The sequence below is a fragment of the Streptomyces sp. NBC_01622 genome (assembly GCF_045209635.1).
Classification (GTDB): domain Bacteria; phylum Actinomycetota; class Actinomycetes; order Streptomycetales; family Streptomycetaceae; genus Streptomyces.
In genome coordinates, this window is the sequence record NZ_CP109293.1 from 7,195,514 (window position 1) to 7,654,329 (window position 458,816).

Annotated in this window: 421 protein-coding genes, 5 tRNA genes and 20 pseudogenes (2 of these 446 running past the window's edge); 234 read left to right on the forward strand and 212 right to left on the reverse strand. The window is 69.9% G+C overall.

Features of this window, described 5'->3' with window-relative positions; all coding sequences use genetic code 11:
- From OH768_RS33180 to OH768_RS33190, 3 genes are all read left to right on the forward strand, one after another.
- A protein-coding gene (locus tag OH768_RS33180) for a dihydrodipicolinate synthase family protein (RefSeq protein ID WP_406459639.1) crosses the window boundary here: on the forward strand, window positions 1-95 show its final stretch. The gene continues 1,057 nt to the left of window position 1, outside the view; the window shows 95 of its 1,152 coding nt (coding positions 1,058-1,152); its start codon lies off the left edge, out of view; it ends in the stop codon at window positions 93-95.
- A gap of 35 nt (window positions 96-130) precedes the next feature.
- Complete coding sequence (locus tag OH768_RS33185) at window positions 131-931, forward strand: sugar phosphate isomerase/epimerase family protein (RefSeq protein WP_406465547.1); 801 nt, start codon at window positions 131-133, stop codon at window positions 929-931.
- Window positions 932-1,310: 379 nt separating this feature from the next.
- Window positions 1,311-1,667: a hypothetical protein gene (locus OH768_RS33190; protein ID WP_406459640.1), complete on the forward strand. Its 357-nt coding sequence runs from the start codon at window positions 1,311-1,313 to the stop codon at window positions 1,665-1,667.
- A 97-nt stretch (window positions 1,668-1,764) separates the two neighbouring features.
- On the opposite strand, the gene OH768_RS33195 is transcribed toward OH768_RS33190, so the two are convergent.
- The 9 genes from OH768_RS33195 to OH768_RS33235 form a co-directional block, all read right to left on the reverse strand.
- A complete protein-coding gene (locus OH768_RS33195; protein WP_406459641.1) occupies window positions 1,765-2,142 on the reverse strand; it encodes a DUF937 domain-containing protein in 378 nt (125 codons plus the stop codon).
- A 292-nt stretch (window positions 2,143-2,434) separates the two neighbouring features.
- Window positions 2,435-2,824 (reverse strand): D-ribose pyranase, encoded by a 390-nt coding sequence (rbsD, locus tag OH768_RS33200; protein ID WP_406459642.1) that lies wholly within the window; start codon window positions 2,822-2,824, stop codon window positions 2,435-2,437.
- Window positions 2,821-3,723, reverse strand: a complete 903-nt coding sequence (locus OH768_RS33205) for a ribokinase (protein ID WP_406459643.1) — start codon at window positions 3,721-3,723, stop codon at window positions 2,821-2,823. The genes rbsD and OH768_RS33205 overlap by 4 nt, the downstream gene beginning before the upstream one ends.
- A 47-nt stretch (window positions 3,724-3,770) precedes the next feature.
- Window positions 3,771-5,729, reverse strand: coding sequence for a substrate-binding domain-containing protein (locus OH768_RS33210; protein ID WP_406459644.1), 1,959 nt, complete (start codon window positions 5,727-5,729; stop codon window positions 3,771-3,773).
- Window positions 5,719-7,257 (reverse strand): sugar ABC transporter ATP-binding protein, encoded by a 1,539-nt coding sequence (locus OH768_RS33215; protein WP_406459645.1) that lies wholly within the window; start codon window positions 7,255-7,257, stop codon window positions 5,719-5,721. The genes OH768_RS33210 and OH768_RS33215 overlap by 11 nt, the downstream gene beginning before the upstream one ends.
- Window positions 7,254-8,291, reverse strand: coding sequence for a LacI family DNA-binding transcriptional regulator (locus OH768_RS33220; RefSeq protein ID WP_406459646.1), 1,038 nt, complete (start codon window positions 8,289-8,291; stop codon window positions 7,254-7,256). Before OH768_RS33220 ends, OH768_RS33215 begins: the two co-directional genes overlap by 4 nt.
- A 134-nt stretch (window positions 8,292-8,425) precedes the next feature.
- On the reverse strand, window positions 8,426-9,274 hold the full coding sequence (locus OH768_RS33225; protein WP_406459647.1) for a helix-turn-helix domain-containing protein: 849 nt from the start codon (window positions 9,272-9,274) through the stop codon (window positions 8,426-8,428).
- A 15-nt stretch (window positions 9,275-9,289) separates the two neighbouring features.
- Window positions 9,290-9,805, reverse strand: coding sequence for a DUF6879 family protein (locus tag OH768_RS33230; RefSeq protein ID WP_406459648.1), 516 nt, complete (start codon window positions 9,803-9,805; stop codon window positions 9,290-9,292).
- The gene (locus tag OH768_RS33235) at window positions 9,777-10,031 is read right to left on the reverse strand and encodes a hypothetical protein (RefSeq protein WP_406459649.1); all 255 of its coding nucleotides are present in this window, start codon (window positions 10,029-10,031) and stop codon (window positions 9,777-9,779) included. Before OH768_RS33235 ends, OH768_RS33230 begins: the two co-directional genes overlap by 29 nt.
- A 366-nt stretch (window positions 10,032-10,397) precedes the next feature.
- Between OH768_RS33235 and OH768_RS33240 the strand changes: the two genes are divergently transcribed.
- The 3 genes from OH768_RS33240 (at window position 10,398) to OH768_RS33250 (ending at window position 11,462) form a co-directional block, all read left to right on the forward strand.
- Entirely contained in the window at window positions 10,398-10,595 is a 198-nt protein-coding gene (locus tag OH768_RS33240) for a hypothetical protein (protein ID WP_406459650.1), read from the forward strand.
- A gap of 90 nt (window positions 10,596-10,685) precedes the next feature.
- Window positions 10,686-10,910, forward strand: coding sequence for a DUF397 domain-containing protein (locus tag OH768_RS33245; RefSeq protein WP_406459651.1), 225 nt, complete (start codon window positions 10,686-10,688; stop codon window positions 10,908-10,910).
- 84 nt (window positions 10,911-10,994) lie between these two features.
- Window positions 10,995-11,462: a hypothetical protein gene (locus tag OH768_RS33250; protein WP_406459652.1), complete on the forward strand. Its 468-nt coding sequence runs from the start codon at window positions 10,995-10,997 to the stop codon at window positions 11,460-11,462.
- 151 nt (window positions 11,463-11,613) lie between these two features.
- On the opposite strand, the gene OH768_RS33255 is transcribed toward OH768_RS33250, so the two are convergent.
- Window positions 11,614-12,027 (reverse strand): ATP-binding protein, encoded by a 414-nt coding sequence (locus tag OH768_RS33255; protein WP_406459653.1) that lies wholly within the window; start codon window positions 12,025-12,027, stop codon window positions 11,614-11,616.
- 237 nt (window positions 12,028-12,264) lie between these two features.
- Between OH768_RS33255 and OH768_RS33260 the strand changes: the two genes are divergently transcribed.
- The 4 genes from OH768_RS33260 to OH768_RS33275 all read left to right on the forward strand — a co-directional run bounded on the left by OH768_RS33260 (window position 12,265) and on the right by OH768_RS33275 (window position 17,114).
- A complete protein-coding gene (locus OH768_RS33260) occupies window positions 12,265-13,116 on the forward strand; it encodes a helix-turn-helix domain-containing protein (RefSeq protein ID WP_406459654.1) in 852 nt (283 codons plus the stop codon).
- 8 nt (window positions 13,117-13,124) lie between these two features.
- On the forward strand, window positions 13,125-13,319 hold the full coding sequence (locus OH768_RS33265; protein ID WP_406459655.1) for a DUF397 domain-containing protein: 195 nt from the start codon (window positions 13,125-13,127) through the stop codon (window positions 13,317-13,319).
- A gap of 39 nt (window positions 13,320-13,358) precedes the next feature.
- Window positions 13,359-15,644, forward strand: a complete 2,286-nt coding sequence (locus OH768_RS33270) for an ATP-dependent RecD-like DNA helicase (protein ID WP_406459656.1) — start codon at window positions 13,359-13,361, stop codon at window positions 15,642-15,644.
- Between the two features lie 180 nt (window positions 15,645-15,824).
- Window positions 15,825-17,114 (forward strand): citrate synthase, encoded by a 1,290-nt coding sequence (locus OH768_RS33275; RefSeq protein ID WP_359607992.1) that lies wholly within the window; start codon window positions 15,825-15,827, stop codon window positions 17,112-17,114.
- Window positions 17,115-17,852: 738 nt separating this feature from the next.
- Here the strand turns inward: OH768_RS33275 and OH768_RS33280 are convergent.
- Both OH768_RS33280 and OH768_RS33285 read right to left on the reverse strand, forming a co-directional pair.
- The gene (locus OH768_RS33280) at window positions 17,853-20,111 is read right to left on the reverse strand and encodes a heavy metal translocating P-type ATPase (protein WP_406459657.1); all 2,259 of its coding nucleotides are present in this window, start codon (window positions 20,109-20,111) and stop codon (window positions 17,853-17,855) included.
- A 105-nt stretch (window positions 20,112-20,216) separates the two neighbouring features.
- Window positions 20,217-20,456, reverse strand: coding sequence for a heavy-metal-associated domain-containing protein (locus tag OH768_RS33285; RefSeq protein ID WP_406459658.1), 240 nt, complete (start codon window positions 20,454-20,456; stop codon window positions 20,217-20,219).
- A gap of 124 nt (window positions 20,457-20,580) precedes the next feature.
- Here OH768_RS33285 and OH768_RS33290 point away from each other — a divergent pair.
- A pseudogene (locus tag OH768_RS33290) lies at window positions 20,581-21,197 on the forward strand (cation:proton antiporter); the annotation flags it as partial.
- Here the strand turns inward: OH768_RS33290 and OH768_RS33295 are convergent.
- Window positions 21,175-21,834, reverse strand: a complete 660-nt coding sequence (locus OH768_RS33295; protein ID WP_406459659.1) for a TetR family transcriptional regulator — start codon at window positions 21,832-21,834, stop codon at window positions 21,175-21,177. The pseudogene OH768_RS33290 and the gene OH768_RS33295 overlap by 23 nt on opposite strands.
- 168 nt (window positions 21,835-22,002) lie before the next feature.
- On the opposite strand from OH768_RS33295, the gene OH768_RS33300 reads away from it, so the two are divergent.
- A complete protein-coding gene (locus tag OH768_RS33300) occupies window positions 22,003-24,270 on the forward strand; it encodes an MMPL family transporter (protein ID WP_406459660.1) in 2,268 nt (755 codons plus the stop codon).
- Window positions 24,239-25,282 carry a zinc-dependent alcohol dehydrogenase family protein gene (locus OH768_RS33305; protein WP_406459661.1) on the forward strand — a complete coding sequence of 348 codons (1,044 nt, stop codon included), beginning with the start codon at window positions 24,239-24,241 and terminating at the stop codon, window positions 25,280-25,282. The genes OH768_RS33300 and OH768_RS33305 overlap by 32 nt, the downstream gene beginning before the upstream one ends.
- Here the strand turns inward: OH768_RS33305 and OH768_RS33310 are convergent.
- The 3 genes and pseudogenes from OH768_RS33310 to OH768_RS33320 form a co-directional block, all read right to left on the reverse strand.
- A pseudogene (locus OH768_RS33310) lies at window positions 25,263-25,627 on the reverse strand (GNAT family N-acetyltransferase); the annotation flags it as partial. The gene OH768_RS33305 and the pseudogene OH768_RS33310 overlap by 20 nt on opposite strands.
- 115 nt (window positions 25,628-25,742) lie before the next feature.
- The gene (locus tag OH768_RS33315) at window positions 25,743-25,943 is read right to left on the reverse strand and encodes a helix-turn-helix transcriptional regulator (RefSeq protein ID WP_406459662.1); all 201 of its coding nucleotides are present in this window, start codon (window positions 25,941-25,943) and stop codon (window positions 25,743-25,745) included.
- A 414-nt stretch (window positions 25,944-26,357) separates the two neighbouring features.
- Window positions 26,358-27,314 carry a helix-turn-helix domain-containing protein gene (locus tag OH768_RS33320; RefSeq protein ID WP_406459663.1) on the reverse strand — a complete coding sequence of 319 codons (957 nt, stop codon included), beginning with the start codon at window positions 27,312-27,314 and terminating at the stop codon, window positions 26,358-26,360.
- Window positions 27,315-27,526: 212 nt separating this feature from the next.
- Between OH768_RS33320 and iolC the strand changes: the two genes are divergently transcribed.
- The 10 genes and pseudogenes from iolC (at window position 27,527) to OH768_RS33370 (ending at window position 42,447) form a co-directional block, all read left to right on the forward strand.
- Complete coding sequence (gene iolC, locus OH768_RS33325) at window positions 27,527-28,477, forward strand: 5-dehydro-2-deoxygluconokinase (protein ID WP_406459664.1); 951 nt, start codon at window positions 27,527-27,529, stop codon at window positions 28,475-28,477.
- Window positions 28,474-29,511, forward strand: coding sequence for a deoxyribose-phosphate aldolase (locus OH768_RS33330; RefSeq protein WP_406459665.1), 1,038 nt, complete (start codon window positions 28,474-28,476; stop codon window positions 29,509-29,511). Before iolC ends, OH768_RS33330 begins: the two co-directional genes overlap by 4 nt.
- A 22-nt stretch (window positions 29,512-29,533) precedes the next feature.
- A pseudogene (locus OH768_RS33335) lies at window positions 29,534-29,731 on the forward strand (5-deoxy-glucuronate isomerase); the annotation flags it as partial.
- Window positions 29,732-29,868: 137 nt separating this feature from the next.
- Window positions 29,869-31,784 (forward strand): annotated as a pseudogene (iolD, locus tag OH768_RS33340) (3D-(3,5/4)-trihydroxycyclohexane-1,2-dione acylhydrolase (decyclizing)).
- Window positions 31,785-31,798: 14 nt separating this feature from the next.
- Window positions 31,799-33,301 carry a CoA-acylating methylmalonate-semialdehyde dehydrogenase gene (gene mmsA, locus OH768_RS33345; protein ID WP_406459666.1) on the forward strand — a complete coding sequence of 501 codons (1,503 nt, stop codon included), beginning with the start codon at window positions 31,799-31,801 and terminating at the stop codon, window positions 33,299-33,301.
- Between the two features lie 207 nt (window positions 33,302-33,508).
- A complete protein-coding gene (locus tag OH768_RS33350) occupies window positions 33,509-34,909 on the forward strand; it encodes an APC family permease (RefSeq protein WP_406459667.1) in 1,401 nt (466 codons plus the stop codon).
- 172 nt (window positions 34,910-35,081) lie between these two features.
- Window positions 35,082-37,844: an alpha/beta fold hydrolase gene (locus tag OH768_RS33355; protein WP_406459668.1), complete on the forward strand. Its 2,763-nt coding sequence runs from the start codon at window positions 35,082-35,084 to the stop codon at window positions 37,842-37,844.
- Window positions 37,841-38,704 (forward strand): ABC transporter permease, encoded by an 864-nt coding sequence (locus tag OH768_RS33360; protein WP_406459669.1) that lies wholly within the window; start codon window positions 37,841-37,843, stop codon window positions 38,702-38,704. Before OH768_RS33355 ends, OH768_RS33360 begins: the two co-directional genes overlap by 4 nt.
- 147 nt (window positions 38,705-38,851) lie before the next feature.
- Entirely contained in the window at window positions 38,852-40,420 is a 1,569-nt protein-coding gene (locus tag OH768_RS33365; protein ID WP_406459670.1) for a von Willebrand factor type A domain-containing protein, read from the forward strand.
- 107 nt (window positions 40,421-40,527) lie between these two features.
- Complete coding sequence (locus OH768_RS33370; RefSeq protein WP_406459671.1) at window positions 40,528-42,447, forward strand: AMP-dependent synthetase/ligase; 1,920 nt, start codon at window positions 40,528-40,530, stop codon at window positions 42,445-42,447.
- A gap of 62 nt (window positions 42,448-42,509) precedes the next feature.
- Here OH768_RS33370 and OH768_RS33375 read toward each other — a convergent pair whose 3' ends face one another.
- Window positions 42,510-42,917, reverse strand: a complete 408-nt coding sequence (locus tag OH768_RS33375; RefSeq protein WP_406459672.1) for a rodlin — start codon at window positions 42,915-42,917, stop codon at window positions 42,510-42,512.
- A gap of 253 nt (window positions 42,918-43,170) precedes the next feature.
- Entirely contained in the window at window positions 43,171-43,581 is a 411-nt protein-coding gene (locus tag OH768_RS33380) for a rodlin (protein ID WP_406459673.1), read from the reverse strand.
- Window positions 43,582-44,101: 520 nt separating this feature from the next.
- Between OH768_RS33380 and OH768_RS33385 the strand changes: the two genes are divergently transcribed.
- Both OH768_RS33385 and OH768_RS33390 read left to right on the forward strand, forming a co-directional pair.
- Window positions 44,102-44,329, forward strand: coding sequence for a chaplin (locus tag OH768_RS33385; protein WP_406465549.1), 228 nt, complete (start codon window positions 44,102-44,104; stop codon window positions 44,327-44,329).
- A gap of 106 nt (window positions 44,330-44,435) precedes the next feature.
- Complete coding sequence (locus OH768_RS33390) at window positions 44,436-45,056, forward strand: chaplin family protein (RefSeq protein ID WP_406459674.1); 621 nt, start codon at window positions 44,436-44,438, stop codon at window positions 45,054-45,056.
- A gap of 537 nt (window positions 45,057-45,593) precedes the next feature.
- Here OH768_RS33390 and OH768_RS33395 read toward each other — a convergent pair.
- Both OH768_RS33395 and OH768_RS33400 read right to left on the reverse strand, forming a co-directional pair.
- Window positions 45,594-45,743, reverse strand: coding sequence for a hypothetical protein (locus OH768_RS33395; RefSeq protein WP_406459675.1), 150 nt, complete (start codon window positions 45,741-45,743; stop codon window positions 45,594-45,596).
- 533 nt (window positions 45,744-46,276) lie between these two features.
- A pseudogene (locus OH768_RS33400) lies at window positions 46,277-46,744 on the reverse strand (hypothetical protein); the annotation flags it as partial.
- Here OH768_RS33400 and OH768_RS33405 point away from each other — a divergent pair.
- On the forward strand, window positions 46,704-46,844 hold the full coding sequence (locus OH768_RS33405) for a DUF397 domain-containing protein (RefSeq protein WP_406459676.1): 141 nt from the start codon (window positions 46,704-46,706) through the stop codon (window positions 46,842-46,844). The pseudogene OH768_RS33400 and the gene OH768_RS33405 sit on opposite strands and share 41 nt — an antisense overlap.
- A 124-nt stretch (window positions 46,845-46,968) precedes the next feature.
- Here the strand turns inward: OH768_RS33405 and OH768_RS33410 are convergent, their stop codons facing one another.
- Window positions 46,969-48,402 (reverse strand): SH3 domain-containing protein, encoded by a 1,434-nt coding sequence (locus OH768_RS33410; RefSeq protein ID WP_406459677.1) that lies wholly within the window; start codon window positions 48,400-48,402, stop codon window positions 46,969-46,971.
- Between the two features lie 1,095 nt (window positions 48,403-49,497).
- Between OH768_RS33410 and OH768_RS33415 the strand changes: the two genes are divergently transcribed.
- From OH768_RS33415 to OH768_RS33435, 5 genes are all read left to right on the forward strand, one after another.
- Window positions 49,498-49,737 carry a chaplin gene (locus OH768_RS33415; RefSeq protein WP_406459678.1) on the forward strand — a complete coding sequence of 80 codons (240 nt, stop codon included), beginning with the start codon at window positions 49,498-49,500 and terminating at the stop codon, window positions 49,735-49,737.
- A gap of 253 nt (window positions 49,738-49,990) precedes the next feature.
- Entirely contained in the window at window positions 49,991-50,530 is a 540-nt protein-coding gene (locus OH768_RS33420) for a hypothetical protein (RefSeq protein ID WP_406459679.1), read from the forward strand.
- Window positions 50,531-51,407: 877 nt separating this feature from the next.
- Window positions 51,408-51,689, forward strand: a complete 282-nt coding sequence (locus OH768_RS33425) for a hypothetical protein (RefSeq protein ID WP_406459680.1) — start codon at window positions 51,408-51,410, stop codon at window positions 51,687-51,689.
- Window positions 51,690-51,816: 127 nt separating this feature from the next.
- Window positions 51,817-52,314: a DUF5949 family protein gene (locus OH768_RS33430; protein WP_406459681.1), complete on the forward strand. Its 498-nt coding sequence runs from the start codon at window positions 51,817-51,819 to the stop codon at window positions 52,312-52,314.
- Window positions 52,314-52,901, forward strand: coding sequence for a vitamin K epoxide reductase family protein (locus tag OH768_RS33435; RefSeq protein WP_406459682.1), 588 nt, complete (start codon window positions 52,314-52,316; stop codon window positions 52,899-52,901). Before OH768_RS33430 ends, OH768_RS33435 begins: the two co-directional genes overlap by 1 nt.
- 179 nt (window positions 52,902-53,080) lie before the next feature.
- Here OH768_RS33435 and OH768_RS33440 read toward each other — a convergent pair.
- From OH768_RS33440 to OH768_RS33450, 3 pseudogenes are all read right to left on the reverse strand, one after another.
- A pseudogene (locus OH768_RS33440) lies at window positions 53,081-53,864 on the reverse strand (GNAT family N-acetyltransferase).
- A gap of 77 nt (window positions 53,865-53,941) precedes the next feature.
- Window positions 53,942-54,184, reverse strand: a pseudogene (locus OH768_RS33445) (IS256 family transposase); the annotation flags it as partial.
- A pseudogene (locus OH768_RS33450) lies at window positions 54,181-54,929 on the reverse strand (transposase family protein). The pseudogenes OH768_RS33450 and OH768_RS33445, both read right to left, overlap by 4 nt.
- Window positions 54,930-55,658: 729 nt before the next feature.
- Between OH768_RS33450 and OH768_RS33455 the strand changes: the two are divergent.
- The gene (locus tag OH768_RS33455) at window positions 55,659-56,180 is read left to right on the forward strand and encodes a hypothetical protein (protein ID WP_406459683.1); all 522 of its coding nucleotides are present in this window, start codon (window positions 55,659-55,661) and stop codon (window positions 56,178-56,180) included.
- A 51-nt stretch (window positions 56,181-56,231) separates the two neighbouring features.
- Here the strand turns inward: OH768_RS33455 and OH768_RS33460 are convergent, their stop codons facing one another.
- The 6 genes and pseudogenes from OH768_RS33460 to OH768_RS33485 form a co-directional block, all read right to left on the reverse strand.
- Entirely contained in the window at window positions 56,232-56,531 is a 300-nt protein-coding gene (locus tag OH768_RS33460) for a hypothetical protein (RefSeq protein ID WP_406459684.1), read from the reverse strand.
- A 432-nt stretch (window positions 56,532-56,963) separates the two neighbouring features.
- Window positions 56,964-57,760 (reverse strand): annotated as a pseudogene (locus OH768_RS33465) (leucyl/phenylalanyl-tRNA--protein transferase).
- Entirely contained in the window at window positions 57,754-57,945 is a 192-nt protein-coding gene (locus OH768_RS33470; RefSeq protein WP_406459685.1) for a hypothetical protein, read from the reverse strand. The pseudogene OH768_RS33465 and the gene OH768_RS33470 overlap by 7 nt, the downstream one beginning before the upstream one ends.
- A 386-nt stretch (window positions 57,946-58,331) precedes the next feature.
- Window positions 58,332-59,537 carry a S8 family serine peptidase gene (locus OH768_RS33475; protein WP_406459686.1) on the reverse strand — a complete coding sequence of 402 codons (1,206 nt, stop codon included), beginning with the start codon at window positions 59,535-59,537 and terminating at the stop codon, window positions 58,332-58,334.
- A gap of 242 nt (window positions 59,538-59,779) precedes the next feature.
- Window positions 59,780-60,499 carry a DUF2637 domain-containing protein gene (locus tag OH768_RS33480; RefSeq protein WP_406459687.1) on the reverse strand — a complete coding sequence of 240 codons (720 nt, stop codon included), beginning with the start codon at window positions 60,497-60,499 and terminating at the stop codon, window positions 59,780-59,782.
- 512 nt (window positions 60,500-61,011) lie between these two features.
- Window positions 61,012-61,182 carry a hypothetical protein gene (locus tag OH768_RS33485; protein ID WP_406459688.1) on the reverse strand — a complete coding sequence of 57 codons (171 nt, stop codon included), beginning with the start codon at window positions 61,180-61,182 and terminating at the stop codon, window positions 61,012-61,014.
- Between the two features lie 591 nt (window positions 61,183-61,773).
- Between OH768_RS33485 and OH768_RS33490 the strand changes: the two genes are divergently transcribed.
- The 3 genes from OH768_RS33490 (at window position 61,774) to OH768_RS33500 (ending at window position 63,412) form a co-directional block, all read left to right on the forward strand.
- Window positions 61,774-62,760 (forward strand): glycosyltransferase family 2 protein, encoded by a 987-nt coding sequence (locus tag OH768_RS33490; RefSeq protein WP_406459689.1) that lies wholly within the window; start codon window positions 61,774-61,776, stop codon window positions 62,758-62,760.
- Entirely contained in the window at window positions 62,757-63,119 is a 363-nt protein-coding gene (locus tag OH768_RS33495) for a GtrA family protein (protein WP_406459690.1), read from the forward strand. Before OH768_RS33490 ends, OH768_RS33495 begins: the two co-directional genes overlap by 4 nt.
- 62 nt (window positions 63,120-63,181) lie before the next feature.
- Window positions 63,182-63,412, forward strand: coding sequence for a hypothetical protein (locus tag OH768_RS33500; protein WP_406459691.1), 231 nt, complete (start codon window positions 63,182-63,184; stop codon window positions 63,410-63,412).
- On the opposite strand, the gene OH768_RS33505 is transcribed toward OH768_RS33500, so the two are convergent.
- Window positions 63,382-63,603 carry a hypothetical protein gene (locus OH768_RS33505; RefSeq protein ID WP_406459692.1) on the reverse strand — a complete coding sequence of 74 codons (222 nt, stop codon included), beginning with the start codon at window positions 63,601-63,603 and terminating at the stop codon, window positions 63,382-63,384. The two genes, OH768_RS33500 and OH768_RS33505, sit on opposite strands and share 31 nt — an antisense overlap.
- Window positions 63,604-63,951: 348 nt before the next feature.
- Between OH768_RS33505 and OH768_RS33510 the strand changes: the two genes are divergently transcribed.
- The 3 genes from OH768_RS33510 (at window position 63,952) to OH768_RS33520 (ending at window position 67,212) form a co-directional block, all read left to right on the forward strand.
- Window positions 63,952-65,502: a DUF2079 domain-containing protein gene (locus OH768_RS33510; protein ID WP_406459693.1), complete on the forward strand. Its 1,551-nt coding sequence runs from the start codon at window positions 63,952-63,954 to the stop codon at window positions 65,500-65,502.
- 59 nt (window positions 65,503-65,561) lie between these two features.
- Complete coding sequence (locus OH768_RS33515; RefSeq protein ID WP_406459694.1) at window positions 65,562-66,698, forward strand: glycosyltransferase; 1,137 nt, start codon at window positions 65,562-65,564, stop codon at window positions 66,696-66,698.
- 367 nt (window positions 66,699-67,065) lie between these two features.
- The gene (locus OH768_RS33520; protein ID WP_406459695.1) at window positions 67,066-67,212 is read left to right on the forward strand and encodes a hypothetical protein; all 147 of its coding nucleotides are present in this window, start codon (window positions 67,066-67,068) and stop codon (window positions 67,210-67,212) included.
- A gap of 81 nt (window positions 67,213-67,293) precedes the next feature.
- Here the strand turns inward: OH768_RS33520 and OH768_RS33525 are convergent, their stop codons facing one another.
- Both OH768_RS33525 and OH768_RS33530 read right to left on the reverse strand, forming a co-directional pair.
- A complete protein-coding gene (locus OH768_RS33525; RefSeq protein WP_406459696.1) occupies window positions 67,294-67,908 on the reverse strand; it encodes a low molecular weight phosphatase family protein in 615 nt (204 codons plus the stop codon).
- Window positions 67,905-69,359: a polysaccharide biosynthesis tyrosine autokinase gene (locus OH768_RS33530; RefSeq protein WP_406459697.1), complete on the reverse strand. Its 1,455-nt coding sequence runs from the start codon at window positions 69,357-69,359 to the stop codon at window positions 67,905-67,907. Before OH768_RS33530 ends, OH768_RS33525 begins: the two co-directional genes overlap by 4 nt.
- A 298-nt stretch (window positions 69,360-69,657) precedes the next feature.
- On the opposite strand from OH768_RS33530, the gene OH768_RS33535 reads away from it, so the two are divergent.
- From OH768_RS33535 to OH768_RS33555, 5 genes are all read left to right on the forward strand, one after another.
- Entirely contained in the window at window positions 69,658-70,206 is a 549-nt protein-coding gene (locus OH768_RS33535; RefSeq protein WP_406459698.1) for a hypothetical protein, read from the forward strand.
- Window positions 70,203-72,089 (forward strand): DUF4012 domain-containing protein, encoded by a 1,887-nt coding sequence (locus OH768_RS33540; protein ID WP_406459699.1) that lies wholly within the window; start codon window positions 70,203-70,205, stop codon window positions 72,087-72,089. The genes OH768_RS33535 and OH768_RS33540 overlap by 4 nt, the downstream gene beginning before the upstream one ends.
- The gene (locus OH768_RS33545) at window positions 72,082-72,915 is read left to right on the forward strand and encodes a glutaminyl-peptide cyclotransferase (RefSeq protein WP_406459700.1); all 834 of its coding nucleotides are present in this window, start codon (window positions 72,082-72,084) and stop codon (window positions 72,913-72,915) included. Before OH768_RS33540 ends, OH768_RS33545 begins: the two co-directional genes overlap by 8 nt.
- Window positions 72,916-73,132: 217 nt before the next feature.
- Entirely contained in the window at window positions 73,133-74,605 is a 1,473-nt protein-coding gene (locus OH768_RS33550; RefSeq protein WP_406459701.1) for a sugar transferase, read from the forward strand.
- A gap of 179 nt (window positions 74,606-74,784) precedes the next feature.
- Window positions 74,785-75,948: a hypothetical protein gene (locus OH768_RS33555; protein WP_406459702.1), complete on the forward strand. Its 1,164-nt coding sequence runs from the start codon at window positions 74,785-74,787 to the stop codon at window positions 75,946-75,948.
- Here OH768_RS33555 and asnB read toward each other — a convergent pair.
- Window positions 75,924-77,831: an asparagine synthase (glutamine-hydrolyzing) gene (gene asnB, locus OH768_RS33560; protein ID WP_406459703.1), complete on the reverse strand. Its 1,908-nt coding sequence runs from the start codon at window positions 77,829-77,831 to the stop codon at window positions 75,924-75,926. The two genes, OH768_RS33555 and asnB, sit on opposite strands and share 25 nt — an antisense overlap.
- A complete protein-coding gene (locus OH768_RS33565; protein WP_406459704.1) occupies window positions 77,831-80,128 on the reverse strand; it encodes a bi-domain-containing oxidoreductase in 2,298 nt (765 codons plus the stop codon). Before OH768_RS33565 ends, asnB begins: the two co-directional genes overlap by 1 nt.
- Window positions 80,129-80,390: 262 nt before the next feature.
- On the opposite strand from OH768_RS33565, the gene wecB reads away from it, so the two are divergent.
- Window positions 80,391-81,719, forward strand: coding sequence for a non-hydrolyzing UDP-N-acetylglucosamine 2-epimerase (gene wecB / locus OH768_RS33570; RefSeq protein WP_406459705.1), 1,329 nt, complete (start codon window positions 80,391-80,393; stop codon window positions 81,717-81,719).
- On the opposite strand, the pseudogene wecC reads toward wecB, so the two are convergent.
- A pseudogene (gene wecC / locus OH768_RS33575) lies at window positions 81,621-82,799 on the reverse strand (UDP-N-acetyl-D-mannosamine dehydrogenase); the annotation flags it as partial. The gene wecB and the pseudogene wecC sit on opposite strands and share 99 nt — an antisense overlap.
- A gap of 214 nt (window positions 82,800-83,013) precedes the next feature.
- Here wecC and OH768_RS33580 point away from each other — a divergent pair.
- Entirely contained in the window at window positions 83,014-83,826 is an 813-nt protein-coding gene (locus tag OH768_RS33580) for a class I SAM-dependent methyltransferase (RefSeq protein WP_406459706.1), read from the forward strand.
- A 208-nt stretch (window positions 83,827-84,034) separates the two neighbouring features.
- On the opposite strand, the gene OH768_RS33585 is transcribed toward OH768_RS33580, so the two are convergent.
- Window positions 84,035-85,174 carry an acyltransferase family protein gene (locus OH768_RS33585; protein WP_406459707.1) on the reverse strand — a complete coding sequence of 380 codons (1,140 nt, stop codon included), beginning with the start codon at window positions 85,172-85,174 and terminating at the stop codon, window positions 84,035-84,037.
- Window positions 85,175-85,627: 453 nt separating this feature from the next.
- Between OH768_RS33585 and OH768_RS33590 the strand changes: the two genes are divergently transcribed.
- Window positions 85,628-86,431: an FkbM family methyltransferase gene (locus tag OH768_RS33590; RefSeq protein WP_406459708.1), complete on the forward strand. Its 804-nt coding sequence runs from the start codon at window positions 85,628-85,630 to the stop codon at window positions 86,429-86,431.
- 35 nt (window positions 86,432-86,466) lie between these two features.
- Here the strand turns inward: OH768_RS33590 and OH768_RS33595 are convergent, their stop codons facing one another.
- Together OH768_RS33595 and OH768_RS33600 are read right to left on the reverse strand one after the other, a co-directional pair.
- The gene (locus OH768_RS33595; protein ID WP_406459709.1) at window positions 86,467-87,804 is read right to left on the reverse strand and encodes a lipopolysaccharide biosynthesis protein; all 1,338 of its coding nucleotides are present in this window, start codon (window positions 87,802-87,804) and stop codon (window positions 86,467-86,469) included.
- 413 nt (window positions 87,805-88,217) lie between these two features.
- Complete coding sequence (locus OH768_RS33600; RefSeq protein WP_406459710.1) at window positions 88,218-89,612, reverse strand: O-antigen ligase family protein; 1,395 nt, start codon at window positions 89,610-89,612, stop codon at window positions 88,218-88,220.
- Between the two features lie 376 nt (window positions 89,613-89,988).
- On the opposite strand from OH768_RS33600, the gene OH768_RS33605 reads away from it, so the two are divergent.
- The 3 genes from OH768_RS33605 (at window position 89,989) to OH768_RS33615 (ending at window position 92,918) form a co-directional block, all read left to right on the forward strand.
- Complete coding sequence (locus OH768_RS33605) at window positions 89,989-90,993, forward strand: glycosyltransferase family 4 protein (protein ID WP_406459711.1); 1,005 nt, start codon at window positions 89,989-89,991, stop codon at window positions 90,991-90,993.
- Window positions 90,994-91,032: 39 nt separating this feature from the next.
- Window positions 91,033-91,842: a WecB/TagA/CpsF family glycosyltransferase gene (locus tag OH768_RS33610; protein ID WP_406459712.1), complete on the forward strand. Its 810-nt coding sequence runs from the start codon at window positions 91,033-91,035 to the stop codon at window positions 91,840-91,842.
- Between the two features lie 263 nt (window positions 91,843-92,105).
- Window positions 92,106-92,918, forward strand: coding sequence for a class I SAM-dependent methyltransferase (locus OH768_RS33615; protein WP_406459713.1), 813 nt, complete (start codon window positions 92,106-92,108; stop codon window positions 92,916-92,918).
- A 1,055-nt stretch (window positions 92,919-93,973) separates the two neighbouring features.
- Here the strand turns inward: OH768_RS33615 and OH768_RS33620 are convergent.
- The 39 genes from OH768_RS33620 to OH768_RS33810 all read right to left on the reverse strand — a co-directional run bounded on the left by OH768_RS33620 (window position 93,974) and on the right by OH768_RS33810 (window position 127,737).
- Complete coding sequence (locus tag OH768_RS33620) at window positions 93,974-94,609, reverse strand: hypothetical protein (RefSeq protein ID WP_406459714.1); 636 nt, start codon at window positions 94,607-94,609, stop codon at window positions 93,974-93,976.
- Window positions 94,606-95,094 carry a hypothetical protein gene (locus OH768_RS33625; protein ID WP_406459715.1) on the reverse strand — a complete coding sequence of 163 codons (489 nt, stop codon included), beginning with the start codon at window positions 95,092-95,094 and terminating at the stop codon, window positions 94,606-94,608. Before OH768_RS33625 ends, OH768_RS33620 begins: the two co-directional genes overlap by 4 nt.
- On the reverse strand, window positions 95,091-95,630 hold the full coding sequence (locus OH768_RS33630) for a hypothetical protein (RefSeq protein ID WP_406459716.1): 540 nt from the start codon (window positions 95,628-95,630) through the stop codon (window positions 95,091-95,093). The genes OH768_RS33625 and OH768_RS33630 overlap by 4 nt, the downstream gene beginning before the upstream one ends.
- Window position 95,631: 1 nt before the next feature.
- On the reverse strand, window positions 95,632-95,856 hold the full coding sequence (locus OH768_RS33635) for a hypothetical protein (protein ID WP_383873481.1): 225 nt from the start codon (window positions 95,854-95,856) through the stop codon (window positions 95,632-95,634).
- A gap of 141 nt (window positions 95,857-95,997) precedes the next feature.
- On the reverse strand, window positions 95,998-97,230 hold the full coding sequence (locus OH768_RS33640) for a helix-turn-helix domain-containing protein (RefSeq protein WP_406459717.1): 1,233 nt from the start codon (window positions 97,228-97,230) through the stop codon (window positions 95,998-96,000).
- 193 nt (window positions 97,231-97,423) lie between these two features.
- Entirely contained in the window at window positions 97,424-98,113 is a 690-nt protein-coding gene (locus OH768_RS33645) for a collagen-like protein (RefSeq protein WP_406459718.1), read from the reverse strand.
- Complete coding sequence (locus OH768_RS33650) at window positions 98,110-98,442, reverse strand: hypothetical protein (RefSeq protein WP_266931046.1); 333 nt, start codon at window positions 98,440-98,442, stop codon at window positions 98,110-98,112. Before OH768_RS33650 ends, OH768_RS33645 begins: the two co-directional genes overlap by 4 nt.
- Window positions 98,443-98,494: 52 nt before the next feature.
- Window positions 98,495-98,815, reverse strand: coding sequence for a hypothetical protein (locus OH768_RS33655; protein WP_406459719.1), 321 nt, complete (start codon window positions 98,813-98,815; stop codon window positions 98,495-98,497).
- A 102-nt stretch (window positions 98,816-98,917) separates the two neighbouring features.
- Window positions 98,918-99,844, reverse strand: coding sequence for a LysM peptidoglycan-binding domain-containing protein (locus tag OH768_RS33660; protein ID WP_406459720.1), 927 nt, complete (start codon window positions 99,842-99,844; stop codon window positions 98,918-98,920).
- Window positions 99,841-100,101, reverse strand: coding sequence for a hypothetical protein (locus OH768_RS33665; RefSeq protein WP_406459721.1), 261 nt, complete (start codon window positions 100,099-100,101; stop codon window positions 99,841-99,843). Before OH768_RS33665 ends, OH768_RS33660 begins: the two co-directional genes overlap by 4 nt.
- Before the next feature lie 78 nt (window positions 100,102-100,179).
- On the reverse strand, window positions 100,180-101,985 hold the full coding sequence (locus OH768_RS33670; RefSeq protein ID WP_406459722.1) for a glycosyl hydrolase family 28-related protein: 1,806 nt from the start codon (window positions 101,983-101,985) through the stop codon (window positions 100,180-100,182).
- A gap of 2 nt (window positions 101,986-101,987) precedes the next feature.
- Window positions 101,988-102,929: a hypothetical protein gene (locus OH768_RS33675; protein WP_406459723.1), complete on the reverse strand. Its 942-nt coding sequence runs from the start codon at window positions 102,927-102,929 to the stop codon at window positions 101,988-101,990.
- A 12-nt stretch (window positions 102,930-102,941) separates the two neighbouring features.
- On the reverse strand, window positions 102,942-104,102 hold the full coding sequence (locus OH768_RS33680; protein ID WP_406459724.1) for a siphovirus ReqiPepy6 Gp37-like family protein: 1,161 nt from the start codon (window positions 104,100-104,102) through the stop codon (window positions 102,942-102,944).
- Window positions 104,103-104,124: 22 nt separating this feature from the next.
- A complete protein-coding gene (locus tag OH768_RS33685; RefSeq protein WP_406459725.1) occupies window positions 104,125-105,105 on the reverse strand; it encodes a phage tail protein in 981 nt (326 codons plus the stop codon).
- Window positions 105,106-108,600, reverse strand: a complete 3,495-nt coding sequence (locus tag OH768_RS33690) for a phage tail tape measure protein (RefSeq protein ID WP_406459726.1) — start codon at window positions 108,598-108,600, stop codon at window positions 105,106-105,108. It lies immediately after the preceding gene.
- A gap of 461 nt (window positions 108,601-109,061) precedes the next feature.
- Window positions 109,062-109,394 (reverse strand): hypothetical protein, encoded by a 333-nt coding sequence (locus OH768_RS33695; RefSeq protein WP_406459727.1) that lies wholly within the window; start codon window positions 109,392-109,394, stop codon window positions 109,062-109,064.
- A gap of 103 nt (window positions 109,395-109,497) precedes the next feature.
- A complete protein-coding gene (locus OH768_RS33700; protein ID WP_406459728.1) occupies window positions 109,498-110,145 on the reverse strand; it encodes a phage tail protein in 648 nt (215 codons plus the stop codon).
- Between the two features lie 80 nt (window positions 110,146-110,225).
- Window positions 110,226-110,633 carry a hypothetical protein gene (locus OH768_RS33705; RefSeq protein ID WP_406459729.1) on the reverse strand — a complete coding sequence of 136 codons (408 nt, stop codon included), beginning with the start codon at window positions 110,631-110,633 and terminating at the stop codon, window positions 110,226-110,228.
- Window positions 110,633-110,899 carry a hypothetical protein gene (locus OH768_RS33710; protein ID WP_406459730.1) on the reverse strand — a complete coding sequence of 89 codons (267 nt, stop codon included), beginning with the start codon at window positions 110,897-110,899 and terminating at the stop codon, window positions 110,633-110,635. Before OH768_RS33710 ends, OH768_RS33705 begins: the two co-directional genes overlap by 1 nt.
- A 6-nt stretch (window positions 110,900-110,905) precedes the next feature.
- Window positions 110,906-111,265, reverse strand: coding sequence for a hypothetical protein (locus OH768_RS33715; protein WP_406459731.1), 360 nt, complete (start codon window positions 111,263-111,265; stop codon window positions 110,906-110,908).
- The gene (locus tag OH768_RS33720; RefSeq protein ID WP_406459732.1) at window positions 111,262-111,678 is read right to left on the reverse strand and encodes a hypothetical protein; all 417 of its coding nucleotides are present in this window, start codon (window positions 111,676-111,678) and stop codon (window positions 111,262-111,264) included. The genes OH768_RS33715 and OH768_RS33720 overlap by 4 nt, the downstream gene beginning before the upstream one ends.
- A gap of 4 nt (window positions 111,679-111,682) precedes the next feature.
- Window positions 111,683-112,012: a hypothetical protein gene (locus OH768_RS33725; protein ID WP_406459733.1), complete on the reverse strand. Its 330-nt coding sequence runs from the start codon at window positions 112,010-112,012 to the stop codon at window positions 111,683-111,685.
- Window positions 112,009-113,061 (reverse strand): major capsid protein, encoded by a 1,053-nt coding sequence (locus OH768_RS33730; RefSeq protein WP_406459734.1) that lies wholly within the window; start codon window positions 113,059-113,061, stop codon window positions 112,009-112,011. The genes OH768_RS33725 and OH768_RS33730 overlap by 4 nt, the downstream gene beginning before the upstream one ends.
- A 16-nt stretch (window positions 113,062-113,077) precedes the next feature.
- Window positions 113,078-113,470: a head decoration protein gene (locus tag OH768_RS33735; protein WP_406459735.1), complete on the reverse strand. Its 393-nt coding sequence runs from the start codon at window positions 113,468-113,470 to the stop codon at window positions 113,078-113,080.
- Window positions 113,471-113,488: 18 nt separating this feature from the next.
- Window positions 113,489-114,232: a hypothetical protein gene (locus OH768_RS33740; RefSeq protein WP_406459736.1), complete on the reverse strand. Its 744-nt coding sequence runs from the start codon at window positions 114,230-114,232 to the stop codon at window positions 113,489-113,491.
- A 74-nt stretch (window positions 114,233-114,306) separates the two neighbouring features.
- Entirely contained in the window at window positions 114,307-115,104 is a 798-nt protein-coding gene (locus tag OH768_RS33745; protein WP_406459737.1) for a hypothetical protein, read from the reverse strand.
- Window positions 115,097-116,536 (reverse strand): phage portal protein, encoded by a 1,440-nt coding sequence (locus OH768_RS33750; protein WP_406459738.1) that lies wholly within the window; start codon window positions 116,534-116,536, stop codon window positions 115,097-115,099. The genes OH768_RS33745 and OH768_RS33750 overlap by 8 nt, the downstream gene beginning before the upstream one ends.
- A 20-nt stretch (window positions 116,537-116,556) precedes the next feature.
- Window positions 116,557-118,233 (reverse strand): terminase, encoded by a 1,677-nt coding sequence (locus tag OH768_RS33755; protein ID WP_406459739.1) that lies wholly within the window; start codon window positions 118,231-118,233, stop codon window positions 116,557-116,559.
- 9 nt (window positions 118,234-118,242) lie between these two features.
- Complete coding sequence (locus OH768_RS33760; RefSeq protein WP_406459740.1) at window positions 118,243-118,737, reverse strand: hypothetical protein; 495 nt, start codon at window positions 118,735-118,737, stop codon at window positions 118,243-118,245.
- A gap of 49 nt (window positions 118,738-118,786) precedes the next feature.
- Complete coding sequence (locus tag OH768_RS33765) at window positions 118,787-119,380, reverse strand: bifunctional DNA primase/polymerase (protein ID WP_406459741.1); 594 nt, start codon at window positions 119,378-119,380, stop codon at window positions 118,787-118,789.
- A 794-nt stretch (window positions 119,381-120,174) separates the two neighbouring features.
- Window positions 120,175-120,477 (reverse strand): HNH endonuclease, encoded by a 303-nt coding sequence (locus OH768_RS33770; protein WP_406459742.1) that lies wholly within the window; start codon window positions 120,475-120,477, stop codon window positions 120,175-120,177.
- A complete protein-coding gene (locus OH768_RS33775; RefSeq protein WP_406459743.1) occupies window positions 120,474-120,719 on the reverse strand; it encodes a hypothetical protein in 246 nt (81 codons plus the stop codon). Before OH768_RS33775 ends, OH768_RS33770 begins: the two co-directional genes overlap by 4 nt.
- A gap of 595 nt (window positions 120,720-121,314) precedes the next feature.
- A complete protein-coding gene (locus OH768_RS33780) occupies window positions 121,315-121,491 on the reverse strand; it encodes a hypothetical protein (RefSeq protein WP_406459744.1) in 177 nt (58 codons plus the stop codon).
- Window positions 121,484-121,897, reverse strand: a complete 414-nt coding sequence (locus OH768_RS33785) for a tyrosine-type recombinase/integrase (RefSeq protein WP_406459745.1) — start codon at window positions 121,895-121,897, stop codon at window positions 121,484-121,486. The genes OH768_RS33780 and OH768_RS33785 overlap by 8 nt, the downstream gene beginning before the upstream one ends.
- A gap of 12 nt (window positions 121,898-121,909) precedes the next feature.
- Window positions 121,910-122,371: a hypothetical protein gene (locus OH768_RS33790; RefSeq protein WP_406459746.1), complete on the reverse strand. Its 462-nt coding sequence runs from the start codon at window positions 122,369-122,371 to the stop codon at window positions 121,910-121,912.
- 9 nt (window positions 122,372-122,380) lie between these two features.
- Complete coding sequence (locus OH768_RS33795) at window positions 122,381-122,641, reverse strand: hypothetical protein (protein WP_406459747.1); 261 nt, start codon at window positions 122,639-122,641, stop codon at window positions 122,381-122,383.
- Window positions 122,638-124,746, reverse strand: coding sequence for a hypothetical protein (locus OH768_RS33800; protein WP_406459748.1), 2,109 nt, complete (start codon window positions 124,744-124,746; stop codon window positions 122,638-122,640). The genes OH768_RS33795 and OH768_RS33800 overlap by 4 nt, the downstream gene beginning before the upstream one ends.
- Before the next feature lie 11 nt (window positions 124,747-124,757).
- Window positions 124,758-126,275, reverse strand: a complete 1,518-nt coding sequence (locus tag OH768_RS33805) for a hypothetical protein (protein WP_406459749.1) — start codon at window positions 126,273-126,275, stop codon at window positions 124,758-124,760.
- Window positions 126,276-126,399: 124 nt separating this feature from the next.
- Entirely contained in the window at window positions 126,400-127,737 is a 1,338-nt protein-coding gene (locus OH768_RS33810; RefSeq protein WP_406459750.1) for a DUF2637 domain-containing protein, read from the reverse strand.
- Between the two features lie 209 nt (window positions 127,738-127,946).
- Here OH768_RS33810 and OH768_RS33815 point away from each other — a divergent pair, with 209 nt between their 5' ends.
- Entirely contained in the window at window positions 127,947-128,150 is a 204-nt protein-coding gene (locus OH768_RS33815) for a hypothetical protein (protein ID WP_266930813.1), read from the forward strand.
- A gap of 91 nt (window positions 128,151-128,241) precedes the next feature.
- A complete protein-coding gene (locus OH768_RS33820) occupies window positions 128,242-128,466 on the forward strand; it encodes a hypothetical protein (RefSeq protein ID WP_266930812.1) in 225 nt (74 codons plus the stop codon).
- Window positions 128,467-128,469: 3 nt separating this feature from the next.
- Here the strand turns inward: OH768_RS33820 and OH768_RS33825 are convergent, their stop codons facing one another.
- The 25 genes from OH768_RS33825 to OH768_RS33945 form a co-directional block, all read right to left on the reverse strand.
- Window positions 128,470-129,429 carry a hypothetical protein gene (locus OH768_RS33825; protein ID WP_406459751.1) on the reverse strand — a complete coding sequence of 320 codons (960 nt, stop codon included), beginning with the start codon at window positions 129,427-129,429 and terminating at the stop codon, window positions 128,470-128,472.
- Between the two features lie 162 nt (window positions 129,430-129,591).
- A complete protein-coding gene (locus OH768_RS33830; protein ID WP_406459752.1) occupies window positions 129,592-129,936 on the reverse strand; it encodes a hypothetical protein in 345 nt (114 codons plus the stop codon).
- A gap of 33 nt (window positions 129,937-129,969) precedes the next feature.
- Window positions 129,970-130,197 (reverse strand): hypothetical protein, encoded by a 228-nt coding sequence (locus OH768_RS33835; protein ID WP_406459753.1) that lies wholly within the window; start codon window positions 130,195-130,197, stop codon window positions 129,970-129,972.
- Window positions 130,194-130,781 carry a hypothetical protein gene (locus tag OH768_RS33840; RefSeq protein ID WP_406459754.1) on the reverse strand — a complete coding sequence of 196 codons (588 nt, stop codon included), beginning with the start codon at window positions 130,779-130,781 and terminating at the stop codon, window positions 130,194-130,196. Before OH768_RS33840 ends, OH768_RS33835 begins: the two co-directional genes overlap by 4 nt.
- A complete protein-coding gene (locus OH768_RS33845; protein ID WP_406459755.1) occupies window positions 130,778-131,008 on the reverse strand; it encodes a hypothetical protein in 231 nt (76 codons plus the stop codon). Before OH768_RS33845 ends, OH768_RS33840 begins: the two co-directional genes overlap by 4 nt.
- Entirely contained in the window at window positions 131,005-131,508 is a 504-nt protein-coding gene (locus OH768_RS33850; protein WP_406459756.1) for a hypothetical protein, read from the reverse strand. The genes OH768_RS33845 and OH768_RS33850 overlap by 4 nt, the downstream gene beginning before the upstream one ends.
- Window positions 131,505-132,437 carry a hypothetical protein gene (locus OH768_RS33855; protein WP_406459757.1) on the reverse strand — a complete coding sequence of 311 codons (933 nt, stop codon included), beginning with the start codon at window positions 132,435-132,437 and terminating at the stop codon, window positions 131,505-131,507. The genes OH768_RS33850 and OH768_RS33855 overlap by 4 nt, the downstream gene beginning before the upstream one ends.
- A gap of 12 nt (window positions 132,438-132,449) precedes the next feature.
- Window positions 132,450-132,824 (reverse strand): hypothetical protein, encoded by a 375-nt coding sequence (locus OH768_RS33860; protein ID WP_406459758.1) that lies wholly within the window; start codon window positions 132,822-132,824, stop codon window positions 132,450-132,452.
- Window positions 132,824-133,267, reverse strand: coding sequence for a hypothetical protein (locus OH768_RS33865; RefSeq protein ID WP_406459759.1), 444 nt, complete (start codon window positions 133,265-133,267; stop codon window positions 132,824-132,826). Before OH768_RS33865 ends, OH768_RS33860 begins: the two co-directional genes overlap by 1 nt.
- Window positions 133,268-133,269: 2 nt before the next feature.
- On the reverse strand, window positions 133,270-133,542 hold the full coding sequence (locus OH768_RS33870; protein WP_406459760.1) for a hypothetical protein: 273 nt from the start codon (window positions 133,540-133,542) through the stop codon (window positions 133,270-133,272).
- The gene (locus tag OH768_RS33875) at window positions 133,539-133,745 is read right to left on the reverse strand and encodes a hypothetical protein (RefSeq protein ID WP_406459761.1); all 207 of its coding nucleotides are present in this window, start codon (window positions 133,743-133,745) and stop codon (window positions 133,539-133,541) included. The genes OH768_RS33870 and OH768_RS33875 overlap by 4 nt, the downstream gene beginning before the upstream one ends.
- Window positions 133,742-134,368, reverse strand: coding sequence for a crossover junction endodeoxyribonuclease RuvC (locus OH768_RS33880; RefSeq protein ID WP_406459762.1), 627 nt, complete (start codon window positions 134,366-134,368; stop codon window positions 133,742-133,744). The genes OH768_RS33875 and OH768_RS33880 overlap by 4 nt, the downstream gene beginning before the upstream one ends.
- Window positions 134,365-134,835, reverse strand: a complete 471-nt coding sequence (locus OH768_RS33885; protein ID WP_406459763.1) for a phiSA1p31-related protein — start codon at window positions 134,833-134,835, stop codon at window positions 134,365-134,367. The genes OH768_RS33880 and OH768_RS33885 overlap by 4 nt, the downstream gene beginning before the upstream one ends.
- On the reverse strand, window positions 134,832-135,647 hold the full coding sequence (locus tag OH768_RS33890) for an exonuclease domain-containing protein (RefSeq protein WP_406465551.1): 816 nt from the start codon (window positions 135,645-135,647) through the stop codon (window positions 134,832-134,834). The genes OH768_RS33885 and OH768_RS33890 overlap by 4 nt, the downstream gene beginning before the upstream one ends.
- The gene (locus tag OH768_RS33895; RefSeq protein WP_406459764.1) at window positions 135,644-136,759 is read right to left on the reverse strand and encodes a hypothetical protein; all 1,116 of its coding nucleotides are present in this window, start codon (window positions 136,757-136,759) and stop codon (window positions 135,644-135,646) included. Before OH768_RS33895 ends, OH768_RS33890 begins: the two co-directional genes overlap by 4 nt.
- Before the next feature lie 3 nt (window positions 136,760-136,762).
- On the reverse strand, window positions 136,763-137,590 hold the full coding sequence (locus OH768_RS33900; protein WP_383873621.1) for a hypothetical protein: 828 nt from the start codon (window positions 137,588-137,590) through the stop codon (window positions 136,763-136,765).
- Window positions 137,587-137,937: a hypothetical protein gene (locus OH768_RS33905; protein WP_406459765.1), complete on the reverse strand. Its 351-nt coding sequence runs from the start codon at window positions 137,935-137,937 to the stop codon at window positions 137,587-137,589. Before OH768_RS33905 ends, OH768_RS33900 begins: the two co-directional genes overlap by 4 nt.
- A complete protein-coding gene (locus tag OH768_RS33910; protein ID WP_406459766.1) occupies window positions 137,934-138,824 on the reverse strand; it encodes a hypothetical protein in 891 nt (296 codons plus the stop codon). Before OH768_RS33910 ends, OH768_RS33905 begins: the two co-directional genes overlap by 4 nt.
- The gene (locus tag OH768_RS33915; protein WP_406459767.1) at window positions 138,821-139,099 is read right to left on the reverse strand and encodes a hypothetical protein; all 279 of its coding nucleotides are present in this window, start codon (window positions 139,097-139,099) and stop codon (window positions 138,821-138,823) included. The genes OH768_RS33910 and OH768_RS33915 overlap by 4 nt, the downstream gene beginning before the upstream one ends.
- Window positions 139,096-139,572, reverse strand: coding sequence for a hypothetical protein (locus tag OH768_RS33920; protein ID WP_406459768.1), 477 nt, complete (start codon window positions 139,570-139,572; stop codon window positions 139,096-139,098). Before OH768_RS33920 ends, OH768_RS33915 begins: the two co-directional genes overlap by 4 nt.
- Window positions 139,569-139,967 carry a hypothetical protein gene (locus tag OH768_RS33925; RefSeq protein ID WP_406459769.1) on the reverse strand — a complete coding sequence of 133 codons (399 nt, stop codon included), beginning with the start codon at window positions 139,965-139,967 and terminating at the stop codon, window positions 139,569-139,571. Before OH768_RS33925 ends, OH768_RS33920 begins: the two co-directional genes overlap by 4 nt.
- 76 nt (window positions 139,968-140,043) lie before the next feature.
- On the reverse strand, window positions 140,044-140,547 hold the full coding sequence (locus OH768_RS33930; RefSeq protein ID WP_406459770.1) for a hypothetical protein: 504 nt from the start codon (window positions 140,545-140,547) through the stop codon (window positions 140,044-140,046).
- Window positions 140,544-140,897: a hypothetical protein gene (locus OH768_RS33935; RefSeq protein ID WP_406459771.1), complete on the reverse strand. Its 354-nt coding sequence runs from the start codon at window positions 140,895-140,897 to the stop codon at window positions 140,544-140,546. The genes OH768_RS33930 and OH768_RS33935 overlap by 4 nt, the downstream gene beginning before the upstream one ends.
- Before the next feature lie 102 nt (window positions 140,898-140,999).
- Window positions 141,000-141,326 carry a hypothetical protein gene (locus OH768_RS33940; RefSeq protein ID WP_406465842.1) on the reverse strand — a complete coding sequence of 109 codons (327 nt, stop codon included), beginning with the start codon at window positions 141,324-141,326 and terminating at the stop codon, window positions 141,000-141,002.
- Window positions 141,229-141,606 (reverse strand): helix-turn-helix domain-containing protein, encoded by a 378-nt coding sequence (locus OH768_RS33945; RefSeq protein WP_406459772.1) that lies wholly within the window; start codon window positions 141,604-141,606, stop codon window positions 141,229-141,231. Before OH768_RS33945 ends, OH768_RS33940 begins: the two co-directional genes overlap by 98 nt.
- Window positions 141,607-141,855: 249 nt before the next feature.
- On the opposite strand from OH768_RS33945, the gene OH768_RS33950 reads away from it, so the two are divergent.
- Window positions 141,856-142,230 (forward strand): hypothetical protein, encoded by a 375-nt coding sequence (locus OH768_RS33950; protein ID WP_406459773.1) that lies wholly within the window; start codon window positions 141,856-141,858, stop codon window positions 142,228-142,230.
- A gap of 208 nt (window positions 142,231-142,438) precedes the next feature.
- Window positions 142,439-142,615 (forward strand): hypothetical protein, encoded by a 177-nt coding sequence (locus OH768_RS33955; protein ID WP_406459774.1) that lies wholly within the window; start codon window positions 142,439-142,441, stop codon window positions 142,613-142,615.
- A gap of 73 nt (window positions 142,616-142,688) precedes the next feature.
- On the opposite strand, the gene OH768_RS33960 is transcribed toward OH768_RS33955, so the two are convergent.
- Both OH768_RS33960 and OH768_RS33965 read right to left on the reverse strand, forming a co-directional pair.
- On the reverse strand, window positions 142,689-143,663 hold the full coding sequence (locus OH768_RS33960; protein ID WP_406459775.1) for a tyrosine-type recombinase/integrase: 975 nt from the start codon (window positions 143,661-143,663) through the stop codon (window positions 142,689-142,691).
- A 112-nt stretch (window positions 143,664-143,775) separates the two neighbouring features.
- Window positions 143,776-143,848: transfer RNA gene (locus OH768_RS33965), tRNA-Arg, on the reverse strand.
- Window positions 143,849-144,171: 323 nt separating this feature from the next.
- On the opposite strand from OH768_RS33965, the gene OH768_RS33970 reads away from it, so the two are divergent.
- The 8 genes from OH768_RS33970 to OH768_RS34005 all read left to right on the forward strand — a co-directional run bounded on the left by OH768_RS33970 (window position 144,172) and on the right by OH768_RS34005 (window position 153,688).
- Entirely contained in the window at window positions 144,172-145,779 is a 1,608-nt protein-coding gene (locus OH768_RS33970) for a dynamin family protein (RefSeq protein WP_406459776.1), read from the forward strand.
- A gap of 3 nt (window positions 145,780-145,782) precedes the next feature.
- Window positions 145,783-147,759: a GTPase gene (locus OH768_RS33975; RefSeq protein WP_406459777.1), complete on the forward strand. Its 1,977-nt coding sequence runs from the start codon at window positions 145,783-145,785 to the stop codon at window positions 147,757-147,759.
- Between the two features lie 175 nt (window positions 147,760-147,934).
- Window positions 147,935-148,411: a single-stranded DNA-binding protein gene (locus tag OH768_RS33980; protein WP_406459778.1), complete on the forward strand. Its 477-nt coding sequence runs from the start codon at window positions 147,935-147,937 to the stop codon at window positions 148,409-148,411.
- Between the two features lie 293 nt (window positions 148,412-148,704).
- Window positions 148,705-150,126, forward strand: a complete 1,422-nt coding sequence (locus OH768_RS33985) for a Cys-Gln thioester bond-forming surface protein (protein ID WP_406459779.1) — start codon at window positions 148,705-148,707, stop codon at window positions 150,124-150,126.
- A 56-nt stretch (window positions 150,127-150,182) separates the two neighbouring features.
- The gene (locus OH768_RS33990; protein ID WP_406459780.1) at window positions 150,183-150,794 is read left to right on the forward strand and encodes a hypothetical protein; all 612 of its coding nucleotides are present in this window, start codon (window positions 150,183-150,185) and stop codon (window positions 150,792-150,794) included.
- Between the two features lie 145 nt (window positions 150,795-150,939).
- A complete protein-coding gene (ettA, locus tag OH768_RS33995; protein WP_406459781.1) occupies window positions 150,940-152,604 on the forward strand; it encodes an energy-dependent translational throttle protein EttA in 1,665 nt (554 codons plus the stop codon).
- A 5-nt stretch (window positions 152,605-152,609) separates the two neighbouring features.
- Complete coding sequence (locus tag OH768_RS34000; protein ID WP_406459782.1) at window positions 152,610-153,023, forward strand: acyl-CoA thioesterase; 414 nt, start codon at window positions 152,610-152,612, stop codon at window positions 153,021-153,023.
- Window positions 153,020-153,688: a hypothetical protein gene (locus OH768_RS34005; RefSeq protein WP_406459783.1), complete on the forward strand. Its 669-nt coding sequence runs from the start codon at window positions 153,020-153,022 to the stop codon at window positions 153,686-153,688. Before OH768_RS34000 ends, OH768_RS34005 begins: the two co-directional genes overlap by 4 nt.
- 76 nt (window positions 153,689-153,764) lie before the next feature.
- On the opposite strand, the gene OH768_RS34010 is transcribed toward OH768_RS34005, so the two are convergent.
- Complete coding sequence (locus OH768_RS34010) at window positions 153,765-154,169, reverse strand: globin (RefSeq protein ID WP_406459784.1); 405 nt, start codon at window positions 154,167-154,169, stop codon at window positions 153,765-153,767.
- Between the two features lie 100 nt (window positions 154,170-154,269).
- On the opposite strand from OH768_RS34010, the gene OH768_RS34015 reads away from it, so the two are divergent.
- On the forward strand, window positions 154,270-155,235 hold the full coding sequence (locus OH768_RS34015) for a methyltransferase domain-containing protein (RefSeq protein ID WP_406459785.1): 966 nt from the start codon (window positions 154,270-154,272) through the stop codon (window positions 155,233-155,235).
- Window positions 155,236-155,241: 6 nt separating this feature from the next.
- On the opposite strand, the gene OH768_RS34020 is transcribed toward OH768_RS34015, so the two are convergent.
- The 14 genes from OH768_RS34020 to OH768_RS34085 all read right to left on the reverse strand — a co-directional run bounded on the left by OH768_RS34020 (window position 155,242) and on the right by OH768_RS34085 (window position 174,416).
- Entirely contained in the window at window positions 155,242-157,059 is a 1,818-nt protein-coding gene (locus OH768_RS34020; RefSeq protein ID WP_406459786.1) for an FHA domain-containing protein, read from the reverse strand.
- A 41-nt stretch (window positions 157,060-157,100) separates the two neighbouring features.
- Window positions 157,101-158,483: a vWA domain-containing protein gene (locus OH768_RS34025; protein ID WP_406459787.1), complete on the reverse strand. Its 1,383-nt coding sequence runs from the start codon at window positions 158,481-158,483 to the stop codon at window positions 157,101-157,103.
- Window positions 158,484-158,582: 99 nt separating this feature from the next.
- Window positions 158,583-159,926, reverse strand: a complete 1,344-nt coding sequence (locus tag OH768_RS34030) for a PP2C family serine/threonine-protein phosphatase (protein WP_406459788.1) — start codon at window positions 159,924-159,926, stop codon at window positions 158,583-158,585.
- Window positions 159,927-162,500 carry a tetratricopeptide repeat protein gene (locus OH768_RS34035; protein WP_406459789.1) on the reverse strand — a complete coding sequence of 858 codons (2,574 nt, stop codon included), beginning with the start codon at window positions 162,498-162,500 and terminating at the stop codon, window positions 159,927-159,929.
- A 26-nt stretch (window positions 162,501-162,526) separates the two neighbouring features.
- Window positions 162,527-163,858 (reverse strand): hypothetical protein, encoded by a 1,332-nt coding sequence (locus tag OH768_RS34040; protein WP_406459790.1) that lies wholly within the window; start codon window positions 163,856-163,858, stop codon window positions 162,527-162,529.
- 69 nt (window positions 163,859-163,927) lie between these two features.
- Window positions 163,928-164,986 carry a glutamate ABC transporter substrate-binding protein gene (locus tag OH768_RS34045; protein WP_406459791.1) on the reverse strand — a complete coding sequence of 353 codons (1,059 nt, stop codon included), beginning with the start codon at window positions 164,984-164,986 and terminating at the stop codon, window positions 163,928-163,930.
- 14 nt (window positions 164,987-165,000) lie between these two features.
- Entirely contained in the window at window positions 165,001-166,446 is a 1,446-nt protein-coding gene (locus OH768_RS34050) for a hypothetical protein (RefSeq protein WP_406459792.1), read from the reverse strand.
- 185 nt (window positions 166,447-166,631) lie between these two features.
- Window positions 166,632-167,603, reverse strand: a complete 972-nt coding sequence (locus OH768_RS34055) for an N-acetylglucosamine kinase (protein ID WP_406459793.1) — start codon at window positions 167,601-167,603, stop codon at window positions 166,632-166,634.
- Window positions 167,594-168,859 carry a 6-phospho-beta-glucosidase gene (locus OH768_RS34060; RefSeq protein WP_406459794.1) on the reverse strand — a complete coding sequence of 422 codons (1,266 nt, stop codon included), beginning with the start codon at window positions 168,857-168,859 and terminating at the stop codon, window positions 167,594-167,596. The genes OH768_RS34055 and OH768_RS34060 overlap by 10 nt, the downstream gene beginning before the upstream one ends.
- Window positions 168,860-168,865: 6 nt before the next feature.
- The gene (locus OH768_RS34065) at window positions 168,866-169,759 is read right to left on the reverse strand and encodes a carbohydrate ABC transporter permease (RefSeq protein ID WP_019065213.1); all 894 of its coding nucleotides are present in this window, start codon (window positions 169,757-169,759) and stop codon (window positions 168,866-168,868) included.
- Window positions 169,760-169,761: 2 nt separating this feature from the next.
- Window positions 169,762-170,703: a carbohydrate ABC transporter permease gene (locus tag OH768_RS34070; RefSeq protein WP_019065641.1), complete on the reverse strand. Its 942-nt coding sequence runs from the start codon at window positions 170,701-170,703 to the stop codon at window positions 169,762-169,764.
- Between the two features lie 7 nt (window positions 170,704-170,710).
- Window positions 170,711-172,048: an ABC transporter substrate-binding protein gene (locus OH768_RS34075; protein WP_406459795.1), complete on the reverse strand. Its 1,338-nt coding sequence runs from the start codon at window positions 172,046-172,048 to the stop codon at window positions 170,711-170,713.
- A 128-nt stretch (window positions 172,049-172,176) separates the two neighbouring features.
- Complete coding sequence (locus OH768_RS34080; RefSeq protein ID WP_406459796.1) at window positions 172,177-173,403, reverse strand: ROK family transcriptional regulator; 1,227 nt, start codon at window positions 173,401-173,403, stop codon at window positions 172,177-172,179.
- A 179-nt stretch (window positions 173,404-173,582) separates the two neighbouring features.
- The gene (locus OH768_RS34085; protein WP_406459797.1) at window positions 173,583-174,416 is read right to left on the reverse strand and encodes a hypothetical protein; all 834 of its coding nucleotides are present in this window, start codon (window positions 174,414-174,416) and stop codon (window positions 173,583-173,585) included.
- 348 nt (window positions 174,417-174,764) lie between these two features.
- Here OH768_RS34085 and OH768_RS34090 point away from each other — a divergent pair, with 348 nt between their 5' ends.
- The 4 genes and pseudogenes from OH768_RS34090 to OH768_RS34105 all read left to right on the forward strand — a co-directional run bounded on the left by OH768_RS34090 (window position 174,765) and on the right by OH768_RS34105 (window position 177,037).
- Complete coding sequence (locus OH768_RS34090; protein WP_406459798.1) at window positions 174,765-175,223, forward strand: hypothetical protein; 459 nt, start codon at window positions 174,765-174,767, stop codon at window positions 175,221-175,223.
- A gap of 52 nt (window positions 175,224-175,275) precedes the next feature.
- Window positions 175,276-175,710: pseudogene (locus tag OH768_RS34095) on the forward strand (VOC family protein).
- A 317-nt stretch (window positions 175,711-176,027) separates the two neighbouring features.
- A complete protein-coding gene (locus OH768_RS34100) occupies window positions 176,028-176,375 on the forward strand; it encodes a hypothetical protein (RefSeq protein WP_406459799.1) in 348 nt (115 codons plus the stop codon).
- Window positions 176,376-176,437: 62 nt separating this feature from the next.
- Window positions 176,438-177,037 (forward strand): hypothetical protein, encoded by a 600-nt coding sequence (locus OH768_RS34105; protein ID WP_406459800.1) that lies wholly within the window; start codon window positions 176,438-176,440, stop codon window positions 177,035-177,037.
- Between the two features lie 290 nt (window positions 177,038-177,327).
- Here OH768_RS34105 and OH768_RS34110 read toward each other — a convergent pair whose 3' ends face one another.
- Window positions 177,328-177,501, reverse strand: a complete 174-nt coding sequence (locus OH768_RS34110; RefSeq protein WP_406459801.1) for a DUF397 domain-containing protein — start codon at window positions 177,499-177,501, stop codon at window positions 177,328-177,330.
- Window positions 177,502-177,504: 3 nt separating this feature from the next.
- Window positions 177,505-178,341 (reverse strand): helix-turn-helix domain-containing protein, encoded by an 837-nt coding sequence (locus OH768_RS34115; protein ID WP_406459802.1) that lies wholly within the window; start codon window positions 178,339-178,341, stop codon window positions 177,505-177,507.
- 185 nt (window positions 178,342-178,526) lie between these two features.
- Between OH768_RS34115 and OH768_RS34120 the strand changes: the two genes are divergently transcribed.
- The 4 genes and pseudogenes from OH768_RS34120 to OH768_RS34135 form a co-directional block, all read left to right on the forward strand.
- Window positions 178,527-178,991 (forward strand): ATP-binding protein, encoded by a 465-nt coding sequence (locus OH768_RS34120; RefSeq protein ID WP_406459803.1) that lies wholly within the window; start codon window positions 178,527-178,529, stop codon window positions 178,989-178,991.
- A gap of 62 nt (window positions 178,992-179,053) precedes the next feature.
- Window positions 179,054-179,407, forward strand: coding sequence for a hypothetical protein (locus tag OH768_RS34125; RefSeq protein WP_406459804.1), 354 nt, complete (start codon window positions 179,054-179,056; stop codon window positions 179,405-179,407).
- A complete protein-coding gene (locus tag OH768_RS34130) occupies window positions 179,400-179,651 on the forward strand; it encodes a hypothetical protein (protein WP_406459805.1) in 252 nt (83 codons plus the stop codon). The genes OH768_RS34125 and OH768_RS34130 overlap by 8 nt, the downstream gene beginning before the upstream one ends.
- A gap of 205 nt (window positions 179,652-179,856) precedes the next feature.
- Window positions 179,857-180,351: pseudogene (locus OH768_RS34135) on the forward strand (GNAT family N-acetyltransferase); the annotation flags it as partial.
- Window positions 180,352-180,850: 499 nt separating this feature from the next.
- Here the strand turns inward: OH768_RS34135 and OH768_RS34140 are convergent.
- Window positions 180,851-181,141: a hypothetical protein gene (locus OH768_RS34140; RefSeq protein WP_406459806.1), complete on the reverse strand. Its 291-nt coding sequence runs from the start codon at window positions 181,139-181,141 to the stop codon at window positions 180,851-180,853.
- A gap of 162 nt (window positions 181,142-181,303) precedes the next feature.
- Window positions 181,304-182,398, reverse strand: coding sequence for a mechanosensitive ion channel family protein (locus OH768_RS34145; RefSeq protein WP_406459807.1), 1,095 nt, complete (start codon window positions 182,396-182,398; stop codon window positions 181,304-181,306).
- Window positions 182,399-182,722: 324 nt separating this feature from the next.
- On the opposite strand from OH768_RS34145, the gene OH768_RS34150 reads away from it, so the two are divergent.
- Window positions 182,723-183,259 (forward strand): HNH endonuclease, encoded by a 537-nt coding sequence (locus OH768_RS34150; RefSeq protein ID WP_019065631.1) that lies wholly within the window; start codon window positions 182,723-182,725, stop codon window positions 183,257-183,259.
- Window positions 183,260-183,354: 95 nt separating this feature from the next.
- Here OH768_RS34150 and OH768_RS34155 read toward each other — a convergent pair whose 3' ends face one another.
- Genes OH768_RS34155 through OH768_RS34165 form a run of 3 tightly spaced genes read right to left on the reverse strand, consistent with a single transcriptional unit; the run spans window position 183,355 to window position 185,941 of the window.
- Window positions 183,355-184,716, reverse strand: coding sequence for an ABC transporter permease (locus OH768_RS34155; protein WP_406459808.1), 1,362 nt, complete (start codon window positions 184,714-184,716; stop codon window positions 183,355-183,357).
- Complete coding sequence (locus OH768_RS34160; RefSeq protein WP_406459809.1) at window positions 184,713-185,411, reverse strand: ABC transporter ATP-binding protein; 699 nt, start codon at window positions 185,409-185,411, stop codon at window positions 184,713-184,715. Before OH768_RS34160 ends, OH768_RS34155 begins: the two co-directional genes overlap by 4 nt.
- Window positions 185,408-185,941 carry a PadR family transcriptional regulator gene (locus tag OH768_RS34165; RefSeq protein WP_406459810.1) on the reverse strand — a complete coding sequence of 178 codons (534 nt, stop codon included), beginning with the start codon at window positions 185,939-185,941 and terminating at the stop codon, window positions 185,408-185,410. Before OH768_RS34165 ends, OH768_RS34160 begins: the two co-directional genes overlap by 4 nt.
- Before the next feature lie 180 nt (window positions 185,942-186,121).
- On the opposite strand from OH768_RS34165, the gene OH768_RS34170 reads away from it, so the two are divergent.
- The 3 genes from OH768_RS34170 to OH768_RS34180 all read left to right on the forward strand — a co-directional run bounded on the left by OH768_RS34170 (window position 186,122) and on the right by OH768_RS34180 (window position 188,923).
- A complete protein-coding gene (locus tag OH768_RS34170; RefSeq protein ID WP_406459811.1) occupies window positions 186,122-186,364 on the forward strand; it encodes a hypothetical protein in 243 nt (80 codons plus the stop codon).
- Entirely contained in the window at window positions 186,365-188,569 is a 2,205-nt protein-coding gene (malQ, locus tag OH768_RS34175) for a 4-alpha-glucanotransferase (protein WP_406459812.1), read from the forward strand. It begins immediately after the preceding gene.
- Window positions 188,570-188,635: 66 nt separating this feature from the next.
- A complete protein-coding gene (locus OH768_RS34180) occupies window positions 188,636-188,923 on the forward strand; it encodes a hypothetical protein (protein ID WP_406459813.1) in 288 nt (95 codons plus the stop codon).
- Window positions 188,924-189,015: 92 nt separating this feature from the next.
- Here the strand turns inward: OH768_RS34180 and OH768_RS34185 are convergent, their stop codons facing one another.
- Window positions 189,016-189,618, reverse strand: coding sequence for a TetR family transcriptional regulator (locus tag OH768_RS34185; protein WP_406459814.1), 603 nt, complete (start codon window positions 189,616-189,618; stop codon window positions 189,016-189,018).
- 113 nt (window positions 189,619-189,731) lie between these two features.
- On the opposite strand from OH768_RS34185, the gene OH768_RS34190 reads away from it, so the two are divergent.
- The 3 genes from OH768_RS34190 (at window position 189,732) to OH768_RS34200 (ending at window position 192,614) form a co-directional block, all read left to right on the forward strand.
- Window positions 189,732-191,165, forward strand: coding sequence for an FAD-dependent monooxygenase (locus tag OH768_RS34190; RefSeq protein ID WP_406459815.1), 1,434 nt, complete (start codon window positions 189,732-189,734; stop codon window positions 191,163-191,165).
- Window positions 191,166-191,342: 177 nt separating this feature from the next.
- Complete coding sequence (locus OH768_RS34195) at window positions 191,343-192,194, forward strand: radical SAM protein (RefSeq protein ID WP_406465553.1); 852 nt, start codon at window positions 191,343-191,345, stop codon at window positions 192,192-192,194.
- A 9-nt stretch (window positions 192,195-192,203) separates the two neighbouring features.
- Window positions 192,204-192,614: an NUDIX hydrolase gene (locus OH768_RS34200; protein WP_406459816.1), complete on the forward strand. Its 411-nt coding sequence runs from the start codon at window positions 192,204-192,206 to the stop codon at window positions 192,612-192,614.
- Here the strand turns inward: OH768_RS34200 and OH768_RS34205 are convergent.
- From OH768_RS34205 to OH768_RS34220, 4 genes are all read right to left on the reverse strand, one after another.
- Window positions 192,586-194,307, reverse strand: coding sequence for a hypothetical protein (locus tag OH768_RS34205; protein WP_406459817.1), 1,722 nt, complete (start codon window positions 194,305-194,307; stop codon window positions 192,586-192,588). The genes OH768_RS34200 and OH768_RS34205 overlap by 29 nt on opposite strands.
- A gap of 3 nt (window positions 194,308-194,310) precedes the next feature.
- Window positions 194,311-195,051: a hypothetical protein gene (locus tag OH768_RS34210; RefSeq protein WP_406459818.1), complete on the reverse strand. Its 741-nt coding sequence runs from the start codon at window positions 195,049-195,051 to the stop codon at window positions 194,311-194,313.
- Window positions 195,052-195,109: 58 nt separating this feature from the next.
- Window positions 195,110-195,739, reverse strand: a complete 630-nt coding sequence (locus tag OH768_RS34215) for a hypothetical protein (protein WP_406459819.1) — start codon at window positions 195,737-195,739, stop codon at window positions 195,110-195,112.
- 120 nt (window positions 195,740-195,859) lie between these two features.
- Window positions 195,860-196,366, reverse strand: coding sequence for a MarR family winged helix-turn-helix transcriptional regulator (locus tag OH768_RS34220; RefSeq protein WP_406459820.1), 507 nt, complete (start codon window positions 196,364-196,366; stop codon window positions 195,860-195,862).
- A 119-nt stretch (window positions 196,367-196,485) separates the two neighbouring features.
- On the opposite strand from OH768_RS34220, the gene OH768_RS34225 reads away from it, so the two are divergent.
- From OH768_RS34225 to OH768_RS34235, 3 genes are all read left to right on the forward strand, one after another.
- The gene (locus OH768_RS34225; RefSeq protein WP_406459821.1) at window positions 196,486-197,544 is read left to right on the forward strand and encodes an EamA family transporter; all 1,059 of its coding nucleotides are present in this window, start codon (window positions 196,486-196,488) and stop codon (window positions 197,542-197,544) included.
- 2 nt (window positions 197,545-197,546) lie between these two features.
- Window positions 197,547-198,704 (forward strand): sigma-70 family RNA polymerase sigma factor, encoded by a 1,158-nt coding sequence (locus OH768_RS34230; RefSeq protein ID WP_406459822.1) that lies wholly within the window; start codon window positions 197,547-197,549, stop codon window positions 198,702-198,704.
- Window positions 198,705-198,783: 79 nt separating this feature from the next.
- The gene (locus OH768_RS34235; protein ID WP_406465555.1) at window positions 198,784-199,542 is read left to right on the forward strand and encodes an SDR family NAD(P)-dependent oxidoreductase; all 759 of its coding nucleotides are present in this window, start codon (window positions 198,784-198,786) and stop codon (window positions 199,540-199,542) included.
- 66 nt (window positions 199,543-199,608) lie between these two features.
- Here the strand turns inward: OH768_RS34235 and pepN (OH768_RS34240) are convergent, their stop codons facing one another.
- On the reverse strand, window positions 199,609-202,182 hold the full coding sequence (gene pepN / locus OH768_RS34240; RefSeq protein ID WP_406459823.1) for an aminopeptidase N: 2,574 nt from the start codon (window positions 202,180-202,182) through the stop codon (window positions 199,609-199,611).
- Between the two features lie 112 nt (window positions 202,183-202,294).
- Between pepN (OH768_RS34240) and OH768_RS34245 the strand changes: the two genes are divergently transcribed.
- Window positions 202,295-202,783: a DUF1203 domain-containing protein gene (locus OH768_RS34245; RefSeq protein WP_406459824.1), complete on the forward strand. Its 489-nt coding sequence runs from the start codon at window positions 202,295-202,297 to the stop codon at window positions 202,781-202,783.
- A 7-nt stretch (window positions 202,784-202,790) separates the two neighbouring features.
- On the opposite strand, the gene OH768_RS34250 is transcribed toward OH768_RS34245, so the two are convergent.
- A complete protein-coding gene (locus tag OH768_RS34250) occupies window positions 202,791-203,825 on the reverse strand; it encodes an aspartate-semialdehyde dehydrogenase (protein WP_406459825.1) in 1,035 nt (344 codons plus the stop codon).
- A gap of 200 nt (window positions 203,826-204,025) precedes the next feature.
- On the opposite strand from OH768_RS34250, the gene OH768_RS34255 reads away from it, so the two are divergent.
- Together OH768_RS34255 and OH768_RS34260 are read left to right on the forward strand one after the other, a co-directional pair.
- Complete coding sequence (locus tag OH768_RS34255) at window positions 204,026-204,535, forward strand: sigma-70 family RNA polymerase sigma factor (protein ID WP_406459826.1); 510 nt, start codon at window positions 204,026-204,028, stop codon at window positions 204,533-204,535.
- A 1-nt stretch (window position 204,536) separates the two neighbouring features.
- Entirely contained in the window at window positions 204,537-205,295 is a 759-nt protein-coding gene (locus tag OH768_RS34260; protein ID WP_406459827.1) for a hypothetical protein, read from the forward strand.
- Between the two features lie 55 nt (window positions 205,296-205,350).
- Here OH768_RS34260 and OH768_RS34265 read toward each other — a convergent pair whose 3' ends face one another.
- Window positions 205,351-208,653, reverse strand: a complete 3,303-nt coding sequence (locus tag OH768_RS34265) for a S8 family serine peptidase (protein ID WP_406459828.1) — start codon at window positions 208,651-208,653, stop codon at window positions 205,351-205,353.
- Window positions 208,654-208,782: 129 nt separating this feature from the next.
- Window positions 208,783-209,325 (reverse strand): CGNR zinc finger domain-containing protein, encoded by a 543-nt coding sequence (locus OH768_RS34270; protein WP_406465557.1) that lies wholly within the window; start codon window positions 209,323-209,325, stop codon window positions 208,783-208,785.
- 114 nt (window positions 209,326-209,439) lie between these two features.
- On the opposite strand from OH768_RS34270, the gene OH768_RS34275 reads away from it, so the two are divergent.
- From OH768_RS34275 to OH768_RS34305, 7 genes are all read left to right on the forward strand, one after another.
- Window positions 209,440-209,889 carry a VOC family protein gene (locus OH768_RS34275; RefSeq protein ID WP_406459829.1) on the forward strand — a complete coding sequence of 150 codons (450 nt, stop codon included), beginning with the start codon at window positions 209,440-209,442 and terminating at the stop codon, window positions 209,887-209,889.
- Window positions 209,890-209,900: 11 nt separating this feature from the next.
- Window positions 209,901-210,791 carry a pyridoxamine 5'-phosphate oxidase family protein gene (locus OH768_RS34280; protein ID WP_406459830.1) on the forward strand — a complete coding sequence of 297 codons (891 nt, stop codon included), beginning with the start codon at window positions 209,901-209,903 and terminating at the stop codon, window positions 210,789-210,791.
- A 10-nt stretch (window positions 210,792-210,801) separates the two neighbouring features.
- Entirely contained in the window at window positions 210,802-211,260 is a 459-nt protein-coding gene (locus tag OH768_RS34285; RefSeq protein ID WP_406459831.1) for an NUDIX hydrolase, read from the forward strand.
- 252 nt (window positions 211,261-211,512) lie between these two features.
- Entirely contained in the window at window positions 211,513-213,288 is a 1,776-nt protein-coding gene (locus OH768_RS34290; RefSeq protein WP_406459832.1) for a TIGR03767 family metallophosphoesterase, read from the forward strand.
- Between the two features lie 98 nt (window positions 213,289-213,386).
- On the forward strand, window positions 213,387-214,526 hold the full coding sequence (locus OH768_RS34295; RefSeq protein WP_406459833.1) for a serine hydrolase domain-containing protein: 1,140 nt from the start codon (window positions 213,387-213,389) through the stop codon (window positions 214,524-214,526).
- A gap of 104 nt (window positions 214,527-214,630) precedes the next feature.
- A complete protein-coding gene (locus tag OH768_RS34300) occupies window positions 214,631-215,659 on the forward strand; it encodes an aldo/keto reductase (protein ID WP_406459834.1) in 1,029 nt (342 codons plus the stop codon).
- Between the two features lie 358 nt (window positions 215,660-216,017).
- Window positions 216,018-217,226 (forward strand): glycosyltransferase, encoded by a 1,209-nt coding sequence (locus OH768_RS34305; RefSeq protein ID WP_406465559.1) that lies wholly within the window; start codon window positions 216,018-216,020, stop codon window positions 217,224-217,226.
- 85 nt (window positions 217,227-217,311) lie between these two features.
- On the opposite strand, the gene OH768_RS34310 is transcribed toward OH768_RS34305, so the two are convergent.
- Together OH768_RS34310 and pepN (OH768_RS34315) are read right to left on the reverse strand one after the other, a co-directional pair.
- Window positions 217,312-218,349, reverse strand: coding sequence for a hypothetical protein (locus tag OH768_RS34310; RefSeq protein ID WP_406459835.1), 1,038 nt, complete (start codon window positions 218,347-218,349; stop codon window positions 217,312-217,314).
- A gap of 206 nt (window positions 218,350-218,555) precedes the next feature.
- Entirely contained in the window at window positions 218,556-221,177 is a 2,622-nt protein-coding gene (gene pepN, locus OH768_RS34315) for an aminopeptidase N (protein WP_406459836.1), read from the reverse strand.
- A 150-nt stretch (window positions 221,178-221,327) separates the two neighbouring features.
- Here pepN (OH768_RS34315) and OH768_RS34320 point away from each other — a divergent pair, with 150 nt between their 5' ends.
- Window positions 221,328-221,978 carry a DsbA family protein gene (locus tag OH768_RS34320; protein WP_400977200.1) on the forward strand — a complete coding sequence of 217 codons (651 nt, stop codon included), beginning with the start codon at window positions 221,328-221,330 and terminating at the stop codon, window positions 221,976-221,978.
- 4 nt (window positions 221,979-221,982) lie between these two features.
- Here OH768_RS34320 and OH768_RS34325 read toward each other — a convergent pair whose 3' ends face one another.
- The 3 genes from OH768_RS34325 to OH768_RS34335 all read right to left on the reverse strand — a co-directional run bounded on the left by OH768_RS34325 (window position 221,983) and on the right by OH768_RS34335 (window position 225,001).
- The gene (locus tag OH768_RS34325) at window positions 221,983-222,189 is read right to left on the reverse strand and encodes a hypothetical protein (RefSeq protein WP_406459837.1); all 207 of its coding nucleotides are present in this window, start codon (window positions 222,187-222,189) and stop codon (window positions 221,983-221,985) included.
- A 110-nt stretch (window positions 222,190-222,299) separates the two neighbouring features.
- Window positions 222,300-223,721 carry an FGGY family carbohydrate kinase gene (locus OH768_RS34330; protein WP_406459838.1) on the reverse strand — a complete coding sequence of 474 codons (1,422 nt, stop codon included), beginning with the start codon at window positions 223,719-223,721 and terminating at the stop codon, window positions 222,300-222,302.
- A gap of 236 nt (window positions 223,722-223,957) precedes the next feature.
- Complete coding sequence (locus OH768_RS34335) at window positions 223,958-225,001, reverse strand: 2-hydroxyacid dehydrogenase (protein WP_406459839.1); 1,044 nt, start codon at window positions 224,999-225,001, stop codon at window positions 223,958-223,960.
- A gap of 71 nt (window positions 225,002-225,072) precedes the next feature.
- Between OH768_RS34335 and OH768_RS34340 the strand changes: the two genes are divergently transcribed.
- Together OH768_RS34340 and OH768_RS34345 are read left to right on the forward strand one after the other, a co-directional pair.
- The gene (locus OH768_RS34340) at window positions 225,073-226,506 is read left to right on the forward strand and encodes an FGGY-family carbohydrate kinase (protein WP_406459840.1); all 1,434 of its coding nucleotides are present in this window, start codon (window positions 225,073-225,075) and stop codon (window positions 226,504-226,506) included.
- Window positions 226,503-227,120: a histidine phosphatase family protein gene (locus OH768_RS34345; RefSeq protein ID WP_406459841.1), complete on the forward strand. Its 618-nt coding sequence runs from the start codon at window positions 226,503-226,505 to the stop codon at window positions 227,118-227,120. Before OH768_RS34340 ends, OH768_RS34345 begins: the two co-directional genes overlap by 4 nt.
- Before the next feature lie 152 nt (window positions 227,121-227,272).
- Here OH768_RS34345 and OH768_RS34350 read toward each other — a convergent pair.
- The 7 genes and pseudogenes from OH768_RS34350 to OH768_RS34380 all read right to left on the reverse strand — a co-directional run.
- Window positions 227,273-227,643: pseudogene (locus OH768_RS34350) on the reverse strand (superoxide dismutase); the annotation flags it as partial.
- A gap of 142 nt (window positions 227,644-227,785) precedes the next feature.
- A complete protein-coding gene (locus OH768_RS34355; protein ID WP_406465561.1) occupies window positions 227,786-228,676 on the reverse strand; it encodes a TauD/TfdA dioxygenase family protein in 891 nt (296 codons plus the stop codon).
- Window positions 228,677-228,694: 18 nt separating this feature from the next.
- Window positions 228,695-230,029, reverse strand: a complete 1,335-nt coding sequence (locus OH768_RS34360; RefSeq protein WP_406459842.1) for an LLM class flavin-dependent oxidoreductase — start codon at window positions 230,027-230,029, stop codon at window positions 228,695-228,697.
- Between the two features lie 125 nt (window positions 230,030-230,154).
- Window positions 230,155-230,871 (reverse strand): ABC transporter ATP-binding protein, encoded by a 717-nt coding sequence (locus OH768_RS34365; protein WP_406459843.1) that lies wholly within the window; start codon window positions 230,869-230,871, stop codon window positions 230,155-230,157.
- A complete protein-coding gene (locus OH768_RS34370) occupies window positions 230,847-231,695 on the reverse strand; it encodes an ABC transporter permease (protein WP_406459844.1) in 849 nt (282 codons plus the stop codon). Before OH768_RS34370 ends, OH768_RS34365 begins: the two co-directional genes overlap by 25 nt.
- 5 nt (window positions 231,696-231,700) lie before the next feature.
- Window positions 231,701-232,771, reverse strand: coding sequence for an ABC transporter substrate-binding protein (locus tag OH768_RS34375; protein WP_406459845.1), 1,071 nt, complete (start codon window positions 232,769-232,771; stop codon window positions 231,701-231,703).
- A gap of 226 nt (window positions 232,772-232,997) precedes the next feature.
- Window positions 232,998-234,221 carry an ROK family protein gene (locus OH768_RS34380; RefSeq protein WP_406459846.1) on the reverse strand — a complete coding sequence of 408 codons (1,224 nt, stop codon included), beginning with the start codon at window positions 234,219-234,221 and terminating at the stop codon, window positions 232,998-233,000.
- A 416-nt stretch (window positions 234,222-234,637) separates the two neighbouring features.
- Between OH768_RS34380 and OH768_RS34385 the strand changes: the two genes are divergently transcribed.
- Complete coding sequence (locus OH768_RS34385; RefSeq protein ID WP_406459847.1) at window positions 234,638-235,219, forward strand: biotin transporter BioY; 582 nt, start codon at window positions 234,638-234,640, stop codon at window positions 235,217-235,219.
- On the opposite strand, the pseudogene OH768_RS34390 reads toward OH768_RS34385, so the two are convergent.
- Both OH768_RS34390 and OH768_RS34395 read right to left on the reverse strand, forming a co-directional pair.
- Window positions 235,203-236,524 (reverse strand): annotated as a pseudogene (locus OH768_RS34390) (FAD-binding oxidoreductase). The gene OH768_RS34385 and the pseudogene OH768_RS34390 overlap by 17 nt on opposite strands.
- 120 nt (window positions 236,525-236,644) lie before the next feature.
- Window positions 236,645-237,385: a hypothetical protein gene (locus tag OH768_RS34395; RefSeq protein ID WP_406459848.1), complete on the reverse strand. Its 741-nt coding sequence runs from the start codon at window positions 237,383-237,385 to the stop codon at window positions 236,645-236,647.
- Between the two features lie 230 nt (window positions 237,386-237,615).
- Here OH768_RS34395 and OH768_RS34400 point away from each other — a divergent pair, with 230 nt between their 5' ends.
- Window positions 237,616-239,397: a serine/threonine-protein kinase gene (locus tag OH768_RS34400; protein WP_406465563.1), complete on the forward strand. Its 1,782-nt coding sequence runs from the start codon at window positions 237,616-237,618 to the stop codon at window positions 239,395-239,397.
- 6 nt (window positions 239,398-239,403) lie between these two features.
- Here the strand turns inward: OH768_RS34400 and OH768_RS34405 are convergent, their stop codons facing one another.
- Window positions 239,404-240,822: an amino acid permease gene (locus OH768_RS34405; RefSeq protein WP_406459849.1), complete on the reverse strand. Its 1,419-nt coding sequence runs from the start codon at window positions 240,820-240,822 to the stop codon at window positions 239,404-239,406.
- 180 nt (window positions 240,823-241,002) lie between these two features.
- On the opposite strand from OH768_RS34405, the gene OH768_RS34410 reads away from it, so the two are divergent.
- Both OH768_RS34410 and OH768_RS34415 read left to right on the forward strand, forming a co-directional pair.
- A complete protein-coding gene (locus tag OH768_RS34410) occupies window positions 241,003-241,488 on the forward strand; it encodes a ribose-5-phosphate isomerase (protein ID WP_359612109.1) in 486 nt (161 codons plus the stop codon).
- 88 nt (window positions 241,489-241,576) lie between these two features.
- Complete coding sequence (locus OH768_RS34415; RefSeq protein WP_406459850.1) at window positions 241,577-242,392, forward strand: Fpg/Nei family DNA glycosylase; 816 nt, start codon at window positions 241,577-241,579, stop codon at window positions 242,390-242,392.
- A gap of 7 nt (window positions 242,393-242,399) precedes the next feature.
- Here the strand turns inward: OH768_RS34415 and OH768_RS34420 are convergent, their stop codons facing one another.
- Window positions 242,400-243,659, reverse strand: a complete 1,260-nt coding sequence (locus OH768_RS34420; RefSeq protein WP_406459851.1) for a GNAT family N-acetyltransferase — start codon at window positions 243,657-243,659, stop codon at window positions 242,400-242,402.
- 162 nt (window positions 243,660-243,821) lie between these two features.
- On the opposite strand from OH768_RS34420, the gene OH768_RS34425 reads away from it, so the two are divergent.
- A complete protein-coding gene (locus OH768_RS34425) occupies window positions 243,822-245,039 on the forward strand; it encodes a PP2C family protein-serine/threonine phosphatase (protein ID WP_406459852.1) in 1,218 nt (405 codons plus the stop codon).
- Window positions 245,036-245,491, forward strand: a complete 456-nt coding sequence (locus tag OH768_RS34430; protein WP_406459853.1) for an HD domain-containing protein — start codon at window positions 245,036-245,038, stop codon at window positions 245,489-245,491. Before OH768_RS34425 ends, OH768_RS34430 begins: the two co-directional genes overlap by 4 nt.
- On the opposite strand, the gene OH768_RS34435 is transcribed toward OH768_RS34430, so the two are convergent.
- Complete coding sequence (locus OH768_RS34435) at window positions 245,488-246,627, reverse strand: acyltransferase family protein (RefSeq protein ID WP_406459854.1); 1,140 nt, start codon at window positions 246,625-246,627, stop codon at window positions 245,488-245,490. The genes OH768_RS34430 and OH768_RS34435 overlap by 4 nt on opposite strands.
- Before the next feature lie 305 nt (window positions 246,628-246,932).
- Between OH768_RS34435 and OH768_RS34440 the strand changes: the two genes are divergently transcribed.
- Together OH768_RS34440 and OH768_RS34445 are read left to right on the forward strand one after the other, a co-directional pair.
- Window positions 246,933-247,127: a hypothetical protein gene (locus OH768_RS34440; RefSeq protein ID WP_406459855.1), complete on the forward strand. Its 195-nt coding sequence runs from the start codon at window positions 246,933-246,935 to the stop codon at window positions 247,125-247,127.
- A 175-nt stretch (window positions 247,128-247,302) separates the two neighbouring features.
- Complete coding sequence (locus OH768_RS34445) at window positions 247,303-247,542, forward strand: hypothetical protein (RefSeq protein ID WP_406459856.1); 240 nt, start codon at window positions 247,303-247,305, stop codon at window positions 247,540-247,542.
- Window positions 247,543-247,641: 99 nt separating this feature from the next.
- On the opposite strand, the gene OH768_RS34450 is transcribed toward OH768_RS34445, so the two are convergent.
- Window positions 247,642-247,715 (reverse strand) — tRNA-Gly (locus tag OH768_RS34450).
- A gap of 176 nt (window positions 247,716-247,891) precedes the next feature.
- On the opposite strand from OH768_RS34450, the gene OH768_RS34455 reads away from it, so the two are divergent.
- The 5 genes from OH768_RS34455 (at window position 247,892) to clpX (ending at window position 252,688) form a co-directional block, all read left to right on the forward strand.
- Window positions 247,892-247,968 (forward strand) — tRNA-Pro (locus OH768_RS34455).
- 206 nt (window positions 247,969-248,174) lie between these two features.
- Window positions 248,175-249,542, forward strand: coding sequence for a trigger factor (gene tig / locus OH768_RS34460; RefSeq protein WP_406459857.1), 1,368 nt, complete (start codon window positions 248,175-248,177; stop codon window positions 249,540-249,542).
- Window positions 249,543-249,906: 364 nt separating this feature from the next.
- Window positions 249,907-250,509, forward strand: coding sequence for an ATP-dependent Clp protease proteolytic subunit (locus OH768_RS34465; RefSeq protein ID WP_043676731.1), 603 nt, complete (start codon window positions 249,907-249,909; stop codon window positions 250,507-250,509).
- Between the two features lie 50 nt (window positions 250,510-250,559).
- The gene (locus tag OH768_RS34470; protein ID WP_359612097.1) at window positions 250,560-251,240 is read left to right on the forward strand and encodes an ATP-dependent Clp protease proteolytic subunit; all 681 of its coding nucleotides are present in this window, start codon (window positions 250,560-250,562) and stop codon (window positions 251,238-251,240) included.
- 161 nt (window positions 251,241-251,401) lie between these two features.
- Window positions 251,402-252,688, forward strand: a complete 1,287-nt coding sequence (gene clpX, locus OH768_RS34475; RefSeq protein WP_406459858.1) for an ATP-dependent Clp protease ATP-binding subunit ClpX — start codon at window positions 251,402-251,404, stop codon at window positions 252,686-252,688.
- A gap of 80 nt (window positions 252,689-252,768) precedes the next feature.
- Here the strand turns inward: clpX and OH768_RS34480 are convergent, their stop codons facing one another.
- Window positions 252,769-253,737 (reverse strand): hypothetical protein, encoded by a 969-nt coding sequence (locus tag OH768_RS34480; RefSeq protein WP_406459859.1) that lies wholly within the window; start codon window positions 253,735-253,737, stop codon window positions 252,769-252,771.
- A gap of 135 nt (window positions 253,738-253,872) precedes the next feature.
- Here OH768_RS34480 and OH768_RS34485 point away from each other — a divergent pair, with 135 nt between their 5' ends.
- From OH768_RS34485 to OH768_RS34545, 13 genes are all read left to right on the forward strand, one after another.
- Entirely contained in the window at window positions 253,873-256,497 is a 2,625-nt protein-coding gene (locus tag OH768_RS34485; RefSeq protein WP_406459860.1) for a valine--tRNA ligase, read from the forward strand.
- Between the two features lie 105 nt (window positions 256,498-256,602).
- On the forward strand, window positions 256,603-258,090 hold the full coding sequence (locus OH768_RS34490) for a bifunctional folylpolyglutamate synthase/dihydrofolate synthase (RefSeq protein WP_406459861.1): 1,488 nt from the start codon (window positions 256,603-256,605) through the stop codon (window positions 258,088-258,090).
- Between the two features lie 5 nt (window positions 258,091-258,095).
- On the forward strand, window positions 258,096-258,461 hold the full coding sequence (locus tag OH768_RS34495; protein WP_406459862.1) for a DUF4233 domain-containing protein: 366 nt from the start codon (window positions 258,096-258,098) through the stop codon (window positions 258,459-258,461).
- Window positions 258,462-258,561: 100 nt separating this feature from the next.
- Entirely contained in the window at window positions 258,562-258,975 is a 414-nt protein-coding gene (gene ndk, locus OH768_RS34500) for a nucleoside-diphosphate kinase (protein ID WP_406459863.1), read from the forward strand.
- Between the two features lie 275 nt (window positions 258,976-259,250).
- A complete protein-coding gene (locus tag OH768_RS34505; RefSeq protein ID WP_019065566.1) occupies window positions 259,251-260,270 on the forward strand; it encodes a rod shape-determining protein in 1,020 nt (339 codons plus the stop codon).
- A gap of 169 nt (window positions 260,271-260,439) precedes the next feature.
- The gene (gene mreC, locus OH768_RS34510; protein WP_406459864.1) at window positions 260,440-261,372 is read left to right on the forward strand and encodes a rod shape-determining protein MreC; all 933 of its coding nucleotides are present in this window, start codon (window positions 260,440-260,442) and stop codon (window positions 261,370-261,372) included.
- Window positions 261,373-261,393: 21 nt separating this feature from the next.
- On the forward strand, window positions 261,394-262,062 hold the full coding sequence (gene mreD, locus OH768_RS34515; RefSeq protein ID WP_406459865.1) for a rod shape-determining protein MreD: 669 nt from the start codon (window positions 261,394-261,396) through the stop codon (window positions 262,060-262,062).
- A gap of 92 nt (window positions 262,063-262,154) precedes the next feature.
- Entirely contained in the window at window positions 262,155-264,416 is a 2,262-nt protein-coding gene (mrdA, locus tag OH768_RS34520) for a penicillin-binding protein 2 (RefSeq protein WP_406459866.1), read from the forward strand.
- The gene (gene rodA, locus OH768_RS34525) at window positions 264,413-265,609 is read left to right on the forward strand and encodes a rod shape-determining protein RodA (RefSeq protein WP_406459867.1); all 1,197 of its coding nucleotides are present in this window, start codon (window positions 264,413-264,415) and stop codon (window positions 265,607-265,609) included. The genes mrdA and rodA overlap by 4 nt, the downstream gene beginning before the upstream one ends.
- Window positions 265,610-265,697: 88 nt before the next feature.
- Window positions 265,698-267,209, forward strand: a complete 1,512-nt coding sequence (locus OH768_RS34530; protein WP_406459868.1) for a CHAD domain-containing protein — start codon at window positions 265,698-265,700, stop codon at window positions 267,207-267,209.
- Window positions 267,210-267,288: 79 nt separating this feature from the next.
- A complete protein-coding gene (locus OH768_RS34535) occupies window positions 267,289-269,259 on the forward strand; it encodes a TIGR03960 family B12-binding radical SAM protein (protein WP_406459869.1) in 1,971 nt (656 codons plus the stop codon).
- Window positions 269,260-269,996: 737 nt separating this feature from the next.
- Window positions 269,997-270,413, forward strand: a complete 417-nt coding sequence (locus OH768_RS34540) for a hypothetical protein (protein WP_365649948.1) — start codon at window positions 269,997-269,999, stop codon at window positions 270,411-270,413.
- A 464-nt stretch (window positions 270,414-270,877) separates the two neighbouring features.
- Window positions 270,878-272,938 (forward strand): restriction endonuclease, encoded by a 2,061-nt coding sequence (locus tag OH768_RS34545; RefSeq protein WP_406459870.1) that lies wholly within the window; start codon window positions 270,878-270,880, stop codon window positions 272,936-272,938.
- A gap of 228 nt (window positions 272,939-273,166) precedes the next feature.
- On the opposite strand, the pseudogene OH768_RS34550 reads toward OH768_RS34545, so the two are convergent.
- Window positions 273,167-273,667 (reverse strand): annotated as a pseudogene (locus OH768_RS34550) (transposase); the annotation flags it as partial.
- 50 nt (window positions 273,668-273,717) lie between these two features.
- On the opposite strand from OH768_RS34550, the pseudogene OH768_RS34555 reads away from it, so the two are divergent.
- From OH768_RS34555 to OH768_RS34570, 4 genes and pseudogenes are all read left to right on the forward strand, one after another.
- Window positions 273,718-274,641: pseudogene (locus OH768_RS34555) on the forward strand (FtsK/SpoIIIE domain-containing protein); the annotation flags it as partial.
- Window positions 274,642-274,652: 11 nt separating this feature from the next.
- Window positions 274,653-274,850: a hypothetical protein gene (locus tag OH768_RS34560; protein ID WP_406465566.1), complete on the forward strand. Its 198-nt coding sequence runs from the start codon at window positions 274,653-274,655 to the stop codon at window positions 274,848-274,850.
- Window positions 274,851-275,149: 299 nt separating this feature from the next.
- Window positions 275,150-276,508, forward strand: a complete 1,359-nt coding sequence (locus OH768_RS34565) for a replication initiator (RefSeq protein WP_406465567.1) — start codon at window positions 275,150-275,152, stop codon at window positions 276,506-276,508.
- Between the two features lie 216 nt (window positions 276,509-276,724).
- Window positions 276,725-277,387, forward strand: coding sequence for a hypothetical protein (locus tag OH768_RS34570; protein ID WP_406459871.1), 663 nt, complete (start codon window positions 276,725-276,727; stop codon window positions 277,385-277,387).
- 46 nt (window positions 277,388-277,433) lie between these two features.
- Here OH768_RS34570 and OH768_RS34575 read toward each other — a convergent pair.
- The 3 genes and pseudogenes from OH768_RS34575 to OH768_RS34585 form a co-directional block, all read right to left on the reverse strand.
- Window positions 277,434-278,055 (reverse strand): annotated as a pseudogene (locus OH768_RS34575) (zinc ribbon domain-containing protein); the annotation flags it as partial.
- Window positions 278,056-278,173: 118 nt separating this feature from the next.
- Window positions 278,174-279,013, reverse strand: coding sequence for a hypothetical protein (locus tag OH768_RS34580; RefSeq protein WP_406459872.1), 840 nt, complete (start codon window positions 279,011-279,013; stop codon window positions 278,174-278,176).
- A gap of 116 nt (window positions 279,014-279,129) precedes the next feature.
- Window positions 279,130-279,681 carry a cysteine hydrolase family protein gene (locus tag OH768_RS34585; RefSeq protein WP_406459873.1) on the reverse strand — a complete coding sequence of 184 codons (552 nt, stop codon included), beginning with the start codon at window positions 279,679-279,681 and terminating at the stop codon, window positions 279,130-279,132.
- Window positions 279,682-279,826: 145 nt separating this feature from the next.
- Between OH768_RS34585 and OH768_RS34590 the strand changes: the two genes are divergently transcribed.
- From OH768_RS34590 to OH768_RS34650, 13 genes are all read left to right on the forward strand, one after another.
- A complete protein-coding gene (locus tag OH768_RS34590) occupies window positions 279,827-280,444 on the forward strand; it encodes a TetR/AcrR family transcriptional regulator (RefSeq protein ID WP_406459874.1) in 618 nt (205 codons plus the stop codon).
- A 19-nt stretch (window positions 280,445-280,463) separates the two neighbouring features.
- A complete protein-coding gene (locus tag OH768_RS34595) occupies window positions 280,464-280,943 on the forward strand; it encodes a GNAT family N-acetyltransferase (protein WP_406459875.1) in 480 nt (159 codons plus the stop codon).
- 77 nt (window positions 280,944-281,020) lie between these two features.
- Window positions 281,021-282,097, forward strand: a complete 1,077-nt coding sequence (locus tag OH768_RS34600; RefSeq protein ID WP_406459876.1) for a hypothetical protein — start codon at window positions 281,021-281,023, stop codon at window positions 282,095-282,097.
- A 46-nt stretch (window positions 282,098-282,143) separates the two neighbouring features.
- A complete protein-coding gene (locus OH768_RS34605) occupies window positions 282,144-282,923 on the forward strand; it encodes a TIGR03936 family radical SAM-associated protein (protein ID WP_359612062.1) in 780 nt (259 codons plus the stop codon).
- Window positions 282,924-283,186: 263 nt separating this feature from the next.
- On the forward strand, window positions 283,187-287,242 hold the full coding sequence (locus OH768_RS34610) for a ribonuclease E/G (RefSeq protein WP_406459877.1): 4,056 nt from the start codon (window positions 283,187-283,189) through the stop codon (window positions 287,240-287,242).
- 229 nt (window positions 287,243-287,471) lie between these two features.
- Complete coding sequence (gene rplU, locus OH768_RS34615; RefSeq protein ID WP_006374708.1) at window positions 287,472-287,792, forward strand: 50S ribosomal protein L21; 321 nt, start codon at window positions 287,472-287,474, stop codon at window positions 287,790-287,792.
- A gap of 14 nt (window positions 287,793-287,806) precedes the next feature.
- Window positions 287,807-288,061 (forward strand): 50S ribosomal protein L27, encoded by a 255-nt coding sequence (rpmA, locus tag OH768_RS34620; RefSeq protein ID WP_406459878.1) that lies wholly within the window; start codon window positions 287,807-287,809, stop codon window positions 288,059-288,061.
- Window positions 288,062-288,165: 104 nt separating this feature from the next.
- The gene (gene obgE / locus OH768_RS34625; RefSeq protein WP_019065547.1) at window positions 288,166-289,602 is read left to right on the forward strand and encodes a GTPase ObgE; all 1,437 of its coding nucleotides are present in this window, start codon (window positions 288,166-288,168) and stop codon (window positions 289,600-289,602) included.
- Between the two features lie 193 nt (window positions 289,603-289,795).
- Window positions 289,796-291,346 (forward strand): alkaline phosphatase D family protein, encoded by a 1,551-nt coding sequence (locus OH768_RS34630; RefSeq protein ID WP_406459879.1) that lies wholly within the window; start codon window positions 289,796-289,798, stop codon window positions 291,344-291,346.
- A 97-nt stretch (window positions 291,347-291,443) separates the two neighbouring features.
- Complete coding sequence (locus OH768_RS34635; protein ID WP_406459880.1) at window positions 291,444-292,607, forward strand: hypothetical protein; 1,164 nt, start codon at window positions 291,444-291,446, stop codon at window positions 292,605-292,607.
- Between the two features lie 150 nt (window positions 292,608-292,757).
- Entirely contained in the window at window positions 292,758-294,251 is a 1,494-nt protein-coding gene (locus tag OH768_RS34640; RefSeq protein ID WP_406459881.1) for an SDR family NAD(P)-dependent oxidoreductase, read from the forward strand.
- Window positions 294,252-294,310: 59 nt separating this feature from the next.
- A complete protein-coding gene (locus OH768_RS34645) occupies window positions 294,311-296,389 on the forward strand; it encodes a hypothetical protein (protein WP_406459882.1) in 2,079 nt (692 codons plus the stop codon).
- A gap of 155 nt (window positions 296,390-296,544) precedes the next feature.
- Window positions 296,545-297,765 carry a glycosyltransferase family 2 protein gene (locus OH768_RS34650; RefSeq protein ID WP_406459883.1) on the forward strand — a complete coding sequence of 407 codons (1,221 nt, stop codon included), beginning with the start codon at window positions 296,545-296,547 and terminating at the stop codon, window positions 297,763-297,765.
- Here OH768_RS34650 and OH768_RS34655 read toward each other — a convergent pair.
- Window positions 297,742-297,981 carry a hypothetical protein gene (locus OH768_RS34655; RefSeq protein ID WP_406459884.1) on the reverse strand — a complete coding sequence of 80 codons (240 nt, stop codon included), beginning with the start codon at window positions 297,979-297,981 and terminating at the stop codon, window positions 297,742-297,744. The genes OH768_RS34650 and OH768_RS34655 overlap by 24 nt on opposite strands.
- Before the next feature lie 278 nt (window positions 297,982-298,259).
- On the opposite strand from OH768_RS34655, the gene proB reads away from it, so the two are divergent.
- The 5 genes from proB (at window position 298,260) to OH768_RS34680 (ending at window position 303,199) form a co-directional block, all read left to right on the forward strand.
- A complete protein-coding gene (proB, locus tag OH768_RS34660) occupies window positions 298,260-299,366 on the forward strand; it encodes a glutamate 5-kinase (protein WP_406465568.1) in 1,107 nt (368 codons plus the stop codon).
- A gap of 143 nt (window positions 299,367-299,509) precedes the next feature.
- The gene (locus OH768_RS34665; protein ID WP_406465570.1) at window positions 299,510-299,968 is read left to right on the forward strand and encodes a hypothetical protein; all 459 of its coding nucleotides are present in this window, start codon (window positions 299,510-299,512) and stop codon (window positions 299,966-299,968) included.
- An 82-nt stretch (window positions 299,969-300,050) separates the two neighbouring features.
- The gene (locus OH768_RS34670) at window positions 300,051-301,337 is read left to right on the forward strand and encodes a glutamate-5-semialdehyde dehydrogenase (RefSeq protein WP_406459885.1); all 1,287 of its coding nucleotides are present in this window, start codon (window positions 300,051-300,053) and stop codon (window positions 301,335-301,337) included.
- 93 nt (window positions 301,338-301,430) lie between these two features.
- On the forward strand, window positions 301,431-302,039 hold the full coding sequence (locus tag OH768_RS34675; protein WP_406459886.1) for a hypothetical protein: 609 nt from the start codon (window positions 301,431-301,433) through the stop codon (window positions 302,037-302,039).
- Between the two features lie 89 nt (window positions 302,040-302,128).
- On the forward strand, window positions 302,129-303,199 hold the full coding sequence (locus OH768_RS34680) for a hypothetical protein (RefSeq protein ID WP_406459887.1): 1,071 nt from the start codon (window positions 302,129-302,131) through the stop codon (window positions 303,197-303,199).
- 63 nt (window positions 303,200-303,262) lie between these two features.
- Here the strand turns inward: OH768_RS34680 and OH768_RS34685 are convergent, their stop codons facing one another.
- Window positions 303,263-304,390 (reverse strand): M48 family metallopeptidase, encoded by a 1,128-nt coding sequence (locus OH768_RS34685; protein WP_406459888.1) that lies wholly within the window; start codon window positions 304,388-304,390, stop codon window positions 303,263-303,265.
- 101 nt (window positions 304,391-304,491) lie between these two features.
- Between OH768_RS34685 and OH768_RS34690 the strand changes: the two genes are divergently transcribed.
- The 7 genes from OH768_RS34690 (at window position 304,492) to OH768_RS34720 (ending at window position 308,870) form a co-directional block, all read left to right on the forward strand.
- Entirely contained in the window at window positions 304,492-304,653 is a 162-nt protein-coding gene (locus OH768_RS34690) for a hypothetical protein (protein WP_327404136.1), read from the forward strand.
- A gap of 131 nt (window positions 304,654-304,784) precedes the next feature.
- Entirely contained in the window at window positions 304,785-304,946 is a 162-nt protein-coding gene (locus tag OH768_RS34695; RefSeq protein WP_266768615.1) for a hypothetical protein, read from the forward strand.
- A gap of 67 nt (window positions 304,947-305,013) precedes the next feature.
- Window positions 305,014-305,703, forward strand: a complete 690-nt coding sequence (gene nadD, locus OH768_RS34700) for a nicotinate-nucleotide adenylyltransferase (protein WP_399116442.1) — start codon at window positions 305,014-305,016, stop codon at window positions 305,701-305,703.
- 16 nt (window positions 305,704-305,719) lie between these two features.
- Complete coding sequence (locus tag OH768_RS34705) at window positions 305,720-307,429, forward strand: LCP family protein (RefSeq protein WP_406459889.1); 1,710 nt, start codon at window positions 305,720-305,722, stop codon at window positions 307,427-307,429.
- A gap of 169 nt (window positions 307,430-307,598) precedes the next feature.
- Window positions 307,599-308,042, forward strand: coding sequence for a ribosome silencing factor (rsfS, locus tag OH768_RS34710; RefSeq protein ID WP_093626661.1), 444 nt, complete (start codon window positions 307,599-307,601; stop codon window positions 308,040-308,042).
- Window positions 308,039-308,704, forward strand: a complete 666-nt coding sequence (locus OH768_RS34715; RefSeq protein ID WP_406459890.1) for a histidine phosphatase family protein — start codon at window positions 308,039-308,041, stop codon at window positions 308,702-308,704. Before rsfS ends, OH768_RS34715 begins: the two co-directional genes overlap by 4 nt.
- Before the next feature lie 93 nt (window positions 308,705-308,797).
- Window positions 308,798-308,870: transfer RNA gene (locus tag OH768_RS34720), tRNA-Ala, on the forward strand.
- Window positions 308,871-308,939: 69 nt separating this feature from the next.
- Here the strand turns inward: OH768_RS34720 and OH768_RS34725 are convergent.
- Window positions 308,940-309,785: a helix-turn-helix transcriptional regulator gene (locus tag OH768_RS34725; RefSeq protein ID WP_406459891.1), complete on the reverse strand. Its 846-nt coding sequence runs from the start codon at window positions 309,783-309,785 to the stop codon at window positions 308,940-308,942.
- 125 nt (window positions 309,786-309,910) lie between these two features.
- Between OH768_RS34725 and OH768_RS34730 the strand changes: the two genes are divergently transcribed.
- The 4 genes from OH768_RS34730 to OH768_RS34745 all read left to right on the forward strand — a co-directional run bounded on the left by OH768_RS34730 (window position 309,911) and on the right by OH768_RS34745 (window position 312,066).
- A complete protein-coding gene (locus OH768_RS34730; protein WP_406459892.1) occupies window positions 309,911-311,380 on the forward strand; it encodes an MFS transporter in 1,470 nt (489 codons plus the stop codon).
- 69 nt (window positions 311,381-311,449) lie between these two features.
- Window positions 311,450-311,623 (forward strand): hypothetical protein, encoded by a 174-nt coding sequence (locus OH768_RS34735; protein ID WP_019063265.1) that lies wholly within the window; start codon window positions 311,450-311,452, stop codon window positions 311,621-311,623.
- Between the two features lie 3 nt (window positions 311,624-311,626).
- Entirely contained in the window at window positions 311,627-311,860 is a 234-nt protein-coding gene (locus tag OH768_RS34740) for a hypothetical protein (RefSeq protein WP_003976229.1), read from the forward strand.
- Window positions 311,861-311,993: 133 nt separating this feature from the next.
- Window positions 311,994-312,066: transfer RNA gene (locus tag OH768_RS34745), tRNA-Ala, on the forward strand.
- 125 nt (window positions 312,067-312,191) lie between these two features.
- Here the strand turns inward: OH768_RS34745 and OH768_RS34750 are convergent.
- Both OH768_RS34750 and OH768_RS34755 read right to left on the reverse strand, forming a co-directional pair.
- Window positions 312,192-313,805 carry an NADH-ubiquinone oxidoreductase-F iron-sulfur binding region domain-containing protein gene (locus tag OH768_RS34750; RefSeq protein WP_359612036.1) on the reverse strand — a complete coding sequence of 538 codons (1,614 nt, stop codon included), beginning with the start codon at window positions 313,803-313,805 and terminating at the stop codon, window positions 312,192-312,194.
- The gene (locus OH768_RS34755; RefSeq protein WP_406459893.1) at window positions 313,802-315,124 is read right to left on the reverse strand and encodes a cytochrome b/b6 domain-containing protein; all 1,323 of its coding nucleotides are present in this window, start codon (window positions 315,122-315,124) and stop codon (window positions 313,802-313,804) included. The genes OH768_RS34750 and OH768_RS34755 overlap by 4 nt, the downstream gene beginning before the upstream one ends.
- Window positions 315,125-315,540: 416 nt before the next feature.
- On the opposite strand from OH768_RS34755, the gene leuS reads away from it, so the two are divergent.
- The 8 genes from leuS (at window position 315,541) to holA (ending at window position 326,451) form a co-directional block, all read left to right on the forward strand.
- Window positions 315,541-318,420, forward strand: a complete 2,880-nt coding sequence (gene leuS / locus OH768_RS34760; protein WP_406459894.1) for a leucine--tRNA ligase — start codon at window positions 315,541-315,543, stop codon at window positions 318,418-318,420.
- A 154-nt stretch (window positions 318,421-318,574) separates the two neighbouring features.
- Complete coding sequence (locus OH768_RS34765; RefSeq protein ID WP_406459895.1) at window positions 318,575-319,306, forward strand: hypothetical protein; 732 nt, start codon at window positions 318,575-318,577, stop codon at window positions 319,304-319,306.
- Between the two features lie 108 nt (window positions 319,307-319,414).
- Window positions 319,415-320,260, forward strand: a complete 846-nt coding sequence (locus tag OH768_RS34770) for a DegV family protein (RefSeq protein WP_406459896.1) — start codon at window positions 319,415-319,417, stop codon at window positions 320,258-320,260.
- Between the two features lie 155 nt (window positions 320,261-320,415).
- Window positions 320,416-321,588, forward strand: coding sequence for a helix-hairpin-helix domain-containing protein (locus tag OH768_RS34775; RefSeq protein WP_406459897.1), 1,173 nt, complete (start codon window positions 320,416-320,418; stop codon window positions 321,586-321,588).
- Window positions 321,585-324,131 (forward strand): ComEC/Rec2 family competence protein, encoded by a 2,547-nt coding sequence (locus tag OH768_RS34780; RefSeq protein WP_406459898.1) that lies wholly within the window; start codon window positions 321,585-321,587, stop codon window positions 324,129-324,131. Before OH768_RS34775 ends, OH768_RS34780 begins: the two co-directional genes overlap by 4 nt.
- 78 nt (window positions 324,132-324,209) lie before the next feature.
- Window positions 324,210-325,046, forward strand: a complete 837-nt coding sequence (locus OH768_RS34785; RefSeq protein WP_406459899.1) for an arylamine N-acetyltransferase — start codon at window positions 324,210-324,212, stop codon at window positions 325,044-325,046.
- A gap of 48 nt (window positions 325,047-325,094) precedes the next feature.
- Window positions 325,095-325,340, forward strand: coding sequence for a hypothetical protein (locus tag OH768_RS34790; RefSeq protein WP_093626637.1), 246 nt, complete (start codon window positions 325,095-325,097; stop codon window positions 325,338-325,340).
- Between the two features lie 121 nt (window positions 325,341-325,461).
- On the forward strand, window positions 325,462-326,451 hold the full coding sequence (holA, locus tag OH768_RS34795; protein ID WP_406459900.1) for a DNA polymerase III subunit delta: 990 nt from the start codon (window positions 325,462-325,464) through the stop codon (window positions 326,449-326,451).
- A 209-nt stretch (window positions 326,452-326,660) separates the two neighbouring features.
- On the opposite strand, the gene rpsT is transcribed toward holA, so the two are convergent.
- Complete coding sequence (rpsT, locus tag OH768_RS34800) at window positions 326,661-326,927, reverse strand: 30S ribosomal protein S20 (RefSeq protein ID WP_406459901.1); 267 nt, start codon at window positions 326,925-326,927, stop codon at window positions 326,661-326,663.
- A 276-nt stretch (window positions 326,928-327,203) separates the two neighbouring features.
- Here rpsT and lepA point away from each other — a divergent pair, with 276 nt between their 5' ends.
- Together lepA and OH768_RS34810 are read left to right on the forward strand one after the other, a co-directional pair.
- Window positions 327,204-329,078, forward strand: coding sequence for a translation elongation factor 4 (lepA, locus tag OH768_RS34805; RefSeq protein WP_359612024.1), 1,875 nt, complete (start codon window positions 327,204-327,206; stop codon window positions 329,076-329,078).
- Between the two features lie 228 nt (window positions 329,079-329,306).
- Window positions 329,307-331,190, forward strand: coding sequence for an AMP-dependent synthetase/ligase (locus OH768_RS34810; protein WP_406459902.1), 1,884 nt, complete (start codon window positions 329,307-329,309; stop codon window positions 331,188-331,190).
- 80 nt (window positions 331,191-331,270) lie between these two features.
- Here OH768_RS34810 and OH768_RS34815 read toward each other — a convergent pair whose 3' ends face one another.
- Both OH768_RS34815 and OH768_RS34820 read right to left on the reverse strand, forming a co-directional pair.
- On the reverse strand, window positions 331,271-331,855 hold the full coding sequence (locus tag OH768_RS34815; protein WP_406459903.1) for a two-component system response regulator: 585 nt from the start codon (window positions 331,853-331,855) through the stop codon (window positions 331,271-331,273).
- A gap of 11 nt (window positions 331,856-331,866) precedes the next feature.
- The gene (locus OH768_RS34820; RefSeq protein WP_406459904.1) at window positions 331,867-336,000 is read right to left on the reverse strand and encodes a HAMP domain-containing protein; all 4,134 of its coding nucleotides are present in this window, start codon (window positions 335,998-336,000) and stop codon (window positions 331,867-331,869) included.
- Between the two features lie 102 nt (window positions 336,001-336,102).
- Between OH768_RS34820 and OH768_RS34825 the strand changes: the two genes are divergently transcribed.
- The 3 genes from OH768_RS34825 (at window position 336,103) to OH768_RS34835 (ending at window position 339,888) form a co-directional block, all read left to right on the forward strand.
- Window positions 336,103-337,989: a SpoIIE family protein phosphatase gene (locus OH768_RS34825; RefSeq protein WP_406459905.1), complete on the forward strand. Its 1,887-nt coding sequence runs from the start codon at window positions 336,103-336,105 to the stop codon at window positions 337,987-337,989.
- A 28-nt stretch (window positions 337,990-338,017) separates the two neighbouring features.
- A complete protein-coding gene (gene hemW, locus OH768_RS34830; protein ID WP_406459906.1) occupies window positions 338,018-339,250 on the forward strand; it encodes a radical SAM family heme chaperone HemW in 1,233 nt (410 codons plus the stop codon).
- Window positions 339,251-339,318: 68 nt separating this feature from the next.
- Complete coding sequence (locus OH768_RS34835) at window positions 339,319-339,888, forward strand: Uma2 family endonuclease (RefSeq protein ID WP_406459907.1); 570 nt, start codon at window positions 339,319-339,321, stop codon at window positions 339,886-339,888.
- Here the strand turns inward: OH768_RS34835 and OH768_RS34840 are convergent.
- Window positions 339,866-340,675: a DUF3097 domain-containing protein gene (locus OH768_RS34840; protein WP_406459908.1), complete on the reverse strand. Its 810-nt coding sequence runs from the start codon at window positions 340,673-340,675 to the stop codon at window positions 339,866-339,868. The two genes, OH768_RS34835 and OH768_RS34840, sit on opposite strands and share 23 nt — an antisense overlap.
- Before the next feature lie 31 nt (window positions 340,676-340,706).
- Window positions 340,707-341,432, reverse strand: a complete 726-nt coding sequence (locus OH768_RS34845; protein WP_406459909.1) for an MBL fold metallo-hydrolase — start codon at window positions 341,430-341,432, stop codon at window positions 340,707-340,709.
- Between the two features lie 181 nt (window positions 341,433-341,613).
- Between OH768_RS34845 and hrcA the strand changes: the two genes are divergently transcribed.
- The 10 genes from hrcA (at window position 341,614) to OH768_RS34895 (ending at window position 352,468) form a co-directional block, all read left to right on the forward strand.
- Window positions 341,614-342,630 (forward strand): heat-inducible transcriptional repressor HrcA, encoded by a 1,017-nt coding sequence (gene hrcA, locus OH768_RS34850; protein ID WP_019074081.1) that lies wholly within the window; start codon window positions 341,614-341,616, stop codon window positions 342,628-342,630.
- On the forward strand, window positions 342,631-343,767 hold the full coding sequence (gene dnaJ / locus OH768_RS34855; protein ID WP_406459910.1) for a molecular chaperone DnaJ: 1,137 nt from the start codon (window positions 342,631-342,633) through the stop codon (window positions 343,765-343,767). It begins immediately after the preceding gene.
- A gap of 111 nt (window positions 343,768-343,878) precedes the next feature.
- A complete protein-coding gene (locus tag OH768_RS34860; protein ID WP_406459911.1) occupies window positions 343,879-344,955 on the forward strand; it encodes a nitronate monooxygenase in 1,077 nt (358 codons plus the stop codon).
- Window positions 344,952-345,704 carry a 16S rRNA (uracil(1498)-N(3))-methyltransferase gene (locus tag OH768_RS34865; RefSeq protein ID WP_406459912.1) on the forward strand — a complete coding sequence of 251 codons (753 nt, stop codon included), beginning with the start codon at window positions 344,952-344,954 and terminating at the stop codon, window positions 345,702-345,704. The genes OH768_RS34860 and OH768_RS34865 overlap by 4 nt, the downstream gene beginning before the upstream one ends.
- 15 nt (window positions 345,705-345,719) lie before the next feature.
- Complete coding sequence (locus OH768_RS34870) at window positions 345,720-346,112, forward strand: VOC family protein (RefSeq protein ID WP_406459913.1); 393 nt, start codon at window positions 345,720-345,722, stop codon at window positions 346,110-346,112.
- A gap of 144 nt (window positions 346,113-346,256) precedes the next feature.
- Entirely contained in the window at window positions 346,257-346,769 is a 513-nt protein-coding gene (locus OH768_RS34875) for a hypothetical protein (protein ID WP_406465572.1), read from the forward strand.
- Window positions 346,770-346,839: 70 nt separating this feature from the next.
- The gene (locus OH768_RS34880; RefSeq protein WP_406459914.1) at window positions 346,840-350,064 is read left to right on the forward strand and encodes a S41 family peptidase; all 3,225 of its coding nucleotides are present in this window, start codon (window positions 346,840-346,842) and stop codon (window positions 350,062-350,064) included.
- A gap of 125 nt (window positions 350,065-350,189) precedes the next feature.
- Window positions 350,190-350,543, forward strand: a complete 354-nt coding sequence (locus OH768_RS34885) for a histidine triad nucleotide-binding protein (protein ID WP_406459915.1) — start codon at window positions 350,190-350,192, stop codon at window positions 350,541-350,543.
- Between the two features lie 6 nt (window positions 350,544-350,549).
- Window positions 350,550-351,455 carry a ribonuclease Z gene (locus OH768_RS34890; RefSeq protein ID WP_406459916.1) on the forward strand — a complete coding sequence of 302 codons (906 nt, stop codon included), beginning with the start codon at window positions 350,550-350,552 and terminating at the stop codon, window positions 351,453-351,455.
- Between the two features lie 20 nt (window positions 351,456-351,475).
- Window positions 351,476-352,468, forward strand: coding sequence for an adenosine deaminase (locus OH768_RS34895; RefSeq protein ID WP_406459917.1), 993 nt, complete (start codon window positions 351,476-351,478; stop codon window positions 352,466-352,468).
- Here OH768_RS34895 and OH768_RS34900 read toward each other — a convergent pair.
- On the reverse strand, window positions 352,432-353,703 hold the full coding sequence (locus OH768_RS34900) for an MFS transporter (RefSeq protein WP_406459918.1): 1,272 nt from the start codon (window positions 353,701-353,703) through the stop codon (window positions 352,432-352,434). The genes OH768_RS34895 and OH768_RS34900 overlap by 37 nt on opposite strands.
- Before the next feature lie 208 nt (window positions 353,704-353,911).
- Entirely contained in the window at window positions 353,912-354,694 is a 783-nt protein-coding gene (locus tag OH768_RS34905) for an IclR family transcriptional regulator (protein ID WP_406459919.1), read from the reverse strand.
- A 105-nt stretch (window positions 354,695-354,799) separates the two neighbouring features.
- Between OH768_RS34905 and OH768_RS34910 the strand changes: the two genes are divergently transcribed.
- The 3 genes from OH768_RS34910 (at window position 354,800) to OH768_RS34920 (ending at window position 358,380) form a co-directional block, all read left to right on the forward strand.
- Window positions 354,800-355,750 carry a 5-dehydro-4-deoxyglucarate dehydratase gene (locus OH768_RS34910; protein ID WP_406459920.1) on the forward strand — a complete coding sequence of 317 codons (951 nt, stop codon included), beginning with the start codon at window positions 354,800-354,802 and terminating at the stop codon, window positions 355,748-355,750.
- Complete coding sequence (locus OH768_RS34915; RefSeq protein WP_406459921.1) at window positions 355,747-357,036, forward strand: glucarate dehydratase family protein; 1,290 nt, start codon at window positions 355,747-355,749, stop codon at window positions 357,034-357,036. The genes OH768_RS34910 and OH768_RS34915 overlap by 4 nt, the downstream gene beginning before the upstream one ends.
- Before the next feature lie 180 nt (window positions 357,037-357,216).
- Window positions 357,217-358,380: a carbohydrate kinase family protein gene (locus tag OH768_RS34920; RefSeq protein WP_406459922.1), complete on the forward strand. Its 1,164-nt coding sequence runs from the start codon at window positions 357,217-357,219 to the stop codon at window positions 358,378-358,380.
- A 63-nt stretch (window positions 358,381-358,443) separates the two neighbouring features.
- Here the strand turns inward: OH768_RS34920 and OH768_RS34925 are convergent, their stop codons facing one another.
- A complete protein-coding gene (locus OH768_RS34925; RefSeq protein ID WP_406459923.1) occupies window positions 358,444-359,160 on the reverse strand; it encodes an FAD binding domain-containing protein in 717 nt (238 codons plus the stop codon).
- 262 nt (window positions 359,161-359,422) lie between these two features.
- On the opposite strand from OH768_RS34925, the gene OH768_RS34930 reads away from it, so the two are divergent.
- From OH768_RS34930 to OH768_RS34965, 8 genes are all read left to right on the forward strand, one after another.
- Entirely contained in the window at window positions 359,423-360,478 is a 1,056-nt protein-coding gene (locus OH768_RS34930) for a PhoH family protein (RefSeq protein ID WP_406459924.1), read from the forward strand.
- A gap of 12 nt (window positions 360,479-360,490) precedes the next feature.
- Window positions 360,491-360,988: an rRNA maturation RNase YbeY gene (gene ybeY / locus OH768_RS34935; protein WP_362970339.1), complete on the forward strand. Its 498-nt coding sequence runs from the start codon at window positions 360,491-360,493 to the stop codon at window positions 360,986-360,988.
- A 21-nt stretch (window positions 360,989-361,009) separates the two neighbouring features.
- On the forward strand, window positions 361,010-362,317 hold the full coding sequence (locus tag OH768_RS34940) for a hemolysin family protein (RefSeq protein ID WP_406459925.1): 1,308 nt from the start codon (window positions 361,010-361,012) through the stop codon (window positions 362,315-362,317).
- Complete coding sequence (locus OH768_RS34945) at window positions 362,314-362,673, forward strand: MmcQ/YjbR family DNA-binding protein (RefSeq protein WP_406459926.1); 360 nt, start codon at window positions 362,314-362,316, stop codon at window positions 362,671-362,673. Before OH768_RS34940 ends, OH768_RS34945 begins: the two co-directional genes overlap by 4 nt.
- Window positions 362,674-362,709: 36 nt before the next feature.
- Window positions 362,710-363,063: a cytidine deaminase gene (locus tag OH768_RS34950; RefSeq protein ID WP_406459927.1), complete on the forward strand. Its 354-nt coding sequence runs from the start codon at window positions 362,710-362,712 to the stop codon at window positions 363,061-363,063.
- Between the two features lie 320 nt (window positions 363,064-363,383).
- Window positions 363,384-363,869 (forward strand): hypothetical protein, encoded by a 486-nt coding sequence (locus OH768_RS34955; RefSeq protein WP_406459928.1) that lies wholly within the window; start codon window positions 363,384-363,386, stop codon window positions 363,867-363,869.
- 185 nt (window positions 363,870-364,054) lie between these two features.
- Window positions 364,055-365,371, forward strand: a complete 1,317-nt coding sequence (locus OH768_RS34960; RefSeq protein ID WP_406459929.1) for a beta-xylosidase — start codon at window positions 364,055-364,057, stop codon at window positions 365,369-365,371.
- Between the two features lie 79 nt (window positions 365,372-365,450).
- Window positions 365,451-366,464, forward strand: coding sequence for a WxL protein peptidoglycan domain-containing protein (locus OH768_RS34965; protein ID WP_406459930.1), 1,014 nt, complete (start codon window positions 365,451-365,453; stop codon window positions 366,462-366,464).
- On the opposite strand, the gene OH768_RS34970 is transcribed toward OH768_RS34965, so the two are convergent.
- Both OH768_RS34970 and OH768_RS34975 read right to left on the reverse strand, forming a co-directional pair.
- The gene (locus OH768_RS34970) at window positions 366,358-366,696 is read right to left on the reverse strand and encodes a P-II family nitrogen regulator (RefSeq protein WP_200682139.1); all 339 of its coding nucleotides are present in this window, start codon (window positions 366,694-366,696) and stop codon (window positions 366,358-366,360) included. The genes OH768_RS34965 and OH768_RS34970 overlap by 107 nt on opposite strands.
- Complete coding sequence (locus tag OH768_RS34975) at window positions 366,693-368,030, reverse strand: ammonium transporter (protein ID WP_406459931.1); 1,338 nt, start codon at window positions 368,028-368,030, stop codon at window positions 366,693-366,695. The genes OH768_RS34970 and OH768_RS34975 overlap by 4 nt, the downstream gene beginning before the upstream one ends.
- Before the next feature lie 165 nt (window positions 368,031-368,195).
- On the opposite strand from OH768_RS34975, the gene era reads away from it, so the two are divergent.
- Entirely contained in the window at window positions 368,196-369,164 is a 969-nt protein-coding gene (gene era / locus OH768_RS34980) for a GTPase Era (protein WP_200712884.1), read from the forward strand.
- Between the two features lie 112 nt (window positions 369,165-369,276).
- Here era and OH768_RS34985 read toward each other — a convergent pair whose 3' ends face one another.
- Window positions 369,277-370,155: a helix-turn-helix transcriptional regulator gene (locus OH768_RS34985; RefSeq protein WP_406459932.1), complete on the reverse strand. Its 879-nt coding sequence runs from the start codon at window positions 370,153-370,155 to the stop codon at window positions 369,277-369,279.
- A 123-nt stretch (window positions 370,156-370,278) separates the two neighbouring features.
- On the opposite strand from OH768_RS34985, the gene OH768_RS34990 reads away from it, so the two are divergent.
- Window positions 370,279-371,169, forward strand: coding sequence for an NAD-dependent epimerase/dehydratase family protein (locus tag OH768_RS34990; RefSeq protein ID WP_406459933.1), 891 nt, complete (start codon window positions 370,279-370,281; stop codon window positions 371,167-371,169).
- 16 nt (window positions 371,170-371,185) lie between these two features.
- On the opposite strand, the gene OH768_RS34995 is transcribed toward OH768_RS34990, so the two are convergent.
- Genes OH768_RS34995 through OH768_RS35015 form a run of 5 tightly spaced genes read right to left on the reverse strand, consistent with a single transcriptional unit; the run spans window position 371,186 to window position 375,695 of the window.
- Window positions 371,186-371,620, reverse strand: a complete 435-nt coding sequence (locus OH768_RS34995; RefSeq protein ID WP_406459934.1) for a hypothetical protein — start codon at window positions 371,618-371,620, stop codon at window positions 371,186-371,188.
- Window positions 371,621-371,661: 41 nt separating this feature from the next.
- A complete protein-coding gene (locus OH768_RS35000; protein WP_406459935.1) occupies window positions 371,662-372,933 on the reverse strand; it encodes an MFS transporter in 1,272 nt (423 codons plus the stop codon).
- The gene (locus OH768_RS35005) at window positions 372,930-374,270 is read right to left on the reverse strand and encodes a GH1 family beta-glucosidase (RefSeq protein ID WP_406459936.1); all 1,341 of its coding nucleotides are present in this window, start codon (window positions 374,268-374,270) and stop codon (window positions 372,930-372,932) included. Before OH768_RS35005 ends, OH768_RS35000 begins: the two co-directional genes overlap by 4 nt.
- A gap of 46 nt (window positions 374,271-374,316) precedes the next feature.
- The gene (locus tag OH768_RS35010; RefSeq protein ID WP_406459937.1) at window positions 374,317-374,583 is read right to left on the reverse strand and encodes a protealysin inhibitor emfourin; all 267 of its coding nucleotides are present in this window, start codon (window positions 374,581-374,583) and stop codon (window positions 374,317-374,319) included.
- A gap of 44 nt (window positions 374,584-374,627) precedes the next feature.
- Window positions 374,628-375,695 (reverse strand): M4 family metallopeptidase, encoded by a 1,068-nt coding sequence (locus OH768_RS35015; protein WP_406459938.1) that lies wholly within the window; start codon window positions 375,693-375,695, stop codon window positions 374,628-374,630.
- A 301-nt stretch (window positions 375,696-375,996) separates the two neighbouring features.
- Between OH768_RS35015 and leuA the strand changes: the two genes are divergently transcribed.
- From leuA to OH768_RS35030, 3 genes are all read left to right on the forward strand, one after another.
- Window positions 375,997-377,727 (forward strand): 2-isopropylmalate synthase, encoded by a 1,731-nt coding sequence (gene leuA, locus OH768_RS35020; protein ID WP_406459939.1) that lies wholly within the window; start codon window positions 375,997-375,999, stop codon window positions 377,725-377,727.
- Between the two features lie 196 nt (window positions 377,728-377,923).
- Window positions 377,924-378,628 carry a TerB family tellurite resistance protein gene (locus tag OH768_RS35025; protein ID WP_406459940.1) on the forward strand — a complete coding sequence of 235 codons (705 nt, stop codon included), beginning with the start codon at window positions 377,924-377,926 and terminating at the stop codon, window positions 378,626-378,628.
- 92 nt (window positions 378,629-378,720) lie between these two features.
- Window positions 378,721-379,374 (forward strand): protein kinase, encoded by a 654-nt coding sequence (locus tag OH768_RS35030; protein ID WP_406459941.1) that lies wholly within the window; start codon window positions 378,721-378,723, stop codon window positions 379,372-379,374.
- Window positions 379,375-379,434: 60 nt separating this feature from the next.
- Here OH768_RS35030 and OH768_RS35035 read toward each other — a convergent pair whose 3' ends face one another.
- The 5 genes from OH768_RS35035 to OH768_RS35055 are packed head-to-tail and all read right to left on the reverse strand — an operon-like array spanning window position 379,435 to window position 385,995.
- On the reverse strand, window positions 379,435-380,370 hold the full coding sequence (locus OH768_RS35035; protein ID WP_406459942.1) for a dihydrodipicolinate synthase family protein: 936 nt from the start codon (window positions 380,368-380,370) through the stop codon (window positions 379,435-379,437).
- Window positions 380,367-381,389, reverse strand: coding sequence for an oligopeptide/dipeptide ABC transporter ATP-binding protein (locus OH768_RS35040; protein WP_406459943.1), 1,023 nt, complete (start codon window positions 381,387-381,389; stop codon window positions 380,367-380,369). The genes OH768_RS35035 and OH768_RS35040 overlap by 4 nt, the downstream gene beginning before the upstream one ends.
- Window positions 381,386-383,383, reverse strand: coding sequence for a dipeptide/oligopeptide/nickel ABC transporter permease/ATP-binding protein (locus tag OH768_RS35045; RefSeq protein ID WP_406459944.1), 1,998 nt, complete (start codon window positions 383,381-383,383; stop codon window positions 381,386-381,388). Before OH768_RS35045 ends, OH768_RS35040 begins: the two co-directional genes overlap by 4 nt.
- Entirely contained in the window at window positions 383,383-384,342 is a 960-nt protein-coding gene (locus OH768_RS35050; protein ID WP_406459945.1) for an ABC transporter permease, read from the reverse strand. The genes OH768_RS35045 and OH768_RS35050 overlap by 1 nt, the downstream gene beginning before the upstream one ends.
- Before the next feature lie 18 nt (window positions 384,343-384,360).
- Window positions 384,361-385,995 (reverse strand): ABC transporter substrate-binding protein, encoded by a 1,635-nt coding sequence (locus tag OH768_RS35055; protein ID WP_406459946.1) that lies wholly within the window; start codon window positions 385,993-385,995, stop codon window positions 384,361-384,363.
- Between the two features lie 200 nt (window positions 385,996-386,195).
- On the opposite strand from OH768_RS35055, the gene OH768_RS35060 reads away from it, so the two are divergent.
- The 4 genes and pseudogenes from OH768_RS35060 to OH768_RS35075 form a co-directional block, all read left to right on the forward strand.
- Window positions 386,196-386,909: a FadR/GntR family transcriptional regulator gene (locus tag OH768_RS35060; protein WP_406459947.1), complete on the forward strand. Its 714-nt coding sequence runs from the start codon at window positions 386,196-386,198 to the stop codon at window positions 386,907-386,909.
- A gap of 229 nt (window positions 386,910-387,138) precedes the next feature.
- Entirely contained in the window at window positions 387,139-387,738 is a 600-nt protein-coding gene (locus OH768_RS35065) for a TetR/AcrR family transcriptional regulator (RefSeq protein ID WP_406459948.1), read from the forward strand.
- A gap of 12 nt (window positions 387,739-387,750) precedes the next feature.
- Window positions 387,751-388,212 carry a protein phosphatase gene (locus OH768_RS35070; protein ID WP_406459949.1) on the forward strand — a complete coding sequence of 154 codons (462 nt, stop codon included), beginning with the start codon at window positions 387,751-387,753 and terminating at the stop codon, window positions 388,210-388,212.
- A 62-nt stretch (window positions 388,213-388,274) separates the two neighbouring features.
- Window positions 388,275-388,542: pseudogene (locus OH768_RS35075) on the forward strand (helix-turn-helix transcriptional regulator); the annotation flags it as partial.
- A 28-nt stretch (window positions 388,543-388,570) separates the two neighbouring features.
- Here OH768_RS35075 and bla read toward each other — a convergent pair.
- Window positions 388,571-389,488, reverse strand: a complete 918-nt coding sequence (bla, locus tag OH768_RS35080; RefSeq protein WP_406459950.1) for a class A beta-lactamase — start codon at window positions 389,486-389,488, stop codon at window positions 388,571-388,573.
- 147 nt (window positions 389,489-389,635) lie between these two features.
- Between bla and OH768_RS35085 the strand changes: the two genes are divergently transcribed.
- Window positions 389,636-390,772: an abortive phage infection protein gene (locus OH768_RS35085; RefSeq protein WP_406459951.1), complete on the forward strand. Its 1,137-nt coding sequence runs from the start codon at window positions 389,636-389,638 to the stop codon at window positions 390,770-390,772.
- On the opposite strand, the gene OH768_RS35090 is transcribed toward OH768_RS35085, so the two are convergent.
- Complete coding sequence (locus tag OH768_RS35090) at window positions 390,660-391,220, reverse strand: GNAT family N-acetyltransferase (protein ID WP_406459952.1); 561 nt, start codon at window positions 391,218-391,220, stop codon at window positions 390,660-390,662. The genes OH768_RS35085 and OH768_RS35090 overlap by 113 nt on opposite strands.
- 185 nt (window positions 391,221-391,405) lie before the next feature.
- On the opposite strand from OH768_RS35090, the gene OH768_RS35095 reads away from it, so the two are divergent.
- The 11 genes and pseudogenes from OH768_RS35095 to OH768_RS35145 all read left to right on the forward strand — a co-directional run bounded on the left by OH768_RS35095 (window position 391,406) and on the right by OH768_RS35145 (window position 401,196).
- Window positions 391,406-392,143, forward strand: a complete 738-nt coding sequence (locus tag OH768_RS35095; RefSeq protein WP_406459953.1) for an SCO2525 family SAM-dependent methyltransferase — start codon at window positions 391,406-391,408, stop codon at window positions 392,141-392,143.
- A gap of 20 nt (window positions 392,144-392,163) precedes the next feature.
- Window positions 392,164-394,005: an SCO2524 family protein gene (locus tag OH768_RS35100; protein ID WP_406459954.1), complete on the forward strand. Its 1,842-nt coding sequence runs from the start codon at window positions 392,164-392,166 to the stop codon at window positions 394,003-394,005.
- Window positions 394,006-394,008: 3 nt separating this feature from the next.
- The gene (locus tag OH768_RS35105; protein WP_406459955.1) at window positions 394,009-394,926 is read left to right on the forward strand and encodes an SCO2523 family variant P-loop protein; all 918 of its coding nucleotides are present in this window, start codon (window positions 394,009-394,011) and stop codon (window positions 394,924-394,926) included.
- The gene (locus OH768_RS35110; RefSeq protein ID WP_406459956.1) at window positions 394,923-395,915 is read left to right on the forward strand and encodes an SCO2522 family protein; all 993 of its coding nucleotides are present in this window, start codon (window positions 394,923-394,925) and stop codon (window positions 395,913-395,915) included. The genes OH768_RS35105 and OH768_RS35110 overlap by 4 nt, the downstream gene beginning before the upstream one ends.
- Window positions 395,912-396,883 (forward strand): SCO2521 family protein, encoded by a 972-nt coding sequence (locus OH768_RS35115; protein ID WP_406459957.1) that lies wholly within the window; start codon window positions 395,912-395,914, stop codon window positions 396,881-396,883. The genes OH768_RS35110 and OH768_RS35115 overlap by 4 nt, the downstream gene beginning before the upstream one ends.
- A 130-nt stretch (window positions 396,884-397,013) precedes the next feature.
- Window positions 397,014-397,955, forward strand: coding sequence for a DUF6879 family protein (locus OH768_RS35120; RefSeq protein ID WP_406459958.1), 942 nt, complete (start codon window positions 397,014-397,016; stop codon window positions 397,953-397,955).
- Between the two features lie 85 nt (window positions 397,956-398,040).
- Window positions 398,041-398,178: pseudogene (locus tag OH768_RS35125) on the forward strand (VOC family protein); the annotation flags it as partial.
- A 276-nt stretch (window positions 398,179-398,454) separates the two neighbouring features.
- Entirely contained in the window at window positions 398,455-398,670 is a 216-nt protein-coding gene (locus OH768_RS35130; RefSeq protein ID WP_019074146.1) for a hypothetical protein, read from the forward strand.
- Window positions 398,671-398,733: 63 nt separating this feature from the next.
- Window positions 398,734-399,483: a DNA repair protein RecO gene (recO, locus tag OH768_RS35135; RefSeq protein ID WP_406459959.1), complete on the forward strand. Its 750-nt coding sequence runs from the start codon at window positions 398,734-398,736 to the stop codon at window positions 399,481-399,483.
- A gap of 34 nt (window positions 399,484-399,517) precedes the next feature.
- Entirely contained in the window at window positions 399,518-400,369 is an 852-nt protein-coding gene (locus tag OH768_RS35140; protein WP_406459960.1) for an isoprenyl transferase, read from the forward strand.
- Between the two features lie 314 nt (window positions 400,370-400,683).
- Window positions 400,684-401,196 carry a YcxB family protein gene (locus OH768_RS35145; RefSeq protein ID WP_406459961.1) on the forward strand — a complete coding sequence of 171 codons (513 nt, stop codon included), beginning with the start codon at window positions 400,684-400,686 and terminating at the stop codon, window positions 401,194-401,196.
- A gap of 6 nt (window positions 401,197-401,202) precedes the next feature.
- On the opposite strand, the gene OH768_RS35150 is transcribed toward OH768_RS35145, so the two are convergent.
- The 4 genes from OH768_RS35150 to OH768_RS35165 are packed head-to-tail and all read right to left on the reverse strand — an operon-like array spanning window position 401,203 to window position 404,337.
- Entirely contained in the window at window positions 401,203-401,619 is a 417-nt protein-coding gene (locus tag OH768_RS35150) for a Fur family transcriptional regulator (RefSeq protein WP_406459962.1), read from the reverse strand.
- Between the two features lie 59 nt (window positions 401,620-401,678).
- The gene (locus OH768_RS35155; protein ID WP_359611930.1) at window positions 401,679-402,581 is read right to left on the reverse strand and encodes a metal ABC transporter permease; all 903 of its coding nucleotides are present in this window, start codon (window positions 402,579-402,581) and stop codon (window positions 401,679-401,681) included.
- Window positions 402,581-403,348, reverse strand: a complete 768-nt coding sequence (locus OH768_RS35160) for a metal ABC transporter ATP-binding protein (RefSeq protein ID WP_406459963.1) — start codon at window positions 403,346-403,348, stop codon at window positions 402,581-402,583. Before OH768_RS35160 ends, OH768_RS35155 begins: the two co-directional genes overlap by 1 nt.
- Window positions 403,349-403,380: 32 nt before the next feature.
- Window positions 403,381-404,337 carry a metal ABC transporter substrate-binding protein gene (locus OH768_RS35165; protein WP_406459964.1) on the reverse strand — a complete coding sequence of 319 codons (957 nt, stop codon included), beginning with the start codon at window positions 404,335-404,337 and terminating at the stop codon, window positions 403,381-403,383.
- A 186-nt stretch (window positions 404,338-404,523) separates the two neighbouring features.
- Between OH768_RS35165 and OH768_RS35170 the strand changes: the two genes are divergently transcribed.
- Complete coding sequence (locus tag OH768_RS35170) at window positions 404,524-405,906, forward strand: glycine--tRNA ligase (RefSeq protein ID WP_406459965.1); 1,383 nt, start codon at window positions 404,524-404,526, stop codon at window positions 405,904-405,906.
- Between the two features lie 65 nt (window positions 405,907-405,971).
- Here the strand turns inward: OH768_RS35170 and OH768_RS35175 are convergent, their stop codons facing one another.
- Entirely contained in the window at window positions 405,972-407,018 is a 1,047-nt protein-coding gene (locus tag OH768_RS35175) for a chitinase (RefSeq protein ID WP_406459966.1), read from the reverse strand.
- Between the two features lie 172 nt (window positions 407,019-407,190).
- On the opposite strand from OH768_RS35175, the gene OH768_RS35180 reads away from it, so the two are divergent.
- From OH768_RS35180 to OH768_RS35190, 3 genes are read left to right on the forward strand one after another with little or no spacing between them, the layout of a single operon-like run.
- On the forward strand, window positions 407,191-408,201 hold the full coding sequence (locus OH768_RS35180) for an aldo/keto reductase (RefSeq protein ID WP_406459967.1): 1,011 nt from the start codon (window positions 407,191-407,193) through the stop codon (window positions 408,199-408,201).
- Window positions 408,202-408,227: 26 nt separating this feature from the next.
- Window positions 408,228-408,815, forward strand: a complete 588-nt coding sequence (locus OH768_RS35185) for a TetR family transcriptional regulator (RefSeq protein ID WP_406459968.1) — start codon at window positions 408,228-408,230, stop codon at window positions 408,813-408,815.
- 11 nt (window positions 408,816-408,826) lie between these two features.
- Window positions 408,827-409,960, forward strand: a complete 1,134-nt coding sequence (locus tag OH768_RS35190; RefSeq protein WP_406459969.1) for an NAD(P)/FAD-dependent oxidoreductase — start codon at window positions 408,827-408,829, stop codon at window positions 409,958-409,960.
- Here OH768_RS35190 and OH768_RS35195 read toward each other — a convergent pair.
- From OH768_RS35195 to OH768_RS35205, 3 genes are all read right to left on the reverse strand, one after another.
- Complete coding sequence (locus OH768_RS35195) at window positions 409,957-411,105, reverse strand: serine hydrolase domain-containing protein (protein WP_406459970.1); 1,149 nt, start codon at window positions 411,103-411,105, stop codon at window positions 409,957-409,959. The two genes, OH768_RS35190 and OH768_RS35195, sit on opposite strands and share 4 nt — an antisense overlap.
- An 81-nt stretch (window positions 411,106-411,186) precedes the next feature.
- On the reverse strand, window positions 411,187-411,393 hold the full coding sequence (locus OH768_RS35200; protein WP_406459971.1) for a hypothetical protein: 207 nt from the start codon (window positions 411,391-411,393) through the stop codon (window positions 411,187-411,189).
- A 122-nt stretch (window positions 411,394-411,515) separates the two neighbouring features.
- Window positions 411,516-412,943 (reverse strand): MFS transporter, encoded by a 1,428-nt coding sequence (locus OH768_RS35205; protein WP_406459972.1) that lies wholly within the window; start codon window positions 412,941-412,943, stop codon window positions 411,516-411,518.
- A 101-nt stretch (window positions 412,944-413,044) separates the two neighbouring features.
- Here OH768_RS35205 and OH768_RS35210 point away from each other — a divergent pair, with 101 nt between their 5' ends.
- On the forward strand, window positions 413,045-413,941 hold the full coding sequence (locus tag OH768_RS35210) for a helix-turn-helix transcriptional regulator (RefSeq protein ID WP_406459973.1): 897 nt from the start codon (window positions 413,045-413,047) through the stop codon (window positions 413,939-413,941).
- 288 nt (window positions 413,942-414,229) lie between these two features.
- Here the strand turns inward: OH768_RS35210 and OH768_RS35215 are convergent, their stop codons facing one another.
- Window positions 414,230-415,675 carry an MFS transporter gene (locus OH768_RS35215; RefSeq protein WP_406459974.1) on the reverse strand — a complete coding sequence of 482 codons (1,446 nt, stop codon included), beginning with the start codon at window positions 415,673-415,675 and terminating at the stop codon, window positions 414,230-414,232.
- Window positions 415,676-415,757: 82 nt separating this feature from the next.
- On the opposite strand from OH768_RS35215, the gene dusB reads away from it, so the two are divergent.
- Window positions 415,758-416,936 (forward strand): tRNA dihydrouridine synthase DusB, encoded by a 1,179-nt coding sequence (gene dusB / locus OH768_RS35220; RefSeq protein ID WP_406459975.1) that lies wholly within the window; start codon window positions 415,758-415,760, stop codon window positions 416,934-416,936.
- Here the strand turns inward: dusB and OH768_RS35225 are convergent.
- The 3 genes from OH768_RS35225 to OH768_RS35235 all read right to left on the reverse strand — a co-directional run bounded on the left by OH768_RS35225 (window position 416,933) and on the right by OH768_RS35235 (window position 422,647).
- The gene (locus tag OH768_RS35225) at window positions 416,933-418,501 is read right to left on the reverse strand and encodes a sulfatase-like hydrolase/transferase (RefSeq protein WP_406465574.1); all 1,569 of its coding nucleotides are present in this window, start codon (window positions 418,499-418,501) and stop codon (window positions 416,933-416,935) included. The two genes, dusB and OH768_RS35225, sit on opposite strands and share 4 nt — an antisense overlap.
- A 754-nt stretch (window positions 418,502-419,255) precedes the next feature.
- Complete coding sequence (locus OH768_RS35230) at window positions 419,256-421,193, reverse strand: glycogen debranching N-terminal domain-containing protein (protein WP_406459976.1); 1,938 nt, start codon at window positions 421,191-421,193, stop codon at window positions 419,256-419,258.
- Entirely contained in the window at window positions 421,190-422,647 is a 1,458-nt protein-coding gene (locus OH768_RS35235; protein WP_406459977.1) for an MGH1-like glycoside hydrolase domain-containing protein, read from the reverse strand. Before OH768_RS35235 ends, OH768_RS35230 begins: the two co-directional genes overlap by 4 nt.
- Window positions 422,648-422,767: 120 nt before the next feature.
- Between OH768_RS35235 and OH768_RS35240 the strand changes: the two genes are divergently transcribed.
- The 3 genes from OH768_RS35240 to OH768_RS35250 all read left to right on the forward strand — a co-directional run bounded on the left by OH768_RS35240 (window position 422,768) and on the right by OH768_RS35250 (window position 427,846).
- Window positions 422,768-423,970, forward strand: a complete 1,203-nt coding sequence (locus OH768_RS35240) for an ROK family protein (protein ID WP_406459978.1) — start codon at window positions 422,768-422,770, stop codon at window positions 423,968-423,970.
- 433 nt (window positions 423,971-424,403) lie between these two features.
- Window positions 424,404-427,124 carry a pyruvate, phosphate dikinase gene (gene ppdK / locus OH768_RS35245; RefSeq protein ID WP_406459979.1) on the forward strand — a complete coding sequence of 907 codons (2,721 nt, stop codon included), beginning with the start codon at window positions 424,404-424,406 and terminating at the stop codon, window positions 427,122-427,124.
- A 296-nt stretch (window positions 427,125-427,420) separates the two neighbouring features.
- Window positions 427,421-427,846 carry a peptidase inhibitor family I36 protein gene (locus tag OH768_RS35250; RefSeq protein ID WP_406459980.1) on the forward strand — a complete coding sequence of 142 codons (426 nt, stop codon included), beginning with the start codon at window positions 427,421-427,423 and terminating at the stop codon, window positions 427,844-427,846.
- Between the two features lie 237 nt (window positions 427,847-428,083).
- Here the strand turns inward: OH768_RS35250 and OH768_RS35255 are convergent, their stop codons facing one another.
- Window positions 428,084-428,593, reverse strand: coding sequence for an excalibur calcium-binding domain-containing protein (locus tag OH768_RS35255; protein ID WP_406459981.1), 510 nt, complete (start codon window positions 428,591-428,593; stop codon window positions 428,084-428,086).
- 183 nt (window positions 428,594-428,776) lie between these two features.
- On the opposite strand from OH768_RS35255, the gene OH768_RS35260 reads away from it, so the two are divergent.
- Window positions 428,777-429,703 carry an oxidoreductase gene (locus OH768_RS35260; protein ID WP_406459982.1) on the forward strand — a complete coding sequence of 309 codons (927 nt, stop codon included), beginning with the start codon at window positions 428,777-428,779 and terminating at the stop codon, window positions 429,701-429,703.
- A gap of 10 nt (window positions 429,704-429,713) precedes the next feature.
- Here the strand turns inward: OH768_RS35260 and OH768_RS35265 are convergent, their stop codons facing one another.
- From OH768_RS35265 to OH768_RS35275, 3 genes are all read right to left on the reverse strand, one after another.
- A complete protein-coding gene (locus OH768_RS35265) occupies window positions 429,714-430,502 on the reverse strand; it encodes an SDR family NAD(P)-dependent oxidoreductase (RefSeq protein WP_406459983.1) in 789 nt (262 codons plus the stop codon).
- Window positions 430,503-430,571: 69 nt separating this feature from the next.
- Window positions 430,572-431,156: a TetR/AcrR family transcriptional regulator gene (locus tag OH768_RS35270; RefSeq protein ID WP_406459984.1), complete on the reverse strand. Its 585-nt coding sequence runs from the start codon at window positions 431,154-431,156 to the stop codon at window positions 430,572-430,574.
- A 46-nt stretch (window positions 431,157-431,202) separates the two neighbouring features.
- Complete coding sequence (locus OH768_RS35275; RefSeq protein WP_406459985.1) at window positions 431,203-432,114, reverse strand: LysR family transcriptional regulator; 912 nt, start codon at window positions 432,112-432,114, stop codon at window positions 431,203-431,205.
- Window positions 432,115-432,266: 152 nt separating this feature from the next.
- Between OH768_RS35275 and OH768_RS35280 the strand changes: the two genes are divergently transcribed.
- Window positions 432,267-433,667: a M20 family metallopeptidase gene (locus OH768_RS35280; RefSeq protein ID WP_406459986.1), complete on the forward strand. Its 1,401-nt coding sequence runs from the start codon at window positions 432,267-432,269 to the stop codon at window positions 433,665-433,667.
- 96 nt (window positions 433,668-433,763) lie between these two features.
- Window positions 433,764-435,080: an MFS transporter gene (locus tag OH768_RS35285; RefSeq protein ID WP_406459987.1), complete on the forward strand. Its 1,317-nt coding sequence runs from the start codon at window positions 433,764-433,766 to the stop codon at window positions 435,078-435,080.
- Between the two features lie 22 nt (window positions 435,081-435,102).
- Here OH768_RS35285 and nirD read toward each other — a convergent pair whose 3' ends face one another.
- Window positions 435,103-435,453 (reverse strand): nitrite reductase small subunit NirD, encoded by a 351-nt coding sequence (gene nirD, locus OH768_RS35290; RefSeq protein WP_406459988.1) that lies wholly within the window; start codon window positions 435,451-435,453, stop codon window positions 435,103-435,105.
- Entirely contained in the window at window positions 435,450-438,065 is a 2,616-nt protein-coding gene (gene nirB, locus OH768_RS35295; protein WP_406459989.1) for a nitrite reductase large subunit NirB, read from the reverse strand. The genes nirD and nirB overlap by 4 nt, the downstream gene beginning before the upstream one ends.
- A 258-nt stretch (window positions 438,066-438,323) precedes the next feature.
- Here nirB and OH768_RS35300 point away from each other — a divergent pair, with 258 nt between their 5' ends.
- From OH768_RS35300 to OH768_RS35310, 3 genes are read left to right on the forward strand one after another with little or no spacing between them, the layout of a single operon-like run.
- Window positions 438,324-438,845, forward strand: coding sequence for a hypothetical protein (locus OH768_RS35300; protein WP_406459990.1), 522 nt, complete (start codon window positions 438,324-438,326; stop codon window positions 438,843-438,845).
- A gap of 9 nt (window positions 438,846-438,854) precedes the next feature.
- Window positions 438,855-440,147, forward strand: coding sequence for a sensor histidine kinase (locus OH768_RS35305; RefSeq protein WP_406459991.1), 1,293 nt, complete (start codon window positions 438,855-438,857; stop codon window positions 440,145-440,147).
- Window positions 440,148-440,162: 15 nt separating this feature from the next.
- Window positions 440,163-440,810 (forward strand): response regulator transcription factor, encoded by a 648-nt coding sequence (locus OH768_RS35310; protein WP_406459992.1) that lies wholly within the window; start codon window positions 440,163-440,165, stop codon window positions 440,808-440,810.
- A 111-nt stretch (window positions 440,811-440,921) separates the two neighbouring features.
- Here OH768_RS35310 and OH768_RS35315 read toward each other — a convergent pair whose 3' ends face one another.
- Window positions 440,922-441,053: a hypothetical protein gene (locus OH768_RS35315; protein ID WP_406459993.1), complete on the reverse strand. Its 132-nt coding sequence runs from the start codon at window positions 441,051-441,053 to the stop codon at window positions 440,922-440,924.
- Window positions 441,054-441,157: 104 nt separating this feature from the next.
- Here OH768_RS35315 and OH768_RS35320 point away from each other — a divergent pair, with 104 nt between their 5' ends.
- From OH768_RS35320 to OH768_RS35335, 4 genes are all read left to right on the forward strand, one after another.
- Entirely contained in the window at window positions 441,158-441,664 is a 507-nt protein-coding gene (locus OH768_RS35320; RefSeq protein WP_406465576.1) for a SigE family RNA polymerase sigma factor, read from the forward strand.
- An 11-nt stretch (window positions 441,665-441,675) separates the two neighbouring features.
- Window positions 441,676-442,224 (forward strand): hypothetical protein, encoded by a 549-nt coding sequence (locus tag OH768_RS35325; RefSeq protein ID WP_406459994.1) that lies wholly within the window; start codon window positions 441,676-441,678, stop codon window positions 442,222-442,224.
- 61 nt (window positions 442,225-442,285) lie between these two features.
- Window positions 442,286-443,554 (forward strand): glycosyltransferase, encoded by a 1,269-nt coding sequence (locus tag OH768_RS35330; RefSeq protein WP_406459995.1) that lies wholly within the window; start codon window positions 442,286-442,288, stop codon window positions 443,552-443,554.
- Window positions 443,551-444,813: a glycosyltransferase family 39 protein gene (locus tag OH768_RS35335; protein ID WP_406459996.1), complete on the forward strand. Its 1,263-nt coding sequence runs from the start codon at window positions 443,551-443,553 to the stop codon at window positions 444,811-444,813. Before OH768_RS35330 ends, OH768_RS35335 begins: the two co-directional genes overlap by 4 nt.
- 13 nt (window positions 444,814-444,826) lie before the next feature.
- Here OH768_RS35335 and OH768_RS35340 read toward each other — a convergent pair whose 3' ends face one another.
- Both OH768_RS35340 and OH768_RS35345 read right to left on the reverse strand, forming a co-directional pair.
- Complete coding sequence (locus OH768_RS35340) at window positions 444,827-445,465, reverse strand: class F sortase (protein ID WP_406459997.1); 639 nt, start codon at window positions 445,463-445,465, stop codon at window positions 444,827-444,829.
- A 117-nt stretch (window positions 445,466-445,582) separates the two neighbouring features.
- Window positions 445,583-446,101 (reverse strand): hypothetical protein, encoded by a 519-nt coding sequence (locus OH768_RS35345; RefSeq protein ID WP_406459998.1) that lies wholly within the window; start codon window positions 446,099-446,101, stop codon window positions 445,583-445,585.
- A gap of 264 nt (window positions 446,102-446,365) precedes the next feature.
- Here OH768_RS35345 and OH768_RS35350 point away from each other — a divergent pair, with 264 nt between their 5' ends.
- The gene (locus tag OH768_RS35350; RefSeq protein WP_406459999.1) at window positions 446,366-446,953 is read left to right on the forward strand and encodes an NADPH-dependent FMN reductase; all 588 of its coding nucleotides are present in this window, start codon (window positions 446,366-446,368) and stop codon (window positions 446,951-446,953) included.
- Window positions 446,954-447,025: 72 nt separating this feature from the next.
- Window positions 447,026-447,193 (forward strand): annotated as a pseudogene (locus OH768_RS35355) (hemopexin repeat-containing protein); the annotation flags it as partial.
- Between the two features lie 248 nt (window positions 447,194-447,441).
- Here the strand turns inward: OH768_RS35355 and OH768_RS35360 are convergent.
- The 3 genes from OH768_RS35360 to OH768_RS35370 form a co-directional block, all read right to left on the reverse strand.
- On the reverse strand, window positions 447,442-448,371 hold the full coding sequence (locus OH768_RS35360; protein WP_406460000.1) for an RNA polymerase sigma-70 factor: 930 nt from the start codon (window positions 448,369-448,371) through the stop codon (window positions 447,442-447,444).
- A gap of 42 nt (window positions 448,372-448,413) precedes the next feature.
- Window positions 448,414-448,890: a carboxymuconolactone decarboxylase family protein gene (locus OH768_RS35365; protein WP_406460001.1), complete on the reverse strand. Its 477-nt coding sequence runs from the start codon at window positions 448,888-448,890 to the stop codon at window positions 448,414-448,416.
- Window positions 448,891-448,981: 91 nt separating this feature from the next.
- Entirely contained in the window at window positions 448,982-450,625 is a 1,644-nt protein-coding gene (locus tag OH768_RS35370) for a M4 family metallopeptidase (RefSeq protein ID WP_406460002.1), read from the reverse strand.
- A gap of 129 nt (window positions 450,626-450,754) precedes the next feature.
- Here OH768_RS35370 and OH768_RS35375 point away from each other — a divergent pair, with 129 nt between their 5' ends.
- The gene (locus tag OH768_RS35375; RefSeq protein ID WP_406460003.1) at window positions 450,755-451,174 is read left to right on the forward strand and encodes a gamma-glutamylcyclotransferase family protein; all 420 of its coding nucleotides are present in this window, start codon (window positions 450,755-450,757) and stop codon (window positions 451,172-451,174) included.
- A gap of 7 nt (window positions 451,175-451,181) precedes the next feature.
- On the opposite strand, the gene OH768_RS35380 is transcribed toward OH768_RS35375, so the two are convergent.
- Window positions 451,182-451,871 (reverse strand): vancomycin high temperature exclusion protein, encoded by a 690-nt coding sequence (locus OH768_RS35380; protein WP_406460004.1) that lies wholly within the window; start codon window positions 451,869-451,871, stop codon window positions 451,182-451,184.
- A gap of 211 nt (window positions 451,872-452,082) precedes the next feature.
- On the opposite strand from OH768_RS35380, the gene OH768_RS35385 reads away from it, so the two are divergent.
- From OH768_RS35385 to OH768_RS35405, 5 genes are all read left to right on the forward strand, one after another.
- Window positions 452,083-452,949 (forward strand): sirohydrochlorin chelatase, encoded by an 867-nt coding sequence (locus OH768_RS35385; RefSeq protein WP_406460005.1) that lies wholly within the window; start codon window positions 452,083-452,085, stop codon window positions 452,947-452,949.
- A 174-nt stretch (window positions 452,950-453,123) separates the two neighbouring features.
- On the forward strand, window positions 453,124-454,404 hold the full coding sequence (locus OH768_RS35390; protein WP_406460006.1) for a deoxyguanosinetriphosphate triphosphohydrolase: 1,281 nt from the start codon (window positions 453,124-453,126) through the stop codon (window positions 454,402-454,404).
- A 93-nt stretch (window positions 454,405-454,497) separates the two neighbouring features.
- On the forward strand, window positions 454,498-455,763 hold the full coding sequence (locus OH768_RS35395) for an NAD(P)/FAD-dependent oxidoreductase (protein ID WP_406460007.1): 1,266 nt from the start codon (window positions 454,498-454,500) through the stop codon (window positions 455,761-455,763).
- 47 nt (window positions 455,764-455,810) lie between these two features.
- On the forward strand, window positions 455,811-457,715 hold the full coding sequence (dnaG, locus tag OH768_RS35400) for a DNA primase (protein WP_406460008.1): 1,905 nt from the start codon (window positions 455,811-455,813) through the stop codon (window positions 457,713-457,715).
- 81 nt (window positions 457,716-457,796) lie between these two features.
- On the forward strand, window positions 457,797-458,816 hold the 5' portion of the coding sequence (locus OH768_RS35405) for an RNA polymerase sigma factor (RefSeq protein ID WP_406460009.1). 291 nt of this gene lie beyond the right edge of the window; 1,020 of the gene's 1,311 nt are visible here — the first part of the coding sequence; it begins with the start codon at window positions 457,797-457,799; its stop codon lies off the right edge, out of view.

Below are 458,816 nucleotides of genomic sequence, written 5' to 3' on the forward strand. Positions count from 1 at the left end.
ACCAACTCGCCGACGGCCTGGGCCTGTTCCCCGACCCGAAGCTCGCGGAGGAACGGATGAAGAACCTGCTCGCCCTGTACGGAGTGACCCAGTGAGCGATCCCGGCCTGTCCCGCTTCTCCATCAACCAGATGACGGTGAAGCAGCTCAGCATGCCCGAACTGGTTGACGCCTGCCTGGAGCTGGGCGTCCCCGGCGTCGGCCTCTGGCGCGAGCCGGTCCAGTCGTACGGCCTGGACGCCACCGCGAAGCTGGTCCGCGGCGCGGGCCTCGCGGTGACAACGTTGTGCAGGGGCGGCTTCTTCACGGCGCTCGACCCGGCCGAGCGCGCCCGCGCCCTGGACGACAACCGCCGGGCCGTCGACGAGGCGGCCACGCTGGGCACGGACACCCTCGTGCTGGTGTCCGGCGGTCTGCCGGCCGGCTCCAAGGACCTGCACGGCGCGCGGGAGCGGATCGCCGACGCGCTGGGCGAGTTGGGGCCCTACGCCGAGGAGCGGGGCGTACGGCTGGCCATCGAACCGCTGCACCCCATGTTCGCCTCCGACCGCTGCGTGGTCTCGACGCTCACCCAGGCCCTCGACCTCGCCGAGCGCTTCCCCGCCCAGCAGGTCGGCGTCACGGTCGACACGTACCACATCTGGTGGGACGACCAGGCTCCGGCGCAGATCGCCCGGGCGGGCGCGGGCGGCCGTATCCACACCTTCCAGCTCGCCGACTGGATCACCCCGCTGCCGGAGGGCGTCCTCAACGGCCGCGGTCAGATCGGGGACGGCGCGATCGACATGCGGGAGTGGAAGTCGTACGTCGAGTCCGCCGGATACACCGGCCCCATCGAGGTCGAACTGTTCAACGACGGCCTGTGGGCCCGGGACGGCCGCGAGGTCCTGGCGGAGACGGCGGCGCGCTTCGTGGAGCACGTGCTCCTGTGAGTCCGTGAGTGGCTCGACGCTTGACCGGGCCCGCCGGAAGTTCGTCACCTTCCGAGTGTTCTGCCCCGCATCGGCGATTCGTCCTGCGGGGCAGTTTCATGTCCGGCGCCGGAATGTGAGAGTCGCCTTCACACAGGTCTCTTTAATAAATGCAGATCACGGCGTGTGTATGGGCCGAAATTCCTGTGACTGAGCTGTCGATTCACCTTTTTCGGAGCCTTCCGGAACCGTATCTCCCCAGGTCGTGTCTATAGGATCGTGCTCGCCGCGGGGCCGGGATAAATCCCGGAAACGCGGTTGGCCGGGTTTTCTCTTGTATGAGAGAAGCCTGAGAGCCGCATAAGAGAAGTAATTCTCGGAATCGAACAAGGAGTTATCTGTGAACGTGCGTATCGCCGCCGTCTCCCTGGCCTCCGCGGCGCTCGTCGCCGTCGGCGCCACCGCTGCCGTCGCCGCGCCCGCCCCGGCGCCGAGCATCACGCTCAAGGCCAACCACACCACCGTGAAGCTCGGCGACGTGGTGACCTTCACCGGCAAGTCCACCGGTCTGAAGCAGGGCTCCAAGGTGACGCTCCAGGTCAAGTCGGGCCCGACCTGGAAGTCCCTGCCCGTGACCGCCAAGGTCAACCACAGCGCCTACAAGCTGACCGACAAGTTCCAGAAGAAGGGCGTCTCGGTCCTGCGCGTCAAGGACGGCGCCACCGTCTCCAAGGCGGTCTCGGTCACCGTCCGCTGACGCCGGCCGCCCCGCCCCGAAACACCCCTGAGCCCTGCCCCACCCCGTCCGATCCGGGGTGGGGCAGGAGGTCAGGAGTATGCCGTACCCGCCCGCCCTACTTCTTCGCCGCCCGCTTCGTCAGCACCGTCAGCACCACCGGGATCAGCATCTCGACGACCCGCGTGACCGTCGCCGGCGGCAGGCCCGTCTTCTTGGCCACCGCGTTCGCCACCGGCTTGGCCGCCTTGGCCAGCACCCCGGCCATGAGCCCGCCGGTCGCGAAGCCGCCCAGCGTGGCCACGCCCTGGAGGGGAGCCTCCTGAGGCGTCTCCACGGTCGCCGCCTCACCGGACAGCGCCGAGACCGTCGTACCGACGACCTCCCTGGCGCCCGCCTCGTCCGTCCCCAGCAGGCCCGCGATCTCCTGGACCTTGGCATCGCCCAGTTCGTCGAGGACGTCGCCCTGGAAGGCCGTAACAGAGTCTTCGCTCATGCCTGAAACGCTACGTCCGCCCCGATTCGTCGGCACCTGGAAGCCGTCGGGAAGCCGTTTTGAAAAATTCTCAAGACGGCGTACAACCCTCCCCGCAGTCCGCGGGTCGTACTAGGCATCAGGACTCTTGGAGGGGGATCTGGGGGGATCGCGGGGGTTCTGATGTTGGAGGGGAAAACCCGAGGGGGCTTGGTCGACGGACCGGGCCCCCTCGAATTTGTGCCGTCCGCCGGCGCCCTGACCGGACCGCCGGATTCAAAAGCGTCACACATTCCCCCGGACTGTCACACTTCTAGAAGAACACCCCGCACCGCAGCAGCACATTCGCGTACGGCCGCGCCTCGCCCGTCCGTACGATCAGCCGCGCATCCGCCGACAGCTCCTTGAGCTTCTCGTGGGAGACGAGATCGAGGTCGGGGAAGCGGGCGTCGAGCAGGGCGGTGGCGGCCCGGTTGGCGCCGCGTATCTCGCGCGCCGCCGTCGCGCCCTCCACCACCAGCTCGGCCAGCAGCCCGTCCAGCACCTCCGCGAACGACGGCACCCCGGCCCGGAACGCCAGGTCCACCACCCGGGGCCCGGCCGGGATCGGCATCCCGGCGTCGCACACCAGCACCCCGTCCCCGTGCCCCAGCTCGGCCAGCGCGCCGGAGAGATGACGGTTGAGAATCCCTGCCTTCTTCACAGCTCGGCGACCTCGTCCGCCGTGGGGAAGGACTCCTGGGCGCCCTTCCTGGTGACGGCCGCCGCCCCGACCCGGGCCGCGTACGCCGCCGCGTCCGCCAGCGCCGAACCCGTGCCCAGCTTCCAGGCCAGCGCCGCGGTGAAGGCATCGCCCGCACCCGTCGTGTCCACGGCGTCCACCTTCACGGACGGCACCCGGGTGACCCCCTCCCGCGAGGCCACCAGTGCGCCCTCCGCGCCGAGCGTCACGACCACCGAACGCGGCCCCTTCGCCAGCAGGATCCGCGCCCAGTCCTCGGGCCGCTCGCTCACACACGCGTCCCCGAGGATCACCTTCGCCTCGTGCTCGTTGACGATCAACGGGTCGCAGGCCGCCAGGACTTCGGACGGTAGCGGCCGGGGCGGCGACGGGTTCAGTACGAACCTGCTGTCGGGCGCCAGACTCCGTACGACCTCGACGACCGTCTCCAGCGGGATCTCCAGCTGTACGGAGACCACGCGGGAGGCGTGGAAGAGGCAGGCGGCGGCCTGGATGTCGACCGGGAACAGCTTCCCGTTGGCCCCCGGCGACACCACGATGCTGTTGTCGCCGGACGGGTCCACCGTGATCAGCGCGACCCCGGTCGGCGCCCCGCCGACCAGTACCCCCACCGTGTCGACCCCGGCGGCCCGCTGCGAGTCGAGCAGCAGCCTGCCGTACGCGTCGTCGCCGACCCGGGCCAGCAGGACCGTACGGGCGCCGAGCCGGGCGGCGGCGACCGCCTGGTTGGCGCCCTTGCCGCCCGGGTGGACGGCCAGGTCGGAACCGAGGACCGTCTCGCCTGCGCCCGGCCGCCGCTCGACGTCGATCACGAGGTCGGCGTTGGCCGATCCGACGACCAGCAGGTCGTAGTCGTACATGAAATGACTCCCCACAGTGGTGACTTGGAGTGGTGACCGGTCTGCTGTCAGCCGGTGAAACCGGCCACGTTCTCCTTGGTGACCACCTTCACGGGCACCTTCACCGTCGTCTCCACCTTCTTGCCCTGAGCCGCGCGCAGCGCGTTGTCCACGGCGATTTTGCCCAACTGGCTCGGCTGCTGCGCCACGGACGCGTACAGCGTGCCCTGCTTGACGGCGGTCAGCCCGTCGGGCGTGCCGTCGAAGCCTACGACCGAGACCGACTTGCCCGCCTTGGAACCGAGCGCCTTGATGGCGCCGAGGGCCATCTCGTCGTTGGCCGCGATGACGCCCTGGACGTCGGGGTGCGCCTGGAGCAGGTTCGACATCACGTCGAGGCCCTTGGTGCGGTCGAAGTCGGCCGGCTGCTGGGCGAGGACCTGGATGCCGGGGTAGGCCTTCAGCCCCTTGGCGAAGCCCTCGGCCCGCTCACGCGCCGCCGAAGTACCCGCCTGGCCCTGGAGGATGACGATCTTGCCGGTGCCGCCCAGCTTCTCGGCGACGGTCTTGGCGGCGAGTTCACCACCGGCGATGTTGTCGGAGGCGACCAGGGTGTCCACGGCCGCCTTGTTGACGCCCCGGTCGACCGCGATCACCGGGATCTTCGCCTTGTCGGCGGCCTTCACGGAGTTGCTCGCCGCGTCCGAGTCCACCGGGTTGACGATGATCGCGCCGTAGTTGGAACTGGTGAAGTTCTGCAGTTGGTTGGCCTGTTGCGAGGCGTCGTTCTGCGCGTCGGTGACGGTCAGGTCCAGGCCCAGCTTCTTGGCCTCGGCCTGCGCACCGGAGCGGATCTGCACGAAGAACGGGTTGTTGAGCGTGGAGAGCGACAGGCCGAGCTTGGGCTTCGACGTCGTGGAGGAGTCGTTGTGCAGGAAGGAGGTCGCGCCGACGATCGCGACGGTGACGACGGCGGCGAGGGCATACGTGGTCGCCTGCTTGCCCCTTCCGCCACCGCCCCCACCAACGCCCGTACCGCCGACGGGAGTTGCTCCCGCCTTGCGCCGCACGGTATCCAGCAGCACCGCCAGTGCGATGACGACACCGATGACGACCTGCTGCCAGAAGGCCGACACGGAAAGGAGGTTGAGGCCGTTGCGCAGCACCGCGAGGATCAGCGCGCCGATGAGCGTGCCGGACGCCTTGCCGGTGCCGCCCGCGAGGGAGGCACCGCCGATGACGACCGCGGCGATCGCGTCCAGCTCGTAGCCGTCGGCGGCCTGCGGCTGCGCGGAGGACAGCCGGGACGCGAGGACGATGCCCGCGGCGGCGGCGAACACACCCGACAGGGCGTAGATCGCGAGCTTCTGCTTGGAGACCCGCAACCCCGAGAGCCGCGCGGCCTCTTCGTTGCCGCCGATCGCGTACATGGACCGGCCGATGTACGTCCGCCCGAGGATGAAGGCGGCGATCAGCCCCATCACGATCATCACGAGGACCGGCACCGGCAGCCAGCCGCCGAGGGTGTCACCGAGGTGCGAGACCGAGTCGGGGAAGGCGATCGGGGAGCCCTGTGAGATCACCAGCGACAGCCCGCGCGCCACCGACAGCATCGCCAACGTCGCGATGAACGGCGGCAGTTTGCCGTAGGCGATGAGGAAACCGTTGACGAGACCGGCCGCGATCCCCGTGGCGATCGCGAGGATCACGGCGAGGAAGACCGGGACGCCGTGCTGCGTGGCGCTCCACGCGAGCACGGTGGCGGACAGGGCGGCCACCGAACCGACCGACAGATCGATGCCCGCCGAGACGATCACGAAGGTCACGCCGAAGGCGAGGATCGCGGTGACGGCTGCCTGGACGCCGACGTTGAGGAGGTTGTCGGTGGTCAGGAAGTCGCCGGACAGCGCCGACATGGCGATGACCAGGACGATGAGCGCGGTCAACGCGCCGTTGTCGAGCAGCAGTCGGCGGATTCCCGAGGCGCCACTCGCGCCCGTCGTGCTTGTGAGCGTGTCAGTGGCCACGGTGGCCCTCCACAGCGGTAGTTGCTTGGGTTGGTGTGCCGGGTGTGCTGACGGCGAGTGCCATCACGGAGTCCTGCGTGGCCTGTTCGGCGGAGAGCTCGCCCGCGATGCGCCCCTGGGCCATGACGAGCACCCGGTCGCTCATGCCGAGCACCTCGGGCAGATCGCTGGAGATCATGAGCACGGCGGCACCGGCTGCTGTCAGCTCATTGATCAGCTGATAGATCTCGACCTTGGCGCCGACGTCGATCCCGCGCGTCGGCTCGTCGAGGATCAGCACCTTGGTGTCGGCGAGCAGCCACTTGCCGATGACGACCTTCTGCTGGTTGCCGCCGGACAACGTCCGTACCTGCTGCCCGAGTCCGGCCATCCGCACGCCGAGTTGCTCGGCGATCCGGGCGGCAGCCACCCGCTGCCCCTTGAGGTCGACAAGACCCCCCTTGGTGGCGGCCCGCATGGTGACGAGCCCGAGGTTCTCCTCCACGGACTGGTCGAGGACGAGCCCCTGCCCCTTGCGGTCCTCGGGCACGAGCCCGATCCCGGCGGTCATGGCCGCGTTGACGTCGTGCCCGCGCAACGCGGAGCCGCCGACCTTCACGGCTCCCTGGTCGTACCGGTCGGCCCCGAAGACGGCCCGCACGACTTCGGTACGACCCGCTCCGACGAGCCCGGCGATACCGACGACCTCACCGGCCCGCACCTCGAAGCTGATGTCGTGGAAGACACCGTCCCGGCTGAGCCGTTCGACACTGAGCAACGCGGCCCCGGTGTCGGCCCGTTCGCGCGGATACTGCTGCTCGATGGACCGCCCGACCATGAGCCGCACGAGCTCGTCCTCGGGCGTGGAGGCAGGCACCTGCCCGACGGACTTCCCGTCCCGGATGACGGTGACGCGGTCACCGAGGGCGGCGATCTCCTCAAGATGATGGGTGATGAAGACGATCCCGACGCCGTCGGCGCGCAGTTGGCGCACGATGGCGAAGAGCTTCTCAACCTCCTCGGAGGTGAGGACGGCGGTAGGTTCGTCCATGATCAGCACACGCGCGTCGAGGCTGAGCGCCTTGGCGATCTCGACCATCTGGAGCCGCGCGATACCGAGTTCACGCACACGGGCGCGCGGCGACACGTTCACACCGACGCGCTCCAGCAGCACGGCGGCGTCGGCCTCCATCCGATTCCGGTCGATCATCCCGAGCCGGCGCGGCTGCCGCCCCAGAAAGATGTTCTCGGCGACCGTCAGATCGGGAACGAGGTTGAACTCCTGGTAGATGGTGGCGATCCCGAGCTGCGCGGAGTCCTGCGCACTGTGGATGCGCACCTCCTCGCCACCGGCCAGGATGCGGCCGCCGTCGGGACGGTAGGCGCCGGAGAGCATCTTGATGAGGGTGCTCTTGCCGGCGCCGTTCTCACCGAGCAGCACATGGACCTCGCCCCGGCGCAGATCGAAGTCGACGCCGTCCAGCGCGACGACACCGGGGAAGGTCTTGCGGATGCCCTCGATGCGCAGCAACTCGTCGTCGTTGCTCACGACTTGCTCCTTCGAACAGTTTGAACAGGGGGTTGCGCGGGTCCCGGCTCACCGCACGAGCGGCGCACGACGAGCCGGGCGGGAAGGGTGACGGACTCCGGCACCCGCCCCTCGATCCGGTCGACGAGGGCGCGCACGGCGGCCCGCCCCAGCTCAGGGGTCGGCTGGGCGATCGCGGTGATCGGCGGATCGGTGTGCACGAACCACCGGATGTCGTCGAACGCGGCCAGCGCGAGGTCCTCGGGAACCCGAAGCCCACGCGCGCGTACGGCGTCCAGGGCCCCGAGTGCCATCAGGTTGTCGGTGGCGAAGACGACCTCGGGCGGCTCGGGCAGATCGAGGAAGCCCTCGGTGGCCCGCCGCCCGCTCTCGGCCTGGAAGTCGCCCTGCCCGATGTAGTCGTCGGGAAGGGGGAGGCCGAACTCGGCGAGCGCGTCCCGGAAGGCGGCGACGCGCTCACTGCCGGTGGTCGTGGCCGCGGGCCCCGCGATGATGGCGAGCCTGCGATGCCCCAGCCCGTGCAGATGCGCGACGAGATCCCGGATGGCGGCCCGCCCGTCGGCCCGCACGACGGGCACGTCCAGGCCCGGGATCCACCGGTCCACGAACACCATGGGCGTCCCGGCCCGCGCGGCGTCCAACATGCCCGGGGAGCCGCCGTCGGTGGGGGACACGAGCAGTCCGTCGATACGGCGGTCCAGCAGCGTCCGCACGTGGTGGTCCTGCAGCTCCGGCCGCTCGTCGGCGTTGCCGATGATCACGCTGTACCCCAGCGCGCGGGCCTCCTCCTCGACGGAGCGGGCCAGCTCGGTGAAGTACGGGTTGAGCACGTCGCTGATGACCAGGCCGAGGGTGCGGGTCTGGTCGGTGCGCAGCGACCGGGCGACGGCGTTCGGACGGTAGTCCAGCGCCTCTACGGCGGCCAGCACGCGGGTGCGTGCGTCGTCGCTGACCGACGGATGGTCGTTCAGCACCCGCGACACCGTGGCCACGGAGACCCCGGCCTCGGCGGCGACGTCCTTGATGCTCGCCATCGCCGTTCCACCTCCTTGTGGAATCGATTACATGGAGGATTGGAATCGATTACATGGGAGTAAATCAAGACCCTGAGACCGGATCGTGATGAACGGGGTTCATGTGAGGGGAAGGCGTTGGTGGCGTGGCCGACTCAGTCCAGGGAGGACAACGCACCCGCTATCAGCGACCGCGCCGCGGCTCCCCTCGCGGCCCCCTGAGAGAGGCGTTCAAAGGCTCGGGTGTACAGCTCGACCTGGCTCGGCTGTGTGAGTGCGGAAGCGGCATCCAACGTGTCCGCGTGCACCCTGGCGCCGTCGAAGATCGTGAAGGTCGGCATGGGCCACAGAGTTCGTTGCGCCGAGAACGGGACGATGCCCACAGCGACGTTCTGGAGCTCCATGACCCCGAGCAGGTGGCCGAGCTGCGCCGCCATGGTCTCGGCGCCGCAGAGCCGGTACCTCAACACCGACTCCTCCAGCACGAACGAGAACCGCCGGGAGGCGTTGCCCAACACGGCGTTGCGCCTCATGCGGGCCGCCACCGCATCGCTCACGTCGTCCGGGGTCCCCCGGAAGGCCGCGATGGACGACAGGAGGGCAGTGGCGTAACCGGGTGTCTGGAGGAAGCCGGGGACCACGTCAGACACGTAGACGCGGAACACCTTGGTCTGCTGGTACAGGTCGACCACGGAATCCTGCAGGAGACGGAGACCGCTCCGCTGGAGTCGCCTCCACTGCACATGGGCATCGGCGGACTGCCTGTTCGCCGCGATCAGATCGGGAGCCTGGTCTTCGGCGGCGCAGGCCCGGCACCACGCCGTGATGTCCGCGTCGGAGGGAGGGGTCCTGGCGTTCTCGATGCGGGACGACTTCGACTCCGACCAGCCGCACCTGACAGCCAGCTCCCGGCCGCTGATCCCGGCATCCTTCCGGATCTCACGCAGACGGCCGGCGAGGACTTCGCGTGCCTTCTGGACGCTCGAAGAGGGATGCGGGGGCATGGAGCTGGCTTTCCGTCAGATCTTGTACAGGTGATGCGGTACGGCGCGCTCCCAGACCGTCTCGAAGGCGGTCGAGCACAATTTCACGGATTCCGGGTCTGCCGTGAACTCATCCTCGACCACCACTCCGTCACCGGAGAAGTGGTGCACCCGGAGCAGCGCGCCGTCGAACAGCCAGAAGTCGTTTCCGGGAAGGGGGATGTCGGTGGCCCGGCGTCGCGGCAGCCACCGAACGTCCTCACCCGCCGTGACGTTGGCCTGAGTGACGTAGTGCTCCCAGCGGATGTACTCCGACACGGGTTCGGAGACCACCCGGGCCCGGCGGATCGTCATGCCGCGGGCCACCGCGTCCGCGATCGACTGGTAGAAGGGATGCCACCAGGCCTCACGATCCGCCCAGTTGATCCGCTCACCCTGCTTCCACGCCTCGAACCGGTCGGTCGAGGCATAGGAGTCGCGTAGCTCCAAGTGGAAGGCGGACCGCTCACACTGGCCAAGCAACTCAGCGAAGCTGGGCGTGCTCGACGGCATCACACGCCTCCCTGATCATCGGAATCATCCGAGCCGGAATCCTGACGATCGCCTCACTGCCAGGCACCCGGCCGTTCGCGGGGCTGCTTGTCTCACACTCCGTCTGAGTCTCGGTGCTCGGCTTCCATCCCTGCAACAAGATCTCCTGCGCTTCCGCGTCCGCCCACACCGTTGGGCAGTGGTCCAGGTCGGTTTCGGGATCGATTCCAACGAACTCTACGGCCATGGCCGGCTCCTGGGTTCGAGTACTTGCTGTGACTTGCATCAGCTTCTTTGAACTGCGGATACAGCGTCAATAGCGGTATCAGCCATGCCAATTCACGTGCAAACCCGTGCAAGTTTGTAGAGCCTCCGACGACCCGACTCCTAGCGTCCTTGCAGCACGCAGAAAGGCCGAGGAGGAAGCTATGGCACAGGAGCCGCAGGGCTACCACCTGACCGAACCGCCGGCCGAGCCCTCCGCTGTGCCGGGCTGCTCGGGCTGTCTGTCCCTTTCGGTCACCAGAGAGAACGCCCGCTCCAGAGGTGACTACAGCGCCGTGTCTGACGCGAACGTGGCACTGCGTCACCACCGGGCGGAGGCACACGCAACGTGAGCACGGAAACCGGCTCCGACTTCTCCGCCGACCGGCCGTTGATGACCCTGCGGGTCTCGCGTGACTCCGGACGCTCCTGGGAACTGGCGCGCGCCGTTTTCGGCGCCGATGACCTGGCTCCCCTGGTCACCTCGGAATGGCCCCCGTGCCAGTGCCTGCGTTGCGCTGCGCGCGCCAAGCGCTCCGACCGCTGAGACGTCGGTCCCCCCTCCCATGAACTCCCGCCCGACACGGGCGGCGGCGGTCAGTCATGGCCGCGATCAGCAGAGCAGGAAGGTGTAGCGATGCAGAACGGAACCGACCTGTACGCGCTCGACATTGGCGGCGCCTCGTTCGTGAAGGCGTGCGGTGGCCCCTGTACCGAAGGGTGCGTGACCCTGGCTCGGATCGGTGAGGACGCCTGGGCGTTGGGCGACAGCAAGCGGCCGGAGGCGGTGCCTTTGCGGTTCACCACGGAGGAGTTGGACGCGGCCGGTATCGACCCGGCGCGCTTCGGTCTGAGCGTCTGATCCGCCCCGTCTGCCGGCCGGACCGGATCCATCCCCTGCCCTTGGGCCCGGCCCGGCCGGCACTACTCGAAACGGCAACGACTGGTGCACCACCACGGCTATCTGTGGACCGGCCCGAAAGAGCGTTTCGACCATGAGGCGCTACGGCGGCCCCCGCATCCGGAGCCTCCCCCCGCCGGAAGCAAGCCGGAACTGATTCAGCGCTACCGCGAGGTGGCGGCGGAGTTCCCGACCGTGGATCTTCCGCCGTTCGAAACGGCGTACTGGCTCATCAAGCCCCGTTCCTTCGTGCGTGGTACTTGGGACGAGGCAAAGGAAGCGGCGTCATGGCTCGGGGAACAACTCGCGGAGTACACACCCCGGTTCGTCTCCCAGGCGCAGCGCGACACCACCCACCTGGTCCGTCTGGTGAACTCTGCTGCTGAGCGGCTGGACTCGGGGTCCGATGTGTCGCTCGGCTTCTATCTCGAACGTCCCTCGTATCTGTCCCTGGCACTGGTGACGTGCTCCCCGAACCGTTCGAAGCCCGAACTGGCCTGCCCTGCGCGGTAGTCCCGGGTCGAGCGGTGCGGCCCTTTGCCTGTCCCTGTCGGAGCAGACCATCTCCGCAGAAGTGTGACACTTCCTGGTCGAGTGTCACACTTCTACGCCTCGGTCCCTTGGTGCCGAGGATCCCCGCCCACCGCCCGACTTCGAAGGCCCCTCAGGTCGAGGCCAGTTCGCACCACACGAGCTTCCCTCGGTTGCCGTTCCGGGACAGCGGCTGCCAGCCCCACTGGTCGGCACAGGCGCGGACCAGTGCGAGGCCGCGGCCGTCCTCCACGTCGCCGAGTTCCTCCAACGACCGTGGCGGCTCCGGCGGTTCGGGATCGGCATCCCAGGCCCCGAGCCGCAGTACCCCCGCCGTCCAGCCCACGCCCAGTGCGGCGGGCCCCTTCGTGTGCTGCACGGCATTGGCGACCAGCTCCGTAGCGAGCAGCTCGGCGGTGTCCGCCAGCCGGATCAAGCCGTGCGTGGTGAGGATCAGCCGGAGGGTGCGGCGGCTGACGGTGACGGCGCGCAGGTCGTTCGGGATGTACAGGCAGTACTCCCAGGGCACGGGTGAGTTTTCTGGCATGCGTCAACTCCGGTTCGGTGGTGGGGATTTCGGAGGACTGCGGGGTGTCGTGGCGGTGGCAGTGCCACAGCCGTCCTGGCAGGACGGAGTGGTGCGCTTCCGGTATCCCGGCGTTTCCGCAGCGTGTGCGTCGCATCACCGACGGTAGGTCTATAACTTCATGTTCGGCAAGTCGATCGCGTAATCTGCCCTCCTAATGAGTCGCGCACACAAGCGCGTTGAGTCGAGGAGCGGCAGATGGCGCTGAGGCGCGAACCAACAGCTCGCCAGACGCGCCTGGCTGTCGAACTGCGCAGACTCCGGGAGGCGGCAGGCCTCTCGGCCCGAGAGGCCGCGGGGCTGCTCGGAGTGGGTTCCGCCCAGATCAGTCACATCGAGTCGGCGCTCGCGGGCGTGAGCGCGAAGCGACTGCGCAGTCTGGCAGCCCACTACGTGTGCACAGACGGAGAGTTCGTCGAGGCACTGATCGCCATGGCGACCGACCGGACTCGGGGCTGGTGGGAGGAGTACAGAGGGTCCCTGCCCACGTCCTTCCTCGACCTGGCCGAGTTGGAACACCATGCGACGTTCCTGCGTGAGGTCCAGTTCCAGTACATCCCTGGCCTGCTTCAGACCGAGGACTACGCTCGCGCCATCTTCTCCGACAGGATCCCTGAACTCCCGGATGAAGACCTGGAGTTGCGGGTGCGGCACCGAATGCAGCGCAAAGTGATCCTCGAAGGTTCCGACCCCAAGCCGTACCAAGCGATCATCCATGAGGCGGCACTCCGCGTCCGTGTCAGCGACCGTGCCGCCTCGCGGGCCCAACTCGCCGCCATGCTCGAAGCCTCCGCGGAGGACAACGTCACCGTGCGGGTCGTCCCATTCGATCTGGACGGCTTCGGCGGGTCCTGGACCGCCATGATGCTGGCGGGCGGTGCCGTACCCAGGCTGGACACAGCCGTTGGGGACGCGCCGCACGCCGCTGCCTTCATCGATTCCGAGGCCCAGCTCGACGTATTTCGAACGCTCTTCCGTAGAGTAGAAGGCATGTCGCTCGACCCCGAGCGATCGCGTGACTTCATCGACGGGCTGGTCAAAGAGCTGTGAGGCACCCCATGGACACCCGCGACCACTGGCGGAAGTCGTCGTACTCCGGCGCCGGGGACGGCAACTCCTGCGTAGAGATCGCCGACCACCCCACCCGCACAGCCATACGCGACTCCAAGACCCCGGCCCGAGCCACCCTCACCTTCCCGGCCCCCGCCTTCACCGCCTTCGTCGAAGCGCTGAAGCAGCAGTCCCGCCCCTGACCCCGCCCCACTGTCACACCCGCCCGGTACCGTCGGATTATGTCCAATCAGGCGAGGAGTCCGGGGACCCCCACAGGCGAGCGCCACCTCGCCGTCCTCGAAGGCGTCCTGGAGCGCATCACCTACGCCAACGAGGAGAACGGCTACACGGTCGCCCGCGTCGACACCGGCCGCGGCGGCGGCGATCTCCTCACCGTCGTAGGCGCACTCCTCGGCGCCCAGGCCGGCGAATCCCTCCGCATGGAGGGCCGCTGGGGCTCGCACCCGCAGTACGGCAAGCAGTTCACCGTGGAGAACTACACGACGGTCCTCCCGGCCACCATCCAGGGCATCCGCCGCTACCTCGGCTCCGGCCTCGTCAAGGGCATCGGACCCGTCTTCGCCGACCGCATCACCCAGCACTTCGGCATGGACACCCTCCAGATCATCGAGGAGGAGCCCAAGCGCCTCATCGAGGTCCCGGGGCTCGGGCCCAAGAGGACCAAGAAGATCGCCGAGGCATGGGAGGAACAGAAGGCGATCAAGGAGGTCATGCTCTTCCTCCAGACCGTCGAGGTGTCGACCTCGATCGCCGTACGGATTTACAAGAAGTACGGCGACGCCTCCATCTCCGTCGTCAAGAACCAGCCGTATCGCCTCGCCTCCGACGTCTGGGGCATCGGTTTCCTCACCGCCGACAAGATCGCCCAGTCCGTCGGCATCCCGCACGACAGCCCGGAGCGCGTCAAGGCGGGCCTCCAGTACGCCCTTTCGCAGGCCACCGACCAGGGCAACTGCTATCTCCCGGAGGAGCGGTTGATCGCCGACGCGGTCAAGCTCCTCCAGGTCGACACCGGCCTCGTCATCGAGTGCCTCGCCGAACTCGCCCTCCCGGACGAGGAGTCGGGCGACCCAGGCGTCGTACGTGAAAAAGTCCCCGGACCCGACGGCGACTCGGAACCCGTCACCGCCGTCTATCTCGTCCCCTTCCACCGTGCCGAACTCTCCCTCGCCGCCCAGCTCCGCCGCCTGCTGCACACGGCGGCCGACCGCATGCCCGGCTTCCACGACGTGGCCTGGGACAAGGCGCTGGCATGGCTCAAGAGCCGCACGGGCGTAGAACTCGCCCCCGAGCAAGAGGCCGCCGTCAAGCTCGCGTTGACGAAGAAGGTGGCCGTCCTCACCGGCGGTCCCGGCTGTGGCAAATCCTTCACCGTCCGCTCGATCGTCGAACTCGCCCGCGCGAAGAAGGCGAAGGTCGTCCTCGCCGCCCCAACCGGCCGTGCCGCCAAGCGACTTGCCGAACTCACCGGCGCCGAGGCATCGACCGTCCACCGGCTGCTGGAGCTGAAGCCCGGGGGCGATGCCGCCTACGACAAGGACCGCCCCCTGGACGCGGATCTGGTCGTGGTCGACGAGGCCTCTATGCTCGACCTCCTCCTCGCCAACAAACTCGTCAAAGCCGTACCTCCGGGAGCCCATCTCCTCTTCGTCGGAGACGTGGACCAGCTCCCCAGCGTCGGCGCCGGTGAGGTGCTGCGGGACATGCTGGCCGAGGGCGGTCCCATCCCCGCCGTACGCCTCACGCGCGTCTTCCGCCAGGCCCAGCAGTCCGGCGTGGTGACGAACGCCCACCGGATCAACTCCGGCCAACACCCCGTCACCGACGGCATGAAGGACTTCTTCCTCTTCGTCGAGGACGACACGGAGGAGGTCGGCCGGCTCACCGTGGACGTGGTGGCGCGCAGGATTCCGGCCAGGTTCGGGCTCGACCCGCGCCGGGACGTGCAGGTGCTCGCGCCCATGCACCGGGGACCGGCGGGCGCGGGCAACCTCAACGGGCTGCTGCAGCAGGCGATCACGCCCGGCCGGCCCGACCTCGCGGAGAAGCGGTTCGGCGGCCGGGTCTTCCGGGTCGGCGACAAGGTCACCCAGATCCGCAACAACTACGAGAAGGGCGAGAACGGCGTCTTCAACGGCACGGTCGGCGTCGTCACCTCACTCGACCCGGTGGACCAGCGCCTCACCGTGCTGACGGACGAGGACGAGGAGGTCCCGTACGAATTCGATGAACTGGACGAGTTGGCGCACGCGTATGCGGTGACAATCCATCGTTCGCAGGGCAGCGAGTATCCGGCGGTGGTGATCCCGGTCACCACGAGCGCGTGGACGATGCTTCAGCGGAACCTGTTGTATACGGCCGTCACCCGGGCCAAACAGCTGGTCGTGCTGGTCGGATCGCGCAAGGCCATCGGACAGGCCGTGCGTACCGTGTCGGCCGGGCGGCGCTGCACGGCACTGGACTTCAGACTGACCGTAAAAAATGATCGATCAAATGAGTCATGAAGGTCACACAGCACTTCCAGTTGCCGGGGTGGAGGGGGCAGGATGAACAGGTTGGCGGCACTGAGTGCCGTCAATAGGCCCAATGGTCGACCCCGAGTGCACTCTCCTGCGCCAAATGGGGGATGGTAGAGACAGTCAGGGCAACCTCGAAGAAGAGGCACAACGTCGGTGAGGGATGACGTGAGCGACAACTCTGTAGTACTGCGGTTCGGCGACGGCGAGTACACCTACCCGGTGATCGACAGCACCGTCGGCGACAAGGGCTTCGACATCGGGAAGCTCCGTGCTCAGACCGGTCTGGTGACGCTGGACAGCGGTTATGGGAACACCGCCGCCTATAAATCCGCCATCACCTACCTCGACGGTGAGCAGGGCATCCTCCGGTACCGCGGCTACCCGATCGAGCAGCTGGCCGAGCGTTCCACGTTCGTGGAGGTCGCCTATCTGCTGATCAACGGCGAGCTGCCGACCGTCGACGAGCTCACCGTGTTCAAGAACGACATCACGCAGCACACCCTGCTGCACGAGGACGTCAAGAACTTCTACAAGGGCTTCCCGCGCGACGCCCACCCGATGGCGATGCTGTCGTCGGTCGTCTCGGCGCTGTCCACCTTCTACCAGGACAGCCACAACCCGTTCGACGAGAAGCAGCGCAACCTCTCCACGATCCGCCTGCTCGCGAAGCTTCCGACGATCGCGGCGTACGCGTACAAGAAGTCGATCGGCCACCCGTTCGTCTACCCGCGCAACGACCTCGGCTACGTCGAGAACTTCCTGCGCATGACCTTCTCGGTCCCGGCCCAGGAGTACGACCTCGACCCGGTCGTCGTCTCCGCGCTCGACAAGCTGCTGATCCTGCACGCGGACCACGAGCAGAACTGTTCGACCTCCACGGTCCGCCTCGTCGGCTCCTCGCAGGCCAACATGTTCGCCTCGATCTCGGCCGGCATCAACGCGCTGTGGGGCCCGCTGCACGGCGGCGCCAACCAGTCCGTCCTGGAGATGCTGGAAGGCATCCAGGCGAGCGGCGGCGATGTCGACTCCTTCATCCGCAAGGTGAAGAACAAGGAAGAGGGCGTCCGCCTGATGGGCTTCGGCCACCGGGTGTACAAGTCCTTCGACCCGCGCGCCAAGATCATCAAGGCTGCCGCGCACGACGTCCTCTCGGCCCTCGGCAAGTCCGACGAGCTGCTGGACATCGCCCTGAAGCTCGAAGAGCACGCGCTTTCCGACGAGTACTTCATCTCGCGCAACCTCTACCCGAACGTCGACTTCTACACCGGCCTGATCTACCGGGCCATGGGCTTCCCGGCCGAGATGTTCACGGTCCTGTTCGCCCTGGGCCGCCTCCCGGGCTGGATCGCCCAGTGGCACGAGATGATCAAGGAGCCCGGCTCCCGCATCGGGCGCCCGCGTCAGATCTACACGGGGGTCGTCGAGCGCGACTTCGTGCCGGTCGAGGGCCGCTAGACGCTCCGCTGGGTCCGCCGGTTTTTGTCTGCGGGCCCAGCGGGGCTGGTCGCGCAGTTCCCCGCGCCCCTGACGGGGCGCTGCAACACGGCAAACTCAAGACGGCGCCCTTTCGACACCGACTTTGTCGCCCCGGAGGCGAACCGAGCCTCAAAAAAGATGGAAGAAGGCGCCCTGCCGACGGTCCCCCCACGGGCCGGCGTACAGGGCGCCTTCCCATGTCCCGGTGCGGATTCCCCCCACGGGATCCGGCCGGGCGCCTGTGAGAACCAGCGCCTGAATCGCTGTCGTGCCGAAGCTCGATGAAACTGAGCTTCGTTGAACTGAGCAGAACGAGCAAAACTCCTCGTACTACTGGGTGGAGCCAGTGATGTGTGCGATCTGCCGGGACACCGCACGACGGGAGGGCCGCTCAAAGCTCCCCGGTGTACGTGTCCCGGCAACGCATCTCTGAGGAAGTCCCCCAAGACATCCTCAGATGCCAGTTCGCGCCCCCCAAGACGCTTACTGACATCGTCAACTTAGACCTTCGAACCCCTTCGATGGTTACGTTCACATCACTGTGATCTGCGTCTCTTGCATATGTCCGTTAGATGCGCAAGAGCCCCGATGTCGCGGTCGGGACCCCAGCGTAAGGATGATGCGCGAGGCTTGTGAAGAGCTTATGTGAGGCCGTCGTCGGTCTCTAGAGGGACTCTTACTTCAGGTTCCCGTAACTCCCGGTAACTTTGCGGAACTTCAGCGAAATGTCCTAAGTCGCAGGCTGTTGGAGACCACGAACACCGAGGAGAAGGCCATCGCGGCACCCGCGATCATGGGATTCAGCATGCCCGCGGCGGCCAGCGGAAGCGCCGCCACATTGTATCCAAAAGCCCATACGAGATTGCCCTTGATGGTGCCGAGCGTCCTCCGGGACAGCCGGATCGCATCCGCGGCCACCCGCAGATCCCCGCGCACCAGCGTCAGATCGCTCGCCTCGATCGCCGCGTCCGTCCCCGTGCCCATCGCGAGCCCCAGGTCCGCGGTGGCGAGCGCGGCGGCGTCGTTGACCCCGTCGCCCACCATCGCGACGGTCCGCCCCTCGCCCTGCAGCCGCCGTACGACGTCGACCTTGTCCTCGGGCAGCACCTCGGCGATCACGTCCCCGGGGGAGATGTCGACGGCGGCGGCCACGGCGTCCGCGACCGCGCGGTTGTCGCCGGTCAGCAGCAGCGGGGTGAGCCCGAGGGCCCGCAGCTCGCGCACGGCCTCGGCGCTGGTCTCCTTGACCGCGTCGGCGACCGCGACGACCCCCCGCGCCACTCCGTCCCAGCCGACCACCACGGCCGTACGACCGCGGCTCGCGGCCTCGGAGGCGGCTCGGGTCAACTCCTCGGGGAGGGTGTCGTAGAGGCGCCCCACGGCCACCTCACGGCCCTCCACGCGCCCGCGCACGCCACGTCCGGGCACGTTCTCGAAGCGCTCGGCCGGCGGGAGTGCGCCGATCCGCTCTTCCGCTCCCGCCGCCACGGCCCGCGCGACGGGGTGCTCGGAGGCGTGCTCCAGGGCCCCCGCGAGCCGCAGCAACTCCCGCTCGTCGGTGCCTTCGGCGACGTAGACCTCCTGGAGGGTCATGCGGCCAGTGGTGATCGTGCCCGTCTTGTCGAGGACGACGGTGTCGACGCGGCGGGTGGACTCCAGGACCTCGGGGCCCTTGATCAGGATGCCGAGTTGGGCGCCGCGGCCGGTGCCGACCAAGAGGGCGGTCGGGGTGGCCAGGCCCAGCGCGCACGGGCAGGCGATGATCAGCACGGCGACGGCCGCGGTGAACGCGGCGGCCACATCGCCGGTGACCGCGAGCCACGTCCCGAAGGTGCCGAGCGCGATCAGCAGCACCACCGGCACGAAGATCCCGGAGATCCGGTCCGCGAGCCGCTGCACCTCGGCCTTGCCGTTCTGCGCGTCCTCCACCAGCCGCGCCATGCGCGCGAGTTGGGTGTCCGAACCGACCCGGCTCGCTGCTACGACGAGCCGCCCGCCGGCGTTCACCGTCGCGCCGGTGACCGTGTCACCCGGTGCCACGTCCACCGGCACCGACTCGCCGGTCAGTATCGACGCGTCGACCGCCGAGACGCCCTCGACGACGGTGCCGTCGGTCGCGATCTTCTCCCCGGGCCGTACGACGAAACGGTCCCCGACCGCCAACTCGCCGACCGGGAGCCGTACTTCACGACCGTCCCGCAGGACCGCAACCTCCTTGGCGCCCAACTCCATGAGCGCGCGCAGGGCCGCTCCCGCCCGCCGCTTGGAGCGGGCCTCCAGATAGCGGCCCAGCAGGATCAACGCGACGACTCCGGCGGCCACTTCGAGGTAGATCGTCGAGGCGCCGTCCGTGCGCGAGACGGTGAGGCGGAACTCGTCGTGCATGCCGGCCATGCCCGCGTCGCCCCAGAACAGCGCCCACAGCGACCAGCCGAACGCGGCCAGCGTGCCGACCGAGACGAGGGTGTCCATGGTGGCGGCGCCGTGCCTGGCGTTGGCGAACGCGGCCCGGTGGAACGGGAGTCCGCCCCAGACGACGACCGGTGCGGCGAGGGTGAGCGCGAGCCACTGCCAGTTGTCGAACTGCAGTGCCGGGACCATCGAGAGCAGGACGACAGGCAGTGCGAGGACGGCCGAGACGGTCAACCGCTCGCGCACGGAGGCGAGTTCGGGATCCTCGTCACGGGTCTGTGCCTCCGGCTCCGGCGGTGCGGGTTCCTCGGCGGTGTACCCGGTCTTCACCACGGTCGCGATGAGGTCGGCGACCCGGATGCCCGCCGGGTAGCTGACTTTCGCCTTCTCCGTCGCGTAGTTGACGGTGGCGCTGACGCCGTCCATGCGGTTGAGCTTCTTCTCGACGCGGGCCGCGCAGGAGGCGCAGGTCATCCCGCCGATGAGCAGCTCGACCTCGGCCGCTTCGGGGGCCGGGGCTATGGGTGTGTCTGTGGTGGTGCCGATCGCGGTGGTGCTGGTCATGTCCGGACTCCAGACATCGGACCGGACCGCACGGAGCCAGTATCAGCTGGTCGGCACGGCCCGGTCGGAAACAGAAGCGTCGTACTGATGCTGCCTCGCGCTGTTTCAGACCTGGCCGACGAGCTCGAAGCCGGCCTCGTCGACGGCCGCGCGGACGGCCTCGGCGTCGAGCGGGGCGGCGGACACGACCGTGACCTCGCCGGTCGACGCGACGGCCTTCACCGAGCTGACGCCGGGCAGCTCGGAGATCTCGCCGGAGACGGAGCCCTCGCAGTGTCCGCAGCTCATCCCGCTCACCTTGTAGACGGTGGTGACGGAACCCTGGGTGTCGGTCTGGGCGCTCATGTCGTTCTCCTCGTGGAGGCGTGTGGAGGCACTTGAGGTCCGAGTGGCCCACGGTGGCTCACTCTGGAACCCAGAGTATACCCCTAGGGGGTATTTCTCCAAGAGGGGTCGCGGCGGGCCAGACCCGCGTCCGCCGTGGTTCTCCCGGGTGATCGCCAAGACCCTGCACAGCAGCGGCCAGTTCGCCGTACGGCTCGTGGTCCTCCTCGCGGTGATGCTGGGCATCTCCCAGGCCCTCGGCCTCGACACCCTCCTCGGGGCCTTCGCCGCCGGCCTGATCACCCGGCTGGTGCTGCACGGCGCGGCCCCGGAGAGCGCGGGTTCGGTCCTGGAGAAGGCCGAGGCGATGGGCTTCGGCTTCCTGGTACCGGTGTTCTTCGTGGTCACCGGCATCGAGTTCGACCTCGACGCCCTGCTGTCCGGGGGCCACGCCCTGCTGCTCCTCCCGGTGTTCCTGGCGCTGTTCCTCCTCGTCCGCGGCCTTCCGGTCCACGTCCTCGCCCCGCGCGATCTCGTACGACGGGACCGGCGCGCCCTCACGCTGCTCGCGTCCACCGCGCTGCCCCTGGTCGTCGCCATCACCACCATCGGGGTCGACGACAAGGTGCTGAAGTCGGCGGACGCGCCGGCGCTGGTCGGCGCGGCGATGGTGTCGGTGCTGGTGTTTCCGCTGGTCGCGCTGCGGCTGCTGGGCGAGCGGGTGGGGTGGAGGGAGCCGTCAGGGGGTCCGAGTCGTGGTGAGGTCCGCCGCGGCCCGGCTCTCGGCGACCATCGGCGCCAGATAGCGGATCAGGACGTTCTTCAACTCCCGGACGTACGCCTCGCGTTCGGCGCCCTCGTGGGAGAGGACCAGTTCCAGGCCGGCCTTGTAGAGGCCCAGACACATGTACGCGGTACGGGTGACGTCGGCGGCGGGGGCGCCGGGCAGGAACGCCGCGATGAGTGCCTCGACCTGGCCGAGCAGGTGCGCGTGCAGCGCGTCTTGCTCCTCGGCGAGCCGGCCGGGGATGTCCGGGCCGTGCGTCAGGGCGAAGAACACCGGGTGCTGGCAGCTGAAGGCGGTGAAGCGGTCGACGGCGGTGCCGATGGCCTCCTCCAGCGGGGTCGACGGGTCGACCGCGGTAAGCGCCTCGCCGGTGGTCTCCCGCATCTCGTGGATGAGCCGGTCGCCCAGCTCGATCGCGATCGCTTCCTTGTTCGGGAAGAACTGGTAGAGCGTGCCCGGTGAGACACCGGCCTCGCGGGCGATGGCGTTGGTGCTGGAGGCCGTGTAGCCCGTCGCGCAGAAGACGTTGGCGGCGGCCTCCAGCAGCTGGGCGATACGGCGCTCGCCGCGGGCCTGGCGGCGGGGGCCGGCCTTCTCCTGGTCCACGGACACGAGTTGTCCCCAGCTCTCCGAACGGCGTTGACAAACACGAGCGGTCGCTCGCATTCTGATCCTGGTGAAACGCGAGCGATCTCTCGTGTTTGCCATCCTATTGCAATGCCGACCCCTGTCGCCTGCCTGCGCGGAGGCACGGGTCATGGTGAAGGGGAGCACCGCACGATGACCGAAGTCAACAGCCCGCCGCGCCTCGGAGGGTGGACACGTTTCGTGACCGCCCGCCCCCGGCTGTCGCTGCTCGTGGCCCTGGTGCTCACCGCGCTCGCCGTGGTGGCCGGCAGCGGGGTCGCCGACCGGTTGGGCAGCGGCGGCTGGGAGGACCCGACGGCCCAGTCGACGTACGCGACCAAGGCGCTGGAGCGCGAGTTCCCGGCCTCGCAGCCCAACCTCCTGCTCCTCGTCGACTCCGGCGGCGCCTCGGTGGACGACCCGGCGGTCACCGCCGAGGCCGACCGCCTCACCGCCCGGCTGACCGGCGAGCGGGGCGTCGTCGGCGTCGGCTCGTACTGGCAGACCAAATCCCCCGCCCTGCGCGCGAAGGACGGACACGAGGCGCTGATCGCCGCCCACATCACGGGCGACGAGAAGGCGATGAGCGACACCCTGGACCGCATCGCGCCCGTCCTCCGCGGCACCCACGGCCCGGTGCGGGTCAAGATCGGCGGCATCGTCGCCGTCCGCCACGAGATACAGACCACCATCCAGGAGGACCTGGCCCGCGCCGAGATGATCGCCCTGCCGGTGACCCTCCTGCTGCTGGTGATGGTCTTCGGCTCCGCGATCGCCGCCCTGCTGCCCCTGGGCATCGGCATCGTCGCGATCCTCGGGACGAACGCGGTGCTGCGCGGTCTCACGGAGTTCACCGACGTCTCGGTCTTCGCGATGAACCTCACCACGGCCCTTGGCCTCGGACTGGCCATCGACTACGCCCTGTTCATCGTCCGCCGCTTCCGCGAGGAACTGTCCACCGGCGCCGAGCCGTTGCCCGCCATCGCCACCACCCTGCGCACAGCCGGCCGCACAGTGCTCTTCTCCGCCCTCACGGTCGCGGTGTCCCTGGCCGCGATGCTCGTCTTCCCGATGTACTTCCTGCGCTCCTTCGCCTACGCGGGCATCGCCGTGGTGCTCCTGGCAGCGGCAGCCGCCCTGATCCTCCTCCCGGCAGCACTCCTGCTGCTCGGCCACCGGGTCAACTCCCTGGACCTACGACGCCTGTTCCGCCGAGGCAGGCCCGCGCGGACACCCGGCTCCGGCGAGGAGGGCACGGCCTGGGCGCGCCTGGCGACCCTCGTGATGCGCAGGGCCCCCGTCTTCGCCCTCGCCACCACAGCCGTCCTCGTCCTCCTCGGACTGCCCTTCCTGGGCGTCAAGTTCGGCACCGCCGACGACCGCCAACTGCCCTCGGGCGCCGAGGCCCACGTCGTGCAGCAGCACATCCGGGACGGCTTCCCGGGCAACCCCGGCGGCACCGTCGAAGTGCTCGCCGAGGGCCGGGCGACACCGGCGCAGTACACCGCGTACAGGACCAGGATCGCCCAACTGCCCGAGGTGGTACGGGTGGACGGACCCGTGGTGCGGGGCGACTCGGCGTACTTCACGGTGCTCCCCAAGGGCGAGGCGGTCGACACCACGGCCCAGCGCCTGGTCGGCGCCCTGCGCGCCACGGACGCCCCCTTCACGACCAAGGTGACCGGCACGGCGGCCGTCCTGGTCGACTCCAAGCACGCGATAGCGAGCCGCCTGCCCTGGGCGGCCGTCCTCATCACCGTGGTCACCCTGCTCCTGGTCTTCCTCCTGACCGGCAGCGTGGTGATCCCCCTCCAGGCGGTACTGCTCAACGCGCTCAGCCTCACCGCGATGTTCGGCGCGGTCGTCTGGGTCTTCCAGGACGGCCACCTCTCCGGCCTGCTCGGCTTCACCAGCACCGGCTCCATAGAGACGACCCTGCCCGTCCTCATGTTCTGCGTCGCCTTCGGACTCTCCATGGACTACGGCGTGTTCCTGCTCTCCCGCATCAAGGAGGAGTACGACCGCACAGGCGACCACAACCAGGCGGTCCGCCACGGCCTCCAGCGCACCGGCGGCCTGATCACGGCGGCGGCGGTGATCCTGGCGGTGGTGATGGTCGCGATCGGCACGTCCCGGGTGACCAACACCAAGATGCTGGGCCTGGGCATCGCGCTGGCGGTCCTGATGGACGCGATGATCGTCCGGAGTCTGCTGGTCCCGGCGGTGATGAGACTGACGGGGAGGGCGACGTGGTGGGCACCGGGTCCGTTGCGACGCGTTCATGAACGGTTCGGTGTAAGCGAGGGAGGAGAGAACCCACCCAGGGGCGCGGGGAACTGCGCGACCAGCCACAGCGAACCCGCAGACGAAAACGGCGACGGGAGCCTGAATGAAAGCGGTGGTGTTCGAGCAATACGGTGACCCCGCCGAGGTACGAGACGTACCCGACCCCCACCCCGCACCGCACGGAGTGACAGTCCGGGTAGAGGCCACCGGCCTCTGCCGCAGCGACTGGCACGGCTGGCAGGGCCACGACCCCGACATCACACTCCCTCACGTACCGGGCCATGAACTCGCCGGTGTAGTGGAGGCGGTGGGCGCCCGGGTCGCCAACTGGCACCCCGGCGATCGAGTCACCGTACCGTTCGTGTGCGCCTGCGGAACCTGCGAGGCATGCGCGGCCGGTGACCAGCAGGTCTGCGCGCGGCAGACCCAGCCCGGCTTCACGCACTGGGGCTCCTTCGCCCAGTACGTGGCGCTGGACCACGCCGACGTGAACCTGGTCGCGATGCCGGACGGGATGTCCTTCGCGACGGCGGCCTCGCTCGGCTGCCGGTTCGCGACGGCGTTCCGCGCGGTGGTGCAGCGGGGCCGGGTCGCCGCGGGGGAGTGGGTCGCGGTGCACGGCTGCGGCGGGGTCGGCCTGTCGGCGGTGATGATCGCGGCGGCCTCGGGCGCCCGTGTCGTCGCCGTCGACATCTCGCCCCAAGCACTGGACCTGGCAAGGAAGTTCGGGGCGGCGGAGTGCGTGGACGGGGCGAGCACCCCGGACACGGCGACGGCGATCCGCGAGCTGACGGGCGGCGGCGCCCACCTCTCCCTGGACGCCCTGGGCTCACCGGCGACCTGTGCCGCCTCGGTGAACGGCCTGCGCCGCCGGGGCCGCCACATCCAGGTGGGCCTGCTCCCCTCTCCGTCCGGTACGACCCCGGTCCCGATGGCCCGCGCGATCGGCCTGGAACTCGAACTCCTCGGCAGCCACGGCATGGCGGCCCACACCTACCCGCCCATGCTGGAACTGGTCCGGTCGGGAGTGCTCCGCCCCGACCTCCTGACCACGTCCACGATCACCCTTGACGAGACCCCGGCCGCCCTCGCGGCGATGGGCGCGGCACCGGGAGCGGGGGTGACGGTCATCGAGCCGTGGCGGTGAGGGCGGCCCACTCGTGGTCGAGGATCGCCATGAGCACCTCGTCGACCCACTCCCCGTCCCGCAACCGGGCCTCGCGCCGCACACCTTCGACCACGAACCCGACCTTCTCGTACACCCGCCGGGCCCAGTGGTTGTGGCCGTAGACCTCCAACTGGATCCGATGCAGGTGCAGCTGCGGGCGGTGGGATCCCACTCGTGGAGGACGACCTCGCCGAGGAGTTCACCGGTGACGGGGTCGGTGACGGCGAGGTTGAGGCGGTCGGGCTGGTCGGCCCGGGTCGCGTACCAGGAGCGCAGCCGCTCCGATGTCAGTTCGGTCGACGGCTCGAAGGTGAAGCGGATGATGGATCCTCGGCGGCGGTCGGCCGCGCGGGCAACCGAATTGCCCCGCCCGCCGGCACAGCCCAAGCGACCGACGCGGCACCGGACACCCGGCGCCGCGTCACCGTACCGGCTCGGGTCAGTCGTCCCTGCGCCCCCGGTTGCCCGGCCGGGAGGCCACCCAGGCCCGGACCGTGTCGGCGTACCAGTAGGGCTTGCCGCTCTCCACGTGGTCGGGCGGGGGCAGCAGGCCGTGTTTGCGGTAGGAGCGGACGGTGTCGGGCTGGACCCGGATGTGGGCCGCGATTTCCTTGTACGACCAGAGCCGTCGGTCGGGCATCAGTGCACCTCCCCGCGCGCGCCGCGGCGGCGGCCGGGGGCGGTCGTCGGGGGAGCCGTGCGCTGCGCTGGCGATCACAAAACCTGTGCCCGGTCAACGACACAGAGTGAGAAACGGGAAGCGCCTGTGGGCCGGGTGTGACCCAAGACCCGCGTACACGCGACATGTGTGACATGAAGGGGGCTTTTGTGACGCAAGTGATGCAAAGGTGCACGCGGGCGCGGAGGCGCGGCGCGTTGACATCTGGCGCGAAGGGCGGATGACATCCGCGGCGAACAAGGGGACGCAGCAAGGTGGGCCGGACCCGCTGCACCGGGCCCGGCCCACCGGCTTCCCCGCATCCCCCCTCGGACCGGCCGGTCCCCGGAGGCCTGCGCGTCCCCGGGGATCAACCGGCCAGGTGATCAGCCTGCATCAACGCGCCCGGCCGGTCTTGGAGAAATCCGCACCCCGACCGGGAGCGACCAGCAGACTCGTCGCCTCGCCCGTCATCCGGTCCCCGGCCGGCATCCCCGGCTGCGCCACCGGCGGACTCGCCCGGCCCACCGTGAACTGGCCCGGCGTGCACCCCGTCATCGCCCTGAACTCGCTGCTCAGATGCGCCTGGTCGTAGAAACCGCAGACCGCCGCCGTCTCCGCCTGGCTGTGGCCGGCCGCGAGGAGCCGGCGGGCGCGCTGCAGCCTCAGCACGCGTGCCGCCGCCTTGGGGCCGAGTCCGATCTGTTCCCGGAAGCGGTTCTCCAACTGCCGTACGCTCCAGCCCACTTCGTCGGCGAGCCGGGGCACCGGCACCGCGCCCCAGTTCCGCACCAGCTCCGACCAGGCCCGCTCCACCCGCGCCGAACTGGGCGTACCGGCCGCCGACCAGCGGGTGAACACCTCGTCCAGCAGTCCGAACCGGGCGGTCCAGGTCGGCAACGCGGCGAGCGCGGCGGCCAGTTCACCGATGCCGGTCCAGCGGGAGCCGAGCGCGTGCGGCAGTTCGTCGGGGTCCACCACCCGGTCGGCGAGCTCGTGCTGAGCCGTACCGAACAGCGTGAACGCGGCCCACGGCATCAACAGCACCTCGACCCCCGCGAGCCGCCCGCTGTGCTCACCGAGCGCGGCGGTGGTCGTAGGCCCGCAGAACACGGACCCGAGCGTGGCCGACTCCCGCCCCACCCGCGAGATCCGGACGACTCCTTCGAACCCGAGGAGCAGCGTCGCGGCCCCTATCGGCGCCTCCAGCCGAGCCCGGGGCCGCGACAGGGCAAGCCGAATCCCGCGATAACTGATCACCCCGGGCCGCAGCCGAGGATGCGGTACCCCGAGCACGGTCTCCCAGGACCCACCGGGACCATGCCCGGCACGGACGCGCACAGCAACAGACATCCACTCATGCTCCTACGGCACGACAGCGCCCCGATAGGGGCGCGGGGCTGTGTCGATTTGCGGCTCCGCCGCGTGGGCGCGAGCAACCACAACGAACGCACCCGACAAACAACCGACCCCGCCCTGTCTCGTCCGAATGTCTGGACAAAACATTGACAGGGCTCGGGCCACGGGACTAGAAACCGGGGAGAGCCGAAATAAAGGGGAAGTCGATGGCGTACGACCTGATCACCATGGGGCGGCTAGGGGTGGACCTCTATCCGCTGCAGACGGGCGTGCCGCTGCCCCAGGTGACGACCTTCGGGAAGTTCCTCGGCGGCTCGGCGGCGAACGTCGCCGTAGCCGCCGCCCGGCTGGGTCGCGAGACGGCCGTGATCACGCGCACCGGCGACGACCCCTTCGGCACCTATCTGCACGAGGCGCTGCGCGACTTCGGCGTCGACGACCGCTGGGTCACCCCGGTACCCGGCCTGCCGACCCCGGTCACCTTCTGCGAGATCTTTCCGCCGGACGACTTCCCGCTGTACTTCTACCGGCACCCCAAGGCTCCGGACCTGGAGATCGACGCCCACGAGCTCGACCTGGACGCGATCCACGAGGCCCGGATCTTCTGGATCACCGGCACGGGCCTGAGCGAGGAGCCCAGCCGTACGGCCACGCTCGCGGCGCTCGCGCACCGCGCCAAGTCCGGTACGACGGTCTTCGACCTCGACTGGCGGCCGATGTTCTGGAAGGACCCGAGCGAGGCCCGCCCCTTCTACGAGGAGGCCCTGCGCCACACCACCGTCGCCGTCGGCAACCTCGACGAGGTGGAGGTCGCCACCGGCGTGCGCGAGCCGCACGCCGCCGCCCGCGCGCTGCTGGACGCCGGTGTCGAACTCGCCGTCGTCAAGCAGGGCCCCAAGGGTGTCCTCGCGGTCAACCGGGACGGCGAGTCGGCCGAGGTGCCCCCGCTGCCCGTGAACGTGCTCAACGGACTCGGCGCCGGTGACGCCTTCGGCGGCTCGCTCTGCCACGGTCTGCTGGCCGGCTGGGACCTGGAGAAGATCATGCGGCACGCCAACGCGGCCGGGGCGATCGTCGCCTCGCGCCTGGAGTGCTCGTCCGCGATGCCGACGGTCGCCGAGGTCGAGGGCGCGATCGCGGCCGGAGCGGTGCTGTGAGGGCCGGCCGTGTGGCGGGCGCCGAGCACGAACGCGAAGGCGGGGACGGAAACAGGGACGGGGACGGCGTGACGCACGCGCATGTGGACCACGAGGGCGACGACGGTCTCTCCGGTCACGACACGGGCCACGGCGCAGGCGCGGGCACCGGCCCACGCGTGGACATCTCCGAACTCGTCCGCGTCCGCGCCCGCCACCCCGAGGCGATTGCCGAGGCCGCCGCCCGGCGCGTTCGTCGGCCGCTGCTCAACGACGCCGGCCGGCTGATGATCGTCGCCGCCGACCACCCGGCCCGCGGCGCCCTCGGCGTCGGCGACCGCAAGTTCGCCATGGCCAACCGTGCCGAACTGCTCGAACGCCTCTGCCTGGCGCTGTCCCGGCCGGGCGTCGACGGTGTTCTCGCGACCGCCGACATCCTGGACGACCTGCTCCTCCTCGGCGCCCTCGACGGCAAGGTCGTCATGGGCTCGATGAACCGCGGCGGCCTCCAGGGTGCCCGCTTCGAGCTCGACGACCGGTTCACCGGCCACCGCGCCGAGGACATCGAGCGGCTCCGCTTCGACGCGGGCAAGCTGCTGCTGCGCATCGACTACGACGACCCGGGCTCCCTCACCACCCTGGAGTCCACCGCCCGCGCCATCGACGACATGGCCGCGCGCCGACTTCCCCTGTTCGTCGAGCCGTTCATCAGCCGCCGCACGGACGAGGGCAGGCTGAAGAACGATCTCTCCGCCGAGGCCGTCATCAAGTCCATCGCCATCTCCTCGGGCCTGGGCGGCACTTCGGCCTACACCTGGCTCAAGCTCCCGGTCACCGAGAACCCGGACGACATGGCCCAGGTCATGGAGACCTCGACGCTGCCCGCGGTCCTCCTCGGCGGTGAAGTCGGCGACGACCAGGACGGCGCCTACGAGAAGTGGCGCGGTGCCCTCCAACTCCCCACTGTGCGGGGCCTGGTGGTCGGCCGTTCGCTGCTCTATCCGCCGGACGGAGATGTGGCCGCCGCCGTCGACACCGCCGTAGGGCTGCTGTGAGGGCCGGCTTATGACGGGCGCCGGTGACGGGGAGCGGATCGTGCTTCCGCTCAGCGGTGGATGTACCGTGCGAATTACGGATCAAAAGGTCCAACTCCCGGGCGGGGAAAGCGTGTTCGCCCGGGCACAGAACGCCTCCGGCGCGGGAGGCCGCTTCGCCCTGGCAGGAGCGAAGTGCGAGCGACGACTCCCCGCTCGCTACGGCCCCGCGCCGGAGGTCTCCAACACGGCTGATCACCCTGCGTGTCGGAGCATGCGCACTGAGGTTCCCGGCCTCGGGCATCGAGTCGGACGGGGTCGCGGAGCCGTACCGGAGTTGCGGATCAGCTTGCACCCGGACCACACGGAGGAACACCGATGACCTCAACGACGAGGCTCACGGTCGCACAGGCGCTCGTACGCTTCCTGTCCGCCCAGTACACCGAACGCGACGGCGTACGGCGGCGGTTGATCAGTGCGACCTGGGGCATCTTCGGCCACGGCAACGTGGCCGGGCTCGGCCAGGCGCTCATCGAGTACGCCACCGTGCCCGCCGGGGAGACACCCCCCGCGTCACCGGTCATGCCGTACCACCAGGGCCGTAACGAACAGTCCATGGTGCACGCGGCAGTTGGCTACGCGCGGCAGTCGAACCGGCTGTCCGCGCACGCCGTCACGACCTCCATCGGCCCCGGCGCCACCAACCTCGTCACCGGCGCCGCGCTCGCCACGATCAACCACCTCCCGGTTCTGCTCCTCCCCGGCGACACCTTCGCCACCCGGGTCGCCGACCCGGTGCTCCAGCAGCTCGAAGTCCCGTACGCGGGCGATGTGTCGGTCAACGACTGCCTGCGCCCGGTGTCGAGGTACTTCGACCGGATCACCCGCCCGGAAGCGCTGGTCCCCGCCGCCCTGAACGCCATGCGTGTGCTCACCGACCCCGTCGAGACCGGGGCCGTGACTCTCGCTCTCCCGCAGGACGTTCAGGCCGAGGCGCACGACTGGCCGGACGAGTTCTTCGCCGAACGCACCTGGTACGTAAGGCGACCGGCCGCCGACCCGGCCGAACTCGCCGCTGCCGTAAGGGCGATCCGGGCCGCCAAGCGCCCGCTGATCGTCGCGGGCGGCGGAGTCCACCACAGCCGGGCCGAGACCGCCCTCGCGGAGTTCGCCGCCGCCACCGGCATCCCGGTCGCCTCCACCCAGGCCGGCAAGGGCTCCCTGAACCACGACCACCCACAGGACGTCGGCGGCATCGGCCACACCGGCACCGCGACCGCCGACGAACTCGCCCGCCTGGCCGACCTGGTGATCGGCGTCGGCACCCGCTACACCGACTTCACCACCGCCTCCCACACCCTCTTCGAACGCCCCGGCGTCCGCTTCCTCAACCTCAACATCGCCCCGTACGACGGCCACAAGCTCGCCGGACAGCCGCTGATCGCCGACGCCCGCGGCGGACTGGCGGCACTGGCAAAGAAGTTGGACCGCCACGGCCACCGGGTCGACGCGTCGTACATCGCCGAGTACCGCGAGGACAAGGAGCGTTGGGAACAGCGCGTCGACGCCTGCTACGAGGCCGACGAGCCCGACGTACGCCCCACACAGCCCCAAGTCCTGGGCGCGCTGGACGAGATCGTCGACGAGTCGGACATCCTCATCAACGCGGCCGGCTCGCTCCCCGGCGATCTGCACAAGCTGTGGCGGACGCGGTCGTGCGACCAGTACCACCTGGAGTACGGCTACTCCTGCATGGGCTACGAGATCCCGGCCGCGATCGGCGTGAAGCTGGCCGCGCCGGACCGGCCGGTGTGGGCGCTGGTCGGCGACGGCACGTATCTGATGATGCCGACGGAGATCGTGACCGCCGTACAAGAGGGCATCGCGATCAAGGTGCTGCTGATACAGAACCACGGGTACGCGTCCATAGGCGGCCTGTCGGAGTCGGTGGGCGCCGAGCGGTTCGGCACCGCCTACCGCCACCGGGCCGACGACGGCACCTACACCGGCGCCCCGCTGCCCGTCGACCTCGCCGCCAACGCGGCAGCCTCGGGATGCGCGTGCTGCGCGCGAAGACCGTCCGTGACCTGCGTACGGCGCTCGCCGAGGCGCGGGCCGCGGACACTCCCACTTGTGTCTACGTGGAGACCGAAACCGCAGACACTGTGTCGGGCGCGCCTCCGGCGCAGGCCTGGTGGGATGTTCCTGTGGCCGAGACCGCGGCCCGATCGTCCGCGGTCAAGGCACGTGAGCTGTACGAACGGCACGTCACCACCCGACGCCGCCATCTGTGAAGGAGCAACTGGGCATGACGAAGATCGTCAACCACTGGATCGGCGGCAAGACCGTCGAAGGCGCGTCGGGGAACTACGGGCCGGTCACCGACCCGGCGACCGGCGCGGTCACCACGAAGGTCGCGTTCGCGTCGGTCGAGGAGGTCGACGCGGCCGTCGCCGCCGCCAAGGACGCCTACGCGACCTGGGGCACGTCCTCGCTCGCCAGGCGGACCACGATCCTCTTCAAGTTCCGGGCGCTGCTGGAGGCCAACCGGGACGCCATCGCCGAGCTGATCACCGCCGAGCACGGCAAGGTGCACAGCGACGCGCTGGGCGAGGTCGCGCGCGGCCTGGAGATCGTCGACCTGGCCTGCGGGATCACCGTGCAGCTCAAGGGCGAACTCTCCACCGAGGTCGCCAGCCGTGTCGACGTGGCGTCGATCCGCCAGCCGCTGGGCGTCGTGGCCGGCATCACGCCGTTCAACTTCCCCGCCATGGTGCCGATGTGGATGTTCCCGATCGCCATCGCGACCGGCAACACCTTCGTGCTCAAGCCGTCCGAGAAGGACCCGTCGGCGTCCCTGAAGATCGCCGAACTGCTCGCCGAGGCAGGCCTGCCCGACGGTGTCTTCAACGTCCTCCACGGCGACAAGGTGGCCGTGGACCGCCTCCTGGAGCACCCGGACGTCAAGGCGGTCTCCTTCGTCGGCTCGACGCCGATCGCCCGCTACATCCACACCACGGCCTCCGCGAACGGCAAGCGCGTCCAGGCCCTGGGCGGCGCCAAGAACCACATGCTGGTCCTCCCGGACGCCGACCTCGACGCGGCGGCGGACGCGGCCGTGTCCGCCGCCTACGGCTCGGCGGGCGAGCGCTGCATGGCCATCTCCGCGGTGGTCGCGGTCGGCTCGATCGGCGACGAGCTGGTGGAGAAGATCCGCGAGCGCGCCGAGAAGATCAAGATCGGCCCCGGCAACGACCCGACGAGCGAGATGGGCCCGCTGATCACCGCCGTCCACCGCGACAAGGTGGCGTCCTACGTCACGGGCGCGGCGGCCGAGGGCGCGGAGGTCGTCCTGGACGGCACCGGCTACACGGTCGAGGGCTTCGAGGACGGCCACTGGATCGGCATCTCCCTCCTCGACAGGGTGCCGACCACCGCGAAGGCGTACACGGACGAGATCTTCGGCCCGGTCCTCTGCGTCCTGCGCGTCGACACCTACGACGAGGGCGTGGCCCTCATCAACAGCTCCCCCTTCGGCAACGGCACCGCGATCTTCACCCGCGACGGCGGCGCCGCCCGCCGCTTCCAGCTGGAGATCGAGGCCGGCATGGTCGGCGTCAACGTCCCGATCCCGGTCCCCGTCGGCTACCACAGCTTCGGCGGCTGGAAGGACTCCCTCTTCGGGGACCACCACATCTACGGCAACGACGGCACGCACTTCTACACCCGCGGCAAGGTCGTCACCACCCGCTGGCCCGACCCGGCCGACGCCCCCACCGGCGTCGACCTCGGCTTCCCGCGCAACCACTGAGCAGTCCTGAGCAACGCCGAACGGGGCCGTCCGCATCGCGGACGGCCCCATTTTTTCGCTACGACGGCTGCGGTTCCCGTAGGGAGTCGAATCGGTGCCGACACTGCCTTAGGCGGCTGATTACGGAACTCTACGCAGTCCGGATCAACGAATTCCGTAGGCGAACACCCATTGACGTGATGGTTTCCGTCAATGTTCCATCAGCGCGTGACCGACACCCTCCCCACCGCCGAAGCCGCCGTCTCCGAGGCGACGTCGGACAGCCCCCAGCGCCCACGGCAGCTCAAGCGATCCATCGGCATCGTCGGTGGCACGCTCCTGACGCTCTCGTGCGTGACGCCGGCCTCCACGCTCTTCGTGATCGTCCCCGACCTGTTCGGCTCGCTCGGCACCGCGACCGCCCTCACGATCGCGATCGGCTCGGTCCTCTGCATCGCCGTCGCGTTCTGCTACTCGGAGCTGGGCACCCTCATCCCCAGCGCGGGCGGCGAGTACGCCATGGTGTCGACGCTGGCGGGCCGCCTGGCGGGCTGGCTGGTCTTCGTCCTGTCCCTCCTGGTCGTGATGATCGTCCCGCCGGTGATAGCGATGGGCACGGCGGACTACCTGACCCCGATCGTCCACCTGAACCCGTCGATGACCGGCGCGGGCGTGATGCTCCTGGCCACGCTGGCGGGCCTGTTGGACTTGAGGGCCAACGCGTGGATCACGGGCATCTTCCTGGTCCTGGAGGTCATAGCGGCAGGAGTGGTGGCGCTGCTCGGCTTCACGCACAGCCACCGGGGCCTGGGCAGCCTGACCTCGATGCAGGTCGCCGGCACGGGCGGCCACACGGACACGGTGACGGCGATGCTGGTGGTCTCCGGCCTGGCGATCGCCCTCTTCGTGACCCAGGGCTTCTCGACGGCGGTCTACCTCTCCGAGGAACTGGAGAACCCGCGCCGCAACGTGGCCCGCACGGTCCTCGCCACCCTCGCGATCTCCACGGTGATCATCCTGGTCCCGGTGGTCGCCATCACAGTGGGCGCGTCCGACCTCTCGGAGCTGACCGGCGGCGACATCAGCAGCATGGTCACCGCTTGGTCCAACTCGGCGGTCGGCACCTTCGTCAGCCTCTGCGTCGCCCTCGCGATCATCAACGCGGGCATCGTCATGGTCATCCAGAACTCCCGCGTCCTCTTCGCCTCCGCCCGGGACAAGGCCTGGCCCACCCCGGTCAACACGGTCTTCGCCAAACTCGGCCGCTTCGGCTCCCCCTGGGTGGCCACCCTCGCCGTGGGCGTCCCCGGAGCAGTCCTCTGCTTCGTGAACCTGGACACCCTCTACGGCGTGACAGGCGTCTCGGTGACCGGCATGTACCTGCTGGTAGCGGTAGCCGCCCTGCTGTCCCGCCGGGGCCAACACAGGCACACACACGCGTGGCGCATGCCCCTGTGGCCCGCAATGCCGATCCTGCTGATCGCGGTCCTGGCGTACATCCTCACCCAACAGGAGACGAGCTACCTGCTGTGGACGGGAGGGATAGTGGCGGCGGCAACTCTGTACTGGGCGCTCTATCTCCGCCCCCGCAAGGACACTCGCTGGCTGGTGTCGATACCGGACGACTAGAGGTCTTTCAGGGGCGCGGGGAACTGCGCGACCAGCCCCCACGCACCCGCACCCGGCGATCCACATAAGCCTCCCGAGCTAGAAGCCGTACACCAGGCGCGGTACACCCCTCACCCCCGGTTCACCCCAGGGTCTGCCCCAACTGTCAGAGACGCCCCGTACCGTTGACGACATGGATCTTCGCTCACCGCTACGACGCCCACGGCAGTGGCTCGCCGCCACGGCCGCCGTAGCCGTGCTCGCCGCCGCCGGCACCTGGACGGCCGTAGCCTCCGACAAACCGCCGGAGGTACACCGCGCCGACCGCGTGATGGCCGTGGACGGCGTGAAACTCGACACCTCTTACTTCACGGCCGGAGGGACCGACGCCCGCCGCCCCGCCGTCCTCCTGGCCCACGGCTTCGGCGGCAGCAAGGACGACGTACGGAAAGAGGCCGAGGACCTGGCCGGAGACGGGTACGCCGTCCTCACCTGGTCCGCGCGCGGCTTCGGCAAGTCGACCGGCAAGATCGGCCTGAACGACCCGGACGGCGAGGTCAAGGACGTCTCCAAGCTGGTCGACTGGCTGGCGAAGCAGCCGGACGTCCAGCTCGACAAGCCCGGCGACCCGCGCGTGGGCGTGGCGGGCGGTTCCTACGGCGGAGCGATCTCCCTGCTCGCCGCCGGTTACGACGACCGCGTGGACGCCATCGCCCCGGCGATCACCTACTGGAACCTCGCCGACGCCCTGTTCCCGAACGGCGTCTTCAAGAAGCTCTGGGCGAGCATCTTCATCAACTCCGGTGGCGGCTGCGCCAATTTCGAGCCCCAGTTGTGCGCGATGTACGACCGGGTCGCCGAGGCGGGCAAGCCCGACGCTGCGGCGCGCGCCCTCCTGGAGGCCCGCTCCCCGTCCGCCGTCGCCTCGCACATCAACGTGCCGACCCTCCTGCTCCAGGGCCAGACCGACTCCCTCTTCCCGCTCGGCCAGGCCGACGCCGCCGCGAAGGCGATCCGCGCCAACGGCGCCCCCGTGGACGTCGACTGGATCGCGGGCGGCCATGACGGCGGCGACATGGAGACGAGCCGCGTCCAGGCACGCGTGACCTCGTGGTTCGACCGGTACCTGAAGGACGACAAGAACACCGACACCGGCCCGGCCTTCCGCGTCACCCGCACCGGAGGCGTCGACTCCACCGACGGCGCCGCCCAGCTGCGCGGCGCGAGCGGCAGCGTCTACCCCGGCCTGGAGAAGGACCCGCGCGCGTTCGCCCTGACCGGCCGCCGCGAGCAGAGCTTCACCAACCCGGCCGGCGCCAGCCCGCCCGCGATCTCCGCTCTGCCCGGCCTCGGCAGCACCGGCGGCCTCTCGCAGCTGTCCTCCCTGGGCATCGGAGTCTCCCTCGACTTCCCCGGCCAGTACGCGGCGTTCGCCTCCAAGCCCCTCACCCAGGGCCTCCGCATCACCGGATCGCCCACGGTCACCGTCCACGTCAAGTCGACGAGCGACGACGCCGTCCTCTTCGGCAAGGTCTACGACGTGGGCCCGGGAGGCACCCAACAGGTGCTCCCCTCCCAGCTGGTGACCCCCCTCAGGGTCGAGGGCGCCAAGGCGGGCAAGGACGTCACGATCACCCTCCCGGCCATCGACTACGACGTCCAGAGCGGCCACCACCTGCGCCTGGTCCTCGCCTCGACGGACCTCGCATACTCCTCCCCGACGGCCCCGGCGACGTACACCGTCACCCTGAAGAGCGACCTCAAGGTGCCGACGGCCCCCGGCGTCACGACCGCTGCGGCGACACTGCCGTCGTGGGTGTGGTGGCTGCCGCTGGCCGGCGCGGTGTTCGCGCTGCTGCTGACCGGACGCCGTCGCACCGCCACTACACCCACTGACCCCGAGCTGGCCGAAGTCCCACTCCAGATCACCGACTTGAGCAAGAGGTACGCGAAGTCGGCGGACCGGTACGCGGTACGGGACCTGTCCTTCCGCGTCGAGAAGGGCCAGGTGCTCGGCCTGCTGGGTCCGAACGGCGCGGGCAAGACGACCACCCTGCGCATGCTGATGGGCCTGATCAGACCGGACGACGGCGAGATCAGGGTCTTCGGCCACGCGATCCGCCCGGGCGCCCCGGTGCTGTCCCGGGTCGGCGCCTTCGTCGAGGGCGCGGGCTTCCTCCCGCACCTCTCCGGCCGCGAGAACCTGGAGCTGTACTGGCAGGCGACGGGACGGCCCCCGGAGGACGCCCACCTGGAGGAGGCCCTGGAGATCGCGGGCCTCGGCGACGCGCTCGCCCGCGCGGTGCGCACCTACTCCCAGGGCATGCGCCAGCGCCTCGCCATCGCCCAGGCCATGCTCGGCCTCCCCGACCTCCTCATCCTCGACGAACCGACCAACGGCCTCGACCCGCCGCAGATCCGCGAGATGCGCGAGGTGATGATCCGCTACGCGGAGGCCGGCCGCACGGTCATAGTCTCCAGCCACCTCCTCGCGGAGGTCGAGCAGTCCTGCACCGACCTCGTGGTCATGGACCGCGGCCGGCTCATCCAGGCAGGCCCGGTCGCCGAGATCATCGGCTCCGGAGACACCCTGCTTGTCGGCCTGGCCGCCGACATCCCCGACCCGCTGGTGGAGAAGGTCGCGGCCCTCCCGGACGTGGAGTCGGTGACACGCGCGGAGGGCGGCCTGCTGGTGCGACTGGCACCCGGCGACAGTCCGGTACCCGAGGATCGCCTGGTGGCTGCCAACTCCCCGGCGCAGGGCGCGAACACGGCCACCACCGAGGCCTCCGGCACCGCACTCGACGCGCCGGTGTCCCCGCCTTCCACCCAGGGCTCCGCCACCGCCGCCCGACTCCTCGTCGAACTCGTACGACTCGAAGTCCCCGTCTCCTCCGTCGGCCCGCACCGCCGCCTGGAAGACGCCTTCCTCACCCTGATCGGAGGTTCCGCATGAGCACGCTCGCCGAGCCCGCAGAGGTGGCCTCCGGCTACCGAGCGGGCCGCACACTGCCCCTCCGGGTCGAGCTGGTCCGGCAGTTGAAACGGCGCCGCACCCTGGTCATGGGCGGCATCCTCGCCGCGCTGCCCTTCGTCCTGATAGCCGCCTTCGCGATCGGCGGCACCCCGGGCGAGCGCAACGGCCAGGTGACCCTGATGGACACGGCCACCGCGTCCGGCGCCAACTTCGCCGCGGTGAACCTGTTCGTGTCGGCGGGCTTCCTGCTGGTCGTCCCGGTCGCCCTGTTCTGCGGGGATACGGTCGCCTCGGAGGCCAGCTGGTCGTCCCTGCGCTATCTGCTGGCGGCACCCGTGCCCCGGGCCCGCCTCCTGTGGTCCAAGCTGGTCGTCGGCCTGAGCCTCAGCCTCGGCGCGATGGTCCTGCTCCCGCTCGTCGCCCTGGCCGTCGGCACCGCCGCCTACGGCTGGGGCCCACTGGAGCTGCCCACCGGCGGCGCGATCGGCTCGGGCACCGCCGCCCAACGCCTACTGGTGGTCGTAGCGTTCATCTTCGTCTCCCAACTGGTCACCGCCGGGCTCGCGTTCTGGCTCTCGACGAAGACCGACGCACCCCTGGGCGCGGTCGGCGGCGCGGTCGGCCTGACCATCGTCGGCAACGTCCTGGACGCCGTCACGGCCCTCGGCCACTGGCGCGACTTCCTGCCCGCCCACTGGCAGTTCGCCTGGGCGGACGCCGTACAGCCCCATCCGGAGTGGTCCGGCATGATCCAGGGCGCGGCGGTCTCCGTTACGTACGCCATCGTGCTGTTCGCCCTGGCCTTCCGGGGTTTCGCCCGCAAGGACATCGTGTCCTAGGTCACCGGAGGATCTCCCACCGGTCTCGACGGGCCTTGATCGCGACCCCTTCGAGACGCTTCCGCAACTCCCCGTAGCGCACGTTCCCGTCCCGTCCGCCGTCACAGTCGCAGAAGCCGACGTCAACGGACCGAGGGGGCACGGGAGATGGACACCGACCGAACACGACCGGCGCAGGAGTGCGCCCGCCACCGCACCCGGCACCTGCGCGCCACCCTGCTCGCCCTCACCGCCGCGGGCGGCCTGCTGCTCACCGGCTGCGGCGCGGGCGAGGGCAGCCACTCCAATACCTCGGACGCGGCCAACCGGACCGGCTTCCCGGCCCCGGCCCCCGCCACCACCTCCGGCGGTGACAACAGCAGCGAACAGGACGGCGAACAGACAAGCACCCCCGCCGACAAGATCGCCCCGTCCCCCGACTACCTCTCCACCTTCGTCCTCGACGTCGACACGGCCTCCTACGGCTACGCCCGGCGCATCCTCGCCGACGGACAGCTGCCCGACCCGTCGACGATCCGCCCCGAGGAGTTCGTCAACAGCTTCCGGCAGGACTACGAGCGCCCCGACGGCAACGGCTTCACGGTCACCGTCGACGGCGCCCGCACCGACAGCGCCAACTGGTCCCTGATCCGCGTCGGCCTCGCCACCCGCACTACCGACGACAACGCCGAACGCCCGCCCGCCGCCCTCACGTTCGTCATCGACGTCTCCGGCTCCATGGCCGAGACGGGCCGTCTGGACCTCGCCAAGAAGTCCCTCGACGAGATGACGGACCGGCTGCGCGACGACGACTCGGTCGCGCTCGTCACCTTCAGCGACGAGGCCGAGACCGTTCTCCCGATGACCCGCCTCGACGGCCACCGCGGCAAAGTCCACCACGCCATCGACGAGTTGGAGACCCAGTCCTCGACCAACCTCGGCGCCGGCGTCGAGACCGGCTACGCCACCGCCACCGAGGGCCTGCGCGAGGGCGCCACCAACCGGGTCGTCCTCATCTCCGACGGCCTCGCCAACACCGGTGACACCAACGCCGATTCGATCCTGGAACGCATCTCGAACGAGCGCCGCGACCACGGCATCACCCTCTTCGGCGTCGGAGTCGGCAGCGACTACGGCGACGCCCTGATGGAGAAGCTCGCCGACAAGGGCGACGGCCACACCGCGTACGTCTCGGACGACGCCGACGCCCGCAAGGTCTTCGTCGATCAACTCCCGCAGAACATCGACCTCACCGCCCGCGACGCCAAGGCCCAGGTCGCCTTCGACCCCGAGACGGTCGCGCAGTTCCGTCTCATCGGCTACGAGGACCGCAAGGTCGCCGACGACGACTTCCGCAACGACAACGTCGACGGCGGCGAGATCGGCCCCGGCCACACCGTGACCGCCCTCTACGCCGTCCGCACCAGGCCCGGCGCCGACGGCCACCTCGCCACGGCCAGCGTCCGCTGGCTCGACCCCGACACCCGCGCCCCGCACGAGGAATCGGGCCAGCTGGAGACCGACGCCCTGCACGACTCCCTGTCCAGTGCCTCGCCCCGTTTCCAAGTCACCGCCGTGGCCGCCTACTTCGCCGACTCGCTCCGCTCCGGCGACCTGCCCGGCGACCCCGGCCTCGGCGAACTCGCCGACCGCGCCCACGCGTTGGCGAAGAAGACGGAGGACAAGGACGTACGGCAACTCGCCGAGGCGATCGACGAGGCGAGCCGGATGGACTGAACCCGACCGAACCCGGACTCGACCCCACCGGCCCCATTGACCTTCCCCTACTTGCGAGTAAGTTGACGGCCCAGTCACCGTCTCACCGCCGACCGGGAGCAGCCGACATGGGCGTACGCAAGGACCTGAAGCGGGCGCGGCAACGCACCGACCTGGCGGCCCGCACCCGGGTCGAACTCACCAGGGACGAGCGGGGCGTCGTACGAGAGGCGAGCACGCTGCCGCTCGCGCCGAGCCCGACGACCGGCAGCACCGCCGACCTCCCGTTCATCAACGCGGCGGAGGCACCCGACACCGTGGTCCTCCGCCGCGAGCAGGGCGGCAGCTGGCAGCCCGTCACCGCCGCCGCCTTCGCCCGTGAAGTCACCGCCACCGCAAAGGGGTTGATAGCCGCCGGCCTCGAACCGGGCGGCCGGGTCGCGGTGATGTCCCGCACCCGCTACGAGTGGACGGTCCTCGACTTCGCGATCTGGACGGCCGGCGGCCGGACCGTGCCGATCTACGCGACCTCGTCCGCCGAGCAAGTGGAGTGGATCGTAAGGGACTCGGGCACCCGCTTCGTCGTCACGGAGAACGCCGAGAACACCGACACGGTCATGACGGGCACCGCCCGCCACCCCCAACACCCGCGCATCTGGCAGCTGGACGCGGGAGCCGTCGCCGAACTCGCCACCCTGGGCCGGGACATCACAGACGAGGAGGTCACCAAGCGCCGTACCGCTCTCACCCCCGACACGGTCGCGACGATCTGCTACACCTCCGGCACCACCGGCCGCCCCAAGGGCTGTGTCCTCACCCACGCCAACCTGCACGCCGAGGCCGCCAACACGGTCGAACTGCTGCACCCCCTCTTCACCGAGGTCACCGGCCAGGTCGCATCGACACTCCTCTTCCTCCCGCTCGCGCACATCATGGGCCGCACCCTGCAGATCGCCTGTCTGATGGCCCGCATCGAGATCGGCCACTGCCCGAGCATCAAGCCCGACGAACTCCGCCCGGCGCTAAGGGAGTTCAGGCCCACGTTCCTGGTCGGGGTGCCGTACCTCTTCGAGAAGATCCACGACACCGGCCGCGCGACCGCCGAACGGATGGGCCGCGCCGCCTCCTTCGACCGCGCCGACCGCGTCGCGGTCCGCTTCGGCAAGGCGTACCTCGACAAGTTCCTCGGCACCGGCAAGGGCCCGAGCCCCGCCCTGTACGCCGCGTGGGCCCTCTACGACCTGCTGGTCTACCGCCGTATCCGCAGCGAACTCGGCGGCCGTATGCGGTATGCCATCAGCGGCGGCTCCCCGCTCGACCGCGACCTCAACCTCTTCTTCGCCGCGGCCGGAATCATCGTCTACGAGGGCTACGGCCTCACCGAGACGACGGCTGCCGCCACTGTCGTCCCGCCCCTGCGGCCCCGCCCCGGCACGGTCGGCCTCCCGGTGCCCGGCACCACGATCCGCATCGCCGACGACGGCGAGGTGCTGATCAAGGGCGGGGTGGTCTTCGGCGCGTACTGGAACAACCCGGCGGCCACCGACGCCGTACTGACGGACGAGTGGTTCGCGACCGGGGACCTCGGCGCGCTCGACGAGGACGGCTATCTCACCATCACCGGCCGCAAGAAGGACATCCTCGTCACCAACGGCGGCAAGAACGTCTCGCCGGCCGTCCTGGAGGACCGGCTGCGCAGCCGCGCCCCGGTCGGCCAGTGCCTGGTCGTCGGCGACAACCGGCCCTTCGTCGCCGCTCTGATCACCCTCGACCCCGAGGCGATCGCCCACTGGCTGTCCGTCCGCAAGCTGCCCGCGGACACCCCGATGTCCACGGTCGTACGGGATCCGCGCATCCGTGCCGACGTGCAGAAGGCCGTCGACTACACCAACGAGGCCGTCTCGCGCGCCGAGTCGATCCGCGCGTTCGCACTGGTCGAGGGCGAGTTCAGCGAGGAGAACGGGCTGCTGACCCCGTCCCTGAAGGTCAAGCGTCACGCGGTGCAGGCGGCTTACATGGACGAGATCGAGGCCCTGTACCGGCGCTGACGTACGACAAAACGGCGGGCCACCGGAGGACCGGTGACCCGCCGCGGCGGAACGGGGACGGATCAGCCGTTGCCCGTGCCGTTGGCCGACAGGGCCGAGATGTCGTCCAGGATGTGCGAGAGGGGTTCGTCGCCCTTGGCCTGGGTCGAGTTCTCGACGCACTGCTGGTTCTGCGGCGCGGACAGGACCGGGATGTCCTGGACCGTGACCGGCACGACGCCGACGATTGAGCCGGCGTTGAGCTTGGCGGGCAGTCCCACGCAGGGCTTGTTCAGGGAGCCCTGGACCAGCGAGAGCTGCGGGCTCATGTCGCCGAAGGTGGCCGAGTTGCCGAAGTCCTGCGAAGCACCGGTGCCGCTGGTGGAGGTCGTGCCGGTGTCGTTGCCGATGGCGAGGGCCTGCGGGGCGGCCGTAGCCGTGATGCCGGCGACCGAAGCGGCGATCGCAGCGGTTGCCCACAGCTTCTTCATGTTCATTCCCTTTCGAAAAGGCGGACTCCGGGGAGGAGATGCGTGATTGTCAACGCCGCGATCCGGATGGGGGTTGCGGGCTTTGCCCCGTCTGGCGGAGCGTATGCGGACGGGAAGGAACACGTCGCTGCGCCCCTCACAGACAGGCCGACGCGATCCGCGTCCGTCATGCGCGGGTGTCAAGCGAGCGGGCCGCCGAGAGATCGGCGACCCGCTGGCGAGAGCCCGCGAAAGGGGCCCGACGCGTCCTGTCTCAGTGGTTGTTCGTGCCGTTGCCCGACAGGGCCGAGACGTCGTCCAGGATGTGCGACAGCGGCTCGTCGCCCTTGGCCTGGGTCGAGTTCTCGACGCACTGCTGGTTCTGCGGCGCGGACAGGACCGGGATGTCCTGGACCGAGACCGGCACGACGCCGACCAGCGAACCCAGGTTGGCCTTGGCAGGCAGGCCGATGCAGGGCTTGTTGAACGAACCCTGGATGAGCGCCATCTGGGGGCTCATGGTGCCGTACGTGGCAGAGTTGCCGAACGTCTGCGAAGCACCGGTGCCGCTGGTGGAGGTCGTGCCGGTGTCGTTGCCGATGGCCAGCGCCTGGGGCGCGGCGGTGGCGGAGGCGCCTACGACGGAAGCGGCGACCGCGGCGGTAGCCAGTACCTTCTTGATCACTTGCTGTTCCTTTCTGGGAAAACCCCGTCCACCGGAGCGTCTTGCTCAACTGCCCTGGGCCCGGTTGGTTCCTTCGGTTCACTCCGTCGGCCCATACAGGAAAGGTGCCGGAACACGCCTCAAGGCTCTGTCATTCCACCCCCGTCCGGGTCTTGAGCGGTCCGACCGGGTGAATTGCCGAAACCAAAGCCTCTGCCTGTGGTTGATACGAGAGCGGGAACGTGTTTCTTTGGCGGGAAGTGTGACTGGAGTACCAGGCGCACCGGTCCGATCAGTAGAAATGATTAACCGTGAAGCGAGCCGGTGGACCCGGGCTCAGGTGAACCGCTTCCCCGTTGGCGAAGGCTCGATGCCGATGCTGCCGGGGCGTTCGGGTGAATTCCCCGGCGGTTCGCATTTCGCAGTTTCCCGGATGTCTATTCTTCGTTTTACAACCGCCGGTCATGGTGCGAGCCGATTCAAGCTGTGCTCGCTCGGGTTCATCCGCCACAGGGGCATGACCGGAGAGAAGGGAAAGTTCATGAAGAAGAGCGCTGCAGTCGTCGCTGGCGCAATCATGGCCCTGGGCGTGGCTGCTCCGGCCTTCGCCGACGCCGGCGCCACCGGTTCCGCCGTCGGTTCTCCGGGCGTCCTGTCCGGCAACGTGGTCCAGGTCCCCGTGCACATTCCCGTCAACCTGTGCGGCAACACCGTCGATGTCCTCGCCTTGCTGAACCCGGCGTTCGGCTCCGCGTGCGCCAACAACTGACGGTGTAACGCCGGCCGCCCCGCTGCGTCACGGCCGGCCTTGGACACCACTTCTCACGTTCCACGGCCGGCTTTTCCCACTTGTTCAAGCAGGAAGAACAACGAGATTGCGACAGAACCTGAGTAGAGGAGTGGTCGCGGCCGCCGCCGCGACGAGCGTTCTCTCCCTGTGCGGCAGCCCTGCGCTGGCCGACTCGAACGCGGGCGGTGCCACCAACGGCTCGCCTGGTGTGCTTTCCGGCAACACCGTGCAGGTACCGATCCACGTACCGGTCAACGCCTGTGGCAACACCGTGAATGTCATCGCCCTGCTGAACCCCGCTTTCGGCAACTCCTGTGCCGACCAGTCGAATTCGGTCAGACAAGTCCCGCAGGAAGTCCCAAGGCCAAGGGGCTCCAGCGACACCAGTTCCACGGCGAGGCCCAGGTTGCCCGTGCAGACGTCTCCGTCGGAGGTCGCCAGGCACACCCCGGCCGTTGGTCGCACTCCGGCTCACCGGTTGCCCGCGCCCGCCGACCAGTCGCGGCACAACGCGGCCTCCCAGGGGCTGCGGTCCGAGCCTTCCGCTCAGCCGCAATGGCGGCCGGGCCCCGTCCCCATGGGCACCCGGCCCAGCCTGGCGCAGACCGGCAGCGAGGCCATGCTGGCGACCTCGGGCGTCAGTGCCGCGCTGCTCGCGGGCGGGCTGATCCTTTACCGGCGAGGCCGAGCCGCGCACCGTCGGTGACCCACCGGGTCGGATGCCTGATCCCGGATCCACCGGCTCGCTTGACGGTTGATCATTTCTGGTGATCGGGTCGGTGTTTCCGGCTGTGGGACGACAGGGCCCGAGACCTGTGAACACGCGGGAATGCTGGCCAGACCAAGCGGCCTGGGCCTCGAAGGCGTCCCGTGAGGGTCGGTGTTCGGGCAGGTGGGGGGAGCCGCCTGGCCGAACGGGCCGGCCGGGCGGGCACGTTGATCAGGTGGTCGCGGATGGTCGGGCAGGTGGCCTTGGTGTGGAAGGTGCCGGCGAGGGGTTCCGCAGGCGCGGGTGAGGTTGGAGACCGGCGCGGTCGGCGCCGGCCAGGTGGAGTTCGTCTGGAAGCATCCCGAGAGCGTGCGTGAAGGGGCCGTTCTTCGACTCCGTGATCACCTGTTCCACGATCGCGTGTCGCCGGTGGTCGGCCTCGGCGTCCACCAGCGGCAGGCGGGTTCGGGGAAAGCTCCGTGGTAGTGCCAGGTGGTGAACAGCTCGCCCTGCCCCCGGGCAGGGCCGCCGGGTTCAGGCGCAGGACGTGCGCACGGTCAACCGTGCGGTGTGCTGCTCCTTCGGCTTGGCGGCGTGCAGTTGCTTGAGGTGCCCGTGGGTGAAGGACCGCAGGAAGCTGCCCGGCGTGGACGGTGACGGCACCCCGATGAACAGGCCCTTCATCGCTCCGTGCCGCAGCCGGTGCCGTTCCTCGAAACCGGCAATCGCACCCGCTCGGCGACCGGGCCGGAAAGCCCGCACCGCTCGGCCAGGCGCACCAGCGGAGCCAGCCCGCCGTACGCGATCAGATTCGGATCATCGAACCATGCGGAGACCCTCGCCCCGGCGTGGGAAGACTGTATTTCGGAAGTGCCCTCGTGATCGTGCGTGCTGGAAGCCTGAAGAACTCCCATCATCGCAGACCACAGGGCACTTCTTCGTTCTCGGTAACATCACGGCCGCACCTGAACCCGTGGATCCGGGCTCAGCGGTCTCATCCGTGCTCGCGAACCTGTTCATGCACTACGCGTTTGATATGTGGCTGGAGAGGGAGTTCCCCACCGTCACGTTCGAGCGTTACGCCGATGACCAGGACGGGAAACACCAGAGCTCTTATGAGCACACGGAGTTCACCTTCCTCGGGTACACGTTCCGGGCGCGTAAGTCGCAGGACGAGCGGGGCAGGCGGTTCTTGCCCTTCGAGCCTGCGATCAGCAAGGACGCCTTGAAGAGGCCCCGCGCAGGCACTTGCCGTCCACCGCGATCGCCCGGCGCCTGACGCGCAACGGATCGGCCTGAGCAGCAGCCTGGTGGGCCCGACGTTGTTCGCGCTCTCGGCCGCCATCAGGCATCAGAGGCGCGGGAATGGCGCGCTCGTCGGGGAGCAGGGACTTCAGGTAGGTGAACCCGGCCGTGCTGAGCTCAGCCGGATCGAGGCGTCCCAGCCCGCTGCGCAGGGTCTTCTCACCCGGCACCCGGTAGCGGCCCAGGAGCGGGTGGTGGGGTACGCCGAAGGCGGTCGGTTCCCCGGGTGTCGCACGCCGGCACCACTCCGCTGCCGCGGTGATCGAGTCGTGGCCCGCGGGCGTCATTGCGCTGACCAGCAGGGCCGGCAGGGAGGAGAGCCGGTAGCGCACCAGTCTGGTGATAGTCGTCGAAGTAGCCGGCAGGGTCCCCGGCGTCATTCCGGTCCGGGACAGCAAGTTGCCTGGCGGGGAGGTGCTGTTGATCGGGTCGGCCACCTGGACGGAGTTCATCGGAGCCCTGGGGTCCGCCCGCTTCTGACACCGGCACCGCTGAAAAACGGTCCGTGCCACCCGCCGGACAGGCAGGTGGCACGGACCGTTCTAGGGGAAGAACGCGCGGTCAGGAACCGGGTCGATCTGGGGGCCGGGCTTCTCGCCCGGGATCAGGCCGGCTGGCAGACCGATGTGACGGTGACGGTCGCGTCATCGGTGCCAGTGTTGTGGACAGTGACGGTCCAGGACGTACCCGGGGAGCTCGTCAGCGTCTGAACCTGGCCCGTCCCCGTCAGCTGGGTATCCCCGCCGCTGACGGCAGTGAACGCCCCCAGGGTGGTGCAGGACGGTCCGCTCAGCGTCGCCGTGGCGCCGGCGAGAACGGTCTGGGGAACCGAGGTCAGCAACTGCGTTTGCGTGGTGCCAGACGGTCCGGTGGGGCCGGTGGCGCCGTCGGCGCCGTCGAGCCCGGTGAGGCCCTGCGGTCCGGTCGGTCCGGTCGCACCGTCAGTGCCGTTGAGCCCGTTGAGCCCGTTGTTTCCGTTGTTCCCGGTGAGACCCTGCGGTCCGGTCGGTCCGGTCGCACCGTCAGTGCCGTTGAGCCCGTTGTTTCCGTTGTTCCCGTTGAGGCCCTGGGGGCCGGTCGGACCCGTCGCACCCGTCACACCGTCGAGCCCGTCGAGCCCGTCGAGCCCGGTGAGGCCCTGCGGTCCGGTCGGGCCGGTGTCGCCGGTCAGGCCGGTCGGACCCGTCGCACCGGTCGCACCGTCGAGCCCGGTGAGGCCCTGCGGTCCGGTCGGTCCGGTCGCACCGTCAGTGCCGTTGAGCCCATTGTTTCCGTTGTTCCCGGTGAGACCCTGCGGTCCGGTCGGTCCGGTCGCACCGTCAGTGCCGTTGAGCCCATTGTTTCCGTTGTTCCCGTTGAGGCCCTGGGGGCCCGTCGCACCCGTCGCACCCGTCACACCGTCGAGCCCGTCGAGCCCGTCGAGCCCGGTGAGGCCCTGCGGTCCGGTCGGGCCGGTGTCGCCGGTCAGGCCGGTCGGACCCGTCGCACCGGTCGCACCGTCGAGCCCGGTGAGGCCCTGCGGTCCGGTCGGGCCGGTGTCGCCGGTCAGGCCGGTCGGACCCGTCGCACCCGTCACACCGTCGAGCCCGGTCAGACCCTGCGGTCCGGTCGGACCCGTCGCACCCGTCGCACCCGTCACACCGTCGAGCCCGTCGAGCCCGTCGAGCCCGGTGAGGCCCTGCGGTCCGGTCGGGCCGGTCGGACCCGTCACACCGTCGAGCCCGTCGAGCCCGTCGAGCCCGTCGAGCCCGTCGAGACCGTGCGGGCCGGTCGGGCCGGTTGGGCCGAGCGGACCCGTCGGCCTGTCAATCGAGTCGCAGAACGGCACACCGGTCGCAGCGACCCAGCGTGCGGTCACCCAGCCGGCGCGGCCCGCCAGCTTGTACCAGATGTTGTTCCCGTCCACGGAAGCGCCCGTGTCCCGGCACAGGATGCTGATGTGCGCCCGGAACGGGAACGAGCCCAGGATCGCCGAGTTGGTCGTCGGCCGCTCACGGATATTGACGCCGATCCTCGCGGTGACCGTCCCCGTCACCACCGCCCGAAGGTTTTCGTGATGCGTTTTCACCCCCGCCCGCTGAGTGATTCGACCCGCCTGCGAGGCGGCGGCCTGAGCCTGCGCCCGGCCCTCGACGGACTGCGTCTGCGCCGAAACAGGGCCGCACAGGCCCCAGGTCAGGCCCAGACTCACCGCCCCGAGAACCAGTGACGAGACGCCTCTGGTCTTAACAGCCCCATGCACCAAAACCCACCATGCCTTTCCTGACGAAATTGCGAGGGATGTGGTGGGGACAGCAGACTGCATATGACGCTCACAAACCAGACAACATTCACTAAATGGACCAAAAGCGGCATGTGTGTCACCCGTGAAGCTCGCAAATAGTCAGCTAATAAGCACCGGATGGGACATCCAGATGCCCTATTGCGACGCGCGGCGAATATGGGCGTCTCCACAGGGGGTCTGTCGAAGTGCGGTGCCGAGCGGCCGTCGTCGGTGTGTGTGAGGTTCCCCTGAGAGGCGGAGAGAGGTGACAGTGGGTCAGATGGGACTCAGGCCCAGGTCTTTGGCGATCTCGCCCGCGTGCCAGGCCCGTTCCGGGTCCGTACGCATGAGTTGGAGCGTGCGATCCCATCCTCCCCGGGGAGCGCGTTCTGGCCGCACCCGGTGCGGTGACCTACATCAGCGCCCCGGGACACTGTCTGGTCGACGGCGACTTCTACGTCCAGGAACATCGGACAAAGGACCCCTGGCGGTGCGAACGAGCCGGACTGGCAGGGCACTTCACTTTGCTTTTCCGGACCAAGAACGCAATCGCCCTGGAGCAGGACGGACGGGCCATCGCGGCCGGCGTCGCGGTGGCCCGGGCGGCGGGCGACGAGGTCGTGGCCGCAGCGCGAAACTCCGCGGCTTCTTCGACTAGAACGCCATTGGCTACGTCTTCGCCGTCGTCGTCAACTTCACCCTGCCCACCAGCGTCGGACCGATCCGCGTGGCGCCGCCGGCCCGATTTTGTGAAGGCCGCTCCTCTCGTGGATCACTCCATTGGCGGCACAACCCTCGCGGGTACCGCGCGTTGACACAACGTCGGGCATCCGCCCGGATGTTATTTCAACCCCCAAGGAGCACCTCTCCATGTCGCGTATCGCGAAGGGCCTGGTCCTTACCTCCGTTGCCGCCGCGGCCGTCGTCGGCACCGCCGGCTTCGCCGCCGCCGACAGTGGCGCGAACGGCACCGCCACCAACTCCCCGGGCGTCCTGTCGGGCAACGTGGTCCAGGTCCCGGTTCACGTGCCGGTCAACGTCTGCGGCGACACTGTCAACGTCATCGGTCTGCTGAACCCGGCGTTCGGCAACACCTGCACCAACAGCTGACGTCTCCGCGCACTTCACGGCCCGGCCGTCCTTCCGCACGGAGGGGCGGCCGGGCCGCGTGTTCTCCGGCACGCTTGCGGTGCTCCGAATGGACGGGCGGATGCCCGGTCACCGGGTCGGCCTAGAGCGAGGCGTTTCACCAGCGACGTTGCTACGAGACGGCTGGTTACCTGGTGTGCTTGGCCGGTTGCAAATGGTGATGGGTGACTGAACGGTGGGCACAAGATCCGACGCATCATCGAAAGGAACTTCCATGCGAGGTCTGTCCACACGGCGTATCGCGTCCACCGCACTCTGCGCTGCCCTCCTGACCGCCATCACCGGCCCGGCCGCCGTGGCGGCCGACTCCGCCCAGGGACGCAGCCATGCGGCGTCCCAGGTGCCCGCCTCCGGCGCGGACGCGCTCCTCGCACGGGTCGAGAGCCTTGGCAAACTCGGCGGAGCGCTCCCGCCGGCCGCCAACCTGTTCAACACGGCACTCAAGGCCGACAACGGCCGACTCTCCGCTGCCCAGGCGACCCGACTCGTCAACTCCGCGAAACGGGCTGTTGCCAGTATGACTCCGAAGGCCACCGCGAACCCGCAGGCCAAAGACGCCGTGAGCGACGCCCACGCCGCCCTGCAGAAGGCGCTGGACGCCCTCCAAAAGGCCGTCACCTCAGGGGACGCCGGCCAGGTGGCCACGGCGGTCAACGGCATGGAGACGGCTCTCGTCAACTACCTCGCGGCCACGCTGCTCGCCAGCGGCTTGCCTACGTCCACCCTGCCGATGCCGACGCTGCCCACGACGTAAGCCGTCAGGGGAAGCGGCCCCACAGCCGTTGCGCCGGAATCTCCCTGTCGGCGCAACGGCTGTCTTCTTTTCCGGTCTGACCTGGCTATTCAGCGGAATTGGGTGAGGTGACGCTCTCACAGCAGAAGGGTGTGGAGGACGTCGAAGAATTGAGCTGGTAGGAGCGGCGATGTCCCACATCCGGCCGATGTACGTCGCGGTGATGCTGTAGCGCCAGCCGGTCTTGTGCTTGAGTTCGGTCAGCTCGACCACGAAGTAGCCCTCCTGGATTGAGCCGTCCTGTTTCAGAGAGGTCTCCCAGGCTGGCTCGGGCAGCTTCGCGATCGCGATCACGCTCGGGGCACGGAGCCTGCTGGAGGCCGAGCAACTCCAGTTGCGCCACTAGGCCTTGGGCCAGCCGTCTCGGACTCGACCATGCGCCGGGTGCCGGCCGGGCTCGACGAGCCGACGCAGCGCAAGATCGCGAAGGTGCGTCGGCGGGTACGCCGCCACGTGTGGATGTTGCTGCACCTGCGACCGGGCGGCTTCCTCCGTCTCACCGTCGTCAGACGGTACTTGAAGGGCTGGATCGCCGTGGGCCTGGACGCCACGGTCATCACGAGCGTGTCCAGGAACGAGGGAGCGGCGGGGACGTTCGAGGGCACGCGATGGAACCGCGCCCGGGCAACGCGTGGGCGAACACCTCCAACGGCAGGGATATCACGGGCGAACCGCCGAACCGATCAACGACCGAACCCCGATGACGAATCGAGGCTGATCAGGACTCGGCGGATTGCGGAAAAACTTCTGGACTCCGGGTTTCCGCCCCGACCGAACTTCGTTGAGCACGGCGTCAGAAATCCCTGAATTGACATGAGTTGCCGAGGAAAGGAACAAGATGAAGTCCCTGAAGGCTGCCGCCGTCGTTGCCGGGTCCTTGGCCATCGCTGGCGCCGCCACGCCCGCGTTCGCCTACAACGCCGCCGACGTGACGCCCACCAGCCTCAACGGCGCCGTGAACACGCTCGCCAAGGGCTCCTTCGACGTGATGCCGCTGCATCACCAGTCGAACGCGCTCGACACCGAGAACAAGGACTCCGTGCTCAACACTGTCAAGGGCATGACCGGTGCGCTGAACCAGCACAACCCGCTGCTCGGCGGTCTGCCGTTGCACAACTGACCTGCCCGGGACGGTGTGCGAGGGGCGTCGAGAGGCGTCCCTCGTTCGTGTGGAGAGCCTTCGAGTCATCGCCCGGTCGGGTGAGAGGACGCCGGGCCGCCTGCGGCGCCGTCGATAAGGTCGAGCGGTGACCTCAACCTCAAGCGAAACCCGCCCTTTCCACCTCGCCGACCTGGGCACCGTTGTCGTACTGGCCTGGAGTGGCGAGGCTCCCGACGGCGCCATGCCCTACCTGCTCGCCTACCCCCTCGGCGACTCCGCGGACGGCCCTGAGGCGTCCTCCGCCGCCGTGCGGCAGTTGCTGGAGAGCAACAGCCTGCCTGTGGGCGGCGACCTGGTCGACGGTGCCGCGAAGCCGAGCCTGCCGGTCAGCCTGCTGGTCGAGGCCGGACAGGCGGTCGTCAACATGTGGCAGTTCAGGGCCCAGTGCGCCGCGCCGCCCGAGTGGCTGGAGGCGGTCGCCGAACGCGGCTTCGCTTATCTCGTGTTCACCACCCGCCCCTGGCCCGGGGCTGCGCCGGGCAAGCCCGTGGATGCCGGGGCACTGGCTGCGTTCGCGGGCGCCGAGGAGACCCTGAAGGAGGCGGCGCACATCGTCCTGCCGGCCAGGAGCCTGCGCGGCTGATGGCGAGAACCGTAGGGGCCGGCCGGGGGTTCGCTCTACTGCTGGTGCTCACGGGGGCGGGTGGGCTGACGGCCTCATGGGCGATCACCATCGACAAGTTCAAGCTGCTTCAGAACCCGAACTTCACGCCTGGCTGCAGCCTGAACCCCGTGGTGTCCTGCGGCAGCGTCATGAAGAGCGCCCAGGCCTCGGCCTTCGGGTTCCCCAACCCAATACTGGGCCTGGTGGCCTACGGCATCGTGATCTGCGTCGGCATGAGCCTGCTGGCCGGCGCGGAGTTCCCCCGCTGGTACTGGCTGACCTTCAACGTTGGGTGCCTCTTCGGGATCGGGTTCGTGTCGTGGCTGCAGTTCCAGTCGCTGTACCGGGTCGACGCGCTGTGCCTGTGGTGCGTTCTGGCGTGGGTCGCCACGATCATCTTGTTCTGGTACGTGATCTCGTTCAACGTACGGAACTTGTTCCTGCCTGCGCCGGGCATACTACGGGCGTTCTTCGGTGAATTCACCTTGGTGTTGCCGCTGCTGCACATCGGAATCGTCGGAATGCTGATCCTGACGCGGTGGTGGGATTTCTGGACAGGCCGATGACCGGGTTCTGGTGCCAATGTGACACTCGTGGTCATTGAAATGATGTCATTTTCCTGCGGGCAATCCGGCATGGGAGGCGAGGCGACCGGCATCGCTGTAGCCGGACAGCGACTCGATGATCTCGGCACGGAGGAACTGTCAAATCCTGTGGATCGGCGGGACTGTCCGATGATGGTCGATCAAGCAAGCGGCTTGCGATAACGGACGTAATCGTTCTGCCGCCGGAACCCCACGCTCTCGTAAAGATCGTATGACCGGTGCGGATTTGCCGTGCTCGTGTGCAGTCGGGCGGTCGCTGCACCGTGCTCGCGGAGGCTACGCAGCCCGTCCAGCAACAGGGACCGGCCGATTTCGAGACGTCTCCGGTCCGCTTGGACACTCAGCTCTTCTATCTCGCCTACGGTGCGGTCGTACCGGCGGATGGAGCAGAGGACGACGCCGACCATGTGCTCCCCGTCCCACGCGGCCCTCCAGCATGCCGACTCCGAGCAGGAGCGCCGTGGCCTCCTGTTCGGAGGCCGAGGCGTTCGCGCCGATCACTGCCGTCCGCGCGGTTCCATGCTGCCTGACGAGCTGGCGGATCCGCTCTTCGGCCCAGCTCAGCATGGCTGAGCCAATGCCCTGACCGCGATGCTCGGGCAGGAGGTAGCCGCGGTGCAGGTACAACCACGTATCGTTCTGCTCCTGCCACCACCGGATCGTCGAGTAGCCGACGATGCCCCCATCGTGGACCACCAGGATCTGGTTGTCGGACGGCTCATCCAACTTGGCAGAGGCTTCGGTGATCTCGACAGCTGTCGGGAGCCCTTCCACAACTGAGTGGACATCGACCCGGTCCCGCTCTGCACAACCCAGCCGCACTGCGGCCATGGCGCCGTGGTCTTCGTCGCGGCGATACGGCCGGAAGCCAAAGCCGACCGGAAGGTCAGGAGACGGAAGGCCACGACTGTCGTTCACGCTCACACCAAGCTCTCACTTCAACTTTGACCTGCTGTGTTCACCTGTCAATGAGCGTAGGCAGAGTAAGTGTCAAATTCTGCGAGTCGGTTGAGTTTCGGGGAGTTCCGGCACCAGGATGGCAGGATCGCCGAGGAGAACCGCATGCGCTCGCCCGTGTCGGGGTCGATGCGCTTGTCGTTTACGCGCGGGGCCTTGACCTCGACTGCCCCGGCCGCCGTGGTGACCTTCCTCGGCCGGTGGTAACCGTTGCGCACCACCAACCGCTGTCCGTTCTCGTCCCGTTGGTCGGCCAGCTCGGCGATGTAGGCATTGAGGTCTTTCAGCGTTGCCGCTCCAGAGTGAGGACGGCTGCTGCGATTGACGTCATTCGATTCGGGCTGCACCGCGCTTTGCGGAAGATCCGCCAGGACTTCAGACGGGCGATGCCACCCTCGACCGGGGCCCGCGCCTTCGACAGCGCTCGATTGACGGTCTGCTGAGTGAGCGACAGCTCGCCTCCCGCAGGCCGTCTGGCCGGTGTGGTCACCCACGCGCCGGCACCGATGTAAGCGCGATCGGCGAGGACCGGCACTCCCTGGCGCTCGCAGATCCTGATGATCCGATGGGCGCGAGCCGCGGTCAGGTCATGGCAGCGCCCCGGCAGGGCCGGTGACAGCCACAGCACCTCGCCGTGATGATCCGTGACCACTTGCACGTTCACCCCGTGCCGACGGTGCTTGGCGGAGTAGTCGGCGCGGCCGTCGCCGAGGCGGTCGCACTCGTCCAGGGTGCCGTCGAGCAGGACGAACTCGGGTCTGCCTCGCGCAGAGCGCGCAGCAGACCGGGTGCGCGGGCGGCCAGGAGATCGATGACCGCGGTGGTGTAGGCGTGCGCGGTGCCGACGGAAATGCCGAAACCGGCCGCGAGCTGGGCGAGGGTGTCGTGCTTGCGCAGGTACACCAGAGCGACCAGGGCACCCTGGTGCGGCGGGAGCTTGCAGCGGCAGTCACCCTCGCGGGTGACGATGAGCATCGTGACCCACTCGACGAGCGTATGGGGCAGGTCGAGTGCGGCAGGATACGGAACCAACAGGGCTCCTGCGCCGATGGGTTGAGACGTCGAACACCTCCCTCAACGGCACGGGAGCCTTGTGTGTTGCGGCCACGATGCCTGTCACCCGATCGGTGGCCACCCTGAAAGACCTCATTGACCTCCGCTGCCGGCGCGGCATCCGGCATCCGCCTCGCGCCCGCCCGGCGAGCTCATCCTGCGGAGACCGCCGCTTGGCGTGGTGCCGTCCTCGCTGACCACCAGGTAAGCACGGGCGTGCATTCCCGGCCGACGCCGCAACGTCGGCCGTGCTCGATGACCTGTCGATCGATCCATCGGGAACGTACGCCTCCTTCCGTCAGGCCGATCCACAAGTCCTGAGCGTTGCTCCCCGGCGCTCACGTTTGTGCGGTCATCTGTGACTGTGCCGTCTCCACCGCGTTGGTCGCGGCTCCCCGGCGCCGCTGACCTTGCGCCGTTCCAGCCGGGTCGTCAGCTGTTTGACACCGGTCCGGCGCACGCCCTCCCCGAAAGGCAACGCGCGGAGCCGAATTCGATAACAGCGTCCTTGTCCAGGGAGCGGTCACCGACAGCAGATACAGAACAACTGCACTATTGCCGAACATCGCGGAGTTAATCGCCATGGTTCGCCACCCCTTCCATACCGTGGAAACATCCAACACCATGCATATGTCAGGTACGGGTGACCTTTGGCGAGAGGGGAGATTATGCCCCCTTGCCGAGGGTTGTCGGATCCGGGAGGACAGCATGCGAATCGTTACGCAGCAGGCGACGGAATGGCTCGCCGCCGCCGCAACCGACCCGAGGGCGTGCAAGCGGCAGTGGCACGGCGACACCGGGATCGCAGTGCTGGCCTGCGGGCGGTTCTGGGACGTGCTGAGCGTCTCGGAGGAGCTCGGCGTACTGGCCCTGGACACCCTGTTGAGCATCCCGGAGTTGCCGGGACCCGCGTTGGCGGACACCGCCTCGCGAAGGGTGGGCTTCTTCCTCCCGCCTGATCCAGAGGTCCGCTGGATCGGCTCCGACATCCGGTATCTGGGCAAAGGTGCGTGGGTTACGGTGCCCCCACCGCACCGGACGGCAGGGCGTCTGCGCTGGCTGGTCCCGCCGGACGGCGCCGGCACGTTGTTCGTCCCTGCGGCTGTGGAACTGGCCCTGCAGCAGGCGCTCGGAAGATTTGCCGCGCAGGCCAACACCAAGCGGCGTTGCCCCACCTGTGACGCGCCCGTCACAGTGCCTTCGAACCGCAGCGCCAGGCTGGCCCGCTGACGCCGGCGCCGTCCGGATCACTGCACAGCTCAGGGATGACCGACTTGCTCTTCAGGGGGTCGGTACCATCTCGTCCCAACTCACGAGGGGCAGTTCGGCGATACGTTCCCACAGGACCGGAGGCGGAACGCTGATGGAGCGCCGGTGCCGCCCGGTCGGGAAACTCGCGGAGACCAGGGCGCTCCACCGCGCGTCCCACGCCCCCGGGACCATCCGGTCACCGGCCCGCCACTCCCTGACCAGAGCGGCATAGATGGGCGGGTCTTCCCGGCCCGTCCGGGGCCGTTCTCGGTACGGCGGCTGTTCTTCCCACTCAAGGAAGAGGTATCCGGTGGTGACGGTGTAATCCATGCATCGGCAACGCGCTCGCGTACGCCGGTGGTACGCCTGTGTACTGGCAATGGCCCGTATTGGATGAGTTTGCATCCCTCGTTCGGGTCCATGTGGATATCGGACAAGGACCCTACGACCGCGCGCCGGAGCCCACATCCTTGCCGTCCTTGTGGATTCGGATGTCGTTGCTCGACGTGCCCGGTGAGGCGGTCCTGCAAGGGCGGCGACAACCGGAAGTGGACACTGTCGTAAGGCTCTTCGGGCACCCCGGCCCCGCCGGCCGACGGGACCGGGCCGCCGCTCCGTCGCCAACTCAAGCGACAACGCCACGAGGCCCGTCGTCAACTGGGTCCAGAACGTGATCTTGCCGAGCCGCTCGTCGAGCGTCTTGCCGGTCATCTTCGCCACCAGAAGTGGAAGCCGGAGAACATGGCAGCGCGACGAAGGCGGTCAGCGGGATCCCGTCGGCTGGGCGAGGCGGCGGGCGGGCAAGGTGGCGGTGGGCATCGGGAGGCCGTCGCGCTCGGTACGGCGGCGGTGGTGGTGTCGCACGTACTGCTCTCGTGGTACGAGAACGCCGCCCAGGCCGCGGACGTGCGGGCTGCCCCGCTGCGCGTCGAGCAGTACGCTGCCGGCCTGCGCAAAGCGTGCCGCGAGGTCGGTCACCGCGACCCTCGAGGCACCGGGACGGTGGAAGAACATCGAGTCCATGCTGAAGACCGATCCGACCGGAGGCCGAAGACGTCGCCGACCAGATCGCAGTCCTCCCACACCTCGACGCTGTGAGCATGACCCGGATCGTGCAGGCGGACCAAGCTTTCGATCAGCTCGTCGGTGAGCCACAGGGGGACGCGGCCGGCGCGGCATTCGCGGACGACCCGCTCGAAGCGCCGGTCCAGGCCGGTCGACCACGGCAGCCGGATGCCAAGCCGCCGGGTGAGGCTCCGGCCGAGGTGTGCGGCCGAGACGGGCAGCACCGGCCTGGGGTCGGGAGACCACCAGGAGACGGCGTAGGGATCGGCCGATTCCTGCCCCGCGAGCCGGATGCGGCCCGCCTGGACCTGATCGGCGAAGACCACCTCGTTGAGGGCGCGGGTGTATTCGTCGGATGCCGGGAACGGATGGGCCCCGGCGGGATAGGCCGCCAGGAGGCCGGCGGGACTGAGGCCGGCGGAGAAGGCCACCGGACCGTCGGGCGCTGCTTCCGGCACGTCCAGCGCCTCCCAGCCAGGGCATCGGCTCACCACCGTGCCCCTCCGTGCTCTCGCCTCTGCACCGGCTCGACGTAGTCGTCGTGCTGGAGGAAGCCGATGTAGCGGTCCAGCATCTCCGCGTCCACCGGAGGAATGTCGATCCCGGCGTCCAGCAGCGCCCGTTCCGCGTCGGCGCGAGTGAGCTCCGGGAAAAGGCCCTGGAAGTACATCTCGCTCACGGCGATGTCGGCGCGCGCACCGGTCGGCGAAGAGCGGGACGAACGCGGTCATCGGGTCGGTGGGGTGCCCTGCCGCGTACCTCACCAGCGTGGCGATCCACTCGGCGTAGGGGATCTCCTGGACCGGGTAGCCCCGGCGGCGCAGGCGGTCGGCGAGCGAATCCAGCGGCGTGGAACGGGGGTTGGTGAGGTGGTGAACCCCGGCGTGAGCGGGATGGCGGGTGGAGATGTGCCCGATGACGCGGGCGAGGCAGTCGGCCGGCAGGAAGTGCAGCGGCAGCCGGAGGAACAGACGATGGGGGCCGTCCTCCGCGGCCGGAGGACGGCCCCCACCAGTGGCATGGCGGCTGGGGCGCCGCATCAGGGTAGTGATGCTTGAGAATGGCCTAGGGCAGTCGCAGTCCGGCGATGCCGAGGGGTGCGCCGATGCCGGTGGGGCCGTCGTAGCCGGTCCGGGCGGTGCACAGGTAGGAGCCGCCGCAGCTGCCGTTGGAGCCCTGGGTGATGTCGCGGAAGGCCTGGGGGTGGGCGTAGGGGTAGGAGTTGGGGTGGTCGGCGGGTCCTGGTGTGCCGGCGACGGCGTACATGCCGGCGAGCAGCGGGCTGGACAGGCTGGTGCCGCCGACCACCAGCCAACCGGTGCTGCCGTCGTCGACGGGGGTCGTGTCGTAGACGGCCAGGCCGGTGGCGGGGTCGGCGTCGGCGGAGATGTCGACGGCGGTGCGGCGCGAGCAGCCGGCGTCGTGCTGGAAGGGCGGCTTGGATTCGTAGAGTGAGCAGCCGGAGCCGCCTCCGCTCCACGCGGTCTCCGTAAAGCGGGAGGTCCCTTGGACCTGGCGCAAGGTGGTGCCTCCGGCCGCCGTGACATAGCGGGAGGCGGCGGGGTAGATCAGGTTGGGGTAACCGGCATCGCCGCTGGCGGCCACAAAGGCGACGCCGGGGGTGAAGACGGAATCGCCTGCGGTCTCGCCGGAAAACTCCGGAGCGCCCCAACTCATGGAGACGTACTTGGCTCCCTGGGCCACGGCCTGGCGGATCGCAGTGAACAGGTTGGAGAAATAGGCGTCGGTGGCTTCGACGAGCAGGATCTTGCAGTCGGGGCAGGCGGCGCTGACGGCGTCGAGGTCCAAGGACGTCTCCATCGCCCAGCCGGAATCGGCTGCCGTGGGTTGTGTCGTGCCGCCGTTCTGGTTGACCTTACGGAAGCATCCGTTGGCGGTGGTGCACGGCGGCAGGTTGAACTGGCGGCGGTAGACCGCCAGGTCCCTTTCGGCGGTGCGGGTATCGAACGGGTTGACGATGGCGACGGTCCGCCCGGATCCGCCGCGGGGCAGGCTGTAGGCGGTTTGGATGTCGCTGGGGTGGTAGCCGCTCGGCTGGCTCCCCGGCTGCACCGAGCGCAGCGGTGGCAGGTCGGTGCGCAGCATCGCCAGGCACGAGGCCTGGCCGGGCCCAGGGGAGGGATTGCACACCCGCCGGGCCTTCACCGCCCCCGGACCGTCACTCGGTCGGGCGCTACGGTCCGACAGCCGGGCCGGGGCAGCCGCGGCCGTGCCGGTCAGGCCCAGGACCAGGGACACGATGAGCGCCATGCGCAGAAGTGGAAGGGATCGCATGCTCTTCCTCGTCGGGACGCCCGCAGGCTGGAGGGGTTCCGGCCGAGCGGTCACGGCGCACCGCACGGACCGGCCTGATGCGGGGATCATGTCTGCCAGGCGGGTCGACGAGGCATCGGACCCGCGGTCCGAGTCCGCCGAATGCAGCAGTCATTCAACCCCGATGCCACGGGGCGACGAAGACCTGCACGACGAGCGCGTCCGGCCGGGCGCTGCCCTCATCCATCTTCGGATTCTTTCGCGCTATGAAGGGCATGCCGGGGACCCGGCGCGAAGAAGATCTGCCCGACGAGTTCCCGGAAACAGGCCAGGGCGGTAATGGGGGGAATCCCGGATACCGCCATACTGAGTGCGGAATGCGGAGAATTGCCCACGCTCAGGGCTACCGCCGTCCCGGAAGAGAGCAGCATGATCGCCCATGAGCGGTGAGTGGGGCGGCGCTGAACGGAGGCCAGCAGGACGGACGAGCCTGCTACCAGCCACGGCCCGTACACGGTCAGTGGCCACCATTGCGCCAGAGGGGGAGGCACCACCAGCGAAGCGACAGCGCTCAGTTGACGGTATGAATAGGAGATGGACCAGCCCAGCATTGCCACCGAGCACGCGGTGATAATGGAAACCAAGACCGCAGTAGGGATGACTCTGCGTCGTCCGGCGGGAAGGCGGAGCCCTGGCCGAGAGCGCCGACGGTCGACTCGGTGGCGTGGCCGACCGGCGCTGTCCATCAGCGGAGTGGGGGGACCGGAGCCGGCTGCTGCCGACAGCATCTCGGCCAGCTCCTCGACCGGATCCCATCCGTCCAGCGTGAGCGTTGGATCAGGGACATGCATGAGGTGGTCCACTCCGAACGACTGATGATCACGGGGGTATGGGTCGGCCCCGCCATAGTCGTTTCTCAGGCCGAACGACAGATCTGGTTCGTCCTGATTCCAGTTCATCTCTGGCTCCTCCGGGGCTTGCTCAGGGGGCGGCTTTCAGATATTCGCTCTGCATCCAGGCGATGCAATTGAGGAAGTCGTCAAGCAGGTCTGAACAGCCTTTGACTTGCGCTGGCTCTTCGGGGTCTTCGAGGCAGGCGAGAGCTGGTTCAACCTCGCCAAGATGTCTTTCCTTCCAAGTCACGCCCCCCTAACGGTCGTAGCCAAGGGTGAGGTAACGGCCTTTCGAGGTAATACTTTTGCCAACGCCGATCAATCGCCCAGGCTGTTGGATTTCACGATCATGGCGACGAATTTCTGACGATGGACTGTACGTTTTTATGGAAGGCTTCGCGGTCGACCATGAATTTTTCGGTCTTTCATTCCTTTCCGGCATGCCTGATCCCGGATCCACCGGCTCGCTTGACGGTTGATCATTTATGGTGATCGGGTCGGGCTGCGCAGCGAGGTGCCCGATCGACGGACTCGCAACGGTGCTGAGAGGGCCGGCGACGCGCGCCTCGCCGCGGAGGTCACGGATGGGGGATGTGCGTGTACCGGGGGAGCACCGCGGGGTTGTCGGTGCGGTTGACCGAGCATCGGGCCCTCTGCAGGAGAGCGTCGGTGAGTCCGTCCAGGAACTCGGCGCCGACGTGGGCGAGTTGGGTGCACAGCCGGGTCGATGCCGACGGCAGTGTCCGCATGGTGAGTCTCGACGAGTCCGTCGGTGTAGAGGGTGAGGACGCGGCGGGGGGAGAGAGGTTCGGCTGCGTTTGTGGGCGGTCGACGGTGCGCTCGCCGCCCGGGTGGATCGGCGCGGCCCGGGCGATGGTCGGTGTGAGCGCAGATGTTCTCGGGTCGCAAGTGTGCGCTCGGCCTCGGGAGGGACCGAAGCTCCGGCTGGAGCCACCCATACGGTCAGGCCCTGCGTGTCCGGACGCAGCCGGAACGCGAGCCACGCCTGGCAGGCCTCGGCGAGGAAGGAGCGGGATCAGCCAGGTATGGCAGCACTTCCCCGGGTCGGCCGGCGAACCAGATCACTGCGGTGCCGCGTGGACCAGCCGGACCAGGCGGTGGCTGGCGTAGGTGGTCTGCCCCTATCGGCCGCTGCCCGCCCGCCGTATTCGTCCGGTGTGAGGCCGAAGGCTGAGGTCTCCGACGTCGGCGGCTCACCCGCGGCTGGACGGCTGCGGTGGGTGTTCATGGCCGACGCACCAGGTGGAGACGAGTGAATAGATCCGTTTTGAGGCGTTTTGATGGGGTGACAAATTTGGATATCTCATACACTGCCCGCCGTGATAGCGATCTTGTCGGAGGAGCACGGAGTGTTGTCGATCGTGGTGCCCTGCTTCAACGAGGAACAGGTGCTGGAAGCTTTCAATGACGAACTCCATGCGAGGCTCGCAGAGCTACGCCAGCCGTACGAGGTGGTGTTCGTCGACGACGGCTCACTCGACGGCACGCTGTCCCTGCTGCGCACGTTTGCCGCCCGCGATCCTCATGTCCGGTATCTGTCCTTCTCGCGGAACTTCGGCAAGGAGGCAGGCCTGCTCGCAGGCCTGCGCGAATCCACCGGGGACCACGTCGCCATCATGGATGCCGACCTCCAGCACCCCCCCTCCCTGCTCAGGCGGATGCTCGACCTCCAGCGCGAGGGCTTCGACCAAGTCGTCGCTCGCCGTTCCCGGGACCATGACGGCCCGCTGCGGGCCCTGTTGAGCCGCAGCTACTACCAGCTCGTCAACCACTGGGTCGAGGTCGAGCTGGTCGACGGCGCCGGGGATTTCCGTCTGCTGTCGCGCCGTGCCGTGGACGCGCTCCTGGAGCTGGGTGAGCGCAACCGCTTCTCCAAAGGCCTGTTCTCGTGGATCGGCTTCCGCACTGTCTTCTTCGACTACACGGACGTGCCGCGCGGCGGCGGCACCAGCAAGTGGAGCTACCGCCATCTCCTCAACTACGCAGTCGACGGCATGGTGTCCTTCAACAGCCGCCCGCTGCGATTGGCCATCCATGTCGGACTCCCGCTCACCGGCCTCGCCCTCCTCTATGCCGCCTGGATGGTCGGCGCCGTGCTCATCGGGGGCGTCACCGCGCCCGGGTACGTCAGCCTGCTCGTCGCAGTCACCGGCTTCGGCGGGATGCAGATAGTGCTTCTCGGCCTTGTCGGCGAGTATGTCGGCCGGGTCTACAACGAGTGCAAACAACGGCCTCACTACCTGGTGAGTGAACGCACGCCCTCGGGTTTGGCCCGTACGCCCGCGCAGCGGGCACACTTCTCGTGAAGGGTCAGATCCTGCGCTTCGCGCTCGTCGGAACCGTCAACACGGGGACGTATTACGTCAGCTACAGGCTGCTGTGCCTGTGGCTGCCGTATCTGGCCGCGCACGTCCTGGCCACCGTGCTGAGCATGATCGGCTCGTTCTTCATGAACGTGCGCTTCACCTTCGGCACCAGTCCGAGCTGGCAGAAGTTCCTGCGCTTCCCGCTGACGAATGTCACGAGCCTCGTTCTGACCACGGCAGGCGTCTACGCGCTGGTCTCCGGGCTCGGCGTGGATCCACGCACAGCCCCGCTGATCGCAGCCTTCGGCGCGATCCCCGTTACGTTCCTGATCGCCCGTTGTGTCCTGGTGTCGACATGAGACGTGAACGACTGCAGTACTGAGCGGGATGCGACAGCTTTCTGTCGCGCCTGTTCGGTGGGGTGCGCGCGCCGTCCACGCTGGGTTCGTTCCTGCGTTCCTTCAGCCACGCGTACGTGAAGCAACTGCACGCTCTCGCACGGCGGTTCCTGCCCGCGCCGGCCGTCCACGCCCTGCTGCTGCCCGGCGCGGAAACGGTGGCCCCCGTCGATATCGACGACACGATCCGCCGCACCCACGGCCATGCCAGGCAGGGTGTCGGCTACGGATACAGCAGGTCACCGCCCGCCTGATCGTCCGCCGCGTCAAACGTCCGGGCACCGTGAACGTGCCCGACGGGCAGGGCGAGCTGTTCACGACCCGGCGTCACCGCGCCGCGTTCACCGACTCGCCACTCCCGTTGGCCGACACCGAACGTGATCACCGGCGCCACGCGGTCGGGCAACAGGCGATCGTGGACATCAAGAACGGCCCCTTCGTACACGCCCCGTCCAGCCACCCTCGGCGAATGCCGTCCGGCTCGCGCTCGCCGCCCTCGCGCACAACCTGACCCGCGTCGCCGGCAACCGGCCTCGGCGCCCCCAGCCACCGCCCGCCTGACCTGCCCCGACCATCCCACCCGCAAGGGCCCGTGCCCTGTCACCCGAAACGATCACCTCGGAATCAAGCCGGTGGATCCGGGCTCAGCGCTCCAGCGGCGGACCACACTCGGGCCCTGCTGGACGTGCCGCCATTCGGTGGATTATTGCCACACCTGGTTTTCGATGAACGCGAAGCGTCGTGCATTGCTGGCATCTTGAGGGTCTCCCATTCGGTTTTCCGGAAGGTGCCCATGCAAGCGCAGTCCACCAGCCTTAACGTGACCCTCCCGTCACAACAATCTCCTCTTGACAGAAAAGCGGTGACCGGGCCGTCGGACAGGAGTCGTTTCGGCGGCGCATGGTGGGTCTGGGCCATGGCCGGAGCGTTGTTCATCGCGTACGCGGCTGTTTCGCTGCGCATCCATCAGCGGATGCTCTCCAACAGCTATGACCTGGGGGTCTTTGAACAGTCCATCCGCTCATATGCGAACGGACACCTGCCCGTCTCCGAACTGAGGGGGCCGAACTTCCCTATTCTGGGGGATCACTTCTCTCCCATCGTGGCTCTCGTCGCGCCTTTCTACCTGCTGCGGCGTTCAGCGGAAACCCTGCTCGTGGTGCAGGCCGCACTGATCGCCCTGAGCATGGTCCCCCTGACGCTTTGGGCGCGCCGAACCCTGGGTGACCTGGCGGGCGCGGTGCTCGGTGCCTGCTACGGGCTCTCCTGGGGCATCGCAAGCGCTGTCGGCTTCGACTTCCACGAAGTCGCCTTCGCCGCCCCGCTGCTCGCGTTCTCTCTCGCCGCACTCGGCAGTGGCCGGCTGACCGCCGCAGCGTGCTGGGCGTTGCCGCTGCTGCTGGTGAAGGAGGACCTCGGGTTCACGGTCCTCGCGCTCGGTCTGGTCATCTCCCGGCGCGGTGACCGCAAGCTCGGATACCTGACCGCGGCGCTCGGTCTGGTCGGGGCGCTGCTGGCGATGCTGGTGTTTCTGCCGGCCTTCAACCCGAGTGGTTCGTTCCCCCGTTGGTACCTGGCGGACAACCCCGCGGCCGGTTCGGGCGTTTCGGGTGCGGGCGGCGGAAACGGAGTGCTGGATCTGCTGTACAGAGGCACGGTGGGCCTTGTCACCCCGCAGATCAAGGTGGAGACCCTCGTGCTCACGCTGGCTCCCACCCTGTTCCTGGCTGTTCGCTCCCCGTTGCTGTGGGTGGCCCTCCCGACGCTCGCCTGGCGCTTCTTCTCGAGCAACTACGCCCACTGGGGCACCGGTTACCACTATTCGCTGGTACTGATGCCCATCGCGTTCGCCGCCTTCGTCGATGCCCTGATCCAACGGGGCACGGGGAGTGGCAGCCTGCGCCGATACCTTGCCGGTACGGTCGCGGTCACCCTCCTGATCCTGCCGAGCTTCCCCTTGTGGCAGCTCTTCACCCCGGCCACCTGGCGGTCGGATCCGCGCGTCGCCGACGCCCACAGCCTGATGAAGAAGATCCCCGACGGCGCCACGGTCCAGGCGTCCACCTACCTGGTGCCCCAACTCACCAACCGTACGAGTGTCAGTCTCTTCGGCTACGCGGTCAGCCGGCCCCACCCCCAGTGGATCATGGTGGACACATGGGTGGCGCCACAATGGCGGTGGCCGCAGACCTATGAGCAGGAGAGCATTTCCCTGGCCCAGGCCCGGCATGAGGGGTACCGCACCGTGGCCGACCGTGACGGCTTCGTTCTGCTGCACCTGACACACCGACCCGAACGCAAAGCGATCTCAGGTGACTTGGGCGCCTCCAAGAAAGAAGGCTGAGTTCGCTTTTTCTGGTCAATGAGTCCGCATCGGAAAGAACGTGGAAGCGTGGTGCTGCCATGAAGCCCTCCATCTGCCTTTGTATGATCGTCAAGAACGAGGCAGGCGTCATCGAGCGATGCCTTGCGTCCGTGCGCGATCTCGTGGACACCTGGGTGATCTCGGACACCGGATCGACCGACGGAACCCAGCAATTGATCCGCCGCGCACTCGACGGAATTCCGGGCGAGCTCCGCGAGGAATCCTGGATCAATTTCGGGCACAACCGCACCCTGAACATCCGGCACGCCCGCGGCAAGGCCGACTACCTGTTGCTCCTCGACGCGGACCATGTCCTCAGGCGGGACGGGGCCCTTCCCCGGCTGACCGCCGAGGCGTACATGCTCCGGCACGAAGGTGCCACCGAATACCGGATCAAGCGTCTGGTGCGGGGCGACATCCCCTGGCGCTACGAGGGGGCCACCCACGAGTACCTCGTCGCCCACGCGCACGAGGGCCAGGAGAACCTCGATGCCCTGGTCATCGAGGACCACGCCGATGGCGGCTCACGCCACGACAAGTTCGAGCGCGACGCACGCCTGCTCAGCGCCGAGATGAAACGCGACCCCTCCAACACCCGCACGGTCTTCTACCTGGCCCAGACCATGCGCGACATGGGCAACACCGCCGAGGCGATCAGGCTGTACGAACACCGTGCTGCGATGGGCGGCTGGCCGGAGGAGGTCTACTGCTCCCTGCTCCAAGCCGGGATCCTGCGCGCCGATTCCGGTGACTGGCCGGCCGGGATGGACGCGCTGATCCGGGCCTGGGAGTCACGTCCGCGGCGGCTCGAAGCGTGTTACGAACTGGCCTCACGGTTGCGTGTCATGGGCCGCCATCACATGGCGCACGCGATCGTCGCAGTCGGCCTGGACAAGGAGCGGCCGGACGACATCTTGTTCACCCAGCCGTGGGTCTACCGCTGGGGCCTGCTGTCTGAGTTCTCGATCACGGCGTACTGGGTCGGCGACCTCAAGGGCTCGCTCCAGGCCTGCGACCGGCTGCTCGCCATGCCCGACCTGCCCCCGGCATACCGCAAACAGACCGTCGCCAACCGCGAGTTCGCCGTACGCGGGCTCGCCGCGATCCCGCAGCCGAGCAACGGCCCCAGGGCCGGAAAGGGCAGGCAGCCAAGCGCTGGCACGAAGACGCACTGACGCACTGACGGCCGGTGCCGGGCAAGGCAGGTTCGCCTGCTCGCCGCGGCCGCGGTCGATGGAGCCGTCGTTCAGGTGCTCCTGCAGTTGTGTCAGGTAGCCGTTCTGACGTGCCAGTGCCGGATGAGTGAGCAGGGCGCCGAGACGCCCGAAGGCGGCCTGATAGGCGAGCCCTTCGGTCTCGTCACAGATCACGGCCACGGTCTCCGCGGCTAGGAGCTCCTCCGGCAGGGCACTGAGATCGTCCAGGCCGGGACCGGTGGCCGTCGCTCGGGCGGCGCCGTCGACGCGGAGCCCGGCGACGGCCTGCTCCAGCCGGTGGCGGTGACACTCCCGCGGCCGTGACTGTGCCCCGCGGGGTTCCAGGATGAGCAGGTCGCAGCCGAACAGCTCCACGCGTCTGCGCGGGCCTCGGCCTGTCTCCCAGGCCCGCCGCATCATGTCGGGCGCCGAAGAGATCCTCGACCCCCTCGCCGCTCCTGCCGACGAATCTCCGGCGCAGGACACCAGGTGAACTTCCCACGTTCTGGGGAAGCTTCAGGCGCGTCCTCGACCCCCACCCCCAGCCACGTGAGGTCCCTCGTGGACCTTCGGCTCAGAGGCTCGCTCCGCCGCCCAGCAACCGGGCGAGCGTGCTCACCGTCCCGTCGATCTCCCGGGCGCACCCGTACAGCACGGAGCGGGGCCTCCCCCACGGGTCCGAGATGTCGTCCTCGGCCGGCGGGACCGGGGTGGCGGCACCCCGACGGCCGGCCGTGGCCGCGACCACGCCGTCGAAACCGCCCACGGCCGGCGGGACTTGCCCATCCGGCACCTCGCCATGCGTGGTCGCCGTACCTTCCCCGCCCCGCGCCGTGTCGACTCCCCCCACAGCGAGACGTACGAACTCCTTCAGGGTGAAGCAGCGCCGCAGCGCCGTCGGCGCGAGCCGTACGGCGGCCTCCCGGTGTTCGTGCGCGAGCCCGAGGACCAGCGCTGCTCCCGCGACGTGCTGCGCGGTGAGCGGGCGGGCCGTGAAGCCGGAGCCGTCACCGCCCAGTTCCTCCAGGACCGCCCTGGTGGAGAACTCCATGCCGGACCAGGGCCGCGCCTGCGTTCCGGCGCTCTCCGGCCGTACGGCCGAACCGGGCGGAAGTCTCGCGGCAAGCAGCCGCTCGGCGAGCACCGAGCGGTGCACGTTGCCCGTGCAGACGAACAGGACCCGGGTCATTTCCCGCCCGCGAGACGTGCCCCCGCGGCGGCCTCCTTCCGGGGATCCGACACACGAGGAGCCGGCAGCTCGCCGTACGACCCGTAGGTGCCGTAGCGATTGCCCCGGGGCACCGGAGCCATGCTGAAGACGGTGCCGAGGACGCGGACACTCACGCGGTCCAGCGATTCCGCGGCGGTGCGGACCTGTTCCCGGCTGGTCTTCGCGGCTCGGACGACGAGCAGCGCGCCCTGGGCGAAGGAGGCGAGTCCGAGGGTGTCGGCGACCGGCAGCAGCGGCGCGGTGTCGACGATCACGACCTCGTAGGTGTCCGCCAGTTCGCGCAGTACCGCTTCCATGCGCGCCGAGGCGAGCAGCTCCGTGGGGTTCGGCGGTACGGCGCCGCTGGCGAGAACCGAGAGCCGGCCGTCGGCCTGCTGCATCACGTCCTCGATGCGGGCCTGTCCGATGAGCACGGTGGTCAGACCGGCGTCCTGGACGAGACCGAAGGTCGAGGCCACGCACGGTCGGCGCAGGTCGCCGTCCACGAGGCAGGTGGAGACACCTGCCTCGGCGAGCGAGAGGGCGAGGTTCACCGCGGTGTTGGTCTTGCCCTCACCAGGCACCGAACTTGTCACCACGATGATCCGGGGCGCCTCGTCGACCTGCGAGAACTGCAGGTTGGTGCGCAGCCTTCGGAAGGCCTCGGCACGGTGGGAGTGCCCGTCGGCGCTGACGAGCGGTTGTTTGGGGGCGTTCCTGTCGTACGGGATGGTGCCGAGGTCCGGCAGCATGGTGAACTCGCCCAGCGACTTGCTGGTCTTGAGGGTGGTGTCGAGGGTCTCGCGCAGGGCGACGAGTCCGGCACCGAGCAGCAGGCCGCCGAGCACTCCTGCGGCCAGGTTCAGCAGCGGGCGGGGTGAGACCGGACCGGCTGGGGCGACGGCTTCCTGGGTGATGCCCAGGGAGACGGGCGAGGTGCCGTCGCCCGTACGGAGGCTCTTTCCTGACCTCTCCGAGCCGGGCGCGCGCTTGGGCGCCTCCAGTCGCTCGACGACCGCGCTGAACCGCTGCGCCACGGCGTTGGCGATGCGCGCCGCACGTTTGGGCCGGGTGTCCCGGACGGTGATGTCGATGAGCACGGTGTTGAGCGGGGCGACTGCGGTGATCCGCGATGCCAGTTCCTCCGGAGTGGTGCGCAGTCGCAGCTCCTTCACCACGGGCCGGGTCACCTGACGGGTGGTCACGATCGCGGCGTACGACTGAACGCGCGCCTGCGAGAAGCTCTGCCCCTCGTTCATCTGGGCGGTGTCGTCGCCGGTGCGGGTGGCGACGAAGAGCTGGGTCCTCGCCTCGTAGACGGGTGTGCTCAAGCTCGTCGCGGCGAGCGCCGCCCCGGTCGCGAGAACGAGACTGACCACGACGGTCGGCCAGCGTCTGACAAGAGCCTTCAGGAATCCGTGGAGATCCAAGCTGCACCCCTCATGGGACCGAGGGAACCACCCGAAATGGAATGTTCTGTTCCCTGTGTACGCACCCGACGATAGGGACTCGCGCGCGTCAACCGGGGGAGCCGCCCCTGTGTCGGCCCGCCGAACGTGGGCCATTGGGAAGCAAGTACTCCACCATCCGGTGGCTTCTGGCCGACATCACGCCAGTCGGTGCCTATATATCCCATTTATTCCATGTATCTAGATGCTGGTACCCAGATTTTGCTCATGGCCGACGCTGCGGCTTGGCCTGGACTGAAGTCGAGGAGAGTGAAAGAAGATGACGGCATCGCCCAGATGGCGGGTTGCTCTGGCATCGGCAGCATCGGCTGCCGTGCTCGTCGCGGCACCGCTGGTGGGGGCGCAGACCGCCCACGCGCAGTACCCTCCACCGCCCCCGAGCCTCACCCTCAGCAGCACCACGATGCCCGCCGGAGGTGCACTGACCTTCCGCGGCACCGGCTTCGCCGCCAGGCAGCTGGTCACCGCGTGGCTGTTCTCGAATGAAGTCGTCCTGGGCAGGTACAGGGCGGACAGGAGCGGAGTCGTCAGAGGCGATGTGACCATCCCCAGGCGCATGGCGCTGGGCAGCCATACGTTCAAACTGATCGCCCGCCACCCCGGCCTGACGCTTTCCTCCCCTATCACGGTGCAGGGCAGGGTCGGTCGGCCAGGCAACCAAACCGGCCTTTCGTGGCACACCCATCACCGCCCGAACCTCGCGGAAACCGGCAGTGAAAAGGCCCTGGCGCTGGGCGGCTCCGCGGCGGGGCTGGTCGCGGCGGGCGGGGGCACGATGCTGGCCGTGCGGCGTCGCCGCAGTTCATGACGGAGCAGGACATCGGCAAGGCGGAACCAAGGCGTCCCGGCCGGGGCCGGGACGCCTTCCGCATGCGCAGGCCCGGCCGCTCCCGCGAGGGGGCACCGGGCCGCCGTCGCGTGCTCAGGAACACCCTGCTGGCCGCCGCGGCGCTTCCACTGGCCGGCGCCGTCTGGATCGGTGTCACCGGGCTGCTCGCCCGTTCGGAGCTGATCGCGGCGGGGCGGGACCTCGACGCGCTGCGGGAGTCGGTGGCGCCCGTGTCCGGCGCCGCCTCCGGTGCCGTGCCCGCGTCCGCCCAGGAGCGGGAACGGGAGGTGCGTTCCGCCGCCGCCCACGCCGCTCGGGCACATCGCCTCACCACCGGCCCGGCCTGGTACCCCGCGGCCGAGCTGCCCTTCATCGGCGGCCCGCTCAGGACCGTGCGCGGGGCCGCGTACGCGGCCGACCGGCTGGCCGGCGATGTGCTGTCCCCGCTGGTGCGAGCCTTGCCGGCACCCACGCCTGACAGCCGCGGTGACGGGATGTCCGAGGCCCTCATGACCTTGCAGAAGCACGCGCCGGAAGTCGTCCGGGCCGCCCGCGCCGCGGTCGAGGTGCGGGCCGACGTGCACGGGCTGCCCCGGTCCACCTGGTTGCCGGCGGCCGACCGGGCACGGGCCGGGCTCGCGCGGCAGATCGACCGCCTCGGCCCGGTGATGACCGATGCCTCCCTGGCGGCCCGCGTCCTGCCGGCCATGCTCGGCGCCCAAGGGGAACGGCGCTATTTCCTCGCGTTCCAGAACATCGCCGAGGCGCGTGGTACCGGGGGCGTTCCGGGGGCTTTCGCCGTGCTGTCGGCCGACCGGGGGCATCTGTCCTTCGAGCGGTTCGGCAACAACACCGAGATGGCCACAGCGAAGACGGACCTCGACCTGGGAGCCGACTTCGCGGCCCGCTACCAGGGCAGCGAGCCCACCCGCGTGTGGGCCAACTCCAACATGAGCCCGCACTTCCCCTACGCGGCCCGCATCTGGGCCGCGGCGTGGCGCGAACACACCGGCGAGCGCGTGGACGGTGTGTTCGCCGTCGACCCCACCACGTTGAGCCGTTTCCTGCGCGTCACCGGCCCGGCCCGCATGGCGGGCGGCACTGAGCTCACCGCCGACAACGTCGTGGACCTCACCGAACGCGCCAGCTACGCGATGTACGACGACGTCGCCCGGCGCAAGGCGTTCTTCGTCGAGGCGGCCCGCGCCGCCGCCGGACCCCTGATCACCGCGACCGGCGACATGCGCCGGCTGCCCGCCCTGCTCGTCGCCCTGAACGACGCCCAGCGGGACGGACGGCTGAAGGTGTGGAGCGCGCATGCGGCGGAGCAACGTCTCATCGAGTCGCGCCCCTACTCGGGCACGCTCCCCGAGACTCCCGGCCCCTTCGCTGGGCTGGTGGTGAACAACGCGGCCGGCTCCAAACTGGACTACTACCTCGACCGGAGCCTGGTCTGGGAAGCGAACGGCTGCTCCAGCGGCGAACGCCCGGTCACCGCGACCGTGAACCTGACCAACCGGGCCCCGGTCTCCGGGCTGCCCGGTTACGTCACACTGCGGGAGGACTCCCCGCCCTACCGCACCCGGCCGGGTGACAACCGGCTCCTGGTGTCGTACTACGCGGGCGTCGGCGCCACCCTGACCGACGCCACCCTGGACGGCCGCCCGGTGGAGGTCGCGCCCGGCGTCGAACGCGGCCACTCCGTGTACACGTTGGACCTGGAGCTGCCCGCCCGCTCCCGCCGCACGCTGGTGCTGCACCTGCTGGAGCCGCACGCGGACCGCGCCCCGGTCCTCCTGCCGCAGAGCCTGGTGACGCCACTGCGAGCCACACTGAAACCGGGCGGTTCCTGCCGTGTCTGAGCGCTCGCGTCGTACCAGGGCGGCCGTACTCCTGGGTGTACTGCTGCTCACATCGTGCGCGACGGGGGAGCGCGCCCCGGACGATCCGGCAGGCGGGGCCGCGGATGGGCGGCGGGTCGCCGCGCACCGGGTCGAGCACCTGCGGGTCAAGGTGCTCAAGACCTTTTCGCACGACCCGCAGGCGTTCACCCAGGGACTCGAGATGGTCGGCGACACGCTCTACGAAGGCACTGGCATCTCCGGCCGGTCCTCGGTACGGGCAGGGCCTTTGGGCAAGAAGCCCACGGTCCGAACGGCACTCCCCGCGCCTTTGTTCGGCGAGGGTGTCACCGTGCTCGGCCGAACCCTGTGGCAGCTCACCTGGCGGAACCGGACCGCCATCGAGCGCGACGCCAGGACGCTCGTGGAGCTGCGTCGCGTCCCGTACCGCGACGACGGCTGGGGCGTGTGCCTCGAACGGACCCGGCACCGCTTGGTGACCAGCGACGGCTCGTCACGGCTGACGTTCCGTGACCCCAGGACGCTCGCGAAGACGGGCGAGGTCGCCGTGACCGAAGGGGGCAGGCCGGTGACGGAGCTGAACGAGCTGGAGTGCGTCGGTGCCGCCGTGTATGCGAACGTGCTCTTCACCGACCGGATCGTGCGCATCGATCCCGTCACCGGAGCGGTGACGGCGAGCATCGACGCCTCGGGCCTGCTGCGCGACGACGAACTCGTCCCGGGGTCCACGCTGAACGGTATCGCAGCGGTCCCCGGCACTCATCAGTTCCTGATCACCGGGAAGTTCTGGCCCAGAATGTTCCGTGTCGCGTTGGTCCCGGCCTGACGGACGTGCGGCCCCGCACGCCTTGTCCGTGGCCTTCCGGGGACCCCTCGACTCCCGGCCCGGCGTCGGCATATGCACGGGGCATGGAGCTCTGCCCATCGGGTGAGAATTGCCCGCAGTCCAGCGTCGCACCCCGCAGTTCACCGGGCAGCCATTCACACTCGAATAGTCCTTTTTTGATGCGCTTGGAGGGCAAATGTGGCTGTTCGGGGAGACGATGCCCCATGTACCAGCGGCAAGGCCTGCGCAGGCGCAGGTCATCCGGGAGCAGCCGCCGACCGGCCGCCGCACCGGCAAGCCCGTCTGGTACGCGCCGGCCGCCGTCATCGGCGACGTGGCCAGCGCCGCCGTGCCGGTGTTTCTGGCCTTCGCGCTGGCCGGCGGCACCCATGCCGCGGCCTATGCGATGGCGGCGGCCGCAGCATGGCTTCTCGTGCGCGGCGCACGGGACCGCTACGGCGAGCGCTGTCTCGGTGAGCGCGACAACATCGGCCCCGCGCTGCAGGACTGGCTGGTGCTGGTCGGACTGCTCGCGGTGGTGCGGGCGGCGACAGGCGAGGAGTCCCCGTTCCTCCTCGCGCTGGCTGCCCTGGTGCCCTGCGCCCCGATGAGCGCCGCCGTAAGGAATCTGATCCACCGTCACCTGGTGGCGCGACGCCGCGACGGCCGGACCGTCCGCAGGGCCCTGGTGATCGGGGAGGCGAACGCTGTCGACGGTCTGGTGAGCCACCTCGCGAAGCGGACCGACCACGAGTTCGTCGTCGTCGGGGTGTGCCCGATCGGCGACGAGGACCCGCACGCACTGGCCCCGGTCGCCGCCCGTATCGGCCGGCAGGCACCGCCACGCCCGTCGGCCGACTCCGCCCCGGTACTGGAGGCGGCCCGCCGGCTCTACGCGGACGTGGTCCTCGTCGTGCCGGGACCGTACATGAACGGAACGCGCCTGCGGCGGCTGTCGTGGGCCCTGCACGGCGAGGAATGCCCGCTCGTGGTCGTACCGGGTCTGGCCGAGGTTGCCGGACGTCGGGTGGGCGTCCTCTCCGTGGCCGGGCTCACCATGCTGGCCGTGGCCCCGCCCCTGAGGCGGGGGCTTGCGACGCTGCTCAAGTCGGTGACGGACCGGCTGGGCGCGGCGCTGTTGATCGTGCTGCTCGCCCCGGTGTTCGTGGCGGTGGCCCTCGCCGTACGGATGGACTCCCCGGGTCCCGCCGTGCATCGGCAGACGCGCATCGGACGCGGCGGAAAACCGTTCACCATGGCCAAGTTCCGCACCATGGTCGTCGACGCGGAGCGACTGAGACACCAGTTGACCGGGACCAACGAGCAGGACGGCCGCATGTTCAAGATCCGCCGCGATCCGCGGATCACCCGCGTCGGCCGCGTGCTGCGCCGCTGTTCCCTGGACGAACTGCCCCAGCTGTTCAACGTGGTCCGGGGACACATGTCCCTGGTCGGTCCGCGCCCGCCGCTGCCCGACGAGGTTGCCGGTTACGACGAGGTGGAGCGGCGCCGGCTGGCCGTCAAGCCGGGGCTCACCGGGCTGTGGCAGGTCAGCGGCCGCTCCGACCTCTCCTGGGACGAGACGGTCGCCCTGGACCTCAGGTACGTGGACAACTGGTCCCCGTCGGGGGACCTCGGGGTGCTGTGCCGGACGGTGGGGGCCGTCGTAGCGGGAAGAGGCGCCTACTGAGCAGCTGCCCGCCCCGCCACCACGCGCGACAGCACCGACGACATCCACTGATGTCCACGGCATCCACCAGCACCGGCGATCCCCCTGGAGGGCCCATGCCGCCCGGAAGCCCCATCGACCACTCACCCCGGGACCCTTTCGGACCTGACCGCCTCGGCTCGCCCGTCGAGGCTACGGACGTGCTCGCCTTGGCGGACCGGCTCTTCCGGTGGGCCGACGCCCGCGACTGGGCGGGCCCGGACCCGTACGACGGGCTGACCGGGCCGCTGGGACGGCTGGCCGTGCACCGTGTGCTTCGGCAGGTGCTCCTGCAGACCGTCAAACGCAGCCGGATCGACCTGCGTCCGGTGCTGGGCATTCACCCGCTGCGCACCGCGACGGCCGCCGGAACCGCGGCCGGCGCCTGCGCCAGGCTCTCGGCCTCCCCCGTGTGGCGGGAGCGCGCCCTCCGACTGGGCCGGTCGGCGGCCGCGGAGCAGTTGTGCGGGCGCTACGCCGGGCTGTGGCGCTACGAGTTCGATGTGCAGACCCGCTGGGCGTACTACCCCGCCTCCGTCCCGAACCTCGTGGCCACCACCTTCTGCGCGGACGGCTGTCTGGACACCGGGACGCTCGACGACGAGGCGGTACGGTCCCTTGCTCACGGGCTCCTGGAACACCTGCACAACGGCGAGTTCTTCACCTACACACCGGCCAGTGACGTCCTCGTCCACAACGCCAACCTCATGGGTGCCGCGCTCGCCGCCCGCCTGGCCCGCACCGGGACGCTCCCCGACGAACTGGCGAACCGCCTGGTCGATGCCGCCCGCGGTGCCGTCGAGGTGAGCCTGGACGGGCAGCGCCCCGACGGCTCGTGGCCCTACGGACGGGGCCCGCGGCTGGGCTGGGTGGACGGCTTCCACACGGGGTACGTGCTGCTGCGCCTCGAACAGGCGGGAACGCTGCTCGGCGTTGACGTCCAGCACCCCCTCGCACGAGGAGTGGACCACTACCTGCGGCACCTGTTCGACGGCCCCCTGCCCCGCTACTTCGCGGACGGCCGGAGCAGACGGGACCCGAACAACGACGCCACGGCGGTACGGATGGTGGCATGGGCGGCCCAGCACGGCTTCTGCCGGGCCGACTTCACCCGGGCCGTGCTGGCGGCCGTCGTGGACCGCTACCCCGGTCTCGGCGCGGACACGCGGGCCGGCGGCTCCCCGCGGAACGGGTCCCTGTGGGAGTCGCCCCGGTGGAGCGCCGCTCCCCTCCTGGACGCACTGACCGCCCTCCACGCCGTCCTGCCGGGCGGCCCGCACCCGTCCGCCCCGGCCGCCGCTCAGCCGACGACGGCCGCCTCGTAGCCCGACAGGACGTCCGCGGTCCGCCCCGCGCCTCCCGTCGCGTTCCGCTCCCACCACACGGCCGCGCAGAACAGCCCGAACACGGCGAGCCCCCGGTCGCGTCGGCCCCGGACGTGTTCGGCGACGAGGCGGTCGGCGGTCCGCCGGTCGAAGACGTCGTCGAACAGCGGGGAGCGCCGTACCTCGGCCCACAGACGGTCACCGTGCTCGCGCAGCAGCGACCGCACCGGCGCCCCGAACCCCGTCTTGGGGCGCCTGGCGACGAACTCCGGCACACCGGACGCCACCGCCGCCGCGCGGAAGCGCGCCTTGCCGTCGCCCAGCCGCAGTTGCTCCTCCGCGACGGCGCCGAGGGCGGCGGCCACCACCGGCTCCCCCAGGAACGGCACCCGCAGCTCGACGCTCGCCCGCATCGACGCGCGGTCGCCGTACAGCAGGTTCAACCCCGGCAGAAACAGTCGCCGGTCGCACTCCGCCAGCGCGGAGAGGGGCGTCCCGCCCGCGTCCAGCACGCCGCTCGCCACCTCGCGATGCCGCTCGGTGACCGCCTCCAGTCCGACGAGCGGTGACAGCGCCGCCCACTCCCGCCCCGAGTAGTACGCCTGAGTCGCCCACGACCAGTCGCGGGGGCCGAGCTGGAGCAGCCGCCCGAACTTGTCCGCACGGCCCCGGTAGCGCCGGGGTCCGGGGACCAGGGTGGTGGCGCCGAGAGCGGGGCGCGCCCACGCGGGAAGCCGTTGCAGCAGCAGCACGGCCTGATAGCGCTCGTAGCCGAGGAAAAGTTCCTCGACGCCGAGCCCCGACAGCAGCACGGTCGCCGCACCGCGTGCGGCGCGGGAGAGCTGCATGAGGGTGACGGCGGCCGGGTCCCCGAAGGGGAGCTCCATGGTGGTGACCAGCTCCGGGATCCGGCGCAGTACATCGACGTCCAGGTCGACCCATGTCAGCGGCAGGCCCAGCTGTCGGGCGACCCGGGCGGCGTAGGGTGCGTCGTCCTCGAACGGCTCCGAGGCGATCGTCTTGGTGCGCGCTCTGGCGGCGAAGGCGGGTCCGGCGAAGCCCTTCCTGCTCATCTCCACGCCCAGCCAGGTGCTGTCCAGCCCTCCGCTCAGCAACAGCCCCACCGCCACGTCCGCGCGCATCTGCCGGGCGACCGACGCGCGGACGGCGGCACCGATGTCCTCGGCGGGCATCGCGGCGCCGGCCCGCCACCAAGGTGACGCCGCGTCATAGCCGGGAGCGCGCCGGGACAGCACCGTCCCGGCCGGTACGGCGCGAACGCGCTGCCAGCCGGTCCGCGGCGGCGGCGTCCACAGGAACATGGCACCCTGCGCCACCGCGACCGGGTCGGCGCCGCCGGTCAGCCCGGCGGCCCGCAGGGGTTCGATCTCACTGGCGAGCGCGACCGTGCGGCCCGCCGCGTCCGAAGCCGCGTACAGCGGTTTGACGCCCAGTCGGTCACGCCCGTAGCGCAGCTCGCCGTCGGGCAGGAGGAGGACGAAGGCGAACATGCCGTCCACCTGGTCGAGCAGCCGCGGCGCGTCAGGCTGCAGCAGCAGTTCGTAGAGAACCTCGGTGTCGCCCTCGGTCGTGAACGTCACATGCCGCTTCCGCAGCACCTCACGCAGGTGCGCAGCGTTGTAGATCTCGCCGTTGTAGACCAGCACGCCCCTCTTCGGGGAGCCGAAGGGCTGGTCGCTTCTCGGATCGAGGTCCACGACGGCCAGGCGGCGGAAGTGCAGCGCCGCGTACCAGTTGCCACCGCCGAGGTCCAGGTGTCCGCTCGCGTCGGGGCCACGGTGCGCGAGCGCCGCGCACGGGTCCCCGTGCGACGGCGGCAGGTTTCGCGCGGCGTGGTTCAGCAGGACGACGAAGCCGCACATCAGAGTGCCGCCGTGGTCGATGGGGAACCATCGGCCGGGTAGGCAGCCTGCCCACCCGGTTTCGGGACGGCGCCCGAGGCGCCGGGACCGGGCGGCGGACACCCCAGTGCCCTGGCCAGAGCCGGCGTGCGGGGGGCGGTCCCCACGACGCCATCCTCCGTGAGGGAGCGGGCCGCGCGGCAGGCGACGAGGGAACTCCACAGCGCCGAGGCGAAGTCGGCGGCGGCAGCGGTCTCCTCGCCGAGGGGCTCGCCCCGGACGAGGCGGACGAGGGAGTGCATCTCGGCCGCGTGCCCCTTCGGGCCGCCCCGGTACTTCGTCGTGACCGCCCTGCCCCCCTTCCACACGGTGAGCGAGCGGAAGTCGTCGATCCTGGCCGCCATCCGGTCGGTGGCCACTTCCAGGAGTTCCTTGGGAGCGCCGGGCGGCGTCAGCCCCCCGTACACGATGGACGCGGCCGACCCGTCGTCGTAGGTGATCTGCAGGGTGAGGCTCTGCGCGGCGGCCGGGTCCCGCGCATCCACACCGACCGCCCGCACACCGACCGGCCTGCCGGGGACCAGGAAGCCCGCGGTATCGATGAAGTGGCACACCTCGCCGAGCAGACGGCCACCCTGCCCAGGGTCGAAGTACCAGTGGTCGGCCGGGAGCCGGCCCGCGAACACCCGGTGCACGACCTGGAGAGGCGCGCCCGCGGGGAGCACGGCACGAAGGTCCCGCACCGAGGGAGCGAACCGCCGGTTGAACCCCGCCATCGCCGGGGCGCCGGAGACCAACCACGCGTCCGCGACGTCCTCCAGTTCCGTCTCCGTCAGGCCCAGCGGCTTCTCGCAGTACAGGGCGGCACCCCCGCGCAGCACCCGCGCCGCGTACTGGCCGTGGCTGTCATGGCGGCTGAGCACCATCACGCAGTCCGCGTCACCCGAGGCGAGGCCGGTGTCGACGCTCTCGGCCACGGTACGAAAACCCCACCGCCGGCCCTGGTGCGCGGCGGACAGCCCCCGTCCGCCGGCGACCCAGGAGAACGCGACACCGGGTTCCCGTTCCAGCTCGGGGAAGAGCGTCCTCGTGGCGAAGTTGCCCGCGCCGATCGCCGCGAGCCGCAAGATGCCGCTGGGGGCGGTCCAGGTGCGGCAGCCCGCGTCCGGAGCCGGCCGGGACGGGAGCTGCGCGGTTGCGGAGTAGCGCAGCAGCAGGGCGACGCTGCGTCCGGCGGTCGACGGCTTCAGCGCCTCGTACGCCTCGGCCGCGTCCTCGACGGGGAAGACCCGCGGCTTGAGCCGGGCGAAGTCCACCGCGCCCGTCGCCAGGAGCCGCAGCACCTCGGCGAGGTTGCGCCGTTCTGTCCATGGGACATAGCCCTCCGGGTACGGATGGCCGTCCTCCTCGAAGCGGGCGTCGTACCGGCCGGGGCCGTAGGACCGCGCATAACGGATCGTCAATTCCTTGTGGTAGTACGACGACCGCGGCGGTGCGACGTTTACGTCACCGACGACCACCACGGTGGCGCGGTCACGGGCGAGGAGGCCGGCGAACTCGACGGGGTCGGAACTGGACGTGGCGGCGGTGATGAGCACCGCGTCCGCGTCGGCGCCTGCCCAGTGCCGGGAGACGGCGCCGGGCAGGCCGTCCGCCTTCCGCGGGAAGGCCACCAGACCCGCCGACTCGGCGAGCGCCACCATGGCGGGGTCGGGATCGACACCCACCCCGTCGTATCCGTAGGCGCGCAGCAGTTGGAGCGTGATCTGGCCGACCAGGCCGAGGCCGATGACGGCGATCCGTGAGCCCGGCACCACCTCGGCCTGGTGGATGCCCTGAAGCGCGATCGCGCCGACCGTGGCGAAGGCGGCCCATTGGGTGTCCACGCCGTCCGGCACGGGGACGACAAGGTTACGGGGCACGGCGACGATCTCCGCGTGCGACGCGTAGCGGGCCCCGGCGGCAGCCACCCGCATCCCGGGGCGGATGTCGTCGGCCCCCTCGCCGGTCCGCAGGACGGTGCCCGCGCAGGAGTACCCGAGCTGCACCGGACGGTCCAGTCGGTCCTGGACCGTCCGGTAGGTCTCGACGAGGCCCGTTCGCTTCACGCTGTCGAGCACCTGCGCCACCTGCTCGGGCCGCTGCCGTGCCTTGCCGAGCAGGCTCTGCGCGCCGGTCGAGACGGTGGCCCGTTCCGTACCTGCGCTGATGAGCGACCAGTCGTTGCGGATCACCACCACACCGGCGGCTGCTTCGGGGGCGGGAATTTCTCCCACCGTGATGGCGCCGGTGCGCGGGGACAGGAGGACTGTTTTCATTTCCTGCCTTTACGGGGAGGGATCGCGGCCCAGCGCACTGTAGGGAGGGCAAATCACCGGCACATGCGCTTCTCTCCCGGAACGGACCAGACGGACGAACATCTCCATACGGCCGGGTGAACATGCCTCCGGCATGATGGGTGTTGTCACGGAATACCGATTCTCTGGTGCCCGGCGAGCGCTTCTTTTGCTCCGGGAACTACGGCCACCGGTGGGTGCCGCCCCGGCAGCGGTCCGGTGCCCGCTCGGAAGGAGAATTCGAGTGAAGCGACTGATGGTCGTCTACGGAACGAGACCGGAGGCCATCAAAATGGCCCCGGTCATCGAGGCACTCCACCGGTCCCCGATATTCCGGCCGACAGTGACGGTGACCGCCCAGCACCGCGGACTGCTCGACCAGGTCCACGCGTTGTTCGGCATCCGAGCCGACCACGATCTGGACATCCTCAGCGAGCGCCAGTCCCTCGCCGACATCACCGTGCGTGTCCTCGACGGGCTGTGCCCGCTGCTGCGGCACGAGCGCCCGGAGGCGGTGCTGGTCCAGGGGGACACCACGACCGCGTTCGCCGGGGCCCTCGCCGCCTTCTACAGCCAGGTCCCCGTGGTCCACCTGGAGGCGGGACTGCGTACCGGCGACCGGTACTCGCCCTTCCCCGAGGAGATCAACCGCCGGCTCGCGACCCAGCTGGCGTCCCTGCATCTGGCGCCCACCCCTCACGCGCGGGACAACCTGCTGCGGGACGGCGTCCACCCGTCGTCCGTCGTGGTCACCGGGAACACGGTCATCGACGCCCTGCTCTGGGCGGTCGGGCGCAAGGCGCACTACGAGGACCCGGCCCTGGCCGACCTCGACGACACGGCCCGCCGGGTCCTGCTGGTGACGGCCCATCGCCGGGAGTCGTGGGGAGGCGGAATGGAGTCCATCGGCGGTGCCCTCGCCGATCTGGCGCGTGCCGAGCCCGACCTCCTCATCGTGCTCCCGCTGCACCCCAATCCGGTCGTACGGGCGGCGATCCTGCCCCAGGTCGCCCACATCGGCAGCATCCGCCTGACGGAACCGCTGGCCTACGGGGCGTTCGCCCGGCTGATGAACCGTGCGCACATCATCCTGACCGACAGCGGGGGCGTCCAGGAGGAGGGGCCGGGCCTCGGCAAGCCCGTGCTGGTCATACGGGACACCACGGAGCGCCCGGAGGCCCTCCGGGCCGGAACGAGCCGCCTGGTGGGAACCGACCGTGAGCACATCGTGAAGCAGGTGCGGTTGCTGCTGCACGACCGTGGGGCGTACGCGGCCATGGCGAAGGCGGTGAACCCGTACGGCGACGGGCGCGCCGCGGACCGTACCGTACGGGCGATCGGGCACTGGATGGGCCTGTGCGGGCGCCCCGCGGAGTTCGGCGACGCGCCGGACTCCGCGGGTGACCTGGCGTCAGCTCCAGATGCCGCGGGTGTCGAAGACGGCCTTGCCGCGCAGCGCGGTGCGTTTGACACCGCGGAAGGCATCGTGGTCCACGAGCAGCACGACGACATCGGCGTCCCGCACCGCGGTGGTGACGTCGACGAGTTCGGCCACGCCCGTTTGCGCCAGTGACTCCGGCAGTTCCCTGATGTGCGGTTCCGCGACCAGCAGCCGGCCCAGCTGACGCTCGGCCAGCTGTGTGACGATGTGCAGGGCGGGGCTCTCCCGGAGGTCGTCGATGTTCGCCTTGAAGGCGAGACCGAGGCAGGCGATCACCGGGTCCTTGAACCTGCCGGCCGTCCGGACGACCTCGCCGAGCACATAGTCGGGCCGCTCGTCGTTGACCTCGCGGGCGAGCCGGATGAGACGCGACTGCCGGGGCGCGGTGCCGACGATGAACCAGGGATCAATGGCGATGCAGTGCCCGCCCACGCCCGGCCCCGGGCGCAGGATGTCGACTCGCGGGTGACGGTTGGCCAGGGCGATGACGTCGCCCGCGTCGATGCCGAGGTGGTCGCAGACCATGGACAGTTCGTTCGCAAAGGCGATGTTGACGTCTCGGAACGCGTTCTCGCTGAGCTTCGCCATCTCCGCCGTGGTGGCGTCGGTGAGCAGGCATTCCCCCTTGGCGAACACCTCGTAGAGCGCGCGTGCCCGGTCGGCGCAGCCTTCGCCCACGCCGCCGACGACACGGTCGTTCGTCACGATCTCGATCATCGTCCGGCCCGGCAGGACGCGTTCGGGGCAGTGGGCGACCCGCACGTCGGGCGCGTCGCCCACGTCGTGCGGGAAGGTCAGGTCGGGCCGGTGCTTGCCCAGCCACCGGGACAACTCGACGGTGGTGCCGGGTGGTGAGGTCGACTCGAGGATGACGAGGTCACCGGCTTTGAGCACCTCGGCCACCGAGGCCGCGGCGCTGCGCACGTACGACAGGTCCGCCGTGCGGTCCTCCTGGAGCGGGGTGGGGACGGCGATGATGAAGGCGTCGGCGGGCTCGGGCGCGCCGGTCGCCCGCAGCCGGCCCATGGCCACAGCCCCGCTGACGGCCACCGCCAGATCCGGTTCGACGAAGGGGGCACGGCCGGCGTTGATGAGTTCGACGGTGGCGGGGTTGACGTCGACACCGACGACGTCGATGCCGTGGGTGGCGAGGGCGGCGGCGGTGGGGAGGCCGATGTAGCCGAGGCCGACGACGCAGACAGTGGAAAACACCGGGAGAATTTCCTTTCGGGGGGTGCACAGGGAACCGGTCGATTGCGGTCCGGCGAAAACTCAGGAGGCACCTCACAGAATGGACCGGGAGGACACTCGTCGCCTGACAAGCGCGCCGTGCCGACGGACGCATGTTACGGCCGGACGTGTGAATTACGTTTCCCGAGCACGGGGGGCCGGGCCATGAAGGTTACTAGCGGAATATTGTCCCGGCATGACTGAAACCTTGAGTAGGTCCACAATTGGGCACCTTCAAGAACGCGCCCACGGAGATGGTCATGATTATGTGAAAGGTTCTCCGCATATCCGGCATCACCATATCCGCGAGCGAGTGGTCTCGGGCGTGCACAACCTGGTGGGTAAGGTCATCGAACGGAATGGCCAGTGCCGGGTCCTCGAGGTCGGCGCCGGGCATGGAACCTTCACCGACCATCTGGTGGCGGCCGGGGCGAAGGTCGAGGTGACGGAGATGAGCGCCCCCAGCGCGGCGGTTCTTCGGCACCGTTTCCGGAACAATCCGCACGTCACCGTCATTCATGACCCTGAAGGAAAGGCGATCTTCCGCCCGGAGTCGCTCGACGCCGTGGTGTGCATCTCTGTACTTCACCATATCCCGGACTACCTGGGTGCCGTCGAACATCTCGTTCAACGTATTGTTCCCGGCGGTGTTTTCTTCAGCATTCAGGACCCCTTGTGGTATCCGCGCAGGTCGGGACTTTCCATGAACCTGGATCACGGCGCTTATCTTCTTTGGAGGCTCGGCCAGGGTGAACTGCGCCGTGGCCTGGCCACCAGGGTGCGCCGCCTGCGCGGCCGCTACGACGAGACGAACGAGGCGGATATGTCGGAGTACCACGTCGTCCGGCAGGGAGTGGACGAGGTGGCCCTGCAGGGGCTCCTGGCACCGGTGTTTCACGATGTGGAGCTGGAACGTTACTGGTCGACGCAGTCAGGAGTGCTGCAGGCGCTGGGGGAACGATTCGCTCCTGCCACCACATTCGGGCTCTTCGCACGGAACCGCCGCTGAGCGGCGTCTCCGCTCAGGAGACGGACCCGCGAGGAACCCCTCCGCGCCCGCTGGAGGCTCGTCTCCCTGACCGGACCTAGTCATGGCACATCGTTCCCCTCCGGGCCCGCGAAGCGCAGGTGGAAGGGTCGGCGGCTCGGCGTCCTGCGCCGTCGGCCACCGCCGGCCCAGCGCCGGGCGGTGTGGGACGGCCGCTGTGAGGCGTCCTTCACATGGAGCGTTCCGAAGCCTGTGCCTGTGCGGCTGTCGGGCAGTCCTCCCCGACGCGATCACGGGGCAGACCACGGGGGACCGGGATGCGCAGTGGCTCCTCGCTCTTTCTGGTCAGACGGCGAGTCAGCCACCGTCGTGCCGGTGTTTCGAACACGTCCGTGAGGACGAGGCTTCCTGCTACCAGCCCGGCCAGGAAGAGCAGTCCGCCCCATGGAGCAATGGCTTCGAGCCGCCATCCGGCAAACTGCAGGACGGCCGCATACAGAAGGGCTGCCAGCGGGCGGTGCAGTACGTACACACAGTAGGACGCTTTGCCCAATGATTCGTAGATGCCCTGGGTGGCAGCCCGCGGCTCGTTCCTCGCGCCGAGCAGGACAATAAGCGGAAACACCAGCAGCACAGACAGCAGTTGCACGATCGGACCGGGGCTGAAGAGCGCCATGACCGGCAGCACGCCCATCAACATCAACGGTGGAATCTTCGGCGTGCGCAGCTTGTCCTTGAGACGGTGGACCAGCAGGCCCGCGCCGAAGGAGTAACCCACCCGCGCCAGCCCCCCGGGAAAGGTTGTCCAAGTAAGGCCCAGCGCCGGGGCTTCGATGTACATCAAGGCACAGACGTAAAGTCCGCCGCACACCAGAACCGTACCGAAAAGAATCTTAACCGATTGCAGCGGCCGCCAGAAAGTAACCCAGAGAAGGTTCGCGAGCAGCTCGAAGAAGATCGACCACATCGGTCCATTGAGAGGGAACAGCCCCTGACCCATCGGCGCGGGAAGCATGAATGCCGCAAACGGAACGGTGATGAACAGCTCCGCCCAGCTCCAATGTTCCGTGGGTGAATTGTATGTGATGCACAATGCCGCATGCGCGACGCCCAAGAGAAATCCCATGCCATAGAGAGGGTACAGCCGCGCCCAGCGCTGACGCAGGAACGCCAGAGGGGTCATCCCGCGGCGGAGACGATCCTCGTAGGCATGGGCCAGCACAAAGCCACTCAGCGCGAAGAAAAGATCGACAGCCAGTGCCAGGAAGACCGGCGCCGATCCGAACAGCCGCGGAGAGTGCAGGAGGACAATACACAGGGCCGCAACACCACGGATTCCGTGAAGTGTCCGATAACTCTTGACCGGCACAGGCAGGCTGCCCCTTTGGGAGGTGAAGCGACTTGAACACTCGTCGTCCGCGTTAGCGGTGGTCACTTTAACCCTGGGCGCAAGGTTTGCGTTTGACGACCGGCCGCTTGACATGGGGCTTTACTTGATGCAACGAGGATTATCACTGTGATGGGCTCGCCGCTGTAATAAAAACGGCTTATCCCGCCGAAAGTGTGAATCGAATGCGTGCGCCCCCACATCTCCAGTAACCGTGATCCTGCCCGCGGATACGTTTCGCGTATGAGTCGCATTGAGGCCGATACATGCAAAAACGACGCAAGCAAGAGGACGGAATGCCATACGGACCGCGTGAGACCGCTCAAGGTCACGGTTCACGGGGGCGCGGGGGCCCGTCTCCAGGCAGCCGCCGTTCAACTGCTTGCACGAGCCGCCAGGCCGGTCGGCCATCGGGGTGTCCAGCGCCTGACATGGATGTTGTCCAAGCACTTCGACAGGGACAACCGGGTCACCGTCCTTATCGGCGAGGGCTCACGACTGCGCGTGTACCTCGACGACGGCTACTGGACGAAGCTGCTGGATCCCGGTTTCGCCTATGAGCCGGAGATCAGGGACATGCTCGACAGGGTGCTCACACCCGAGACGATCTTCCTGGACTGTGGCGCCAACATCGGCTTCTGGTCGGTGCTGACCCGCCATCGGGCCCGACGCGTCGTGGCGGTGGAGGCGAGCCCGGAGACCTTCCACCGGCTGACAGACAACATCGCCCTGAACGGCGGGGGAGTCGACGCCGTCCACGCCGCCCTCTGGGGACAGGACGACGCCTCGCTCTCCATCGTCGGCCACCATCTGTGCCACGCGGCGGCGTCCGTTTGCGAAAGAGACGCGGATGCGGGCCGGAACGGCTGGCGGTCGTTTGACGTCGCATCGGTGACCATCGACACGCTCCTGCGGCGCCACTGCGCCGGACTGAGCGGACCCGTCGTGGTCAAGCTGGATGTGGAAGGCGCGGAGATCCCGGCCGTCGAAGGCGCGAAGGAGACCCTCGCCGAACGCGATGTCGTCTTCCTGTTCGAGGACCACGGCCTGGACCCCACCTGCAAGGTCAGCCGTCATCTCCTGGACATGGGGATGGTGGTCATGTCACCGGGCAGACCCCGCCCGCTGACCATCCGGGAGATTGCCGCGGTGAAGGTCGAACCGACCCGGGGGTACAACTTCGCCGCCTGCCGGCCCGATGCGCCCTTCGTCGAGTTGCTGGCCCGCCCCCGGAACTGAGTGTCCCGACCCGCTCCGGCGCACGGACGCCGGGCTCAGCCCTTCCCGCCGTCGACCACGTCCCTGGCCGGTAGACCGCCCTGCACCGGCACGGTGTCCCTCGCGGGCCGTGCGCCCCGGGACGACGTCGTCGTGCGGGACAGCGCGATCCACACGGTGAAGACGGCGTAACCTGCCGCGCAGGCGAGGGCGGCTGCCGCAGGCCCCGCCCCGCCGAACAGGGACACGGCGGCGAACTCGGTCGCCGCGGCTGCCACGGCGATCACCGCCAAGTGCCTGCGTCGTCCGGTGTCACGAAGCTCAACGCCCTGGTAGAGGCGCCCCACCGCCAGGACAGCAGTGGCCGGTACCAGGAGGAGGACCGCGGGCTGCGCGGCCCGGTAGGCCTCACCGTAGAGAAGGGGCAGGGCGAAGTAGGCCAACGGGGTGAAGGCCCCGACGCAGACGGCGACCAGCATCAGGATCCTGCGCAACTCGACCGGGTGGCCCGGCCGCCCCCGCGAGACGAGAGGAAAGAGCGCTGCGGGGAGATAGCCGACGACCTCGGAGACATTGGTGGCGATGGCGTAGATCCCGAGGGTCCCGTCCGCCCCGACGACGGAGAGCGCCATCTGGTCGGAACGCTGCAGGACGTAGGTGGACCCGTTGAGGACATGGAGATCCACGTTCCCCCGGCACCAGACGAGAGCCATGTTCCGGTGCCACGCCGCCCTCCCCCGTCCGTGCCCGGCGGACGGGAGCAGCGGTCTTCCGGAACATGAGAGGCGGAGGAGGAAGGAGTTCACCACCGCCTGCGCGACGAGCGACACCGTGGCCACCTCCAGAGCCGACATGAGCCCGAGGGGAACGCAGAGGAGACAGCCGAGGACAGGTCCACAGTTCCCGAGGGTCCGTGCCACGATCAACCGACCCAGCCAACCGCTGCTCACCAGCATCCCGGTCGTCAGCCTGAACACCAGTCCGCCGTAGACGGCGGCGGTGGCACAGGGCGGAAGAAGCCACGACGGCTGCAGCCAGGGGGGCGTCCAACCGCCCACCGCGACCGCGGCGGTGGCCACCGCCGCGGTGGCCAGGAGCGTCCAGGCGAGGTAACCGGCAGCGAAAGACGCCCCTTCCGTCCGCACGTCCGCGAGGCCTCTGAGGACCCCCACCTCACCGCCCATCTCAAGGCACGTCAGGGCAAGAGTCGTGAACACCACAATGGACGCGTAGTGGCCCCGCTCGGTCGGCGCGAGCAGCCGCGCCACCAGGAGTGACCCCAGAAGCGCGGTGATCGCTCCGCCCATCACGCCGAGAAGAGCCAGCGAGGCCTCTCCGCGGAGCGACGCCGGGACGCGCGAGGCGGAGATGCCTTCCGTCCCCTTCCGCGTCATGGGCCGTCCGGACTCTCGGACCGGACGCGCCGCCGAGCACATGCGTATCCACGACCGCGGTCCCGGGCGACCGCCGTGGACCTCACGTCGCGCCCGCCGGACGTGCATACATGGCGCGGCGCTCCGCATCCGACGACGAGGGCGAACGACCGGACGGGAAAGGCAGATCCAGCATCCTCGCCCGGCACGGGTCCCCGGAGAGAAGTTCCCGCGGGGCGAGCCCAGTCCCGGCTCGCGACTGCGTCCCCGGGCGGACCGTCCTTCCGGTCGCCGCGCGGACCGGCGGACCGCAAGCCCTGGGTTTGTGTTTCGTGCATCGGATACTCCTCAACGGCCGATCGCACGGCCGAGTGGACAGCGCAGCGCCAGTCCTCCGGGCGCGGCGGCGGGTCGGCATCCGGGGCGAGCACCGGTCACCGCCGCCAGGACCGATGGGCGGTGGCGACCGACGGCCCGATGCCGGAGAGCGGCGGAGTAAGAGCGATGCCCGGGCTGCTCTGCCGTCTGAGGGGCGCCGAGCCGGTGTCCCCGGCCGGCACCGCGGTACGCGGAACACCGACGAGGGCGAAGGCACACGCCACGACCAGCCATGACGGCAGACCGATGTACGTGGTCTCGAAGGCCACGTTCGTGAAGGCGATACAGCAGACACCGACCGTCGCCCCGAACCAGGCGGACGCAACAGGATGGGAGCGCGCCCGCCACGTGCGCCACAACGTCGCCACGATCAGCAGCGCGAATGCGGTGCCCGCCAGCCAGCCCAGGTAGTAGACGTACCCGACGAAGGAGTTGTGGGGGCCCGACGCGGCCCTGTCGAGCTCCGCACCCTGGAACACGACCGCGATCGGGCGGCCCGCTCCGGCGCCGAGGAGGGGCTCGGACCGTGCGACATCAAGTGCCGTGCGCCACATGGCGTAGCGCAGTTCCACATTGTTGGCCGCCTCGCTGTCGGCATCGCTCTCACTTGCCTGCATCCGGCTTACCAGCCCACCGACGACCGGCAGGTCCGAAGGCTGCCGGTGCGCCACCGACACGCTGATCACAGCCACCAGCCCCACGATGAGGAAGCTCCAGGTCAGCGCGGGCCATTGGACCGTTCTACGGCGACACGCCCGGCTGGCCAGTGTGGTCGCGGCAATCGCCGCACCCACCGCAAGCAGCGGTCCGCGCTTGTCGGCTGCCGCCGTGAGGCAGGCGGCTCCGATCAGCGTCCACAGAAGCAGCCGGCTATCCCCTCTCTTGCGCAGGACCATGCCGAAGGCTCCGGCGATCGCCAGGTACAGCCCCACGGCGGCAGGAATGATCAACCGGCCCAGCACCATCATCAGGAGCGCGCCCGTGGTCGGCAGGTACAGGAGCCATCTCCTCCGGAGGAACTCCTCTACGGGCTGCGTGAGAAACCATGTCGCGGCGGCCCAGGCGAAAAGGGGATACAGCCCGAGGATGCAACCCTTCATCGCGCCCGGATAGCCCTGTGCCACACCACGGACTACTGCCTGGGCAGCGGCGAGGGCCAGCAGAATGGCACACATTCGGTATCCCCGCAGGCGAGACTCCGAAAGGGCTCGTGAAGCCCAGACCGGAGAACCGGCAAGGAGCGCGAGTACGACCAGGACATCCAGAAGGTAGACCGGATCGAGACCTACCGTCGCATAGTCCTTGCCGAACAGGAACAAAGGTGCCAGAGCTGCTCCCCACAGCGCCCAGACCGCCACCCTCCGAAATGCAGACACAAGGAGCAGGACGCCGACACAGGCGGCAGAAAACAAAAGCCCGAGCAGTGCGGAGTCCACACCCAACGTGCCCATGACGTCTCCTTCCGTCGTCCCGCTCTGTCCTACCACGCGGGCAGTCCCAACTCGGCGGATCATGGTCACGATTCCCCAGCGGATTCGGTCGGGAATTTTTATGAATAAATGGACAGTGCAGCAACTCCGTGTCGTCCTGGACTCCTCATGGGACGGGTGATCTCATGGTGAGGTCTTTACCGAAGAACCGCCCTCCGGCGAAGATGACCACGAGGGGCAGAGGGCGAGCGTCATCATTCCGAAAATCCGCTTTTCACCGCAGGCGCCATTGTTGATGCACAGGAGAAGGACAGTGTTCCCGATTCGCAAGGGAAGTCCTTCCACGACTTCATTGCCGAGAGTCCTTGTTTTGAGACACAGTGCGATCTTGGGTGGAATGGGGCGAGCCGCGGAATTCTTCACGCCGGTCGTGGAGTCGTGCTGCCGGGTCGTCGCAGTCGTCTCCCTTTCCGCGGACCGCACCGGATCCATGAAGTTCAAGGCGACCTGGCTGGCTGGGGCGGCCGCGACGGTGGGCGCCGTTGTGCGTTGCGCCCGTGCGCTGACGGTGATGTCACCGAGCGCGATCTATCTCCCGATCTCCCAGTGGGGCCTGCCGCTCCTGCGCGACGCCGTCATCACCCTGCTCGCCAGGGCATTCCGCTGCGCCCCCGTGATGCATCTCCACGGCTCTCAACTTCCCGCGCGACTGCGCTCGAACCCGTTTCTGAGAAAGGCGCTCGGGGGCAGTCATTGGTTGGTACTCAGTGAGAACGTGGCGGAAGATATCAGGGCGTCCGGTTGCCGAGTCGCATCCGTGCAAGTGATGAGAAATCCCGCGCCCACGGGCGCCGTCTCGACCCGTCCATCGGATTCCGGTGGACGCTTGCGCGTCGGCTGGTTGGGGACGATGCACAGGAGTAAAGGCTTCGACATCGTCTGCGATGCGGTGGCGGGATTGAAACGAACAGGCGCCCTCGTGGAGTTCTCGGTCGCAGGAATGCGCAGTGACGTACCACCTCATTACATGTCGTGCGTGGACGAGGACCTCGGCGTACTGGCACCGGAGGAGGTTCATTCGTTCTGGTCCGGGATCGATGTCTTCGTCCTGCCCGCTCGATGGGCAGAAGGACTTCCCTTCGTGCTGCTCGAAGGCCTTCAGGTGGGCTGCGCCGTGGCCGCGACATGGTCGCCCGGCAGCGCGGAACTGTTCAGTCGGGATTGTGTGGAGCAGATCGACAGCACCGTCGAATCGGTCACCGATTTCCTGACGCTGTGCATGGCCGATATCGACGGTGTCCGGCATCGGCAACAGAAGGCCTGGGAAGAACTCCGCCCGCTCTACGATCCGGACACGGTCAGGGATACGTTCTCACGGATCTGGCGGGACACGAATTTCTGAGTGGCGGTAATGGGAATGGGGGGTGAACGGAGAGACAGCGTGTCCACACCCGAACCGCCGGAACACCACGGGTCGACAAGGCCGATGGGCCCCCGCCCGCCCGTGACGGTGTGCGGGCTGCCCGTCCACCCACTCACCCTTCACGAGTCGGTGGCGGCCGCCGAGGCACTGATCGCGGACGGCCGCTCCCACCAGCACGTCGTGCTGAACGCCGCCAAGATCGTCCAGGCCCACGACGACCCGGAACTGGCCCGGATCATCCGCTCGTGCTCGCTCGTCAACGCCGACGGGCAGTCGGTTGTGTGGGCGGGCCGCCTCCTGGGAAGCCCGCTGCCCGAGCGGGTCGCGGGCATCGACTTCATGCTGGCGCTGTGGCGCAGCGCCGCACGCAACGGATACCGCGTGTACCTCCTGGGCGCCGAACCGGCCGTGGTCGAGGAGACCGCGCGCATCGCCGCCGGGCAGGGCGTCGAGGTCATCGGATACCGGGACGGCTACTGGGACGAGGCCGAGGAGCCGCGGGTGGTGGCGGCCGTGCGCGAGGCCCGCCCGGACGTCCTGTTCCTCGCCGTGCCGAGTCCGCGCAAGGAGTACTTCCTCGCCCGCCGGCAGAAGGACCTGGGCTGTGCCCTGGTGGTCGGTGTCGGCGGATCCTTCGACGTGGTGGCGGGACTCCGCAGCAGGGCACCGCGGTGGATGCGGCGCGCCGGCCTTGAGTGGTTCCACCGGCTGGTCCAGGAGCCGCGCCGCATGTTCGTGCGCTACGCGGTGGGCAACACCCGATTCGTAGCCCTCACCGCCTTGTACTGGGCGCGGCTGTTGACTGGCCGCCGCGGAGGCGACGCGTAGGGCCGACGGCCCGCGGAGCGCGTTTTCCGGCTGTTGTACCGCCGCAGCTGGTGCAGCAGCCGGCCGCGTGCTCACGGCAACATACGGCTGACCTTGTCATGATCTCCCGTGCGAGCCTCCAGTACCGTAAGCGAATTGTCACCACCGCGGAGAGTCCGGCCTCAAAGGGTTGGTGCGGAATACTTGCGGCCGGATGTGTGAATTACGCTTCCCGATCTCCGTGGAGCCGGCCGTGAAGACAGTCTCCGGAATACTGTCCCGGCATGACTGAAACCTTGAGTAGGTCCACAATTGGGCACCTTCAAGAACGCGCCCACGGAGATGGTCATGATTATGTGAAAGGTTCTCCACATATCCGGCATCACCATATCCGCGAGCGAGTGGTCTCGGGCGTGCACAACCTGGTGGGTAAGGTCATCGAACGGAATGGCCAGTGCCGGGTCCTCGAGGTCGGCGCCGGGCATGGAACCTTCACCGACCATCTGGTGGCGGCCGGGGCGAAGGTCGAGGTGACGGAGATGAGCGCCCCCAGCGCGGCGGTTCTTCGGCACCGTTTCCGGAACAATCCGCACGTCACCGTCATTCATGACCCTGAAGGAAAGGCGATCTTCCGCCCGGAGTCGCTCGACGCCGTGGTGTGCATCTCTGTACTTCACCATATCCCGGACTACCTGGGTGCCGTCGAACATCTCGTTCAACGTATTGTTCCCGGCGGTGTTTTCTTCAGCATTCAGGACCCCTTGTGGTATCCGCGCAGGTCGGGACTTTCCATGAACCTGGATCACGGCGCTTATCTTCTTTGGAGGCTCGGCCAGGGTGAACTGCGCCGTGGCCTGGCCACCAGGGTGCGCCGCCTGCGCGGCCGCTACGACGAGACGAACGAGGCGGATATGTCGGAGTACCACGTCGTCCGGCAGGGAGTGGACGAGGTGGCCCTGCAGGGGCTCCTGGCACCGGTGTTTCACGATGTGGAGCTGGAACGTTACTGGTCGACGCAGTCAGGAGTGCTGCAGGCGCTGGGGGAACGATTCGCTCCTGCCACCACATTCGGGCTCGTCGCACGGAACCGCCGCTGATCACCGTTCCGTCCAAGACGGACCCCCGTGGAATGGCTCCGAGGCAGGAGGATCGGAGTCCGGGCGCGCGACGAAGGTCAGCAACGGGCCGCCGGCCGCCCCACTGATCAAGGCGGACGGTCTGAAGCCCGGCAGCCTTCTCTTCCCCGGGGACAAAGGCGGCCTGCGGGGTCGGTCTTGCGGCGTGTCCGGGACAAGGCCCGCAAGGCCGTCCTGCCCGAGCACAAGTACAGCTCTCCGACCGGCAAGCGCGTATACGACCTTCGCGGCCTGTCTGACCACCTGGCTCAACCATGGCGTCCCGCCCGCGAGGTTTCCGGGTGGGTCGGCAACAGCGTGTCGGTCCTGCTCGCAACGTACGCCCGATGGATCAGGCCTGCTCGCCGCGCTCCAGCAGCGCATCGAAGGCCCCCGGCGACTCCCGCCAGCCTCTCCTGGCAGCGAGACCGTACCCAGAACTTCGGGAAGTCTTCGGGAAGTACACCCGCCAAAACCCGTGTGGATCCGTTCCCATCCGGACTGCCGCCCTCGCCACCAGAGCGTCGGCCCGGCCTTACGCCACCGCGCCCACTAAAATGTCCCTGACCAGCAAAAACGCCCTCCGAAGGGAGGGCGGAAACATTACATGGGCAGAGCGCCCCCGGCAGGACTCGAACCTGCGGCCAAGCGCTTAGAAGGTGTGCGAGGTTTAGCGATGTGCTCACCTGCGTTTATGCAGGTCGCCTCAGACCACACTAAAGAAAGGCGCTTGGCCTGAGATTCTTGGGACTTTGACGCGATCCGAGCGGCTGAACTGAGCCCGCCCCGGTCGCCACTGTACGGGCGTCCGGGGCGGTCAGGGTGCGGCTCCGTGCTTGGGACGGAACGGGCCTCGCGCGTGAGGGACCTACCGCACCCGCATGGGGGCGCCGGTTAACCATCGCTAACCGGCGCGTGAGGGTGATCCCCTGATCGTTGCATATGCCAAACACAGGTCAAAATTCGAACCTGCATTCGAATGTTGAGCGGATCGCCCGGCGGGACGTCGGGGGAGCGTCGACCGCCGGGCGACCCTGTCATCGGGAGCGCGCGAGTTCGCGCTGCAGGTCGACGAGCGTGCAGCCGTGCAGGGACCGCACGAGCTGCCCGGCGAGCACCCACCGCGCGGCCTGCGTGCCGTAGGCGACGACGTCCTTATTCGCAGTGCGCACCGGGTGCCCGAACGCCGACTGCGACCAGATGCGCCCGTACACCGCGCACACGTCGCTCTCGCGGACCCGTAGGGCGACACTGCTGTCGACGAGGTGCGGGCACTGTACGACTGCCTTACCCGCGCACGGCAGGCAGAGCGGCGGGTGCGTCGTCATCAGGTTCTCGGGCCACCGGTCCCAGTCGCCCCGGTGATCCTCGACCAGCCACAGCACGCCGCGGCTGTCGCGGCTCGCCGGCATCCCGCACACCTGACACATGAGGTACTGCATCGCCACGCGCTGTCGCTCGGGGTGCACCTCGCCGTACCGCGGGCGGCCGACGCCCTGCGCGAGGGCGCGGCCGTTCCACAGCACGCCGAATTGGTCGCGATCCTCGGGCGCCTCGTCAACGAACGCGATGCCGCCCCGAGCCGAGTACACAACCCTGCGGGTGTGCCGCTGCTCGCCGCTCCATGCCGCGATGAACGGGACGACGTCCGGCCGGGCCGGTGCCGTTGTCACGAGGCACCCCCGACGGCGCGACCCACGTCGGCGAGGGCGAAGAACAGGCGGCCGGTCTCGCGCGCGTGATTCCGGTACTCGTCGACCTCGGCGAGCGTGGCGACTTGCGACAGCTCGTCGATCCCGACCGCGAGCAGCGTGCAGCCGCACCCTTCGACCGCGCGCACCCATCTGGGGTGCTGCACCTTGAGCGCGTAGCCGGTCTCTCGGAACCAGAGCAGCGCCACGCCGCGGCGCAGGGTCAGCCGCATGCCGACGTTGGGTACCGGCTCGCCGGACCGGCGGGCGCCGAGCGACTGCGCCACCTGTCGCATGGTGGCCTCGACGGCGGCCGGGTCGACGTCGTCGAACTGCGGTGCCTGATAGGTGAGCATCAGGCAGGGGATCAGCACGCCGTCGTCTGTCTCCTCGACCCACGTGCGCACGTTGACCGACATGAGCGTCGAGAGGGGTACAGCCTCGGCGACCGGCGCCTCGGTGGTCATCGGGTGCCGTCCATGGCCATGCTCGCCCCGGCGGCCGCGAACGCCTCGTACAGCGCCGTGCCGTCCGTGAGCGAGGTGCCCGGCGGCACGATCCACGAGCGGGCGTTCAGCGTGTGCGGGACGACGACGGCGGGTGGCGGCACCCGCAGCAGCTCGCCCTCGGCGACGACGGTCGCGTCGTCCTGGTCCCACTCGGCGGCCGAGCCGAGCGGCACGAGCACCTCGACGTGCGCCTCGGTGTGCAGCACGGGTCCGACCTCGACGCCCGCAGTGCGCAGCGCGGTGACCGTGCGCCACCCGCGCGACCGTTCCATGCGGACGACGTCCCACCCGCGGCCCGTGGGCAGCTCGGCGAGCTGCCCCTGATCCCACAGTGCGAGGGTCTGCGTCACACTCGCGCCGCTGTCCCTGATCCAGTCGAGGGACACGAACCCGTCGAACCCGCCGGCTGCCTCGGCGAGGTGCGCTCGGCGGATGTGGTCCTGTGTGCTGCGTGCTGTCGGTGCGCTCTGCGGCAGCGCGTCATTCGTAGTCACGTCACTCGCTCCGCTCGGGAGTAGTCGGGGGGATCGACTCGACGAGCAGTCGCCCGAGTTCGGCGTGCAACAGTGCGGCGTCGTCATAGGTCAGTACGAGGTCGCCCTCGCCGACTCGGTCGCCGTTCTTGCCTACGGTGAGCGGGATCGCGACGCGTCCGGCTGCTGTGCGCCGTAACGGTCCGCTGCGGTCGATGCGTACGCCCTGCGAGGGGTTCGCGGTCACGCCGACACTCCCTCGCCGAACTCGCTGAGTCGTCGTCATGACACGGACGGTAGAAGGGAAACAGAGAGGCGACCCGGAACATTCTTCCGGGTCGCCTCTTGTTCCGGGTGTCAACTCACGCCGACCGCCCGCCTGTTCGAGCTACGCGAGCACGCCGACGTGCTCGGCGATGCGGTGCAGGTCTTGCCGCATCTGCGGCCGCGGGCGCTTCAAGAGCGTCTGCACAGCCTCGCGCACGAGCGGGAAGTACCGGATCTCTTCGGGTGACGCTTCCATGATCTGTTTGAGCATGTAGAGCGTGCCGAAGTCGTCGCCGGTCAGCCGGTGCGCGTGCATCACCTCGACGAGGTACCGCGTCGTGCGTTCGAGCGGCAGCACGCCGCCCGGCGCGGGCACCTCGACGTCGTCGGCAAGGCGCAACGCCTCGGACGCGTCGCCCTCTTCGGCCGCGAGGTGCACGCCGTGCATGCTCACGTTGGTCGGCCCGAACGAGGTGTGAAAGTCGTTCCGGTCGACGCCGAGGCGCCGCGCGACCTCGTTCGCCTGCGTCAGCAGATCCCACGCCGTCGGCGCCTTGCTGTCACGCACGGCGGCGATGACCGCGGCGAGGTGCAGCGCGCCGTACGCCGAGAGGTGCTCGGGGGTGGCGTCGTCGCCGGGCCGGCAGTGCCCGATCGTGCTGCGCGCGAGGTCGAGCGAGTCGGCGACTTCGCCGCTCGACGTGAGGATGCCGCACACGTTCCATGCCGAGGCGGCGATCAGGGCGGGGTCGCCCGTGTCGTCGGCGATCTGCATCGCCCGGTCGGCGGCGCGCAGCGACAGCTTGCGCTCGCCCACGCGCCGTAGGAACACCTGATGCAGGTGCAGCAGAGACACGAGTGCGCGGGTCGCGTCGAGTTCTGCCTCGCCGCTCGTCGCGCGCAGCGTGGCGTACGCCTCGGCGAGCAGTCCGGGCAGCATGCCGCCGACGGGGGCGTACCGCTCGGTCTCGGTCTCGTAGATGCCCCACGTTTCGACGACGCGCTCGCCGAGCTGCTGCGCGGTGTACGGGTCGCCGGGCAGTCCGAGCCCGAGGTGCGACGGTGGGGCGTTCAGCGCTCGTCGGATGGCGGGTACCGAGGGGTGCTCGGGTCCGCCGACGAGGCTTAGGTCGATCGCCGATCCGACGAGGTCGGCGACGTTGTCGAGGTTCAGTTCGCGGGCGAGCCGGATGAGCATGGACAGCGAGTCGATACCGATCACGTTGCGCTCGACCTTGCTGAGCCAGTCCTCGGAACGACCGACGAGACCAGCGAGCGCAGCCTGCGACTTGCCGGCCTTGACGCGGTAGTACCTGATCCGCTCCCCGGTCGTCATGACAGATGGATTGATCATGGATTCCCCTTGATGGGCGTAGAGCACTCGTCAACCAGCGTACGGCCGTGACGGGTTGCTGCGCGTCGGTCATACTGGGAATCGCCCCTTCGGGGAGCACTCACCCGGCCCCCGCCGCGCCCTGCGACGGGGGCCGACGAACGCACAAAAGCGCCCCTGCCCGGCCGTGAGGCCAGACAGGGGCGCAGTGCTGTCATGCGATGCGGCGTCGCTCGGCGGGCAGCCCGAGCAGCGACGACGACGGGTTCGGGTCCGGCGACGGGTCGCTCGGCTGCGGGGCGCCGTCGCGCCTGCAGACGAGGGCGTCGGGATCCCATGACGGCGCCTGCAGGCTGTACCCGTCCGGGCACGTCTGCCCGTCGCGTCCGTCTGTTCCGTCCTCGCCGTTCTGCCCGTCTTGCCCGGCCGGTCCGTCGGGACCGGGTGGGCCGGCGGGTCCAGTAGGACCGACCGGCCCCTGCGGACCGGTGACCGTGTCGCCGGGATCGCCCTGCGGGCCGGTTGCTCCGGGCGCCGGGGTGATCGTGGGCGCCGCCTTGCCGGGCTCGCCCTGCGGTCCGCGAGGACCGGCCGGACCGGGGATCGGTACCGGCACCTCGGCCCGCCGCGGTAGATCCTCAACCGCCCGCGCCGGGTCCGGCGCGGCCGGCGTCTTTCCCTCGGCCTTGATCTGCTCGCGCAGCACCCGCACGTCGCCGGCGAGCGTCGTCACCGCGTCGCCGCGCAGGTTCGCCTCGGCGATCGCCTCCCTACGGGCGGACGACTCGGCGTCGATGCGGAGCCACACGAGGACAACCGCACCCGACAGCACGAGCAGCACGGCGGCGACCGCGAGCGACCGCCAACGCTGCGCGAGGATCGGCTGAGCATGACGTCGCGTCACGTGGGTTGCCCTCCAAGCTCGACGATCCGGTCGCGTAGCTGCCTGTTCTCGCTCGTGAGCGCCGTGATCTGCCCCTGCAGCGCCGCTTTGTCGGCGCGCTCACTGGCGAGTTCGGCGTACGCCGCGGCGAGCTTCACATCGTTCTCGGAGATCTGCCGCGCGAGCTTGTCTCGCTCTTCCTGCAGGTTGTCGACGAGCGTCGAGTACCCGCCGAGCACGGCGCCGGACTGCGAGGCAGCGTTCGCCCCGCGGTGTCCGATCAGTGCAGCGGCGGCCGCCGCGAGCCCGACGACGATCACGCCGACCGCGCTGAGCGTCGCAGCGTCCACGCGCTACCTCCGGGTTGTGCAGTGGGGTGTGACCGGGGCCGTAAGGCCGGTGTCACCCGCTCGTCGAGTCGCCGCCGAGGTACCGCGCGCCGTCGACCGGTTCGAGCGCCTCGAACCTGGGATAGGCCGGCGGCCGCGCCCACCCGAGGAACACACCCGCGAGGTTCTGCAGGAATGTGCCCGACAGCCGCTCGCCGAGCAGTTCGAGCAGCCTGAACACGAGGTAGTACGCGATGCCGGCCGCGACTGTCACGGCGGCCGTGACGGTGGTCGAGTCGATGTCGAACCCGGCGCGTGCGACCAGGGCGAGCAGCAGCCCGACGAGGTACGGCACGGCGGTTCTCATGAACGAGACGAACAGACCAGTAGGCATAGCGGATCCGTTTCTGACGATCGAATGTTGACGGTCAGTGACCGGACCGGGTGGAGCTCCACCCGATCCGATCACTGTGTGTGCTACTTCGGGGAGTTGAGGTCAGGCGACGACGGTGAACCCGTGCGCCGCGCCGAGCCGCTTGAGCGACGTCATGCCGGGCAGCCCGTCGGCGTCGGCGCCGCTGTATCCGTAGCGGCGCTGCAGCAGCGCGTACGCGCTCTTCGTGGCCGTTCCGGCGTGCCCGTCGGCGTACTGCTTCGCGAGCAGTCCCTCGGACACGAGGGCGCCCTCGACGTACTCGACGGCGGCGTACGAGACCGGTGTGCCGCTCTTCGGCGGGTCCGTCTTGAACGCCTTCACGAGCTTGGCGAGGCTGACAACCTTCTTCGTCGACGTGCCCGCGGGCAGCTTGAGTTCCTTGCCCGCGGCGAGTTTGTCGACGTCCTTGATCCCGTTCAGGCCGGCGAGAACCTTGACGGTCGTCTTGTGCGCGGCGGCGATCTCGCCGAGGGTGTCGCCGGCCTTGACGGTGTACGTCGACGAGGACGTCGCCGACCCCGAGCTGCTGCTCGCCGCCTTGTACTTGGGACGGCCGTACCCGGCGATGTCCGCCTCGGTCCGCACCCTGCGCGCGCAGATGTTCGCGGTGTTGCCCTCGATCGTGTAGACGAGGCTGCCCGACACCGAGGTCACGATGCCGACGTGATCGATCTTCCCGATCTCGTTCGTGCCCGACCAGTCGAAGAACACGATGTCACCGCGCTTGATCCCCTTCGCGCCGGCGTGCCACTGCCCGGCCGACTTGAAGCGCTGCGCGTGCGCCACGGTGTACGCGTAGTCGGTGCCGAAGCACACCGCCTCGTACTCGCCCGACTCGACCGCGGCGCGGGTGATCGTGGCGTTGCACCATGGGAAGTTGTAGGCGTACGCCGAGCCGTTCCTCTGCCGGTACCACGTCTGTATCGCGTTCGGCTCGCCGGTACCGATCCACCGCTCGACCGCCCTGATCATGCCGTCGACGCTCATGCGGACGCGCCCCCCTTCGCGGTGTCGTCGCCCTCGGCGGTTGCGTCCTGGTCGACGCCGTCGACGTCCTCGACCGCCTCGTCGCCGACGGTCTCGGGGCCGGTGTAGAACCCGGCCATGTCCGGGGCGCCGTGCACCTGCGCGAGCAGCGCCTGCTCGTCGTCGACGGTCGGGCCGTTGCCGGTCCGCACGAGGTGCTGCGCCTGCTCTTCCTGATCGCCGAGCCGCTCGGGGATCGGCCGGTCTGTGTCACCCATGGGTGAGCCCCTTCCTGGGCATGAAAAATGCCCCTGCCGTGTCGGCGAGGGGCGAGCGTGAGGTGCGGCGGCGTCGGGTTACGCGGGCTCGAACAGCACCCACGCCACGACGGACGTTTCGGTGTTGCTGCTCGACGTGATCGTGAAACCGACGCCGGGGTTCTTCGTGACCGACAGGTGCCCGAGGGCGCCGCCGCCCGCCTGCCGGAACGGCGCGACGCGGGTGTTCGCGGTCACGGACGCGTTCGCCACGGTGACCGTTCCTGCGACGAGGGTCGAGACGCCCATGCGGGCGCCTGCGCCTTCCTTGATCGCGACACCGCCGCCGGCCGAGCCGAGGTTCAGTGCCTTCGGCGTGCCGTCCCAGATGTTCCACACGCCGCCGGACTGCCCGGACGCGACGGCGGCGTACCCGCCGACGTTCAGGTTCCCGGCGACGTCGCTCGGCGGGGCGAACACGTTGACCGGCGCCGCGGTCGTGCCGGTGCGCTCGGCGATGTTCAGCCCGCGGCGCAGTACCGCGTTACCGCCGCCGTCCGACCAGCCTGCAGCGTCGGCGTGCAGGAAACCCGAGGCGACCGACACGTACGCCGAATCCTCGACGCGCACGCCGTACTGCGGAGAGTTGGCCTGCGTGCCGTTGTCGTCAGTGCCCGGATAGCAGGTGAGCATGCCCACGATGACCGGCACCCCGGCCGTGTCCACCTTGAGCCCGGCGTACGCACCGCCGCCCAATCCGCCGTTGCGGCCGTCGCGGCGGGTGAGCAGGTTCTCGATCTGCAGCGGGGCGTTCCCGACCGCGTCGACCAACACGCCGTTGAACCCGTTCCGGTCCGTCGAGCAGCCCGACAGCAGCATGCCGCCCGAGCCGGTGCCGGTCGCCCAATCGCCGGTCAGGTGATAGCCGTTGTTCCCGTTCCACTCGGCGCGGCAGCCGATCGCGTGCGAGTTCGCGGCGTTGATGATGTTGAACCCGTTCGCGAAGTTGCCGATCGCCTGACAGTCGATCATCGTGAGGTCGGTCATGATCTGCACCGACAGACCGTGCCCGGCGTTGTTGTCGAGCATCACGCGGTGCAGGCGCCACGAGTACGGGTTGATTCCCTCGTTCTCGCCGCAGTAGATGCCGTTCCCGCTGCACTGCCGCACGGTGAAGTCGCGCAGCCCGACGTTCTGAATGTTCCCCTTCGCGGACAGCCCGTCGACCCCGGATCCCACGGGCAGATCGCGACCGTCGATCATCACGTTCAAGATGCGGTGCTCGGCGCTGATCGTCGAGTACCCACCGGTCGCGGCGTCGACGAGTTCGATAACCGCCTCGCCCTCGAACGACGCGAGCGGCTTGAGGTAGCACGGCGGGTCGGTCAATCCGGGCACAGTCATGAGGTTCGTGTGCGTGCCCTGCAGGGTGACCGCGGGCGGGATCGTGAGCGGCTCACTCGTCCGGTAGGCGCCGGCCGGCAGATAGACGATGCCGCCCATCGGCGCCGCGGCGAGCGCTGCCTGAATCGCGGCGGTGTCGTCCGCAGCGTTGTCGCCGATCGCGCCGAAGTCGCGGACGTTCAGCCAGTCCCGTACAGAGCCGGCCGCCGCCTCGGCGGTGCCGATGTTGTGCGCCTCGATCCACGCGCGCGTGCTGCCGCCTGCGTCGGCCCACATGCCCTCGACGCCGTCGGGCCCGAAGAACCGAGGCAGGAACCCGTACTCGTCGGTCGTGACCGTCGTGATCGGCGTGCTGCCTGCGTCGAGCAGATCGGCGTACGGCGTGCCGCCGGTCGACTGGTCGTAGAAGGTGACGACCGAGCCGGCGGCGACACCCCACAGACCGTCGGAAGGGCGCACGACAAAGTCGCCGATGCCTGCGCCGAACTCGTGGCGAGCCATGATCAGTCCACCACCCAACTAATGCCGGATCCGGGAAGCACGTATTCACCCTTCGCGATGCTCGGATGCTGCGACAGCCACACTTGACCGGGGCGGTCCGTTGCGGCCGAGTAGATGGTCAGGCGACTGATCTCGACGCCGGTCGTGTAGCAAATGGCGTACTGGTCGCGGTTGGGATGCCGGTAGGCGGCCGGGATCAGCACGGGCAGTCGGGACTCGTCGCCGCCCGCGAGCGTGCCGGCCGCGCGCTGGAAGCTGCCGAGGCGCAAGTGCACGTTGCCGTTGCGCTTCTGCAACACGCTCTCGGTGCCGATAGTCCACGCGGACAGCGGGGAATTGATGCCGATCACGCCCGAGTCGTCGAACAAACCGGCCCAAGAGTCGCCGGTCCACACCCGCACGCGCCCGGTGTTCGTCTCGAAACACATCTCGCCCGGCGCCGGGTTCGGGTTCCTGGTCGACGAGGTGCACGGCCGGATGCGGACGCCGACGTACAGCTCGTTACGGGCGACGGTGACCGAGTTCGCCCCGGACACGAGACTGACGTTCCCGAGCGGCACCTCGAACGTGCCCGTGTCGCCCGTGTTCTGCGTGAGGGCGGGGGCGCCGCCGCCGGGAGCGCCCGCCTTGACGACGGCGCGCACAGTCCAGTCGGACCGGTCCAGCCGCAGCACGACCCGGTCGACCCTCGTCGACCCGCTGCTGTTCGCGGTGACCGGCAGGTTCAGCGTTGACGTGCCGGACGTCCACGCGTGCCCGCGCACCGAGGCGTAGACGTTGGCGCGCAGGTTCACAGACAGGCCGGTACCGGGCGTCACGACGGCGGCGTCGCCGGGTTCCCCGTACACGCCGTCGCCGCTGAAACGGGCGGCGATCTTCTCGTACTCGGTGTCAGTGACCGCCCTGTCGTTGTGGGCCGGACTCGGCCATGAGTCTTGAGCCACGCGGAAGCCTCCTTATCGGGTTTCGAGCCGGCCGAGTCGGCGGCCGAGCGTGCGCAGGGCTTTGACCATCGCGGGATCGGTCGTCGCTTCCGGCGAGCCGATCAGCGTCGTCACGTACTCGCCCGAGTTGGGGGTCGCCTGCAGGTGGATGGAGCGCACAAGGTTCGCGATCTCGACGCCGTACGGAAGAGCGACGGTGACCCTGTCGCCGAGATCGAAGTCGCGGCCGGCCTTGAGATCCTCGGTGTCAACCGTGACCGTGGCGAGTTCGACCGGTGCGGCGCCGCCGGCGATCTCTTCCTTACCGGCCTGCGTCAGTTCCCCGTTCGTGTCGTTCTCCGCCGAGCCGTCGACGTACTTCTCGACGCGCCACCAGGACGCAGCCGCTGCAGCGTCGGCAGCCTGCACGTACACGCGCCCCGTCGTGCCGGTCTCCGGTTCGGTACCGGCGATCAGTGCGTGCGTGACGTCCGGCGCGGACTGCTTCACTTGGATCGAGCGCAGGTTGCCCAGACCGATACTGAACCGCGCCGTCGCCGTCAGATCGCGCGGCTGATAGCAGCCGAACAGAATCTGCGTCGCCGACTGCCGCGTGCGAAACCCGATCGCGCCGCCGTCGACGGCGATGCGCCTGCAGGTGTCGAGCAGCGCCTCGAACCGCGTCTTGACGGTGGTCGAGGCGCCCACGCCGGCGACGCTGTCGAGCGCGAAGTTCGCGATGCGCCGCTCGGCGCGGGCGCCCGGACCGCAGTTCTCATTGACCAGGGCCCGAATGATCGTCTCGGCGTTCGTGCTGGCGATCTGCCGGTACGTGTTGGCGAGCTGCGCCGTCCACGCGTTCGCCGGGGTGGGCCACGTGATGTATCCGGCCACGATGGCGAGGTCGTCGGAGAAACTGACGGTGACCCGTCCCGAGCCCGGCGACTCGGTGACCGACCACGAGAAATCGGCGGGGATCTCCAGCGGGCCGGACATCCACACCGCGCCGTCCCGTATGAGCACGAGCCGGTTGCCGGGCTGCAGTTGAGCCATGATGTCCGGCCGCGCCGGTAGGTCGACCGAGCCCGAGCCTGGCTCGTTGAACTTCTTCGTCGCGTCGAGGTTCGTCCAGCCGTCGAGCGGGTCGCCCTGCACGTCGAGGTTCTTGTCGGTGATGAGCAGTTGCACGGCCACCGGTTCCGCCGCTCCCTTCGGTTCAGGCTGTCTCGTACCTCGGGTTGAACCGCAGATCGACGGCGCTGCCGGGGCCCGAGCCGTTCAACAGGAACGTGACCGGGTTCTTGCCGGGGGCGAGCCCCCACAGAACGGCGCTCGGCCAGTCGAGCGCACCGACCCAGTTCGAACCGTCCTGGTAGCGCACGGTCGGCGGGTCCGTAGAGATCGTGACTTGCTGGCCGGCGAGCAGGTTGCCGTGCCCGACCGCCGTCGGGTCGACCGAGAACGACTCGCCGGTGCCCTCGTGCGTGAACGTGATCAGGCTCGCGGGACCGGTGACGGTCCACTTCGGCCACACGATCACGTCGCCGGGGTTCGTGACCTCGGTCTCGCCGAGCACCTGCGACGACGAGATCGTCGGGTACGGCGTGAAGAACGAACTCAGGCTGCCGGTTTCCCGGTGCACGGCGACCTCGACCGGGTCGACCCAGTAAGGGTCTTCACACCACAGCGAGATCGCTGCGGCGTCCGAGACGATCCCGGACCCCTTCGAGCCGCGCCCCTCGAACCCCTCGCGGTAGTAGACGGCGATCCGCCGCCGCGTGCCGTCCGGCCGGGCGATCTCCAACCATCCCGGCGTGCGCTTACCGTCCGGTCCTTCGCGCAGGGTGCGCGTGAACGCGGTCGCGAGCGCGCGCCATCGGCCGATGAACTCGACGTGCGTCTCGCCGTAGACGTACAGCGGCCACACGATCGCCCTCGGCTGCGCACTGGCGTACCGCAGCCGCGCGCCGCCCCGCGGGTGCGCATCGGTGGTCAACTCGTACGGTGTCGCGCCGAGCCCGGACACGCCGTCGGCGAGTGTGAACCAGCCGGCCGCCTCGTCGTTCAGCGGCCATACCTTGCCGGTCGGGTCGGTGTACGTGGCTGTCGCGAACCCGATCTCGGGTAGGGGGACCGGCGTACTGCCGCCCCCGCCCGTGGGGGGCGGGGTGACAACCGGTGCGGTGATCAGCGGCATTTAACGCGGCCTCCCCACCCGAGCGAGCGCATCCTGTCGCCGCTGCAGCAGCTCCAGATCGCGCACGGTCATGTCGAGCGTGCGCGGATAGATGTTGTACGTGTGGCCCGAGTCGACGGCCGTCTGCCCACCGCCGGACGGCAGCGCCGCCCGCACCGCCGCGGCGGCCGGTACCGGCTGCTGCAGGCTCCGGGCCATGGTCCGCACCATCGCGGCGCCGACCGCTGTGATCGACGAGTCGTGATCGAGCACGGTCTGCCCGCCGCCGAACTGCAGCAGCTCGGGCCCGTTCTCGCCGACCCATGCGACCTCGCCCGGCCGGGGGCGGCCGCCGCCTGCGTACCCGCCGGGGCGGTTGTACGCCGAGGCGAGCGAGCCGTACCTCGACAGCGCGTACCGCATCGAGGCGTACACGTTGGCGAGCGGATCCCACACGCCGCGGCCGCGCAGCTTCCCGGCGTACGCGTTGAACGTCGGGTCGATGACCTGCATCAGGCCCTTCGACGGAACGCCGTTCTTCGCGTTGATGTCCCAATTGTTGATGGCGCGCGGGTTACCGCCGCTCTCTTGGTTCATCCTGCGCAGGGTGGTCCCGAGCAGACTCGACGGTTGCCCGACGAGCTTGAGCGCCTGCAGGACAACGCCCGACCAGCGCTTGACGCCCGAGCCGCCGACGTCGCCCGACGAGCCGCCGAACATGCTCGTCGCGGCGTTGACGACCTTGTCTTTCAGGCCCGTGAGCATCTTGATCGGGACCTTCCCGATCATCTGCGCGACCTTGCTCTGCCCGATCTTCGCGATCTTGTCGCGGATGAACTTGGTCGCCTTGTCCCACAGCTTGCCGGGGTTCGACAGGAAGTCGACGCCGTCCATCACGACGCCGCCGACCTTCTTCGCCTTGTCGACTGTCCAGTCGACTGCCGACCCGCCCCAACCTTTGAGCGTGTCGACGACGCCGCCGCCGGCGAACTTCTGTACCGGCAGCTCGCCGTACTGGTTGATGTACTGCAGGGTGCTGAACCCGACCTTGCGGGCCGACGAGCGCTTGACGACGAACTCGTCGGCCATCATGAGCGCCGGGATCGAGTCCCTACCGGGAACGCCGCCGTGAGTGCGGCCGCCCTCGGCGAGCAGCTTCGGAGCGGCCGGCAGCTTGCCGAGACCGACAAAACCGGCGACCTTATCCCAGACCGCTTTAATGCCCTTCGTATACACCCATTCAATTACAAAGTTGACGGGTGTTTTCGTGAGCGACTTGATCTTTCCGAACGCCGTGCCGATCGCGTCCTTCGCCTTGCCGAACGCGTCGCCGACCAGCCGTACGGCGCTCTTGATCCTGTCGAACTGCGGCTTGAGCGCGTTGTTATACAGCCACGACGCGACCGAACCGATCCCGTCGAACGCCGGCTTGATCGCGTTGCGGTACAGCCACGTGCCGACCGAACCGACGGCGCGCAGCCCTGTCTTGACGTACTCGAAATAGATCTTGACCCCGCTCCACCACCACGAGGCGAGCGTCACGATCCCGCGGAACGCCGGGGCGATCGCCTTGTTCCACAGCCACGAGGCGGCGGCGCCGAGGGCGGACAGACCGGCCTTGACGAACCCGAAATAGACCTTGACGCCGGCCCACCACCACGAGGCGAGCGCGACGATCCCGCGGAACGCCGGGCCGATCGCGTTGTTCCACAGCCACCCAGCGATCGCGCCGAGCGCCTTGAACGCGATCACGAGCGGCGCAATCACGATGACGGCGAGGACGGTGAACAGCACCTTGCCCGCGGTCGCGATCGCCGAGAAAACCGGCGACAGGACCGTCGACCACAGCCACACCGCGGCCGTGCCGATCGCCTGCAGTCCGATCTTGAGGTACTCGAACCCTGGCTTGAGCGCGCCGTTCCACAGCAGATCCCAGCCGGCTTTTATCCCGGACCATGCCGCTTGCACCGCGGTCCGGAACCAAGTCACCTTGTTGTACGCGACGATCGCGGCGGCGACGAGCGCGAGGATCCCGACGACGATCAAACCGACGGGGTTCGCCGACATGACCGCGTTCAAGATGCCCTGCGCCACGGCCCACCCGCGGGTGACCGCCGTCGCCGCGAGGATCACGCCGCGATAGATCGAGAACGCGGCAGTCATGCCCCACGTGGCGATCGTGGACGCGCCGGCCACGACGGCGACGCCGCCGATCGCGACGCCGAGCGGGATGAGCCACGCGCCGTATTCCTTGACCCACTGCACGCCGCCGGCGAACGCGTCGCCGACACCCTTCGCGGCGGGCACGAGGACGTTCACGAGGGCGCCGCCGACCGTCTGCGCGGGCGGCAGCACGTAGTCGTTCAGGAACGTGCCGAACGACTTGAGCGCGGGCAGCGCGTACTTGTCCGCGAAGTTGGCGAGCCCCTGCAGCGCCTGCCGCTTGAACACCTCGATCTGATTCGCGGCGGTGTTGTGCAGGGTCTTGCCCATCTTGTCGGCCGCGCCGCCGACCTTGCCGAGCCCGTCGGCCGCCTTGCTCGGGTCGAGCGCGAACAACGCCTGCCCGAGATCCTCGCTCTGCGTTCCGAAGAGCGCGACCGCCGCCTGCGACTGCAGAACCGGATCCTTGATCCCGCGCAGCCGGTCGAGGGTGAGGTCGAGCACGCCGTTCGCGGACTTGCCACCCTTGGCGAACTTCGCCGCCATGTCGTCGGCGTTGAGCCCGAGCATCTTGAACCCGGCCGCCGACGTCTTGCTGCCGTCGACCGCCCGGATCGAGAACTCTTTGATGCTGTCGGCGACGAGGTCGCCGTCGCGGGCACCCGCCTGCAACCCCTGATTGATCAGACCGATCGCGGTCGAGCCGGACAGACCAGCCTTGCGCCATTGCGTCGAGTACTCGTTGACCGTGTCGATCAGGTCGCCGGCCTTATCGGCGCCCGACTGGAACCCGGCCGTGAGTAGGTCGAACCCTTCCTTGCCGTTCTTGACGAGCCCGGTCCGGATGAGCTGCCCGACCGCCTTTGTCGACTCGCCGACGTCGGCGTCGAACGTCTCGGCGAGGTTCAGCGCCGCCTTGCTGAGCCCGGCGATTTCCTTCTTCGGGGCGTTGATCGAGGCGACGCCGTTCTGCGCGAGCGCCTTGAGCGAGTCGTTCACTTGGTCGATCGACTCGCCGTACCCCTTGGAGTACACCGAGCCCGCGATCTTCCCGGCGCGCGCCGACTCTTTCTCGGTGAGCCCGAGCTGCGCGCCCAACTTCGCGTTGCTCTTGTCCTGCGCGACCGCCTCGGCGAACCCGGCGGCGAACAGCACGCCCGCCCCGGCGGCGACGCCGACGACACCCTTTTTCAGGGCGCCGCCGATGCCGCCGAGGAACCCCTGCCCGGCGTCCTGCCCGGCCGAGGTGCCGGCCCGCGCGGACTCGCCGCTGATCTGCTGATTGAGCAGCCGGCCGAACCCGCGTGCCTCGGGCACGACGGACACGTACCCGACGCCGACCTCGACCGGCATGCGTCATTCCCCCTTGGTCTGCGCGAGGATGTGCTCGTACGCCGCTTTCGCGCGCGCCTTGTCCTGGTCGGCCTGCGCCTCGTCGGGCACCGGGTCGCCCGGCCGCCACGACGGTTTGGGCCACGGCAGCGCACTGCCGCCCTTCTTCGGGTCGCGGTTGGCGTTGACGAACGCCGTCAGCAGCAGCGCGAGCAGATCGCGCGTGTCGGCCGCCGCGTAGTCGAGCTGCCGCCACGCGTGCCCGTTGTTCGCGCGGGCGGTCGCCCCGTCGGGAGGAAGGTTCTCGACCAGGACGCGCAGCAGCCGCAGCGTTATCTCGCCTCGCCAGTAGGCGGCGAGCGGACCGCCCGGCCCGTAATCGGGGTAGTGGTGGGCGAGATCCGCCTCGACGGCCTCGGGGTGCTCGCCGAGGACGTCGAGGACGGTGTACGAGTAGGTCTCGACGACGTCGTCGCCGTCGCCTACCCCTTCGTAGGGCGCACCTTCTGCACCTTGTCCTGCGCCTCATTGCGGATGCCGACGTACAGCAGCATCACGCTGTTGACGTCGCCGCCGGCCGCGAGGAACTCGTCGAACTGGTCGCCGAGCAGGATGCGCGCGCCGGCCTCGTCGCCCTTCGCCTCGTTGAGATCCTGCTGCACGTCGTCGGGCGTGAAGATCGGATGCGGGAAGCTGAACACGGCGGGCGCCTCTTCGGGCCCGACCTCGAACTCGACCCGCTCGCCGCCGACCGCGTCGACGTACGAGCGCTTGACGGTCTCCAGCCGGTACCGCGCCTTGCCGGGCTTGCTCATGATCGTGTCTCTCTCTCGGGTGAGCTGCGGGTGAGCATGTGAGGGCGAGGGGCGGTCGGGGCTCACCCAGAACCGCCGCCCCCCGCCCGATCAGGGGGTGCCGCTATGCGGCGAGGGAGCGCCACCCCGGCCCGTCGACCCAGTTGCGGCACGACGTGCCGACGACCGAGTCGCGGTAGGCGTTGAAGGTGACCGGGCGCTGCGTCTCCGTGCTGCGCGCCCACTGCTCGTCGTCCTTCGAGGTGAGCCGGGCGCGCGGGAAGAACTTGACGACGTAGATCTCTCCGCCGTCGTCGCCGTAGTCGAGCCCGATGAACAGCAGCCGGCGGAACGGGTTCGCCGGGCTGCCCGCCCGGTCCCACTGCCACGCGGTACCCATGGCGGGCAGCGCGCCGGTACCCGACAGCGGCAGTCCCTCGAACAGGGCGACGGTCGCCGCGTTCGTCTCCTGTGGCGCGAACTGCGCCGACAGCACGTCCGATTCGACGTCCGATCGGGTCGGCTCGACGGACTGCGACGAGGTGACGTCGGACATCGAGAGGTCGGACGTGAACGTGAGCCCGTCGTCGGTGGTGTAGCCGACCGGCACGTACCCGGCGGGGATCGTCGCGAGGGTGCCGTCGGCCTCGGTGAACGGAGCGGTGACCGCCGATGCCGAGTAGTCGGCGGCGAACACGGCCTGTACGAGCTGCTTGCGGATGTACTCGGTGTGCAGCCCGGTTTCGAGCGACACCGGGGTCGGTGTGGACATGCTGTGTCCCTCCATGGGAAAACCCCCGGCCGTCGAGCGGTCCGGGGGCGAGTGGTCAGGGTTGGCGGGTGAGCGCGTGATCAGGGGGCGGCGAGGGCGCGGCCGCGCAGGGACACCTCGACGGCGAACGAGCTGCGTTCCTGCCCGCTCACCGGGTCGGGTGCCGAGTCCGGCCCGCCGACGTCGACGACGTCGTACGCCACCGCGCCGCGCCACCCTGGGATCGCGAACACGAGCGCCCGCACGACCTTGACGAGGTCGGCGACGGCGCCCTCGTCGGGCCCCCAACAGTGGATGTCCAGCCGCGGCCGGTCCGTGACTCGGTCGAGCCGGCTGCCGCCGACCCGCTCGATCCGCACGAACCGAGCCGGCCTCGCGCTCGGTACTCGGGTGACGACCGGTACGTCGTCGCCCCGCTCGACGAGTGCCGTCCGCAGGTACCGGCGCACGATGTCGACGCCGTCGGGGAACTCGACCGGCGCCGCCATCACTCGACCCCGCGTGCGGCGTCGAGGGCGCGCAGCAGTGCCCGCCGCGACACCTCGGGGTCGTTGGTCGAGTAGTCGCCGATCACGGCGCCTCGGGCCCGGCGGTCGCCGGTCTCGACGTCGACTCGGAACTGCCCGCCGGCCTCGGATGCCGAGGCGGCCGCGGCGGCGACTGCCCTCGTCTTCCGCTCGATCAGTGCCCGCATTTCCGGCGTGCGCAGGAACGAGGCGATGTTCTGCCGGTTGGGTACGAACCTGTTCGCCACGGCCGGTCACCCCTCGACGCTCTTGAGCCTGATCTCGTAGTGGTGGAACTCGGCCGGCGTGTAGGCCGGACCGGGTGGGCCGATCACCTCGAACGACAGCTCGCCCCACTGCACGCGTGCCGAGCCGTGCACCGTGAGCGAGGCGCCGGCGGTGTCGACCGGGTTGCAGATCATGAGCCATTCGCCGATCTGCGCCGACCGCTGGTCGGTGTCCTCGGCGCCCGTGTTCTGCTGCAGCCACGCGGCGACCTCGGCGTGCGTCGTCGCGCCCGGCGACCAGTCGTCGACCTCGTTCTCGTACCGGTCGGTCGTCCGGCCGGGGTGCTCGACGTCGACGAGGTGCGGCAGCATCTCGTCGGGGATCACAGCAACCGCCGCCCGAAGCACGCCGGGTCGGTTCGCCACCCCGGCAGCCCCTCGTCGACGAGCCCGAGCGAGTACGCCGCGTCGGCGTCCGGGTCGGTCTCGTCCTCGGGCTGCAGTTGGGCGATCTCGTCCTCGGTGAGGTACAGCCCGCCGTCCTCCCCGAGCGACTCGGAGTACTGCCCGATCGTGCGCTGCCGGTACCCGCCGGGGTTGGCCATGACCCGCCGGACGACCGCGACGCAGATCGCCCGCAGCGTCGCCTCGTCGGGCGTGTGCCCGCTCGGGATGTGCCGCCGCATGATCGCCGTCGCGTCGTCGAGGTACGCCTCGACCTGCGCCCGTTTCGGGCTGCCCTCGGGGAGGGTGACGGCGGCGCGCGCGGTGTAGTCGCCGACTGTTGCGAACGCCGCCATCGCCCTACTCCTTCGGCTGCTCGGGCTCGACGACGCCGGCCGCCTCGGCGGCCGCGATGATGTCCTCGCGGCTCGCGTCGGCGGCGACCTCGACGTCGTGCTGCTCGGCGAACGCACGCCACGCGTCGACGCCCGAGCCACGGCCCGAACGAGGCGGTGCCTCGTCGCCGGTACCGCCGCCCTCGCCCGTGGGCGTGGGCGCCTCGGCCGAGGAATCGGCGTCGGTCCACGCGTGGTCGCCGATCCGCTTCGCGACGGCGGCGGGCACCTCGCTGTCGGGCCCGTACGCCTTACCGTCGACGTGCACGTACGCGATCAGTCGCCGCCCGCTCATGCGATCACCTGCGCCTTGAAGGTCAGGTTCGGCTCGCGCAGGATCGGCAGACCGACCGCCGCGGCGTGCGTCCACAGCCGGATCGGATCCTTGCTCTTGTACGTCGCCGCGACGACGCCGGGCTGCTCGCTCGCGACGAGGCTGTACTCGGATTCGAGCGCCTCGGCGGTCGTGCCGAGCAGCGTCGCCCCGAGTTCGGTCGGCTGCCCCGCGGTCGTCGCGCCCGCCTCGGGCAGCAGCGCGATCGCGTTCGCCGGCGTGATCCGGGTCGAGACGCCGTCGACCTTGACGCGCGCGTCGTACACCTCGAACGGCGGCAGATTCAGCGAACGCAGCACACTGTTCGCCTGCTCGGCGTTCAGCATCGGCGCCGTGCCCGCCGGGGCGAGCGGGAACACCTGCCGAATCACCTGCTCGCACATCGCGAAGTGCTCGACGACCGCGTTCGGCGCGAGGATCACGGCCGGCGACTCGCCGTTCGTGTCCTCGTACGTGTTGACCCACGAGCGCAGGTCAGTGAGCGGCGTCGCGTTCGCGTGATCCGACCACAGCGTCGCGGCGACGACCGAGTGCGAGGCGGACCGGCCGAAGTCGACCGTCTGCTGCAGCTCGGTGACCGGCGCCTGCGCGTTGACGAGTGCCTGCCCGCGCACGACCTCGAACCGCGCGCCGATGTTGCGGGCGAGGCGCTGCGCGTCACGCGCGATCAGCCGCAGCACGCGCTCGTCGTTCTGGTCGAGCTTCCGCAGCCGCAGCCGGTCGTACTCGTTCAGCGGGATCTTTTCGGAGATCGGGGGCAGCTCGCCCATGACCTTGCCGATCCCCTCGCGGCGGCCGATCTTCGACTCGGCGTCCCACGAGCGGAACGACGCAGTCTCGGCGAGCCCGCCGCCGCCCTTGGTGTACTCGTACGCGATGTCGTCGACCTCGACGTTCGGCAGCCACCGCGACAGCGTGAAGCGGTTCACCTGCAGATCGGCGAGTGCCTGACGAATCAGGCCGGTGAGTTCGGTCGGTTCGATGAACTCAGTGTCGAGAGTCCAGCTCATCTCAGATCATCCCCTCTCAGACGAACCGGATCGTGCCGGCGACGTCGGTCTTACCGGCGGCGTCGACGGCGACGGGCAGACGCGATGCGCGCACCTTGCCGTGCGTGAGCATCGCGGCCGATGGGTCAACGGTGGTGACGTCGGGCGCCTTCACCGCGGCGTACAGGAACCCGACGAGGGTCGCCCGGCCGTCAACCGCGGCGTTGTCGTACGGCCCGTACTTGCCCGGCGTCGCGGTGATCTCGCCGAGCGGGATGCCCGACTTGAAATACCCGTCGGGGTAGTGGGTGGCCTTCGTGAATGCCGAGGTGTCGAGCGAGATCGTCTCGGTCGAGTCCGTGCCGTGCGCGGACCCGAGCCACGACTGATCATCCGACCCGAACATCTCAGTCGTCTGACCGAGAATCATGGTCTTTCCTCCGTGTTTTCAGCTCTTGTCGGAACCCTTGCCGAGCAGCTCGCGGTACAGCTCGCGGCCGGCGTCGACGCCGCCGCTCTTGCTGCTGCCGCCCTTGCGTCCGCCGCGGCGGGCTCCCTGGTCGAATCCGCCGCCGCGGCGACGGCGCGTGTCGCGCCCGCCCTCGCGGTCGTCGTCCTCGTCGTTCTCGTCCTTGCCGGACTTCTTCGGGGCGAGCCGGTCGACGAGTTCGGCGATCGCGTCCTCGTCGACCTCGCCCTCGTCGTCGACGTACCGGCGCAGGTTGACGTCGTCGGCGACGTCCTTCGCGTTGTCGAGACGCCCCTTAGCGGCGGCGAGGAACGCCGAGCGGGCGACCCTCTCGCCGGACTTCACCCGTTCCTGCGCCACGGCGGCCGCGACCGCCTCGTCGACCTTCTTGTCGGCCTCGCTCATGCCCTCGCGCTTCAGCCGGGCGAGTTCCTTCGCCGACCCGGCGTTCGCCTTCGCGCGCGCCTCGTGCTTCTTCGCGAGCGCCTTCCACTTCGCGGCCTCGGCCTTGTCGTCGGCCTTGTCGTCGCCCTCGCCGCCCTCGTCGCCGTCGCCGTCGCCGTCGTCGTCGTCCGTGTCGGAATCGTCGTCGCCGTCCTGGTCGCCGTCCTGGTCGCCGCCGTCGGCGTACCAGTAGGGCGAGAACGGGGTGACCGCGTAGGGGTGCGACCAGCCGGCTTCCGATTCGATGCCGGGCAGGGTGGGCAGCGTGCGCGTGCGCATGGTGGTGTCTCCCGTGTCGGGGTGGGTGAGCGGGTGCGTGCGCCGTGTCGGCGCGGGATTCACGAGCCGGTCGACTACGTGAGGTCGTCCGGTCCGGTGAACTCGTGACGGCGGACCGCGAGCAGCGGGCCGTACTCGCCGTGTTGTCGGGTGATGATCACGTCGCGGTAGTCGGGGGCGCGGCCGCCCGCGTCCGACTCCCCGGTGCCTTTCGCGACAGCGTCGTGCGCCTCGCGCAGCAGCGCCTCGTCGATGACGTGCCCCGGATCCTTGCTGCCGACGAGCGGCTCGACCTTGCAGTCGCAGCCGGGGTGAATCGGCATGAGGTTCTCGACCCGGTACCGCTGTGTGCTCGCGAGCGTGCACAGCGCGCAGTTCTTCGTGCCGGTGAGCCGGCGCCGGAAGAACCGCGCCCCGCCTCGCTGCATGGACTGCTGCGCGGCGTGCGTACGGGCGAGCTGCAGGTCGGTCTCGGTGATGGACAGCAGCCGCGTACGCCCCTCGGCGACCGCCTGCGCGTACGCCTTGCCCTTGCTGAGTGCCGTCCACGTGCTGACGAACGGGCGCGTGTACACCTCGGCCGGGTCGACGCCGCGCAGCGCCTCGGGCAGTTGCACGCCGGCCGGCGCCGCGGCGGTGCCGAGCATGTCGGCGATCATCGCCGACAGGTACGCGTCGGTGATCTGCCCCATCTGCGCCTGCGCCGCGAGCACGGTCGGCAGCACTTGCTCGATGTACGCCGCGGCGTCGCCGTCGCGGTGCCCGCCGAGGCTGTCGAACGCGTCGAGGACGAACTGAATCACCCGCGCCCGCAGCGACGTCGACAGGGAGTCGTACCGCTCGGTGAGCGCCGTCTGCAGCGCCTCACCCACCGGTACCCGCTCCCTCGTCGTCGGGCAGGTTGCCCGCCGTCGGCGCCGGGTTCGCGGGCAGCAGCGAGGCGGCGAGCAGCTTCTGCGCCGCGGCGCCGCCCGCGATCCTGCGCACGCGCTGCGGTGTCTCGCCGAGATCCTCGGCGATGACGTCGAGCGGGTAGCCGATGCTCGACAGCTTGGTCGCGGCGTCCGCCTGCACAGCCGGACTCAGGTACTGCGGGTTCGCCCAACGCACCGTTGCCTCGGTGTAGTCCTCGGACACACCCGCCTGCGCGGCCGCGAGGGACATGACCTCTTCGAGTCCCTCGCCGAACGCGGCGATGTGCTCGCGCACCTTCGCGACGTGCATGATGTCGAGTGCCGAGACCGTGTCGGCGCTGATGTTGATCAGGTCGCTCGCGTAGTAGTACGCGGGTGTCTGCGACAAGATCAGCATGTCGCGCACGTCGGACTCGTGCTCTTTGAGGAACCCTGTCAGGTCGGTTGCGTCGAGCTGCCCGAACTGCGCGTTCTCGCCCTCGCTCACCCATACCGTGTTCGGGCCCGGCGTGAACGGCTGCTCGACGACAGTGAGCCCGGTGTCGGGATCCTTGCGCCGAGCGAACTTGTGCCCGCGCACCCACTTCTGCCGAAACCCGCTGTACCGGCTCGCGGCCATGCGGTTCAGCACGCCCATGTTCACGCGATCCTGCGTGTCCAGCACGCACGCGAACTCGGGCTCGGGGTCCTCGCCCAAATCCGGCATGCGGGCGAACTCGACGAGAGGCATCCGACCGAGGTCGTGCGGCTCACCCTCGTCGCTGTCGCCGACGTACACCCACGAGTCCGGCCCCCACGGCAGCCGGCGGCCGCTGCACCGCTCGGTGCTGCGGTACGGGAACGAGCGGTCGTCGTACAGCACGCGGGCGTACGCGTAGCCGTCGATGTCGTTGTGATACGCCTTCAACCCGACGAGCGGCTCACCGGTCTCGGGGTCGTACTCGACGACGCACTCGCTCGGGTGCTCGGGCGTGATGAGCGGGCTCGGCCGACGGTTGTCTTCCGTCCTGGTCGGATGCGGTCCGACGAGCATGTACCCGACCGACTGCGCCATCGAGCAGCGCCATACGAGTTTCTGCCGCGAGTCGAGGCGGTTCGCCTGCCACCATCGCGACGCCCGGTCGTCCGGCTCGCCGTCGGGCCCGGTCACGCCGAGGGCGAGCAGCCGGTGCACCGACGCGCCCGCGATCAGTCCGCAGAAGTTCGTGCGCGCCTTGCGCTGAAAGTCGATGAACGCCGCCTCGGCGTTCTTCGGCAACTGCGGCAGAGGCGGCCGGCCGCGGTAGTACAGCCACCACTCGTCGAGCTGTCCTACCCGCTTACGCAGTCGACGCCCGAGGCGCAACAGCATGTAATCCGGGTTGTCTAGCTCCGGAGTCTCGTCGAGCACAGCGCCCCCCTTCGGGTCGGTCAGAACGTGCCGCCGAACATCTCTTCTTCCTCGGCCGCGACGCCCTTCGCGATCGCGTCGAGGCGGCACTGCCACGCCAACACGGCAGCGACCGCCGCGTCGATCTTGTTCGGGCTGTCGGGATGAGCCTTGGCGATCTGCAGGCCCGAACGGCTCGGCCGGCGGCGGGCGTTGCACAGATGCCGTACGAGCGCCGACGTCCCGTCGTGCGTGAGTTCGCCCTCGGTGAGCGCGGTGTGAAACTTCTCCAGCGCTCGCACGATCAGCGTCGAGCGGCCGCCGGTCATCCACCACTCGACCGGATGGTTCCGGGTCGCCTGCACCTGCAGCCGCGGGCCGTACGCCGCTTCCCAATCCGCCACGTGGCTTTCCCACTTGGCGGGGTCCGCGTAGAACCCGACGACGTCGTACGTCGCGAACGCCTCGTGCACCGCGGCGAGCACCTCGACGACCGGCACCTGCCAGTCGATCGGAGCGCCGTCCGGGCCGAGCTGCGGCCGCTCGGGCTGCTCCCACACGCCGATCGTGAACAGGTGCCCGTCGGACAGCCGGCAGCCGATCAGCGCCGTCGCGTCGGTCACGCCGCGCGCACGCTTCCGCGAGCCGTCGAACCCGAGCACGATCCGGTCGCCGGGCTGCACCGAGCGGCCGAGGTCGGACGACGCCCGCACCTCGGGCTCGGTGAGCCACGCGTCGGCGGCGTGGGTGATCTGGTTCAACAGGTCGGCGCGCAGATCCTGCGGCTCGTTCGAGGTGTCCCAGAATTCCGACGTGAGCCGCTCGATCGGCGACCATCCCGGCGAGCACGGCGGGTCGTGCAGCACGCACCCGTCGGGGTGATCGCTGCTGTCGCCGTACGCGTACCGCAGCCCGGCGACGAGCGACTGCTCGTCGGTCATGTCGGTCTCGGGCGGCGCCTCGCGGTGATCGGCGAGGATGCCCCGCGCCCGCGATCGGCCGTCGATGATCGCCTGATAGTCGGCCGCCGACTTCTCAGCTACCGACCCGACGCCCGGCGTGTACGCGTTCGGTGTCTCGATCAGCGACCCGCCCAGCTTCGCGGCGTTGAACCGCATCACCTTCGCGAGCCGTACGCCGCCGTTCGTCGCGGTCCATTCCTCGGTCTGGTCGAGCGACGCGAAACAGGCGGGGTCGCCCTTTGTCGACGTCGCGCTCGACGTGATCGGGGAGACCTCGCCGCGCGGCAGATAGATCACGGTGTCGAGGACGTCGAGCCCGTAGTCGGTCGACAGCGACCGGCCGCGCGCCATCTCCAAAAGCGGGATCCACGTGTTGTCGGTCTGCTGCTCGGTCACCGCGGCGATACGCACGAGCGGCGTACGGATCGAGTGCCACGGCCGGCCGATCGGCTCGCCGTACGAGTCGAACCCGTCCGCGACGACGTCGGCGCACGCCTCGGTGAGCGCGATCGCCCCGACGAACGGGCTCTTGCCCCACCCTCGCGGCCGACTGAGCAGCGCACGGTGAATGACGCGCTTCCCGGTGAGCGGGTGCACCTCGTAGTACCGCAGCAGAAACTCAGCCTGCTCGGCCGTCGGAATGAACGGCTCGCCGTCGTCCCGGCCGGGCTGCGCGAGGTTCTGCATCATCCAGTCGAGGACGTAGTACCCGAGCGTCGGACGCTCGCCCTCGTACTCGGGGCCACGCCACGGCATGACGCCCCCCTACGTGCCCGTGCTGTCGCCCTGGTCGGTCTTCCCGCCCGGCATCATTCGCAGGTTCCCGTACCGCTCACGTGCGGACGGACCGCCCGAGCTGCCGCGACCCTGGTCGGCGCCGTCCGCCTCGGCGAACACCATGCGCAGCCGGGCCCGGTCCGCGGGCGTCGCGCCGAACGCGGCGACGCGCAGCCGCAGTTCGCCGGCCGCCGACAGATCGCCGCGCCACAGCCGGGCGTGAATCAGGGCGGTGTCGAGCAGGTACTGCCAGTCGGACGAACCGAAGTGCTCGGCCTGCGGCGAGTCGATCCACATCTGCCACCACTCGCGGGTGCGCTCGGGCCACACGAACTCGACGAGCTGCTCGTCGCGCTCGATCCGAAAGTCGGGCAGCTCGGGCGCCTCGGCCCGCTCCCACCTGAGCACGGTCTGCGGGATCGCGTCGGCGTTCCTGCGCGCCTTCCTGCCCGCCGGCTTCGGCGCCGGTCCCATGCCGCCCATGGCTGTACCTCCCGTGTCGGGTGTGCCGCAGCACGCCCGTGTCGGGGCGCTACAGCAGCGAGTCGATTACGTGCTGCAGGTCGCCGAGGCGCTGCGGCGTGCCGCCGAACGTCCGCCCCGTGACCGCGATGTACCGGCCGGTCGCGTACACCTCGACCGAGCCCTCGCCGAGCTGCAGCCGACGCCCTGCGTCGCCCGGCAGCCGGCCGTGCCCCCACACGTGCAGACCGTCGCCGCCCTGCGACACCTCGACCCACGTCGAGTCGCCGACCGCGTCGAGGACGTTGCGCGCCCAACCCGCGACCGCGCCCTCGTCGTCGAGGCAGTGATCGAGGTCGAGGCAGACGACGCCGTCGGCGGCGAGGACGAACCCGAGCCCGGCGCCCGCCGTCGAGCGGGCAGCGTCGCGGTACGTCGACCAGGACGCGGGGTCGGTGCTGCTCGCCGTACCGCCGTCAACGGACACCGGTACCTTGCGCGAGGTGCGCCGCACCCACCGCGGCCGGCTGGTCAGCTCGGCCGGGATCGAGCGGGCGGCACGGTGAGCAGCAGCTCGGCACGCCGGCTTGCAGAACCGCGCGTGCCGCCGGGCCGTGATCGGCATCGGCTCGTCGCAGTGCTCGCAGGTGCGCCTCGTCGTCATGGGTCCATCATACCGCGGCGTACGCTTTTAGCGCTCTGACCTGCATGTATCAGGTTCGTATCGGGGAGTGCGGCAGGCTGAGAGGCGATCTGCGGCCCCTCAACCGCGCGCCATCAAATCAGCCTGCCGCATCCCTGCCCGCCCGCCAGCGGACCGCCCGCGCCCCGCAGCGCGGCCGTTTTCCCCAGACCCGTACAGATCCTTAGCCGCAGCACCTCCCGAGCCGCAAAGGGGGCGGGGGGAGGGAGTCACCCCCCAGGGGGGAGGGTCGATCTCGGCGAGCGATCTCGGGGTGTCGTGTCCGGGTGTCGTAGTTCCGTCGCGGTCGGCAATCTGTGCCATCCGTACGGCAGTTGCATGCCCCTGACCTGCGGTTATGTGCAGTGCCTTACAAACGTGCAGGTCAGAGACTTACGGCATGAGTGGTGTCTGCACCTCGTCGTACGTGCTCGACGTGCTGCTGTCGTGCTCACACTCGCCACTGAACGATGCATAAACGTGCAGGTCAGAGCGTTGCGATCGTCGTGCAGCGTGCGTGATTTGCTCGCCCGTCCGGTACTTGTGTCCTCGGTCCGCAAATCGTGCGCTGCGTACGGGAGTTACGACGCTCTGACCTGCAGCTTTGTGCATGTCCGTCGAGCCTCGACTGTGTGCTGCCGACCTCGGCCGGGCAGTGTCTCGGGCTCGCCTCGTACTGCACTGCTCTGACCTGCAGCGATGTACGCACCTGCGCATACGTGCAGGTCAGGGGGGTGCAACTCGGGGCGGGGGGTGGCGATTTGGTACCGGGGGTGTCAGATCAGACCGGGGTGTCGCTCGGCCGGGCGCTGCCTGCGTACGGCCCACCGTGCGGCGTTGCCCTGTCTGCTGCTCTTGACCGCGTGGCAGTCGGCGCACAGCGCCTGCAGCATCACGATCCGGTGATCATGCTTGTCGCCGATGTGGTCGACCTGATTCGCCGGGCGAGCGCACACGCGGCCGTCGATCCGGTTGCGGCACCGGTACTCGTCGCGCTGCAGCACGGCCGGTCGGATCACGGTGTACCAGTCGGGCGGCAGCTCGGCCCGTCGGTTGCTGCCTACCCACCCGCCGCTCATGCGTCGTCGTCCTCGTCGTCCTGGTCGCGGCCGTCGTCGTACGGCTCGGCTCGCTCGGCGCTGCTGTCGAGGGCTGCGTCGGGCGTGAACCCGAACGTCGTACCGGGCTGCGTCGGCTGCTCGCTGCGCAGCGCGTCGAGGATGCGCAGCGCAGCGTTCTCGGCGTCGTCGAGGCGGCGTCGGCTGTAGCCCTTCGCCTTGATCTCGACCTCGTGTGTCCCGTCGGTGAGGCGTACGCGCATGGTGGCCGGTTCCTCCCGACGGTGGGTGGCACGCGCGGGGCGGGCAGCAAACCCGCCATGGTTTGTACGTCACCACCCCGCGCGAGTGGGGGTGGCGCCGCCTCGGGGGGTGAGGCGGCGCCGTGCCGGTCGAGGGTGGGGTGCCCGGCCGGCGGGTGGGGGAACGACAAACGCCCCGCTGTAGGGCGGGGCGTTCGGGAAGATTCGGTGTCCGGGCATGGCGGACTTGCCGACAAGAGTGCGACACGTGATCGTCAGAGTCAAGTTCGGGCGGCGAGTTGAGAGTGAGATCGGTTCGAGCGCTCGCCCGCTACTACCTGTAGGTGCTCTCTCTACGGCCACCCCCCTATATAGGGGAGGGGAGGGGAACGCGCGCGCGCGAGTCCCCCGAACGTCCCCCAGGGACACAACGCGTTGACCTGCGTACTCGTCTGAGAATCGCGATCGATCCGCGTGCGATTCGTCGACGATTCGCGATCGATTCGCACGCGATTCTCGTGCAGAACTGCGTCAAGTGCCGTCGCCCACCGCGGACATGCAGGCGCCCCGTACCGCGAGGGATGCGGTACGGGGCGCAGGTGCAGCGGCCGGGGCGCTACTCGGTGTCGGCGACGGTCGCGACGAGTTGCTGCAGCTTCCCGCCGAACGACAGCCGGCCCGTGGGTACGTCGGTGCCGGTCGCCCCGGCGGCGAACGCGTCGGCGACGAACGCGGCGATTTCGTCGAGGGTCATGAACTTGCCCGCGGGTACGTGTTCGATCTTCTTAGACACCGGTCACCCCCTGCGCGGGGCGGCGAGCTGCCTGCCCGGCGCTGCGGAACGCGTGGATGCTGCCCGCGCCGACCTCGCGGGCGCGGCGTGCAGCAGAGATACGGCTGATCGGCTGCTCGGCAACCTGCAGCGCCGGCCCGTCCGCCCGTTCGCCGATCACCTGCCGCAGCAGTCCGGCGGCGCGGTCGCCGAGCGGCACGGACACCGGGCCCGAGCCTCGTTTCGGGTACTCGACTCGGGCGGTTCCGGCGCCGAACTCGACGTCGCGCACGTCGAGCGACAGGGCGTCGCCGAGGCGTACCTCGCCCTCCCACAGCAGCGCCCACAGTGCACGATGCGCGACAGGCACAGACTCGTCGGCGAGCAGCTCGTCGAGCCTCTCTCGGGTCAAGGTGAGCTGAGTCATGGCGGCAGTCCTCTACTTCCTCGGGCCGTTCTGCGACTTCCAGCCTGCCAGGAACCCGCGGTTGTTCGTGATGTTGTACGTCGGCGCACCGCGGCGGCCGGAAGGCAGCGCCCACACGAGCCCGCAAACCGCGGCGGCCGCGAGGAACTGCACGAGGCTGTCGACGAGTATCTGCAGCGCCTGCATGCCGAAGTACGCGCCCACGCCCGCCCCGGCGGCGAACACGCCTTTAGCGGCAGTGCGTTGCGCCTGCGGGTCGAGTCCGGGTGTTGCCGGGGGTGCAACGGGCGCGACCGGCACGTACTCGGGTCCGTACTGCGGGTGCAGCATGCCGTCGATCCGTACGTACCCGATCACGCGCATGCCGGGCGGCGGGGCGGGCACGAGCTGCTGCTCGGCGTACGAGGCGACATGGGTCGGGGTCACGGTGCGGTCGAGGGGCGACGGCCGGGCGAGGGAGCGTTCGGGGTGCATGGCGGGGTCCTAGCTCGCGGTGTCGGGTCGGTGGCGTTCGATGTGGTGGCCGAGGCCGAGCAGCAGCAGACCGAGCCGGTCGACGCCGAGCCCGGCGAGCAGTACGACGACGAGGTGCAGCAGCGGCAGCGCGAGGTGCGGGCCGTCGACGGTGTCGATGTGGAACAGCACGACGACGATCGGCCCGACGGGGGCGGCGGTCCGCAGGACGTCGCCGGCTGCGCGTACGGCTCGTGCGGTACGGCGGCGGGCGGGCGAGGGGCGGGTCATGACGAGGTGCCTCCGTCCGAGGGGAGCACGGCGTATCGGCCGTACTTGGCCTTGTGCACGCGAGGGTCGGCGGCGAGCCATCGGCCGATCGTGGCGGCGTGCGGCGGGTCGACGTCGGGGTACAGGCGGGTGATGAACTCGCGGATCGCCTCGGGCCCGATCCCGGCCGGGCCGGACTTGAGCACGACCTCGTACACGAGCGCCTTGCGCGGGTCGCCGCCGGCCGGCTGTGCCTCGTCGAGGGCGGCGGGCGGCGTGTACGTGAACCCGCTTGCCTCGAAGATGCCGCGCACCTCGGCGTCGAGGTCGGGGTCGCGGTCGGTCGTCTCGTCGATCTCGCCGCGGATCCGGCGCATCGTGGCGTCGGCGTCGGCGATCGCGTCCTCGCCGGTCGGCACCGAGGCGGGCGCCGTCGGCTCGGGGTCGTCCCAATCGGCGGTTGGGTCGGTGTAGCCCTCGCGTACCGGCCGCTCGGCGGGCGGGTCGGCGACGGCGGTCGCGGCGGGTGCGGCGCTGCCGTTGAACAGGTGGTCGGTGTTCTCCCACCTGCGGGCGTACGGCTCGCCCGCGGCGAGGCGGGACAGCTCGTCGAGTTCGGGGCGGTACTCGGCGGTCGCGACGACGATCTTCGCGATCTCGCTCGGCGTCATGCGGTACACGACCAGGGCGCGCGCGGGGTCGTCGAGAACCTTGATCGCACCCGTACCGGCGGTCGGCATGTCCTCGGGCGAGATCTTGTCGCCCCACCCGAACAGGTACGCGACCTCTCGCTCGTCCGACTTCATGGCGATCTTGAGGCCGGACTGCACGACGAGCTGCGGCTCTTCGAGCACATCCTGCGTTGCCCGCAGCGCCGAGGCGATCACGTTGCACGCGACGGCGCGCGCGAGTTCGACGACCTGCAGCAGCACGTCGCCGGCCCTGCGCAAGGTAGGGTGCTTGCGCGCCTTTGCCGAGTACAGCTCGGCGACCTCGTCGGCGTTCGCGATGATGCCGGGCACGGCGGCCGACACCGGGATCTTGTCGTCGTCCGCCTCGATCTGCAGGTCGGCGTATCCCGGCTTCCTGGCCTTAGCGATGCGCAGCAGCGCCTCGGCCATGGCGAGCACCTTCTCGGGGGTGTCGGCGACCCAATCGATCGGCGGCCGGCCGGGGCGTCCGGCTTTCGCCCACGCGCGCAGCCACGGCAGCGCGAGCGAGCCGCCGTTGAGGTCGATCACCCACACGAGGACGTCGACCATGCGGAGTTGCCCGGCGATCGCCACGTTCATCAGGTTCGACTTGCCCGACCCCTTGCGGCCGGTGAAGATCGCCGTCAACTGTCGGATGCACGGCGCTGCCTCGCTGCCGTCCTTGTGAATGCCGAGCTGCAGCCCGTCGTTCAGCGAGCGGGGCGAGTAGTCGTCGGGGTACATGGTCGGCCCGGCCGCGACCTGATTCGCGGTCTCGATGTTCGCGAGGAACGAGCCGCGGTCGGCGCCCTCGGTGATCTCGACCGAGCAGCCGTTCGGCAGCCGCGCGTCGCCGGCCAACCCGTCTTGGTGCCGCTGAATGTCGCGCCACGTATACCCGCCCTCGGGCAACCGCCCTTCGAGGGTCATGCCGCCGCTCGGCCACATCTCGACGCCGACGACGAGCACGCCCTCGATCCCGCACACGCGCGAGAACCGCGCCGACCACTGCTCGGCGAGCGCCCGGTACCCGCGCATGATCCCGCTGTGCGCGGCCGCCGTGTCCTCGGCCGCGGCCGCCGCCTCGGCCCGCCGCCGCGCAGCACGGTTGCCCGCCATGGCGGCGCCGAGCCCGACCGCACCCGCCGCGAGGGTGGCGAGACAGTTGACCGTCCACGGGCCCGAGTTGAGCGCCCACGAGCACCATGCCCCCGCGCCGACCCATGCGGCCGCGCGGAGTACGAGACTGCCGCGCCCGGCGCCGGACTGCCGGCCCGCGATGTGCGAGCCGACGAGCCCGGCGCCTGCGACGCCGACACCCCACCAGGGGGACGCGCCGGCCGCGTTCGCCGCGTACGAGGCGGCGAGCGCGGAACCGGCGGCGCTGAGCGGGGCAGTGAACGGGCCGTGCCCCGACTCCCAATCGATCTGCACTGTCTGCCCTTTCACAGCGAGGTGTCGGCGTTCGCGCGCACGTCCCACTCGCGCTCGCCCGTGCGCTGGTTCTGCAGGCGCTCGATGTCGACGTGATGCAGCTTCCGGAACGCGCCGGGCAGCTCGCGGGCGAGTTCGCTCGCCTTCATCTGCAGGCGGTAGATGCCCTGCATGATCTCGATGATCCGGGGGTCGAGCGGCTGCTCGGCGTGGGCGCGGGCGGTCGAGATCTTCATCGCGTTCGCGATGTGTTCGAGGGAGTCGGGCAGGGCGGCGAAGTCGCGGCCGACCTGCATCATGCCGTCGGGCGAGTAGGTCGTCGCGATGCGTTCGAGTTCCATCGCAGGTGCAAGGAAGTGGTGTCCGCCGGACATGGCGTGTCCTCCGTGGGTCGAGCGGGAACCGCCGGCGGTCGCCGGGCGGCGTACGAATGTGGCGACGGGCGGCGGCGACGAGGCGACCGTCGGGCCCGTCATGGCCGGACCGCCGGCTGTACGGCGAGCTGCCCGACGCTGTCGGCGGCGCTGCCAGACGGCGCGCAGCGTGGCGAGGCCGGCGCGCACGCTGCGGTTCCACACGAACGAGGCGGCGCCCGCTATCCCGGAAAGGGCGCCGTCCCACAGCGCGCCCGCGGCACGGCCGATGCGGCGAGCAGCAGCTCGTCGTGCCGTCGCGGTGTTGCGCCACAGTGCGCGGGCGGGGGCGGCCGCCCACCGACTGACGCGACCGACACCGCGGGCAGTGCGCGCGATGCCGCGCCCCGTGGCACGGATGCCGCGCCCTGTGTTGACCATGCCGCGGCGGGCTGCGCTCGCGGCGGGGCGTACCCGTCCGAGCAGGCTGCGCGAGCGGGGCGTGCGTGTCCTGGTCGACGAGGTCGAGGGCGACGTCGAGGGCGAGGTGCCACCCCGCTTGGGGCGCTTGTGCTTGCCCCCGCTCGTGGGCGTGGGCAGCCGGGGCGACTTGAGCCGCCCCGCGCCCCGACCGCCGAGTGAGCCGAGGGCACCGAGGGCGCCCCGCCGGGTCCGCCCCGGCGTCCGGGGCGCCGCCCCGCCCTGCGCCCCGGCGGCCGCCCCGCGGGATCCGCCCCGACGGGGCGCCCCGCCCCGCCCCGAGGTGCCGCCCCGCCCTGCGCCCCCGGACGCCCCGCCCCGAGTACGCCCTCGGTTCGAGGTGCCCGCCCCGCCCCGAGTGCGCCCTGCGACGGCGGTCGTACGACGGCGGACGGAACGCCGGCGCTGCAGGGCGCCCCCGGCCGCGAGGGCGACGACGGTCGCGGCCGCGCCCGCCAGTCCAGCCGGGCCGGCTGCCTGATACGCGGCGGTCGCCACCATGGCCGAGGTGTTGCTGACGCCGATCACGAGCGGCTCGACCGGCACGCCGCGGCTGCGGGTGGCGCGCGGTGCGGGCTCGGCTGCAGCCTCGGCAGCCGGCTCGGGCGTGGGTACGGGCGGCGGCGCTGCGGCCGCCTCGACGGGCGGTTCGGGCGCGGCCGCGGCGGGCGCGGGCGGTGCTGCGGTGTCTGACACCGGGGTTGCTCCTTCACTGCGACTGCGGTCGTTGTGATCGAGGGGTGGGTGCGAGGGCGTGTATCGGCCGGTCAGAGGGGGGTGAGGTCTGACTGTGACTGCAGTCGCGGTCACAGTCAGACCGTCATGTGCCGGTGAGCGCCCGCACGTTGGGCGAGCCGAGTTCGAGCAGCTTCGGGTCGTCCGCCTCGACCTCGTCGCGCAGCTTCTGCGCGTGGCGACGGGACTTGTACGGGTAGCCGAGCGCGTGCTCGGACTGCAGCAGCTTGACGATCACGCCCTCGCCGGGCCGGCCGTTCAGCTCGGCGTACAGCGCCTTGATCTTCTTCTTCACCTCGGCTCGGGTCGGCGGCCGCTGCTCGTCGCGGGGCGCCTCGGTCTCGTCCTCGTCGGCGGGGCGCTCCGGGGCGCCCTCGTGGTTCGGGGCGGGTTCCTCGGGGGCGCCCTCGCTGTCGGGTGCGCCGCCCTGCGGGGCGCCCTGGTCGTCGGGGGCGGGGCGTTCGGGGGCGCCCTCGTTCTGCGGGGCGGGGGCGGCCGGGGCGCCCTCGGGTTCCGGGGCGGGGCGCTGCGGGGCGCCCTGCGCCGGGGCGGCCGGGGGCGGGGGCGGCAGCTCGGGGGCGCCCTGCGGGGCGGGGGCGATCGCCGGGGCGCCCTCCCGTTCCGGGTCGTCGAACGGGGCGGTCTCATCCCATGCCGGGTCGTACCCGCCGGCGTAGTCGATCGCCGGGGCGGGGGCGGCCGGGGCGGGCTCGGCGACGAGGGCGCCCTCGACCGGGGTGAGGGGGCGCCCGTACCGGGTGAGCCGCAGCGCGAGCACTTCCTCGAACGGCGCCTTGCTGCGCCACCTGCGCCCGTACCGGTGCCGCAGCCGAGCCCGCTCGGTCAGCCGCTCCTGTTCGAGGGCGATCACCTGCTCGTACGACCGCAGTTCCCACAGCTTCATGCGCCGCCACAGACGGAACGTCGAGATCGGGTCGAGCAGCCACCGCGAGAGGCGTACCGACTCCATGTGCTTCGCGGCGCTGATGTCCGCGGCGATGCCGATCGCGTGCCGCGCCGCCTCGACGACGACCACGAACAGAATCGGGATCACGGCATGCATGCCGACGCCGATCGGGTCGGGCCACGCGGCCGCCCCGTTGAACGCGATCGTCGCGACGGTCAGCAGCCACGCGGTTTGACGCAGCAGCCCGAGCGGCATACGCAGCCATGTGAGCAGCAGATCGAGCGCGAGCAGCACGAGAATCCCGGCGTCGAGCCCGATCGGGAAGAGCAGCGCGAACGAGCCGAAGTGCTTCGCTTCCGCGAGGGTGCGAACCGCGGCGTACGAGCCGATGAACCCGATCAGGGCGATCACGGCAGCGCCGAGCGCTACGCCGGCGATGAGCTTGCGCTGCAGGGCGGTGAGCTGCGGTCGGTCACGCTCGGGTTCGGTGCGGCGCTCGCCGTTACTATCAGCCACGGATCGGCCCTCTGCTCGACAGTTGGGGGCACGGTCCGCCCCGACCTATGGCGTTCGCGGCGCCGGCCGGGGCATTCCGTTGTGCGGGTTCGACCGTAGGTGAACCTGCTTTACAGTGTCAACAAGGTTAGGGCAGGATGAGCGCCATGCCAGAGCGGGAAGAGCCGCCGACACACGGTGCGGGCGAGGGAGAACCGAGGTTGGGGAACATGTCCCAGGTTGCTGCCGAACTCGGTGTGTCGCGGCAGTACGTGCACACGTGGCGCCGTACACACGAGGACTTCCCAGCGCCCCGCCGTCGGCCCGGCAGCACCCGTGACGAGTGGGATCTCGACGAGGTGCGTCGCTACTGGGATGCGCGAGACCTACGGCCCGGCGAGCGCACCGACCTACACGCCGACGACGAGCAGTGACCCGGACCCCGCCCGATGTGGCGGGGTCTCGTCGTACCCGGACGGGGCACCTCGCGCTGCGAGCGGCGGCAGCCGGCCGGACCATGACCGTATGGACGCGCAGCGCCCCGTGATCGTGAACCCGCCCTCGCCGACCGGCGGCCGCCGCGTGCGGGTCGACGGCGAGATTCTCGGGCTCGCGCACAGCCTCGTCGACGTCGCCGAGTTCCTGCGCCGAGCCGGCCTCGAACTCGAACCGAGCGAGGTCGCCGAGTCCGGCCTGATCGAATGGCGAGGCGGCGGCCCCCAATCGTGGGGAACCGCCGCCGACGGGTGAGTGCTACGCGGCCGCGCGATCCCGAGCTGCTGCTCGCTGCCGAGCCCGATCGTCGGCCCGCTTCCGGCGCCGAGCCGCCTCGTCGAGTTCCCGCTGCAGGGCGGCGAGCTGCGCGGGTGTCGACCACGTGCGGCGGCCGCCGTCGAGCCCGACCGGCGCCGTGCAGTCCGGACCGGCGCACGTCACGATGTCGTTCTCGCCGCCGCCCGCGTGCATCGTGAGATCGCTGCCGCAGTACGGGCACGGCCGATCCATCGTCACGGCGTACCGGTCGACAGTGCCGCCGATCGTCCGCTCGATCCGGCGCGCTGCCTCGCGGGCGACGAGTCCGATCGCCGCCCGGTGATGGTCGCGCAGGGGCAGGCACGGTCCCTCGTCGCCGCGCAGCCGGCCGAGTAGCCACTCGGCGGCGCGTACGGCCGACCGGTCGCCCATGGTGAAGTGCCACCGGTTCGGGTCTGCCTCGTCGCGGGCGGCGAGCATGCCGAGGGCGAGCCCGACCGGGTCGCCGGGGATCGGCCGGCGCAGCGCCTTGACCGTGTCGCGCTGAATCTCGGCCGCGATCTGGTCGGCGATCGAGCACAGTGCGACCTCGACGGCACGGCACGCGTCGACGACGTGCAGCCGCAGCGGCACCGGGCGCTCGCCGAGCTGTCCGGGGTGCCGGTCGGGGCGCGGCAGATGGCTGCGACCCTCGCCGGCGTAGTCGCAGTGCAGGCACTCGTACCGCGGCCGGCCGTGCTCGTCGGTCTTGGTGACGAGGTGCTGCGCGTGCTGCAGCAGTAGGGCAGTCTCGTCGCGGTCGTGCTCGTCGAGGGTGCGCAGGTACTCGGCCTTGCCCATGGCGGGCGGCCACGTGTCCGAGGTCTGCGAGGTGTCGATCAGGGCGCGCAAGTGGGTCCAGTGGTCGACAACGACCTGCAGGTCGTCGAGGGCGGTACGGGGGCGGGCGGTGTGCTGCATGGTGAGCGCTCCTGTGGTGCGTGGGGCGTAGGCTGATCACACCGCGTAGGGGCGCCCCGGATTGCTTGCCGGCATGGGGCGCCCCGCCGTCATTTCAGGGGTGGGCGAGGTAGTCGCAGGAGACAAAAACCTCGAGTTTTTTGATCATGAAAACGTTCCTCCCTACCCCTCCGATCCGGCGCCCGGCATGAACCGAGCGATCTGCCGCATGGCGTTCGCCTCGACGAGATCCCACGCCCGGCCGGCGTCGGCCAGGATCCGGCGCCGCAGGTTCATCACGGCGTGATGCGCGTCGACCGCCTCGGGCAGCGACGTCGGCTCGGGCAGATCGAGGGCGCACTCGATACGGCCGAGGGCGGCGGCGTCGAGGATCGCGTCGAGTTCGGCGAAACGCCGCGCCTCGGTGTGTGGCTGCCGGTGTCGCCACATACGGATCGCGTCGAGGGCGGCGTGCAGAGGGGCGGTCGCCGGGTCGGCGGCGATCGGGGTCGCGGTCGTGTTGTCCACGGGGTTCCTCACAGTCTGTGGATGGCGGGCGGGTCAGAGGGTCGGCAGCACGTCGTGCATGTCGCGTCCGGTCGCGTCCGGCTTGCGCCGTCGAGTGACGGGCGTGTCGTAGCCGGCGAGCGGGTTCCGGGGGCCGTGCAGCCATGCGAGGGCGGCGGCGAGTTCCTCGTCGGTGAGGTCGTCGGCCGCCTCGCCGTCGCGCTCGTCGAGGTCGGGCTCGTCGGGCTCGTCGAGGTCGTCGAGGTCGTAGGGCTCGGTCATGCCGCCTCTCCTGTACCGGTGTTGAGCCACGGCGCGAGGGCGCCGAGCACGACGTCGATGCGTGCCTCGGTCCGGTCGGCGATGCACCTGCACTGCGAGGTGCGCTCGCACTTCGGGCACGGAACGGGGCGGCGTAGGGCGTGTTCGAGAACGCGTCGGACGACGAGCGGGGCGGCGCCCACTTTATCGCCCACGCCCGTGGGCGTGGGCAGTGCGGCCGTGTCGTCCTGGTCGACGAGCACGATCTCGGTCGCGCCCTGATGCCCATGGATGAACTCGACGCTCACGCGGCCGCGGTCCCAGAACACGGCCGAGGGGTGCTCGCCGCGCCACCGCACCGAGGCGGTTCCGTCCGGCCACAGCACGCCGTCGGCGACCGATCCGTCGCCGCTCACACCGCTCACGTCATGGTGACGGCGCACGGTGAACCGCAGCGGCACGAGCTGCTGATCGGGGCGTACGACACGGCGCCCGGTGAGTTCGAGGGTGGCCTCGTCGAGCAGCGCCCGAGCGGCCTCGTCGTCGACGACGCGACGGGCGAATGCGAGCAGCGCCTCGACGGCGGTCATCGGCTTGTCGGTCATGTTGCTGTCTCCCTGGTCTGTCGGTAGCGGAGGTTCACGCCGTAGCCGTTCTCGTGATCGATCGAGGCGACGGCGGCGCCGAGTTCTGCCCAGTGACGCGCGGCGTCGGGGTCCGGCCCGCGGCGCTGCTGCTCGCGGGCGCGGCCGCGGCGGGGTCGGGGTCGAGCGCCGCCGAACGTGCCGTCGGGCACGGTCTCGGCGAGCTGCTTGTCGACGGACACCTTCACGAGGACACCTCGCATTCCTGGGGTGCGGTGCGCGCAGCCTCGCGGGCAGCTCGTACCGCCTCGCGTGCCTGCAGGTACGTGTCGTTCGGACGACCGGCGGCCGCCGGCTCGGATCCGGTGAGCAGCGCTCGCAGCTCGACCGGTTCGGCGCCGCCGCGGCGTACGCCCTCGCGCTCGGCCCGCAGCGCCGCCCGGTAGCCGGGGATGTTGTCGGGGTCGAGGTGCGGGTGCGAGGTCGGCTCGAAGGTGCCGACGTGCCGGTCGAGCCGGCGGCGAGCCTCGGTGCGCCACCGGGCGGCGATGTCCTTCGGCATGACCGCCCACGCCGACTCGGCGTAGTGGTCGCCGACCGCCCGGCCGGCGAAGTCGAGGGGGACGTCGCGCAGGATCGCCGCCCACATCGTGAGCTGCGCAGCCTGCTCGGTCTCGTTCACCTTCACGACGCGGTCGTCGACGAGGGCGATCTGCGACAACAGGTCGAGGGTCTCGTCAAGGGTCACGACGCGGTACCTCCGTTCAGGCGCTCGCGCAGCCGGTCGAGCCCGGCGCGCTGCTGCTGTGACTTGGTCATGGGCTGCTGCGCGAAGGGGACGACGACGCCGCCCGCGCCCTGCGCCGCCTCGGTGCGCTCGTTCTCGGCCCACTGCTGCCAGCGGCCGCCGAACCCGGCGGCGCGCACCTGGTCGTCGAGCATGCGCTGCCGGAACTTGCGGGTGACGGCGTCGAGTTGCTGCGCGGTGAGCTGCTCGCGGCCGGCGTCGGCGCGGGCGAGCTGCGCGGCCTGCACGTCCTCGTCTCTCGGCTGCCAGTCGGCGGCGATCTGAGAGAGAGCTGCCCGGCCGCGCACCCCACCTGCAGGTGCCTCTCTACCTTCACCCCCCTCGTGGGAGGGGAGGGGAGGGGAGGGGTTCGCGTGCGTGCGAGTCCCCGAGCTGTCCCCAGGGGACGCACCGCCGTGACCTGCGTAGTCGTCATATTCCGGCGTGCGGTCCGTCGACGAATCGTCGTCGAATCGGCCGCGATTCTCGTGCGGACCGTCGGCGAACCCGCCACGGTTCGGCAGCGGATCTTGTACGGCGCGCTGCCGGCGCTTCTTCTCTGCGGCCCGCTCGCGCTTGCCCTCGACCTCGGCGCGCGAGGGGTTGTAAGGGGCGAGGTAGTCGTGAATGAAGTAGTCGCCGGGCGCCGGCTGCGCGCACTTCGGGTGCCTGCACGAGTGACCGTGTTCGTGCCACAGTCCGGCCGCGAGCAGCTTCGCGATCTGCGGCTTCGAGCCGTACATCTTCGCAATGGCGCCGGGCACGATGCCGTCGGTCAGGTGCTGTGCGGCGTAGGCGCCGCAGCGCAGCCACAACCCGAGCGCCGCGTTACCTGCGGCGACGAACTTCGGGTGTGAATGGGCGTTGTCGTCAACGGCGAGCCAGGCCATAGGGGTTGTCTCCTATCCGAGGGTGAGCTGTCCCTCGGGAACCGAGGTCGTACGGGGGCGGCGCCCGCCTCGCCCGCGCCCGTGGGCGTGGGCGCCAGTGCCGGGGGGCGCCGTGCACTGATGGTCGATCACGTGCGGGCGGGTGCACTCCGCCTTGCGTCGGTGGCAGTCGGCCCACTGCAGGTCGGGTCCGCCCGCCGAGGTGCGTACACACCAGTCGAGCCGGTTCGGCTCGCGCAGCATCGCGGCCGCCGCGGCGGTCAACTCGTCGGCGTCGGCGGTCACATCGAGCGCCGCCCGGTTGCCGACGAGCTGCCGCAGTACGGTGCGGCCGCAGCGGCAGCGCTCACGACGAGCGCCGCCACTGCTGCTCGGGGGGCGGGGCATCAGTACTGCTCGACCCGGTTTCCGCCTCGCTGTGCACGCCTGCGTTCCTCGTGCGCCTCGAACTCGCCCTCGGTCGGCTGCACCGCGAGCAGCTCGGCGACGGTCGCCTCGACGTCCTGCGAGCCGGGCCCTATCTCGTCGAGCGTGCCGTTCATCTTGCGCTGCCGGTACATCGCGCGCTGCACCTCGCGCAGCAGCCGGATTTGATCGCCCTCGGTGGCGACCTCGGCGAGCTTGACCCTGAGTTTCACCTGCGGGTCTTTGTCCTCGTCGGCGGCGTGACCGGTGTACGTCGTGCTCGCGAACTCGACGACCGCGACGATCCGGGCGCCGGGCGACTCGAACAGTCCGCGGCGCAGGATCGCCGGGATCGCCTGCTGCAGCATCGCCGCGGCACTGTCGAGCTTGACCTCGACCTCGGCCTCTTCGTTCAACCTGGGCATGTCTACTTCCTCCGTCGCTTGTTGAGGGACTGCTGCAGCGCCGCGTACTGCCGGGCGGCCGCTGCTCGTATCGCTGGGATCGGGCACTCGTCGCGGCGGTGTCGGCCGTAACCGATCACGAGCGACTCGACCTCGACGTCGCCCTGCGCGGCCTTGCTGAACCGCCCGCACGGACAGTCGGCGTCGGCCACGGCGAGCCCTCGGTTACCGTCCTTGCGCACCCGCAGCCCGTAGCCGGGGTGCGGGTTGCCGATGGTCGGCCCGATCCCGTTCACGGCTGCTCGCCGCCGAGGGCGACGACCGCGTCGTCGTCGAGCAGCCCGCACTCGCGCCAGTGCTCGACGAGGTCGCCCTGATCGGGTACCGGCGGCACCGGTCGGGAGGTCGCCGCGGCGATCTCGTCGGCCGTCCGCCGCCGCGGGGCAACGGCAGTTCCGGGGAGCGGAGCGCCGACGGCGGTCGAGCGGCGGCGCCTCATGCCGCGGCCCCCATCACGTACCGCTGCACGTACGCGTCGGGCCAATCCGCCTTGCCGAGGGCGTCGCGCTGCGCCTGCGGCATCGAGAACCGCGGCAGCCCGCACCAGTCGTAACCGGCTGCGCGCAGCCACCATGCGTCGGCCTGGTCGGCGCCCTCGTCGTTCTCGAACTGCGCGCCGTCGGCGAGGAACGCGGCCGCGGTCATGTCCCGTTTCGAGGCGGCGCCGTTGTCGGCCGCGTACTTCTTGAGCGTCGCCGGGGCGACGTACGCCCACGGCACGTCGGCGTCGAGCAGCAGCGCTTGCACGACGCCGTGCAGGGCGGCGATCGGCTTGAGCGACCTCGGGTGCATGCGGGTCGGCAGATCCTCGATCACGGCGAGGTGCGGCCGGTGCTCGGCGATCTCGGCGATCAGCGCCCCACGGATGTGCAGCAGCCGGCGCGGGCCGTCCTTCTGCCGGGTCCGGATCCGGAACGTCGAGCCGTCCGGCCTGCACACGCCGGTCGAGGTGATCGAGAGGTCGAGCCCGAACACGCGGAACTCGTCGGGGCTGCCGGTGCGGCGGTCGTCGAGCAGCAGCTCGTCGCCCACGGCGATCAGACCGGGGATCGTGTCCGTCATGCCGCACCGCCCGAGCGCGGGCTGATCGGGCCGTACAGGGCGCGCAGCACGCCGAGCGGCTGCACCTCGCCGTCGTCCTCGGCCCGCAGCAGCGGCTCGCCGAGCCGGTCAGTGCTGCCGTGCCACTTCCACTCGCGGTCGAACTCGTCGCCCCACAACAGCGACAGGTCCCACGAGTCCCCGCGCGGGTCGCGGTACACGCCGCGGTCGCGGTCGAGGCGGCCGCCGCGCGGGCGAGCCGGCTCGTCCTCGCGCGGCCGGTCGTGCTGCTCGGGCGCCGGGGTGCAGGGGAACGGGCCGTGTTCGGCGTCGAGCCGGTCGGCGATCCCGCGCAGCAGCTCGGCAGCGAGCGACTTGCACACGCCCGGCGTGCGCACGGTGTACGAGCCGTCGCGCTGCACCGCGACCACGATCGCGGCGTCGCCGTTGCGGTCGACGTCGAATCCGATGATGTTCCGGTCGGTCATGCGGGTGCCCCTTCGGTGCTCGGCTCGACCCACGGGCGCAGCGGCCACGCGCGGTCGACGACCGCGTTCGGGTCTGTCTTCCGGAAGTGCTTTTCGAGCCCGGCCGCCTGCTCGGCCGCCCAATCGATCTGTGCGGCGTGCAGCTCGGCGAGCGAGAGATCGCGGAACGCGTAGAACCGCGGCCGTCGGATCGCCTGGATCCGCTCGGGCAAGTCACGCCACCGCGTGTGTGCGATCTCCGCGATCCTGCGGGCGATCTGCGCGGCGGCGAGCGCGTCGAACGAGCAGCCGTGCGCCGCCTCGTCGTCCCACGGCACGCCGTAGACCTGCGCGAGCGTGACGAGCTGCCGCGCCCCTTGCTGCTCGCTCGGGCGCTTGCGGAACTGGTCGGCGTGCTGGTCGAGCACGCGAGTGTCGATCACGTGCAGCGGGGCGCCGTCGAGCCGGTCGTGCAGGGTCGGCAGTTCGTACCGGCGGCACTCGCGGTCGAGCAGCGTCAAGTCGTACGACACGTTGTGCCCGACGATCGCCGAGCCGGCGAGCAGCACCTGCCCGGCGAGTTCCGCAGCGATCTCGCCGACGACGTCGCGCGCCGGGTCACCCTTCGCTCGCGCATGCTCGGTCGTGATCTTGTGTACCTCGGTCGCCTCGGCCGGGATCTCGACACCGGGGTCGGCGAGCCATTCGCCGGCCTCGGCCTCGATCCCACCGCCGCGCGAGATCACAGCGCCGGTCACGATCCGGTCGTTCTCGACGTCGACGCCCGTCGTCTCCAGATCGAACGCGGACCATCGGCCGAAGTGCCACGTCATCGGCGTGCCCCCGATCCGGGCTGCGCCGCCGCCGGCCACGAGGTCGCCGGCTGCGCGGTCGGCGGTTCGGTCGCGTCCTGGTCGCCCTCGCCGAGCACCTCGACGTCGTACACGCCGTCGTCGTCCGGCCCGAGTTCGTCGCCGTCGCCGCCGTCGCCGCCGTCGTCCTGGTCGCCGACCTCGCCCGTCGTCGGGTCGATCCCCTTGTCGATGTCCTCGGCGATCCGCATGAGGTCGAGCGACAACTCGTCGGACCCGTCGCGGGCGACGTGCCCGGCGCGGTTCGCCCGGTGCCACACCTCGCGCACCTCGGCGGACGTACGGCACTCGCGGGCGTCGCCGAGGTAGTCGGGCAGCTCGGCGGGCGCGGCCTCGATCGCGGGCCGATTGAGGCTTGCCGGATCGAGGGCGGCCGCCGTGCTGATCGGACCGGTAAGGGCGTGCCGCAGCTTCGGCAGCGACGGCACGATCATGATCACTTGGAACTGCTTTGTCTTACCCTTGCGCAGTGCCTTGCGCTGCTCGATCCACATGCGGACGGGCATCATGCCTTTGCCGCCCGTCGCCTGCAGCACGGTGTCGAGCCCGCCGGCGAGCGCGTCGGCCGCGTAATACGACTTCGTCTCGATCCGCCACACGCCGAGGTCGGGCAGGTCGGGCAGGAACACGCCGACGCGGGACGTCGGGCGGCACACCTCGTCGGCGGGGCGCTCGTGCCATTCGTCGCCGTACCGCGCGAGGCAGATGCACGCGTCGCCCGACAGGCGCTCGGTCACGCCGTCGCAGCGCCGCGAGCAGCCGCCGCCCGTCCACATCTCGTACGACTGGTCGAGCGGGTCGCCGGCGGGCAGGATCGCCCGCAGCTCGCTCGCCTCGGTGATGACCCGCCACTGCGCGACGGGCTGCCCCTGCGGCGTCCACTGCTCGACCCGGCCGCCGTACAGCTCGGCCGCGGCCGCGACGTACTCGCGCGAGTGCGAGCTGAGAATGAACGTCTTGGACTTGACCGGGATCGGCCGCCCGTTCGGCTTCGGGTTGGGCCGGCTGTAGCCGGTGCGGATACGGCCGAGTTCGGCCGCCTGCCGCTTCATGGTCATGATGCGCGATCCCATGGGTCACGCTGCCTTTCGGTTGGATGCGCCCGGCGCCCACGGCGGGTCGATCGCCGGGTACGCGCTCGGGGCGTCGTGCAGGTATCGGGAGGTTTCGAGGGCGCCGAGGAATGCCCGGAACTGCGCCCGGCCGGACGGCACTTCGATGAACCGGCGACTGCGCGGCCGCAGGTTCAGCAGCGCCGTACGGTGCACCCGCGGCGCCGGCTCGCTGCTGTCGTCCGGCAGCAGCCACTCGGGGGCGTGCCGCAGGGCGGCGAGCTGCAGCGGCTGATCGTCGTACACCGTGCTCGCCGGCTTCTTCGCGCTCGTCTTGTAGTCGATGAGCCAGAGCTGCCGCCGCCGGAACCGGCCGGTCGGCAGCCACAGCCACAGATCGCCCGTACCGGCGTAACCGCGCTTGCGGTTCATCACGGTCGTCTCGACCGCCTCGACGTCGTGCTCGAAGTCGACGCGCCACAGCCGGAACCATGCGGCGAGCTGCACCGCGTACGGCTCGACCTCGGGGTCGTACGGGAACGGGGTGTTGAGCACGAGCGACACGGCCCGCAGGTGCACGCGGGTGCCGAGGTCGCGCGCCTGATCGGTGTACTCCCGTGACACGGCGACGAGTTCACGGCGCAGCGCCGTCGGCTCGGTGCGCGCCCGGCGGGCAGTCGTGATCGGGTCGGCGATGACGGCGTCGGCTGTGAGACCGGCCGCCCACGGCACGAGCGCCGGTTTCGCGATGCTGCCGAGCGCGTTCGTGACGCTGATCAGGTCCGGCCCGCCCGCGGGATCGGTGTAGTACCGCCCCCGCTCGGTGTCGTGCGCCCACTTCGGATCGGTCATCGCGCCGCCCCCGCCCACATCGCGGCGTGTCCGTCGCGGGCACCGTGGAAGAACGCAGCGATGCGGGCGAGGCGCCGTGCACGGACGAACGACGCGTCGGGCAGCGCCGACGGGCGCGGGCACGTGCAGGGCAGCACGGTCGGGAACTCGCACGGGCGCGGGTGTCGGTGAGTGGACTCGCCCTGTTGCGGCGATCCGCCGCGGGTGTCCTCCTCACTCCCGATGCCGTGCGCGGCGAGCAGCTCGCCGTCGTACTTCGCGAGCAGCTTCTCGACGAACCCGTTCGGGTCGCGGCTGTCGGCGTAGTAGACGCGCAGCGCGTGCTCGACCACGGTCCGGGCGCTCACTCCGCACCCCCCGCACGGTGCGCCCGGATCCTGGCATCGTGGCGTTCCCGTTCGAGCCGGGCGACGTCCGCGGCCATGTCGAGCGCCTCGTCGAGCCCGTACGCGAACGCCTCGGCCCGCCCGACGTCGGCGACGTACTGCCACCCGTCCGGGTCGAGCCACGCCCGCAGACCGGACACCGCGCCGTCGGTGACGGCCCACCGTTCCGAGCCGGCCGACTCGCGCTGTACGACGACCTCGCCGTACCCGCCGCCGAGCCCCTCGGGCAGCGGCACGCGGAACTCGACGGCGAGGGCGAGCTGCGCCGCGAGGTGCTTCACGTACTGCGCGAGCACCCACGGTTCGGCGCCGTCGAGGTCCCATCGGTCCGGGTCGGTCATGGTGGCGAGCACGTCGTCGGCGAGCTGCCGGTACGACTGCGCGTCGAGAACGAGGCTCGACGGGTTCAGGTCGTCGCCGAGCAGCGCGCGGCGGGTGCGCGCGGCAGCCTCGTCGATCGCCGCCTTACGCCCGAGCTGCCCGGCGATGACGGCGAAAAGCATGTGCTGCAGCGCCTCTTGCGCGTCGCGGGCGCGAGCCCCCGCCCGGTCGGCTGCCCAGCCTCGCCCCTGCGCGCGCTGATGCGCCATGCGCCACGCGATCCGGTACCGGTCGCGCTCGGTGCGCAGCCGCTGCACCTCCGGGTCGCTGTCGAGCACCTCGGCGCGCTGCGCGTCGAGCAGCGCATCGGCGGCGTCGCGGTGTTCTTCCGAGCAGTACGCGATCGGGTTGCTGTCGAGGTAGTCGCGATCGACCCGGCCGTACCGGTCGTGCGGGGCGTTCTTGCTGTACCACTGCGTGAACTGCGTCGTGTGGCAGTACCCGCAGTCACTGATGTACGCGGTCACTTCGGCTCACCCGCCCCGCGGTCGGCGTTGAGCAGCTCGACGAGGTACTCGGCGAGCGCCGGCCCGACGTCGATCACGGGCTCGGGGCAGCACTCGAACGCCGTCGGGTCCTCGGATGCCATGTGGTCGGGGTCGGTGCAGACGGGCGCGATCGCGTTCGCCTCGTCGTGCACGCCGTACTCGGTGTACGTCACGCGCCACTCGGGCCGGTCGCTGCCGGTCGTCTCGCGTAGGTACTCGGCCGCCTTGCGGCGGGCGTCGTCGAGGGCGTTCACGCTGCCTCACCCGCCTCGGCGAGCTGCGGAATGCTGTGCTCGGTACGGAACTCGGCGATCGCCTCGACGCAGCACACGGGCTCGCCCTCGACGCTGTGCTCGTCCTGATTCGTCGAGTCGTCGGCCGCCTCGTCGGCGGTCAGCACCTCCCACCGCAGCCGGCAGTGCGAGCACGTGTGCGTCTCGGTGCAGGTGACGGTCACCTCGTCGACCTGCGGGCGCTGCCGCAGCTCGGCCGCGATCTCGTCGCAGCGTCGCCGGTAGTCGCCCTCGACGTCGCGGCTCGCGAGGCTGTCACTCACGGACAGGAACCCGAAGTTGCCGAGGCGGCGGGGTAGAACCGCGACCGTGATCGGCCCGCTCGGGGCGACGAACTCGGCGAGGTCGTCGAGACCGGTGAGCCCGAGGTCGGCGGGGCGGCGAGGCTTGAGGGTGACCATCACGCGCCACTCGTCGCGATACGTCTTCTTCACGCGGCCGCACCCCTCTCGGCGTGCTGCTGCGAGGCGGTCGCCCGGCGGTCGGCGAGAGAGCGCAACTGCCCGGCGAGGCTGAGCACGAGCAGCCGCTCGGCGAGGCGCCCGCACTGCCGGCCGTACACGGGCAGCTTGGTGCGCACCTCGGCGACGAGGTCGTCGACGAGCCCCTCGAACGGCAGATCTTGCGGCCGCTCGATCAGGTGCGGGTCACGCGCCTGCATGTCGACGAGCCCGTCGAACCGGTCGAGGAACCGGTCGGTGAGCAGCGCCTCGACGACGTCGGTCACGACGCGCTGTACGAACGGCTCGACGTCGAGGGTTACGCCGGTCGGAATCGGCTCGGTGGTGATGCGGTACGGCCCGTCAACGGGCGTGTTGGGCTTGGTCATCGGGAACCCCCGGACGAGGCGGCGATCAGGACGGCGGCGACGATCAGCAGCCCGACAGCGACGAGTGCGTTCTCGATCACGGGCGGACCGCCGTCCGGCGCCCGAGGTCGGCGAGCTGCTCGCCGTACAGGGCGGGCACGCCGATGCCGACGAGGCGGGCGCGGACGCCGCCGACCTTGCAGCGGACGGTCATCGACACCCCGGTCGAGTCGGCTCGGGCGTCGCCGACGCCGAGCGCGTGCATCCACTGCTTCCAGTCGGCGAGCGACCGCGGGTGAACGACGAACTGCACCTCGCCGCCGGCGGCCGACACGTCGGGCTTGCCCGGCATGCCGTCGGCCTGCGCCCGCGCGGTGTCGGCGACGCTCTTCGCCCTGCGGCACTGGTCGAGGGCGGCGACGGCGGCCGGGCTCGGCGCGGGCCGGTTCTTGCCGGGCACCGAGAACGGGTCGGTCGACTGCTTGAGCAGTCCCAACTCGTCGAGCTGCTGCGCCGCTTCGAGGGCGGGGTCGCCCGTAGTGCCGTGCACGACGGCGGCGGCGATCGCGCGGGCTGCCCGCTCGATGTTCGGGTTCGTCATGCCGACGCCGCCCCTCGGAACTCGGCGGGCACGAACTCGTCGTGAACGAGGGCGACGTGCACGCGGATCCGGACGGTCGAGCCGTCGGCGCGCTGCGGCGACTCGGTGCGCAGCGTCCACAGCGACGCCCCGTCGAGGGCGGGCGCGCGGTTCACGTCGCCGCCGAGGGCGTACGTCCACTGTGCGAACTGCTCGCCGTCGGCGACGACGACGTGTACGCCGTCCTCGCGAACGAGCGGCGGCCGCACGGTCGGCAACATCAGGTAGTCGATCGCCGCCTCGACCGCCGCGAGCTGCGGGTCGATCTTCGGCGCCTTCGCGGAACGGAGCGGGATAGGCTGTGCGCTCAAGGCACTCGCCTCGCTTTCTGCAGTAGTTGAGTGGGGCGCGAGCCGACAGGGGTCGTTCCGGATGCCGGTCCGGGTCGGCCCCGACTCGCGTCCGGGGTGATGTCAGGCGGCGGCCGCGCCGGGCCGGTACTGCGCGAGCTGCTGCTGCGCCTCGGCCCGCTTCTTCTCCTTCGCGGCGGCGCTCTTGGCGCGGCGCGCGGCGACCGACTTGAGGGCGAGCGCGCTGTAATGCGCCTTGCGCAGCGACTCGGCGACCTCGGCGATCTGCTGCTCGCTCGCGTCGGGGTGCATCTCGCGCGCCTTGTCGAGGAACCGCGTGTGATGCGACGCCCTACGGGCGGCCTCGGTACGGGCCGACCGGTTGGTCGTGTTGGCCCAACTCATGTGGGCCGCGAACCTCATCTGCTGCGACCGCTCGCTCGTGTTCACGGTGTGCCCCTCCCTCGGGATAGCTGCCCACGCCCATGGGCGTGGGCAGTGGGTCGTAAAAAAGAGCATCTCGGCGCACGTCGAGTACTTCGCATATGCGGTCGGCAACGTCCTCCGTGACCGAAGGTCGCTCACCGGACAACAGCGCACCGATCTTGCTTTTCGAGACGCCCACGGCTTCGGCGAGCTTCCGGATATCGATCGATCCGCCGCCCGGCGCCCAGGTCATCAGTCCGCGCAGCATGTGACTGCTGGTCAGATAGAGCCGGGCAGAGTCCATGGGTGCGCCTCCGTTTGCTGCCCACGATCGTGGACAACGCCAGTAGAGCACATCGTTCGAGCGGTGTCCACGATCGTGGGCAAGGCAAGCCAACGTCAAGAATCAGCCGACCGTGTACTCTCGCCCCCCATAGCTGCCCCTGATCGTGGACAATGTCAGGCAGGCAAAAAAGGTTGTACGTCCTGACCTGCAATTTCGTGCATACGCCCGGTTTTGGGCGTGGACTGATGAGACTAGAGAGGCGGAGGGATGCCGCAGCAGCGAGACGCGCTTACCGAACTCGTGAAGGCGCATGTCGGCCGAGACCGACGCATGTCCACCCGCGAGTTTTCCGCCGTCGCTGTGGACCCGGACACCGACTGGTCGCCGAGCAAGAGCCTTGTTGCGAAGATCATCGGTGACCAGGGGTACGACATCACGCCTCAGCTCGTCGGCGCGCTCGCGATCGGCCTCGGGCTCGACCGCGAGATCGTCGCGGCGGCCGCGCACCTACAGGTGATCGGGTACACCGACGCCGAGTTGTCGGCCGGAGCGCCGGCCCGACTGATTCGGGAGATCGGCGCCGAGGGTGGATCGACCGCTAAGGCCGAGGCGGTAGCCGAGCGATGGGACGCTGAAAAGTAAGCGCTCACCCGAACGGGTGATTCTTCTGTGAAGTGGTGTTTAACCCGCTGCTCTTTGGTGACGAGATCACCCACTGTTGCCTGTGATACGCCCTGTGTTTACGGCCTGCCTCGTCGTAGAGTGATCAGACCTCGCGCGTGTCGAACGGCCGTTCGATTCATGCTGTGCGGAATCGGGCGGGCGGGAACAGGGGGTCACGTTGACAGATGTGCGAGTTGAGTCGGTCGAACTCGACCGCGGTACGCCCATGATGTACCGCGACTTCGGGACGTACGTCCGGCTTGCTCACGATCCCCAACAGATCGACGAGGCTGCGGCGCTCGCACTCCTGTGCCTCCGCATGCCGCAGCTCGTCGGGAACCTCGAAGTGCAGCGAGGCCAGTAACCCCCCACCCCTGCACGGATACGCCCCGGTAGCCGACTCGCCGACGAGCCGGGCACCGGGGCGCAGTCGTCTCTCAGCCGAGGCGGTCGGCCGGGCTGAGACGAGCATGAGCCGAGCGGGCGCGCTCGGCGCCGGCCGACGACGCGTACCGAGACAGCATCTGCCGGGAACTCCACCCCGTGATGCGCATGAGGTCGTCCTCGTTCCCGCCGTTCACCTTCCACAAGTGAGCGAACGTGTGCCGGAATTGGTGAGGGTGGATCGGGTCGATCTCGGCCTCGGCGCACCGCCGTTTGAGCATGGTCCCCACGCCCCAGATGGTGAAGCGGTGCATCTTTTGCCCGCGGTCGCCCCACCACAGCCACATGTCCTCGTCGAGTGGCTTGCCCTTGTGCTTCGCCGCCGCCCGCAGGTACCGGTCGAGGGCGGTCGCCGCGGTCCGGCCGAACGGTACCGACCGCCATTTGTCCTTCTTCCCGAGGACGCGCAGCACCATGAGGTCGAGGTCGAGGTCGACGACCTTGCGGTCGGTCAGTTCCGACAGCCGCACGCCCGTGTCGAGGAACAGCAGCAGGATCGCCGTGTCTCGGCGGTCGGCGTACGTCTTGCCCTTGCACGCCCGGAACAGCTTGACGAGGTCGGCCTCGGGGATGACGGGTACCTCGGTCTCGGTGACCGTCGGCGGTTTCATCGTCCGCATGGGGGTGCGGTCGATCTCTTCCTCGTCGGTGAGCCAGTTGAAGAAGGTTTTCAGCGCCCGGAAGTGCTGGTGTGCGTTCGCCGGCGACGTACGCGCGATCGTGGCGGCGATGTACGCCTGCACGTGCTCGCGGTGCACCTCGTCGAGTTCGCTCGGCGCGGGCCGGCCGGGCGTCCCTTCCTCGTCGGCAACCGGCTGATAACCCGCGTCCTGGTCGAGCAGGAACCGCGCGAACGAGTTCACGGCGTTCGCGTAGATGCGGATGGTGTTGTCTGACTTGTTCTCTGACTTGAGGGCGCGCAGCCACGAGGCAGCCATGGGCCCGATGTTGTACCGCTCATCTGCCATGAGAACACCATGTGCCCACGATCGTGGACAGTCAAGGCGCTTGGCCCGAAAGCGATGTGCATAGGTCGGGAAAAAGAAATGACCAGCGTTTCCGCTGGTCAGAAGGCGTTTGCGCCCCCGGCAGGACTCGAACCTGCGGCCAAGCGCTTAGAAGGCGCCTGCTCTATCCACTGAGCTACGGGGGCCGGGTGTGGTGGCCTCGGTCGTGGTGTGCCCGGGTGTGGGCCGGTCCGTGACGTTGCCGGGGACAAGGATAGGGCTCCCGGGTCCTTGTCCCTGTTGCTTCCCCTCCGTGGCTCGATGTGGAGGTTCAGTGAAGCGGTCCTGATAATCGCAGGCAGGTACGAATCGTGCATCGCTTTTGGTGCCCCGCGCCACGGGTGTTGTGCACTCGTTATGCCTGGACTGTGCCCATGCCCCAGTCATCCCTTCCGTCCGTTGTGTTCTGTCGGCGCGCAGACATGCTCATATGCTTCAGAATTCCCCCAAAATTGGGCATTCTTCACATGTGGTGACCTTGGACGTACGGCCTCAGCTGCTCGACGCACTCTCCGCCCTGCGCGACCGTGTCGCCGCCGCACGCTTCCCGCTGCCCCTTGCGGGGGCTCCACGCGCGCGTGCCAACCGCGACGAACTGCTCGCCCAGCTCGACGACTATCTGGTGCCCCGCCTGAAAGAGCCCGAAGCGCCCCTGCTGGCAGTGGTCGGCGGCTCCACCGGCGCGGGCAAGTCGACGCTCGTCAACTCCCTTGTGGGGCGCCGGGTCAGCGAGGCCGGCGTGCTGCGGCCGACGACCCGCACACCGGTGCTGGTCTGCCATCCGGAGGACCATCACTGGTTCAGCGGGATGCGCGTCCTGCCCGACCTCACGCGCGTGTGGGTGCCCCATCAGGACCCGGGGGACGAGTTGCTCCTCCCCGGTGAGGACGGTACGCGCGTGCTGCGGGTCGAGACCGCCGACTCCCTCCCGCGCGGAATCGCCCTCCTGGACGCGCCCGACATCGACTCCCTGGTCGCCGACAACCGGGTGCTGGCCGCCGAACTGATCTGCGCGGCCGACATCTGGGTGATGGTCACCACGGCCGCCCGCTACGCCGACGCCGTGCCCTGGCATCTGCTGCGCTCGGCCAAGGAGCACAACGCGACCCTGGTGACCGTCCTCGACCGGGTGCCCCACCAGGTGGTGTCCGAGGTGTCCAGGCAGTACGGCGCCCTGCTCGCCAAGGCCGGGCTCGGCGACGTACCGCGCTTCACGGTGCCCGAACTCCCCGAGTCCGCCTGGGGCGGGGGGCTGCTTCCGGCCAGTGCCGTGGCGACACTGCGGAGTTGGCTCGTGCAGCAGGCGCAGGATCCCGGGGCCCGGCACCAGTCGATGGCCCGCACGGCCTACGGCGTCCTCGACTCGCTGAAGTCGCGGATGCCCGAGCTGGCCGGTGCCGCCGCCGCCCAGTACGCCGCCGCGCTGCGGCTCACGGCCGCCGTCGACGGGGCGTACGACAGCGAGCACGCGCGCGTGCGGGGGCGGTTGCAGGGCGGGGCCGTGCTCGCCGGGGACGCGTTGAAGCGCTGGCGCGCCTTCCCGCTCGACTGCTCCGCCGGCGAACTCCTCGACGCCCTCGCCGAAAGCCTCGCCGCACTGCTGCTGTGCGCCGTCACCGCCGCCGACGAACGCGTCGACGACGCCTGGCGCCGCGAACCGGCCGCGGGCGCCCCCGAACTCACCGACCGCGACCCCTCGCTGGAGAGCGCCGAGCACCGCATCGGGATGGCCGTACGGCGGTGGCGGCGCGAGCTGGAGGAGTACGCCGAGGAGGAGGTCGCCGACCTCGACCGGAGCATCGCGCCCGATCCCGAGGTGGTCGCCGCCCTCGTCGCCACCGCGCTGCTGGGCGGCCGCAGGGCGCGGTCCGCGGGGGAGGGGCTCGCCGAGCGGATCGGCGCCCATGGGGCGCTGCGGCTGCGCGACCGGGCCGGACGGCTGCTCAACGACCACCTGGACCGGGTCGTGCACACCGAGCGCGAACGCCGGCTCGCCCCGCTCGGTGCCCTCGACGTGCACCCCGAACCCCAGGCCGAACTCATCGCCGCGCTGTCCGTACTGCAGAAGGAGAGGTGACCGGTGACTGCCGTCACTGACCAGGACCACACGGACGAGATGGACCACGCCGACCATGCCGACAACGGCCGCGATGCGGACGCCATGGACGAGCGCCCTGAAAACCCCCCTCCCGTAGAGGCCGCACAGGAAATCGGCGACCAGGAGAACCCCGGCGACCACGCGCGCGTGCCGGCCGACACCTCCGGTCGTGCGGGATCCAAGGCGGCCGTAGACCCGACGAACTCCACGGACCCCGAGGAATCGGCCGGCTCCTGGGACGACGGGCTCATCGCGCGGCGGGTCAACGAGGCCACCGCCGCGCAGCAGGCCGCCGCCGCGGAGATCAGGGCCTCCCGGACGCAGGCGGCGCACACCGCGCACCACACCGCCCACGTCCCGGCCCCCTTGGCGTACGACGGGCCGCTACGGTCCCGTCTCGACGCGCTGCGCGAACTGGTGGGGCTCTCCAGGACCCGGCTCGACAGCGGGACCCTCGCGGAGGCCGGGCGGGTCCTCGACGAGGCCGCCGCGCGGCGCAGGCTCTCCGGGCAGCACACCGTCGTCGCCATCGCGGGCGCCACCGGCAGCGGCAAGTCGCAGCTCTTCAACGCGCTTGCCGGAGTGGCCATTTCGGAGACGGGCGTACGACGGCCCACCACCGCCGCGCCCATCGCGTGCAGCTGGAGCGACGGCGCGGCCACCCTCATCGACCGGCTCGGCATCCCGGGACGGCTGCGCAGGCGCCCCCTGCAGAGCGCCGAGATGGAGGCCCAGTTGCGCGGGCTCGTCCTGGTGGACCTGCCCGACCACGACTCGGCGGCCGTCGCGCACCGCGAGCAGGTCGACCGGGTGCTGGCGCTCGTCGACGCGGTCATCTGGGTCGTCGACCCGGAGAAGTACGCCGACGCGATCCTCCATGAACGTTATCTGCGGCCGATGGCGGGCCACGCGGAGGTCATGTTCGTCGTCCTCAACCAGATCGACCGGCTCCCGGGGGAGGCCGCCGACCAGGTCCTCGACGATCTGCGGCGGCTGCTCGACGAGGACGGGATCGCCCTGGGGGAGTACGGCGAACCCGGCGCGACCGTGCTCTCCCTGTCCGCGCTCACCGGCGACGGCATCCCCGAACTGCGCGAGGTTCTGGGCCAGTTCGTGGCGGATCGTGGAGCCGCCGCACGGCGAATTTCAGCCGATGTCGACGCGGCGGCCTGGCGGCTGCGGCCCGTCTACGCCACGGGGCGGCGCACCGGGCTCAGCGAGGAGGCGCGGGACGAGTTCGCCGCGCGGCTCGCGGACTCGGTGGGCGCCACCGCGGCGGGCGAGGCGGCCGAACGCGCCTGGCTGCGCAACGCCAACCGGGCCTGCGGCACGCCCTGGCTGCGGCTGTGGCGCTGGTACAACGACCGGCGCGAACCGACCACCGGCCGACTGCCCGCCCGCGCCCAGGCGGACGAGGAGGCCACGGCACGACAGCGCGTCGAACAGGCGGTCCGTACGGTCGCCGACCGGGCCTCCGGCGGGCTGCCCGCGCCCTGGGCGCAGGCGGTACGGGAGGCGGCCGTACGCGGGGCGCAGGGGTTGCCCGAGGCGCTGGACGAGCTGGCGGCGCGGGCCGGGCTGCCGGTGGGACGCCCGCCGCGGCCGGGGTGGTGGCCGGCGGCCGTACTGGCGCAGGCGTCCATGACGATCCTCCAAGTCGTCGGCGGGCTCTGGCTGTTGGGCCAGATCATCGGGTTCATGGCGCCGAACCTGGGGGTGCCGGTGCTGCTGATGGTGGCCGGCATCATCGGCGGCCCGCTCGTCGAGTGGAGCTGCCGGATGGCGGCCCGCGGCCCCGCCCGGCGCTATGGCCTCGACGCGGAGCGGCGGTTGCGGGAGGCCGCGGCGGGCTGTGGACGGGCACGGGTGCTCGATCCGCTGGCCGCCGAGCTGCTGAGGTACCGGGAGGTGCGGGAGCAGTACGCGCGGGTCACCGGGACGGGCGTCGGGGCCGGGTGAACCTCGGTCCGAACGTCGTTCCCTCGTCCGGGTGATGAGGTTTTCCACAGGTGGGCGGCGGTGCACAGCGCTCAGCGGGCCCGGCTCGGCGGAGGCAGTCTGACTGCAGTCGTACGGGACGGGCCCGTACGCGTTTCCGCCCGGCCGGCGCGGCCGGGTGAGGGAGGGATGCGCGATGAACGAGACCATGGTCTGCGCGGTGGGCAACGTGGCGACACCGCCGGTGTACCGGGAGTTGGCGACGGGACCGTCGGCACGGTTCCGGCTGGCGGTGACCTCGCGTTATTGGGACCGTGAGAAGAACGCATGGACGGACGGCCACACCAACTTCTTCACGGTGTGGGCCAATCGGCAGCTGGCCACGAACGTGGCGGCGTCGCTGACGGTCGGTGACCCGGTCGTCGTCCAGGGCCGGTTGAAGGTGCGCACGGAGGCGCGCGAGGGGCAGCCGAACCGGTCCTCGGCGGACCTCGACGCCGTGGCGATCGGCCACGACCTGGCGCGCGGCACCTCTGCCTTCCGGCGGGCCAACAGGCCGGACACGGCGGCCTCTCCGCCCCGGCCCGAGCCCGACTGGGAGACCCCGGCCGGGGATTCCGCCGACGCCTCCGAGCAACAGGAACGGCAGCGACAGGCCGAGCCCGTCGGGTGACGTGATGTCAGTGAATGCCCCGAGCTGATCGAACTACGGCTTTTCCATGGCTTATCGATGAATGCGTTCCGAATGACTCGGTGGATTTGTCGATGAGCCACGCTCGCGGGTGATCTTGGCGATAACGATTCCGAGTCGGAACGGTTATCCGATCACCCGACCGGAGAACGTGGTGCGCCCGCGTCCCTAGGATGCCGGACATAGCTCGGGCACAGCTCTCGGCGCTACAGATTCTGCTGGTGGGACCACGCCACGCCCCCCACGCCCATGGGTCCTGCTCGAAGGGGAATTCCGTGTCTTCTGCGTTGTCTGTCTTCTCCGCGTTGTCCGTGCGTGGCCGGGGCGCCGTGCGCTTCGTCGCCGCGACCTGGGCGTGCGGACTCGTCGCCGCCGGTGTGCTGGCCGGCGCGGGCCCGGCCGTCGCCGACGAGACACCGCAGACCCAGGGCGGGGCGACGGCCACGATAGGCGGGCTCAAGACGTACGGCGACGCCGTGATCCACGACGCCGGCGGCAGCGATGTGCAGGTCTCCGCGGGCCTGTTCGAGATGTCCGTGGACGGCGGCGGCACCCTGCAGACGTACTGCGTCGATCTCCAGAACCCCACCCAGCGCGACGCCAAGTACCACGAGACGGCGTGGAGCGGCACGTCGTTGGGCACCAACAAGAGCGCGGGCAAGATCCGTTGGATCCTGCAGCACTCCTACCCGCAGGTGAACGATCTCGCGGCGCTCGCCGCGAAGGCCGGCACCAAGGGCCTGACCGAGAGCGACGCGGCGGCCGGCACTCAAGTGGCCATCTGGCGCTACTCGGACGGCGCCGACGTCGACGCGGCCGACCCGCAGGCCGAGAAGCTCGCGGACTATCTGCAGAAGAGCGCGCGTGACGTGGCGGAGCCGCAGGCCTCGCTGACCCTCGACCCGCCCGCGGTCTCCGGCCACCCCGGCGAGCGGCTCGGCCCGGTGACGGTGCACACCAACGCGAACGGCGTGACGGTGACACCGCCCGCGGACACCGCCACGACCGGGGTGCGGATGGTCGACAAGGACGGCAAGGCCGTCACCTCCGCGGCGGACGGCAGCCAGGTGTTCTTCGACGTCCCCGAGGACGCGGCGGACGGGTCGGCCGAGCTGACCGTGCAGGCCTCCACCACCGTGCCCGTCGGCCGGGCCTTCACCTCAGAGAACAGGAGCCAGACGCAGATCCTCGCCGGTTCCAGCGAGTCGACGGTCTCGGCGGCCGCCGACGCGGACTGGGCGAAGACGGGGGCGATACCGGCACTGTCGGCGCGGAAGAACTGCGTCGCGGGCGGCGTGGACATCACGGTCGCCAACGAGGGCGACGAGACGTTCACCTTCGCTCTCATGGGGGTCGAGCACGGCATCGAGGCCGGGGACTCCCAGACGGTGACGATCCCGCTCCAGGAGGACCAGGCGTACGACTTCACGATCACGGCGCCGCACGGCTACGAGAAGCGGTTCGCCGGAGTCCTCGACTGCCGGACGCAGAGCGACGCGGGCGGCGCCGTGACGCAGACGCTCAGCGAGCCCAGCCCCGCCACGGTGGGCGGCGGCACCACCGTCGACACCAACCTCGCCGAGACGGGCGGCTCCGCCATCACCCCGATGATCACGGTCGTCGCCCTCGGCCTGGTCGGCATCGGCGCCACGGCCCTGATCCTGCTGCGGGACCGCAAGCCCGGAAAGCAGGGCTGAGCCGTAGCGGTAGCGGTACGGAACACCATCGACACCGGATGTGGGGGGAACCACTGATGAAGATCACCGTTCGCCGTGGAGCGGTCGTGCTGGCCGCGACCGGGCTGCTCGGCGCCGTGCCCGGGACCGTCGCGGCCGAGGCCGCCCAGCCGCGGGCCGCGACGACGGCGACGACCGCGGCATACGACTGCAGATACGGAGCGGTCTCGGTCTCCGACGCCGCCGGGTCGGTGGTGCCCACGGCCCACAGTGCCGGCGTGGCGCTGCACGCCCGCCTCCGGGTGCACAACACCGAGGCCGTGACCCTGCCCAAGGCCACCTACGTCTTCGCCCTGGGCAACTTCATGAAGAACCGCGGGCCGGCCCCGCTCGTGCGGTGGCGCGTGGGCAACGGACACTGGCGGAAGATGAGCCTGCACTGGAACAAGAAGACCAACGGCTCACTGCCGCTGTGGAATTCCACGGCCCTGTCCCTGGGCACGATCCCCGCGCGGGGCACCGTCACCACCGAGATATCGGTGACCTTCCCCAAGAAGTCGATCAAGGCCGTCGACTACGACTTCCTCGACGTCCGCAGCGGCGTCTGTGGCGGCACCAGGCTGGACTGGTACGTCGGCAACGGTTTCGAGTACTGGCCGTGGCACGGCACTCCGGGCAAGCCGGTGTAGTTCCCACCGGACCGGGCGCCCCAGCCGACGGCGAACCCCCAGTTCACAGTGCCCCAGCCCATACGCGTTTCCCCCGAGGGCCAGGGGTCAGGCAAGATGGACTACATCTGCCCACTCCAGATTTCAAGCTGCCGGACGGTTTCTCTTGGCTGAGTACATCTACACCATGCGCAAGACGCGCAAGGCGCACGGCGACAAGGTCATCCTTGACGATGTGACGCTGAGCTTCCTGCCCGGCGCGAAGATCGGTGTGGTCGGACCTAACGGTGCCGGTAAGTCCACCGTTCTCAAGATCATGGCGGGCCTTGAGCAGCCCTCCAACGGCGACGCCTTCCTGTCGCCGGGCTACAGCGTCGGAATGCTGCTCCAGGAGCCCCCGCTCGACGAGTCGAAGACGGTCCTGGAGAACGTGCAGGACGGCGCCGCCGAGATCATGGGCAAGCTCAAGCGCTTCAACGAGGTCGCCGAGCTGATGGCGACCGACTACTCGGACGCCCTGCTCGACGAGATGGGCAAGCTCCAGGAGGACCTGGACCACGCCAACGCGTGGGACCTGGACACTCAGCTGGAGCAGGCCATGGACGCCCTGGGCTGCCCGCCCGGCGACTGGCCCGTCACCAACCTCTCCGGTGGTGAGCGCCGCCGCGTCGCGCTCTGCAAGCTGCTTCTCGAAGCCCCTGACCTGCTGCTGCTCGACGAGCCCACCAACCACCTGGACGCCGAGTCCGTCCAGTGGCTGGAGCAGCACCTCGCGAAGTACCCCGGCACCGTTGTAGCCGTCACCCACGACCGGTACTTCCTGGACAACGTCGCCGAGTGGATCCTCGAACTCGACCGCGGCCGCGCCCACCCCTACGAGGGCAACTACTCCACCTACCTGGAGAAGAAGGCCTCCCGCCTCAAGGTCGAGGGCCAGAAGGACGCCAAGCGCGCCAAGCGGCTGAAGGAAGAGCTGGACTGGGTGCGGTCGAACGCCAAGGGGCGGCAGGCCAAGTCCAAGGCGCGTCTGTCGCGCTACGAGGAGATGGCCGCAGAGGCGGACAAGATGCGGAAGCTGGACTTCGAGGAGATCCAGATCCCGCCGGGCCCGCGCCTGGGCTCCATCGTCGTCGAGGTCAGCAACCTCTCCAAGGCCTTCGGCGACAAGGTCCTCATCGACGACCTCTCCTTCACGCTGCCGCGCAACGGCATCGTGGGCGTCATCGGCCCGAACGGCGCCGGCAAGACGACCCTCTTCAAGATGATCCAGGGTCTTGAGGAGCCGGACTCCGGTTCCATCAAGGTCGGCGACACCGTCAAGATCTCCTACGTCGACCAGAGCCGCGAGAACATCGACCCCAAGAAGTCGCTGTGGGCCGTCGTCTCGGACGAGCTGGACTACATCAACGTCGGCCAGGTCGAGATGCCCTCCCGCGCCTATGTCTCCGCGTTCGGCTTCAAGGGCCCCGACCAGCAGAAGCCGGCCGGCGTCCTCTCCGGCGGTGAGCGCAACCGCCTCAACCTCGCGCTCACCCTCAAGCAGGGCGGCAACCTGCTGCTCCTCGACGAGCCCACCAACGACCTCGACGTCGAGACCCTGGGCTCGCTGGAGAACGCGCTCCTGGAGTTCCCGGGTGCGGCCGTGGTCGTCTCCCACGACCGGTGGTTCCTGGACCGGGTCGCCACGCACATCCTCGCCTACGAGGGCGAGTCCAAGTGGTTCTGGTTCGAGGGCAACTTCGAGTCGTACGAGAAGAACAAGGTCGAGCGGCTCGGCCCGGACGCCGCGCGTCCGCACCGTGCCACCTACAAGAAGCTGACCCGGGGCTGATCTTCTTGCGCCACATCTACCGCTGCCCACTGCGCTGGGCGGACATGGACGCGTACGGCCACGTCAACAACGTGGTCTTCCTCCGCTACCTGGAGGAAGCCCGTATCGACTTCCTGTTCCGCCCGGACAAGGACTTCAAGCAGGGCTCGGTCGTGGCGCGCCACGAGATCGACTACAAACGCCAGCTCGTCCACCGGCACGCACCGGTGGACATCGAGCTGTGGGTCACGGAGATCAGGGCGGCGTCCTTCACCATCACCTACGAAGTGAAGGACGGCGACCACGTCTACGTCCGTGCCTCCACGGTCATAGTGCCGTTCGACTTCGAGGCACAACGACCGCGCCGGATCACCGCCGAGGAACGGGAGTTCCTGGAGGAATACCGGGACGACGACGAGGAGGAGGCCGTCGCGGCATGACGGTCCTCCACCTCGCCGACGAAGGGGAGGCGGCGGATCTCGCGGCCTTCCTCTCCCGGCTGCTCCACTACGACCGCGGCGCCGCCGTCCGCCTCCAGGCGGCCGGCACGGCCCTCGCCGTCTTCGGGCGTCCGCCGTCCTTCGAGGTGCTCGCCATCCGCGCGGTGCGCCTCGCCAAGCCGTACGAGGACGGCCTCGACGCCACGCTCGACGTGACCGTCTCCGCCGGTGAACTCCTGGAATCCCTCGACGAGTCGGCGGCCACGGCCCGGGTACCGGCCGCGGTGACCGGCCCGCCGTGGGCCGGGGTGCTGCCGCCGCGCGGCGGCTGGGCTCCCGAGTCCGGGCTGCCCGGACCGCAGGAGCTGCGCGGGATGATCGCCGCCGGGGTCGCCGAATTCCGGTCCCGTACGCAGGAGTTGGCACCCGAGGGCCGTACCCGCACCGAACTCGACCGCATAGGGCGGGAGATCTGGTCCCGGACGGTCGGCGACACCCCGCTGCCGGTGCGCGCCGTGCACGCCGCCCAGTCGCTCGGATTCCTGCGTCCCGGCGGGGAGCCGGGCCTCTTCTCGTCCGGCGCCTGGCTGCGGCTGCGCACGCCGTACGGCTCGATCGCCGTCCGTAGGGCGGGAGTCGGCGCACTCGGCGTCAGCGTGCGCTGAGCGCGCCGTCCAACTCCCCGCGCGGCGAAGGGCGTTCAGCCCTCCGCGTTGAGCCCCCGCGTTCAGCCCGCCGTGCTCAGCCTTCTGTGTTCACCATCGAAGCGGCCGCGTACGTCAGGTAGTTCCACAGCGTGTGCTTGTGTTCCTCGGACAGACCGAGTTCGTCGACGGCCACCCGCATGTGCTGCAGCCAGGCGTCGTGGGCGGCCCGGTCGACCTGGAACGGGGCGTGGCGCATGCGCAGCCGCGGGTGGCCGCGGTTGTCGCTGTACGTCGTGGGACCGCCCCAGTACTGGATCAGGAAGAGAGTGAGGCGCTCCTCGGCCGGGCCCAGGTCCTCCTCCGGATACATGGGCTTCAGCAGCGGGTCCCCGGCGACACCCTCGTAGAAACGGTGAACGAGCCGACGGAAGGTCTCCTCCCCGCCGACCTGCTCGTAGAAGGTCTGCTCCTGAAGCGTGCCGCGCCGAATCTCTTTCACGCTCCCATGGTCTCAGACGGCGTGGCGGAGGACTTCGGACTTAGGACCTTGTCCGAGGGGACCGCTCGCCTCCCCGGCCGTACCGCAGGACAGTGGACGTATGGGCGCGCACGCTCTCGACAAGGATCTGGACGCCGTGGCCGACTCCGCGCGGGCGGAGCTGGTGCGGTGGATCGGGCTGAGCGGGGCGTGGGACGCGGACCCGGGATGGCGGGCGGTGTTCGAGGCGGTGCCGCGGCATCTCTTCGTGCCGTACTACTACGTCGGTGTCGCCGGCGGCTACGAGCGGCTGTGGGGCGGGAGCCCCGACCCGCGCGTCCGGGAGCGCTGGCTGCGCGGGGTGTACGCCGACGCCCCGCTGGCCACCCGGCTGCGCGACGGGGAACTGCTGTCGTCCAGCAGCCAGCCCTCGCTGATGGCCAGGATGCTCGTCGAGCTGGGGGTGACGGACGGCAGCCGGGTGCTGGAGATCGGCTCGGGCACCGGCTACAACGCGGCGCTGCTCGCCCACCGGCTCGGCGACGGCCTGGTGACCACCGTCGACCTGGAGCCGGAGATCACCGAGTCCGCGCGCAGCCATCTCGCCGACGCCGGCTACCGCCCGACCGTCGTCACCGGCGACGGCGCCCGCGGAGTCCCCGAACACGCTCCCTACGACCGGATCATCGCGACCTGCGCCCTGCCGTCGGTGCCGCCCGCCTGGCTCGCCCAGTGCAGTCCCGGCGCCCGGATCCTGGCCCCGCTCGCCACCGGACTGATCGTGCTCACCGTGCGGGACGCGGAGCACGCCGAGGGCAGCTTCCTCGACACCGCCGCGTACTTCGTGCCCCTGCGCGGTACCGGGCCCGCCCCGGCGGACGAGGTCCCGCACCGGTCCGGCGACCACGAACTCTTCCGCTTCCTGCTCACCCTCACCCACGGCACCCTCGACCCGCAGGACGCCCACGACCTGTGGGAGCGTGAACTGCGGCCCGGGCGCGAGCGCTACGGCGTGACGGTCGCCGACGGCCGGGTGCGGGCGTGGCTGGACGATCCGGAGGGGCCGTACACCTGGCCCCTCCGCTGACCGGTCTCAGCCCCTGCGGACCGTGATCGTCGTCCACGCGCCGACGTGCACCCGGTCCCCGTCCTGCAACGGCACCGGCACGAAGGGCTGGATGGGCTCCTCGCCGCCGTTGACCGTCGTACCGTTCGTCGAGTTCTGGTCGACGACCGCCCAGCTGCCGTCCGGCTGCTGGACCAGTACCGCGTGCTGGTGCGAGACGCCCGGGTCCTCCGGCGGCACCGACAGGTCGATGTCGGGGGACTCACCGGTGGAGTGCCGGCGGCGGCCGATGGTGATCTGGTTGCCGATGAGCTGGCGCTGCTGCTCGGGGGAGTACGCGGGCAGGTTGAGACCCGCGGCCTCCGGGCCCGAGCGCTGCATCATCGCCATGAAGTACTCGCGGTCCGGGCCGATCGTCGCCAGCCATGTCGTCGGCTGCTGCTGGTACGCCGGGCGGGGCGGGGGCGGGGCCTGGGTGGAACCGGGCTGCGGGTAGCCGTAGCCGCCACCGCCCTGACCGGGACCGCCAGGACCTCCGGGGTCGCCCAGGGAGCCCGGAGTCGGCGGGGAGATCACCCAGTCGTCGCCACCGCCGCCGAAGGACGGGCCGCCCTGCTGCGGCCGGCTCGTCTCCTGCGGGAACCCGGGCGGGGCCGGCGGGGCGGACTGCTGGAACGCCTGCGGGGCGCCGCTGGTCTGACCCGGGCCCGCGAGGGGCGTAGGTCCTGGCGGTGGCGGGACCGGCCCCGAGGGGTCGGGGCCGAAGTTGGGGGGACCCTGCGGGTTCGAGGGCTCGTTGCCGTACGGCCGCGGCGGACTGGACGGGTCGTTGCCGAAGCCCTGCGCGCCGCCGGGACCGCCGGGACCACCGCCCTGCCGTTCGCCGCCGAAGGCGCCGGGGCGGCCGCCTCCGAAGTCGCCCTGGCCGGGTCGCTCGTTGCCGAACTGGCCGCCGGGGCCCGGGGGTTGCTCATTGCCGAACGGCCGCCGACCGGACGCCTCGTTGCCGAAGGGCGGGGGCGGAGGCGGGCCGGAGGGCTCGTTGCCGAACGGCCGCGGCGGACCGGACGGGTCGTTGCCACCGAAGGGCGCGGGACCGCCACCCTGGCGCTCACCGCCGAAGCCTTGGGAGCCGCCGGGACCACCCTGCCGCTCGTTGCCGAAACCTTGGGAGCCGCCGGGGCCGCCGGGCCCACCTTGCCGCTCATTGCCGAAGCCCTGCGAACCCTGGCCACCGGGCCCACCAGGCCCACCGGGACCGCCCTGCCGCTCGCCGCCGAAGCCCTGAGCGCCGCCGGGGCCGCCGGGCCCACCCTGCTGCCGCTCCCCACCGAAGCCACCGGGGCCGTTCGGACCCCCAGGACCGCCGGCGCCTCCGGGCCCAGCGGCACCCCCCGGCCTCCCGGACCGGTTCGTCGGTTCGCCGCCGAACGGAGGTATCGGCTCGGCCGGGCGGTTTATCTGCGAGGGGCGCGAGCCCTGGTACTCGTAGGAGTCGCCGCCGTACGTCGGACCGGGCGGCGGCTGCTGGAAGCGGGCCGCCGGGCTCGGGCCGGGGTTCGACGGGCGCGGGGCCGCCGGGGTGTAGGAGGTCGCCGTGTTGGTGAGGAAGTTCCACCGGCACTCCTCGCAGAACGGCGCACCGCCCTCACGGGGCGTGCGGCACTGCGGGCAGAGCTCGGCCTCGGCACTCGGCCCGTTGCCGGGGCGCGCGGGCGGCGGGAAGCCGTAGCCGCCGCCGGGGGGCGGTGGAGGGGGCGGGGGTACGGCACCGGCCATGCGGTGACCGCAGACCTCGCACCAGTCGTCGGAACCCGACTGGTGTCCGTTCGGGCAGGTCGGCATGTCGGCGCGTCCCCCTTTCGCACAAGGTCGTACTAGCTAGGTCACTTCTTTACACGAACAGTCTTTGTGGACCGTGTCTCGAGAGTCATCTCGTCGGCCTCCGCGACCTTCGCCTTCAGTCGCACAGTACCCGCCGCGGCGTCGACCACGTCCACCACCTTCGCAAGCAGTTTCGCAGTATCCGCGTTTCCGGAGACGCTGGCGAGCTGAACGGCCCGTCCCAGTTTGGCCGTTGCTCCGTCGACATCACCCGATTTGCGGAGATCGAGTCCTTGTTGGATGACTTCCGCCAGTTCGGCCTGGCCGGTGTAGTGCGCGACCTGGGGGTTGATGGACGTGGACGCCACCATGTCGTCGGTCCACACGGCCTTCACCAGCCCCTGGGCGCCCAGGTTCTGCGTACTTCCTCCCCCACTCTCGGCTCCGCTCGAGCGGGAGGTGCCCCCAGGCTGCGGGACGACCAGCGAGACCCGGGCGGCCAGCATCTCCTGGCCGACGTTGGCGGTCGGGACCTCGACGCACACGTGGTAGTCACGGGACTCGTCTCCCCAGGAACCGGTGGGGTAGTCCCCGGCGCGCGGGCCCGCCTCGGTGCGGCGGTCGGTCAACTCCTCGACCCGGGGCGCGACTTGCTTGACGAACTTGATGGCCGTGCCCACCGGCGTCCACAGCCGCAGTGCGACGTCCGCGACCTCCTTGCCCATCGCCGTCTCCATCATCTTCGTGAAGTCGGCGGCGAGGTTCGCCGGGTCGGCGACGATGTCGGCGGTGCCGAGCAGCGCTGAGGCGATCCCTGTGACTTCTTTCACTTCCCAGTCGGTGCCGACACCACGGGCGTCACAGGTGAAGCGTCCGGCGCAGGAGTCGATCGCGGCCTTCAGGTCCTCCGGCGCCTCGTGCTCGTTGCGGCCGTCGGTGAGCACGATGCCGTGGCGTATGGAGACGTCCGCCGAGGACAGCAGCCGGTCGGCGAGGCGCAGCCAGGTGCCGATCGCGGTGCCGCCGCCCGCGCTCAGCTTGCGCAGCGCCTGCTTGGCCTGGTCGCGGGTCCGGGAGTCGGCGACCGCGAGCGCGCCGCCGCCCGGATACACCTCCTTGGCGACATGCGTGCCGCCGATCACCGCGAAGTGCACCCCGTCGCGCAGGGTGTCGATCGCGGCGGCGGTGGCGTCCCGGGCGTTGCGCATCTTGGTCGGCGGATAGTCCATCGACCCCGAACAGTCGACCATGATCGCCACGGCCGCGTCCGGGCCCTGACCGGGCGCGTACAGATGGGGCGCCGCGACGGCGCTCCCCACGGTGCCGCCGCCGGTCGAGGTCACGGTGACGATCGCGTTGACCTCCCGGCCGCCCTCGGGCAGGTACTCGTTCTGGTACACGTCGACCGAGAACTGCGGCACGTTCGACTTCGAGAAATTGGCCATGCCTACTCTGATCCCCCTCAAGTGCCCCACCTGGATGGGGCGATGACTATGAGCGGACCGGTCCCCACCGGTCCGAGACCGCCCCCGTTTTGTACGGCCTCAGCCGGATACTGCCCCTTGCGGCGGGGCCGGGAACGGCACGACGGCCACTGTTACGTTGTCGTGGCCCCCGCCGTCCAGCGCGTGACCGACCAGGACCTGGGCGCTGTGCAGCGGGCGGACCATGGCATCGGGGGGCACGACCTCGGCCATCTCCTCGGCCGACTCCGCGTAGTTCCACAGGCCGTCCGTGCACACCACCACTACACCCGGCCGGTCCGGCTTGAAGGAAGCCGTGTGCGGCTCCAGTTCGTACGCGTCCGCGCCGAGCCAGCCGGTGATCGCGTGGGCGCGCTCGTCGGCGTAGGCCTCCGCCTCGCTCATCAGGCCCGCGGCGACCATCTGCGCCGCCCACGAGTCGTCCTCGGTGAGCCGGGCCGGCGGTGAACTGCGGTCCACCGGGATCCAGTAGGCGCGGCTGTCGCCGACCCAGCCGACCACGAGCAGCGCCGGGGTGACGACGGAGGCGACCAGGGTGCAGGCCGGCGCGTTCTGGTGCGGGGCGTGCTCGCGGGCCGTCGCGGGCTCCTCGGCAAGGGAGTTGACCGCGTGCGAGGCCGCGATGATCGCCTCGTGCATCGCCTGCTGCGGGTGCGTGCCCTGCGGCAGCGCGGCCAGCAGCGACTCGCCGGCCTTTCGGGAGGCGGCCAGCGAGGCCGCGTCGGGCCGGGTCGCCGAGGACACCCCGTCACATACGACCGCGACGAGCGCGGGCGCCCCGTCCGGCAGCGCGCACTGTCCTACGGCGAAGGCGTCCTCGTTGCGATGGTGGCGCAGCCCGCGGTCGCTGACCGCCGCGAGCGGGCCCGACTCCTGTTCCATGTGGTCGCGTTCGCGGGGCTGGGCGTGCCCGCAGTTCTCGCAGTAGCCGTCGGGATCGACCCGGCCGGACCGGCAGGCCACGCACACCTTGGTGCCCTCGGCCGGGGTCGGCGGGTCGGCGGTGACCCGCGGGTCCGGCGCCTGGAGCGGGTACTCGTCGGGCTCCGGCGGCCGGTCGAACCGTACGCCCGTGGCCGGGGAGACCGGTGAACCGGTGGGCGGCGGCGGGGAGTTGGGCGGCAGCGGGGTGCCGCCCGAGTCGGTGCCGGGCAGGTCGGTGGGCAGATGGACCGTCGGCGGGGTCTCGGCGCCCTCCGGCTGGGGGACCACGGGCCAGTTCACGTCCGTGGCCTCCTCGGGCGGGAGCGGTCCCGCGCCGTTCATGGTCAGCGTCGGGTGGTCGTCCGGCGGCGCGGGCACGGCCGACAGGTCGTACCCGCACGCGCCGCAGAAGCGGTCGCCCGATTCGAGCGGCTCCTCGCAGCTCGGGCAGGCGGACAGCTGGGGCATCTGGGACATCAACTACACCCACGTCCGGGGGCGGTAACGGTTGGCACGTTCCACCAGGTCGATCCTCTCCTCGCCGCCCCGCGCCAGCCGGGCCAGCGTGCGGTACGAACGCTCCAGGCCGAAGCGGAGTCCCCGCTCGTCCAGCTCGTTGCCGAGCAGTTCCCGCCGCGTCGGCGGCACGGAACCCTGGCCTCCGGAGAGTATCCAGTCGAGCGCGCAGCCGAGGACCTCGGCCGACAACTGCTCGCGCCGCACCGCGTCCAGACCGTATCCCTCCAGCGCTTCCACCTGCCCGGCGGACGCGGTCAGATCGTCCAGGAACGGCGTGTCGCCCGCCGTCGCGGTCCGCCGCCGAAGCCGCGCCCGTACGGCGGCCACACGTGCCGCCGTGTAGTGGATCGAGGCCTCCGACACCGACTCCAGCGTCCGTACGGAGCCCGGGCGGTCGCCGGTCGCGAGCTGGACGCGGGCCAGGCCGAAGGCCGCGCTCACGTAGCTCGGGTCGGTCGACCACACCAGCCGGTAGTACTCGGCCGCGTTGTCCAGCTGCCCCAGCACCTCGGCGCAGAGCCCGAGCGCCAGCTTCGGGGCCGGCTCGCCCGGGAAGGCGTCGTAGATCGCGTCGAAGGACAACGCGGCGGCCTCGAAGTCGCGGGTCGCGAGGGCTGCAACTCCCCGGTACCAGACCACCCGCCAGTCGTCGGGCCGCTCGTCCTCCAGCTTCGCCAGGGCGTCCAGCGCCGTGTACGAGTCGCCGTTCTCCAGCCAGGCCCTGATCTGCCGCAACCGGGTCTCCACGGACGGCGACGGCGCGGACGCGAGGGCGCCGAGCAGTTCGGTCGCCGCGGTCGTCATCAGCCCGGCCAGGAAGCCCGCGTTGGGGTCGGTCGGGTCGACGTGCGGCACGGGCAGGGCGAGCGCCACGGCGGGGGAGTCGACCTGCTTGACGATGTCCGGAGTCGCGCCCCCCGACCCGTTGACGGCGGCGGTGCCGTTCGGCCGCTCGGCGACCGCGGTACCGACGGGATGCGGCACGGAGACGGGCAGCGCGGCGTCGGCGCGCGTGGCCGCCTTCTTCCGGGGCCGCACCACCCGCGCCCCCAGCAGCGAGACGTCCCCGTCCAGCTGCGGGAACAACTCCGTGTCCGTGACCTTGAGTTCGGGGCCGAACAGGGTGGACAGGGACGGGCGGGCGCGGCCGGTCTGCAGCGAGACGACCTCCCGCAGCACCCCCGTCAACTGCTCGGCCATCTCCTGCGCGGAGGCGAACCGGCGGGCCGGGTCCGGGTCGGTGGCGCGCACCAGGAGCCGGTAGAACGACTCGTAGCGGCGGAACACCTCGATGTTGTCCGGGTCGGGCAGCGAGTCCACGAAGACGTTCGTGTAGCCCTGGAAGTCGAAGGTGAGGACGGCGAGGGTGCGGCCGACGGTGTAGATGTCGGACGCCACCGACGGACCGACCTCCGCGACCTCGGGTGCCTGGTACCCCACCGTGCCGTAGATGGCCGACTCCTCGTCGTCCATTCTGCGCACCGCGCCCATGTCGATCAGCTTGAGCTGGTCCTCGGTCTGGATCGCGTTGTCGACCTTGAAGTCGCAGTACAGCAGGTTGCGGCTGTGCAGATGGCCGAGCGCCTCCAGGGCCTCGATGCCGTAGGCGCAGGCCTGCTCCACCGGCAGCGGATCGCGCTTCCCGGTCGCCGTACGGCGGTCGTTGGCGATCTCCTTCAGGGACTTGCCGCCGACGTACTCCATGACGATGTACCCGTCCAGCGAACCCGTCCGCTGGTCCAGGTGCTCCACGAAGTTGTAGATCCGCACGATGTTGGAGTGCTCGATCTCGGCGAGGAAGCGCCGCTCGGAGATCGCGGCGGCCATCGCGTCCTCGTCGCCGGTGTCGAGGAGACCCTTGAGCACCACCCAGCGGTCGGAGACCGCGCGGTCCACGGCGAGATAGACCCAGCCCAGGCCGCCGTGCGCCAGACAGCCCACGACCTCGTACTGGCCGTGCACGACGTCACCGCCGGTCAGCTTGGGCGTGAACGAGTACGGGTTGCCGCACTTGGTGCAGAACCCCTCCGTCCGCCCCGGGCTGTCGCCGCGCGCCCGCCCCACCGGCGCACCGCAGTCCGAACGCGAGCAGAACCGCTTGCGCTCGGGCACCTCCGGGTTCTCCAGCACCATCGCGCGCGGGTCGGGCCGCGGCACGTCCGGCACCTGCACCAGACCGACCCCGAGCCGGCCGCGTGTCGAGGACGCCGACGACGAACCGGAGCTGCGCACCGACACCGAGCGGCCCGACGACTGCCCCGACACCGAGCGCGAGAGCCGGCCCGACACCGAGCGCCGCGACTTCGACGACTGCGACGACGTACGCGAACTGCGGCTGCTGGTACGGGAACTGCTGCCCGAACCCCGCGAGCCCCTGCCGCCGCCGGTCATCCCGGTGGGCGGTGAACCCAGCGCGCCGTTGGCCGACACCACCGGCGCCAGACCGCAGGTGTCGCAGTACAGCTCGCCGCCGCCCACGTCCTCGTACGACCCCTCGCAGCCGGGCCGCTGACACTTCCGCTGTGCCTCACTCATGACCGACCCCGCTTCTCCCTCGTCACTCACGCGCCCGGCCCCCTCGAGTCCTCGGGACCGCCCTGCGGCCGGGTCCGGGAAGCGCTCAACTGCTCGGCGGCGGCGTGCTGGTAGCGCAGCACCGCCTGTTCCGCGACGCGCAGGTCGCAGGGCGCGCTCCACAGCATGCGGCGCGCCGCGTCGTACCGCTCGATGAGGAACGGGTCCTCCGCGAGACCGTGCCGGGCGACCTTCGCCTTGTACGCGTCGAGCCGGCCGCGCAGCTCCGCGCGGACCGCCAGCGGCTGGGTGACCGCCGTCAACGACTCGCGGGCGCGCAGCAGTTCGTCCTCCGCCTTCTGCTCCAGGGACTCCAGGAGCGGCGACAGCCGGTGCCACTGGGCGTGTCTGCGGTACTCGGCGGCCGTCGACAGCTGCTCCTGCAGCACGGTCGGCGGTCCGCTGACGACCGGCACCTCCGTAGCGGCGATCTTCGCGAGGACCTCACCGCGCGCGGTGCGCGCCTCGGCGAGGGTGCGGTCCGCGCGCGAGAGCACGTCCCGCAGCTTCACCAGCCGCGCCTCCGCGTCCTGCCGGACGGTCAGCACCGCGTCGATCTCGCGGCGCACCTCCTCCAGCGCGCGCGCCTCCCGGTCGTAGACCGTGGTGTCGGGCCGGCCGCCGCCGGGTGCCGAACTGCCCTGCGCCCGCACCCAGAAGGCCAGCGGGTCGGAGATGACCCGCTCGCGCAGCTCGGTCAGGGTGGTGGTGATGCGCTCCAGGTCGTCGCCCGCCGGGTGCTCGCCCGGACGGACGCCGACGGAGTGCGCCAGCTGCCGGGTGCGCTGCAACTCCGCGGCCAGTAAATCGATCCGGGCGGGCAGCGCGGACCACACCGCGTCGGACGTGACAACCATGTCGAGAGAGGTCGCGTACAGCTCGTTCATCTCGTCGACCAGCGCGCTCAGCGAGAACTGGTGGCTGAGCTTGCTCGAACCGCCCGTCAGCGTCGGGGCGTTGGCCGTCGCCGTGGTGGAGCCGGCGACCGTGACGGACTCGCCGCGCAGCAGCTCGGTCAGCTCGACCAGGTCCTCACGGCTGGACCAGCGGCGCCGGGAACGAATGCTCTGGGCGGCGTGGAACGCGTCCGTGTACGCGTCGAAGTACGCCCACAGCAGCGTGATCGACGCCTCGGCGGTCGTCCAGCGCTCCTTGGTCGTGCCGGTGAGCTCGGCGCCTTCGAGGAGTCTGCGGCCCGCGTGGTCCTGCAGGGCGAGGAGCGAGGTCTCGATGGCCTCGTGCTCCGCGCCGAGCCGCGCCAGCGCACGGTCCACCTCGTCCCGGTCCATTACCGGCCCGGGGGGTCCCGTGACGCCCATCGATCACCTCTCGCTGCGTTGTGTTCCGTCGGTGGTCCGTGTCTGTGCCGTTCGGTGGTTGACGGTCCGTCACTTGTACTTCGGTACGGGCGGGTTGGCCGACCTCGAGTCCGCGCGCAGGGTGGGCAGCAGCCATTTCGTGTACGACGCGCGCCAGCCGCTGGGGCTGGTGCGGTAGGTCTCCAGTATTCGGTTGACCCGGCGTACCAGATCGGTGGCCTTCAGGTTCATCGCCACGCCGTAGTACTCGGTGGTGAAGGGGCTGCCCTTCAGCTCCACCGTCGGGTCCTGCGCGGCCTGGCTGGCGGCGAGCGCGCCGTCGGTCACCACCGCGTCGGCCTCGCCGAGTTGGAGCTTCACCAGACAGTCCAGCTGGTTGGGGACGGGGTCCATGATCGTGACGCTGGCGGGGATCTTTTTGCCCTTGTCCGCGTTCAGACTGTCGTTCGCCGTGGAGGTCTTCGCCGAGCAGACCCGCTTGTTCGCGAGGGTGTCGTTGTAGCCCGTGATCGTCGACACCTTCGGGGCGAGGACCTGCTGGCCGGTGACGAAGTACGGGGCGGAGAAGGCGACTTGCCCGGCGCGTTTGCAGGTGATCGTCATGGTGCGGACGACCATGTCGACGCGGTTCTTCTGGATCGCCGGGATGCGCTCGTTCGTCGGGATGGCCAGGAACTGGATGCTCTTGTCGGTGTAGGCGCTGCCGAAGATGTTCTTGGCGATGGCCGTGACGAGGTCGATGTCGAAACCCGCCAGGTCGCCCTTGTCGCTGTTCGGATCGCGGTAGCCCCAGCGGTAGCTGTTCTGGTCGACGCCCACCTTCAGGACACCGCGGGCCTTGATGGCGTCGATCGTGGTGCCCCCGGCGTCCGACGGGGCCGGGCTCTGGTTCTGGATGGTGCCCTCGTCGCACTTGGGGGCCCTGGCCTGGACGCCCTGAGTGGTGCGCTGTCCGCCGAGGTCCGCGCCGGCCTCGCCGCGCGACTGGGTGAGCGGCAGCAGCAGGACGAAGGCGACCGCGAGGACGCAGACGACCGCCATCGCGCCCACCCCGCCCCAGCCCCGCAGGCTGATCCGCAGGCGTCGTACAGCCCTCAGACGGCGAAGAAAGTCACTGCGTGCTCGCATGGTCACGCCCCCTTTCACCGGTACTCCGACAGCCTGCGCCCGACGCCCAGTACGGCACCGGCCGCGCCGAGCACGGCGAGCACCGCGGCACCGACGGTGAGGCCCGTCATGGCGTCCAGACCGTCACCCGCGGACCGCTGGAACTCCTTGGTCTCGTGGGTCAGCGCCGTCTCCAGCGAGGCGTCCACGGCCTGGAAGCACTCGGCCGTTGCGCCGTCCTTGCCGATGACACCGTCGCGGGCCGCCTGGTAGTCGCCCGCGTTGTTGTGCTCGCTGACCTGCTTGTGGCGGGAGATCCACACCGTCATGGAGCTGTTGGCGACCGCGACGGGCTTGCGGCCCGCGGAGTCGTCGGCGAGCGAGTCGGCCAGTTTCAGGCCCTTGCCCAGCGTGGCGATCTCCTGGTCGTAGCCCCAGTCGTAGGCGTCCATGACCGTGCCGTTCGCGAGTTCGTGGGTCTCCGCGCCGCGGCTGACCAGCGTCAGGTTCTCGTCGCTGCGGGCCTTCAGTGAGGCGATGCGGGCGTCGTGCAGCACGTTGAGCGACTTGACCCCGTGGTCGTAGGAGTCGTTGAGGCCCGCGCGGGCGACGGTGTGGCCGACGACCACCCACAGCAGGACGACCGCGGTGGTGGCCGAGGCGGCTACCAGGCCGTGGTTCAGCACCCGGTTGGTGCGCTGGTAGTTGCGCCGCTGGGCCCAGGCCAGTCCGCCGAGCGCGACGAGCCCGAGGGCGATCGCGAACCACGGGTACGGCGTTGCGTTCCCGTAGTCGGTGCTCAGCCGCGCGTTCTCGTTCTTGTAGAGCTCCTGGGCCTTCGGCAGCATCTTGGTCTGCATGGTGTCGTTCGCGGCGCGCAGATAGGCGCCGCCCACCGGGAAGCCCTGCCGGTTGTTGGCGCGGGCCGACTCGACCAGGCCCTTGTACTGCGGCAGGAGTTCGTTGAGATCCGTGATGATGGCCGCGGACGACGAGCCCGGGTCGGTGTTGGCGGCGGCCGTGACGAGCTTCGAGGCGGCCGTCTTGATGTCCAGCTCGTACTGGTTGCGCGTCGTCTGCGTCTCCTGCAGACCCGCCAGATAACCGGTGGCCGCCATCGTGTTGGCGTCCGCGAGCGAGCGGTAGATGTCCGCCGCGTCCGAGCTGAGCGGCTGGCTGTGGTGGAGCACGTCGTCGGCCGCCGTGGCCCGGCTGTCCGTCTGCCAGGCGGTGACCGCGCCGAACGCCACCACCAGCACGGCCAGCAGCGCGCCGATGGCCCGCAGCCGGCCCGGCTCGGTGGTGGCCGCCGCGCGCAGCCGGTCGACGCCCTCGGCGAGGGCTGTACGGCGCGCGGGTGCCGCGTCCGGCGCACGCCGGGGCGCGGGCGCCCCCGGCCGGCCCGACTGCGGCGGCAGCGCCGGCATCGTGGGCGCACCGGAGCCCGGTGGCGCCGTACTGCTCTTCGGCGGTTGTGTCACCGCTGACCTCCCCCAGGGTCATCCCGTCGCCGCAAGTATCGCCGCCAGGACTGACATTCCGCACGGGCCTTCACTGGATCTTGATCGGATCGCAGCGTGATGACCGGAATTCCGGCACCACACAACGCCCCCCACCGCCCCCTTGTCCATGAATACGCCGTGGGAATCTGTTCGGTTCCCGGGTGTCAGTGCTCGTAGAACTCCCGCGCCCGCACATGTGCCTCGGCCGGAACGCCCACGTGGTCCAGCCCCAGCAGCACCGAGCCGAGGACCGGCCGCGCCGTGACCACCGTCGCCACCGCCTTGGGTGCCCGGGCGGCCAGCAACTCCCTTATATGGTCGTCCAGTTGGGGATGCCGGGCGGCGAGGACGCTGCCGCCGAGCAGCACCGGCGCCTCCTCGTCGAGCAGGTCGAGGCGGGTCAGCGCGACCGTCGCCATCGCCACCACCTCCTCCGCCATCCGGTCCACGATCGAACGGGCCACCGGGTCGCCGTCCGCCGCCGTCGCGAACAGCACGGGTGTCAACTCGTGCCGCCGCTCGTGCGTGACCTGTTCGAGATGCAGCGCCTCGATCAGGCCGTACATGGAGTCCAGGCCGAAGTACGCCGGGAGCGTACGCGCCAGCGCCGTAGGACCGCCGCGTCCGTCCTCGGCGCGGGCCGCGTGCCACAGGGCCTCCTCCGCCAGGCCCCAACCGCCGCCCCAGTCACCGGAGATACGGCCGATCGCCGGAAAGCGGGCGGTACGGCCGTCGGGCCGCATGCCGACGCAGTTGATCCCCGCCCCGCACACCACGGCGACCCCGCGCGGCTCGGGGATGCCCGCCCGCAGCACCGCGAACGTGTCGTTGCGCACCTCCACACTCGTGCCCCACCCGCGCGCGTGCAGCGCGGCGGCCAACTGCTCCTCCTCCACCGGGAAGTCGGCGTTGGCGAGACAGGCCGACACATGCTGGACCGCGCTCACCCCCGAGTCCGCGAAGGCGCGGGCGACGGCCTCGGCGACGTTGTCCACGGCGGTCCCGATGCCCACGACCGGGGGCCGGAACCCGCCGCCGCGGGCCGTGGCGAGGATCTCTCCGTCGGCCGCCACGACCGCGACGTCGGTCTTGCTGTTGCCCGCGTCGATGGCGAGGACACTTGCGGTCAGGCCCACGCGAGGTGCTCCCGGTTGTGCGCGATCAGCTGGTCGGTCAGGGCTTCGGCGTACTCGTACTGGCCGATCAGGGGATGTGAGAGCAGCGCCCGGAACACCCGGTCCCGGCCACCACGCAGCGCGGCCTCCAGGGCGAGGTCCTCGTACGCGGTCACATTGGCCATCAACCCGGCGTACAGCGGGTCGACTTCGGACACGGCGAGCGGGGTCGGGCCCTTGGCACCGATGGCCGCCTGCACCTCGATGACGGCGTCGTCCGGCAGGAACGGCAGCGTCCCCCTGTTGTACGTGTTCACCACCTGGTACGGACTCCCGCCCCCGCCGAGCAGGGAGGCCGCGAGATCGACGGCGGCCTCGGAGTAATAGGCCCCGCCGCGCTTGGCGAGCAGCGCGGGCTTCTCGTCGAGGGCCGGGTCGGCGTACATCTTCAGCAGGTTCCGTTCCATCTCGGCCACTTCGGAGGCCCGCGACGGCTTCGTACGGAGTTCCCGTACGACCTCGTCGTGCGCGTAGAAGTACCGCAGGTAGTACGACGGGACGACGCCGAGCCGGTCGAGCAGCACCCGGGGCAGGCTCAGGTCGGCGGCGATGTCGTCGCCGAACTCGCCGAGCAGCTTGGGCAGGACGTTCTCGCCCTCGGGGCCGCCCAGCCGCACACCGGTCTCCCAGGTGAGGTGGTTGAGGCCCACATGGTCGAGGTGCACATCGTTCGCGCTGACCCCGAGGAGCCCGGCGAACTTCCGCTGGAAGCCGATCGCCACATTGCACAGCCCGACCGCCTTGTGGCCGGCCTGGAGCAGGGCGCGGGTCACGATCCCCACCGGGTTGGTGAAGTCGATGATCCAGGCGTCCGGGTTGGTACGGCGGACCCGTTCCGCGATGTCGAGAACCACCGGCACGGTCCGCAGCGCCTTGGCGAGGCCGCCCGCGCCGGTCGTCTCCTGGCCGACGCAGCCGCACTCCAGCGGCCAGGTCTCGTCCTGCTCGCGGGCGGCCTGGCCGCCGACCCGGAGCTGGAGCAGCACCGCGTCGGCGCCCTCGACACCGGCGTCCAGGTCGAAGGTCGTCACGATCCTGCCGGGGTGCCCCTGCTTGGCGAAGATCCGGCGGGCCAACCCGCCCACCAGTTCCAGGCGTTCGGGCGCCGGGTCGACGAGGACCAGTTCCTCGACGGGCAGGGTGTCCCTCAACCGGGCGAAACCGTCGATGAGTTCGGGTGTGTAGGTCGAGCCTCCGCCGACCACGGTGAGTTTCATACGTGGTTAACCCTTCACTCCGGTGAGCGTGACACCCTCGACGAACGCCTTCTGCGCGAAGAAGAACACGAGGATCACGGGGGCCATGACCAGCACGGTCGCGGCCATGGTGAGGTTCCAGTCGGTGTGGTGCGCGCCCTTGAACGACTCCAGGCCGTAACTCAGCGTCCAGGCACCGGGGTTCTCGGACGCGTAGATCTGCGGCCCGAAGTAGTCGTTCCAGGCGTAGAAGAACTGGAAGAGCGCGACGGCCGCGATACCCGGCTTGGCCATCGGCAGGACCACCCGCACGAGCGTCTTGAACTCGCCGCAGCCGTCGACCTTCGCCGCGTCCAGGTACTCGTTCGGGATCGTCATCAGGAACTGGCGGAGGAGGAAGATCGAGAACGCGTCCCCGAACGCCATCGGGATGATCAGCGGCCACAGCGTGCCCGACAGGTCCAACTGCTTCGCCCAGAACAGGTACATGGGGATGATGACGACCTGCGGCGGCAGCATCATCATCGAGATGACCAGCATCAGCGACAGATTCCGGCCCCGGAAGCGGAACTTGGCGAGCGCGTACGCCACCGGGATCGACGACACGACGGTCAGGACGGTGCCGAGACCGGCGTAGATCAGCGTGTTCTTCCACCAGGTGAGGAAGCCCGGGGTGTCGAAGACCTTCTTGTAGTTGCCCCACTCCCAGGTGTGCGGGATCAGGTCGCGGCTCAGGGCCTGGCTGTCGCTCATCAGCGAGGTCAGGAACACGAACACGAAGGGGAGCGTGAAGAAGAGCGCGGCGGCGACACCGAGCGAGTGGACCGCGATCCACTCCATGAGCGCCTTGCGGCGGGCGGTGCGCTCGGCGGGGGTCACCGGCGCCCGCAACTCCACCGGTTTGTCCAGTACTTGGGCCATGGTCAGTCACCTGCCAGGTTGAGGCCGCCCCGGCGCCGCATCAGGAACGCGGTGAACACCATCGACAGGGCGAACAGGACGAGTGCCACCACGCAGGCAGAGCCGTAGTCGAAGCGCTGGAAGCCGAGGTTGTAGACGAGCTGGGGAAGGGTGAGCGTGGACTTCTCCGGGTAGCCGGGCTCGAACTGCGTGCCGGCGCCCTGGATGACGCCGGACGCGACCTTCCCGGCGATGAGGGGCTGTGTGTAGTACTGCATGGTCTGGATCACGCCGGTGACGACGGCGAACATCACGATGGGCGAGATGTTCGGCAGCGTGACGTACCGGAACCGCTGCCAGGCCGAGGCGCCGTCCAACTCGGCGGCCTCGTACTGCTCCTGGGGTACGTCGAGCAGCGCGGCCATGAAGATGACCATGAGGTCGCCGATGCCCCAGAGGGCGAGCAGGGTGAGCGCCGGCTTGGACCAGGTGGGGTCGTTGAACCAGCCCGGGGCCGGGATGCCGACCTTCTCCAGGATCGAATTGACCGGCCCGGTACCGGGGTTGAGGAGGAACGCGAACGCCATCGTCGCGGCCACCGGCGGGGCCAGGTACGGCAGGTAGAAGAGCGTGCGGAAGACGCCCGTCGCCGTCTTGATCTTGGTGATCAACAGGCCGACGCCGAGCCCGAACACGACCCGGAGCGAGACCATCACCACGACCAGCCACAGAGTGTTGCGCATCGCGGGCCAGAAGTACGGATAGTTCTTGAAGACGTACGTCCAGTTCTTCGTCCCCACCCACGTCGGCGGCTTGAAGCCGTCGTAGTGCATGAACGAGAAATAGACCGTCGAGATCAGCGGATACGCGAAGAAGACCGCGAAGCCGATCAGCCAGGGCGACATGAAGGCGAGAGTACGAAGCGCCGACCGGCGACGCTTCGACGCCAGAGTAATTGTGCTCATCCCGCTGCTACTTCGCCTGCGCGATGTCCGTGTCGATCTGCTTGGCCGTGCTCTTCAGGGCCGAGTCGAGATCCTTGACCTTGCCGCTCTCGTAGTCGTATCCGAGGTTCTGGATCGTCGTCAGGTACACACCGCCGTTGATGGAGGCGGGACTTGTCGTCGAGTACTGGTTCGACGCGATGTCCAGGAACGTCTTGAAGCGCGGGTCGTACTTCAGCTTCGGGGACTTGAGGGCGGCCAGCGTGGAGGGCACGTTGTGGATGGCGTTGGAGAAGTTCACCACCGCGTCCGTGTCCGTGGTGATGTACTTGACGAACTCCCAAGCGGCGTTCTGCTTCTTGCTGTTGGCGGCGATACCGGTGATCGTGCCGGTGATGTAGCCCTTGCCGTACTGGGCGACCTGGTCGTCCGGGACGGGCAGCGGGGCAACTCCGATGTCCAGCTTGGGATTTGCGGCCGTGGCCATCCCGAGCCGCCACTCGCCGTCGAGCTGCATCGCGACCTGACCGGTGTGGAAGGGGTGCTTGTCGCCCCACTCGTCGCCGAGGGTGGAGCGGTAGCTCTCCAGCTTCTTGAATCCGCCGAGTTCGTCGACCAGCTTCTTCTGCAGGGTGAATCCGGCCTTGAACGCGGGGTCCGTGGCGAGCGCCGATTTTCCGCTCTTGTCGAAGTACGTCGGCGAGAACTGTGCGAAGAGGTGCTCGGTCGTGGTCTCCCAGCCGTGGTAGTCCGGCATGAACCCGAGCTGCGAGTACGTGTCGCCCTTGGCGACCGTCAACTTCTTTGCGTCGGCCTCGAATTCGGACCACGTCTTGGGCGGGCTGGTGATGCCGGCCTTCTTGAACTCCGTCTTGTTGTAGTAGAGCCCGTACGCGTCGCCCAGCAGGGGAGCGGTGCAGCGGTTGCCGTCGAACTGGGTGTACTCGTTCATCGCCTTCGGGAACGTCGTCTCCGGGTCGATGCCGTCCTTCTTGAAGAAGGGGTTGAGATCGACCAGGGCGCCCGAGGAACAGAACTTGCCCACGTTGTTGGTGGTGAACGAGGAGATCACGTCGGGCGACTTGCCGCCGCCGGTGCGCAGCGCCTGGTTGATCTTGTCGTCCGTCATGTTGCCGACGACGTTCACATGGATGTTGGGGTGCGCCTTCTCGAACCCGGCGACCAGCGACTTCACGGCGCTCAGCTCGGACGCCGCGCTCCAGGCGTGCCAGAAGTTGATCGTGACGTCCTTCGACGCGTCGTCGGAGGCACCGGACGAGGACTGGCCGGTACAGGCGGTGGCGAGCAGGGCGAAGGAGGCGGAGGCGGCGACTGCGACAGCCGCTTTCCGGGATGTTACGGACATCTTCCGGGGTGTTCCGGGCATGGCGAGGTCTCCCAAGGGCGGGGCGGGGCGAGGTGGTTGGGGAAGCCGGGTGGGTCGGGGTGGGCGGGCCGAAACCGGTCTGGGGGAACCGGAGTCGGCCGGTGGGATCAGCGCGAGGTGTCGAAGACCTCGTCGCGGGTCGTCGCCAGCGCGCTTTCCAACGCGCCGCGCAGCACGGGCTGTTCATGGACGTCGCCGACGACGAGCCGGGGCCGCGACGCCGCCAGCTCCTCCAACTCGGCCTGGACGAGGGCACGCAGCGGTTCGCCGCCGGCGGTCAGTGACGCACCGCTGAGGACGACGAGTTCGGGGTCGAGCACGGAGACGAGCGAGGCGAGACCGGTCGCGAGGTGGGTCGCGTAGATCTCCAGGAGCCGCCGCCGGGGTCCGGTGGTGTGGTCGGCGGCGGCGGCGACGAGGGCGGCGGCGACCTCGGCGTAGGGACCCGTCGGAATCTCGGTGATGCCGAGTTCGCGGGCGAGTTGGGGCAGGGCCTGCGATCCGGCCAGGGCCTGGTAACCACCGCTGTTGGCCTTGGTCACCTGGCGGACCAGGGGTGCGCCCGGCACCGGCAGGAAGCCGACCTCGCCCGCGCCGCCGGTCCAGCCCCGGTGCAGCCGGCCGCCGAGGACCAGGGCGGCGCCGAGACCGCCCTCGTTCCACAGCAGCACGAAGTCGCCGTGCCCGCGGGCCGCGCCGAGCCGCTGCTCGGCTATGGCGACGAGGTTGACGTCGTTCTCGTACTCCACTGGCATCGGCAGCGCGGCGGCGAGTTCGTCGAGCAGGGCCGGGGAGTGCCAGCCCGGGAGGTGTGAGGCGTAGCGCAGCCGGCCGGTGTTGGGGTCGAAGGCGCCGGGGGTGCCGATGACGAGGCGGTGGATGTCGTCACGGGCGAGCCCGGCGGCTTTCACCGCACCGTCGAGGGCATCCGTCACCTGCCGCACGACGGGCTGGGCGGGCCGTCGGCCGGGGGTCGCGAGCTCGAACTCGCCCACCGTGCGGCCGGTGACATCGGCGACGGCGGCGCGGATGCGCTCCGGCGTGACGTCGAGCCCGGCGGCGTACGCGGCGCCCGGATTGACCACGTACAACTGGGCGTTGGGCCCGGGCCGCCCCTCGCTGGTCCCCGTGGCGAGCACGAGTCCCGCCGCTTCGAGCCGGGCGAGCAGCTGGGAGGCGGTCGGCTTGGAGAGTCCGGTGAGCTTGCCGATCCGGGTGCGGGAGAGCGGGCCGTGCTCCAGGAGGAGGTCCAGGGCGGCGCGGTCGTTCATGGCGCGCAGGACGCGGGGGGTGCCCGGGGTACCCGTGCCCGGGGTGCCGGAGGTTCCTGCCATGTCGTACGCCACCTGCCTTTCGAACTCCCGAACCGCACAGCCTGTCATGTGATCACTGTTAGGAAAGTTTCCTATTGGGTGGGAGGAACGTAAGCCCGGGATGAAGGGGGCGTCAATAGACACCGCCCCCGAGGCAACAGACTCGTTACCTGCGGGGGCGGTGGGAGAAGGTACTGGTGCTACTGAACGTCGATGTAGTCACCGGCGGCGGTGGCCGCGCCGGTGGTGGAGGTGCCGGCGAAGACGTAGCGGAAGTAACCGTCCTTCGTCGCCTTCACGGTCGTCTTCAGGGCGCCACCGGTGGTGGAGGTGACCGTCTTGACGGTGGTGTAGGTGCTCGAACTCTTCGCGCGGAACTGCAACTTGGCGGGCTGCGACACGTAACCGGAGTACTTGGAGGTCTCCCAGTTGGCCCGCGTCAGCGCACCGGTGACCGTGATGGTCTTGCCCTTCTCCACCGGCTCCGGGGAGGCGTTGGCGGTGAGCTTGGCGGCGCGCTGGATCTTGACCTTGCCCTTGTTGCCCCAGGCCGCGAAGTCGGTGGAGTAGCTGATCTGGTCGTCCGAGTCGTCCAGGTCGGCATCGATGTGGGCGTAGACGCCGGCGACGTTCCAGGTGGTCGCGTCGGCCGTCTCGTACAGGCTGTCCCCGGGGTCGATCGTGATCGTGTCGGAGCAGGACGCGGTGACGGTGGTGTCCGTCGTCGCGGTGGTCGTGCAGGTCGGAGACGCGTCGGCGTCGATCTCGTTGTCGAAGGCCGCGAGCGAGCCGCGGTAGAGCATGATCCCGGCGAACGTCGTCTTGTAGTCGATCGTCACGTCGGACGGCCGTGTCAGCGTGTACGTGACGGGCACCTTCACCGTCGCGGTTGTCCCTACGACGATCGCCTTCCCCTTGTTGACCGTCACCCCGCTGAAGACCAGATCCGGTGTCGCGGCCTGCGCGAGCGGCGCGGCCAGACCGGTCAGGGCCAGGGCACCGGTCAGGGCGGCGCCGATGGCGAGCTTTCTCATTTGTCCCCACATTCGAAACGGACCCCTGGGCGTTGCGCTCCAGAACAAGGGCCCGTCGTGGGGCGACCTTAGGCATGAGGGGGCTGCGAGGGAAATGAGATCAACCTGTGAAGGTGATCGCATCACGGCTTCGTCACGATGGACAAAGACGCAGGTGGGAGCGGGGGCCGGAGATTTGGCCGATCTGCCGCAATTGCGAGGCCTGTTGGACGCTTTTCGGCCGCTACGACTCCTCCTCCGAGGCCGATTCGTGATGTCCCCGGCGACACCTCCCAGCCACCTCACAGAATCCTGACTTTTGATCAACCGCGTTCGCGGGACATGGGGAACGGCGAGAGGGGTGCGGGCATGAGCGTGTTGGCCGAGTACCGGCAGGAGGCGGGGAGCACGCCCGCCGTCAACGTCGTATGGGCTGTAGCGGTACGCCCGTCACTACGCCGACGAGCCCGCACCGCGGGTATCCCCCTCACCCCCGACGCCCTCGCCCGCCGCCAGACACGCCAACTCCGCGTGCTACGGCCCTCCGTGGGCTGGCCCGACAGGATGCGCACGGAACTGAAGGCGTCGGACCGCGCCTCCGTCACCGCGGAGAAGGGCCGCGAGGAGGTCTGGTTCCAGTGGCGCCCGGGCCGCCGCAGGCACACGGTCTGGGGCTCGATCACCTTTGACGAGGCGGCGGGGACGGTGCTGCTGGACCTTCGCGAGGGGGCGGCGTACACGGGGGTTTCGGGGGTACGGCGGGGGGCTTCCTTTGTGGCGTTGTGTCAGGTGGCCGGGAGGTTGGGGCTGGTGGAGGGCGAGAGTTGATCCGCCCGGGAAATGAGCGGCAGGGTCCCCAGGTACGCGGTACGGTGCGCCGATGTCTGCGATCAAGAAGTTCCAAGTCACCTTTGACTGTGCGGAACCTGAGCGCGTCGCTCGCTTCTGGTGCGAAGTGCTGGGGTACGTCATGCCGCCGCCACCGGAGGGGTTCACCACCTGGGACGATTTCAACCGCACCCTGCCTACTGAGAAGCGGGGGGCTTGGTCCGCCTGCAGTGACCCCTCGGGCGTGGGCCCGCGCCTGTACTTCCAGCGCGTCCCCGAAGGCAAGATCGTCAAGAACCGGGTGCATCTCGACGTCCGGGTCGGCACCGGGCTCGTGGGGGACGAGCGCCTCGCGGCGCTCGAGGCCGAGTGCGCATGACTGGTCGCGCTCGGCGCGACCCACGTGCAGACGCTGTACGCCGACGAGGAAAACGAGTCGTGCATCCCGATGCTGGACATCGAGGGCAACGAGTTCTGCATCGACTGACCATCGACGAGGTGGGAGTCGGCGTCGATGACGGGCGAGCTGGCGAGCTGGTCGGCCTTCCGAGTGGGAGCGCACCGACGCCTGGTTCCTCACGACCCAGGACGTCATGAACGGGCTGTGGCTGGGCAGTTGGCCTGTGCGGGCACTGCACGTTTCGATGGTGTTCGAAAGGATGGCTGGTATCCACGGGCGGTGCCTACGGTGTGACGCAAAGAGGTCGGCCACAGCGAGCTGCATCGGTCGACCGAGTGGCAGGTCCTCACGGGCGTCTGCTCGAACTGGCGTCACAGTGGGGCCCCAGGCAGGGAGACTTCTGGATGCAGTTGCTCAAAAAGCACGTGACCCGTACAGCTGTGGCTCTCACTCTTGGGATGGGCGCGCTCATCGGCGGCTCCAGCACTGCTTCGGCTGCCGACGTCCATCCCCAGTACGTGACCTACAAGTGCGATCCCGGGCGGGCCTGCGTTTACGACACTTCCGGGGGTGTCTGGAATATGGACGGCTGTGGAGACAACTGGATCTACGGCCGTTTCAACTATGCCAGGGCCCACGGCAACAGCTTCACGGTGTATTACGTGAACAAAACGTGGGATTTCGTCTGGGCAGGGGGCCAGCGGACCCTGGACGGCAACAATTACGTCGAGCGAGTGCATGTGGATTGCTGAGCGCTGACGACAAAAGCAGCCCCCCTCCAGCTTTGAGGAAGGGGGCTGCCTTACGGAGCCATGTGTCCCTGCTGCTGGAGTTGGGCAGCCTCAGATGTGCCGATCAGGGCGCATGGACGCTTGGGGGCCTCGTGAACGTAGCAGCTCTGCTCGTCTCCGTCGGTGCTTTGCTGGTGTCAGGAGCGGCTTCGTATCGTCAGCTCAGGCTGGCTGCGCATGCCAATACTTTGCCCGTTCTGGTGGAACTGTTTCGGGAGCACAGAAGCGACTACCTTGCGGAAGCTCGTTGGTTTGTGCATCAGGAGTTACCTGGTCGCGATGTTTCGGAAGGTTTGCAAAGCCTGTCTCCTGAAGAGCTCAAAATGGTACGCGGTTTGGCATGGTTCTACGACAACCTGGGAGCTCTCGTAGCTCATGGGATTGTTGATATTGACCCAGTCTCTGGATACCTGGGTGGCTCTGTGATCTCTACCTGGGAGAGCATGGCACCACTTGTAGCCGCTCATCGCGTTCGAAGGCGTGCAGTAGGACGGGACGGCGACGCGGAGTGGCAGGGGTATTACGAGAACCTCTATTACCTGATCAAGAAGAACCCGCCCAGTGCCGTGCGCAACCGGCTTGAGCGATGGTCTTTGAACACCTCGGTTCCACCTCGGAACTAAGAGATGGGCACAGGAACGCTAATGCCTGTCCCGCATCGGCCGATCCTCATGCCGGAGATTCGTCGGCCCTGTGTGCTCTCGACGATGGCCGGCCGGGTCGCCGCTCGCAGGGCCTTCATGGCAAGGCTCGTCTCCTCGGTCAGGAGCCCTACTGGCCGATGCGAAGATCACGGGATGTCCCGTGTTTCATGCGGCTGGCTTGCCTCGACAGGTTCACCGGTGAAGTCGGCCGTCTCTACGGCTCTGACGTAGCCCCGAGCTACGAACGGCCGCCTGACGCTTCCGCTGCGTCAGCGCAGGGCTGCGGTGAACCGCGTCCAGGTGGTGGGGGTCAGGCGGAGTATCGGGCCGTCAGGGGTCTTGGAGTCGCGGATGGCTATGGTGCCGGGGATGTTGCGGGCGACTTCGAGGCACTCGTTGGCTGCCGTGCTGTAACTGGACTTCGTGAAGTTGAACTCGGGCACGGCTCACATCTCCTTGCGCAGGCTGTCGATGAGGGTTAGGGAGTCGCGTGGAGCGAGGCTGAGCCGGGATGTGCGATCGAAGAGGACGCTATAGGCATTGCTGTCCACCTCGTTCTCCACCCACACCATGCCGGTGATGGTGTCGCTCTGGACCACGTCGAGGGCTTCGTCCTCTGCGAAAGAGATGATGCTGAACGGGCCCGCGATGCATGGGTGCGCGCCGGCCCGGAATGGGAGTACCTGAAGGCGTACGTTCGGCAGTTCGGCCAGTTCAAGTAGGCGCTCCAATTGGGCGCGCATGACGGCGGGGCCGCCAACTTCCTGACGTAGCGCGGCTTCCCAGATCACCGCGTACGACTGGAGTGGACGTTCGCCCAACAGTCGCCCTTGGCGCTTCTGCTTGATCTCGGCCGCGCGCTCGATGTCGTCCGGGTCATCCCAGGTGCCCTCGGCGACGGCCAGCGCGCGCGTGTACTCGGGGATGTGGAACAGGCCGGGAATCAGCGACGATTGCCAGTTACGGATGTGGGTCGCCACGTCCTCCATGGCGATGTACTCCGCCATCGTTCCGGTGTCGAGCGAGTCGCGCCACCAGCCCTTGGCCTTACGGCGCTCGCGGTCCAGTTTCGCCAACTCCAGTAGCCGTCCTACGACTTGACTATCTTCCGCCCCGTAGAACTCGCACAGCACCCTGATGTCGGGGTCCCGCATCGGTACCCAGCCACGTTCCATCTTCACGATCTTCGTGCCGGTCGCGTTGATCGACTCGGCCGCCTGTTGCTGCGTCTTTCCTGCCGCGTCCCGCAGGCGCAGAAGTTCTCCACCGAGCTTGCGTGCCAAGACAGTTGAGACCTGGCCCTGTCGAGGCTGAGTTGATCGCATCACGGTCACAGTGTGTCCCATCGGCGTCACCGAGTCGAAGAGATTCACCCTCTCAGGAAGAACTTCCTCAAGTAGATTGCGCTCAGGGTGGAGGTGTCGCTACTTTCGGTGCTCGACCCGCTACAAGGAGAGGTGTGTGTTCCGTGACCGAACACCCCACCGCCCGCGACGCCGACCCCGTCCCCCACGAGGACCGTCTCGACTACACCCCCGTCGCCCGCAGCGTCACCCTCGCCCGTCGTCGCGCCGCGCGGCTCGTCACCAAGTGGGGCCACCCCGCCCTCGCCGGAGACGTCGCGGTCGTCGTGTCCGAGTTGATGAGCAACGCGCTGCTGCACGGCAGCCTGCGGGATCGGCTGATCCGGGTGCAGATCAACGCCACCGGTGTCGTCCTTCGTGTCGAGGTCAGCGACCCGCGCGGTGAGCGCCTGCCCAGTCCGTGCCCCGTAGGCGACACGGATCAGTTCGGTCGGGGATTACTGCTGGTCGGGGCCCTGTCCCACCAGTGGGGATGGGAGCCCCGCTCTGTCGGCAAGACCGTCTACGCGGAGTGGGTGCTCAGCCCTGACCCGGCTACGGCGAATCCGTTCATGGGCGCGAGGGAGTGACAGGAATGGCGCTAGCGTGGGCACGTGCCACAAGGGCGCTCGGTGAGCGGAAGGGGCGGCCGATGACCATGCCGTACGCGGAGGGGGATACTCCGCTGATTCCCCGTCCCGACCTCAGTCTTCCGGCGCTTCGGCAGGCTGTCGCCACTGTTGCCCCCTCCCGGCTCCCTGAGTTCTTCGAGGATCTGCAGAAGGCGTTCGTGCGGGCCGGCGACGAGGACAGTGTCGTACCGATCCGGATGTTCTACCGGGAGTGGGGCGTGGTCGTCGAGATCGAGCGCCACCCGGAGACGGCCCGCCGGCTACATGCCGCCGAACTGGCGATCAACAGCGCGGACCCCGCCGTACGCGACCGTGCCGTTCGCGAGGCCGGGGAGATCGTCCGCGCCGCGCACCGCGAGGTCGCGGGTGGCTGACTGGCACTGGGAGCTGTTCCAGGACGACATGCTGGACGGACTCCCGGATGCGGCCCGTACTGAGACGGAGCGGCTCGCCAACGAGATCGCCGTACGTGAGTCCATAGTCTTTCTGGAGGGTGCGGCCTATACCGGCCCCGGACCCGGAGTGCGTACGGAGAGCCGTGGGCTGCTCATGCTCACCTATCTGACGGATGTGCGTGGGGAGCGGATCGTGGTGGTTCAGGTGAGCTGGTTCGGATAGGGCTTCATCGATCGTGCGGCGTGTACGAGGAGCGGTTGACCTTGGCTACGTCGACTTCGCCGAGGCGTACCGGGTGGGCGGCGAGCCGTGGGCGGAGCGGACGGTGCGGGGAGACACCGGCTGAGGGGGCGGGGATGATTCCGTCGGGCCCCGCTCCGACAATCCCCGTGCGCCCCGACCGCCCCGCGTGATACTCCTCGCTGCCATGAGCGATCTTGTGACAGCACGGCTCGTGCTGCACCCGATGACCGTCGGTGAAGCCGAGCGAGTGGTCGCCGGTGAGCCGGGCGGCGGTGACCGGTGGGCGTCCGGATACCCCACCGACGGGGACGTGTTCGCCGCCAGGCGCTTCCTGGGTACCTGTGCGAACACCGGTGATCCCCAGCCGTTCGGCAACTACGAGATCCGTCGGCGGGAGGACGGCCGGGCGATCGGCGGCCTCGGCTTCCATGGACCCGTGGACGAGGACGGCAGCGTCACGATCGGCTACGGCATCGTCCCGTCGGCCCAGGGGCAGGGATATGCCTCCGAAGCTCTCCGCGCGCTGCTGCGGTTCGCGCGGGCGCACGGAGTCACCTGCGTGAAGGGCGATGCCGACCACGACAACATCGCCTCCCACCGCGTCATGACGGCGGCGGGCATGCGGCCGGCCGGACAGGACGAACGTGTCAGATACTTCGAGATCACCTGGGCCGACGCGACGCCGATGAGTGAGCCGATGAGTCAACTGTCCTGGTACGGCGTCCGATGCGTCTTCCGGCATCGCGAACTCGGGGTCTACGAGGAGCGGTTGACCCTCTGGCGGGCCCGGTCGCTCCACGAGGCCATCGGGCGTGGGGAGTTGGAGGCGCGCGAGTACTGCGCTGACCTCGACGGCGTCGAGTACGCCGACTTCGCCGAGGCATACCGGATGTTCGGTGAGCCGGGGGAGGGTGCCGAGGTGTTCTCCCTCATGCGGGAGAGCGGTTTGCCTGCCGACGAGTATGTGGGGCGGTTCTTTGCTACGGGGGCTGAGCGGGCGGGAGGCTGAGGCGCGTCCGGGGCCGGGAGGGCGAGGGGATTGCCCAGGCTGACCTTGGACTCGGCGTCGTAGCAGTGCGCCGTCTTCGTGTTGCGGTTGATCAGGACGTAGACCGGGACTCCCGCGGCGGCGTAGGTGCGGAGCTTCGGGCCGGTGTCCATCTCGGGGAAGAGGAAAGTCACTTCGCCGACCAGGGCGACCAAGTCGATCGGGTACCAGCCCTGGTGGGCCTTGACGTACGACTCGTCGCGTTCGGTGGGCTCGCGGTGACGCGGTAGCCGTTTCCCATGCCGCTCAGAAGTCCCGCCGAGTGCAACTGAACGGCGAGTTCGAAGGCGCCCTTGCTGTGACGGTGGTCCGGCAGTGCGGGCACGAGGGCCATCTCCTCGATGTACTCCGGTCGGATCGGCATCGGTGAGGTCTCTTTGACCGTACCCAACAGGCTGATCGGCTCCTGGTCCGTCCTCATCGCCGGCATCCTCCTCGTCGGACTCCGGATGTGGTGTTCCGGCAGAACGATGGAGTACGTGAGGCACGGTCGACCCTGCAGTACCGCCATCATTCACTCGAACGAGTGTGCTGAACCGTTCCGCCCGCGCCCGCCCCCTACGCCCCCTGCACCCCCGTACGCCTACCGCCCCGTCGGCCGCTGCGAAGCAATGGGCGAAGTCGCCGCCACCTGAGGCGAATCCGAGTTGGAGTACACCGAAGGCGCCGCGACCGACTCCGTCGGGTCCGCCGTGCCGTCCGCCGGGTCCGCCGTAGCCCCGCCGACGATGCGGATGTTCGCCTCGTCGAAGGCTCGCTTGACGCGCCACCGCAGTTCTCGCTCGACGCTGACCGACTTGCCCGGCATGGTCTTGGCGGAGAGGCGGACGACCATCGAGTCGATGAGGACGCTGTCGAGGCCGAGGACCTGGATGGGGCCCCACAACAACTCGTTCCAGGGTTCTTCCTTGCTCATCCGCTCGGAGACCGCGTCGAGCGTCGCCTTCACCCGGTCCAGGTTCTCGGACGCCTTGACGGTGACGTCCACGCCCGCCGTGGCCCAGCCCTGGGAGAGGTTGCCGATGCGCTTGACCTCGCCGTTGCGGACGTACCAGATCTCGCCGTTGTCGCCGCGGAGCTTGGTCACGCGCAGGCCCACCTCTATGACCTCGCCGGAGGCGACCCCCGCGTCGATCTGGTCGCCGACGCCGTACTGGTCCTCCAGGATCATGAAGACGCCGGAGAGGAAGTCCGTGACCAGGTTGCGGGCGCCGAAACCGATCGCCACACCCGCGACACCGGCGGAGGCCAGCAGCGGGGCGAGGTTGATCTCGAACGTGCCGAGGATCATCAGCGCGGCCGTGCCCAGGATCACGAAGGACGCCACCGAGCGGAGGACCGAGCCGATCGCCTGGGAGCGCTGGCGGCGGCGCTCCGCGTTCACGAGGAGACCGCCGAGCGCCGTGCCGTCCACCGACTCGACCGTGCGGTTCATCCGGTCTATCAGCTTGGTGATCGCCCGCCGCACCGTCATTCTCAGCACCGCCGCGATCACCAGGATCAGCAGCACCCGCAACCCGATCGCCAGCCAGGTGGACCAGTTCTGCTCGACCCAACTCGCTGCGTTGGTCGCGCTCTCCTGGGCGTCCTGGAGCGAGGGCACGGTCACCGCCGTCTCCGAGGGGCTCGGAGACGGCGACGGCGAGGCGGCGGCCAGTAGGACGGCGGACAAGGACACGGCAGGTACCTCCAGGTGCTGCGTCCGCCCTCCGGCATGGTCCGACAGGGGCAAGGTCACGAATAGGTCACCAAGAGGGCAGGCCCACCACACTATCGGGGCATCGTGTGTGGATCGTTGCCGTGTTCAGGGGAGAGGCTGTGCTCAGCCGGGAATGAACAGGTGGGACGAACCCACACCCGTCCCGGGCCCGCATCACATGTGGTCGAAAACACTCCCAGCCCGTTACCGGGACATGGTGGCGCTTCCACCAGGCATGAGGGGAGACTGACTACAGATCGTCCCGGCGCGAGCCACGCGCCGCCGACGCACAAGGAGGCATCCGTGCCGCATGTCCTGGTCCTCAACGCGTCGTACGAGCCACTCGGCGTCGTACCGCTCCGCCGCGCGCTCGTCCTCGTCCTGGAGAACAAGGCTGTCTCCCTGGAGGAATCCGGCGCCTATATGCACAGCGCAACCGTCACAGTCCCCGCACCCAGCGTGGTCCGGCTCAAGCGATTCGTGCGGGTTCCCTATCGGGGGCCCGTTCCTCTTACCCGGCGGGCGCTCTTCGCGCGCGACGGGGGCCGGTGCATGTACTGCGGTGGCGTCGCAACCAGCGTCGACCATGTCATTCCGCGCAGCCGCGGGGGCAAGCACGCCTGGGACAACGTGGTGGCGTCCTGCCGCCGCTGCAACCACACGAAGGCCGACCGACATCTCTTCGAGATCGGCTGGCGGCTGCGCCACAAACCCGCCCCACCCACCGGCCTGGCCTGGCGCATCATCGGGACCGGACATAGGGACCCGCGCTGGCTGCCGTACCTGCAGCCATACGGCGCGGAGGACGCGATGGCCCGGATCGACGGCATCTCCGCCTGACGATCCGGGCTTTTGTGTACCCCGCAACACCCGGTTCCGTACGACGGTACGGAGCGGTCCGCCCCGGGAGGCCCCTGTGCCCCCGGGGCGGACGGTCATGCGTAGCGCAGTTCGCCGGGACGCACCGAGCGGCGCAGCAACGGCAGTGACGTGGCCGCCGCCAGCAGGCAGGCCGCGTAGACGCCGATGGGGACCAGCAGCGCGTCGTACGGCACCGGGACGGCCGTGTGCTCCGAGGCAGCGCTGCCGTACCAGATGCCGATCGTCATGCCGCCGAGGCCCGCCAGGGTGAGCGCGGGCGCCAGCGGTACCGCGGTCTCCAGCAGGGTCGCCCGCGCGAGCACCGGGTACGGCACTCCGGCCGCCACCTGGGCGGCGAGCCCGCGGCGCCGGGTGGCGACGGACTCGGCGGTGCCGACGGCGAGCGCGGTCAGGACCAGGGCGAGCGCGAAGAGGAGCGCGAGGCCCACGAGGTTCAGGCCGTTCTCGTAGAACCCGATGCCCTCCGCGTACCGGTCCGCCCGGTCGCGCAGGACCGAGAGCAGCACCTGCCGTATCCCCATGAAGCCCGAGCCGACGACCGTCACGAGCAGTACCGCGGCGTGCGTACGGGCCGCCGCCCACGGATCCTCGCGCAGTCGCTCCGCCGCGATCAGCACCGCCGGGCGCCGGGCGCGGGCGGCCAGGCCCTCCCCGAGCTGCCGGGCCGAGGCGCCGGTGAGCCACACCGCGACGGCGCCGATCAGGAGGCACACGCCGACGACCGTGAGCGGGGTGAGGGCGAACTCGAAGGGCACGTCGTGGAAGGGGGTGGTCACGATGTACACCACCGTCAGCGCCAGCACCGCCGTCGCCACCCGGAACAGCCGCCCCGGACCGTCGGCCGGCCGCAGCCGCCGTATCCGCCCCAGGGGAGAGGCCACCACCCGGCGCAGCATCAGCGCGCTCACCGCCGCGCCCAGCACCGGCACTCCTACGGTCACCACGGCGATGCCCGCCCAGGCCAGGGGGACGGGGCTGTGCCACAGCCGCAACAGGGCCGGTACGGCGAACGCCGTGGCCACCGCCGAGCCCGCCAGACAGGCCGGCCCCGACTCCAGCGCCGCGATCCGCCGGGTCTGGCCGGGGGTGGCCCCGGCGAGCCGCAGCGCGGCGAGCCGCCGGTCGCGGTGCACCGCGCCGACGCGGGCGCACTGGCCCAGAAAGCCGAGCACCGGGATGAACAGCAACAGCAGCGCGGCGACCACACCGATCCGGGTACCGGGCTCGTCGAGCAGCCCGCCGCCCACGGACACGGTGAGGTACCCCTTCAGCGGCAGCAGCACGGCGACGACCAGCCCGAGGCCGGTCGCCAGCGCCGCCCCGACGGCGGTGAGCAGGACGCGCCACCACTCCCGGCGGTCGGACCCCCGGGTCAGCAGCCAGGCCAGCCGGAGATCGGCGAGCAACGACTTCACGCCGTCACCCCCGCTCGCGCCACGGTCCCGTCCGTCAGCCGGATCTCGCGGTCCGCGTACGCCGCGACCTGCGCGTCATGGGTGATCAGCAGCACCGCCGTACCCGACTCGCGGGCCGTGCCCACCAGGGCCGACATCACCTGCTCGCTCGCCAGGGAGTCCAGGGCACCCGTCGGTTCGTCCGCGAAGACGATCCTCGGGCCGGTCACCAGGGCCCGGGCGAGCGCCACCCGCTGGGCCTGGCCGCCGCTCATCGCGCCCGGCCGCAGCCCGGCCTGCCCGCGCACCCCGAACCGCTCCAGCCACTCACCGGCCAGCTTCTGCGCCTCGGCACGGGTGGCCCCGGCCAGCAGCAGGGGCAGGCCCACGTTGTCGGCGGCCGTCAGCTCGGGTATCAGCTGCCCGAACTGGAAGACCACCCCGAACTCGGTCCGCCGCAGCTCGCTGAGCCGCTTCTCCGGCAGCTCGTCCAGCCGCTCCCCGGCATACGTCACCGTCCCCTCGTCGGGGCGGACGATCCCGGCCAGGCAGTGCAGCAGGGTGCTCTTGCCGCTGCCGCTGGTCCCCGTGACGGCGAGGATCTCGCCGGCCGCCAGGTCGACCGAGGCGCCGTCCAGCGCCCGGGCCCTGCCGTGCGTCTTGGCGAGGTCCCGGGCCGCGAGCAGCGGCGCCGCCGTACCCCCGTTGTCGCTCATGCTGTGTCGACCTCCGCGGTCAGAGTGGTCAGCCGGGCCGCCGTCGTCGCCATCCAACGGAGGTCCGCGTCAAGGTGGTTGAGGGCGTAGTCCGCCGAGAGGACGGTCGCCAGGTCGGCGCCCTTGGCGGTCTTGAGCGCCGTGAGTTCGCGCATCCGCTCCATGTGGGCGGTGCGTTGGGCCCGGAGATAGGCCTCCGGGTCGCCGCCGGACAGGATCGAGACGACGACCTTGGCGAAGATCTCGTTCGTCACGAAGGGCGCGGGCGGCGCGATCTCCCCTGCCCAGTGCGCGAGTTCACGCGCACCCTCGGCGGTCGAGCGGTACGCCGTCCGCTCCGGGCCACCGTCCGAGCCGGTGCCGTCGACCTCCGCGAGACCGTCCCGGACCAGGCGTTGCAGGGTCGTGTAGACCTGCCCGTAGGCCAGCGGGCGGGCCTGCGGGAAGCGTTCGTCGTGGCGTCGCTTCAGGTCGTAGCCGTGGCTCGGTCCTTGGGCGAGCAGGCCCAGCAGGATGTGGCGGGTGCTCATGGGCATCAGTATGCACTGGATACATGTACTGAGTGAATAGTGATCAGCAAGAGACGTGCGGGATGCGCGGTGCGGGAGTGGCCACGGTGCCGCCCGTACCCCAACCTGGAGGTCTGCCGTCGCGCCCACTGGGTAGGGCTGCGGTAACCAGCCGTCGCCCGATCCGACAAGGAGGCCACCGTGGCCGCATCGGCATCACTTCCGCTCCCGGCCCGCTCCAAACGCACCGCGGAGCCGTCCGCCGACCTCGAACCCGACCTCTTCCACGTCGACTCCGAGGGCGCCTGGGCCGAGACCCCGCTCACCAGCGAACCCCCGCTGACCGACGCCGAACCCCTCACCAGTGAGCCCCCACTCGCCGACACGGCCCCGCTCACCAGCGAGTCCGCGGTGTTCGCCGACCCGGACTCGACGAGGCCCTAGATGACAGCACCCCGGCCGGTCGAAGCCCTCGGCGAGGAGTTGTCCCGGCTCGCCGAACTGCACGGCGTCGCCACCGCCTACAGCCCCTCCCCGGACCGCGCGGTCCCGGCCTCGCCCGGCGCCGTCGTCGCCGTGCTGGCCGCCCTCGGTGTCGACGCGAGCACCCCGCGGGCCGTACGCGCCGCGCTCGCCGCCCGCCAACAGGAGCTGGCCGAACGGCTGTTGCCGCCCACCGTCGTGGGCCGGCACGGCAGCACCCCCGCCGCGCTCGACGCACTGCCCGAGGGCACCCGGCTGCACATCGAGACCGAACAGGGCGAGACCCGCACGGGCATTGAGCAACTCCCGCCCGGCGTCCACCACTTGACCGCCACCGCCCCGGACGGCCGCAGCGCCGGGGCCCATCTCGTCATCGCCCCGGACCGGTTGCCGACGCCCGCCGGACGGTCGTACGGACTGATGGTGCAGGTCTACTCCCTGCTCTCCCGGCACTCCTGGGGCATGGGCGACCTCGGTGACCTGGGCGAGCTGACCGCCTGGGCCGGGCGGGCGCTCGGCGCCGGATTCGTGCAGGTCAACCCGTTGCACGCGGCCGTGCCCGGCGCCCCCACCGACCCGTCGCCCTACCGCCCGTCCTCGCGCCGCTTCCCCGACCCGGTGTATCTGCGGGTCGAGGACGTACCCGAGTTCGCGTACGTCGAGGAACGCGAGCAGATGCGCGGGCTCCTCGAACGAGCCGCGCGGCTGCGCGAATCCGTCCTGGAAAAGGGCGCGTTGATCGACCGCGACGCCGTGTGGGAGCTCAAGCGGGAGGCGCTGGAACTCGTACGGCAGGTCCCCCTCGGGCCCGGACGGCGGGCCGCCTACGTCGACTTCCTCGCCCGCGAGGGCCAGGCGCTGGAGGACCACGCCACCTGGTCCGCCCTGGCCGAGGTGCACGGCTCGGACTGGCACCGGTGGCCCGCCGGTCTGCGCGACCCCCGCTCACCCGAAACCGCCCGCGCCCGCGCCGAGTTGATGGACCGTGTCGACTTCCACTCCCGCCTCGCCTGGCTCACCGACACCCAACTCACCGCCGCCCAGCGGGCCGCACGGGAAGCGGGCATGCCGCTCGGAGTCGTGCACGACCTCGCCGTAGGTGTGCATCCCGACGGCGCCGACGCCTGGGCGCAGCAGGACCACTTCGCGGCCGGCATGTCGGTCGGCGCACCCCCCGACGCCTTCAACTCCCTCGGCCAGGACTGGGGGTTGCCCCCCTGGCGCCCGGACCGCCTCGCCGAGTCGGGCTACGCCCCCTACCGCCGCCTGCTCCGTGCGCTCTTCCGCTACGCGGGCGCCCTGCGCATCGACCACGTCATGGGCCTGTTCCGCCTGTGGTGGGTCCCCCAGGGCGGACCGCCCACCGAGGGCACCTACGTCCGCTACGACGCCGAGGCCATGCTCGCCGTCCTCGCGCTGGAGGCCTCGCGCGCCGGGTCGGTGGTGATCGGCGAGGACCTGGGGACCGTAGAGCCGGGTGTGCGCGAGGAGTTGCAGGAGCGCGGGGTGCTCGGCACGTCGGTGCTGTGGTTCGAACGGGACTGGGACGGCGACGGCCGCCCCCTCGCGCCCGAGAAGTGGCGCGCCGACTGCCTCGCCACCGCCACCACCCACGACCTGCCGCCCACCGCGGCCCGGCTCACCGGCGAACACGTCGAACTCCGGGACCGGCTGGGCCTGTTGACCCGTCCGGTGGAGGAGGAGCGCGTCGAGTCCGCCACCGACGTGGGGGAGTGGCTGGCCCTGCTGGCCCGGCTCGGTCTCTACGAACCCGCGACGGGTGGCGGGCGGCCCGCGTCCGAGGAGGAGGCGGAGATCCACGCCGTCCACCGCTTCCTGCTCCGCACCCCCGCCCGCATGATCGGCGTCTGGCTCCCCGACACGATCGGCGACCGCCGCCCGCAGAACCTCCCCGGAACCTGGGACCAGTACCCGAACTGGCGCCTCCCGATCGCCGACGCGGAGGGCCGCCCCGTGACCCTGGAGGAACTCGCCGCGTCCCCGAGGCTGCACGCGCTGGTGGATGTGCTGCGGGTGGGGCTGGGGGCGGGCTCGGAAACGGCCTCGGGTGAGGGTGTGGGAACGGGTTCGGGTGAGGGTGCGGGAACGGGTTCGGGTGAGGGTGCGGGAACGGCTTCGGGTGGAGGCGCGGAAGGGGGGCCGTGAAGCCCGTACGCCCCATACGGCACCCCCGGGCGCGCGGCTCGTTCGGGCGTTCGCTACTTTTGCGGTGTGGACAAGAAGAACGCCCTGCGCGCCGGTGCCCTGGTTGCCGGTACGACGCTGATGATGCTGCTCATGACGTCCCCCGCGCTCGCGATCACCCGCGACGACGGTGACGACCCGGGCAACGGCCTGAGCGTCGCCGAGACGCTGGGACTCTTTGTCCTGTGCCCGCTGGCCCTGTTCGCGATCATCGCGGGCCTGGTCCTGGTGCTGGACAAGTCCAAGGACCGTGCGCCGAAGGCCAAGTCCGCCACGAAGACCGGCGCCGGCACCGCCGCCGACGCGAAGGTCTGACCTCACGTTTCACGAGGGCGTCCGCCTCACCACGACGGTGAGGCGGACGCCTTCGGCATGTTCTCTCGCCGGGCGCACCGGGCGCACCGGCCTCACGGGCTCGGCGCGGTCAGGTACCGCTGCACCGTGGGCCCGAGCCAGACCGTGATCTCCTCGCGGGTCAGCGCCACGGTCGGCGGGATGCGCAGCACATAGCGGGTGAGCGCGAGCCCCAGGAGCTGGGAGGCGACCAGCCCGGCCCGCGTCGGTGCCTGCTCCGGGTCGGGGCACGACTGCCGCGCCACCGGCAGCAGTTGCTCCCGGAAGATCTCCTGCATCCGCTCGGCCCCGCCCTGGTTCGTGGCGCCGACCCGGAGCATCGCCGTGAGCTCCTCGTTCTCCTCCCACATGGCGAGGAAGTGCGTCACCAGGGCGTGGCCCACCTCGTCCCGCGCGGCCGAACTCAGGTCCGGCAACCGCAGGTCGTAGGAGACGGCCGCCGCGAACAGCCCCTCCTTGTTGCCGTAGTAGCGCATCACCATCGACGGATCGATCCGCGCGTCCTTGGCGATGGCGCGGATGGTGGCGCGCTCGTAGCCGTCGGCGGCGAAGCGCTCGCGGGCGGCTTCGAGGATGGCGGCGCGGGTGGCGTCGGAGCGGCGGGGGCTGGTGCCCGGGCCGGTGCTCGTGCCGCTTGTGCTGGCGCTGTCGTTCATGCCAACAAGCGTAGGCCAACACCTGTTGACAGTCCAGGGAGCTGGTCTTAACCTCGTCAACAAGCGTTGGCAAACAGATGTAGGCAAACAGTCGTTGGCACTAGGAGGTCGCCATGAACCACACCGTCATCGTCGTCGGCTCCGGCCCCACCGGCCTGCTCCTGGCCGGTGACCTCGCCGCCGCCGGCGTCCCGGTCACCCTGCTGGAGAAGCGCCCCGAGAAGATCAGCAACCTCTCCCGCGCCTTCGTCCTGCACGCCCGCACCCTGGAGCAGCTCGACGCCCGCGCCCTCGCCGACGACCTCGAAGTCATCGGTCAACCCCTCGACAGGCTCCGTCTGTTCGGCCGCCTCACCATCGACCTCACCCCTCTCCCCTCCCGCTTCAACCACCTCCTCGTCCTCCCGCAGTACGAGGTCGAGAAGGTGCTGCTGCGGCGCGCGGCAGAGGCAGGCGTGGACTTCCGGTACGAGACCGAGATGACCGGGCTGACGCAGGACGCGGACGGCGTGACCGTCGAAACGCGCGGACCCGGCGGGGAGTCCGAGTCGCTGCGGGCCGCGTACGTCGTCGGCGCCGACGGAATGCGCAGCGCGGTGCGGAATTCGATCGGGCTGCCCTTCCCCGGCCAGTCCGTCATCCGTTCCGTCGTCCTCGCCGACGTACTGCTCGACGAGAAGCCCGACACCCTGCTCACCGTGGCCACCGTCGGCGACGCCTTCGCCTTCATCGCGCCCTTCGGCGACGGCTACTACCGCGTCATCGGCTGGAACCGCGCCCACGACGCCGCCGACGACGAGCCCCTCGACCTCGACGAGGTCAAAGAGATCGCCCGGCTCGCGCTCGGCCGTGACTTCGGGATGCGCGACGCCCGCTGGATGTCCCGCTTCCACAGCGACGAACGCCAGGCGCCCGCCTACCGGGTGGGCCGTGTCTTCCTGGCCGGCGACGCCGCGCACGTGCACACCCCGGCCGGCGGCCAGGGCATGAACACCGGCCTCCAGGACGCGGCCAACCTCGGCTGGAAGCTGGCCGCGGTGCTCGGCGGCCACGCGCCGCTGACCCTCCTCGACAGCTACCAGTCCGAGCGCCACCCCGTCGGCAGGGCGGTCCTGCGCAGCAGCGGCGGCATCGTCCGCCTCGCGATGGCCAAGCGCCCCTGGACCCTCGCCCTGCGCGCGGCCCTCACCACGGTCCTCGACCACGTGCCCCCGGCCCGCCGCAAGGCCCTCGGCCAACTCACCGGCATCGGCTACGCCTACCCCGCCCCTCGGGGCACCCACCGCCTGACCGGCACCCGCGCCCCCGACCTCTCCCTCGCGAACGGCACCCGCCTCTACGAGGCACTGCGCGGCGGCCGGTTCGTACTGATCACACCGGAGGCCTACGACACGAAGGGCGCCCACGACGGCCGGCTGGCCGTGGAACGCTGGGCGAGCGACGGTCGTACGGCACTGCTGGTGCGGCCGGACGGGTATGTGGCCTGGGCGGCGGACATGGTGGATCCGGCGGCGGTCGAGAAGGCCCTGGGCGAGTACGTCGGCTGACGCCGGTGCCGCGGGACGGGAGTGATCTCTCCGGCCGCGGGGAAGTGTGGGGAGAGGAACGGTGGCGGTCGGGAACGCAGTCGGCGCCGCGCTGCCCATCAGTAGAGTGACACTTTCGGCGACCGGCGGCGGGCCGCGCCGTCGCGCTGTACATTCGGCCGGGTGCTCCCTCCGTATGTGGATTTCCGTCCGATCGGCAGATGCAATCTGAGCTGCCCTTTCTGCTTCGGACCCCGCCACGAAACGCCCACCATGCGTCGTGAGGAGGCATTCCGGATCGCTGCGACGCTGCGGCAGGAAGGGGTGCAGGGAGTCGTGATTTCGGGTGGGGAGCCCACGCTCCTGCCGTATCTCGGGGACTTGGTCGAGGAGTTGAGCAGCCCGCTTCCGGACGGCGGCTCGCCTCCCAAGGTGGTGCTCAGCACCAACGGACTCGCGTCGCTCCGGGTAATGCAGCGGATCCTGCCGGGACTTTCGTGGATCGCGCTGCCGCTGGAATCGGCGGACGACAAGGAGCACCGGGAACTCAGGAAAGGTGTCGCACCGCACCGGGAAAAGGTTCTCGATCTGTTGCGGGAAGTGCGCAAGAACTACGAGACGGTCGGCGTGAAACTGGGGACGGTCGTCACCCGGCGCAATGTCACGGGAGCTCCGCGCGTCCTCGACCTCATTGAGCAGTCCTGGCTTCCCGACGTCTGGAAGGTCTACCAGATGTCGGAGACCAACTACGGGGCGGACAACGGGGATTGGCTCTCCGTCGGTGACGACGAGTTCGAGGAGGTGGTGGCGCGGTGCCAGGAAGCCGCCGACGAGCGGAAAGTCACCTTGCGTGTCTACCGGAACTCCACTCGGACGGGCAGCTACTTCTTCATCGACCCCGACGCCGAGGTCGTCGTGATCGACGACGGTGAGGAACGGCGGCTCGGCAACTTCTTCGACCTGCTCCAGGACGACGGGGTCCGCCCGTCCAGTCTGGTCCAGCCGTCCAGGAACATCGCGAACTTCGTCGGCACCTATCCGGACCACTGAGAGGCTGTCATGACGGCGCACGTACGCGTGGGGGTTCAGGCCATCGTCCGCTCCGGCGAGCGCGTCCTGCTGGGTCTGCGGGCCAATACTTTCGGCGCCGGCACCTGGGGGCTGCCGGGCGGGCATCTCGAAATCGGCGAGACGCTGACCGGAGCCGCCTGCCGTGAACTGGAGGAGGAGACCGGGGTCCGCGCCCGTGCCGCGCGTGTCGTCTGCGTCACCGACCCGGATCCGGCCGCCAACCATCACATGCAGGTCGGCGTGGAGATCCCGGCCTACACGGGCGAGATCCAGGTGCGCGAACCGGACCGGTGCGAACGCTGGGAGTTCTGGCCGCTCGACGCGCTGCCGGCACCGTTGTTCGTGGGGTCGGTGGAGGTGCTGGACAAGGTCAGGGGCGGGGTACTTCTCCCCTCCTGACGCTCGCCCTGACCCGTACGGAGGCGAGTGCCCCCATTTCCGAGCGCAGCGCGGCCTTGTGCTGTTCCTGGTTGGCCTCGAACTCCTGCCAGGTGCTGGAGAGTTCCCACTGCGCCCGGAACTCCTCCAGGCTGTCGGCGTAGTACCGGCTGTCCTTCCTGAACTCCACCTCGAAGACACTCATGCCCCGCCGGGTCCGACGCTGCGGATTCGACGTGATGTACGGCTCGAAGAAGCCGACGTTCGAGGTGAGGAGGGTGGAGCCGCTGACGTCCAGGGAGGTGATCCGCAGTTCGATCCGGCCCGGGTACATCGTCCTGAGCAGCTTGTACGACTCGACCACGGGAAGAAAGGTGTTGTTGTACGAGGGGCTGCTCTCCACCAGTTCCACGATGTTCTGGTAGTTGCCCGGTTCGGAAGCGGCGTTGTGCGGCATGAAGGCGGCGAGGCTGTTCCACGGACTGCTGATGACGACGTTGAAACGGACCCCGCGCGCCAGCGCGTCCTTGACCCGTCCGTAGAAGAGCCGGGTCTCCTCCAGGAAGTAGGAGGCGCCGGCGTGGGCGATGAGCCGGATGACGCTCGGCTCCTCCTCCAGGGCCCTCCGCTTGGCGTCGTTGCGCTCGGTGTTCTCCTGGGGCTTGTACACCTTCTCGATGCGGTACGGGAGTTCGTCGTCCGGAGTGATGGCCGCCCGCATGTCCGCCAGTTCGTCCTGGAGGATGTGCGTCTGGGGATGCTCCTGGCCGAGGTCGGGAGAGGCGATGGCGCGACCCGTCGCCGTGGCGAAGGCCTGCACGGCTGCCGTCGTACGCTCGTTGGCCTGTCGGTCCCAGCCGTCCGCGGCCGCGAACTCCGTTGCGGCGAGGGTGGCTTGCGCGATGATCGTCTCGCGGTGCTCCAGTCCGAGCGCCACCTGTACGGAGACATGGAGGAACTCCAGCTCGGCGAGGTTCTGTGGGCTCGGGTCGGCGTCGTAGCGTGCCGCGGCCAGGGCGATGCGCGCGCCCAGGGCCCTGGGGTGTTCGCCGCCTTCGTTCTCGACGAAGAGGGCCACCGACTCGGCGAAGCTGTCCACCGCGCCGTGCAGGTCCTGGTCGTCGCCCGACGCCCTGGCCAGGTCCAGGCGTACCCGGTCGGCGGTCAGTCGGGTCTCCACGTCCTTCTCCCGCTCGTACTTCAGCGAGTCGAAGGCCTTGTCGGCCCAGACGGCGGCCGCCTTCGGATCGCCCAACTGGAGGCTCACGGCAGCCAGGTTGGCGAGGATGGCCGGGACCTCGTAGGTCTCGTACTCATGGGCGCGGGTGAGCGCGCAGTTCAGCACGGCCCGAGCGCGCACCAGGTCGCCCTGCTCGGCGAGCAGGGACCCGAGGTGGTTCCAGAGCTCCGGCTCCTTGTACACGACCTGGTCGATCTCCGAGAGCTCCATGGTGCGCAGCATCGTGTCTGTCAGGTCCGCCGCGGCCTTGCTCAGACCGAGGGCGAGCAACAGCTCGACCAGGTGGGTGTAGCGGGCGATCCGCTGGGGCTCCTCCTCCCACGGGGCCTGTCCGCCGCGCAGGCGGTCGACGTAGTGGATGAGGGCCGCTTCGGATTCCAGGACGGAGTACTGCTTTTCCGGGCCGCCGTCCTCGTGTTCCGTCATTTCCTCCGCGGTCGATATCGCCTCGTCGAGGTCACTGATTTCTTTCATTGATCAGTTTCCTTCCGGCCGGCGTCGCGTACGCCGGCTCGGGTCGGTCCTCGTCCATTGCGGGCGTACACTGCCGTATCCCCTGTCATGGAGAATCTGACCGGCCCGTGTGCGTTTCTCCGCTTTCCTGACCCCCGTGACGGCCGAGGGCTGAGGTTGTGAAGGCAAGGACAGTTTGTAGTTCTCGAACAGCCTGAGCGCCTCTTTCACGGAGATGGCGAAAGCCTCGTCGCTCTCCTTGGAGGACGTCCCTCTGGGCTTGACCAGCAGGCCGAAGACGACGGGCGGATCGACTTGCCGGGTCTCCTCGATCGGGCTGCCGGCGTAGGCGGCGGGATCGCGGAGAGTGCGCTCGCAACGCAGTCGTAGGGCCTTCACCTTGAGGTTGGGGCCGTCGTGGTACATGGCGTCGGGCTCGACGACCTTGCCCACCAGGGGCTTGGGGTCGACGGAGACGGTCGCCCGCCAGAGCTGTCCCGCCTGTGCCTCGCCGAAGTTGGTCGTGGACAGCGGGCCCGTCGTGCCGTTCAGTTCGAGTCTGAGCAGGGCGAGGTCCGAGGGTGTGTTGCCCCAGAGGATGTGCGCGGGTGTCCCGTCCCGGAGATGCAGGGTCGGCTTCGCGGTGAGGACATCGCGTCCCAGTGAGTGCGCGGCCGTCAGTGCGAATGTGCGTGCGATACGCAGACCGGACGCTATGCGTGTTCCCGCGAGATATAACTCGATCAAATGCTCGTCCCGCGCCATGTACGGCCCCCGTCTGTCCCGCTGTACGTTCCAGAAGTCTCACCCGGAAAGAGCAATGTTAACCGCGATCAGGTTTTTTCGACCGGCTCTTCCCGATCGAAGTTTCCCATGATGCCGAAGAGCCGGATGTGGTCACGCTCAGTTTGATTCCGAGGAAGCGGCCCGGAGATGAGGGACTGGATCTTTTCCGTTCGCCGTGGATGTCGGCCAGCAGGAGATCGAGGAGTTCGCTGTCGGCCGCCTCGGATTCCTCGACCCGGTCGGTGAACTTCCTCCAGAGGCCGTCGGCCTTGCTGGGGAGGCGGACGTCCTCGCCCTGGTCGTGCCACTCCTCCCAGGCCTCCAGCCACCGCCGCATGCCGTCGAACGACTCCTCGCAGGCCTCGCGCAGCTGCTCGGAACTGTAGAGCTCGATGCGCGCCGCCAACGTGGCGGCGGAGTGCAGGGCCTCGTTGCGTACGCCTTCGAGCTGCGGGAGGTCGAAGGTCTGCCGGGTGTGGGCGCGGAGCTGGGCGTAGGTGTGCACCGTGCTCATCAGGTCGTCGTAGGTGGCCACGCGGTGGTCCCAGATCCGTCGCTCCCGCTCGCGTCTCGATGTCGCCCGCTGGGTTATCCAGGCGGCGCTGAGAGTGGCCGTCGCGCCCAGGGACGTGCCGATGATCGCGGCCTCTGCCGGGGTGATTCTCACGCCGTCATGATGAGGTGGCGGTGGTGCGGACGGAACGCCTCCGGTGGTGACAGCCCCTTCAGTGTGAACGCCTCCGGTGGTGATCGCCCCTTCGGTGTCGTGCGCTCCCCGGCCGCGGAGTCACTCCGCCGCCCTCTGGGTCCCGGCCAGCAACTCCCTCAGCAGGTCGGCCAGTTGTCCGGCCCGTTCCGCGTCGAGGGCGGTGGACAGGGCCTCCTGTTGGGCTGCCAGCCCCGCCCCCACCGCCTCGTCGATGAGTGCCAACCCCTTCTCCGTCAGGGTCACTTGGAGCCCGCGCCGGTCGTGCGGGTCGGGGGAGCGGCGGAGCAGGCCGGCCCGTTCCAGTTTGTCGAGGCGGCCGGTCATGCCGCCCGTGGTGAGCATCAGCGTCGCGGAGAGCTCGCGCGGCGAGAGGGTGTACGGTTCGCCGGCCCGGCGCAGGGTCGCGAGGACGTCGAACTCGCCGCGCGAGATGCCGTGCGGCGCGTACGCCTTCTCCATGCGGTCGCCCATGGCCCGCGAGAGCCGGAAGATCCGCCCGAAGACCTCCATCGCGGCGGTGTCGAGGTCGGGCCGCACCGCCGCCCACTGCTCGACGATCGCGTCGACGGGGTCCTTGTCGTTCATGGGGCGAGTATCCGCCGGTCGGTAGGTCGGTCGCAAGAAAGCGGCTTGTTGCTAAGTTGCTTAGTGGTAAGCTAGTTACCATCGACCTACTTCGGTTCATGCTGAAAGGCGTCTCTCCCATGGCCAGTCGCCCGGTCCTGACGGCCGCTCTCACCGCCCTCGCCCCGATCTCCTGGGGCACCACCTACGCCGTCACCACCCAGTTCCTCCCGCCCGACCGCCCCCTCTTCACCGGCCTGATGCGTGCCCTCCCCGCCGGTCTCGTGCTCCTCGCGCTGGCCCGGGTGCTGCCGCGCGGTGCCTGGTGGTGGAAGGCGACCGTGCTCGGCGCGCTGAACATCGGTGCCTTCTTCCCGCTGCTGTTCCTCTCCGCGTACCGGCTCCCGGGTGGCATGGCCTCGGTCGTCGGCTCGATCGGGCCGCTGATCGTCGTAGGCCTCTCGGCGGTCCTGCTGGGGCAGCGGCCCACCGCCCGGAGCGTGCTCACCGGTGCCGTCGCGGCCTTCGGCGTCAGTCTCGTCGTACTGAAGGCGGCCGGTGCGCTCGACCCGGTCGGCGTGCTCGCGGCCCTCGCGTCCACGGCCTCCATGTCCACCGGCACCGTGCTGACCAAGCGGTGGGGCCGCCCGGACGGCGTCGGCCCGCTCGCCCTCACCGGCTGGCAGCTCACCGCCGGCGGCCTGCTGATAGCCCCCGTCGCCTTCCTGGCCGAGGGGGTGCCGCCCGCGCTCGACGGGCGGGCGGTCGGCGGTTATCTGTACCTCGCGCTGGCGAACACGGCGATCGCGTACTGGCTCTGGTTCCGCGGCATCGGCCGGCTCTCCGCCACCCAGGTCACCCTCCTCGGCCCGCTGTCCCCGCTGACCGCGGCCGTCGTCGGCTGGGCGGCGCTCGGGCAGGCGCTCACGCCGTTGCAGATGGCGGGGATGGCGCTGGCGTTCGGGGCGACGGTGGCCGGGCAGATCGGGGCGCGTACGCCTCGGGTTCTCGTTCGGGGAGTAGCGTCACGCGGAAACGCCGTGACGCAACGCCGGAGGCGCCCGTGGCCGAAGAGTTCTGCCCCAGTTGTGGCAAGCCGCTCACCGCACGGGCGGGCCGTACCGGTCGGCGTTCCGTGTACTGCTCCGCCGCCTGCCGGCAGAAGGCCTACCGGGAGCGGCAGGGGAGCGGCGGAGTAAGTGTGCACGGCCTGATCAAGGAGATCGGGCGGCAGGTGGAGGAGCTGGTGCCGCAGCCGCCCTCCGTCTTCTACTCCGGGGTGACGGAACTGTCGTCGTCCGTCGCGCGGCTCCGGCGAGTGGCCCGCACGGCGCGCGACACCGCTCAGGAATCCGTCACCCCTGTGACCGTTACGGAAGTCCCGCTCGACGAAGGTGACTTCGCCGCGCTCGTCGAGTCCCACCGGCGTGAGATCCAGGTCCACTGCTACCGCATGACCGGGTCGTACGACGACGCCGAGGACCTGGTGCAGGAGACGTTCCTGCGGGCCTGGCGGGCCCGGGACACCTTTCAGGGGCGGGCCGGTGCCCGTACCTGGCTGTATCGCATCGCCACCAACGCCTGCCTGGACTTCCAGCGCCGTACGGCCCGCCGCCCCAAGCGGTACGAGCCGTTGCCCGGCATGAACCACGGTGGCGGGGAGCCGCCCGCCCGTATCACCTGGCTGCAGCCCTACCCCGACGACGAGTTGCCCTCCGCCGAGGAACAGCCGGAGGCCGCCGCCGTCTCCCGGGAGACCCTCGAACTGGTCTTCCTGGCCGCCGTCCAGCATCTCCCGCCGCGCCAGCGCGCGGTGCTGGTGCTGCGGGACGTGCTCGGGCTGACCGCTGTCGAGACCGGCGAGGCCCTCGACATGACCGTGGCCTCGGTCAACAGCGCGCTGCAACGCGCCCGCCCCACCCTGCGCGACCGGCTCCCCGGCCGGCGTGCGGACTGGACGGCCGACGGGCCCACCGAGCATCAACGCGCCCTGGTCAAGCGGTACATGGCCGCCGCCGAACGCCTCGACCTGTCCGAGGTCGCCGCCCTGCTCAGCGAGGACGTCACCCTCACCATGCCGCCGAACCCGTTCTGGTTCACCGGCCGCGACGCGCTCGTGGAGTTCCTGAGCGTGAGCCTCGACGTCAACTCGCCGATGTTTCTTGGACATTGGCGTCATCTCCCGGCCCGCGCCAACGGGCAGCTCGCGGCCGGGGGTTACGTCCGACGGCCCGGAACGACCGTCTACCGCGCGCAAGTCCTCGACGTGCTCCGTTTCGGCTCCGACGACCGGATCGTGGAGATCACGTCCTTCGAGCCGCACCTGTTCCCGGCCTTCGGACTCCCGCTGAGGTTGTGAGCGATGAGTGGTGGGCTCCCTGTGCGTCTGTATGGCCGACACGAACGACACGTACATCACGACCCACGAGGAGATCACCATGCTGCTCACCGACAAGACCGCGGTCATCTACGGCGCCGGCGGCTCGATCGGCGGTGCCGTCGCCCGTGCCTTCGCCGCCGAGGGCGCCCGCGTCCACCTCGTGGGCCGGACCCTGGAGACGCTGGAAGCCGTGGCCGCCGACATCAAGGACGCCGAGGTGGCCGTCGTCGACGCGCTCGACGAGACGGCCGTGGAGGAACACCTCGCCCGTGTCGGGGACGTGGACGTGTCCTTCAACCTCGTCTCGCGCGGCGACGTACAGGGCCTGCCGATCACCGACATGCCCGTCGACGACTTCCTGGCGCCGGTGATCAACGGCACCCGCGCCAACTTCATCACCGCCCGCGCCGCCGCCCGCCGCATGGCCGAGCGGGGCAGCGGTGTCGTCCTCACCCTCAACAGCGGTTCCGCGCACGGCAGTCCGATGATGGGCGGCACCGGTCCGGCCGACGCGGCGACCGACAGCCTGGTGCGCAACCTGGCGATGGAGCTGGGCCCACGCGGGGTGCGTGCCGTAGGCCTGTGGGCCGCCGGCATCCCCGAGACGCTCACGATCGAGAAGCTCGGCAAGGTCAACCCCGACCTCAACGAGGCGGCGATCCAGGGGATCCTGGGCCACCTGTCCAGCCTGCGCATGACCCGCCGCAACCCCACCCTCGCCGAGATCACCGCGACCGCCGTGTTCCTCGCCTCGGACCACGCGGCGAGCATCACCGGCACGTTCGTCAACGTCACCGGCGGGATGTTCCCGGGGTGACGGCGAAGGGTGACGGCGAGGGGCGCCCGGCGGATCGCCGGGCGCCCCTCGCCGTCGTAGAACCGCTTACGACGCAGCCGCGTCCGCGGCCTGGGCCTTCAGTGCGCGCTCCACACCGGACCGGGACTCCGAGACCAGGCGGCGCAGGGCCGCGTTGGGGTCGGCGGTGGTCAGCCAGGTGTCCGTGCGGTCCAGGGTGTCCTGGGAGACCTGGATCGACGGGTAGAGGCCGACCGCGATCTGCTGGGCGATCTCGTGCGAACGGGCGTCCCAGATCTCCTTGACCGCCGCGAAGTACTTCTCCGTGTACGGCGCCAGCAGTTCGCGCTGGTCGGTCTGGACGAAGCCCGAGATCACCGCTTCCTGAAGGGCGTTGGGCAGCTTGTCGGACTCGACGACCTGCGCCCAGGCCTCCGCCTTCGCCTCCTCGGTCGGGCGGGCGGCACGGGCGGTCGCCGCATGGCGTTCACCGGCGGCCGTCTTGTCCCGCTCGTACTCGCCGGCGATCTCCGTCTCGTCGAACCGGCCCACGGACGCGAGGCGTTCGACGAACGCCCAGCGCAGCTCGGTGTCCACTGCCAGGCCCTCGATCGTCTGGGTGCCCTCCAACAGGGCGTCCAGCAGGTCGAGTTGCTCCGGCGTGCGGGCCGTCGCGGCGAACGCGCGGGCCCACGCCAGCTGGTGGTCGCTGCCCGCCTCGGCGGAGCGCAGGTGCGCCAGCGTGGCATCCGTCCAGCGGGTGAGCAGCGCCTCGCGGGCGGCCGGGTCGGCGTACAGCTCGATCGCCAGTTTCACCTGCCGCTGCAGCGACTGCACGACACCGATGTCGGACTCCTTGCCGATGCCCGACAGGACGAGGGAGAGGTAGTCGCGGGTGGCGAGTTCGGCGTCGCGGGTCATGTCCCAGGCCGAGGCCCAGCACAGGGCGCGGGGGAGGGAGGACTCGAAGTCGCCGAGGTGCTCGGTGACGAAGGCGAGGGACTGCTCGTCGAGGCGGACCTTGGCGTACGACAGGTCGTCGTCGTTGAGCAGCACCACGTCCGGACGGTGCTTGCCGACGAGTTGCGGTACGGCGGTCAACTCGCCGTCCACGTCCAGCTCGACGCGCTCGTCGCGCACCAACTTGCCGGTGTCCTCGTCGAGTTCGTACAGGCCGACGGCGATGCGGTGCGGGCGCAGGGTCGGTTCGCCCTTGGCGCCGGCGGGGAGAGCCGGGGCCTCCTGGCGGATCGCGAAGGCGGTGATCACGCCATCCGCGTCCGTCTCGATCTCCGGGCGCAGGATGTTGATGCCGGCCGTCTGCAGCCACGCCTTCGACCAGGCGCTCAGGTCACGTCCGGAGGTCTCCTCCAGCGCGCCCAGCAGGTCGGACAGACGGGTGTTGCCGTACGCGTGCCGCTTGAAGTACGCCTGCACGCCCGCGAAGAACTCGTCCATGCCGACGTAGGCGACGAGCTGCTTGAGGACGCTCGCGCCCTTGGCGTACGTGATGCCGTCGAAGTTGACGAGCACGTCGTCCAGGTCGCGGATCTCGGCCATGATCGGGTGCGTGGACGGCAGTTGGTCCTGCCGGTACGCCCAGGTCTTCATCGAGTTGGCGAACGTGGTCCACGAGTGCGGCCAGCGCGAGTCCGGCGCGTACGCCTGGCAGGCGATGGAGGTGTAGGTGGCGAACGACTCGTTCAGCCACAGGTCGTTCCACCACTCCATGGTCACGAGGTCGCCGAACCACATGTGGGCCAGCTCGTGCAGGATGGTCTCCGCGCGCACCTCGTAGGCGGCGTCGGTCACCTTGGAACGGAAGACGTACTGGTCCCGGATGGTGACGGCACCGGCGTTCTCCATCGCGCCCGCGTTGAACTCCGGGACGAACAGCTGGTCGTACTTCTTGAAGGGGTACGCGTAGGCGAACTTCTCCTGGAACCAGTCGAAGCCCTGCCGCGTGACCTCGAAGATGGCGTCTGAGTCGAGGTATTCGGCGAGCGAGGGCCGGCAGTAGATGCCGAGCGGGACGGACTGGCCGTCCTTCTCGTACACGCTGTGCACGGAGTGGTACGGCCCGACGATGAGCGCCGTGATGTACGTCGAGATGCGGGGCGTCGGCTCGAACACCCAGGTGTCGTCCCGGGGTTCGGGCGTCGGGGAGTTGGAGACGACGGTCCAGCCCGTCGGCGCCTTCACGGTGAACTGGAAGGTGGCCTTCAGGTCCGGCTGCTCGAAGCTCGCGAACACGCGGCGCGCGTCAGGGACCTCGAACTGGGTGTAGAGGTATGCCTGTTGGTCGACCGGGTCGACGAACCGGTGCAGTCCCTCACCGGTGTTGGTGTAGGCGCAGTCCGCGACCACGCGCAGGACGTTCGGCCCCTCCAGCAGCCCGGCCAGGGCGATCCGCGAGTCCTTGAAGACCTCTTCCGGGTCGAGCGGATCGCCGTTCAGCGTCACCTCGTGGACCGTCGGGGCCACCAGGTCGATGAAGGACTCGGCGCCGCCCTCCGTCACCTCGAAGCGCACCGTCGTCGCGGACCTGTAGGTCCCGCCCTCCTGCGCGCCGGAGAGGTCGAGATCGATCTCGTACGAGTCAACGGTGAGCAGCGTCGCCCGCTGCCGCGCCTCTTCGCGAGTCAGGTTTGTGCCAGGCACGCGGTCATCTCCTCGTTATGTGTGGGTTGCGCCATCCTTCCACGGGACCTGACCGGAACGCGATGTCCGTTTCCCGCCGGTGAGCGGGGCGGACGAGCGCGAGCCTGGAGTCATGACGACGTACACGGCACGACCCATCGACCCCACGGTTCTGAAGGAACTGCGCTCTGCTGACGATGCGGGGCGCCGAATGGTTCCCGTACTCGATGAGGAGGGCGGCGCTCCGCTCCGCTGCTGCCTGCGCCGCAGCGAGCCGGGTGAGCGGATCGCCCTCGTTTCGTACGCTCCGCTGCGCCGCTGGGCGGCGGAAACGGGGGTGGATCCGGGGGCGTACGACGAGCAGGGGCCGGTGTTCATTCACGCGGAGGAGTGCGGAGGGCCTGCGGCCGGCTCCGGGTATCCCTTTGCGGACGCCCACCGGGTGCCGCGCCGCTATTCGGCAGAGGGCCACATCCTGGGCGGCCGGCTCGTGGAGACGCCGGACGACGATGCCTTCCGAAACGCCTTCGACGACCCGTCCGTGGCACTGGTCCACGTCCGGGCCGTCGAGTACGGCTGCTTCCTCTACGAGGTGCGGCGGCCTTCGGCCGCTGACCGGTGAGGCGGTCCTAGGCGCCCCGCAGCTCCGCCGCCACCAACTCCGCGATCTGTACCGCGTTCAGTGCGGCGCCCTTGCGGAGGTTGTCGTTGGAGATGAAGAGGGCGAGGCCGTGGTCGACCGTTTCGTCGGTGCGGATACGGCCGACGTAGGACGGGTCCTGGCCGGCGGCCTGGAGGGGGGTCGGGATGTCGGAGAGGGCCACGCCGGGGGCGCCGGCGAGGAGTTCCGTGGCGCGCTCGGCCGTGATCGGGCGGGCGAAGCGGGCGTTGACCTGGAGGGAGTGGCCGGAGAAGACCGGGACCCGGACGCAGGTGCCGGAGACCTTCAGCTCCGGGATCTCCAGGATCTTGCGGGACTCGTTGCGGAGCTTCTGCTCCTCGTCGGTCTCGTTCAGGCCGTCGTCGACGATCGAGCCCGCGAGCGGCAGCACGTTGAACGCGATGGGCCGCTTGTAGACCTGCGGCTCGGGGAAGTCGACCGCCGAGCCGTCGTGCGTGAGCTTGTCCGCGTCGGCGACGACCTTCAGCGCCTGACCGTGCAGCTCGGCCACCCCGGCGACACCGGAACCGGACACCGCCTGGTACGTGGCGACGACCAGCGCCTCCAGCCCCGCCTCCGCGTGCAGCGGCTTCAGGACCGGCATCGCGGCCATCGTCGTGCAGTTCGGGTTGGCGATGATGCCCTTCGGGCGGTCCACGATCGCGTGCGGGTTCACCTCGGAAACCACGAGGGGTACGTCGGGGTCCCTGCGCCAGGCCGAGGAGTTGTCGATGACGACCGCGCCCTGCGAGGCGACCTTCTCGGCCAGCGCCTTCGAGGTCGCGCCGCCCGCCGAGAACAGCACGATGTCCAGGCCGGAGTAGTCGGCGGTGGCCGCGTCCTCCACCGTCACACCGTCGAGGACCGTCCCCGCCGAACGGGCCGAGGCGAACAGACGCAGCTCGGTCGTCGGACCAAGAGAATTAAATGCAGCCCGCTCGACGAGGATCCTGCGCATGACCGTGCCGACCTGACCGGTGGCTCCGACGATTCCGACCCTCACAGCGACTCCTTCACCTGTTCCTGTACATCTGCGGCGTTTCCATCATGCGGCCGCCCCTGGTCCACCTGTCCAATTCTTTGCCCCGCATGCCCGAGGAGTGGGACACCGCCCTTGCCAGTGTGACCTACGTCTCCGAACGTTTCCGTGCGCTGCGGCGTCGTAGAGGAAACGCGGGAAGGGGGTGGCTTGTGCTGCGCAGAATGGCCCGTCGGGTCCGGGAGGGCGATGATCCACTGGACGCGGCCCAGGAGCGGCGGGTGCGGGCGGTGCTCGCGCTCGGCGGGGTGCCGCAGGCGGATCTGCCGGACGGGGTCCAGCAGGTACGGCTGCGGTTGCTGGAGCGGGCGGCGAAGGGCGACGAGGCACCGCGCGACGTCTCGGCGTGGGCGGCGGTCGTCGCCTCGAACTTCGCCATGGACTGGCACCGGGCCAGGCGCCGCCAGGAGCGGGTGGGGGAGCGGCTGGCCTCCCTGCGCCAACTCGCGCACCCCTCCGGCGAGGACACGAGTGTCCTGTCCCTCGCGGTGGCCCAGGGCCTGGACGAGCTGCCCGACCAGCACCGCCAGGTCCTCGTCCTCCGCTTCTTCGCCGATCTGCCGGTGCGTTCCATAGCGCACGAGCTGGGCATCCCGGAGGGCACGGTCAAGAGCAGGCTGCACACGGCGGTCCGCGCACTGCGCGACCGGCTGCACGAGGACGAGGTGGTGTGACGTGGCCACGCAGAACGAGGAGTACGACGGCGTGGACGCGCTGATGGCCGCGATCACGGGCGAGCCGGTGCCGGAGGCGGCCCGCGCGGACGCCGCCTACCTGGCCGAGCACCGGGCCGCCACGGCCGATGTGGCGCTGTTGCGGGAGCAGTTGGGGATCATCGGGGAGGCGCTCTCCGCACCGCCGCCGCGACCGGAACCCGGGCCCGTGCGCACACCGCGTCCCGCCCGGCGGCGCCATCCGACCCTGCGCGCCCTCGCCTACGGCACGCTCGCGTTCGCGCTGGTGGCGGGGATGATCACCGGGCTCGCCTGGCTGGTCGCGCACAACGGGGGCGTGAACTCCGCGTCGAGCAGCAGCGCGGACTCCGGGTCGAAGGTGGCGGGCGGCTCCGGCGGGGGCTCCAGGGCCCCGGGCGCGCTGTCCGACCCCGCCTTGTACGTGGCCTGCTCCCGCCTTCTCGTCGAGGGGACCGTGACCGGGGTGCAGCCGGGCTCCGACCCCCGCAAGCGGATCACACTGGCCGTCACCCGCTCCTACCGGCCCGCGCACGGCCCGGCCCACGTCACGGTCGTGCTGGCCGCCGGGACGAGTCCGGCGCCGCGCCAGGGGCAGCATGTGCTGGTCGGTGTACCGAAGGGCTCGGACACGGCGAACCTGTGGACCGTGGGCGACGACGCCGTAGCCGCGGACCGGGCCGCGATCGTCAAGGCACTCACCGGAGCCGGCGCGGGCACGGCCGTCTGCCCGAGCGGCTGACAGCGAGAAGGGCGGGCGCCCGCACGGACGCCCGCCCCGTCTGTCGTACGTCGTGCTACGACGTGACCTTCTCGATCTTCACGCTGCCCAGGCCCGCGACCGTGCCGTGGGCGTTGACCAGCTGGATCCGGCCGAAGAACTCACGGCCCGCCGGAGCCGCCGCCAGGGCGGTGACGCTGCCGGAGACGGTCGCCGAGGCGCCCGTCGCGAGCTTGACCGGCGTCGAGTCGTCGACGGTGACCGTGCCGAGCGCGGCCGAGTAGAACACGTCCAGGTAGTCGTACGCGGTCGACCCGGACGGTACCGAGTAGCCCGCGACCTCGACGGTGTAGGTCCCGGCGGCCGGGTTGGCGATCGAGACCGCCTCCTCCGAGTCGCCGTCGGCGGACTGGCCGACGACCGTACCGGCGGCGTTCTTCACCGTCAGGTCCAGGTCCGCCGCCGTGTCCGAGACGTTGCCGATGGACACGTCCAGGGAGGTGGCGCCGGCGGGCACGTCGACCGTGGTGGTCTGGGTGACGCCCTCGGTGATGGTGGGCCGCGCGGTCAGCGAGGAACCGAGCGGGCCGCCCTTCAACGTGCCGTCCAGCGCCGCGTAGTTGTTGGTCACCTTCCAGGAGGCGGTGGCCGGGACGCCGACCTTGGCCTCGGGCACGGTCACGGTCTCCGGGTCGAAGGCCGCGCCGAGCACGGTGGCGTCCAGCTTGTACGGGTTGTCGAGCAGCGGCGACGTGCGGCGCGACTCGACCTCGATCTCCCAGACACCGGCCTGCGGGTCGGCGTACGACCGCACGTCGGGCTTGCAGCCGTTGCCGTCGAGGTAGTTGTTGTAGCAGTACGGGGTGCCGGTGTCCTCGACCGGAACGCCGTACGGGTGGATCGAGATGAACCGCGTCTGGCTCTTGTCCTTCAGCCCGCTGATCGCGACCTCGAAGGCCTTGGCACCCTCGGGGACGGTCACGAAGTACGACTGCGTGCTGTCGCGCTGCACCGAACTCGACTTGGAGTAGGTGTAGTTGACGGGGGTCGAGACCACGACCGTGGTGAGGATCTGCTTGTCGAGGCCCTCGGTCTTCGGGTCGTCGACCTCCAGGATCGCGCTCTTGATGCCCGAACTCTTCGGCGCCGCCTGCACCTTGACGGTCACCGGCTGGTTCAGCGGGAGCCTGACCTCGTCCGAGCCGACGATCCGGAAGGTGCCGCCGGCGTTGTTCGCGAAGTGCAGCTCGTGCCGAACGGCCTTGTCCGCGCCAGTGGTTCGCGTGATGACGACGTCGTACGTCTTCTTCGCTCCGGCCTTGAGGCCGCCCTCGCGGTCGTAGAGACCGGTGCCGAAGCCGGGCGTCTTCAGCGCGAAGTCGATCGCGGTGTCGACGGGAGCCTTCACGGTGTAGTCGTGCGCGGTGGCGCCGTCCCTGATGGACTGCCACGCGTCCACGATGTCGATGAGGCCCGCGCCCTCCTCGTACGCCTGAACACCCTTGATGTGATCGGCCGTTGAGGTCAGCGCCGTGCGCAGCGTGGCCGGGGTGAGGGCGATGTGCTTCTGCTTGGCGGCGCTCAGCAGCAGCGCCGAGGCGCCCGCGGCCTGCGGGGAGGCCATCGAGGTGCCCTGGAGCATCGAGTAGCCGGCCGGCAGGGTGTAGCCCGCCTCGGCGACCGGGGAGCCCGGCAGCCAGGTCTGGGTGGAGTTGATCGAGGCGCCGGGCGCGACGAGCGTCGGCGTGAAGCCGCCGTCCTCACGCGGGCCGCGCGAGGAGAACGGCAGCAGCTGGTACTTCTTCTCCACCTGCGAGCCGTAGTTGGCGGCCCAGGTCTCCTTGGAGATGGCCGCGCCGACCGAGATCACCTTGTCGGCCAGGCCGGGGTCGCCGATCGTGTTGGCGCCCGGACCGGAGTTGCCGGCCGAGATCACGAGCTGCACGCCGTAGGTGTCGATGAGCCGCGTGTACAGCTCGGCGCGCGCGTTGTTGCCGTCGTTCAGCGCGGGCAGACCGCCGATCGACATGTTGACGATGTCGACACCGCGGTTGGCGACGAGGTCGATCATGCCCTCGGTGAGCGCCACGTTGGTGCAGCCGCCGGTCCAGGTGCAGGCACGGGACGACACGATCTTCGCGCCGGGGGCCGCGCCGTTCATCTTGCCGCCGAACAGGCCGTTGGCCGCGGTGATTCCGGCGACGTGGGTGCCGTGCTCGGACTCGATGACACCGATGTTGACGTAGTCGGCCTTGGCGCCGGACGCGTTGTAGACGACGTCCTTGCGGATCTCGACGACGAACGGGACGCGCTCGACGACGTCGGTCGAGGGGTCGTCCGTGCCGAAGTAGCCGACCTGGTAACCGTCCTTGTACGGCTTCATCGGGGTGTCGTCGGTGAAGTCGAGATTGTCGTTCAGGTCGACGCGCACGGTGCCGGAGGCCGGGTCGTACAGCACGCCCCAGGCGTCGGTGGTGTCACCGTCCCGGTTCAGGTCGCCCTTCTCGTCGCCTCCGGCGGTGGCGGACTCGTACATGTAGTTGAACTTGTAGTCGCCCGCGGGAGCTTTGAACGCCTCGGTGCCCTGGGTCGCCGTGGTGATGGAGAAGGACGGGCCGGAGACCGCCGTGGTCATCCGCCGCCAGGTGCCGTCGCCGTCGTTGACCGGGTCGGTCGAGGTGACCCAGTCCACGATCTTGCGCTCGCCGGTGGTGGTCTTCTGCAGTGCCGGGTGGCCGAGGTCGACGCCGGAGTCGAGGATGCCGATGGTGATGCCGCGGCCGTCCGCCTTCGGGTTCTTCTTCACGAAGTCGACGGCGCCCGTCTCGAAGGACGGGTTGTACGGGTTCTCGGCCGGGGTGCTCTTGCTCGGCCCCGAGTAAGTGGCCTTCGTCGTCGCCTTGTTGGAGCTCTTGGCGCTGGTCGCGGTGTCCGCGCTGGGCGTCGGATCGTCGAGCGCGATCTCCTGGCGCAGGTCGATGGCGTGCACCGAGGACAGCTTCGCGGCGGCGGCGATCGCCGCGTCCGCCTTGCCGGTGGGCACGGTGGCGCGGACGTAGCCGAGCTTGTCGTAGGTGCGGCCCACCAGGCCGCCCTTGACCGCGTCCAGCTCGCCGGCGACCTGCTCGGTCTGGCCCGGGGCGGTCGCGATCATCATCGTGACGTTCTTGTCGCCGTCGGCCTTGGCCGTGGCGAGCAGATCGGCGTCGTCCGAACCGAGCTTGGCGGCGGCGGACTTGACGGTCCCGTCCGTGGGCGCGGTGCTGGCCGGAGCGTCGGCGGAGAAGGCCATGGGTATCGGCCCGGCCGCGGAGAGCGCGGCGACGAGACCGGCGGCCACGGATATTCGGGCCACGCGTCTCTTGGGGGTGAGGGTCATCGGCATCCCTTGTAGGTGAAGAATCCAGTGCCGGACGAGCGCACAGCTTTACCCAAGGGACAGTTGTTTGGGAAGTGTTGACCGAATCGATATGGATGTATGGGGAAAACCCCCTGTCCGGCCGGGGGTTCAGGACTCCTTGACGCGCGTGTAGTGGCGGGAAGCCTTCGCGCGGTTGCCGCAGGCCGCCATCGAGCACCAGCGGCGGGTGCCGTTCCTCGACGTGTCGTAGAAGTGCAGGATGCACGCCTCGTGGGCGCAGCGGCGGATGCGGTCGGGGGCGGTGTCGAGCAACTCAAGGTAGTTGCGGGCGGCGAGCCAGGCGGGACCCCAGGAGGGATTGCTCAACTCGGGCAGTTCGCGGGGTCCTTCGGCGGTGAGCGAGACCAGGACACGCCCGTTCCGGAGTACGGCGTCGACGAGCGGGGCCCCCTCCCGCAGTGACCCGTCGACGGCCGCCTTCAGCGCGTCGCGGGCCTGGAGGACGTGGCTCAGCATCCTGGTGTCGGGGAAGTACCCGCCGTCCAGCCCGTTCGCGGCCAGCCACACGCCGAGCCCGTCGACATCGGTGAGCAGGTCCTGGACCTCCCCCTCCCGCATCCACCGCGTGTTGAGCAGGTCGAGCGCGAGCGGTTCGCCGACGAGCGGGCGGGGGTCGGGGGTGGTGGGCACCGGCATCGAGAAGCTCCCTTCTGATCTAACCGGTCAAGACTACGTGACCGGTTGACCCTGTCGATTCTAACCACTAACGTCTTTAACGACGGTTAGATCAGAGGAGGGCTTCTCATGACCCTGCACGCCGGCCACATCGGCCTGAACGTCACCGACCTCGACCGCTCACTCGCCTTCTACCGGGACGTCCTCGGCTTCGCGGTACTCGCCGAGGGCAAGGAGGACGACGACCGCCGGTACGCGTTCCTCGGCGACGGCGGCGACCACCCCGTCCTCACCCTCTGGCAGCAGGCGCAGGGGCCGTACGGCGGCGACCTCGCCGGCCTCCACCACCTCGCGTTCGCCGCCGACTCGATCGAGCAGGTCGAGCGGTACGAGGAGGCACTCAAGGCCTACGGCGCCGACTTCGCGTACGAGGGCGTGGTCGCCCATCGCGAGGGCGCGGCCTCCGGCGGCATCTTCTTCCACGACCCGGACGGCACCCGCCTGGAGATCTCCGTGCCGAGCGGTGCCGAGCACGCCCCCGCCCCGCACGCGGAAGCCCCGACCTGCGGATTCTTCTAGCCGTGGCCGCCATGCAGACGTATCACGCGGGGTCCCGTGCCGTGCAGGACCGGGCGGGAGTGCGGGACATCGCCGATCACGTAGGCCAGATCATCGGCCAGGGCATCAAACCCGTGGCCGCCGCCTTCCTGGAACTCCAGCCCCTCCTGATCGTGGGCGCCGCCGACCCGGCGACGGACCGGGTCTGGGCCTCCCCGCTCACCGGCCCACCCGGTTTCGTACGGGCGACGGGCCCCCACCAGGTCTCGGTCACCGGCGGCACACGCCCGGCCGACCCCCTCACCCCGGCCCTCACCGACGCACGGGACCTGCCGGTCGGCACCATCGCCCTCGACCCCCGCACCCGCCGTCGTATGCGAGTCGACGGCCGACTCCGTTCCACCGCACGGGGGTTCGCGATCGAGGCGGAGCGGGTGTTCTCCAACTGCCCCAAGTACATCCAGCGGAGAGAGTCGTACGAGACGGTCGCGGACCGCGTGCCCGCAGCCGCCCGGCGCGGCGGTGAACTGACCTCCGCACAGGCCGAGTTCATCGCGTCAGCCGACACCTTCTTCCTCGCCACCGTCCACGAGCACGGCGCCGACGCCAGCCACCGAGGCGGCAACCCGGGCTTCGTACAAGCGATTTCACCCCGCGAGCTGACCTGGCCGGACTACCCGGGCAACGCCATGTTCCTGAGCCTGGGCAACCTGTTCGCTGACCCGCGCGCCGGACTCCTCTTCCTCGACTGGACGAGTGGCACAGTGCTCCAACTCACCGGCCAGGCACGGACGGAGTTCGGCGTGGACGGCGAGCGCAGGGTGCGTTTCACCCTTACCGAGGCCGTCGAGAGCGCCCCTGCGCTCCCCCTGCGCTGGTCCGCGCCCGAATACTCACCTGCCAATCCGGACCCGGCACATTAACGTCTACCGGATGCGCAAGAAGCTGAGAGTCGCCGCCTACGCCGTCTGCGTCCGGGACGGACAGCTCCTGCTCGCCCGCTCGCCGGCCGAGGGCGGGGGCTACGAGTGGGTGCTGCCCGGCGGCGGCATGGACCACGGCGAGCATCCGAACGACACCGTCGTCAGGGAGCTGGAGGAGGAGACCGGCTACCACATCGAGGTCACCGGTTTCCTCGGCATGGACTCGAACCACCACGTCATTCCGTGGAGCTACCGACGCAAGGTGGACCAACACGGCCTCCGGCTCGTGTACGAGGCCCGGATCGTCGGCGGCGAACTCCGCAACGAGATCGGCGGCTCCACCGACATGGCCGCCTGGCACCCGCTGGACGACGTGTCGGGCCTGCGCCGCGTGCCGTTGATCGACATCGCGCTGAAGCTGTGGCGGGAGCGGCCGGCCGTAGGACGGGTCGAACGCGTCCCGGAATAGCTTCAGTACCCCGTCAGATGAACGCTGAGTAGCCGCTTCCCGGCGGCTCGACGAGCGTTCACGAACGCACAGGGGGCGCCAAGATCCACGTACGGTGATCGGCGCTACGCGTTGCCGTCTCGTTTACGCGCAGGTCATCCCCGATGCCAAGCATCCAGTACGAGCGGGCAGTTCGCGACCGCGATCGAAAACCGATCGACGCGAACACCCGCGACCACTGCCGACGCAGTTCGTACTCGGGGAGATCGCGCCATGTCGCGCACACGCTCTGTCGCCAGCTCCGCGCTGGGGGTCAACCGCCGTACCGTCCTCGCCGCCACCGCGGCCGTGTCCGTCTCCGCGGGCGTGGGTTACGCCCTCCGGCCCACCGACAGCCAGGCCGCCACGGGCGACGCCACCAACGCCACCAACGCCGCGGCCCAGGCACCCGTGGCGGAGTCCCGCAAGGCACCGGCCGCACCCCTGGCCCCCTACACCAAGGGCACCACCCTCGCCACGGTCGCCGCCCCGCGCACCCACTCCGGCTACCGCCGCCTCGGCGACGGCGCCGGCTGGAAGCGCGTGGTCCGCGCCGACCTCGCCGCCGCCAAGTCCGGGCGCGCGGGCCGCCGTACGGCACTCGCGTCGTTCGTGCAGTTCACCGACCTGCACCTGATGGACAGCCAGCACCCGCTGCGCCTGGAGTACCTGCGCTCGACCGACAAGCACGCCTGGCGCCCGCACGAGGCGCTGACCGTGCAGGGCGGGATCTCGCTGGTCGAGCGGGTCAACGCGCTGCGCGGCGCCCCGGTGACCGGCTCCCCGCTGCACTTCGTGATGACCACCGGCGACAACACGGACAACAACGCCAAGTCCGAGCTGGAATGGTTCATGAAGATCATGAGCGGCGGCCGGTTCACCCCCAACACCGGTGACCCGCGCCACTACGAGGGCGTCCAGAACAGCGGCCTCAAGCTGTACTGGCAGCCCGACTCCACCGTGCGCGACGGCGACAAGCAGCTCGGCTTCCCGCACCTGGGGGGCTTCCTGGCCGCCGCGATCCGCGAGGTCCGCAGCCCCGGCCTCAACCTGCCCTGGTACTCGACGGTCGGCAACCACGACGCGCTCCCGCTCGGCTGCTTCGGCTCCCACGCGGACCCGTACCTCACCGAACTCGCCATCGGCGGCAAGAAGTTGATGACCGCGACAGCGGCCGAGGCGAAGAAGCTGCAGAACTCGATCCGGGACGCCAAGGACCCCAAGGGCAGCGGTTACCGCGACTTCCTCAAGGCGCACGCCCGCTCCGCGCGCTCGATCACCCCGGACGAGAAGCGCGCCCCGTACACCTCCGCCGAGTACCTCAAGGCCCACCTCGACCCGGCCTACCAGGGCCTCGGCCCGGTCGGTCACGGCTACTCCTCGGCGAACGTCGACGCGGGCACGCAGTACTACGCGTTCCGCATCGCCGACGACGTGATCGGCATCAGCCTCGACACCACGGACGCGGGCGGCCACTACGAAGGGTCCATCGGGGCAACGCAGTTGAGGTGGCTCGACAAGACACTGCGCGACAACAAGGACTCGTACGCGGTGATCTTCAGCCACCACACCAGCAAGACGATGGACAACACCCGCCCCGACCCGGCCCACCCGACCGAGCGCCGCTACGAGGGCTCGGCGGTCGTCGCCCTGCTCGGCAGCCACCCGAACGTGCTGGCCTGGGTCAACGGCCACATCCACCGCAACGTCATCACCCCGCACTCGGCACCCGACGGCCGCAGCTTCTGGGAGATCTCCACCGCCTCGCACGTCGACTATCCCCAACTCGCCCGGGTCATCGAGCTGGTGGACAACAAGGACGGCACGCTCTCCCTCTTCACCACGCTCATCGAGTCCGCGGCCCCGCACCGCACCGACTTCTCCGACCTCACCCAGACCGGCCTGGCGGCCCTCTACCGCGAACTGTCCTACAACGCGCCGGGATCGAGCACGGTGCTGGGCGGCGACGCGAAGGACCGCAACACCGAGCTGATTCTCAAGAAGGGCTGAAACTCACTCAACTGGCGTACACCGGAGCAACCTTCGCTCCCGACCGCCGTGTCCCTCCCCCCGACCGAGCCGAACCGGGCTCAACGAAGGGGGAAGACATGGCAGTTCGTGCGGTAGTGATGGGTGCGACGGCGGTGGCGCTGTCGGTCGCACTGGCGGGACCCGCGCTGGCGGCGGAGCCCGCAGGCAAGGACCACACGGCGACACGGGAGGCACTCCGGGCGGCCGTGCGGGACGGCGTACCCGGCGTCACGGCGACGGTGAAGGACGGCGGCACCACCTGGTCGGCGACAGCCGGTGTGGGCAACCTCCGCACCGGCAAGCCGCGTTCGGCCGACGACCGGTACCGGGTGGGCAGCATCACCAAGGCCTTCGTGTCGACGGTGCTGCTCCAACTGGAGGCGGAGGGCCGCCTGTCGCTCGACGACACGGTGGAGAAGTGGCTGCCGGGCGTGGTCCAGGGCAACGGCAACGACGGCGGCAAGATCACCGTCCGCCGGCTCCTGAACCACACCAGCGGCATCTACAACTACACGGAGGACGACGACTTCGGCCGCACCTACTTCCTCAAGGACGGCTTCTTCCAACACCGTTACGACACGAAGACCCCGGCCGACCTGGTGGCGATCGCCATGTCCCACAAGCCGGACTTCGCGCCGGGCACGTCGTGGCACTACTCCAACACCAACTACGTGCTCGCCGGCATGGTCATCCAGAAGGTCACCGGCCACTCGTACGCGACCGAGATCCGCGACCGCATCATCAACCCCCTGCACCTGAAGGCGACTTCACTCCCCGGCACGAAGGTGACGGTTCCGAGCCCGAGCAGCCACGCCTACAGCAAGCTGGCGGAGGAGACGACGGGCCCGACGTACGACGTCACGAAGCTGAACCCGTCGCTGGCCTCGTCGGCGGGCGAGATGATCTCCAGCTCCGCCGACCTGGACCGCTTCTACGGCGCGTTGCTGGGCGGAAAGCTCCTCCCGGCGAAGCAGCTCAAGGAGATGCAGACGACGGTGCCGGCGGGCGACAGCCCGACCACGCGCTACGGCCTCGGCATCTCCGACATCAAGCTGCCCTGCGGTGTCCATCTCTGGGGCCACGACGGCGGTATCCACGGCTCGTCGTCGGCGGTGGTGGCGACGGCGGACGGCCGCCATTCGCTGGCGTTCAACTTCAACGGGGACTGGTCGGGGGACGCGGGGGCGGTGGTGGTGGGGGAGTTCTGCGGTAAGTAAGGGCGTCGCGGGCGCCCTGGGAGGCCTCCCTTGCATAAGCGGAACAAGGTTCCATATGCTGTTCCGGAACCTTGTTCCGCTTATCCGCCCTCCCGAGGAGAGCCATGCACTACCGCACACTGGGCCGCACCGGTATCAAGGTCAGCCCCTACTGCCTGGGCGCGATGATGTTCGGCGAGATCGGCAACCCCGACCACGACGACTCCGTCCGGATCATCCACAGGGCGCTGGACGCGGGCATCAACTTCGTCGACACGGCGGACGCCTACTCGCGCGGCGAGTCCGAGGAGATCGTCGGCAAGGCGCTGAAGGGCCGCCGCGACGACGTCGTACTGGCGACGAAGGCACACCTCCCGATGGGCGACGACCCCAACGAGCGCGGAAATTCGAGGCGTTGGCTGGTCCGAGCGCTGGAGAACTCCCTCCGCCGCCTCGGCACCGACCACGTCGACCTGTTCCAGATCCACCGCCCCGACCCGGACACGGACGTGGAGGAAACCCTCTCCGCCCTCACCGACCTGGTGCGCGCGGGCAAGGTGCGGGCGGTCGGCACGTCCTCCTTCCCCGCGTCGGACATCGTCGAGGCGCAGTGGGTGGCGGAGCGACGCGGCCTGGTCCGCTTCCGCACGGAGCAGCCGACGTACTCGATCCTCAACCGGGGCATCGAACGCGAGGTCCTCCCGGTCTGCGAGCGCTACGGCATGGGCACGCTGGTCTACAGCCCACTGGCGGGCGGCCTGCTGACGGGCCGCTACCGCAAGGGCGCGCCGGCGGACACCCACCGCTCCGCCTTCGGCTTCAAGCACCTCGCCGACGAGCACCGCCTCGACACGGTCGAACAGCTCGTGCGGCTGGCCGAGAAGGCGGGGTTGCCGCTGACCCACCTGGCCATGGCCTTCGCGATCGCCCACCCCGGAGTCACCTCGGCGATCATCGGCCCCCGCACGATGGCCCACCTCGACGACCTGCTCGCGGGCGCGGACACCGTCCTGTCCGACGAACTCCTCGACGAGATCGACGCGTTGGTGCCGCCCGGCACGGACGTGGGGACGCTCGACATGGCATACGCCCCACCGGCGATCCAGCGGCCGGCGCTGCGCAGGCGGACGCTTGAGGAGCGCCTGGCCGTCTGACCGGGGTTCGGCGTCGGTGGGTGCCGGCTGTGTCATGGCAGAAGCGCGTCTCACGCCTGGGGAGGGTGAGGTGCGGAAGTGTGACACTTGGGGCGGAAGTGTCACACTTTTGGCGGTCGACTTCGCGTGGCTCTGACGATCGACGTATCGGACCGTCGGAAAGACGGTTCGCGCCCGGTTCGCCGGAGGCCCCGCACCAATTGACCACGGGATAACCAACCGGACCCAGACACGAGACGCCCAGTTCATTCCGACGAAATGTCCGTGCCGCCTCATAACGGCTAACCCGCTGTTCACGGGGATGGCTCGATTCATACGCAAGGCGGGTGGTCGTGTGCGCGCTAGACACGAACTGCACGTGCTGTCGGTCTACGAAGGCTTCTTCTCCGGGGGAGCCCGAATCGTCCACAGCGACGTCATCATGGGACTCGTGGAGGGCGGCCAGCATCATTCGGTGCTGAGCATCCACGGCGAAGTACACCGAGAAGCAACCCGGCAGGCCATGGAGAACGACGCCTGCTACCAGCAACTGACCGCGGCCGGTGTCGGGGTCTCCACCCTCGGCCGTAGTTTCGGCGGTGGTGAGGGGCAGATCAGCACCGGGTTCACCGGCCCGGAGCTGGCCGACGCGGCCCGTGCCCTGGCCGACGCCGACATCGTCCTGTCGCTCAAGGAACAGCCGCTCTCCCTGCTGAACCAGGCGGGCCTGCCGCGCCGCCCGGTCGTCGTGTGCCTGCACCGTTCGGACCCCGAACATTCGGGCACCGCCCTCGACGAACTGAAGGCCGCCATCGCCGACGGCGAGGTCGTCGCCGCCGTGTGCTGCGCGGAGTCCACCCGCGACGCCTACCAGGCCACCGGCATCCCGCCCGAGGTCCTCCACGTCATCCCCAACGGCGTGGATCTGCTCCGCTTCCGCCCCGACCCGGCCCGGCGGCTCGCCTTCCGCGCCTCCCTGGGGATTCCGGATGCCGCACCCGTCGTAGTGTTCGCCGCCCGCTACGCCACCATGAAGAACATCCCGCTCTTCCTCAGCGCCGCCCACGAGTGGCTACGACGGGAACCCGCCGGCCACGTCGTCATGTGCGGCACGGGCATGACCGCCGACAACCAGCCCGCCCTCTGCGCCGACATCGACGCCGCCTTCGGGGTGGACAGAGAAGAACTCACCGCACGGCTTCATCTTCTCGGTGTGCGGCGGGACATGGAGACCGTCTACGCAGGGTCGGATGTCGTCGCGCTGACGTCGTCCTTCGGGGAGGCCGCGCCCTTGTGCCTCATCGAGGGCATGATGTGCGGGGCCGTACCCGTCGCCACCGACATCGGCGACAGCGCCTCCATCGTCGCCGGGCACGGCATCATCACGCCCCCCGACCCGGAGGCCATCGCGTCGGCCTGGACCGAGGCGGTCGTGGGCCGCGCGGAGTTCGCCAAGGCCCACGCCCGCAGCCGCGAACGCTTCAGCCGTACGCGCATGATCGCCTCCTACGCCGCCCTCCTCGACGGCCTCCACACCAGTCACACGACCACCACCGCGACACCACCACCCCTCCCCGAACCCCTGTAGCCATAAGCGCAGACATAAATGAGGAGGGACCACCGACCCCCCGGTGGTCCCTCCTCTCCCCTCCTGGTGCTGCCCCGGTCCGTCACTACCGGGGCAGCACCACGACATACGCGGCGGGATCGCGGTCCGCCGCCGCCATCAGCGCCGTACGGACCACCGCCGCCTGCTGCTCCAGCCCCTCGCGGAGCTTCCTGGGGGTGATGTGGACGACCGTGATGCCGAGCCGTTCCAGGTGCTCGCGCTTGCGGGCGTACTCCGACCACAGGGCGTCGTCGTCCTGGCGCGGGGCGCGGGTGTCCAGTTCCACGGCGACCGCCTGCCCGGGCCAGTACGCGTCCAGGCCGCCCAGGTGCGGGCCGCCGGGCAGGCGGAGGTCCACGTTCCACACCGGGTCGGGAAGGCCGTACTCGCTCACCATCCGGTAGAGCCGGTGCTCCGCGATCGCGCGGCCCTCGGCCAGCAGTGAGTCCACCGCGTCCACCACGTGCGGGCGGCTCAGCAGCTTCGCGTCGTTCAACTCCCGTACCACCGCGGCCGGTTCGCAGTGAGCACCGCGTACCGCCTCGGTGAGCAGCCGGCGGACCGCGTTCGCGTCCGACAGCCCGGCCACCGCGTCCGCGACGGCACGCGGCACCGGGGCGACCGGTACGCCCTTCACCTGCCGCGCGGCCGGGAGCGCCGGGGTGCGGAGGATGCGGGCGCAGCCCGTGGAGCGCAGCCGGCGCATCCGGGGGACCAGGACGTCGATCTGGTCGAGGGAGGCGAGCGACCCGGCCGAGGTGAAGCCGTACAGGGCCAGCGCGGCCAGGCCGGTGACCATCGTCTCCGCGTATGTCGGCCGGTGCGGCCCCTCCGCTCCGGGCTGGACCGGGACGCCGGTCGTCCGCTCCCGCGCCGCGTACGTCAGCACGGCCTGCAGCCGCTCCTCGCCGGTGGGCGGGCCGGGGTGCAGCAGGACGACGCCGGGGAGGAGCTGCTGCCAGGGGCCGTCGGGACGGCACTGCTCGTTCACCTCGGCGGCCGGGACGCCGTGCGCACGGAGCTGAGCCGTCGTCAGAACGCGGCGGTGCACCTCGGAGAGGTGGCTGAGGGGGCGGGGGGAGAGCGGGGTGTCGTGGTTCATGAACCGGGGTTTCCCGCGCCGGATCCGCTCCCTAACCGCTGTTACACGCTCGTCGACAAATCCTGACAAGGCGGTGCTAAAGGACGGGTGTTCGGATGTCGAGTAGGCACCGAAAACCCCTGGTCCGGATGGGGTGGACCAGGGGTAACGGCTGCGATTACCTGTATTCAGTAACGGTCACGGAGAGACCGATCGCAGGCCAACGATCAAGCGCGAGAACCGTCCGAACCCCGGCCCCCGTTGTCCGCCTCCTGCGCCCGCAGCGCCCGCGCCAGATCGTCCCGCGCCTCCAGCACCAGCCGCCGCAGCGCGGGCGCCGCCCCCTCGTGGGAGGTCAGCCACGCGTCCGTCGCGGCCAGCGTCGCCGGGCCGTCCTCGGCGGCCGGGAACGCCGGGAACAGACCCTTCACCACATCCATCGCGATCTGGATCGACCGCTCCTCCCACACCCGCTCGATCGCCGCGAAGTACTTCTCCGTGTACGGCGCCAGCAGCTCCCGCTGCGACGGCTGCACGAAGCCCGCGATCGTCGCCTCGACGAACGCGTTGGACAGCGCGTCCGACTCCACGACCTGCGCCCACGCCTGCGCCTTGACCGCCGCCGAGGGACGGGCGGCGAGACAGCGGACCTGGTGGCGCTTGCCGGACGCGGTGTCGTCCCTGGCCAGCTCGGCGGCCACCACGGACTCGTCGGCAACCCCGTGCGCGGTCAGCGGCTCCAGGAACGCCCAGCGCAGCTCCTGGTCCACCACCAGACCCTCGATCTTCTCCGTGCCGTCCAACAGACCCTGCAACAGCGCCAGTTCCTCCGGCGCCGACGCCACCGACGCGTAGAAACGCGCCCAGGCCAGCTGCTGCTCGCTGCCGGCCTCGGCGTCCCGCAGATCCCGCTCCGCGATGTGCGCCAGCAGCTTCGCGCCGGTCTCCCGCCACCACGGCGGCGAGTAGTTGACCAGCGCCGAGTTCGCCCACGCGTGCAGCATCTGCAGCACACCGATGTCGGTCTCCCGGCGCCCGAACTGCATCACCAGGTCGATGAAGTCCGGCGCGAGGAGCAGCGCGTCCCGCGTCATGTTCCACAGCGCCGACCAGCACAGGGCCCGCGCCATCGGGTCGGTCAGCGCCCCGAGCCGGTCCCGCAGGGTCGCCAACGACACCGCGTCGAAACGGGTCTTGGCGTACGTGAGGTCCTCGTCGTTGACGAGCACCAGCTCCGGCGCGTCCGCACCGGCCAGCTCCACTACGACCGTCCGCGCGCCGTCGACGTCCACCTCGGCCCGCTCGTACCGGACGAGGCGCTTGTTCTCCGTCCGGTAGAGGCCCACCACCACTCGGTGCGGGCGGAGTTCAGGGTGCGACTCGGCCGCCTCCTGCAACACCGTCAGCTCCGCGATCCGGCCGCCCTCCACGTCCAACACCACTTGCGGAGTAAGGGAGTTGAGCCCGGCCGTCTGCAGCCACGACCGCGACCAGGACGCCATGTCCCGGCCGCTCGTCTCCTCAAGGACCGACAGCAGGTCACCGAGGCGCGTGTTGCCGTACGCGTTCCGCTTGAAGTAGCGGCGCGCACCCTCCAGGAAAGCGTCCTGGCCGACGTACGCCACCAACTGCTTCAGTACGGAAGCCCCCTTGGCGTACGTGATGCCGTCGAAGTTGAGCTTCGCGTCCTGGAGGTCGCGGATGTCGGCGGTGATCGGATGCGTGGACGGGAGCTGGTCCGCGCGATACGCCCACGCCTTGCGGCGGTTGGCGAAACTGATCCAGGCGTCGGTGAAGCGGGTCGCGCCGACGCTCGCGAACACCCCCATGAAGTCCGCGAAGGACTCCTTCAGCCACAGGTCGTCCCACCACTCCATGGTGACCAGATCGCCGAACCACATGTGCGCCATCTCGTGCAGGATGACGTTGGCCCGGCTCTCGTACGACGCCCGCGTCACCTTCCCCCGGAAGATGAACTCCTCGCGGAACGTGACCAGTCCGGGGTTCTCCATCGCGCCGAGGTTGTACTCGGGCACGAACGCCTGGTCGTACTTCCCGAACGGGTACGGGAAGTCGAAGTGGTCGTGGAAGAAGTCCAGCCCCTGCTTCGTCACCAGGAACACGTCGTCGGAGTCGAAGTACGGCGCCAGACCCTTGCGGCACATCGCGCCGAGCGGGATCTCCAGCGTCGTACCGTCGTCGAAGGTGCGGGAGTAGGAGTCCGTGACGTAGTGGTACGGGCCCGCGAGGAACGCCGTGATGTACGTCGAGATCGGCTTCGTCTCCGCGAACTTCCATACGCCGTCGGTCAGTTCACCGACGCCGTTGCTCCACACCGTCCAGCCCTCGGGCGCCCGCACCTCGAAACGGAACGGCGCCTTGAGGTCCGGCTGCTCGAAGTTGGCGAAGACCCGGCGCGAGTCGGCCGGCTCGTACTGGGTGTAGAGGTAGATCTCGCCGTCCTCGGGGTCGACGAAGCGGTGCATGCCCTCGCCGGTACGGGAGTACGCGCACCACGCGTCGACGATCAGCTCGTTCTCCGCGGCCAGGTCCTCCAGCCGGATCCGGGAACCGTCGAAGACCTCGCCCGGATCGAGGTCCCTGCCGTTGAGCGACACCGCGGTCACGCCCGGCGCGATCAGGTCCGCGAAACTCGCCGCGCCCGGCTCGGCGCAGCGGAACCGGATCGTGGTCACGGACCGGAACGTCCGCGGCCCGTCCGCGCTGCCTTCGTCTCCGGCGGACTCGCCCACCGCCGAGCGCAGGTCGAGGGACACGTCGTACCCGTCGACGGACAGCAGTGCGGCCCGCTCCCGGGCCTCGTCGCGGGACAGATTCTCACCGGGCACGGAGGCACTCCCTCGGATGGTGTTCGATCAACGGCGTTCGCTGTGCGGTCAGGGCCGATCCTGCCATGTGCCCCTGACCGCGGGCACCCGGGAATGAGGTGGCAAGGGGCGGTGTTGCCGTGGGGAAACGGCCGTATTCCGAGGAGCGTCATGTCTGAGACCGCCAAGACCCCCGTGGACTTCTGGTTCGACCCGCTGTGCCCCTGGGCCTGGATGACCTCCCGGTGGGTGCTCGAAGTCGAGAAGGTCCGCGACATCGAGGTCCGCTGGCACATCATGAGCCTCGCGGTACTGAACGAGCCCAAACTCGACGAGCTGCCCGAGGAGTACCGCGAGCTGCTGTCCACCAAGGCCTGGGCCCCGATCCGCGTGGTCACCGCCGCCTGGCAGAAGCACGGCTCCGACATCCTCGGCCCGCTCTACACCGCGCTGGGCACCCGCATCCACAACAACGGCGAGGGCCCGACCGTCGAGGCCATCGCCGGCGCGCTCGCCGAGGTCGGCCTGCCCGCCGACCTGATCGACTACGCCGACCAGAAGGACTTCGAGTTCGACGCCGAGCTGCGCGCCTCCCACAAGGAGGGCATCGACAAGGTCGGCCAGGACGTCGGCACCCCCGTCATCGCCGTCCCCGGCCCCGACGGCGAGCAGATCGCCTTCTTCGGCCCGGTCGTCACCCCCGCCCCCAAGGGCGAGGAGGCCGCACGGCTGTGGGACGGGACCGTCGCGGTCGCCTCCGTCCCCGGCTTCTACGAGATCAAGCGCTCGCGGACCAAGGGGCCGGACTTCAGCAACCTGTAAGCCGTCACTTGTCCGGCTCGGGGAAGAAGCCGCCGTCCCGCCAGTTGAGGCGCCGCTGGTAGCGCCTGCAGCCGGGGACGGCACAGCGCATGTACGCCTCGGGGGCGAAGTCCTTCTTCTCCCCGCGGACGAACGCCTTCTCCTTCTCGTCGAGGTCGCAGAACTCCCGCAGCGGGCCAGGGCCGCAGCCGGGGCACCTCTTGTGCACCATGTCGAACCTCCAGAACCTCCACACGAGACGACGCCGGCAGCCCAGCGGCCCGGCCCCGCGAGCGTAAACGCCCGCAGGGCCGGGCCGCAGCCGGTCCGCCGGCCTCCCGGCTACCGTTCCCGCCCCCGCGCCACCTTCAGCCGCGCGAGATGGTCCTCGTACCCCTTCGCGTAGTACGCCGCCCGCCCCGCGTCCGGCTCGACCACCTCCGTCGGCCGCGTCCAGGCCGCCGCGTCCAGCGGAACCCCGTACCGCTCCGCCGCCGCCAGCACCGCGCCCCGCGCCCCCACCTCGCCCTCGACCACCCGCAGCGGCCGGCCCAGCACATCCGCGAGCAGCCGCATCCAGGCCGGGCTGCGCGTACCCCCGCCGCACACCGCCAGCGAACCCGTCAGCCCCGCCGCCTCCAGACAGTGCCGGGCCGCGTAACCGATGCCCTCGCAGGTCGCCCGGATCAGATCGGCGGGCGTCGACTCCAGGGAGACACCGGTCAGTTCGGCGCGGAGGCGAGGTTCGACGAAGGGCGCGCGCTCGCCGGACGGCGCGAAGTACGGCAGCACGCGTACGCCGTTCGCTCCGGGCGGGGTTGCGGTCAGTAGCGCGTCCACCTCCTCGTGCCGGACGCCCGTCGTCGACAGCACCCAGTCCAGGGCCGCCGTCCCGACCATCGCCGGCATCGCACGCAGCCAGTGCCCCGGCCGGTCGAGGGAGATGTACAGGCCGGCCGGCTCGCCGGAGAGGTCGAGGTCGGTGGTCGCGACGAGACTGGCGAGGCAGGTGCCGACGATGAGGAGTCCGTCGCCCGGTTCCGTCACCCCCGCGCCGAGCGCGCAGGCGGGCAGGTCGTAGGGGCCGTTCGCGATGCGGGTGCCTGCGGGGAGTCCCTCGCCACGGGTGGCCGCCTTTGCGATCGGGTCGCTGATCGGGGCCAGCAGGCGTCGGCGGCGGGTCAGGCCGAGGAGTTCTACGACACCGTTGTCGTACGACCGAGTCCTGGGATCGAGGAACGGCATCGACGCGTCCGAGACATCGGTGGCGGGAGGTGCCACTGTGAGTCGTTGGAAGACCATGTCCTTGCAGAACAGGGCGTGCGCTGCGGTGTCCAGCGCTTTCGGCTCGTGCGCTTCGAACCAGGCCAGCACCGGGCCGGGGCAGCCCGGGAACATCGCGCTGCCGGTGCGGCGGAACACCGTCTCGAAGGTTCCGTCCGCCAGCCACTGGTCGAGCAGTTCGTGTGCCCGGCCGTCCATCCAGGACACGGCCGGGCGTACGGGGCGCCCTGTCGTGTCGACCAGCCAGACGCCGTCGCCTTGGCCGGTCAGGCCGGCCAGTTCGACGGGGCCGTCCGTGGCCGAGGTGACGTCCTTCAGTACGGCAACTACCGCGCCGTACACCTCGTCCATGTCCTGTTCGACGTAGCCACCGTGCATCGACAGCTCCACCGGGCGGGAGGCTACGGCGAGTTGACGGCCGGTGCTGTCGAAGGCGGCGGCCTTCACGGTGGATGTGCCTACGTCGATTCCGATGTACATGTGGGGGTCTCCTGGGGGTTGGGGGTTGGGGGTGCTGGGAAGCTGGGCCGGTGTTGGGTAGGCGCCGTCGCGCACACCTCTTTTGGTTCGGTCGCCTTCGGGGCGCTTCAAGCCGGTGTCGAGAGCCCCACCGTGCTCGGCGCTGCGCGCCTCCGCGCGCTGGGGCTCTCGACACCGGCGCGCCCCTGCGGCTCCCTCTCGGCCGGCGCGTGGGGACAGGCCAACTTGGTGGGCCCTCAACGGAGTTGGTGGGAAAGAGGCTCGCCTCGTGCCCAGCGGCCTACTTCCTCTGCTGCTATTCGCGCCGCCTTTTCGGCTACGGCGCGGGAGGCGCCGCCCAGGTGGGGGGTGAGGACCAGCCTGTCGGTGAGGCCGAACAGGCTTGAATCGGTGGGCAATGGCTCGCGGGTGTAGGTGTCGAGGGCCGCTGCTGACACCTGACCGCTCTCCAGGGCCTCGCACAGTGCCTCCTCGTCCAGGAGGGGGCCCCGCGCCACGTTCACCACCACCGCGCCGGGGCGCAGCAGCGCCAGCTCGCGGGCGCCGATCAGGCCGCGTGTCTCGGGGGTCAGGCGGGCGTGCAGGGTGATGACCTGGGAGCGGCGCAGGAGTTCGTCCAGCGTCGCGACGCGCAGTCCGTGGATCTCGCCGTGCACATAAGGGTCGTACACCATCACGCGGGCGCCGAAGGCGCAGAGGGCGCGGGCGACGCGGCTGCCGACGGCGCCGTATCCGACGAGGCCGACCGGCAGGTCCTCCAGCTCCAACCCGCTGTGCTCGTAGGTGTAGTAGGCGGCCCCCGCCTCCCAACTCCCTTGCCCGGCAAGGAGTTCGTGCGCCTGCGGAATACGGCGGAGCACGGCCAGCATCGTCCCCACGGTGAACTCGGCGGTCGCGGCGGCGTTGCGGCCGGGTGCGAAGCACACCCGTACGTCGTGGGTCTTCGCCGCGTCCAGGTTGACGTTGACCGGTCCGCCCCGGCACACCACGACCAGCCGGAGATCGGGGCAGGCCGCGAGGACGCGTTCGGTGACCGGCCCCATCTGGGTGACCAGGACCTGTGCTCCGCCGTCGCCCCGCAGGGCCTCGATCAGTTCGTCCTCGGCGTCGCTCGCCTCCTCGACCTCGGCGACCCGCCCGAAGGGTTCCAGCGGCCAGCCGAGCGTCAACTCGCTTACGGCAAAGGGGTGTTCGCGCAGTTCCTCGGCGATCGCGGAAGTGATCAGCGACGGCAGGACGAAATGGTCACCGGCGGCGACGACACGCAGGGTCTCGGTCATCGTGGGGCTCCCTCCCTCTTTGCCACGATGAACGGGGAATGCCGAATGCGTAACCCCTGTGGGAGGTCCCGATGATGTTCGAGGGTGACGGCCAGGCGTGGCTGGGCATCGACCTGGGGACGCAGAGCGTCCGCGCGCTGCTGGTCACCGGCGACGGGCGCGTCCTCGGCGCCGGCACCGTCCCGCTGGCCGGACGTCGGGACGGGGTGCGGCACGAGCAGGATCCGGGGGAGTGGTGGGAGGCGGTGTGTGTCGCGTCCGGGGCTGCCCTGACGGGACGGTCGCGGCTACGGCTCGGTGGGCTCGCGGTGTGCGGCACCTCCGGGACCGTGCTGCTGACGGACGGCGCGGGGCACCCGCTGACACCGGCGGTGATGTACGACGACGGGCGCGCGGTGGCGGAAGCGGCGCGGGTGGGCATGCAGACGAGTTGGGCGCTGCCCAAGGCCTTGTGGCTGTTGGAGGCGTATGGGGGTGGGCTGGTCACCCATCAGCCTGACGTCATCACCGCTCGGTTGACGGGCCGCGGAACGGTCCCGACCGACTCCAGTCATGCCCTCAAGACGGGCTACGACGTGGAGCGTGAGGACTGGCCGTCTCAACTGGCCTACTTGGGTGACGTGTTGCCGGAGGTGGTCCGTCCCGGTACTCGGCTGGGAGAGGTCTGCGGGGCCGCCGCCGACGCGACCGGCATTCCCGTCGGTACGCCGGTCATCGCCGGGATGACGGACGGCTGCGCGGCCCAGATCGCCTCGGGGGCGTTGTACGAAGGCTCGTGGAACTCGGTGCTCGGTACCACGCTGGTCCTCAAGGGGGCGTCCGCGAGGCCCGTCCGGGACAGCGCCGGGGTGGTCTACAACCACCGTGCGCCGGACGGGAGTTGGCTGCCGGGCGGGGCGTCGAGCGTGGGGGCGGGCGCGCTGCCGGCGGGGGCGGATCCGGCGGAGATGGACAGGCTGGCGATTGAGTACGAACCTTCGGGCGTCCTTGCCTACCCCCTCACCTCACCCGGCGAACGGTTCCCCTTCCTCGCCCCGGACGCCACCGCCTTCACGCTCGGCACCCCGGCCTCCGAGGCGGACGGCTGGGCGGCGGTGCTCCAGGGCGTGGCGTTCACCGAGCGGCTGTGCCTCGACTATCTGCACCACCTCGGCGCCCCGATAGACGGGCCGCTCACCTTCACGGGCGGCGCGGCCCGCAGCGCGTACTGGAACCAGCTCCGCGCCGACATCCTCGGCCGCCCGGCCCGAGTGCCGGAACAGATCGAACCGGCCCTGGGGATGGCGGTGTTGGCGGCACACAGTGAAATGGGCGCCAGCCTGGCGGATACGGCCGACCGCATGGTTCGCATCCGTACGGTCCTCGAACCCCGTCAGTCTCGTACGGCCCGCTTCGTCGAGCCGTACGCTCGCCTGGTGGACGAACTGGAGAACCGGGGCTGGCTGCCGACCCCGATCGCGACCCACACCCGCACCCGCCTGAACCAGGAAACCCCCAACTCATGAGCACCACTCTCCTGTTGGCCCGCCACGGCCAGACCGTCTGGCACGCCGAGAACCGCTACGCCGGTATCAGCGACGTTGCCCTGACGGACGTGGGGGTCGCCCAGGCGGAGGACCTCGGCCGGTGGGCCGCCGCGCATCCGGTCGACGCGATCTGGACGTCCCCGCTGTCACGGGCTGTGCTTACGGCGGCGCCCGCCGCCCGCGCCCTGCACCTCACCCCCCACACCGAACCCGGCCTGCGCGAATGCGACTTCGGGGTGGTGGAGGGCCGTACGCTCGCGGAGTTCGAGGCGGAGGACCCCGGCGCGGCGGAGGCCTTCCGGGCCGATCCGGTGGCGTGTCCGTTCCCGGGAGCCGAGGATCCGACGGCAGCGGCAGCGCGCGGGCTGGCCGCCCTGCAGCGCATCGCCGTCGCGCATTCCGGGGGGCGCGTCCTGGTCGTTGCCCACAACACCTTGCTGCGGCTTGTGCTGTGCCGGGCGCTGTCGATTCCGCTAGGTGCATACCGGCGGGTGTTTCCGCGACTGCGGAACGCGGCGGTGAGTGAACTTCGAGTGGGAGATGGGGAGTTCGCTCTGCTGTCGCTCAATGTGCCCTGTGGTGAGGCAAATTGAAGACGGCGGCCCCCGCCAGTCACGTCCTCGCGGGGGCCGCCTTCTCGTCCGCCTGCCAGCGTGAAAGGTGAGAAGACGATCAAGAGGCAGGACGTTCTCAGGCGGGCAGGATCGTCTGGCGGGACCTCGCCGCCTCGTAACGCCGGGCCCTTGCCCTGATGGTCGTAGACCTGCTCGACGATCAGGCGGTCACCGAGGGGCTCGTAGGCGAGGACGCCCCAGCCGGAGCCCTGGGTGGTCGCGGCGGCCTTGGTCAGCTGCGCCTTGAAGCCGGCGAAGGAACCGAAGGACGCGGCGATGACATCCGCGAGCTCACCCACCCCGTCCGCAGCCAGCGGCTCACCGCCGCCGAGCCCCACTGCTCCTTGTCGCGTGCCTCCGCCAGCTGCTCCAGCGTGTCGTTGGCTCCCTTGACGTAGCCCGCGTGGTGCTTGTCGTGGTGCAGCTCGATGATCTCGGGGCTGATCACGGGAGCGAGCGCGGAGTAGTCGTAGGGCAGGTCGGGCAGCGTGTAGACGGGCATGACGGATCGATCCCCTCCGGACCTCTGGAACTCTTATTGCGATAGACTTGCAAGTGCAGGTTAGCAACAAGAAGCCCCCGCGGGTGGACCGCGGGGGCGTTTCGGGCGCGGGATCGGATCCGGCGCGGGTTCGGGTGTGTGGTTACTCCGCGACCGACGTGTAGTGCGAGGCGTCGCCCTCGATCGAGTAGCTCTCCTTGCCCTCGATGCCGACCGGGACGTCACCGGCGACGGTCACGCGGTTGAGGCGGCGGGGCTGGTCGTCGTAGTTGTCGATGGCGTAGTGCTGGGTGATGCGGTTGTCGAACAGGACGAGCTGGTTCGGGGACCAGCGGTGGCGGAGGATGTTCTCGGGGCGGGTGACGTATGCCTGGAGGATGTCGAGGATCTTGCGGGACTCGGTGGTCGACAGGCCTACGATCCGTTGCGCGAAACCACCTATGAACAGGCCGCGTTCGCCGGTCAGCGGGTGCACGCGGACGACCGGGTGGACCGTACGGAACTTGATGGACGTGAACTGGGCGCGCTGGGCGGCTTTTTCGTCGTCGATCTCCTCGTCCGGTACGGCGTAGTCGTAGTCGTTGGTGTGCTCCGCCCACAGGGTGTCGGCGAGGGCGCGGAGGGGTTCGGGCAGGTCGCGGTAGGCCGCCGCCGAACTGGCGATCAGGGTCTCGCCGCCGTACGGCGGGACGGTGATGGAGCGCAGGGTGCTGGCCTGGGGCGGGTTGAGGACGAAGGTGACGTCCGTGTGCCAGTGGTTGGCCCGGCCGCGCTCGCTGTCGACGGGCAGCACGTTCGGGGCGCCGTCGACGGCCGGCACGGTGGGGTGCGCGGTGGTGAGGTCGCCGAAGTGGCGGGCGAAGGCCTCCTGGCCCTCGTCGTCGAGGTGTACGTCGTCGAAGACCAGCGCCTTGTGGACGTTGAGGGCCTCGCGGATCGCCGCGACCTGCTCGGCGTCGAGCGGCTTGTTGATGTCGACACCCAAGACGCGGGCGCCGATGTGCGCGGTGACCTTCTGGATCTCGATCTCGATGGACATGGTGAAGTCCCCTCAGGCGAAGGCGGGTTGGGTGTACTGGTTGGCCGGGCGGGGGAGGCCGTAGCGCTCCCGGAGGGTGGTGCGCGGGCCGTACTCGGTGCGGAGCAGGCCTCGGGTGCGGAGGAGCGGGACGACGTGGTCGACGAAGGCGTCGAGGCCGGAGGGCAGGACGGCCGGCATGATGTTGAAGCCGTCGGCGGCGCCCTGGGTGAACCAGGTCTCGATCGCGTCGGCGACCTGTTCGGGTGTGCCGGCGAAGGTGAGGTGCCCGCGTCCGCCGCCGAGTCGGCCGATCAGCTGCCGTACGGTCAGCCGGTCGCGCCGGGCGAGTTCGACGACGAGGGTGTAGCGGCTCTTCGCGCCCTCGATGGCGTCCTCGGGCGGGAGATCGGCGGGGAGCCGGGCGTCCAAATCCAGGGTGCCGGGCGGTAGTTGGAGCAGGTTTTCCAGGCGGTCCACTCCGTGCGTGTACACGATGTGGTCCTCCAGGAGGCGTTCGTTCGCGCGCGCCTCGGCCTCCGTCGAGCCGAGTACCGGGACGATGCCCGGCAGTACCTTGATGTGCTCGGGGTCCCTACCGGCCGCCGCCGTACGGGACTTGAGGTCCGTGTAGAACGTCTGCGCGTCGGCGAGGGTCTGCTGTGCGGTGAACACCGCCTCCGCGTAACGGGCCGCGAACGTCTTGCCGTCCTCGCTCGAACCCGCCTGCACGAGGAGGGGGTAACCCTGGGGCGAGCGGGGGACGTTGAGGGCGCCCTCGACGCTGAAGTACGTCCCCTGGTGGCGCGGCGGGTGGATCTTCGCGTCGTCGCCCCACACGCCGGCCGCCTTGTCGGCGACGATCGCGTCGTCCTCCCAGCTGTCCCAGAGCTTCAGCGCCACATCGAGGAACTCGGCGGCGCGTGCGTACCGTTCCGCGTGTGCGGGCTCGTGGTCGAGTCCGAAGTTCCGGGCCGCCTCGGCACCGGCCGTGGTGACGATGTTCCAGCCGGCCCGGCCGCCGCTGATGATGTCGAGGGAGGCGAACTTGCGCGCCAGGTTGTAGGGGGAGTTGTAGGAGGTGGACGCGGTGGCGATCAGGCCTATGTGCTCGGTCGCTGTCGCGAGTGCGGTGAGCAAGGTGAGCGGTTCCAGTGCTCCGGCCGGGCGTTGGGCCAGGTTGCTCCACAACTGCGGTCCGTCGGCCAGGAAGAGCGAGTCGAAGGTGCCACGCTCGGCGATCCGGGCGAGGTGTATGTAGTGGTCCAGCTCTACGTGGGCGTAGGGGTTGCTCTCCGGGAGGCGCCAGGAGGCCTCGTGGTGACCGGTGTTCATGAGGAAGGCATTGAGGTGGAGTTGGCGGGGCATGCCAGGTCCTTAGGTGGGAGTTCCGGGTGCGTAAATCCAGCCCGTCCGGCGTTTGAGGACGAGGCCCCTTCAGGGCCGATGGGGGTCTGGGGGCGCAGCCCCCGGGCGGCACGAGCGGCCGACGTTCACCGAATGTCCGACGTGACGCCAAGCGCCGCCAGCAACCGCGACCGGTACTCACCGCGTGGACGCTCACGGTCGATGGTCAAGTCCAGCCCGATCCGCCCCTGTTCAAGCACCAGCACCCGGTCCGCGAGGACGATCGCCTCGTCCACGTCATGCGTGACCAGCAGCACCGAGGGACGGTGCCGCTCCCACAGCTCGCGCAGCAGCACATGCATCCGAATGCGGGTCAGGGCATCCAACGCTCCGAACGGCTCGTCGGCCAGCAGCAGTTCGGGCTCGCGCACCAGCGACCGGGCAAGCGCCGCCCGCTGGGCCTCGCCGCCGGACAACTCGTTCGGCCAGGCCCGCTCGCGGCCCTTCAACCCCACCTCGGCGAGGGCCTCGCGACCCTTTGCGGCGGCCTCCTTGCCGTCCGTGCCCAGCAGCACATTGTCGAGAACCCGGCGCCAGGGCAGCAGCCGCGAGTCCTGGAAGACCACTGACACCCGCTCAGGCGCGGTGAGTTGACCGCTTCCGACCACTTCGTGGTCGAGGCCCGCGATGGCCCGCAGCAGTGTGCTCTTGCCGGAACCGCTGTGCCCGAGCAGCGCGGTGAACTGTCCGGCGGGCAGGTCGAGGTCGATGTCGTCGAGGACCGTACGACCGTCGAACGACCTGGTGAGACCCCGGATTTGGACGGTCGGCGCGGTGGTCAGCTGCTGAGTGTGCGGCGCCATGACAGCACCCTCCGTTCGATGAGACGGACCGCGCTGTCGGAGGCCAGGCCGAACACGCCGTAGATCAGCAGGCCGACCAGGATGACGTCCGACTGGCCGTAGTTCTGGGCCTGGAACATCATGTAACCGAGGCCGCTGGTGGCGTTGATCTGCTCCAGGACCACCAGGCTCAGCCAGGAACCGGTCACCCCGAGGCGCAGGCCGACGAAGAAGCCGGGCAGGGCGCCGGGGATGACGATCTGGCGGATGAACTGGAGCCTCGACAGGCCCTGGACCTCGGCGAGTTCGACATAGCGGTGGTCGATGCCGGACAGCGCGGCGTGCAAGTTGAGGTAGATCGGGATGTAGACGACGATCGCGATGATGGCGATCTTGAAGGTCTCGCCGATGCCCAGCCAGAGGATGAACAGCGGGATCAGACCGAGGGTCGGGATGGCCCGGTTGAGCTGCACGGTCCCGTCGACGAGGGCTTCGCCGATCCGGCTCAGCCCGGCTACCAGCGCGAGGACGACACCGGCGGTGAGGCCGAGGGCGAAGCCGTAGGCGGCGCGTTCCAGGGAGGTCAGCACGTCGGTGGGCAGCGTGCCGGACGTCCACAGCCGGCCGGCTGTCCGCAGTACCGTCCAGGGCGCCGGGATCGCGGCCGGGTCCAGCTGCCCGGCGGCGGAGGCGGCGGCCCACAGGGCGAAGAAGAGCGCGGGGCCGATGATCCGGGAGGCGGGCAGGCGTTTGCCGGGGGCGAGGCCGCGGCGCCGCCCGCGCCGCCGTACGGCCGTCTTCTCCTCGACAGCCGTCACCGGCACGGTCGTTGTCGTGGTCGTCATGGCCGTCACTTCCGGTACTCCGCCGGGACGGCCTTCGCCGCGATGTCCTCGAAGCGCCGGTCGAAGAGCGAGTCCACCTTGAACTCCTTCACGAAGCCGCCCTCCGCCAGCAGATCGGCGGTCTCCTGCTCCCACTTGACGGCCTCGTCCCAACTCGGGGGGAACAAGGGCTTGTTGGCGAGTGCGGTGACCGACTTGGCCTGCGCGAGGGTCAGGTTCTGGGTCTTGACGTAGAACTCCTCGTTCCAGGTGTCCGGGTTCTCGTACTGCCAGACCTGGCCCTGCGCCCACTGCGGGATGTACGCGGCGATCGCGGCGGCCTTCGCGGAGTCGGCCAGCACGGCGGCCGGTGCCCACAGGAGGTTGAGCAGGTCTACGACATCGGTCGTGATGGCGTGGGCGCCCTTCGCCTCGTACTGCTTGAGGTACGCCGGTGCCTGGCTGTTGGCGAGCGGGGCGATGTCGACCTGACCCGACTGCAGGGCCGTGAAGAACTGGTTGCTGGTCAGCGGGACGAGCTTCACCTCGTCGTACTTCAGGCCCGCTTCCTTCAACGCCCGCAGAAGTACGACGCCTTGGGCCTGGCCCTGGGAGAACGCGAGTTTCTTGCCCTTGAAGTCGGAGACCGTGCGGATGTCGCTGCCGGGCTTGGTGGCGAAGAGGTAGTTGGGCTTGCGCGTGATGTTGATCGCGACGATCTTCGCGTCGAAGCCCTGGTAGTGCGCCTGGATCGGCGGGATACCCGCGTTGTTGGCGAGGTCGAGGGACTTGGCGCGGAACGCGTTGATGACATCGGGTCCGGCCCCGATGTTCACCCAACTCGACACGGTGAACGGCAACTTGGGCAACTTCGCCAGCTTGAACTGGAGTTGCTGGGTGTTGAGGTACGAGGAGATCTTCAGGCTTGTGCCGGACGGCACCTTCTCGGCGAGCGGGGCGGACAGACCGGCCCCCGACTTCGAGGCCGCGGCACTGCTCGTGGCGCAGCCGCTGAGGCCGGCGATGCCCGCGGCGGCACCGAGCACGGAGGTGAGGAAGAGCCGCCGGTCGAGGCCGGGCGCACGGGAATTGGGCATGGGAGGGCTCCCTGATTCAGCGGATGAGAAGTCTGACGAAAAGCCTGTGGAATGCAGGCAGAATTCCGGGCAGCGGAAAGACCGGAAGGGAATTCAGGCAGGATGAGGCCGGCGCTCGGGGCGCTTCAGCGGGTCAGCAACAAGAAGTGCGACAACTCATCGGCAGGCTCATGAGCAGGATGTTCCCGGTCATGCGTGCCCCCTGTCAATATTCCGAGTTTCTGAATTAAATACGCCCCGGTGAAGCGCCTGGTGAAGTGCTTGGCGACACGCTCAACGGATCCCGGAACAGCACGTCCAGCATCACCGAACCACCCGCCACGGCCAGCACGGAATCCGGGAAACTCGTCGGCACGACGGCCGACGCCCGCGCGTCACCGACCTCCTCGCGCAGCGCGTGCAGGCAGTCCTCCCGGTGGATGACCCCGAGTTCGGTGACGACCACCGTCTCCGGGTTGAGGATGTTGAGCAGCAGCCCGGCCGCCCGCCCGGCCATCCGCGCCCGCTGCGTCAACAGCCGTACGGCGACCGGGTCTCCGCGCTCGGCCGCGGCCACGACGTGGGTCGGGTTCACCCCCTCGACGATCCCCGCCTCCCGGGCCCGCCGGCACAACGTCCGTTCGCTCAGCTCCACTTGGAGGCAGCCGACGCGACCGCAGTCGCACGGCTCGGTGCCGCCGCGCAGGGGCAGATGGGCGATCGCACCGGCCTGCGAGCGAGGACCGTGGTGCACCTCGTCGTTGGTGGCGAAGGCGGCGTCGACCACGTTGCCGACGAAGAGATGCAGCACGCTGCGGCTGCCCCGGGCCCGTCCGAAGAGGCGCTCCCCGTTCACCAACGCGCGGGCGTGGCCGTCCACATGGACCGGGAGCCCGGTGCGGGTGCCGAGGGTCTCGCGCACCGGCACCTCCCGCCAGCCGAGCAGGGGGTGGTCGACGATGGTCCCGGTGTCCCGGTCCACCCAGCCGCCGGCGGCCACGCCGACACCGAGCGGGATGGCACCGGACGCGTCCGCGAGCAGGGCGTCCAGTCCTTCGGCGGCCCGCGCCAGCACTCGTGAGGGGTCGGTGGTGTCGTGTCCGATGCGTCGCTCGGCCAGCACCCGACCCCGCAGATCGAGCAGGGCCACCGTCGTATAGGGCACGGCCACATGGACTCCGCCCACGACGAACAGTGAGTCGTCCAGGTCGACGGGCACATGGGGCCGGCCCACACCTCCAGACCGTTCGGGTGTGGCCGACTCATGGATCAGGCCGAGTCCGGCGAAGCGGGCGCAGTAGTCGGTCACCGACGCGGGGGACAGCCCGGTCAGCCGGGCGATGGTGGAGCGGGCCACCGGCCCGTGCTCCAGCACGGACCGCAGGATGACACTCGCGTTGGTGCGCCGCCGGTCACTGTCGGCGGCGCGGGGTACGGGGGAGCGTAGAAGAGGTGCCGCGTTACGGGGCATGGGGATCTTCCTCGGGAACGGGTCCGACAGTGCGCCGTCGTCTTGCGTGTCTCACATGTGAGACACGTCGAGGCGCACCGGATCCGCTCCGCCCGCCTCAGGGGCGGTAACAGGTCGCCGCGGCCTGGCGTCGCAGGTCGACATAGCGACGCGACGCGAAGTTCCGGGCCTGGGCAACCATGCGGTCGAAGCTAGCAAAACGGTGCACCGCTGCCCAGACGGTGACCGGTGTGCGAGACGGCACGGGGTCCGCGTGACGGGCATCACGCCCGAGCGCGTGTAACGGGCATCCTTTGTCCGGAGCCCACCAAGTCCGCGCCGAAGCCTTTGTCGAGCGCTGACGGTGATCGGCCGAAGGGCCCTGGGATAGCGTCACTGAGTCCCCCTGTACCCCCCGTCAACCTGCGGAGTTCCCCTTGAGTACCGCCGTCGCCACCGCCCGCCCCGGACAGGTCCTCGCCGATCTGCTGCCCGCCTCCCGCGTCCGGGACATCGCCCTCGTGCTCGGCGGCGCCGCGCTCACCGGCCTCGCCGCCCAGCTCTCCGTGCCCGTGCCGGGCTCCCCGGTCCCGGTCACCGGCCAGACCTTCGCCGCGCTGCTCGTCGGCACCTCCCTCGGCGCCGGCCGCGGCTTCCTCTCGCTCGCGCTGTACGCGCTGCTCGGCCTGGCCGGCGTGCCGTGGTTCGCCGGCGGCACCCACGGGAGCGGGGCCTCCTTCGGCTACATCATCGGCATGCTGCTCGCCTCCGCCGCCGTCGGCGCCCTGGCCCGCCGCGGCGCCGACCGCTCGGCCCTGCGCATGGCGGCCACCATGATCCTGGGCGAGGCGATCATCTACGCCGTCGGCGTCCCGTACCTCGCGGTGAGCCTCGACCTGTCGACGAGCGCCGCGATCGCCGCCGGCCTCACCCCCTTCCTCCTCGGCGACGCCCTGAAGGCGGCCCTGGCGATGGGCGCGACTCCGGCCGCGTGGAAGTTCGTCAACAAGCAGCGGTAGGGCCGTAGTTCCTGCGGAAGAGGTTCGCCGGGTCGTACTCCGACTTCAACGCGGCGAGCCTCTTCCGTGTCTCCGCGTCGTACAGCCCCTCGGTCCGATCACCGGCCCCGAAAGCGAAGTTGAGCGCCCGGCCGAGTGTCGCGGGCGCGAGCAGCGCGAAGGCCGGGTCGAGCAGGGAGCGCGCGGTCGCACGGTCGCCGACCGCCAACAGCCGCACCAGGAAACGCCCTTCGCGGTACGGCACCGAGTTCGGCGCGGACTTCGCGAGGGCCCCGCCCAGATGATTGACCTGGACGACGCACATACCGGGCGCGTCCGGCTCGACGAGGGCCAGCACCTCGCCCACCCGCGCGACCTCCAACTCGCTGAGCACCGCGCTGTCTCCGTAGTACGCGTGCGGCTCGGGCGGATCACTGTGGATCGTGTGGCTCTCGGCGTACGGCATCTCCCGCAACGAGTCCGCGAGCAGCGGCCCCAACTCCCGCAGCGGAGCGAGGACTTGATCGCCGTCGGCCCCCGTGTACGCGACCCGCACGGAGACGACGTACCGCCCGCGCAGCTGCGGCGGCAGCGCCGGGATGTCCGGGTACGGTACGGCGGCGAAGGACGAGGTCAGCCCGTCCGGCACGGTCCGTGTCCACTCCTCGTACGCCCGCAGCAGGCCCGCCGGATTCACCTCCCGCCCGTCGAAGGCGAGCGAACCGCCGTAGAGCGTCCGCACCGGGACGAGGCCGATCTCCAACTCCGTGACGACACCGAAGGCATGCCCGGCGCCGAGCAGCGCCCAGTACAGCTCGGGCTCCGACTCCCTTGTCACCCGCCGTAGTCGCCCGTCGGCGGTGACGACGTCGAGCGAGCGCACATGGTCGGCCGCGTCCCGAACTCCCTTGCCAGGATGCCGAGTCCACCGCTCAGCGTGTACGACACGGCCCCCACACCCGGCGACGACCCGTTCAACGGCGCCAGCCCGTACGGCTCAGCAGCCGCCACGACCTGCGCCCACCGCACGCCCGCCCGGACCCGGACGGTGCGCGCCTGCGGATCGACCCGTACCCCGTCCATCCGCCGCGTGTTGATCAGCACCCCGCCCTCCGATCCACCCGGCAGCCCGTGCCCGGTGGCCTGCACCCCGACCGGCAGCTTCGCGCCGGCCGCGTACCGTACGGCGGCGATCACGTCGTCGGCCGAGGCCGCGCCGAAGACCATGGCGGGGCGCTGGGCGAACCCGGTCTGGAAACCGGCGAGTTCGTCGTCGTACCCGGGGTCGGCGGGGCGGAGGGCGAGGGGCTGCGTGTGCTGGCTCATGCGGTCATGCTGGCTCCATAACCTGACAGGTGCCGTCAAGCTTTCCGGCGGGAGCGAGAGCGGGAACAACAGGAAGGGCCGGGTGCTCCCGCGACCCGGCCCCCCTTGTCCGAACTCCGCTCAGCCCCGCAGGGTCTGCCGCCTCGGCGGTCGCTGGGACCAGTACAGGCCCGCCGCACCCGCCGCGATCAGGGCCGCACCGGCCGCGCCCAGCGGCAGTACGTCACTGCCGACGCCGGTCCTGGGCAGGGTGTCGCCGCCCGGCGCCACCGGCTTGTTGTCGGTGCCGAGCAGCAACGGGGTGGCCGGGGCGTTCGGCGACGGGTTCGTCGTACCGAACGGGACCGGGCCCTGCTGCCAGAACGTCTTCTTGCCGTCGGCGGACATCACCGGCAGACAGATCTTCCCGGCCTTGCTCAGGTCGTACGTCGCGTCGACGGCGTACGACTTCGACTTCCCCGCCGCGAGTGTGCCGACGGAGCACGTGAATCCGCTGTTCGAACCGGGCGGCAGATCTTTTGCGGCGATCGCCGAACAACCCTGCACGCCATTGACCTTGAGGCCGTCGAAACCGACGACCAGGAGATTGAGCTCGCCGCTGTCCTTGGTCCCCTCGTTCTTCACCGTGGCGGTGATCGCCGTCTTTTTCGAACTGTTGTCGACAGAAATCCTCTCCGGCAGGAGCGTGGTCAGTTTCACGCCCGCCGGTGCCGCGTCCATCGCCTTTCCGCCTTTGCTGCTTCCCGGCCCCTGGTCGTCCGCCGAGGCGGTGAAGGAAAGGATCATCACCGCCGAGAAAGATGCCGTGAGCAGCGATCCCGTGATGGCCGTCGCGATGGTCGTCGCGCGACGAGAACCCATGTTCGTCCCCCTTGTGTTCCCCTGTATCCCCCTGGGACTGCGCCTGAATTCGCAGTACTTGAAGAGGTACCACAAGATTTCTCCGCACTATGCTGGTACGGCATGAAGTGTGACCATTGTGGGGGTGCAGCGGATTGCCGGGGAATACGGGGAACTTGAGGAACGGCGGAACTCCGGGGCTATTGGTGACCGGGCGTTATCGACTGGTCGAAATCATCGGCCAGGGGGGAATGGGGCGGGTGTGGCGGGCCGCCGACGAAATGCTCGACCGGCAGATCGCGGTCAAGGAGATGCGCATCGACGGCCTCGACCCGGAGGACACCCGCACCCGCCGCGAACGCACCCTGCGCGAGGCCAGGGCCACGGCGCGGATCGACCATCCCAACGTCGTACGGGTCTACGACGTAGTGGACGAGGGCGAACGCCTGTGGATCGTCATGGAGTTGGTGGCCGGCCGCTCGCTGGAGCGGATCATGGCGGAGGACGGTCCGGTCGGCCCGCGCGAGGCCGCCCGCATCGGACTGGGGCTGGTGGCGGCGCTGCGGCAGGTGCACGCGGGAGGCGTCCTGCACCGGGACATCAAACCCGGCAACGTACTCGTCGAGAGCCGTGCGCAGCGTGTCGTGCTCACCGACTTCGGTATCGCCGCGATCCAGGACGCCGAGGCGCTCACCATGGTCGGCATGCTCGTCGGCTCGCCCGACTACATGGCACCCGAGCGGATCTCCGGCCGCCCGCAGGGACCGCCCTCGGACATCTGGTCCCTCGGCGCGACCCTCTGCGCGGCGCTCGGCGGCCGTTCACCGTTCTCCCGCGGCACCACCCTCGCGACCCTGCACGCGGTGCTCTACGAGGAGCCCGAACTCCCGTCCGCGGCGGGCCCGTTGCGGGAGGTACTGGCCGCGCTCCTGGAGAAGGAGCCGTCGGTCCGGCCGGGGCTGGAGGAGGTGGAGGAGGCGCTGAGTCCGGTCGCGTTTCCGACGGAGGCCGAGAAACTCGGTTCTGTGGAAACGCGGTTGGTGGAGGAGCCCGAGAGGCCGGAGGAGCCTGAGGCCCATCAGGAGTCACCCACTCCGGCCTTCCTGGAACCGTCGGTGGTCCGGGCGGTACGAGATCCCCGGGTGCACGATCCGGACCCCGGACCGCAACCCGACCCGCAACCCCACGCCGATCCCGCCCCGCCCGTCGAGGACCCGATACCGACCCAGCGTCCGGCGGTGGCCGGCGTCTCCCTCGTGCGCCCCGAGCGCCCGGTACCACCGCACCCCGCCCGCAGCCCCCGCCCGGACCTGGGCCCCCACCCCGCCCGGCTGCCCGGCCCCGCGCAGCCGTTCACCACCCGCTCCCGCCCCCACCGCCGTATCGGACTGATCGCCGCCGCGGCCGTAGCCGTAGTGGGCGCGGTGGTTGCGGCGATCCTCGTGACCGGGAACGGCTCGTCCGACGACACGGCAACGAGCTCGGCGTCGACGGCATCGACGGCGTCGACCACCGCCTCGTCGACTCCGACCGAACCGTCCGTATCCCCGTCCCCGTCCCCGTCCCCGTCCCCCTCTCCCACGGTCGAGGGCACCTCCCGCCCCCCGAGCCTGCCCCCGGGAACGCACCAGGAGGCGGGCGGGTTCGCGTGGGCGACGCCCACCGGCTGGCGGCGGGATCTGAAGACGGGGGCCGAGGTCCACTACACGTCCCCGGACGGCAGCCAGGAACTCGTGGGCAAGTCCTCCCTCGCCCGCGGTGATCTGATGCGGACGTGGGAGGCCTCGGAGCGGAACGCCCACCAGGGGCAGGACTACCGGAAGATCCGGCTCGTCAGCACGACGTTCCGCGGCTGTCCTGCGGTGGTCTGGGAGTACACGTTCACCCTCAAGGGCACCCCCTGGCACGCCCGGCTGCTCGGCTTCGACGCGGACGGGAAGTCGTACCAGATCAACACCTGGTACCGGCCGGACGTGGAGACCCAGGCCCTGAAGACCTACGACAGGGTCAAGAACAGCTTCGTCGTGCTGTGAACTCCCTTAACCGACGGACACCTTGTCCGTGTCGGCGACCGCGACCGCCTGCCCGCCCCGCACCCGCTCCTTGACGACGGCGACCGCCACCACGGCCAGCGCGACCAGCAGCGACAGCAGGACGGTCGTACGGCCGCTGCTCTCGCCCTTGGTGTCGGTGAGCATGTAGCCGAGGACGAACACGATCAGGGCGATCGTCGCCCAGGTCAGATACGGGTACAGCCACATCCGTACGACGAGCTTCTCCGGCGACTCGCGCTCGATGATCCGCCGCATCCGCAGCTGGGACGCGCAGATCACCAGCCACACGAACAGGGCCACCGCGCCGGAGGAGTTGACGAGGAAGAGGAAGACGGTGTCGGGGAAGGCGTAGTTGAAGAACACGGCGACGAAGCCGAAGACGACGGAGGCGATGATCGCCGCCATCGGCACCCCGCGCGAGGTGGTGCGGGCGAACGTCTTCGGCGCGTCGCCGCGTCCGCCGAGCGAGAAGGCCATGCGGGAGGCCGTGTAGAGGCCGGAGTTGAGGCAGGACAGCACCGAGGTCAGCACGATGAAGTTCATGATCTGGCCGGCGTGTGCGATACCGAGGGAGTCGAGGGCGGCGACGTAGGAGCCCTGTTCCTTGATCGACGGGTCGTTCCAGGGGAGCAGGCAGACGACGACCAGGATCGAGCCGAGATAGAAGACGCCGATGCGCCAGATGATGCTGTTGGTCGACTTGGTGACCGCGCGCTGCGGGTCCTCGGACTCACCGGCGGCCAGGGTGGCGATCTCGCTGCCCATGAAGGAGAAGACGACCAGCAGGACACCGGTCAGGATCGCGCCGGGGCCGTTCGGCAGGAAGCCGCCGTGGTCGGTGAGGTTGCCGATGCCGGCCTTGTCGGTGTGGGCGCCGGGCAGTACGCCGAAGACCGCCAGCGCGCCGACGACGATGAACGCGCCGATCGCCACGACCTTGATCCCGGCGAACCAGAACTCGAACTCGCCGTAGGAGCCGACCGATACGAGGTTCGTGGCGGTCAGCACCACCATCACGATCAGGGCCCAGCCCCACTGCGGTACGGCGGGGATCCAGCCTTCGAGGATCTTGGCGCCGGCGGTCGCCTCCACGGCGAGCACGACGACCCAGAAGAACCAGTACAGCCAGCCGATCGAGAAGCCGGCCCAGCGGCCGAGCGCGCGGTCGGCGTGCGCGGAGAACGAGCCGGACGTGGGGTTCGCGGCGGACATTTCACCGAGCATGCGCATCACCAGCACCACGAGCGTGCCGACGAGAGCGTAGGAGAGCAGGATGCCGGGTCCCGCGGTCGCGATGCCGGAACTGGAACCGACGAACAGACCGGCGCCGATGACGCCACCGATCGCGATCATCGACAGATGTCGGTTCTTGAGACCTGCCTGGAGGCCGGAACCATCAGTCATGGGGGGAATTCCTTTGCGCCGTTTACAAGATGGTTCAGTGAATCGGAGGCAAAGTGATGAGTGAACCTTTGATTCCTGATCGTTACTTGAGGTTTCCTTGAGGTTCCGAGGTGTTTCCCGGTTTTAACCGGGCTGGGCCCCGGAGCTGCTTCCCGGAAACAGCCGTGTCACACTCGTCCCATGCGCGTGTATCTCGGCTCCGACCATGCGGGCTTCGAACTCAAGAACCACCTCGTCGAGTGGCTGAAGGAGGCGGGCCATGAGCCCGTCGACTGCGGGCCGCACATCTTCGACGCACAGGACGACTACCCGCCCTTCTGCCTCCGCGCCGCCGAGCGCACGGCCGCCGACCCCGAGGCCCTCGGCATCGTGATCGGCGGCTCCGGCAACGGCGAGCAGATCGCGGCGAACAAGGTCAAGGGCGTGCGGGCGGCCCTCGCCTGGAGCGAGGAGACCGCTTCGCTCGGCCGGCAGCACAACAACGCGAACGTCGTCGCGGTCGGCGCGCGGATGCACTCGCGGGACGAGGCGACGAAGTTCGTCGAGACGTTCGTGTCCACGCCGTTCTCCGAGGACCCGCGGCACATTCGGCGGATCGACATGCTGGTGGAGTACGAGGCGACGGGAGACTTGCCGCCGATCCCGGCGCATCACCCTCAGCAGTAGGCGGGTCCGGGGCGGAGCCCCGAAGCTTTTCGAGGCCCACCCGTCAAGTGACCGAGACGGGTGGGCGGGTGGGAAAGGAATTGCGGGAGTGCCAGAGGGGCACACGATTCACCGACTGGCGCTGGACTACGGCGATCACTTCAGCGGCCGAACAACACAAGTCACCAGTCCCCAGGGCAAGTTCACAGACGCCGCCGCGCTGCTGAACGGTTCGGAACTCACCCGCACCGAAGCCCACGGCAAGCACCTGTTCCTCGGTTTCCGCGACGCCGACTGGATCCACATCCACCTCGGCCTCTTCGGCAAGGTCACCTTCGGCGGCGCCCCCGCGCCCCCGCCCACGGACACGGTCCGCCTGCGCCTCGCCAACGACACGTCGTACGTCGATCTCCGCGGCCCGACCACCTGCGCCCTGATCACGGACACCGAGAAGCGGGCGATACACGACCGGCTCGGCCCCGACCCCCTGCGCCCGCCGGCGGACACCGACCCGAACGCGGCGTACCGGCGCGTCGCCCGCAGCCGTACGACCGTCGCGGCCCTGCTCATGGACCAGAAGGTCATCGCCGGTGTCGGCAACGTCTACCGCGCCGAGGTCCTCTTCCGGCACGGCATCGACCCGTACCGCGCGGGCCGGGACATCACCCCCGCCGAGTGGGACGCGATCTGGGCCGACCTGGTCGAGCTGATGCGCGAGGGTGTCCGCAACAACCGCATCGACACCGTCCGCCCCGAACACACCCCCGAGGCGATGGGCCGTCCGCCGCGCGTGGACGACCACGGCGGCGAGGTCTACGTCTACCGCCGCGCCAACCTGCCCTGCCACATCTGCGGCAGCGAGATCCGCACCGCCGACCTCGCCGCCCGCAACCTGTTCTGGTGCCCCAACTGCCAGAGGGCGTAAGGCGGTTCTAGAACCCGTGCGGCAGCCAGGGTGCGACCGTCGACCCGAAGGCCGGCGACGCCTCCGCCAGCGCGCCCGCCCGCAGCTCCCGCACCCGCCCGGCGCCCGCGAGCGACCCGAGGGAGAACCCGCCGAGATACGCTGCCCCCAACTCCCGTACGGACAGGGCGAGATCGGCCGGCTCCTCGGTCCGCTTGCAGGACGCGCCCTTCGCGTCGCCGGTGAGCCGCCAACGCCCCTCGTTCCAGGGGCAGAAGACGTCCTCGACCTCGAACACGACGTCCACCGGCGTCTGGTAGGTGCGCGCCTCCAGCGCGGCCCCCAGGTCCACCAGCCGTACGTGCAGCGAGTCCTGCTGCCGCAGGCCGCACCGGCGGAGGTCGGAGACGAGATGCTGCCAGGAGTCGTCGACGGGACGGCTGCGCACCGTGAGCTTCGACGTCAGGTCGATGCCGAAGAGAAACCGCCACAGCGCCGCGTACGACGCCGGGTCCAGCGCCTCCAGATCGCGCAGCAGCACCTCGCCCATGGGGACGGAGTCGTTCCACTCGGGCTTGACGAAGTACCGCGTGTAGCCCACGACTTCACCGTCACGCTCGGCGACCACGCACTGCAGCGGTGACGCGCCCTGCCGCTCGCTCTCCGGGTCCAGCAGCGGCAGGTTCTCCCACCCGGGCCGCCGCGCGAGCATCCCCGGCCGCCCGGCCACCTGCCGCGCGTACACCGCCTCGCACTGCTCGCGTACGGCGCCGGGTTCGGCGTAGCGCAACCGTACGTCGTCCGTGCCCGGCGGCACCGTCAGCCGTACCCGGGCGGTGTCGATCTCGGCGCTCCCGCGCAGCGTGGCGATGCCGTACCCGAACCGGCCGTAGATCGCCGGCTCGGAGGCCGTCAGCACGGCGAGCGGCTCGCCCCAGGACCGTACGTCGTCCAACTGCCGCCGCATCATGGACGTCAGGAGGCCGCGGCGCCGATGGGTGGCGGCCACGCTGACCATCGTGACGCCCGCGGCCGGCACGGAGGCGCCGCCGGGCACGGTGACCCGGAAGCTGAACGCGCCCGCGGTTCCCACGCACGCGTCGCCGTCCCAGATGCCGAGGGAGCGGTCGACCTCGGTGAGCCCGTCCCACAGCTCACGCTCCTCGGGCGACTCCGGAGTCCCGCCGAACGCGGTGATCAGGGTGTCGTACCAGGTGTTCCACTCGTCCCGCCGCAGCACCCGAAGTTCGGTCCGGTCGGCCCGCGTGTTTCTCGCATCTGTCCCCATGGGCCATGCCTATCAGTGCATTGCGGGACGAGCCAGGGAATTTCCGCTCGGCGCCCGCACAGAAGCCTCTGGTGAAGTTCACTGTGAAGTTGAACCTTGCAGGGGGGACAAGTGGGACCTCCCGTGCCAAGCGGCTGGTCGGATGGATAGGGTCCCGAACTAATGGCAGCAGGACGAGAGCGGCGCGCGGAGGCCGACACGTTCATGGCCCGGTTGAGGAAGCTGGTTCACCGGGTCCGCACCGGCCTGCGCAGAAGTGCCGTCGACTACTTCCGCGGGGACGGCTCGGACTGGGTCGCGCTGGCCGGACTGCTGATCACGATCCCGGTGATCGCGGCCATGACCCTCGCCAACGCGGTGTGGTTCTCACCGGCCGCACTGGTCCTCCCGATCGTCGCGGGCGGCCTGGTGCTGCGGCCCGCGAGCCTGCTCGGCCTGTACGCGGCGGCGGCCACCGGTCTGATCGTGGAGTCGGTGAAGCTCGGCCCGTACACCGAGGGCCCGGCGCGGGTGACCCCGGGCGTGGTGCTCGTGGTGGCCGCGTGCGGCTTCTTCGGGCTGCTGATCGCGCAGTTCCGCAGCCGGGTGGGCGTGCCCTGGCGGCGCGGCGGCACCATGCTCTTCGACCTGCGCGAACGCATCCGGGTGCAGAGCAAGCTTCCGCAGCTGCCGCAGGGCTGGCACCGGGAGATGGCGCTGCGGCCGGCCGGCGGCCAGTCGTTCTCCGGGGACTTCGTGGTCGCGGCCCGCACGAACGGTGGTCGGACCATGGAGGTCGTCCTCACCGACGTCTCCGGCAAGGGCATGGACGCCGGCTCCCGCGCACTCCTGTTGTCGGGTGCCTTCGGCGGCCTGCTCGGCTCCCTGCCCCCGCACGCCTTCCTGCCCGCCGCCAACGGCTATCTCCTCCGCCAGGACTGGGACGAGGGCTTCGCCACCTCGATCCACCTCGTCCTGGACCTCGACTCCGGCGACTACGAACTCTTCTCCGCCGGCCACCCGCCGGGCCTCCAGCTCAGCGCGGGCAGCGGACGCTGGGAGGAGAAGGCGGCGGAAGGGCCGCTGCTGGGGGTGTACGACGGCGCCCAGTTCGACCCGGTGAAGGGCTCGCTGCGGCCCGGAGACGTGCTGATGCTGTTCACGGACGGCCTGGTGGAGACCTCCGACCGGGACATCGTCGAGGGCATCGACCGCCTCACCGGCGAGGCCGACCGCTATGTCGCCGGCGGCTTCCACGGCGCCGCCTGGCACCTCATCGAGGCGGTCGCCAAGGACGTCAACGACGACCGCGCCCTGCTCCTGGTCTGCCGGGAGGGTCCTACGGCATCGGCATCGGCATCGGCGTCGGCCTCGGCGTCGGCACAGGGGCTGTCCCGGTGAGCGAGCCGCTGACCCTTGCCGAGGTGGAGGCCATCGCCCGCGCCGCGCACGCGGGCCAGACCGACAAGGCGGGCCGGCCCTACGCCGAGCACCTGAGGGCCGTAGCCGAGGGTGTGCGTGTGCGGGGCGGGGACGCGGAACAGATCGCGGCGGCCTGGCTGCACGACTCCGTGGAGGACGACGCGCTCACCGAGCGATGGCTGGAGGAGGCCGCGCTGACCCGTCGTACGAAGGACATCGTGCTGGCGGTCACCAAGCGGGCGGGGGAGACCCCGGAGACGTACGCCGGGCGCGTGCTCGCGGCCCCCGGCGCGCTCCTGGTGAAGGAAGCGGACCTGGCACACAACGCGGACCCGGCCCGCCTCGCCGTCCTCGACGAGGCGACCCGGACCCGGCTGACCGAGAAGTACGCACGGATGCGCGCGCTTCTCGGTCTCGGCGTCTTCGACTAGGCGTTGACCTTCTCGCGCACGACCGGTTGCCCGTGCTGCTCCAACTGCGCGCGGTCGCGGGCCAGTTCGGCCGCGTCGTGCCGGAACGCCCACTTCATCCGCGGCTCGACCGCGAAGCGGAACACCCGTCGTACGGGCGGGGTGCACAGCAGGGTGACGGCGGTGACCGCGAGGGCGCTCACGAGGAGCGCGCCGTACGGCCGGTGCAGCCAGGCGTGGTGGAACAGGCCCGCGTAACCGGCGCCCTTGATCAGGAAGCCGTGCAGCAGATAGCCGTACAGCGTGCCCGCGCCGAGCGCCGTGAACCATGTCTTACGGCTCGGCACCCAGGAGTAGAAGCCGGCCGTCAGCAGCAGCGAGCAGGCGAACATCAGGAGCATCATCACCGGCCCCGCCCACCAGGGCGCGCCGAACTCCTGCGCGGAGTCGTGGTGGTAGAACCAGCCGGCGTTCATCCGCGGCACCGCCCAGTAGCCGACGGCCAGCGCACCGGCGAACACCGGCACGGACAGGACCCGCACCGCGCGCAGGCGCACCCACTGGAAGTGCTCGGGCTTGAGGAGCAGACCGAGCACGAAGTACGGCAGGAACTGTGCCAGCCGCTGCAGGTCGAAGTCGTCGGTCATGTCCGGGGTGCAGGAGGCGAGCATGGCGATGCCGAGTGCGAACGGCAGCGGGTGGCGGACCAGTTTCCAGATCGGGGTGGTCAGCCGCCAGATGAACAACGCGCAGAGGAACCAGGTGAGATACAGCGGGTCGAGGAGGGTGATCTTCTGGTGCGGGTCGTCGTTGGCGTACCGGCTGAAGAGCGAGTAGGCGATCTCGAAGACGACGTACGGCACGGCGACACCGGTGATGAGCCGCTTCAGGCGGTCGGGGCGGAGGTCGAAACTCCGGGAGAAGTAGCCGGAGATGATGATGAAGGCCGGCATGTGGAAGCTGTACACGACCATGTACAGGCCCTGAAGCACTCTGTTGTCGCCCTTGAGGGGCTCCCAGGAGTGCCCGACGGCGACCAGCAGGATCGCCAGGTACTTCGCGTTGTCGAAGAACGCGTCGCGAGTTTTGGGCTGTTCGTTCTGTTCGTTCTTTTTGCTCTGTTCGTTCTGGCCGGAGGGCGTGGCAGCGTGGAACATCTGAGGCACCCTAGCGTTGCCTGTGGGAATCGGTGAAACCATCGGACGCGCGTCCGAAAAGTTTCCTAAATCTCATGATTCATCCCGAACAAAAGGCGCAAACGGCGATGTCGGGAACGCCCGTTCGTGTGCTGCCGCCAATTATTCGAACTACCTGCGAACGTTTCTCTTCCGAACCTTTGCGACCAACGATGCGTCACCCGCCGCATAGGTGGGCCGGGTTGGTGGCACGATGGTTCTGGCGGGGGTGCGCGCGGTGGCGTCCCCGGGCCGGGAGAGCGGACCGACCGAGGGTGTGATCAGTTGTGGCCATTTCACTGTCTGTGGTGCTGCTGTTGGCGATCATCCTGGTGGTGTTGATCCGAGGGGGATCGATCAAGGCGGGCCCAGCCATAGTCGCCATCCTCTTCGGCTTCTTCCTCGCCTCGACCGGCATGGCACCGTCCATCAACCGGTTCCTGAACTCGATAGCGGAGACGATCAACTCGATCAACTTCTGATGGCGCGACGTTTCACCATGATGAAGTTGCCGGAGAACGGCAGAGTTCACCGGGCGCTTGCTGCCGGGGAGCACCCGGGCCGCGGCGACGGCCGAGCGGGTACGGTCGCCTGAACGGTCTTCGGTGGTCAGTGCCGGGACGCGGATCGTGATGAGCGGTCCGAGGCGAGTACGGGGTGACGATGGTTTACCTTGCGATGACTGCGGTGGCGCTCGTATCCATCGTGGCGGCCGCGGTGACCGTGCTGGTGCGCCGCGATCGGCGCCGGATGGCTGCTGCCAGTCCCGAAGCGCGGCGAATCGAGGCGGCGGCCACGAGAGACTTTCGTGACGCGCGCCGACAGGCTCATGGATATGAGCATTTCAGCGATGCCAGCGGCGGCATCAGTGCCCTGCGGGATCGTGACTCCCGTTAGCCCCATGGGCATACGGGGGACGCGGCAGGCCGATCGAGGCCGCCGGAAACGACCAGAGCCAGGCGGAGAATTCGACCTCCGACCTGGCCCTGACCGATGTGGAGCGGGCGACGGGAATCGAACCCGCGTAGCTAGTTTGGAAGACTAGTGCTCTACCATTGAGCTACGCCCGCACATGACGCGCCGCAGGTCAGACGACCGCGGCACAGAAGGCATCGTAGCGGGTCGGGTGCCCTCGGCGCACACCGTCTTTTCCGGGCCCCGCCCTCTGTCCCGTCCCGCATCCCTGCGCTCGTGAAATGCGGCGGCTCCACTGCCTGCGGCCATGTACCCTACGTGTCGCACCAGACGGGGTGTGGCGCAGCTTGGTAGCGCGTCCGCTTTGGGAGCGGAAGGCCGTGGGTTCAAATCCCGCCACCCCGACCACGTGCCGGACCTTCGGGGCCGGCGGCAGGACCGGTACCACACGAGTACCTCGCGAGATCGCCTTTTGGGGCGTCCAGCCGCTGCGGCTACTATGCAAGCTGCGCGCCCGTGTGTCTCTCACACTCTGAAGTCCTCCGGGCGACCAGAAACCGCCGGACCTGTCTGGGTCCGCAACCCAAGAAGTCAGCCCCCAAGGAGACCGAACCGTGAAGAGCGCCGTGGAGACCCTGAACCCGACCCGGGTTCGGCTCAGCATCGAGGTGCCCTTCGAGGAGCTCAAGGACAGCCTCGACGCGGCGTACAAGAAGATCAACCAGCAGGTCACGGTGAAGGGCTTCCGGAAGGGCAAGATCCCGGCTCGCGTCATCGACCAGCGGTTCGGCCGCGGTGCGGTGCTGGAGGAGGCGGTCAACGACGCGCTCCCGAAGTTCTACACCGAGGCGGTCAACGAGGCGGAGCTCAACCCGCTCGGCCAGCCCGAGGTCGACATCACGGACCTGAAGGACGGCGAGACGCTGAACTTCACCGCCGAGGTCGACATCCGCCCGACCATCGAGATCCCGGACTACTCGGGCATCGAGGTCGAGGTCGACGCCGTAGAGGTCAGCGAAGAGGACATCGACAAGTCCGTCGAGCAGCTCCGCGAGCGCTTCGCCTCGACCTCCCCGGTCGAGCGCGCCGCCGCCGACGGCGATGTCGTCACCCTCGACCTGGAGGCCAAGGTCGACGGCGAGGTCCTGGAGGACGGGGTCGCCGAGGGCGTCTCCTACACCATCGGTTCCGGCGAGCTCCTCGACGGCATCGACGAGGCCGTCACGGGCCTGGAGGCCGGTGGCGAGGCCACCTTCGCCTCCGAGCTCAAGGGCGGCTCCGCGGCCGGCCAGGAGGCCCAGGTCACCGTCAAGGTGAGCCAGGTCGCCGCCCGCGAACTCCCCGCGCTGGACGACGAGTTCGCACAGCTCGCCTCCGAGTTCGACACCCTGGAGGAGCTGCGCGCCGACAGCCGCAAGCGCCTCGAGAACATGAAGCAGTACGACCAGGCCACGCAGGCCCAGGAGCGCGTCCTGGACAAGCTGCTGGAGCTCGTCGAGGTGCCCGTCCCCGAGAAGCTCCTCGAGGACGAGATCAACACCCGCAAGCACAACCTGGAGCACCACCAGCTCGGCCAGATGGGCCTCGACCTCCCCCAGTACCTGGAGATCCAGGGCAAGACGGAGGAGGAGTTCGAGACCGAGACCAAGGAAGCCGCGGTCAAGGGCATCAAGACGCAGTTCGTCCTCGACGAGCTCGTCAACAAGGAGAAGCTGAACGTCAACCAGGAGGAGCTCACCGAGCACCTCATGCGCCGCGCGGCCTCCTCCGGCATGTCCCCCGACCAGTTCGCCCAGGCCGTCGTCGAAGGCGGCCAGGTCCCGCTCCTGGTCGGCGAGGTGGCCCGCGGCAAGGCCCTGGCCGTCGTGGTCGAGGCCGCCACCGTGAAGGACACCAACGGCGAGATCGTCGACCTGGACGACGAGGACGACGAGACGGCCACCGAGACGGCCGAGGCCGTCGAGGAGCCGACCGAGGCGTAAGCAGCCGAACGAGGGGCCCTGGGGATGCGACAAGCCCCGGGGCCCTTTTGTCTACGTTCACTGGGCGCGCCCTGAAGGGGCGCGGGGCTGTATCGATGTGCGGCTCCGCCGCGCGGGCGCGACAAGCCCCCACCGACCCGCAGCCCCGATACAAGCGCAGCCACCCCACCCCAGGGGATTCCGCTCAGGCCAGCGCAGCGCATGCGCTGACAGCGAACAGTTCCCTTTGCGGGATTCCCCGAAGGGACCCGCGCGTTAGGGTCCATGAATACGAGGGCAGGGGAGTCCCCGTTGCCCCCGGCAGTACACGTGAGACGGCCCGGCGCCGTCGTAAAGACGAGCAGGTGGATACGTGACGAATCTGATGCCTACAGCCGCCGGCGAGCCCTCTTTCGGTGGCCTCGGCGACCAGGTCTACAACCGACTGCTCGGTGAGCGGATCATCTTCCTCGGCCAGGCGGTCGACGACGACATCGCGAACAAGATCACCGCACAGCTCCTCCTCCTTGCCGCCGACCCCGACAAGGACATCTACCTCTACATCAACAGCCCCGGCGGCTCGATCACGGCCGGCATGGCGATCTACGACACCATGCAGTTCATCAAGAACGACGTGGTGACCATCGCCATGGGCCTCGCCGCCTCCATGGGCCAGTTCCTCCTCAGCGCGGGCACCCCGGGCAAGCGCTTCGCCCTCCCGAACGCCGAGATCCTGATCCACCAGCCCTCCGCCGGCCTGGCCGGTTCGGCCTCCGACATCAAGATCCACGCGGAGCGGCTGCTGCACACCAAGAAGCGCATGGCCGAGCTGACGTCCTTCCACACCGGCCAGACCATCGAGCAGATCACTCGCGACTCTGACCGGGACCGCTGGTTCGACGCCGATGAGGCCAAGGAGTACGGCCTCATCGACGACGTGATCCCCACGGCCGCCGGTATGCCGGGCGGCGGCGGCACCGGGGCCTGAGGCCCCAGGACAGCCACCAGCCGACCGCCACAGCCCCCAGGAGAGAGACAGTGAACAACTTCCCCGGCAACGGCCTGTACGACCACGCACGCGCCGAATACACGGCTCCCGCCGCCGAGTCCCGTTACGTGATCCCGCGCTTCGTGGAGCGCACCTCGCAGGGCGTCCGTGAGTACGACCCGTACGCGAAGCTCTTCGAGGAGCGCGTGATCTTCCTCGGTGTCCAGATCGACGACGCGTCCGCCAACGACGTCATGGCGCAGCTGCTGTGCCTGGAGTCGATGGACCCCGACCGCGACATCTCGATCTACATCAACAGCCCCGGCGGCTCCTTCACGGCGCTGACCGCGATCTACGACACGATGCAGTTCGTGAAGCCGGACGTCCAGACGGTCTGCATGGGCCAGGCGGCGTCCGCCGCCGCCGTCCTGCTGGCCGCCGGTACGCCGGGCAAGCGCATGGCGCTGCCGAACGCGCGCGTGCTGATCCACCAGCCCTACAGCGAGACGGGCCGGGGCCAGGTCTCCGACCTGGAGATCGCGGCCAACGAGATCCTCCGCATGCGTGCCCAGCTGGAGGACATGCTGGCCAAGCACTCGACCACCCCGCTGGAGAAGATCCGCGAGGACATCGAGCGCGACAAGATCCTCACGGCCGAGGACGCCCTGTCGTACGGCCTGATCGACCAGATCATCTCCACCCGGAAGATGAACAACGCCGACGTCCGCTGACCCGGACCCTGTATCGTCCACCACCCCTCGGCACGGTCCACGTGGAAGTGAACCGTGCCAAGGGGGGCCCAAACGGGGGGCCCGGCAAGGTACCGTCGGACATAAGGCAGCACCAGGAGCCGCTGGACCTAGGCGTCTCCCAGGCGAAGGGGAAGCACACCGTGGCACGCATCGGTGACGGCGGCGATCTGCTCAAGTGCTCGTTCTGCGGCAAGAGCCAGAAGCAGGTCAAGAAGCTCATCGCAGGGCCCGGTGTGTACATCTGCGACGAGTGCATCGACCTCTGCAACGAGATCATCGAGGAAGAACTCGCGGAGACGAGCGAGGTGCGCTGGGAGGAACTCCCCAAGCCCCGCGAGATCTACGAGTTCCTCGAGGGTTACGTCGTCGGCCAGGAGTCGGCGAAGAAGGCACTCTCGGTCGCGGTGTACAACCACTACAAGCGCGTCCAGGCCGGTGAGAACGGCGGCGGCCAAAGCCGCGAGGACGCCATCGAGTTGGCGAAGTCCAACATCCTCCTGCTCGGCCCCACGGGCTCGGGCAAGACCCTCCTCGCACAGACCCTGGCCCGCATGCTGAACGTCCCGTTCGCGATCGCCGACGCGACCGCGCTCACGGAGGCGGGCTACGTCGGCGAGGACGTCGAGAACATCCTGCTGAAGCTGATCCAGGCGGCGGACTACGACGTCAAGAAGGCCGAGACCGGGATCATCTACATCGATGAGATCGACAAGGTGGCTCGCAAGAGCGAGAACCCCTCGATCACCCGTGATGTCTCCGGCGAGGGCGTCCAGCAGGCCCTGCTGAAGATCCTGGAGGGCACCACGGCCTCGGTCCCGCCGCAGGGCGGCCGTAAACACCCTCACCAGGAGTTCATCCAGATCGACACGACGAACGTCCTGTTCATCGTGGGCGGCGCCTTCTCGGGCCTGGAGAAGCTCATCGAGTCCAGGGCCGGCGCCAAGGGCATCGGCTTCGGGGCGACGATCCGCTCGAAGCGGGAGCTGCAGGCAAAGGACCAGTTCGAGGACGTCATGCCCGAGGACCTGGTCAAGTTCGGCATGATCCCCGAGTTCATCGGGCGCCTCCCCGTCATCACCTCGGTCCACAACCTGGACCGCGAGGCCCTGCTCCAGATCCTCATCGAGCCGCGCAACGCACTGGTGAAGCAGTACCAGCGCCTCTTCGAACTCGACGGTGTGGAGCTGGACTTCGAGCGCGAGGCCCTCGAAGCCATCGCCGACCAGGCCATCCTCCGCCAGACCGGCGCGCGCGGCCTGCGCGCCATCATGGAGGAAGTCCTCCAGGGCGTCATGTACGAGGTCCCGTCCCGCAAGGACGTGGCCCGCGTGGTCATCACGGCGGACGTCGTCCTCTCGAACGTCAACCCGACCCTCATCCCGCGCGACGCGCGCGGCCGGGGCCCGGGCGAGCAGAAGACGGCATAACAGCGTTTCTTGAACGGCCAAGGGGCCCCGGTCAGTCCAACTGACCGGGGCCCCTTGGCCGTTGAGCCGGAGCTACGCCATCAGGCCTTGACCCGGACGTCGTTGCGGAGCTTCGCGGCCAGCGACGCCGTGCTCTCCACGGTTCCGCCGTTCCCGGCGGCGAGTTCAGCGATCCCGAACGCGCTGACGACGGCGACGGTGCTGTGGTCGCCCCAGATGCACATCGGCAGCTTGATGGTCTTCGCGGCACCGGCGGCGGTGCTCGACGTGTCGTTGTTGGCGATCTCGGCGACCTGGCACTTCATGATGCCGTTGGAAAAGCCCGCCGGAGTGACCTTCTCCGGGCTGCCGATCAGCTTGCCGCTGCTGCTCTCGCTGCTCTGGTCCTTCTCCGACTCCGTCTTGACCTTCGCGAACATCGCGTCCACGACGGCCTCCGGGTCGTCGATCGTGCCGTACACGCCGTCGAAGGACAGCGTCTTCTGCGCCAGGCCCGAGCCGTTCTCGTAACCGGCGCTGACCTCGACGGGGTTCTTCACGCCCCACTTCTGGAAGTCGGCCTTGTCGTCGTCCGTCATCGAGTTCGCGGAGTCGGCGTCGCTGTCCGACTTCTTGTACGTCCCGTTGATGACCGTCGCCGGCGTGGTCAGCTTGTGCGCGCCGTCGTCGGCCACACCGCCGCTGCCGCTCCCGCCGCCGATCACGAAGTACACGCCGACCGCGACGGCGGCCACGACCGCCACCGCGCCGATGACCAGCCCCGTCCGCTTCTTCCCGCCACCGGGCGCCGGGGGCTGCGGAACGCCGTACGGCGGCTGCCCGTAAGGCGGTTGCTGCCCATAGGGGTTCGGCTGCGGCGGGACGCCCTGCGGGGGCTGCGGGTAGCCGTAACCGGGCTGGGCGGGAGGAGCCTGCTGGGGGTAGCCGTAGCCGGGCTGAGGGGCGCCCTGCGGCGCCTGCTGCGGAGGCGGGCCGTAGGGACCCGGCTGACCGTACGGTCCGGGCTGCTGAGGCTGCCCGTCGTACGGGCCCGGCTGGTTGTAGCTCATTCTGGGTTCCCCTCCAGATGCTTATGCGTTCCCGACATCCTGGCTCAGTCACAGGAACCGCACGGCATCGGGGGCCGCACCGTTACAGAACAAACGCGTTTCGGGACACCCCCGCGACACCCCTAAACTGGCCCCGTGACCGAGAACGCTCAGCAGCAGCCATCAGCGCCCGACTCCGAACTGCCGACCCAGTACGCGCCGGCCGACGTAGAGGGGCCGCTGTACGAGCGCTGGGTGGAGCGGGGTTACTTCGAGGCGGACGCGAAGAGTGAGAAGCCGCCGTACACGATCGTCATCCCGCCGCCGAACGTCACGGGCAGCCTGCACCTCGGGCATGCCTTCCAGCACACGCTGATGGACGCGCTGACCCGTCGTAAGCGCATGCAGGGCTTCGAGGCGCTGTGGCTGCCGGGTATGGACCACGCGGGGATCGCCACCCAGAACGTCGTCGAGCGCGAGCTTGGCAAGGAGGGCAAGTCCCGCCAAGACCTGGGCCGTGAGGCGTTCGTCGAGCGCGTCTGGCAGTGGAAGGACGAGTACGGCGGCAAGATCCTCGGCCAGATGCGCCGCCTCGGCGACGGCGTCGACTGGACCCGCGAGCGCTTCACCATGGACGAGGGCCTCTCGCAGGCCGTCCAGACCATCTTCAAGCGGCTCTACGACGACGAGTTGATCTACCGCGCCGAGCGCATCATCAACTGGTGCCCGCGCTGTCTCACCGCGATCTCGGACATCGAGGTCGAGTACCAGGACGACGACGGCGAACTCGTCTCCATGAAGTACGGCGAGGGGGACGGCACCATCGTCGTCGCCACGACCCGCGCCGAGACGATGCTCGGCGACACCGCCGTCGCCGTCCACCCCGACGACGAGCGGTACAAGCACCTCGTCGGCCGGCACATCAAGCTGCCGCTCACCGACCGCACCATCCCGGTCGTCGCCGACACCCATGTCGACCCGGAGTTCGGCACCGGCGCCGTCAAGGTGACCCCGGCCCACGACCCGAACGACTTCGCCATCGGCCAGCGCCACGACCTCGAAGCGCTGACCGTCATGGACGAGCGCGGTGTCATCACCGTCCACGGCCCCTTCGAGGGCCTGGACCGTTTCGAGGCCCGTTCCGCGATCGTCGCCGCGCTGCGCGCCGACGGCCGGATCGTCGCCGAGAAGCGGCCCTACGTCCACTCCGTCGGCCACTGCTCACGCTGCAAGACGACCATCGAACCGCGCCTGTCCATGCAGTGGTGGGTCAAGGTCGCCCCGCTCGCGAAGGCGGCCGGCGACGCGGTCCGTGACGGCCGGGTCAAGATCCACCCGCAGGAGATGGAGAAGCGGTACTTCGACTGGGTCGACAACCTCCACGACTGGTGCATCTCACGGCAGTTGTGGTGGGGCCACCGCATCCCGGTCTGGTACGGCCCGGAGGGTGAAGTCGTCTGCGTCGGCCCCGACGAGGAGCCGCCCACCGGTGAGGGCTGGACCCAGGACTCCGACGTCCTGGACACCTGGTTCTCCTCCGGCCTGTGGCCCTTCTCGACCCTCGGCTGGCCCGAACAGACCCCGGATCTCAAGAAGTTCTATCCGACCGACGTCCTGCTCACCGGCCACGACATCATCTTCTTCTGGGTCGCCCGGATGATGATGTTCGGCCTGTACGCGATGGACGGTGAAGTCCCCTTCAGGACCATCGCGTTGACGGGTCTGGTCCGCGACCAGTTCGGCAAGAAGATGTCCAAGTCCTCGGGCACGGCCGTGGATCCGCTGGACTGGATGAACGCGTACGGCTCCGACGCCGTCCGCTTCACCCTGGCCCGCGGCGCCAACCCCGGTACGGACGTCCCGATCGGCGAGGACTGGGTCCAGGCCTCCCGGAACTTCGCCAACAAGATCTGGAACGCCACGCGCTTCGCGCTGATGAACGGCGCGACGATCGAGGGCGACCTCCCGCCCGCCGAGCAGCTCTCGGCCACGGACCGCTGGATCCTCTCCCGTCTCAACAAGACGGTCTCCCAAGTCGACGCGCTCTACGACGACTTCCAGTTCGCCAAGCTCTCCGACGCCCTCTACCACTTCGCGTGGGACGAAGTCTTCGACTGGTACGTCGAGTTGTCGAAGACCACGTTCCTGGCTGGCGGCGAGCCCGCGAAGGTCTCCGGCCGCGTCCTGGGCGAAGTCCTGGACGTCACCCTGAAGTTGCTGCACCCGATCGTCCCCTTCGTCACGGAGACCCTCTGGACGACCCTGACGGGCGGCGAGTCGATCGTCATCGCGGACTGGCCGAAGGACAGTGGCTTCCGGGACGAGGCGGCCGAGAAGGAGATCGGGACCCTCCAGCAGGTCATCACCGAGGTCCGCCGCTTCCGCGCCGACCAGGGCCTCCAGCCCGGCCAGCGCGTCCCGGCCCGCCTCACCCTGACCGGCACGGCCCTCGCACCCCACGAGGCCGCCATCCGCCAGCTCCTCCGCCTCCAGCCGGAGGGCGACGCCTTCGCGGCGACGGCCACCCTCCCGGTCGGCGGCGCCACGGTCGCCCTCGACCTCTCCGGCACGATCGACGTCGCGGCGGAGCGGAAGCGCCTCGCGAAGGATCTGGCCGCCGCCGAGAAGGAGAAGGCCCAGGCGACGGCGAAGCTCGGCAACGAGGCGTTCCTGGCCAAGGCCCCGGACAACGTGGTCGACAAGATCCGAGGCCGCCTGTCCAAGGCCGACGAGGACATCGAGCGCATCAAGGCCCAGCTGGACGGCTTGCCTCAGCAGTAGCCAACCAAGAGGCGCGGGGAACTGCGCGACCAGCCACAACGTTCCCCGCGCCCGCCAAACAGGACCAGCCACCCCCATCCTCGGGCGCACCCCTAAACTGGCCCTGTGACTGACAGCGACCCGTTCGACGAGATCATCGAGGCCGAGACAGACCGCGACCCCGACCTCGCGGTCATCGAGGCCGGCAGCCGAACCCTCCGCACCCAGGGCACCGGCGCCCCTCAGGCCGACGTACCCGGTCGCCCCGAAGACCCCCAGGTGGACGCCGCGCTGCGCGAGGTCGAGGCAGAGCTGGCCACCCGCTGGGGCGAGACGAAGCTGGAGCCGTCGGTCAGCCGTATCGCCGCGCTGATGGACGTCCTGGGGGACCCCCAGCGCTCGTACCCCTCGATCCACATCACCGGCACGAACGGCAAGACGTCCACGGCCCGCATGATCGAGGCCCTCCTCGGCGCCTTCGAACTCCGCACCGGCCGCTACACCTCCCCGCACGTCCAGTCGATCACCGAACGCATCAGCCTCGACGGCGCCCCGATCTCCGCCGAGCGGTTCATCGAGACGTACCACGACATCAAGCCGTACATCGAGATGGTCGACGCCCAGCAGGAGTTCCGGCTGTCGTTCTTCGAGGTGCTGACGGGGATGGCGTACGCCGCCTTCGCGGACGCGCCCGTCGATGTGGCCGTCGTGGAGGTCGGGATGGGCGGCACCTGGGACGCCACCAACGTCATCGACGCGGATGTAGCCGTGGTCACCCCGATCGATCTCGACCACACCGACCGCCTCGGCGGAACGACCGGTGAGATCGCGGCCGAGAAGGCCGGCATCGTCAAGCAGGCCGCGACCGTGATCCTGGCGCAGCAGCCGGTGGACGCGGCGCAGGTGCTGCTGAAGAAGGCCGTCGAGGTGGACGCGACCGTGGCCCGGGAGGGGCTGGAGTTCGGGGTCGTGTCGCGGCATGTCGCCGTCGGCGGACAGCTCATCAACCTGCGCGGGCTCGGCGGCGAGTACGAGGAGATCTATCTCCCGCTGCACGGGCCGTACCAGGCGCACAACGCCGCCGTCGCCCTCGCCGCCGTAGAAGCGTTCTTCGGGGTGGGTGCCCAGCGGCCCGACCCGCTCGCGATCGACACGGTCCGCAAGGCGTTCGCCTCCGTCACCTCGCCGGGGCGTCTTGAGGTCGTACGACGGTCGCCGACCGTTGTGCTCGACGCGGCGCACAATCCCGCGGGCGCCCGTGCCACCGCCGAGGCCGTCGCCGAGGCGTTCGACTTCAGCAGGCTGATCGGAGTGGTCGGGGCCAGCGGGGACAAGAACGTGCGCGGGCTGCTCGAAGCCTTCGAGCCGATGTTCGCCGAGGTCGTCGTCACGCAGAACTCCAGTCACCGCGCGATGGACGCGGACGAACTGGCCGCGATCGCCGTCGAGGTGTTCGGCGACGAGCGGGTGCAGGTCGAGCCGCGGCTGCCGGACGCGCTGGAGGCGGCGATCACGCTGGCCGAGGAGGACGGCGAGTTCGCGGGCGGCGGTGTGCTCGTCACCGGTTCCGTCATCACCGTCGGTGAGGCCCGACTGCTCCTCGGGAGGGGCTGACTTTCGTGCGTACGCTCTGTTCCTCGACGTTGCTCGGCGAGTTCTTCGTGATCGGTTTCGCCGGTCTGGTCGCCATGAAGGACCCGGATCTGACCACGTCCACGGTGTGGACGGTGTGCGGGATCGCGATGGTCCTGTCGGTCGCGCTGTGCGGCGTGGTGACCCGGCCGGCCGGCATCGTGCTCGGCTGGGCGCTGCAGATCGCGCTGATCGCGGCGGGCGTCGTGGTGCCGTCGATGTTCTTCCTGGGGGCGATCTTCGCGGCCCTGTGGTGGGCGTCGGTGCACTACGGCCGGAAGATCGACGAGGCGAAGGCGAGGTTCGCGGCGCAGGCCGCGCAGGCCGCCTCCACTACACCTGACGCTGCGTAATGGGCGCATGGACACGCCCTGTAGCCTCGGCCTTGTCGTGAGACGACCGTGACACGACCCTGAGCCGACCCGCACCATCATGATCCGAAGGAGTCCCGTCGTGACCCAGCGCACCCTCGTCCTGCTCAAGCCCGACGCCGTTCGTCGTGGCCTGACCGGCGAGATCATCAGCCGCATCGAGCGCAAGGCCGGCTGGCAGATCACCGCGCTGGAGCTGCGCACCCTGGACCAGGACACCCTGGAGCAGCACTACGGCGAGCACAAGGGCAAGCCCTTCTACGAGCCGCTGGTGGAGTTCATGGCCTCCGGTCCGGTGGTCGCCCTGATCGTCGAGGGCGAGCGGGTCATCGAGGGGGTGCGTGCGCTGGCCGGTCCGACCGACCCGATCGCCGCCGCCCCGGGCTCGATCCGCGGGGACTTCGGAGTCATCGTGCGGGAGAACCTGATCCACGCCTCGGACTCGGAGGAGTCCGCCGAACGCGAGGTGAAGATCTTCTTCCCGGGGCGTTCCTGAATCTCCATCAGTAACGCACATGCCTGACCAGGGACGGCCGCGATTTTCCGGCCGTCTCTCGGCATATGCGTGCCGATCGGGGGAACGAGTGCCCCCGTTGGGCCGTCTCCACAAGCGAGGCGGTGCCTCACATGCTGACAATGGCGAAGACCCTCGCGCAGTGTTCGTGATGGCGCGTCTACGATGGAAGCCTTCACGTCACTGCACCCACTTCGCCGACCTGAAAAGCCCTCAAAGCTCCCAGGAAGGCCAGACGAATCCTGATGGGGAACTCAATGTCGTTCATCGGCCGTGACATGGCTGTCGACCTCGGGACCGCCAACACGCTGGTGTACGTCAGGGGTCGCGGGATCGTACTCAACGAGCCGTCCGTCGTCGCCATCAACACCAACACCGGTGGCATTCTCGCGGTCGGTTCCGAAGCCAAGAAGATGATCGGGCGCACGCCCGGCAACATCGTTGCCGTACGTCCGCTGAAGGACGGTGTCATCGCCGACTTCGAGATCACCGAGCGCATGCTCCGCTACTTCATCTTGAAGATCCACAAGCGGCGCTATCTGGCCCGTCCGCGTGTCGTCGTCTGTGTGCCCTCGGGCATCACGGGCGTCGAGCGCCGTGCCGTCATCGAGGCGTCGTCCCAGGCCGGCGCCCGCCAGGTGCACATCATCGAGGAGCCCATGGCCGCGGCCATCGGTTCCGGCCTGCCGGTCCACGAGGCCACGGGCAACATGGTGGTGGACATCGGCGGCGGCACCACGGAGGTCGCGGTCATCTCGCTCGGTGGCATCGTCACCGCCCAGTCCATCCGCGTCGCGGGCGACGAGTTGGACAACGCGATCATCCAGCACATCAAGAAGGAGTACTCGCTCCTTCTGGGTGAGCGGACGGCTGAGCAGATCAAGATCACGATCGGTTCCGCGTACGACCTCGACGACGACCAGCACACCGAAATCCGCGGCCGGGACCTGGTCTCCGGTCTGCCCAAGACCGTCGTCATCTCCGCCGGCGAAGTCCGCAAGGCGATCGAAGAGCCCGTCAACGCGATCGTCGACGCGGTGAAGACGACCCTCGACAAGTGCCCGCCGGAGCTGTCCGGCGACATCATGGACCGCGGAATCGTTCTGACCGGCGGTGGAGCCCTGCTGAAGGGTCTCGACGAGCGGCTGCGCCGGGAGACCGGAATGCCGATCCACATCGCGGAGGACCCGCTGGACAGCGTGGCGCTCGGCTCCGGCAAGTGCGTCGAGGAGTTCGAGGCGCTCCAGCAGGTTCTCGACGCCCAGCCGCGCAGATGACGTAACACTTCGGTTCCGCCGTACGGGATGATCTCTTCTCGTGCGGCGGATCGTTGATACGGAGGCATAGGCTCCGTCATAGGCCTTCGTTCACATCTGACGGGCCCTCGTACACACCTGCATACCTGAACCTCTGCACATTTCTATGAGGAAGGCACGGCCGCCGCACGTGAGGGACACACGAGAGAGCCGGCTGCTCCTGGTGCTGCTGATCGCCGTCGCGTTCGCGTTGATCACGGTGGACATCCGGGGAGGGCAGGACTCACCGGTCGAGGGTGCCCGCCGGGCCGCGGCCACCGTGTTCGGCCCGATCGAGAACGGCGTGTCGTCCGCCGTGAACCCGGTCGGCGACGTGATCTCCGCGGTCCGCGACTCCGGCGCGCGGCGCGACCGGCTCGCGCTCCTGGAGAAGGAGAACGCGGCCCTCAAGGCGAAGCTCGGCAGCGACGACCGCAACCGCAGCCGCCTCAACCAGCTGGACAAGATGCTGAAGGTGGCCGGCGAGGGCCAGTACGGCATCAAGGGCGCCCAGGTCATCGCGATAGGAGCCGCGCAGAGCTTCTCGTGGACGATCACCATCGACGTCGGCGCCAACGACGGCATCAAGCGCGACATGACCGTCCTCAACGGCGACGGACTGGTCGGCCGTGTGACGACCGTCGGCCCGGACGCCTCGACCGTCCTGCTCGCCAACGACCCCGACTTCACCGTCGGCACCCGTATGGAGGGCAGTGACGAACTCGGCTTCGCCTCCGGCGAGGGCGACGGCCCGCTGCGCGTCGAACTCCTCAACGGCAAGGCCGAGGTGAAGAAGGGCGACCGGCTGGTCACCTTCGGCTCGCAGGCCGACAAGCCGTTCGTGCCCGGTGTCCCGGTCGGTGTCGTCTCCCGCGTCGACCCCTCAGGCGGCGGCCTGACCCGCACGCTCTACGTCACGCCGTACGTCAACTTCACCAAGCTCGACATCGTCGGCGTGGTCGTGGAGGCCCCGAAGAAGGACCCGCGCGACACGGTCCTGCCCGCGAAATCCAAGCCGACCCCGACCCCGACGGTGACCGTCACGGCGACCCCGTCCGCGAACGCGCCGGTCAACGGCCAGTAACAGCAGTAGGAGCCCCTCCCCATGCGTGTCAACCGGATCCTGCTCTCCGTGCCGCTGGTCGTCGTCGCCATGGTGATCCAGGTGAGCGTCCTCGCCCGCCTCCACCTCCCGGGCGCCGTCCCCGACCTGCTCCTCCTCACGGTCCTCGGCCTCGCCATGGTCTACGGCCATGTCACCGGCGCCCTCATCGGCTTCGGCGCCGGACTCCTCGCCGACCTGGCCCCGCCCGCCGACCACGCGGCCGGCCGCTACGCCCTCGTGCTCTGCGTCATCGGCTACCTCGCGGGCTTGGCGAAACCGGAGAACGGCCGCCTCAAGTCGGCGACCGGCCCGATGGCCGTCGTGGTCGCCGCCGCCCTCGGCTCCACCCTCCTCTACGCCGGTGTCGGCGCCCTCGTCGGCGACACCGCCGCCCGCCATGTCGGCCTGCCCAGCCTGCTGTTCACGGCCGCCCTGTACGACCTGCTGCTCGCCCCGTTCGTCGTCCCCGGCGTCATGGCGCTGGCCCGCCGCGCCGACAACGACCCGCTCGCGGAGACCAACGCCGCCAAGTCGGCCGACATCTCCTCGGGTTGGCTCTCCTCGGGCACCGGCCTGAAGATCGGCGGCCAGCGCGGTGGCCTGCGGATGAGGACGGCTCGCGCGCGGGTGGCCCGGGCGGGACGTATCAAGGGGGTCAAGAGGCTTTGACCACCGGGGAGTTGGCCCACGGACTCACAGGTCCGTCGTATATGACTCATACACGCATCGTGTACACGCACTGAGAGGGGGAGGCAGCACCAATGACCAACATCCCGGAGACCGGACGGACTCCACGGGTCCAGATCAGGCTCGTCGTCATCCAGATCCTCGTCCTCTCCCTCCTGGGCACCCTCGGCGGGCGCCTCTGGTACCTCCAGATCCGGGAGGGTTCCGCGTACCAGAAGGAAGCGTCCGGCAACCACGTCCAGCAGGTCGTCGATCCCGCGGTGCGCGGTTCGATACTGGACGCGCGCGGTGTGCCCCTCGCCGACAACGAGACCCGGCTCGTGGTCTCCGCCTCCCGCACCGACCTGCTGAAGCAGGCCGACGACGGCAAGGCCGTCCTCACCAAGCTGGCCGGCGTGCTGGGCCTGAAGCCCGAGGACGTCATCCAGAAGGTCCGGCTGTGCGACGCGAAGACCCCGCAGCCGTGCTGGAACGGCTCGCCGTACCAGCCGATCCCGATCACCGACGAGGCCACCGCCAAGCAGGCCCTGCAGATCCGCGAGCGCTCCGAGGACTTCCCCGGCATCACCGCCGAACCCGAGGCCGTACGGCGTTACGCGGCCCCCGGCGACGCCAACGCGGCGCAGGTCCTCGGCTATCTCTCGCCGGTCACCGACGACGAGATCACCCAGGCCAAGGACTCCGACTCGCCGTATCTGCGCTCGGACCAGGTCGGCCGCTCGGGCCTGGAGCGCCAGTACGACAAGGAACTGCGCGGCAAGGCGGGCGTCACCCGCTACGAGGTCGACAACCTCGGACGCGTGATCGGCAAGGCCAAGTCCGATGCGTCCGAGCCCGGTTCGAACCTCGTCACCAGCATCGACGCCCGTGTGCAGCGCGTCGCCGAGTACCAGCTCGACAAGGCGATGAAGACCGCCCGCCAGCAGTTCGACAAGATCACCGGCGAGAACTACAAGGCCGACTCCGGTGCCGTCGTCGTGATGGAGGCCAAGACCGGCCGGATCGTCGCCATGGCGTCCGCGCCGACGTACGACCCGAACGTCTGGGTCGGCGGCATCTCCGCCAAGGACTACAAGCAGCTCACCGGCAAGAACTCCGACTACCCGCTGCTCAACCGGGCCATACAGGGTCAGTCCGCGCCCGGTTCGACGTTCAAGGTGGTCTCCACGGCCGCCGCGGTCGAGGCCGGCTACAAGTGGGACGGCGGCTACCCCTGCACCAGTTCGTACTCGGTGGGCGGCCAGGTCTTCAAGAACTTCGAGGGCGAGAACTTCGGCCCCATCTCGCTGGGCCGCGCGCTCGAAGTCTCCTGCGACACCGTCTTCTACGGCCTCGCCGACGCCCAGTGGAAGAAGGACGGCGGCATCAACCCGAAGAAGGGTGAGCCGAAGGACTACTTCTACAAGGCGGCCCACCAGTTCGGCCTCGGCAAGACCACCGGCGTCGACCTCCCGAACGAGGTCACCGGCCGCGTCCCGGACCGCAAGTGGAAGCAGCAGACCTACGAGGCCAACAAGGCCTACTGGTGCAAGACCGGCAAGAAGGACGGCACGTACGTCCAGAAGATCGCCTACGAGAACTGCCTCGAAGGCAACAGGATGCGTGAGGGCGACTCGATCAACTACTCCATCGGCCAGGGCGACACCCTCGTCACGCCGATCCAGGAGGCCATGATCTACGGCGCCCTCGCCAACGGCGGCACCGAGTACGTCCCGACCATCGGCAAGGCGATCGTCAGCGCCGACGGCAAGACGGTCCAGGAGATCAAGCCCCAGGTGAAGGCCAAGCTGCCGATCAGCGCGGCCACGCACAAGGGCATCGACAAGGCCCTCGCGGGCGTGGTCACCAGCGGTACCGCCGCCTGGAAGTTCCAGGGCTGGCCGCAGGACAAGATCACGCTGCACGCCAAGACGGGTACGGCGGAGGTCTACGGCAAGCAGACCACCTCCTGGTTCGCCACGTACACCAAGGACTACACGGTCGTCATGACGATCGCCCAGGCCGGTACGGGCTCGGGCGCCTCCGGTGAGGCCGTGCGCAACATCTACAACGCGATGTACGGCGTCCAGGCCGACGGCTCCATCGACAAGAAGAAGGCGCTGCTGCCCACCCCGCAGACGAGCCTCCCCAAGGTCCGCGCCGACGGCACGATCGCCTCCCCGAAGATCACCGCCGACCCGGCCAAGGAGCTGGAGAAGCAGCAGAAGGCGACCGAGGGAGGGGTCACGGCGGCGGACGACACGCAGCAGCCGGCCACCTCGCCCTCGCCGACCACCACCAACAGCAACACCCGCAGGCGCCCGCGCAGAAGGGGAAGCCGGAGGATGCTCACATGACCGGCAACAGCTTCTCCGTTTCCGGATACGGCCCCGAGCGGGCCGGCTGGACGCGGGTCTTCGCCCGTGACTCGCTGGCCCGCCGCCTCGACTGGCCGATACTGCTGTCGGCTATCGGGCTGTCCCTGATCGGCTCGCTCCTGGTCTTCTCGGCGACCCGCAACCGCACCGAGATCAACCAGGGAGACCAGTACTACTTCCTGATCCGGCACCTGATGAACACCGGCATCGGCATCGCCCTGATGATCGGCGTCATCTGGGTCGGCCACCGCACCCTGCGCGTTGTCGTCCCGTTCCTGTACGGCGCCTCGGTGTTCGGCATCCTGCTGGTGCTCACCCCGCTCGGCTCCACGGTCAACGGCGCGCACTCCTGGATCGTGCTCGGCGGCGGCTTCTCGCTCCAGCCCTCCGAGTTCGTGAAGATCACGATCATCCTGGGCATGGCGATGATCCTCGCCGCCCGGGTCGACGCGGGCGACAAGCCCTACCCCGACCACCGCACGGTCCTCCAGGCCCTCGGCCTGGCCTCCGTCCCGATGCTGATCGTCATGCTGATGCCCGACCTCGGGTCGGTCATGGTCATGGTCATCATCGTGCTCGGCGTACTGCTGGCCTCCGGCGCCTCCAACCGCTGGATCTTCGGCCTGCTGGGCGCGGGCGCGATCGGCGCGATCGCCGTCTGGCAGCTGCACATCCTGGACGAGTACCAGATCGCCCGCTTCGCCGCCTTCGCCAACCCGAGCCTCGACCCGGCCGGCGTCGGCTACAACACCAACCAGGCCCGCATCGCGATCGGCTCCGGCGGCCTCACCGGCGCGGGCCTGTTCCACGGCTCGCAGACCACAGGCCAGTTCGTCCCCGAACAACAGACGGACTTCGTCTTCACGGTCGCGGGCGAGGAGCTGGGCTTCGTCGGCGCGGGCCTGATCCTCGTCCTCCTGGGCGTGGTGCTGTGGCGCGCCTGCCGCATCGCCCGCGACTCGACCGAGCTCTACGGCACGATCGTCGCCGCCGGAATCGTCGCCTGGTTCGCCTTCCAGTCCTTCGAGAACGTCGGCATGACCCTCGGCATCATGCCCGTCACCGGCCTGCCACTGCCCTTCGTGTCCTACGGCGGAACGTCGATGTTCGCGGTGTGGCTCGCGGTGGGTCTGCTGCAGTCGATCCGGGTCCAGCGACCCATGTCCGCATAGCCGTTACCTGTAGGTTCGCTCGGGTTTCCCCGGGGTTCATTTGGGACGCCCTCTGCCATCCCGGCTCGTCAGCAACTAGATTCGGTTCATGGCGGACACAAAGCGCGAGATCGAGCGTAAATACGAGTCCGACGAGAGTGGTCTGCCCGACCTGACCGGCGTCGCCGGTGTCCGGGCCGTCATCGACAAGGGCGTAGCGAACCTGGACGCCGTCTACTACGACACGGCCGACGAGCGACTGGCCAAAGCCTCGATGACGCTGCGCCGCCGCACCGGCGGTTCGGACGCGGGCTGGCACCTGAAAGTGCCGGTCGCGCCCGGAGTCCGCGACGAGATCCGCGAGCCGCTCTCCGACACCGTGCCGCGCACTCTCGCCGGCCTGGTCCGCTCCCGGGTCCGCGAGGCCGAGCTGCTGCCCCTGGTGCGGCTGCGCTCCGACCGGGACGTACGCCACCTCGTGGACGCGGACGGCGCGCTGCTCGCCGAGGTCAGCGTGGACGCCGTACACGCCGAACGCCTCGCCGACGGCGGCGGCACCGCGCAGTGGACCGAGATCGAGGTCGAACTCGCCGACGACGGTGACCCGGTCTTCCTCGACAAGGTGGAGAAACGGTTGCGCAAGGCGGGCGTACGACCGTCGTCGTCTGCTTCCAAGCTGGCCAGAGCGCTTGCGGAGACCGCCCCGAAGAAGCCGAAGAAGCGCAGGGCGCCCGTGCCGCCGCCGGACCCGGAGACCGCCGGCGACCACGTCCTCGCCTACGTCCGCGCCCAGCGCGACGCGATCCTCGAACTCGACCCCGCCGTACGGCAGGACGCCTACGACTCCGTGCACCGCATGCGGGTCGCCACCCGCCGGCTGCGCAGCACGTTCCGCTCGTACGGCAAGGTGCTCGACCGCACGGTCACCGACCCGGCCGGCGAGGAACTGAAGTGGCTGGCAAGCGAGTTGGGCGTGGACCGGGACCGCGAGGTGATGACCGAACGCCTGACGACGGTCCTCGCCGAACTGCCCCGCACCCTGGTCTCCGGCCCGATCCGCACCCGCATGCGCACCTGGGCGGGCGCCCGGCGCGGCGGCTCGCGCCGGCGGCTCATCGGCGTCCTGGACTCCAAGCGGTATCTCGCGCTGCTCGACACCCTGGACACGCTGGTGGCCGAGCCGCCCCTGCTGCCGGACGCCGCCGGCAAACCGGAGAAGGTGATCGGCAAGGCCGTACGCAAGAACTTCGGGAAGGTCTCGGCGCTCGTCGAGGAGGCGATCGGGGCTCCGCCCGGCGCGGACCGTGACCTCGCGCTGCACGAGGCCCGCAAGAAGGCCAAGCGCACCCGGTACGCGGCGGAGGCGGCGAGCCCCGCGCTCGGTGCTCCGGCCCGTGACCTGGCCAAGTCCATGAAGTCGCTGACCAGCCTGCTCGGCGAGCACCAGGACAGCGTCATGGTCCGCCAGACCCTGCGCGAGCTGTCCGCGGTGGCGCACGCGGCGGGGGAGAGCTCGTTCACGTACGGCGTGCTGTACGGGCGCGAGGAGCAGCGGGCGGCGGCCGTGGAGGCTGAGCTGCCGGGGATGTGGGAGGAGATCGGGTCCGGGGTGCCCGTCTGAGCCGTACGGGGGACCTCCGGGATCGCGTTAGTCTGGATGGTCACCCGTCCGTTCAGTACCGCTCACGAAGGTTCGCGAGATGCCTGCCGAAGTCGCTGCGGCCGCAGAGTCCGTGTTTCCGCAGCTCGAAGCCCTGCTCCCGCATGTGCAGAAGCCGATCCAGTACGTCGGCGGAGAGCTCAACTCCACCGTCAAGCCGTGGGAGTCGTGCGATGTCCGCTGGGCGCTGATGTACCCGGACGCGTACGAGGTCGGCCTGCCCAACCAGGGCGTCATGATCCTCTACGAGGTCCTGAACGAGCAGGAGGGCGTCCTCGCCGAGCGCACGTACAGCGTGTGGCCGGACCTGGAGGCACTGATGCGGGAGCATCGCGTCCCGCAGTTCACGGTCGACAGCCACCGCCCGGTGGGCGCCTTCGACGTGTTCGGGCTCAGCTTCTCCACCGAACTCGGTTACACGAACATGCTGACGGCCCTGGACCTGGCGGGCATCCCGCTGGAGTCGAAGGACCGGACGCTCGACGACCCGATCGTGCTGGCCGGCGGCCACGCGGCCTTCAACCCCGAGCCGATCGCGGACTTCATCGACGCGGTGATCATCGGCGACGGCGAACAGGCCGTCCTCGACATGACGAAGATCATCCGAGCTTGGAAGGCGGAGGGCCGCCCGGGCGGGCGCGAGGAGGTCCTCTTCCGCCTGGCGAAGACGGGTTCGGTCTACATCCCGGCGTTCTACGACGTCGAGTACCTGCCGGACGCCCGTATCGCGCGCGTGGTCCCCAACAAGTCCGGCGTCCCGTGGCGGGTGAGCAAGCACACCGTCATGGACCTCGACGAATGGCCGTACCCGAAGCAGCCGCTCGTCCCGCTCGCCGAGACGGTCCATGAGCGCATGTCGGTCGAGATCTTCCGCGGCTGCACGCGCGGCTGCCGCTTCTGCCAGGCGGGCATGATCACCCGCCCGGTGCGGGAGCGGTCGATCACGGGCATCGGCGAGATGGTCGAGAAGGGCCTGAAGGCCACGGGCTTCGAGGAGGTGGGCCTGCTGTCCCTGTCCTCGGCCGACCACTCGGAGATCGGCGACATCGCGAAGGGCCTGGCGGACCGGTACACGGAGGACAAGATCGGCCTGTCCCTCCCGTCGACCCGCGTGGACGCCTTCAACGTCGACCTGGCCAACGAACTGACGCGCAACGGCCGCCGCTCCGGCCTCACCTTCGCCCCCGAGGGCGGCTCGGAGCGCCTGCGCAAGGTCATCAACAAGATGGTGTCGGAGGAAGACCTCATCCGCACGGTCTCGACGGCGTACGGCAACGGCTGGCGCCAGGTGAAGCTGTACTTCATGTGCGGCCTGCCCACCGAGACCGACGAGGACGTCCTCCAGATCGCCGACATGGCGATGAAGGTGATCGCCGAGGGCCGCAAGGTCTCCGGCCAGAACGACATCCGCTGCACGGTGTCGATCGGCGGCTTCGTCCCCAAGCCCCACACCCCCTTCCAGTGGGCCCCGCAGCTCTCGGCGGAGGAGACGGACGCCCGCCTGACGAAGCTCCGGGACAAGATCCGCGGCGACAAGAAGTACGGCCGCTCGATCGGCTTCCGCTACCACGACGGCAAGCCCGGCATCGTCGAGGGCCTCCTCTCCCGCGGCGACCGCCGGATCGGCGCGGTCATCCGCGCGGTCTACGAGGACGGCGGCCGCTTCGACGGCTGGCGCGAGCACTTCTCCTACGAGCGCTGGATGCGCTGCGCGGAGAAGACGCTGCCCGCGTTCGGTGTCGACGTCGACTGGTACACCACCCGCGAGAAGACCTACGAGGAGGTCCTCCCCTGGGACCACCTGGACTCGGGCCTCGACAAGGACTGGCTCTGGGAGGACTGGCAGGACGCCCTCGACGAGACAGAGGTCGAGGACTGCCGGTGGACACCGTGCTTCGACTGCGGGGTGTGCCCGCAGATGGACACGTCCATCCAGATCGGGCCGACAGGGAAGAAGCTGCTGCCGTTGACGGTCAAGAAGGACGCTGCGGCCAGCGGACACACTCACTGACGTGAGTGAGGCGTTGCGGTGCATCGTGGAGGTGCTGGGGGACGGCAGCGAGGAAGAGGCGGCTGCCGTTCTGAGGGCGCTCGGCGCGCAGACTGGACGGCGGGCGACCGTGCGGGAAACGCCGAGAACGCCCCTGCCGCCCCCTGGAGGCTCGGCGACGGTCCATTCCGAGGTGGAGTGGGTCTGAGGGGCTGAGAGCCTGGGAGAGACCAGTGCTCGGCGCCGGTCGCCTGAGTGGATGCTCTCGGTTCGCGAGGAGCCGTCTGGCTTCCCAACGTGGCGATATCCGCTACGGAGAAGGCAGACATGCCGGCGAGTGAGCCACCTGCGGACGGACCGCAAGCAAGCGGTCCTCAATGGGGACGCCCCGGTGACGGCCATCCCCCTTCGGCCGGTGATGCCATCCACCGGACCTCCGCAGAAGAAGCAGCGGGGCCGTGCCGGTCTTTGGGGTTGTGCCGGAGCCCTGGCCGCGGTGGTCATCATCGTCGTGGTTGTGCTGGTGATCGCGTGGCGCACAGCGCCGGAGGCAACGGGCAAGTAGGCGGCGGCGCGGAACTCCGCGTCTAGCAGAGCGGCCGTGGCACCGACACCTCACAGAGTGCTGCGACAGACTCTCCGCTGCAGCACTTTCCCGGTGCTCGTCGGCAGTCGGCAGTCGGCCGTCCTGAGGCTCTTTTCGGTCAGGACGCCATCCCAAGGCATGAGTTGCCATACAGCTCGCCACGATTCAAGGCATGGCGACCTCGGGGGCACGAAGCAGTCGACTTGGCGGGTTGGGACAGTGGTGGGGAGTTCTGGCCGGCGCACTACTGATCGCCGCATGGATCAACAAGGCGGCTGGACCTGCGGTGGTGATCACCCTCTCGGCCGCCGTCCTGCTCTGGTGCTTCTTCCAAGCCCCGGTGACGTGCAGTGCCCCCGTCCGTGGACGCGAGGATGGCTGCCGTAACAACGCAACTGGCCTTCTCATGGGCTGCCACATCCGTCAGCACCGTTGGCAGAAACTCAAGATGCTGATCCTCCGACGTCAGGTACGTGCCTTCTGTTCAGGGCTGTTCTCGGATGGCAAGGCCACCCTCGTCACCCTCGCGGCTATCGGCAGCTTCCTGTCGGGGCTCGTTGCCTTCATTCCCGGCGTAACCGTCAGCTGATCGTCACACCGGCGAAAGGGCCCGTCAGGTCACACGGCAGGTCAAGTTCGGCCGGACGGACGTAGGGCGGAGGCGTCACCGGAGACGAACCGGGGCCGTCCTGCTCGATCATCCGAGAGGGACGCTCCCGCCATGTGGAAGCGGGACCGGATGACCTGGCTCAAGCCCTCGTTCCTTGCGCGGGCGGCAGTCGGCCAAGCAACAACGGCTTGATCCATGTCAAGGCGCGTTCACAGACTTATCGGCGTGCTGCGTACGTGGCGGGAGCGGTGCTGCGGATTGCGGCCATTTGGGTACTGCAGCCTGGCATGTCCTTGGTCACCTTCTCAGGTCGACCTGCGGGGATAGGGCGAGAGGGTTGCCCTTGACGAGTGGATATGCGAGCAGACAATTGCTGGATAGAGTCGTCTCGTTACAACTGGTTGTGGGGACAATCAGAGTGCTTCGGGGAGGGCTAGCACCTCATGAGTCGTCGTTCTGTCGGCGTTGTCGGCGTCTGGGCTGAAATGCAACGGCAGCAGCAGCGCCAGATACAGGCGGAAGCCAGACGGCAGAGACAGGAAGCGCAGCAAGCGCGTGCCTATCAGCGGCGGGCCGTGCAGAGTCACCGTGAGTACAGGCAGGCAGAGGCGCTGCGCCGCACGGAGGAACTCGACGCACAGGTTGCATCACTGCAAGGTCTTCTCGCCTCGGGTTGTCAGGCTCCGGCTTTCAGGGCTTCCTCGCTCCTGCGCCCCGAGGAAGTCCAGCCCTTTGCTCCAGGAGTATTGGCACAGCCCGCGCCCATGCCGGACTTCAATCAGTACCAGACACAGAGTGGGTGGACCGCCAATCGCCGGGCCCAGGCGCAGGCCGAAGCACGGGCGCGCTTCGAGCGGGACTGGCAGGCCGCCCAGACGGCGGAGGCTCAGCGGCAGCAGCAGTTGGCGTCTTACCAGCGGGAGTACCAGCAGTGGGCCGATGCCCAGCTGGCCGAAGTGCGTCGGTACAACGCTGGCATCGTCGAGGTGACCGATGGAGTGAGGCGGCGCGATCCCGAGTCCGTGGTCGAGTACTTCTCGGGAGCTCTCTACGCCTCCACAGCGTGGCCAGAGGATTTCCCACGTCAGGTGGCAGCCGCCTATGACCCGGCAGCTCGACAACTGGTGCTGGATTGGGAGTTGCCCGCGTACAGCATCGTTCCGGAGGCCAAGTCCGTTCGGTACGTGTCCGGAGTGGACCAGGACAAGCAGACACCTCGCCCAGTGGGCCAGCGTCGGGCCCTGTACCGGGAGGTTCTCGCGCAGTGCATGCTGCTCGTCCTGCACCAGCTCTTCGCCGCGGACGAGCTAGGCGCGCTCGAGTCGGTGACGTTGAACGGGTTCGTGGACGGGCATGACCCTACGACGGGTCGGCCAGGACACACTTACCTGGCTACCGTCATGACTTCGAGTTCGACGTTCCGCGACCTGCACTTGGCACAGGTGGACGCAGGCAGCTGCCTGGCCGACGCTCTGCGCGGCCAACTCTCGCCCCGCCCCGACCAACTGACGCCGGTACGCCCGAGCCGCCTGCCACTGGATGTCGGGAACCGCGTTGTCGCGCATGGCAGCGATGAGGAACCTGACTTGTACGGCATGGATCCAATCGTCTTTGAGGACCTGGTCGCCGATCTCTTCCGGGCCATGGGGATGCAGGCGGTCACCACTCAACGTTCCAACGATGGCGGCGTGGACGTCAACGCACTGGATCCGACACCGATCCGCGGTGGAAAGATCGTCGTGCAGGTGAAGCGCTACCGCAACACGGTGCCGCCCACCGCCGTGCGTGATCTGTACGGGACCGTCCAGGATGCCGGCGCCAACAAGGGCGTACTCGTGACGACGTCAGGGTTCGGCCCTGGCTCACACACCTTCGCCAACGGCAAGCCGCTCGAACTCATCTCGGGCACTGAACTCGTCGACCTGCTACATCGCCATGGCTTGCGCGGGCGCCTGGGCGAAACCGCGCGTCAATCTCCTGCACGGCCGACGCCGCCCGGTCCGGACACTCGGCTGCCCGACGACTACAACGTCCTGGGCATGTCGTGGACCGGAAGTGTCGCCTTGGATGTGTGCGCCCTCGTCTGCCGTGGCAACCGCGTCCTCAGCGACGAACACTTCGTCTTCTTCAACAACCCTCAAACCGCGGATGGCTCCGTGCGGGCCCTTCCTCCCACGACACCTGACAAGGCCGCAATCTGTGTCTCCTTCGACGGCCTGCCGGACGAGGCTGACCGGTTCGTCCTCGTAGCAGCCATCGACCCGGAGGTAAACCCTGAGGCGGACCTCTCCGGCTTCACGGACGCCTGCATCCGCCTGCGCGACCCGGGGCTGAACGAAGTGGGACGACTCGAAGTCTCCGACGGCCGGCCACGCGAAACGGCCCTGGTACTGGGCTCGTTCCGCCGAAGGCCGAACGGGGACTGGGACTTCGTGCTCGGCGGCAAGGGCTACACGGGCGGCCTGGAGGAGCTCGTTCAGGACTTCGGCATCGAAGTGGAGTAGATCCGCCCAAAGGCCGGACACTGTTGTGACCGATCAGGGCTGGCGTGCTTCCGCGGCGAAGACCAGGAGGGCTCAGGGTGAGAACGTGGTGGCTCATGCAGGGAGACGTTCGGGTCGGTGAGCTCCGCGAGTACGAGATCGATCAGCCGACGTTCTTGTGCCACTTCGTGTCCGGACCGGGCTGGGAGACCCTCAGTGCATTGTTCGAGGCGTGGGCGGCCGTACAGGGGCCTGACCCGGACGGGAGCTGCCATGCAGAGGCTCTCCGCCCTCTGATGGATCTTGGACTGACCCTGCACCCTTCGGACGGTGGCGCGCCTCCGGCGCCGAGGAACCAGCCAACTTCCACATATATTCACGGACTTGGGCTCGCGCAGCCCGGATCGCCGTAAGGGCTCTCGGTCCGGCCCCGGCCAGGGTGTCGACCAGGCGGGAGACCGTCGGGTCGGAGGCCACCGGCCCGAACACGCCCGGCTCCGCTCGCAGCATCCCGACATCGGCCAGGCAGTCCCCGCCGAGCGCGATCGCGAGGGCCACATCCAGCAGGATCTTCCCCGGATCATGCACCGCCCGTTGCTTCCGTCACGGCGTCAGGGCCGCCGATATCACCTGATCCAGCCCGGTCTTGCGGACCGTCTCGACCAGCAGCACGCCACCAGCCTGGCTGACCACTTCACGACCGCCGCCCTCAACGCGGACACACGGATACGACCCGATACGCTTCTTCACCTGAGGAGTGCAGCTTTCTTGACGACGACCAGGACCCTAGACAAGTCCCATCGTCCCAGGTCAGAGGCACTCCTCACCTTCTTGATCACACTTCGGACAGGCTCGTTCGTGAAAGCGCGAGGTTAGCCACCGCTCCGGCCGAACTCCTCTCGGCACTCATCGGCGTGATGGAGTCCGGCGGGGCCTGGGTGATGAACCTGCGGCTGGTGCCGCACTGGTTGATCGCCGGGGCCACCCGCTCCGGCAAGTCCACCTTGCTGGCCCGGCTCATCACCCAACTCGCCCCACAGCCCGTCGCCCTGGTTGGCATCGACTGCAAGGGCGGCATGGAACTCGGTCTGTTCGCCCGGCGGTTGAGCGCGCTGGCCACGTGCAGGCGCGCAGCGGTCGCAGTGCTCTCCGCCTTGGTGGTCGATATGCAGGACCGCATGAGCGTGTGCCGGTCGGCTGGCGTGCGCTCCATCTGGGAGCTGCCGGACAAGCTCCGGCCGGTGCCGGTCGTCGTGATCGTTGACGAGATCGCGGAACTGTACCTGTCCGACGGCACCCGTGAGAGCAAGGCGGAGGCGGAACAGTGCTCCACGCTGCTGCTCCGTATCGGGCAGCTCGGGGCTGCGCTCGGCCTGCACCTGGTCGTCGCCGGACAGCGCGTCGGCTCCGACCTCGGCCCCGGGGTGACCGCGTTGCGGGCCCAACTCGGCGGCCGTATCTGCCACCGCGTCAACGACCCCGGCACGGCTGAGATGACCTTGGGCGACCTCAACAAGGACGCCGTGGCCGTTGCGCAGTCGATCACTGCGGAGGAACGGGGCGTGGCCGTGTGCACGGGTCCGGACGGCGGTTGGAGCCGTGCCCGCTCCCAGCTCACCCCGACGGAAGAAGCCGTGGCAACGGCTCGCAAGCACTCCGGCATGACCCCCGAGCTGCCTGCCATCGACTGCGCGCTTGCGGCGCTGGAAGGAGAGATCAAGTGACCGGCGGAGATGTGATCAGTGAGAGTACGGCGTTCACGTTCGCGGTGATCTTCGGGATCATCACCGTCCTCCTCGTCCGCTCCCGTGACGTGCGCGCCTGGGAAGCGGTCTGTGTCGGCCTGTTCGGGGTCTACCTCGGCCAGACCCCGGTGGTCTTCACCATCCACGGCCTCGTGATCTGGCTGATCAGCGGCTTCTCCCACACCTGAGCAGAAGGGACCCACCACCATGCCTATGTCTCGCGTGAGGTGCCCGTTCTGCAAGGGCGACGGAGCCCGCAGGACCTGGACCGGACGGCTGCGGCGCTGCCGCGTCTGCCGGGGCACCGGAACCATCCGCTGACCAACCCACACCACCCCCAACCAGGCAAAGGAGCGATTCCCATGACCCACCACGCGCCACCACCCACCCACCGTGCCGCTTCGACGGCCCACCCCGGAAGGTCACCACCATCACCCCGGAGTTCACCCCGGCTGACAGGCGCGCCGCCCTCGACCGCGCGGCGCGCCTGCGTCAGCTCCCCGAAACCGACCGCGACGCCATCCGCCTCGCCCAAGACCCCCACTTCCCCCGCTGGCTGGAGCAGATCACCGCAACCGGCGGCTGCGCCCACCCCATCCACCTCTCAGGCTCCACCACCACCCTGGACGGGGAAACCGGCGAGATCCTCCACCACTACGACACCCGCACCGAACCCGGCGAACGGCTCCTCGTCCGCTGCCGCAATCGACGCGCAACCGTCTGCCCGGCCTGCTCCCGCCTCCACGCAGGGGACACCTACCACCTCGTCCGCGCGGGCCTCCTCGGCGGCAAGAACGTCCCCGCCACCGTCCGCCAACGCCTCCGGTTCTTCATCACCCTGACCGCCCCGTCCTTCGGACCGGTCCACCGTGCCGGGGATCGCTGCCGACCCCGCCGTGATGGCGGTCAGTGCGAACACGGCCGTCCCCTCGGCTGCGGCACCGTCCATACCCCGGACGATCCCGCCGTCGGCCAACCCCTCTGCGCCGACTGCTACGACTACCCGGGCCATGTGCTGTGGCACGCACACGCCTCCAAGCTGTGGGACCGGTTCGTCATCGACGTACGGCGGCGCCTTGCCTCCTCGGCCGGCCTCGTGCAGTCCCGCTTCGCCGCGCACGCCCGGCTGTCCTTCGCCCGCGTCGCCGAATACCAGAAACGGGCGGCCGTCCACGTACACGCCGTCGTCCGCCTCGACGGCCCGAACGGACCCGACGACGACCCCCCGCCCTGGGGCAGCCTCGACCGTCTCATCGACGCTGTACACGCCTCCGCCCGGCGGGTCGTCGTCCACACCCCCCACAGCCCCGCCGCTGGCGAACTGGCCCTGTGCTGGGGCGTCCAGATCGAATCCCGTCCGCTGCGCGCCGACGGCGACGGATCCGACGATGACGCCGTCGCCGCCTACGTCGCCAAGTACGTCAGCAAGGGAGCCAGCGAGACCGGCGCCGGCACCGACCAAAGGATCACCACCTGGGACGACATCGGCGCGGCGCCCGTCAGCGGACACGTCCGCACCCTTATGCGCGCCTGCTGGCGCCTGGGCGGCCTCCCCGAATACGAGCCGCCGAACCTCCGCACGTGGGCGCACACGCTCGGGTATCGGGGCCACATCCTGACCAAGTCCCGCGCCTACTCCACGACCTACGCAGCACTGCGCGCCGAACGCGCCCACCACGTCGGCCACACCGACATCCCCGACACGGTCACCGAACGGAACTGGCGCTATGTCGGCTCCGGCCACACCCCCGGCGCCGCCCTCATCGCCGCCGGAATCGCCGAAGACCTCGCAGAGTCCCTGCGGCTTGGTGTGGAGGCGAAGCAAGAGGGGGAGTGGGGCAGATAACCGCTCTGCCTGAACATGAACCTCGGCAGCCTGAGGGTCTGTTGCCGTCCCGATCCTGCGATGGTAGGCCTGCGGGCCTGATTGAGAGCGAAGTCGTGATCGTTGACGACGATGGGACGGAAGAGCCGTTCGACCCGACGTCGTGAGTGAGATGAGAAGCGGTGCCCTGGCGCGACGCCAACTGCATTGCGCACTCAGCTAGTTAAGATCTGGCACATGGTGACGCTTGCTGGCGAGTGGTGGCAGTCAGGTACTTTTTGGGGCGCGGCAGCAGTGATTGTGGCCGTGCTCGCGGCCGGGAGCGCGGTGTGGGCGACGCTCAGGGCCGCGAACCCCAAGCGCCGGCTGTTGTATCGCATCTACTCGCGCACACCGTTGTTGAACCCGACGGCAAGTGTCCCCGGCGGATCTTTGACCGTGATGCACGGAACGAGTGCGTTGGCCAATCCCTGGGTGGTGGAGGTGGAACTGATCAACGCGGGACGTCGTGACATCTCGGCCTCGATGTTCCACAACGGGGAGTCGATCACCCTGGATTTGGGGGTTCCAATCATCGCCCTATTGCACACTGAGACGTCGTCCCGCACGCAACGGCCGCCAACTGCTGTAGTCAACGGCCGAGTCCTGGCCGTGCCCCCGTGCCTCTTGGGCAAGAGGCACACGGCCACTTTTTCCCTTCTAGTGGACGGTGATGAGCCGCAGTTGGAGTGCTTGGCCCCGCTGACCGACGTAAACGTCGCTGAAGGGCGTCGCCCGGGCAGTGCAGCGATGACCCTCGCGGAGGTGGCCGACGCTGCGATACCTGCTGTTGTTGGATTTCCGATGACAGGTGTGTTCAGCCAACTGATGCAAGGAGTCCTGAACCGAAGACGTCGCTGAGGTTCCGGCTCCGGATCGGCTGAGCTCATGTGTCGGCTGAGCCGAGTCAGAAGACCTTCGCGAAGTCGTCTTCCTTGAGGATCAGACGGTCACGCACGTCCTTGGGGATCAAGACCTTCATGTGGATGAGTGGGGCGCGAATCCCCTTCACCTTGGTTCGCGTGATCTTGCACTTCACGCCGACCCTCAGCAGATCCGCAGCCATGGCCTCCATGCCGCCCTCCTCCCAGCGTTCCCGGAAGGTCTTGCCGTTGTGGACGTTCACCCAGCGGTCCTTGGTCGTCTCCGGGTCGATCGCCTCAAGGTCGGCAATCAGCCTGTCCACGGTCTGCTCGGCCTGCTCCTTGGTGAACCGCGTCTTCGTGTACCGGCCCCCAGGTTCCAGTTCGCGCATGTAGTAGGCGATGGATCCTTCCAAGCGTGCGACTTCCTTGCGAGCCTCGGCGCCCTTGGCGTACTCCCGCGTTTGTACCAGTTCGTCTCCGAGGACAGAAAAGCGCGTCGGCGACGAGCTGCTCGTAGACCCCCATGGGGTTGGGCGCGCCACGTCCGCCGCTCTTGCACTTCTGGCAACGGAGGTAGTGGTAGGTCCCGAATTCGTTCCTGGTCGCCTGCACGATCATGTTGGTGTCGCAGTCGGCGCAGAGCAGCACGCCAAGGAACTTGGTGCCGCTCCTTGTCCGCCCGGTAGAGCTTGATGTCCCTGTTCACGAACAGGTGCGGTTGAGGCAGACGTCAACGAGATTGTCGTAGGGCCCACGGCGCAGAGCTGAAGTCCCCGTCGCCTCAAGGGAGTTGGCTGGCGGTCGGGGTCGCGGAAGCCGACTGCGGCGGGTAGCTCGGGTGCAGGGAGGCGGAGAGCGGGGCCAGCGTTGCGCACAGCGCCGTGGGGAACGCGGGTTCCACGCGGTGTACCGCCTTGCACCCTCCGGTCGGGCTCGCCGTGATCGTCTTCCAGCCTGCGGGCTCGGCGCGGAAGAACCAGCGGTCGCCCAGCCGGGACGTGCAGCCGGACGGGGTCGCGGTCGTGTCGCCGCAGACCGGGCCCGTACGCCAGGAGAAGTCGATGACCAGCCACTTGCCGTCGCAGTGTTCCGCGTCGCGGTAGCTGTGCTCGGGGGCGTCGGCCGCGATCATCGCCTGCTCGTAGGAGGGGACGGTGCAGCCGGTGGCCGGCGGGTTGCAGCCGAGTTCACCGCACAGGCGCAGTGCGGGCAACTTGGCGCCGTCGGCGGTGAACTGGGTGTCCTGGTCCACGATCAGTTTCTGGCTGCCCAGAGGCTTGGGCAACAGGAGTCGCGTCGAGGCAGTACGTTCTCCGGTGCAGCCGGAGCGCTTGTCCCCCGACGGGGAGGAGTAGGTGATCTGGACCCACAGGATGTTCCGCTCGGAGGCGGTGAGTGCGGCTTTGAGCGCCCGCACGCAGGGGTGCTTGCCGTCGGGCACCTGCGCGGTCAGGGTCAACGTGCGCTGATCTTCGGCGAGTTGGGCCGCGGTGACCCTGGAGGGCTCCATCGTGGTCCAGGGGATCGACCCGGTCGGCGTCGCTTCGTTCGCGTCACCGGCCACCTGCGTCCCGCAGGCGCCGAGAAGCAGTACGGCTATGGCGCAGAGGGCGGTGGCCATTGCCACCCCAAGTGTTCTGCCTGGTCGCACGAGCTCTCAATCCCCCCCGGATCGCACCGACGTTGACTCCGGTCCATTGAACACCGGCATCAAGTACGGGGATCAATATAGGGAGTTCAGTGCGCCGCGACCCACTCCGCCACGGTCGTGACGTCCGCCTGCATCGGGAACACTTTCTCCGTGAGGACTCTGTGCACCTCGGGGTCGTTGTCGAGGCAGCCGTCGGACAGGACGGTGAGGGTGAAGTCCAGATCGGACGCCTGGCGGAGCGTAGACAGGACGACGCCGCTGGTGGCGATGCCCGTGAGGACCAGGTGGTCGATGTCGTTGGCCCGCAGCACCATGTCGAGGTCGCTGCCGGCGAACGCGCTGACGCGGCGCTTGGTGACGAGGATGTCGCCGGGGTCGGGGGCCACGTCCGGGTGGATCTCGTTGGCCCGGGTGGCGGCGGCCGACGCGGGGGAGCCCGCGAGCCTGCCGAACATCTTGTTGCGGGCGCTGACCTCTGGGGCACCGGGGCGGAAGCCGACGGTCACGTAGATCACGGGGACGCCGTCCGCGCGGGCCGTGTCGATCGCCTTGCTCAGGCGCGGCAGATGGGCCGGGTCGGGGTAGCGGTCGACGATGACGCGCTGGACGTCCATGACGAGGAGGGCTTGCTTGGACACCGTTGTCCTTTCGGACGGGGGCAGGACGTGAGGGGGCACACGTGAGTGGGGCGGGCTAAGTCATCACGTGATTACTTGCTTAACGTAACCATGCCCTGTAGTCATGTCAACGAGTGATTACTTGACCTGTCCGAGGAGGTTGCCGGTGGAGACGAGTGAGGCCGACGGACCCCGGCGGCGGGACGCGGCGGCGACCCGGCAGGCGCTCCTGGAGGCCGCGAGCAGCCGGTTCACCCGGCTCGGGTACGACCGCACGACGCTGCGGGACGTGGCCGCCGACGTCGGGGTCAACATGGCGCTCATCAAGCGGTACTTCGACTCGAAGGAAGGGCTGTTCAAGGCGGCGCTGGCGTCAACTCCCCGGTTTCTGGGCCGGGATGTTCACTTCCCGCAGGACCGGGAAGGTCTGGCCGAGGCGCTCAGTCACCAACTCTCCGCCGGTGCCTGGCCGGAGTTCGGCGAGCACCCCGTGCTGATGCTGCTGCGCGGCTCCGGCGACGAGCGCGTGGACGCGCTGCGCCGCAAGGCCCTCGACGAGTTCGGCCGCCAGATCCTCGAAGCGTCCGGCGGGGGACCGGCGGGGGAGGACGACGACGAACGGCTGCTGCGGGCGCAGCTCCTGGTCGCGCTGGGCGTCGGCGTCGCCGTCGTACGGTCCGCCGTAGGTCTGCGGCCCCTGCGTGACGCGACCGCCGGTCAACTGGCCGCGCCCCTGCGGGAGATCGTCGACGCGCTGCTGACGCCCCCTGCCGACGACCGCTGAACCGCCGCACAATGCACGGGTGGACGACTTCATGATCCGCCCTGCCGAACCCACCGATCTGGACGCCGTCGCAGGGCTGCGGTGGCAGTGGATTCTGGAGGGCGGGGACCAACCCGTCACCTCCCGCGAGGAGTTCGTACGGCACTTCGTGGACTGGGCGGCTGAGAACGCCTGTTCGCATCGGTGCATGATCGTCGTACGGGACGGCGCGGTCATCGGAATGGCCTGGCTGGCCGTGGTCCAGCGGGTACCGAGTCCGCGCGCCCTGCACCGGGCCTCCGGTGATCTGCAGTGCGTGTATGTGATCCCCGGCGAACGGGACAGCGGGGTCGGCGGGCGGCTCGTGGAGGCGGTGCTGGGCCGCGCCCGGGAACTCGGCCTCGAACGCGTCACCGTCCACTCCTCGCCCCGGGCGATCCCCGCGTACGCCCGACGAGGCTTCGCCACCTCGCCCAGGCTGCTGCACACCCAGGTCTCCCGCGCGGACTCGTACCCGTGACCCGTGCCGGGGTCGAGGGGGGAATGAGGAGGGTGCCGTACCGCATCCGTACGGGGTGTTGAGGCGTCTTGACTGATATGGACGCCCCTGTGAAGTTCGAGAAACCCTCCGCGCAGCCCGCGCCGCAGTCGCCCGAGGGGTGTCTCGTGGTCGCGATCCGTGTTCCCGTGCGGATCGTTGTGCTCGTGCTGGTCGTGCCGGTGCGGGTGGTGTGGGACGTGCTGGTGGTCGGTGGGCGGTTCTTCTGGCGGACCGTGCTGCGACCGTTGGGGCAGGCGTTGTTCGTGTGGCCGTTGGTGGCGCTGTGGCGGTATGTCGTCGTGCCCGTCGCCAAGGCGGCCGGATGGCTCGCGAATGTGCTCGTCCTCGTGCCCCTCGGGTGGCTCTACCGGTATGTACTGACCCCGCTCGGGCACGCCCTCGCTTGGACGGCGCGCGGGATCGGGAGTGGGCTGGCGTGGGTGTACGCGCGCGTGCTCACTCCCGTCGGGCACGCGTGCGTGTGGGTCGTCGACGGGGTGACCGCGGCCGTCGCGTGGCTCGGGCGGTATCTGCTCGTCGTGCCGGCCGGGTGGCTGTACGCCTGGGTGCTCGCCCCGGTCGGGCGCGCGATCGACTGGTGCGGGCGGGGGCTGCTGTGGCTGGCGAAGGCTGTCGGCACCGGTGTCGGAGTCGTCCTGTACTGGACGGCCCGGATCCTGCTCGTGCTGCCCGCGATCGCGCTCTGGCGCTGGGTCCTGACACCGGTCGGGCGGGTCCTCGCCGTCGTGGGACGGGAAGTGTGGGACGCCCTCGGGCACGCCTGGCGGGTCGCCGGGCACATCTCGCTCGCCGTGGGGCGGGCGTTGGGGACCCTCTTCCGGTGGATTTTCGTGGCGCCGGTGAGCTGGGTGTACCGGACCGTCCTCACCCCGGTCGGACACGTCGTACGGGACCTGGTGCTGCGGCCCGCCGCCGAGGCCGCGCGCGCGGTGGGCCGGGTCACCCGGCAGGCGCTGACCGCCGCGCGCGAGTCCGCACGGCAGGCGCGGGCCGACTTCCGGCGGATGGTCTTCGGCGAGCCCGGGCAGCCGCAGCCGGTGGAGCGACGGGAACCGATGGGCGACGAGACACGTACTCTTGGTAGAAGTACGACCGTTCTCACGAAGGACTAGGACACTGGGCAAGCGACAGCCCGAAGGCCCGCCGCCCGCACCCGCGGTGCAGCGCATCCGACTGCGCTACACCAAGCGCGGCCGCCTCCGGTTCACCAGCCACCGTGACTTCCAGCGCGCCTTCGAGCGTGCGCTGCGCCGTGCCGAGGTGCCGATGGCGTACTCGGCCGGGTTCACACCGCACCCGAAGGTGTCGTACGCCAATGCCGCACCCACCGGCACGGGCAGTGAGGCGGAGTACCTGGAGATCGCGCTCACCGCCGAGCGCGACCCCGACAAGCTGCGCGAGCTGCTCGACGAGTCGATGCCCGTGGGCCTCGACATCGTCGACGCGGTCGAGGCCCGGACCTCCGGGCTCGCCGACCGGCTCACGGCTTCCGTGTGGGAGCTGCGGCTCGACGGGGTGGCTCCCGAGGACGCCGAGCGCGCGGTGGCCGCGTTCAACGCGGCCGAGAGCGTCGAGGTCCAGCGCATGGCCAAGAACGGCATGCGCACCTTCGACGCCCGCTCCGCCGTAGCGAGCCTTGAAGCCGTTTCCGAGACGCACAGTCCACAGGCTGATAGGCCTACCGACCAGGCCTGTGCGATACTGCGGCTGGTTGTTCGGCACGTGACGCCTGCCGTTCGACCCGACGACGTCCTGTCCGGTCTTCGCGCCGTGGCCGACCTGGCGCCGCCGGTCGCCGCAGCGGTGACCAGGCTGGCGCAGGGGCTGTTCGATGAAGAGACCGGCACGGTGACCGACCCGCTCGCGCCCGACCGCGAGGCAGCAGTGACCGGGAATCCCACGGTCGCCGAAGCTGCCGCCGCGAAGGCGCCGGCGTAGGGAAGGTTCCGCGTAGGGACGGACGTCGTAGCGCCGCCCTCGGACTCGGGAGCCACCTGGGTCGGGCAGCGCACCGACCACAAGACTTTCGCCAGGCCGTCCGCAACTGGGCGTACGGAACCGGCGAGACAGGACACAGAGAGCTCCCGTGCGGCGCCCGCGCCCCGGACGGCGGCACCGCGCAACGCGCGAGCCGCGGACGTCACCGGCATCCAAGCCGGACCAGGCGCGGCGCCCGGGAGCCTGACGGGAGAAACGCCCGCATGCTCGAACCGACCGAACCCACCGAGGGTTCCGAACCGAACACCCCCAGCGACACGCTGCCGCCGCGCCGCAGGCGCCGCGCCGCGTCTCGCCCGGCGGGACCGCCGACCGCCCCCGAGGGCGCGGTCGAAAGCAGCGCTCCGGCCACACCGGCCGAGGCGAGCGACGAGAAGCAGGACGAGACCGTAGAGGCCGTAGAGGCCGACGCGGTCACTGAGCCCATTGCGGCCGAGGTGACCGAGGTGGCCCCCGAGGCGCCCGTCGTCGCAGCAGCCGTAGAAACCGAGGAAGAGGCCGCGCCTGCCGGGCGTACGCGCCGTCGTGCGACCCGGAGGGTGTCCGTGCCCGCCGGGGCGCCCGAGGCGAGTGCCGTGCCCGAGGCGGCCGAGATCGTGGTGCCTGCTGTTGCCGCTGCCGCACTTGAAGAGACCACCGTGGCGGAAGAGGCCGCGCCCGTCGTGTCCGGCGAGGACGCCGCTCCGCGCCGCACCCGCCGTCGTGCCACCCGCAAGGTGACCGCGCCCGAGGCCGCTGCCCCCGAGGCCGCGGTGGAGCAGGCGGAGGAGCCTGCCGCGTCGGCCGTCGTCGAGGAAGCCGTAGCTGTCGAAGCTCCGGCGGAAGAGGCCGCGCCCGCCGGGCGCACGCGCCGTCGTGCGACCCGGCGCGCCTCCGCGCCCGCCGGTGCGCCGCAGGCGGCCGAGGCTGTCGAGTACACCGAAGAGACTGAAGCGGCCGCAGCGCCTGCTGCCGCCGCTGTAACCGAAGTGACCGAAGGTGCCGCGCCCGCCGCGTCCGATGAGGATGCCGCGCCGCGTAGGAGCCGTCGTCGCGCCACGCGCCGTGTGTCCGCGCCTGCCGGGACGCCCGTGGGCGAGGAGGCCCCTGTGAACGACGAGACCGCCGCGGACGCCGCGGAGCCGAACACCACCGCCGACGCTCCCGCCGAGGACTCCGGGCCGCGTCGTCGGCGCCGGGTCGTGCGGACCGCGGCCGGCGGGTTCTCCGCGCCCGCGCCCAAGAACGGCAACGCCGCTGAAGAGGACGAGGGGCCGCGCCGGCCCGCGCGGCCGGCCGTGGCCGTGTTCCGGGCGCCCGTCTTCACCGAGCCGATGTTCCAGACGCCGGAGCGGGCCGCCGCCGCTGCCGCCGAGGCGGTGGAGGACGACGAGGAAGAGGTCGTCGTCGCCGAGCCCGTGGCCGTGGAAGTCGTCGAGGAAGAGACCGGCGGGCGTCGTCGGCGCCGTCGCCGGGGTGCCGCCTACGAGGCCGAGCCCGTCGCGCCGGCCGTCGTCGAGGCCGCCGTGGTCGAGGAGGAGCCGGAGGAGGCCGACGAGGCCGCCGAGGCCGCCGAGGACTCCGCAGACGGTGACGAGACCGAGGAGACCGGTTCGCGCCGCCGCCGTCGCCGTGGCGGCCGGCGTCGTCGCCGTGGCGAGTCCGCCACCGGTGAGGACGAGGCCGAGGACGGCGAGGAGTACGCCGCCGAGCAGGCTGCCGAGGATGCCGAGGACACCGCCGAACAGGTCGAGGAGGATGCCGAGGAGGCGGACGACGACCAGGGCGGTTCCGGGTCGAGCAGCAGCCGTCGCCGGCGCCGTCGGCGTCGTCGCGCCGGAGACTCGGGTGGCGAGACCGAGACGACCTCGTCGTCGGACGACCCCGAGCGCACCGTCGTCAAGGTCCGCGAGCCGCGCGCCAAGAAGGACGACCACCCCAGCGACGAGGTGCAGTCCATCAAGGGTTCGACGCGTCTCGAAGCCAAGAAGCAGCGCCGCCGCGAAGGCCGCGAGCAGGGCCGTCGGCGCGTCCCGATCATCACCGAGGCCGAGTTCCTGGCCCGCCGTGAGGCCGTCGAGCGTGTGATGGTCGTCCGGCAGAGCGGTGAGCGCACGCAGATCGGCGTCCTGGAGGACGGCGTGCTCGTCGAGCACTACGTCAACAAGGAGCAGTCGACCTCGTACGTCGGCAACGTCTACCTGGGCAAGGTCCAGAACGTACTGCCCTCCATGGAGGCCGCGTTCATCGACATCGGCAAGGGGCGCAACGCCGTCCTGTACGCCGGTGAGGTCAACTTCGAGGCGCTCGGCATGGCCAACGGGCCGCGCCGCATCGAGTCCGCCCTGAAGTCGGGCCAGTCGGTCCTCGTGCAGGTCACCAAAGACCCGATCGGGCACAAGGGCGCGCGTCTGACCAGCCAGGTCTCCCTTCCCGGGCGCTACCTCGTGTACGTCCCCGAGGGCTCGATGACCGGCATCAGCCGCAAGCTGCCCGACACCGAGCGGGCCCGGCTGAAGACCATCCTCAAGAAGATCGTCCCCGAGGACGCGGGCGTCATCGTGCGTACCGCCGCCGAGGGCGCGAGCGAGGACGAGCTGCGCCGTGACGTCGAGCGGCTGCAGGCGCAGTGGGAGGACATCCAGAAGAAGTCGAAGAGCGGCGGCGGTTCGAACGCCCCGTCGCTGCTGTACGGCGAGCCGGACATGACCGTCCGCGTCGTGCGCGACATCTTCAACGAGGACTTCACCAAGGTCATCGTCAGCGGTGACGAGGCGTGGGACACCATCCACGGCTACGTCTCGCACGTCGCCCCCGACCTCGCCGACCGGCTGTCCAAGTGGACGTCCGAGGTCGACGTCTTCGCGACGTACCGCATCGACGAGCAGCTGATGAAGGCGCTGGACCGCAAGGTCTGGCTGCCGAGCGGCGGTTCGCTGGTCATCGACAAGACCGAAGCGATGATCGTGATCGACGTCAACACCGGCAAGTTCACCGGTCAGGGCGGCAACCTCGAAGAGACCGTGACCAGGAACAACCTGGAGGCGGCCGAGGAGATCGTGCGCCAGCTGCGGCTGCGCGACCTGGGCGGCATCGTCGTCATCGACTTCATCGACATGGTCCTGGAGTCCAACCGGGACCTGGTGCTGCGGCGCCTGCTCGAATGCCTCGGGCGCGACCGTACGAAGCACCAGGTCGCCGAGGTCACCTCGCTGGGCCTGGTCCAGATGACCCGTAAGCGCGTCGGACAGGGCCTCCTCGAGTCCTTCTCCGAGACCTGCGTCCACTGCAACGGCCGCGGTGTCATCGTGCACATGGAGCAGCCGACCTCGGTCGGTGGCGGCGGCAAGCGCAAGCGGCGCGGGCGCGGTGGAGACGGGCAGGACGCCCACGACACGCACGACGGTCACGAGACGCACGAGCACGACTCCGACGAGGTCGAGACCGAGGCGGAGGTGGCGGCCGAGGTCGCCATGCCGGTGCCGTTCGCGGAGACCGAGTTCAGGCCCGACGAGGACCTGTACAGCAGCGCCGCCGAGGCGGAGGCCGCGGCCACCCGTGGTGGGCGTTCGCGGCGCCGGACGAGCCGGCGGGCGTCGGCTCCGGCCGGTGCGCCGAGGGCGGAGTCGCGTGAGTCGCGGCAGCCGCGCGAGGTCCACGAAGTGCGTGCGGAGGCCGAGCCGGTCGCCGTGGAGGACCCGGTCGTCGAGGCTCCGGTCGCTGCCGAAGCGCCTGTCGCCGAGGTTGTCGACGACGCCGCGCCCAAGGGGCGTACGCGCCGTCGTGCGACCCGCAAGGCGACCGCGCCCGCCGGGTCTCCGGCGGGGTCCGAGGAGGCCGCCGTGGTGACGGTCACCGAGGCCGCCGCGCCGGTCGTCGTCGAGACGCCCGCGCCCGCCGAGCAGCCCGAGGCGCCCGCCGAGAGCGCGGCTCCGGCCCGCCCGCGGCGTCGTGCCGTGCGCAAGGCCACCGCGCCCACCGCGTCCGAGGAGGCGGCTGTCACGGTCGTACCGTCGGCCGTGACGGAGGAAGCGCCGGCTGCCGAGGCTGAGTCCGAGGCCGAGGCTCCGGCCAAGAAGACGGCCGCGCGCAAGGCCGCCAAGAAGGCCCCGGCGAAGAAGGCGGTCGCCAAGAAGGCGGCGGCCACCAAGACCGCGGCCAAGAAGACGGCCGCGAAGAAGACGACGGCCAAGAAGGCCGCCAAGACCACGTCGAAGAAGACCGCGGCGGCGGAGCAGACGAGCCCGTCCTCCGTCACCGCCTCCACCGACGAGGGCTGAACCCAGGGCGGGTGCGGCCGGTCCATGTGACCGGTCGCACTCCCCACGGGCCCGGTTTGACCCGTTCGGCTGCGGCCCCGTAACCTTGACTGTCGGCGTGTCCACTGGTGACACGCCACATCCCCGTAAACCTCTTCCTCCCGGGTGTGTTCCACCGGGAGAGGCCGTCTGCTCCGCAGGGCGGCTGGACTGCGGGGGTGCCGTCCCTGAGCTAGAGAGTGAGATCCGCGTGTACGCCATCGTGCGCAGCGGTGGTCGCCAGCACAAGGTTGCTGTCGGCGACATCGTTGAGGTTGACAAGATTTCCACTGCCAAGGTTGGCGACACGGTCGAGCTCTCGACCCTGCTCGTTGTCGACGGCGACGCTGTGACCAGCGACCCGTGGGTGCTGGCCGGCATCAAGGTCCAGGCCGAGATCGTGGACCACCACAAGGGCGTCAAGATCGACATCCTTCGGTACAAGAACAAGACCGGTTACCGCCGTCGTCAGGGCCACCGCCAGCAGTACACGGCGATCAAGGTCACTGAGATCCCCGCGGCTGCGAAGTAAGGGACTGAGGAGAGATGGCACACAAGAAGGGCGCATCGTCCACCCGGAACGGTCGCGACTCCAATGCCCAGCGGCTCGGCGTGAAGCGCTTCGGCGGTCAGGTCGTCAACGCTGGTGAGATCCTGGTCCGCCAGCGCGGCACCCACTTCCACCCCGGTTCGGGCGTCGGCCGTGGCGGCGACGACACGCTGTTCGCGCTGAACGCCGGTGCGGTGGAGTTCGGTACGCACCGTGGCCGCAAGGTCGTGAACATCGTTCCGGTCGGCTGATCGGAAGCTTTCGCGAGGCGGACCTCACTTCCCCTGGTGGGAAGAGGGTCCGCCTTTCGCGTGTTAGTGAAAAGACACCCCGTAAGTAACTGGAGGCACATCCCATGACCACCTTCGTGGACCGCGTCGAGCTGCATGTCGCCGCGGGTAACGGAGGCCACGGCTGTGCCTCCGTCCACCGTGAGAAGTTCAAGCCGCTCGGCGGCCCGGACGGCGGCAACGGCGGAAGGGGCGGTGACGTCATCCTCATCGTCGACCAGTCCGTGACCACGCTGCTCGACTACCACCACTCCCCGCACCGCAAGGCCACCAACGGCAAGCCCGGTGAGGGCGGCAACCGCTCCGGCAAGGACGGCCAGGACCTGGTCCTGCCGGTGCCGGACGGCACGGTCGTGCTCGACGGCGCGGGCAACGTCCTCGCCGACCTGGTCGGCCACGGCACCTCGTACATCGCCGCACAGGGCGGCCGCGGCGGCCTCGGCAACGCGGCACTGGCCTCGGCCCGCCGCAAGGCCCCCGGCTTCGCGCTGCTCGGCGTCCCCGGTGACCTCCAGGACATCGTCCTGGAGCTGAAGACGGTCGCCGACGTCGCCCTCGTGGGCTACCCGAGCGCCGGCAAGTCCTCGCTGATCTCCGTACTGAGCGCGGCCAAGCCGAAGATCGCCGACTACCCCTTCACGACCCTGGTCCCGAACCTGGGCGTCGTGACGGCCGGCGAGACCGTCTACACGATCGCCGACGTCCCCGGACTCATCCCCGGCGCCAGCCAGGGCAAGGGCCTCGGTCTGGAGTTCCTGCGCCACGTCGAGCGGTGCAGCGTCCTCGTGCACGTCCTGGACACCGCGACGCTGGAGTCCGAGCGCGACCCGATCTCCGACCTCGACATGATCGAGGAGGAGCTGAAGCAGTACGGCGGGCTCGGCAACCGGCCGCGCATGGTCGTCCTGAACAAGATCGACGTACCGGACGGCAAGGACCTCGCCGAGATGGTGCGCCCCGACCTGGAGGCGCGCGGCTACCGCGTCTTCGAGGTGTCGGCCGTCGCCCACACGGGACTGCGTGAACTGTCCTTCGCCATCGCGGAGTTCGTCGCCGCGTCGCGGGCCGCGAAGCCGAAGGAGGAGGCGACCCGGATCGTCATCCGCCCGAAGGCGGTCGACGACAGCGGCTTCACCGTCGTACTGGAGGAGGACGGTCTCTTCCGCGTGCGCGGCGAGAAGCCCGAACGCTGGGTGCGCCAGACCGACTTCAACAACGACGAGGCCGTCGGCTATCTCGCCGACCGGCTCAACCGCCTCGGTGTGGAGGCGGAGTTGATGAAGGCGGGCGCCCGCTCCGGCGACGGCGTCGCGATCGGCCCCGAGGACAACGCGGTCGTCTTCGACTGGGAGCCGACCGTCATGGCCGGCGCGGAGATGCTGGGCCGGCGCGGTGAGGACCACCGGCTCGACGAGCCGCGGCCCGCGACGCAGCGGCGTCGGGACAAGCAGGCCGAGCGGGACGAGGCGGCGCAGGAGTTCGAGGAGTTCAAGCCCTTCTGAACCATCGGCGTGGCAGTCTGACGGTCCGTCAGGCGTAACCGAAACCGGCTGAGACCCGTTGCTCTCGAAGCAACGGGTCTCTTGCTGTGTGCTCATTTGTCATGGACGCGATACTTACTGTTCAACAGGCGGGACTCCGCGCACTGTGAGCTTCCAAGTGACCCAAGAGACCAACGTCGCAGGGGAGTTCACGATGACCGGAGCCGTATCACCCGATCGACGACGTTTTCTCGCGGCCGGCGCGGCGGTGCTCGGGGCCGCCGCCTCCGCCCAGTTGTGGCTGCCGACCTCCGCCCGGGCAGCCGAAACCCCGCTGCCCGATGGTGTGTTCAGCCTTGGCATCTCCTCCGGCGACCCGCTGCCCGACGGCATCGTGTTGTGGACGCGCCTCGCCCCGGACCCGCTGAACGGCGGTGGGATGCCGGATCAAGTGGTCCCGGTGGAGTGGGAGATCGCCGAGGACGCCCGTTTCAGAAAGAGCGTGCGCCGCGGAATCGCCCCCGCCCGGCCCGAGTACGGGCACAGCGTTCACGTGGATGTACGGGGACTGCGCCCGGGCCGTGACTACTGGTACCGCTTCCGCACCAGTGGCCAGCTCTCCGCCACCGGCCGCACCCGTACCGCGCCGCACCCGGACAGCTCCGGCGGCCGGCTGCGCGTCGCGCTCGCCTCCTGCCAGAACTGGCAGAACGGCTACTTCACGCCGTACGCCGACATGCTGTCCCAGGACCCCGACTTCGTGCTCTTCGTCGGCGACTACATCTACGAGTCGGCGCCGTCGAGCGCGGGGCCGCGCCGGCACGAGGGGACCGGGGAGCCGTACAGCCTGGTGCAGTACCGCAACCGGTACGCGCAGTACCGCAGCGACCCGGACCTGCTGGCGATGCACGCCAACACCCCCTGGGTGGTGACCTTCGACGACCACGAGGTGGACAACGACTGGGCGGGGGAGGTCCCGCAGGACCCCGACAAGCAGCCGCACGACGCGTTCGTGGCGCGGCTGACGGCGGCCTTCCAGGCGTACTACGAGCACATGCCGGTGCGGGCGGGCGCCGTGCCGAACGGGCCGCACATCCAGATGTACCGGCGCCTGGAGTTCGGCCGTCTGATGCGGCTCAACGTGCTGGACACCCGGCAGTTCCGCAGCGACCAGGCCACCACGCAGGCCGGCGCCGAGGACCCGGCGATGACGATGATGGGCGCCGAGCAGAAGCAGTGGCTGCTGAACGGGCTGCGCCACTCGCCCGCCCGCTGGAACGTCGTCGCCTCGCAGATCATGATGGCCGAGACGGACATCCTGCTCGGCGCGGGCAAGCAGTGGTTCTACGACGCCTGGGACGGCTACCAGGTCGAACGCAACGCCCTGCTGCGGGACTTCAGGAGCGTCCGCAACCCGGTGGTGCTCAGCGGCGACCGGCACCTGACGATGATCAGCGACCTGAAGGAGGACTTCGCCGACCCGGACTCCGACGTCGTCGGTGCCGAGTTCGTCGGTACGTCCATCTCCAGCAACGGCGACCAGGACCAGGCCGCCTTCCACGCCCAGTGGGACCCGCTGATGGCGGACAACCCGCACTGGAAGGTGATCGACGCCCACCGCGGCTACCACCTGTTCGACATCCGGCGGGACGGCATCGACGCGAAGGTGCGGGTCGTGGACACCGTGCTGAAGCCGACGGCCACGCCGAGTACCTACGCCTCGCTCCGCGTCGAGGCGGGCGATCCCGGGGTCCAGGTGGTCTGAGGTTCTGTGAAGCCTGTGTGACCGGAGCCTGGGACTCATCTGTGTCCCAGGCTCCTCTCAGGTCAAACTCAGGAACAACTCTTACCTTCCATTAACCATGGAGACGGACTGTATTAAGGAAGCGCTGCCCTCCGGGACCCGGCTGCTGCACATCGGCCCGCACAAGACCGGGACCACCGCCATCCAGGGCGCGCTGTTCGACGCGAAGGACACGATGCCCGAGCACGGCGTCGACTTCCCCGCCCACAGCAGACACCCGATGGAAGCGGCCCTCGCGGCCTGCGCCCGGCCTGCGATGATGGGCGACACCGTGCCCACCGACAAGCACTGGACGCGCCTCCTCGACGCCGTGCGCGCCACCGGCGACCGCACCTCGGTGATCAGCAGCGAGTTCTTCGCCGACGCCGAGGACGACGAGGCCATCGCCCGGATCGTGGAGCAGCTCGGCGGCGAGCGCGTGCACATCCTGATCACCCTGCGCCCGCTGGCGAAGATCATGCCCTCGCAGTGGCAGCAGTACGTGCAGAACGGCCTGCGCATGGGCTACGACAACTGGCTGGAGCACATGCTCCGCAAGGCGCCCTACGAGCAGCCCAACCCCAGCTTCTGGCGCCGGCACCGGCACGACCGGCTGGTGGAGCGGTGGACCCGGGCCGTCGGCCCCGAGCGGGTCACGGTCGTCGTGGTCGACGACGGCGACCGGGACGGGCTGCTGCGCACCTTCGAGGCGCTGCTCGGACTGCCCGCGAATCTGCTGCGGCCGGTTCCGGACGCGGCGAACCGTTCTCTCACCCTCGCCGAGACCGAAATGCTGCGAAAGCTCAATGTGGAATTCCGCGGCAATGGGCTCCCCGACGAGCTGTATTCCAAGCTCGTGCGCAACGGCGCGGTCATGCATATGAAGAATTCGTGCAGTCCGACCCCGCAGGACGTGAAGATCACGACACCGCGGTGGGCCGTCGAGGCGGCGGGCTCGATCGGCGCCGAGATGGCCGGCACCATCGCCGCCACGGGCGTGCGGATCGTCGGCGACACCGCGCTCCTGTCGGCCGTACCGAAGACCGTGGAGAAGGTGCCCACGGCGCCGCGGATCGCGCCCGAGGTGGCCGCGCAGGCGCTGTACGGGGCGCTCGCGGCGGTGGCCGCGGCGCCGGTCCGGCACACCGCGCCGGCGAAAGCGCGGACCGTTCACCAGACGTCGTCGAAGGAACTCGTACGAGTTCTCGGTCACCGATGTCTGAAGAGGCTGCGGCGCCGCTGAGAGGTGTCGTCGCGCGGTCACCAGCAGTGCAAGATGAATGACAGGTGTCGCTCACATATGCGGCGGAGGTCACTCGCCTTGCACTGCGGTAACCGTGAGTGGGACCATTTGCCAGTTCCCCCGTTGTCCCGAGGTAGGTCAAGGTCGCCTGTGTCGCACATAGCCAAGCCCCGCACCACCGCAGTGATCCTGGCCGGCGGTACCGGCCAGCGCGTGGGTCTCTCGATCCCCAAGCAGCTGCTGAAGATCGCCGGCAAGGCAGTCATCGAGCACACCCTGACCACCTTCGAGAACGCCGACTCGATCGACGACATCATCGTTCTGATGGCGCCGGGCTATGTCCCCGACGTCGAGAAGATCGTCGCCAAGGCCGGCTTCGAGAAGGTCACCCGGATCATCGAGGGCGGCTCCACGCGGAACGAGACCACCGAGCGCGCCATCGCCGCCCTCGGCGAGGGCCTGGCCGAGGGCGAGGACGCCAACGTCCTCTTCCACGACGCCGTGCGCCCGCTGCTCTCGCAGCGCGTGATCGACGACTGTGTGATCGCCCTGGAGCGCTTCCAGGCCGTCGACGTGGCCATCCCCTCCGCGGACACCATCATCGTGACCCGCACGCACGGCGACGACGGCGAGTTCATCACCGAGATCCCCGACCGCTCCCGGCTGCGCCGCGGCCAGACGCCCCAGGCGTTCAAGCTGTCCACGATCCGCCGCGCCTACGAGGTCGCCGCCGGGGACCCCAACTTCCAGGCCACCGACGACTGCAGCGTCGTACTCAAGTACCTGCCGGACGTGCCGATCCACGTCGTCGCGGGCGACGAGTACAACATGAAGGTCACCCAGCCCGTCGACGTCTTCATCGCCGACAAGCTCTTCCAGCTCGCCTCCACGGCCGCCCCCGAGCAGGTCGACGAGGCCGCCTACCGCGAGCTGCTCACCGGCAGGACGCTGGTCGTCTTCGGCGGCTCGTACGGCATCGGCAAGGACATCGCGGAGCTCGCCGAGGGCTACGGCGCCAAGGTCTACGCGCTCGGCCGCTCCACCACCGGCACGCACGTCGAGAACCCGGAGGAGGTCGACGACGCGCTGTCCAAGGCCTACGCCGAGACCGGGCGCATCGACTACGTCATCAACACCGCGGGCGTGCTGCGCATCGGCAAGCTGGCCGAGACGGACAACGCGACCATCGAGGAAGCGCTGAAGGTCAACTACCTGGCGCCGGTGCAGATCGCCCGTTCCGCGTACAAGTACCTCGCCGAGACCAAGGGCCAGCTGCTGCTGTACACCTCCAGCAGCTACACCCGGGGCCGTGCCGAGTACAGCCTGTACTCCTCGACCAAGGCCGCGATGGTGAACCTCACGCAGGCCCTGTCCGACGAGTGGGCCGGCGACGGCATCCGCGTCAACTGCGTCAACCCGGAGCGCACCGCTACACCGATGCGCACCAAGGCCTTCGGCCAGGAGGCCGCGGGCACCCTGCTCTCCTCCGAGGCCGTGGCCCGCGCCTCGCTCGACGTGCTGCTGTCCGAGCTGACCGGCCATGTCATCGACGTCCGCCAGCAGGACCCGACGGCCGGTGCGGCCAGGGCCTCGGGCTTCGAGGCCGCCCTCGCCTCGGTGCTGGACGTCCAGGACGGCGTTTAATTAAGCCTGACTCTGAGATCCCGGTAAATTACTCAAAACCCCTAAGAGCAGGTTTATCAGTGATTTCCACCGCCATCCGCGTTGCCCGGGTGGGCAGCGCGGCCGAGCTCGCCGCGGCCGTCCTCATGATGCTGGGCTTCCCCGCCCTCATGCTGGCCGCGCTCATCCCGAGTGTCCCCGCGTTCGCCGCGGCGGCCGTCGTGACGTACGTCGCCGACCACTATCTGCACCGCCAGGGCAGCTATCTGGTCAACCGCCTCAGCAAGGTCAGGGCGGGCCTGTCCATCCGCTTCCTGATCCGCCAGCTCCTGCTGATCCTCCTGCTGGCCCGAATGGACCTCTCGGACCACCTGATCTTCTACGGCGCGATCGCCTGCTTCATCGCCTTCTACGGCCTCCAGGCCCCGCACGGCGCCGTCGTCACGCTGATCCGCAACCGCCGCCGGATGCCGGTCGCCACCCGCAACGTCGACCTCGGCTCGCGCATCAACATCCCGGACGCCCCGCCGTTCGGCCTGCTGGAGCGCTCCGCCGAGAAGATGCTCCACCTCGACCTGTTCGCCGTCGTGGGCCTGCTGATCTCCGCACAGCTGGACTCGGCCGTCGCCGCCTTCATCGGCATCGGCGTCACCCTGTTCCTCGGCACCTTCTACGTCCTCGCGCTCGTCCCGTACATACGGGGTACGAAGATCCCGCCGACCGCCGAGGTCATCCTCGAGGCCGTCGACGACTGGCTGCACGAGTACCAGCCGCAGACCGTGCTCTGCTTCTCCGGCTCCAAGGACTCGGCCTACCAGGTCAACATGTGGCTGGAGACCATGGAGCAGCTGGACACCCGGCCCCTGGTCCTGCTCCGCGAGCGCGTCATACTGCAGAACCTCGCCCCCACCAAGGTCCCCGTCATCTGCGTCCCCGGCGGCGTGCACCTGATGAACATGGACCTGTCGAGCGTGCGCGTCGCGCTGTACGCGGCCAACGTCGGCAAGAACATCCACCTGCTGCGCGTCCCCACCATGAAGCACGTCTTCATCGGCCACGGCGACAGCGACAAGCTGGCCAGCGTCAACCCGTTCAGCAAGGTCTACGACGAGGTGTGGACCGCGGGCCGGGCGGGCCGCGACCGCTACGCCATCGCCGACGTCGGTGTCCGCGACGACGACATCGTCGAGGTCGGCCGCCCGCAGCTCGCCCCCATCCGGACCTGGCAGGGCGTGCCCGAGGACCGCATCCCGACCGTGCTCTACGCGCCGACCTGGGAGGGCTGGGACAACGACCCCGGCAACACCTCCCTCCTGCTGGCCGGCGAGAACATCGTGAAGAAGCTGCTCAAGGCCGACCCGCCGGTCCGTGTCCTGTACAAGCCGCACCCCTTCACCGGCACCGTCAGCTCCGCGGCCGGCTCCGCGCACCGCAAGGTCACCGCCCTGGTGGAGAAGGCCGCCGCCCAGCGCGCGACCGACCCGCGCTTCCAGGCCGACGCCGCCGCCCAGAGCAAGGCCAAGGCCGACATGGCGCGTATCGAGGCCCGGATCACCGAACTGACCGGCGGCGCCGCCGACAAGGGCGACGAGGCCGAGCTCACCCGGGACGGCGTGGTCGACCTGGCCAAGTACGAGGAGATCGCCCGGCTGCGCGCCGAGTGGAACGACGCGTACTGGAAGTCCTTCGGCACCTTCGAGCACCGGGTCATCTCCGGCGCCGAACCGCGCCTGTACGACTGCTTCAACGTGTCCGACGCTATGGTCTCCGACATCTCCAGCGTGGTCTCCGACTTCATCGCGAGCGGCAAGCCGTACGCGGTCACGGACTCCGCGCAGCTCGGCGTGGAGGAGTTCAAGCGGCAGAACACCGCGGTGCGCGCCGCCGTGATCCTCTCCAACAAGGCCGCCGAACTGGGCGAGCTGCTGGCGGCGGTCCGCGCCCCGGACGCCGACCCGCTGGCCGAGGACCGCAAGGAACTCAAGGAGTACCTGCTCGGCCCGGACGAGCCCACGTCCATCGAGCAGTTCAACACCGCGGTACGGGACCTGGCGCTCAAGTCCGAGGCCCGCAACGTCGGCCAGGAACGGTCGGCGGCGACCGGTGACCCGGCGAGTCCGTCGGAGGCCCACCTGTCGGCCGACCCCACCGCCGGCTGACCTGCGCGAGTCAGAATTTGGTCAAGAAGAGCCCGGTTTTTGGGGAGTGATCCTCGAAAACCGGGCTCTTTTGCGTATCCCCTGCTGACGGAGGACAACCGATCCACCCGGTCGGCAGTCTTCTAGACGGCGATTCAATGGACAAAGGGGAACGCGTGACCGTGACGCAGCCTGATGTGACCGTGGTCATCGGGGCGTACGAGGCGATGCCGTACCTCGTCGAGTGCCTGCGCTCGGTCGAGGCACAGACCCTGGACCCGGCCCGGATCGAGGTCGTCGCCGTCGACGACGGCTCGACGGACGGCACGGGGGAGTACCTGGAGCAGTTCGCGGCCCGCGCCGCGACCCACGTCACGGTGATCCGCCAGGAGAACTCCGGCGGCCCCAGCTCCCCGCGCAACGTCGGCCTCGGCAAGGCGACCGGGCGCTACGTCTTCTTCCTCGACGCCGACGACCGGCTGGCCCCCGAGGCCCTGGAGCGCATGGTCGCCATGGCCGACCGCAACGGCACCGACGTGGTGCTCGGCAAGGTCGAGGGCATCAACCGCGTCCCGCCCAAGGCCGCGTGGGTCGAGACGCTGGAGCGCACCGACGTCTTCCACTCCAACATCAAGTTCACGCTGAGCGCCCAGAAGCTGTTCAGGCGGGCGCTGCTGGAGCGGTACAGCATGCGGTTCGACGAGTCGCTGTTCACCGGCGAGGACGCGCTGTTCACGATGGAGGCCTATCTGCGGGCCGACGGCGTCTCCGTGATCGCCGACCACACCTGCTACTACCTGGTGGGCCGCGACGACGGCAAACACGTGACGAAGAGCGGGAGTTACACCCTGCGCTTCGACTCCGCGCGCGCGTTGATGAACCTCATCGCGGAGATGGTCCCGCCGGGCGTGGAGCGCGACAAGCTGATGCTCCGCCCGTTCCTGGTCACCCTGCTCCCGCAGTTCGGACCGAAGTACCTGGCGGACAGCGAGCAGGTACGGCGCCACAAGTTCGAGCTGGCCAAACCGCTGATGGCCGCGCACTGGACCGACGAGGTGGCCGTCCGCCTCAAGGTCGACGAACGGCTGCGGCTGCATCTGGTGGCCAAGGAGCGTCCCGAACTCCTGCTGGACGTAGTCGAGTTCGTCAAGTCGAAGAAACGTCCCGACGCGGTCGTGGAGAAGCGGGGCCGCCGGGTGTACCTGGCGTATCCGCACTTCCGCTCCGAAGCGGCGGGGCTGCCCGACTCCCTCTACCTCGCCGAACCCCGAGAGGCTCGCGAGGTCGAGGGGTATCGGGAGGGGGCGGCGGGTGCGTTGCTGCGCCGGGCGACGCGGAAGGCGCGCCGGGTGCTGCTGTCCCGCGCGGTCACCTCACGAGGCCGGGCAGCGGTCTGACGGATCCTGGCGGACGGTGAGCCCGGTCGCGGGGTCGCTCAGAACCTCCTGATGGGTGGTCTTGCGGAGGATGCTTCCCGGCTCGACGCCCAGTTCCTGTACAAGGTGGCGCCGGGTGTCGCGGGCCCGGCCGGCTTCGAGGACGGCCCTGGCATGCTCCTCATGAGCGGAGAGCCGCTCGGCGCATCGGGCCAACGACGTGATGCTGCGGATCATCGACGGATGGGTCACCAACCGCTACATCGACCAGTTCCACACCCTGTGGACGCACCCGCACGCCTGTGACCAGGGCACCTGAGACACGCTGAAAGCGGCGGAGTCCCGATGGCCGTCCGTGACCACCGAAGGTCCCTCGTCGGGCGTGCGAACGGTCACGGACGGCTGTCCGGGGACTGGACCGATGCACGGCCCCCGCCCTGTTCGCGTAGATTGCCGCGCGGGGCAGCCGGACCTACGCGAGGGGAAGTCAGCACGTGGCAGGGGCAAGGCAGGCCGTGACCGAGGCCCGCAGGATCGTCGTCAAGGTGGGTTCCTCCTCGCTGACCACCGCGGCCGGCGGCCTGGACGCCGACCGCGTCGACGCCCTCGTCGACGTCCTCGCCAAGAGCCGCAGCGGAGGCGAGAGAGAAGTCGTCCTCGTCTCCTCCGGCGCCATCGCCGCAGGACTCGCCCCGCTCGGACTGCGCCGCCGCCCCAAGGACCTGGCCCGCCAGCAGGCCGCCGCCAGCGTCGGCCAGGGCCTCCTCGTGGCCCGCTACACCGCCTCCTTCGCCCGCTACGGCATCCGCGTCGGCCAAGTGCTGCTCACCTCCGACGACATGAGCCGCCGCTCCCACCACCGCAACGCCTCCCGCACCCTCGACAAACTCCTCGCCATGGGTGCCCTCCCGATCGTCAACGAGAACGACACCGTCGCCACCGACGAGATCCGCTTCGGCGACAACGACCGGCTCGCCGCCCTCGTCGCCCACCTCGTCCACGCCGACCTGCTGGTTCTGCTCTCCGACATCGACGGTGTCTACGACGGCGACCCCAGCAAGCCGGGCACCTCGCGGATAGCGGAAGTACGGGGCCCGCAGGACCTCGCCCACGTCGAGATCGGCAGCGCGGGCAAGGCCGGTGTCGGCACCGGCGGCATGGTCACCAAGGTCGAGGCGGCCCGTATCGCCGCCGCCGCAGGCATTCCCGTCGTGCTGACGAGCGCGGTCCACGCGACCGACGCGCTGAGCGGCGGCGACACCGGAACCTACTTCCACGCCACCGGCAAGCGCTCCGCGGACCGGCTGCTCTGGCTGCAGCACGCGTCCACCCCTCAGGGCTCGTTGACGCTCGACGACGGTGCCGTGCGCGCGGTCGTGCAGCGCCGTATGTCGCTGCTGCCGGCCGGAATCGCCGCCGTCGAGGGCGAGTTCAGCGCGGGCGACCCCGTCGAACTCCGGGACGGCGCCGGACACCCGGTCGCCCGGGGGCTCGTCAACTTCGACGCCAAGGAGATCCCCCAGCTGATCGGCCGCTCCACCAGGGAACTGGCGCGGGAGCTGGGGCCGTCGTACGAGAGGGAAGTCGTACACAGGGACGACCTGGTGATCCTCCACCCGTAAAACAACCGAAACGTCCGCCTCCCTCGGTGGACGTTCCGCAAAAGTGCCACACGGACGCCCTGCGCCTGCTCAACTTTGCTCAGGGACTCATCCGCGCGAGCACAGCAGCTCGACCATTGCGTAAGGAGGCCGTCGTGAGACGAGTGCGCCCTGGGGCGGCGGCGTCCCGCGGTGGTGCCACCTCCCGCGCGCCCGGCGAGGAGCGCACGCTGACGAGCGTCGCGGCCGGCGCCCGGTACGAGGGCGGGGAACCCAAGGACCTTCCCCGGCTGTGGCATGTCACCCTCAGCGTCTCCGGCGGCGAGGCCCCGCTGAAGGAGGTGCGGCGCGGCCTGGAACAGCTCGCCCACGACCACCCCTTTCTGCTGACCAGCCGCTACGCCAACGACCACGCGGAGATCCGCTACTGGGAGGAGGCCCGCGACCTGCACGACGCCGCCGCCGTCGCGCTGCGCCTGTGGGGTGAGCACCGCCAGACCGCCAAGCTGCCGCCGTGGGAGATCGTCGGCCTGGAGGTCATCGACCGCGAGACCTACCACCAGCGCATCTCCGAGGGCTACGGCCCGCTGCCCGCGACCCCGGTCGGCGTACATCCGTTTTGAGCCGTCTTCGGGCCCTTCCGTACTTGTCTCGCGGTTTGGGATAGCCGGTGGACGCCTCCGCCCGGCGCACTACCCTTCCCTCATGACCACGCTCTCGCCGTACGATTCCATGTCCCCGGTCACCCGGGCCGCCTACCGCGCCAAGTCCGCCGCCGCCGACCTCGCGCCGCTGCCCCGGGCCGAGAAGGACGACGCGCTGCTCGCCATCGCGGACGCGCTGGAAGTCCGTACGAGCGAAATCGTCGAGGCCAACGCCAAAGACATCGCCAAGGCCCGAGCGGCCGGCACCAGCGAGACGGTCATCGACCGGCTGACCCTCACCCCCGAGCGCATCCGGGCCATCGCCTCCGACGTCCGGGACGTCGTCGCGCTGCCCGACCCGGTCGGCGAGGTCGTCCGCGGCTCGACCCTCCCGAACGGCATCGACCTGCGCCAGGTCCGCGTCCCCCTCGGCGTCGTCGGCATCATCTACGAGGCCCGCCCGAACGTGACCGTGGACGCGGCTGCGTTGTGCCTGAAGTCCGGCAACGCCGTCCTGCTGCGCGGCTCGGCCTCCGCCTACGAGTCCAACACCGCCCTCGTACGCGTCCTGCGCGACGCCGTCGGCGGCGCCGGACTGCCCGCCGACGCCGTGCAGCTGGTACCCGGCGAGAGCCGCGAGAGCGTCCGCGAGCTGATGCGCGCCCGGGGCCTCGTCGACGTCCTCATCCCGCGCGGCGGCGCCTCCCTGATCCAGACCGTCGTCTCCGAGTCCACGGTCCCCGTGATCGAGACGGGCGTCGGCAACTGCCACGTCTACGTCGACGCCCACGCCGACCTCGACATGGCCATCGACATCCTGATCAACTCCAAGGCCCAGCGGCCCAGCGTCTGCAACGCCGCCGAGACCCTCCTCGTCCACCAGGACATCGCCCCCGAGTTCCTGCCCCGCGCCCTGGACGCCCTCGCCGAGGCCGGCGTCACCGTGCACGCCGACGAACGCGTCCTGGCCTACGCCAAGGAGTCCAAGGCCACCGTCGTCGAGGCCACCCCCGAGGACTGGGACACCGAGTACCTCTCCTACGACATCGCCGCCGCCGTCGTCGACTCGCTCGACAAGGCCGTCCAGCACATCCGGCTGTGGAGCTCCGGCCACACCGAGGCGATCGTCACCTCCTCACAGCAGGCCGCCCGCCGCTTCACCCAGTTGGTCGACTCCACCACCGTCGCCGTCAACGCCTCCACGCGCTTCACGGACGGCGGCCAGTTCGGCTTCGGCGCGGAGATCGGCATCTCCACCCAGAAGCTGCACGCACGGGGCCCGATGGGCCTGCCGGAACTGACGAGCACCAAGTACATCGTCACCGGCGACGGGCACATCCGCCGCTGAACCAGAGGCGTTTGGCATATGCGCCAGGCATAGGGCCTCGTGGACGGAGAGACATCTCACCCTGCGGATGAATTTCCCTACCGCCTGCCCAAATTGACCCCCCAGGTCTACTCTGGAGAGGTGCCGGAGGACGTGGGGGGCACGCCGTTCCCTGACGGCTGGGAGCCCGACGACGACCACGACCGCGGAAAGTCGGACGAAGAATTCGACTCCGTGGTCTTCGACGAGGCCTTCGTACGGGCGGCCGTAGTACACGAGCCGACCGCCGTCGAGCGTCTCCTTGCCGCCGCGCAGGCGAGAGCCGAAGCCTCCGAGGCCGAGGCGCGCCGCGCCCAGCGCGGCAGAGGCGCACGAGGCGACGACGACCTCTTCGAGGACACCTACGGACGCGATTTCGGCCATGATCCGGAACTTGACGACCTGGACGACGCCGACCTCGTCGAAGGCCGCTACGGCGCCCCGGGAACGTACGGCAAACAGGTCCGCTGGCACCGCCCCGTCGCCTGGCTGCTCGCCCTGGTGATGGGCATAGGCATGGTCGCCCTGGCCTTCTCGGCGGTCTACCGCGGCGCGTCCTCGGGCAGCAGGGACCGCGTCCCGCCCCCGGCCTCCACCGGCGTGGAACAGGGCACGGGGGCGGCACCCTCCGTCTCCGCGGACAACTCCCAGCCACCACTGTCGGCCGCACCGCGCACGCCCTGAGCGAGCTGTGACCGGGTCGGTGAGAACCTGTCAGAACTTGTCGTGTACCAGGGCGTTTACCTGAGGCTCCGGAGACCTACTCTGAAAGTATGGGCGGTCCAGGAGACCCACCTGAAGGGACGCCCGAGGGCGCTCCCGGGGGTGGTGAGGACGAGTACCGATCCGTCGTGTTCGACGAGTCGTTCGTCCGTGCTGCCCGGCTCCAGGAGTTCTCCGCGCAGGAGCGCATGGCCGACCACGCCCCCGCCGTCCGCCGCCGCCCGGCCCTGCGCCGCGGCCTCTCCCGCCAGGCCCTGATCCTGGTCATGCTGATCGCCGTCGCCTTCGGCACCGCGATCTACATGGGCGTACGGCACCCCTACACGACCCCCACGGCCCAGCAGCCCGCCGAGCCGCTGCGGATGACCGTCATCCCGCTGTCCCCCCAGGGCAAGGTGCCGGGGGCGGCCGACGCCGAATATCTCTTCGCGCACAGCCCCGCCGCGCAGTTCGACGTCGGCGGCGACGGCATACCGCTGCCGGCCGCGCGGCGCACCGAGCACTTCTCGGACAGCCAGGTCGTGGCCGCCCTGAGCACCGCCAAGGACTACATCGTCGAGTCCTCGCTCTACCCGGCCGTGCTCACCGGCGGACAGATCCGCCCCGCGCGTGTCCTCGTCGATCCCGACCAGCTCGACCAGTTCGACCAGAGCTTCGAGCACCCGGCCGCCGACGGCCGGCACGAGTCCACCGGATGGCTGGTTCGCTTCGATCCATCACGCGCCGAACTGGCCGACCGCAAGATCCGCGTCCAGGGCACCCTGCAGGCCGCCGAGGTCGACTCGTCCACCCTTGAGGTCACCGCCGACGGAACCTTCGTCTACGCGCTCCGGCCGACCGGCTCCGGCGACAAGGCCCAGGCATCCCTGTTCACCGTCCGCCGCGAGCTCCAGTTCCGCTTCGACCGCGACGACCTGCGCATGGACCAGGCCCAGATCGTCGCCTCCTACGTCCAGGCCGGACCGCTGTCCTGCGCCGAGGACTCCGTCACCTATCTGCGGCCCCTGCTCGCCGGCCAGACCGCCAAGGCGGGCGGCCCGGCCGGCACCGACCCGTTCGCCACGGGCGGCGCCACGGCCCTGTGCGGCTCACTGGCGGCCGGCGCACAACCGAAGGTGTGAAAGCCGTTCAGCCACGGCTGTGCGAGGCCGCCGCAGGTATGAGGCCGGTGTGTATCGGCCGGGTCAGTCCTCGTCGCGCGGCGGGGTGTCCGTGGGCGGCTGCTCGGTGCCGTTGGCCGATTCGGTCGGCGGTCCGTCCTGCGGGGTCGAGCTCGCGAAGCCGCCGAAGCCGCGCCGCACCCGGCCGCCCAGGTCGCCCGCGCCGCCGGCGATGTCGCTGACCAGCTTCATCAGCGGGTCCTTGGAGCTCTTGACGTTGCCGGCGTAGCTCGCCGCGGACTCGCGGAACGAGTCCGTGACCGAGGTGTCCTTGTCCTCGCTGCGCCGCGGGTAGTGCCCGTCCATGATCCGCTGGTAGTCGCGGGACTCGGCCCACTTCTTCAGCTCGGCCGCCCGGACCGTGGTGAAGGGGTGGGAGCGGGGCAGTACGTTCAGGATCTTCAGCACCGAGTCGCGCAGGTCGCCGCCCGACTCGAACTCCTCGGCCTGCTTGAGGAAGGCGTCCACGTTCATCTCGTGCAGGTGGTTGCCGCCCGCGATCTTCATCAGGCCGCGCATCGAGGCCCGCAGGTCCTGGCCGACCAGCAGACCCGCGCGGTCGGCGGACAGCTCCGACTTGCGGAACCACTCGCGCAGCGCCGTCACGATCGCCAGGATCGCGAGGTTGCCCAGCGGGATCCAGGCGACCTTCAGCGCCAGGCTGGTCAGGAACAGCAGGATCGTGCGGTACACGGAGTGGCCGGACAGGGCGTGGCCCACCTCGTGGCCGACGACCGCCCGCATCTCCTCCTCGTCGAGCAGCTCGACCAGGCCGGTGGTGACGACGATGATCGGCTCGTCCAGGCCGATGCACATCGCGTTGGGCTGCGGGTCCTGGGTGACGTACATCGGCGGGACCTTCTCCAGGTCCAGGATGTAACAGGCGTCCCGCAGCATGTCGTTGAGGTGCGAGAACTGCTGGTCCGACACCCGCACCGAGTCGGACAGGAACAGCAGGCGCAGACTGCGCTCGGGCAGCAGCCCGCTGAGCGCCTTGAACACCGTGTCGAATCCGCTCAGCTTGCGCAGCGCCACCAGGGCGGAGCGGTCGGCCGGGTGCTCGTACGCGCGCGAGGAGATCCCCGGGAAGCGCCTGCGCTGCCTGCTCGGCACGTTCTCGTGCGCGTTCTGCTCGTGGCCGTCTTCGGACATGTGGTCCCCCATGTGCGTCTGTGTGCGCTGAGTGCCCCCGAAGCAGAGCCCAGCCTAGGCGGAGATACCGTGGACGGGCAGTACAGCGAAGGAGTCAACGCATGGAGCCCCATTCCGCAGCCGCCTGGCTCGCAGAGGCCGCGAACGCCGCCCCCCGGCAAGGATCGGGGGACCTGCTCAAGGTCGTACTGATCGTCATGTTCTTCGGCTGCATCCTGACCGCGTGGTTCCTGCTGCGCGGGTACAAACAGAAGGACGACTGAGACGCCCGTCGAGTTCCCTGCCGACACCCATGTCCGGTTCCCAATGGCGGAGTCGGCGTGATCGCCGCCGGGATGCCCGCATACCATGGGCCGACATCTTTATCCCGCCCACCGGATAGGTTCTGCTGAAGATGAGCTTCCACGGCACTGCTGCCCAGTTGGTCACCCTCGCCGCCGAGGGGGAGGGCGGAGGCAACCACGAGAGCCTCCAGCCGATCATCACCGGTGGCGGCGCGTTCATCGTCCTGCTGCTGCTGCTGTGGATCACCACCCGCTTCAACCGCGACCGCTAGGGTCTGTCCCTTCTGTCCACCGGACGGGTCCCGGGGCCTTCACACCGGGCCGGTAGGGTCTGCACGCATGGGAGAGCAGGACATGCCTACCGGTCCGGCGAACGACACGACGCGCGGCACGGAGAACCGAATGGTGAACGGCCCGCGCAACAACGGCCCGTCGAGCCCCGGCAAGCGCCGTCTCGGCGTCATGGGCGGAACGTTCGACCCGATCCACCACGGACACCTCGTGGCGGCCAGTGAGGTCGCCGCGCAGTTCCACCTGGACGAGGTGGTGTTCGTCCCGACCGGCCAGCCGTGGCAGAAGACCGACCGCAAGGTGGCCCTGGCCGAGGACCGCTACCTGATGACGGTGATCGCGACCGCCGAGAACCCGCAGTTCTCGGTGAGTCGTATCGACATCGACCGCGGTGGCCCCACCTACACCACGGACACCCTGCGCGACCTGCGCGCGCTCAACCCCGACGCGGACCTCTTCTTCATCACCGGCGCCGACGCCCTCGGCGCGATCCTCACCTGGCGGGACGCGGAGGAACTGTTCTCCCTCGCGCACTTCATCGGGGTCACCCGGCCCGGCCACACACTGACCGACCCGGGCCTCCCCGAGGGCGGTGTCTCGCTGGTCGAGGTTCCCGCGCTGGCCATCTCCTCCACAGACTGCCGTGCGAGAGTCGCCAAGGGTGACCCGGTCTGGTACCTGGTGCCCGACGGAGTCGTGCGCTACATCGACAAGCGCGAGCTGTACCGCGGCGAGTGAGCCGAGAGGGGCACCGGTGAACGACCGATACGACGCCGGGTACGGCGGCGACCAGTACGAGCTCGTCGGCTACGACGAGTACAACCAGCCTGTCTACCGCCAGGTCCCGGCCCAGCAGACCCAACAGCCCCCGCAGCAACAGCCGTACGACCCGTACGGGCAGCAGCAACAGCAGGGCTACGCCTACGACCCGTACGCGACCGGCACCCAGCAGCAGACGCCCGACTACGACACGGGCGCGCAGCAGGCCTACGACAGCCGGCAGGCGCCCCAGTCCGGCTACGACCCGTACGCCACCGGGACGACGACGGCCTACGACCCCTACGGGCAGACCGCGACCAGCGGACAGCAGCCCCGGGTCGCCGAGCAGACCGCCTACATCCCGCAGCAGGGCGGCCCGGCCGAGAAGACGGAAGCCCCGAAGACCCCGGAGACGGGTGAACGGGACTACCGCACCGAGCAGTTCGCCTTCGTGGAGGAGCCGACCGACGACTCCGAGGACGTCATCGACTGGCTGAACTTCACCGAGAACCGCACCGAACGCCGCGAGGAGGCCAAGCGCCGCGCCCGTGGCCGCATGGTCGCCCTCGTCGTGGCCCTGGCGCTGGTCGTGTCCGGCGGCGTCGGCTACCTCTGGTACGCCGGGAAGCTCCCCGGGGTCTCCTCGTCCGCCTCGAAGTCCGGCACCACGACGGCCGCGAGCGCCCAGAACCGCGATGTGATCGTGGTCCACCTGCACAACACCGCGAAGGGCGGCACCTCCTCGGTGCTGCTCGTCGACAACACCACCCTCAAGCAGGGGACCACCGTGCTGCTGCCCAACTCGCTCGCCCTCACGGACGACGACGGCAACACGACGACGCTGGCCAAGTCGGTCGACGACGACGGCACCTCCGGGACCGTCGACCAGCTCAACACGGTCCTCGGCACCGACATCGAGGGCACCTGGCGCCTCGACACCCCCTACCTGCAGAACCTGGTCGACCTCGTCGGCAACATCGACATCGAAACCAACACCGACGTGCCCGACCCGGCCGCCACGAAGAAGGGCGCCGCGCCCCTCGTCCACAAGGGCAAGGACCAGACCCTCAGCGGCAAGATGGCCGTCGCCTACGCCACCTACCGTGCCTCCGGCGAGTCCCAGAACACCCAGCTGGAGCGGTTCGGGCAGGTCATGCAGGGTGTGCTGCGCCAGCTGACCTCGGACCCGACGGCGGCGACCACCACCGTGCAGACCCTGGCCCAGATCCTGGACCCGCCCCTCACCGACAAGGACCTCGGCACCTTCCTCGCCAAGCTCGCCGACCTCGCCAAGGGCGGCGACTACAAGACGGCCCTGCTGCCCGTCCAGAACGACGGCACCCTGACCGCGCAGGCCTCCGCCAGTGTCGTCAAGGACGTCCTGGGCGGCACCGCTAAGAGCCCCGACGAGGGTTCCGCGGTCCGGGTCGCCGTCCAGAACGCCACCGGCGTCAAGGACGACACCGAGAAGGCCCGCGTCGTCCTCCTCAACGGCGGCTTCACCTTCCTGGAGGCGGGCACGGCGTCCGCAGCCTCGGCCAAGTCCAAGATCACGTACTCCGACGCGGCCGACAAGGAGAACGCCACCGAGGTCGCCAAGACCCTGGGCCTGCCCACCAGCACCGTGACCAAGGGCACGGTCGCCGCGAACGCGGACGTCTCGGTCGTACTCGGAGAGGACTACAAGCCGTCGTCGTCCTCATGACGAGGGCGCAGTGGCGGTAAGGCGCAGTAGCTGTGACGGAGAGCACGCCCCGGAGGCCGGAGCCGGTGTCCGGGCCGACGTCCGGGGCGTGATCCGTCATTCACGTGGGGTGCCGTCCGCGGTCCGTGAGACCCTTGAGGTCTGTTGACCGCCGACCGAAAGCCGCGTAGTGACCGCCACTGACCGCTCCATCGAGCTCATCTCCGCCGCCGCCCAGGCGGCCGCCGACAAGCTCGCGCACGACATCATCGCCTACGACGTCAGCGACGTGCTGTCGATCACGGACGCCTTCCTGCTGGCCTCCGCTCCCAACGACCGTCAGGTCAAGTCGATCGTCGACGAGATCGAGGAGCGGCTCAGCAAGGAGCTCGGCGCCAAGCCGGTGCGCCGCGAGGGCGACCGTGACGCCCGCTGGATCCTGCTCGACTACGTCGACATCGTCGTCCACGTCCAGCACAGCGAGGAGCGCGTCTTCTACGCCCTGGAGCGGCTGTGGAAGGACTGCCCCGAGCTGGACCTCCCCGCCGACGCCAAGCAGACCCGCGGCAAGGCCGCCGAGCACGCCAAGCTGCAGGCCGAGGAGGACGCCTCCGAGTTCGGGGAGGTGCGGTGAGCGCCGGCACGGACGGCCGCAAGGCGGGCCGGGGCCGCCGCGTCATCCTGTGGCGGCACGGCCAGACCGCTTGGAACGTGGAGCGCCGCTTCCAGGGCACCACGGACGTCGAGCTCACCGAGACCGGCATCGGCCAGGCCCGCAGGGCCGCCCGGCTGCTGGCCTCCCTCAAGCCCGACGCGATCGTCGCCTCCGACCTGAAGCGGGCGGCGAACACGGCCGCCGAGCTGGCCGCCCTCGCCGACCTCGACGTCACCCACGACGAGGGCCTGCGGGAGACCTACGCGGGCGTCTGGCAGGGGCTGACGCACGAGGAGATCATCGCCCGCCACGGCGACGAGTACGCCGCGTGGAAGCGCGGGGAGCCGGTGCGCCGCGGCGGCGGCGAACTGGAGACCGAGGTCGCCGACCGGGCCGCCCCCGTCGTGCTGCGGCACGCCGAGAAGCTGCCCGAGGACGGCACCCTCGTGGTGGTCAGCCACGGCGGCACGATCCGCACCACCATCGGACGGCTCCTCAGTCTGGAGTCCCCGCACTGGGAGAGTCTCGGCGGCCTCTCCAACTGTTGCTGGTCCGTGCTCGGCGAGGGCGCCCGCGGCTGGCGCCTGCTGGAACACAACGCCGGCACGCTCCCGGAACCGGTGCTCGGCGACGACGACTGAGCGGCCCTCCAGGGCCCCGACCCCGGATTTCACTTTCCGGCAGGTCGCAGGCTAAAGTTCTTCTTGTTCGCCCGCCGAGCGGGAAGAACGCAAGGGGCTATAGCTCAGTTGGTAGAGCGCCTGCATGGCATGCAGGAGGTCAGGAGTTCAATTCTCCTTAGCTCCACAGTCGACACTCTTGAGTTGTCAAGGATCGAGAGTCGTCCGCGATTGAATCGATGAGATCCCGTCCCTTTCAGGGGCGGGATTTTTTCGTCCCTGTCAGCGCCGCCGCACGCAGTCGGGTCTCCTCGTCGGCCGGGGTGTAGACCACGATCCGGCACTCCGGCATGCCGTTGACCGACAGCGACACCGACGTCATCCGCATCTCGCCCACCTCCGTGTGCCGGAACGTCTTCACCCGCCGCCCCGGCTCCGCCACGTCCCCGCTCTCCCACAGTCGCCTGAAGAGCGGGCTCGCCGCCGACAGCCCGCGTATGAAGTCCTCCCAGACGGGCTCGCCCGTATGCACTCCGTAGGCCGAGCGCAGCGTCGCCACCATCACCGGCAGCTCCGTCTCCCGGTACAGCAGCGGACACTCCTCCTCCGGCACCGTGAACAGCTTCCACAGCGCGTTGGGCATCGGGCCCGGCGACAGCGGCTCCAGCCAGAACACCGTCCGGTAGGGGGCGTTGGTGGCGAGGATGTCGTACCGCGCGTTGTAGACCACCGCCGGGCGCGGATCGAGGGCGTCGAGGATGCCCTGTATCTCCGGGCCCACCGACTGTGTGATCACTTCCGGAGGATGCGCGTACGGCACCTCGGCCAGGTGGTACAGATGCTCCCGCTCCGGCGCGTCGAGCCGGAGGGTGCGCGCCACGGCGTCCAGGACCTGCGCGGAGGCATTGATCGGGCGCCCCTGTTCGAGCCAGGTGTACCAGGTGACCCCCACGCCGGAGAGCTGGGCGACCTCCTCGCGGCGCAGCCCCGGCGTACGCCGACGGAAACCCGGAGGCATGCCGACGTCGTGCGGTGTCACCCTGGCGCGCCTGCTGCGCAGAAACGAGGCCAGCTCAGGTCGGCGGCGCTGTGTCGTCCCCATCGTCACATCCCCCATACGTCACATCCCCCATACTCGACGCCCGACTTGCTCCCCGCCAGGTGCTGCCAGTACCAGCATCAGCGGGCTCTCGGCACCCGTACCGGAGCGCCCCCACGCTCGACGGCATGACGACAACACCCTTGACGGGACCGGATTCCGCACCCGTTCCAAGTCCTGCCACAAGTAAAGCCCCCGGCACTGACAATCGCCGCGGACCGCTGCTCGCGCTCCTGCTGGCGGCCCAGTTCATGGCCCTGCTCGACGTGTTCATCGTGAACGTCGCCGCTCCCACCATCGGCACCGAACTCCACGCGTCCGGCGCCGACTTGCAGCTGGTCGTCGCCGGCTACACCATCACGTACTCGGTCCTGCTCATCACCGGCGCACGGCTCGGCGACCGGCTCGGCCACGCCCGGGTCCACCTCGCCGGGCTCGCCCTCTTCACCGCCGCCTCGCTCGCCTGCGGCCTGGCTCAGGGCTCCACCGAGCTGATCGTGTTCCGTCTGGTCCAGGGCTCCGGTTCGGCGCTGATGATCCCGCAGGTGCTCAGCCTCATCCAGCGCAACTTCCTCGGCGAGGCCCGGGTGCGGGCGCTCGGCATGTACGCGGCGGTCATCGCCGTCGGCGCCGCGGCCGGGCAGATCGTCGGCGGCGTGCTCGTCAGCGCCGACCTGTTCGGCACCGGCTGGCGGCCGGTGTTCCTGGTCAACGTGCCCGTGGGCGTCGTACTTCTGCTCGTCGGCAGGCGCCTGCTGCCGAAGGACGGCCGGTCGGAACCCGAGCGGGTGCGGGCCCTGGACCTGCCGGGGCTGGTGCTGCTCGCCTCGTCCGTCTCGCTGCTGACGGTGCCGCTGGTGCTCGGGCAGGAGGAGGACTGGCCGCTGTGGTCGTGGCTGTCGCTGGTCGCGGCGGCGGTGCTCTTCGCGTCGTTCTGCGGGTACGAGTCCCGGCTCGCGCGGCGCGGTGGCGCCCCGTTGATCGCACCGCGTGTGCTGCGTCACCCGGGCATGGGTCTCGCCGTCTTCCGGATCCTGGCGGTCATGGCCGTCAACGGCGGTTTCCTGTTCGCGCTCACTCTGCACGTCCAAGGGGGCCTCGGATTCAGCGCGTTGCGCGCCGGCCTCACCTTCGCACCGACGGCGGTCGTCTTCGGGGTGGTCGGTCTCACCTGGCGCAGGTGGCCGGCGGCCTGGCAGCGGGCGCTGACCCCGCTCGGGTTCGTGATCACGATGCCGTCCGTCGTGGGAGTCGGTCTCGCGTTCGAAGGCGGCGATCGCGGCGGGGCCGTACTGTACGTGGCGTACGTTGGCGTGGGGGCCGGGCTCGCGCTCGCCTTCGGTCCGACGCTGACCCGGGCCCTGGCCACCGTGCGGCCCGAGGACGCGGCGGACGCCAGCGGTCTGCTCTCCTCGGTCGCGCAACTGGGTCAGCTGCTCGGGGTCGCGGTTTTCGGCACACTGTTCTTGAACCGGCTTGAGTCACTTGGGGCCCCGGGGGCGTATACCTCTGCGAAGGCGCTTTTGGCGTGCATGTTCGCGCTGGCGGGGACGGCCGCGGTGGGTGCCGTGTCCGGACTGGTACTAAGGCGTCGCTGACCGTATTGGTCCGGCCGTGGCAGAATCAAACGGCCGGAAGGGGGCGCGGCCCGACGGGAGGGAGTAGCGATGCCTGCGAGCATCATCGAGGAGGTCGACCACCTCTTCGATGCGGCGTTGATACGAGATACGATCACCCGCCTGAGCTGCCCTTCCTGCGGTTCCGCCCACGTGGCCCAAGTCCTCGGTGACAACGGCGGAGTTTCCTACGTGTGCACGGCCTGCGGCCACAGCTGGAGCTGATCGATGGGTGCACACAGGCGAAAGTGCGACTGGTGCGGCAGTGGGACGCCGATCGTCCGTGACATGGAACCGGTGAATCCCGACTACCAGTACTGGTGCGAGGAGTGCGCGCGGGCGCTGATCATAAAAGGCGATCCGATCGAGACGTACCGCGAACTCGAGGGCGAGCCGATCTACGGCCGACTCCTCGAGGAGCACTGCACGTTGAAACGGTTCTATTCGTTCGTCACCGCTTGACTCCGGCCGGGGCCCCGCGAGGAGGTCCCGGCGATCAGGGGCACGATCACGGCGACGGAAACGATTTGGTGGTCCACCGGGTCGCCCGGTAATGTTGGCGTCGCCGCCGGGGAGACCCGGTAGCACACCGCAAGGGGCTATAGCTCAGTTGGTAGAGCGCCTGCATGGCATGCAGGAGGTCAGGAGTTCAATTCTCCTTAGCTCCACAGGAGTCGAAGGCGGGTCATCCCACAGGATGACCCGCCTTCGGTGTCTTCAGGGGGAGTTGGCGCAGGTCGTGGAGCGGCGGGCCGCCCCTTCTTAAGAAGAAGGCGACCCGTCGTCCGTGTGCTCAGCGGCCCAGTGCGCGCCGGCCGCGGCCCTGGGAGAGGACCGGGAGGTTGCGGGACGGACCCTTGTCCCTGGCCGTCTCCTCCTCCAGGCGCAGGGCCAGCGCCGGGCAGCGGCGCACCGCGCGGAGCGCCTTCGCCTCCGCGTAACGCGGCACCTGGGCCTGCGCGACGGTGGGGAAGCCGTCGGCGCCGAGTTCGAAGACCTCCGGGAGGATGTCCGCGCACAGACCGTGGCCCCGGCACAGCGTCCAGTCGACGTAGATCTTCTGACGGCTGGGACCGTTGTCCTCGGCCTCCGCGCCGCTCGTGATGCCCGCGGGGAGCTGGCCGCCCTCGAAGAGCGGCAGAACGCCCTCCACGGGCCTTCCGCAGCCGTTTCCGAGGACATGGGCGGCGAGGTCGTCCGTGAACGCCTTGATGGTCGATTCCAGGAACATCGCGGAACCGTCCGGGTGCGAGCACGCGCCGCGCCGCTTCACGGCCTTGGCGACCTGCTTCAGCGCCTCCAGGGCGGCCGGGCCGCCGCCGTTGAGGATGTCCTCCATGCCGCGCGCGGCGGCGGGCAGACCGAGGTAGCAGGGACCGCACTGTCCCGCGCTCTCGTCGGCCAGCCACTGGGCCACACGAAGTGACTCGCCCAGGGGGCAGGTCTCCTGGGTGATCGGCATGATGGCGCCCGCGCCGAGCGCACCGCCCACCGCGTCCAGGGAGTTGCGGGAGACGATCGCCTCGTTGACCGTCGCCGCGTCGATCCACTTGCCGTGGTAACCACCCGTCAGCACACCCTGGGGGACCGGCGGGGCGCCGGCCAGCTGAAGGACGTAGCGCAGCGGCACACCCGTGGGGACCTCAAGCACCATGGGGCGCGCGACCGCCCCGGAGACCGTGAGCATGACGGTGCCGGGCTCGTCGTAGAGGCCGGTGTTGCCGTAGCGCTCGGGGCCGATGCGGGCGGCGATGGCGAGTTGGGCGAAGGTCTCGGCGTTGGAGAGCAGGGTCGGGGCGCCGCCGACGCCGTTCTGGGAGGCGCTGACCTTGCGGCCGGGCGGGATCGCCGGGCCGCCGTCGATGGAGCGGATCAGCGACGCGGCGGCGCCGGTGACCATGCGGACCGGGTTGCGCTGGACGAACGCCTTCAGTGCCGAGCGGCGGGTGTTGCTCAGGCCGCGTTCGGAGAGCGCGGCCTCCATGGAGCGCTGTGTCGACTCACGGGTGACCCCCACCACGAGCGTGCGGGCACCCAGGGCCTCGGCGACCAGCAGGGCGCCGTCCAGGATGAGGTGCGGGGCACGGTTGATGAGCACCGTGTCCTTGCGGCAGGCGGGTTCGTCCTCACTGCCGTTGACGACGACGACCGGCCGTACACCGCGTTTGATCGCCGCTTCGGCGACCGACCGCAGCTTTTTGTGGAAGGGGAAGCCCGCGCCTCCGCGGCCCTTCAGGTTGATCGCCTCGGAGAGCTTCGCGAGCTGCTCCCCGCCCATGGGTTCGAGCGGCCCGTGCACCTTGAGGTGCATGGGCAGGTCGAGTCTCTCGACAAGGTCGAAGCCCGACGTGAGCTGCGGAAGCCCGACGACGCGGACTTCTGGGACGTCGGGCAGGGCCTCGTTCACCTATAGCCTCCGGAAGGCGTGTTCCAAGGTTCGCCCGAGCCGCCCTGCGCGTCGAAGTCGTACGAAGCGTTGGGCGTTTGATCAGTGGCGGGACCGCTGTTGTACGTGTCACCAGAGTTGTACGTATCGGAGGCCCCGTTCGACTCACCGGTGGGGTACACATATCCCTCGCCGTACCCGCCCGCGCCCGAATTGTTGTTGTACGTCGGGATGTTGTATCCGGTGTCCTGGAGCGGGTCGTAGGCCGACGGGGGCGCCTCGCCGACCGGCGGCGGCGACGGGATCGGCCAGCTGCCCGAGGTGCTGCCGCCGCTGTCCGCGCGCGGGACCGCCTGCGTGTTCTGCATGTCCATAGGCACGTTCATGCGGGAGGTCTGGTCGGTGACGTACGGCATCTGACCGGTGGACTCCGGTGTGGCGGTGCGGTAGGCCGCCGCGAAACCGTTCGTGTCGGCCGCCGGGGTCATGGACCTCGTCTCGTATGCGGCGGCGGGGTCCACGCGCGGCATCGACCCGGTCTCGGTGAACGAGGGCTGGGCCGGCCGCCGGCTCTCGCGCTTCTCGAAGCCCGGCAGCGCGGACTCGGCCACACGGCCCCGGCTCGCGTCGAGATCGTCGAGGCCGGGCCGCTCCTCGTTGCCCAGGAGCATGGCGACCCTGTCGGCGAACTTCCGCTTGAACGAGCGGGGCGCCGAGCGCAGGGCGAGGGCCGCGGCGACCCCGACCAGGCACAGCTCGTACGAGATCATGAAGAACGGCTTCGCCGCGCGGCCCGCGAACAGGCCGTGGACCAGCGCCGCGCACCAGGCCGGGTAGGCCAGCATGTGCATCGCGCGCCAGCGGGCGGCCACCGGCGCCGGGGACGCGAACTGGTTGCGCAGGGCGCCGGTGATGCCCACGAAGATCATGAGCAGGCCGGCCAGGGAGCCGAGGCCGATGAGCCCGGCGCTGCCCTTCACGCCGAGGCTGAACGGGATCAGCGCGGCGATCAGGACGGTGTGGTCGAGTGCCAGCTTCACCGTGATGTGAATCACGAGGAACGCGATCGAGCCGACGGCGGTCACCCGGTGGATGCCCTGGGCCACGATCCGCTGGCGGATGTTGAGGACGACCCGGTCCTGGGCGACGAGGCCCCAGATGACCGAGCAGGTGAGCGACACGAGCGAGAGAACGCCCGCACCGAAGTTGAGGAAGTCCTGTACCTGGCTGCCTCCGAGCAGCACGAACACGGGTATGAAGAGCAGGACGACGAGGCTCACCACGCCATAGGCCGAACGGCCCGGCTTGGGGAGCGAACTGGTACTACGACGAGGGTTCATGGGGGCAACTCCGAGCAGTATCGGGAAAGCGGTCCCGCTGCCGAACTCTAAGTGGCTCCATACCGGTGGGTACGAGGTTTGAGTTATTGCGTTGTTATCAAACGACAATGCGCTTGCTGTGATGTCCCGTAGTGGGTGGTACGCGAAGGTAGTCCTTGAACTTGGTTCAGTGCAGGCCGGTGTGGTCAGGGTGCCAAGGGTGATACGGAAGCGCGTCGCGTTGTGCTCAAGCCCTGCGGTACCCTCATGCCATGCGTGCCGTACGCCTTCTGCTTAGCGAGCCGCGCTGATCAGTCCCGACCACCGGTGAACGGTGAGGTCGGAATCGGCGCGGCGTCCCCTCCTGTGCGAGGGGATTTTTCGTTTCTTGAATGTCGCAGCCGCTGGCAGAGACGATCGATGGAGCTTTGAGGATCATGAGCGAGACGAACCCCGCTGCCGCCGCCGAGGTGGTCGCGCCGCACCGCTACACGGCCGCCATGGCCGCGGACATCGAGGCACGCTGGCAGGACTTCTGGGACGCCGAGGGCACCTACGAGGCCCCGAACCCGAGCGGTGACCTGGCCGGCGACCCCGAGCTGGTCGCCCGCCCCAAGAAGTTCATCATGGACATGTTCCCGTACCCCTCCGGTGCGGGCCTGCACGTCGGCCACCCCCTGGGCTACATCGCCACCGATGTGTTCGCCCGGTTCCAGCGGATGACCGGTCACAACGTGCTGCACACCCTGGGCTTCGACGCCTTCGGCCTGCCCGCCGAGCAGTACGCCGTGCAGACCGGCACGCACCCGCGCGTGTCCACCGAGGCCAACATCGAGAACATGAAGGTCCAGCTGCGCGCCCTGGGCCTGGGCCACGACAAGCGCCGGTCGTTCGCCACGATCGACCCGGAGTACTACAAGTGGACCCAGTGGATCTTCCTGCAGATCTTCAACTCCTGGTACGACGACGAGGCCGACAAGGCCCGCCCGATCGCCGAGCTGATCGCCCAGTTCGAGTCCGGTGAGCGCGCCGTACCGGGCCACACGCGCGCGTGGCCGGAGCTGACCGCCACCGAACGCGCCGACGTCCTGAGCGAGTTCCGCCTGGCCTACGCCTCCGACGCGCCCGTCAACTGGTGCCCCGGCCTGGGCACGGTCCTGGCCAACGAGGAGGTCACCGCCGACGGCCGCTCCGAGCGCGGCAACTTCCCCGTCTTCAAGGCCAAGCTGCGCCAGTGGAACATGCGCATCACCGCCTACGCCGACCGGCTGCTGTCCGACCTGGAGGAGCTGGACTGGCCCGAGGCCATCAAGCTGCAGCAGCGCAACTGGATCGGCCGCTCCGAGGGCGCCCGCGTCGACTTCCCCGTCGACGGCGAGAACATCACCGTCTTCACCACCCGCCCCGACACCCTGTTCGGCGCGACCTACATGGTGCTGGCGCCCGAACACCCGCTGGTCGACAAGTTCACCCCGGCCACCTGGCCCGAGGGCACCCACGACGTGTGGACCGGCTCTCACGCCACCCCGGTGGAGGCCGTCGCCGCCTACCGCGCGCAGGCCGGCACCAAGTCCGACGTGGAGCGGCAGGCCGAGGCCAAGGACAAGACCGGTGTCTTCACCGGCGCGTTCGCCACCAACCCGGTCAACGGCGACCGGATCCCCGTCTTCATCGCCGACTACGTACTGATGGGCTACGGCACCGGCGCGATCATGGCCGTCCCGGCGGGCGACCAGCGCGACTTCGACTTCGCGCGCGCCTTCGAGCTGCCGATCACCTGCATCGTCGAGCCCACCGACGGCCGCGGCACCGACACGTCGACATGGGAGAACGCCTTCGGGTCCTACGACGCGAAGATCATCAACTCCTCGAACGACGACATCTCCCTGGACGGCCTGCCCGTCGCCGAGGCCAAGGCCCGCATCACGGAGTGGCTGGCCCGCAAGGGCATCGGCGAGGGCACCGTCAACTTCCGCCTGCGCGACTGGCTGTTCAGCCGCCAGCGCTACTGGGGCGAGCCCTTCCCGATCGTCTACGACGAGGACGGCGTCGCCCACTCGCTGCCCGAGTCGATGCTGCCCCTGGAGCTGCCGGAGGTCGAGGACTACTCGCCGCGCACCTTCGACCCGGACGACGCCAACACGTCCCCGGAGACGCCCCTGTCCCGCAACGAGGACTGGGTGAACGTCACCCTGGACCTGGGTGATGGACGCGGCCCCCGGAAGTACCGCCGCGAGACCAACACCATGCCCAACTGGGCCGGTTCCTGCTGGTACGAGCTGCGCTACCTGGACCCGCACAACGACGAGAAGCTGGTCGACCCGGCCATCGAGCAGTACTGGATGGGCCCCCGCGCGGGCATGCGGCACGGCGGAGTCGACCTGTACGTCGGCGGCGCCGAGCACGCCGTACTGCACCTGCTGTACGCCCGGTTCTGGTCCAAGGTGCTGTTCGACCTGGGGCACATCTCGTCCCCGGAGCCGTTCCACAAGCTGTTCAACCAGGGCATGATCCAGGCCTACGTCTACCGGGACGGCCGCGGCTTCCCGGTGCCCGCCGCCGAGGTCGAGGAACTGGGCGGCGAGTACTACTACCAGGGCGAGAAGGTCTCCCGGCTGCTGGGCAAGATGGGCAAGTCCCTGAAGAACGCGGTCACTCCGGACGAGATCTGCGAGGAGTACGGCGCCGACACCCTGCGCCTGTACGAGATGGCCATGGGCCCCCTGGACGTCTCCCGGCCGTGGGACACGCGCGCGGTGGTGGGCCAGTACCGGCTGCTGCAGCGGCTGTGGCGCAACGTCGTCGACGAGACGACCGGCGAGGTCACGGTCGTCGACACGGAGCCCGACGAGGAGACGCTGCGTGCCCTGCACAAGGCGATCGACGGCGTCCGCCAGGACCTGCAGGGGCTGCGCTTCAACACGGCCATCGCCAAGATCACCGAGCTGAACAACCAGCTGACCAAGGCGGGCGGGGCGGTGCCGCGTTCCGTCGCCGAGTCCCTGGTCCTGCTGATCGCACCGCTGGCCCCGCACGTCGCCGAGGAACTGTGGCGCAAGCTGGGCCGCACCGACACGGTGGTCCACCAGGACTTCCCCGTGGCCGACCCGGCGTACGTCGTGGACGAGAGCGTGACCTGCGTCGTACAGGTCAAGGGCAAGGTCAAGGCGCGCCTGGAGGTCCCTCCGACGATCTCCGACGCCGAACTGGAGAAGGTCGCGCTGGCCGACGAGAAGGTCGTCGCCGCGCTGGACGGCGCGGGCATTCGCAAGGTCATCGTGCGGGCGCCGAAGCTGGTCAACATCGTTCCGGCGTAGCCTTCCGTGCGGTCCTGCGACGGGCTCGGGGCGAGCGCCTCGGGGTAGTCCCCTACGGGCAGGTTCGGGGTTCTTTTGGAACCCCGAACCTGCCCGTTGCGTTTACCGTTGAAGAGCGGCGCGGCGTGTGCCGCCCGAAACCGGTGGAGGAGCGTTGGAAGCCGTGATCGCAGTCTTCGCCCTTCTCTTCCTGCTGTTCGTGGTCGCAGGCGGCTATGCGGCGGTCAAGGCGGTCGGCGCGGCCAAGCGAGGCGTCGACCGCACGGTCGCGCAGGCCCGGCGCACGGTCGAGGACCACACCCTGCGCGCCAAGTCCCTTGCCCAGCCCGGCCCCCAGGGACAGGTGGCCCAACTGCGGCTCGCGCTGCGCACATCGATGCGCGCGACCCAGGACGCGCTGCGCGCGGGGGTGCCCGAGGACGAGTCGCTCAAGGAGTCCCTCGGCCTCTTCGAGCGGCTCAGCGCACACGGCCGTGAACTCGACGGCGAACTCAAACGACTGGAGTCCGAGCCGGACCGCAGAATGCTCGCCGAGCGGCTGCCCGCCCTGCGCGAGCGCACCGAGCGCATCACGAAATCGGCCGACTCACTGCGCTGGGCCGCCCGCGACCGCGCCGGCCGCTTCGCGGAGGACGACCTCGACGCGCTGAGCGCCCAGATAGACGTGGAGGCAGGAGCCCTGCGGCACTGGACGAAGTCGGAGCACGCGCCGCCCCCGTGGCCCGACGCCCCGGCCGCCGACGCCACGACGGCGCACCAGACATGGCCGGAGACCCCGCGCTCCCGCCCCGCCGCCGAGGAGCCCGCCCCCTCCGCCATCACCCCGCCGGGACGGCGTCCCAGCTACCCCTGGCAGAAGAAACCCCGCCCCGAGAGCACGACTTGACCGGGAGGTACGGTCCGAGCGTGCGACACGGTGTGATCCGGCCGGTTCCGGCCCAGGTGAAAGGGGTCGGACTGCCGCCCGGCCGCTACGGCAGGTAACCTCCAGCTCATGTCCCGCCATGTCGCGATCGTCACCGATTCAACGGCCTACCTGCCGCCGCTGACGATGGAGCGCCACGGCATCACAGCGGTGCCGCTGACCGTGGTCCTCGGCGACCAGGCACTCGAAGAGGGCACCGAGATCTCCACCCGCTCCCTGGCCCTGGCCCTGCAGAAGCGGCACCCGGTCACCACCTCGCGGCCCAGCCCCCAGCTCTTCGCCGAGACCTACCGCAGGGTCGCCGAGTCCGGCGCCACCGGCATCGTCTCCCTCCACCTCTCCGCCGAACTCTCGGGCACCTACGACGCGGCGGTCCTCGCCGCCCGCGAGGCGCCGGTGCCGGTGCGGGTCGTGGACACCGGCATGATCGCGATGGCGCTCGGCTTCTGCGCACTCGCCGCGGCCGAGACGGCGGAGGCGGGCGGCACGGTGGACGAGGCGGTCACGGCCGCGGAGAAACGGGCCGCGGGCACCTCCGCCTACTTCTACGTCGACACCCTCGACTATCTGCGCCGGGGCGGCCGTATCGGCGCGGCCCAGGCCCTGCTGGGCTCCGCGCTCGCCGTGAAGCCGCTGCTCCAGCTGGAGGGCGGACGCATCGAACCCCTGGAGAAGGTCCGGACGGCGTCGAAGGCGATCGCCCGCCTCGAGGAGATCGTGGCCGACCGGGCGGGCAGTGCGCAGGTCGACATCGCCGTCCACCATCTCTCCGCGCCGGAGCGCGCGGAGGCCCTCGCGGAGCGGCTTCGGGTACGGGTGCCAGGACTGGCCGACCTCCATGTGAGCGAGGTCGGGGCGGTGATCGGGGCGCACACCGGGCCCGGGTTGTTGGGGGTTGTGGTTTCGCCGCGGTGACGGTGGCCGTTTGTGGCGTGCGGGGTGTTCGGCGGGGCCGGTAATCGGCAGGGTAGGTAACTCGTGTGGGTGACGGAGTTATCCACAACTGGGCGCGTCTCCCCCGGAATTGAACAAGATCATCGCGAAGTGGCGATACGTCCGATCCTCGGCGCATGGCACTTCGATCACGCTCACACACAGCGACCGCGACCAGCGGTCCGGGCCGCGCCCCGTCCTCGGACGGCCGCACCCGCGATCGCCGCGCGCCGACCCGAGGCCGGGCACAACGCCAGGCTTCGGCGGACGAACTCCGGCGACGCGCGGAACTCCTTTTCGCCGAACGAGTAGGGGAACGGCGGGAGTTGGGGCATGGGCCGCCGGGGGAGGAACGGGGGGTTCCGGCGCCGGGGGAGTGGGTGGCGGCCCGGGCGACGGCCCGGGTGGGAGCGCAGGTGGGTGTTGGGAGGCAGTCTGACGTCCCGTACGTCGGAGGGGCCGAGGGGGCGGCGGTGCCTGCGAGGCCTGCAAGGGCCGGAGACGTCGGAGACTTCAGCGATGTTGGGGAGGCCGATGTCGGGGACGGCCGCGCGGTAGGGGTCTGGCGCGAGCGGGCCGGGTCGGCTCTGCGGGAGCGGATGCCGGTGTGGGTGCAGACGCGGTGCGGGCTGGAGCGGCGGAGCGTGGTCGCGCTCGGTGTGCTGTTCGTGGTGGCCGCGGTCTTCGCCGTACAGCACTTCTGGGTCGGGCGGACCCAGCCTGTGCGGGCCCCGGAGGTGGTGCGGGCGGCGGCTCCTTACGGGACAGGCGGCGATGAAGGGGGCGGCACCGCGGGCAAAGGGGCCGAGTCGCGTACCTCGGCCGGGGCGCGGGGTGTATCGAGTGCGGCTGGCGCCGCCGGCGCCGAGATCGTCGTGGATGTCAGCGGCAAGGTCCGTAAACCCGGGGTTCATCGGCTCCCGGCCGGTTCGCGGGTGACGGATGCGCTGCGGGCGGCGGGTGGGGTGCGTTCCGGCACGAACACCGAGAGGCTCAACCTCGCTCGGTTCCTTGTGGACGGGGAGCAAGTGGTCGTCGGAGGACCGGCCCCTGGGGCGGTGCCCGGCGCGGGTGGTGCGGCAGGAACAACGGACACCGGTGCGGTGGCCGCTCCAGGGGCTCCGGTCTCCCTCAACACGGCCACTGCCGACCAGCTCAACACCCTGCCGGGGGTGGGCCCCGTGCTGGCCCAGCACATCATCGACTACCGCACCCAGCACGGCGGTTTCCGCTCGGTGGACGAACTGCGCCAGGTCAACGGCATCGGCGACCGCCGCTTCGCCGATCTGCGGGATCTGGTACGGCCATGACCCACGTCCACGACGACGCGTCCCGCCGTGCCGTGCATGCCTCCTCCGGGAACCGGCGGGGTGCCGCGCACCCCCACCAGGAAGGCCCGACAGACCTACGGCTCGTACCGCCCGCGCTCGCCGCCTGGGCGACAGCCGCGCTGGCGCTGGACGCGTCACCGGCCTGGGTCACCGGTGTCGCGGTCGCCGCCCTGGTGGCGGGGCTCGTGCTTCTGCTGGCGCGAAGGCGGGGCGGGGTGGGCAGCAGCCTTGCTTTCGCCTCCTGGACCCGTGCCTCGATCGCCGCCCTGCTCCTCGCCATCGCGGCAGCCGCCGCCTCCGCCGGGTTGCACGGGGCGGATCTGCGCCGTGGCCCGGTGCCGGAGCTGGCGCGGCAGTACGCGTCCGTGACCGCGGAGGTGGAGGTCGGTTCCGATCCACGGTTGACCCGGCCCCGGATCAGCGGGGATCACGCGGCTCCGGTCTCCGTGCTGATCGAGGCCGAGGTGCGGAGGGTGGAGCAGACGGACGGGACGGTCGTGGAGACACGGGCGCCGGTGCTGTTGATCGTCGATCCGGGCTCCTCCGCTGGGGGTGCCAGGGGTGTCGAGGGCGCTGCCGGCCCGGAGCATTCGCCCTGGCTGGGGCTGCTGCCGTCCACGCGGGTGCGGGTGACCGCGAGGCTGGCGCCCTCTCTGACCGGCGGGGACCGGGTCGCGGCCGTGCTGCGGGTGCGGAACCAGCCGGTGCCGGAGGTGGTGGGGAAGCCGTCCGGAGCCCAGCGGTTCGCGGGGCGGTTGCGGGCCGGGCTGCGCGAGGCCACCGACGGCCTGCCTGCGGACGCGCGGGCGCTGCTGCCGGGGCTGGTCGTCGGCGACACCGCGCGCATCACACCCGAGTTGGACGAGGCCTTCAAGGAGACGGACCTCGCGCACACCCTCGCCGTCTCCGGAAGCAACCTGACCATCCTGCTCGCCCTCCTCATCGGACCGCCCGGCCTCGCCCAGCGCGTCGAACGCCGAGGTCTGGCACCCCGCCTGGGGATCTCGCTCCGAGCGACCGCGTTGCTCGGCGGGGTACTCACACTCGGATTCGTCGTCGTGTGCCGGCCCGACCCGAGCGTGTTGCGGGCCGCGGCCTGCGGCGCCGTCGCACTGCTCGCCCTGGCGACCGGACGCCGTAGATCACTGATCCCGGCGCTGGCGACGGCCGTACTGCTCCTGGTGCTGTACGACCCGTGGCTGGCCCGCAGTTACGGCTTCCTGCTCTCCGTGCTGGCCACCGGAGCCCTGCTCACGCTCGCGCCACGCTGGTGCGAGACGCTGCGGCGGCACCGGGTTCCCCCGCGGCTGGCCGAGGCGGTGGCCGCCGCTGCCGCTGCGCAGGCGCTGTGCTCGCCGGTCGTGGCCGTGCTGTCGGCGCGGGTGAGTCTGGTGGCGGTGCCGTGCAACCTGCTCGCGGAGCTCGCCGTCGCACCGGCCACGGTGCTGGGCTTCGCGGCACTGGCGACGGCACCGGTGCTGATGCCGGTGGCCAAGGTCCTTGCGTGGGGCGCGAGTTGGCCCGCCGGGTGGATCGCCGACGTGGCCCGGACCGGCGCGGCGCTGCCCGGTGGGGGAGTGGACTGGCCGGGCAGTTGGACGGGGGCGCTGCTGCTCGCCGTAGCCTTCGCGGTCCTCGTGCTGGTCGGCCGAAGGCTGCTGAGGCATCCGTGGCTGTGCGGTGTCTGCGGGTTGCTGCTCCTGCTGGTCGTGGTCGAACCGGCGCCGCTCACCCGGGTGATCACGGGATGGCCGCCGCCGGGCTGGCGGTTCGCGATGTGCGACGTCGGACAGGGCGACGCGACGGTGCTCGCGGCGGGCAAGGGCACCGGTGTGGTCGTGGACGCCGGACCCGATCCGAAGCTGGTCGACCAGTGTCTGCGCACGCTCGGCATCACCAGGATTCCACTGGTCGTCCTGACCCACTTCCACGCCGACCACGTCGCCGGACTGCCCGGGGTGCTGCGGGGCCGCTCGGTGGGCGCGATCGAGACGACCTCCTTCCAAGAGCCCACGGACCAGGCCGAGTTCGTACGGAGAGCGGCAGCGGAACGGCACATCCCGATCACCCGGTCCGTCGCCGGTGAACAGCGCCGCGCCGGTCGGCTCTCCTGGCAGGTGCTGTGGCCGCCACCGGAACCGGCACCGGACCAGGACGGCCCGAACGACGCGAGTGTCACGCTGCTCGTCCGGACGGCAGGGCTGCGGCTACTGCTGCTCGGGGACCTCGAACCCCCAGCCCAGCAGGAGCTGTTGAGGTCACCGGCGGCGGCACTGCTGGGAGGCGTGGACGTGCTCAAGGTCGCCCACCACGGTTCGGCCTACCAGGACCCGGACCTGATACGCAGAGTGGCCCCACGGGTGGCGCTGATCTCTTGCGGTGAGGACAACCCCTATGGACACCCGGCCCCCAGCACGGTCGCGGCGCTCCGCGCGATGGGCGCGGTGGTCCTGCGGACGGACCTCGACGGGGCCTTGGCGGTGGAAGGCGAGGGGGCCGGGCTGCGGGTCACACGGGACTGAGGACGACAGGGACCCGTCTCCCCGGCGTCGAGCCCGGCGGCATGGGCGTTGAGCTGCGGTTGGCGTGAGACTGGAGGCATGAATCCCGCACAGGTTGATGCCTACCTCCGCCGGTTGGGAGTTCCGCGCCCGGCGCTGCCCACCGTCGATGTTCTGCGCGAACTGCATCTGCGTCATCTGCAGACCGTGCCCTTCGAGAATCTGTCGATTCATCTGGGAGAGGAGATCGTGCTGGAGGAGAAGCGGCTGCTGGACAAGGTCGTGGGCGCGGGCAGGGGCGGGTTCTGCTACGAACTGAACGGACTGTTCGGTGCGTTGCTCGCCGCGCTGGGATTCGAGGTCGCGCTGCTGTCGGCGCGGGTGTACGGGGACGGCGGGCGCCTGGGAATCCCGTACGACCATCTCGCGCTGCGGGTGCGGACGGTGGACGGGAGTGTGTGGCTGGCCGACGTGGGGTTCGGGACGCACAGCCACTATCCCCTGGCCTTCGAGGAACGAGCTGAACAGGCGGACCCCGGCGGCGTGTTCAGGATCGCCGAGTCCGCGAACCCCGGGGACCTGCCAGATCTGCCAGGCCTGCAAGGCCTCGCGGACCCGACGGACCTGGATGTCCTCCGGAACGACAAGCCCGAGTACCGGTTGGAGACGCGGCCCCGGGTGCTCGGTGACTTCGTGGCCGCGGCGTGGTGGCAGACCACTTCACCGGAGTCGCATTTCACCCAGTCGCTGGTCTGTTCGCGGCTCACGGACGACGGAGGGAGGATCACGCTCAGCGGTCGCGGCCTGACGGTGACGGCGGCGGACGGGACCCGGGATGTGCGTGAACTGGCAACGGACGAGGAGGTGTTGGCGGAGTACCGGGAGCGGTTCGGGATCGAGCTGGGGGAGGTGCCGACAGTGCGTACGCCCGCGTAGCCGTGGGGGAGTGCGCGCGAGCCCGCAGCCGTACCGGAAAATGTCCCCGTGAGCGATGTGAGACATGTGCTGGTGCTGCCCGACCGCGACGCGGCCGAGGAGGCGGCGGAGGCGCTCGGGGAGCGCTTCGCCCTCGACGAGGAACCGCAGCTGGTGCGGGACGCGCTGGCCGGCGAGGACGATGCCGAGGACGCGCAGTGGCTGCTTGTACTGCGGGACGAGCGCGGACGGCTCGACCCCGGTGAGCTGGACGCGTTCGCCGGGGAGTGGGACGGCTGGCGCGAGGAGCCGTAACGGTCACGAGCCAACCCACGGGCCGCCCGCGCCGACACCCACCCCGCTCCATGCCCCCACCAGCACCCGCCCTCACCGGCACCCGCCCCCGTTGTCAGTGCCGCGTGCGATGCTTTACGAGATGGCCAAGAAGACTGCGAATGACGACCCTCTCGCCCCGGTGACGCTTGCCGTGGGCCAGGAGGACCTCCTGCTCGACCGTGCCGTGCAGGAGGTGGTGGCCGCCGCCAGGGCCGCCGACGCCGACACGGACGTACGTGACCTGACCTCGGACCAGCTGCAGCCCGGCACACTCGCCGAGTTGACCAGCCCGTCGCTCTTCGCCGAGCGCAAGGTCGTGGTCGTACGCAACGCGCAGGATCTGTCCGCGGACACGATCAAGGACGTGAAGGGGTATCTCGGGGCGCCCGCCGAGGAGATCACCCTGGTGCTGCTGCACGCGGGCGGGGTCAAGGGCAAAGGGCTGCTCGATGCCGCGCGCAAGGCGGGCGCGCGGGAGGTGGCCTGTCCCAAGATGACGAAGCCGGCGGACCGGCTGGCCTTTGTGCGCAGCGAGTTCCGGGCGACGGGGAGATCGGCCACGCCGGAGGCCTGCCAGGCGCTCGTCGACTCCATCGGCAGCGATCTGCGGGAGCTGGCGTCCGCGGTCTCCCAGTTGGTCGCCGACGTCGAGGGGACCATCGACGAGGCGGTCGTCGGGCGGTACTACACGGGGCGGGCCGAGGCGTCGAGCTTCACGGTCGCGGACCGGGCCGTGGAGGGCCGGGCGGCGGAGGCGCTGGAGGCGCTGCGGTGGTCGCTGTCCACCGGGGTGGCGCCGGTGCTGATCACCAGCGCGTTGGCTCAGGGGGTGCGGGCGATCGGAAAGCTGTCGTCCGCGCGTGGCGGGCGGCCGGCGGATCTGGCGCGTGAGCTGGGGATGCCGCCGTGGAAGATCGACCGGGTGCGGCAGCAGATGCGGGGCTGGACACCGGACGCGGTCTCCGTCGCGCTGCGGGCGGTGGCCGAGGCGGACGCGGGAGTGAAGGGCGGTGGGGACGATCCGGAGTACGCGTTGGAGAAGGCGGTCGTCACGATCGCCCGGGCCGCCAGGTCCCGGGGACAGACCTGAGCCCCTGCCCTCAGCCAGGGGGCGGGCCCCCGAAAGCGCCCGGCCGGGGATACAGCAATGCCCCCGAAGTGGGTCCGGGGGCACTGTACGTGGCGTGGCGACCACGATGTCTGTCCGTGAATCGAGGTAGAGGGCTCGACGTTGTCCTCACGGCGGATTGCTACTGGTCCGGTCCGCGCGAGCGCGGGCCAAGGACAAGTGCGGAAGGATCAGCCCTTGAGCGCGGTGACCTTGGAAGCAAGCGCCGACTTCTTGTTGGCGGCCTGGTTCTTGTGGATGACGCCCTTCGAGACGGCCTTGTCGAGCGCACGCGCGGCAGCGCGCTGGTGCTCGGTGGCCTTCTCGACGTCACCCGCGGCAGCGGCCTCGCGGGCCTTGCGGATCGCGGTCTTCAGGGAGGACTTGACGGCCTTGTTGCGCAGCCGAGCCTTCTCGTTGGTCTTGATCCGCTTGATCTGGGACTTGATGTTCGCCACGAATGAGCCTTTGCAGGTTCTGGCACGGGGCCGCACGGGTCCCGGGCCGATGATTTTTCTTGGGGTGTGTCTCGTGCCGAGAGGGCAGGAGACACAGCCACCCAGGCTACCAGCAGCCCGCCGACCCACCCAAACCGGCTACCACGGCGCCATCGGTTACCGTCTCGCACCGGCCCAAACCGGACCGCACCTCCCACGCGTGGGACCATGGAGCCTACGTATCGATCCGACCCGAGACCGCAGACACTGCGGACGCCTCAAGAATCAGGACCCTGCGTGCCCGCGATCCCCAGCCATGTGCCCGAGCCGAGCCGTACCGACCCGGCGCTGATCCGCAATTTCTGCATCATCGCGCACATCGACCACGGCAAGTCCACGCTCGCCGACCGGATGCTCCAGCTGACCGGAGTGGTCGACCAGCGGCAGATGCGTGCTCAGTACCTCGACCGCATGGACATCGAGCGCGAGCGCGGCATCACGATCAAGTCCCAGGCGGTGCGTCTGCCGTGGGCCCCCACCGACGGGGGCGACGAGGGCACCACTCACATCCTCAACATGATCGACACCCCGGGACACGTCGACTTCACGTACGAGGTCTCGCGGTCGCTCGCCGCCTGCGAGGGCACCGTGCTGCTGGTGGACGCCGCCCAGGGCATCGAGGCCCAGACCCTCGCCAACCTCTACCTGGCGATGGAGAACGACCTCACGATCATCCCCGTACTGAACAAGATCGACCTGCCGGCCGCGCAGCCCGAGAAGTTCGCCGAGGAGCTGGCCAACCTCGTCGGGTGCGAGCCCGACGACGTGCTGCGGGTGTCCGCGAAGACCGGTATCGGTGTCGACGTACTGCTCAACAAGGTCGTCAAGGAGGTCCCGGCGCCGGTCGGGAACGCGGACGCGCCAGCCCGCGCCATGATCTTCGACTCGGTCTACGACTCCTACCGCGGTGTCGTGACGTACATCCGGGTCATCGACGGACAGCTCAACAAGCGTGAGCGGATCCGGATGATGTCCACGAACGCCACGCACGAGCTGCTGGAGATCGGCACCAACTCGCCGGAGATGCTCGGTGCCGACGGGCTCGGGGTCGGCGAGGTCGGCTATCTGATCACGGGTGTGAAGGACGTCCGCCAGTCCAAAGTCGGTGACACCATCACCACCCTGCACAAGGGGGCGACCGAGGCGCTCGGCGGTTACAAGGACCCCAAGCCGATGGTCTTCTCCGGGCTGTATCCGTTGGACGGGTCCGACTACCCGGAGCTGCGCGACGCCCTCGACAAGCTCCAGCTCAACGACGCCGCGCTGGTGTACGAGCCGGAGACCTCGGCGGCGCTGGGCTTCGGTTTCCGCGTCGGCTTCCTCGGGCTGCTGCACCTGGACGTGATCCGGGAGCGGCTGGAGCGCGAGTTCGGGCTCGACCTCATCGCGACCGCGCCGAACGTGGTGTACCGGGTGGAGATGGAGGACGGCAGCGAGCATGTCGTCACCAACCCGAGCGAGTTCCCCGAGGGGAAGATCGACAAGGTCTACGAGCCCGTCGTGCGCGCGACGATCCTGGCGCCGTCGGAGTTCATCGGTTCGATCATGGAGCTGTGCCAGACCCGGCGCGGCACCCTGCTCGGCATGGACTACCTCTCCGAGGACCGGGTGGAGATCCGCTACACCCTTCCCCTCGCGGAGATCGTCTTCGACTTCTTCGACCAGCTGAAGTCCAAGACCCGCGGCTATGCCTCGCTGGACTACGAGCCCACCGGTGAGGTGGCCTCCAGTCTGGTCAAGGTCGACATCCTGCTGCACGGCGACAAGGTGGACGCCTTCTCGGCGATCACGCACAAGGACGCGGCGTACTCGTACGGCGTGCGGCTGGTCGCCAAGCTGCGGGAGCTGATCCCGCGGCAGGCCTTCGAGGTGCCCATCCAGGCCGCCGTCGGCTCCCGGGTCATCGCCCGCGAGACGATCCGCGCCATCCGCAAGGACGTCCTCGCCAAGTGCTACGGCGGTGACATCTCGCGCAAGCGGAAGCTGCTGGAAAAGCAGAAGGAGGGCAAGAAGCGGATGAAGATGGTGGGTTCCGTGGAGGTTCCCCAGGAGGCGTTCATCGCGGTGCTGTCCAGTGACGACAGCGGTGGCGGCGCCAAGGGCAAGAAGTAGCGGTCCCATACATCGGAATTCCGGAGCAAACCGAGACGATCCCCGAGGCCCGTCGTGCTGTGGCGCGGCGGGCCCCGCGTCCTGGCTCTGTAGGAAGCGACAGTCCGCCGCCCCTTACGCACCGGCCGGTCGCGCCTTACTCTGATCACTGCTCGATGGTTACTCGCGAGTTAAACAACAGCCGTAGCACTGAGCCAGCCGCACCGTCGCGGGCCCCCGGAGGATGTCGTGAGCGACACACAGACCCTGATCGAGAACCGTCCGCCGTCCGTCGCGGGCCTCTTCCTGGAGCGAGTGGCGGCCACGCCGGATACCGAGGCCTACCGTCACCCGGTGCCCGCGGCCTCCGGCGAGGGCCCCGACGACTGGAAGTCGCTGAGCTGGGCGCAGGCCGCCGAGCGGGTCTTCGCGATCGCGGCCGGTCTGATCGAACTGGGCGTACAGCCCGAGCAGCGCGTCGCGCTCGCCTCCGCCACCCGGATCGAGTGGATCCTCGCCGACCTGGGCATCATGTGCGCCGGCGCCGCCACGACCACGGTGTATCCGCAGACCAACGCCGACGAGTCGACCTTCATCCTCTCCGACTCCGGGAGCAAGGTTCTGATCGCGGAGGACGCGACGCAGCTCGCCAAGGCGGTGGAGAAGCGCGCCGAGCTTCCCGAGCTGACGCATGTCGTGGTCATCGACCCGACCGGCGTCGACACCGCGGAGACCGGCGACTGGGTGCTGAGCCTCGCCGAACTGGAGCAGCGCGGCGCCGCGTACCTGGAGAAGAACCCGGATCTGGTCAAGGAGCGGATCGCGGGCATCACCAAGGACCAGCTCGCGACCATCATCTACACCTCCGGCACCACCGGCCGCCCCAAGGGCGTCCGCCTCCCGCACGACAACTGGTCCTACCTCGCGAAGGCCATCGCCGCGACCGGGCTGCTCGGCCCCGAGGACGTCCAGTACCTGTGGCTGCCGCTGGCGCACGTCTTCGGCAAGGTGCTCACGTCCGGCCATATCGAGATCGGGCACGTCACCGCCGTGGACGGCAGGCCCGACAAGATCATCGAGCATCTGCCGATCGTGCAGCCGACGTACATGGCGGCCGTTCCGCGTATCTTCGAGAAGGTCTACAACGGGGTCGCGGCCAAGGCGCGGGCCGGCGGTCCCGCCAAGTACAAGATCTTCCAGTGGGCGGCGGAGGTCGCCCGCGAGTACGCCAAGGTCACCCAGGACAACTTCCGCCGCACCGGCGCCGCCACCGCGCCCTTCGGTCTCGCCGCCAAGCACAAGGTGGCCGACGCGCTGGTCTACGCGAAGATCCGCGAGGCCTTCGGCGGCAAGCTGCGCGCCTGTGTGTCGGGAAGCGCCGCGCTCTCGCCCGACATCGGCTACTTCTTCGCCGGCGCCGGCATCCACATCCTGGAGGGCTACGGCCTGACCGAGTCCTCCGCGGCCTCCTTCGTGAACCCCGGCGAGGCCTACCGCACCGGCACGGTCGGCAAGCCGCTGCCCGGCACGGAGGTGCGCATCGCGGACGACGGCGAGATCCTGCTGCGCGGCCCCGGCATCATGGAGGGCTACCACGGGCTGCCCGAGAAGACCGCCGAAGTCCTGGAGCCGGACGGCTGGTTCCACACCGGCGACATCGGCGAGCTGTCCCCGGACGGCTATCTGCGCATCACCGACCGCAAGAAGGACCTCATCAAGACGTCCGGCGGCAAGTACATCGCGCCCAGCGAGGTCGAGGGCCAGTTCAAGGCCGTATGCCCGTACGTCTCCAACATCCTGGTGCACGGCGCCGACCGGAACTTCTGCACCGCGCTCATCGCCCTCGACGAACCCTCCATCCTGGACTGGGCGAAGGACAACGGCCTCGAAGGCAAGTCCTACGCCGAGGTCGTCGCCGCCCCCGCGACGGTCGCCCTGATCGAGGGCTACGTCAAGGAACTCAACGAGGGCCTCCAGCGCTGGCAGACCATCAAGAAGTTCCGCCTCCTCCCGCGCGACCTCGACGTGGAACACGGCGAGATCACCCCGAGCCTCAAGCTCAAGCGCCCGGTGGTGGAACGCGAGTACAAGCACCTGATCGACGAGATGTACGCGGGTTCACGGGAGGCGTAGCAGCGTGCCTCGCGCCCCGAAAGGGGCGCGGGGAACTGCGCGCCCAGCCCCCACCGACCCGCGCGTGACAAACTGCCTGTCTATCTGGTCGAGCGCCGCCGCAACTCCCGCACCAGTTGCCCCAACTCCCGCACCTGGTGCCGAAGTTCCTGCACCTCCTCGACCGTGCTCGCCGCCATCTGGGTCTCAATCTCCTTGAGCCGCCACGCCAGTTCCTCGAACTGTCCCTGCTCACGGGCCAGCATCCGCTCCAACAACTGGTTCTTCCGGTGCAGTTCGAGGAAGACGGTGACCTTCGCCCGCAGCACCCACGGATCGAACGGCTTGGTCAGATAGTCGGCCGCGCCCGTGGCGTAGCCACGGAACGCGTAGCCCGCGTCCGAGTCGCTGCCGGTCAGAAAGATGATCGGGACGTCCTTGGTCTGGTCGAGCCGTTTGATGTTGGCCGCGGTCTCGAACCCGTCCATGCCCGGCATGCGGATGTCCAGCAGGACGACGGCGAAGCGCTGCCGCAGCAGCGCCTTCATCGCCTCCTCGCCCGAACGCGCGCGTACCAGTGGTTCGTTGAGGGACCCCAGGACGGCCTCCAGCGCGACCAGGTTGTCCTCCATGTCGTCGACCAGGAGGATGCTGGCACGCTCGTCGGTCGTTGCCTCAGCGCTCATCATGGCTGGCCTCACTCAGTCGTCGGCGGTATCGCCGTCTCCTCCGGGGTACCCGGTTCCGTCCCCGCGATGTCCGTCCCGGCCTCGGGGTCCAGGAGGGCGCAGACGACGGTCAGCAGCTGGTCCACGTCCACCGGTTTGGGTACGTAGTCGTTGGCGCCCCGCGCGATGGACTTCTCCCGGTCGCCGGGCATCGCCTTGGCGGTGAGCGCGACGATGGGCAGGCCGGTCCAGCGTGGGGCGCGGCGGATGGCGGCTATGGTCTCGTAGCCGTCCATCTCCGGCATCATGATGTCCATCAGCACGAGTTCGACGTCGGGATTGCGCTCCAGGGTCTCGATGCCCTCGCGGCCGTTCTCGGCGTAGAGCACCGGCATGCCGACGCGGCCCAGGACATGGGTGAGCGCGAAGACGTTGCGGATGTCGTCGTCCACGATCAACACCCGTCGCCCCGGCAGCACTTGACCGGCCCGGCCGGCCTTCCACGCCTCCAGCTTGGTGGGCGTCGGCCACGAGTCGTCCACCTCGTGCCCGGTGAACGGCTCGGCCGACAACTGCTCGGCCGTCGTGGGCAGTTCCTGGTCCTCGGTCGTCCGCCCGGTCGCCGCGTGGCCGGGGCTGACGACGGGGACGTAGAGCGTGAAGGTCGAGCCGCTGCCCGGTTCGCTCTCCGCGACGATACGGCCGCCGAGCAGCCCGGCGATCTCCCGGCTGATCGACAACCCCAGCCCCGTACCGCCGTACTTGCGGTTGGTCGTGCCGTCGGCCTGCTGAAACGCCTCGAAGATCACCGGGAGTTTCTCGGCGGCGATCCCGATGCCGGTGTCGGAGACGGCGAACGCGATGACCTCGTCGCTGTCGTGGGAGTAGCGGTGGTCGGGGTCCTTGACCCGGTTGACGCGGAGTTCGACCCGGCCGGTGGTGGTGAACTTGATGGCGTTGGACAGCAGGTTGCGCAGGATCTGCTGGAGCCGCTGCTCGTCCGACCACATCTCGCGCGGTACGTCCTCGCCGACCGAGACCTCGAAGGCGAGCCTCCGGTCCAGGGTGAGCGGGCGGAAGGTGGCGTGGACGTAGTCGAGGAGCTTGATGAGGGGGAGGCGTTTGGGGCGTACGTCCATCCGGCCGGCCTCGATCTTCGACAGGTCGAGGATGTCGTTGATGAGCTGGAGCAGGTCCGAGCCGGAGCGGTGGATCGTGGTCGCGAACTGCACTTCCTGGTCGGTGAGATGGCCGTCCGGGTTGTCCGAGAGCAGCCGGGCCAGGATCAGCAGCGAGTTGAGCGGGGTGCGCAGCTCGTGGCTCATGTTCGCCAGGAACTCCGACTTGTACTGGGAGCTGGTCGCCAACAGGGCTGCCTTCTCCTCCAGTTCGGCGTTGGAGCGCCGCAACTCGGCCTGCTGCTTCTGGAGTTCGTCCGAACGTTCCTGCAGCTGCATGGCGAGGCGCTGGGACTCGCCGAGCAGGGACTCCGTGCGGGAGTTGGCGATGATGGTGTTGATCGCCACGCCGATGGTGTTCACGAACTGGTCGAAGAACGCGAGGTGGACGTCGGAGAAGCGGGAGAACGAGGCCAGTTCGATGACGCCGAGGAGCTTGTCCTCGAAGATGATCGGGATGATGACCACGCTCGCCGGAGCGGCTTCGCCGAGCCCGCTGTTGATCTTGATGTAGTCCGGCGGGGCCTCCTCCACCAGGATCCGCTTCTTCTCCCGCGCCGCCTGCCGCACCAGCCCGTGCACCGGCATCCCGCCCGTGTCGACGGTCGCGCCCTGCGCCGACCCGTACCCGGCGATGAAGGCAAGTCCCTTGGCCGGGATCGCCGTTCGCAGGCTGTCCTCGTCCGGGTCGGCCAGGAAGAACGCCCCGTACTGGGCGTTCACCAGCGGGGTCAGCTCGCGCAGGATCAGGTCCGCGACCTCCATCAGGTCCCGGTGCCCCTGCATCAGCGCGGCGAGCCGGGCCAGGTTGGACTCCAGCCAGTCCTTCGCGCGGGTCGTCTCGCGGAGGTTGGCCACCATCAGGTTGATGTTGTCCTTCAGCTCGGTGACCTCGCCCTGGGTCTCCACCGTGATCGAGCGGGACATGTCTCCCTGTGCCACCGCGGAGGCCACCTCGGCGATCGCGCGGACCTGCGTGGTGAGGTTCAGCGCGAGTTCGTTCACGTTGGTCGTCAGGCGCTTCCAGGTGCCGTAGACGCCCTCCACCCGCGCCTGGCCGCCGAGTTGGCCCTCGGAGCCGACCTCGCGGGCCACCCGGGTGACCTCGGAGGAGAAGGAGGAGAGGGTGTCGACCATCGTGTTGATGGTGGTCTTCAGCTCCAGGATCTCGCCGCGCGCGTCCACGTCGATCTTCTTCGACAGGTCGCCCTGCGCCACCGCCGTCGCGACCTGGGCGATGTTCCGGACCTGCGAAGTCAGGTTGTCGGCCATGTAGTTGACGTTGTCGGTCAGGTCCCGCCAGACACCGGAGACGCCCAACACCTGGGCCCGGCCGCCGAGTCGGCCGTCGGTGCCGACCTCGCGGGCGACGCGCGTGACCTCGTCGGCGAAGGCGCGCAGCTGCTCCACCATCGTGTTGACGGTGTCCTTCAGTTCGAGGATCTCGCCACGCGCGTCGACCGTGATCTTCTTCGACAGGTCGCCGTTGGCCACGGCGGTCGTCACCTGGGCGATGTTCCGGACCTGCGAAGTCAGGTTCAGGGCCATGAAGTTGACGTTGTCCGTCAGGTCCTTCCAGACCCCGCTGACGCCCCGCACCTGCGCCTGTCCGCCGAGGTTGCCCTCCGTGCCGACCTCGCGGGCGACGCGTGTCACCTCGTCGGCGAAGGCGGAGAGCTGGTCGACCATGGTGTTGATGGTCGACTTCAGCTCCAGGATCTCGCCCTTCGCCTCCACCGTGATCTTCTTGCCGAGGTCGCCCTGCGCCACGGCCGTCGACACCAGCGCGATGTTGCGGACCTGCGAAGTCAGGTTGTCCGCCATGAAGTTGACGTTGTCGGTGAGGTCCTTCCAGACCCCGGAGACACCTCGCACCTGCGCGCGTCCGCCGAGGTTGCCCTCGGTGCCGACTTCGCGGGCGACGCGTGTCACCTCGTCGGCGAAGGCGGAGAGCTGGTCGACCATGGTGTTGATGGTCGACTTCAGCTCCAGGATCTCGCCCTGAGCGTCGACCGTGATCTTCTGGCTCAGGTCGCCGTTCGCCACGGCCGTCGTCACCTGGGCGATGTTGCGGACCTGCGAAGTCAGGTTCGACGCCATGAAGTTGACGTTGTCCGTGAGGTCCTTCCAGACCCCGGACACGCCCCGCACCTGCGCCCGACCGCCCAACTGGCCCTCGGTGCCGACCTCGCGGGCGACGCGCGTGACCTCGTCGGCGAACGCGGAGAGCTGGTCGACCATCGTGTTCACGGTGAGCTTCAGTTCGAGCAGCTCACCGGTCGCCTCGACGGTGACCGTACGGGTCAGGTCACCGCGCGCCACCGCCGTCGTCACGAGGGCGATGTCCCGCACCTGCGCGGTCAGCCGGGACGCCATCGTGTTGACCGCCTCGGTCACGTCCCGCCAACTGCCCGACAGTCCCTGCACCTTGGCCCGCCCGCCGAGCCTGCCCTCGGTGCCGACCTCGCGGGCGACCCGGGTCACCTCCCCGGTGAACAGGGAGAGTTGGTCCACCATCTTGTTCACGGTGCGGCCGAGCCGTCGTAGATCACCGCGCAACTGCCTGCTGCCGTCGTGCAGATCGACCCGCTGGGTCAGATCGCCGCCCGCCACCGCGTCCAGGACCCGGGTCGCGTTGGCGGCCGGGGCGACCAGGGCGTCGAGGAGCTGGTTGACGTCGTTGACGCGGGAGGTCCAGCCGCCCTGGCCGGGGCTGGCCGAGAGGCGTTCGTCGAGGCGGCCGTGGCGGATCAGCTCCCGTTTGACGCGCTGCGTCTCGGAGTTGAAGTGGGTGCTGCGGTCCATGATCTGGTTGAAGGCGGCGGTCAGTTCGGCCACCAGGCCGTGGCCCGTCTCCGGTGCCTTCGTGAAGTCGCCGTCGCGCGCCGCCGTCATCACGGCGAGCAGAGGGCGGAGATCCGATGCTCGGATCCAGTCCTCTTTGTGTCCTTCTTCGAGCACACGCGTAGCACTGTTCTCACTCATGGCGGCCCACTTCGGTAACTCGGCGCTTATGGCCGCGGTCAGTCTGTCACTCTGTCCGCATCGATCGAGGTGTATTCGTCCGAACTGCTCCGGGAGCTGCGCATGGGGGCCATTCCGACGCAACGGGAGACCACTTCACGTGCTCCTGGTGCGCCCGCGCACCACGGTGCGGACCCGCGCACGACCATCCGTGCCACGCTCTCCGGAAGCCCTCTCGCACCCGGCTCCGCCCGCTGCCTGGTGCGCGCCGCGCTCCTCGAGTGGACCGAACTCGCCCTGCCCGGCACCGAACATCTCACCGACCGGCTGGCCGACGATGCGATGGTCGTCGTCAGCGAACTCGTCACCAACGCCGTCGTACACGCCGGTACGGACGTCGAGCTGGTCTGCCGGCTTGAGGACACCCGGTCCGTCGTCGTGGAGGTCGCCGACCACCACCCCTCCCGCGCCCCGCGCGACAACAGCAGTGAACCGGCGTACGAGACGCCGGAGTTCGGGCGCGGGCTGCGGCTCGTCTCCACGCTCGCCGAGGCCTGGGGCGTCACCTACCGCACCGGCACCAAGACCGTGTGGGCCCGCCTGCCCGCCGAAGGCAGCCCGGCCGACGAGGAGTTGGAGACGTACGACGGTGAACGCGGCCTGCGCGTAGCCGAGATCCTCGCCCCCGAACCCCAGCGCGCCGAACGCGACCGGGACTGGCTCGGTCGCGGCGCCCTCTCCTTCCTCGCCGAGGCCTCCGACCTCCTCGCCGGACAGCTCGACGAGGACCTGGTCGCCGCGCTCGCCGGACAGCTGATCGTGCCGAGACTGGCCGACTGGTGCGCCGTATGGCTGGAGGACGAGGCGATGGGTCGCGGCGGCTGGGGCGAGGACGCCGGCGCCGGACCCCGCCTCGCCCGCGTCTGGCACGGCAGCGAGAACCGCATCGAGGAACTGCGCGGCGCCCTGGAGAAGGACCCGCCCCGCCCGCAGGACTCGCTGCGGCCCGTGGCCTACCCCTGGCCCGCCGACGCCCTCGGCCCGCACGGCACCCACGGCGCGGCACTCGCGTACCGGCTGATCGCGGGCGGCCGTCCGCTCGGCACCCTGGTCATCGGACGGTCCGGGCTGCCGTGCTTCCCCGACGAGGTCACCGGCCTGGTCGAGGACCTCAGCCGCCGGGTCGCGCTCGCCATCGGCGCGGCCCGCCAGTACGCCCGCCAGGCCACCATCAGCCGCGTCCTGCAGCGCGGCCTGCTGCCCGGCGCCGTCGCCGAGATCCCCGGCATGCACAGCGCCCTCGTCTACGAACCGTGCGACAAGGGCGGCCCCAGCGGCGACTTCTACGACCTGTTCCCGGCCGGCGACGGCCGGTGGTGCTTCGCCCTCGGCGACGTCCAGGGCAAGGGCCCCGAGGCCGCCGTGGTGATCGGTCTGGCCCGCCCGTGGCTCCGCCTCCTCGCCCGCGAGGGCTACCGAGTCGCCGACGTCCTCGACCGCCTCAACCAGCTCCTCCTCGACGACGCCACCGAGGCCGCCGACGCCGCGGCCCACGCCCTGGTCGCCGCGGGCGGCATGCCCGGCCCCGTCGGCGACGGCCCGCGCTTCCTCTCCCTCCTCTACGGCGAGCTGGTCCCCTTCGACGGCGGCGTCCGCTGCACCCTCGCCTCCGCCGGACACCCGCTGCCGCTGCTCCTCGGCCCGGACGGCTCCGTCGCCACGGCCGCCCGCCCGCAGACCCTCCTCGGCGTCCTGGAGGACGTCACCTACACCAGTGAGACCTTCGAACTACGGCCCGGCGACAGCCTGTTGTGCGTCACGGACGGGGTGACCGAGCGCCGTTCCGGCTCCGTCCAGTTCGACGACGGCGACGGCCTCGCGACCGCGCTCGCCGGGTGCGCGGGGCTGAGCGCCGAGCTGATCGCGGAGCGGATCAAACGCCTGGTGCACGAGTTCGGCGGACGCCCGCCGGAGGACGACCTCGCGCTGCTGGTGCTCCAGGCGGAGTAGTCCCGCCCGGTGCTGGACAATGGAGGACATGCCTTCCGCACTCCCCGACGGTGATCCCGTCCCCGACGACGGCGCCCTGCCCGCGCAGGCGCTTGCCGGGGCCGCCGACCGCCCCCTCGGGTTCTATCTGCACGTCCCGTACTGCGCGACCCGCTGCGGCTACTGCGACTTCAACACCTACACGGCGACCGAGCTGCGCGGCACGGGCGGAGTGCTGGCCTCCCGCGACAACTACGCGGACACCCTGATCGACGAGGTCCGCCTGGCCCGCAAGGTCCTCGGCGACGACCCGCGCCCGGTCCGCACGGTCTTCGTCGGCGGCGGCACGCCCACGCTGCTCGCGGCGGGCGACCTCGTCCGGATGCTGGGCGCGATCAGGGACGAGTTCGGCCTCGCCCCGGACGCGGAGATCACGACGGAGGCGAACCCGGAGTCGGTCGATCCCGCCTACCTCGCGGCGCTCCGCGACGGCGGCTTCAACCGAGTCTCCTTCGGCATGCAGAGCGCGAAACAGCACGTCCTGAAGGTCCTGGACCGCACCCACACCCCGGGCCGCCCCGAGGCCTGTGTCTCCGAGGCCCGCGCGGCCGGCTTCGAACACGTCAACCTCGACCTGATCTACGGCACCCCGGGCGAGACGGACGACGACTGGCGGGCCTCGCTCGACGCGGCCCTCGGCGCGGGCCCCGACCACATCAGCGCCTACGCCCTGATCGTCGAGGAGGGCACCCAGCTGGCGCGCCGGATCCGCCGGGGCGAAGTCCCGATGACGGACGACGACGTGCACGCGGACCGCTATCTGATCGCGGACGAGGTGATGTCCGCGGCGGGCTTCGACTGGTACGAGGTCTCGAACTGGGCGACATCGAATTCCGGCCGTTGTCTGCACAACGAGCTCTACTGGCGCGGCGCCGACTGGTGGGGCGCGGGCCCTGGAGCGCACTCGCATGTGGGCGGGGTGCGGTGGTGGAACGTGAAGCACCCAGGCGCGTATGCAGGGGCGCTGGCGGCAGGACGCTCACCGGGTGCCGGGCGGGAGATCCTCTCCGCGGAGGACCGCCGGGTGGAGCGGATTCTGCTGGAGCTGCGGCTGCGGGAGGGGGTGCCGTTGGAGCTGCTGCGGGAGGCGGGGCTCGCGGCGTCCCGGCGGGCGCTGGGGGAGGGGCTGCTGGAGGCGGGACCGTACGAGGAGGGGAGCGCCGTGCTCACGTTGCGGGGGCGGTTGCTGGCGGACGCGGTGGTGCGGGATCTGGTGGACTGATCACTCGGGGGAGTGAATCGGGGCGGGAGGCCGATCCGGTCGCTGATCCACTTTCCTAGGCTGCCGTTGTGAGCGACCGGCGAATCACCAGGTTCTTTGCGGAGTTCGAGCCTCCTGAGGGAACGAGGGCCGAACTCCTCCGGGGGGAAATCGTGTTGGCGGTCAGCCCTGACCTGGTGCACAACGCGATCGTGGAGACGGTTCAGGACCAGATTCCCCGGAGGGGCTGGAGACGGCTTCAGACGCAGCGAGTGGCGATCCCCGACGAGCCGAGTGAGCCGCAGCCGGACCTCGTGGTGATCGAGCGCGGTGCCGGCCCCGATGGCGGAAGACTGATGCCTGCCGAGGCCGTCACGCTGCTGGTCGAGGCCGTCTCCACCAACAGCGTCCATCGCGACTACAGCGTCAAGCGCTCGATCTACGCGGCGGCAAAGGTACCCGGGTACCTGATCATCGATCCGATCATGGCCCAGTGCGTCCTGTTCACCGAGCCGACGGGCATGGGCGAGGACGCGGACTACCGGTGCCGGCGCATCACCAAGTTCGGCGACCTCACACAGTTGGAGCCCATCGGCACGGAACTGGACACCAGCGAATTCGCCACCTATGAGAACGTCACGCCTCACCGCCGGCCGTGACGAAGTCGATCAACTCCTCGACCCGCCCCAGCAGTTCCGGCTCAAGATCCTTGTACGACCCCACCTTGGCCAGAATCGCCTGCCACACCGCACCGGTGTTTTCCGGCCAACCCAGGGCCCGGCACACCCCCGTCTTCCAGTCCTGACCGTGCGGGATCCTGGGCCACGCGGCGATGCCCACGGAGGACGGTTTCACGGCCTCCCAGATGTCGATGTAGGGGTGGCCGACGACGAGCGCGTGCTCGCTGGTGACCGACTGGGCGATGCGCCACTCCTTGGTGCCGGGGAGCAAATGGTCCACCAGGATGCCGAGGCGGGCGTCCGGGCCCGGGGCGAACTCCGCCACGATGGCCGGCAGGTCGTCGACGCCCTCCAGGTACTCGACCACCACGCCCTCGATGCGCAGATCGTCGCCCCACACCCGCTCGACGAGCTCGGCGTCGTGCCGGCCCTCGACGTAGATGCGACCGGCGCGGGCCACACGCGCGCGTGCACCGGGAACGGCGACCGAACCGGATGCCGTACGGGTGGGCCGTAGCGGACTGGACACAGGCCTGACCAGGGTGACCACCCGGCCCTCCAGGAGGAAGCCGCGCGGCTCCAGGGGGAACACCCGGTGCTTGCCGAAGCGGTCCTCCAGGGTGACCGTGCCGGCCTCGCAGCGGATCACCGCGCCGCAGAAACCGGTGCCCGGCTCCTCGACCACCAGGCCGGGGTCCGCCGGGACCTCGGGTACCGGCTTGGGCTTCTTCCACGGCGGGGTCAGGTCGGCGGAGTACTGGCGCATTCGGATGACGATAGGAGAAGGCCGGGAGGCGTCACCGCGACACGCCGAAACGCGTTGCCAACGCGTCCCGTTGGGCCCGCACGAACCCCGCGTCCACCACCGCTCCGTGACCGGGCACGTACACCGCGTCCTCGCCGCCCAGGTCGAGGAGGCGGTCCAGGGCGGCCGGCCAGTGGGACGGTACGGCGTCGGGGCCCGCCTGGGGTTCGCCGGACTCCTCGACCAGGTCGCCGCAGAAGACGACCGGCGGGGAACCGGGGACGAGCACTGCGAGGTCATGGGCCGTGTGCCCGGGCCCGGCGTTCGCCAGCAGGACCTCTCGGTCGTCGCCCAGAGAGAGGGGCCAATCGCCCGACACCAGGTGACGGGGGTACACCAGGGCGGCCACGGCCTCGTCGGCCACGCGCGCGTGGAGGCCGTTTTCGACCGCGTCCCTACGGAGTGCCTCCCGCTCGTCCGCCAACACCCGCTCCACGCCCACCACCCCGAACACCTCCGCGTCCGCGAACTCCGCCGCCCCGAAGACATGGTCGAAGTGGGGGTGGGTGAGCGCGAGATGGGTCACAGGGCGCCCGGCGAGCGCCCGCGCCGCCGTACGCAATCGCGCGCCCTCCGCGAGACTCGACCCGGCGTCGATCATCAGCGCCGACCCCTCCCCGACGACCAGACCGACCGTGCAGTCCCAGCCAGGCAGCCGGCACCGGCCCACCCCGGCGGCCAGCCGCTCCCACCCCGCCTCTTCCCAAGTCACCGTCATACGGCGACGCTAACGGTGACGGCACCCCACGGCGTGGCATCGCAGGACCGGCCTTGCCCGGGGTGTACCTCACGGCCGTACACTGGCCGGGGAACGCTGGCACTCACGCGCACAGAGTGCCAGGAAAGGGCGGGCTCGCGACAAGCGGCGACAAAGGCGACCAGAACTGGAGGTGTGCGCGATGCTCAGCGAACGCAGGCTTCAGGTGCTGCGCGCCATCGTCCAGGACTATGTCGGCACCGAGGAGCCGGTGGGCTCCAAGGCGCTCACCGAGCGGCACAGCCTCGGCGTCTCCCCGGCGACCGTGCGCAACGACATGGCGGCCCTGGAGGACGAGGGGTACATCGCCCAGCCGCACACCAGCGCCGGACGCATCCCGACGGACAAGGGCTACCGCCTGTTCGTCGACAAGCTCGCCGGTGTCAAGCCGATGACCGGCCCCGAGCGCAAGGCCATCCAGAACTTCCTCGACGGTGCCGTAGACCTCGACGACGTGGTGGGCCGTACGGTACGGCTGCTCGCGCAGCTCACCCGGCAGGTCGCCGTCGTGCAGTACCCCTCGCTGACCCGGTCGACCGTCCGGCACGTGGAGCTGCTGTCGCTGGCCCCCGCGCGCGTGATGCTCGTGCTGATCACCGACACAGGGCGGGTCGAGCAGCGCATGGTGGACTGCCCGGCCCCCTTCGGGGAGTCCTCGCTCGCGGATCTACGCGCGCGGCTCAACAGCCGGATCGCCGGCCGCCGCTTCGCGGACGTGCCGCAGCTCGTGCAGGACCTGCCGGAGGCCTTCGAGAACGAGGACCGCGGCACGGTCGCGACGGTGCTCTCCACCCTCCTGGAGACCCTCGTCGAGGAGACCGAGGAGCGGCTGATGATCGGCGGCACCGCCAATCTCACCCGCTTCGGACATGACTTTCCCCTCACCATCCGCCCCATCCTGGAAGCCCTGGAGGAGCAGGTCGTCCTCCTCAAGTTGCTTGGTGAGGCGGGGGATTCGGGCATGACCGTACGGATCGGTCACGAGAACGCCTACGAGGGACTCAACTCCACGTCGGTGGTGTCGGTCGGCTACGGTTCGGGCGGCGAGGCAGTCGCCAAGCTCGGCGTGGTCGGACCGACCCGCATGGATTACCCGGGAACGATGGGAGCGGTACGCGCAGTGGCACGGTACGTCGGACAGATCCTGGCGGAGTCCTAAGTGGCCACGGACTACTACGCCGTTCTCGGCGTGCGTCGCGACGCGTCGCAGGATGAGATCAAGAAGGCCTTCCGCCGGCTCGCGCGCGAGCTGCACCCGGACGTCAATCCGGATCCGAAGACCCAGGAGCGGTTCAAGGAGATCAACGCCGCTTACGAGGTGCTCTCGGACCCGCAGAAGAAGCAGGTCTACGACCTCGGCGGCGACCCCCTCTCGCAGGCGGGCGGCGCGGGCGCCGGCGGCTTCGGCCAGGGTGGCTTCGGGAACTTCTCGGACATCATGGACGCGTTCTTCGGTACGGCGTCGCAGCGCGGGCCGCGCTCGCGCACCCGCCGTGGCCAGGACGCCATGATCCGGCTGGAGATCGAGCTGGACGAGGCGGCCTTCGGCACCACGAAGGACATCCAGGTCGACACGGCCGTCGTCTGCAACACCTGCAACGGCGAGGGCGCCGCCCCCGGCACCTCCGCGCAGACCTGTGACATGTGTCGCGGTCGCGGTGAGGTGTCGCAGGTGACCCGGTCCTTCCTGGGCCAGGTCATGACGTCCCGCCCCTGCCCCCAGTGCCAGGGCTTCGGCACCGTCGTGCCGACGCCGTGCCCGGAGTGCGCCGGTGACGGCCGCGTCCGCTCGCGGCGCACGCTGACGGTGAAGATCCCGGCCGGTGTGGACAACGGCACGCGGATCCAGCTCGCGGGCGAGGGCGAGGTCGGCCCCGGCGGCGGCCCCGCCGGTGACCTGTACGTCGAGATCCACGAGCTGCCGCACGCGATGTTCCAGCGCCGCGGCGACGACCTGCACTGCACGGTCACCCTCCCGATGACGGCGGCGGCCCTCGGCACGAAGGTGCCGTTGGAGACGCTGGACGGCATGGAGGAGGTCGACATCCGGCCCGGCACCCAGTCCGGCCAGTCGATCCCGCTGCACACCCGAGGCATCACGCATCTGCGCGGCGGCGGCCGGGGCGACCTCATCGTGCACGTCGAGGTCACCACCCCGACCAAGCTCGACGTGGAGCAGGAACGCCTCCTCAGGGAGCTGGCGAAACTGCGCGGCGAGGAACGGCCCATGGGGACGTTCCAGCCGGGACAGCAGGGCCTGTTCTCCCGTCTGAAGGACGCTTTCAACGGCCGCTGAACCGGTCGTCGAATCGGTCGTCGAACCGGCCTCCGCCTGGGCATGCATCTGTCCTATGCCCGGCGGAAGGCCGGATTCGGACTTGTTCGGAGGACGTGACAACATGCCGTCATGTCCTCCGCGCTGACCGATCTCTTCCCGCATCCGATCGTGCAGGCCCCCATGGCGGGCGGTGTCTCCGTACCGCGCCTCGCGGCTGCCGTGTCCGAGGCCGGCGGGCTGGGGTTCCTCGCCGCCGGGTACAAGACCGCCGACGGCATGTACCAGGAGATCAAGCAGCTGCGGAGCCTGACGTCCCGCCCCTTCGGCGTGAACCTCTTCATGCCGCAGCCGGAGTATGCGGACAAGGCCGCGGTCGGCGTCTACGCCCACCAGCTGGCCGGCGAGGCCGCCTGGTACGACACGGAACTCGGCGACCCGGACAGCGGTCGCGAGGACGGCTACGACGCGAAGCTGTCCGTGCTGCTCGACAACCCGGTGTCCTTCGCCTCCTTCCACTTCGGCGTCCCCACCCGTGAGGTGCTGGACTCGCTGCGCCGGGCCGGCACCTTCACCCTCGTCACCGCCACCACCGCCGAGGAGGCCCTCGCCGTGGAGAGGGCCGGCGCCGACGCGGTGATCGCGCAGGGCGTCGAGGCCGGCGGCCACCAGGGCACCCACCGCGACCTCCCGGAGAACGACGGCTCCGGCATAGGCCTGCTCTCCCTGGTCGCCCAGATCCGCGAGACGGTGAGCCTCCCGATCGTCGCCGCCGGCGGTCTGATGCGCGGCAGCCAGATCGCCGCCGCCCTCGCGGCGGGTGCGAGCGCGGCCCAGCTCGGCACGGCGTTCCTCGCCACCCCCGAGTCCGCCGCGAACGTCCTGCACAAGCAGGCACTCACCAACCCCCTTTTCACGCGTACCGAGCTGACCCGCGCGTTCTCCGGCCGCCCGGCCCGCGGCCTGGTCAACCGCTTCATGCGCGAGCACGGCCCGTACGCCCCCGCCGCCTACCCCGAGGTCCACCACCTCACCTCCCCGCTGCGCAAGCAGGCCGCCGCGGCCGGCGACGCGCAGGGCATGGCGCTGTGGGCCGGGCAGGGCCACCGCATGGCACGCGAGCTGCCGGCCGGCCGGCTGGTCGAGGTACTGGCCGCCGAACTGACCTCGGCCCGGACAGCGTTGTCGGCCGGGGGTGACCTCCGATGACGGCGCCGGTGTTCGTGGTCGAGTCCCTGGCGGGTGTGGGCCCCGGCTCCCTCGCCGAGGTGGACGGCCCCGAGGGACGGCACGCCGTTTCCGTACGACGGCTGCAGCCCGGCGAGGACGTCGTGCTCACGGACGGACAGGGCCGGGGCGCCGCCGGTGTGGTTCTCAGGGCCGAGGGCAAGGACCGGCTGATCGTCGAACTCCACGCGTTCCCCGTCGAGTCGGAACCCAGTCCCCGCATCACCGTCGTCCAGGCTCTCCCCAAGGGCGACCGCGGCGAACTGGCCGTGGAGACGATGACCGAGACCGGCGTCGACGCCATCGTCCCCTGGGCGGCCGCCCGTTGCATCACGCAGTGGAAGGGCGAGCGGGGTCTGAAGGCCCTCACGAAGTGGCGGGCCACCGCCCGCGAGGCCGGCAAGCAGTCCCGCCGGCTGCGCTTCCCCGAGGTCGCGGACGCGGCAACGAGCAAACAGGTTGCCGCACTTCTCGCCAAAGCCGACTTCGCCGCCGTACTCCACGAGGACCGCGACTACGGCAGCGAGCCCCTATCCACCGCCGAACTCCCCGACGGGGGCGAGATCGTGCTGGTCGTGGGCCCCGAAGGCGGCGTCTCCCCCGAGGAGTTGGCCCTCTTCGAGGAGGCCGGGGCGAAGGCCTACCGGCTCGGGCGTAGCGTGCTGCGCACATCGACCGCCGGGACAGCGGCCACCGCCCTGCTCCTGGGCCGTACCGGACGCTGGTCCTGAGCGAGGGAGACCGTCGTGGAACTGGCCCAAGTGAGGCTGCTCGTCACCGACTTCGCGGCCTGCTACCGCTTCTACGCCGAAGTCCTCGGCCTGAAGCCGCAGTCGGGGGCGACCGAGGGGCCGTACGAGAAGTTCAGCCCCACTGCCGGGTCGGCCGGGATCGCGCTGCAGGACCGGGCGATGATGGCCCAAGTCCTCGGTGAGCTGGGGGAGTTGGTGACCGGACACCGCTCGCTCGTGGTGCTGCGGGTCGACGACCTGGACGCGTACTGCGAGCAGATCGCCGACCGGGGGGCCGTGTTGCTGCACGGCCCGGCGCCGATGACGGACCGGATGCGGGTCGCGCATCTCAAGGACCCCGAGGGCAATGTGGTGGAGCTTCAGGAGTGGCTGCTGCTGCGAGGCTGACCGGTCGTGCGCCGGGTGACTGCGCCCCGGGCGCACGGGTGGCCGTATGCGCTCTTCCGTGTGCGCCCCGACGGTGGCAGGCTGCCGTCCATGGGGGCGTTGAGGCAGAACTGGCGTCGGCCGCGCGGACGGCGGGTGGCCGCTGTGGCGGGGCTCGCGATGGTGTCCGTGGGCGGGGTCGTCGCGTGCCAGCCCGGTGATCTCAGCGCGGCGACCGTCGCGTACACCACCGACAAGACGGCGACCGCGGAGCTCAAGCGGGACCATGTGAGCGTCCGCTATCTGACCTGCACGGGCAACTACGGCAGCGGCAACAAGGCCTACACGCCCGGGAAGACGCCCTCGCCGTCCGAGTCCACCGTCGTCTCCGTGGACTGCCAGGGGCAGACGAACGACAACCGGGACATCACCGTCACCGGCAAGGTCACCCGGGCCGTCGACGGCGCCTGTGTGCGCGGTGACCTGGTCGGCAAGGTGGGCGGCAAGCAGGTGTTCCACGTGACCGGGCTCGGCGACTGCAACGCGGCGACACCCTCGTCCGTGAGCAACCCCAACCCGAGTCTCACCTACGGACCGGGACCGACCGTCACCGTCACGGTCACCAAGACCATCTGGTGCAAGGGCGACCCGACCTGCTGGCCCGTGGAGGGCAAGTGACAGCCCTTCCATAGCGGGCAAGTGATCCAAACCGCTGTCGGCGCGGGCCGCCGCTGCATACGCTGATCAGGTGACTCAGCCCTCAGCGTCCGCAGCCCAGGCCGGTCCCCAGGCCTATCTCCGCTTCCCGCACCTGCACGGCGAGTTGATCGCCTTCACCGCCGAGGACGACGTGTGGCTGGCCCCCCTCGACGGCGGCCGGGCCTGGCGGGTCAGCGCCGAGAACGTGCCGGTGACCCACCCGCGCGTCTCGCCCGACGGCACCACCGTCGCCTGGACCTCCACCCGGGACGGCGCCCCCGAGGTACACATCGCCCCGGTCGACGGCGGACCCGCCAAACGCCTCACCCACTGGGGGAGTTCACGCACCCAGGTGCGCGGCTGGACGGCGGACGGCCAGGTCCTCGCCATCAGCACCCACGGCCAGGCGAACCTCCGCCGCAGCTGGGCCCGCACCATCCCGCTGGACGGCGGACCGGCAACCACCCTGCCCTACGGGCCCGTTGGCGATGTCGCCATCGGTCCCGCCACCGTCCTGCTCTCCGCCCCCATGGGCCGCGAGGCCGCCTGGTGGAAGCGCTACCGGGGCGGCACGGCGGGCAAGTTGTGGATCGACCGCGAGGGCGACGGTGAATTCACGCGCCTGCACGAGGAGTTGGACGGCAACATCGAGTACCCGGTGTGGGCGGGGGAGAGGATCGCGTTCCTCTCCGACCACGAGGGCACCGGCGCCCTGTACTCCTCCCTCGCCGACGGCACCGACCTGCGCCGGCACACCCCACTCGACGGCTTCTACGCCCGGCACGCGGCCGGCGACGGCACCCGGATCACGTACTCCTCCGCCGGTGAGCTCTGGCTCCTCGACGACCTGGACGGCGCCGAACCGCGCCGGCTCGACATCCGGCTCGGCGGACAGCGCACCGACCAGCAGCCCTTCCCGGTGTCCGCCGCCCGCTGGTTCGCCTCGGCTTCGCCCGACCACACCGCGCGCGGCAGCGCCGTCGCCGTACGCGGCACCGTCCACTGGATCACCCACCGCTCCGGCCCCGCCCGCGCACTGGCCGCCACGCCCGGCGTCCGCGCCCGGCTGCCCCACACCTTCCGTGTCGACGGCGAGGAGTGGGTGGTGTGGGTGACGGACGCCGAGGGTGACGACGCCCTGGAGTTCGCCCCCGCCACCGGCCTCGCCCCCGGCGCCACCCCGCGCCGCATCGCCGCCGGACAGCTCGGCCGCGTCCTCGCGCTCACCGTCGCCCCCGACGGCGGCCGCGTCGCCGTCGCCTCGCACGACGGCCGCGTCCTCCTCATCGAGCGCGAGACCGGCGAGGTCCGCGAGGTCGACCGCGGCGAGGACGGCGACGCCTCCGGCCTCTCCTTCTCGCCCGACTCGGCCTGGCTCGCCTGGTCGCACCCCGGCCCGCGCCCGCTGCGTCAGCTCAAACTCGCCAACACCACCGACCTGTCGGTGACCGAGGCCACCCCGCTCCGCTTCCAGGACTACGCCCCCGCCTTCACCCTCGACGGCAAACACCTGGTCTTCCTCTCCACCCGCTCCTTCGACCCGGTCTACGACGAACACGTCTTCGACCTCGCCTTCGTGGTCGGCGACCGCCCGCACCTGATCACCCTCGCCGCGACCACCCCGTCCCCCTTCGGACCGCAGCGGCACGGCCGCCCCTTCGAGGCCCCCGACAAGGACGAGACCCCCGACAGCGAGGGCCGCCCCACCACCCGCGTCGACCTCGAAGGCCTCGCCGACCGCATCGTCCCGTTCCCCGTCGAGGCCGGCCGCTACTCCAACCTGCGCGCCGCCAAGGACGGCGTCCTGTGGCTGCGCCACCCCGTGCAGGGCGTCCTCGGCGCCACCCGCGCGACCCCCGAAGACCCGGACCCCAAAACCGAGTTGGAGCGCTACGACCTCGCCCAGCAGCGCATCGAGCACCTCGCCGGGGACGCCGAACACTTCGAGGTCAGCGGCGACGGCAAACGCGTCGTGCTGCGCACCGACCACAAGCTGCGGGTCGTCCCGAGCGACCGCCGCGCCTCCTCCGAGGACGACGACAGCGACTCGAACATCAACGTCGACCTCTCCCGCATCCGCCAGACCGTCGACCCGGCCGCCGAATGGCGCCAGATGTTCGACGAGACCGGCCGCGTCATGCGCGACAACTTCTGGCGCGCCGACATGAGCGGCGTCGACTGGGCCGGCGTCCTCGACCGCTACCGCCCGATCCTCGACCGCGTCGCCACCCACGACGACCTCGTCGACCTCCTCTGGGAGGTGCACGGCGAACTCGGCACCTCGCACGCCTACGTCACCCCGCGCGGCGGCTACGGCACCGGCGAACGACAGGGCCTGCTCGGCGCCGACATCTCCCGTCACGCGGACGGCAGTTGGCGCATCGACCGCGTCCTGCCCTCCGAGACCTCCGACCCGGCCGCCCGCGCCCCGCTCGCCGCACCCGGAGTCGCCGTCCGCCCGGGCGACGCGATCCTCGCGGTAGCCGGACAGCCTGTCGACCCGGTCACCGGCCCGGCCCCTCTTCTAGTCGGCACGGCGGGCAAGCCCATCGAACTGACCATCTCCCCGGCGGGCGGCGGCGACCCCCGCCACGCGGTCGTCGTCCCCCTCGCCGACGAGGAACCCCTCTACTACCACGCCTGGGTCGCCGACCGCCGCGCCTACGTCCACGAGAAGTCCGGCGGCCGCCTCGGCTACCTCCACGTCCCCGACATGCAGGCCCCCGGCTGGGCCCAGATCCACCGCGACCTGCGCGTTGAGGTGGCCCGCGAGGGCCTGGTCGTGGACGTCCGCTACAACCGGGGCGGCCACACCTCGCAGCTGGTGGTCGAGAAACTGGCCCGCCGCATCGTCGGCTGGGACCTGCCGCGCGGCATGCGCCCGTACAGCTACCCCGAGGACGCCCCCCGAGGCCCCGTAGTGGCCGTGGCCAACGAGTTCTCCGGCTCCGACGGCGACATCGTCAACGCGGCGATCAAGGCGTTGGGTATCGGCCCGGTGGTCGGCACGCGCACGTGGGGCGGCGTGATCGGCATCGACAGCAGATACCGCCTGGTCGACGGCACGCTGGTCACCCAGCCCAAGTACGCGTTCTGGCTTGAGGGTTACGGCTGGGGGGTGGAGAACCACGGGGTGGACCCGGACGTGGAGGTGGTGCAACGGCCACAGGACTACGCGGCGGGAAGGGACACCCAACTGGACGAGGCAATCCGCCTGGCGTTGGAAGCACTGGAGACCAGTCCCGCGAAAACACCGCCAGTCCTGCCCACCTGAGGGGCGCGGGGCTGTATCGACTTGCGGCTCCGCCGCGTGGGCACGACCAGCCCCCACGCTCCCGCACCCGACGACGATACGATGCCCACCGTAAAGCGCCGCCCAACCCCCGGAGGGGATCCCACATGTCAGGGGAACCGCAGGACGACTGCCTGTTCTGCAAGATCGTCGAGGGCCACATCCCGGCGACGATCGTCCGCGAAACAGTCACCACCGTCGCGTTCCGGGACATCAACCCCCAGGCCCCGACCCACGTCCTGGTGATCCCCCGGGTCCACTACCCCGACGCCGCCTCCCTCGCCGCCGCCGAACCGACGATCGCAGCCGACATACTGCGCGAGGCCGGCGAGGTCGCGGCGGAGGAGAAGCTCGACAGCTACCGCGTGGTGTTCAACAAGGGCACCGGCGTGGGCCAGACCGTGTTCCACGCCCACGCCCACGTCATGGGCGGCCGCGGCATGCTATGGCCCCCCGGTTAACTCACCGTGTCCGTACGTGAATTGGTTATCCTCGGCACCGCCAGCCAGGTCCCCACCCGCCACCGCAACCACAACGGCTACCTCCTCCGCTGGGACGGCGAGGGCATCCTCTTCGACCCCGGCGAGGGCACCCAGCGCCAGATGCTCCGCGCCGGGGTCGCCGCGCACGACCTCAACCGGATCTGCGTCACCCACTTCCACGGCGACCACTCCCTCGGCCTCGCGGGCGTCGTCCAGCGCATCAACCTGGACCGCGTCCCGCACGAGATCACCGCGCACTACCCGCGCTCGGGCCAACACTTCTTCAACCGCCTGCGCTACGCCACCGCGTACCGCGAGACGGTAGGCATCACCGAGGCCCCGGTGGACGAGGACGGCGTACTCGCCACCACCCCCTCCTACACCCTGGAGACCCGCAAGCTCTCCCACCCCGTCGAGTCCTACGGCTACCGCCTCACCGAACCCGACGGCCGCCGTATGCTCCCCGACCGTCTCGCCGCGCACGGCATCAAGGGCCCGGACGTGGGCCGTATCCAGCGCGAGGGAGCCGTGGACGGCGTATCGCTCGAAGACGTCAGTGAGGTCCGTCCCGGGCAGCGGTTCGCGTTCGTCATGGACACCCGCCTCTGCGACGGAGTGCACGCCCTCGCGGAGGGCTGCGACCTGCTGGCGATCGAGTCGACGTTCCTGGACGAGGACGAGCAACTGGCCGTAGACCATGGGCACTTGACCGCCGGACAGGCGGCCCGGGTGGCCCGGGACGCCGGCGTCCGCCACCTCGTCCTCACTCACTTCAGCCAGCGCTACTCCGAGCCGGAGGAGTTCGAGCGGCAGGCTCGGGCGGCCGGGTTCGAGGGGGAGCTGACCGTGGCCCACGATCTACTCAGGGTGCCGGTTCCGAAACGGCGATAAAACACCCGTACGATACTTCGATGCCCATCCCCAAAGCCGAACTGCACCTCCACATCGAAGGCACCCTCGAACCCGAGCTGGCGTTCGCCCTCGCCGCCCGCAACGGCGTCGAGCTGCCGTACGCGGACACCGAGGCGCTCCGCAAGGCGTACCTCTTCGAGGACCTGCAGTCCTTCCTGAACCTCTACTACGAGCTGATGGCCGTCCTGCGCACCGAGCGGGACTTCGAGGACCTCGCAGGCGCCTATCTCGCCCGCGCCGCCGCGCAGGGCGTGCGGCACGCGGAGATCTTCTTCGACCCGCAGGCGCACCTCGCGCGGGGCGTGGACATGGGCACGGTGGTGGAGGGCCTGTGGCGGGCGCTCGGCGACAGCGAGACCAACCACGGCATCTCGACCCGGCTGATCATGTGCTTCCTGCGCGACGAGTCCGCCGACTCGGCCATGGCGACCCTGGAGGCGGCGAAGCCGTACCTCCACCGGATCACCGGCATCGGCCTCGACTCGGCGGAGGTCGGCCACCCGCCGGTGAAGTTCCGCGAGGTCTACGAGGCCGCCGCCGCGCTGGGGCTGCGACGGGTCGCGCACGCCGGTGAGGAGGGTCCGCCCGCCTACATCACCGAGGCGCTGGACGTCCTCGGCGTCGAGCGCGTCGACCACGGCCTGCGCTGCATGGAGGACGCGGACCTGGTGGCGCGGCTGGTCCGGGACCGCATCCCGCTCACCCTCTGCCCGCTCTCCAACGTCCGGCTGCGCGCGGTGGACGTCCTCGCCGAGCACCCGCTCCCCGCCATGCTGGACGCGGGCCTGCTCTGCACGGTCAACTCCGACGACCCGGCCTACTTCGGCGGGTACGCCGGTGACAACTTCGACGCGGTGCGCGAGGCGCTGCGCTTGAGCGAGGACCGGTTGCGGGAGCTGGCCCGGAACTCGTTCATCGCGTCCTTCCTAGAAGACCACGAGGAGTTGCGGGCTCGTTATCTGGCCGAGGTGGAGGCGTACGAGTTCTCGTAGGCGGGTGGTGTTGAGGCTGCGGGCCGGTGGGGGTTGGTCGCGCCCCGCGGCGGAGCCGCATGTCGATACAGCCCCGCGCCCCTGACGGGGCGCGTCGATTGCGGCAGGCGGCGCCGGCCCGAGCGCACGGCGACCGCCGTCATCGGCACCGCCACCACGATCAGCCCCGCCGCGAGGACCGCCCCCATCGCCGGGAACCCGGCCCCGGCCGACAGCACACTCCCCGCCAGCGGCCCCGCCGCCGTCCCCAGTGACGAGGCCGAGCCGACCAGGACCGCCCAACGGCCGCGCGGATCAAGGGAGGCGGCGAGACCGAGGACGTAGGACAGGACGATCGGGTAGAGGGTGTTCCAGGCGATCTCGCCGGTCGCGAACGTCCTCAGGTCGTGCGCGGACGCGCTGAGCACGATGCAGCCCGCGATGAGCGCCGTGCCCGCGCCGATCGGCACCGCGCGCCCCAGCCGGGAGCCGAGTGCGCCCGCGCCGATGACGCCGACCAGGCCGGTGCCGAGCGCGATCGCGAAGACCGCGCCGACGGTGACCTCGGACAGGTGGGCCTGGGTGAGGCCGATGCGTCCGCTGACGCCCCAGAGGGAGTTCTGGGCGAGGGACCAGCACAGCAAGGTGGCGGCGAGGACCAGTCCGGCGCGGCGGTGGGGGAGTCCGGCGGTCTCCACGCGCGCGTGCTCCGTCGACGTACGGACCGGGAGGCGGCCGGTCAGCGGCCATACGGCGAGTGCGGTCAGCGCGATCGCGGCGAGCGGCCGGCCGTGGCCCGCGCCGAGGTGCGGGACCGTCAGATAGACGGCACCCGCGAGCGCGGACACGCACAACAGGCCGAGCGTGGAGGCGCGGTGGGGGTCCCTCTCGGCGGCGATCCCGGACGCGGCGACCGTGGTGGCCGTACCCGATCCGAAGCCGCCGACGATCGCGCCCGCGACGACCGCGGGGACGGCGTGCGTGAGGGCCGCCGAGCCGTAGCCGAGGACGGCGAGGGCGAGGCCGATGCGGGCGAGGGTGCGCGGGCCGACCCGGTCGACGCGAGAGACGAGCAGAAAGCCCGCCGCCGCCGAACTCAGCAGCAGCGCACTGCCGACGGCACCGGCCTGTGTGGCGGACAGCGGAAGCCCGGCGTCGAGGCGGCCGACGGTGGTGGGCAGGAGGTAGGGGGCCAGGTACCCGGCCGTGAAAAGGGCGACGAGGGGCCAGGGCGTGGTGGTGCTGCGGGCGGACACGGGCGTTCCCAGGGCATGCGAAAGAAGCGGCTCGAAAAGGGGATGGGCGACGACCGTCGACGGACAGGAACGCGCGGGCAATTTGTATCAAGCACGCGGTTGGGGAAAGAAGGGCGGGGGGTGTGATGTGGGGCACGTTCTGTTTGGGGTGGGGAGCGCCGGGTAAATGAGCGCCCACATCGCGGAGTCGCCCGGCGAATTTCCGCCGCTAACGCCAGTGAACCGCCCCGCCGGCCGCCCGCGCCGTCGCCTCGATCTTCGCCCTGACCTCGCGCATCACCGTCACGATCCGCCCCTCGTGCTCCGGCGTCAGCCGGACCACCGGGACCGAGCAACTGATCGCGTCCAGCGGCGGGTTGTCGTAGCGCAGCGCGAAGCCGAAGCCGACGATTCCGAGGACGCCCTCCTCGCGGTCGATCGAGTAGCCGCGGGCGCGGATCGCGGCGAGGTCGGCGGTCAGGGACTCCCGGGTGGTGTGGGTGTTGGGGGTCGCCGCCTCGTACGGCCCGGGCGGCAGCTCGGCATCGTCCCGTTCCGCGAGCAGCGCCTTGCCGAGGGCGCCGACATGCGCGGGCAGCCGCCGTCCCACCCGGCTGATGGTGCGCAGGTACTCGTGGGACTCCCGCGTCGCGAGATAGGCGACGTCCCGCCCGTCCAGCCGCCCCAGGTGGATCGTCTCGCCGAGCGCCTGGGACGCCTCGTCGAGATACGGCCGTACGGTCCGCACCCGCGGGTCGGAGTCCAGATAGCTGGTACCGGTGAGCAGGGCGTGGATGCCGATGCCGTAGAGCGAGCCGGTGCTGTCGGTGCGGACCCAGCCGTGCGCGATCAGGGTCTGGAGGAGGGCGTACATCGAGCTGCGCGGCACGCCCAGCTCGTCGGCGAGTTCCTGGAGGCGCGCGGGACGGGCGCCGCGCTCGGCGAGCAGTTCGAGCAGCTCGACCGTGCGGGCGGCGGACTTCACCTCGCGGACGCCACCGGGCTCTGACATGGGGCGATGGTAGCGAGCAGGTGCGCCCCATTGACGGCTGTGGTTCGCGTACCTAACCTTTGTCTTCATACGTGGATGACGTCTACATAGGGAGATGGCCAGGAGATGGCCCAGGTGAACGGCGAAACGGAGACCGTGGTGCGCAGGCTGCGGGACGGGATGGCGGGCGGCGTGCTGTCCTTCCCGCTCACCTCCTTCCACGACGACGGCTCCCTCGACCCCGACGGCTTCCGCGCCCATGTCGCCGCCCAGACCGCCACCAACCCCGGCGCGATCTTCCCGGCCTGCGGCACCGGCGAGTTCTTCTCGCTCGACGAGGACGAGTACCGGCAGGTCGTCACCATCGCCGTCGAGGAGGCGGCCGGCCGCGTACCCGTCGTCGCCGGCGTCGGCTACGGCTGGGCACAGGCCGCCCGCTTCGCCCGCATCGCCGAGGAGGCCGGCGCCGACGCCCTCCTGGTCCTCCCGCACTACCTCGTCGCCGCCCCACAGGACGGCCTGGTGGCCCAGCTCGAACAGCTCGCCGCCCGTACCCGGCTCCCGCTCATCGCCTACCAGCGCGGCCAAGTCGCCTTCACCGCAAGCTCGTTGAAGCGCATCGCGGGCATTCCCGGCGTCATCGGCCTCAAGGACGGCCACAGCGACCTCGACCGTCTGCAACGCCTCACCCTCGCCGCCCCCGAGGGCTTCCTCTTCTTCAACGGCGCCTCCACCGCCGAGATCCAGGCCCGCGCCTACGCCACCGTCGGCGTCCCCGCCTACTCCTCCGCCGTCCACGCCTTCGCCCCCGAGATCGCGAACGCCTTCTTCGCCGCGCTGCGGGACGGCGACGACAAGACGGTCGAGAAACTGCTCCGCGAGTTCTACGTCCCGTTCGTCGAACTCCGCGACCGGGTACCGGGATATGCCGTCTCCCTCGTCAAGGCGGCGGCCCGGCTGCGCGGTCGCCCGGTGGGCCCCGTGCGCGCCCCGCTCACCGACCCCACGGCCGCCGACCTGGCCGACCTCACCGCCCTGCTCACCACCGGACTCGACCTCGTAGGAGCCGCGCTGTGAACCTCACCATCGCCGACGTCCGGCTCACCCCGATCCTGGTCGCCGACCCGCCGCTCCTGAACACCCAGGGCGTCCACCAGCCCTACACCCCGCGCCTGATCGTCGAGATCGAGACCGCCGACGGGATCACCGGCCTCGGCGAGACCTACGGCGACACCAAGTACCTGGAACTGGCCCGGCCCTACGCCCAGAAACTGATCGGCCGTCAAGTCTCTGACCTCAACGGCCTGTTCACCGTCGCCGACGAGGTCACGGTCGACAGTTCCCGGACCTCCGCGCAGGTCGACGTCGGCGGACTGCGCGGCGTCCAGACCGCCGACAAGCTGCGGCTGTCCGTCGTCTCCGCCTTCGAGGTCGCCTGCCTCGACGCCCTCGGCAAGGCACTCGGACTGCCCGTGCACGCGCTGCTCGGCGGCAAGGTGCGGGACGCCGTGGAGTACAGCGCCTACCTGTTCTACAAGTGGGCCGACCACCCCGAGGGCGTGGCGAGCGAGAAGGACGACTGGGGAGCGGCCGTCGACCCGGCCGGAGTCGTCGAGCAGGCACGGAAGTTCAAGGAGCGGTACGGCTTCACCTCCTTCAAGCTCAAGGGCGGAGTCTTCCCGCCCGACGAAGAGATCGCCGCCGTACGGGCGTTGGCCGCGGCCTTCCCCGACCACCCCCTGCGCCTCGACCCCAACGGCGCCTGGTCCGTGGAGACTTCGCTGAAGGTCGCGAAGGAACTCGGGGACGTCCTCGAATACCTGGAGGACCCCGCCCTCGGCACCCCCGCCATGGCCGAGGTGTCCGCCGGGACCGACGTGCCGCTCGCCACCAACATGTGCGTGACGACCTTCGCCGAGATCAAGGAAGCGTTCACACGCGATGCCGTACAGGTGGTGCTCTCCGACCACCACTACTGGGGCGGACTGCGCAACACCCAGCAACTCGCCGCCATCTGCCGCACGTTCGGCGTCGGCATCTCCATGCACTCCAACACCCACCTCGGCATCAGCCTCGCCGCGATGACCCACGTCGCCTCGACCGTCCCCAACCTCCACCACGCCTGCGACTCCCACTACCCCTGGCAGTCGGAGGACGTCCTCACCGAACGCCTCACCTTCACCGACGCCGAGGTCACCGTCTCCGACGCGCCCGGCCTCGGCGTCGAACTCGACCGCGCCAAGCTGGAGTTGCTGCACCAGCGGTGGCTCGACGACGACGGTGCGCTGCGCGAGCGCGACGACGCGGCGGCGATGCGGATCACGGACCCGGAGTGGGTGACGCCTTCGATGCCGCGCTGGTAGGAACCGTGACCGGATCCGGACGCGCCCGTCATGGGCAGCCGACGGGCACCCGCGCGCACCGTACGGCCCGGACCTGCGGTTCCCATACCGGCGCGACGGGCGGGTCCGGAGCAGGAGTCGCGCTCACGCGTGCGTGGTGGTGCACACTGGCCTGATCCGCATCACGTCAGGGAGCGCACCGTGACCGCGTCCACCGCGTCCACCGGAAAGGGATCGTCGGCCGACCGGGAGAGGAGATCCTGTCCGGCCCAGGTCGACCCCCTGTCCGCACTGCGCGCGCCGGACGACCCGCCCTGGGACGTGTACCTCACCGGCACCGTCTTCCTCGACATCATCTTCACCGGCCTCGAATCCGCCCCCGTGCGCGGTACCGAGTCCTGGGCGCGCGGGATGGGGTCGAGCCCCGGCGGCGTCGCGAACATGGCGACCGCGCTGGCCCGCCTCGGCCTGCGCACCTCACTCGCCGCGGCCTTCGGCGACGACCACTACGGCGAGTACTGCTGGGACGCGCTGGAACAGGGCGAGGGCATCGACCTCTCCACCTCCCGCTCGGTACCCGGCTGGCACTCCCCGGTCACCGTGTCGATGGCCTACGAGGGCGAACGCACGATGGTCTCCCACGGCCACGAGCCGCCCCCGGAGACCGAGTTCAGCGAAGGCGGCGCCCCGGACCGTCCCCCACGCGCGCGTGCCGCCGTCGCCTCCCTCACCCCCGGCAAGCAGGCCCCCTGGGTCGCCCGGGCCGCGAGCGAGGGCACCCGGATCTTCGCCGACGTCGGCTGGGACGAGACCGGAGCCTGGGACCTGGCCGGACTCGCCGACCTCGCGCACTGCGAGGCCTTTCTGCCGAACGCCGAGGAAGCCATGCGCTACACCGGCGCCGACTGCCCCCGCGACGCCGCCCACGCCCTCACCGAACACGTACCGCTCGCCGTCGTCACCCTCGGCGCGGACGGCGCCTACGCAGTGGACCGGCGCACCGGGGAATCGGCCTCGGTCCCGGCGATCGCCGTCGAGGCCCTCGACCCCACCGGCGCCGGCGACGTCTTCGTGGCCGGCTTCGTCACCGGCACCCTGGCCGGCTGGCCGCTCGCCGACCGCCTCGCCTTCGCCGGCCTCACCGCGGCCCTCTCCGTCCAGGAGTTCGGCGGCTCACTCTCCGCCCCCGGCTGGTCCGAGATCGGCGCCTGGTGGCGCAAGGTCCAGTCGGTCGAGGGCCAGGACCCGACGGCCCTGAACCGGTACGCGTTCCTGGCCGGACTCGTACCGGAGGAACAGGGCGACGGCAGTCCTTGGCCGCTGCGGCGGGCGGTGCCGACGATCGGGTTCGGCAGGTCGACGTAGGGGAGGAGGCGAGGGCCGGTGGGGATCGCCCGCCGCGGGGGCGGCGAATCGTTCCTGCTCCGTTCAGCGGGCCCCCGCCCGCTCCACCACCCCGACGACCTCTTCCCGTACCGCCTCGAAGACGGCCTCGGGCAAGGTGCCGAGCGGTGTGAGCGCAAGGGCGCCGAGAATCCGGCGGACATCGGTGTCGTAGGGGACGGCCTCGCTGAGCACGTCGTAGCCGTCACGGACCGCGACCCGCAGAGTGAGCCGGTCCGCCCCCGTCACGGCGACCGCGATCACGAACGGAACCTCTCCCCGCAGCACAACGGTCAGCTTGCGATAACCAGTGGCCACCGGCTCCCGCCAGCGCAGACTCAGCAGCAGCGGGCGCTTCGCCAGCAGCTCGGCGAGGTCGGTCTCGACGGGACCGTCCGGTTCCAGGACGACCGCGCGGGCGTCCAGCACCAGCGCGGGGGGCAGCAGACAGCGCAGCGTGCTGCCCACTATGTTCCCGCCGACCGTCGCGGTCCGGCGCACCGCACCGGTCCCCACCCCGGCCGCCGCCCGCCGCAGCACCTCCGGCACCCGCGTGTCGATCTCGTGCAGCAGTACGGCCGCACCCAGCGTCCCGTCCCCGATCACCTTCGCCTCGGGCACCTCCCGCAGCGACACCGCCTGCTCCGGGAACCCGTCCCGTTGCCAGGACGCCCACACAAGGGTCGCCCCGCCGACAGGCACCGCCCCCTCGGCCAGACACTCCTGCGCTTCGGACACGGACGTGGGCAGACGCACGAACACAGCGGCCGACCTGCTTTCCCTGCATGGCTTACCTGACGGACACAGCGCATTGTCCGTACATACCAGGGGGCGCGAACAGGGCTCACGGCGTCACCCTGTGCACCCTCCCTGCGCTGGGCACGCCCCGTATTTCGTGGCCCGACGGTCACCGAAAAGGCCTACGGCGTTGTCAGTGGCCCGGCGTACCCTGGAAATCACCAGGCCGCCCTTGTGGCGGGCGAGTCGTTTCGAGGAGGACGAGCAAGGCCTACAGAGCCGGCCCATGACTCAGACACCCACAGCTCACACCCCCGCGCAGGGACAGGCGAGAGCAGAGATCACCGTCCCCGCCCAGCACGCCATGGTGACCCTCCTGGGATCCGGCGACGCTCTCCTGCGGGTGATCGAGAAGGCCTTCCCGGCGGCCGACATCCACGTCCGGGGCAATGAGATCAGCGCGGTCGGCGATGCCCGTGAAGTCGCCCTCATCCAGCGCCTGTTCGACGAGATGATGCTGGTGCTCCGCACCGGGCAGCCGATGACGGAGGACGCAGTGGAACGCTCGATCGCCATGCTCAGGGCGAGCGAGAACGGGGATGGCCCTGAGGAGACACCGGCCGAGGTGCTCACCCAGAACATCCTGTCCTCGCGAGGCCGCACGATCCGCCCCAAGACCCTCAACCAGAAGCGCTACGTCGACGCGATCGACAAGCACACGATCGTCTTCGGCATCGGCCCCGCCGGCACCGGCAAGACCTACCTCGCCATGGCCAAGGCGGTCCAGGCCCTCCAGGCCAAGCAGGTCAGCCGCATCATCCTGACCCGCCCGGCGGTAGAGGCGGGCGAGCGGCTGGGATTCCTCCCGGGCACGCTGTACGAGAAGATCGACCCGTATCTGCGCCCGCTGTACGACGCGCTGCACGACATGCTGGACCCGGAGTCGATCCCGAAGCTGATGGCAGCGGGGACGATCGAGGTGGCGCCGCTGGCATACATGAGGGGTCGTACCCTTAATGATGCTTTTATCATCCTGGACGAGGCCCAGAACACGAGCCCCGAGCAGATGAAGATGTTCCTCACCCGGCTCGGGTTCGAGTCGAAGATCGTGATCACCGGTGACGTGACGCAGGTGGACCTGCCGAGCGGGACGAAGTCGGGGCTGCGGCAGGTGCAGGACATCCTGGAGGGGCTCGACGACGTGCACTTCTCCCGCCTGTCGTCGGCGGACGTCGTACGGCACAAGCTGGTCGGCCGTATCGTCGACGCGTACGAGAAGTACGACAGCGAGAACGGTACGGAGAACGGCACCCACAAGGGTGCCCGTGACAAGCGGAAGTAGATCAGCACGACCATGTCGATCGACGTCAACAACGAGTCCGGAACCGAGGTCGACGAGCAGGCGATCCTCGACATCGCCCGCTACGCGCTCGCGCGGATGCGCATCCACCCGCTCTCCGAGCTCTCGGTGATCGTCGTGGACGAGGACGCCATGGAGCAGCTCCACATCCAGTGGATGGACCTGCCCGGGCCGACCGATGTCATGTCCTTCCCGATGGACGAGCTGCGTCCGCCGAGCAAGGACGACGAGGAGCCTCCGCAGGGGCTCCTCGGTGACATCGTGCTGTGCCCGGAGGTCGCCGCGAAGCAGGGGGCCGAGGCCGAGACGCAGCACACCATGGACGAGGAGCTCCAACTGCTCACCGTCCACGGTGTGTTGCACCTGCTCGGGTACGACCACGAGGAGCCGGACGAGAAGGCCGAGATGTTCGGTCTGCAGGCCGCGATCGTGGACGGCTGGCGGGCGGAGAAGGGCCACGACGGCCCCTCCCCGGCGCCGACGGTCTCCTAGGGCACCGGGGCACCACGTCTCATGAGTCCTCAGATCGTCGTCGGCGCCATCGCCCTTGTCGTGGTCGCCTGGCTCGCCGCCTGCGCGGAGGCGGGCCTCGCGCGTGTCTCCAGCTTCCGTGCCGAGGAGGCCGTACGGTCCGGTCGGCGCGGCAGCGCGAAGCTCGCGCAGGTCGCCGCCGACCCGACCCGCTATCTCAATGTCGCGCTGCTGGTCAGGGTGGCCTGCGAGATGGCGGCCGCCGCGCTGGTCACCTACGAGTGTCTGCATGTGATCCACGGCACCGCGCCCGCGCTGCTCGCCGCGATCGGCGTCATGGTCCTCGTGTCGTACGTCGCGGTGGGGGTGTCCCCGCGCACCATCGGACGGCAGCATCCGCTGAACACGGCCACGGCGGCGGCGTATGTGCTGCTGCCGCTCGCGCGGATCATGGGCCCGATCCCGTATCTGCTGATCCTCATCGGCAATGCGCTGACGCCCGGCAAGGGTTTCCGGCGCGGTCCGTTCGCGTCCGAGGCCGAGTTGCGGGCGCTGGTGGATCTCGCCGAGAAGGAGTCGCTGATCGAGGACGAGGAGCGCCGGATGGTGCACTCGGTCTTCGAGCTGGGCGACACGCTCGTGCGCGAGGTGATGGTGCCGAGGACGGATCTCGTCGTCATCGAGCGGTACAAGACGATCCGTCAGGCCCTCACTCTCGCGCTGCGTTCCGGCTTCTCGCGGATCCCGGTGACCGGTGAGAGCGAGGACGACATCGTCGGGATCGTGTATCTGAAGGACCTGGTCCGCAAGACGCACATCAGCCGGGACGCCGAGTCCGAGCTGGTCTCGACGGCCATGCGGCCCGCGAGCTTCGTGCCGGACACCAAGAACGCCGGTGATCTGCTGCGCGAGATGCAGCAGGAGCGCAATCACGTCGCGGTCGTCATCGACGAGTACGGCGGCACGGCCGGCATCGTCACCATCGAGGACATCCTGGAGGAGATCGTCGGCGAGATCACCGACGAGTACGACCGGGAGCTCCCTCCGGTGGAGGAGCTGGGTGACGACCGTTACCGGGTGACCGCCCGGCTGGACATCGGTGATCTGGGGGAGTTGTACGGCTTCGAGGCCTACGACGACGAGGACGTGGAGACGGTCGGCGGGCTGCTCGCGAAGGCGCTGGGCCGGGTCCCGATCGCCGGTGCCTCCTCCGTCGTAGAGCTGCCGGACGGCCGCGAACTACGACTCACGGCGGAGGCCTCGGCCGGGCGGCGGAACAAGATCGTGACGGTGCTGGTGGAGCCGGTGGGGTCGGCCGGTCCGCCGGAGGAGGAGACGAAGCCGGAGTGAGCCCCGAGCAACTGCGCGCGTTCTGTCTGTCGTTCAACGCGGTGGTGGAGGACTTCCCCTTCAACCCGGACACGTCCGTCTTCAAGGTGCTGGGCAAGCTCTTCGCGCTGACCCGGCTGGACGCGCGGCCCCTCACGGTCAACCTCAAGTGCGACCCGGAGGACGCGGTCCGGCTCCGGGAGGAGTACGAGGGGCTGATCATCCCCGGGTATCACATGAACAAGCGGCACTGGAACACGGTGACGGTGGACGGGGACCTTCCGGAGCGGGTCCTCAAGGAGCTGATCGAGGACTCGTACGACCTGGTCGTCGCCGGGCTGCCGCGTGCCGAGCGGCTCCGCCTCGACCGGCCCTGAAAGACATGCGGGATCGGTCCTTCGTATGCTCTGGTCATGACCGAGAGCAGCGCGCTTGACCCCGAGGACCGCAAGATCGTCACCCTGGCCCGTTCGGCCCGGGCCCGCAACGGTGTGCCCGAGGGGGCCGCTGTGCGGGACGAGACCGGGCGCACGTATGTCGCCGGGACGGTCGCCCTTGAGTCGCTGAAGCTGAGTGCGCTGCGGACGGCGGTGGCGATGGCGGTGGCGTCCGGGGCGAAGTCGCTGGAGGCGGCGGCGGTGGTGACGGGTGCCGACGGCGTTTCGGCGGAGGACCGGGCGGCGGTACGGGATCTGGGCGGGCCGGAGACACCGGTGCACGTGGCTGCGCCGGACGGGGTGGTTCGGCTGACGGTCGCTGCCGGCTGAGGTGGTGCTGGGGGCTCCGCCCCCAGACCCCCGATCGGCCCTGAAGGGGCCTCGTCCTCAAACTCCCCCAGAGGGGGGACCCCCAACGGGCTGGATGATGCCGACCGGCACCTGAAGAGTCCCGTGTCCGGAAGTAACCCGTCCAGATTTCGCCCTTGCTCTTCCCCCGTCTCCCGCGCATCAATGGAACCGTAAGTTCCGACGGACCGTCAGATTCTCGCTCGCGTGGCGCACCGCACCGCGTCCGTGAGGGGGGGCTGAGGTGTTTCTCCCGTCCATCCCCACATGGCATTCCCAGACTCGGGAAGGGAACCGGATCCATGAAAGGCAAGCTGAGAAGCAAGCGAATCGGAACGGGTGCGGCACTGGTGACGGGGGTCCTCGCGGCCACCTCGCTGGCGTTCGCGCCCAGCGCGCTCGCCGTCACTCCCCAGACGGCGACGATCACCGCGGACTGCGGCATCTTCGGCGGCGGCGCGGCCACGCTCACGGCCACGCAGGACGGGACGGCGGCGACGGTCACCGTCAACTCGTCCATCACCGCTCCGCTGGCCCTGGCGCAGAACTCGATCGCCTCCACCTTCACCTTCGTGAACGCGAGCGGCGGCACGACCGTCTTCAGCGGGACGGTGAACCCGGCCATGGCGACCGGCGACGCCGTCACCGTCGGTCCGCTCAGTGGCACCGTCGCCTCCGGTGACAGCCTGGAGGCGTACGGCGGCTCGCTGAAGATGACCATCTTCGGTATCGCCGTGACCTGTACGGCCACCGGAGCGCAGTCGCCGGGTCCGTTCGTGTTCGACTGAGAAGTCGCCCGACAATTCCCCCCACGGGCTCAACTGGGCCGTCAACTCCCGCTGTTGGGCAGGAGCTGACGGCCCATCAGTTTATTTGCCCGTCTCCATTGACTTCTCACGCGATCCCCACATCAATGCCCCCTGTGGGCGCGGACGAGCCGCTGTGCCCACCGTCCTCAGGAGGGGGCACAGCCATGGCTACGACATCTCGAAGACGCCGCCTGGCGTCGTTGCTCGGGGTGACCGCGCTCGCGGTCGCCACGGGCGGTGCGCTGGCCTGTCCGGCCGGCGCGTCGACGAACGTGGACTTCGCCACGCACTGCATCCCGCCGGCGGTCGCGGGCATCCCGCCGATCGACGGCACCACGACCGCCGCGATCACGGTGGACAACACCGCGCCGAAGGTCGGCGACACGGTCACCGTGACGTACACGGTGGTCAAGCCGGCCGCCAGCAACCCGACCGCGATCGCCCTGCCGGCCGACATCATGACGCCGACCGGGAAGGTCACCCTCGGCGGTGCCCAGACCGGCAGCTTCACGGTCGCCGGGCCCAAGAAGAACGACCCGGTGCCCGGCAACGGCGCCTTCCCGTCGTTCTCCATGACCGGCACCTTCACGGTCACCACCCCGGGCGCGATCACCCTCTCGCCCGGCGACTACAACATCCACACCAGCTACATCCTGGAGCTGGACACCCCCTGCACGGTGACGAACCCGCCGGCGCCGGTCTCCGAGACCGTCACCGCGACCGCCACCGTCCCGGTCAACACCCGTGCCATCAGCCTGGGTTCGGCCTCCGGCAACGCCGGTGACAGCGTCACCGTCACCGGCAGCAACTTCACGCCGGGTGCCACCGTGACCCTGGCCGGGCGGTCCGGCAGCGCCCAGACCGCGGACACGGCGACCGTCACGGCCACCAGCGCCGGCACCATCAGCGGCTCGCTCACCGTCAACGACAAGACGACAACCGGGATCGTGGCGTACGAGGGCAGTGCGTGGAGCGCCGATCTGGGTGCCGGTCCGGCCGCCTATGTCGTCAACGACACCACGCCCGTTCCGCCGGGGAGTCAGAAGCTGACGACCACCGTCAAGGCGGGCAGTCTGTCGATGTCGCAGGCCGGGGACGCCGTGGGCCTCTCCGCCGTCGACTTCGGCAAGGGCGGTGCCTCCACGGGCGCCCTCAACACGGTGACGGTCCAGGACTTCCGCGGCGGACCCGCGGGCTGGTCCCTGACCGGCAAGGTCACCGACTTCACCGGTCCCGGCGCCAAGATCGCTGCCGGGGCGCTGAGCTGGACTCCCGCCTGCGCCACCAAGGCGGGCAGCCCGAGCACCTGTGTCGCCGGTTCGGCGGGCACCGTGGGCAGTTCGGGGGCGACGCTCGCGTCCACGCCCGACGGTACGGTCACCGGCGGTCAGTTCACCGTCGACGCCGGACTCTCCCTGAACGTACCGGCGTTCACGCCTCCGGGCTCGTACTCCGGCGTTCTGACGCTCACGCTCACCTGACCGTCCGAACTCACCTCCGGTGGCCGGGCGCCCGCACCCGCCCGACCGCCGCACACCACGTCCGTGGGGGTCCGCACCCATGCGCAAGCTGTACGTCCTCCTCCTGAGCCTCTGCCTCGGCGTGCTCGCCGCGCCCTCCTCCCACGCGGCGGACAACGGCAGTTGGTCCGTGTACCCGGCCGCCTCGCAGATCGCCGCGCGGCCGTACTTCTATCTCTCCGCCGATCCCGGCCAGACCATCCAGGACAAGGTGGTCGTCGCCAACAAGACGGCGCAGCCGCTCACCTTCCGGCTCTACGCGGCCGACGCCTACAACACCGCGCGCGACGGCGGGTTCGCCGTACGGACGGTGAAGGAGAAGATGCGGGGCGTCGGTGCGTGGGCGAAGCCCGCGAAGTCCCGAGTCACCGTCCCCGCCCACAAGTCGGTCACCGTGCCGTTCACCCTGCACGTACCCGAAGGCGCCGAACCGGGCGACCACCCGGGCGCGTTGGTCGCCCTTGACGAGCGCGTCGACAGGGGCGACGGCTCACTCGCCCTCGGTGTGCAGCGGGCCGTCGGCGCCCGTGTCTACCTCCGGGTGAGCGGCCCCACGCTGCCCGCGCTCGCCGTCGAGCACGTCCACATCTCCCATCACCAGCCGCTGGTACCGGGGTTGGGGAGCAGCGACGCGACGATCTCCTACACGCTGCACAACACCGGCAACGTCACCCTCGACCCGAAGGTGACCCTGAAGGCACAGGGTCTGTTCGGCCGGACGCTGCTCTCGCGCGGACTGACCCGCATCCCGGCCGAGTTGCTGCCCGGGCAGAGCGTGAAGCTGACCGAGCCGTGGAAGGGCGCGCCCCAACTCGACTGGGGCGACATCACGTTGACCGCGAGCGCGCCCGGCACCAAGCAGTCGGCGAGCGCCTCGTTCTTCGCGCTGCCCTGGCTCGCGGCGGCGCTGCTGCTCGCCGTCGGGTTCGTCGGGGGAGTGCTGGCGGTCAGAGCGCGTCGGGGCCGCGCTCTCCCGTCCGTACCCGTACGACCGTCTCGACCGGAATCGACCACACCTTCCCGTCCCCGATCTTCCCCGTCTGTGCGGCCTTGACGATCGCGTCGATCACGGCGTCCGAGTCCGCGTCGTCGACGACGACCTCGATCCGCACCTTGGGCACGAGGTCGACGCGGTACTCGGCGCCCCGGTACACCTCGGTGTGGCCGCGCTGCCGGCCGTAGCCGCTGGCCTCGGTGACGGTCAGGCCGTGCACGCCGAGCTCCTGGAGCGCCGTCTTGACCTCGTCGAGGCGGTACGGCTTGACGATCGCGGTGATGAGCTTCATGCCTGGGACTTGACCTTCTGGAGGGAGGGGACGGACGGACCGACCGGGGCTCCGTGCCCCAGGACGCCGTGATCGTATGCGGTCTCGGCGTGCACCGTAAGGTCCAGACCCGTCCGCTCCTCCTCTTCACTCGCCCGCAGCCCCATCACCCTGTCGATCAGCTTCCCGATCCCGTACGTCACGAGAAACGCGTACGAACCTACGGCGACCACGGCCACCAGCTGCTTGCCGAGCTGGGCGAGCCCGCCGCCGTAGAGGAGGCCTTCCGGGCCGCCGGTCATCGAGGTGACCGCGAAGACGCCGATCAGGAGGGTGCCGATGACGCCGCCGACCAGGTGGACGCCGACGACGTCGAGCGAGTCGTCGTAGTTCAGCTTGAACTTCCAGCCGACCGCGTAGGAGCAGACGGCACCGGCGGCGAGGCCGACGACCAGCGCGCCGAGGAGCGAGACCGAGCCGCAGGACGGGGTGATCGCGACCAGGCCGGCCACCGCGCCGGAGGCCGCGCCCAGGGTGGTCGGGTGGCCGTCGCGCTTCTGCTCGACGAAGAGCCAGCCGAGCAGGCCGGTGCAGCCGGCGGCGAGGGTGTTGAGGAAGGCCGCGGCGGCGAGGCCGTTGGCGCCGAGCGCGGAGCCCGCGTTGAAGCCGAACCAGCCGAACCAGAGCAGGCCCGCACCCAGCATGACCATGGGGAGGTTGTGCGGGCGCATGGCATCTTTTTTGAAGCCGAGGCGGGGGCCGACCACCAGGCACAGGGCCAGGCCCGAGGCGCCCGAGGTGATCTCGACGGGGAGGCCGCCCGCGAAGTCGAGGGCGCCGAGGTGCGCCGCGATCCAGCCGCCCGGGCCCCACACCCAGTGCGCGACGGGAACGTATACGAGCACTGCCCAGACGGGCACGAAGACCAGCCACGCGCCGAACCGCACCCGGTCCGCGACCGCGCCGCTGATCAGCGCGGCCGTGATGATCGCGAAGGTGAGCTGGAAGGTGGCGAAGAGGAGGGTGGGGACGGTCCCGTGCACGCTGTCCGGACCGAGGCCCGCCATGCCGGCGCGCCTCAGCCCGCCGATCAGGCCGCCGCCGAGGTCGTCCCCGAAGGCGAGCGAGTACCCGGCCGCCAGCCACACCACCGTGACCAGGGCGATCGACACGAAACTCATCATCAGCATGTTGAGGACGCTCTTCGTGCGGACCATGCCGCCGTAGAAGAGGGCCAGGCCCGGGGTCATCAGCAGGACCAGGGCGGTGGCGGCGAGCAGCCAGGCGGTGTCGCCGGTGTCGATACGCCCGGCGGCGAGTGCGGCGGCGGGGGTCACGGTCGTCACGGTCGTCACGGTCGTCTCCAACGGGGTGGGGGCTCGTCAGAGGGTCACCGGCCCGAGTTTCCGGTTGTGGACGTCCGTGTTTCCGTGACGTTTCATTGCGTCGGGGTTACCGAAAGCTCACCGTGTCAGGCTCCGGTGGACTGTTGTGCGGCGCGGGCCTGTGGATCAGGGACAATGGGCGCCATGAGCGTTCGTACCCCGTCATCCAAGCCGTCTGACTCGTCGGAGGCTCCCCACCGCGCCGGCTTCGCCTGCTTCGTGGGCCGCCCCAACGCGGGCAAGTCCACCCTTACGAATGCTCTGGTCGGCCAGAAGGTGGCGATCACCGCCAACCAGCCGCAGACCACGCGGCACACGGTCCGCGGCATCGTGCACCGGCCGGACGCCCAGTTGATCCTGGTCGACACCCCTGGCCTGCACAAGCCGCGCACACTGCTCGGCCAGCGGCTCAACGACATCGTCCGTACGACGTGGGCCGAGGTCGACGTCATCGGCTTCTGCCTGCCGGCGAACGAGAAGCTGGGCCCGGGCGACCGTTTCATCGCGAAGGAACTGGCGTCCATCAAGAAGACGCCGAAGATCGCGATCGTCACGAAGACCGACCTGGTCGACTCCAAGACCCTCGCCGAGCAGCTCATCGCCATCGACCAGCTCGGCAAGGAGCTGGGCTTCGAGTGGGCGGAGATCGTGCCGGTCTCGGCGGTCGCGGACCAGCAGGTCGACCTGCTCGCCGACCTCCTCATCCCGCTCCTCCCGGAGGGCCCCGCCCTCTACCCCGAAGGCGACCTCACCGACGAGCCCGAGCAGGTCATGATCGCGGAGCTGATCCGCGAGGCGGCGCTTGAAGGTGTCCGGGACGAGCTCCCGCACTCCATCGCCGTCGTCGTCGAGGAGATGCTGCCGCGCGAGGACCGCCCGGCCGACAAGCCCCTCCTCGACATCCACGCCTTCGTCTACATCGAGCGGCCCAGCCAGAAGGGCATCATCATCGGCCCGAAGGGCGCGCGGCTGAAGCAGGTCGGGATCAAGTCGCGTAAGCAGATCGAGGCGTTGCTGGGGACTCCGGTGTTCCTGGACCTGCACGTGAAGGTGGCGAAGGACTGGCAGCGGGATCCTCGGCAGTTGCGGAAGCTGGGGTTCTAGGGGGGAGTTGGGGGTTCCGGGGGCTTTTTTCGCCCCCGCCACCCCTACCCGTCCCATCCTTCTGGGGCTCCGCCCCGGGCCCCGCTCCTCAAACGCCGGAGGGGCTGGATTTTCAACGCGTTGGAGGGTCTGGGGGCGCAGCCGCCAGTGGCGTGGGGGACATGTCCTGCAGGCCTATCACCCGCAGGAGTTGGAGCCGCTCGTACGACTCCGTGCCCGGGCGGGCCGTGTGGATGATCAGCAGGTGGTGGGCGTCCTGGTTCAGGAGGACCTCGCAGTCCAGTTCCAGGAGGCCGACCAGCGGGTGGCGGAAGCGCTTCGTGGACTGCCGGCGTACGGCGACCTCGTGGTCCTCCCACAGCCGTGCGAACTCCTCGCTGCCCGCCCGTAGTTCGGCCACCAGTGCGGCCGGCTCCGGGTCGTCGGGGCGGGCCGCGGCCACCGCCCGGAGGTTCGCCACGTGGGCGCGCGCGTGCTCCGGGACGTCCTCCGGCGGGAACAGTTCCCGTGAGGCGGGGTCCAGGAAGAAGCGGCGGAGCAGGTTGCGCTCCCGGGGCGGGCGGGCGAACGCGTCGCCCGACAGCGCCCGTGCCATCGCGTTCTGCGCGATCACCTCACCGCAGTCGCTGGACACGTGCGCCGGGGTGTCGTGCAGCCGGTCCAGCACGAGGAGGAGGCCCGGCCGCAGATGCGCGGTCCCGCCTCCCCGGCGCGGCGGTTCCTCGCCCGTCAGATGGAAGAGGTGGTCGCGTTCGTCGTCCGTGAGCCGGAGCGCCCGCGCGAGCGCCGTGAGCATCTGGCGGGACGGGCGCGGGCCCCGGGACTGTTCGAGGCGCGTGTAGTAGTCCACGGACATCCCGGCGAGCTGCGCCACTTCCTCGCGGCGCAGGCCGGGCGTACGGCGGCGGGCGCCGGCCGTGAGGCCCACGTCGGAGGGGTCGAGGCGGGCCCGGCCCCGGCGCAGGAAGTCGGCGAGTTCGGCTCGGTTCACGCTTCCAGCGTGCGGCAGTCCGCCCGGCTTATCCAGGCACTGCCGATCCCCTGATCGGAAGGTCTCTCCCGGCCGCGCCCGACCCGTCCCAGGCTGGTGGCACCAGACCGTGAGGAGCAGATGATGTTGACACTGGTGACAGGTGCGACGGGACAGGTCGGCCGGCGTTTCGTACCGAGGCTGCTGGCGCAGACCCGGCAGGGGATGGGGGTCCCCCCGCTCGAGCGAAGCCGAGAGTGGGGGAGGGTACGGGTGCTGGTCCGCGACGAGGCACGCGGCGAACCCTTCGCCGAGCTGGGCGCCGAGGTCGTGCTCGGTGACCTGCGGGACGAGGCGGCACTCGGCAAGGCGGCGTCCGGCGCCGACGCGGTCGTGAACGTCGCCGCGTCCTTCCGCGGTGTACCGGACGAGGAGGCCTGGGCCGTCAACCGGGACGCGGCGGTGGCCCTGGGGAAGGCCGCCGTGGCCTGCGGCGTACGGCGCTTCGTCCAGGTCAGCACCGGGCTCGTGTACGGCGCCGGGCGGGGCCGTCCGATGACCGAGGACGACGAGATCCGGCCCGGCGGCGAGATGTGGGGCGCCTACCCGGAGTCCAAGGCGGCCGCCGAACGCGAACTCCTCGCCCTCGACGACATGGACGTCCGCGTCGCCCGCCTCCCCTTCGTCTACGGCGAGGGCGACCCCCACCTCGCCAACTCCCTGCGCTGGGCGACGAGTTGGGCCTCGAACCAGCGCCTGCACATGGGCCACCACGCAGATGTCGCCCAGGGCCTGCTCCGCGTCCTGCACGCCCCGGGAGTCGCCGGCCGCGTCTACAACATCGCCGACGACGCCCCGGTCACCGCGGTCGAACTCCACCTGCTGAACGGCGTGGAGATCCCCACCGACATGCACACCCGCACCGACCCCGACCCCTGGTTCGGCATCATGTCGACGGAACGCATCCGCCGGGAACTGGGCTACCGCCCGCTGTATCCGACGGTTTGGGCTGCGCGGGACGCGGGCGTGCTCTGACAGCAGCGGCGGTGGCTCACAGGGGGACGATCCTGACTCGCTGACCACCGCACAGCTTCGTCAGGTCGTCGACGTCCGAGGTGAGGATGGCGACGGGGCCGGGCTGGTTGAGCGCGGTGACCGCCACGGTGGCGTCGATCGCGTACGTGTGACCGTGCAGGCCGGCGTCCTTGAGGAGTTTGGCGGCGGCTTTCGCGGTCTGCGCGGTCACGGGTTCGATCTGGTCCTTCGGCAGCGGCTCCCCGTGGAGCAGGGCATCGGCCTCGGCCCGCTCCTCATCGGTGAAGGCGCCGTGTTCCTCCTCGTAGCGGCGTACCTCCGCGGCCAACAGGTCGTTGCGAATCTTGCGGGCGAACGCCTCCGCGACGTAGCCGGAGACGGTGTCGGTGAGCTCGCGCGCAGCCTCCACGAGCTCCTCGGGCACGGTGATGGTGATCTTCTTGCTGGCCATACGTCGACCATGCCGCGATATGGCAGATGGTGACCCGCGTTTCAGTCCACCCCCCGAATCCGCCGAACCAGCAGCGCCCCCGCCATCCCGATCACCGCCGACACCAGATACAGCACCCGGTACCCGCCCAGATACGTCACGATCGGCGCGGCGAGGGCGGGGGCCGCGACCTGGGGGAGGGCGTTGGCGACGTTGATGACGCCGAGGTCCTTGCCGCGGTCCAGGGCCTTCGGGAGGACGTCCGTCATCAGGGCGAAGTCGACCGAGGTGAAGACGCCGAAACCGATGCCCAGGAGGGCCGCCGAGGCCACCGCGCCCGGCCAGGTCTGCCAGCCCGCGAGGACCGCCGTGGCGACCGCCATCAGGACGCCGGACCAGATCACGAACGGTTTGCGGCGGCCGACCCGGTCGGACCACACCCCGCCGACCACGACGGTGGCCAGAAGCGTCAGCCCGTTGACCGCCGTGAGGATCAGGACGCCCTGGTCGGGGTCGTGGTAGTGCAGGCGGTCGCGCAGGTAGTACAGGAGATACAGCAGCACCAGCGCGTTGCTCAGGTTGATCAGGAAGCGGGTCAGCCATGCCCAGCCGAGGTCGGGATAGCGGCGCGGGCTCAGCCAGAAGCCCTTCAAGAAGCCCTGCCAGGACCACAACGGCCTGTCCGCCGGGCGGAGTTGCAGGTCCTTGTAGCGCAGGACGTACGGGAGCACGCCCACCGCCGTGAACACCGCGCACGCCACATAGCCCGCCCCGATGCCCCCGGCCGCCGTCGCAAGCCCCGTACCGCCGACCACGCCCAGGATCTGCGCGGCGCCCAACCAGCCGCCCACAGAGCCCCGTTGGAGGCGCGGGACGCGGTCCGGCACGGCCGCCGTGACCGCCGCGAAGGCCGCGTTCAGGGTGAGCTGGACCAGGCACCAGCCGGCCGCCATCGTCCACACCCCGCCCGCCCCCGCGAGCAGCAGCAACGACAGCGCCCCGCCCGCCGACCCGGCCACGATCCACGGCGTACGGCGGCCCCACCGGGACGTCGTACGGTCGGACAGCGCGCCGAAGAGCGGATTGGCGACCAGGGACACCAGCGCGCCCGCGCCGGTCACCCACGCCAGCATCGTCTCCTTGGACATGCCGGTGCCCGGCGCGAAGTCCTTGGCCTGGGAGGCCAGCAGGATCTGCAGCGGGCCGTACCAGCCCACCCAGATCGCCCCGTTGGCGAGCGAGAGCGCGGAGGCCCAGCCCCGGCCGACGCGTTCGACGGGCTCGGCGAGGGCGCTGGGCGCGGAGACCGCGTCGGCCGCGTCGGCCGTCGTCATCCCTGTACCAGCTCTCTCTGCGCCCGCAGCAGGCCCTGGAACCAGCCGTACGACGCCTTCGGGGTGCGCGCCTGCGTCTCGTAGTCGACGTGGACGAGGCCGAAGCGCCGCTCGTAGCCCTCCGCCCACTCGAAGTTGTCGAGGAGCGACCACACGAAGTAGCCGCGGACGTCCACGCCCGCCTCCAACGCCCGGTGCAGCGCCCGGACATGGCCGTCGAGGTAGGCGATCCGGTCCTGGTCGTCGAGGCCGTCGTAGGAGCAGCCGTTCTCGGTGATGACGACGGGCGGGAGGCGGTCGCCGTAGCGGTCGCGGAAGGTGGTGAGGAGTTCGGTGAGGCCCTCGGGGACCACCGGCCAGCCGAAGTCCGTGACCGGGACGTCCTCGATCTCCCTTACGGAGAAGGGGAGTTCGGCCGGGAGTGTCAGTCCGCCGAACTCGATCTCCGCGCCCTGGGGTGCTCCGACTCTGCTCGGCGCGTAGTAGTTGATGCCGTACCAGTCGATCGGCTCGGCGATCACCTTCAGGTCGGACTCCACGTCACCCGGCATCAACTCGCCCAGCCCGGACGGGTATTCGCCGAGGATCAGCGGTTCCGCGAACAGACGGTTCAGCAGCAGGTCGTAGAAGTTCGCCGCCTCGATGTCCTCCGGCTCCTGCGAGGCGGGCCAGGTCGGACCGTGCGAGTTGGCGATCCCGATGTCGGTGGCACCGGCCGCGCGCAGCGCCCGTACCGCCAGGCCGTGGGCCAGGAGTTGGTGGTGGGCGACCGGGAGCGCGTCGAAGAGCAGGGTCTTCCCCGGGGCGTGGGCGCCCAGCGCGTGTCCCAACAGGGTATGTTCCGCAGGCTCGTTGAGGGTGATCCACTTCTTCACCCGGTCGCCCAGCCTCTCCGCCACCACCGACACGTACTCCGCGAAACGCGACGCCGTGTCCCGGTCCAGCCAGTCCAGCCCCACCGGGAGGTCCCAGTGGAACAGGGTCGGGACCGGACGTACGCCCGCCGCGATCAGGTCGTCGACGAGACGGTCGTAGAAGTCGAGGCCGCCGGGGGAGTTCACCCGCGGCCAGGAGATCGAGAAGCGGTACGCGTCCACGCCCAGGCCGGCCAGGAGGGCCACGTCCTCGCGGTGGCGGTGGAAGTGGTCGCAGGCCACCGCCGCCGTCGAACCGTCCTTGATCCGGCCCGGCTCGGCCTCGAACACGTCCCATACGGAGGGCTCGCGCTCGCCCGCCGCGCCCTCGATCTGGTGGGCCGAGGTCGAGACGCCCCAGAGGAAGCCGGCCGGGAACCGAGGTATCGGGTTGCCTGCATCAGTCGCCATGCGCCGGATCATCCGTACCGCTGGTAACGGGTGTCAACGGGCGGGCGTGAACAAGCAGTTACGCACCTTCCTTCAACACCCTTTGGATCAGCGCCCGTTGCTCCTCCGTAAGCCTGGGGTCGGCCGTGTACACGGTCCTCCCGTCCACCGTGATCTCGTAGTGGAAGCCGTCCGGGACGCCTGCCCCGGGCGCGCGCCGGCCGTCGGCGACCGCCCGTTCGGCCAGCGCGTGCCACTCGTGTGCGTCGGGCCGCGCCGAGGTGTCGACCTCGCCGCGGCGCTCGATGCCACCGAACCCGCCCGTGCGCCGTACCTGAATACGCATGGGTCCTGTCTAGTACGGATACGGGTCCGGCGCGACTGCCGCGACTACGAGGTCGGCACTCCGACCTGTTCCCACGCCTTCTGCACGGCCTGCAACTCCTCGCCGCCGTCCCCGAAGCGGGTCTTCGCGGCCGCGACCGTGAGTGTCGCGAAGTCGGTGAACAGGGCGTCCTTCTTGAGTTCGCCGCCGGTCAGGACGTCGTACCAGATCTGTCCGGCCTTCTCCCAGGCGTGCCCGCCGATCGCGTCGGCGACCAGGTAGAAGGCGTGGTTGGGGATGCCGGAGTTGAGGTGCACACCGCCGTTGTCGCGCCCGGTCTTGATGAAGCCGTCCATCGTCGCGGGCTGCGGGTCCTTGCCGAGGGCGTCGTCGTCGTAGGCCGTGCCCGGGGCCTTCATGGAGCGCAGGGCGACGCCGGTGACGCGCGGGGCGAGGAGGCCGGCGCCGATCAGCCAGTCGGCGTCGGCGGCGGTCTGGCCGAGCGAGTACTGCTTGATGAGCGAGCCGAAGACGTCGGAGATCGACTCGTTCAGGGCGCCGGACTGGCCGAAGTAGGTCAGGTTCGCGGTGTACTGCGTGACGCCGTGGGTGAGTTCGTGGCCGATGACGTCGACCGGGATGGTGAAGTCGAGGAACAGCTCGCCGTCGCCGTCGCCGAACACCATCTGCTCGCCGTTCCAGAACGCGTTGTCGTACTTCACGTCGTAGTGGACGGACGCGTTGAGGGGCAGGCCCTCGCCGTCGATGGAGTGCCGGTTGAAGGCGTTGAGGTACAGCTCGAAGGTGGCGCCGAGGCCCGCGTAGGCGCGGTTGACGGTCGCGTCCTTGCCGGGGTCGGAGCCCTCGGCGCGGACCTTCTTGCCGGGCAGGTCCTGCTTGTGCTTGGCGTCGTAGATCGTGCGCTGCGGCTTGTCGGTCGCGGTGGGCGCGGCGACGGTCGGTGCGCCGAGCACGGTGGTCAGCCGGCGGTGGGTGCGCTCGTAGGCGTCGCGCTGCAGGGTCTCGCGGGCGGGACCGGCGAGCGCGGGGTCCTCGTGCTGGGCGAGCTTGTCGAGGACATGCGGTGGGACGATCGTGCAGAAGACGGGCTCGAAGCCCCCGTGAGTCGTCATGCCCGGCACCCTGGCACCGAGTTATGCCGCTGTCACTACCGGCAACCATGATTGGTGAAAAACGGGGACAATCATCACAGTCTCGTAGCGGAGAGTGGTATACGACGGGGAATGTCCCGCATAGTGATACGGCCCCCCGCACTGCGCACGACTCGGCTACTCTGCTGAGCATCATGCGTTTCGGGCTGCTTCTCCTTAGCTGCCGCGGCGAGGGCCTGTAGTCCAGGTCGACTCCCTCCCCGCGGAGCTTCGCGTTGCGTCGTCGGCCGTCCTTCAGGACACCACGAGGAGCCCACGCATCATGGCCCAGAGCGCCAATCGCCAGCAGCCCAGTTCCATGCCGATCCACAAGTACGGCCAGTACGAGCAGGTCGACATCCCCGACCGCACCTGGCCCGACCAGCGGATCACCGTCGCCCCGCGCTGGCTCTCCACCGACCTGCGTGACGGCAACCAGGCCCTGATCGACCCCATGTCGCCGGCGCGCAAGCGCGCGATGTTCGACCTGCTGGTCAAGATGGGCTACAAGGAGATCGAGGTCGGCTTCCCGGCCTCCGGCCAGACCGACTTCGACTTCGTGCGCTCGATCATCGAGGAAGAGGGCGCGATCCCGGACGACGTCACGATCTCCGTGCTGACGCAGGCCCGCGAGGACCTGATCGAGCGGACCGTGGAGTCCCTGAAGGGCGCCAAGCGCGCCACCCTGCACCTCTACAACGCGACCGCGCCCGTCTTCCGCCGCGTGGTCTTCCGCGGCTCCAGGGACGACATCAAGCAGATCGCCGTCGACGGCACCCGCCTGGTCATGGAGTACGCCGAAAAGCTGCTGGGCCCCGAGACCGAGTTCGGCTACCAGTACAGCCCCGAGATCTTCACGGACACCGAGCTGGACTTCGCGCTGGAGGTCTGCGAGGCGGTCATGGACGTCTGGCAGCCCGGCCCGGGCCGCGAGATCATCCTCAACCTGCCTGCCACCGTTGAGCGTTCGACCCCGTCCACGCACGCGGACCGCTTCGAGTGGATGGGCCGCCACCTGTCCCGCCGCCAGCACGTCGTCCTCTCCATCCACCCGCACAACGACCGCGGTACGGCCGTCGCCGCCGCCGAGCTGGCGCTGATGGCCGGCGCCGACCGCGTCGAGGGCTGCCTGTTCGGCCAGGGCGAGCGCACCGGCAACGTCGACCTGGTCACCCTGGGCATGAACCTGTTCTCGCAGGGCGTCGACCCGCAGATCGACTTCTCCGACATCGACGAGATCCGTCGTACGTGGGAGTACTGCAACCAGATGGAGGTCCACCCGCGCCACCCGTACGTGGGCGACCTGGTCTACACGTCCTTCTCCGGCTCCCACCAGGACGCCATCAAGAAGGGCTTCGACGCCATGGAGGCCGACGCCAAGGCCAAGGGCGTCACGGTCGACGACATCGAGTGGGCGGTCCCGTACCTGCCGATCGACCCGAAGGACGTCGGCCGCTCCTACGAGGCCGTCATCCGGGTCAACTCGCAGTCGGGCAAGGGCGGAATCGCGTACGTCCTCAAGAACGACCACAAGCTGGACCTGCCGCGCCGGATGCAGATCGAGTTCTCGAAGCTGATCCAGGCCAAGACGGACGCCGAGGGCGGCGAGGTCACCCCGAAGGAGATCTGGGCGACCTTCGAGGACGAGTACCTGCCGAACCCGGACAACGCCTGGGGCCGTATCCAGGTCAAGACCGGCCAGTCGACCACCGACACCGACGGCGTGGACACGCTCACGGTGGAGGCCACCGTCGACGGCGTCGACACCGTGCTGACCGGTTCCGGCAACGGCCCGATCTCCGCCTTCTTCGACGCCCTGCAGTCCGTCGGCATCGACGTACGGCTCCTGGACTACCAGGAGCACACGATGAGCGAGGGCGCCTCCGCGCAGGCCGCCTCGTACATCGAATGCGCGATCGGCGACAAGATCCTGTGGGGAATCGGGATCGACGCGAATACGACACGTGCCTCGCTGAAGGCGGTCGTCTCGGCCGTCAACCGCGCTACCCGCTGAACCATCCTGACCGGCGGTTTACCCGTCGCTCAAGGGCCCCGCACGCCGCTCTCCGACGGGCGGGGCCCCGTCGTTTCCCGGCCATTCCATGTGCAGGTCACGAGCAGGTCTCGTCCTGGGTACTGACTCCAGCTCAACAATGTGGCTAACATCACGCCAGCGCGGCGATGTTGCCGCGGCGTTACGGAGGTGCGACGTGCTGCCAGAACGGGGACGAAACGGCCGAGTTGTCCATGAGGGCCGTGCAGCGCGCGTGCTGGGCATCCGTACCGCGTGGACCAGCGTCGGAGACGGCGAGTTCTTCTGCCCCGGCTGCGGGGGCGACCGCAACTACCAGCGGCTCACCGGACGCCGCCGCTTCACTCTGCTCGGCATGCCGGTGCTGCCGCGCGGCGACACCGGGCCGGTCGTCGAGTGCGCCGCCTGCCAGGGCCACTACGGCACCGACGTCCTCGACCACCCCACCACGAGCCGCTTCTCCGCGATGCTCCGCGACGCCGTCCACACGGTCGCCCTCGCGGTCCTCGCGGCTGGCGGCACCTGCGCCCGTACGTCCCTGGAGGCCGCCGCGGGCACCGTGCGCGCCGCCGGCTTCCAGGACTGCACGGAGGACCAGCTCGGCGCGCTCGTCGAGGCCCTGGCCGCCGACACCGGCCGCGTCTTCGGCGAACCCAGCGGCGCCGGCCTCGCCATAGAACTCCACGAGGCCCTCGACCCGCTCGCCCCCCACCTCGCCCCGGCGGGCCGCGAATCGATCCTGCTCCAGGGCGCCCGCATCGCCCTGGCCGACGGCCCCTACACCCCCGCCGAACGCGACGCCCTCGCCACCGTTGGCGCGGCCCTCACCATCTGCGCGGACGACGTGACCCGGCTGCTGGCGGCGGCGCGCACGCCGTCGTAGTCCCCGCCCGTACTCCCCAGGGAGTAATAGGGCCGCCCGACCACCCCCGGGCCGTTGTCGACTGTGCCAGGGGTCCCTTCTTCGTCAAAGCCATGCGCAACCGGCCGGGCGGTCGGCGAGAGTCCCTCATCCGGGAAAGGCGGATCAACGCCTACCTCGGGCACATCTCCCAGCACCTGCTGTGGGATGTGGAAGCCGAGGACTGGTTGGTCCTGGGCTTCGAAGTGGTCGACGGCCGGTCGTGCGACTTCGCGCCGGACTCGACTGACCTGGCGTTGGTGGTCGACGCGATCGGCGAGATCGGTCTGCTCTCCCTCCCGCAGATCGCCCGGGACTGGACCGAGACGCGGTGGGACAAGGTCGCCTCGGACAGCTCCGAGGCCGAACTGTTCCGGGGCGACTCGCTTCTCTGCACGGACATCAATCCGAGCAACTTCATCGTGGTGAAGCGTCGAGCGTGGGCCGTGGACTGGGCGTGGCCGACCCGAGGCGCGGGGTTCATCGATCCTGCCCTCCTGGTCATCCAGCTCGTTGCGGCCGGGCACACCCCCGGCGGTGCCGAGAAGTGGGCGGAGCGGTTGCCCGCATGGCGCCAGGCGGCTCCGCGTGCGCTCGATGCCTTCGCTGCCGCCAACCTGCGGATGTACCGGGCCGCCGTCGACCGGAAGCCCGACGTGGACTGGCTGAAGGCCATGGCCGACGCATGCCGGACGTGGGCCGACCACAGAGGCGTCACCAGGGAGTAGTTCGCGCGGGTCAACTGGGCCCGGACTGTGTTGCTGGGGGCTCCGTCATCCAGACCCCCGTTAGAGCAACCCCGCCGCCGCCAGGAACTTCCCGACCTGCTCCACCTCATCCGCCGACAATGACACCTGCGGCTCCGCCGTCGCCGCACACTCGATCACGCCCCGAAGCTGCAGCGCCGCCTTGAACGCCCCGAGGGCCGACGAACTGCCCCCCATCCGCGCCGGATCACCCACACCCACCAGCCCGAACAACACACACAGCCGTTCCTGCTCGGCCCGCGCAAGCGACCAGTCCCCGGCCCGGCACAGCGCGTCGAGACGGACATACCCGTGCGGGTCGACATTGGCGAGACCAGGCACCGCCCCGTCCGCCCCCAACGCCAGCGCCGAGTCGACGAAGAGCTCGGAACCGGTCAGCACGCTGAACCCCGTGATGTCGGGATGGACTCGCGCGCCGGTGACGACCGTACGGAAGCCGCCGAGGTCACCGCTGGAGTCCTTGAGGCCGGCCAGAACACCCTCCGCGGCGAGTTCGAGGACGAGGTCGGCGGGCAGCTTGGTGTGGACGGAGGCCGGGAGGTCGTAGGCCACCACGGGGACCGGCGACGCGGCGGCGACGAGACGGTAGTGGCGGGCGATCTCCGCCGGGTGGGTCCGCGTGTAGAACGGCGCGGTCACCACGACCGCATCCGCGCCCGCGTCCGTCACGGCGGCCACATGGTCCAGTACCCGCGGCGTCGTCATGTCGATCGCCCCGGCCAGCACCGGGAGTTGGCCCCCCACATGAGCCACGACCGCCTCGACGACATACCTGCGCTGCCGGTCCGTCAGATACGCCGCCTCCGAGGTCGAGCCGAGCAGGAACAGCCCGTGCACCCCGGCCCCGACCAGATGGTCGACGAGCCTGAGCAGTGAACGGACGTCCACCTCGCGGTCCGGTGTCATGGGCGTGCAGACGGGCGGTACGACACCGGTGAGCGGGGCGGGGAAGGTCATGAAGGCTCCATGGGGCGGCTTTGGCGAACGAGGTCGCCGGTGGTCAGGTCCTCCTCCACAGGATGGTGGCAGCGGTAGCGATGTCCTGGTGTCGACGCGGGTGAAAAGTCCGGCATCGCGGAGGCGCACACCTCGTCCGCCTTCCAGCAGCGGGTACGGAACGGGCACCCGCTCGGCGGACGCGTCGCCGACGGCACCGGACCGATCAGCGGGATCGGGTCGATGGGGTGCAACAGACCCGGCGTCGCCGAGAACAGCGCCCGGGTGTACGGGTGCCTCGCCCGGTCGGTGACCTGGGCGGCCGGGGTCTCCTCGACGATCCGGCCCAGGTACATGGTGATCACGCGGTCGCTCATCCGCCGTACCGTCTGGATGTCGTGGGACACGAACACCAGGGCCAGGCCCAGGCGTTCCTTCAGGTCCAGCAAGAGGTTCAGGATCTGGGCGCGGACCGAGACGTCCAGGGCGCTGGTCGGTTCGTCGGCCACCACCAGGTCGGGGTCCAGCGCCAACGCCCTCGCGATCGCCACTCGTTGGCGCTGGCCGCCGGAGAGCTGGCCCGGGAGGCCGTCCGCGAGCGCGCGCGGAAGGCCCACCAGCGACATCAACTCCCGTACCCGTTCCTCTCGTTGGCTCCGGTCGCCCCGGCCGTGCACATCCAGCGGGTCGCGCAGTATCCGGCGGATCGTCAGACGGCGGTTCAGCGCGGTCGACGGGTCCTGGAAGATCATGCCGATGCCGGTGCCCACGGCGGCCCGGCGTTCGCCGTCCGGCATCGACCACAGGTCGCGGCCCCGGAACGACACCGTGCCGGACGTCGGCCGCTGTACGCCCACCAACACCTTCGCCAGCGTGGACTTGCCGCAGCCCGACTCGCCGACCACGCCGACCGTCTCGCCGGGCGCGATGGCGAGATCGGCGCCGGTCAGGGCGTAGACCCGGTCGCGGCTGAACAGGCCGCCGCTGCGCGCCTTGTGGACGACATGGGCGTCCGACAACTCGACCAGCGCGCCGCTCATGACACCGTCTCGCTCTCCGTCGTCACCAGGTCGATCGCCGGGTGGTGGCAGGCCGCCGTGTGCGTGCGCGGGCCGACCAGGTCCGGTGCGGTCGTACGGCAGATGTCGCTCGCCAGCGGGCAGCGGTCGGCGAAGCGGCAGCCGGCCGGGAAGTCGGCGGGGGAGGGGACAACTCCCTTGATCTGGGTCATGCGTTCGGCCGCCGATTCGAGGGACAGTACGCTGCCGAGCAGGCCGCGCGTGTAGTGGTGGGCCGGCGACTCCACCAGGTCGGCGGTCACGCCCGTCTCCACGATCTGTCCGCCGTACATCACGACCACCTGGTCGGTGACGTCGGCGATGAGCGCCAGGTCGTGCGAGACGAGGACGAGTGCGAAGCCCAACTCCTCGCGCAGGCGCAGCAGTAGCTCTATGACCTGTGCCTGCACGGTGACGTCGAGGGCGGTGGTGGGTTCGTCGGCGACGATCAGCTTGGGGTCGCGGGACAACGCCATGGCGATCAGGACGCGTTGGCGCTGGCCGCCGGAGAGTTCGTGCGGGTAGCTGCGCAGGGTGCGTTCGGGGTCGAGGCCGACCATCGTCAGCAACTCGCCTGCTCCACGACGGCCTCCACGCCGTATGACCTGCTTGAGCTGCGCGCGGATCGTCATCGCCGGGTTCAGGGACGACAGCGCGTCCTGGTACACCATCGCCATCTCGTGGCCCAGCAGCTTGCGGCGGACCCGCATCGGTTCGCCCACCAACTGGCGCTGGTTGAAACGGACATGGCCGCGCACCCTCGCGCCCTTCGGTTCCAGGCCCATCACCGCGAGTGCCGTGAGTGACTTGCCGCAGCCCGACTCGCCCACCAGGCCCAGGACTTCACCCGCCTGTACCTCGAAGCTGATGCCGTCGACGATGTCCACGCCGTGGTGGCGGCCCTCGAAGCCGATGGCCAAGTTCTCGACCGCCAGGACCGGTTGACCGTCGGGGTCGGGCAACGGCCGTGCGCGGGACCGGAGTCGTCGCGCCGCCTCCGTCAGGCCGGGGAGCGGGAGGACCTCGCCGGTGCCGGGCTCCGGCGCGTCGAGCGGGTCCTCGTCGTGCCGTACGTCCACCTCGCGGGGCGCGGGGGCCGCCCAGGCGTCCGAGACTCCCTCGGACAGTATGTTCAGGGACAGTACGGTGATCAGCATCAGCAGGCCGGGGAAGACCGTCGCCCACCAACCCCCGGTCAGCACCATGTTCTTGCCGTCCGCGATGACACTGCCCCACGACGGGTCCGGGGGCCGTACGCCCGCGCCGATGAACGACAGCGACGCCTCGAAGACGATCGCCTCGGCTACCTGCACGGTGCAGAACACCAGGATCGGGGCAGCGCAGTTGACGGCCACGTGCCGGATCACGATGTGTGGGGTGCGGGCGCCGATCACCCGCTCGGCGATCACGTAGTCCTCGCCGTACTGGTCAAGTACGTTGGCCCGTACGACCCTTGCCACCGGCGGAGTGAACAGGAACGCGATCGCGCAGATCAGTACGGTGATCCCGCCGCCGAACACGGCGACCAGCACGGCCGCGAGCGCGATGCCGGGGAACGCCATCACCACGTCCAGGCAGCGCATCAGCGTCTCGTCGACACCCTTGCGGGCGGTCGCAGCGATCGCGCCGATCAGCGCGCCGACGACGAGGGCCAGCGCGGTCGCCCCGAGCCCGATCGCGAGGGACCAACGGGCGCCGTACATCAGCCTGCTGAGGATGTCCCGGCCCAGGCTGTCCTGGCCCATCCAGTGGTCGGCGGAGGGGTGCCCGGTGCCGTCGACGGGGAGTTGCTGGTCGAGCGGGTCGTCGGGCGCGAGGAGCGGCGCGAACAGCGCCACCAGGACGACGACCGCCAGGAAGCACACCGCGACCTTCGACGGCAGCGGCAGCCGGCGCCGGCCGCGCAGCCTGATGCCGGGCCGGGACAGGGTCTCGGCGAGGCCCTTGCGGGAGAACTGGGGGAACCGAGTGGACATCAGGAGGCATCCCTCAGGCGCGGGTTGACCAGCAGATAGAGGATGTCGATGACCAGGTTCACCACGACGAACCCGGTCGCCGTCGTGAGCACCACGCCCTGGACGACGGCCGGGTCGCCGTTCTGCACGGCGTCGATCATCAACTTGCCCATCCCGGGGAGGGAGAAGATGGTCTCGATGACGACCGCACCGCCGAGCAGGTATCCAACGCGCAGGCCCAGTACGGTCAGTGGGTTCATCAGCGCGTTGCGGAGCACGTTGCGGCCGACCACGACCCTCGGTGGCAGTCCGCTGCCGATCGCCGTCCGGACGTAGTCCTTGTCCAGCTCCTCGACCACCGACGTCCGTACGATGCGCGTGAGTTGGGCCGCCACCGGCAGCGACAGCGCGAGCGCCGGGAGCGCCATCGTCTTGAACCAGCCGGTGAGGGAGTCCGCCGGGTTGATGTAGCCGCCGGTCGGGAACCAGCCCCGGTCCACCGCCAGATACTGGATCATCAGCAGCGCCAGCCAGAAGCCCGGTGCCGCGACCCCGGTGAGCGACACGACCCGGATGATCTGGTCGGGCAGCCGGTCCCGGTAGATGGCCGCCGTCACCCCGCCGAGCAGCGACAGCACCACCGCGATCGCCAGCCCCAGGAAGGTGAGTTGGAGGGTGAGCGGCAGCGCGGTGGTGACCTGCTGGACGACCGGCGCCCGGGTCAGCGCGCTGGTGCCCAGGTCGCCGTGGAGGAGCGCGCCCACGAAATGGACGTAGCGGATGGGGAGGGGATCCAGCAGCCCGTTCCGCTCGCGGAAGTCGTGCAGTTGCCGCGGGGTCGGGTTGGCGCCCTGGAAGAACGCGGACGCCGGGTCGACGTCCGAGAAGCGCATCACCACGAACACGAACAGCACGATGCCGAGCATCAGCGGCACGAGCAGGACGACGCGGCGGGCCAGAATCCTGACGACGGTGACCATGGGCCAACTCCTGTGCGGCTAGACCCACTTGGCCTGGAGGACGTTTATGCCGGGGTAGGGCTGTGCCCTTATCCCCGTCAGCCTCTTGGGGTCCCAGGCGGTCATCAGCTCGTTGTGGACGACCGGGTAGAGCACGGCCTGTTCGGCGACGACGTCGATGTAGTCCTGGATCATCGTCTGCTTCTTCGCCGTGTCCGGCTCCCGCGTCGCCCGGTCCATGTCCTTGAAGAGCTGCTTGGCGACCGAGTTCCCGGCCCAACGGGCGTAGCCCATCCAGAGGTTCTGCGGGCCGTAGTTGTAGTGCATGATCAGGTCGGCGTCGAGGCCGAACTGGTTGGGGTTCGAGGCGGCGGCCACGATCTGGTAGTCCTGCTTCTGGTCCATCTTGGTGAAGACTGCCGTGGTCTCCTGCGGGGAGAGGGTGGTCTTCACGCCGATCGCGTCCCAGGACGCCTTGATGGTGGGCAGGCAGTCGACGATCCAACTCACGTTCACCGACATGAGGTTGACGCTCAGTCCGCTGACCCCGGCCGCCTTCAGCAGCGCCTTCGCCTTGTCGGGGTCGTAGCCGTAGACCGTCTTCGCGCGCCGGTAGGCCGGGTTGCCCTCGTTGAGGAAGGACGAGGACGGCTTCCCGTGCCCGCGCAGGGCGACTTGGACCATCTTGCCGGTGTCGATGGCGTAGTGGAGTGCCTGGCGTACGCGTACGTCGTCGAAGGGTTTGTGCTGGGTGTTGAACATCAGGAACAGGTTGTTCATCCCGGCCCCGCCCGCGACCGTCAGCCCGCCGCTCTGCAGGCGCTGGATGTTGGCGTAGGGGATGTTGTCGGCGATCTGCGCGCCCGCGCTCGACCCGGAGATCTTGGCGACGCGGGGTGCCGCGTCCACGATCGTCAGCCAGTTCATCGTCTTGAAGGCGGGCGGGCGCGGGCCGTTGTAGCCGGTGAACGCGGCGAAGGTGGTGTTGGACTTCGGGTGGTGCGCGGTCTGCCGGTACGGCCCGGAGCCGACCGCCCTGCCCTTGATCGCGTCGTCCCAGGCACCCGGCTGCGAGAAGATGTGCCTCGGCATGATCTTCGCGAGGGTGAGACGTGAAATCCCTTCCGGGAAGGGGAACTTGAGGACCAGCTCGACGTTCCGCGCGTCGATCTTCCGGGCCTCCTTCAGCCAGCTCACGAAGAAGCCCTGCGCGAGGGTCGTCGTCTTCGGGTCGAGGATGCGGTCGAAGACGAAGACGACGTCGTCGGCGGTGACGGGCTGCCCGTCGTGGAACGTGGCGCCCGCACGGAGCGTGAACTTCCACGAGGTGCCGCTCGTGTCCTTCGGCACGGCGGTCGCCAGTGCCGGGTAGGGCGCGCGGGTGATCGGATCGGTGTCGATCAGGCCCTCGTAGATGTGGTTGTTGCCGGCCATCGCGAACGCGGACGCGGTCTGCGTCGGGTCCCAGCTGCCGTCGTTGCCGTAGCCGATCACCGCGGTCAGGGTGCGGTTCCTGCCGGTGCCCCCGCCGCCGGTGTCGTTCGTCGACTGCGGCCCCGACGAACAGGCCGTCAGGGACGAGGAGATCGCCGCCGCCGCGCCCAGCGCGCCGGAGTACTTCAGGAACGCCCGGCGGTGCAGCGCGGGCACGTTCTGGGTCACGTCTTCGCGCACGGTTCCTCCAGGAGGTACGACGTCCTACGTCCTGCGGTCAGCGCGACCATAAGAGCGCCCGTGGGGGCGGTCAAGGCATCACACACGAATGGAGTAGCCGTCAGAGGTCGGACCAATGGCGGTTTGAAATGGCGGGAGTTGATGTCTTTCGGGGGCGCCCGAGCCTGGACATGGGACGTGGGACCTCTGGTGCGCGTACGATGCGGCGCATGTCCGGGGAGTCAAGGAACAGTCGGGTACAGCGCGAGGTCGTCCAGCTGATCCTCGACCGCAAGCTCCAGCCCGGTGCGCCCCTGCCCACCGAGGCCGAGCTGATGGAAGACCTCGGGATCAGCAGAAACTCCGTCCGCGAGGCCCTCAAGGCGCTCCAGGCCCTCGACATCGTGGAGATCAGACACGGCTACGGCACCTACGTGGGCCGGGCCTCGCTGACCCCCCTCGCCGACGGCCTCACCTTCCGCACCCTCACCCGGCACGAGGACGACGCGGACGCGCTGGCCGAGATCCTCCAGGTGCGCGAGGTGCTGGAGGAAGGCCTGATTCATCGGGTCTCCGCCATCCTCACCGAACCGGAGCTGGACCGCCTGGAAGTGGTGGTGAACCGGATGGAGGAGGCGGGCCGCTCCGGCCGGCCCTTCCCCGAACTCGACCGCGCATTCCACGAGTTGCTCTACGCCTCGCTCGGCAACGAACTCGTCCCGCAACTCCTCGGCGCCTTCTGGACGGTGTTCCACCGGGTCGCCGGAGCCCGCGGCTGGACCGACGACCCGACCCCCGACGTCACGGTCCGCCGCCACCGCGACATCGTGACCGCGCTGCGCGCCCGCGATGTCGAGGGCGCGCAGCGCGCGATGGCGGACCACTTCCGCGGCATCGAGGCGCGCGCGGCGCAGGAGTCGCGGGGAGTGGGCTGACGTACGGGTGGACCCTGAACTGTGGTCAGAGAGCGGTCAGTTGGGCCACGATGGACGCGCCGTCCAGCCACCCGTTCTCGCGGGAGATCTTGCCGTCCGTGAACTCGAAGACGTGCACCGTCCGGAAGGCGATCCGGCGGTTGTTGTCCGAGTAGTAGGTGTGGGTGCGCTCGGACTTCTCGGTGCGCAGGTCTGCACCAGCTGCTCGTAGCGCTCCTGCGCGGCGGAGATGCCGACCGCGGGGCCGCCCGGCCGGCCGACGGCGTCGTGCTCGATGTCCTCGGTGTGGACGGACACCGCCGACGCGGGGTCCCCGTGCTCCTCGGCGAAAACCTTCTCACTGCAAGAAGGTATTCGCCTGTCGGAAGGCCGCAGCCTGATCCGCGAGGGCCGAACGGTCACCATCGCGGAGGCGGCGGAGGCGGCCGATGTGTCCCTGGCCACGGCGTATCGTTCCTTCTCCAGCCCGCGGGAACTGCTCCAGGAGACCCAACTCCTCGTCCGTGCCCCCGACTTCACCGCCGATCTGCCCGCCGGCCCGGCCGAGCGCCTCGACACGCTGATCTCCCGCGTCGCCGAGCCGGGGATTCCCACCCGCAATCAGACCCGCCTCGGCTACACCCGCACCGCCCTCGAACCCCTCGCCGACACCCTCCCGCCCGAACTCCACCGCCCTCTGACCATGGCCGTCACCCTCGTGTACGGAGTGGAGGCGCTGATCGCGACCCGCGACGCCTGCGGACTCGACCCCGAGGAGGCGCGGGACGTGATGCGATGGGCGGCGAGCGCACTGCTGGAGAAGGCGGTGCGCGAGGCATCGGACGCGTGAGAGGTGAGTCGGATGACAGTGGCGTGGGACGAGCGGGACGCAGGTGTCCTACGGCTGCCGTCCGGCCGTCTGGTCAGGGGCCGCGGCCTGCGCCGGCCGCTCCCGGCCGAAGGCCCGGTCCCGACGTACGGCGTGTATCTGCTCGGCAGGCCGCCGCCCGAAGTCCCTTGGCAGGCACGGTGGTTGCGCTGGCCGGACTTCCGGCTGCCCGCCGACCGCGCCGAGGCGCGCACGGTCCTCACCGAGGTCTGGCAGCGGTCGCTCACCGAGCGCGTCGAACTCGCCTGCGGCGGCGGCCGGGGCCGCACCGGCACGGCACTCGCCTGCCTCGCGGTCCTCGACGGGGTACCGCCCGGGGAGGCGATTTCCTACGTCCGCGCCCACTACGACCGGCACGCGGTGGAGACGCCGTGGCAGCGGCGGTACGTACTGCGGTTCGGGGCGCCGTCAGGCCCGGCGGGCCCGGAAGCGTAGGCGGCGGCTCTGCGGTTCCAGGTCCACAGCCACGTCCGTGAAGCCGGCCCGCTCCAGCCCGCCCGGCGGACGGACGGGCCCTCGCCGCGTACGGCGGTCAAGTCGGCGCCGGCGCACGGACGTTGGCGCGGCTCTTCGTCGCGGAGACCGGCCTCGGCTTCGGCCAGTGGCGGGAACGGCTGCGGATGCAGGCCGCGTTGCCGTACCTGGTCGAGGGACTGCCGGTGGAGGCTGTGGCACGGCGGGTGGGGTACGCGTCGGCGAGCTCCTTCACGGCGGCGTTCCACCGCGTTGGTGGGGGTGACGCCGAGGCAGTACTTCCCGCGCTGACTGCATCCGGTCTCAGCCGCTGCTCCCGTCACGCGAGGGCCGCTGCCACCAACTCGGCGGTCTCGGCCACCAGTTGGTTGTCGTACGGTGCTTCGGGCAGCGTCGGCTTCGTGGTCAGGACCGCGAGGACGACCGGGTCACCGGCCTCCGTCCAGGCGATGCCGACGTCGTTGGCGGTGCCGTAGTCGCCGCTGCCCGTCTTGTCGGCGATCGTCCAGGTCGCGGGGAGCCCGGCGCGGAAACGGGCGGCGCTCGTCGTGTTGTTGAGCAGCCAGGCGGTGAGCCGGTCGCGGTCGGGACGGCGCAGGGCGTCGCCGAGGACCAGCCTGCCGTACAGGCCGGCGATCGCGCGGGGGCTGGTGGTGTCGGTGATCCGCTCCGGTTCGGCCGAGTTGAGTTCGGTCTCCCAGCGGTCGAGGCGGGTGACCGGGTCGCCGAGGGAGCGGGCGAAGCGGGTGATCGCGGTGGGGTCGCCGAGTTCGCGCAGGAGCAGGTTGCCGGCGCCGTTGTCGCTGTAACGGATCGCCACGTCGGCGAGCTGCTCGATCGTCATGCCGTCGGCGAGGTGCGCCCGCGTCTGGTCCGAACCGTCGACGAGATCGGCCTCCGTGTAGTGCACGACCCGGGAGAGGACCTCCCCGTGCCGGTCCAGATCGCGCAGGACGGCCGCGGCGGCGAGGGTCTTGAACACCGAGCACATCGGGAAGAGTTCGTCGGCACGGTGCACGACGGTCTTCCGCGTACCGAGGTGGTGCGCGAACACGCCTGCGCGGGCGGTGTGTTGCTCTTCGAGGGCGGCCAGACGCGCGGAGACGCCGGTGTCGGTGGATGCCGGCGCGGGGGTGGCGCCGGTGAGGAGGGCTGCGGTGGTGACGGCACCGGCGGCGAGGAGAGTACGGCGGCTGGTCGTAGCGGGCCTGGAGGACTGTTCGGAGCCTGAGATCACGCTCTCCTTTGTTCGGTCGGCGTCGACGATCGGTCGGTTTCCGTCGACGATCTCTCCAGTGACCGACGCGAGGGCTCATACCTTGGTTGCCCCGCCGTAGACCATCGGTCGATGCCGGGCCGGGGCCGGGCTCGGCACAGTGGGTGCATGGCGAACACCACGGGGATCAACAGGGCACAGTTCCTGGCGGGGGCGCTGGCCCTCGGGACAGCGGGCGCGTTACTGCCGTCGGGGCAGGCGACAGCGAAGGAGCAGACGGCGGGGAGCGGCCGACGCGGTCTGCGCCGCCACGGCGTCGTCTACACCGTCGTTGAGGGCGGCACCCCCGCCACCGCCTGGAGCCCGAGCCGGATGCGGGCCGACCTTTGCGCCATCCGCGACGAGTTGCACGCCGACACGGTCGAGGTCACCGGCGACGGCGTCGACCGCCTCACCGCCACCGCCGCCCGGGCCGCCGAACTCGGCCTGCACATCTGGCTCCAGCCCACCCTCGCCGACGTCCCGGAGCGGGACATCCTCGAACACCTCGCGGAGACCGGCCGGTTCGCGGAACGCCTGCGGCGGCAGGGCGCGCGCGTCGACTTCAGCGTCGGCTGCGAGTTCTGGCTGTTCGTACCCGGGATAGTGCCGGGCGCGACGGTCCTGGACCGCGTCGAGAACCTCCTGAACGGCACCTTCGACCCGGTCAAGATGCAGCGCAAGCTGGACGCCTTCACCAAGAAGGCGGCGGCGCTGGGCCGTTCGGTCTTCCACGGCAACCTCGGCTACGCCGCCGCCCAGGACGACGAGGTCGACTGGAACCTCTTCGACATCGTGGGCATCGACTACTACTCGTACTTCCGCCAACCCGCCGCCTATATACGGGAGTTGCGCCGCTACCAGCGCTGGGGCAGGCCCGTCGCCATCACCGAGTTCGGCACCTGCGCGTACAAGGGCGCAGAGAAGACTGCCGGCATGGGCTGGAACGTCGTGGACCACAGCAAGAGCCCGGAGGAGATCAAGGGCCACCTGATCCGCAGCGAACACACCCAAGCCGCCTATGTGGCCGCCCTGTTGGAGGTCTTCGAGTCGATGGGCCTGTACGGCGCGATGGCCTTCGAGTTCGTCACCCCGGACGCCCCGCACCGCGCCCACGACCCGCGACACGACCTCGACATGGCGAGCTACGCCCTCACCAGGACCGTCGAGGACCGTCCGTTCGACCCGACTTCACCGTGGCACTGGGAGCCGAAGGAGGCGTTTCGCGCGGTGGCGCGGCACTATCGGGCAGCTCGAGTGTCATGAGGATGCGATGTTTGCCGGGCCCGAGGTAGTCCTTCTGGACGTCTCCGGTCTGAGTGAACCCGAGATGTTCGTAGAGGGAGACGGCTCGGTCGTTGTCGGGGGCGACGGTGAGCCGGACCTCGTGCGCGTGCTCGGAGCGCAGTTGTCCGAGTGACTGCACCATCAGCCGACGCCCCAGTCCGTGGCCCCGCAGGCCCCGGGTGACACCGAGGCTGAGGATCCAACTGAGGCCGGCATCGGGCGGAGTCGCGATGAGATACCCGTACAGAAGGTGCCCGTCGTCCACCACCAGGAGATGGTCGCGGTACACGTCGAACAGCTGACGCAGGACGAAGAAGGGGTACGGCTCCATCGGGAACGCCTCCGCGTCGAGGCTGGCGAGTGCGGGAAGGTCGTTCTCGACGGCGGACCGGATACACAGCGGCATCCGGTCGGGATTGAGCGGCATCCGACCAGGATTTCCCGTCGTGCCAGGGCTGTTCAAGGGCCTGGGTCAATGCCTGGGAGCGTGTTGCCGCCATGCGCCCTCCATGCATCCGCGCCAGTCGCATGGCGGGAGAAAGGGGGTCCCGTGGATCGATGATGTTGATACGGTGGGGCATGCCTTCTGGATCACTGGAAGACCTTCCGCAGTTGAACGCGGACGTACCCTGGGACGAATTCAACCCAGCGGACTACATCAGTCACAACTACCGCAGCGTGTTTCCTGCCGATGCGGAGATCATCGCCATCGTCCGCGATCATTTCAGTGATCATTTTCGCCGGTTTCCGGGGCGCCAGGTCCGGGGCATCGATGTGGGTGCCGGAGCGAATCTCTATCCGGCCCTGGCGATGCTGCCCTGGTGCGAGGAGATCACTCTGCTCGACTGGTCGAAGCGGAATGTGGGCTATCTTCGGGACCAGTTGGACTCCTATGACGAGAACTGGGATGCGTTCTGGCGGAGTTTGTGCCGGAATGACGGATATGCCGCCTATCCCCATGATCCGCGGGAGAGGTTCAAGCAGATCGTCCGGGTCGAGCAGGGAGATCTCTTCCATCTGGCCGGGCGGGAGGGACGCTGGAATCTCGGCACCATGTTCTTCGTCGCCGAATCCATCTCCACCTCCGAAACCGAGTTCGAGCAGGCGATCAAGTGCTTTTTTCACCAGCTCGAGCCCGGGGCGCCGTTCGCCGCCGCTTTCATGGAGGAGTCCGAGGGGTATGAGGTGGGTGGCCTGCATTTCCCCGCGTACAGCGTGCGGAGAAGGCAGATCCGCCGCGTCCTCAGGAGGCACGCCAGGGGGCTGCGGACGACCTCGGTGGGGAAGCAGGCCAAGGTGCGCGACGGCTACAAATCGATGATCGTGGCCCGCGGATATCGGCGTACATAGATTTCCTGAGGGGGCAAAGGATGGAGATCAAGCCACGCCAGCATCTGCTGGACATCTGGCAGGCGGTCGCCCGGTACTCCTTTGACGACGGGGAGTGGGTGTGGGGCACACCGGGCGGGGAAAGCGGTATCGCCGACGCGGAGCGCCTGCTCTGTCTGCTGTACCCGGCGACCGAGCTGCCCTTGTTCCGGCTGGACGACCCCGACGCCACGCAGCGCGACGTCCAGCAGGTGTTGAAGCCGGCGGGCGGACGGCTGGAGATTCCGGCCGCCCTCGTCACGGCGGCCGCCGAGTTCATGCGCACGCACACCGACGGCAAGCGGCCCACGTTCGCGGGCGGTCACTCCTTCCGGTCCCGGGACAAGGAGCGGGACCTCACCGAGGAGCAGCGCCGACTCGACGTCCTGGACTCGTTCTCCCTGTCCATCACCCTCTGTCTGGCCCTGCTCGGCTTCCTCAAGGTCTACGAGACCAAGACCCGCCGTGACGAGATGCGGGCTGCGATCAGCGAACTGAGGACCGCGACCAGCAACCGGCTCACCGCCGCCATGGTGGGCCTGCTGCGTTCCTTCACGGTCACCGTCTACGACCCCGACTCCACCCAGGGCCAGACCCTCTGCGAACTCCTCGGCCAGGGGCAGTTGTCGCAGCGTCAGACGCTGGCGAGATTCCAGCGGCGGTTCCGGCCGCTGCGCGCCACCATCGTCGAGAGCTTCATCCTCGGTGTCGACGTCCAGGAGGCCCTCAAGGACGAGAACCAGCTCTTCGAGTGCGGCTGGACCTGGAGTCTGGTGCGGGACGCCCCCGAGGTGGAGACCGAGGCACCCATCGGGCCGCAGCCTCCCGGTGTCGCCAATCCGGTGCCGTACGTCTATTTCACCGTGGTCGCGCTCGACGGCATCGAGGACCTGTTCTCGGACCGCACCCTGACCCTCAGGCTGCTCAACGCCGAACAGCAGAAGCTGGCCGAGGCGCTGCGACTGCGCAGGGAGATCACCCAGCAGTACTGGTCGGGCATCGCCCGCTTCGACCACGACCGGTGGCCGCTGGAGGACATCCCCTGGCGTACGACGGGACAGCGGCTGGAGTCCGAGTACTTCTCCCTCTCCGTCGCCGCCATCCTCGTGCATGACCTGCTGCGCCGCCGGGCCACCGACGACGACCTGACCCGCACGGTCCGCGTCATGGAGCGCCTCGCCGAACGCGGCCGCATCACCAGCCGAATGACCCGCGACGACCTCATGGTCCAGTTGCACAACCCCGGCGTCACCCTGCCACTGCAGGGCGGCGGCACCATCGGTCCGCCCATGGACTGGACGATGAACGACTTCTCGACGCAACTCCTCAAGCGCACGGTCCAGTTGTGCACGCTCTCCCGCAACCTGTCCGCGCACGACCGACTGCTCAGGCTGGCCGAGGACATCTTCGGCCATGTGTGGCGGCGCCGCATCGGAGACGGCGAGGGCGTCGGTCTGTGGGACAACGTGCATGCCGTCTACCCGGAGACGGCCCCCACCGGCGGACAGGTGTCCTGGAGCATCACCGAGCGGGTCACCGAAGCGGTGGTGAAAGCGCACAAGATGTACTGGGAGCCGCCGCTCCGCAGCGTCGAACTGACCGGACTGGCAAGGGCGTCGATCAGCGAGGCCACCCACCGCTTCGGCATCGAACTGATGACACCCGCACCCACCCCTGACGGACAGCGCGGAACACAACTCAGGCGCATCGAGGTCACGTTGCGCCGCGCCCGCGTTCTGGTGGACGAACAGCCGGGCACCGCCTACGCGTTGACGCTCGACCTGCTGGTCCGGCTCGACGAACTCACCCGGGCCCGCGAAGCCGCCACGATCCAGGGAGCGTGAACCGTGCTGATCTTCGCGGCCTCCGACAAGGGAGGCACGGGCCGTTCCGTGACCAGCGCCAACCTCGCCTACCAGCGGGCGCTCATGGGGGACGACGTCTGCTACCTGGACTTCGACTTCGGTTCGCCCACCGCCGCGACCGTTTTCGACGTGCCCGACGCCCGCCATGTCGCCGAGGACCGCGGACTGCACTCCTACCTGATGGGCGAGATCGCGGAACCGGTCAGGATCGATGTCTGGGCGGACACCGAACACCGGGTGCTGCGTAACCGGCCGCCCGGAGCCGGCCGGTTGATCCTGATGCCCGGTGACCTCAGCGGCGGCGAGTTCGCCACCTCCGGGGACAATCTGCGCCGCTGCGTGGACCTCCTGCTGCGCCTCAACGGCGAGTTCGACCTGATCGTCGTCGACCTCAGCGCCGGCCGCAGCTACGCCGTCGACATGGCTCTGGCGGCCACCTCGCAGCGCTCGATGAGCGGCGTCCAGGCCCGCTGGCTGGTCTTCCACCGCTGGACCCGCCAGCACGTGGAGGCCGCGGCGAACCTCGTCCATGGCAAGCGCGGCATCCTGGCCGGCGGTGTCGCCCGCGGCCACGACGAGGACGCGCTGCGCGGCGCCATCCGCTTCGTACGGGCCGCCGTACCCGACCCCGACTCGGCGCTGTGGTCGCAGGCCACGCCCACCCAGTCGGCGTGGATGGAGCAGTGCGACGCCGAGTTGAAGCAACTCGCCTCGCGCTACGGCATCGGCTACACCCAGGTGCTCGGCTCGGTGCCCCTCGAACCGGTCCTGCAGTGGCGTGAGCAGCTCATCACCGACGAGGACGTGCTGGACAGCCGGATCGCCACCATGGAGACCTGGCAGGCGCTCAGCGACCTGGCCGCCCGGCTCACCGACGACAAGTGCTGGGAGGAGGCATGACGGAGGCCGTCTTCCGGGAGACCACCGCGAACCCGCTCACCCAGTCCGTGCCGCTGGCTCACCTCTCGCTGGAGCTGGGCCACCTCTACATGGAGGACTTCGAGGCGGGCCCCGAGCGGCTGCGCGAGCATTTCGCCGAGGTACGGATCTGGGTCGACGCGGCCCAAGCGTCCGCCGCCCGCCGCATCGGCGGCAGACGTCCCCGTATCAGCACGTGCTTCCTGATCGACGACTACTTCACCCGCTTCTCCACGCCGGCCGAACTGATTCCGCTGATCCTGGAAGAGGCCGAGAAAGCCGGGCTCGTCATCGACTACCTGGCCCGCGAGTCGGGTTGCGCGGTCGCCGACGGGATCGAACTGGCCGAGTCCGTCATGCACCGCCTGGTGGAATCCCCGCCGCCGGGCAGCTACGGCGGCTCCCGCCCCCCGGTCAGCCAGACCGGCTGGCTCGCCAACGGGCAACGCACCACCCCCACCCGCAGTGCCCTCGCCGAGATCGTCACCTGGCAGCCGCCCCAGGAGACCGCCGCGCGCAATCACTCGGTCTTCATGGACGCCGAGTTGTGGTCCGAGACGGACCGAGGACGCCTGTGGTCCTGCCCGTTCCTGGCCGCCGTATGGCAGTTGGCCCGCCTCGGTCTGCTACGGCACCTGGGCGAGCCCGTGTTGGTCCCGCACCCCTGGTCCGACCCGGAGTACCCGCGTGACTGGGACCGACTGCCGCCGCTGCTCAAACTCAGCGACTCCCGGGTCTCGTTCAGCGCCTACCGCACCTGCACGCTGATGCCGAACCGGTTCCTCGCCGTCGAGGACGCCGTACGGCTCATCCTCGACCAGGTGGACGTCGACTCCGGAGCGCTCGACCAGGTCGCCAAACGGTCCGCGGGCGAAGGCGTCGCCGTACCGGAGGCGGTCGCGCGGCGCGCCACGTACGTCTTCTACGAGGAACCCGCCAACCTCCGCGCCGTACAACGGGACTTGGCATGACGGCACCCGGGCGGCGCACCCGTTCGGTGCTCGCCTGCGGTGAGGTGCGCACCTGTCTGCTTCCGTCCCTCCAGGCGCTGGACCGCCGGGCCGCCGTGCGGTTGCTGAGGCTGCGCGCCGACGAACACGTCAGGGTGTCCGAGCGGCCCAATCTGTACGCCCGATCGCCCGAGGTCCTGACGGGAGTGGACTGCCGACTGCCCGCCGCGAACGGTGCCAAGGTCCGGGCTGTCGGCACGGTGGCCGCCCGCGCGGCACTCACCGAGGGGCGCGTCCTGCAGTCCACCGCCTACTTCAGCGCCCCGGCCGACGGCCCTGACAACCGTCGTCCCTGGGGGCATTATCTCGTTCGGCCCGGGGTGGTCGAGCCGTTCGGAAAACTCCCTGAACAGGCCGTCGCGCAGGGCGTGTTGCGCGGTGGCCGGCGCGGCGAGCTGGACCTGGGGATGATCGCGGAGGGGCTGCTGGCGCAGCTGGTGCGGGATCCGATCCTCGACCAGAAAGCGCCGTTCAAGTCACGCCGTACCCAACTGCGATGGGCCGCGCGACGGACCCCTGAGGGCGAGGGGCCGTCGCTGGACCGCTTCACGCTGGCCGAGGACGGGCTGAGGACGGTCGAGTTGAGGGTGCCGGAGAGTGTTCCGACGGTCGCGGTGGCGGGGCTGTGCGAAGACCTGGCGTTGCACGACTGGCTGTTGACGACGCTGGTGCACCTTCTGGAGAACAGCCGGCTTGCCGCGGCGGACGGGTCCGAGGCGGTCCTGGCGCTGCGCCCGGCCGTGGATCATCTGCTGCATCTGTGGATGCCGCGCGCACACGTGGACCACGGACTGGGACACCTGTGGGACGTACTCGAACGGGAACCCGGCTTCACCCGGCAGTGGCAGACGTCGGTCCAGCGCATCCGTGACCAACTGGCCCTCCAGGCCATACCGTTGCTGCACAAGGCTCTGGCGTTGCGGCGCTGACCGGAACAGGTCCTGGGAAAGATCCGTCGGGGGGACAGTCATGGATGGAGCGTCCGGGACACCGGATCCGGCGCGGTCGGGGGGCGTACGCATACCTCCCGTCCTGCTGAAGACACTGGTCACTTTTGTCGTGGCCACCATCGCGTACGTGATCACCAACCTGATCAACCAGTCGCAGGACGAGATGTGGCAGCTCGCGGTCTCCATCGTCATCGGTGGTGCCGCGCTCATCGTCCAGTACATGATCGACTTCGAGCGGCGGCTGGCGTCGGTCGAGGGCGGCCAGCGTGTGCAGAGCGGGGACATCGGTGACGCGCTGGCCGCGCATCACCGCGAGATGAAGGACATGGTGCAGGAGAAGTTCCAACTGGTCGGTGATGTGACCAAGCTCTTCAGCGAGTTGGAGCGGTCCGGCATGGGTGCCGAGCAGGTGCGTCGGCTGGTCGAGAGTGCCACCAAGTTGGGGGACCAGGGTCCGGAGATCGCCAGGGCCTTCGCGCGGGGCGAGATGGACCGCCTCGCCGTGTTCGTGGAGGACCTGGCCACCAGGGTCGTGAGCTGGCGCGGCGATCCGAACGAACAGCTCGTGCGCCTCACCGGCCATGCGACGGTGAGCATCGACGCCACCAGCACGTTCGTGGACGTGGCCTATTGGGACACCAAGGACGCGCAGGACTACCTGCAGGTGCAGCGGAGCGCGATCGAGCGACGCGGGGTGAGGGTGCGGCGCCTCTTCATCGTGCCCCGCCCCGATGACGTCAACGAAAAACTGCTGCAGATCTGCGAGTTCCAAAGAGGTCTGGGCATAGACGCGCGTGTCGTGATTCTGTCTAAGGTGCCGCCCGGTGTGGGGCGCGGCGGGCGGCGGGACTTCATGATCTTCGACGACGAGCTGTACTTCGAGATGAACTCGGACGTGGCCCGGGAGGAGTCCAGGAGCGAGCTGAACGCACGGAGATCCCGGGTGACCGAGCAGATGACACAGTTCAATCAACTGTGGGGGGTCACCTCGCGCGACCTGCCGAACCTCCCCGAACCCGTGCGTCCGGCCGATCCGCGCCCACCAGCGTGACCCTGTCCCGCCGGCGGCCCTGAAAACAGTTCGCCCACGCCCAACTCCTCCGGTGCGGTCGCCAGGTCCTCGGCTTCGTCCTGCTCGAGAACAGGCCGCCGAGCTCGAACGCCTGCTGAAGCTGGGCGCGCGCTTCGCCGACATCGGCCAGACCGGGGACGAGCGGTGGCATGCCCTCGCCGATCCCGAAGGCAATGAGCTCTGTTTGCTCAAGGCCCGTATGGCCTGTTCGAACTGGCCGGCAAAGGTGCCGACGCCCTCCCGCTCGAACAGTTGGCCATGGCCAACGCCCTTTGTGCGCACCGGACTTGTGGCCGCCGTGTGGTCGACAGACTCCTGCCGAGTGTAGGCGGAGCGGGGCACCCCGGAGAGGAGAAGCGTGAAACCCGGAAGGGGAGGGGAGCCAGCTGTGGGCACACTGCTCGGAGGCGGAGGACACCTTGAGGGAATCGTGGTCGGTGCCGTTGGTCGCCGGAGTCGTTCGGGTGCGAGGAGTGCGATGAAGCCGACTGTCGGATCGGTCGCCGTGGACACCCGGACCGGGAGAGTGGGCATCGTCATGGGGCACGAGGGACCCTACGTCCAGCTGCGGCCGTACGGCGGCGGACGGGAGTGGGACGCCGAACCGGCCGCCGTGCGCGACGCGACCCCGGCGGAGCGGCTGAGCGCGGCGACCGCGTACGCGAACGCCCGCAGCCGGGGCGAGGTGCCTTGACCCGGCGCCTCCCGATACCCGGATGCGTCGTGGGGCGCGGAGCCGTAGGGGACAATGGGCGCCATGAGTCTGTTCCGCGACGACGGCATCGTGCTGCGCACCCAGAAGCTGGGTGAGGCGGACCGGATCATCACGCTGCTCACGCGGGGTCACGGGCGGGTACGCGCGGTGGCGCGCGGGGTGCGGCGGACCAAGTCGAAGTTCGGGGCCAGGCTGGAGCCCTTCTCGCATGTGGACGTGCAGTTCTTCGCGCGGGGGAGCGAACTCGTCGGGCGCGGGCTGCCGTTGTGCACGCAGAGTGAGACGATCGCTCCGTACGGTGGCGGGATCGTGAGCGACTACGCCCGGTACACCGCCGGTACGGCGATGCTGGAGACGGCGGAGCGGTTCACCGACCACGAGGGCGAGCCCGCTGTACAGCAGTATCTGCTCCTGGTGGGCGGGCTGCGGACGCTGGCCGGCGGGGAGCACGCGCCGCGTCTGATTCTCGACGCGTTTCTGCTGCGGTCGCTCGCAGTCAACGGGTACGCCCCGAGCTTCGGGGACTGTGCGAAGTGCGGGATGGCGGGACCCAACCGGTTCTTCTCCGTGGCGTCCGGCGGAGTCGTCTGCGTGGACTGCCGGGTGGCCGGGAGCGTCGTACCCTCGCCGCAGGCCCTCGAACTGCTCGGTGCGCTGCTCACGGGAGACTGGGAGACTGCGGACGCGTCCGAGGCGCGCCATGTGCGGGAGGGGAGCGGGCTGGTGTCCGCCTATCTGCACTGGCATCTGGAACGCGGGCTGCGCTCGCTGCGGTACGTGGAAAAGTCGTAGGTCGTCGTAAGTCGTAGAGGGAGACAGGAACGTCATGGTCGTACGCGGGATCCTGGGGCGCCAGCGGCGCGAGTACAAGGCGCCGGAGCCGCACCCGTCCGGGGCCCGTGCGCCGAAGCTGCCCGGTGAGCTGATCCCGAAGCACGTGGCGATCGTCATGGACGGGAACGGGCGGTGGGCGAAGCAGCGCGGGCTGCCGCGCACGGAGGGCCACAAGGTCGGCGCCGAGCGGGTGTTGGACGTGTTGCAGGGCGGCGTCGAGATGGGGGTCGGCGCGATCTCGCTGTACGCCTTCTCCACCGAGAACTGGAAGCGCTCGCCCGACGAGGTGCGCTTCCTGATGAACTTCAACCGCGACTTCATCCGCAAGACCCGCGACACCCTCGACGAACTCGGCATCCGGGTGCGGTGGGTGGGCCGGATGCCCAAGCTGTGGCGGTCGGTCGCCAAGGAGCTCCAGATCGCCCAGGAGCAGACCAAGAACAACGACGCGCTCACGCTGTACTTCTGCATGAACTACGGCGGCCAGGCCGAAATCGGCGACGCCGCACGGGCGTTGGCGCAGGACGTGAAGGCCGGCAAGCTCGACCCGGCGAAGGTCAACGAGAAGACCCTCGCGAAGTACCTGTACTACCCGGACATGCCGGACGTGGACCTGTTCCTGCGCCCCAGCGGCGAGCAGCGCACCTCCAACTTCCTTCTCTGGCAGAGCGCTTACGCCGAGCTTGTCTTCCAGGACGTGCTGTGGCCGGACTTCGACCGACGCGACCTGTGGCGCGCCTGCGTCGAATTCGCCCAGCGGGACCGGCGGTTCGGCGGCGCGGTACCGAACGAGAAGCTGCTCGCGATGGAAGCGGAGATGCGGGGGCGGCCCGAGGAGGGCTAGGGCCTGTCCGGCGGATCCTGTCGCAGACGCGGGGCGTGGTGCGCGCTCCCCCACTGCCCTGAAGGCGTGGGGGACCCCCAGCCGCGTTGTCGTCGGTCGCTGACGTCCCCCAGCCTTCGGCCGGGAGGTGCCCCCACCGCGTCGCCCGCGGCGGAGCCGCTGATGTCAACGCCTCCTCCGCCCTGCAGCCGCACGCACCACGCCCCGCTCACCGGCGCTGATCAGGCACTGCTGATCTCCTGCGACCTGATCCGCCGGACAGGCCCTAGCCGCTACGGCTAGCATCCCGCCTCATGGACATGGGGCGGGATGACGTGACGGGGCGAGTGGTCGAGCTGGAGTACCGGCCGGTCGTCGAGGACTTCGCGGCGGCGCTGAGAGCGCGCAGGGGCATCATCCCGTCGACGCGAAGACAACTCTGGCTGCTGGGGATCGGGGCCTTCTTCGCCGTGCTGGCGATCGGGAGCGCGCTAGCCAAGGGCAGGTCGGTGCCGATCCCGCTCATCGCCGGTGTGTGCGCCGTGGTGGTTGTCCTGGTGTTCCTGCCGCGGATCCAGGCCCGTCAGTTCCAGCGCCTCGCGGAGCGGCGGGGCGTGATCCGGGTGACCGTGACGGACGCCGGGGTGACCGTCGCCACCGACGACTCGGTCACCTCGCTCAACTGGACCGTGCAGCCCCGCTACCGGGAGACGGCGGACGGCTTCTACATGTTCAGCCCCGAGAAGAACGCCCTCAACTTCACCCTGCTGCCCAGGCGCGGCCTGCGGGACCCCGCCGACATCGACCGGCTGCGGGCGATCCTCGACGCCCACCTGAGCCGGGTCTAGCGCGCCCTAACCGGCCGCCGCCGCGCACTCCGCGCACGTGCCGAAGATCTCCACCGTGTGCGCCACGTTCACATAGCCGTGTTCCGCCGCGATCGCCTCCGCCCACTTCTCCACGGCCGGGCCCTCGACCTCGACCGCCTTGCCGCAGACGCGGCAGACGAGGTGGTGGTGGTGATCGCCGCTGGAGCAGCGGCGGTAGACGGACTCGCCGTCGTCGGTGCGCAGGACGTCCACCTCGCCGGCGTCGGCGAGGGACTGGAGGGTGCGGTAGACCGTGGTCAGGCCGACCGAGTCGCCTTTGTGCTTGAGCATGTCGTGCAGTTCCTGGGCGCTGCGGAACTCGTCGACCTCGTTGAGCGCCGCCGACACGGCGGCACGCTGGCGGGTGGATCGTCCCTTCACGGGCGGGCCGGCCGTCGTCACCGTTGCCTCCTCACGTCTGCACTTTGCCGGGCCATTGTGCCAGCCCGGACTGTGCTTGGTCAGACGCCGACCTCGTCGGCGGCCCCCCGGGTGGCTGGAATCACGCACTCCACCGGGTCTCCGGCGGGCCGCGCGGCGGCTGCCGCCCGGGCCCGGCGGCGGGCGAGCGGGGTCGCGAGGGCGGTGAGCGCGATGAACGCGCCGATGGTCAGGAGCACGATCGTCGCGCCGGGCGGGACGTTCTGGTAGTACGAGGTGACCGTGCCGCCGATGGTCACGCTCACGCCGATCGCCACCGCGATCACGAAGGTCGCGGCGAAGCTCCGGCTCAGCTGCTGGGCGGCGGCCACCGGGACCACCATCAGCGCCGACACCAGCAGCAGCCCGACGACCCGCATCGCGACGGTCACCGTGACCGCCGCCGTGACGGCCGTCAGCAGGTTCAGCGCGCGCACCGGCAGCCCGGTGACCCGCGCGAACTCCTCGTCCTGGCTCACCGCGAACAGCTGCCTGCGCAGCCCCAGCGTGACCACCACCACGAAGGCCGCGAGCAGACAGATCGCGGTCACGTCGGACTGCGAGACCGTCGACAGGGATCCGAAGAGGTACGACGTGAGGTTCGCGTTGGAGCCCGTGGGCGCGAGGTTGATGAACATCACGCCGCCGGCCATACCGCCGTAGAAGAGCATCGCGAGGGCGATGTCGCCGCGGGTCTTGCCGTACCAGCGGATCAGTTCCATGAGGATCGCGCCGAGGACGGAGACCGCGGTGGCCATCCAGACCGGGGAGGTGTTCAGGAGGAAGCCGAGGCCCACGCCCGTCATGGCGACGTGGCCGATGCCGTCGCCCATGAGGGCCTGGCGGCGCATGACGAGGTAGATGCCGACGGCGGGGGCGGTGATGCCGACCAGGACGGCGGCGAGCAGGGCCCGCTGCATGAAGGCGTAGTTCAGGAAGTCCATCAGCTCAGCAGTCCCGTGCGGATCGGTTCGGCGTCCGCCGCCGAGTGCGGGTGTACGTGGTCGTGGCCGGGCAGGGCATGCTGGCCGAGGGCGTGCGGGGGCGGGCCGTCGTGCTGGACGCAGCCGTCGCGCAGGACGACCGCCCGGTTGATGAGGGGTTCCAGCGGGCCGAGTTCGTGCAGGACGAGCAACACCGTTGTGCCCTCGGCGACTTGGCGGGACAGGGTGTCCGCAAGCACCTGCTGGCTGGCCAGGTCGACGCCCGCCATCGGCTCGTCCATGATCAGCAGTTCGGGTTCGGCGGCGAGCGCGCGGGCGATCAGCACCCGCTGGTGCTGGCCGCCGGACAGGGCGTTCACCGAGTCCTTGGCGCGGTCCGCCATGCCGACCAGCTCCAGGGCGTGCCGTACGGCCTCGTGGTCCGCCTTGCGCAGCAGGCCGAAGCGGGTGCGGGAGAGGCGGCCGGAGGTGACGATCTCGGTGACCGTGGCGGGCACTCCGCCCGCGGCCGTGGTGCGCTGCGGTACGTAACCCACGCGCCGCCAGTCCCGGAAGCGGGCCCGGTCCGTGCCGAAGAGCTCGATCTCGCCCTCGCCGATCGGGACTTGGCCGATGACCGCGCGGATCGCGGTCGACTTGCCGGAGCCGTTGGCGCCGAGCAGCGCGACGACCTCACCGCGGTGCACGGTGAGGTCGATGCCGCGCAGGACGGGGCGCGAACCCAGCTCGGCGCGGACTCCGCGCAGCGATATGACGGGTTCGCTCATGACGTCGTCCTCCGCGCTGTTCATCGTGTCGGTCACTTACTTCCCAGGGCGGTCTGCAGCGCCTTGAGGTTGGCCCGCTGGACCGCGAAGTAGTCCGTGCCGCGGGACTTCTTGGTGATGCCCTCGATGGGGTCGAGGACGTCGGTCTTCAGGTTCGCGTCGGCGGCGACGGTCTTCGCGGTCTTGTCGCTGACGAGCGTCTCGTAGAACACGGTGGTGACGCCGTCGGCCCTGGCCATCTTCTCAAGGTCCTTCACGCGCTCGGCACTGGGCTCCGACTCGGGGTCGAGGCCGTTGATGGCCTCCTCGGTGAGGCCGTAGCGCTCGGCGAGGTAGCCGAAGGCGGCGTGGGTGGTGATGAACACCTTGGTCTTGGTATCGGCGAGGCCGGTCCTGAACTCGGTGTTGAGCGCGTCCAGCTTCTTGACCAGGGCCGCGGTGCGCGTCCTGTAGTCGGCCGCGTTCTTCGGGTCGGCCTTCTCGAAGGCCTTGCCGACGCCCTCGGCGACCTGGGCGTAGCGCACCGGGTCGAGCCAGATGTGGGGGTCGAGGCCGGCCAGTTCCCCGTTCTTCGAGGTGTCGTGGGAGGCCGCGTGGCCGCCGACCTCGTTGCCGTGCTTCTCCAGCGCGGTCAGGGAGGCCGCGTCGATCTTCGTCTTGAGCCCGGACTGACTCACCGCGTCGTCGACGGCGGGCTGGAGGTTCTTGAGGTAGAGCACCGCGTCGGACTCGCCGAGCGCGGCGGTCTGCTGCGCGCTGATCTCCAGGTCGTGCGGTTCCTGGCCGGGCTTGGTGAGGCTGGTGACGTGGACGTGACTGCCGCCGATCTGCTCGGCGAGGTACTGCAGCGGGTAGAACGACGCGACGACGTCGAACTTGTCCGTGTTGGCGGCCGCCGCGCTGTCGGAGCAGGCGGAGAGGGTCCCGAGGCCGAGGGCGGTGGCCGCGGCTATCGCGATCCCGGATATGTGGCGTCGTCGTACGTTCATGACAGTCATTTTCAACTGAGATGGAAACCGTTGTCAACAAGGTTCGAGTACGGAACCGATTTGATATGCGGGCGGGCGGCGCCGGTAACCTAAGTCATTCGCCCGCCCGTCCTCCCGACCGCCACCCCTCATCGAGGCGCTTCGCGCCGCCCCTCCTTACCGTCCATTCGTCATGAAGAGAGCATCGTGGCCGCCGACAAGATCGACACCATCGTCAGCCTGAGCAAGCGCCGTGGCTTCGTTTACCCGTGCAGTGAGATCTACGGCGGCCAGAAGGCCGCCTGGGACTACGGACCCCTGGGTGTCGAGCTCAAGGAGAACCTGAAGCGCCAGTGGTGGCGCTACATGGTGACGTCGCGCGAGGACGTGGTCGGTATCGACTCGTCCGTGATCCTGGCCCCCGAGGTGTGGGTCGCCTCCGGCCACGTCGCCACCTTCTCCGACCCGCTGACCGAGTGCACCTCCTGTCACAAGCGGTTCCGTGCGGACCACCTGGAGGAGGCGTACGAGGCCAAGCACGGCCGCGCCCCCGAGAACGGCCTGGCCGACGTCAACTGCCCCAACTGCGGCAACAAGGGCCAGTTCACCGAGCCCAAGCAGTTCTCCGGCCTGCTCTCCACCCACCTCGGCCCGACGCAGGACACCGGCTCGATCGCCTACCTGCGCCCCGAGACCGCCCAGGGCATCTTCACCAACTTCGCCCAGGTGCAGACCACTTCGCGCAAGAAGCCGCCGTTCGGCATCGCGCAGATGGGCAAGTCCTTCCGCAACGAGATCACGCCCGGCAACTTCATCTTCCGCACCCGCGAGTTCGAGCAGATGGAGATGGAGTTCTTCGTCAAGCCGGGCGAGGACGAGAAGTGGCAGGAGTACTGGATGCAGGAGCGCTGGAACTGGTACACCGGCCTGGGCCTGCGCGAGGAGAACATGCGGTGGTACGACCACCCCAAGGAGAAGCTCTCCCACTACTCCAAGCGCACCGCCGACATCGAGTACCGCTTCCAGTTCGGCGGCAATGAGTGGGGTGAGCTGGAGGGCGTCGCCAACCGCACCGACTACGACCTCACCGCGCACTCCAAGGCCTCCGGCCAGGACCTCCACTTCTTCGACCAGGAGGCCCAGGAGCGCTGGACGCCCTACGTCATCGAGCCGGCCGCCGGTGTCGGCCGCGCGATGCTGGCGTTCCTCCTCGACGCGTACGTCGAGGACGAAGCACCCAACGCCAAGGGCAAGTTGGAGAAGCGCACGGTACTGCGCCTCGATCACCGCCTGGCGCCGGTGAAGGTCGCGGTGCTCCCGCTGTCCCGCAACCCCGAGCTGTCCCCGAAGGCCAAGGGCCTCGCAGCCGCCCTCCGGCAGAACTGGAACATCGAGTTCGACGACGCCGGCGCCATCGGCCGCCGCTACCGCCGCCAGGACGAGATCGGCACGCCGTACTGCGTGACGGTCGACTTCGACACCCTCGAGGACAACGCGGTGACGGTCCGCGAGCGCGACTCGATGAAGCAGGAGCGGGTGTCGCTCGACCAGATCGAGGGCTACCTCGCCGGGCGTCTCGTCGGCGCGTAGCCTCAAGTCCGCTCAAACGAAAGGCCGGACGAGCCGAGCGGCTCGTCCGGCCTTTCGCATGGGGCTCAACGCCCTTGCAGCGCCTTCACGTTGTCGCCGAACGTCCAGTTCTTCGAGCCGTCCCAGTTGATGGACCAGGTCATCAGGCCCTTGAGGGACGTGCCGTAGTGCTTCCAGGACTGGGAGACCAGTGACGGGGTCATGTAGCCGCCGCCCGCGCCCGATTGGGCGGGCAGGCCCGGGACCTGCTTGTCGTACGGGACCTTGATCGTCGTGCCCTGGACGACCAGACCCTTGTTGAGGCAGTCGGTCTGGGCGGTGAAGCCCGCGACCGTGCCGGCCGAGTACGAGTCGCCGGAGCAGCCGTACATGCTGCCGTTGTAGTACTGCATGTTGAGCCACCACAGACGGCCGTTGTCCGCGTACTTCTTGACGATCGGGAGGTACGCGCCCCAGATCGAGCCGTATGTGATGCTGCCGCCGGTGACGTAGGCGGTCTCCGGGGCCATCGTCAGGCCGAAGCCGGCCGGCATCTGGGCGAGGATGCCGTCGATGATGCGGATCAAGTTGGCCTGGGACGTGGAGAGTTGGCTGATGTTTCCGCTGCCGACCAGGCCCGTCTCGATGTCTATGTCGATGCCGTCGAAGTTGTACTTCTTCAGGATCGGGACGATCGTCGAGACGAACTTGTCGGCCACGGTGGACGAGCTGAGGTCGATGCCCGCCGCCGCGCCGCCGATCGACATCAGGATCGTCTGGCCCGACGCCTTCGCCGCGCACATCTCGGCGGGCGTGGCCACCTTCACTCCCGCGTCCATGCCGTCTTCCCAGAGGGCCGTTCCGTCGGAGCGGATGACCGGGAAGGCCGCGTTGATCACGTTGTAACCGTGCGTGGCGATCGCGGAGTTGGTGATCGGGGTCCAGCCGAAGGGCGGGTGGACGCCGTTGGCGGAGCCGTCCCAGTTCTCCCAGTAGCCCTGGAGGACCTTGCCGGCCGGGCGGGACTTGACCGCGCAGGTGTCGGCGGCCGAGGCGGTGGGGGCGGTGGCGATTCCGAGGGGGATGACGAGGGTGGCCGCGGTCAGGGCGGCGGTGAGCAGGCGGCGGAGCATACGGGGCCTCCCGGTGGGGGTGCGGTGAGGTGTCGTATGCATGACATTGCTCGTGGTCCAGACCTTTCGTCAAGAGGTCTGTACCAGTCAGGCGATCCGGCGGCCCTCCGATCTGACAAGTATGGAATGACAGATATTGAAATCTGTCATCTGTCATGCCAAGGTGGTCCGCATGACGATCCCCACGCGCTCACTCGGTACCACCGGCCCCCAGGTCTCCGCCCTCGGCCTCGGCTGCATGGGCATGTCCGCGCTGTACGGCGAGGCGGACCGGAGCGAGTCCATCGCGACCATCCACGCCGCCCTCGAAGCGGGCGTGACGCTCCTCGACACCGGCGACTTCTACGCCATGGGCCACAACGAGATGCTGATCGGCGAGGCCCTGCGCGCCGCCCCCGCCGCCCTTCGCGAACAGGCCCTCACCAGCGTCAAGTTCGGGGCCCTGCGCGGTCCGGACGGCGGTTGGTACGGCTACGACGGGCGGCCCGGCGCCGTCAAGAACTTCGCCGCCTACTCCCTCCAGCGCCTCGGCGTCGACCACATCGACGTGTACCGGATCGCCCGGGTCGACCCGGACGTACCGATCGAGGAGACGGTCGGCGCGATCGCCGAACTGGTCGAGCAGGGCTACGTCCGGCACATCGGCCTCAGCGAGGCGGGCGCCGACACGATCCGCCGGGCCGCCGCCGTCGCGCCCATCGCGGACGTCCAGCTGGAGTACGCGCTGATCACCCGGGGCATCGAGGACCGCATCCTGCCGACCACCCGTGAACTGGGCATCTCCGTCACCGCGTACGGCGTGCTGTCCCGGGGGCTGATCTCCGGGCACTTCACCGCCGACCGGCAGCTCGGCGCGAGCGACTTCCGGGCGTACTCACCGCGCTTCCAGGGCGACAACCTCCAGCACAACCTGGGCCTGGTCGAGCAGTTGCGGAAGATCGCCGAGCAGAAGGGCGTCACCGTCGCGCAGATCGCCATCGCCTGGGTGCTGTCCCGGGGCGAGGACATCGTGCCGCTGATCGGCGCCCGCACCCGGGAGCGGCTGACGGAGTCGCTGGGCGCGCTGGACGTCGTACTCGACGCGGCGGACCTGGCCGCGATCGAGGCGGCCGTACCGGCTGACGCGGCGCTCGGCGAGCGGTACCCGGCCGCCGCGATGGCGCATCTCGACAGCGAGCGCTGATCCGGCCTGCGGGTACGGTCTTCTCCATGGCAGCGAGCGAGACCCTGACCGCCGAGCGCATCCTCGAAGCGACCGAGGAGGTGCTGCGCCGCCACGGCCCCGCGAAGGCGACCGTGGTGGACGTGGCCCGCGCGCTCGGCGTCAGCCATGGCACGGTCTACCGGCACTTCCGCACGAAGGCGGCGCTGCGGGAGGCGGTCACCCAGCGCTGGCTGGACCGGACGGCCGAGACGCTGTCCGGGATCGTCGAGGGGACCGACCGGGATCCGGAGACCCGGCTGCGCGACTGGCTCGCGGGGCTCTTCGCGGCCAAGCGGCGCAAGGCGGGCGCCGATCCGGAGCTGTTCGCCACCTACAGCGTGCTGGTGACCGAGCACGGCGGAGTCGTCAGTGACCATCTCACCGAGCTGACCGGGCAGTTGACCCGGATCATCCAAGCGGGCGTGGACACCGGCGCGTTCACCACCTCCGACCCCCTCACCGCCGCCACCGCCGTCTTCCAGGCCACGGGCCGCTTCCACGATCCGGGTTACGCCAAGGAGTGGGAACGGCCGGGCGCGCAGGCGGAGTTCGAGGCGGTCGTGGACCTGTTGGTGCGGGGTCTGCGGGGCTGACAATCGGGTCCATGGAAATCGGGTCCATGGAGCGGCCTCGACGCGTTGCCGTCATCGGAGTGGGCGTCCTCGGAGCCTGCGTGGGCTGGAACCTGTCCAGGCAGGGTGCCGAGGTGGTTCTCGTCGACGCGGGCCGGCCGGGCGAAGGCGTCACCGACTGGTCCTTCTCGTGGGTCAACGCCAGCAACAAGACCGTGCGCAGGTCCTACTTCGACCTGAATGTCGCGGGCATGGCGGCGCACCGCGAGCTGGCGGCGACCATCGGGCCGGACGCGTGGTGGTTTCCCAGCGGCCATCTGCGCTGGGCGGACGATCCGGCGGCGGAGGCGCGGTTCCTGAGAACGGCGGAGCTGCTGGCCGGTTGGGGCTATCGGATCGAACTGTCCACCGGGGCCGAGGTGCGCCGCCGCCTCGAACCGGCTCTCGCGCTGCCCGACGAGGTTTCCGTCGTGCTCTACCCCGACGAGGCCTGGGTGCACGGCCGCCGTCTCGTCGGCCGCCTGGTCGGCCAAGCGGTCGCGGCCGGCGCCGAGTTGAGGTCCAGCACTGAGGTCCATGACATCGGTACCGCTGCCGACGGAAGCGTCCGGACCGTCGCCCTGTCCGACGGGAGTGTTCTCGACGTGGATGCCGTGGTGAACGCGGCGGGCCCCAGCGCCTCCCGCATCGCCGGGCTCGTCGCACGGGACCTGCCGATGCGCCGGGAACCCGGGGTCGTCACCCGGATCGCCTGTGCCCCGGTCCCGATCCACCGGGCCATGCACGCGCCCCACATCGAGATCCGCCCCGACGGAGACGGATCGATGGTCCTGCACAGCCGCGAGATCGACGCACTCATCGACACCGGCGAGGAGGATCCCGCGGAACTCGCCCGGCTGCTCCACGCATCGGCACGGCAGGTCGTTCCCCAGCTCGCCGACTCCCGCGTCACCGGGACCCGGGTGGCCTTCCGGCCCATCCCGGCCGACGGATTCCCCTCGGTGGGAGCGGTACCGTCCGTGCCGGGCTACTACGAGGCCGTCTCCCACAGCGGCATCACGCTCGGGCCCGTGCTCGGCCGGCTGCTCGCCGCGGAGATCCTCGGCGGGGAGAGGGACGAACTGCTCGCGGACTTCCGGCCGGAGAGGTTCTCCGGTCAGGCCTAGCTCCGGGCCGCGCACCGCCAGAACTCCCGCATCAGCGGTGTCGGTGTCGGGCCCGTCATCGCTACCTGGGTCAGCAGGATCGTGACCGTGCCCGTCGGCGGGACGATGTGGGCCGTGGTACCGGTGCCGCCGACCCAGCCGTAGCGGCCGGGGACGTTCCACGGGTCGACCGGGGTGACGTCGACCTGGCCGCCGTAGCCCCAGCCCTGGCCCTCCAGGAAGAGGGTCGCGGCCTCGCGCTGGGCGGCCGTGAGGTGGTTGGTGGTCATGCGGCTCACGGAGGCGGGAGAGAGGACCGGGGTGCCGTCCGGTGCCGTGCCGTTGCGCGCGAGCATCCGGCCGAAGGCAAGGAGGTCGTCGGCCGTGGAGACCAGGCCGCCGGCGCCCGAGGGGAAGGCCGGGGGCCGGCTGAAACCGCCGTCCGGGGTGTCCGACTGCTTCAGGGAGCCGTGTTCGCCCGGGGTGTAGGCGGTGGTGAAGCGGTCCCGTTTCGACTCCGGGACCATGAACGCCGTGTCCATCATCCCCAGCGGCCCGAAGAACCGCTCCGCCAGGAAGTCGGGGAAGGACGAGCCCGAGGCGCGGGCGACCAGGACGCCCTGGAGGTCCGAGCAGGTGTTGTAGAGCCACGCGGCGCCCGGCTGGCGCACCATCGGGATCCGGGACAGGGCGGCCAGCCACTCGTCGGGGCCGGGCTGGAGGTAGGGTGCACGGCCGTCCTGCTGGAACGCCAGCAGCGTCTGGACGGCCGGCAGCGAGAAGTCGTCCGGGAATCCCCACCCGGCCCGGAAGCTCAGCAGGTCCTCGACGGTGACGGGCCGGTCCGCGGGCACGACGTCCTCGACCGGCGAGGACGGCATCCGGACCACCGTCGGCTTCGCCAGCTCCGGCAGCCACTCCGCCACCGGGGTGTCCAGCGCCAGCCGCCCGTCCTCCACCAGCGTCAGCACCGCCGCCGCCGTGATCGGCTTGCTGATCGACGCGATCCGGAAGATCGAGTCGCGGGACATCGGCGCGGTGCCTTCGACGTCGGCGGAGCCCACGGCCACCACCTCGACGTCGTCGCCGCGGGCCACCAGGCCCACCGCCCCCGGCACGGTGCCGTCGTCGACGCGTTGTCGCAGGGTGTCGTGGAGAGAACTCATCGGTCGGCCTTCCGGTCCGGGGAGTCGCATCGGATACGTCTGATACGACTCTCCTCGCCTCGCGAACTCATCGCTCCCCGGTCACTTGTCGGACGGGTCCACCGTCGCCTGGTGCTCCTCGGCCAGATGTTCCTCCGCCTTCAGCCAGGGCAGGAACTGCGCGCTCTTCTTCCAGCCGCAGGTGTCGCACTTGATCGTGCGCTGCGCACCCTTGCGCTCCACGCGGACGACATGTTCCCGCCCGTGCTGGTCCCAGCGGCTCACCTTGCTCGTGTTGATCTGCAACATGCGCCTCGCCTCCGCTCAGGAGTCTCCGGCAAGGAGTGTGCAGCAAGACCAACATCAACGGGGCCCAATTCACGGCGAGTTGTCCAAGCTGTGAACATGTCATCCGGTGGTTCGTCCGGCTTTCAGCCGATCGCGCGCGGCAGCCGCAGGCTGAGCAGCCCGGTCAGCACCACACCCGCCAGCTGCACCAACAGCGTTGTCACCAGGGCGTCCCGCATACCCATGCCCGGGATCAGCGACAGGAAGAGCGTGCCGAGCGTGGCCACGCCCAGCGCCAGCGCCGACTGCTGGGTGGTCACCATCACGCCGGCGCCCACACCGGCCCGCGCGGGCGGCACCTCGGACAGGATGATCCGGAAGATGATGGGCAGTTGGAGCGCCTGACCGACGCCCGCGACCGCCATCCCCGGCAGCAGTTCGACGAAGCCGAGGTCCGGCCAGGAGCGCCACGCGGCCAGCACGATCAGCCCCACGCCCACCCCCTGCACGACCGAACCCGCCGCCACGACCCGGGTGCCGTACCGGGTCACCAGGCGCGGCCCGGCGAGCGAGACCAGGAAGAACGCCACGGCCATCGGGGCGAGCGCCAGGCCCGCCGCGACCGGGCCCAGGTCCGCGCCGCGCTGCAGCGCCACCGCGATCACGAACATGAAACCGCTGAAGCCGATCGACAGCGGCAGGACGATCATCAACCCGCGCCGCAGCGAGGTCAGCGCCAGCAGACTCGGCGGCACCAGCGGCGTACGGCCCTGCCGGTCCGCCCTGCGCTCCACCGCGTAGAACGCGGACACGATCCCCGGGAACGCGGCCAGCGACAGCCACGTCCACAGCGGCCAGCCCGCCGCCCGGCCCTCGGTCAGCGGCACCAGCAGCGCCAGCAGCGACGCGGCCAGCAGGAAGGTGCCGGGCACGTCCACCGGCTCCGGGTGCTGGGAACGCGTCTCCGGTACGACCTTGGCGGCCAGGACCAGTCCGACGATGACGACCGGCACGTTCACCAGGAACACCGCGCGCCAGCCGGTACCGGCTATGTCTGCTGCGACCAGGACCCCGCCGAGGATCTGCCCTGCCACCATGGCGAGGCCGGCCGTCGCGCCGTACAGGCCCATCGCCTTGGCGCGGCGCGGGCCCTGGGTCGCGGCCTGGATGGTGGCGAGGACCTGCGGGAGCATCGCGGCGGAGGCCGCGCCCTGGGCGATCCGCGCGGCGACCAGCGTCCAGGCGGTGGGCGCGAGGCCGCAGGCCAGCGAGGTCACGCCGAAGGCGGCCATCCCGCCCAGGAAGAGCCGGCGGCGCCCGAACAGGTCGCCGAGCCGGCCGCCGAGGACGAGCAGCACGGCGTACGAGACTCCGTAGCCGGCGACGACGAGTTCGAGGACGGCCTCGCTCGCCGAGAGGTCCCTGCCGATGGTCGGCAGGGCCACGTTGACGATGAAGAAGTCGATGAGGGGCAGCGCCGCGGCCAGCAGCACCGTGAACAGTCCGAGGCCGCCGAGCACGGGTGGCGCCGCCGGGGATCGGACGGTGCGGGAAGTGATGGTTTCGGTCACGCCGACGAGCCTGCGCCTCCCGCCAGACTGGTACCAGAGTGTCCTTATCCTGGTAGCAGGACTACCTGGAAACAGGGTCCGCGCGGCGGCAGACTGGGGTGATGACGACCATGGCACAGGAAACGGCGACAGTGACAGGGGCGGCGCGAACGGCGGCTTCGCAGACCGCGTCGACGGTCCGGCGCCATGAACTCGCCGCGTTCCTGCGTCACCGCCGCGAGCACATCGCTCCCGAGCAGGTCGGCCTGCCGCGCGGCACCCGGCGCCGTACGCCGGGGCTGCGCCGCGAGGAGGTCGCGCAGCTCGCCGCGGTCGGCGTCACCTGGTACACGTGGCTGGAACAGGCCCGGGACATCCAGGTCTCCGTACAGGTCCTCGACGCACTGGCCCGCACCCTGCTGCTCGACCGCAGTGAGCGCACCCACCTGTTCCAGCTGGCCGACGCGATCGATCCGCAGCCGGCCGCCGACTGCCCGGTGGTCACCCCCGCCCTCCAGTCGATGCTGGACCAGCTCGACCCCATCCCGGCCTGCCTCCAGAACGCCCGGTACGACATCCTCGCCTACAACCGCACCTACGGAATGCTGCTGTGCGACCTGGACGCGGTGCCGCCCGAGGACCGCAACTGCATGATCCTCTCCTACACGCACGAGGAGTGGCGGTCCTCGATCGTGCACCTGGAGAAGACCCAGCGGCTGATGGCCGCCCGCTTCCGGGGCTCGATGGCCGACCATCTCGCCGACCCCACCTGGAAGACCCTGCTCAAGCGGCTGCACACCTCCCCCGAGTTCTGCGAGGTCTGGGACCGCCACGAGGTGCTGGGCGCCAGCCCCCGCCGCAAGGAGTTCCGCAACGCCCACGTCGGCCGCCTCACGGTCGACCACACCGACCTGTGGCTGGGCCCTTCGAGGGGCCCGCGGATGGTGACGTACGCGCCCGTGGACGAGGAGTCGAGGCAGCGCCTGGAGAGGCTGCACGCGATCGCACTGGAGAAGTGAGGCCGGGCTGCCTCCACCGCGTCAAAGCCTCGGGTATCCCGACCGGTTGTAGCTCGGGTTGCTGCTCAGGGTCATGAACTCCCGGCCCCGCCGCAGCTCCTGTACGACCTCTTCCCAGCCCGGGTCGTCCACCGCGCCAGAGTGTCCCGCGTCGGGTGAGGGTCAGCGACCGGCCGTCGAACGAGAACGTCCACCCCGAGTAGCGCATGACCATCGCATCGGGCATCTGTTCAATTTGCTGAAATCGCCGGCGGCTGCCAACGGAAGGATCACGCGGCCGGGCAGCTCCTACGCGGTGATCCCGGCCGCCTCGCGCACCTCGACGGACGACAGCTTCTCCGCCGTCCGCTCGGCGGTCCGCCGCGCCCAGGCACCGCTGGTCACCGCCCCCAGCACCAGCACGGCCAGACCGCACACCACGAGAATCCACCACCCGGGACGCGCCGCCGACACGAATGTGTCCTTGTACGACGACGATCCGACCCCGGAGGCCAGCACCGCGCCGACCACCGCGACCCCGAGGGTCTGCCCCAGCTGCCGGCTCGTGGAGGCGACGGCCGCCGCGACTCCCGCCTGTGCCCGCGGCATCCCGGACACCGCGGTGTTGGTGATCGGCGCGTTCACGAAGCCGAAGCCGATGCCGAACAGCAAGTACCCGATGAAGCGCGAGACGTTGGACGTCTCCGCCTCGAACCCGGCGAACAGCAGCGCGCTCACGGTCATCGCGGAGCCCGCGATCAGGAGGGGTATCCGGGGACCCCGACTGCCCACCAGCCGCCCGGAGACCGGCGCGCACAGGAACGTCGGCACCGCCATCGGCAGCATCCACAGTCCGGCGTGCAGCGCGTCCAGACCGACCACGTTCTGCAGATACAGCGTGGACAGGAACAGGAAGCCGCCCAGCGCCGAGAACGCGCTGATGGCGATCACCGTGGCCCCGCTGAACGGCGCGGAGCGGAAGAAGCGCAGGTCGATGAGGGGTTCGTCGCGCCGCGGCTCGTACCAGAGCAGACCGGCGAGAGCGACCAGCGCGAGGATCGCGAACGGCAGGATCGCGGTGAACCCGGAGTCCGGCGCCTCGATGATCGCGTACGTCAGCGAGCCGAACAGCGCGATCACCAGGAGCTGGCCGACCGGGTCGGCCCGGCGGGCCTTGGGCGCGCGGGACTCGGGAATGAACTTCAGTGTGAGCAGCAGCGCGGCCACGCCCACCGGCAGGTTGATCCAGAAGATCGAGCGCCAGCCGACCGAGTCCACGAGCAGCCCGCCGATCAGCGGTCCGGCGGCCATCGATATGCCGACGACCGCACCCCACACGCCGATCGCCCGGGCCCGCTCGCGCGGCTCGGTGAAGGTGTTGGTGATGATCGACATGGCGACCGGGTTGAGCATCGAGCCGCCGACCGCCTGGATCATGCGGAACCAGATCAGCGCGTCCAGGTCGGGCGCGAGGGAGCAGAGCAGCGAGCCCAGACTGAAGACCACCAGGCCGACGATGAAGACCCGCTTGCGGCCGATGCGGTCGGCCGTGGAGCCCGCCAGCATCAGCAGGGAGGCGAGGACCAGGGTGTACGCGTCGATCGTCCACTGCAGACCGGAGGTGCTCGCGTGGAGATCGGTCTGCATCGCGGGCAGGGCGACGTTCAGGATGGTGACGTCCAGGCTCACGATCAGCAGACTCATGCAGCAGATCGCGAGCACCAGCATGCGGCGACGGTGGCTGAGCTCGGGCATGCGAACCAGCGTACGCGAAACTCGATAGTGCGTCTAACTAATTACCGATACATGATCTCTGGCGGTACGCCACAATGGAGCAATGTCCACGCCCGTCGCCTCGCCCGTGTCGCCCTTGCGGATCGGCCCGCACACCGTCTCGCCGCCCGTCGTCCTGGCCCCCATGGCCGGGATCACCAACGCGCCTTTCCGCACCCTGTGCAGGGAGTTCAGTGGAGGTAAGGGTCTGTTCGTCAGCGAGATGATCACGACGCGGGCGCTGGTCGAGCGCAACGAGAAGACCATGCAGCTGGTCCACTTCGACGCGACCGAGAAGCCGCGCTCGATCCAGCTGTACGGCGTGGACCCGGCGACCGTCGGCAAGGCCGTCCGCATGATCGTGGAGGAGGACCTGGCCGACCACATCGACCTCAACTTCGGCTGCCCGGTGCCGAAGGTCACCCGCAAGGGCGGCGGCTCCGCGCTGCCGTACAAGCGGAACCTGCTGCGGGCGATCCTCAAGGAGGCCGTCAGCGGGGCCGGGGACCTGCCCGTCACCATGAAGATGCGCAAGGGCATCGACGACGACCACATCACCTTCCTCGACGCGGGCCGCATCGCCGTCGAGGAGGGCGTCACGTCGATCGCCCTGCACGGCCGTACCGCCGCCCAGCACTACGGCGGCACCGCCGACTGGGACGCCATCGCCCGGCTGAAGGAGCATGTGCCGGAGATCCCCGTGCTCGGCAACGGCGACATCTGGTCGGCGCAGGACGCGGTGCGGATGGTGCGCGAGACCGGGTGCGACGGGGTCGTGGTCGGGCGCGGGTGCCTGGGGCGGCCGTGGCTGTTCGCCGATCTCGTGGCCGCGTTCGAAGGACGTGAACAGGCCCGTGCCGGAGGCACTGATGGATGCAGTCTGAAGCCGTCGTTGCGCGAGGTCGCCGACATCATGGTGCGGCACGCGACGCTGCTCGGCGAGTGGATCGGCGACGAGGCGCGCGGGGTCATCGACTTCCGCAAGCACGTCGCCTGGTACCTGAAGGGCTTCGCGGTCGGCAGCGAGATGCGCAAGCGCCTCGCCATCACCTCGTCCCTCACCGAACTCCGCTCCGGCCTCGACGAGTTGGACCTCGACCAGCCCTGGCCGGTCGGCGCCGACGGGCCCCGCGGCCGTACGTCGGGCAACAACAGGGTGGTGCTGCCCGACGGTTGGCTGAAGGACCCGTACGACTGCGCGGGGATCGGCGAGGACGCCGAACTCGACACCTCGGGCGGCTAGTTCGTCTTCGGATGGGGCGTCGAGCCGTACGCCGTGAGGAACTTGTCGCGGAAGGCGCTCATCTTCCATACCGGGGCGTCGTGCGCGGGGCGCAGGCCGTCCGTCCAGTTCCAACTGTCGATCTTCGCAAGGACCTTGGGATCCTTGGCGACGATCGAGATCGGCACGTCACGGCTGGCGTGGTTGCCGCTGACCCGGGCGATCGGCTGGTGGTCGCCGAGGAAGACCAGCACGGTGTTGTCGTTGCCGTAGCGCTCCAGCCACTGGGTGAGGGAGTTCACCGAGTACTGGATCGACTTGCCGTACTCCTGGCGGGACTTGGTGGTGTCGGAGATGACGTCGGAGGCCTTGTTGCCGGCCTTCTCGATCGCGTCGAAGACCGAACCGTTGCCCAGTCGGTCCCAGGGGACGAGCTTCGGGATCGGCGCCCAGGGCTGGTGGCTCGACGTCAGGATGATCATCGACATCAGCGACTTGCCGTCGGCGCGCGGCTTGCTGTGCACCTGCTTCTGGAACTGCTCAAGGGCGTACTGGTCGGGCATTGTCGACCAGCTGAACTTCGGTCCCCTGTAGCCCAGTTGGAAGGCGTTGTAGACCTTGTCGAGGCCGTAGAAGCTCTGCTCCGGCCAGCCCTTCTGAATACCCGGCATCACGCCGACGGTGTCGTAGTCGCCGGTCTTCTTGAAGGCGTCGGTCAGGCTCAGGTGGTCGCTGGCCATCACCGTGCGGTAGCGCTGCTGGTTGTTGACCCACAGCCCCGACATGGTGGTGGAGTGGCCGAGCCAGCTGCTGCCGCCGTAGGTCGCCGAGGTCAGCCAGCCGCTCTTCGCGGCGAAACCGGCCTTCGACAGGGCCTTGGTGTCGGCTGCGAGGGTCTCGTCGACACCGGGCGCCATGATCGGGTCCTCGATCGCGCTGCGGCCGTAGCTCTCGATGAAGGTGAAGATCATGTCCTTGCCGCGCAGGTCCGGGACGAGCTGGCTGCCCGGGGTGTTGCCGAAGGCGTCGACCTTGGCGACCTTCTCGAACTCCGCCTCGTCGCGCAGGGTGTTGCGGATCGCCACGGTGCGGAGCTTGAGGATCGCGGCGGTGTGGTCCGCGGCGAGCGGCACGCCGGAGACCTGGAAGCCGAAGGCCGTGCAGGTGATCCAGGCGGTGCCGGCGATCAGCGCGCCCCGGGACGCCTGCGCCTTGTGGCCGGCCAGCAGGTTGCTGAGCCGGACCGTGGCCAGCGCGACCAGGACGATCAGCAGCAGGACGAAGACGATGACACCGACCGTGAGGACGGACGTGACCGTCCCGCCGAGCGTGTCCGAGAGATAGCCGCGGGCGTCGGCGAACAGGCTCCAGTCCAGGACGACGTTGAAGCCCCGGCCCAGGTATTCGTTGAAGCCCATGTCGAGCATGTTCAGGATCGCCACGACGGCGGTCAGCGCGCCGCAGAACGCCGCCAGCACGATCCGCGGCCGGCGCGGCAGGCTCATCAGGACGACGGCCCCCATGATCGCCTCCGCCGGCAGCCGCATGAACTCTGCGGGCTTCAGGCTGTTCAGCGTGGTCGGCATCTGCAGGCAGACGTAGACGATGGCGGCGGCGAGCACGGTGACGGTCCAGGAGACGACACGAGCGGCGACGGGGTGCTTCTCCCGCCAGCTCCGCACACGCCGCCGCAGGCCCAGCCGACTGCTCCAGGTGCGGGGGCCCGGGCGGGAGGGGCGGGGGGTGGCGGCGGGGGTGGTGTCCGAGGCGGGGGCTTCGAGGGCGGGGGCTTCGGGGTCCGTTGCGGTCGGGGCGTCGGCGTCGGCTTCGGTGCCGGGCTCCTCGGAGTCGTTGGCGTCGGTGCCCGCGTCGGTGTCGGTGATGTCGGTGTTCTCGGGCGACTCGGGCTCTGCTGCCTCGGACTTGGTTTGGGGCGCGGCCTCCGCCGAGGCTTCGGCGGGAGCTTCTACGGCCTTCCCGGTCTCGGCCGGAGTCTCTACGACTGGCTCGGTCCCGGCCTCAACCTCGTCCCCGGCCGCGCTCGGTATCGCTGTCGCGTCGCCCGGCGTCGGCTCCGTGTCGACGTCGATGTCGACGTCGTCGCTGATGTCGCTGCCGGTGTCCGGCGGCGGAACCTGGCCATCGGCTGCCCCGGCCGTGTTCGGTGACTGGCGTGTGCTCGTGTGCTGAGGCAACCCGAAGGTCCTTCCATGAGGAGCCCGTAGTCGGAGTGGCGGCCCGAACTGGGGAGGCAGGGCCGCCGTCATTCCGTACGAGTTGCCTCATGCGCCCGTTCACGGAACTGGGCAAACACCCGGCAAACGGCTTATCACCGTTGCGTCACGCGCCCCCTACCGCCGTGAGCAGCGCCAGCGGAGCCGCCGCCGACCTGGACTCCCGCACGCACGCGTGCGGGTAGGGGACCGGCTCCGGGTGGGTGTCGCGGCCGTAGCCCGCGAGGACCTCCGGGAGGCGGTGGCCGGCCGCGGTCGCCGCGTCGACCAGCGCGTGCGCGACCGTACGGGCCTCGTCGTGCAGGCCGTAGCGCGAAAGGCCCAGCGTGATCAGCGCGTTGTCGTGCGGCCAGAGCGAACCCCGGTGGTACGACAGCGGGTGGTACGCCGCCTGGCCGGAGGCGAGCGTGCGGACGCCCCAGCCGGAGAAGAAGTCCGGCTCCAGGAGCCTGCGGCCGACCAGTTCGCCGTACTCCTTGTCCAGGAGCCCGGACCAGAGGAGATGGCCCGCGTCCGAGGCCAGCGCGTCCACCTGGCGGCCCTCCCCGTCCAGCGCCAGCGCCGGGAACGAGTGGTCCCGCATCCAGAAGTCCTGCTGGAAACGGTCCCGCAGGTCGGACGCCGCCTGCTCCAGGAGGGCCGCGTACGTCTCGTCCTCCCACACCGTCCGCGCCACCCACGCGGTGCGGCGCAGCGCGTCGTACGCGTACCCCTGGGCCCCCGCCGCCATCACGGGACCGCTTGCGCGGGTGCCGTCGGCCCCGCAGATGGCGCCGGGGGAGTCCTTCCAGTTCTGGTTGGCCAGGCCGCCCTGGTCGGCGCGGTAGACCAGATAGCCGCGCGAGGTCAGACCGCCGTGGTCCAGCATCCAGCCGATGGCGGCACGGGCGTTGGGCTCCAGGCGCCGGGCGAGTGCCGTGTCGCCGGTCTGCTCGACATACGCGCCGAGCAGCACCAGGAACAGCGGGGTCGCGTCGACCGAGCCGTAGTAGCGCCCGTACGGCACCTGCCCGAAGTGCGCCAGCTCGCCGTGCCGCACCTCGTGCACGATCTTGCCGGGCTGCGACACCGACTCGGGGCCGACCGCCGTCGCCTGGGTCGCGGCGAGCGCCGGCAGTGTGGCGGCGGCGAGTTGGGGGCGGTAGGGGAGCGCGAAGAGCGAGGTCAGGAGGGCGTCCCTGCCCAGGAGGGTCAGGAACCAGGGGGCGCCCGCCGCCGGTACGCGCAGCTCCTCGCCGTCGGGGCCCGTCGCCGGGACCTGGAGCGAGGCCAGGTCCGACAGACCTCGCGCGCAGGCGGCGGCCAGCTCCGGCCAGCCGGTGGGGAAGGAGACGCCCTGGGCGTACTCGCCCTCCAGCGCGAGGAGTTGCTCGTTCAGGGCGGAGGGTGAGCGCGGTACCCGCAGGGCCCGCTTGTCGCCGTGCGGGCGGGCCATCACCCGCAGGGCCAGCTCGGCGGTGCCGTGCGGTTCGAGGTCCAGGGTCCACACCATGCGGCGGGCGCCGGTGCCGGTCTCCTCGACGCCGTCGGGGGCGGGCTCGGCCGTGACCGTCGTACAGGATCGCCATTCGCCGCGCTGGTAGGCGAACTCCACGCCGTCGTCCAGGACTTGGCGGGAGCGGGTGGCGCCGGTCTTCGCGTAGGTGCGGTGGTCGGAGCGGAGTTCGAACTGGTCGGTGAAGTCGGCGTCCGCGGTGACCGCGAGCCGGACCGTGGTCGGCACCGGCCGGTTGCTGGTCACCTTCAGCGACTCGACGAACGAGCCGTCGCCGACGGCCTGTTCACGGAAGAGCGTGTGCGCGGGCGGCTCCTGGCGCCCGCCGCGTGGGACCAGGACACAGCGCGCCATGTCCCCGTCGGCCACCGGTGTCAGCGCCTCCGGCACCGCGCCATCGACCGTCAACTGCCAGCGGCTCAGGTGCCGGGCGTCCCGTACGAATAACCCGTCCGGGGAACTGCCGCCCCGTACGCCGCTGATGTCCCCGCCGTCGCCCACGGCTGCGAACGTCCCGCCGTGCACGAGCAGATGATGCCGGTCCGTCATCCCCGGTCCCCTCCCTTGATTCTCTTGGCGCCCTTGACTTCTGTGCCACTCATGTCGAACGTGCCGAGGCCCGTGCCGGACACGCCGTGCCCGGGGGGCTCGTGGAGCAGATCCAGGGTCAGCGCGGCGGTCCAGCTGAAGCCGGTCGCGCCGCACGCCTCGCCGTCGTACGGGTCGACGTACTCGGCGAAGTCGGTGGCGGTGGCCGTCTCCAGGACGGCGTCGCGCAGCGCGTCCGCTCTCGGCCGCTCGCCGTGCAGCCGCAGGCCGCGCTCCAGCAGCCAGCTCGTGTTGAACCAGGCCGGGCCGCGCCAGTACCGGTGCGGATCGAAGGCCTCGCCCAACAGGTCGTAGCTGGGCGGGAGTCGCGTGGTGTCGCCGAGCCCGAAGTGCGGGCCGGACGCCGTACGGACGAGTGCCGCGGCGATGTCCCGGGGCAGGTCGGGGAGGAGCAGCGGGATCAGGCCGGAGACGCTCCGCTCGGGAATGAGGCCGTCGCCGCGCACGTCGCGGCAGAAGAACATGCCCTCCGCCGGGTCCCAGAGCCGCTCGATCAGGACGCCGGTCAGCCGTTCCGCGCGTGCGTGCCGGGCCGTGCCGGTGGCGCCCAACTCCCGTGCGATACGGGCGAGTGCGTGCTCGGAGGCGATGAGCAGGGCGTTGAACGAAGGGTCCTCCACCGCGAACTCGCTTGCCCCGTCCGCGTATTCGCCGTCCCGGTAGTCCGTCGCGAGACGCACGTAACGGCCGTAGTCGAGGTCCGTGGGCCGGTCCTCGGCGGCCCCGTGGTCGAGGTCGGCGCGGCGGAAGGAGCGGGCCGGGGCGGGGGTGATCCGGCTCAACGGGGCGTCCCAGCAAGGGCTGTTGTCCATACCCTGTTCCCAGGGGTGCACCACGGACGCGAGCCCGCCCCCGCCCAGATCGCGTCGGTGCAGCAGATAGCGGTGCCAGGCGGCCAGCCGGGGGTAGACACCCGCCAGGAAGCCGCGTGCGCGGGACAGGCCCGGGTCCGCGCAGTGCACCAGCCAGGCGGCGAGCGCGTGCACCGGTGGCTGCACGATGCCCGAGGTCTGTACGGTGCGCGGGGCGCCCGCGGTGTGCCCCGCGGTCGAGGAGCGCCAGAAGTCGGGGCTCGGGAAGTACGCGTCGAGCGGTACGGAGGGGTTGAAGACGATGTGCGGGATACGGCCGTCGCCCCACTGGGCGGCGAGCAGGGTCTCCAGCTCCGTCTGTGCCCGCAGCGGCGAGAGGTGCCGCAGGCCGATCGCGATGAACGCGGAGTCCCAGGACCACTGGTGCGGATACAGACCACGAGAGGGGACCGTGGAGGCTCCCGTCCAGTTCCCTTCGAGTACGGCAGCCGCCCTGAGGTGCAGCGAACCTGACAAGGACGGCGGATCGTATACGAGGTGGTGCTCCACGGGGAGGGCTGTGAGCTGGGCAGTGCGATCCACTCGGGACTCCACGAAACACATCGTGCCGACCGGTTCGGTCATGGCTACCGTAGGGTTACGTCTATTTAACACGCAAAACTCAATATGTAATGCAGGGTTGAGAAACACAAGGGGGTGCGCATGACTGGACGAGGTCAAGCGAGCGCCGGCGATCTGCTCGAACTGGTGCGCACCGGGCGCGCCACGACCCGCGGCGCCCTCCAGCAAGTGACGGGCCTCTCACGCGCGACCGTCGGCCAGCGCCTGGACCGGCTCTTCCGCGCGGGCTGGCTGCGCGAGGGCGCGGGCGGTCCCGTGGACTCCCCGCTGGGCGGTCGCCCCTCGATCACCCTCGAATTCGACGACGCCCATGCCGTAGTTCTCGCGGCTGACCTGGACACCCGCCACGCGCGCGCGTGCGTCCTCTCCCTCACCGGTGAGATCCTCGCCGAGCACGGCGGCACCCTGGTCGTCGAGGAGGGCCCGGACGCCGTGCTGGGCGAACTCGGCCGCTGGTTCGCCGAACTCCTGGAGAAGGCCGGACACCAGCCGTCCGAGGTCTGCGGGATCGGCCTCGCCGTCCCCGGACCCGTCGACAGCGAGACCGGCCGCGTCGTCCAGCCGCCGATGATGCCCGGCTGGGACGGCTACGACATAAGAGGCCGCCTGGCCCGCGCCTTCACGGAACACACCGGCGCCCCCCGGGTACCGGTCCTGGTCGACAACGACGCCAACCTCATGGCCTACGGCGAACAGCGGACCGGACACCCCGACTGCTCGGCCTTCGTCCTGGTCAAGGTCTCGACCGGTATCGGCGCCGGAGTGGTCGTCGGCGGCTCCATCTTCCGGGGGATCGACGGCGGCGCCGGCGACATCGGCCACATCCGGGTCCCGGCGGGCGCGCAGGCGCTGTGCCGATGCGGGTCCTACGGCTGTCTCGCCGCCGTCGCCAGCGGTGGCGCCGTCGCGCGACGGCTGGCCGAGACCGGGGTGCCGGCCGAGTCAGGCTCGGACGTACGGGACCTGCTGGCGTCGGGGCACCCGGGAGCGGCGGCCTTCGCCCGCGAGGCCGGACGGCAGGTCGGGGACGTCCTGGCGACCGTGGTGACGCTGCTCAACCCCGGAGTGCTGATGATCGCGGGAGACCTGGCCGGAACCTCCTTCCTCACGGGTGTACGGGAGCTGCTGTACCAGCGGGCGCTGCCGCGCTCCACCGCTCATCTGCACGTACTGACCTCACGGCTCGGGGAGCGGGCCGGGCTGGTGGGGGCGGGTGCGCTGGTCGTGGAGTACCTGTACGCGCCGGAGCGGGTGGAGGAGCGGCTGCTCGCGCTGGGCATGTGACGTCCGCGGGCATGTGACGTCCGAGTTTCCGTCGGGAGACGCGTCCGGCGGCCGTCCGCATGGTGAAATCCGGTCGGGTGTGGAAGCGTGATTCTCGCCACCTTTGATAAGGGTGGCGCTCAGGTGAGCGGATCTTGCACGGATGCACTTCTCCAAGGGGTGGCACTCCGTGCCACCCCTTGATCGTTCATCGATCGAAAACAGGCGAGCCGCAAGCCGCTCGAATGAGCGGGAAAGTGTGCTGATGACTCTTGTTGCGTTCAAGAAGTGAAAACATCCGGCGGTCTTCGCTTGCCGAGCTTTGACTTTCGATCCGCTGGCAGACGGCTGGTTACGGACGCATGACACGCAAGTGGACGTACCCAGGCGCCTTCGATCTGGGTATGTTCCTGGCCGTCAGGGCAGCCACCCGCGTCCCGAGGAGTCGAGACCCGTGTCGGAAAACAAAGAACCCCACGTAGCGAAGTTCGTCTATGACTTCACCGAGGGAAACAAGGACCTCAAGGACCTTCTCGGCGGCAAGGGTGCCAACCTCGCCGAGATGACGAACCTGGGCCTTCCCGTGCCCCCCGGCTTCACCATCACCACCGAGGCGTGCAAGACCTACCTCGACAGTGGCGAGGAGCCGGCGGCACTGCGTGACGAGGTGAGTGCGCACCTCGACGCGCTTGAGTCGACGATGGACAAGAAGCTGGGGCAGGCCGACAACCCCCTCCTCGTATCGGTCCGTTCCGGGGCGAAGTTCTCCATGCCCGGCATGATGGACACCGTCCTGAACATCGGCCTCTCGGACAAGTCCGTGCAGGGCCTGGCGAAGCAGGCAGGCGACGAGCGCTTCGCGTGGGACTCCTACCGCCGCCTCATCCAGATGTTCGGCAAGACCGTCCTCGGCGTCGACGGCGACCTCTTCGAGGAGGCCCTCGACAAGGCCAAGGAGGCCAAGAAGGTCACGGTCGACACCGAGCTGGACGCGGCCGACCTGAAGAAGCTGGTCACCCGCTTCAAGCGGATCGTCAAGACCGAGGCAGGACGCGACTTCCCGCAGGACCCGCGCGAGCAGATGGACCTCGCCATCCACGCGGTCTTCGACTCCTGGAACACCGACCGCGCCAAGCTCTACCGCCGCCAGGAACGCATCCCGCACGACCTCGGCACCGCCGTCAACGTCTGCTCGATGGTCTTCGGCAACCTCGGCCCGGACTCGGGCACCGGCGTCGCCTTCACCCGCGACCCCGCCAGCGGCCACCAGGGCGTCTACGGCGACTACTTGCAGAACGCGCAGGGCGAGGACGTCGTGGCCGGCATCCGGAACACCGTGCCCCTCGCGGAACTCGAGAAGATCGACAAGCAGTCGTACGACCAGCTCATGCAGATCATGAAGACCCTGGAGAACCACTACAAGGATCTCTGCGACATCGAATTCACCATCGAGCGCGGCCAGTTGTGGATGCTGCAGACGCGGGTGGGGAAGCGGACGGCGGGTGCGGCGTTCCGTATCGCGACCCAACTCGTCGACCAGGGGCTGATCGACGAGGCGGAGGCCCTCCAGCGGGTCACCGGCGCCCAGTTGGCGCAGCTGATGTTCCCGCGCTTCGACGAGGACGCGAAGGTCCAGCAGGTCGGCCGGGGCATCGCGGCCTCGCCGGGCGCGGCGGTCGGCAAGGCGGTCTTCGACTCGTACACCGCGGTGAAGTGGTCGCGTTCGGGCGAGAAGGTCATCCTGGTCCGCCGTGAGACCAACCCCGACGACCTCGACGGCATGATCGCGGCAGAAGGCATCCTCACCTCGCGCGGCGGCAAGACCTCGCACGCGGCGGTCGTGGCCCGGGGCATGGGCAAGACCTGCGTCTGCGGCGCCGAGGAACTGGAGGTCGACACCAAGCGACGCCGGATGACGGTGCCCGGTGGACATGTGGTGGAGGAGGGCGACGTCATCTCCATCGACGGGTCCAGCGGCAAGGTGTACCTCGGTGAGGTCCCGGTCGTCCCGTCCCCGGTCGTGGAGTACTTCGAGGGCCGGATGCACGCGGGCGCCGACGACGCGGACGAGTTGGTCGAGGCGGTCCACCGGATCATCGGATACGCGGACCGAGTACGCAGGTTGCGCGTCCGCGCCAACGCGGACAACGCCGAGGACGCGCTGCGCGCCCGCCGCTTCGGCGCCCAGGGCATCGGCCTCTGCCGTACGGAGCACATGTTCCTCGGCGACCGCCGCGAGTTGGTGGAACGCCTGATCCTGGCCGACACGGACACCGAACGCGAGGAGTCCCTCAAGGCGCTTCTCCCGCTCCAGAAGGCGGACTTCGTCGAGCTGTTCAAGGCGATGGACGGACTCCCGGTGACGGTCCGCCTGTTGGACCCGCCGCTGCACGAATTCCTCCCGGACATCACGGAGTTGTCGGTCCGCGTCGCGCTTGCGGAGTCCCGCCAGGAGTCCCACGAGAACGACCTCCGCCTCCTCCAGGCGGTCCACCGCCTGCACGAGCAGAACCCGATGCTGGGCCTGCGGGGCGTACGCCTGGGCCTGGTCATCCCCGGCCTGTTCACGATGCAGGTGAGGGCGATCGCCGAGGCCGCCGCCGAGCGCAAGGCGGCGAAGGGCGACCCACGCGCCGAGATCATGATCCCGCTCGTCGGCACGGTCCAGGAACTGGAGATCGTCCGCGAGGAGGCCGACCAGGTCATCGCCGAGGTGGAGGCCGCGACGGGCACGTCCCTGAAGCTGTCCATCGGCACGATGATCGAACTCCCGCGCGCCGCACTGACGGCGGGCCAGATCGCCGAGGCGGCGGAGTTCTTCTCGTTCGGCACGAACGACCTCACCCAGACGGTGTGGGGCTTCAGCCGCGACGACGTAGAGGCCTCGTTCTTCACGGCCTACCTGGAGAAGGGCATCTTCGGAGTCAGCCCCTTCGAGACGATCGACAGGGACGGCGTGGGTTCGCTGGTGAAACTGGCGGCGAAGGCCGGCCGCGAGACCCGCCCGGACCTCAAACTCGGCGTCTGCGGCGAACACGGCGGCGACCCCGAGTCGGTCCACTTCTTCCACGAGGTCGGCCTGGACTACGTCTCCTGCTCGCCGTTCCGGATCCCGGTGGCGCGACTTGAGGCGGGGCGTGCGGCGTCGATGGCGCAGGGGAGCGATCACCGGTAGGCCGCAGAGCCACTGAACGCCGGAACCGTCGCCTGTCCCCGACCCTCACCGATGGGCGGCGGTTCCGGATCACGAAAGAGGGGCGGCACCCTGTGCGGGGGTGCTGCCCCTCTCGGGGTTGTCTGTGGGGATTACCGGCGGTGCATGGGCCGCTTCGACCCGGAGTCCCGATGCGTGGACGCGTTCGCGTTTGTCCGCTCCGCCGCATTTCCATGCTCATTGAATAGTTGGTGGCCGATGCGCTCGGCGAGTGACGATCGTGCGGACCCCACTGCAGTCAACGAGGAGGCATCACCATGCGATTCAGCAAAGGCGCGGCACTCGTCGTAGCGTCCTTGGCGCTCAGCACCGGCACTCTCGCCGGCCCCGCCTGGTCCGCACCGGCGGGCTCCAACGACAACTCGCAAGCGAGCGTGGACGGTGTGGACGGCGTACCGGCGCGGGGTGACGGCGGCGACTGCGCCTACGGGCGGCTCTGCCTCTACACCCAGCCGAACTTCAAGGGCACCCGCTTCGATCTCTACGTCTGCAACGACTACCGGCTGGTCCAGTGGAACGGCGCGGGGTCGGCCTGGAACAACCAAACGGTAGGCACGGTCGCCGCGTTCAAGAACCGGCAGTTCACCGTTCTCGACACCATCCCGGGCCGTGAGGTGAACGGGACGATCCACGGCTTCTCCAGCTACAACTTCGCGCCGGTCTGGTACGCGTACAACTGCTGACTCCGATGTCGGCGGGTGGCGGCCTCCACAAGGAGCGGCAGGCCGCCATCCGCCCATGACCACGGTGTCCCGGCAGGCTGCGGCCGCACGGATCGGCCAGTTGCCGGAAGAACTGACCCGCCCGGCGGCCCAGTGGAGCCCGTCGGAGTCGGTCCGTACCGCACCACATCGCCTTCGGCCGACACTGCCCCGGTGCCGGGTCCGAGTCGGGTGATCAACCGTTGCCGCCGGGGTCGCCTACTCGCAGGCGACCCCGTCCCCGTCCCGGTCGAGGTGGGAGTCGTAGCCGGGGTCGCCCCGGTAGAGGGGTGTCACGCCGGCGGCGCGGGCCGCGGTGCAGTTCGTGTAGTAGGTGCTGCCGCCTCCGCCGGAATCGGAGCCGCTGTCGTCGGAACCGGAACCGGAACCCGAACCCGAACCGGAGCCGCTGCCCGCTGCCGCCTCAACCGTGACCGTCTTGGTGACCTTGACGGTCTTCGTCGCGGTCACCGTGGGCGCGGGGGACGGAGCCGCCGTCTCCGTCGCGGTCGCCGTGACCGTCATTGTCGGCTGTGGCTTCGCCGCTGCCGGCTTCGCGTCGGCCGTCGTGTCCTTCTTCGTGTCCTGGCCGGAGCCGCCGGCGCCGAGGCCTATGAGGAAGGCCAGCGCGAGGGCCGGGAGCACGTACCGCTTGCGGGCCCAGCGGGGTGCGGGGCGGTCCGGCTGGGGAGCCGGTGGTACGGGTGGCATCGCGTACGGATGGGTCATCTCGTCCCCCTGTGTCTGGTGTGGCCTGGAACGTAACGCCGGGATGGGATGCGTGAAGGGGGAGTGACCAACCTGTGATGGTCCGTGATCGTCGGGTCACTCGGCGTGGGGGGAGCGGGGCCGGTCCGGCTCTCGTACGCTCTTCGTGCACCGGGATGCACGCGTCGACGGAAGGAGCCGCCCATGTCCGGTTGGAACGAGAAGGCCGTCCCCGATCAGCGCGGCCGGGTCGCCGTCGTCACCGGAGCCAACAGCGGGCTCGGCTACGTCACCGCGCGGGAGCTGGCCCGCAAGGGTGCCCGGGTGGTGCTCGCCTGTCGGAGCGAGGTGCGGGGGAGCGAGGCCGCCGACCGGATCGTCGCCGAAGTGCCGGGCGCCGAGGCGCAGTTCGGGCGGCTGGACCTCGGAGACCTGAGCTCCGTACGGGAGTTCGCGGCCACGTTCCCGTACGAGCGGCTCGATCTGCTCGTCAACAACGCCGGGGTCATGGCGATGCCGTACGGCACGACGGTGGACGGCTTCGAGACGCACTTCGGTATCAACCACCTCGGGCACTACGCGCTGACCGGACTGCTGCTGCCCGCGCTGCTCGACGCGCCGGACGCCCGGATCGTCACGGTCTCCAGCTTCATGCACGCGCTCGCCAACATCGACATCGACGACCTCAACAGCGGGCGCCGGTACGGTCGTTGGACCGCCTACGCCCGCTCCAAGACCGCCAATCTGCTCTTCACGCACGAGCTGGCGCGGCGGCTGGCGGCGGCCGGTTCGGGGGTGGTCGCCACCGCCGCCCATCCCGGGTACGCCGCCACCAACCTTCAGACCGCCGGGCCGAGGGTGGAGGGGCGCAGGAGTGCGGAACAGGCCATGGAACTCGGCAACCGGGTCTTCGCCCAGTCGGCGGAGGTCGGTGCGCTGCCCTCCCTCTACGCGGCGACCGCGCCCGACGTACGCCCCGATTCCTTCTACGGTCCGCGAGTTGCGATGTGGCGTGGGGCGCCGGCACGCTCCTGGCGGGCACCGTGGACCCTCAACGACGCGATGGGGCAACGACTTTGGGCGGCCTCGGAGGAGCTGACGGGGGTCGTATACGACCAACTCAAGCCGTAGGAACGGGCGTTCAGGCCGTCGCTCCGCTGTCCACCACCAGGTCCGTGCCCACCACCGACGCCGCGTCGTCCGAGGCCAGGTAGAGGACCGCGGCGGCGATTTCGGCCGTGGCGGAGATGCGGCCGAGGGGGAGCGTGGCCCGTACGCGTTCGGCGCGGTCGGTCTCCGTCTCGCCGGGGCGCAGGGACATGGGGGTGTCGGTGGCGCCGGGGCTGACCACGTTGATACGGACGCCCTCGCGGATGTGGTCCACGGCGGCACCCTTGCTGAGCACGGCGACCGCGGCCTTGGACGCTGCGTAGGCGGCGGCCCCGGGGCTGCTGGTGTGCACGCCGAAGGTGGACGCCACGTTGACGATCGCACCGCCGGACGGCTGGGCCCGCATCTGCGCGATCTCGGCGCGCAGGGCGAGGAACACGCCGGTCACGTTGATGTCGAGCTGTGTGCGCCAGTCCTCCTCGGTGAGGTCGGCGAGGGGGCGCCCGCCCCGGAAGACGCCCGCGTTGTTGACGGCCACGTCGAGCGAGCCGTACCGGTCGACGGCCGCCCGCACCAGCGCGTCCGCGTCGGCGGCCTTCGACACATCGGCGCTCACCGCGAAGGCCTTCCCGGCCCCGCCCCCGCCCCCGGCCTCGATCAGGGCGACGGTCTCGTCGAGCGGTTCCCGCCGCCGCCCGGCGACGACGACATTCGCCCCCTCGGCGGCGAACGCGAGGGCGATGGCGCGTCCTATCCCGGACCCGGCACCGGTGACGAGGGCGGTCCTGCCGGAGAAGCGGTTGCTGGAGCGGTTGCTCATGAACGGGCCTCTTTCTAGAACGATCGGTTCAGTATGAGGGTGTAAAAAGGCGCCTGCATTGCCGGGGCCTCAGTCGAGCAGCGCCAACGCCTGCTCCGCCGCGTCCCGCACCCGCGCCGGGTCCCCGGACGCCCGGCCGACCACCCGCAGCCCCTGCATCAGCACCAGCAGCATGCGCGCGAGGGCGAGCGGATCGCGGTCGGCGGGCAACTCGCCCTGCGCCTGCGCCCGCACCAACGCCGAGCGCAGTACGGCCTCCAACTGGTCCCAGTTGCGCTCGACCAGCCGGGTCGCGGCCCTGTCGTGCGGGGCCAGCTCGGCCGCCGTATTGGTCACCAGGCAGCCCAGCGCCCGCAGTTGCTCGTTCGCCGCCTCGGCCGCATAACGTCGTACGACCGCGCGCACGGGCGGCAGTGCAGGGCCCGGCTGGGACAACTCCCGCACCATCGGCGTGAGTCCGGCCCGGTCGTAGCTCTCCAGCGCCTTCAGATACAGCTCGTGCTTGCTGCCGAAGGTCGCGTAGATGCTGGCCCGGCCGATGCCCAGGTGCTCGACGAGATCGGACATCGACGTCGCCTCGTAGCCGCGCCGCCAGAACAGCTCCAGGGCCGCCCGTAGCGCGGTCTCGGGGTCGAACTCCTTGGTCCTGGCCATACAGCGCAGCCTAGATCCAGTTGGAATGAGCGGTCAAGAAAGAGTGTCAGGAAGACCGGTCCCGCCGCAGCGCCTCCACCAGTAGTTCGGTGAACTGTGCCGCGGGCCACGACGGCCGGCGTCCCGTCGCCGTCTGCACCTGCGCCTCGCGCTGCCGGAACACCGGGTGGTCGAGGGGGACGTAGGCCACGCCCTCGGTCGCCGTGTCCTGCCCGATGTCGCCGAGGTCCCCGACCAGGGCGAGGCCGCCCCCGGCGCGGACGAACTCGTACTGCGGGGCGAGGCTGTCGCAGACCAGCGCCGGACGGACCGTGATCCCCTCCAACTGGGCGCCGATGTCGAAGAGTTCACGCTGACTGGTGCCCGGCGGGGCCAGGGCGAGCGGGTAGGCGCACAGGTCGGCGAGGCCGATGCGGTCGCGGTCGGCGAGTTCATGGCCGAGCGGGACGATCGCGGCCACCGGGACGACGACCGCGCACTCGACACGGACATCGTGCTGCGGGCCCATCGTGTACGTGACGGCGACATCGGCGAGCCCCTCGACCACGCGGCGGGTCGCCTCCTGGCGGTCGACCACGTCCACGCGGAAGGCCAGGTCGGGGTGCTCGCGCCGGAAGCCGGCGACCGCCCGCGGCACCAGCCGTCGCGCGAACCCCTCCGAGCAGGCGACGGCGACACTGCGCGCCTGCGCTCCCCGTCCCGTCCTCAACTCCTCAAGGAGCGCGGTCGATTCGGTCTCGGTACGGCGGGCGTGGGCCAGCAGCCGGGAGCCGGCCTCGGTCAGGGTCATCCCGCGCGGATGCCGGGCGAACAGCGGGACGCCGACGCCCGACTCCAGCTTGGCGATCTGTCTGCTGATCGCCGAGGGCGCGACGTTCAGGGCGTTCGCCGCCTCGGTCACCGAGCCGGTGCGGGCGACCTCCAGGAAGTAGGCGAGGTTCACCGGCAGGAGCTGCATAGGGGTCTCCTGTGGTCATGTAGTGCGTTGCCGAAATCAGAACGCATCGCGTCACAAACGGCAATGGTCGCACGCCGGAATCCGCCCTACTCTGCTGGAACGGCGAGACAGCACCGCCCGGCCGACCCCGCCCGCCCTGGAGAGATCTGCCCGTGATCCCTGAGAAACTGGCCCGTAAAGCCGAGGAGTTCGTCGACTCGGGTGCCTTCTTCACCGAGCTGGCCACCATGGTCGGGTACGCCACGGAGAGTTCCCGGCCGGAGGGCAGCCTTGCTATTGAGGCATACCTCGACGAGTTCCTGACGCCCGCCCTGACCGCCCTCGGCTGCGAGGTCGCGCGCCACGACAACCCCGATCCGGCGGGCGGCCCCTTCCTGGTCGGCACCCGCGTCGAGTCCCCCGACCTGCCGACCGTGCTCGTCTACGGCCACGCGGATGTCGTCGAGGGCCAGGCGGGCCGGTGGAGCGAGGGCCGCGACCCGTGGACGCTGACCGCCGAGGGCGAGCGCTGGTACGGACGCGGCGCCGCCGACAACAAGGGCCAGCACCTGGTCAATCTGGCCGCCCTGCGGCTACTCCTCGCCGACCAGGGCTCCTTGGGCTTCAACCTGACCTTCCTGCTGGAGTCCGGCGAGGAGATCGGCTCACCCGGATTCGCCGAATTCGCCGCGACACACCGGGAGTTGCTGCGCGCCGATGTGCTCGTCGCCTCGGACGGGCCACGTCTGGACGCCACCACCCCGACCCTGTTCCTCGGCGCGCGCGGCGGCCTCCAGCTCCAGCTCACCGCGGATCTACGGCCGGGCGCCTACCACTCCGGCAACTGGGGCGGCCTGCTGCGCAACCCCGCGACCACCCTCGCCGGCGCCGTCGCGACCCTGGTCGACGGCCACGGCAGTATCCGGGTACCGGAGTTGCTGCCGCCCGCGATCCCGGCGGCGGTCCGCGAGGCACTCGCCGGTGTCGAGGTCGCCGCCTCGCCCGGTGACCCGGTGCCGGACGAGGGCTGGGGCGAGCCCGGACTCTCCGGCGCCGAACGGCTCTACGCCTGGAACACCCTCGAAGTCCTCGCCCTCGGCGCGGCCGACGCCGAACGGCCGGTCAACGCGATCCCCGGCACCGCCCGCGCGGTCCTCCAACTCCGGTACGTCGTCGGCACCGACGTCGACAGGGCCGCCGAGACCGTCGCCCGGCACCTGGCCGCGCACGGGTACCCGATGGTCGACGTCCGCGTCCTCGGCAGCTTCGCCGCGAGCCGCACCCCGCTCGACGACCCGTGGGTGCGCTGGACCCGGACCACGCTGGAAGAGGTCGCGGGCGGCCCGGTCGCCGTACTGCCCAACATCGGCGGCTCGCTGCCCAACGCCGTCTTCACCGACATCCTCGGCCTGCCGACCCTCTGGCTGCCCCACTCCTACCCCGGCTGCCTCCAACACGCCCCCGACGAGCACCTGTTGGCGTCCATCGCCCGCGAGGGCCTGGTCCTGGCGACCGGCCTGTTCCACACACTCGGCCACCCACCCACGGACCGGCCGCTCCCCACGCACGCATAGCACCGCCACCCGTACGCACAACACCCGAGCGTCCCCGAGTCTCGGCACCCGCACCCCGTCCGGCCCTCCCCCCAACGCCCGCCGGAAGGACCCCCGATGACCGCTCCGTCCCCCCAGCCCACCCAGTCCACTCGTCCCGACGACACCCGAAGCCCCGGCCGCCCCACCGCACGCCGTGCCATCGCGGCGGCCACCATCGGCAACGCGCTCGAATTCTTCGACCTCGCCCTGTACGCGCTGATGGCCTCCTACATCGGCCGCACGTTCTTCCCCGGCGGCAACCCCGGTGTCCAACTGGTGCAGGCCTACGCCGTGTTCGGCGTGACGTATCTGATACGGCCGCTCGGCGGGCTGCTGCTCGGCGCGTACGCGGACCACAACGGCCGTAAGAAGGCACTCGTGTTGTCGATCCGGCTCATGGTGCTCGGCACGCTGCTGCTCGCGGTCATGCCCGGATACTCGACCCTCGGGATCGCGTCGACCCTGGGGATCGTGCTCGCGCGACTGATCCAAGGGTTCGCCGCCGGAGGGGAGTTCGGGGCGGCGACCTCGTTCCTGGTCGAGCACGACGACCGGCGCAAGAGCTTCCTCGGCAGCTTCCAGTTCGCCGGTCAGGGCCTGTCGACGCTCATGGCGGCGGGGTTCGCGGCTGCTCTCACGGCCTTGCTGTCCGACGCCCAGATGACGTCGTGGGGCTGGCGGGTGCCGTTCGCGTTCGGGCTGCTGATCGGCCCGGTGGGCTATTTCGTACGCCGCTACATGGACGAATCCCCGGTGCTGGCATCGGAGTTGGAGTCGGCCGCGCCGACGCCCTCCCCGATCGTGTCGGTCTTCCGGCACCACTGGAGCGGACTGCTCATCGCCGGCGGTGCGCTGGTCGTGTCGACGGCGCTGAACTTCATGCTCCAGTACCTGCCGACGTACGGCATCGGTCAACTGGGCCTGGACGCCTCGCTGTCGTTCACGGCGCTGCTCATCGCGGGGGCCGTCCTGACCTTCGTCACCCCGTTCGTGGGGCTGCTGGGCGACCGGCACGGCAGGCTGCGCATCATGATCCCGGCCGCGCTGCTGATCGGCGTGAGCGTGGTGCCGCTCTTCCTGTGGCTGAACGCCTCGCCGTCCTTCCTCACCCTCGCGCTGTGCACCACCGTCCTCGCCCTGCTCAAGGCGGTGTACTTCGGCACGCTGCCGTCGGTGATGGCCGACGTCTTCCCGGCCCGGGCGCGCGCGACGGGCCTGTCCTTCAGCTACAACACCACGGTCGCGCTCTTCGGCGGCTTCACACCGACGATCGCGGCGGCCCTGATCGAGACGACCGGTTCGCCGGTGTCACCGGGCTACTACCTGCTGGCCACGGCCGTGTTGAGCACCGCGGCCCTGACCACCGCGCTGCGCACCGGCCGGGTCCGCTGACGGGGAGTGCCGGGCGCTCAGGTCAGTGCGCCCGCACCTCGTACGTCTCCACCCGCACCGACGCGTCGTCCAGGCACTCCCCGGAGACCAGGTCGAAGCGCTGCTTGAGCAGCGGTGAGGCGACGAACGGGCGGCCCTGGTGGGTGCCGGTCAGGCCGCGGGAGAGGACGGCCGCGCCGTTGAAGGGGTCGCGGTTGTCGATGCCGTAGAGAGTGCCGGCGCGGTCGCGGAACAGGGCGACCTGGCGGCCGTCCGGCAGCAGGGCCGCCACCCCCCGGCCGGGGATGAGCCGGTTGAGGTCGCAGACCGCGAACCAGCCCTCTTCGAGCCGGAGTTGGACCTTCAGGTCGGTCGTCTCGGGAGCCAGGGTCATCGCTGGGCGCTTCCTTCCAGGACGTCTGCGGTCTGCTGGGGCCGCATGCCGATGGTCAGCAGCGGCAGGTCGGGCTTGATCTGGTCGCGCTCGGGAACGAAGCCCACGACCGGGTCCGGGGTGTCCGGCGCGTTCACGAAGGACACGAACCGGCCCAGCTTCTCGGGGTCGTTGATGGTCTCGGCCCACTCGTCGCGGTACCCGGCGACATGCGCGGCCATCAGCGACTCCAGCTCCTCGCAGATGCCGAGCGAGTCGTCCACGACCACCTCGCGGATGTGGTCCAGGCCGCCCGGGATCCGCTCCAGCCACACGCTGGTGCGCTCCAACCGGTCGGCCGTACGGATGTAGAACATCAGGAACCGGTCGATCAGGCGCACCAGTTCGGCATCGGAGAGGTCCTGGGCCAGCAGGTCCGCGTGGCGCGGGGTCGCGCCGCCGTTGCCGCCGACGTACAGGTTCCAGCCGTTGGCCGTGGCGATGACGCCGAAGTCCTTCGACTGGGCCTCGGCGCACTCGCGGGCGCAGCCGGAGACCGCCGACTTGAGCTTGTGCGGGGAGCGCAGTCCCCGGTAGCGCAGCTCCAGGTCGATCGCCATCCGGACGGAGTCCTGGACGCCGTAGCGGCACCAGGTCTGGCCGACGCAGGACTTCACCGTGCGCAGGGCCTTTCCGTAGGCGTGGCCGGACTCGAAGCCCGCGTCCACCAACCTCGCCCAGATCAATGGGAGTTGCTCCACCCGCGCGCCGAAGAGGTCGATGCGCTGGCCGCCGGTGATCTTCGTGTAGAGCCCGAAGTCCCGGGCCACCTCGCCGATCACGATGAGCTTCTCGGGGGTGATCTCGCCGCCGGGAATGCGCGGCACGATCGAATAGGAGCCGTTCTTCTGGAGGTTGGCGAGGAAGTGGTCGTTGCTGTCCTGCAACGCCGCCTGCTCGCCGTCCAGGACATAGCCGCTCGCGCCGATCGTCGGGGCGAGGGACGCGATGATCGAGGCGACCGTCGGCTTGCAGATCTCGCAGCCGTCGCCGCCCCGGGCGCCCTCACGGCCGTAGCGTTCCAGCAGGTCCTGGTAGGTGCTGACGCGCAGCGCGAGGGCGATCTCGTACAGCTCCTCGCGGGTCTGCGCGAAGCAGCCGCACAGGCCCTTGTCGACCTCGACGCCGCTCGCCTCCAGCTCGGCGGTGACCAGCTGGCCGAGCACCTTGACGCAACTCCCGCAGCCGGTACCGGCCTTGGTGCACTTCTTCACCTCGGGCACGCTCGTGCAGGAGTGGTCCGTCACCGCGCCCCGGATCGTGCCCTTGGTGACGTTGTGGCAGGAGCAGATCACCGCCTCGTCGGGCAGCGCCGAGGGACCGAGCTGGACGGCGCCCCCGGAACCGGCAGGCAGCACCAACTGCTCGGGGGAGACGGGCGGTACGGACCCCGTGAACGCGCGCAGCGTGCCGTAGGCCTCCGCGTCGCCGACCAGGATGCCGCCCAGCAGCTCGCCGCCCCGGCCGATCACCAGCTTCTTGTACGTCCCCGCCCGCGCGTCGGAGTAGACGACGTCGAGGCAGTCCGCGGTGGCGCCGTGCGCGTCGCCGAAGGACGCCACGTCCACGCCGAGCAGCTTCAGCTTGGTCGACAAGTCGGCGCCGGTGAACGCCGATTCGTCCCGCGCGATGGTCGCCGCGACCGTCTCCGCCTGCTCGTAGCCGGGCGCCACCAGGCCGTACACCCGGCCGTCCGCCGCCAGCGCGCACTCGCCGATCGCGAACACGTGCGGGTCGGTGACCGTACGGCACTGCTCGTCGACCGTGATGCCGCCGCGCTCGCCGACCGACAGCCCCGATTCCCGGGCGAGTTGGTCGCGGGGGCGGACACCGGCGCTGAACACCACCATGTCCGTGGCGAGTTCGGAACCGTCCGACAGCTTCATGCCGGTGACGGCGCCGTCCGCGTCCGCCACGATCTCCTGCGTACCGGTCCCCGTGTGGACCGTCAGACCCATGTCCTCGATGGTGCGCAGCAGGGCCGCGCCACCGCCCTCGTCGACCTGTACCGGCATCAGCCGGGGCGCGAACTCCACGATGTGCGTGGCCAGTCCGAGCCCCTTGAGCGCACCGGCGGCCTCAAGGCCGAGCAGCCCGCCGCCGACCACCGCACCCGTCGTGGCCCGCGACTTCGCGTACTCCTCGATCGCGAGGAGGTCCTCGATCGTGCGGTAGACGAAACAGCCGTCGGAGTCCTTGCCCGGCACCGGCGGCACGAACGGGTACGAGCCGGTGGCGAGGACGAGGGTGTCGTACTCAACTGTCAGTCCGGAGCGGGCCGTTACCGTCCGCGCCGCCCGGTCGATCGTCTCGGCCGGGTCGCCGACGTACAGCTCGATGCCGTGGTCCTTGATGAACTCCGCGTCCGTGAGCGACAGTTCCTCGGGTGTGCGGCCCGAGAAGTACGAGGTGAGCTGGACGCGGTCGTAGGCCGGGCGCGGCTCCTCGCACAGCACGACGACGCGGTGCGTGGCGGTCAGGCCGCGCTCGGCGAGCGCTTCGAGAAAGCGCTGACCGACCATGCCGTGGCCGACGAGCACGATGGTGGGCACCACACGTGGATTCGAGGTCATGTCCAGGAGCCTGCGACTTCGGTGTTACCCGACCGCATCACATCTGTTTCCCGTGAGGAACGCTGCCCTCAGCGGGAGCGCGCGGGGGGTGTGAGGGTTCCGGGCGCGCGCCGGGGGCGGAGTGTGAGGACGGGCGGGTCCGGGCCGGTTCGGTTAACCGAACCCTGCGCTTCCGTGCAGGCACCATCGTGTACGGCGGGCGCCGGCGGAACGCTGGAGACATCGGTTTTCGGCAGTTCACGGCCAGGAGGAAGCCCCATGAACGGTGTCCGGCAGGCACAGCCAGAGGCACAGACACCCGTCCACGACACGGCGGCCCTGCGGACGTGGCGGATCGCCCGCGAGCCCTTCACCGCCGCGACCTGGCGCCGCACCGCCTACGCGGTACTCGCCCTGCCGGTGGGCCTGGCGTGCGTCCCGCTCTCCCTGCTCGGCGCCCCCACGGCCCGCTGGCAGCGGGGGCTGGTCCGCCGTTTCCTGGACACGGACATTCCGGGCACCGCACGGGGCGGCGGCCTGCGCCACGCCCTCCTCGCGACCCCACTCAACCTCCTCACCACACTGATCACGGTCTACGGCTGGGCGATCGTCCCCATGAACCTCGGCTGGCCGCTGCGCGCCGGCTCCGACTACTCCGGCGCGTGGGGCGGCCCGACCTTCGCCGGGGCCTGGGCCTTCCACGCGATCCTGGGCGGCATCGGCTTTCTGCTGCTGATGCCGTGGGTAGTGCGGGGCCTCACCGCAGTACAGCTCCGTGTCGCCAGGTCGCTCCTCTCCTAGGTTGATCCCATGCCGAGCCTCCGCTCCCGCCTCCGTACGCTCGCCGTCGCCACCTTCGGCCGCCGGGCGCTGGCCGCCGTCCTGTACGGCGTGATCGCCCTCCCGCTCGCCCTGGCCGGCTTCTTCCTCACCCTCGTCGGGCTGGCGTTCGGCGGGGCGCTGTCGGTGACCACGCTCGGGCTGTGGCTGCTGGCCGTCACCGTGCGGGGCGCGCTGGCGCTGGGCGCGCTGCAGCGGGGGCTCGCGCGGCGACTGCTCGGACTGGAGATCGAGCAGCCGGGCGTACCCGGTGGCAGCGGGCTCCTCGGCTGGCGTCGGGGCGTACTGCTGGACCGGGCGGGCTGGCGGGCCGCCGGCTGCGCGCTGCTGACACCGTTCACGGCCGTCTTCGCGTACGCGGCCGTAGTCATCGGATACGTCTACGGCGTCCTGCTCACCCTGCACCCGCTGCTCAAGCGCTGGAACTACAACACGGTGCACCGCGCCGACGGCTCGACGCACCACGTGTCACTGGAGGTCTTCGGCCACCAACTCGACTCCTGGCCACGCTGGTTGATCCCGTTCGTGGCCGGACTGCTGCTGCTGGCCGTCGCACCCGTACTCCTCCGTTACGCCCTCGGTCCGCAGCGCGCCCTGCTGACCGTACTGCTCGGTCCCGACGCCGCGACCCGCCGGATCCGCACCCTGGAGGAGACCCGCGCCCGGGCCGTCGACGACGCCGCCGCCACCCTCCGCCGTATCGAACGCGATCTGCACGACGGCACCCAGGCCCGGCTGGTCTCCCTCGCCATGCAGCTCACCATGATCCGCGAACTGGTCACCACCGAGGCCGCACCCGACCGCGTGCTGGCCGTCGTCGATACCGCCCGGGGCAACGCCACGCAGGCCATCACCGACCTGCGCCACCTGGTCAAGGGCATCCATCCGCCCGTACTCGACGAAGGCCTGCACGCCGCCCTCACCACCCTCGCCGCCGACAGCGCCCTTCCCGTCACCCTCACCACCGACATCGGCACCCGCCCCACGCCGGCCGTCGAGACCATCGCCTACTTCTGCGCCGCCGAGCTCCTCGCCAACGCGACGAAGCACGCCCGGGCCACGGCCGCCACCGTCGACGTCACCGCCCGCGACGGAGACCTGCGGCTGCGCGTCACCGACGACGGACAGGGCGGCGCGACCCTCGGCGCCGGGTCCGGACTCACCGGCCTGCTGGCCCGGGTCCGTACCGTCGACGGCACACTGACCTGCGACAGCCCGCGCGGAGGCCCTACCGTGGTCACGGTCGAGCTGCCCCACACGTGAACGGAGCCGTGCCGTATGCGCGTCGTCATCGCCGAGGACTCGGCCCTCCTGCGCGACGGCCTGGTCCAGCTGCTCCAGCTGCGGGACGTGGAGGTGGCCGCGGCGGTCGGCGACGCGGAGTCCCTGCTGACCGCGGTCGCGGCCCACGTCCCGGACGTCGCCGTCGTCGACATCCGCCTCCCGCCCACCCAGACCGACGAGGGCGTACGGGCGGCCGTACGGCTGCGGGGGCAGTACCCGGCGATGGGCGTGCTGTTGTTCTCGCAGTACGTCGAGACGACCCACGCGGCCCAACTCCTCGGCAACCCGGCCGGGTTCGGGTATCTCCTGAAGGAACGGGTCGTCGACATCAGCGAGTTCGTCGGCGCGCTGGAACGCGTCGCGGCCGGCGGCACCGCCCTCGACCCCGAGGTCGTGGCCCAACTCTTCGGCGCCGCCCGCCGATCCACCGCCCTCGACACCCTCACCCCACGCGAACGCGAGGTCCTCGCGCTGATGGCGGAGGGCCGCACCAACCACGCGATCGCCACCGCGTTCACCGTCTCCGAGCGGGCGGTCGAGAAGCACGTCGCCAATATCTTCACGAAGCTCGACCTGCCGCCGTCGGAGACGGGAAACCGGCGCGTGCTGGCGGTACTCCGCTACCTGGAGAACGGCCGCTGAAGCCCGGCGAAGAACAAGCTCACCCGGCGCGATGTGCGGCGAGCCGTCGGCACACGTCGGTCACCTGGTTCGGCATCGTGTGCGCGCACCAGGGGACGCGGCCCTCTTCGATCACCTCGCGCCACCTGCGCGGGCTGCGGCCCTGAGCCGGGCGATGCCACTGTCCTCGACGAAGTAGGCGTCGTCCTTGTCGACCGTGGTGGGAAGGCGCGTGGCGTCGCCGCACACGACACCTCCCGGCACCCGCTGCCTCCGTGATCCAGATCACGGGGCCCAAGTGCATCGTGGGGGGCCGCCCACCGCCTTTTACCCGGTGTAGGCAACCAGTGGGAGCAGAGACAGTGCGCATCGAGCAGGGTCAGGCGGGTGAGTTCGAGGAGTTCGTGGCGGCCCGCTGGTCGGTACTCCTCCATCTCGCGCGCCTGCTCGTCGGCGGGGACCGGCATCGGGCCGAGGATCTGGCGCAGGAGTCCTTGGTCAAGCTCTGGTTCGTCTGGCCGAAGGTCTCCCAGGACGCGCCGGAGGCATACGTCCGCAAGGTGATGGTCCGCGCGGCGGCGCGCGCGGGCCGGCGGCGCTGGTGGGGTGAACGCCCGGTCGAGCGGCTGCCCGAGGGGGCGATGACCGGGGACGTCTCCGCCGACGTGGCGGAGCGGTCCCGGCTGGAGGCCGCGCTCGCCCAGCTGTCGCCGAACCAGCGCGCGGCCGTGGTGCTGCGCTACTACCAGGACCTGCCCGAGGGCCAGGTCGCGGACGCGCTCGGGTGTCCGGTGGGCACCGCGCGCTCCCACGCCTCCCGAGGTGTGGCGCGGCTGCGGCAGATCCTGACCGACGCCATCGAGCCGACGCGGTGAAGGAGGACCCCATGGATCAAATGGATCCGTTCGAACGGCAGTTGGCGCGGCTGATGCGCGACACGCACGAGCCCGTCCCCTTCGAGCCGCGCCACCGCGAACGTCTCCACGAAGGAGTACGTGTCCGCCGCCGGACCCGGGTGGTGCGCAGGACCGTCGGCTGCGCCCTGGCCGTCGTCGGCGTCGGTATCGGGCTGCTCCTGCTGCCCGCCGGTCCGACCCGGGTCCAGCCCGCCGAGCCCCACCCGAGGCCGGCGACGAGCCCGACGTCCACCGGCTCGGCCCCGACACCGGGGGAGACTCCGACGGCTCCGCCCACCTCGTCCGCCACGACATCCCTGGCCGATCCCGGCGCCACGACTTCGGACACTCCCACGGCGCCCGTCACGACCGGGAGTTCGGCCACGGCCACGGCAACCACCGGGGGGAACACGGGCGTTACGACACCGCCCGCCACCTCCTCCACCCCTTCGGACACGGCGACCGCGGAGAACCTGAGCCAGAGCACGCCGTCGTCCATCACGTCGTCGCTCACCGTCTCGCCCGGCTCCGGTTCCTGAACTCACCCCCGCCACTGGTTCCTTCGGCATGCCCCGAACCAGTGCACAGAAAGGGCAAACCATGATGAATGACGAGTCGCTCAGGCCGGCGGACGTGATCCCGATCAGCCGGCTACCGCGACGCACACCGGTGCCGACCCATCGCGCCGGCCCCGTCCTGGACGTGGTGGTCCCGGTGTTCAACGAGGAGACGGACCTGGAGCCGAACGTCCGCCGCCTCCACGCGCACCTCTCCGAGGCGTTCCCGTACCCGTTCCGGATCACCGTCGCCGACAACGCCAGCACGGACCGCACCCCGCGGATAGCCGCCCGCCTGGCCGCCGAACTGCCCGGAACCGAGTGGCTACGGCTGCCCGAGAAGGGCCGGGGCCGGGCACTGCGCGCCGCCTGGTCGCAGTCGCCGGCGCCGGTGCTCGCGTACGTGGACGTCGACCTCTCCACCGAACTGGCCGCGCTGCTGCCCCTCGTCGCCCCGCTGATCTCCGGCCACTCCGACATGGCCATCGGCACCCGCCTGGCCCCCGCCTCCCGGGTGGTGCGCGGCCCCAAACGGGAGGTCACCTCCCGCTGCTACAACGCCCTGCTCCGCTCCACCCTCGCCGTCGGCTTCTCCGACGCGCAGTGCGGATTCAAGGCCGTACGGCGTGATGTCGCCGAAGTGCTGCTGCCCCTGGTCGAGGACACCGGGTGGTTCTTCGACACCGAACTCCTGGTGATCGCCGAGCGGGCCGGACTGCGCATCCACGAGGTGCCGGTCGACTGGGTCGACGATCCGGACAGCCGGGTCGACGTCCTCGCCACCGCGCTGGCCGATCTGCGCGGCATCGCCAGGATCGGCGGAGCACTGGCCCGCGGCACCCTGTCACCGGCCGCGCTGCGCCCCGGCACGGACGAGGCCGGTGCGCCGGCCGGACCGGGCGCCCACATCGCACGGGCACCGGCCGGACCGGCCGCCCAACTCGCCCGCTTCGCCGCCATCGGCGCGATGAGCACCGTAGGGCACCTCCTGCTGTACGCGGCCCTGAGCCCGGCGCTCGGCGCCCAGGCCGCCAACGCGCTCGCGCTCCTGCTCTGCGCCCTCGCCAACACGGCCGCGAACAGACGGCTCACCTTCGGACACCGAGGACGCGGCAGCGCGCTGCGCCACCACGGCAAGGGGCTCGTGGTCTTCCTGATCGGCCTGGCGCTCACCAGCGGCTCCCTCGCGGCCCTGCACCACGCGGCACCCGCGGCCGGCCACGCCACCGATCTCGCCGTACTCCTCGCGGCCAACCTGACCGCGACCGTGCTGCGGTTCCTCCTCCTGCGGGCGTGGGTGTTCCGCGCATGAACGAGACCATCACCCCGGCGAGCGCCTGGAACGCGAGACTGTCGGAGCGGCCCGCCACCGCGGACGGCGAGTGGCGACGGCTGCGCGGGGCCGGCAGGGAGTACACCCCCGCACTGGCCTTCTACGGCGTCCTGAAGCTCATCGGCTTCGCCTCCTTCATGTGGCTGCTGGACTCCGCCGGGAACTACCGCACCAAGAACCCGCGCTTCGGCGGCGGCGCCCACCCGTGGGACGTACTGGCCACCTGGGACGGCTGGTGGTACCAGCAGATCGCCGTCCACGGCTACCACCCCGAGCTGGTCCGCATCCCCGGAGCCACCGGCATGATCACCCTCGAAGGCAACTCGGCGGCCTTCTTCCCGCTGTACCCGGCACTGATCCGCCTGGCCTCCGAACTCACCGGTCTTGGTTCCTACGGCGCCGGCCTGCTGGTCTCCGTGCTCGCCTCCTTCGCCGCCGCCCTGGGGATCTACGCCGTTGCCGCGCACCTCCTGGACAACCGGGCCGGGCTGGCCGCGGCCGGACTCTGGGCCGTGTGGCCCGGTTCCGGTGTGGAGTGGGCGGTCTACTCCGACTCCCTCTTCGTCGCCCTGGCCGCCTGGGCCTGCCACGCCGTCCTCACCCGCCGCTGGCTCACCGCCGGCTTCCTCACCTGCGCCGCCGGCCTCAACCGCCCCACGGCGGCGGCCCTGATCGCCGCGGTCGCCCTCGCGGCCCTGCTCGCACTTCGCGACCGCCGCGACGGCACCCTCCGACCACTGGCCGCGATGGCCGTGGCACCGCTGGGCCTGCTCGCCTATCTGGGCTGGGTGGGCCACCAAATGGGCGACTACGGCGGCTACTTCAAGCTCCAGTCCGGCGCCTGGGCCCACGAGTGGGACTACGGCCGCCAGACCCTCGACGTCCTCACCTCCATCCCGGTGGGCCACACCGCCTACCTCTTCGCCTGGCCCTTCGCGGACCTGATCAGCGCCTGTGTGGTCCTGCTCGGCTTCGCCCTGCTCCCGCTGCTGATCCGGCTGCGCCCGCCTGCCGTCCTGCTGGTCTACACGGTCCTCACCGTCGCGCTCGTCCTGGGCAGCCAGCAGATATTCAGCAACGTCTCCCGCTACCTGCTCCCGCTCTTCCCCCTGTTCCTTCCACTCGCCGCCGCACTGCGCCGCCTCAGCCTCGCCCACCAGTTCACGCTGCTGGGGATGGCGGCCCTGGCCTCGGGCTCGTACGCGGGCTACGCGCTTTTCGAACTCGGCGTGCCGTAGCGGGACTTGGGGGCTAGCGACTCCCCGTCAGATGCGCGAACACGACGACATTCCCCTGATAACCCGTCGACCGCGAGTAGCCGCCCCCGCACGTGATCACCCGCAACTCGGGCCGCTCGGCGGCGCCGTAGACCTTCTGGTCGGGGAAGTGGCTTGCCTGATACACCTCGACCGCGTCGACCGTGAACAGCGCGACGGTGCCGTCCAGCCGGTCCAGTTCGACGGTGTTGCCCTTCTTCAGGGCACCGAGGTCGTAGAAGACGGCGGGCCCGTCGGCGTTGTCGACATGGCCCGCGACGATCGCCGTGCCGGTCTCACCAGGAGTGGTGCCGGACTCGTACCAGCCGGCGAGGTTCTTCTTCGCGGCCGGGGGCACGTCCAGGCTCCCTGTGTTCGTCAGTTTGAGGCCCATCAGCGGGGCGTCCACATGGATGGCCGGGATACGGATGCGGTCCGGCGGCGACGGCGGCAGCGCACTGGCCGCGGCGCGTTCGACGGCCGGATCGGGGCGGGCCTCTGCGGCGGACGGCTGCGGCGGCGCGTTCGTCCCGCTGCCACTGGTCAGCAGCCACGCGCCCGCGCACAGGGCGCCCACGGTGACGGCCCCTATCGCGGTATTGCCGAATCCCGCACGACATCTACGACGACGCATTACGCACCCCTCTCCATGACCAGGGCCTGCCCCGCGCCCCCTCCGGGTCACGAGGGGCGTCGGACCCGGAGGGGGAGGGGCTTGCGGTACCGGCGGACGGACAGCGGAGGGTGTCCGTCAGATCCCGTCGCCTCTCGCCCGGCGATGCAGGAGCCAGGTACCGCCCGCGGCGGCGACGGCGAGAGCCGTCACACCGGCCGCGGTCTGCACGGGGTCGGGGCCCAGGGCGCCACCGACCCCCGTCTTCACACTTCCGCGCGGCTGTACCTGTTGCCGCATCGAGGCCAGCGTCACCATCAGATCGCCGGAGACCTGTCGGCCGTCCGTGCACTTCGCGACGATCTCGTACGTCCCCGGCTGCGCGCTCGGCGGCACCTTGAACTGCCCGATCGCGTCGCCCTCGTGCGTGCTCGGCGCCAGCGTGAACGTGCCGGCGCCCACCGCGCTGGCGTCACCGGCCGCCGTACCGCCGTCGCCGCACGCGGCCGTGTTCACCGTGACGTCGCCGCCCGGCACGGCGCTCGACGGGAACACCTCCAGGCTGCCGGTCTCGCCGCCGTACGCCGGTGCGGTCGCGAGACCAGCGACGGCGACGGCGAGCGCGGTACCGGTCAGCAGACGGGCCGTACGACGCATCGGTGCTCCTCCGAGCTGTGGTTGGCTGCCCTTCCGAGGTAAGTGGCACCGGGCCGAGCCCGCTTCCTGAGCGTGCGTCAGAAGTGTGGTGAATGGGTGTCAGGAGGGGGCCGGAACGGCCCGTCCCGCCGCCGTTTCAGCAGGTCATGGGGGTACGGCGACCCCGTCCCGAAGGACTACCCGAAGAGCGCACGCCGAGCGTGTGAACGGGTGACGACCGGTCGGGCTTGACCTCAAGAATGGTTGAGGTACCAGGCTGCCCGCATGGACACCGACACCGCTCCGCTCCCCGTCACCGTCGTCATCGGCAGCAACCGCCACCGCCGCTTCGGCCCGGTCGTCGCCGACTGGCTCCTCACCCACGTGAACGACCGCGCCGACCTCACCCTCCAGGTCGTCGACGTCGCCGACACCGGTCACCTGCCCACGACCCTCGCCCCGACCCCGGAGGCGACCGCCGCCCTCTCCGGCATCACCCCGAAACTGTCCTCGGCCGACGCCTTCGTCGTCCTCACCCCCGAGTACAACCACTCCTTCCCGGCCGGCCTCAAGAACCTCATCGACTGGCACTACACGGAGTGGCGCGCCAAGCCCGTCGCCCTTGTCTCCTACGGCGGCCTCGCGGGCGGCCTGCGCGCGGTGGAACACCTCCGCCAGGTCTTCGCCGAACTCCACGCCGTCACGGTCCGCGACACCGTCTCCTTCCACAACGCGGGCGCGTCCTTCGACGACCGCGGCCTCCTCAAGGACCCCGCCGCCCCGGACGCGGCGGCGAAGGCGATGCTCGACCAACTGGTGTGGTGGGGGCGGGCGTTGAAGGAGGCACGGGAGCGAAGGCCGTACTCCGGGTAGCGCTCCGCGCGGAATTCACCGGAGCATCATCGACTGGCAACTCGGCGCGGCCTGGGGCGGGTTGCCGTCCGGCTGGGAGGAGGGTCGACCTGGGCCAGGCCCACCTCTACGTGTTCCGGGCACGGAGTACGTCCGCGTCCCGTTCGCCACCCAGACCGTCGACGACGGCTACCCGCTCACTGGGCGGACGGAGAGCTCTACTTCTTCAGCGGCCCCCAATACGTCCGCTACGACATCGCCGCCGACCGCCAGGACCCCGGCTACCCCAGGCTCATCGCCGACGGCTGGATCGGCGAGGGCATTGACGGCGCGCTCAACCCCGGCAACAACTTCTTCGGCGTCAAGGCGAAGGCGACCGACCCGCCCGAGACCCGCCAACTGGTCAGGACCCAGGAGGTGTTGGACCGGCCCGACGCGCAGTTCCCTCACCTCGGAAGGCACGGAGCGGCGCCGTGGTCGCGGCGGCGTTGTACTTGTGGGGCTCCGGATCAGCCCCGTCTGGCCTGCTTCAGTTCGCGGTCGACGGCCCAGGCGTCGGCGACCGGGCCGAGGTGGGTGAGCTTGTCGGGGTTGATCACCGCACGGATGGTCTGGATCCGGCCGTCGACCACGTCGAGGGCCAGGGCGTGGAGCACCTTGCCGTCGCGGTCGCGGAAGAGCGCGCCGGGCTGGCCGTTGACGTCGTGCGGCTCGAACGACACATCGATCCGGATCAGCCAGGGGAAGACCGTGCCGAGCACCCGGGCCACGTTCTCCGCGCCCATGATTGCCCTGGCCAGCTGCGGGGCCTTTCCGCCGCCGTCCCCGACGAACTGCACGTCGGCGACGAGCAGTTCACGCAGCCCGCCCACGTCACCGTTCTTCAGCGCGTCGAAGAACCGGGTCGCCAGCTCCTGCCGCTCCTGCCGGTCCGCGGCGAACCGGGGCCGCTTGTCCGCCATGTGCCGCCGGGCCCGCACCAGCAGTTGCCGGCACGCCGACTCCGAACGCCCCACGGTCGTGGCGATCTCGTCGAAGCCGAAGGCGAACACCTCGCGCAGCACGAACACCGCCCGCTCCAGCGGGCTGAGTTGCTCCAGCAGCAGAAGCGCCGCCATCGACACCGAGTCGGCCAGCTCCACCGACCGCGCCGGATCCTGGTACGGGTCGCTCAGCAGCGGCTCCGGGAACCACGGCCCGACGTACTCCTCCCGCCGTACCCGCGCCGAACGCAGTACGTCGATCGAGATCCGCGTGACCGTGGCCGACAGGAACGACTTGGTCGAGGTGGGCCGGGTCGTCGAGCCGTCGTAGCGCAGCCAGGTCTCCTGCACCGCGTCCTCGGCCTCGCCCACACTGCCCAGGATCCGATAGGCGATCGAGAACAGCAGCGGTCGCAGCTCCTCGAACTCCTGGGCCTTCCGGTCGGTTTCGCTCACGCGGGATCTCCTCGTCCTGGCCGGTGCGGGTGTGGGCGGGGTTCAGCCGAACAGGCCGGGCTCGTAGTCGCCCGCACACGGCTGGCGGGTGATGATGTTCAGGCGGTTCACCGAGTTCATGAAGGACACCAGGATGACCAGCGCGGTGAGCTGCTCGTCGTCGAAGTGCTTGGCGGCGTGCGCCCACACCTCGTCGTTCACCCCGCCGGCCGCGTCCGCGACCCGGGTCCCCTCCTCCGCCAGTTCCAGCGCGGCCCGTTCGGCCTCGGTGAAGACCGTGGCCTCGCGCCACGCCGCGACCAGGTTCAGCCGCACCGAGGTCTCGCCGGCCGCGGCGGCCTCCTTGGTGTGCATGTCGACGCAGACGGCGCAGCCGTTGATCTGGCTGACCCGCAGCGCCACCAACTCCTGTGTCAGAGCGGGCAGTTCGGAGTTCTTGAGCGACCTGCCGACTGCCATGAACTGCTTGGCGGCCTTGCTCGCGGTCGGGCTGGCGAGGTAGTTCAGTCGTGCGTCCATGATGCCCTCCGTGGGCCGTCGTCGTCAGTGGCTACACCCACGGGACGAGACGGCCCTGGCTCCTGTGACATGGACGAACGTGACCCGGGTCTCACCCCACGTTGACCGCGCTCCAGGCCGCGGCCACCGCGGCGTACTCCGAACTCCCCACCCCGTAAAGGTCCTTGGCCGCGCTGAGCGTCGCCGTACGGGCCCCGGCGTAGTTCGTCGAGGACGTCATATAGACCGTCAGCGCCCGGTACCAGATGGCCCCCAGCTTGTCCCGGCCGATCCCGCCGACCGAAGAGCCGTTGCAACTGGGGGAGTTGTAGTCGACCCCGTTGATCGTCTTCGCGCCGCTGCCCTCCGCGAGGAGATACGCGAAGTGGTTCGCGACGCCCGACGAGTAGTGGACGTCCAGATTCCCGACCGTCGAACTCCAGCAGTCCGCGGAATTCCCGTCCTTGGACGGCTTGTCCATGTACCGCAGCGCCGGCCGCCCGAAGCCGGACCGCACGATCTTCTCGCCGATGAGGTAATCCCCCTGGTCGGACGCGTTGTTGGCGTACCACTCCACCAGCGTGCCCATGATGTCGGAGGTCGCCTCGTTGAGCCCGCCGGACTCGCCCGAGTACGTCAGCGCCGCCGTCTTCGACGTCACGCCGTGCGTCATCTCGTGCCCGGCGACATCCAGCGCCACCAGCGGACCGAGCTGCGTCCCGTCACCGTCGCCGTACGTCATGCAGAAGCAACTGTCGTCCCAGAAGGCGTTGTTGTAGCTGTTGCCGTAGTGGACCCGGTTGTACGAACCCTTCCCGTCGCCCGCGATGCCGTTGCGGCCGTGGATGTTCTTGTAGTAGTCCCAGGTCTCGTTCGTGCCGTACTGCGCGTCCACCGCCGCCGACGAACGGTCCGAACTCGCGCCCGTGCCCCAGTGGTTGTCGGTGTCCGTGAACACCGTGGACGGCGCCCGGCTGATGCAGATGCCGAGGATGCACAGGTCCGTCTTGTTCGCCGCGTCACCGGTGTAGGTCCCGCCGCGCGTCGCGTCCTTGAGCTGGTACGCCGATCCCGACAGCGTCGTCTCCAGCGGCACCGTCCCGCTGTACAGCGACTGCCCGTCGCCGGTCGCCGTCTCCACACTGTCCCAGGCGTCGATCCGGGCGCCGGTGCGGGCGTCGGTCAGCACCGTGCGGGCGACCGGGTTGCCGAGCGAGTCCTTGGCGACGACGTCGGTCCGCCAGGCGAGTTTCGGGGTGCCGTGGAGGGCGTCGACTATCAGCTGGGGCTTGGCGGTTACGCTCTTGAGCGCCTCGCCGAGATGGGCCGCCCGCAACGCGTTGACGGCCAGGTCCGCCGCCTTCGGAGCGGCCACCTTCGGTGTGACGGTCGCCAGGGATATGGAGGCGCGGGTCGCACGGTCGGCGCTCCGATAACTCCCGTTCGGAGCCAGATGCACCACGAAGTCACCGCCGAGCACCGGGAGCTGACGGTACGTCCGGTTGTAGCGGACGTGCTGCGTGCCGTCCGGGTCGACGATCACGTCCCGGACCGACGTGGCTTCCGAGGCGGTCAGCCCCAGACTCGTGGCATGGGCCACCAGCGCGGACGCGGCGTTCGCGATCGCGGTGCTCCGCGTCGGCCGGTCGACGGCGTGGGCGATGGGGGAGAGGGTGGCGGCCAGCAGGGTCGCGGCGCCGGCCGCGATACCGGCCGTGGCGAGACGGGAACCATGAACGTGCCGTGTCAGACTCATCGGTCTCCTCAAGAACGCAAGTGGGGGGCGTGGGGGCCGCGTTGATGTTGAATGAGATTTAAAGGGTCATGACATGTCGTGTCCATAGCGCGTGCAAAGGCTTCTCGGCCCCCGCCCCCAAGGAGAGTGATGACGACGCCCCTCCCCTTCTTCGTCTACGGCACCCTCCGCCCCGGCGAGCCCAACCACGACCTCTTCCTGCGCGGCCACACGGAGTCGGAGGAACCGGGACACCTGCACGGCGCCGTCCTCTACGAAGGCCCCGGCTACCCGTACGCCGTCGAGGGCCCCGGCTCGGTGGTCGTCGGCGAACTCGTCACCGCGCGCCCCGAGTCCTACCCCCGACTCCTCCTCGCCCTCGACCGGCTTGAGGACTACGCCCCCGGCGACCCGCGCAACCTCTACGAGCGCGTCGAACGCCCGGTGACCCGCGACGCCGACGGCACGGCGGTACGCGCCTGGGTGTACCTCGCGTCCCCCGCCGTCACCGCCGCCCTGCGCACCCACGGCAAACTGATCGAGGGCGGCGACTGGCGCCACCGCCGCTGAACGGGACTCAGTTGCTGCCGGAGGCCAGCGCCCGCGCGACCCCCGTCTCCTTCGGGCCGAGGAACTGCGGATCGGGATGGATCGCCACGTCCAGCGCCGCCTTGCCCGCCGCGAACACCTCGCGGGTACCGCCGTAGTACCAGGTCGCGTTGTGCGCCTCGTCGACCCCGACGCCGTACGAGTCGACCCCCGCCGCCTCGCACAGCGCGACCGCCCGCCGGATGTGGAACTTCTGGCTGATGAGCACGGCCCTGCCGACGCCGAAGATCTTCTTGGCGCGGACACAGGAGTCCCAGGTGTCGAAGCCGGCGTAATCGGTCACCACGCGCGCGCGTGGCACCCCGTGCTTCGCCAGGTAGACACGCATCGCGTCCGGCTCGTCGTAGTCCTTGCGGCTGTTGTCACCGGTCACCAGGACGACCTTCACCCGGCCCTCCCGGTACAGCGTGGCCGCCGCGTCCAGCCGGTGCGCGAGATACGGCGACGGCTCGCCGTCCCACAGCCCGGCCCCGAAGACCACGGCCACATCGGTGCGCGGCGCGTCCTGAAGGGTCCGCAGCCGGTCCGCCGTCGCCACCCACAGCCAGGTCGCCGGCAGCAGCGCGAGGACACACGCGAGGGCGACCCCCTGCACGAGCCGCCGCCACCCGGCACGCGTGCGTGGCAGCCGAGGTCTGCGGAGTTTCAGGCGACGCATGGAAGGGCCCCTCACCGTTCGGTTTCGACAGTCACAGACGCGCCGTAACCCGCTCCGGTTCGCCGCCGGCAGTGTGACCGGCTTCACTGTGAACGTCGAAGCCGCAGGTCACCTCGCCTCACACACCCCCGGCACCCCACCGTGAACCCCCGGAAAAGACCCGTCATTCCGGTGCAACGGCACGGCAACGTCGTACCGCCACCATCTCTTCATGACGGCGTCGCATCATCCCCACGACGAGTCCACGACCCTCGACAGTACGGCGCATCTCATGAACCGGATCAGCAGTCAGCTCGCCAGCCAGCTCAGCCTCGTCTCCCTGAACGGCAGCCGCCGCCCCGGCCCGCCCGCGCTCGTCCTGGTCGCGCACGGCAGCCGCGACCCGCGCGCCCTGAGCACCGTACGAGCCCTCGTGGAACGCGTCCGCGAACTGCGCCCCGGCCTCCCCGTCCACCTGGGCCACATCGAACTCAACGAGCCCCGTCTGACGGACACCCTCACCGCACTCGGCCCCACGGACGCCGTCCTCGTCCCCCTCCTCCTGGCCCGCGGCTACCACGTCAAGCGCGACATCCCCGAACTGGCCGCCGAGACACCGGCACGCACGCGCGTGGCACCCCCGTTGGGCCCGCACCCCCTCCTCGTGGAGACCCTCTACGACCGCCTGGTGGAGGCGGGCTGGCGCACCCGGACGGACGACCGGACCCGCCGCTCCAGCGCCGTGGTCCTGGCCGCGGCAGGATCCCGTGACCCGGACTCCAAGGTGGACACCAACCACACGGCCCAACTCCTCGCCGACCGCCTGGGAGTCCCCGTGATCCCCGCGTACGCCTCGGCGGCGACCCCCACGGTCCAGACAGCCGTCCGGGCGTTGGCCGCCCGAGGCCGCCACAGGGTGGCAGTGGCGTCCTGCTTCACGGCCCCCGGCCGCTTCGCGACACAGTGCGCGGAGGCGGCTCCGTGGATCGCATCGGCACCCTTGGGAGTCCACCCGGCGATGGCCCGCTTGGTACTGCACCGCTACGACCAGGCGATGGCGACGACGGTGAGCACAGAACCGGAACTGGCGTCCGCTTGAAAGCAACAGCGGGGCCGACTCCCTAAGGGGCGCGGGGCTGTATCGATTTGCGGCTCCGCCGCGTGGGCGCGACCAGCCACATGCGACGGTCACCCGCAAACGAATCCGCACCCGGCAGATGCATAGGCGCCCCGCAACTCCTGAATTGTCACTGCCTGCGCTTACTGTCGAGACATGTCCTACGACGCGCACGCAACCGAACGCTGGGCCCCCGAACCCGACAAACGCCCCGGCCGCACCGCCTTTCAGCGTGACCGCGCGCGCGTACTCCACTCCGCCGCACTCAGAAGGCTCGCCGGCAAAACCCAGGTGGTCACACCGGGAACCCGCAGCCAGGCCTGGGACGCCAGCCCCCGCACCCGCCTGACCCACTCCCTGGAGTGCGCCCAGGTAGGCAGGGAACTGGGCGCGGCCCTGGGGTGCGACCCCGACCTGGTCGAAGCGGCCTGCCTCTCCCACGACCTCGGCCACCCACCCTTCGGCCACAACGGAGAACAGGCACTGAACGAATTCGCCGACGACTGCGGCGGCTTCGAGGGCAACGCGCAATCCCTGAGACTCCTCACGCGTATCGAGCCCAAGCGCTTCACCGCCGAAGGCTCCGTAGGCCTCAACCTCACCCGAGCCGCCTTGGACGCAGCCACCAAGTACCCCTGGCCGCGCGGAGCCCACCCCACCGACCCCAAGTCCCCCAAGTTCGGTGTCTACGACGACGACAGGCCCGTCTTCGACTGGGTCCGCAAGGGCGCCCCCGGCACCCGCACCTGCTTCGAGGCCCAGGTCATGGACTGGTCGGACGACGTGGCGTACTCCGTGCACGACGTCGAGGACGGCCTGCACGCGGGCCACATCGACCCCAACTGCCTGCACGCCGAACCGGAACGCCAGGAGATCTTCAAGGTGGCCATCGGCCGCTACGTCCCCGCGGACACGGCCCCCGACGAACTCGCCGAGGCGCTGGACCGGCTCCAGAACCAGCCGTGGTGGCCGCACGGATACGACGGCTCGGCGGTCGCGCAGGCCCGCCTCAAGGACGCCACCAGCCAGCTCATCGGCCACTTCTGCCTGGCCGCCGAGGCCGCCACGCGCGCGAGGTACGGCACCGGCCGCCTCACCCGCTACGACGCCGAACTCGTCGTACCGCACGAAGCACGGCTGGAGTGCGCGGTCCTCAAGGCGGTCGCCGACCGGTACGTCATGCAGCGCGCCGAGCAGGAGCGCATCCGCGCCGACGAGCGCGTCGTGGTCGCCGAACTCGCCGAGGTGCTCACGAGCCGCGCCCCGGACGGTCTGGAGCCGCAGTTCCGCGCCCAGTTCGACGAGGCGCCCGACGACCGCGCCCGCAAGCGGGTGATCGTCGATCAGATCGCGTCATTGACCGACGCGTCGGCGCGGTCTCTTCACGCACATCTCACATCCCTGGGGCACAGTGACGCGGAACAAGCCCGAATGTGACCCTCCGTGGCCTGATCGGGCCACACCCCCTTCCCGCATCACGCTGCGTGCGGGACGCTCGCATATGGCGGCACCCTTACGAGGAGGCATCAAGTGGTCGACGCGGATCAGACATTCGTCATCGTCGGAGGAGGCCTGGCCGGCGCCAAGGCGGCCGAGGCGCTCCGAGCGGAGGGCTTCACCGGCCGCGTGATACTGATCTGCGACGAACGCGACCACCCGTACGAGCGTCCGCCGTTGTCCAAGGGCTACCTCCTCGGCAAGGAGGAGCGCGACAGCGTCTTCGTCCACGAACCCGCCTGGTACGCGCGCAACGACATCGAGCTGCATCTCGGCCAGACCGTCGACGCCATCGACCGTACGGCCAAGACGGTCCGCTTCGGGGACGACGGCACCCTTGTCCACTACGACAAGCTGCTCATCGCCACCGGCTCCGAGCCCCGCCGCCTCGACATCCCGGGCACGGACCTCGCGGGCGTCCACCATCTGCGCCGCCTCTCGCACGCCGAGCGCCTCAAGGGCGTCCTCACCTCACTGGGCCGGGACAACGGCCATCTGGTGATCGCCGGCGGCGGCTGGATCGGCCTGGAGGTCGCGGCGGCGGCCCGCGAGTACGGCGCCGAGGTGACCGTCGTAGAACCCTCGCAGACCCCGCTGCACGGAGTCCTCGGCCCCGAACTCGGCCAGCTCTTCGCCGACCTGCACGCCGAGCACGGCGTCCGCTTCCACTTCGGCGCCCGGCTCACCGAGATCGTCGGCCAGGACGGCATGGTCCTCGCGGCCCGCACGGACGACGGCGAGGAGCACCCCGCGCACGACGTCCTCGCGGCCATCGGCGCGGCCCCCCGCACCGCGCTCGCCGAGGCGGCCGGCCTGGAGCTGGCCGACCGCGCGCACGGCGGCGGCATCGCGGTCGACGAACGGCTGCGCACCTCCGACCCCGACATCTACGCGGCCGGTGACGTGGCCGCCTTCCACCACGCCCTCTTCGACACCCGGCTGCGGGTGGAGCACTGGGCCAACGCCCTCAACGGCGGCCCGGCGGCGGCCCGCGCGATGCTCGGCAAGGACGTCACCTACGACCGCGTGCCCTATTTCTTCTCCGACCAGTACGACTTGGGTATGGAGTACTCCGGCTGGGCGCCCCCGGGCTCCTACGACGAAGTGGTGATCCGGGGAGACGCGGGCAAGCGGGAGTTCATCGCCTTCTGGCTGAAGGAGGGACGCGTGCTGGCCGGGATGAACGTGAATGTGTGGGACGTCACAGAGCCCATCCAGCAGCTCATCCGCTCCAGGACACAGGTGAACACCGAGGCCCTGGCGGACCCACACGTTCCGCTGGACAGCCTGGGGTCCTAGACGTTCTCGTCGTCACTGGTGTCAGTCCGGCCCCGTAGAATTCACGCGTGGCAGGACGGATCAACGACGAGGACGTGAAGGCGGTTCGGGACGCGGTCCCGATCGACGCCGTGGTGTCCGAGTACCTCCAGCTGCGGAACGCGGGCGGCGGCAACCTCAAGGGTCTCTGCCCGTTCCACGACGAGAAGTCGCCGTCCTTCCAGGTCAGCCCGAGCAAGGGTCTCTTCCACTGCTTCGGCTGCCAGGAGGGCGGCGACACCATCACGTTCGTGATGAAGGTCGACCACCTCACCTTCTCGGAGTCGGTCGAGCGCCTGGCCGCCCAGGCCGGCATCACGCTGCGGTACGAGGAGGGCGGGTACAACCCCTCCCACCAGCGCGGCGAGCGCATCCGCCTGGTCGAGGCCCACAAGGCCGCCGCCGACTTCTACGTGGAGCAGCTCGCCGTCGGCCCCGAGGCGGACGCCGGCCGCAAGTTCCTCGCCGAGCGCGGCTTCGACCAGTCCGCCGCCGAGCACTTCTCCGTCGGCTACAGCCCCCAGGGCTGGGACCACCTCACCCGCTACCTCCGGGGCAAGGGCTTCACCGACAAGGAGCTGCTCCTCTCCGGTCTCTCCCAGGAGGGCCGCCGCGGCCCCATCGACCGCTTCCGCGGCCGTCTGATGTGGCCGATCCGCGACATCGGCGGCGAGGTCGTCGGCTTCGGCGCGAGGAAGCTCTACGAGTCGGACAACGGCCCGAAGTACCTCAACACGCCGGACACCGCGATCTACAAGAAGTCCCAGGTCCTGTACGGCATCGACCTCGCGAAGAAGGACATCGCCAAGTCGTCCCGCGCGGTCGTCGTCGAGGGCTACACCGACGTCATGGCCTGCCACCTCGCCGGAGTCACCACCGCCATCGCCACCTGCGGCACGGCCTTCGGCACCGACCACATCAAGATCCTCCGCAGGCTGCTGATGGACAACGGCAGCGCGCGCGTGATCTTCACCTTCGACGGCGACGCGGCCGGCCAGAAGGCGGCCCTGCGCGCCTTCGAGGACGACCAGAAGTTCGCCGCCGAGACCTACATCGCGATCGCGCCCGACAACATGGATCCGTGCGAACTGCGCCTGGCCAAGGGCGACGAGGCGGTCGCCGACCTGGTCGAACCCCGCACCCCGCTCTTCGAGTTCGCGCTCCGCCAGATCGTCGTCCGCTACGACCTCGACACCCCCGCAGGCCGCGCCTCCGCCCTGGACGAGGCGGCCCCGATCGTCGCCCGCATCAAGAACAGCGGCGCCCAGCACGAGGTCGCCGTCCAGCTCGCGGGCATGCTCGGCATCCTCGACACCCAGTTCGTGGTCAAGAGGGTTGCGCAGCTGGCCCGTTGGGCCCGCGACCGCGGCGGCAAGGGCCCCGCGCCCGCGAGGGGCGGCGCCCAGCAGCAGTACGACACCACCCCCCGCCCGCCCACCGGCGGCCCAGCCCTCACCCTCCGCAACCCGGTCTTCGCCACCGAACGCGAACTCCTCAAACTCGCCCTCCAGCGCCCCGAGTTGGTCTCCCCGGCCTTCGACGCGTACGGCGTCGACGAGTTCACCGCCCCGCCCTACGCGGCCGTACGCGAGGCGATCATCGAGGCGGGCGGCGCCGAGTACGGCCTCCAGGACCCCCAGGACTATCTCGTCCGGGTCCGAGAGGCGGCACCGGACGACGCGGTCCGCGCGATGGTCACCGAGCTCGCCGTGGAGGCGATCCTGCGCCGCACGGTCGACGAGAACTACGCGGGCGAGCAGCTCGTCACCGTCCGCCGAAGAGCCGTAGTACGCCGGATCCACGACATCCAGGGCACGCTCACCCGCCTCGGCAGCCACGGAGACTCGGCGGAACTGGCCGCCGTACAGAACGAGTTGTGGGTTCTTCAGCAGTACGACCAGGCACTCCAGGTGCACGGCGCCACAGCGCTCTGAGCGCGTAGTTACGGAACGGACTCAAAAAGTCACCGCACGCCCCTCGTGGCGGCGATGTGTCGTACTCCACACTGGGTTCCGGTGCCTGAGTCCTCGGAGCGCGGCCGATCCGTCCCCGGCGGGTCCTTCACCCCCGCGGTTCCGCTCATCGAGTACGGGACGGATTGCGGCGAGGCCGCCCACTCCGCCCCTGAAGTACCGCTGTCGTACCCCCTGGCAGCGATCATCCTGGAGGTCGCCCCCGTGCAGACCCAGACCCTCGACCAGACCGAGACCAGCACGACGGACGGCGCGGAACCGGACGCGGAGACCGATGTCCTCGCGACCGTCCCCCCGCAGAGCCGTGCCGCGCACCACCCCGAAAACGCGGACCCGGAGAGCCCGCCCGAGCTCGAAGAACCGACGGCCGAAGCGGTGGAGACCGCCGAGACCCCCGAGCCCGACGTACGGCCCCGCGGCCGGGTCGCCGCCGACAACGGCGCGCCCTCCTCGGACCTGTTCCGCCAGTACCTGCGCGAGATCGGCCGCATCCCGCTGCTCACCGCGGCCGAAGAGGTCGACCTCGCCCGCCGCGTCGAGGCCGGCCTGTTCGCCGAGGAGAAGCTCGGCGGCGCCACCGACCTGGACAGCCAACTCGCCCTCGACCTGGACAAGTTGGTCGTCATGGGCCGCATGGCCAAGCGCCGCCTGATCGAGGCCAACCTGCGGCTCGTCGTCTCCGTCGCGAAACGGTACGTCGGACGCGGGCTGACCATGCTCGACCTCGTCCAGGAGGGAAACCTCGGCCTGATCAGGGCGGTCGAGAAATTCGACTACGCCCGCGGCTACAAGTTCTCCACCTACGCCACCTGGTGGATCCGCCAGGCCATGTCCCGCGCCCTCGCCGACCAGGCCCGCACGATTCGCGTCCCGGTGCACGTCGTCGAACTCATCAACCGCGTCGTCCGCGTCCAGCGGCGGATGCTCCAGGAGCGCGGCTACGAGCCGACCCCGGAAGAGGTCGCCGACCACCTCGACCTCGCCCCCGAACGCGTCAGCGAGGTCCTGCGGCTCGCCCAGGAACCGGTGTCGTTGCACGCGCCGGTGGGGGAGGAGGACGAC

Excerpts from the sequence above, each read along its gene's own strand:
- OH768_RS35070 (WP_406459949.1), top strand. The coding sequence starts at position 387,751 with ATGACAGTGGCGTGGGACGAGCGGGACGCAGGTGTCCTACGGCTGCCG.
- OH768_RS33420 (WP_406459679.1), top strand. The coding sequence starts at position 49,991 with ATGCGAGGTCTGTCCACACGGCGTATCGCGTCCACCGCACTCTGCGCT.
- OH768_RS33795 (WP_406459747.1), bottom strand. The coding sequence starts at position 122,641 with ATGACCCGCCCCTCGCCCGCCCGCCGCCGTACCGCACGAGCCGTACGC.
- OH768_RS34210 (WP_406459818.1), bottom strand. The coding sequence starts at position 195,051 with ATGGCGCGGGACGAGCATTTGATCGAGTTATATCTCGCGGGAACACGC.
- OH768_RS33865 (WP_406459759.1), bottom strand. The coding sequence starts at position 133,267 with ATGCCCAGGTTGAACGAAGAGGCCGAGGTCGAGGTCAAGCTCGACAGT.
- OH768_RS34740 (WP_003976229.1), top strand. The coding sequence starts at position 311,627 with ATGGGTGCACACAGGCGAAAGTGCGACTGGTGCGGCAGTGGGACGCCG.
- OH768_RS34370 (WP_406459844.1), bottom strand. The coding sequence starts at position 231,695 with ATGACGACCACGACAACGACCGTGCCGGTGACGGCTGTCGAGGAGAAG.
- OH768_RS34075 (WP_406459795.1), bottom strand. The coding sequence starts at position 172,048 with ATGTCCGTAACATCCCGGAAAGCGGCTGTCGCAGTCGCCGCCTCCGCC.
- OH768_RS34600 (WP_406459876.1), top strand. The coding sequence starts at position 281,021 with ATGGACGCCCCTGTGAAGTTCGAGAAACCCTCCGCGCAGCCCGCGCCG.
- OH768_RS34160 (WP_406459809.1), bottom strand. The coding sequence starts at position 185,411 with ATGAGCGACAACGGGGGTACGGCGGCGCCGCTGCTCGCGGCCCGGGAC.
- OH768_RS34085 (WP_406459797.1), bottom strand. The coding sequence starts at position 174,416 with ATGAGAAAGCTCGCCATCGGCGCCGCCCTGACCGGTGCCCTGGCCCTG.
- OH768_RS34545 (WP_406459870.1), top strand. The coding sequence starts at position 270,878 with ATGAGTCGTCGTTCTGTCGGCGTTGTCGGCGTCTGGGCTGAAATGCAA.
- OH768_RS35255 (WP_406459981.1), bottom strand. The coding sequence starts at position 428,593 with ATGACCCATCCGTACGCGATGCCACCCGTACCACCGGCTCCCCAGCCG.
- OH768_RS34365 (WP_406459843.1), bottom strand. The coding sequence starts at position 230,871 with ATGGCGCCGCACACTCAGCAGCTGACCACCGCGCCGACCGTCCAAATC.
- OH768_RS33860 (WP_406459758.1), bottom strand. The coding sequence starts at position 132,824 with ATGCCCCGCCCCCCGAGCAGCAGTGGCGGCGCTCGTCGTGAGCGCTGC.
- OH768_RS34295 (WP_406459833.1), top strand. The coding sequence starts at position 213,387 with ATGGCAGTTCGTGCGGTAGTGATGGGTGCGACGGCGGTGGCGCTGTCG.
- OH768_RS34535 (WP_406459869.1), top strand. The coding sequence starts at position 267,289 with ATGCCTGCCGAAGTCGCTGCGGCCGCAGAGTCCGTGTTTCCGCAGCTC.
- OH768_RS35140 (WP_406459960.1), top strand. The coding sequence starts at position 399,518 with ATGGTCGTACGCGGGATCCTGGGGCGCCAGCGGCGCGAGTACAAGGCG.
- OH768_RS34080 (WP_406459796.1), bottom strand. The coding sequence starts at position 173,403 with ATGGCAGGAACCTCCGGCACCCCGGGCACGGGTACCCCGGGCACCCCC.
- era (WP_200712884.1), top strand. The coding sequence starts at position 368,196 with ATGGGCGCCATGAGCGTTCGTACCCCGTCATCCAAGCCGTCTGACTCG.
- OH768_RS35010 (WP_406459937.1), bottom strand. The coding sequence starts at position 374,583 with ATGCGTATTCAGGTACGGCGCACGGGCGGGTTCGGTGGCATCGAGCGC.
- OH768_RS34695 (WP_266768615.1), top strand. The coding sequence starts at position 304,785 with ATGAGCTTCCACGGCACTGCTGCCCAGTTGGTCACCCTCGCCGCCGAG.
- OH768_RS33305 (WP_406459661.1), top strand. The coding sequence starts at position 24,239 with ATGAAAGCGGTGGTGTTCGAGCAATACGGTGACCCCGCCGAGGTACGA.
- OH768_RS33930 (WP_406459770.1), bottom strand. The coding sequence starts at position 140,547 with ATGACGAACCCGAACATCGAGCGGGCAGCCCGCGCGATCGCCGCCGCC.
- OH768_RS35365 (WP_406460001.1), bottom strand. The coding sequence starts at position 448,890 with ATGGACGCACGACTGAACTACCTCGCCAGCCCGACCGCGAGCAAGGCC.
- iolC (WP_406459664.1), top strand. The coding sequence starts at position 27,527 with ATGGCGTACGACCTGATCACCATGGGGCGGCTAGGGGTGGACCTCTAT.
- OH768_RS33605 (WP_406459711.1), top strand. The coding sequence starts at position 89,989 with ATGGGGCGAGCCGCGGAATTCTTCACGCCGGTCGTGGAGTCGTGCTGC.
- OH768_RS33565 (WP_406459704.1), bottom strand. The coding sequence starts at position 80,128 with ATGAAAACAGTCCTCCTGTCCCCGCGCACCGGCGCCATCACGGTGGGA.
- leuS (WP_406459894.1), top strand. The coding sequence starts at position 315,541 with ATGAGCGAGACGAACCCCGCTGCCGCCGCCGAGGTGGTCGCGCCGCAC.
- OH768_RS33735 (WP_406459735.1), bottom strand. The coding sequence starts at position 113,470 with ATGATTCTCGGTCAGACGACTGAGATGTTCGGGTCGGATGATCAGTCG.
- OH768_RS33510 (WP_406459693.1), top strand. The coding sequence starts at position 63,952 with ATGCAAGCGCAGTCCACCAGCCTTAACGTGACCCTCCCGTCACAACAA.
- OH768_RS33260 (WP_406459654.1), top strand. The coding sequence starts at position 12,265 with ATGGCGCTGAGGCGCGAACCAACAGCTCGCCAGACGCGCCTGGCTGTC.
- OH768_RS33460 (WP_406459684.1), bottom strand. The coding sequence starts at position 56,531 with ATGGATTACACCGTCACCACCGGATACCTCTTCCTTGAGTGGGAAGAA.
- OH768_RS33245 (WP_406459651.1), top strand. The coding sequence starts at position 10,686 with ATGCAGAACGGAACCGACCTGTACGCGCTCGACATTGGCGGCGCCTCG.
- OH768_RS34280 (WP_406459830.1), top strand. The coding sequence starts at position 209,901 with ATGCAGACGTATCACGCGGGGTCCCGTGCCGTGCAGGACCGGGCGGGA.
- OH768_RS33195 (WP_406459641.1), bottom strand. The coding sequence starts at position 2,142 with ATGAGCGAAGACTCTGTTACGGCCTTCCAGGGCGACGTCCTCGACGAA.
- OH768_RS34435 (WP_406459854.1), bottom strand. The coding sequence starts at position 246,627 with ATGTTCCACGCTGCCACGCCCTCCGGCCAGAACGAACAGAGCAAAAAG.
- OH768_RS33660 (WP_406459720.1), bottom strand. The coding sequence starts at position 99,844 with ATGAGCGTCGACGGCATGATCAGGGCGGTCGAGCGGTGGATCGGTACC.
- OH768_RS33980 (WP_406459778.1), top strand. The coding sequence starts at position 147,935 with ATGAACGAGACCATGGTCTGCGCGGTGGGCAACGTGGCGACACCGCCG.
- OH768_RS34755 (WP_406459893.1), bottom strand. The coding sequence starts at position 315,124 with ATGAACCCTCGTCGTAGTACCAGTTCGCTCCCCAAGCCGGGCCGTTCG.
- OH768_RS34910 (WP_406459920.1), top strand. The coding sequence starts at position 354,800 with ATGGCCCAGGTGAACGGCGAAACGGAGACCGTGGTGCGCAGGCTGCGG.
- OH768_RS33615 (WP_406459713.1), top strand. The coding sequence starts at position 92,106 with ATGACTGAAACCTTGAGTAGGTCCACAATTGGGCACCTTCAAGAACGC.
- OH768_RS34255 (WP_406459826.1), top strand. The coding sequence starts at position 204,026 with ATGGCCCGTCGGGTCCGGGAGGGCGATGATCCACTGGACGCGGCCCAG.
- OH768_RS34465 (WP_043676731.1), top strand. The coding sequence starts at position 249,907 with ATGCCTACAGCCGCCGGCGAGCCCTCTTTCGGTGGCCTCGGCGACCAG.
- OH768_RS35250 (WP_406459980.1), top strand. The coding sequence starts at position 427,421 with ATGCGATTCAGCAAAGGCGCGGCACTCGTCGTAGCGTCCTTGGCGCTC.
- OH768_RS33890 (WP_406465551.1), bottom strand. The coding sequence starts at position 135,647 with ATGACGTGGCACTTCGGCCGATGGTCCGCGTTCGATCTGGAGACGACG.
- OH768_RS34020 (WP_406459786.1), bottom strand. The coding sequence starts at position 157,059 with ATGCCGACCTGCCCGAACGGACACCAGTCGGGTTCCGACGACTGGTGC.
- OH768_RS35000 (WP_406459935.1), bottom strand. The coding sequence starts at position 372,933 with ATGACGACGGCCGACGCGGCCGACGCGGTCTCCGCGCCCAGCGCCCTC.
- OH768_RS33220 (WP_406459646.1), bottom strand. The coding sequence starts at position 8,291 with ATGGCGAGCATCAAGGACGTCGCCGCCGAGGCCGGGGTCTCCGTGGCC.
- OH768_RS33550 (WP_406459701.1), top strand. The coding sequence starts at position 73,133 with ATGCCCCATGTACCAGCGGCAAGGCCTGCGCAGGCGCAGGTCATCCGG.
- OH768_RS35185 (WP_406459968.1), top strand. The coding sequence starts at position 408,228 with ATGGCAGCGAGCGAGACCCTGACCGCCGAGCGCATCCTCGAAGCGACC.
- OH768_RS34090 (WP_406459798.1), top strand. The coding sequence starts at position 174,765 with ATGAGCGTGTTGGCCGAGTACCGGCAGGAGGCGGGGAGCACGCCCGCC.
- OH768_RS33270 (WP_406459656.1), top strand. The coding sequence starts at position 13,359 with ATGTCCAATCAGGCGAGGAGTCCGGGGACCCCCACAGGCGAGCGCCAC.
- OH768_RS34730 (WP_406459892.1), top strand. The coding sequence starts at position 309,911 with ATGACGACAACACCCTTGACGGGACCGGATTCCGCACCCGTTCCAAGT.
- OH768_RS33775 (WP_406459743.1), bottom strand. The coding sequence starts at position 120,719 with ATGCGCGTACGCCTCACCGACGGGACACACGAGGTCGAGATCAAGGCG.
- OH768_RS33690 (WP_406459726.1), bottom strand. The coding sequence starts at position 108,600 with ATGCCGGTCGAGGTCGGCGTCGGGTACGTGTCCGTCGTGCCCGAGGCA.
- OH768_RS35030 (WP_406459941.1), top strand. The coding sequence starts at position 378,721 with ATGCGCAACCGGCCGGGCGGTCGGCGAGAGTCCCTCATCCGGGAAAGG.
- OH768_RS34140 (WP_406459806.1), bottom strand. The coding sequence starts at position 181,141 with ATGAGGACGGACCAGGAGCCGATCAGCCTGTTGGGTACGGTCAAAGAG.
- mmsA (WP_406459666.1), top strand. The coding sequence starts at position 31,799 with ATGACGAAGATCGTCAACCACTGGATCGGCGGCAAGACCGTCGAAGGC.
- ybeY (WP_362970339.1), top strand. The coding sequence starts at position 360,491 with ATGTCGATCGACGTCAACAACGAGTCCGGAACCGAGGTCGACGAGCAG.
- OH768_RS33990 (WP_406459780.1), top strand. The coding sequence starts at position 150,183 with ATGAAGATCACCGTTCGCCGTGGAGCGGTCGTGCTGGCCGCGACCGGG.
- OH768_RS34235 (WP_406465555.1), top strand. The coding sequence starts at position 198,784 with ATGCTGCTCACCGACAAGACCGCGGTCATCTACGGCGCCGGCGGCTCG.
- recO (WP_406459959.1), top strand. The coding sequence starts at position 398,734 with ATGAGTCTGTTCCGCGACGACGGCATCGTGCTGCGCACCCAGAAGCTG.
- OH768_RS34405 (WP_406459849.1), bottom strand. The coding sequence starts at position 240,822 with ATGACTGATGGTTCCGGCCTCCAGGCAGGTCTCAAGAACCGACATCTG.
- OH768_RS35275 (WP_406459985.1), bottom strand. The coding sequence starts at position 432,114 with ATGCAGCTCCTGCCGGTGAACCTCGCCTACTTCCTGGAGGTCGCCCGC.
- OH768_RS33370 (WP_406459671.1), top strand. The coding sequence starts at position 40,528 with ATGGGCGTACGCAAGGACCTGAAGCGGGCGCGGCAACGCACCGACCTG.
- OH768_RS33785 (WP_406459745.1), bottom strand. The coding sequence starts at position 121,897 with ATGACTCAGCTCACCTTGACCCGAGAGAGGCTCGACGAGCTGCTCGCC.
- OH768_RS33485 (WP_406459688.1), bottom strand. The coding sequence starts at position 61,182 with ATGCGGACACTGCCGTCGGCATCGACCCGGCTGTGCACCCAACTCGCC.
- OH768_RS33875 (WP_406459761.1), bottom strand. The coding sequence starts at position 133,745 with ATGAGGCGCCGCCGCTCGACCGCCGTCGGCGCTCCGCTCCCCGGAACT.
- OH768_RS34655 (WP_406459884.1), bottom strand. The coding sequence starts at position 297,981 with ATGATCCGCAGCATCACGTCGTTGGCCCGATGCGCCGAGCGGCTCTCC.
- OH768_RS33540 (WP_406459699.1), top strand. The coding sequence starts at position 70,203 with ATGACGGAGCAGGACATCGGCAAGGCGGAACCAAGGCGTCCCGGCCGG.
- OH768_RS34815 (WP_406459903.1), bottom strand. The coding sequence starts at position 331,855 with ATGAGCGCTGAGGCAACGACCGACGAGCGTGCCAGCATCCTCCTGGTC.
- OH768_RS33230 (WP_406459648.1), bottom strand. The coding sequence starts at position 9,805 with ATGCCGTCGAGCACGCCCAGCTTCGCTGAGTTGCTTGGCCAGTGTGAG.
- OH768_RS34670 (WP_406459885.1), top strand. The coding sequence starts at position 300,051 with ATGACCACGCTCTCGCCGTACGATTCCATGTCCCCGGTCACCCGGGCC.
- OH768_RS35380 (WP_406460004.1), bottom strand. The coding sequence starts at position 451,871 with ATGCGTCGCCTGAAACTCCGCAGACCTCGGCTGCCACGCACGCGTGCC.
- OH768_RS33655 (WP_406459719.1), bottom strand. The coding sequence starts at position 98,815 with ATGCCTACTGGTCTGTTCGTCTCGTTCATGAGAACCGCCGTGCCGTAC.
- OH768_RS34125 (WP_406459804.1), top strand. The coding sequence starts at position 179,054 with ATGACCATGCCGTACGCGGAGGGGGATACTCCGCTGATTCCCCGTCCC.
- OH768_RS34190 (WP_406459815.1), top strand. The coding sequence starts at position 189,732 with ATGAACCACACCGTCATCGTCGTCGGCTCCGGCCCCACCGGCCTGCTC.
- OH768_RS35390 (WP_406460006.1), top strand. The coding sequence starts at position 453,124 with ATGTCCTACGACGCGCACGCAACCGAACGCTGGGCCCCCGAACCCGAC.
- OH768_RS34905 (WP_406459919.1), bottom strand. The coding sequence starts at position 354,694 with ATGTCAGAGCCCGGTGGCGTCCGCGAGGTGAAGTCCGCCGCCCGCACG.
- OH768_RS35305 (WP_406459991.1), top strand. The coding sequence starts at position 438,855 with ATGCCGAGCCTCCGCTCCCGCCTCCGTACGCTCGCCGTCGCCACCTTC.
- OH768_RS35180 (WP_406459967.1), top strand. The coding sequence starts at position 407,191 with ATGACGATCCCCACGCGCTCACTCGGTACCACCGGCCCCCAGGTCTCC.
- OH768_RS33885 (WP_406459763.1), bottom strand. The coding sequence starts at position 134,835 with ATGACCGACCGGAACATCATCGGATTCGACGTCGACCGCAACGGCGAC.
- OH768_RS33580 (WP_406459706.1), top strand. The coding sequence starts at position 83,014 with ATGACTGAAACCTTGAGTAGGTCCACAATTGGGCACCTTCAAGAACGC.
- OH768_RS35045 (WP_406459944.1), bottom strand. The coding sequence starts at position 383,383 with ATGTCCACTCGGTTCCCCCAGTTCTCCCGCAAGGGCCTCGCCGAGACC.
- OH768_RS35310 (WP_406459992.1), top strand. The coding sequence starts at position 440,163 with ATGCGCGTCGTCATCGCCGAGGACTCGGCCCTCCTGCGCGACGGCCTG.
- OH768_RS34770 (WP_406459896.1), top strand. The coding sequence starts at position 319,415 with ATGTCCCGCCATGTCGCGATCGTCACCGATTCAACGGCCTACCTGCCG.
- OH768_RS34995 (WP_406459934.1), bottom strand. The coding sequence starts at position 371,620 with ATGGCCAGCAAGAAGATCACCATCACCGTGCCCGAGGAGCTCGTGGAG.
- OH768_RS34205 (WP_406459817.1), bottom strand. The coding sequence starts at position 194,307 with ATGAAAGAAATCAGTGACCTCGACGAGGCGATATCGACCGCGGAGGAA.
- asnB (WP_406459703.1), bottom strand. The coding sequence starts at position 77,831 with ATGTGCGGCTTCGTCGTCCTGCTGAACCACGCCGCGCGAAACCTGCCG.
- OH768_RS34840 (WP_406459908.1), bottom strand. The coding sequence starts at position 340,675 with ATGCGCCAGTACTCCGCCGACCTGACCCCGCCGTGGAAGAAGCCCAAG.
- OH768_RS34265 (WP_406459828.1), bottom strand. The coding sequence starts at position 208,653 with ATGACCCTCACCCCCAAGAGACGCGTGGCCCGAATATCCGTGGCCGCC.
- OH768_RS35110 (WP_406459956.1), top strand. The coding sequence starts at position 394,923 with ATGACGGAGGCCGTCTTCCGGGAGACCACCGCGAACCCGCTCACCCAG.
- OH768_RS34065 (WP_019065213.1), bottom strand. The coding sequence starts at position 169,759 with ATGGCCCAAGTACTGGACAAACCGGTGGAGTTGCGGGCGCCGGTGACC.
- OH768_RS34035 (WP_406459789.1), bottom strand. The coding sequence starts at position 162,500 with ATGAGTGAGGCACAGCGGAAGTGTCAGCGGCCCGGCTGCGAGGGGTCG.
- OH768_RS33280 (WP_406459657.1), bottom strand. The coding sequence starts at position 20,111 with ATGACCAGCACCACCGCGATCGGCACCACCACAGACACACCCATAGCC.
- OH768_RS34290 (WP_406459832.1), top strand. The coding sequence starts at position 211,513 with ATGTCGCGCACACGCTCTGTCGCCAGCTCCGCGCTGGGGGTCAACCGC.
- OH768_RS35265 (WP_406459983.1), bottom strand. The coding sequence starts at position 430,502 with ATGAGCAACCGCTCCAGCAACCGCTTCTCCGGCAGGACCGCCCTCGTC.
- OH768_RS35165 (WP_406459964.1), bottom strand. The coding sequence starts at position 404,337 with ATGAACGTACGACGACGCCACATATCCGGGATCGCGATAGCCGCGGCC.
- OH768_RS35335 (WP_406459996.1), top strand. The coding sequence starts at position 443,551 with ATGAACGAGACCATCACCCCGGCGAGCGCCTGGAACGCGAGACTGTCG.
- OH768_RS34845 (WP_406459909.1), bottom strand. The coding sequence starts at position 341,432 with ATGACGGTGACTTGGGAAGAGGCGGGGTGGGAGCGGCTGGCCGCCGGG.
- OH768_RS35085 (WP_406459951.1), top strand. The coding sequence starts at position 389,636 with ATGGCGAACACCACGGGGATCAACAGGGCACAGTTCCTGGCGGGGGCG.
- OH768_RS34990 (WP_406459933.1), top strand. The coding sequence starts at position 370,279 with ATGTTGACACTGGTGACAGGTGCGACGGGACAGGTCGGCCGGCGTTTC.
- OH768_RS33790 (WP_406459746.1), bottom strand. The coding sequence starts at position 122,371 with ATGCACCCCGAACGCTCCCTCGCCCGGCCGTCGCCCCTCGACCGCACC.
- OH768_RS33205 (WP_406459643.1), bottom strand. The coding sequence starts at position 3,723 with ATGTACGACTACGACCTGCTGGTCGTCGGATCGGCCAACGCCGACCTC.
- OH768_RS34015 (WP_406459785.1), top strand. The coding sequence starts at position 154,270 with ATGGGCGCGCACGCTCTCGACAAGGATCTGGACGCCGTGGCCGACTCC.
- dusB (WP_406459975.1), top strand. The coding sequence starts at position 415,758 with ATGTCCACGCCCGTCGCCTCGCCCGTGTCGCCCTTGCGGATCGGCCCG.
- OH768_RS34375 (WP_406459845.1), bottom strand. The coding sequence starts at position 232,771 with ATGCCCAATTCCCGTGCGCCCGGCCTCGACCGGCGGCTCTTCCTCACC.
- OH768_RS34070 (WP_019065641.1), bottom strand. The coding sequence starts at position 170,703 with ATGAGCACAATTACTCTGGCGTCGAAGCGTCGCCGGTCGGCGCTTCGT.
- OH768_RS34275 (WP_406459829.1), top strand. The coding sequence starts at position 209,440 with ATGACCCTGCACGCCGGCCACATCGGCCTGAACGTCACCGACCTCGAC.
- OH768_RS34340 (WP_406459840.1), top strand. The coding sequence starts at position 225,073 with ATGATGTTCGAGGGTGACGGCCAGGCGTGGCTGGGCATCGACCTGGGG.
- OH768_RS33480 (WP_406459687.1), bottom strand. The coding sequence starts at position 60,499 with ATGAACTGGAATCAGGACGAACCAGATCTGTCGTTCGGCCTGAGAAAC.
- OH768_RS33590 (WP_406459708.1), top strand. The coding sequence starts at position 85,628 with ATGTTGTCCAAGCACTTCGACAGGGACAACCGGGTCACCGTCCTTATC.
- OH768_RS33815 (WP_266930813.1), top strand. The coding sequence starts at position 127,947 with ATGTCCCAGGTTGCTGCCGAACTCGGTGTGTCGCGGCAGTACGTGCAC.
- rodA (WP_406459867.1), top strand. The coding sequence starts at position 264,413 with ATGACCGGCAACAGCTTCTCCGTTTCCGGATACGGCCCCGAGCGGGCC.
- OH768_RS33665 (WP_406459721.1), bottom strand. The coding sequence starts at position 100,101 with ATGGGTGACACAGACCGGCCGATCCCCGAGCGGCTCGGCGATCAGGAA.
- OH768_RS33600 (WP_406459710.1), bottom strand. The coding sequence starts at position 89,612 with ATGGGCACGTTGGGTGTGGACTCCGCACTGCTCGGGCTTTTGTTTTCT.
- OH768_RS33520 (WP_406459695.1), top strand. The coding sequence starts at position 67,066 with ATGAGCAGGTCGCAGCCGAACAGCTCCACGCGTCTGCGCGGGCCTCGG.
- OH768_RS33895 (WP_406459764.1), bottom strand. The coding sequence starts at position 136,759 with ATGGGATCGCGCATCATGACCATGAAGCGGCAGGCGGCCGAACTCGGC.
- OH768_RS33235 (WP_406459649.1), bottom strand. The coding sequence starts at position 10,031 with ATGGCCGTAGAGTTCGTTGGAATCGATCCCGAAACCGACCTGGACCAC.
- OH768_RS34865 (WP_406459912.1), top strand. The coding sequence starts at position 344,952 with ATGACGGCGCCGGTGTTCGTGGTCGAGTCCCTGGCGGGTGTGGGCCCC.
- OH768_RS34970 (WP_200682139.1), bottom strand. The coding sequence starts at position 366,696 with ATGAAGCTCATCACCGCGATCGTCAAGCCGTACCGCCTCGACGAGGTC.
- OH768_RS33395 (WP_406459675.1), bottom strand. The coding sequence starts at position 45,743 with ATGAAGGGCCTGTTCATCGGGGTGCCGTCACCGTCCACGCCGGGCAGC.
- OH768_RS33595 (WP_406459709.1), bottom strand. The coding sequence starts at position 87,804 with ATGACGCGGAAGGGGACGGAAGGCATCTCCGCCTCGCGCGTCCCGGCG.
- OH768_RS34060 (WP_406459794.1), bottom strand. The coding sequence starts at position 168,859 with ATGAAACTCACCGTGGTCGGCGGAGGCTCGACCTACACACCCGAACTC.
- OH768_RS34860 (WP_406459911.1), top strand. The coding sequence starts at position 343,879 with ATGTCCTCCGCGCTGACCGATCTCTTCCCGCATCCGATCGTGCAGGCC.
- OH768_RS33255 (WP_406459653.1), bottom strand. The coding sequence starts at position 12,027 with ATGCCAGAAAACTCACCCGTGCCCTGGGAGTACTGCCTGTACATCCCG.
- OH768_RS34165 (WP_406459810.1), bottom strand. The coding sequence starts at position 185,941 with ATGAGCACCCGCCACATCCTGCTGGGCCTGCTCGCCCAAGGACCGAGC.
- OH768_RS34185 (WP_406459814.1), bottom strand. The coding sequence starts at position 189,618 with ATGAACGACAGCGCCAGCACAAGCGGCACGAGCACCGGCCCGGGCACC.
- OH768_RS34570 (WP_406459871.1), top strand. The coding sequence starts at position 276,725 with ATGGTGACGCTTGCTGGCGAGTGGTGGCAGTCAGGTACTTTTTGGGGC.
- OH768_RS34330 (WP_406459838.1), bottom strand. The coding sequence starts at position 223,721 with ATGTACATCGGAATCGACGTAGGCACATCCACCGTGAAGGCCGCCGCC.
- OH768_RS34335 (WP_406459839.1), bottom strand. The coding sequence starts at position 225,001 with ATGACCGAGACCCTGCGTGTCGTCGCCGCCGGTGACCATTTCGTCCTG.
- OH768_RS34400 (WP_406465563.1), top strand. The coding sequence starts at position 237,616 with ATGGGGCGGGTGTGGCGGGCCGCCGACGAAATGCTCGACCGGCAGATC.
- OH768_RS33535 (WP_406459698.1), top strand. The coding sequence starts at position 69,658 with ATGACGGCATCGCCCAGATGGCGGGTTGCTCTGGCATCGGCAGCATCG.
- OH768_RS34005 (WP_406459783.1), top strand. The coding sequence starts at position 153,020 with ATGACGGTCCTCCACCTCGCCGACGAAGGGGAGGCGGCGGATCTCGCG.
- hrcA (WP_019074081.1), top strand. The coding sequence starts at position 341,614 with ATGCTCAGCGAACGCAGGCTTCAGGTGCTGCGCGCCATCGTCCAGGAC.
- OH768_RS34285 (WP_406459831.1), top strand. The coding sequence starts at position 210,802 with ATGCGCAAGAAGCTGAGAGTCGCCGCCTACGCCGTCTGCGTCCGGGAC.
- holA (WP_406459900.1), top strand. The coding sequence starts at position 325,462 with ATGGCCAAGAAGACTGCGAATGACGACCCTCTCGCCCCGGTGACGCTT.
- OH768_RS34965 (WP_406459930.1), top strand. The coding sequence starts at position 365,451 with ATGCGCAAGCTGTACGTCCTCCTCCTGAGCCTCTGCCTCGGCGTGCTC.
- OH768_RS35195 (WP_406459970.1), bottom strand. The coding sequence starts at position 411,105 with ATGAGTTCTCTCCACGACACCCTGCGACAACGCGTCGACGACGGCACC.
- OH768_RS35300 (WP_406459990.1), top strand. The coding sequence starts at position 438,324 with ATGAACGGTGTCCGGCAGGCACAGCCAGAGGCACAGACACCCGTCCAC.
- OH768_RS34100 (WP_406459799.1), top strand. The coding sequence starts at position 176,028 with ATGCAGTTGCTCAAAAAGCACGTGACCCGTACAGCTGTGGCTCTCACT.
- OH768_RS35160 (WP_406459963.1), bottom strand. The coding sequence starts at position 403,348 with ATGAGCGAACCCGTCATATCGCTGCGCGGAGTCCGCGCCGAGCTGGGT.
- OH768_RS33755 (WP_406459739.1), bottom strand. The coding sequence starts at position 118,233 with ATGCCGTGGCGTGGCCCCGAGTACGAGGGCGAGCGTCCGACGCTCGGG.
- OH768_RS34325 (WP_406459837.1), bottom strand. The coding sequence starts at position 222,189 with ATGGTGCACAAGAGGTGCCCCGGCTGCGGCCCTGGCCCGCTGCGGGAG.
- OH768_RS35015 (WP_406459938.1), bottom strand. The coding sequence starts at position 375,695 with ATGACGACTCACGGGGGCTTCGAGCCCGTCTTCTGCACGATCGTCCCA.
- OH768_RS34820 (WP_406459904.1), bottom strand. The coding sequence starts at position 336,000 with ATGAGTGAGAACAGTGCTACGCGTGTGCTCGAAGAAGGACACAAAGAG.
- OH768_RS35345 (WP_406459998.1), bottom strand. The coding sequence starts at position 446,101 with ATGCGTCGTACGGCCCGTCTGCTGACCGGTACCGCGCTCGCCGTCGCC.
- OH768_RS35240 (WP_406459978.1), top strand. The coding sequence starts at position 422,768 with ATGACTGGACGAGGTCAAGCGAGCGCCGGCGATCTGCTCGAACTGGTG.
- leuA (WP_406459939.1), top strand. The coding sequence starts at position 375,997 with ATGGCCCAGAGCGCCAATCGCCAGCAGCCCAGTTCCATGCCGATCCAC.
- OH768_RS33365 (WP_406459670.1), top strand. The coding sequence starts at position 38,852 with ATGGACACCGACCGAACACGACCGGCGCAGGAGTGCGCCCGCCACCGC.
- mrdA (WP_406459866.1), top strand. The coding sequence starts at position 262,155 with ATGACCAACATCCCGGAGACCGGACGGACTCCACGGGTCCAGATCAGG.
- OH768_RS33695 (WP_406459727.1), bottom strand. The coding sequence starts at position 109,394 with ATGAGCAAGCCCGGCAAGGCGCGGTACCGGCTGGAGACCGTCAAGCGC.
- OH768_RS35090 (WP_406459952.1), bottom strand. The coding sequence starts at position 391,220 with ATGCCGCTCAATCCCGACCGGATGCCGCTGTGTATCCGGTCCGCCGTC.
- OH768_RS35130 (WP_019074146.1), top strand. The coding sequence starts at position 398,455 with ATGAAGCCGACTGTCGGATCGGTCGCCGTGGACACCCGGACCGGGAGA.
- OH768_RS34380 (WP_406459846.1), bottom strand. The coding sequence starts at position 234,221 with ATGCCCCGTAACGCGGCACCTCTTCTACGCTCCCCCGTACCCCGCGCC.
- OH768_RS34420 (WP_406459851.1), bottom strand. The coding sequence starts at position 243,659 with ATGGGGACAGATGCGAGAAACACGCGGGCCGACCGGACCGAACTTCGG.
- OH768_RS33840 (WP_406459754.1), bottom strand. The coding sequence starts at position 130,781 with ATGACCGACAAGCCGATGACCGCCGTCGAGGCGCTGCTCGCATTCGCC.
- OH768_RS34885 (WP_406459915.1), top strand. The coding sequence starts at position 350,190 with ATGTCAGGGGAACCGCAGGACGACTGCCTGTTCTGCAAGATCGTCGAG.
- OH768_RS34895 (WP_406459917.1), top strand. The coding sequence starts at position 351,476 with ATGCCCATCCCCAAAGCCGAACTGCACCTCCACATCGAAGGCACCCTC.
- OH768_RS33835 (WP_406459753.1), bottom strand. The coding sequence starts at position 130,197 with ATGACCGAGCCCTACGACCTCGACGACCTCGACGAGCCCGACGAGCCC.
- OH768_RS34045 (WP_406459791.1), bottom strand. The coding sequence starts at position 164,986 with ATGCGAGCACGCAGTGACTTTCTTCGCCGTCTGAGGGCTGTACGACGC.
- OH768_RS34635 (WP_406459880.1), top strand. The coding sequence starts at position 291,444 with ATGGAGACGGACTGTATTAAGGAAGCGCTGCCCTCCGGGACCCGGCTG.
- OH768_RS33185 (WP_406465547.1), top strand. The coding sequence starts at position 131 with ATGACGGTGAAGCAGCTCAGCATGCCCGAACTGGTTGACGCCTGCCTG.
- OH768_RS33355 (WP_406459668.1), top strand. The coding sequence starts at position 35,082 with ATGGATCTTCGCTCACCGCTACGACGCCCACGGCAGTGGCTCGCCGCC.
- OH768_RS34610 (WP_406459877.1), top strand. The coding sequence starts at position 283,187 with ATGCTCGAACCGACCGAACCCACCGAGGGTTCCGAACCGAACACCCCC.
- OH768_RS33435 (WP_406459682.1), top strand. The coding sequence starts at position 52,314 with ATGGCGAGAACCGTAGGGGCCGGCCGGGGGTTCGCTCTACTGCTGGTG.
- OH768_RS33825 (WP_406459751.1), bottom strand. The coding sequence starts at position 129,429 with ATGCAGCACACCGCCCGCCCCCGTACCGCCCTCGACGACCTGCAGGTC.
- nirD (WP_406459988.1), bottom strand. The coding sequence starts at position 435,453 with ATGACCCTGGCTCCCGAGACGACCGACCTGAAGGTCCAACTCCGGCTC.
- OH768_RS35215 (WP_406459974.1), bottom strand. The coding sequence starts at position 415,675 with ATGCCCGAGCTCAGCCACCGTCGCCGCATGCTGGTGCTCGCGATCTGC.
- OH768_RS33315 (WP_406459662.1), bottom strand. The coding sequence starts at position 25,943 with ATGCCCGACCGACGGCTCTGGTCGTACAAGGAAATCGCGGCCCACATC.
- OH768_RS33670 (WP_406459722.1), bottom strand. The coding sequence starts at position 101,985 with ATGGCTCGCCACGAGTTCGGCGCAGGCATCGGCGACTTTGTCGTGCGC.
- OH768_RS33960 (WP_406459775.1), bottom strand. The coding sequence starts at position 143,663 with ATGGCAGATGAGCGGTACAACATCGGGCCCATGGCTGCCTCGTGGCTG.
- OH768_RS33925 (WP_406459769.1), bottom strand. The coding sequence starts at position 139,967 with ATGACCAAGCCCAACACGCCCGTTGACGGGCCGTACCGCATCACCACC.
- OH768_RS35225 (WP_406465574.1), bottom strand. The coding sequence starts at position 418,501 with ATGCCGACCACGCTGAACAGCCTGAAGCCCGCAGAGTTCATGCGGCTG.
- OH768_RS34225 (WP_406459821.1), top strand. The coding sequence starts at position 196,486 with ATGGCCAGTCGCCCGGTCCTGACGGCCGCTCTCACCGCCCTCGCCCCG.
- OH768_RS34025 (WP_406459787.1), bottom strand. The coding sequence starts at position 158,483 with ATGGCCAATTTCTCGAAGTCGAACGTGCCGCAGTTCTCGGTCGACGTG.
- OH768_RS34690 (WP_327404136.1), top strand. The coding sequence starts at position 304,492 with ATGGAGCCCCATTCCGCAGCCGCCTGGCTCGCAGAGGCCGCGAACGCC.
- OH768_RS35260 (WP_406459982.1), top strand. The coding sequence starts at position 428,777 with ATGTCCGGTTGGAACGAGAAGGCCGTCCCCGATCAGCGCGGCCGGGTC.
- OH768_RS33765 (WP_406459741.1), bottom strand. The coding sequence starts at position 119,380 with ATGACGACGAGGCGCACCTGCGAGCACTGCGACGAGCCGATGCCGATC.
- OH768_RS34345 (WP_406459841.1), top strand. The coding sequence starts at position 226,503 with ATGAGCACCACTCTCCTGTTGGCCCGCCACGGCCAGACCGTCTGGCAC.
- OH768_RS34540 (WP_365649948.1), top strand. The coding sequence starts at position 269,997 with ATGGCGACCTCGGGGGCACGAAGCAGTCGACTTGGCGGGTTGGGACAG.
- OH768_RS35210 (WP_406459973.1), top strand. The coding sequence starts at position 413,045 with ATGACGACCATGGCACAGGAAACGGCGACAGTGACAGGGGCGGCGCGA.
- OH768_RS33950 (WP_406459773.1), top strand. The coding sequence starts at position 141,856 with ATGCCGCAGCAGCGAGACGCGCTTACCGAACTCGTGAAGGCGCATGTC.
- OH768_RS33770 (WP_406459742.1), bottom strand. The coding sequence starts at position 120,477 with ATGAGCGGCGGGTGGGTAGGCAGCAACCGACGGGCCGAGCTGCCGCCC.
- OH768_RS33475 (WP_406459686.1), bottom strand. The coding sequence starts at position 59,537 with ATGGCGCTCATCGTGTCCCTGGTCCTGGGCCTGACCGGCACGGCCGCG.
- OH768_RS34300 (WP_406459834.1), top strand. The coding sequence starts at position 214,631 with ATGCACTACCGCACACTGGGCCGCACCGGTATCAAGGTCAGCCCCTAC.
- OH768_RS34200 (WP_406459816.1), top strand. The coding sequence starts at position 192,204 with ATGACGGCGCACGTACGCGTGGGGGTTCAGGCCATCGTCCGCTCCGGC.
- nadD (WP_399116442.1), top strand. The coding sequence starts at position 305,014 with ATGGGAGAGCAGGACATGCCTACCGGTCCGGCGAACGACACGACGCGC.
- OH768_RS35060 (WP_406459947.1), top strand. The coding sequence starts at position 386,196 with ATGCGGCGCATGTCCGGGGAGTCAAGGAACAGTCGGGTACAGCGCGAG.
- OH768_RS33525 (WP_406459696.1), bottom strand. The coding sequence starts at position 67,908 with ATGACCCGGGTCCTGTTCGTCTGCACGGGCAACGTGCACCGCTCGGTG.
- OH768_RS34040 (WP_406459790.1), bottom strand. The coding sequence starts at position 163,858 with ATGGGCGTCACGGGACCCCCCGGGCCGGTAATGGACCGGGACGAGGTG.
- OH768_RS33740 (WP_406459736.1), bottom strand. The coding sequence starts at position 114,232 with ATGCGCACGCGCACGCTGCCCACCCTGCCCGGCATCGAATCGGAAGCC.
- OH768_RS34785 (WP_406459899.1), top strand. The coding sequence starts at position 324,210 with ATGAATCCCGCACAGGTTGATGCCTACCTCCGCCGGTTGGGAGTTCCG.
- OH768_RS33515 (WP_406459694.1), top strand. The coding sequence starts at position 65,562 with ATGAAGCCCTCCATCTGCCTTTGTATGATCGTCAAGAACGAGGCAGGC.
- OH768_RS35375 (WP_406460003.1), top strand. The coding sequence starts at position 450,755 with ATGACGACGCCCCTCCCCTTCTTCGTCTACGGCACCCTCCGCCCCGGC.
- OH768_RS33705 (WP_406459729.1), bottom strand. The coding sequence starts at position 110,633 with ATGGCGGCGCCGGTCGAGTTCCCCGACGGCGTCGACATCGTGCGCCGG.
- OH768_RS34685 (WP_406459888.1), bottom strand. The coding sequence starts at position 304,390 with ATGTCCGAAGACGGCCACGAGCAGAACGCGCACGAGAACGTGCCGAGC.
- OH768_RS34580 (WP_406459872.1), bottom strand. The coding sequence starts at position 279,013 with ATGGCCACCGCCCTCTGCGCCATAGCCGTACTGCTTCTCGGCGCCTGC.
- OH768_RS33300 (WP_406459660.1), top strand. The coding sequence starts at position 22,003 with ATGACCGAAGTCAACAGCCCGCCGCGCCTCGGAGGGTGGACACGTTTC.
- OH768_RS35330 (WP_406459995.1), top strand. The coding sequence starts at position 442,286 with ATGATGAATGACGAGTCGCTCAGGCCGGCGGACGTGATCCCGATCAGC.
- OH768_RS35190 (WP_406459969.1), top strand. The coding sequence starts at position 408,827 with ATGGAAATCGGGTCCATGGAGCGGCCTCGACGCGTTGCCGTCATCGGA.
- OH768_RS33425 (WP_406459680.1), top strand. The coding sequence starts at position 51,408 with ATGAAGTCCCTGAAGGCTGCCGCCGTCGTTGCCGGGTCCTTGGCCATC.
- OH768_RS35270 (WP_406459984.1), bottom strand. The coding sequence starts at position 431,156 with ATGGCCAGGACCAAGGAGTTCGACCCCGAGACCGCGCTACGGGCGGCC.
- OH768_RS35005 (WP_406459936.1), bottom strand. The coding sequence starts at position 374,270 with ATGATCCGGCGCATGGCGACTGATGCAGGCAACCCGATACCTCGGTTC.
- OH768_RS34310 (WP_406459835.1), bottom strand. The coding sequence starts at position 218,349 with ATGAACCACGACACCCCGCTCTCCCCCCGCCCCCTCAGCCACCTCTCC.
- OH768_RS33455 (WP_406459683.1), top strand. The coding sequence starts at position 55,659 with ATGCGAATCGTTACGCAGCAGGCGACGGAATGGCTCGCCGCCGCCGCA.
- OH768_RS35100 (WP_406459954.1), top strand. The coding sequence starts at position 392,164 with ATGGAGATCAAGCCACGCCAGCATCTGCTGGACATCTGGCAGGCGGTC.
- hemW (WP_406459906.1), top strand. The coding sequence starts at position 338,018 with ATGCCTTCCGCACTCCCCGACGGTGATCCCGTCCCCGACGACGGCGCC.
- OH768_RS33375 (WP_406459672.1), bottom strand. The coding sequence starts at position 42,917 with ATGAAGAAGCTGTGGGCAACCGCTGCGATCGCCGCTTCGGTCGCCGGC.
- obgE (WP_019065547.1), top strand. The coding sequence starts at position 288,166 with ATGACCACCTTCGTGGACCGCGTCGAGCTGCATGTCGCCGCGGGTAAC.
- OH768_RS34360 (WP_406459842.1), bottom strand. The coding sequence starts at position 230,029 with ATGCCCCGCCAACTCCACCTCAATGCCTTCCTCATGAACACCGGTCAC.
- OH768_RS33720 (WP_406459732.1), bottom strand. The coding sequence starts at position 111,678 with ATGGCGGCGTTCGCAACAGTCGGCGACTACACCGCGCGCGCCGCCGTC.
- OH768_RS33880 (WP_406459762.1), bottom strand. The coding sequence starts at position 134,368 with ATGACGGACACGATCCCCGGTCTGATCGCCGTGGGCGACGAGCTGCTG.
- OH768_RS33360 (WP_406459669.1), top strand. The coding sequence starts at position 37,841 with ATGAGCACGCTCGCCGAGCCCGCAGAGGTGGCCTCCGGCTACCGAGCG.
- OH768_RS35200 (WP_406459971.1), bottom strand. The coding sequence starts at position 411,393 with ATGTTGCAGATCAACACGAGCAAGGTGAGCCGCTGGGACCAGCACGGG.
- OH768_RS34505 (WP_019065566.1), top strand. The coding sequence starts at position 259,251 with ATGTCGTTCATCGGCCGTGACATGGCTGTCGACCTCGGGACCGCCAAC.
- OH768_RS33265 (WP_406459655.1), top strand. The coding sequence starts at position 13,125 with ATGGACACCCGCGACCACTGGCGGAAGTCGTCGTACTCCGGCGCCGGG.
- OH768_RS35340 (WP_406459997.1), bottom strand. The coding sequence starts at position 445,465 with ATGCGTCGTCGTAGATGTCGTGCGGGATTCGGCAATACCGCGATAGGG.
- OH768_RS33415 (WP_406459678.1), top strand. The coding sequence starts at position 49,498 with ATGTCGCGTATCGCGAAGGGCCTGGTCCTTACCTCCGTTGCCGCCGCG.
- OH768_RS35040 (WP_406459943.1), bottom strand. The coding sequence starts at position 381,389 with ATGAGCGGCGCGCTGGTCGAGTTGTCGGACGCCCATGTCGTCCACAAG.
- malQ (WP_406459812.1), top strand. The coding sequence starts at position 186,365 with ATGACAGCACCCCGGCCGGTCGAAGCCCTCGGCGAGGAGTTGTCCCGG.
- OH768_RS33385 (WP_406465549.1), top strand. The coding sequence starts at position 44,102 with ATGAAGAAGAGCGCTGCAGTCGTCGCTGGCGCAATCATGGCCCTGGGC.
- OH768_RS33855 (WP_406459757.1), bottom strand. The coding sequence starts at position 132,437 with ATGGCCTGGCTCGCCGTTGACGACAACGCCCATTCACACCCGAAGTTC.
- OH768_RS35230 (WP_406459976.1), bottom strand. The coding sequence starts at position 421,193 with ATGACGGACCGGCATCATCTGCTCGTGCACGGCGGGACGTTCGCAGCC.
- OH768_RS34955 (WP_406459928.1), top strand. The coding sequence starts at position 363,384 with ATGAAAGGCAAGCTGAGAAGCAAGCGAATCGGAACGGGTGCGGCACTG.
- OH768_RS33900 (WP_383873621.1), bottom strand. The coding sequence starts at position 137,590 with ATGACCGATCCGAAGTGGGCGCACGACACCGAGCGGGGGCGGTACTAC.
- OH768_RS34940 (WP_406459925.1), top strand. The coding sequence starts at position 361,010 with ATGAGTCCTCAGATCGTCGTCGGCGCCATCGCCCTTGTCGTGGTCGCC.
- OH768_RS35370 (WP_406460002.1), bottom strand. The coding sequence starts at position 450,625 with ATGAGTCTGACACGGCACGTTCATGGTTCCCGTCTCGCCACGGCCGGT.
- OH768_RS33225 (WP_406459647.1), bottom strand. The coding sequence starts at position 9,274 with ATGCCCCCGCATCCCTCTTCGAGCGTCCAGAAGGCACGCGAAGTCCTC.
- OH768_RS35115 (WP_406459957.1), top strand. The coding sequence starts at position 395,912 with ATGACGGCACCCGGGCGGCGCACCCGTTCGGTGCTCGCCTGCGGTGAG.
- rpmA (WP_406459878.1), top strand. The coding sequence starts at position 287,807 with ATGGCACACAAGAAGGGCGCATCGTCCACCCGGAACGGTCGCGACTCC.
- OH768_RS34930 (WP_406459924.1), top strand. The coding sequence starts at position 359,423 with ATGACTCAGACACCCACAGCTCACACCCCCGCGCAGGGACAGGCGAGA.
- nirB (WP_406459989.1), bottom strand. The coding sequence starts at position 438,065 with ATGACCTCGAATCCACGTGTGGTGCCCACCATCGTGCTCGTCGGCCAC.
- OH768_RS34775 (WP_406459897.1), top strand. The coding sequence starts at position 320,416 with ATGGCACTTCGATCACGCTCACACACAGCGACCGCGACCAGCGGTCCG.
- OH768_RS34950 (WP_406459927.1), top strand. The coding sequence starts at position 362,710 with ATGACCGAGAGCAGCGCGCTTGACCCCGAGGACCGCAAGATCGTCACC.
- OH768_RS33285 (WP_406459658.1), bottom strand. The coding sequence starts at position 20,456 with ATGAGCGCCCAGACCGACACCCAGGGTTCCGTCACCACCGTCTACAAG.
- OH768_RS33945 (WP_406459772.1), bottom strand. The coding sequence starts at position 141,606 with ATGGACTCTGCCCGGCTCTATCTGACCAGCAGTCACATGCTGCGCGGA.
- OH768_RS34960 (WP_406459929.1), top strand. The coding sequence starts at position 364,055 with ATGGCTACGACATCTCGAAGACGCCGCCTGGCGTCGTTGCTCGGGGTG.
- OH768_RS34480 (WP_406459859.1), bottom strand. The coding sequence starts at position 253,737 with ATGAGCTACAACCAGCCGGGCCCGTACGACGGGCAGCCTCAGCAGCCC.
- OH768_RS35350 (WP_406459999.1), top strand. The coding sequence starts at position 446,366 with ATGGACACCGACACCGCTCCGCTCCCCGTCACCGTCGTCATCGGCAGC.
- OH768_RS34220 (WP_406459820.1), bottom strand. The coding sequence starts at position 196,366 with ATGAACGACAAGGACCCCGTCGACGCGATCGTCGAGCAGTGGGCGGCG.
- OH768_RS33640 (WP_406459717.1), bottom strand. The coding sequence starts at position 97,230 with ATGATCAATCCATCTGTCATGACGACCGGGGAGCGGATCAGGTACTAC.
- OH768_RS35155 (WP_359611930.1), bottom strand. The coding sequence starts at position 402,581 with ATGGACTTCCTGAACTACGCCTTCATGCAGCGGGCCCTGCTCGCCGCC.
- OH768_RS34530 (WP_406459868.1), top strand. The coding sequence starts at position 265,698 with ATGGCGGACACAAAGCGCGAGATCGAGCGTAAATACGAGTCCGACGAG.
- OH768_RS35065 (WP_406459948.1), top strand. The coding sequence starts at position 387,139 with ATGCCGACCGCGGGGCCGCCCGGCCGGCCGACGGCGTCGTGCTCGATG.
- OH768_RS35035 (WP_406459942.1), bottom strand. The coding sequence starts at position 380,370 with ATGACCTTCCCCGCCCCGCTCACCGGTGTCGTACCGCCCGTCTGCACG.
- OH768_RS33685 (WP_406459725.1), bottom strand. The coding sequence starts at position 105,105 with ATGCCGCTGATCACCGCACCGGTTGTCACCCCGCCCCCCACGGGCGGG.
- mreD (WP_406459865.1), top strand. The coding sequence starts at position 261,394 with ATGCGTGTCAACCGGATCCTGCTCTCCGTGCCGCTGGTCGTCGTCGCC.
- OH768_RS33625 (WP_406459715.1), bottom strand. The coding sequence starts at position 95,094 with ATGACCACCGAGGCGCCGGTCGCCGAGGCTGTACCCCTCTCGACGCTC.
- OH768_RS35050 (WP_406459945.1), bottom strand. The coding sequence starts at position 384,342 with ATGGTCACCGTCGTCAGGATTCTGGCCCGCCGCGTCGTCCTGCTCGTG.
- OH768_RS34725 (WP_406459891.1), bottom strand. The coding sequence starts at position 309,785 with ATGGGGACGACACAGCGCCGCCGACCTGAGCTGGCCTCGTTTCTGCGC.
- OH768_RS34245 (WP_406459824.1), top strand. The coding sequence starts at position 202,295 with ATGACGACGTACACGGCACGACCCATCGACCCCACGGTTCTGAAGGAA.
- OH768_RS33730 (WP_406459734.1), bottom strand. The coding sequence starts at position 113,061 with ATGAGCTGGACTCTCGACACTGAGTTCATCGAACCGACCGAACTCACC.
- OH768_RS33820 (WP_266930812.1), top strand. The coding sequence starts at position 128,242 with ATGGACGCGCAGCGCCCCGTGATCGTGAACCCGCCCTCGCCGACCGGC.
- OH768_RS33725 (WP_406459733.1), bottom strand. The coding sequence starts at position 112,012 with ATGAGCGGGCGGCGACTGATCGCGTACGTGCACGTCGACGGTAAGGCG.
- OH768_RS35385 (WP_406460005.1), top strand. The coding sequence starts at position 452,083 with ATGACGGCGTCGCATCATCCCCACGACGAGTCCACGACCCTCGACAGT.
- OH768_RS33760 (WP_406459740.1), bottom strand. The coding sequence starts at position 118,737 with ATGGGCGGCATGGGACCGGCGCCGAAGCCGGCGGGCAGGAAGGCGCGC.
- OH768_RS34735 (WP_019063265.1), top strand. The coding sequence starts at position 311,450 with ATGCCTGCGAGCATCATCGAGGAGGTCGACCACCTCTTCGATGCGGCG.
- OH768_RS34425 (WP_406459852.1), top strand. The coding sequence starts at position 243,822 with ATGGCAGCAGGACGAGAGCGGCGCGCGGAGGCCGACACGTTCATGGCC.
- OH768_RS34320 (WP_400977200.1), top strand. The coding sequence starts at position 221,328 with ATGTCTGAGACCGCCAAGACCCCCGTGGACTTCTGGTTCGACCCGCTG.
- OH768_RS34630 (WP_406459879.1), top strand. The coding sequence starts at position 289,796 with ATGACCGGAGCCGTATCACCCGATCGACGACGTTTTCTCGCGGCCGGC.
- OH768_RS34780 (WP_406459898.1), top strand. The coding sequence starts at position 321,585 with ATGACCCACGTCCACGACGACGCGTCCCGCCGTGCCGTGCATGCCTCC.
- OH768_RS34825 (WP_406459905.1), top strand. The coding sequence starts at position 336,103 with ATGGGGGCCATTCCGACGCAACGGGAGACCACTTCACGTGCTCCTGGT.
- OH768_RS35325 (WP_406459994.1), top strand. The coding sequence starts at position 441,676 with ATGGATCAAATGGATCCGTTCGAACGGCAGTTGGCGCGGCTGATGCGC.
- OH768_RS33320 (WP_406459663.1), bottom strand. The coding sequence starts at position 27,314 with ATGTCTGTTGCTGTGCGCGTCCGTGCCGGGCATGGTCCCGGTGGGTCC.
- OH768_RS35175 (WP_406459966.1), bottom strand. The coding sequence starts at position 407,018 with ATGCTCCGCCGCCTGCTCACCGCCGCCCTGACCGCGGCCACCCTCGTC.
- OH768_RS34680 (WP_406459887.1), top strand. The coding sequence starts at position 302,129 with ATGGGCGGTCCAGGAGACCCACCTGAAGGGACGCCCGAGGGCGCTCCC.
- OH768_RS34395 (WP_406459848.1), bottom strand. The coding sequence starts at position 237,385 with ATGGGTTCTCGTCGCGCGACGACCATCGCGACGGCCATCACGGGATCG.
- OH768_RS35285 (WP_406459987.1), top strand. The coding sequence starts at position 433,764 with ATGACCGCTCCGTCCCCCCAGCCCACCCAGTCCACTCGTCCCGACGAC.
- OH768_RS33700 (WP_406459728.1), bottom strand. The coding sequence starts at position 110,145 with ATGTCCACACCGACCCCGGTGTCGCTCGAAACCGGGCTGCACACCGAG.
- OH768_RS34410 (WP_359612109.1), top strand. The coding sequence starts at position 241,003 with ATGCGCGTGTATCTCGGCTCCGACCATGCGGGCTTCGAACTCAAGAAC.